The following is a 328,468-nucleotide window of genomic DNA, read 5'->3' as shown; positions in this document are numbered from 1 at the left end:
GTGGTGGCGGCTTGCGCCGATCCGATGGCCGTGAAAAGAAGCAGGCCGGAAAGCGCCGCGACCAGAGCGCGTATGGGGGGTGCGATCGGCATGGGCTTGGCGATATCTGGCGAACCCTTCCGGGCTCAGCGTGTCGATTCCGATGTGGCTTCCAATGCCTTGTCGGAACCGGCTGTTGCTGATTCTGCCCGGCCAACGGGTGTGGGCGTCAGCAAGGGAGACATCCGGACAGCTGCGCCGACCACGCGCATGTGGGGCGGAACATCCCGGGTCACCACCGTGTTCGCGCCGATCACCACGCCGTCTCCTATGCGGATATTGCCGATGACCTTGGCGCCAGCGCCGATATAGATGTCATTGCCCAATTGCGGCCAATGGTCCGACTTGCCTGCGCCCTTGTAACCGATGGTCACCCCCTGGGTGACGCTCAGGTTCCGCCCGGCATCGCAGTGCAGGAAAATGCCGCTGAAATGGCCGATATAGAGGCCGGGGCCGATATCGGCATTGAGTGAAATGTCGATGCCCAGGATCAGTTCCAGCGGCATCTTCAGCACCACGTAGAGAGCCTTGAACGGCAGCGCCAGCCATCCTGGCTTCAGCGATCGGGCCCAGCGACCGTAGCGGTACAGGCATACCGCGATGAAGCCGTAGGTGAAGCAGGCTCTGACCCACGCTCCGCGCGCGCCGCCGGGCAACTCGGCGCGGTGATAGCGGCGCAGGTCCTGGCGCAGGGTCTCGAACAATGCAGGCTCCTGAAAACCGTGGGGTCGGAGGCAGAGAAGGATCATCCTCCGGTACTGTGTAACACGGACTGCAGCCACCGCAGCGGCCACCCCAAGCCAGGCGATTCCCGGTGATCCGATGTCCTATCTGCTCTATTCGCCGCTGACCTGGGTGTTGTTGCTGGGGGCGGTGCTGCCGTTGCAGTGGTCCCGGTTGGGGACCGGGGCACGCGTAATGGCAGTCATCGCGCTGGTGTCGGCCCTGGCACTGCTGACCCCGTTCGGGGGCAATGCGCTGGTGCGTCAGGTCGAGTCCGGGATTCCTGCCGGCATGCGCTGTGCCGATGTTGCTGGGGACTGGTCGGGAGCCACGCCGATCGTGCTGCTGTCGGCCGGGTTCGAGACCGATCCGGCGACCGACGACCCCTACGTGGCCCTTGCGCCGGACAGCTGGCGACGCCTGCGCGCGGCGGTACTGCTGTGGCAGAAGAGCCCAGACAGCGAATTCTTCATTTCCGGTGGCGGTCCGTTCGCGATGAAGGAAAGCACGGTCCTGGTGGCGCTGGCCCGCGACTGGGGCGTTCCAGCAAAGGTGCTGCATGCCGAGCGGCATTCCACTACGACCTGGGAAAGCGCGTTCGCGCTTCGTGACCTTGTCGGTTCCCATCGCATCCGTGTGGTGAGTTCGGCACTGCATCTGCCGCGGGCGCTGATCGCGTTTCGCGCCGCGGATTTCCAGCCTTGCGCGCAACCGAGCGACAGCGACTACCAGCCGCCCGGAAGCCTTGGCTACTACCTGCCGCAACGCTCCGGGTTGAGGAAGTCCGAAATGGCGATCTACGAGATCCTGGGTACCGGGATGTACCGTTACCGCGCGTACCGCCTGAAGCGCACCGGGGGACAGGAATCCGGGCCAGCGATCCAGGGAATTCGCCATTGATCGTCACTCCCGCCTTCGCGGGGATGACGTGACGGCAATGGCTCAGGCCTTCCCCGGCGTCATGCACCGACGATATGCCGCCAGGTGGGGCGCTTGCCATCGATGACCTCGATGTCGCCCAGGCGTGAGTAGGTATGGCAGCCGGTCAATCCCGGCGCCCAGTCGGGCATCAGTCGCCTGAGCGGGCGCTCGTGGTAGCGCGTGGGGGACAGTTTCAGCACTTCATTGAAGACCAGTGCCTGGCCGTAGCCGCGGGCGCAGTCCTGGGAAGGGCGTATGAGCCTGCCGCCATGCCGGAACAGGCGTCCGGCCGGTCGTGCGCGGCGTACGTCGGAGACGATCGGGTTGCAGGGATGCGGCTGGAATGGCCCCAGCGGGGTGGCGGCATGGAACAGGAACAGCTCGTCGTGGGTGCCCCCGCCGGCTTCGCAGACGTTGGCGAACAGGTACCAGCGCCCCGCGTGCTCGTGCAGGGTGGCATCGACGGCGCGGTGACCCTGCAGCAGGTCGCCGACGTGCTCCCAGTGGTCGGGGAACGAGCGTGCGCGAAACAGGCTGACCCGCCGGGCCGCACCGGATTCGGGAACCATGTAGGTCTCGTTGTTCCAGCGGAACACGAACGGATAGGACAGGTGCACGGGCAGATCCAGCATGGTGTGCGCCGGCCCGGCCGGACCATCGCTGCCCCACGGAATCGCGGCCAGATGCCCTTTGCCACGGGCGTAGTCGAAGTCCTCCACCAGCAGCCAGGGCTGGCCGTCGTGCTCATGCAGCATCGGGTCGGCGTAAAAGTGGCCGCGCGGGCAGGCCAGCTCGCGCAGCCCGGTCATGCGCGGCGCGGTCGGATCGAGCCGATCGCCGCCTTGTCGCCAGGCGACAAACCAGTGAGGGGTGCGCAGGCGATCCTCCAGCCGTATCCGCGTCTTGCGCAGCGCGGTCCGGCCCAGGAACCGGGCCATCTGCAGGTTGCCCGGAGCGCGGTACAGCGGCTTGCCGCAGGGTTCCGCCGCGGTGACCTGGACCGTACCGTGCTCGGCCAGACGTCGCAGGCAACGCAATACGAACGAGGAGGCTTTCCAGTACGCGGGGTTGCGGTTCTGCGCCAGCGAGTGCGAGTGGGTCGCGGCGTGTGAGCGGTACAGGATTTCGCCGGCATCCAGTTCCTCGCCCAGTTTCTGCAACACGGTTCCGGTGACCGGATTGTTCTCGTGGATCTCCCAGAACATGGCCGGGCCGCCGCGGTATTCGGCGCTGTCATCGTGGTGGTAGGACCAGATGCCGTAGCGCGCGAGGGTGAGGATCTCGCCGCGCAGGATGTTGAATCCGAAGCGCAGCAGCAGGTCGGGCTTGCTGGCGCTTACGCGTTTCAGGTCAGCGGACCGGAAGCGGTGGACGTGGCCACGCCGCTTGGGAACGACGTCCAGCCACTGCGCGCGATCCAGCAGGGGGCGCAGGTCGCGTGGCGCGAATGCCGATTCCGCATCGTCCACCCGGGCGCTGTCGCGGCGGGTATAGCGGTCGTAAAGCAGGTGGCGGAGCCGGGTGCGGATCCGGGTCGACAATAGCGGGCGTGGTGGCGAAGGCTCGGCGTTCAGGATCACCACGGTGACCGTGGCGAAGCGGCTGGCCTGGATCTGGGTCACGATCCGCGCGACCCAGGCGGGTACGGTCGCCGAGTCGAGCAACAGGCCGATGCGCAAGGGGGCGGTGGCGAGCTGGACCGGTGGATACAGCTCGACCTGGCCGGGACGCGGTGCGGCACTGGTGCGTGCGATGGGTGCCGAGACGGCCTGCAGGTTCATGCCAGGGCTCCCACGCGTGCCAGCATGCCGGCTCGGAGCAGGTCATCGTAGAGCTCGAGCAGGTCTTTGCCGATGGCGTCCCAACCGTAACGGTCTTCGGCGCACGCGCGCGCGGCCGTGCCGAGCCGGGCAGCACGCAAGGGCGCATCGAACAGGGACAGGACGGCGTCGGCGAATGCCTGCGGGTCGTCCGCAAACAGCACTTCGTCGCCATGCTGCAAGGCGATGCCTTCGCTGCCGATCGTGGTCGTGACGATGGCCTTTCCCAGTGCCATCGCCTCCAGCACCTTGAGCCGGGTGCCGCTCCCTGCGCGCAGCGGCACGACGTATACCGCCGCATCCTGCACAACGGGACGCAGGTCGGGAACGAAGCCGGCGAGGCGGACACTGGCTGCCACGCGCTCGGGAACATGGAGGCCGTCGGACTTGCCGACCAGCACGAACTCGGTCGCCGGACGCACGGCGAGGATGCGCGGGAATATCTCGTCGAGGAACCACTCCACCCCGTCCCGGTTGGGAAACCACCCCATCTGGCCGACGAATACAAGCCGGTTGCGGTCACCGGCCTGCGTCGATGGCCGGTTCGCCGCCAGGTCCACGCCGTTGGGCACCACATGAAACGGGACGCCCGGTGCCAGTGCGCGCAGTGACACCGCGTCGGCTTCCGAGCACGCCAGCACCGCATCGGCGCGTTGGCAGGCGGCCTGTTCAAAGCGGCGCAACCGCGGCTGTTGCCGGGTCAGGAAGGCCCGCGCCAAGGCGCCCGGTTCGATCAGTGCGCGCTTGGCCAGCAACTGGTGCTCGACGTTGTGCGCGTTCATCACCAGGGGGATGCTGGCCGGGACGCAATCGGCATGGGCCATCAGCGGCAGCATGTCGAAATGGACCAGGTCGGCATGGCGCGACAGCTGTCGCAACGCTCGGCGAAACGCTGTCGAGTCGTACTTCGCGGCCAGGAACGGTGCACGGGTCAGGGTTCCGCGGGCCAGGGCGTGCCCCAGCGCCACGCTGGAGCGCTCGCTGGGGATGGGGAAGGTCTCCAGGCGATGAAGAATCTCGCGCAGCGGACCGGCCTCGGTGATCGCGTCGTCGTTGCGCTGGAAGCTCATCAGCGTGACGTCGTGGCGCGATGCCAGCGCCTTGAGCAGGTGCCAGGAGCGCAGTTGATGGCCCTCCCTGGGCGGGTAGGGCAACCGGCTGGTGAGGGCGAGCACGCGGGACATCAGTGTTTTTTCCACAGTTGCGACGGCTGCCACGCCAGCGATACCGGCAGGGCGAGCAGGGCGGCGAGGTTCAGCATGAGGAAGGTGCCGGCGGTGGGCAGCAGCGGGATGCGCGCGGCCAACCGCGGCAATCGCAGGCCGGCGATGGCCCACGCGTAGGCAAGCAGTTGGGCGAGAAACAATCCCCGATACAGCGGCCCCGGTGCCAGTGCGCTGGCCACCAACGCCATCAGCAGGGCCCAGGGCACGAGCAGGCGCAGGAACTTGTGCGAGAACCACGCGAAAAACACCGGATTACGCGATGGGTGGATCAGCACCGGCAGGCGGGCGAGCAACTGCCAGTTGCCGGCGAGGGTGCGCAGCTTGCGCTGGAACTCCTCCCGCGGCTGCCCGCTGGGGCTGTCCCAGGCGATGGCGTCGCGTTCCATCCAGATCCGGTGGCCACCCAGCAGCACCTGCAACGGCAACCACATGTCATCCAGCACCGTGCCCGCCGGCAATGGCCGGAACAACTCGCGCCGCAGGGCATGGATCGAGCCGCTCACTCCGTGCAACCAGCCCAGCCGGGCTTCGTTGGCACGCAGGGATTTTTCCATGCGCCAGTAGAGGCCGACGCTCTCCAGCCGGGGGTCGTGGGCATGCGGCGCGATCATCAGCTCGCCGCTGATGCCACCCACGGCGGGATCGGCAAAAGCGGCCACGAGGTGGCGCAGGGCACCGGGCGCAAAACGCTGGCGGGCGTCGGTGAAGGCGACCAGTCCGGTGTCGACCCCAGTCAGTGCCGCGTTCAGTGCCGCCGCCTTGCCGACGTTGCCTGGCAGGGATCGCACCGTCACGCGCGGATCGCCGATATCGGCGGCCTGCGCAGTGCGGTCGGTGCTGCCGTCGCTGACCACATGGACCCACAGGCGGTCGGCGGGATAGTCCTGGGCCAGGACGTCGCGCACGCGTCCGGCGATGCGGGCTTCCTCGTTGCAGGCGGCGACCACGACGGTGAGGGGCGGTGGCCAATGCGTGTCGTTCCCGGCGTTGCTGTCCGCCGCGATGCATTCCAGGGGCGTGATCTTCGACGGTGCGCTCTCCAGCGTCAGGCCCTGGCGCAGGGGCGTGCTTCCGCGATACCGCGCCAGCAACGCGACCAGCAACGGGTAGCCCGCGTAGGCGTAGGCGACCATGGCGATGCACAGCCAGAAGATCAGCGCGGCGTTCACAGCAGCCTCGCGCGCAGGCGCTGGTAACTGTCGTTTCCCAGCACGCGCTTGGGCACGGCCAGGGCAAGGAAGCGGGCGCGCGCAATGCGCGGCGACAGCCCTTGCCAACCGACCAGCGCGCCGAATTCCGGCAGTGACAGGGATCGGGTCACGGCGAGCCGTTCCCACCAGTTTCCGTTGGCAGCGCGCCGGTTCGGACCCGGCGTCGAACCGAGCAGGTGCCGGTAACCCAGCGCGAGCGCCAGCCACCGTTCGCGCGCACCGCCGCGTCCGCCCGGAAGCGCCAGTGCAACCACGCCCTGCCTGCTGAGCACCTGCAAGCGCCGGCGACTTTCCAGCAGCTCCGCGATGAGGTCGGCCTCGTCCAGGTCCGCCAGGAACGCATGGCTGCGTCCGTGCGAGCCCACGCCCATGCCGGCCGCGGACAACGTGCCGACATCCGCCGGTGCCAGCATCCCCGGTTGGCCGAGGAAGTCCGAGGAGATGAAAAACTCCGCTGTCAGACCGCGCTCGCGCAGCAGCGGCAGGGCGACTGTCAGGTTGGAGATGTCGCCATCGTCGAAGGTGATGACGACCTGGCGGGTGGCATCCCCGGCGTGCTCGCCCAGCCGCACGCTTTGGTAGCCGTGAGCCAGCAGCCAGTCGAGCTGGCGGGCGAAATCGTCCGGTCGCACGCTGTACACCGGGTCGTACCGGCCGGGCGCGTGCGGATCGGCATGAAGGCCGTGGTACATCAGGATCGGGAGCATGGATCAGGCCCTCGCCCGCGTCTTGAGCCAACTCAGCAGTCCGCTGGTATCGCTGAAGAACAGGGCCTTGGAGAGGTGCCCGGACGGCGCGCGATAGCGTGCCTCGTGCACGTTGTAGCGACGCAGCCAGAACGGATCGACGCCGAAGCGGTTGACCCCTTCAAGCGTGGTGACCGCACTGTGGAAGCCGGCGTCGCGCACCAGCCGCGCATCGCGCTCGCCGAAGTCGTCCAGCGTGCCATTGGGGTACGCGAAGTGGCGTGGCGCGACCTTCAGCTCGCGGCTGATGTGGGCGTGGGATGCCTTGATCTCGTCGCGGGCGGTGGCTTCGTCGACACCGCTCAGCAGGACATGGCTGCGGGTGTGTCCGCCGATGGCGACGCCGCGGGCGTCCAGTCGGCGGACGTCGTCCCAGTCGAGCATCTCGCGTTGTTCCGACGGGGTGGGTTGCGGTTGCAACTGTTCGAAAATCAGCGCGATGCGGGCCTCCAGCTGCTCCTGCGAAAGCTGTTTCAGACGCGGCGGCAGCCAGGCGTAGGCGCGCTCCTGGTCGACCGGATCGGCGAGGTCGAAATGGCCCAGGCCCAGGTCCGCCATGTCGAGATGGTCGCGGGTGCGGGCATCGATCGCGTGGGTCAGTTGATAGGCCCAGATGGGCTCCCCGCCGACATGTCCGGTGGCCAGGTAGACCACGGCGGGTACCGATGCCAGATCGCCTTCGGTGAGGCGCAGGTTGTCGCGATAGCCGTCGTCGAAGGTGATGGCGTAGCCGGTCCGGGCGTGTCGCGGATCGGACAGCGCGCGCAGGCCGTCATCCAGGCTGACCAGGGCGTTGCGTTGCCGCAGCCAGTGGATCAGTTGGCGCAGGGTCGGCCGGGTCGTGCTGAGCGGGTAGGGGTCGTGCTCCTCGCGCAGGCGATGCAGCATCAGCACTACCAGTCCGCCGCCCGCGAACTTCCGGTACAGCCGGTCCATGCCGCTGTAATGCGTGCCCACGGCAAAGGCATACGACAGCCAGCGGGTCAGCGATTGCATCGTCATGCGTGGTCCTCGGCAGGCAAATGGCGGGCCTTCACCACCAAGGCAACGTAGGCCCAGAAATAGGCGGCCATCGGGTAGTAGGTGAAGCGGTCGCCAAACAGGTTGCTGCAGACCAGCGCCGTCCACGCGCCGACCAGCCCCAGCGCGAGCGCATAGCGCAGGGTGCCGCTGTGCGAATGGTTCAACTCGCGCAGCGCGGTCCGCAGCACCGCAAGCAACAGGCCCAGCAGCACGGCGCCGCCGATGAGTCCGCCCTCGGTGAGCGTGCGCAGATAGAGGTTGTGGGTGTCCTTGCCGTAGGGATTGATTTCCCGGTGGTGGAAGCTGTGGAAGCCGGTGCCGACGATCGGGTGCTTGATGAAGTTGTCCCAGGCCACCTGCCAGTAGACGAAGCGCAGCTCGGTGCTCTCGTCGCGGTGGTCGGCTTCCACGTCGGTGCTGTCGAAGCGTTCGACCACCGAATACGGCAGGACGCCCGGCAATATCGCCGCGGCCAGAACAAGCGGCAGCAGCAGTTTCCAGCGCCCGCGCCAGACCAGGATCACGGTCACCAGCCCGAGGATCAGGCTGATGTAGGCGGTCCGGGAATAGGCGTAGAGCACGCCCATCACCATGCAGGCCAGGCCGATGCACAGGCCGATCTTCCAGCGCCTGGACAGGCGGGCAGCGATCAGCAGGGCGAACAGCACGACGGCGACGGTGACGCAGAAGGCGGCGAACTCGTTCGCGCCGAGCATCGAGAACGTGCCGCTGATGCGCAGGTCGTCGGAGTAATGCCAGCTGGCGACACTGATGTGCTGGGCCCAGGTGACCCTGGCGATATACGGCAGCGGGAGGATCGTGGCGATCAGCACCCGCCGCACGCCGGTCCAGTCATTGACGCTCATCTGCACCAGGTAGACCACCATCAGCCCGAACAGGTGGTCTTTCAGCACGGCCAGGTGGGCGCTCCCATCGTCGACGAACTGGTAGCCGACAAGCAGTGAAATCACCGCATACGCCGCGTAGGCAAGCACCCAGCGGTTGACGGGCTCGTTGACCGCCAGACGCCCGTGGATCGCCATGGCACCGACCAGCGACAGCGCCGTCATGATGTTGAGGAAATTCAGGCCGCCGCCGAAGTTGGGGATGTAGCCGGTCTGCACGTTCTGCAGCGGCAACAGGAACACGAACAGGTACAGCGGCCAGTTGTTGCGCGTACGTGTCTGCTGGCCGGTGGCGAGCCGGGAAGGAGGGCCGGTGTGGGATGCCGTCTTCGCCGGGTTGGTGGTGGTACGCAACGCGCGGGCCGCGAGCGGGAACCGCTCGTGGGAAGGCGGGTGCGGTGAATCAGGCGCTCTGGCGGACATCGTGGTGTGCCAGCAGTGACTGGTAGACATCCAGGTAGCGTGCGGCCATCGCCTCCGGCGAGTGACTGGCAAACACGTAATCACTGGCGCGCCGGTCGCGCAGACGGGGGGCTTCGGAAACCGTACGCAGAGCATCGCGAAGCGCTGCGGCATCGCCGGCCGGCAACAGATGACCGTGATCGGCATGCGACAGCAGTCGCGGCACATCGCCCACGCGGCTGGCAATCACCGGCAGCCCGTGCGCCATCGCCTCCAGCACCACCAGGGGCATGCCTTCGCTCAGAGAAGGCAGGACCAGGCAGTCGAATGCCGGGTACACGCGCTGCATGTCGCGGCGCTCACCCAGCAGGCGGACGTGCGTGCCGATGCCCAGCTGCTCGATGCGTGCTTCCAGCATCCCGCGCTCCGGGCCGTCGCCGGCGATGAGCAGCTTCGTCCGCCCGTTGTCGGCAATGGATGCGAATCCGTCCAGCAGCATGGACAGGTTTTTTTCCGGTGACATGCGCGCGACCGCACCAAAAACGAAGTCGGTGTCGGTCAGGCCCAGCTCCCGGCGTACAGCCGGGGAGGCGGCGGGGATTCCCGTTGGCAGCGGGATTGCGTTGTCGATCTGGCGGATGCGCTCGACGGCGATGCCGGCGTGGCGCAAGGACTCGGCCTGCCGGTCGGCCACGACCACCAGGGCATCGAAACGGCGCAGCAAGGCGAGTTCCAGCCGGTGATAGAAACGCAGCGACCGCGAAGTCTCCACCTGGCCATGCAAGGTGGCGACCAGTGCCACCGGCCGCGTCCGACTGGCAAGCCAGGCATAGAACGCGCTCTTGTAGTCGTGGGCGTGCAGCACCTGGGCCTGGCTGACAGTGATGGCGGTCGCGAGCGCGCCGAGCGTGCGGTGGTCGAGTCGTCCGCGGCAGGGCAGCAACATCGCGGGCTGGCCCTGCCGGGTGGCGGCATCGTGCAGCGATTGCCGGGTCATGCGGTAGTTGTTGATGCTCAACAGGCGGCTGTGGATACCGTCGTTGGCGAACGTCGGCTGGTTCAGCGCCTGGTTCAATGTCAGAGCCATGCGGTCCGCGCCATACAGGCCGGCGCTGGAGCGGAGCTGCAGGATGCCCAGCCGGCCGGCGTTCACGGCCGTCCCGTCAGGTTCGCGTACAGCCGGTCGTAGGAACGCACCATGGCATCGAGCGAAAATTCGCGCTCGATCCGTTTGCGCGCGTTGGCACCCATCTGCGCGCGGGTGGCAGGTGACTTCGCCAGGACCTGCATGGCATTTGCCAGTGATGGCGGGTCGTAGGGAGGAACCAGCAGCCCACTGACCTGGTCCCTCACCATCTGCAGGTTGCCGCCAACGGCGGTGGCGACCATCGGCAAGCCGCAAGCCATCGATTCCAGGATGGCGTTGGACATGCCCTCCGTGGAGGAGGCCAATACCGAGACGTCGATCGCCGACAGCAGGCGCTCCACATCGGGCCGGTCGCCCAACCGGGTGACCGACCCGGCCAGATCAAGCGCCTGGATCTGGGCACTGATCGCATTGAACAGTGGGCCGTCGCCCAGCAGCAGCAAATGAACCTGCGGAACGCGCTGGCGAAGCATGAAGAACGCCTGGAGCAGGTCCGCGTGGCGTTTCACCTCGGTCAGCCGGGCGACGCAGCCAAACGTAACGGTGTCGGGGGCGAGGCCCAGTGCTTGCCGGCTGGCAAGACGGATGTCGGGTGAGGCGGGCTGGAAACGCTGCGTATCCACGCCATTGGGAATCCACACCATCCGCCGCGGCGCGATGCCTTCGCTGCGCTTGAGGTTGGACAGGATCGGTTGCGAGGGCGCGACCACGCAGTCGAAGCGGTGGTTCAGGAAGCGCGATGCCCAGCGCAGGCGAGCGGTCTTGTTGAAACCCATGTCGCGCCGGTTGGAGATGTGCATCGCGCCCTTGCGACGGGGCAGCAGGGCGTTGAACAGGTCCGACTTCTCGTGCTGGGACTGGATGATGTCGAACTGTTCGCAACGCAGCAGTCGGCGCAGCCGGTGCAATGCACGCAGGCCACGAAAGCTGTAGGCGGCGGCAATCGGCAGGGAGCGCATCTGCACGTGCTGGATTGCACCGGGCAGGCCGACATCCGACCAGGCGCGGGTGGTCTGGGTCAACTGGACGACGGTGATCCGGTAACGCTCAGGCGGCAGGCGCGCGGCCAGGTTGCGCAGGAAGCGCTCGCTGCCGCCGGGCGCCAGGATCGATGTGTCGGTCAGCAGCAGCAGGCGCAATGGATCGCGCCGCGCCTCCGCCGAATCCTTCGGGTCAGCGGAGGTAGGCAATGCTGAGTACGAAGGCATTTTCGTCATAGCTGGCATCCGCGGTGGAGCTGTTGCGTTGGCGGTGTTGCAGGTCGGCGCGCCAACTCCAGTGCCGGGTCAGGCGATTGGCAAAGGAGAGTGCTGCGAAGTAGTTGCGGTCCTTGCGGTCGATCGCGTCGAATCGCCCCACGTCATAGGCCAGCACGAGCGAGAGGGTGCTTTGGGGGCGCAGTTTGTAATCCATCGAAAACAACGTGCCGTAGTTGTGCTGACGCTGCAGGTCGGCCAGTTCCACGCCGGGATCGGGAGCGGGGGCGGCGGGATCTTGTCCCGGGTCGACAGGGGGATTGCCGATGTAGCGCGCGCGTGTGTAATAGGGTTGGACATGCAGTCCCAGGCGCTCGCTGGTGAAGTAGTAGCCCAGGTAGAACTCCTGCCGCCGGAACGAGCTGGCCCCCACCAGCACATCGTTGCTGTTCAGTTCGTTCATGATCGATCCGTCCAGATCGCGTGCCCGGGCGATCATGTCCTGGGCGGCATTGGAGAACTGGTGGCGGGCGACGGCGGTGAACGTGCTGCTTGGTGTCGGCGTCCAGGTCGCCGATGCGCGCGCCATGGGTTGGCTCCGATCGCTGCTGCCGTCGTTCAGTTGCAGATGCGAGTAACCGACGTCGGCGGTGAGCTCCAGCGCCGCCAGCGCCAGTGAATAGCCGATATAGGCATCGTTGCGGGTGTAGTCGAATACCGGGTTGCGGTACTCGGACCGGGTGGATTCCAGGTTCAGCGAAATGGTCTGGTTGGCGCTGGTGTCGCGCAACACGCGGGCGGCGGCATTGTAGTGGTCGCCGTTGAAGTCCTTGCTCGTTTCGGCATGGCTGTTGGCGTAGCGCAGGTCGAGCTGACCGCGGAAGGTGCTGCCCAATCGGGCGTAGAAGCTGGGTCCAGCAATGAAGACATTGACCTGCTGCTGGTTGCCGGGGTTGAAGCTGGTCAGCACGCTGACGGGTTGCCGGTTGAGGTAGTCGCTGACGACAAAGTCCATGCGCTGCGGCACTACGGTCCAGTTGAGTTCCCCGGCCAGTTCGCCGCGCACGTCGCTGTCGAAGGTGTTTGACAGGTAGTCCACGTAGGCGACGCTTCCACGTGCCTTCGCCTGGACCGACGAGCCGCGCTGCTCCAGATCGAAGCGCACGCTTGGCGACAGGACGGTCTCGCTGGTCTCGTCGAACGAGGCCAGGGCGACGTTGTCGGTCTGCAGCACCGAAACGCCCAGCTCGTAGTTGAGGTCCACCGCCGCGGCCATGCCCGGGAGCAGGCCAAGTACGGCGCTGCCAAGCAGGGACCGGCGGATGGCCGATGGCCTGGGGGATGGGTGTCCCGGATGGGGGGCGGCAGCGGAAAGGGTGCGCATGACCGGTTTCATACGCCCTGGTTGAACACGACGCCGGCGAACTTGTCCGGGTCGAAGCTGGCCGCCGCCTGGCTGATCGCGGCGGGTGTGTCGTGACCGTAGCCGGTGACCAGCACGACCACGTCGGCGAGGTCCGCCAGGATGCGGGCATCCGGGCCCCCGCGTACCGGGGGGCTGTCCAGGAAGATGTAGCGGTCCGGGTAGCGTGCACGCAACGAGTCGATCAGCAGCCGCATCCGGAACGACGAGAAATACTCGACCCCGTTCTCGCGGGAACGTCCGATGGGTAGCAACCGCAGACGGGGAACTCCGGTGTCGTAGAGCATCCCGCCGATATCGCCGTTGACGTCCTCGAGGTAGTCGATCAGCCCTCCCTTGGAGGCTTCCACGCGCATCGTGGTGTCCTGGGAGGGGTGGCGCAGGTCGCAGTCGATCAACAGCGCGCTCTTGCTGTCGTCGAAAGCGAAGGCGGCGGCGAGGTTGCGGGCCACGAAACTGCCACCACTGCCGCGACTCACAGGGGCGACCAGGGTCACGAAGTTGGTGTCGGAGGTTGCCAGCAGCCGGGTGCGCAGTTCGCGGAACGCATCGACTTCCGGACGCGCGGTGTCGGAGCGGTGGATGATTGGCCGTTCCGATGCCTGCGCGGGAGTCAGCTCCTGCGAGCTGCCCATACGCGCGATGGAGCGGCTGGCCGCGCGGCGTTCGGCGATCTCGTCGATAACGGGGAGGGGCACTTCGTTCATAGCGCGTGCACCAGCTTCATGGCCAGAACCAGGCCATAGATGACAGGAACCACCAGGAACAGCAGCGAAGCCAGGGCGAACTGCCGGCGGGATTGTGCGCGGCGCCGGTTGCTCACGAAGGCCGGTACCGTTCCCAGCACGGGCAGGTTGGCCTGGTGTTCGATCTGCAGCGGCGTTCGTACGCGCGGATCGAGCTTGATCATCCCCAGCAGCAAGACCAGCGGAATGAAGATCGCCGCCATCAGGCCGGCCCCGGCAACATGCATCAGGCGCAATCCGCTGGGGCGCAACGGCAGTGTTGCCGGTTCCTGGATGCGGAAGCTGAGGCCCCGCCTTTCATCGTCCAGGTTCATCGATAGGCGGGCGTTCTCGCGGCGCTTGAGCAGGTCCTGGTAGAGATCGCGATTGACTTCATAGTCGCGGGTCAGCTCGGACAGGTTGCTTTCGGAGGCGGCGATCCGGCGGCTGCGTTGCAACTCCTGTTCGAGCAGTGATTCGCCCGTGCTGATGCGGCTGGCGGTGGCGGCGCTGCGGCGACGTGCCTCGGCCAGTTTGCTGCGCAACTCGGTGTACAGCGGGTTGAAGGTCGCCGCGCCGTCCAGGGCGCCCGGTTCGTTGGCGCTACGCGTGTCCTGGCGTTGGCTTTCGCGCCGCAGCTCCGCCTCCAGGTCGTTGATCTGGTGCTGGGTGCGGATCACGTCCGGATGCTGCTCGGTGTAGTTCAGCAGCAGGCCGCTGCGCTGGGTCTGCAACTCGGCCAGCCGTGCCTGGATCTGGCCGACCCGCGTCTGCACCATGGTGATTTCGTTCTCGCCGGAGAGTTGCGTCTGCAACGCGCTTTCCTGCGAGCGCAGATCAAGCAGGTCCATGCGCGCGCTTTCCACCTGCCGGCGCAGTTCGCCAATGCGTGCGTTGACGTCCACATCGGTGCCCGGACGCGCGTCGGGATTCTCGGTGCGGTAGCGCTCCAGGTTCGCCTCGGCGCCGGTCAGCTTGGCGTGGTACTGGCTGACCTGCGACTGGATGAACTCGAACGCCTGCCGGCTCTCGCGGCTCTTGGCGGCGAGGCTCTCGTTGATGATGAGATCGCCGAAGCGCTTGGTGACCTGGTAGGCGCGCTCCGGGTCCGAGTCGGTGTAGGAAATCTGGATCAGGTTGTCGCTCGGGTTGATGATTTGCGTGCGGTTGGCGATCTGCTCGATCAGCCGCTCCTGGGTCAGCGGACTGGGCTTTGCGGCGAGCCAACCGCCGGCTTCCAGGATCTCGTTCATCACCCGGCGGCTGAACGCCACCTCCTTGGCGATGCTCGCGCGGTTGGCGACACCAGTAGGTACAGCGCGGCCCTCCATCAGCGGCGCGATGATGTTGCCCTGCTCGACCAGGATGGTGGTGCTGGCCACGTATTTTTTGGGCAACACCATGCCCACCGTCAATGCGAGCAGGGCGATGCCGGCGAACAGGCCGAACAACCTCACCGGATGGCGTTTGAGCTCTTCGAAGGCGATGGGGACGAAGGTCAGCGGCGAGGACCGGTCATCGCCTGACCACTCCATCGGCAGGGTGTTCACAGGGCGCGCTCCGGCACGGTGATCACGTCACCTGGCGCGACGTTGAAGTTGGTCGACAGGTCGCCGCGGTTGAGGATGCGGTCCAGCCGCACGCTGTAACTCCTGGTATTTTCGCCATCCTTGCGGTACAGGTCCGAACGGTCGGCGGCGGCGAACTCGGTGACCCCGCCGGCGGCCAGCACCGCATCCAGCACGGTCATGCCCGGGCGGTAGGGGATCGATACCGGCTGGCGCACCGCGCCGGTCACGCGGACCCGCGACAGGTATTCGTGGCTGCGCAACTCGGTCAGGATCACCGCCACCTGCGGGTCGCGCACGAAGGCGGCCAGCTTCTCCTGCACATCCTTGGCAACTTCGTCCGGTGTACGTCCGGCGGCCAGAACGTCCCCGACCAGCGGCACCGAGATCCTGCCGTCGGGTCGTACGGGCACCGTGACTTCCAGCTCCGGGTTGCGCCAGACCGATACCCGGACGAGGTCGTCGACCCCGATGTGGTACGCATCGACGCTGGTTTGCGCCATTGCCGCCGGCGGCGGGCCGGAGGTCGAGCCGCCGGTGGTGGAGCAGGCGATCAGAGTCAGGCAGAGGAGGAACGCGAAAAAACCGAGACGGTGCCGAATCATGGGAATCCCCTGTGGTACAGCCGGGTCAACGCAGAACCGGGGGGGCAGCGGCCATCGAAGCGGCGACCGGGCCGGACTGTTGGCGCGCCCGGCGCCGATGGCCTCATGAGCGGGCAAGGGCGGTCGCCGATTACGGGAAAAGTCATCGGGATCACGGACTGGCGGGGTCCGGTCGGTGCAGGGGGGCGTGACGGTCATTGGATGGCTCACTCCAGACGGGGTGGTGGCACACATGCAACGGATGCGGAGTCGATGGGTCTCAACGATGACCACCCCTCCGATCCCTTACCCCCATACCAACGCGGAACTGTCCGGTTACCGGCAATGGCCGCATTCCGCGTTTGTCGTAGGTAACTGCAGTGGCAAGGGGAAGGCGAGTGCGTATCCTGGTTTCCGGCGGAGCCGGCTATATCGGTGCCCATACCTGCGTCGTGCTGGCCGAACGCGGCCACGACGTGGTCATCGTCGACAGCTTCATCAACAGCGAGCCGCGCGTGCTGCAACGACTGCAGCGTCTGCTCGGCGCTCCTGTCCCGTGCGTGCGTCTGGACCTGCGCGACCGGGTCGGGCTGTTGAAGGTGCTGGCGAGCCGGCGGTTCGATGCGGTCGTGCATTTCGCTGCGCTCAAGGCGGTCGGTGAGTCCTGCGAGCGTCCGCTGGACTATTTCGACAACAACCTCTGCGGGACCATCTCCCTGTTGCAGGCGATGCAGGCCGCCGGGGTGGACACGCTGGTGTTCAGCTCATCGGCTACGGTCTACGGCGCGCCGCGGAAGGTTCCGGTGCGCGAGGATGCGCCGCTGCAGGTCACCAATCCGTATGGGCGCACCAAGCTGGTCGCCGAGCAGTTGATCGAAGACCTCTGCCAGTCCGACCCGACCTTCCGCGCCGCGAACCTGCGCTATTTCAATCCGGTCGGCGCCCACGGTTCGGGGTTGATCGGGGAGGATCCGGCGGGTATTCCGAACAACCTGATGCCGTACATCTGCCAGGTGGCTGCGGGCCGGCGCGAACGCCTGAGCGTGTTCGGCAACGACTACCCCACCGTCGACGGCACCGGCGTGCGCGACTACATCCACGTGGTCGATCTGGCACGCGCGCATGCCGACGCGCTGGAGTACCTGGTGCGGGCCGACCGCAGCGTCACCCTCAACCTCGGCACCGGACGTGGCGTGAGCGTGCTGGAGTTGCTGCATGCGTTCGAGCGCGCATCCGGCCGCGAAGTTCCCTACCGGGTCGTTTCCCGCCGCCCCGGCGACGTCGCCGAGGTCTACGCCGATCCGACCCTGGCCTGGCAGTTGCTTGGCTGGCGCGCGCAACTCGATCTGGACGCGATGTGCCGCGATGCCTGGTTGTGGCAGTCGATGAATCCCGACGGCTATCGTGCGGCGGCGAGGAAGCCGGTGGAAGCGGTTTCCCGTCCTGCCGCGGCCGTATTGAATGCCGCGATGACCGTCACCCAGCCGCAGGCGTGGCGCTGACTTTGCCCGGCGGACGCAGCAGCGCGTCGACCACCGCACCGGGCTGCTTCATCCACTCGAAATGGTCGGCGCGGCTGCCCAGCATGGTGTCGTCCAGCGTGCTCACCGATGCGGCGGCGCAGGGCATCTTCGCCAGCAGGAAGCGCAACGACGATTCGGGCGCGAGCCAGTCGTGCGCAAACAGCACGGCCTGGATTCGCGGTGCCGACGCCGCCAGCGCGGCTTCCAGATCGGTATCGATGCCTTTGGCCGCGTAACGGCCGCTGATGGCCGTGCGTGACCAGTCGTCGATCACGCCGCGTGCCTCGCGACCGCCGAAGCCGAGGCGACGACCGGGCAGGGCGCCGTTGAGGTTGGCCAGCCACGGCAGGAAGCGGTAGGCCAGCGGCAGGTACCAGCGCGAGGGTGTCGGGAACGCCCGCCAATACGGCGCCCCGCTGCCGACCAGCCACAGCCGGCGGTCGTGTTGTGCGGGTGTCATCGCGATGCGGCAACTGGCGAGCTGGCCGCCGAGGCTGTGCCCGCCGATGATCGTCGGCAGCCCGTCCGGCAGTGCGGCGGCCAGGGCGGCTTCGCTGGCGGGCAGGTCTGCTTCCAGCAGTTCGGCGTAACCCCAATTGCACTTCCGCGACGCGCGCAGGTTGCTGCTGCCGTGCCCGCGCCATTCGTGCAGGAACACCGCGATGCCACGCGCGGCCAGTGATTCCGCCAGCGGCAGGTAATGGCGCGCCGCCACGCCGAGCGCCGGCAGCCACAGCACACTGGCGACGGGTTGTTCGGGAATGCGGGCCAGCAGCTGCCAGCTATGGCCGTCGCTGGCGTCGACCGGCAGCTCCCGCGCCTGCATCAGCCAGCCTCGCCGGGCCGGCCGGTTGGCATTGTCGGCGCCGCACCGAAGTGATCGAGCACGACGACATCGCCGCGTCCCGGCCGGTAGCCGCCGCGCAACGCGCGGTGCACGTAATCGGATGCGTCGATGCAGGCCTGCGACAACGGCCTGCCCAGTGCGAGGCCGGCGGCCACCGCCGAGGCGAGCGTGCAGCCGGTGCCGTGCGCATCGATCGCCAGACGCGGATGACGGATCGACTCGATGCTCCCGTGGTCGTCACCATCGGCGAGCAGGTCGACCACGTCGCCACCGTCTTCCAGGTGTCCGCCCTTGAGCAGTACCGCGCGCGCACCGGCCCCCAGCAATTCCGCGGAGGCGGATTGCATTGCCGCGCCATCGGCGACGCGATGGCCCAGCAGCAGCTCCGCTTCGGGCAGGTTCGGGGTGATCAGGCTGGCCAGCGGCATCAGGCGGTTGCGCAATGCATCCAGTGCCTCCGGTTCCAGCAGCCGCGCGCCGGAGGTGGCCACCATCACCGGATCCAGCACGATGTGTGCGGGACGGTAGTGCTCCAGCGCGTCGGCAACGGCGTGGATGACCTCGGCGTTGGCGAGCATCCCCAGCTTGACGGCGCCGATCCGGAAATCATCGAAGCAGGCGTCGATCTGGGCGCGCAGGAAGCCGGTGTCGGGTACGTGTACCGCGGTTACCCCGCGAGTGTGCTGGGCAGTCAGCGCGGCAATCGCGCTCAGGCCGTGGACACGGTGCGCGGCGAAGGTCTTCAGGTCGGCCTGGATGCCCGCTCCGCCACCGGAATCGGAGCCGGCAATGGTGAGCGCGCAGAAAGGACGGAAGTCTTGGTCGATGGTCATGGCGCCATTGTCGCGGAATCGGTTGCGGATGGCTGCGCGCGGGTCACGAAGGCTACGGCGCCGCCGGCGGATGCAGATGCCGATAGACGCCATACCCCAGCCCGGTGAGGCCGGTCAGGATGGCCGGCAGGTACAGCGCCCCGTAGTCGAACCGCGCGAACAACCACGCCCCCAGCAGGCCGCCGATGAAAAAGAAGCTGATGATCACCACGCACAGGGCCAACCGTCGCCGGTGCAGCGGCATTCCGCGGACGGCGTGGCCGAACATGATCCCCAGGTCGGTGAACATGCCGCTCAGGTGCGAGGTGCGGATCAGCGCGCCACTGTAGGTCGTCGTCATCGCGTTCTGCAGTCCGCAGGCCATCGCCGCCAGCAACGGGCCGGCGAGGTGCTGCTGGCGGAACAGCGGGATCGCCGCGAACAGCATCACTGCCTCGATCGTCAGCACGACGCCATAACGACGCCCCAGTTGCAGCGTGCTGTCCTGGACGATGAGTCCGCTCAGCGCCGAGCCCACCACGTAGGCGGCGATCATGCCGGCCAGGTGGACGGTCGCCAGGCGGTCACCGGCGACCAGCGCCGCTCCCAGCAGGGACGTGTTGCCGGTGAGGTGGGTAATGGCCTGCTGCTGGTAACCCAGAAAGCCGACCACATTGATGATGCCGGCCACGCAGGCCAGCGCCGCCGCACCCACCCAGACCCAGCTGGCGAACCGTTCCGCCACCGGCTTACAGCACCTCGGAGGCGTAATCGGCCAGCCGCGAGCGCTCGCCACGGCGCAGGGTCACGTGCGCGCTGTGCGGCCAGTCCTTGAAGCGGTCGACCGCGTAGGTCAGGCCGGAGGTGGTTTCGGTGAGGTAAGGCGTGTCGATCTGCTCGACGTTGCCCAGGCAGATGATCTTGGTGCCGGGGCCGGCGCGGGTGATCAGCGTCTTCATCTGCTTCGGGGTCAGGTTCTGCGCCTCGTCGAGGATCAGCCAGCGGCTCAGGAAGGTGCGCCCGCGCATGAAGTTCAGCGAGCGGATCTTGATCCGGCTGGCGAGCAGGTCATTGGTCGCCGCGCGTCCCCAGCTGCCGCCTTCCTGGTTGTGGGTCAGCACTTCCAGGTTGTCGGTCAGCGCGCCCATCCACGGCGTCATCTTTTCTTCTTCGGTGCCGGGCAGGAAGCCGATGTCCTCGCCGACGCTGACCGTCGCGCGGGTCATGATGATTTCCCGGTAACGCTGCTGGTCCATCGTCTGCGCGAGGCCGGCGGCGAGCGCCAGCAGGGTCTTGCCGGTGCCGGCGGTGCCCAGCAGGGTGACGAAGTCGATGTCCGGATCCATCAGCGCGTTGAGGGCGAAGTTCTGCTCGCGGTTGCGCGCCGTGATGCCCCACACCGAATGCTGGTTGTGGCGGAAATCATCGACGATCTGCAGCACCACCTTGTCAGCGCCGACGCTGGCGACCTTGAGCTCGGTCTCGTCGCTGCCGGGCAGGTGCAGGAACTGGTTCGGGTACCAGCTGTCGCCATCGACGCGGGCGATCTCGTAATACGTGCGGCCCTTGTCGGTCCACGACCGCAGCTCCTTGCCGTGCCGCCTCCAGAAATCCTCCGGCAGCTCGGTCGCGCCGGTGTAGAGCAGGCTGAAGTCGTCCAGCGCGCGGTCGTTCTCGTAATCCTCCGACACGATGCCGGCGATCGCCGACTTGATCCGCAGGTTGATGTCCTTGGACACGAACACCACGTCGGCGTCCGGCTCGGCCTCCTTCAGCGCCAGGATCGCGCCGAGGATCGCGTTGTCCGGCACCACCGCGCCGAAGCGCTTGCCGGCATCGAAGTGGTCGGTCTGGAAGCGCAGGCAACCCGCGCTCGCAACGCCGCGCAGCTGCAGCCCGCCCGGCGGCGACAGCGGAATGCCGGTGGCGATCCTGCCGGTGCCGGCGGCCTCGACCAGCTCGTTGAGGAAGCGGCTGACCTGGCGCGCGTTGCGGCTGGCGTCGGTGGTGCCCTTCTTGCCGTTGTCCAGTTCCTCGATCACCTGCATCGGCAGGTAGATGTCGTGCTCCTGGAACTTGAACAGCGCGGTCGGATCGTGCATCAGCACGTTGGTGTCGAGCACGTAGATCCGCTTGCTTCTCGTCATCACGAACTCCACTGGGGATGGAACAACAGGAGGTTGCCTGCCGGGTGGCTCACAAGGGTATTGCCGGGGCAGGGCACCGGACACGGCCAAGCCACCACGTGCCCGCGGATGCGGGGTGGCGAGGGTGGCCTGGTCGAGGCGGTCACCGGGTTTCGGCGGGCGCTGGGGCGCCGGCAGCGCCGATGTGCCCGGCGAGCGCTTCGTACACGGCCTGCGCGTGGCCGGGGACTTTCACCGGCTGCCACGACCGGGCGATGACACCGTCGGGGTCGATCAGGTAGGTACTGCGCACGATGCCCATGAACTTGCGGCCGTACAGGGTCTTTTCCCGGATCACCCCGAACGCGTTGCACAGCGCTTCGTCCGCGTCGCTGACCAGATCAAACCCCAGGCCCTGCTTGGCGATGAAGTTCTGGTGGGACTTCACCGAGTCGCGCGACACGCCCAGGATCTGCGCGCCGGCGGCCTGGAACTGCGGCAGCAGGGCGGTGAAATCCCTGCCTTCGGTGGTGCAGCCCGGCGTGCTGTCCTTCGGGTAGAAGTACAGCACCAGCCACTGGCCGCGGTAGTCGGCGAGCGTGGCGGTGGCACCGCTGGACAGGTCGAGCGGCAGGTCGGCGGGAACGTGGTCGCCGGTATCGAGCATCGATATGACTCCTCAGAACTTCATCGGGTCCAGGATGGCGTCCAGGTTGAGGTGGTCGCAGAACTCCAGGAAGTCGTCGCGCAATACGGCGATGTGCATGCTGGCCGGCACGCCGATGGTGATCTGTGCCGAGAACATGTCCGCGCCGGTCTGCATCGCCCGGTAGCGGGTGCAATGCAGGCTCTCGATGGTGATGCCCTGGCGGTCGAAGAAATCGGCCAGCTGGAACGTGATGCCGGGCTTGTCGGCCGCCACCACCTCGACGATGTAGGGCAGCAGGTCGGACTGGATCTGCTTCTCGCCGGTGCGGTACCAGATCAGCTTGATGTGGTCCTCGCGCTCCAGCCGGGTCAGCATGGCCTCCAGCTTGGCGATCGCATCCCACGAGCCCATCGCCAGTGCGGTCACCGAGACGTCGCGGCCTACCGTCGACAGACGTGCATCGACCAGGTTGCAGCCGCTTTCGGTGATCCGGCGCGAGACGGGCAACAACGGAGAGTCCGGATGCGTCGAGTAGGCATTGATCAGGAGGTGGTTTTCATTCGGCGACGGCCGGGGATTGGGGTCGGTCAAGGCGGCGCCTGCAAGAGTGGGGACTGGCTTCGGCGCGATACGCAAACTGCATGTCGCCCGGGAGCTGAACGACGATCCGCAAGCGGAGCGTGGCTGCAGGCAGCATACTTGCCCGTGCTTTCGCGCCGCAAGTAACATCGGCCGCCTGCAGCCCGCCCGTGGAGTCTTGCGTGCGGCACCTTCCGCCACTCATGCAAAGGTTTCCGACTTGCGACTTTCCGGCAGCATCACCGCACTGGCGACGCCGTTCGACCCTGACGGCGAGCTCGACCTCGACGCATGGCGTCGCCTCATCGACGCGCAACTGGCCGGTGGTACGCAGGCGCTGGTGGTGGCCGGTTCGACCGGCGAGGCCGCGGCCCTGTATGGCGTTGAATTCGACGTGTTGCTGCGCACGGCGGTGGAGCAGGTGGGCGGTCGCGTACCGGTGATCGCCGGCACCGGCGACGCCAACACGGCCAAGTCGATCGAGCAGACCCGGCGTGCCGGCGCGCTGGGCGCGGATGCCGCGCTGGTGGTGACCCCGCCGTACGTGCGGCCCACCCAGGACGGGCTGGTTGCCCATTACCGCGCGATCGCCGACGACGGCGCGTTGCCGGTGGTGCTGTACAACGTACCCGGGCGCACCGGCGGAGACCTGCTGCCGGAAACGGTCGCGCAGCTGGCCGGTCATCCGCGCATCATCGGCATCAAGGAGGCGCGCAACGAGCCCGAGCGCATGCTGGCGCTGCTGGCTTTGCAGTCCAGTGATTTCGTCGTCCTCAGCGGCGATGATCCGACCGCATGCCGGGCCATGCTGGCCGGTGCGGACGGCGTGGTTTCGGTGGCTTCCAATGTGTTGCCACGTGCGTTCCGCCGCTTGTGCGAGCTGGCTCGCAATCACAAGCAGCAGGCCGCGGAAGGCTGGAACGAGCGCATGGAGGCGACGTATGCCTTCCTGGGCATCGAGTCGAATCCGATCCCGCTCAAGGCGCTGCTGGCCGCCCAGGGCATCGGCTACGGTCTGCGCTTGCCCCTGTTGCCACTGTCCCCGCGCCACCACGACACCGCAGCGACGATTGCTGCGACCATCCGCGAACTTGAACTGGCCTGCGACGCTGTCGCCGGTTGACCTGGAGATTCCCCCTATGCGTTCCACTGTCCCGTTATCCCGTGCCGCAATTGCCGGCGCCCTCGTGGTCGGCCTGGTCGCCGTTTCCGGTTGCAGCTGGCTACGCAAGGACGACGCGCTGTACACCGCCCAGACCCGGCCGCTGGAAGTGCCGCCGGATCTGGACCTGCCGCGCACCACCTCGGCGATGGCGAGTCCGGCCGGCACTCCGGCGGGCACGGTAACCGCTTCGGGAACCGTAGCCGCGGCGCAGGCGGCACCCGTTGCGGGCACCTCGACCGGCTTCGTGGTTGCCGGCAGCCGTGACGAGGTGTTCGAGAAGGTCGATGCTGCCCTGACGGCGGTCGACGGACTCACGATCGCCAGCCGCGCCAAGTTGCTGGGTGCGTTCGACGTGAACTACCTGGACAGCAACTTCCTGGTCCGGGTCAGCGAGACCGAAGCCGGCGCCTACGTCTCCGCGGTCGACCCGCGCGGCATGCCGGCCACCGGTGAAGCGCCGGTGCAGCTGGTGGCCGCCCTGAAGACGGCGTTGGGCGGCCACTGACTTCCCGCCGCATCCTTGATGACGCGACGACGGATCTGTCGTCGCCATGCAGAACGGGCACGGAAGTGCCCGTTTTTGTTTGCCTCATCCTTCGCCGCGCACGTCGGCTGGCAAGCGTCGCCGGCCGTATGCAGCCGGCCGTGCCTCAGCGCTCGAGCAGCGGCAGCTTGCCGGTCTTGTCGTCCCATTCCTGCGCGTCCGCCGGCGGATCCTTGCGCTGGCTGATGACCGGCCACTCCTTCGACAGTTCGGCATTGAGCTGGACGAAGATTTCCTGGCCACCGGGAACGTCGTCCTCCGGATAGATCGCATTGACCGGGCACTCGGGTTCGCACAGCGTGCAATCGATGCATTCGTCCGGGTCGATCACCAGGAAATTCGGGCCTTCGTGGAAACAGTCGACCGGGCACACCTCGACGCAGTCGGTGTACTTGCACTTGATGCAGCTATCGGTGACGACGAAGGGCATGGACTGGATTTCCGGTGACGTGACAACGGTGGAAGTGTAGCGATTTGCGCCGGTCCGCCCCAAGCCGTGGCGATGGGGCGGTGTCGCGCGGCGTACAAAAAGAAAGCCCGCACATCGCTGTGCGGGCTTCCGGGTATGTGGCGCTCCCTAGGGGATTCGAACCCCTGTTTTAGCCGTGAGAGGGCCACGTCCTAGGCCTCTAGACGAAGGGAGCAAACCCGCACCGGACTCTCACCGTGATGCGGCCTGCTAGTATATGGCGCGCTGTTGCAGTCGGCAACGGTTTATCATCAAAAAATTCCCAACCGCGGCGATGCCCGCTCGATGCCAGACCAAAATCCACTTTCCCATCCCGTACTGCGGGTCATCCCTCGCGATCAACACAACGTGTCTCGCAAGGACATCAGTCCCAGTGCGCTGCGGGTGCTGTATCGCCTGCGCGACGGAGGCTTCGCCGCTTATCTGGTAGGCGGCGCGGTGCGCGACCTGCTGGCGGGGCGGCAGCCGAAGGACTTCGACATCGCCACCGACGCGACGCCCGAGGAGGTCAAGCAGTTGTTCCGCAACTGCCGCCTGATCGGTCGCAGGTTCCGTCTGGCGCATGTCGTGTTCGGCCGCGAGATCATCGAGGTCGCGACCTTTCGCGCCAATACCGACGATGGCAGTGGCGACCGCGAGCAGCATGAAGGCGGCCGGCTGGTGCGCGACAACGTCTACGGCACGATCGAGGACGACGCGGTGCGCCGCGACTTCACCGCCAATGCGCTGTATTACGCGATCGAGGATTTCTCGGTGCGCGATTACGTCGGCGGTTTCGAGGATGTGCAGAACCGCCTGATGCGCCTGATCGGCGATCCGGAAACCCGCTACCGCGAGGACCCGGTGCGCATGCTGCGTGCGGTGCGTCTGGCCGCCAAGCTGGGGTTCCAGATCGAGACGGCGACCGCCGCGCCGATCCCGCAACTGGCGTCGCTGCTGTCGGAGTCGGCACCGGCGCGCCTGTTCGAGGAGTGCCTGAAGCTGTTCCTGTCCGGGCATGCGGTCGAGAGTTTCCTCGGGCTGGAGCGCTACGGCCTGTTGCCCGCGTTGCTGCCCGCCAGCGCGGCCGCGCTGAAGGCGAACCGCAGCGGGGCGTTGCGCAAGGTGGTGCTCGACGGATTGCGCGGCACCGACCAGCGCGTGGCCAATGGCGATCCGGTGTCGCCCGCGTTCCTGTTTGCACTGCTGCTGTGGCCGGCCTACTGCCGTTCGCTGATGGCCTTGCAGGCGCAGGGCGTGCAGACGGTGGATGCCCAGCGTCGCGCGGCCGACCGGGTCACGGTGCAACAGCTGTCCACCATTGCACTGCCGCGACGGTTCTCGATCCCGATGCAGGAAATCTGGCTGCTGCAATCGCGGTTCTCGTTGCGCCAGGGCAAGCGGGTGTCGCGGATGCTGTCCCATCCGCGGTTCCGTGCTGCATTCGACTTCCTCAGCCTGCGTCTGGCCGCGTCGGACGAGCATGCCGCCGATGTCGAGTTCTGGCTCGATCAGCAGCGGCAGCTGGGCGACGCCCACCGTGCGTCATACGACGCGGATGCCGACGCGGTGCCGCCTGGTCCGGGCGACGTGGACGCACAGCGCCGCCCGCGTCGCCGAAGCCGCCGGGTATCGTCAGCCACCGACGAATGAGCTCCGCCATGGTCTTTGTCGGCCTCGGCAGCAACCTGGGTGACAGCGCGGCGATCCTGCAGGCGGCATTCGTGTCGCTGGATGAGTTGCCGGATACCCGCTTGCTGAAGGCCTCGCGGCTGTACCGGACGCCGGCCTGGGGATTGACCTCGCAGCCGGACTTTCTCAACGCGGTGGCGATGCTGGACACCACGCTCACCCCGCAGGCGCTGCTGGCGGCGCTGCTGCGGATCGAGCGTGATGCGGGCCGGCTGCGGCGGGACGATGGCAGCGACCGCTGGGGGCCACGCACGCTGGATCTCGACCTGCTGCTGTATGCCGACCAGGTGATCGAGGAGCCGGGCCTGCGGGTGCCGCATCCGCACCTGCATGACCGTGCGTTCGCGCTGCTGCCACTGGTCGAAATCGCGCCGCAGGTGCGGATTCCCGGCATCGGCGCGGCTTGCGATTCGTTGGCCAGGATGGCCACCGACGACATCCAGGCGCTACCGTATACGCCCCCGCCGCCGACCCACGCGGCACGTTAGCGAGCAACTCCCATGTATACCTCCCCCGCGACCCCGTCCGAGCGCAAGCCCTGGACCGTGCCGATGTTGCGCATCGCCAAGAAGGACGGCCGCAAGCTGGTGATGCTGACCTGCTACGACGCCGGTTTTGCACGCGCGGTCGACACCGCCGGCATCGACATGGTGCTGATCGGCGACTCGCTGGGAATGGTCGTGCAGGGGCACGACAGCACCTTGCCGGTGACGGTGGACGACATCGCCTATCACACCGCCTGCGTCGCGCGCGGACTGGCCACGACCCTGCTGGTCGCCGACATGCCGTTCCAGTCCGATGCGTCGGCTTCGCGTGCACTGGATGCGGCGACGCGCTTCCTGCAGGCCGGCGCGGCGATGGTCAAGATCGAAGGTGCCGGACACAAGCTCGAGGTGATCCGCCATCTGGTCGAGCGCGAAATTCCGGTGTGCGCGCACCTCGGCCTGACCCCGCAATCGGTGCTTCGCCTGGGCGGGTATCGCGTGCAGGGGCGTGATGAGGCGGCGGCAGCGAAACTGCTCGAAGACGCGCATGCGGTGGCCGATGCCGGCGCGGAACTGCTGGTGCTGGAATGCGTGCCGACCGCGGTGGCAGCGAGAATCAGCGCCGAGCTGGCCATCCCCACCATCGGCATCGGCGCCGGCCCGCAGTGCGACGGGCAGGTGCTGGTGCTGCACGACATGCTCGGTCTGGCCGGTGGCCAGCGCCGGCCGAAGTTCGTCAAGGACTTCCTCGCTGAAGGCGGCTCGGTGGTCGGCGCGATGCAGGCCTATGCCACGGCCGTGCGCGAGGGGCAGTTCCCGGGCGCGGAACACTCCTACGCCTGATTCGGGGCCCCGGGGCTGATGGCTCCGGTACCGTCCCGTTTCCACCCATCCATCCAGACCATCTGCTGATCCATGATCGAAACCGTCACGGAACTCTCCGCCTTGCGCGCCCGCATCCGCGAATGGAAGCGCGCCGGCTTGCGTGTCGGCCTCGTGCCCACGATGGGCAACCTGCACGCCGGCCACCATTCGCTGGTCCAGCTGGCGCGGGAAAACGCGGACCGCGTAGTCGTCAGCGTGTTCGTCAACCCGACCCAGTTCGGCCCCAGCGAGGACTACGACCGGTATCCACGCACCGTCGATGCCGACCGTGCCGGTCTGGATGCCGCCGGCGCCGACGTGATGTGGCTGCCCAGCGTGCCGGCGATGTATCCGCACGGTGTGGATGCCGCGGTGAAGGTCTGCGTGCCGGGCGTGACCGGAGTGCTGGAAGGCGCCCACCGCCCCGGCCATTTCGATGGCGTGTCCACGGTGGTGTCGCGATTGTTCAACCAGGTGCAGCCGGATGTGGCCGTGTTCGGACTCAAGGACTACCAGCAACTGGCGGTGATCCGCTACCTGGTCGACGACCTCGCGTTCCCGGTCGAGCTGGTCGCCGCGCCGATCCTGCGCGAGGCCGACGGCTTGGCGATGAGTTCGCGCAACCAGTACCTGTCGGCGCAGGAGCGTCCGGTGGCGGCCACGATATGGCGCTGCCTGCAGGCGATGCGCGCGGCCAGCCAGTCCGGACAGGCGCGTCAGGCCGTGGAGGCGGGTGGCGTCGAGCAGCTGGCCAGCGCAGGATTCGACGTCGACTACGTGGCCATCCGGCGCCCCGATCTGGGCGAACCGGCACCGGGCGAGCGTGGCCCGCGTGTCGCCCTGGTCGCCGCGCGGCTGGGCACGACCCGGTTGATCGACAACCTGGCATTCGACCTGTGAATGCGAAACAACGTTGTGCCGGGGTCATGTTGCAGCGCGCCATGCGCTGATAAACTGGCGCCTCTTGAACGCCCGCATGCCGTGGTCGGAGTCATCGAAATGCAACTGAACCTGCTCAAGGCCAAGATCCACCGGGCCACCGTCACCCACGCCGAACTGCATTACGAGGGTTCGTGCGCGATCGACGGGCGGCTGCTGGATATCTCCGGCATCCGCGAGTACGAACAGATCCATATCTACAACGTCAACAGCGGGCATCGCTTCGTCACCTACGCGATCCGGGGCGAGGAAGGCAGCGGCGTGATCTCGGTCAATGGCGCGGCCGCGCACTGCGCGCAACCGGGCGACCTGGTGATCATCTGCGCCTATGTCGGGCTCGACGAGGCTGAAGCGGCGGCCTACAAGCCGACCCTGGTGTACGTCGACCAGGCCAACCAGCTGACCCACACCAACCGCTCGATCCCCGCGCAGGCGGCCTGATTTTTGTCCGACCGGACTTCCTTCGGGTGTCCGAAGGCGCAGGAGCGGCGTGAGCCGCGAACGCGCAGGGAATGACGCGATAACGACGTACCGATTCCGGTGGTCGATCCGGCGGGGTGGCGATCTCTCTCACCGTGGTCGTGATGTACAGGTCGCGGCTGAAGCCGCTCCTACAGGAGCTTGGGCCGCGGCGATCGGATTGTTGTAGGAGCGGCTTCAGCCGCGACCGCGGGGCTTCGATCCCGGCGATCGCGACATGATCGCCTCAACTTCGCCTCAACCTCGCGCTGCCGGCCCATTCGGTACGCCGTGGCGCTCCAGCGCCCATTCGACATGCTCGCGCACCAGCGGGTCGTCGCTGTCACGGCGTGATTCCAGTGCGGCGACCACCTCGGGCGTGGTCGGTGCGTTGCCCAGTGCCACGGCGATGTTGCGCAACCAGCGCTGGTGCCCGCTGCGGCGGATCGCCGAGCCTTCGCTGCGCTGCAGGAATTCGGCCTCCGTCCAGGCAAACAGCTCCGCCAGGCTGGCCTCGTCGAGGTTGTTGCGGGCGCGGAAATCCGGCTCGTCGGTGCGCTTGGCGAACTTGTTCCACGGGCACACCAGCTGGCAGTCGTCGCAGCCGAAGATGCGGTTGCCGATCGGCTCGCGCAGTTCCAGCGGGATCGGCCCGTCGTGCTCGATGGTCAGGTAGGAAATGCAGCGCCGCGCATCCAGCCGGTACGGCGCGGTGATCGCCTGTGTCGGGCAGACGTCGATGCAGCGCGTGCAGGTGCCGCAGTGGGTGCTCGCGGGCGCGTCGACCGGCAAAGGCAGGTCGAGGTAGATCTCGCCGAGGAAGAACCACGAGCCGCCGTCCTTGTCGATCAGGCAGGTGTGCTTGCCGATCCAGCCCAGCCCGGCGTTGCGGGCCAGCGCACGTTCCAGCACCGGCGCCGAATCGACGAACACGCGATGCCCGAACGGGCCGACCACTTCGGCGATCCGCGTGGCCAGCCGCTGCAGGCGCTGGCGCATGAGCTTGTGGTAATCCCGGCCCAGCGCGTAGCGGGCGACGTAGGCGCGCTCGCCGTCGGCCAGGGTCTGCCAGGCTTCCTGGTCGTCGCGCCGGCCGTAATCCAGGCCGACGGAGATGACCCGCAGGGTGCCGGGGATCAGCTCGGCCGGCCGCGAGCGGGCGTCGCCATGGCGCGCCATCCATTCCATCGATCCGTACAGGCCCTGCGCCAGCCAGTCGCGCAGGTGCGCCTCGTCCTCGCCCAGGTCGATGCCGCTGATGCCGCAGCGCTGGAAGCCGAACTCCCGCGCAAGCTCGCGGATGCGCCGGGCGAGCGCGGCAGGGTCGGCGGGCTCGCAGCCCGCGTCGGTCGGCGTCGCCGGCAGCGGGTCTTGATGGGGAAGGGAGGAGTGGGTCACGGCCCGCCAAGTATAGAATCGCCGGATGCTCCCTGCCGCCGCCCTCCATTCCGTCAGCACCGTGCGCGAGATCGAAAACCGCGCCACGGCACGGCTGGGCGACGGGTTCGAATTGATGCGGCGCGCCGGCCGCGATGGGTGGCAGACCGTTTTGCAGCACTGGCCCGCAGCCCAGTCGGTACTGGTGGTGTGTGGCCCCGGCAACAACGGGGGCGACGGCTACGTGCTGGCGAAGCTTGCGCACGGGTCCGGTCGCCGCGTCCGGGTTGTCAGGCTGCCCGACCATGCGCCACGGACGGAACAGGCCCGCCGCGCTTGCGCGGATTACCTCGCCAGTGGCGGGGAGGTGGTCGATTTCATCTCCGGGCTGCCGCATGCGGACGTGCTGGTGGACGCGCTGTTCGGGATCGGCCTGACGCGGGCCCCGGATGCGGCGGCCGCAGTGCTGGTCGAGGCCATCAATGGCCACCCGGCGCCGGTTCTAGCCCTCGACGTGCCCAGCGGGATCGACGCGGTGACCGGCGGCGTTCCCGGTGCTGCGGTCTTGGCCGATGCCACGCTGGAGTTCATCGCTGCCAAGGCCGGTTTGCGAACGGGTCCCGCGCGCGACTGCACCGGCGAGCTGCAGGTCTCCGATCTGGAGCTCGGCATCGACCAGCCTGGCCAGGACGGCGATGACGTGCTGTGGACCGGCATCATGCCCAGTGCCGAGTGGCTGCGGGCGGCGGACCTGACGCGCTGGCTGCAACCGCGACTGCGCGACAGCCACAAGGGCCGCAATGGCCGCGTGCTGTGCGTCGGCGGCGAGCACGGCCACGGCGGCGCGATCATGCTCGCGGCCGAGGCGGCGTTGCGTACCGGCGCGGGTCTGGTCGATGTCGTCACCCGCACAGACCACGTCGGCGCGCTGCTGGCCCGGCTGCCGGAAGCCATGGCGCACGGACATGCCGACGATGCCGATGCGCTGGAGGCTGAGCTGGTGTCGATGGCCGATGTGATCGCGATCGGGCCCGGCCTGGGGCAGTCGGCCTGGGCGCTCGCCCTGCTGGAGCAGGCAATGGGGTCCGGCAAGCCAGCGGTGCTGGATGCGGACGCCCTGAATCTGATGGCGAAGCACGCGTTGGCGCCACCGCCCGGCAGCGTCCTGACCCCGCACCCCGGCGAGGCCGCGCGCCTGCTGGAAGTGGAGAGCGCCGACATCCAGCGCGACCGGTTTGCGGCCGCGCAGGTACTGGCCGTGCGCCATGACGCCGTGGTGGTGCTGAAGGGTGCCGGGACGGTCATCGCCGCACCGGGGCGCACGCCACGGTTGGTCGATGCCGGCAATCCCGGCATGGCGGTAGGCGGCATGGGCGACGTGTTGACCGGCGTCATCGCGGCGCTGCGGGGGCAGGGGCTGGACGCGTTCGATGCCGCCAGCTGTGGCGCCTTGCTGCATGCGGTGGCCGGCGATGCCGCTGCAAGTGACGGCGGCGAGCGCGGTCTGTTGCCCAGCGACCTGATGCCCCGGCTGCGTCGTCACGCCAACCCGGCTGCCGTGCGATGACGACGTCGTACTGGCTGGCGGACAGCGACAGCACCGACCGCTTGGGGCGCTCGCTCGCCCAGACCCGTCCGCCCCGCGCGGTGGTGCATCTACAGGGCGACCTGGGCGCCGGCAAGTCCACCCTGGCGCGCGCCCTGCTGCGCGAGCTGGGCGTGCAGGGCGCGATCCGCAGCCCGACCTACACGCTGGTCGAGCGTTATCCGCTGGCGACCGGCGGCGAAGCCTGGCATCTCGACCTGTACCGGATCGGCGACCCCGGCGAGCTGGAATACCTCGGCCTGGACACCGACGACGTGACGCTGTGGCTGGTGGAATGGCCCGAGCGTGGCCTCGGCAGCCTGCCTGCGCCGGACCTGTGCATCGAGATGGCGCTGGAAGGAGACGGTCGTATTGCCGCATTGAAACCACAAACCGGGACCGGCCAGCGCTGGCTTGAGCATCTGGCCGAGGCCGCTCCGCTTGCGCACGACTCCTGAACCTTTCGGCAAGAAGATGCGCCAGGTGTCGGATTCTTAAGGGAAAAAGTGCTTGCAATCTGTCGGGAGCGATGCTTGACTACGCGCCATGCGAGTCCAAAGCGCCACCTTCCGGAATTTCCTGCTTGGCCTGGCGCTACCGATGGCGCTGGTCTGGAATGGCGCACACGCCAGTGAAATCAAGGCGTTGCAACTCACCAGCGGGGCCACCGGGACGCGAGCCGAGATCGCCCTGGACAAGGCCGGCGAGTTCACCGTCATCAGTCTGGCCGGGCCGGACCGGCTGGTGATCGACCTGCCGGCGTCCTCGCTGGCGGCGGGGGTGCAGACTCCGGCCGGTGTCGGCGTGGTCCGGTCCGTACGTACCGGCAAGCCGGTTCCCGGCACCGCGCGCATCGTATTCGACCTCGCCCAATCCGTCACGGCACTCAAGCCGCGTATCGAACAGGGGGCTTCAGGCCCGACCCTGGTCGTCGAATGGCCGGGCGATGGCGTTGCTGCGACCGCGCCGGTCCGCACGTCGCCCGTCACGACGGATGGTCCTCCTTCATCTTCATCGGCTGGTTCAACCGCCGCCGCGGCCGCGATGATGGCGTCGGTGAGTGCGCCCGCGCCCGCGACGATTGATTCCGCGGCCGCATCGGCGGAAGCGACCAGCCGGCTGATCTCGCAGATCGCCGCGCAGACGATGGCTGGCAATGCTTCATCAGGTACGACGCCGGCAGCTGCGCAGGCCTCGCCACAACAAGCCGCGCCGCCGAATGCCGTACCCACCACCATCGCGACGGGAATCCCGACCCGCGTCGCCACCGGCGTTCCTGCGACGGTTGCGGCCGGTCAATCAACCGCTCCCGCGCGCCCGCAGCCTTCGGCGACCGAGCCGGTCAAGACCTTGCAGCAGGTGATGCAGGGTCGGGGAATGCGGCCGCTGGTGATCGCGATCGATCCCGGCCACGGCGGCCAGGACCCGGGTGCGGTCGGCCAGAACGGCACCCGCGAGAAGGACGTCGTGCTGGCGATCGGCAAGGAGCTGGCGCGCCAGATCAACGCCACGCCGGGCCTGAAGGCCTACATGACGCGCGACACCGATGTCTTCATCCCGTTGAACCGGCGTGCGGCGCTGGCGCGGGCGGCGAAGGCGGACATGTTCATTTCGCTGCATGCCGATGCCGCTGAAAACCGCGGAGCGACCGGGTCTTCGGTGTATGTGCTGTCGTTGCGCGGCGCGTCCTCGCAACGCGCGCGCTGGCTGGCGGACAAGGAAAACTCCTCTGATCTGGTCGGCGGGGTGCGGCTGGCGCAGACCAACAACACGCTGGCGTCGGTCCTGCTGGACCTGACCCAGAGCGGTCACATGAAGGCCTCCGAAGACGCGGCCGGGCAGATCCTCGGCGGACTCAAGCGGGTGGGCAACGTCCACAAGCCGCAGATCGAGCGCGCCAACTTCGCGGTGCTGCGGACTTCCGACATGCCGGCGATGCTGGTGGAGACAGCCTTCATCTCCAATCCGGCCGAAGAGGCGCGGCTGAAGGACCCGGCGTTCCAGCGCAAGCTGGCCGACGCGGTGCTGGATGGCGTCAATACCTTCTTCACCCGCCAGCCACCGCCGGGCACGATGTACGCCGCCCGTGCCGCGGCGGCAACCGGCCCTTCCGGCGCCGCGGGCGGCAGCCCCTGACATCCCGACTGGCGTGACCGGCAAGCTCGCGCAGTTCGTTATGATGGCCGGTCACTACGCCAGCCCGGGTTCCGCCTCTTCGTGTCAATCAGACCGCTTCCCGACACCCTGATCAACCAGATCGCCGCCGGCGAGGTCGTCGAGCGACCCGCATCGGTGGTCAAGGAACTGGTCGAAAATGCATTGGATTCCGGTGCGCGCCGGGTCGATATCGACCTGGAGGAAGGCGGTGCGCGGTTGATCCGCATCCGGGACGATGGCTCGGGCATTGCCGCCGCGGAATTGCCGTTGGCGGTGTCGCGCCATGCGACCAGCAAGATCGCGTCGCTGGACGATCTGGAAGGGGTGCTCACGCTCGGGTTCCGCGGCGAGGCGCTGCCGTCCATTGCCTCGGTCAGTCGCTTTTCACTGACTTCCAGGCACGCCGATGCTGCTCACGGCGCCGTGCTGGAAGTCGAGGGCGGCCGGGTCGGCGAGGTCACGCCGAAGGCTCACCCGACGGGCACTACCGTCGAGGTCCGCGACCTGTTCTTCAACGTGCCGGCGCGCCGCAAATTCATGCGCGCCGAGCGCACCGAGCTGTCCCACATCGAGGAGTGGCTGCGCCAGCTCGCGCTCGCCCGCCCGGATGTCGAGCTGCGGGTATCGCACAACGGCAAACCGTCACGGCGCTGGAAGGGCGATGCCGACATGCTGGACAAGGCCGGCCTGTCGGATTCGCGCCTGCACGAGACGCTGGGCGAGGAATTCGCCAACAACGTCCTGCAACTCGACCATGAAGGCGCAGGTCTGCGCCTGCACGGCTGGATCGCACAGCCCTCCTACAACCGGGCCAGCACCGATCAGCAATACCTGTACTGCAACGGCCGCGCGATCCGTGACCGCAGCGTCGCCCACGCCGTCAAGCAGGCGTATGCGGACGTGCTCTTCCATGGCCGCCAGCCGGCCTACGTGCTGTTTCTGGAGCTGGACCCGCGCCGGGTCGACGTCAACGTGCATCCGGCCAAGCACGAGGTGCGCTTCCGCGATTCGCGGCTGATCCACGATTTCGTCTACCGCACTCTGCAATCGGTACTGGCGCAGACGCGTGCCGGCCAGGTCCCGGTGGCACCCACTGACACTGCCGAGACGATGGGGCAGGGTGCGGCAACCGGAGCGCACTACCGCTGGAACCCGCCGCAGACGCCGCTGGGCCTGCAGGTGGCTGAAACCCGGGCGGGGTTCGCTGCGCTCTATGGCGAGCGCGAACCTGCCGGCCTGCCGAGCCGCGAGGCCGGCACCGGGATTGAGCATCCGCCCATGCCCGCCAGCAACGAAGCCACGCTGCCGCCGCTGGGCTATGCGGTCGCCCAGCTGCACGGCATCTACATCCTGGCCGAGAGCAGCGAGGGGCTGATCGTGGTCGACATGCACGCCGCCCACGAGCGCATCGGCTACGAGAAGCTCAAGCGCGCCCATGACGGCGAAGGCCTGCGCAGCCAGCCGTTGCTGGTACCGGCGATGCTCGCGGTGTCGGAGCGCGAGGCGGAAGTGGCCGAGCGCGAGGCGGAAACGCTGGCGACGCTCGGCTTCGAGGTCACCCGTTCCGGCCCGCAGTCGCTGACCCTGCGCTCGGTTCCCGCGCTGCTCGCCCACGGCGATGTCGAGGCGCTGTTGCGCGATGTGCTGGCCGACCTGCGCGAGCACGGCGGCGCATCGCCGCTGGGAGGGATCCGGGTCGCGGCAGCCCGCGACGAGTTGCTGTCGACCATGGCCTGCCACGGTGCCGTACGCGCGAACCGCCGCCTGAGCCTGCCGGAAATGAACGCCCTGCTGCGTGAGATGGAAGTCACCGAGCGCTCCGGCCAATGCAACCACGGACGGCCTACGTGGGCGCACTTCAGCCTGCCTGAAATCGACCGCTGGTTCCTGCGAGGACGCTGACATGACCGCGTTATCCCGACCGCTCTTGTCCCGACCGCTCTTGTCCCGACCATTCCCCTATACGCATGCCGCCGCCGTCGCGATCATCGGCGGCGCTATCGTGCTGGGCGGCTGCAACCGCCAGCAACCCACCCATACCGACCAGGAGCCCGCCGTGTCCGCCGAACAACTCGCCTTCGATGCCGAGCAACAGCGCTGGCGGGAACAGCGTCTCACCGGCCTGCTGGCGCCTGACGGCTGGGCCAGCCTGACCGGCCTGCACTGGATCGAACCCGGCCCGCATTACGTCGGCAGCAATGCCGGCAACGGGATCAAGCTGACGATGGGGCCGCAGCACCTGGGCATGATCGATCTTCGCGACGGCCGGATCCGCTTCGTGCCCGAGTCCGGCGTGGCGCTGACGGTCGACGGCGAAGCCCTGGCGGGACCCACCTCGCTGCGCGTCGACGACGATCCGGCCGGACCGAGCCTGCTGGGTTTCGATGACGGCAAGGGGCAGGCCACCGTGATCAAGCGCAACGGCCGCTACGCGCTGCGTGTCCGCCACGCCGAGGCGCCCAGCCGTACCCGTTTTTCGGGGCTGGATTACTGGCCCGCGGACCGCTCCTGGGTGGTGGATGCGAAGTTCGTCGCGCACCCGGTCGGGCAGACGATGGAGATCGCCAACATCGTCGGTGCGTTCGACGAGGTGGCCAATCCGGGCGTGGTCGAATTCGAGCGCGATGGTGCGACGTACCGATTGGAAGCGATCGACGAGGGCGGGGACGAGCTGTTCCTGGTGTTCGCCGACCGCACCAATGGACACGGCAGCTATGGCGCCGGGCGCTTCCTGTACGCGCCCAGGCCGGATGCGACCGGCAGGCTCGTGCTCGATTTCAACCGCGCCTACAGCCCGCCCTGCGCCTTCACCGCCTTCGCCACCTGTCCGTTGCCGCCGCCGGAAAACCGGCTGGATCTGGCCGTGACCGCGGGCGAGAAAGCCTACGCCCATGCCGATTGAACGCTTGCTTGGCTCGCTGCGCGGATTGCCCGGAACTCCCGTGCCCGCATTGAAAATACTGTTGGCCTGCCTGCTGGCGGTGTCCAGCGTGGCGTCCGCTGCGCTCATCCGCGACCGCGCGGTGCCGGACGTGGTGCCGCTGCACGACGCGGCCAGCGACGTTCCCGCCCATGAGCCTCCGTTGCCGTTGTTGTGGAAAGTCTCCGATGCCGACAACGCGGTCTACCTGCTCGGGTCGTTCCACTTGCTCAAGGACGACGACTACCCGCTGTCGCCCGATATCGATGCGGCGTTCGCGGACGCCGGGCGGATCGTGTTCGAGGTGGCACCGGAGGACCTCGCCGATCCGGACACCGGCCGCAAGTTCCTCGAGGCCGCCCGGTTCGAGGACGGCCGGACGCTGTCGGACGTGCTGGACCCGCGCCTGCGCGAAAAGCTGCATCGACTGCTCGCCAGGCAAGGCAGTTCGATCGGCCAGATCGACCACTACAGCCCGTGGTACGTGAACCTGTCGCTGATGCTGGGCCTGTCGCAGTCGCTGGGTTTCCGCGCCGAGCAGGGACTGGACCGCTACCTCATGCAGCAGGCGCTGGACGCCGGCAAGCCGACGTCCGGGCTGGAATCCATCGATGACCAGTTGCACGCACTGGTCGCCTCGCCGATGGCGGAGCAGGTCACGGGACTGGAGGATTTCATCGACCGCCCGCAGGAAATCCCCGCCGAATTGTCCAGCCTGCATCAGGCCTGGCGCGATGGCGACGTGGCGAAGCTCGATGCGTTGACCCGGCTGGAGATGCTCGACAGGACGCCGCAGACCTACCAGATCATCAATGTGGATCGCAACGAGGCCTGGTTGCCGCAGCTGCAGCAGATGCTCGACGACCATCGGCACCTCGATTTCCTTGTGGTGGTCGGCGCCCTGCATCTGCTCGGGGAGGATGGTCTCGTCGAGAAATTGCGCATGCATGGCTACCGGATCGAGCGAATCTGCTCCGCCTGCGAGCCGGCGGCTGACAGCGGGATCGAGCCGGACGCCGCGGCATCGCCTGCGCCGGAATCCCCGTAAAGCCAGGTTTTGCCGGGCCGTCCGACTGGACTACTTCTTCGGGCGTCCGACTGGACTTCCTTCGGTCGTAGGGGCGGTGTACCGCGAACGCGCGGAGCTCCACGTCGCGGCTTTCTTTCCGCTTGCCGCCTGCGTCTGGCGGCCGCGCGGGAAGGCATCGATTGCGCACCCTGCGGAACCGCCCGCCAGGCAACTACATCCGGAACACGCCGAACTTCGTGCCTGCCTCGATCGGCGCATTGAGCGAGGCCGACAGGCCCAGCCCCAGCACGCGGCGGGTGTCGGCCGGATCGATGATCCCGTCGTCCCACAACCGCGCGGTGGCGTAGTACGGGTTGCCCTGGCTCTCGTACTGGTCGCGGATCGGCGCCTTGAAAGCCTCTTCCTCGTCCGCGGTCCATACGCCGCCCCGTGCCTCGATGCCGTCGCGCCGCACGGTGGCCAATACGCTGGCCGCCTGCTCGCCGCCCATCACCGAGATGCGCGCGTTCGGCCACATCCACAGGAAGCGCGCGCCGTAGGACCGGCCGCACATCGCGTAGTTGCCGGCGCCGAAGCTGCCGCCGATCACCACGGTGAACTTGGGTACGTGCGAACAGGCCACCGCGGTGACCATCTTGGCCCCGTCCTTGGCAATGCCGGCCTGTTCGTATTTCTTGCCGACCATGAAGCCGGTGATGTTCTGCAGGAACACCAGCGGGATGCCGCGCTGGTTGCACAGCTCGATGAAATGCGCGCCCTTGAGCGCACTCTCGGCAAACAGGATGCCGTTGTTGGCGACGATGCCGACCGGATAGCCGTGGATATGCGCGAAGCCGGTGACCAGGGTCTTGCCGTAGCGCGCCTTGAACTCCTGGAAGCGGCTGCCGTCGACGATGCGGGCGATCACCTCGCGGATGTCGAACGGACGGCGGGTGTCCTTCGGCACGATGCCGTACAGCTCTTCGGCGGCGAACAACGGCTCGCTCGCGGGCTGCACGGCGACCGGCAGGGCCTTCTTGCGGTTGAGCGTGCCGACGATGTCGCGTGCGATCTGCAACGCGTGCCGGTCGTCTTCGGCGAAATGGTCGGCGACCCCGGAGATCGAGGTATGCACGTCCGCGCCGCCGAGCGTTTCAGCGTCGACGATCTCGCCGGTGGCGGCCTTCACCAGCGGTGGCCCGCCGAGGAAGATCGTGCCCTGTTCCTTGACGATGATGCTCTCGTCGCTCATCGCCGGGACATAGGCCCCGCCCGCCGTGCAACTGCCCATCACCACGGCGATCTGCGGGATGTTTTCCGCGCTCATCCGGGCCTGGTTGTAGAAGATCCGGCCGAAGTGTTCCTTGTCGGGAAACACCTCGTCCTGCAACGGCAGGAACGCGCCGCCGGAGTCGACCAGGTAGATGCAGGGCAGGTGGTTCTCGCGCGCGATCTCCTGCGCCCGCAGGTGCTTTTTGACCGTCATCGGGAAGTAGGTGCCGCCCTTGACGGTGGCGTCATTGGCGACCACCACCACTTCCTGGCCCTGCACACGCCCGATGCCGCAGACCATGCCGGCGGCGGGTGCATCGTCGCCGTACATGCCTTCGGCGGCCAGCGGCGCGATTTCCAGGAACGGCGAGCCGGCGTCGAGCAGGGCGGTGATGCGGTCGCGCACCAGCAGCTTGCCGCGCGCGGTGTGACGGTCGCGCGCCTTGTCGCCGCCTCCCTGCGCCACGCGGACCAGCCGCGCATCCAGTTCATCCACCAGCGCGCGGTGATAGGCGACGTTGTCCCTGAAATCCTGTGAGCGGGGGTCGAGGGCTGAACTCAATGCGGGCATGCGGCAATCGGGAGGTGACGGGAGGTTGCACAGGATAACCGTACGCGCCGATTCCGTTCCGAGGATGCCGATTCGACCGGTACCTGAGGGTTCGTGGTGCACCGGAAACAGAAAAGACGAAGCCCGCATTGCGCGGGCCTCGTCGGACATCACTTGTCACTTGTGGCGGGGAAGATCAATTACCCTCTTCCGCCCGTTTTGCCGCCGCCGCCGCTTCAGCTTCGGCCTTTTCCTGCTTCATCTTCTCGGCGAGCTTGTCGGCTGTGTTGCCGATCTTGTCGGCCGCGCTGGCTTTGCCTTCCTCGTACGCCTGCCTCACCGAATCGGTGGATTCGTCGACGGCAGCGGCCGTGGAAGAGGCGGCATCCCGGGTTGCATCCGCCGCGTTCTGGCTGGCCTCGGTCGCCGCGTTGGCAGCTTCGTTCGCAGCATCGGCAACGTCCTGGGCTGCGGAGTCGACGCTCGCGGCAGCGGCATCGGCGGCCGAGCTCGCGGCGGCGGCTGCTTCGTCACCGGCCGCGCGGGCCTGCTCGGCAGCTTGCTCGGCCTTCTGGTCCGCCGTAGGCGAGTTGCAGGCGGCGAGGGCGAAAACGCTGGCAGCAAGCACAAGGGTGATTTTGTGGTTCATGGTTGAGGCTCCTGGAAGTCGGCAGTGGAACTGCGTTGAGGCGCCGGTTCTGCCGGCGGCCGAACTATCGACGCCGCCCCCGTAAAGCAATGTGAAGAAAGCACGTGAACCGCATGAAAGATGCGCATGAAAAAAGCCGCCGGGGAAACCCCGGCGGCCTTCATGAAGCGTGTAGCTGAAAAGCCGTATTACTGGCCGTCGACCACGTCTTCTGCAGCGTCCTTCGCCTCGGTTGCGGCGTCGGCTGCATTCTCGGCAGCGTCAGCAGCGGCATCGGCGCTGGAGGTGTCGGTGGCGGCAGCAGCGGCGTCGGCCGAAGTGGCGGCAGCGTCGGCAGCCGCAGCAGCGGTGTCGGCAGCAGCCTGGGCGGCGTCAGCAGCCATCTCGTCGCCAGTGGCGGCGGCGGTGGCAGCAGCGTCGGACGCTTCGGTAGCAGCGGTCGAGGCGGCGGCAGCAGCGTCGTCAGCCTGCTGGGTGTTGGAGCAGGCAGCCAGGGCAAAGCCCATAGCCAGGGCAAGCAGCGCCTTGTTGAAAGTCATGGTGTATCCCTCGTCGTTTGAAATATCGGCAACGCGCAATTGCGCGCCGGTAACATGATGACAAGCCGTTTGCGCGTGTCAAGCGGCTGGCCTTCCTTTTTTTATCGATATGGCGTTAGCTGTTTGGCTGCCGTTGGGAATTGATGTGGCAAGCGTTCATTCCAGTGGCCGGTGTCAGGGCAGTTCGATGGCAATGGCCGTCGCCTCGCCACCGCCGATGCACAGCGAAGCGACACCGCGCTTGCCGCCCCGCGCACGCAGCGCGTTGATCAATGTCACCACCAGACGCGCGCCGCTGGCACCGATCGGATGGCCCAGGGCGACAGCGCCGCCGTGCACGTTGACCTTGTCATGCGCAATGCCGAGATCCTTCATCGGCGCCATCGCCACGCAGGAAAACGCTTCGTTGATCTCGAACAGGTCGACATCCGCGACTTTCCAGCCGGCCTTGGCCAGCACGTTGGAAATCGCGGTGACCGGCGCGGTGGTGAACCATTCCGGTGCCTGCGAATGGGTGGCGTGGGCAACGATACGCGCCAGCGGCGTGAGACCGCGTACGGCGGCGTCCTCGGCGGACATCAGCACGGTCGCGGCGGCACCGTCGGAGATCTTCGACGACGACGCAGCAGTCAGTACGCCTTCCTTGCCGAACGCAGCGCGCAGGCCCGGGATCTTCGCGGTGTCGATCTTGCCGGGCTCCTCGTCGCTGTCGACGACGACCTCGCCCTTGCGGGTCTTGACGGTGACCGGGACGATCTCGTCCTTGAAGCTGCCGTCGGCCTGGGCGGCCTTCGCGCGGTTGACGCTTTCGGTGGAGAACGCATCCAGCGCGGCGCGATCGAAGCCGTACTCGTTGCAGGCCATGTCGCCGAACACGCCCATCGCCTTGCCGTCGTACGGGTTGGTCAGGCCGTCGTAGGCCATGTGGTCGATGAGCTCGGCGCTGCCGTAGCGTATGCCGGTGCGCGAACCGTTGAGCAGATGCGGGGCGTTGGTCATCGACTCCATGCCGCCGGCGACGACGACCTTCGCCGAGCCGGCCTTGATCAGGTCGTGGCCGAACATGATCGCCTTCATGCCCGAGCCGCAGACCTTGTTGATGGTGGTGCAGCCGGCCGAGGCGGGCAGTCCCGCGCCCAGCGCGGCCTGGCGGGCCGGAGCCTGGCCGAGACCGGCCGGGAGCACGCAGCCCATGATGACTTCGTCGACCTGGTCGACAGGCAGGCCGGCATGCTCCAGCGCACCGCTGATCACGGCCGAGCCGAGGGTCGGCGTCGGCACGCCGGTGAACTGGCCGAGGAAGGAACCGATGGCGGTGCGCTTGGCACCGACGATGACGACGTCGCTCATGGCGGACTCCAGTGACGGGCCGGGACAGGGGGACCCGAATGGGTCGATTATGCGGCCGGATGTTGCGTTGCGACAAACCGAAGCTGGTGGGAGAGTTGCTCCCGTTGCACGACAGCGATCTTGGCTGGCTGATTTTCACTGTCGGCGCCGCTGGCGATTGTGGCGGGCCCGAGGATCGACTAAAACGGTTGCGGGAATGCACTGGCGTGAAGTGCCGGTGCGAGCGCCACTCAGGAATTGCCAAGGGGAACTCGATGAAGTTGCAGGAAAGGATGCAGGCCCGCGCATGGCGGACAGGTCTGGCAGGGGCGGGATTGCTGGCGTTGTCGGCATGCGGGGGCGGTGGGTCGTCGAATGTCCGGGTTGATCCGCCCCCGTCTCCGCCACCGGCGGAAGTTCCCGATCCCGGTCCGCAGCCGGACTTCGATGCCCATCTGGTGCTGACCAACACCAAGGTCGCGCACGCTGCCGGCTTCACCGGCAAGGGCGTCACCATCGGCCTGCTCGACAGCGGTATCCGTCGTGACCATCCGACCTTGGCCGGGCGGGTCAAGCAGAGCTTCATCTATCTGGACCCGAAGAAGAACAACGTGAATGTCGACGACGTGGTCGGTCACGGCACCACGGTCGCGCAGCTGGCGGGCGGTACCGCATTCGGCCAATGGCCCGGTGGCATTGCGCCCGGCGCCAATTTTGTTTCGGCACGCATCATCGGCGACACGCCGCCGAAGGACGACGGTTCGGGCAAGGGCAACGAGGTCACCGACGGCTCGTGGCTGGGCACGATCCACGCCGACCTGATCAGTGCCGGCGCGAGGATCTCCAACAACTCCTGGGGCGGCCTGTACTGGAATGGCGACAACGTCACCAGGACCTTCATCAATGCGATGAAGCCGTTCGTGGTGGATTGGGGCGGGCTGGTGGTGTTCGCGACCGGCAACGAGTCGTTTGATGATCCGAGCGATACCGCATCGCTGCCCAGCCAGGGTGCCGGCGCGGACATCCTCGAGCGCGGCTGGCTCGCCGTCGCGGCACTGGACACGTTGCAGCCGACCAAGCTGGCCGACTATTCGAACGCCTGCGGCCTGGCGATGAACTACTGCCTGGTGGCACCGGGCTACGTGGTGTTCACCGACGTCAACGACCCGCCGGACAAGCCCAGCTACTGGGTGGGCAAGGGCACCTCGTTCGCGGCCCCGCAGGTCGCCGGCGCGGCGGCGCTGGTGTGGGAGGCGTTTCCATATTTCAACAACGACCTGGTCCGGCAGACCCTGCTGGGCACGGCGGTGGATCTCGGCGCGCCCGGCGTGGATGCGGTCTTCGGCCACGGCCTGCTGGACGTGGGCAAGGCCGTGCAGGGGCCGGGGCGGCTCGACTGGGGCCAGGTCACCGCGGCCTTCAACGGCGGACTGTCGACCTGGTCCAACCCGATCAGCGGAGCGGGCGGCATCACCAAGGCCGGCGATGGCCATCTCGACCTGACCGGCGACAACACCTACCGGGGCAAGACCGTGGTCCAGGCAGGCACCTTGTCATCGCTGCACGACTTGCCGGGTGCGGTGGAGGTGAGGGCGAGCGGGCTGCTGTTGCTGGACGACATTTCGGTGCGTGGCTCGCTGCGCAACGAAGGCATCAGCATGTTCTATGGCGGCGGCTCGGACGGTGCCGTGCATGCCATCGACGGCGCTTTCAGCCAGACCGCGACCGGCGTGCTGGCGTTCGACATCGGTTCGCGGCTGCAGGTGGCAGGGCGCGCCGATATCGCGGGCACAGTGAAGGTGACCGGTATCACCGACGGCTACATCCGCTCGGCCCGTGAAACGTTCCTGACCGCGGACGCTGGCGTGTTCGGCACGTTTTCCGGGTGGTCGACGGCCAGTGGCGTGTTTCTCGATGCCAACCTCGGTTACGACGCCAACAACGTCTGGTTCGACATCGCCCGGCTGGACGTCAGCGCCACGGCGCAGTCGCTCGGTCTGACCGCTGCGGCGGTGGGCAGTGCGGTGCGGGTCGAGAACGCATTCCAGATCATCGATGGCGGCCAGACCGGAACGATCGGTTCGGCCGGTCCCGGCGGTCTGGGGGGCTTCATCGGCGGTGCTGCGGCGATCCAGTCCACCTCGACAGCGGCCGCGGCCGAGCGTTCGCTGGCCAGCCTGTCCGGCGAGTCGCACGCTGCCGATACCTCGTTCGCGATGATGGCGATGGAGGACAGCCGCCATGCGCTGGAGTCACGACTGGACGCGCTGGGCTCGTCCGGCAACGGCATCCGCGCGGGCGCGTGGGCCAACCGCCTGGGTGGCGAACGCTCGATGTGGTCACACACCCGGCTGGATGCCAATGGATGGATGCTCGGCCACGACCGGAAGCTGGGTGAGCACCTGATGGTGGGCGGCGCGTTCGGCCAGACCGATGGCTACGCCCACAGCGATCTGCGTCGTGACCGGGAGCACAACCGCCAGTACGAAGGCCAGCTCTACGCGGCCTGGAATGCGGACGGCAACTACCTGCTCGGCCGCCTCGCGGCCGGCCGGATGGACCGCCAGATGCAGCGCGAGATCCTGCTTGGCGCGGACCGTTACGGCGTCGGGGCGGATTACGCCAACCGCTACACCAGCCTCGGCGTGCAGGCCGGCCATCGTTTCGCCGTTGCCGGCGGCACGCTGACACCGTATCTCGGCACGGAAACGCTGCAATTGGATCGCGGTGCTTTTGCCGAACAGGGTGCAGTCGGCTTCGGCCTCCGCACCGACGGCTCCCGCCTGCAGGCCACCCGTGCCCTGGTGGGAACCCGGATCGAGCAGCAGTGGCGCTTCGGCAAGTCGCTGGTGAGCGTGCAGGGACGGCTGGAGTGGCAGCGTCTGTTGTCGCAGTCCGGCAGCGCGATCGACGCCCGCTTCACCGGCGTGGAAGCGTGGTCGCCGATCAGCGGCGCGGGCCTGGGCGAGGAAGCGACCGTGTTCGGCGTCGGCCTGCGTACCCGCTTGCCGGTCGGACAGCTCGGCTTCGACCTCGACGCCCGCCGTGAGCTTGGCCAGACCTGGACCGGCGCGTCCGCGAACTGGTCGGTCGGGTTCTGAGTGGCATTCCGCGTCGCGCAGGGGCGGGGTGCCTCTGCGCGACGCGGAGAGGTGGCCGGAAAAGTGGACGGCCCGATGTCTCCGCGTTCGCGACTTACGTCGCTCCTACAAAAAGCGCACGCCATTCACGCACCGGGATGAAACCGGTCGCGGCTGAAGTGGCCCCTGCGGCCAGCCGCTCACAGCGACCAGGTTCTGTAGGAGCGACGTGAATCGCGAACGCACTGACACCCGGTGTCGCATGCTGTCGCGACTCACCGACGGAGCATTCGCGACTTACGTCGCTCCTACAAAAAGCGCACGCCATTCACGCACGGGGATGAAACCGGTCGCGGCTGAAGTTGCCCCTGCGGCCAGCCGGTCACAGCGTCCGGGTTCTGTAGGAGCGACGTAAGTCGCGAACGCACTGACACCCGGTTTCGCCGTGCTGTCGCGACTCACCGACGGAGCATTCGCGACTCACGTCGCTCCTACAAAAAGCGCATGCCATTCACGCACGGGGATGAAACCGGTCGCGGCTGAAGTGGCCCCTGCGGCCAGCCGGTCACAGCGACCAGGTTCTGTAGGAGCGACGTAAGTCGCGAACGCACTGACACCCGGTGTCGCCGTGCCATAGCAATTTACCGACGCAGGCATGCCTCCGTCACTCCTGCAAAACGAAGGTCAGTTGGTCGCGATCAGCAATGCGCGGGTGGCGTTGCACTCTGCCGACGTGGTTGAAGCCGCCATCCGTGGCCGTGGGAGGTCGCAGAAGACAAGAAACTTCCGCAGCGACTTTGCTCAGCTGCGCCCGTCGAACAGCTCCCGCCCGATCAGCATCCTTCTGATCTCGTTGGTGCCGGCGCCGATCGCGTACAACTTCGCGTCGCGCAGGATGCGGCCGGCCGGGTATTCGTTGATGTAGCCGTTGCCGCCGAGGGTCTGGATGACTTCCAGTCCGACCTGCACCGCCGCCTCGCTGGCGTGCAGCAGGCAGGAGGCGGCGTCGACGCGGCTGCGGTGGCCGGCGTCGTAGTCGCGTGCGACCTGGTAGGCGAACGCGCGGCTGGACTGCAGCGCGGTGTACATGTCGGCGATCTTCGCCTGCATGATCCCGAACGTGCCGATCGCGACGTCGAACTGCCTGCGCTCGCGCACGTAGGGCAGGGCGATGTCGAGTGCGCATTGCATCAGGCCCAGCGGGCCGCCGGTAAGCACCAGACGTTCGGTGTTGAGCCCGCTCATCAGTACCTTGACGCCCTGGTTGACCTCGCCCAGCACGTTTTCGGCCGGGATCTCGCAGTCGCGGAACACCAGCTCGCAGGTGTTGGAGCCGCGCATGCCGAGCTTGTCGAGCTTCTGCGCGGTGCTGAAACCCGGCATGCCCTTCTCCACGATGAAGGCGGTCATGGACTTGCTGCCGGCCTCCTTGCCCGCGGTGCGCATGTAGACCACCAGCACGTCGGCCTCGGGGCCGTTGGTGATCCACATCTTGTTGCCGTTGGCGACCCAGACGTCGCCCTTCAACTCCGCACGGCAGCTCATCGAGCCGACCACGTCCGAGCCCGCGCCGGGCTCGCTCATCGCCAGCGCACCCTTCCACTCGCCGCTGCACAGCTTCGGCAGGTACTTCGTGCGCTGGGCTTCGTTGCCGTTGGCGTAGAGGTTGTTGACGCACAGGTTGGAGTGCGCGCCGTAGCTCAGTCCGACCGAGCCGGACGCGCGCGAGATCTCCTCCATCGCGACCAGGTGGGCGAGGTAGCCCATCCCGCTGCCGCCGTATTCGGGGTCGACCGTCAGTCCTAACAGCCCCATTTCGCCGAGTTTCGGCCACAGGTCCTGTGGAAAGACGTTGTCCTCGTCGATCTTCGCCGCACGCGGCGCGATCTCGGCGTCGGCAAAACGGCGCACGGCGTCGCGCAGCGCATCGATCTCGTCACCCAGCGGAAAAGGTCGCATTGGAGCTCCATGTGTTGTCTTGCATGGTGTTGTCTTGAAAGCACAACGGGGCACTCGGCCCCGTCGTGTGTTGCAGCTACATCAACGCTCAGTTGCCGCGGATGCGGCCCTTGAAGCGCGGGGTGCCCCGGCCCAGTGGCAGCTTCAGCTTGCCGATCGCCGCGATGCGCTCCTCGCCCAGACGGTCGGCCGCCTTGTAGGTCGGGATGCCGTCGCGCTCGGAGATCTCGAAGATCCGCGCGAGGTTGTGGTAGATGGTCCGCATCATGCGCATCGCGCGCTCGCGGTTGTAGCCGTCGATTTCCAGCGACACGTTCATCACGCCGCCGGCATTCACCGCGTAATCCGGCGCATACAGGATGCCGCGCTTCTGGACTTCGTCGCCGATGGCGTCGTTGGCCAGCTGGTTGTTGGCCGAACCACAGATGATCTTGGCCTTGAGCCGCGGCAGGGTTTCCTCGTTCAACGTGCCGCCCAGTGCGCACGGCGCGTACACGTCGGCCGCGACGTCGTAGATCTCGTCCAGGCCCACGGCTTCGGCGCCGTACTCGGACACGGCCTTGTCAACCAGACCCTGGTTGATGTCGGTCACGAAGATCTTCGCGCCACGCTCCTTGAGCAGCTTCACGTATTCCATGCCGACGTGGCCCAGGCCCTGTACGGCGTAGCTGTATTTGCCGACTTCCTCGTCGCCGAAGCGCTTGTTCAGCGACGCCAGCAGGCCCTGCAGGGTGCCGTAGGCGGTGAACGGCGACGGATCGCCCGAGCCGCCGTGGACCTGGTGCACGCCGGTGACGTACTCGGTCTCGCGGAACACGAACTCCATGTCGTTGACGTCGATGCCGACATCCTCGGCGGTGATGTAGCGGCCGCCCAGCGACTCGACGAACTGGCCGAACGCGCGGAACAGCACTTCCGACTTGTCGGTGGCCGGGTTGCCGATGATCACGGCCTTGCCGCCGCCCAGGTTGAGGCCGGCGACTGCGTTTTTGTACGTCATGCCGCGCGACAGGCGCAGCACGTCGTTGAGCGCTTCCTGCTCGGACTTGTACGGCCACATCCGGGTACCGCCCAGCGCGGGGCCGAGGGTGGTGTTGTGGATCGCGATGATGGCCTTCAGGCCCGCGTCCTTGTTGTGGCAGTACACGATCTGCTCGTGGCCGAAGGTGTCGAGTGTTTCAAAAATCATCGGGGGCTCCGCGTCGGCATCGAATGCGCGTATGCGCAAGCGCCGACATTCTGGTAAGTCGTTGAATCCGTTTGGATTCGCCGTTGCAGGCAAGGCATGCCAGGCCGCAGGGGCGCTAGTCTAATCCAATAGCGCGACCCCCGTCCCACAACGCGGCGGCACTGGCCGGGAGGCTCGGCGGTAGGGTAAACGCGGCTGCGCAAGGTGACCGAAGGCCCGCGCAGGGCGTCCGGACCCCCGCGGTACAATCGGCGTATCCCCGAATCGTCATTGGATCGAGCGCGTCATGAGCACCCCCGCCAGCCAGCTTCCCCAGACCGAAACCGCCAACCGCACGCCGTTGCGTTTCGTCACCGCCGCCAGCCTGTTCGACGGCCACGATGCGGCGATCAACATCATGCGGCGGCTGATCCAGGCGCAGGGCGCGGAGGTCATCCACCTGGGCCACAACCGTTCGGTGGAGGACGTGGTCCGCGCCGCGCTGCAGGAAGACGCTGACGCCATCGCGCTGTCGTCCTACCAGGGCGGCCACGTGGAATACCTCAAATACATGGTCGACATGCTCAAGGAGCGTGGCGCCGCGCACATCAAGATCTTCGCCGGCGGCGGCGGCACCATCACGCCCGAGGAGATCCGCGAGCTGCAGGCCTACGGCGTGGAGCGCATCTACCACCCCAACGACGGCATGAAGATGGGGCTGGTGGAGATGATCGAGGACGTGGTCAAGCGTGCCGAGGACGGCCGCGTCGGCCCCGAGGCACCGCAAGCGGCGCCCGCGATCACCGACGAGATCGCGATCGGCAAGATGCTCACTGCAATCGAGGAAGACCAGTTCGACGACCACGCGCTCGCCTCGCTGCGCAAGCAGTGGCAGCTGGCCGGCAGCAAGACCCCGGTCATCGGCATCACCGGCACCGGTGGCGCGGGCAAGTCCTCGGTCACCGACGAACTGCTGAACCGCTTCCTCGCCCACTTCCCGGACATGCGCCTGGCGGTGATCTCGGTCGACCCGACCCGCCGCCGTACCGGTGGCGCGCTGCTCGGCGACCGCATCCGCATGAACTCGCTGCGCTCCAAGCGCGTGTACATGCGCTCGATGGCGACCCGCCGCCAGCACGCGGCGACCAACATCGTGCTCAAGGACAGCATCGGCTTCCTGAAAGGCCTGGGTTACGACCTGGTGATCGTGGAGACCGCCGGCATCGGCCAGAGCGACTCGGAGATCGTCGACCTGGTCGACTTCCCGATGTACGTGATGACCAGCGACTTCGGCGCGCCCAGCCAGCTGGAGAAGATCGACATGATCGACTTCGCCGAGCTCATCGTGCTCAACAAGTACGACAAGCGCGGCGCGGAAGATGCGTTGCGCGACATCCGCAAGCAGTGGAAGCGCAACCGCGTCGCCTTCCAGACCAGGGACGAGGACGTCCCCGTCTACCCGACCATCGCCAGCCAGTTCAACGACCCCGGTATCAGCTGGATGTTCGCCAACCTGTGCCGCCTGATGCGCGAGAAGCTGGGCATGGATCGCGGCGATGATGCCGGTGCCGCGGGCGGCTCTGGCGCCGCCGGTTCGGGCTCCGATGTAGGAGCGACGTCGGTCGCGAACGCGCAGAACCCGGGGAGCGATGCACAGGTCGCGACTCACGTCGCTCCTACGACCGACGGAAGTCCCCGTGGGACGACGACGGGGAAGTCCGCGTCGAAGGGGAATGCCCCGCACGCCGCGCCCGCCCATTGCGACTTCCGCCCCGAGCTCGACACCACCGTCAAGGAACCGCGCGCCACCGTGCTGATCCCCGGCGCCCGGGTGCGCTACCTGGCCGAGATCGCCGAACAGGGCAGGGCGATCAACGCACAGATCGACACCCAGTCCGAGATCGCCGACCGCGCGCAGAGCTATTGGCAGTCGCTGCATGATCTGGGCGACACGAAGCTGCCGAAGCAGCTGGATCTTTACCAGGCCGAAGACCTCGTAGGGCGGGTTTCAACCCGCCACGACGAACCCTCCCACCCGTCCACCGTCGATCACGCCTCCACCGTCGTTCCCGCGAAGGCGGGAACCCATGGACGTTCGGCCGATGAGGATCCAACGTCCATGGATCCCCGCCTTCGCGGGGATGACGAGATGGGCGCACGTGACGAGATGGGCGCACGTGACGAGATGGGCGCGCGCGACGAGGTGGGCGCGCGTGACGAGTCGGGCGCGCGTGACGGATCGGGCGCACGTGACGCAACGGTCGACCGCACCCTGCTCACCCTGCGCCAGCGCTACAACGACGCGATCCATTCGCTGTCGGCCGACTCGCGCAAGCTGCTGCGCCACTGGCCCGAGCGGCTGAAGTCGATCACCGACGAGATCACCGAGTACGAAGTCCGCGGCAAGAAGATCCGGGTCGAGAACTACCGCGAGTCGCTCAGCCACCAGCTGGTGCCCAAGATCGCGGCGCCGACCTACAGGTCCTGGGGCGAGCTGCTGACCTTCCTGCAGAAGGAAAACCTGCCCGGCCATTACCCCTACACCGGTGGCGTCTACCCGTACCGCCGCACCGGCGAGGACCCGATCCGCATGTTCGCCGGCGAGGGTACGCCGGAGCGCACCAACCGCCGCTTCCATTACCTGTCGGTCGGCCAGCCCGCCGCGCGCCTGTCGACCGCGTTCGACTCGGTCACCCTGTACGGCGAGGATCCCGCGCCGCGCCCGGACATCTTCGGCAAGATCGGCAACTCCGGTGTCAACATCGCCTCGCTGGACGACATGAAGAAGCTGTACTCCGGCTTCGACCTGTGCGCGCCGACCACCAGCGTGTCGATGACCATCAACGGCCCCGCGCCGATGATCCTGGCGATGTTCATGAACTGCGCCATCGACCAGCAGATCGAGAAATACCTGCGCGAGGACGACGCGCGCTGGAACGCGGCGAAGGCGAAGATCGACGCCCTGTTCGACGGCAAGCAGCGCCCCGCGTACAGCGGCGAACTGCCGGAAACCAATGACGGCCTCGGCCTCGGCCTGCTCGGCGTCACCGGCGACCAGGTGGTCGATGCGGAGACCTACGCGCGTATCAAGGCCTACACCCTCAAGACCGTGCGCGGCACCGTGCAGGCCGACATCCTCAAGGAGGACCAGGCCCAGAACACCTGCATCTTCAGCACCGAGTTCGCGCTGCGGATGATGGGCGACATCCAGCAGTACTTCGTCGACCACGGCGTGCGCAACTTCTACTCGGTGTCGATCTCCGGCTACCACATCGCCGAGGCCGGGGCGAACCCGATCAGCCAGCTCGCCTTCACCCTGAGCAACGGTTTCACCATCGTCGAGTACTACCTCGCGCGCGGCATGGACATCGACGACTTCGCGCCCAACCTGTCGTTCTTCTTCAGCAACGGCATGGACCCGGAATACACCGTCATCGGCCGCGTCGCCCGCCGCATCTGGGCCCGCGCCATGCGTGAGCGCTACGGCGCGTCCAGCCGCAGCCAGATGATGAAGTACCACATCCAGACCAGCGGCCGCTCCCTGCACGCGCAGGAGATCCAGTTCAACGACATCCGCACCACCCTGCAGGCGGTGTATGCGCTGTTCGACAACTGCAACTCCCTGCACACCAACGCCTACGACGAGGCCATCACCACCCCGACCGAAGAGTCCGTGCGCCGCGCCGTCGCGATCCAGATGATCATCAACAAGGAGCTGGGGCTGAACTTCAACGAGAACCCCTGGCAGGGCAGCTTCATCGTCGACAAGCTCACCGACATCGTCGAGGAAGCCGTCTACAAGGAGTTCGAAGCCATCAGCGAGCGCGGCGGCGTGCTCGGTGCCATGGACACCATGTACCAGCGCGGCAAGATCCAGGAAGAAAGCCTGTACTACGAGCACAAGAAGCACGACGGCAGCCTGCCGCTGGTCGGCGTCAACACCTTCCTGCCAAAGGAACACGCCGGCGAAGTGACCACCGAGATCGAACTGATCCGCTCGACCCCGGAAGAAAAGGGGCAGCAGATCGAGAACGTCCGCAACTGGCAGGAAAACCGCAACCGGCTGGCGCCGCGCGGCGAAACCTCGCACAGTCACGAAGTGGGGAGCGATGGCTCAGCCGAAGATGCGCATGACGGACACGGACTGGCCTACCTGCAGAAGACCGCGCGGGATCGCCGCAATGTGTTCGAGGCGCTGATTGAGGCGGTGAAGACGCATAGCCTGGGGCAGATCAGTCACGCCCTCTACGACGTCGGCGGTGAGTACCGCCGGAACATGTAAGTCGATGGCGCGGCTGGTCGACCAGATCGAGAAGCAGGGCTCATCACAGAAAACGGCTTCCCGACCAACTGGGCGCAAGCCGGATGCATTGCTCGTGCGCGATGGTGGCCTGCCGTATACGCCGTCCGGTGACGGTGATCCGTTCGAAGCGTGGGCTGAACTGATGGAAGTGGTGGAAGCGCTGAGCCCTCGCTGGCCGGCGCGGCCGCGGTCATCGAATGAAGCCTCGTTCCGGCTGTGATTGGCATGGGCCGGCCGCGTGATCTGGAAGACATTGATAAGCTCCAGCAGATCCGCGATGCCGAGCAGGGTGATAGCAATGACCGCAAATCTTGAGCGAGTACCGAGCTTCTCCTTCGAGGATGCCGAGCGCGCCCAGTTGCTGGCATGGATTAGTTTGAGCGCTGGCGCGAAGATCGACTTCTTCGAGGAGATGGTTGAGCTGGCCTACCAAAGCGGTGCCTTGTCGCCCGAGCGTTTGGCGCTGCGCGATGGCGCGCCCAATACCCCGCCAACGTCCCGATTCAGATGATCATCAACAAGGAGCTGGGGCTGAAATTCAACGAGAACCCCTGGCAGGAGAATGGCTTCGGCGGGGGCGTAGTTATTTTCGAAGAGGAATGTGATTGGGGTGTTGAATTATGAAAGCTAGGAAAATTCACGCGATCGATTTATTTTGTGGCGTTGGAGGGCTTTCCTTCGGGTTGAAGGGCTCAGGCATAGATATTGTCGCCGGCTACGATATTGACAATTCCTGTCGCTCGACCTTTGAGGTAAACATTGGCGCTCCATTTGTCACAGGTGATATTCGAGAGGTCACCGGGGCTGAGCTCTTAAAGCGCTACCCAAAAACCGGGCTGCGCCTTTTAGCTGGGTGCGCTCCCTGCCAGCCGTTTTCACGCCACATGCGTGGTGCTGATACCTCCGCCGATGCTAAGTGGAGCCTTCTTGACGAGTTCTCTCGCTTGGTTACTGAGGTGCGTCCGCACCTCGTGACGATGGAAAACGTTCCGGGATTGAGCCGTACCGGCGTGTTTCGTCGATTTACAAGCACACTTGCAATTCTGGGCTATAGCGTGCGATATAGATCCTGTTACGGCCCGCACTTCGGCCTAGCTCAGCATCGCCGACGCTTAGTGCTAGTCGCCTCTGCGTTGGGTGAATTGGAGCCACTACAAAATCAACAATGGGATCGCTTCCCAACGGTTCGCGACGTCATTGGCAATTTGCCGCCAATCGGTGCGGGACAGCAGTCCCCGACAGATCCGTTGCATAAGGCCAGGATGCTCACCGATATCAACGTTCGACGAATACAGGCGTCAAAACCAGGTGGCACGTGGCACGACTGGCCGGAGGAGCTGCTGGCGGAATGCCACAAACGAGAAACTGGGTCTACGTTTCAGAGCGTTTACGGTCGTATGACATGGGATGAGCCAGCGCCGACTATAACAACACAAGCTTATAACTTTGGGACGGGGCGATTTGGTCATCCGGAACAGGATCGGGCTCTCACGCTCAGGGAGGCTGCATTATTACAGGGTTTCCCGTTAACTTATAAATTTGGCGAGAGCGCCAAGCGGGTCGAGTTTCTTTCCATTGGCAAACACATCGGGAATGCAGTACCGCCACCGCTCGGTTGGGCGGTCGGCGACCACTTCATTAAGCACATATCACAGTAGATCCGGAGAGGTGGCATGGAGGCAGTCAGTGACGAAAATGTTGTCAAGCCAGTAGAGAGTTTTGATGAGCCGTTACGGTTCAAGCTCCATCTCAACGTGCTCCACCATTTGGGAATGAAACTCTATGCATCCGCTCCCTCTGTGCTTACGGAGTTGGTCGCAAATAGCTGGGATGCTGAGTCATCATTGGTTGAGGTCGATATTGATGCGGCAGCGTCAAAACTAACCGTAACCGATGATGGTCACGGAATGGACCGCAACGCTCTTCAAAATAGATTCCTAAGCGTAGGTTACAGTCGACGCGAGTTTACGGGGTCGGCGATGTCCGACAATAATCAACGCCGCGTGATGGGTCGGAAAGGCATCGGCAAGCTGGCGATGTTCTCCATTGCCCAGAAAGTACAAGTGGTCACTCAAGTTGACGGGAAGCCGCCAATCGGGTTTTCGATTGACGTAGCAGAGCTTGAGGAAAAGGCGAGGAATGACGAAGAGTATCTTCCAGCAGTCCTAGCTAGCCCCGTTCCGTTCAAGAATGGTCACGGAACTCGGATCATACTTGAGGAGCTTAATCGCTCTATTGATAAGAGTGGAGCTTACTTGGTTCCAAGATTGGCCCGTCGCTTCGGTATTATTGGTCCCGATCACGGCTTTCAGGTCGTTGTGGATGGCGTCTCGATAACGCGCGCGCACGCCGGTATACATAAAAACCTTCAATTCCTCTGGTATTTTGACGACAAGTCCTTCGAAGATGCTATCAGTTTCAAGAGTCCGCTTGCGATGCCTGAGTCTCTGAACGGGAAGCCTGCGGCAAAAAAAATCAACTCGCTCCTCGAAGTGGATAATGTTGCGCTAAGAGTTCGCGGCTTTATTGGGACTGTTGATGTTCCAAGTAAGCTCGGTGCCGATGGTGAAAGCATCAATCAAATATCTCTTTTTGCCAATGGAAGACTTTGGCAAGAGGATCTTCTTTCAGACATTGGAGATACCCGCTATTTCAATAGCTATATTGTCGGTGAAGTTCACGCTGATTTTTTGGATTCCGACGACGTTGATCGGGCGACTTCCGCCCGGGAGTCTGTAATTCAACATGATCCGTATTACCTTGCAATCCGGGCACATCTCATTACCGTGATGGCGGAAATTCGCGATCAGTGGGATCGTTGGCGATCTGAAGTAGGCGGTGCGCCTGATGGAGCCGGTAGCGATATCATCAACGAATGGATTGAAAGCCTCGAGCGTGAGGCTGACCGAAAGCTTGCTCGCAAACTGATTCGCTCAATCGAGAAGGTTCAATTTTACAACGACGATAGCAGAAACCGACGTGCGCGAGCTATGCTTTACCGAAGCACTATGGTGGCATTCGAAAAATTGCGAGTTAAAAAAGCGCTGGAGTTGCTGGAAGGTGTTGAGGACGTTCTTTCACCGGAATTTCAAGCGATATTCGCCACTTTGGACGCTGTTGAGGAAAGTTATTTTCACGAGATCAGTCACCAGCGGTTGGAAGTAATTCAAGCCTTTGAGTCAAAGATAAATTCCCAGGATCTTGAAAGTGTTGTTCAGAACTATCTTCTTGATCATCTGTGGCTGCTCGATCCCACGTGGGACCGCATTCAAGGGACTCAGCAGAAAGAGGTTCGTCTATCGGAGTACCTGAAGGCATCGTGTCCAGACTCGGAAGACGGGGCAAGGCTCGACATTGCGTATCGCATGCAGTCAGGGCGCCACGTAGTGGTTGAGCTTAAACGGCCAGGGGTTCGCGTTCCATACGCAAAAATTGCCGATCAATGCAATCGCTATCGACGCGCCGTAGCTGAGTATGTAAAGCAGCATGCGGAATGGATGGATGGGGGAGGTGCGCCAGGCGCTATTGCTATCTACTTTGTATGCTCGGACCGGACTCATCTTGACGAGGCTGAGCTCCGGGCACTTGCCTCGCTCGGCGCTAAGATTTTGACGTACGAAACACTGATCCTTAGTGCTCGCGCAGCCTATGAGAGTTATTACCATTCTCGCGATAGTGCAAAGGGTCGGCTGGAAAACTTCCTCCAAAGGATGGAAGAGGAAGAAAAGAAACCAGCTAAGGCACCAGCCTAATAAATGAACTGTCGATAAAAATGGGTCCAGATAATAACGTCAGTCAAGCGTCAGTGCACATCCCCTTGGTTATGTTTCGAGAAGTCAAGCGACGATCTTCACCCGGTGGATTGCGCCGCTAGCGTGCTATGACGAGGAACGGACGAGATTTCCGGATCTCACCGTCAAAGAATTCGCGGAATGAGAGCACGTTCGGCTGGCCTTTGTAGTGCGCTTCATCACTAGACTTGAGCGCCTCTGGAACCACGAGCCTTATGTCGGCGTTCGCCATTTCACGGATCGACGATGCGGCAACGCGATCGTCCACAGTGGCAAGAAAAACGTCGCAGTTGAGCCTTTCGCTGGATACCTGCTTCCAGCGCTCTCGCAACGTGGTTTTTGCTGCCAGTACCAGCGCTTCCGCATAGGTCCGCTTCTTGCTGCGTAATGCGGACAGATCCGGCATGACGAAGTCCGGCCGCCGTCCGCCGGTAACAGCCTGCTCTGTAAAGCGGATATGGCCGGCTTTCAGGCTGGCTGCAATGTGATGCTCAAAAGACCGGCCCGCACGGTTCTTGCGTTGCTGGCTGGCGCTGAGGAAAACCCGATCGATTTCCGGGAAGCGCCTGACAACCGCTGTTGTCAGATCGGACGAATCCGCCAGCAGCGAGACAAGCTCGACAGCGCGCCGACGCAACTCGTACCGCCGGTAGTGCCGGAACTCGATATCCCGGCTGATCTCCATGATGGCGTCGCCCGGATTGGGGATCGCCCACGGATCAAGCCCGGTAAAGCCGTTTGTCTGGAGCCATTCTTTCCGTGCGCCGGCAGCAATCGTGGCTGGGTTCGGAATATCCGCGTACTCGGCCAAGAGTTCGGGCAACGTCCCGTTTCTGATCGCGCTCTGCAGTCGCTCAATCAGTTCCTGCGTCTCGTCCCGCGCGAGCCTGGACGCGTCCTCGAAGCGTGAGGGCTCAAAGCGTCCGTAATGGAACCCTGCTTCAAGGTCGAGAGCCGTCTCAAGCAGTTCGGCTTCCTCGGTAGCTGAGTCCAGAACAATGATCCAGTAGCTGCAGTCGGAAATGGGCTGCGCGAGCCGACCGGAGAGAATGAGCGATGCCGGCGTCAGGTCTCGGAAGAGCGGCTTTGGAAGCCCCGTGAAGTGCGTTTCCGGACCCTTGTTGCTGTAGTGCCGCATGTTGGAGAGTGTGATTTCGCCCGTCTGCGGCCACAGAACCGTACATTCCGCATGGAATATGTGCAGCTTCGCCGGATTGTTGGCCTGGAGTTCGGGAAAAAATCCTGCCTCCCGGATCGGGCGCGGAATATAGAACCCGGCCTGGTGCTTTCCCGAGTCGTCAGCCCACGAGGTATCGTTGCGCGAAAGCTTCTTGACGAACAGCTCTGTGCTCTGGCTTGCGAGGCTCTGGATTTTCCACCACAGAGGCGATCCATCAGCGGCGACTTCTGCGACGTTGGATTCAGAAAAATACAGCTCGGACTGTTCGGTCACTCGTTCCCCCGGGTTCGAATACGATCGGCCAACGCCATGATGGCCTCCAGTTTCTTTGTAGTCGAGCGGCCCCTGAGCTCACATTCCCAGAGCGTCTCGACCTTCCATCCTTGGGATATCAGGTCATGGCCGACTTTCTTGTCACGCGCACGATTGGTTTCAATCTTTTGTCGCCAGAACTCGGGGCGTGTTTTGGGAAGCCGGAATAACTCACAGCTGTGCCCATGCCAGAAGCAGCCGTGTACGAAAACTGCCGTGCGGTACTTCGGCAGCACGATGTCGGGCCGGCCGGGAAGACCGGCACCCCCCAGTCGATAGCGGAAGCCCAGCGCGTGCAGTCCGCGCCGGACTTCCAGTTCGATCTTCGTGTCTTTCCCTTTGATCCGCGACATCAGCGCGGAGCGCTGCTCCGGGCTGATGATGTCCATGGTCACGCGGCCTTGCGCTCGGCTTCAACGTCCAGCAGGGGCGCCATGAGTTCGGCCACGCTGCTGATCACCGGCACCACCACGGAGTTACCGAACTGCTTGTACGCCCGGGTATCCGAAACCGGGATGCGGAAGCTGTCCTCGAAACCCATCAGGCGGGCGCACTCGCGCGGGGTCAGGCGGCGCGGATTTTTGCGGCGTCCCTGGTCGATCAGGATTTCCGATCCGTCCTTGTAGTAGCGGGCCGACAGAGTGCGGGCGGTGTCCTTGCCCGAGACCAATCCGAAGCCGAAGCCGTTGCCTTTCCGGCGATGCTCGGCCGCGTAGTTCTGCAGGTACACCCAGAGCTTTTCGGAGAGGGTGTATTTCGGGGTCACCTTGCCACGCGCGCCTTCGATGCAATGCCACTCCGCGGGGTCGGTTCCGTCCTCGCGGTGCAGGATGGAGTCGAGCTTTGGTCCCGATTCGATGGGCGGAAGCTCCAGGTTTTCCCAGCTGAAGTCCACGGGGTCCCGGAAGCCGACGATGATGATGCGCTCCCGATTCTGGGGCACGAAGTGCTTGCCATTTATGACCTTGTGCCAGACGTGGTAGCCCAGCTCGTTCCGGAGTACGTCGATGATCGTGGAGAAGGTCCGTCCCTTGTCGTGGCTGATCAGATTCTTCACGTTCTCCAGCAGGAACGCCTTTGGCTGCTTGGCTGCGATGATCCGAGCCACATCGAAAAACAGGGTGCCCTGGGTCTTGTCGGCAAAGCCGTGGGGCCGGCCCAATGCATTCTTCTTTGAGACGCCGGCGATCGAGAACGGCTGGCAAGGAAATCCCGCCAGCAAAACGTCATGGTCGGGTACGTTGTCTTCATGCACTTGGGTGATGTCGCCGGCGAAGGTGTGTTCGGCACCGTCATGGAAGTTGGCTGCGTAGGTCTTGCGGGCGTAATCGTCCCATTCGCTGGTGAACACGCAGCGACCCCCTTGCTTCTCGAAAGCGATCCGCATGCCACCGATGCCGGCGAAGAGGTCGATGAAGCGGAAGGCGGCCGGGCCGCTCGGCGGCTCGCCGAATGGCAGCAGGCGCTGGCGGATGGCGTCGGCGACATAAGGTTTGGGCTCACTCTCGCGCGCATGCCAGCGGCGGACGGTCTTGGGATCCACCCCGAGGGCCGTGGCCACTTCTTTGGGGCTGAACCGCTGCAAGGCGATGTCGATGAGCTCGTAAGTATCCATCTGGTGCTCCGGGAAGAATGCGGACATTGTGTCCAAGGGTGTCCCAGTTGGGAAGCGGGCGAACCCCGGCAACGCACCGTTGACCCAGGTCTTCGGTTTGTTGAGGCGGGTAAGAGTCCACGTCTTCCAGGAAAACGGGGGGGCGCGGGGGAGATGGTCGGTTACCCGCTTCTCACAGACTGAGATGGATCCCAACTCGTCCGGGCTTCGAACACGCTTCACTACCCACGCGCCCTTTGGCACACTCGACCCCGCTCCGATCGCCCGTATGCGATCACGCCCACGGACCGCGGCGGAGCACGACGCGCCGGCATCCGCCGGCGCACTACACATGGATAGGCAAAGGAGAGTGCTGTGGCGCAGAACATTGTTTCCCTTGATTTCACGGACGAGCAGATTGCCGGTGCGGTCGCCGGCGTGCAGCAGGCGTCGTCGTCGTTGCCCGGATTGATCGGCATGGAGTCCGGCGACCGTCGCGGTTTGACCCTGCTGGGGCCGAGGTCGCAGGCCTTCGCGCGGCAGGCGTTGCGGGTGCTGGAGCAGAACCCGCACATCGTTCCGGCCAGCCTCAACCTGGCGGAGGCGCAGGCCGACCTGACCGCGTTGGACAAGCTGGCGCCGGTGCTGGAGCAGCTGCAGCGGCTGACGACCCAGGTGGAGGACACCGTCGCCGCGCTCGGCAGCGACGTGATGAGCGTGGCGCTGGAGGGCTACGCCCACATCAAGCTGTCCGGCGCCGCCCACGGCCTGGACGACCTGCGCAAGGAGTTGGGCACCCGCTTCGCCAAGACCCGCCGCAAGGTGGCCGAACCGGCCTGAGTCGCAGCACGTCGCATCACCGGACAGGCCGCCTTCGGGCGGCCTGTCTGTTTGGGCGTCGGGTGGCATCGGGGATACCGCTGTAGGCGTGGTGGACGCCTGCGTTCCGGTCGCGGACGTCTCACATGAGGTCGGCGACGCTTCCGATGACGCAGCGACGTCTTCGACGAGGTCTGAAACGTCTCTGATGACGTCAACGACGTTTCCGAAGAGCTCTGCGACGCCTTCGATAACGTCAGCGACGCCTCCGGACAGGCGCCACGGCCCGCAACCGGCGTGGACTATTCATCGAATCGCACCCAGCGCTGGAGTGCGGTGTCGTAGACAAATCGTCCGGAGGCGTTTTCCGGGACGAGCATCACGTCCAGCAGGTCGTTCCAATTGACGCCGCCGCCGTCGTTCGCCTGCATTTCCAGAGCGGCCTCGATCAGATACTCGCAGTAGTAGCCATCCGCGCCCTCGGCGGGCACACAGCCGTGCTTCTGGAACTGCTTGATGGAAAGCACCCCGCTGGCCACGCCGTTGTCGATTTCGGTTTCTCCGTTGCTGGCGTACATGGCGTACTCCAGTGCGGCGCGCATGTCCGCCTCCGAGGGCTCTGGCCCCCGGGCCTGCACGGCGGCAGCGTTGTTGGCGCGCTCGGCTGCGTCCAGCTGCCGCAGCCGCTCATCGATCTCGGCCATTCGTTGCTCGCCCGCCGCGATCGCGGCCTCGTTGCGCGCACGCACGTCGGCGATCACGTCCCACTTTTCGAGCTCGTCATTCCAGTACGCGGCTTCGACGGGGTCGCGGAACTGGCTGTCGTTGGCATACACCAAAGTCAGTGCGGCCATGGCGTTGCGGTCGTTGCGCGCGGCAGCACGGCGGATCGCGGCCAGTCCCAACGACCGCTCTTCCGCAGTGGCGGGCGGCTCACGCCAGAGCACCATCGCACCCCAGAGGTAGTCCGCGTTCTCGTGGCCCTGGTCGGCCGCCTTGCGCAGCCACGCCACGGCATCCGCTTCGGATTTGGGGCCGCCCCGACCGTCCGCCAGCATCTGGCCCAACTGGTACCGTGCCTCCGCATCCCCTTGCTGCGCCAAGGCCTGGAAACCCGTCCGGGCGGCAACGTCGTCGCCGCGTTCAAGTGCCGCCAGACTGGCTTCCAGCGACAGCGGGACGGGCCCAACGTCGCCCATATGGGTTACGTCGGTCATGTCGGTAACCGGTTCGGGTGTCGGTGCCGGTGCCGATGCCTTCGGCTGCGCCACGGTTTGTTGCTGCGGTACCGGGTCGCCCGTTCGTCCGCAAGCGGCCAGCAGGGCGCCGCTGAGCAGCAGCGCGAACGTCGCTATCGCACGGGACTGCATGGTGCCTCCACGCCCACACGGACGAATGGTCGCATTGGGTTACCGGGACGAACGCGGTCGGTTACGGCGGTCGGCCAGGCCAGGAACATGGGAGGTACCGGCGCCACACCAAACGCGGCGAGCGAATACACAACGGCCAACGCAACGCATCATGGCGCCGAGCATTGCATTCCACAGATATATGGCTCGGGCTAATCTGACTTCGGGGTGGATGCCGGGAGGGGCGAAATGTCTGGATTGAAGAATGTGCGGCAGCGTCACGACGACGCACTTTCCCGCGTGGGTTGGGACCACTTCGAAAGTCTGCTGGCGGTCTACTACCGCGGTCAGGGCTATGAGGTCGAGCACTGCGGCACGGGTGGCGCAGGCGGCCGTTTCGATGGTGGCATTGACCTCAAGCTGCGGCGGCCCGGCGAATATGTGCTGGTCCAGTGCAAGCACTGGAACGCCAAGCAGGTGCCGCATAACGACGTCCACCAGCTGTTGGGTCTGATGCTCAACGAGAATGCGACGGGCGGCATTCTCGTCACCAGTGGGGAGTTCACCACCGCAGCCACGCAGGCCGCCGCCAGGCTAGGGCGCGTGCACCTGGTGGAAGGCCGCGAGTTGCGCTCGATGTTGGGTCCACTACCGGAGCGCCCGGCCGATCGCATGGGAGTCCTGCAGAGCGTGTCTGGCGCGCTGGGCACGGTCGTCACCGGTGAGCTGCGCAATCAGGTGATGTCTGCCGCCGGTGACGGCTTGCGACACCATGCCCGCCGTATGGCGGGTCGGGCGGCGCAGGGCGCCTTGGTCACGCTCGGGATGAAGCTTCTCGTCGCGGGACTGTTTCTCGCGATCGCGGTGTACCTGCTGAACTCGATCGGTGCGGTGTTGCAGTCGCAATTCGCCCAGCCTGTCAATCGGTCTCCGACGACGCCGATGCCGACACCAAGCTCTGCCTCCTTCCAGACATCGCCGGCGCGAGTTCAGGCATCCGCAGCAGAGCGGTGCCGCGAACTGATTGACGCGACCTCGGGCACCTACATCGACCATTGCATGGGATCGACCCCGCCGCCGGCTCTTACGGAAGAAGAGCGCCGCGCACTCACACGCAAAGCAGACGAGGCGATGAAGGTGATCGAAGCTTCGACACCGGAGATGTAGCAGCCACGGGCCACCTCACCGCCCACGTCGGCGACCTCGCCCGCGAGGTTGCGGACCACATCCCCGAGCCGCCTGACCTCAAGCATCAACCCGCGGACCCTGCGTAGCCGTACGCAGCGGTACCCGCCGGGTTAGTCTTCCGTCCTTCCGAAAGCAGGATTGAAGGGATGAGAGCCACCGTCGTCGGTCTGGTGACGCCGCATCTGCTGCGCGTCGTCGACCTCGCCAATGAAGCCCAGAACGGCGTCAACGTGGATTGGCATCTGCGCGATACCGTGGCCAAGACGATGGGCGAGCTGGGCGACCAGTACAACGCGCCGGCGTTGATGGAGGCGTTTGTCGATGGGCTGGAGAGCGCTGCAGGCAACGCCCCGAAAGCCCGTGTGGAGTACGTGCGCGTCCTGCAGGCCGCGGCTGACGCAGCGCGCCGTGTCAGGCGTGATTGAACGGTAGAGCAGGGGTCAGAGTCGGATCAAAAACGGGGTCAAAAACGGAGTCAGGTTAACTTCGCGGTTCAACTTGGCGATTTGACCGCGTTCAGGCGCCGCCGCTTACGGTCGGGTTTCCGTTCCCTGGGAACACACCAATGAAGAAGCTGTTGATTGCGAGTGCACTGGCGGCCGTCGGTGTCGCCTTCTCCGGCAACGCTTTTGCCGACGATGACCGTGGCCGGGAGGCGCGTAAGGAGTACCAGGAGGCGCAGCGCGAGCACTTGAAGGACCGCCGCGAGGCCATCCGCGAGTATGAGAAGGATCGCCGGGAGTACGAGAAAGACCGCCGCGAGGACATGCGGGAGGCCGCGAAGGATCGCCGCGAGGCCGAGCGTGAGTACTGGAAGGACCGCCAGGAGGCCGAGCGCGAGTGGCGCAAGGATGTCCGCGAGCACCGCCGCTGGGCGCGTGGCGAATACATCCCGCGCGACTACCTGGACGATCGCTACTACATGCGGGACTACTACGATTACGACCTGGCCGTGCCGCCGGACGGGTACCGGTGGGTGCGTCCCTATCAGGGCGATGACACCTACTACCTCGTGCAGATGGCCACGGGCCTGATTTCGAGCATCCTGGGCGACTGATTGGAGTACGCCATGAACCATATGATCCGCGGCATCGTCATCGTGCTGTCCATCAGCGTCCTGCTCCTCGCCGGTTGCGTGAGCCCCGGCGGTTACGGCAGCTACCCCGGGGGATACGGACAACCCGACCGGGGCTATCCCGGGCAGTACGGCAGCCAGTTGCAGGGCACCGTGGAGAGCGTCGACACCCGCTACGGCCGCATCCGGCTGGTCGTCGACGACCAGCGCACCCGGCGCTCAGAGCGCACAGAGGTCCGCTACGACCAGCGCACCCGCCTGTTCTACCAAGGGCGTGAGCACCCGGTGGAAGGCCTGGAGCGGGGCGACGTCATCCGGGTCGAGGTCGCCTCGTCGGGGCGCGAACTCTGGGCGCGCTCGATCGAGGTCGTGCGCAATGTCCGCGATGGCGGGTACGGCGGGTACGACGGCGGCTACGGCCAGGACCTGCGCGGTGCGGTCGCCTTTGTCGACCCGCGGGCGCGATGGATCAGCCTGGACGGCGGCGGCTATGGCAACGCGACGCGAGTGCGCTACGACAGCCGCACCACGGTCGAGTACCGGGGCCGCCGCTACCGCCCGGAGGACCTTGAGCGCGGGGATCTGGTGCGGATCGAGGCGCGGCGGATCGGCAACAACGAATGGCTGGCTGAGCGCATCGTCGTGGAGCGCTCGGCCCGGTAAAAACGGCACAAAAACGGGGTCAGGTTCACTTACTCCGATATGGGCTGTTTGCGCGGCCTGTGAGCAGGTCTGACCCCGGCGAAGCGCCGGGTCCTGGCTTCCACCATGGTGCGGAAGTCGTCGCGGCTTCAGGCGCGTCATGTGCTGCGGTAGGCCGGGCAGGTCGAGTCGCGGTAAGGGGCCGTGGCGCGAGTCTGTCGTGGCCCGGGTGTCCGTCTGGATCGGGTACCTTTCTGGGTTGTTGTCGGATTCAGTCACGCCGGGTCATCGGAAAGTGAACCTGACCCCGTTAGTTGCCACCCCGTTAGTTCCCACCCTCACCAAGGTCATCGACCCCATGCCCAACCCACGACGCCTGGCCATCGGCCTGATGGCATTGCTGCTGTCCGTTCCGACCCTGTTTGCCCATGCCGCTGACATGCAGGCCGCTGACACGCATGCCGCCGATGCGCAGGACGGCGAGCGCGTACGTGCCCGCGACCTGGGTGTGGCGCCGGGCATCTTCGCGCCGGGGCGTTTGAATGCGATCACCGATGTCGAGGGTGTCCGCGTGGGGCAGGTGACGGTTTCGCGGGGCGATGGCGTGCGCACCGGCGTCACCGCGGTTTTTCCGCATGGCGACAACGCGTATCTGTCGCGGGTGCCGGCGGCGGTGTATGTGGGCAACGGCTTCGGCAAGTTCGTGGGCAGCACCCAGGTGAAGGAGTTGGGTGAGCTGGAAACCCCGGTGCTGCTGACCTGCACGCTGTGCGTCTGGAAAGCCGCCGACGCGATGGCGGACTGGATGCTGCGGCAGCCCGGCATGGAGTCGGTGCGCTCGATCAATCCGGTGGTGGGCGAGACCAACGACGGCGGCCTCAACGACATCCGCCAGCGACCGCTCGCCAACGAAGATGTGTGGCGGGCGCTCGAGGGTGCCCGCAGTGGACCGGTGCAGGAGGGCAGTGTGGGTGCCGGCACCGGCACGGTGGCGTTCGGGTGGAAGGGCGGCATCGGCACCTCGTCGCGGGTGTTGCCGGCGGCGCTGGGTGGCTGGACGGTCGGCGTGCTGGTGCAGACCAACTACGGGGGCGTGCTGCAGGTGCTGGGCGCGCCGGTGGGGCGCGAGCTGGGGCGGTATGCGTTTCAGGATGTGCTCGAGGCCGGGCCTGCGGATGATCGCGGCGACGGTTCGGTGATCGTCATCGTCGCCACCGACGCTCCGGTCGGCGACCGCAACCTCGGCCGCATCGCAGCGCGCACCATGATGGGCCTGGGGCGTACCGGCAGTTCCGCCTCCAACGGCAGCGGCGACTACGCGCTGGCGTTTTCCACCTCACCGCAGTTGCGGCGCAGTTTTGCGGCTGATCGGCAGCCCGCGTCCGAGCTGGCCAACGACGCGACCACCGCGCTGTTCCAGGCCACCGTGGAAGCGGTGGAGGAGGCGGTCTACAACTCGCTGTTCATGGCCACCACGGTGACCGGCAACGGCCAGACCGTCCCCGCGATCCCGCTGGACCGCGTGCGCGACATCCTTGGGCGTCATGGGATTTCGGCAGAGAAGTAGGCTTGACGTCCATGGATCTTGCGATCCCCGGCCCGCGCGCATAGCGCTTGGGCGTTCGATCGGACGCGAGCCAGTGGCTCGCAAACGCCCGACCTCACCCCCCGCCTTCGCGGGGATGACGGCAGTTGTTCAGATGATCCCCAAACCCCTGAGGCGCGTGAGCCGCTTCGATCAACTCAATCGGCATCGCCCTGGATGCGCTGCACGCGGTTGCGGTACTGGCGCACGTTGTCGCCAGTGATGCGCGTTCGCTGCGTGCCCTTCACTTCATTGATCTTTGTGTCGGTGCCGGTCACCGGTTTGGCCTCGACGGCCGTTTCGTGTTCGAAGGCGTGCGATTTGTCGGTATTGCGGTAATACCGGTACAGGGCCCAATACAGGCCGACGGCGCCGGCCGGACCGAGGGTGAGCAGCCAGAGTCCGCTGTCGTCGCTCATGAGGAGGCCACCAGGAATGTGAGGACAGCGCCTTCGATGAAGGTGCCGACGGTGAGTGCGGCCAGCAGGAGCTTCCACTGCTGCACGGGCACGCTGCCCATGGTCTCGCCGGTGCGGCCGTTGACCGCGATGTAGTGCAGCAGGCCGCCGTTGGGGCCCGGCTGGTGGTACGAGTAGAGCCATACCGGCAGGTACATCGATACCCAGCGTGTGCCGTGCACGTCGAGGCGTTCCTGCTCCCAGCGCACGCCGCGACCGTAGCGGTTCACCGAGGCCACGATCTGGGCGCGGGCGATCGACAGCAATTGATCTTCCAGTTGCGGATGCAGTTGCTCCACGTTCCGGTCGCGCTTTTCCGAGGTGAAACCCGACAGGTAGGACGCGTTCCACTTCACCGCGTTCTTGGTGTCGAACGGCAGGATCGTGTTGATGATGTTGTTGGTGTTGGCGCGGGTGTCCAGGTTGCCGCGTTCGACAGAGGATTCCAGCGGCAGGTCGTCGACGGTGAAATCCACGTGCCGCTCCACCTGGTACACGTCGGCGTCGTAGTAGGTCTCTTTCTTGTCGCCGCTGCCCTTGGTGTAGCTGCGCGTCTGGATTTCGCCCTTGCCGGCAACGCCAACGCTCGCGTTGCCATCGACGATCATGTACGGCAGGTAGACGCCGACGACGTTGTCGGGCGTGAACTGCTCCTTGAATTCCTTCAGCGCGAACATGCGCCGCTTGTCGACGAACTGGCGGATGCGCGCGACCGCATCGTCCTTCCTGATGTGGAAGGGCAGCACCGCGTCGGGCACCGCGCCGTTGGCGACCTGCTCGTTGACGCCGAAGACATGGCGGCACCAGTGGCAGCGCGCCGTCATCGCGTTTTCGGTGTTGATCGTCACCTCGGCGCCGCAACCGGTGCACTTGAAGGTCATCAGGCTGGCGGCGTCGGCCTCGATGTCCTGCGCGCCGGACGCCATGACCGTGCCCTTGAGCTGGTCGATGCCCGTGCCGAGGCCGAACTCTTCCTCGACCCGTTGACCCTGCCACTCATGGCGGCAGTACTGGCAGACCAGCAGGTCGCTGCCGGGCTTGTGGCGGATGTCGGTCGCGCCGCATTTCGGACAGCGGTTGAGGCCGTCCTTGAGCTCGGCGGCGGACGTGTCGATGGCGACCGGGTCGGGCGCCAGCAACTCGTCGCGGATCGGTTCGGGCAGCGTGTCCGGATCGATCGGGAAGCTGCCCGGTGCGGGCGGCACGTCCTGCGGCGATCCGGGGCCGGTGGGGGGCACCGGCGGCGGATTGGTGGTGTTCGGCATGGGCGTCAGGCGGGGCGTCAGGCTGGTTGTCAGGCTTCCAGTGGCTTACAGGCCCAGCGCCTTGGCCTTGAGCGCGTCGTAATCGTCCTGGGTGATCAGGCCGAGATCGAGCATTTCCTTGGCCTTCTTCAACTTGGCGACCGGGTCGTCGGCGGCCGGCGCGGCGGGTGCCACCGGCTGCTGCAGGCTGCCGAGGCCGCCCATCATTCCCGATGCCATGCCGATGCCCATCATGCCGGCCGCACCGGTGTTTTCGCCGGCGGACTGCATGCCCTGCGCGACGCTGGCCTGCAGGTTGGAATTGCCGCGTGCACCGGCCAGCGCATCGGCGCGCTGCACGGTCTTGAGCAGCTCGCGCGTGTTGGCGTCGTACTCGATCGAGACGATGGCGGTCTTGAAGATCACCAGGCCGCGGTCGGATTCCCACTGATAGGCATTCTCCACGGCCTCGGACAGGCTCCTGGCGAAGCCGACCGAATCCTGCTGCAGCCTGGTGATGCGGTTGCCCTTGGCCGGATCGTTCGTGTACAGGCTGAAGGCCGGTGCGAGTGAACCCACCACCTCGTTGAAGAGCTGGCCGGCGGCGGCGTTGTCCATGTCGGTGAAATCGAACACCTTGCCGGGCTGGAGATAGAGGGCCGGCACGAAGTTCTTCACGAACAGGATCGGGTCGACGATCTTCAGCGTGTAGGAGCCGCGTGTCACCGCGCCGACCTGGGTGCCGAGGAAGCCGTCGTCCCAGTAGATTTCCGACTGCGTACCGAAGCGGTTCTCCGGCAGCTCCTTCAGCGAGACGAAGAAGGCCGCCTGCTGCGAACCCGGCTGGCCACCGAACTTGAAGCGCTCCCAGCTCTGCTTGATCAGCGAGGAGACGAGGCCGTCGCCGGCGAAGATCGATTTGGAGTTGAGGTCGTCCGAGCGCCACTCGTAACCGCCCGGCTCGGCCGCGAAGCCGGTGATCGCGCCGTCCTGGAACAGCAGCAGTCCGTAGCCTTCGGGCACGATGATCTTCGAGCCGTTGGTGATGATGTTCGAGGAGGCGCCGGTATTCGAACCGCGCCCGGCATTGGTGCCGCGCGGTACCGCCGCGAACAGCGCCGCCGTCGCCGGCAAGCCGTCCGGAACCGTGTAGAAGTCCTTCCACTGGTCGGCCAGCGCACCGCCAACCGCACCCACCACTGCCTGAACAAGACCCATGACATCTCTCCGCGATTCGTGGCCGGGCACCGCACCCGACATGCCGGGCGACTATACATTCCCGACAAGACGCCAGTGGTAGGTTTCCGCCATGACTCCGTCCACAACCCCCATCCGTTTCAAGGCGAAGCTGCTGCGGCCCGAGAGCCCGAAGGGCGCTGCGTGGACCTTCCTCGTGCTGCCGGCCGGCGCCAGCGCGAAGCTGCCGACGCGGAGCATGACGACGGTGGACGGCACGCTCGATGGCGCGTCGTTCCAGGCCACGCTGGAACCCGATGGCCAGGGCAGTCATTGGTTGAAGGTGGGCAAGGCGCTGCGGGAAGCTGCCGGCGCCGCGGTGGGTGACACGGTCGCGCTCGAGATCATGCCGGTAGCGGTGGAGCTGGAACCCCGTGTTCCCGCCGACCTGCGCAAGGCGCTCGCGGATGCGCCCGCGGCCAAGGCGCAGTGGTCGACCCTCACCCCGGTCGCGCGACGGGACTGGATCCACTGGATCACCTCCGGCAAGAAGGCCGAGACCCGCGGGCGGCGCATTGCCACCGCCTGCGACATGCTCGCGTCCGGCAAGCGCCGCGCGTGCTGCTTCGACCGGTCCGGGATGTACAGCAAGTCGCTGGGTGCTCCCACACCGGCGCAGTAGGCGGTCGGCTTCGTGCGCTGCTTTGCGTGCGCTGCTTTCACGGATCCGCCATTTTCGCGCCATCGACTGTCGTTGGATCGCATCCACCGGCGAGCCGGACCGGCGTTCACTTGTACCGGGCGGATTGCAGTTCGAGAATCCAACGGGACTTCACGGAGACTCCCCATGGCCATTCCCTTCCACTGTCGTTGCGGCACGGTCCGGGGCGAGATCGAGCCGGGCGCTGTCTACACCCGCGCGGTCTGCTATTGCCGCGATTGCCAGGCCTTTGCCCGCGCGCTCGGCCGCGGGCCGGAGGTGCTGGATCCGAACGGCGGCACCGACATCATCGCGATGCTGCCCGCGGGTCTGCGCTTCACCGCGGGCAGCGGGCAGGTGGCCTGCCTGTCGTTGAGTCCCAAGGGCCTGCTGCGCTGGCATTCGGCCTGCTGCAACACGCCCATCGGCAACACCTCGCGGGATCCGAAGCTGCCGTATGTCGGGGTGCTGGCCCGCTGCACGGACGTGGCGCCCGACGTGCTGGACGCCGCGATCGGGCCGCCGCGCATCGCCTTGAATACCGCCTCCGCGCGTGGCGAGGTGGCATCCACGCCGGTGCGCGCCGCCTTCGGCATCCTGCGGATCGTGTGGGGCGTGCTGCGGGCGAAGTTGAGCGGTCGCCATCGCGACAACCCGTTCTTCGATGCGGCGACCTCCCGGCCCCTGGCCGAGCCGCGGGTGCTGACACGGCAGGAGCGCGCCGAAGCCGAGCGTGGCTAGGTCCGGCGGCAAGTCCGCCTACCCAAGTCCGCCTACCCCTGCAGGTCACCCTGGTCGCGCAGCGCCTGATACGCATGCCAGCTGGCGTGGCCCAGGATCGGGTAGATCACGATCAGGCCCAGCAACGCGGTGGCGATGCCGACAGCCGTGAGCAGCACGATCAGCAACGCCCACTCGGCGCTCGCCACGGGATGCCGGGCCACGGCGCGCAGGCTGCCGCGCATCGCGTCAGCGGCGCTGGCGTGCTTGTCGAGCATCAGCGGCACGGCGATGACCGAGATCGAGAAGCTCACCACCGCCAGCACGCCGCCGATGGCGGCCCACGCGAGCCACTGGCTGGAGGACATCATTGGCAGCGCGTTGTCCCACAGTGTGCGTTCGACGTCCGGGGCGATGGGGCCGAGCGTGGCATTCAGTACCAGGGTCGAGACCACCAGCCACACGGCGGCGAGCGCCAGCAGGGTCAGGGCGAAGCGCTCCAGCGCGGGCCGGTTGCGGTTGAGTCCGCGCAGCGAGGTGTCGAAAGTCGGGGTGTCGCCGGCCTCCATGGCGCGCGAGGCCTCGATCAGTCCGGCGCCCAGGATCGGCCCGAGCAGCAGGAAGCCGGAGACCGCCGCGGCGAGGAAGTAGGGGTGGTTGCCCAGGGTGAAGATCAGCCAACCCAGCACCGTGACCATCAGCCCGTAGGCGATGCCCACCGGACGTGCCCGACGTAAATCCCGGAGCCCGAGCGACACCCAATGCAACGGTTCGCGCAGGGAAATGTGATTGGCCCCGTGGCCCGGATGCGAGGGCAGGGTGCCCGAATGCATGGTCGTCATGGCGTACTCCTCCAGGGAAGGCACCGGGGAGGAAAGTTTCCGCCGGTCGGGCGTATCGCCGCGTGAGTGCACCTCCATTTCTTGACACCCGTTCACGCCGACTTCACGCTGTGGGCCGCTGGTGGGGATCGAGGTGGCGGGCGGGCGGCTGGATGACACCGAATATCGCGGTGTGCCTGTCAGCAAGGTCGACTTCGCCAGCATCGGCGTGAATGCGCGTTTCAACTTCGGTCGCGACAACCCGGTCTACGGCCTGGTCCGCGCCGGCTACTGGTCGGCCGAGGCCGACTACGGCATGGATGTGGATGGTGGCTACGTCGGCGTCGGTCTCGGCGTCGACTTCAGCCGTCACTTCAACATGAGCCTGATCTACACCAACCACGTGTATTTCAATGACTACTACTGGGAAGGCAACGATTTCTACTACGACGCCAACCGTGCCGACACGCTGATGCTCGGCGCCGAAGTCCGGTTCTGACGGGAGGCGATCAACAGGCGCGTCCGCGTGGCGCGCTTCCGGCGGTTGGAGGGGTCATCGGCCCCGGCGTGCCGATCCGGGAGGATGTCAGGGCGCGTGCTGTGTGCTGCCGGCGGGCAATCCCGCCGGCGTGAGGCCGGCGCGCGTGGCCCGCAGGCGCTTGTCGGCGTACATTGCCCGGTCCGCGTGGGCCAGCAGGGATTCCAGGTCGTTTCCGTCTGCCGGAAAACAGGCGACTCCAATGCTCGCGTCGAGCTGGAGTGGGCCATCTGGCAGCGAGTGGGGAGAATGCAACCGGGCTCGCAGCATGTTCGCGATATCGCGCGCGGCTGCGGCATCGTGGCAGCCGGACAGCAGGACGACAAACTCGTCGCCGCCGATACGGGCAATCAGATCGCCGTGCCGTATGCCCTGTTGCAAGCGGTCCGCGACTTCGCGCAGAACCCGGTCACCCGCGCTATGGCCGCCACGATCGTTGGCCGCCTTGAACCCGTCGAGATCCAGGTACAGCAACGCCAGGCTGCCGTCGCCGCGTGCCGCGTTGTCCAGCGCGTGTTGCAGTTCACGCTGCAGGTGGTGGCGGTTCGGCAGCCCCGTCAACGGGTCGTGGCTGGCGAGATGCTCGAGCTCGCGTTCTGCGCGGCGCAGGTCGGTCACCTCGCGACCCACCGCAATGCGCACACCGTGCTCGGCGTGCCAGCGGGCCGACCACTGGATGTCCACGCTGTGCCCTTCCTTGTGGATGTAGCGATTGCGGAAATGGCGCTGCAGCGTGCCGCCCATGACCATCTCGGCCTGTTGACGGGTCGCCGCACGGTCGTCCGGATGCACCAGGTCGAACACGTGCCGGCCCAGCACGTCGTCGCGGCCATAGCCCAGGATGCGTTCGAAGCTGGCGCTGACGAACAGGAGCCGGCCCTCGGCATCGACCACGCATACCGCATCGGGCAGCAGGTCGAGGATCTCGGAGGGCGCAGGCAGCGTCGGGTTCATGCGGTTTCCGGTGAGGGGGCGTCCATGCCTTGTGTCTTCAGGGGTTCGGCACGAAGCATGGGCATGTTGCCGGTACTGCCTGCAGAGGGTCGGGAAAATGTACCTGACCCGGGGAGTCGCGTCTGTTTGACCGATGTCAGGGCAGGCCGGGGGCGCGGCGGGGGAGGATGGCCGCAGCAGACTTGGAGGCCGCAATGGAATTCCACATACCACTGACCGGCGACGCCCCGGATCTGGCCGTGATCGAAGATGCGATCGGTGAGGTGGATCCTTCCGTGCTGGTCGATATCGATGCGGCCAGCGGCAAGCTGCGGGTGGCCGCGGCGGTCGATGCGGCGCAGCTGGTGCAACTGCTCGGGCAGGCGGGCTGGGTCGTGCCGTTGGCTCAGGTGTACCAGGTGCCGTCGATCTGCTGCGGCGGCTGCAGCGGGTAGGGGTTGCCGCGGCGCGGGCGCGCGTGGCACTGCGACGAGCCGGTTTTCGCAAGCCTGATTGCGGTGTGGCTGCGGATGTCAGGCATCGACGGTCGGTGCCGTCGGCTCCCCGCTCGTCGCTGCTGGCGGCGTGACTTGGTGTGGCGCTCAGGACCTGTCGGGTGCGCGGATATCGACCGATACCGGCGCACCGCTGCTGTCCAGCACCAGCCGCACGCGCCGTCCCTCGTGGTAGAAGCTCGCGCGGAAGAGCCCCTCGTCCTCATCGGTGCCGCGCTCACACAGGACGGTGATCTGACGGCGCTCCATGAGTGTCTGGAACTCGCTCACCGCCAGCGCCAGCCCGCGCGCCACCAGCGCGCCGTCCACCTCCAGCGTGTGCGTGGGATTGACCTCGATGGGAATGATGCGTGCCATGAAGGGCGGGTTCAGCCGGTCGGGTTCAGCGCGTGGGCGGGCGCGCTGCCGGTGGCGAAGACCGGTTCGCTGGCCCGCGCCTCCATCGATGCCAGGAAGCGCCACACGAACAGCAGCGTCACCAGCAGCAGCCCCGGATAGCCGGTCGATGCCAGCAGGTAGGGCAGGGTCGGGTCACCGGCCTGCACGCTGGCCAGGTTGAAGCTGAGCAACCCGAAGGTGATCAGCGCGCCGAAGAACCACATGCTCAGCAGCCACAGCCCGCTTTCGTAGCCGCTCAGGTAGCGTGCCCAGCCGGTTGCGGCGCGTGCGGCGATGGGGACGGGAACGCTGTCCGTCACCGGGGCGCGATGGCCGATGGTGAGCAGGTCGTAGACGATCAGCAGGCTGCCGATCGTGAACACCGCGCCGAATACCGGCACCAGGATCTTGAAGAAACTCATCGCCGGGGAGACGTCGCCGCCGAACCAGTCCAGTCCCAGCGTGCGGTAGGCGAAGACCTGTACGGTGCCGCCCAGCGCGAACGCGAACGCGATGCCGAGCATGCCGATGAAGACCAGCCAGAACGCGAGTTTCCCCAGTCGCTCGTCGTAGCTTTTCACCCCGCGCATCAGTGGCACGGCGTAGTACGCGGCGGCGATGCCGAGCATGCCGAAGGTGCCGAACAGCGCCAGGTGCGCGTGGCTCGGCGTGACCCAGGTGCCGTGCGACCAGACGTTGGTCAGGGCGAAGGTCATGGTGAACCCCAGGATGCCCGCGCCGACCTGTTCCAGCACCACCGAGCCGAGGATGAAGTAGAACGCGGGGGCGTTCTTCAGCGGTTTGCGCTCCTGGTGCGCGTCCAGGTAGATGTGCCAGAAGCAGAAGATCAGCGGCAGCGGCTCCAGCGCGCTGAACAGCGAGCCCCAGAACTGCCAGAACTCCGGCGTGCCGATCCAGAAGTAGTGGTGCGCGTTGCCGATCAGGCCCGACAGCCAGACCAGCGCCACGCCCCAGAACACCGCGTAGCCCACGCTTTTGACGTTGGCGTCGAACAGCAGTACCAGCAGGAAGCCGACCAGACTGATGTGGATCACCTCCCACACGCCTTCCACCCAGTAGTGCACGACGTACCAGCGGAAGTACTCGCTGACATCCTGCCGCTCGATGAAGAACAGCCCGAAGATCCACACCAGGGTGAGCGCGACCACGCCCAGCGCCAGGCCCCAGTGGATCTCGTTCCACTCCCTGCGCGGCGGGAAGGTGCGCAGCACCACGTAGGTCAGGATCGAGAACCCGATCAGGATGATGATATCGGCGGCGCGCCCGGCTTCGAGGTATTCCAGCCCTTCCTGCAGCCACGGCTGGCCCAGCCACCAGCCGGCCGTCCCGCTGCGCGCGAACCCCTGTGCGATGACGTTCCAGATGGTCACCGCCACCAGCGCGTAGAACAGGAACTTGATCAGCCACGGCGAGGCCAACTCGCGATTGGACAGCAGCGGCCCGATGAACAGGATCGTCCCGATGAATCCCGACAGGATCCAGATGATCCCCAGGTTGAGATGCTCGGCGCGGGCGATGTTGAAGTTGAGCGTGCCGACCAGCAGGGTCGGGTCGATGTGTTGCAGCGCAATAAGAAGGCCGAAGGCGACCTGCACGATGAACAGGACCAGCATCAGCATGAAGAAACGCATGCTCAACCGCTGGGTGTCGTACTGGATCTGGATCATTGTCCTTCTCCCGACAGGGTGCGGAGGTAGGCCACGATGGTTTCGATCTGTCCATCGTCAAGCAGGCTGGCGTAGCTGGGCATGGTGCCGGGCGCGTAGCCCGACGCGACCTGGGCATCGGGGGTGCGGATGGACGCGGCCAGGTAGGCGTCGTCGGCCTGCACGCTGGTGCCGTCGGCCAGCGTGACCTGCGAGCCATACAGGCCGCCCCAGCCGGGCCCGACCAGCTTCGTCGTGTCGGACGCATGGCAGGCGGTGCAACCGGACGCCTTCACCAGTTGCTCGCCTTGCGCGGCCGGGGCGGTTGTGGCGCTGGCGCTGCTGCCGGCGGCAACCGGCGTCGCCGCGGCATCGGCGATGCCGGGCATCGGTGTGGCCAGTGAGAATGTGAGCCCGTCGACCCTGGGCCTGGGCGGCCAGCCTTCGGTGTTCATTTCCGAGGTGTACTTGAGGAAGGCGATCAGCTGGCCGACCTCGTTCGGCCGGAACTGCAGGTTCGGCATGTGGCTGATGGTGCCGCCACGGCGGTGCACGCGCTCGGCCGCGCCCGGATAGCGCTTGAGGTAATCGTCCAGCGAACTCGCCCCGATGGCCTCCGCGAGCTCGGGCCGCTGCAGGTGGACCTGCACGGCCGGGCCGGTCGGCCAGCCACCCGCCGAGGGCAGGAACGCCTCCAGCCAGGCCGGCCCCGCCGTCTGGTAGATGTTGGTCAGGTCCGGCCCGAGGTAGGCGCCGTTGCCCAGAATGGTGTGGCAGCCCATGCAGTTGTAGGCCTGGAACACGCGCTTGCCATCCACCGCCCCGTGCGGGCCGTAACTCACCGCACCGGGTATGGCCTGGTTGCGCGATTTGAGGAAGGACGCCACCGACAGCAGGATGAAGATGATGGCCATCAGGGCCAGGATCGCGAAGGCATTGCGGCGCTTGCGGCCTTCTTCGCAGGGTTTGCCGGGGGCGCAGGTCATGGCGTTTCCTCCCCCTTGGCGGCCTGGGCGGCGCGGGCCTCGGCGGCCTGGGCGAGCTCGATCGCGTCGTGCTCGAACAAGGTGCGCAGGGCGCCGATGAACACGTAGAACACGTACACCGCTAGCACGAAGCCGAGCACGAAGTAGATCAGCCAGGCGGTTCGTGACTCCGGCCAGTATTCAAAGTCGCGCGCGTAGGGCCATGACAGCAGCAGGGCCGCCACGCTGGCAAGAATGGAAAGGCCCAGATCGATGATGCGGGTGCACATGATCATTCCCCCACGGCTTGTCGGCCCGTGATATCGACAGCCGACATGGTTTCCGGAAATCCGTTCAAACCCTGAACCGACGCTGACACCCCGGGCAGGGGAAGTCCTTGACTTGAGTCAAGTGGTGTGGGTCGAGATCAGTGTCGACGGTCGTGGCGGTGGGGAGCTTTGTCACCCACCATCCCGCGGCGGACCCGGCGGCGAGGCACACGCGTGTCCAGCGCGCCTGCTGCGGCGTTTCGGGCCTGGTTTCAGCGGTGCAGCCGTGCCCGCTGGATCGATGGCCGCAACTGCTCCGGCCAGTCGCGGTCGTTGGCGACCTGGGCCTGCGTGCGGGTGGCTTCCAGTGACGCGATGGCGAGCTCCGCGATGGCCCAGGTCTCGCCGCCCTGCGTGCGCGCCACGATGCCGTCGGCCGGCAGACCGTGGTCCATCGGCGCATAGAGGGTCGCCTCACCGGTGTTGACGCCCAGCACCGGACTCCACGGCGCCAGGCCGGCGGTGACCGACTTGGCGACGAACATCCGGTTCTCCAGCGCCCGCGCGAGGCAACCGACCCGCACGCGCGTGGCGCCGGCCTCGGTGTTGGTGGAGCTGGGCACGATCAGCAGGCGCGCGCCGGCCTCGTACTGGGCCCGCACGGGCAGCGGGAATTCGCTGTCGTAGCAGATCGCGATGCCGGCCCGCAGACCGGGCGCGATTTCGAATACGTTGAGCGCGTCGCCACCGTCGATCACACCCAGTTGTTTCTCGTAGCCGGTGAGTTGCAGCTTGTCCTGGTACAGCCGCGTGCCGTCCGGCGCGTACCACCATGCGCGGTTGCGGTAGCGGCCATTGCCCACGCCGGTCAGAAAGGTGCCGGCCTGGATCGACAGCCCCAGCTCGCGCGCCAGACCCGCAAACAGCGCGTGCCAGTTGGCTTGCAATGGTTGCAGCTCGGCCAGCGAGGCGGGCAGGTCGGCGCGAACGGCCGATGGCTGGGCGGCGGCGAGTTCCAGCGACAGGTATTCGGGCAGCACGGCAATCCGCGCGCCGGCCCGTGCGGCTTCGCCCAGCAGCCGCCGCTGCTTGCCGGCGAACGCTTCGAAATCCCGTGGCGATTCAATCGGATACCTGGCGACGGCCACCTTCACGGTAGGCTCTCCTGACTTGCGGTGATGTGGGCTGCCGTGGCGCGGCCTGAAGGCCCGCGGCAGTGTAGCGTTGGCGGGCAGTCGATGATGAGGCCGCGTCGCCTGCGTGCCTGAAATCGGCGTCGTGGGTGGCCGGGCCTGCCATCCTTGTTGACCCGTGACTCCGGAGTCCCTCATGTCCCAGACGCGTTGTGCCACCACCTTCCGCCACCTGCACGATGACGGCCTGCTGTTGCTCGCCAATGCCTGGGATGCGGGCAGCGCGCGCCTGATCGAAAGCCTCGGTGCCGCGGCCATCGCCACCACCAGCGCCGGCCTGGCCTGGGCCAACGGCTACCGCGATGGCAGCCATCTGCCGATACAGCATCATCTGGACACGGTTGCCCGCATCGCGCGCGTGATCCGGGTGCCGCTCAGCGTCGACTTCGAGGACGGTTATGCCAGCGATCCCGCGGTCGTCGCCGGGCATGTCGGCCGGGTGATCGATGCCGGTGCGGTCGGCATCAACATCGAGGACGGCGCCGACGATCCCGACCTGCTGGTGGCCAAGATTGAACAGATCAAGCGTATGGCCGCCGGGCGTGGTGTCGATCTGTTCGTCAACGCGCGCACCGATGTCTATCTGCGCGGTCTGGTCGGTGAGGAACGGCGCGTCGAGGAAACGCTGGCGCGCGCGAAGCGCTACCGGGACGCGGGTGCCGACGGGCTGTTCGTGCCGGGCCTGGCCGATGTGGAGCAGATTGGCGAGGTGGTGGCCCGCGCAGGCCTGCCGCTCAATCTGATGGCGTCGCCAGGGCTGCCGGCGGCCGGGGAGCTCGAAGCGCTCGGGGTGCGGCGGTTGAGCGCCGGGGCGTCCATTTCAATCTCGGCGTTGAGCCATACGGCGCGCCTGGCCAGCGATTTTCTGCATCGCACGTCTGATGCTGATGGCGCGAAGAAGCTGGATTACGGCGCGATCAATGCGCTGTTTGATGACGGTGATCGCTAGCGGTGGATATGGAGCCTGACGCAAGGCAGTCGCGTATTCCCTCACCCATCCCCGCTCCGGGCCCTGGCCCGCGCCAGCGGCGCGGGCGTTCGTCGTCTACCTGTTCTCCAGCACCGGCTTGCGCGGCAGTTTCTCCTCGCGCGTCGCAGCGTGGTAGACAAAGGACGCGACGATGGCCGCGGCCTGCTTCAGGTCTTCCGGTTCGACGTGGTCCCAGGTGTCCAGGTGGCTGTGGTGGACATTGCTGAAGTAGTCCAGACGGTCCTGGATGAACTGGAAGCCGGGCAGACCCACACGGTCGAACGAGATGTGGTCGGTGCTGCCGGTGTTGCGCGTCGCCACCGTGGTCGCGCCGACATCGTGGAACGGCGCCAGCCAGGCCTGGAAGATCGGCGTCACGGCGAGGTTTTCCTGCGCGTAGATGCCGCGGAAGCGGCCCGAACCGTTGTCCATGTTGAAGTAGGCCGAGAAGCGGTCGTAGTCGCGGTGCTTCTGCAACGGACCGGTGGGATCACGCAGCGAGCCCGGCAGGGCCTTCTGCGCCGGATCGGTGGGCTCGGGATAGGCGGCGAAATGCTTGGCCACATAGGCCTGTGAACCCACCAGTCCCTGTTCCTCGCCGCTCCACAGCGCGACGCGGATGGTGCGGTCGGGTTTGGCGCCGACCGCCTTGAGGATGCGCATGGCTTCCATCATCACCGCCACGCCGGCCGCGTTGTCGGCCGCGCCGGTGCCGGTGTGCCAGGAGTCCATGTGCGCACCGAGCATGACGATCTCGTTGGCCTTGCGGCCGCGGCCGGGGATCTCGGCGACGGTGTTGTAGCCCGGCTGGTCGGTCTCGTCGGTGAAGCGCGCGGCCACGTTGACCCGCAGCTTCACCGTCTGCTTGTTTTCAAGCGCCCGCGCCAGCGGATTGAAGTGCTCGGCGATCATCGCCAGCTCGGGGATGCCGACCGGTTCGCCGGCCTTGCGCGAGCCGCCACCGGCGACCCGGATGATGCCGTTGTCCCAACCGCTGATGCTGAGCGCCGCCAGCGCGCCTTCTTCGGCGAAGAAGGTGTTCACCGCCTTGGCCAGTTCCAGGCGCTCCTTGTATTCCTTGACCCGCTTGTCGCGCTCCTTCGCGGTGCCCTTGGGAATGGTGAATTCCTGCAGGCCTTCCAGCGAGGTGGCGTCGTGGCGGTGAGAGTCGGGCTCGGTGGGGCGCTTGTACTCGCGCGCCTCGCCCAGCAACAGGATTTTGCCGCCGAGCTTGCCGCGGTACTGGTCGATATCCGCCAGCTTCTTGATGGTCACCTGCACCAGCTCGCCTTCCACCGCGCCGTCGGTGCCGGGTGTCCAGGCCTTGGGCAGCGCATGCAGCGGCTGAACGCGATCGCCCAGCATCTCGACGCTGGCCGAGCTGAACTCCCAGCCCCGACCGAAGTCGTCGAAGGCCTCGTCGTGGACGTTGGCCAGGCCCCAGTCGGTGAACTGGCCGCGGGTCCAGGCGTTGGCCTGCGCCATCTGCGGGGAGTTGCTCAGCCGCGGACCGATGGTCTCGGTGAGGTGGCTGAAATGGTCCATCACCTGCGAACGGTGGAACGCCTCCTGGCGGATGCGGCTGACCATGTCCAGGTCCACCGGCTCCTGCGCCGCGGCGATGCCGCTGACTCCCAGGCTCAACAGCAACGCACTCATCGACAACAGGCAACGCTTGATCACTTTCATCCCCTATGGGCTGTGGGCCGGTATCAGGGGATCGAGTCTAGGTGCGCGTACGGTCGCGCTCGCCGGCCTTTAGTCATGCCGGGAGAAGTGGCCCGTTGCGGCACAGGCCGTCCGGGGTCACTCGGGGACGAGGCGCACCACCAGCTTGCCGAAGTTGTGGCCTTCCAGCAGGCCGATGAACGCCTGCGGCGCGTTTTCCAGCCCGTCGACGATGTCCTCGCGGAATTTGATTTTTCCCTGCGTGACCCAGTCGCTCATCTGCGTGAGGAATTCCCCGAAGCGGTCGCCGTAGTCGTCGAAGATGATGAAGCCCTGCATCTTGATGCGCCTGGTCAGCAGCGTGCGGGTCAGCAGGCCCAGGCGGTCCGGGCCGGGTGGCAGCCGGGTGTCGTTGTAATGCGCGATCAATCCGCACACCGGGATGCGGGCCTTGGCATTCAACAGCGGCAGCACCGCATCGAACACCGCGCCGCCGACATTCTCGTAATAGACATCGATGCCATCGGCGCAGGCGGCTTCCAGCTGCTGCGCGAAGTCCGGCGCGCGATGGTCGATGCAGGCGTCGAAGCCGAGTTCGTCGACCACGTAGCGGCACTTTTCCGGGCCACCGGCGATGCCCACCACGCGACATCCCTTGAGCTTGCCGATCTGGCCGACCACCGAGCCGACCGCGCCGCTGGCAGCGGCCACCACCACCGTCTCGCCGGCCTTGGGCTGGCCGATGTCGAGCAGGCCCATGTAGGCGGTGAAGCCGGGCATGCCGAGCACGCCGAGGGCAAGCGAGGGCTGTGCCATGTCCGCATCCAGCCGCTGCAGGCCGCTGCCGTCGGACAGCGCATAGTCCTGCCAACCGCCATGAGCCAGCACCAGGTCGCCGACGCGGAAATCAGGACGGCGCGAGACTTCCACCCGCGCCACGGTGCCGGCGCCCATCACCTCGCCGATACCGACCGGCGCGGTGTACGACGGGGCGTCGCTCATGCGGCCGCGCATGTAGGGATCCAGCGACAGGTACACGTTGCGCAGCAGCAGTTGGCCGTCGGCCGGCGTCGGTACCGGGGTTTCCAGCGTCCTGAAGTTGTCGGCCGTCGGGGCGCCGACCGGACGCGAGGCCAGGGTGATCTGGCGGTTGACGGTTCTGGACTGGGACATCGTGGATACCTCGGCGGGTCGGGATTCGGGTTGAAAGGGGAGCTGGAGTAGATTCTCCCGCATCGGTGCCCGGGCGCGGTTCCTTCCCCGACGACCCCAGATGCACACATCCAATGGGAGCAAGGCATGAAGAAACGATGGGTGATCGTCGGGCTGTCGGCGGCACTGGGGTGGCTCGGTGTGGCCCAGGCGCAGGTCGACCTGTCCGTGCTGGACAAGGACATGGCCGGCCCGCGGGCGCAGGTGCTGGTACTGGGCAGCGTGCACCTGGCCGAGCTGGCTGACGGCTTCCAGCCCGGATCGCTGGAACCGGTGCTGGAGCGGTTGGCGGCCTTCAAGCCGGAGGTCATCACCATCGAGGCGATCTCCGGCGAAAGCTGCGACCTGATGGCGCGCCATCCGACCGTCTACGACCCGGAAAGCATCTCGCCGTACTGCAGCGGCACTGATGCCGCCAAGGCTGCGACCGGCCTGGATGTTCCGGCGGCGATCGCCGAGGTGAACAAGACCTTGGCGGATTGGCCGACGCAATCGAGCCCGGCCGCGCGCCGGCATCTGGCGGCGCTGTTTCTGGCAGCGAACGACCCGGCCTCGGCATTGACCCAGTGGCTGCAACTGGCGGAATTCGAGCGTCGCGTCGGCGACGGTCTGGACGATGCGCTGGTGGCGCGGTTGGACAAGCTCGCAACCACCAACAGCGAGGACTCCCAGATTGCGGCACGGCTGGCCGCCCGGCTGGGATTGCAGTGGGTGTTCCCGGTCGACGACCACACCGGCGACAACGTGGCGATACCGGATGCGGAGGTGGGTGATTACGCCAATGCGATCCGGCAGGCATGGAAGTCCGCCGAGACGCAGACGCAGCCCCTGCGCAAGCACGAGGACGAACTCACCAGGCGCGGTGACCTGCTGGCGTTGTACCGCTACATCAACCGTCCCGATGTCCGCCGCGTGCAGGCCGACAGCGACTTCGGCGCCGCGATGCGCGAGGCGTCGCCGGGGCAGTACGCGCAGATCTATGTTGCCGGCTGGGAGACCCGCAACCTGCGCATGGTGGCTAACATCCGCGCGGCGTTCCGCGAGCAGCCCGGTGCGCGTGTGCTGTCGATCGTCGGCGCATCCCACAAGCCATGGTTCGACAGCCTGCTGGGGCAGATGCAGGGCGTGGACGTGGTCGATGCGGAAACGATGCTGCAGGCGCCCTGATCATCATTCCGTGAGTCATTCCCGGGTGAGTCATTCCCGGGTGAGTCATTCCCGGGCGAGGTCGAGGCTCAGCCCTTCCACGGTGTTTTCCACCAGTCCCACGCTGAACTTCTTCTCGCCATCGCGGCGTTTGACCAGCACGTCCTCGCCGTCGTCGCGCTCCACCTGGTAAGTGTCGCCGAGCTGCAGCCGCAACTGGTTGGCGACCGCGCTGGCGATGTCGTTCTCGCGCGTGTCCTCGGCGACCGGCACGGTCACGACGACTGCGGCGTCCCCTTCGGGCGCCAATGCCAGCACCACCTGTCCGGCGGACTCGGCATTGCCGCTGAATTCCAGCCGCCATTTGTTCTCGGTCTGCTGGGCGCTGACGCTTGCGCTCGCAAGGAACAGTGCGAAAGCCATCAGTGCCGAGGCCATCAGTGCGTTGCGCATGGTGGGTCTCCTTCGCCGAGGTTGGCTTGGCATCGTCCGCGCCGGGCGGTTAATCCCGAATGAAACCGGTACTCCGGGACGCCATCGGCCGACCGGCCGGATCTCAATCCTCGCCCGGGCCGCGCGCCATCGCCGCGAACACGCCATCCCGCCTCACCCACGCGTGGTACAGGGCGGCGGCGACATGCAGCAGGATGGTCGCGAACAGCAGCCGTGACAGCCAGGAGTGGGCGCTGCGCAACGGGGCGTAAAACGTGGCGTCATGCGGGACGATCGACGGCAACTGCGCGCCGGGCCACAGCTCCACCGGGTAGCCGCCGGCCGAGAGCATGGCCCAGCCGACCAGCGGCATCGCCACCAGCAGGCCATACAGCAGCCAGTGCGAGGCGAGCGCAGCCGCCGCCTGCGCGCGGGGCAGGTCGGCGGGCAGGGGCGGCGGCGGGTTCCGCCAGCGGTAGCCGAGGCGGATCAACGCCAGCAGCAGGATTGCCACGCCCAGCGGGCGGTGAAAGGCGATCAGCATGGGCCGCCATTCCAGCGAGGCGACCATGCCGACGCCGACGAACAGCATCGCCAGCACCAGCGGGGCCATGGCCCAGTGCAGGATGCGCGCGGGGAGCTTGAAGCCGGGGCGGCTCATGGCGCGTCCTCCTTCGGGGCCGGGGCGGCGGGTGCGGCTAGCGCACCGTGTGCAACTTCGCTCAGGCGACGGTTGAACGACACCGAATACACCGCCGAGCGCGCGGCGAGGATCGGATCGGACGAGCCCTCCACGCCGACGGGCAGGATCAGCGGGTCGAAGTTGACGTCGCGGCAGGCACCGTCGGCCTGCGGCACAGCGTGTTCGATCACCACCGTGCCGACGCTTACCTGCTGGCGCGCATCGGGCCAGGGCTGCGACGGGTCGTCGATGGGGTCGCCAGCCTCCGCGACGGTCACCACCATGTCCCAGCGCAGCGGGCCCGCGGCGAGGCGTCGGTCGAGGTCGGCCGCGAGGAAGCCGGCGTCGGCACCTTCGCGCTCGGCGGGCGTCAGTGCCGCGAATTCGGCGCGCGGCACCATCGACCAGCGCACGTGCCGCATTTGCCCCGACTCGTTCACGAAGCGGAAGGCGTTGACGCCGTTGTAGCGGGTGTTGGCGAAGCTGGTCGGCCACGGCGCGCTGCCGGCCCATTCGGCGAAACGCTGCGCCGCCGGGTGGGCGGCACGGAACGCGGCCACTCGTGCGGGGTCCGGCTTGCCGGTGGCCGGGTCGGGCGTGCCGGCGCGGGTCTGCTCGTCGAACTCGGCTACGGTGGCGGCGCCGAAGAACGGGAAGCTGTTCATCGCCATGCGCCACTCCTGGCCGTCGTCGGCGATCAGTTGCAGCGCCATGCTGCGCACCCGCGCCTGCGGATCCAGCCCGTAGGGCGAACCACCGCCGATCGACATCCGGCCCAGCAGCGGCGTGCGCTCCTGCGCGAACACGCGCGCCATCGACAGTGCCTCGCCCTCGGCGCTGCCCTCGAACCAGCCCGACACGCAGATGCCCTTGGCGTGTGCGCGGCGGAAGCCCGGATACACCTGGCCGTTGGCGGCCTGGATGTCATCGGTGAAGCGCTGTGCGGTGAGCCGGTCGGTCGGCCACCAGCCGGCGGCCCAGACAAACGCCGCTGCCAGTGCGGCAACTAAGGCGGCGATGGCGAGCAGGGACAGCCAGCGTCGCGCGGGGGAGGGAGGGCTCGGGGAATGGGGCATGGGGTAGGCCTGCGCGGTCGGGGAGCGGTACCGGGGCAATCCTATCGGGGAAGGGGTGATCGGCGCGGTGAATTTGCAGGAGGAAGGTATCCCGATGTCGACGCCATCCAATGACGATTCCGGTCGCGACCCCGGATAATGCGTAACCCACGAACGGCGCGCCCTCATGTCTGACCGCTCCACCCCCGCCGCAACGGCGTCGCCGGCCTCGTCGGACCTCGATCCGCGCGTGCTGATCCCGCTCGCGCTGTTCACGCTCTACGTGGTCTGGGGTTCCACCTACCTCGGCATCCGTTTCGCGCTGGAAAGCTATCCGCCGTTCCTGCTGGCGGGCTTGCGGTTCCTGGGTGCCGGCGTCGCGTTCTACGCATACCTGCGCTGGCGCGGGCACGCCACGCCGACCCGGTTGCAGTGGCGCAATGCGGCGATCACCGGCTTGCTGCTGCTCGGGTTCGGCAATGGACTGGTGTGCTTCGCGCAGGAGCGGGTGAGCTCGGGCATCGCGGCGGTCGCGGTCTCCAGCATGCCGCTGTTCGCGGCGGCGTTCTCCGGCATGTACGGGCAGTGGCCGACGCGCCGGGAAACCATCGGCCTGCTGGTCGGCTTTGCCGGCGTGATCGTGCTCAACATGGGCAGCGGCCTGTCCGGCGAGCGTCTTGGAGCGATCGCCCTGCTGACCGCGGCGATGTGCTGGGCGCTCGGTTCGGTCTGGAGCCGCCGCCAGGACATGCCGGTCGGCCCGATGAACACCGCCGCGCAGATGCTATGTGCCAGCGTTGCTTTGCTCGGCGTGGGCTTTGCCAGTGGCGAGAGCCTGCCGGCCGCACCGACCGTGCGCGCGACACTGGCGCTGGTCTACCTGGCAGTGTTCGGATCGATCATCGCCTTCAGCGCGTATCTGTACGTGCTCAAGCACGCCCGGCCGGCGGTGGCGACCAGCTACGCCTACGTCAACCCGCCGGTGGCGGTGATGTTCGGCGTGCTGCTGGCCGGCGAACATGTCGGTCCCTATGACCTCGCGGGCATGGCCATCATCCTTGTCGGCGTCGGCGTGATCACGCTGGCGCGGCTGCGCAGGTAGGAGACCCCGCCACCACGCGGAGCCTCCGTCGGTTGGACCACCTCACTTCCTGGTGTAGGTGATCTCCATCATCTTCATTTCCTTGCCGTCCGGTCCGGGCGCATACATTTCGAACACCTCGACCGTCGGCGAGGTCCAGCGGGTGGTCATGCGTGAGGCGACCTCCTGTTTGCTCACCGGATCGTGCCAGCTGCCGGTGAAGGTGCAGGCGCCGTCCTTGTCGCACTCGCCCTGGCTGACCATCAACCCGGTCGACATGCTGTCGTTCCAGGTCGACCAGTACTTGCCGGTGACGTTGTCGTAGCCTTGCATGCCGTGGCCGGTGAACGGTTGGCCGTGCATCTGCGACTTGACCTGTTCGGCCATGACGCGACCGTCGAGGATCATCGTACGGGTGGCGGTGCCGGACTCGACCGTGGGTGGCGCGTCGGGCGCGTTCCAGCTGCGAATTGACAGGTCGTAATCACCGGCGGTCTTCGCGAGGGCCTGGTGCGGAGCACCCGGGGTCCCGGCCTCCATGTAGGCCTGCATCATGGCGGCCTCCTCCGGCGACATCTCCGGTGGCGGGTCTTGCGCCAAGGCAGGCAAGGCGAGGGCCAGAGACAGCGGAAGCATTGCGTTTGCGAGCGTGCGAAGCATGGGAACCTCCAGTGGGACGGTGACGTCGCGAACTGCGGCGAGCCGAGTATATGGCGGCCCGTGACTGCCCCGCGTCACGCTCACGCCGGGCGCTGGGGACTTGAGCGGCCGGTGGGTGGGACGGGAGAAAGTTGCCGGGCGACCGACGGTCACCTGCGTGTCGGACCCTGCCTGCTGCGGCGCCCGGAGGGCCTGTGTCAGACGGAACTCAGCCCGGAGGTTGGCGTGGCTACCCATCGGCGGCATCATCGAGCGCCGATGTCCCTGATGAGAAAGCATGATGACGACCCATTCCCCCTATCCGGTCGGCACGCCCGGAACCCCGTGGGGTGACACGGAGCGGAGCGAATGGCGGTCGCGGCAGACCCGCCAGCGCAGCTACGAGGCGGATGTCCTGAGCGCGATCGAGCGCCTGCGCGAGCGCTTCGACGTGGTGCAGTACGGGCAGCTGGACTACGCTCCCGACAGCTATCCGCTGTTCGCGATCAAGAGCCGCGGCTGGCGCGACGACTTGCCGGTCGCGCTGGTGACGGGCGGCGTGCATGGCTACGAAACCAGCGGTGTGCACGGGGCCCTGCAATTCGTCGACCAACATGCGGCGGACTACGACGGCCGGGTCAACCTGCTGGTCGCGCCCTGCGTCAGTCCCTGGGCCTATGAGCGGATCCATCGCTGGAATCCGCAGGCCATCGATCCCAACCGCTCATTCCGCGAGCCCAGCCCGGCGGAAGAGTCGGCTGCACTCATGCGCCTGGTCGTGCCGTTCAATGATCGCGTGCTGGTGCACATCGACCTGCACGAAACCACCGACACCGACGAGTCCGAGTTCCGCCCCGCACTGGCGGCGCGCGACGGCAAACCGGACGTGCCGGGCGAGATCCCCGATGGTTTCTATCTGGTCGACGACAGCGAAAATCCGCAGCCAGCGTTCCAGCAGGCCATCATCGCGGCGGTGGAGAAGGTCACCCACATCGCTCCGGCGGATGCCAATGCTGAAATCATCGGTTCGCCGGTGGTGGCGCCTGGCGTGATCGAGTACGCGCTCAAGCCACTGGGTCTGTGCGCCGGCATGACCAACGCGCGTTACAGGACCACCACCGAGGTCTATCCCGACAGTCCCCGCGCCACTGCCGAGCAGTGCAACGCCGCGCAAGTCGCCGCGGTTTGCGCGGCGATTGATTTCGCGTTGGCGCATGGTGGCTGAACGCAGGGCCGCTTCGGCCCGGATCCGCCGACGCGGCCACGAAAGGCTGCGCGGCGACGCGCCAATCACGTCCACCGACGCAGTGTAGGGTCCCCACCCGGAGGAACCCGCCATGGCACGCGGCACCTCACACGTCAGGACTACGCCATGAGCATGATGAAAGCCGCGACCTTCGTTGGCCCCGGTCGCATCGAGCTGGCCGACAAGCCCATTCCCGACGTCGGTCCGAACGACGCGCTGATCCGCATCACCACCACCACAATCTGCGGCACCGACATCCACATCCTCAAGGGCGAGTATCCGGTCGCCAAGGGCCTGACCATCGGCCACGAGCCGGTGGGGGTGATCGAGAAGCTGGGCAGCGCCGTGACCGGTTACACCGAAGGCCAGCGCGTCATCGCCGGGGCGATCTGCCCCAACTTCAACTCCTATGCCGCGCAGGACGGCGTCGCCTCGCAGGACGGCAGCTACCTGATCCAGAGGGGGCGCTGCGGCCACCACGGCTACAAGGCCACCGCCGGCTGGCGCTTCGGCAACATGATCGACGGCGCCCAGGCCGAGTACGTGCTGGTGCCCGACGCGCAGGGCAACCTGGCGCCGATTCCGGACGGCCTGACCGACGAGCAGGTGCTGATGTGTCCGGACATCATGTCCACCGGGTTCAAGGGTGCGGAGAACGCCAACATCCGCATCGGTGACGTGGTGGCGGTGTTCGCGCAGGGGCCGATCGGCCTGTGCGTGACCGCCGGCGCGCGCCTGCTGGGTGCCTCGACCATCATCACCGTGGACGGCAATGACCACCGCCTCGACGTCTCCCGGGCGATGGGCGCGGACGTGGCGCTGAACTTCCGCAACTGCGATGTCGTCGACGAGATCATGAAGCTCACCGGCGGCCGCGGCGTGGATTCGGCGATCGAGGCGCTGGGCACGCAGGCCACCTTCGAGCAGGCGCTGCGTGTACTCAAGCCCGGCGGCACGCTGTCGAGCCTGGGGGTGTATTCGGAAGACCTGAAGATTCCGCTGGCGGCGTTCGCAGCCGGGCTGGGCGACCACCGAATCAACACCGCGCTGTGCCCCGGCGGCAAGGAGCGCATGCGCCGGCTGATGAACGTGGTGGCGTCAGGCCGCGCTGATTTCGGCGCGTTGGTGACGCACCACTACAAGCTCGACGACATCGTCGAGGCTTATGACCTGTTCGCCAACCAGCGCGACGGCGTGTTGAAGGTCGCGATCGTCCCTGGCGGGTGAGACGGGCAGGAGCGCGGTTGCAAGAAAACGGTGGCCTCCGGATGGGATGGCTGCTCGCACAGGCATCTTCATCCGAAGCCACCGGTTGTCAGTTGGGGCATCAAGCCACAAGTCGGGACGCGCGCAGAGCGTACGCAAAGCGGTCCGGGAAAGATGGAGCCGCAGCGGGCTGGTCAATAGGCCGGATGGCCTTCAGGCCTTTTCCTGGTCACCGGCCGCTTGGCGGTGGTGAGCCGGGAGAATGGCGTGGCATCGGATCAGGCGCTATCCGACTCTGCGCCGGCTTGGGCGGTTGCGCCCGGAGTGCGCGGCGACGGTGTCAGCCGGTGGCCTTTTTGGCAGCCGTCTTGGCCGCGGCCGGACGCTTGCGCTGGGTATTGCCGCGGGAGCGGAACGCCGTGAGGTTGGCGCGGATCGGGGTGGTGCCGAGAACCTCGATACGGCCCCCGTTTTTCTTGAAGGCCGCGATGTCGTCGGCGATGGTATCGCTGGTCATGCTGACGTTCTGGTTCCTGCCGCGGTTGGATGCGAAAAGGTGTGACGGATTGTTGCGCTGGGTGGTGGTCCGGGCGGGTTTGCTGGACATGGTTCTCCTTGAGGTGGCTGGATCGCCGTGGCCGGCAACGGGCGGTTGCGGGCGGATGGACAGGGCGGCGAAGCACGCCTGGTGTCCGTCGTGGCGATCAGTGGGTTCCTTCCGTTGGCGCGATGGCGGCATGCCCCGGCGAGCGCGCCTGGAGCCGGACGCAAGGGCGGAAGGAATGCGCATAATACGTTAAGTGTCGTGAATGGGTTGTTAAGTTCTCGCAAAATCGGCGAAACGTCATGCGCAGACCAACTCTTGGCGGGTCTGAGTGTCGCCGACAAAGGCGCACAAAGAAACCCACGGCCACCCCGTCTCCGGTGGCCGTGGGCCGGTTTGCCTCGTGGCTACGGCTTACCAGCTGAAGCCGGCACCCGCGGACACACTGCTCTCGCCGCCGGCGATCGCACCGCCGAACGACACACTGGCGCGGTTGCCGATGGCGCGGCGGTAGCCGATCGCCAAGGCCTGCTCGCCGCCCTGCGAACCGATACCTATACCGATGTTGTTGACGCCGCCCAGACCGGCCGTGTTGGCCGCCAGCCCGGCGTAGGCCGCGCTGGTCGCGCCGAGCCGGTCGATCCGGCGATCGACCTTGTAGAAGCGGTCGTCCATCTCGACCCGGAACTGATCAAGGCCCTGGTTGTACGACGCGATCTGCTGGTCGGTGTAGGTGTTGGCCGATTTCAGCGTGGCGATGTCGCCGCTGTCGGCGTAGGCGTTGGCATCGCTCAGCGTCTGCGCATCGCCGGCATCGGCAATCGCCTGGACCTGGGTTTCAGTGATGCTGCCGGCGGAGATCACCTGCGCGTCGATGTAGGACTTGGCATCGGTCAGCGTTCGCGAAGTGCTGGCATCGGTGTAGGCATTGGCATCGGCCAGGGTCTGCGCGTTGCCGGTATCCGCATAGGTCTCGGCATGGACCTTGGCGTCGGCCAGAGTCTGCGCATCCCCGGCATCGGCATAGGCGTTGGCGTCGGCCAACGTCTGCGCGTCGCCCGCATCGGCGATGGCCTGCACCTGGGTTTCGGTGATGCTGCCGGCAGCGATCACTTGTGCATCGACGTAGGCCTTGGCATCGGTGAGGGTCTGCATGTCACCCGCATCGGCAATGGTCTGCACCTGTGCCGCCGTCATGCCACCGGCGCCGGCAACGGCTGCCTGCATCTGCCGCAGGTTGACGGCGTCGGTCGCTGCGGTGGCGTCGGCCACGTTGACGATCTGCCGCTCGCTGCCGACGCTGCCCACCGATACCGTGTTGACGCGGTCGGCGACCGAGCTGGAGCCCAACGCCACGCTGCGCTCAGCGATTGCGCTGGCGCCGGATCCGAATGCCGCGCTCTGCAGCGCGCTGGCAGCGGACGCCGGGCCGATAGCGGCGCTGAGGCCACCACTTGCGATCGCTTTCGGGCCGAACGCTGCACTGGCATTGCCGCTGGCCACGGTTCCCGTGCCAATCGCGCTGCTGTGGTCGCCCGTGGCCTGCGCTCCGCTGCCGAACGCATTGGCGTTGTCGCCGCTTGCAACGGTGACTTCGTTGACATCGGGAATGCCATCACCGTTGACGTCAAGCCACGTGCCGACTGCGATGCTGTCCGGGCCATTTGAAAGACTCAGCACGCCGACGGCGACAGATCTATCGCCTGCGGCACGATTCAGAGCGCCGATCGCGGTGCTGTATTCGCCAGCGGCTTCGTTCGCAATGCCGATCGCGGTGCCGCGGTCGCCAAGGGCCGCATTCCGGGAGCCTATCGCTGTACCGTACTCGCCGCTCGCGTCGTTGGAGTCCCCCACCGCAGTGCTCGCGAGACCACCTGCGTCGTTGGTGTAGCCCACTGCGAGGCTGACGTTGCCACTTGCGGTGTTATTAGCGCCCAGTGCACTGCTGGCTGTGCCGTGAGCTTCGTTACGAATGCCAAACACGCTGCTTCGGTCCCCACGTGAGCTGTTCCGATTGCCAACAGCACTGCTGTCCTCGCCCGATGCAGTGTTTCTGTGCCCCAGCGCACTGCTGCCATAGCCGGAGGCTTCGTTGAGGTAGCCAACCGCGCTGCTGAAAGCTCCAGAAGCCACGTTGCTATTGCCGATGGCACTGGTCGAGCGGCCCGTAGCTTGCGAAGCAACGCCGAACGCGCTTGCGTAGTTGTCATTGGCAAGAGTGTGAGTGGTGTCGATAGAGCCGCCGACGGCGATGCTGCCCGCTCCGCGAGCGAGACTGCCATGGCCCACTGCGGTGGACCGCAGTCCAGAGGCCTCGTTGAGAAGGCCAAACGCGGCGCTCTCCCTGCCGGAGGCTTGATTTTGGTATCCGAATGCGTTGCTGTTCCACCCGGAGGCGTCGTTGGCATGACCAAATGCGCTGCTGAAACCGCCAGAGGCGAAGTTCTCCGATCCAAATGCGTTGCTGCTCCACTCAATGGCTCGGTTTTGTTGACCAAACGCGCTGCTGTATATGTCAGAAGCTACGTTTTTTTGGCCAAACGCACTGGCCCAGGCCGTGCAAGTCGAGTTGTATTGACCTCCATTTTCCGCCCCTTGGTCCGTGTTGGCGCCCGGGTTGGGCGTGCCGTCCGGATTGAAGCAGACCGGATCGGCCGCCAAGGCGGCCAGTGGTGCGCCCAGCAACAGCAGCAGCGCCAATGCCACCGGAGTGCGGCGGAGCTGGCGAGCGGCGGTGGATGGATGAGCGTTGTTATCGTGGCGGGTAAGGATGTGGCGCATGCAGGTTTTCTCCGTGGGTGAATCAGTAAGCGATCCCAGACGATTAGCCGGGTATTGCCGTGGTCATTCGAGACTTCGCCGCCGAGACCGTCCTTGATGCTCCGGATCCAGGATCGGCGTGAGGCAGAGTGCTGCGACCTCCAATACACGCCGCAGGGGAAGCGAAGCGGACATTCCGTGCGGGACGCGATGGGAAAGCGGGTGTCATGGGAGTTGCTGTCTCGTAGGCCCTCATCCGCCCTGCGGGCACCTTCACCCGCCGGCGGGAGAAGGGAAGCGGTTTGCTCCCTCTCCCGCGGGCGGGAGAGGGTTGGGGTGAGGGCACGCGAAACGTCGGGCGATGCGAGCTGCTGTCTCGCGTGCCTCACACTCCAAGGATGCTTCCTTCGCGTGTCCGCCATACGGGCACCTCGCTCCGCGCCCCAGCGTTCATCGCCACGCGAGCCATGGCTCGCGAGCGTTGCTCTTCACCCCGCAAGCGGGATAGGGGAGGCGGGTGCAGCTGCCTGTTCCGCTGGCGGGAGAAGGGAAGACGGAGGTTCGATGTTTTGACGGTTAAGATGCGGATCGCCCCGAATGTCATCCCTGATGCCGATGCCTTTACTTCTGCTTGCGGGTCTCGCCGTGCTGCTGGTCGCAGGTTTGTCCTGGTGGGCGATCCGTCGTCGGCCCGTGCCGGCATCCGCCGCAGGGCCGGGCGGGGTGCTCGCGGGACATGCGGGCACGACGAAATCGCACGACGGTCATGGCGTCAGCGTCGATGCAGACGGGACGGGCGAGCTGCCTGGGCCAGGCAACCAGCAGGATCGCGAGGTATTCCACCGTCTCTATGCGATTGCCTTCGATGCCGCGTCCTTCAGCCGGGGCGCGGTGGTGGCCGGCTCGGCACATGCGGACGTGGTGGCGCGGTCGGTGTCGCTGCTGCGCAGGATCGAGGCGCATCCGCGCTACACGCCGCGCCGGCCGCAAGTGTTGCCGCAGTTGATGCGCACCGTCAACGATCCCAATGCGTCCGGCCGGATGATGGCGGACATCATCGGCAAGGATCCGGTGCTGGCCGGCAACCTGCTGCGCATCGCCAGCAGTCCGTTGTATTGCGTGCAATCCCGGCCGGTGGAGGACTTCACCCACGCGGTGGCGATGGTGGGCACCGACGGGATCCGTCACCTGATCGCGGCCGCACTGATGCAGCCGGTGATGGGGACGAGCGATGTGGGCGCGTTCGCTCCGTTCGCGGACCTGATGTGGGAGTACACCCTGGTGTCGGCGGCAGCGGCGACCGATCACGCCAAGCTGGTCGAGCATGACGATGCGTTTGCCGCGCAGTTGATGGGCCTGCTGCAGGGGTTGGGCGCGATCATCGTGGGGCGCGTGGTGCGCGACCAGTACGCCCGGCAGCCGAGGTGGGTGGCCGATGCGGAGGTCGTCACCGCGCTGCTGGATGCCTGGGCGGTGCCGGCGGCGTTGCGGGTTGCCGGAAAGTGGCAGTTGCCCGAGCACATCCACACCGCGGTGGCGCGCTCGCAGGCGGGCAAAGCGCCCGACTCGCTGGGCCGCTCGCTACGTTACGGACAACTGGTTGGCGCGCTCGCGCTGTTGTGCAAGCACGGCCGGATGGAAGAGCCGGAAGCCCTGGCGATGCTGGCCCGGGTGGAGCCCCGGCAGCATGCGACGGCGGATATCTGGAAGCGGGTACGGCGGAGCGTTGATTCCGCGGGGTGATGAGGCGCGGCTCCCCGGTTTGCCTATCCACGGTTGCCAGGCTGGCAAAGGCACCGACGGCGTTGTGACAGTACTGTCGCGCGTCGCGCATCGCGGTTACGGTTGCGGTCAGCGACGCTGACTCGTGGCCGAGATCGCAAGCGGGGCAAGGCGTCCCATAAGGCGTCCCGTACCGGCCTTCGTGTGTGGACTGCCCGGCTACCGGGGCGATGGCCACTACAATGGCGGGCCCGATCGTGCGCCTCGTGCCGCCGCCTTCACCCGTTGCCGCCTGCCAAGGAGTCCTCACTTGCCCGCCATGAACACCGCCCACCGCAAGCCCCTGCCGGGCACGTCCCTGGATTACTTCGACACCCGCGTCGCCGTGGATGCCATCCGGCCAGGCGCATACGACACGCTGCCGTACACCTCGCGCGTGTTTGCCGAGAACCTGGTGCGACGCTGCGACCCGGCCACGCTGGAGGCCTCGCTGTTGCAGCTCATCGACCGCAGGCGCGATCTGGACTTCCCGTGGTTTCCGTCGCGCGTGGTCTGCCACGACATCCTCGGTCAGACCGCACTGGTGGACCTGGCCGGCCTGCGTGACGCGATCGCGAAGCAGGGCGGTGATCCGGCGCTGGTCAATCCGGTGGTGCCGACGCAGTTGATCGTCGATCACTCATTGGCGGTGGAACACGCCGGGTTCGACCGGCAGGCGTTCGCGAAAAACCGCGCCATCGAGGACCGGCGCAACGAGGACCGTTTCCACTTCATCAACTGGACCAAGAAGGCGTTCAAGAACATCGACGTGATCCCGCCGGGCAACGGGATCATGCATCAGATCAATCTGGAGCGGATGTCGCCGGTGATCCAGGCCGTCGATGGCGTGGCCTCGCCGGACACGCTGGTCGGCACCGACAGCCACACCCCGCACGTGAACGCGTTGGGCGTGATCGCGATCGGCGTCGGCGGGCTGGAAGCCGAGAGCGTGATGCTCGGCCGCGCGTCGTGGATGCGGCTGCCGGACATCGTCGGCGTCGAGCTCACCGGCAAGCCGCAGCCGGGCATCACCGCGACCGATATCGTGCTGGCGCTGACCGAATTCCTGCGCAGGGAGCGTGTGGTCGGCGCGTACCTGGAGTTCTACGGCGAAGGCGCATCGGCGCTGACGCTGGGCGACCGCGCGACCATCTCCAACATGACGCCGGAGTTCGGCGCCACCGCGGCGATGTTCCATATCGACCGGCAGACCATCGATTACCTGAAGCTGACGGGCCGCGAAGACGCGCAGGTCAAGCTGGTCGAGACCTACGCGAAGCACACCGGTCTGTGGGCCGACGCGCTGACCACCGCCGAATACGAGCGCGTGCTCACGTTCGACCTGTCCGCCGTGGTGCGCACCATGGCCGGGCCGTCCAACCCGCACGCCCGCCTGCCGACGTCCGATCTCGCCGCGCGCGGCATCGCCGGCAACCTGGACAGCGCCCGCGCGCAGGAAGCCGAGGGCCTGCTGCCCGACGGTGCGGTGATCATCGCCGCCATCACCAGCTGCACCAACACCAGCAACCCGCGCAACGTGGTCGCCGCCGGCCTGCTGGCGCGCAACGCCAACGCGCGCGGACTGACCCGCAAACCGTGGGTCAAGACTTCGCTGGCGCCGGGTTCCAAGGCGGTGCAGATGTATCTGGAAGATTCCAGGCTGCTGCCGGAGCTGGAGCAACTGGGCTTCGGCATCGTCGGCTTCGCCTGCACCACCTGCAACGGCATGAGCGGCGCGCTGGATCCGGCGATCCAGAAGGAAGTGGTCGAGCGCGACCTGTACGCCACCGCCGTGCTGTCGGGCAACCGCAACTTCGATGGCCGCATCCATCCGTACGCCAAGCAGGCCTTCCTTGCCTCGCCGCCGCTGGTTGTCGCCTATGCCATTGCCGGCACCATCCGTTTCGACATCGAGAAGGACGTGCTGGGCATCGACAAGGACGGCCACGCGGTCACGCTGAAAGACCTGTGGCCGGACGACGCGGAGATCGACGCCATTGTCGCCGCCAGCGTCAAGCCCGAGCAGTTCCGCCAGGTCTACGACCCGATGTTCGCCCGCAGCGGACTGGGCGGACCGAAGGTGGAACCGCTGTACGACTGGCGCCCGATGAGCACCTACATCCGCCGTCCGCCGTACTGGGAAGGCGCGCTGGCCGGCGCTCGCACGATGACCGGCATGCGCGCACTGGCCGTGCTCGGCGACAACATCACCACCGACCACCTGTCGCCGTCCAACGCCATCCTTGCCACCAGCGCAGCCGGCGAGTACCTGACCAAAATGGGCGTGCCGGAAGAGGACTACAACTCCTACGCCACCCACCGCGGCGACCACCTGACCGCCCAGCGCGCGACGTTCGCGAACCCGAAACTGTTCAACGAGATGGTGCGCAACGAGGACGGCTCGGTGCGGCAGGGCTCGCTGGCGCGGATCGAGCCGGAAGGCACGGTCACCCGCATGTGGGAAGCGATCGAAACCTACATGGAGCGCAAGCAGCCGCTGATCATCATCGCCGGCGCGGACTACGGCCAGGGCAGCTCGCGCGACTGGGCCGCCAAGGGCGTGCGCCTGGCCGGCGTGGAAGCGATCGCCGCCGAAGGCTTCGAGCGCATCCACCGCACCAACCTGGTCGGCATGGGCGTGCTGCCGCTGCAGTTCAAGCCCGGCACCGACCGCAACACACTGGGCATCGACGGCAGCGAGACGTTTGACGTGACAGGCGAGTGCCAGCCGGGCGCGGACATGACCCTCGTCATCCATCGCAGGAATGGCGAGCGCGTGGACGTGCCGGTCATCTGCCGTCTGGACAGCGACGAGGAACTGCTGATCTACGAAGCCGGCGGCGTGCTGCAGCGGTTTGCGCAGGATTTTCTGGCGTCGTCGAAAGTCGCCTGATCCGGAACGCCCCTCTTCCAGATGGGAGAGGGGATCGCGGGGTGATGTTTCCCCGCGGGAAATGACACGAACTTTGACACTGGATTCCCCGATGAGCCACGCACCCCAAATCAAAATTCCCGCCACCTACATGCGTGGCGGTACCAGCAAGGGCGTGTTCTTCCGCCTTGAGGATTTGCCTGCCGCCGCGCAGGTGCCCGGCGCGGCGCGGGATGCGCTGCTGTTGCGGGTGATCGGTTCGCCCGACCCGTACGGCAAGCAGACCGACGGCATGGGCGGCGCGACGTCCAGCACCAGCAAGACGGTGATCCTGTCGCGCAGCGGCAAGCCGGACCATGACGTCGATTACCTGTTTGGCCAGGTGTCCATCGACAAGCCCTTTGTCGACTGGAGCGGCAACTGCGGCAACCTGTCGGCGGCGGTGGGTTCGTTCGCCATCGCCAGCGGTCTGGTGGCCGCGGACCGGGTGCCGCGCGACGGCATCTGCACGGTGCGCATCTGGCAGGCGAACATCGGCAAGACCATCGTCGCGCACGTCCCGATGACGGACGGCGAAGTGCAGGAGACCGGCGACTTCGAGCTGGACGGGGTGACCTTCCCGGCGGCGGAAGTGCAGGTGGAGTTCATGGACCCGGCCGACGGTGAGGGCGCCATGTTTCCGACCGGCAACGTGGTCGACGAGCTGGACGTGCCCGGCGTCGGCACGCTGACGGTGACGATGATCAACGCCGGCATCCCGACCATCTTCGTCAACGCGGACGCCATCGGCTACACCGGCACCGAGTTGCAGGAGGCGATCAACGGCGACGAAAAGGCACTGGCTATGTTCGAGACCATCCGTGCCCACGGCGCGTTGCGGATGGGCCTGATCTCACACATCGAGGAAGCAGCGCAGCGCCAGCACACGCCGAAAGTGGCCATCGTTGCGCCGCCCGCGGACTACGCCGCGTCCAGCGGCAAGGCGATCGCGGCGGGCGACATCGACCTCAACGTGCGCGCGCTGTCGATGGGCAAGCTGCACCACGCGATGATGGGCACCGCGGCGGTGGCCATCGGTACCGCCGCCGCGATTCCCGGCACGCTGGTGAATCTGGCAGCGGGCGGCGGCGAACGCACGGCCGTGCGCTTCGGTCATCCCTCCGGCACCCTGCGGGTCGGCGCGGAAGCCGTCCAGACCGATGACGGCCACTGGAGCGTGACCAAGGCGGTCATGAGCCGCAGCGCGCGTGTGCTGATGGAAGGCCGGGTGCGCGTTCCGGGTGATTTCGACGCTGCCTGAAAAGAGGAGTAGGGCCGGCGCATGTCCGGCCTGACGTCATCGTCCCGGCCGGGCGCCACCTGTTCTGACCTCGATCCGGAAGGCTTCATCCCCTCCGCCGGGAAACAACTGGAAGACGTGCAGCTCATAGCGGTCCTGCTTGGCCACGAACTCGAACTCGTCGCGCGCGTCGCCGACATCGGGAATCGTGATGGCGACGTTCTCCCCGCCCATCAGCCGGACATGCACCGGCTGCCCGCGGCTCACGGCAAGCGAATAGCACTGGATCCCGGGGTCGTCCTCGCGGCCGTGCCCGGGCGCAGTGCCGGACACTTCGGCGGCGTTCTGGCCCGACGGCATCGGGATCGACGTGCACGGGTCCTGCGCGATCGCGCTGAACGACCACAGGCTCGCCGTGCACAGCATGACCAAGGTCCAGTGGCAGCGGGCTTTGCCGGATGAGTCCAGTGACGAGGTTCTCTTCATGCGCACTCCCGGATCCGCTGCGGCCACAGGTTCTCCTGACAACGTTTCCCGCGCCCGTGTGCGGCCATTCGCCGCGACTGCGACCACCCCCCCCCAGCCTTCGGCACTGCGACAGGCGCGGCCAATAGGCTAGAAAGAGGGGTTCGTTATTGCATTGCCCGACCCCCAATTACGGAGATCCGCCTTGAAGAAGACCCTGCTCTTTGCCGCGACCACGATCGCATTGACCCTGGGCGCGCCGTTGGCGGCCAATGCCGGGGACCGTTGCCTGGATGACGCCTGCGACCTGCGCGCGCTGTACGAAGCGCCGGCCACGTCGGGTGGCGCGACCGGGACCGCGACCGGCACCGCCGCCGTCAGCGCCAAGCGTTTCGGCACCTGGGGCATCGACACCGACGGCATGAACCGCGACGTCCGCCCGGGTGCGGATTTCTTCGACTACGTCAGCGGCACCTGGGCGGCGAATACCGAAATCCCGGCAGACAAGTCGATGTACGGCTCGTTCCTGGGCCTGCGCGACCTGTCCGAGCAGCGCGTGCACCAGCTGCTGGAAAGCTATCCGAAGGCCGATCCCGCCACCGGCGGCGACGCCGCCAAGCTGGCCGCGCTCTACCAGGGCTACCTCGACGAGAAGACGGTCGAAGCACTGGATGCCAAGCCGCTGCAGCCCTACCTCGACGCCATCCGCAACGCCAAAGACAAGGACGCGATCGCACGTCTGATGGGTGAAAGCAGTGCCAGCCTGGGCCGCAGCTTCTTCGGCAGCTACGTCTCCGACGACCAGCGCAATCCCGATGTCTACACCCTGTACTTCAGCCAGTCGGGCCTCGGCCTGGGTGATCGGGAGATGTACCTGGGCGAGAAGTTCGCCCCGCAGCGCGAGCGCTACGTCGCCTACATCGCGCAACTGCTGGAGCTGGGCGGCTGGGCCGATCCCAAGGGCCATGCCGACGCGATCATGAAGCTGGAAACGGCCATCGCCCAGGCGCACTGGACGCGCGCGGAAAGCCGTGACCGCGACAAGACCTACAACCCGGTCGTGCTGGCGGAGCTGGACACCGTCGCTCCCGGTTTCCCATGGCAGACCTACCTGGCCGCGGCCGGCCTGGACTACGCGACCGACGGAGTGATCCGCCAGGACACCGCGCTGCCGAAGATCGCCAGCATCTTTGCCGACGCCGACCTGGATACCCTGCAAGCCTGGCAGGCCTTCCACACCATCGACAACGCCGCGCCGATGCTGTCGCGCCGTTTTGCCGACGCCGAGTTCGAGTTCCGCAGCAAGTTCCTGTCCGGCCAGCCCGAGCAGGCGGCGCGCTGGAAGCGGGCGGTCAGCTACACGTCCTCGGCGATGGGCGAGGCGATCGGTCGCGACTACGTCGAGCTGTATTTCCCGGCCGACGCCAAGGCCAAGATGGACGCACTGGTCAGCAACGTGAAGGCCGCAATGGGCGCACGTCTGGACCAGCTGGAGTGGATGAGCCCGGCGACCAAGGCCGAGGCACACGCCAAGCTCAAGGGCTTCGGGCTGAAGATCGGCCACCCGGACACCTGGCGCGATTACAGCGGCCTGCAGGTCGCCAACGGCGACGTGCTCGGAAACGCCGTGCGCGCCGCGCAGTTCGAGTGGGACTACCGCCGCGTGCGCATCGGCAAGCCGGTCGACAAGGGCGAGTGGGGCATGACCCCGCAGACCGTCAATGCGTACTACAACTCGGTCAAGAACGAGATCGTGTTCCCGGCCGCGATCCTGCAGCCGCCGTTCTTCGACCCGGCTGCCGATCCGGCGGTGAACTACGGCGGCATCGGCGGTGTGATCGGTCACGAGATCATCCATGGCTTCGACGACCAGGGCCGCAAGTCCGACGGCAACGGCCTGCTGCGGGACTGGTGGACGGCCGAGGATGCGGCCAAGTTCGAGGTCCAGGCGGCGAAGCTGGGCGCGCAGTACGAGGCCTATGAGTTCCCGCAGCTGCCCGGCATGCACATCAACAGCAAGGTCGCGATGGGCGAAAACATCGGCGACCTGGGTGGCCTGACCATCGCGCTGGAAGCCTACCGGCGTTCGCTGGATGGCAAGGATGCGCCCGTCATCGACGGTTTCACCGGCGAGCAGCGCTTCTTCATGGGCTGGGCGCAGGTCTGGCGCACCCTGTGGCGCGACGATGCACTGCGGCAGCAGCTGGTCAACGGCACCCACTCGCCGGGCCACATCCGCGCCTTCGCCCCGCTGCGCAACATCGATGCGTGGTACGACGCGTTCGGTGTGACCGAGGCCGACGCGTTGTGGGTCGCGCCCGAGGATCGCGTGCGGATCTGGTAACGCGCCAGAAAGAAACGAGGCCGCTTCGGCGGCCTCGTCGCACGACTCCGGAACCGGGCGGAATCGATCCGATCCGCCCGGGTCCCGTCAGTTCAGCAGTTGGAACCCGACCACGGCGGCCAGCACTGCGGCCAGGATGGCGTAGTTGCCGTCATCGTTGCGGCGGCCATAGCGGTAGTGGTCGGAATAGCCGTCCTCGTAGCCGCGCTGGAATCCCTGGCGGAAGTAGTAGTTGTATTCGCCCTGGCTGATGTAATAGCCGTTGTAACCGTAGTTCGCGTCCTGGTAGGCGTAGGCGTTGCGGTAATCGTTGCGCCAGCGGTCCTCCCGGTCGGCGCGGCCGGCGTACAGGCCTTCCTGGTAGCCACGATTTACCGCCTGGCGGATCAGGTCGGCGCCGTAGCGGTTGGTTTCATGCCAGCGACCGGCGTAGCGATAGCGATAGCTCGCCGGCGTGTAGTAGTACGGGTCGTTGTAGTAGTCGTAGTTGCGGACGTTCCAGCTGGCCTGCTGGCGACGCAGACGGTCGTAGTACTCCTGCTGGTAGCGGTACTGATGGATCCGGCGCTGTTGCTGCAGGATGCGGGCGCGCTGGTCGGCCGCATGGCGCTGCTGCACCAGGCGCTCGCTCCGGAACTGGTCGGCGCGGTGGCGTTCGGCGCGGATGCGCTGCTCCTGCTGGTCGCGACTCAGGCGTTGCTGTGATTGGCGACGGTTGTCCTGCCGGTTCCAGTTGCCTTGCTCATCCTGATTGCCCCGGTTGCTCCAGTTGTTGCCGCGCCGGTCATCGGAGCGGTGTTGCGGCTGGGACGCGATCGAGCGGACCGGTCGTTGCGTGGGCTGACGTCGTTGCTGCCCGCGGTGGTCCTGTTCGAAGCGATTCTGTTCGAAGCGATCCTGTTCGACCCGAGGCGCTGGTTGGCTTGTGGCCCAGCGGTCGTGCTGGTTGCGTGGCGATCGAGTCTGCGGTTGCAGCCCGCGCGCGTCATCCGGTCGTCGTGCGGGGCGCTGCTCGTTGGCACGCCGGTGCATTTCGGACCGTGGCTGCGGCCGGGCATCCTGTCGGGCGCGGGATTGGCGCTGCGAATCCCGGTGTCTCGAATCCTGGTGCTGCCTTGCGGGTGGTGCCTCGCGTTGGTGCCTCCTGTCCTGCACTTTCTCGCGCGCTTCGGTGACTCGTTTCTCCCGGTCACTCCTGCGGTCGGACTTCGACTTGGACTGGCTTTGCTCCTGCTGCGCGGGGTCCCGGTTACGGTGTTGACCTTGCGCGCCGGCAGGCAGCGCCAGCCCCAGCAAGAAGACAGCAAGCGCGAGCGGCCACAGGATTTTATGGTGGCAAGAGAGCGTCATGTCGGTTCCTCAGCGATGGGTGCCGACACCTCGGTCGGCCTGCTGCCTACCATTTGGCCGAGGGCATGAATGGCCGCTGAGGGTTTCGGGTCTTGTTCATATGCATGAACAACTGGTCCGGCCAACGACGCCGGAAGCACATGTCCGCTATTCATCCCATGCAGCGTGCATTGGTTGTCACGGGGTTGCAGAAGATCCCGGCTCGCACGGCACAAAAGGAGTGGTTCATGCGCGTGATTGGCGTGGTCGTTGTTTTTCTTCTTGCGGTACTGCAATCGGGTTGCGCCACGATGACCCAGAGCGAGTGCCTGAGCGGCAACTGGGCGCGCGTGGGTTACGACGACGGGGTGGCCGGCTATCCGCCGTCACGGCTCGCAAATCACGAGCGGGCGTGCGCCGCGCACGGTGTCGGCGTGGATGCGCGGACTTACCTGGATGCGCGCGAGCGTGGGCTGGATGTGTATTGCACGCCGTACCGGGGCTTCAGTGTCGGCAGCAATGGCCAGAACTACGCCGGCGTCTGTCCCGTGGGTTTGGAGCGTGATTTTCTGGCCGGCTACGAGGACGGACGTTACGTATACGACGCCCGCCAACTGGCGGATCAGGCCCGGTCGGACGTCAGCTCCGTCGAGTACAGGATCCGCACGCTCCGCAAGGACATCGACAGGACCCGCGACCGCATCGGCAAACCGGATGTCGCGGAGAAGGATCGCGAAACCCTGCGCAACGAGCTTCGCCGACTGCGCGATGACTTGAGACGTGCCGAAGACGACCTGTCGCACGCCGAGCGTCGCCAGCACATGGCGGAGCGGGACCTGGACCACGTGATGCGCCGGTTCGCGCCTGCCTATGGGGGAAGCTGGTGAGTACAGGGCGCTCCCGGGCGGGGCAGGAAACCCGGCGCGACAAGCCTTGTTTCAGTTGTCGACCACGATCGACACAAATCAAGAACGGTAGGGGAAACGTCATGCTTCGATATCTGGCGCGGGTGCGTGATTCCCGCAGCGTTGATTGCGATCCGGTTCGGTCGCGGGCCCGCTCGGACCGGCCGGGGAGCCCGCGCATGCAACGAGCCTTGGCAGGATGGCTCCTGGTGGGGCTGGTCGCGCTCGGTGGCTGCGACTCGCAAAACGCAGGAACGCCCGAGGCGCAGCCGTCCGCTGCGACGGTACCTGCCGCACCGGACGCGTCCAGCCGTTGGACCCAGGACCTGTGGCTGTATGAGCGGGTGTCGACCTTCGACGCGGCCGGTGTGCGGGTCGAGCTGATTGACGAGATTCTGGCCAATCTGCCCGGCGAGCCCGATCCGGCCGTCCCGCTGCCCCACGGCGGCGAATTCCATGCCTACCCGGAACTGCGTCCGTGGCTGTCCGGCCACGACGGTGTCCGGCGCCAGGATGTCGATGTCGTTGCCGGGATCCTTCGCACCCCGGAGGGCGATGGGTTCGCCGTCCTGGCGACCCCGCACGCCAATGTCCAGACACCGATCGGGCTGGATGACAGTGTCGAGATCGACCTGACGTTCCTAGACAAACTGTTGACGCCCGGCGACCCGTTGAGCGTTGACTTCGCGTTCCTGCAGACGTTGCCCGGATCCACGCCGGCAGGCGCGACCAGCCTGGAGGTGCTCGGGCACCGGATGGCCGAAGACCGCGTCCAGTACTACGGTGAAGTCATTGACGGTCAGCCCGTGGCGCTGGTCTACGAGGGGACGCCGGGCACCGCAGTACGCGGCTCTACCCGGATGCGCACGCCTGCCAAGGCCGACCCGATGATGGATGGCTTCCGCAAGGGTGTGCAGGGTTGCCGGGGCGGTCTGCGGTGTGTCCGCAAGTTTTTCCAGAAATTCGGTGGCGGCGCAGCCAGCAGCAACAACTTGATCAACTGCAACCTGGGTGGCTGCACGGATCCCACTCCCTGGCCGCAACCCACCCGCTGTAAAGGTTCCCGATGCGGCAAGGTTCGTGGCGACCCGCATGTCACCACGTTCGACGGCGCGAGGCTGTCGATGCAGGCCGTCGGGGAGTTCGTCGGTGTGCGCACGCCCAAGCTGGAAGTCCAGTTCCGCACTGCGCCGTTGGGAACGTCCCGCACCGTGTCGATCGTGACCGCCGTTGCCATGGACGTTGACGGTGTCCGGGTTGTCCTCGATGCAAGCGATCGCCGTCTGCGCGCCTGGGTGGATGGGGAGCCGGTGGCGCTCAAGCAACGCGGTGAAGAGATGGACCTAGGTACCGGGACGCTCGCGCAGTTCCATCGCGCCGTGCAAGTCGTGACGGCCGACGGCCATCGGATCACCGCAAGCAATCCGGCCCGGGAATCCATCGATCTCACGCTGGAGCTGGCGGATGGTGTCGAAGCAGTCGGCATGTTCGGCAACCACAATGGCGATGCCGATGACGACATGCAGACCCGGGACGGCCACTTGCTGGCGCAGCCGGTCGGCGACATCGATGTCTATCAGCGGTTCGTGCCGTCATGGCGCGTCAGCGATGAGGAGTCGCTGTTTCCCTACGGCGCCGGGGAGTCCACCGCAACGTTCAGCGATTTGACGTTTCCGGATGAATACGTCAGTCGTTCGAGCTTGTCGGCCGCGGCGTTGGCTCGCGCCGAAGCAGTGTGCCGGGAGGCCGGGATCACCGAACAGGCGCTTCTCGACGAGTGCATCTTCGACTATGCCGTTTCCGGGGATATGTCCTTCGTGTGGTCCGCGCGTCGCAGCGCCATGCTGGCGGACGCGACGGCCGGGTTGAGCAACGCGGGTACCGACACCGTGACCGACGCGATGGCGGGCGCCGGCGCAGAGACGACCCTCGGCGCGACCGATCAGGCCAATGGACCGGTCATCAGGCAGGGCCTGACGTGGACCATCCGTCATGGTGCGACCGGCGAGGTTCTCCACGAAGCCGCCGATGCCGGCTCCATCAAGGTGAAGTTGCCGGGTGGCGTGCATGACGTGAGCGTGCAGCGGGTCTCCGACGGGGCGAGGGCTGAGGGACAGGTCAACGTCGCCGGCAATACCACGCTGATGCTGCCGATCGTCGTCGAGCTGGACGCGAGCGTGAAAGCGCCGGAAACCGCCGCGGCCGGCTCCACGGTGTGGGTGGCCTGGACCGGTCCGGACGAGCCGTACGACCACATCTCGGTGGCCAGGCCTGGTGCGGCCGACGACAAGTACGAGAACTACACCCGCACGGAGAAGGGCAATCCGTTGCAGCTGCTGCTGCCCGCGCAGGCGGGCGAGTACGAGGTGCGTTACGTCAGCAACAAGACACACAAGGTACTCGCGCGTCAGCCCATCACCGTCACGGCCATCGAGGCGAGCCTGGACATCCCGGCGACGGCGGTGGCCGGCTCCACGCTCAGGCTGGCCTGGACCGGTCCGGATTACCCCTACGACTACATCTCGGTGGCCACGCCCGGTACGGGGGATGGCAAGTACGTGAACTACACCCGCACCGAAAAAGGCAATCCGTTGCAGCTGCTGTTGCCCGCGGAAGCGGGAACGTATGAAGTGCGTTATGTCCAGAACCAGGGTGACACGGTGCTCGCGCGCGCAACGATCACCACCACGGCCGTCACGGCGAGCCTGGACATTCCCGCGACGGCAGCGGCCGGTTCCACGCTCAGGCTGGCCTGGACCGGTCCGGACTATCCCTACGACTACATCTCGGTGGCCACGCCCGGTACGGGCGATGGCAAGTACGTGAACTACACCCGCACGGAGAAGGGCAATCCGTTGCAGCTGCTGCTGCCGGCGGAGGCGGGAACGTATGAAGTGCGTTATGTGCAGAACCAGGGGGACACGGTGCTCGCGCGCGCGATGATCACCACCACGGCCGTCACGGCGAGCCTGGACATTCCCGCGACGGCAGCGGCCGGTTCCACGATCAGGCTGGCCTGGAGCGGCCCGGATTACCCCTACGACTACATCTCGGTGGCCAGGCCCGGTACGGCCGGCGGCAAGTACGAGAACTACACCCGCACCGGGAAAGGCAACCCGTTGCAACTGCTGCTGCCAGCGGAAGCGGGAACGTATGAAGTGCGTTATGTCCAGAACCAGGGTGACACGGTGCTGGCCCGCGAGACGATCAGCGTGATGCCCGCCAGCAGCCCCTGAGGCTGGCCCGCCGGACAACGACCCCGCGCATTTCACGCGGGGTCGTTGTGAAGGAGCGTAAACCGGCTGGAAACGTACGAAGCGCTATGCTCGCAGGTGTTTCAGACAGGCAATGCGGAGGCTCCCATGGCAACCGGCTGGGCCGGCGATGGCGCCGTACAGGACCAGATCGACGCGACCGTCGAGGATGCAATCAAACGCGCGCGCAGCAAGCTGCCGAAAGGCCCCGGCCTGACGCACTGCGAGGAATGCGATGACGTTATTCCCGAAGCACGTCGTGCCGCGATGCCGGGCGTGCGTCTGTGCGTGCCCTGCCAGGAGGCGCAGGACCGCGAGCAGGCCAGCAGCGGTTACAACCGGCGTGGCAGCAAGGACAGCCAGTTGCGTTGAGTGCCGGCGCAAGCTGCGCGACCGATCCACGGGAGGTCAATCGCGGTCGGTCAGCACATCAAGGGACGGCGGCGCCGGCGTGATGATGGCCGTCGGGTTCTCGCTCCCGTAAGGCCGCAGGTGGCGGCGGACAGTGCGCTGGAAAAACTGGTTGTTGGGAATCTGCAGCACCGAGGCCGCGGCGCCATCGATGGTTTCCTGCAAGGTGGTGTAGACAAGGTTGATGTCGACCACGCGACCCTTCAGCCCGGGCTTGTCACCGCTTTCCAGCACTTCGATGTGGTCGTTCAGGCGGAACGGCCGGGTGGTGAGGATCAGTGCGGTGCAGAAGATGTTGGACAGCACGCTCCAGGCAGCGAAGAACGCCACCGCGCCCACCGCCGCGAATCCGGTGAACGCCGTCCACAGCACCGTTCCGGACACGCCCAGGCGCTCCAGTATCAGCAGCAGCGCCGAGAAATAGATCAGGAAACCCAGCACCCGTCGGCTGCCGACCGTCATTTGCGGCAGCAGGTTGTAGCGCAGGCTCACCCGCTTGATCAGGCGCCGTCCCAGGGCCCGCAGCAGCCATGCCGCGAGCACGATCAACGCAATCTGGCCCAGCGGCAGGATCACATCCAGCCATTGCTGTACCCATTGCGGCAGTTGGTCTTTCATCTGGTCGAGCGATCCGTTGAAGTGGAGATGACAGCGCATCGGAACTGCGAAGGATAGCCGGTCGCCCGGCTTATCCGCCCCGCGTGCGGGTGCATCCGCCGGACAAGCTCAATCGAATCGATACGCCGACACGGTGGTTTCCAGCACGCGGTCGGAGAACACGCGTCGGCCGGCACCGTTGCTCGCGGCCCCGGCGGCGACCATCAGCGGAATCAGGTGTTCTTCGGCCCGTGGCGGATGCGACAGGCGGGCGGCGGGGGTTGCCTGTGCCCACTGCTGCAGGGCGGCGTGGCGTTGAGCGGGTGGAGCCTCGACCGCCCCGGTCAGCCAGCGGTCGAACTCGTCGGATACCGGGCCGAAGCGCGGATCGCCGAAACCGCGCATGTTGTGGAAGCTCATGCCGCTGCCGATGATCAGCACGCCTTCGTCGCGCAACGGCTCCAACGCCTGGCCCGCGTCCAGGTGGGCCGTGGGGTCCAGATCGGCACGCAGTGACAGCTGCACCACCGGGATGTCGGCGTCGGGAAACATCAACTTCAGCGGAATGAACATGCCGTGGTCGAAGCCGCGCCCCGTATCCTGCCCTGCGGCGATCCGCGCCTGGCCGAGCAGGTCGGTGATGCGCGTCGCCAGCATCGGGCTGCCGGAGGCGTCGTAGCGCAACTCGTAGGTATGCGGCGGAAAGCCGTAATAGTCGTAGATCAATTCCGGTTGCGGCGAGCTGGTGACAGTGAACTCCGGCTCGAGCCAATGCGCCGAGACCACGACGATGGCGCGCGGCCGCTGCGGCAGGGTGGCGGCAACGCCCTTGAGGAAGTCCGCCATCCGGTCCCAGGCATCGGCCGGGTTCCAGTTCATGAAAAAACACGGGCCGGCGCCGTGCGGGATGTACAGCGTCGGCATGGCAGTGGCGGATGACGGCATGATCGGTGACGGCATAGTGGGTGACGGCATGGAGGCTTCCCGGATATCGAGTGCGGCTTTGTCGAAGATCGGTCGCGTAGACGATGGCGTAAGCGCTGATGATCGACCCGTTCCGCAAGGTCGTGGCGGTGGGGCAGGTCGACGCCATTTTGCAGCATGACCAGTTTCGACCGATCCTGTCGGGAACGGGTTATTTTGACGTGATCCATCCTGGAAGGCCGGGGATTCAACCACGGCGCGACAGCCATTGGGGGAAGGTTCGTGAAGGAAGAAAAGGTTTACCGGACGTTCCGCGAGTTCTACCCGTTCTATCTGGGCGAGCATGCCAACCGCACCTCGCGCAGGCTGCATTTCGTCGGTACGAGCATGGTGGTGGTGCTGCTGATTGCGGCCTTCATCACCCAGTGGTGGTGGCTGATCGCGGTGGCGCTGGTGCAGGCCTACGCCTTCGCCTGGGTGGGTCATTTCTTTTTCGAGCGCAACCGCCCGGCCACTTTCCAATATCCGTTGCTGAGTCTGCGTGGCGATTGGCGCATGTGGTGGGAGATGCTGACCGGGAAAATCCGGTTCTAGCCAAGGTCCAGCCAACTTTTTTTCCCGCACGCCAAGCGGTTTTCATTGCCGGAACACTCCCTCACGCGCATGGTTCGGAACCTGCGGACGAATGGAGAGCGTGATGCGTTACGAACTCTATTACTGGCCCGGCATTCCGGGGCGTGGCGAGTTTGTCCGCCTCGCGCTGGAGCAGGCCGGCGCGGACTATGTGGACGTCGGCAACGACGAGGCCGCCGGTGGCGTGGAAGCGGTGGAGCGCTTCCTCGACGATGAGCGTGCCGAGCGCCCGCCGTTCGCTCCGCCGTTTCTCCGGGCGGGCCGGGTGGTGGTGGCGCAGGTCGCCAACATCCTGCAGTTTCTCGGCCCGCGTCTGAAACTGGTGGCGGCGAACGAGGCGGACGCGCTCTGGACGCATCAGCTGCAGCTCACCATCACCGACGTGGTGGCCGAAGCGCATGACTCGCACCACCCGCTGGGGCCGGGGGAATATTACGAACAGCAGAAGCCCGAGGCGCGTCGGCGCGCGAAGGCGTTCCGCGAGGAGCGCATCCCAAGGTACCTGGGCTATTTCGAGCGTGTGCTGGCGGGCAATCCCAAAGGCCCCCGGCATCTGGTGGGCGCGCGCCTGTCCTACGTCGACCTGTCGGTGTTCCAGCTGGTGACGGGGTTGCGCTACGCGTTTCCGAAGGCCATGAGGCGGATCGAGAAAGAAGTGCCGAACGTCGTCGAATTGTCCGCGGCGGTGGCGAGGCTCCCGAACATCGCCGCCTATCTGGATTCCGCGCGGCGGTTGCCATTCAACGAAAGCGGGATCTTCCGCCATTACCCGGAACTGGACGGCTGACTCCGCCGTCCGGCCAAGTCAATCGCGGTCGGGCGCAGGCGCTGACATCCGCGCGCAATCCAGGTGCGTCAGGTACAGGCGCAGGTCGAATTCCAGCTGGTGGTAGTCGGGCACCATGTGGGTGCACAGCTGGTAGAAGGGCTTGTTGTGGTCGTGCTCTTTCAGGTGCGCCAGTTCGTGCGCCACGATCATCCTGAGAAACTCCGCGGGCGCGTCGCGGAACACCGTGGCTATGCGGATTTCGCGGCTCGCCTTCAGCCTGCTGCCTTGCACGCGCGACACCGTAGTGTGCGTGCCCAGCGCATGGCGCACCACCTGCAGCCTGTTGTCGAACACCACCTTGTTGAGCGGTCCGGTCTTGCGCAGGTAGCGGTCCTTCATGGCGACGGTGTATTCGTACAGCGCATTGTCGTTGCGCACGCTGTGCGGCTGGTCGTACCGGGTGCGCAGCCAGTCGCCGAGGCGGTCGCGGGCGATCAGTTCGCGGACCTGTGCGAGAACGTTTTCGTTGTAGCCGGCCAGATATTTCAACGTGGTCATGGCGGGCACGATACGGCAGTCTTTGCGCTAGAGTCTGCGCACCGATGGCACCCGTGCGGATCCCGATGTCGAACAAGAAAACCACCCCTTCCAGCGAGGTGCTCGACCGCATCGTCGCGCAGGCCCGGCGCGATGCCGCGCAGCGTGAAAAGGGATATCGCGAGCGGGCGCTGAAGATGTACCCGTGGATCTGCGGGCGGTGTGCGCGGGAGTTCACCCGCGCCAACCTGTCGGAACTGACGGTGCACCACCGCAACCACGACCACGACTACAACCCGCCGGATGGCAGCAACTGGGAGTTGCTGTGCCTGTATTGCCACGACAACGAGCATTCGCGTTACGTGGATTACACCGGTGGCAGTGCCCTGGATGCCGAGGACAAGCCAGCCGCCGCCACCGGCAATCCGTTTGCGAACCTCAAGTCGTTGCTGAAGCGCGAATAGATGCGGGCCGCTGGGCGGCCAGCATCGATCAGCCGCCGCGCTCAGGAAGCCTTGTCCGGGAACTGCTTGGCGATTGCCGCTGCGAGCGCATCGGAAATCACGTCCATGTGCGCCTGCATTGCGGCCCAGGTATCGGCTTCGGCGGCCGTGTCGCCAGCCATGATCTGGGTGATCTGCGCATGGTGATGTTCGACGTGGGCGACCATCAGGCCGTTGACGGTGTCCTCGGGCAGGTTCGGGTTCGCGCTGGCGAGGAACTTGGCGATCTCACCGGCATTGGCAATCGCATCGTCCATGCCCTTCTGCACGCCGGCGGCGTCGCCCTTGCTGGCGGCATCGGTCATCTCTTTCACGCCCGTCCAGTGGCCGCTCAGCAGGCGCAACATCTCGGCGCCACCGGCATCGCCGTAAAAGCTCGCCACCGCGGCCGATATCGCCTTGGCATTGGTCACGACATCGTTGGCGGCCGCATCGGCCTCGCTCTGGTTGCCGTCCTTGACCGCCATTGCATAGGCGCGGGTCTTGTCGATATGGCCGCGCCACAAGGCACGCATGTCGGCCTGCAGTTTGGGGGCGGCCGGGGTTGCGGTGGGCTCGGCTGGGGCGGCCTGCTCACTGGGTTGGGTAGCCGGTGCAACCGGAGCCTGCGCCGTGGGTTCGGTGGGGGTTTGGGCGGTGCACGCGCCAGCCAGCAGTGCGAGTGACGCCGCCAGTGCGGTGAATATGGGCTTCATGACGATCTCCAGGGACGGCCGCGCACGCAACCATTGCGTCTGCGGTATGTCCCACTCAGCGCCGACCGCCGTCAAATTTGTGTGACCTCGCCGAGGGGCCGGTGGCGTTGACTGACTCGCAAGACCGCAATGGATGCCCCGGCGCGATTGCCTGCAGGGCTCGAAACTTCCTTCACCCCGTCTACCGTACAATCATCTTCTACTTGTTTTTCAATAGGTTGGACCCATCTTCTCCACTGACTCCGGACGTCCTGCGTCCGGATTTCCTTGATCAAAACGAGGTGCCTGATGCATTCGCTTATCGACGACTTTGCCGATCATGTCTTCCATAATCCGGTCGGTCCTTGCCTGTCGCTGTACCAGCCGACCCACCGCAGCCACCCGGACAAGGGCCAGGACGGGATCCGTTTCGGCAATCTGGTGAAGGCCGCCGAAGCGTTGTGGCGGGAGCGCTATCCCGGCCAAGACCCCGAGCCGGTGATGGCGAATCTGCGCAAGCTCGGCGAGGAGCGCAATTTCTGGAACCACACGCTGGATGGCCTGGCCGTGCTGGCATCGCCGACGCTGTTCCGGGTGTACCGCCTGCAGCGGCCGGTAACCGAGTTGGCCATCGTCGCCGACAGTTTCCACATCAAGCCATTGCTGCGGATCGTGCAGTCGGCCGACCGCTACCAGGTGCTGGCGATCAACCGGCACACGGCCAAGCTGTTCGTGGGCAACCGCGACGCGCTGGATCCTTTCGAGGCCGGCGATGATTTTCCCGCCACCTTGCAGGCTGTGCTGGGTGAAGACCCCTTGCGCGGGCGTCCGGCGGTGTGGTCGCGCGGAGCGTCAGCGTCGGCGGCCGGCGTGCGCGATGGCCAGGTCGAGAAGGGCAGCCTGGTCGATGCCGATACCGAGCAGTTTTTCCGCGCGGTGGACCGTGCGGTGGCCGAACAGTTCTCCCGCCCGTCGCGCCTGCCGCTGATGCTGGCCGCGTTGCCGGAGCACCAGAGCATGTTCCGCAAGCTCAGCCACAATGCCTTCCTTCTGCCGCAGGGGATCGACACCCATGCCGATGCGATGAGCCTGGAGACGCTCCGCGAGCGTGCCTGGCAGGTCATGGAACCCCGATACCTGGAGCGCCTGGCAGGCCTGGTCGACATGTTCCACGCCGCCCGGGCGCGCTGGTTGGCCAACGACGATATCGCCCAGGTGGCGCGCAGCGCGGTGTCCGGCCGGGTGTCCACCTTGCTGGTGGAGGCCGACCGGCAGGTGTTCGGCCGGATGGACACCAGCGACGGCGCGGTGGAGTTTGCCGGTGCCGGTGAGCGCGATGCCGACCTGCTTGACGACATCGCCGAGGTCGTGCTGTCGAACGGCGGCCAGGTCGTGGTGGTCCCCGGCCCGCGCATGCCGACGACGACGGGGCTGGCGGCGATCTACCGGTTCTGAGGCAGCGCGTTCCGGGGTCAGGTGCAGTGCCGGGGCAACTCGGCATTGCGCTGGAATTCGAAGATCAGCCGGGTCTCGATACGGGATACCTCGGGTCGCTCGGTGAATGCCGCCAGGGCGAAATCGCGCAGATGGGCGCTGTCGCCCACGCCGACGTGGACGAGGAAATCGTCCGCGCCGGCGACGTGGTAGAACGCCAGCACTTCCGGCAACCCGCGCAGGTGGGCGTGGAAACTGTCGAGCAGGGCGCGCGAGTGCTGCGCCAACCGCACCGATATCAAAGCCTGCAAACCGATACCGATCGCCTCCGGTGCGATCTCGGCATGGAAGCCCTGCAGCACGCCCGCTTCGCGCAGCCGGCGGATCCGTTCCAGTGCGGTCGACGGCGCAATGCCGGCCCGTTCGGCCAGATCCTTGTTCGGCAGCCGGGCATTCTTCCGCAACAGGCGCAGAAGGTCGAAGTCGATTCGATCAAGGGTCATGGATATGGCCTTTCAGGAAATATCATTCGGTGGTGAGTTTAGCGGCCGCATGAGCTTCTAGGATGGTGGCTGATTCCGAATGGAGTGCGGCATGTCCCATCTCGATACCCTGACCGTCCACGCCGGCCGCGAGGATTTCGGCAAGCTCGGCGTGCACGCCCCGCCGATCGACCTGTCCACGACGTATCCGGTCGCCGATCTGGCGGTGGGGACCGCCAGCTTCGATGCGCTGGTCGGTGGCGATGCCAGTGCCCCGAACCCGATCTATGCGCGGTTGCACAACCCGACGGTGGCGCGGGTCGAGCAGGCGTTGGCGCAACTGGAAGGCAGCGAAGCCTGCGTGGCGTACGGGTCGGGGATGGCGGCGCTGACGGCGTTGCTGATGAGTGCGCGCATGCGGGGCGGGCATGTGCTGGTGGTGCGGCCGCTGTATGGCACGTCCGACCACCTGCTGGTCAGCGGCATGACCGGGCTGGAGGCCGAGTTCGTCGAGGCCGGCGAGATCGCCACCCGCAAGCGTGCCGACACCGTGCTGGTGGTGATCGAGACGCCCGCCAATCCGACTCTGGGGCTGGTGGATATCCGCGCGGTCGTTGCGGCTGCCGGCGATGTACCCGTGGTGGTGGATTCGACCTTCGCCACCCCGGTGCTGCAACGGCCGATGGAGCTGGGTGCGACCTACGTGTTGCACAGTGCGACCAAGTTCCTCGGCGGCCACGGCGACGTGATCGCCGGCGTGGTGTGTTGCAGCGAGGAGAACGCGAAGGTGTTGCGCCAGGTGCGCGCAGTCACCGGCGCGCTGTTGCATCCGCTGGCCGCCTACCTGCTGCACCGTGGCCTGCCGACGCTGACCCTGCGGGTGGAGCGCGCCCAGCACAACGCCGGCATCCTGGCGCAGCGGCTGGCGGCGCATCCGAAGGTCGCGCGGGTGTTCTATCCGGGCATGGGCACGGTGGCCGGCGATGGCCTGCTCGCCAGCCAGATGCGTGGCCCCGGTGCGTTGCTGGCTTTCGAACTGCACGGCGGGCACGCCGCCGCTGCCGCAGTGATGAGCCGTGTGCGCCTGATCACGCCCGCCGTCAGCCTGGGATCGGTGGACAGCCTGATCCAGCACCCGGCAGGTCTGACCCACCGCGTGCTGGACGAAGCCACGCGGCAAGCCTGTGGCATCACCGCCGGCCTGTTGCGCCTGTCGGCCGGCATCGAGCATGTCGATGACCTGTGGGCGGACCTGGAGCAGGCGCTGGACCTGGAGCAGGCGCTGGATCTGGAGAAGGCCTGAACAATCGCCGTCGTCCCGCGAAGGCCTTCGATCTGGTTCCGCCTTCGCGGGAATGACGGGTCGCGGCACGCCGGGCCTCAGCACGTCCGTGCCGGGTAGGGGATCATGACGGTTCGCTGCCGGCTGGTCGGTGGCGACGCCATCATGGAGTCGTGAACTTGAAGCTTTCCGAACAGATCGTCCTGGTAACCGGCGCCGGCCGCGGGCTTGGCAATGCGATTGCGTGCGCCTTCGCCGCTGAAGGCGCCAGGGTGGTGGTCAATTACCGCGCCAGCCGCGAGGCGGCCGAGACGCTGTGCCGCCAGATCGGCACCGATCGCGCGCTGGCGCTGCAGGCCGATGTCACCGATGCCGCGCAAGTGGCGGCGATGGTCGCCGCGGCACACGCGCATTTCGGCGCGCCGGTCACCACCGTGGTCAACAACGCGCTGGCGGATTTTTCGTTCGATGGCGATGCCCGCGCGAAGGCGGAGCAGATCGGCTGGCAGCAGTTCTCGGCGCAGTTCGAGGGCAGCGTGCGCGGCGCGCTCAACATCATCCAGTCCGCCATCCCCGGCATGCGCGAGCGCGGCTTCGGGCGGGTGATCAATATCGGCACCAACCTGTTCCAGAACCCGGTGGTGCCGTACCACGACTACACCGCCGCCAAGGCCGCGCTGCTGTCGCTGACCCGCACGATGGCGGCCGATCTCGGCCCGCTCGGCATCACCGTCAACATGCTGTCGGGCGGCCTGCTGCGTACCACCGATGCCAGCGCTGCGACGCCGGAGGCGGTATTCGACCTGATCGCGGCCAGCACACCGCTGCAGAGCGTGACGACGCCGGCCGAGTTCGCCGATGCGGTGCTGTTCTTCGCATCCCCGTGGTCGCGCGCGGTGACCGGCCAGAACCTCGTGGTCGATGGCGGGCTGGTCAAGGATTGAGTGCCGCCGGCGAACCGGCCGGCCACTCGCAACAGGAGACGGAAATGGAACGGCATCTCGATTATCAGAAAGTGGCACCCGGCGCGTTCAAGGCGATGCTCGGGGTGGAGGGTTACGTGCGCGGTTCGGGACTGGATCCGATGTTGCTGGAACTGGTCAAGATCCGCGTGTCGCAGATCAATGGCTGCGCATTCTGCCTGGACATGCATGCCCGCGAGGCGCGCGCCGCCGGCGAGACCGAGCAGCGTCTGCATGTGCTGGCCGGGTGGCGCGAGGCGGATCTCTATACCGATGCCGAGCGCGCCGGCCTGGCCCTCGCCGAGGCGGTGACGCTGCTGGCAACGCGGGAGATCGGCGACGAGGTCTACCGGCAGGCCCGCGAGCACTTCGGCGACAAGGGCTGTGTCGACCTGGTCATGGCGATCATCGCGATCAACAGCTGGAACCGGCTGGCGGTGACTTTCCACGTGCCGATTGCCGCTGCAGCGGATTAGGCGTCGCGACGTGCGATATTGAGCCAGGTGCCGAGACTTGCGCCAGCACCTCACAACCTTCGTCAGGCGGCGTCGATGACGGTCAGCGGGATCTCGCGGTCGTAGCGGTGGGCGTAGGCCTCCCGCTCGCTGCGGCAGTAGCCGCTGCCCATGGTGAATTTGCGGCAGATCGCGGGCCGCTGCTCGTAGATGCTGCAATGCATGTGCTTCTGGTCGATCGCCACGCACCAGCCGTCCTCGTCGCGCGCCATCACTTCCAGCCCACGCTCGGTGCGCTCCACCAGATGGCGCGGGACGGGGTCGTCGGGCATCACCACCACCGTCAGCCGGCAGCAGACCGCGTCGCACTGACTGCAGGACACGTCGGGGTCGACCACCTGGTCGCTGTCGTCGTACCGGTACGTCGCGGCGCTCATTGCCGCGATACGCCAGCAGAGGGCATGGCGATGGCGCTGCGGCGGTAATGCAGCAGGCGGCCGCGGAACGGCGGGATGTCGTCGTCGTCCATCGGGCCGCGTTCCTCGCTGGCCTCGAACCCCTGCAGCGCCAGGGCGCGGCTGAAGGGCGCGCTGTTGCCGCGGCCGGGGTCGGTGATCAGCACCTCGGCGGCGGCGTGGGTATGCCGGCCGATGAGGCTCGCGAGCATCTCCGCGTGGTCGCGCTCATACAGCACGTCGCTGCCGATCACCAGGTCGAACAGGCCCAGGGTCGGCAACGGCACGCCCCAGCGCAGCTTGCGGTAGGCCACCGACGGCAGCGCATTCAGTGCCGAGTTGTACGCCAGGAAGGGTTCTGCCAGCGGGTGCATGTCGCTGGCGATGACGTCCGCGCCACGGCGTTGCAGCACCAGGCTGGCCAGCCCCAGTCCGCAGCCGATTTCCAGGATGCGCTTGCCGACGATGTCGAAACTGCCCATTGCATTGGCCAGCAACCGCCCGGCCGGCCAGACCTGGCCGAACAGGCACCATTGCGCCGATGAGATGCCGAGCCGTTCGGCACGGCCGTCGGGATCGGAAAACTGCTGGTGATCGCTCAGCGAGCGGATGCGGTAGTCGTGTCCGCCAAGGCGGAGGCGCTGTTGGCGCGTGGTGTAACCAGGCATGGGGACTCCCGGGGTATGGCGCCACCCGTGAAGCAGGGTGATGACGCATGAAGGGAGCGGACTTGGTGCCAGTAAGTTGGCCGCGAGGGTGGCATGTGGACGAACCCTGCCGCGCACCATTCTACGCGCTACCGGCAGCCGGCATCGGGCCCAGCCGGTGGGAAATGCACGAAGTCCTATACTCCCGGTCCCGTTCACTGACCTGTTGGAGGGGCCCGATGCCCGATATTCCCGCCTGCACCCAATGCGGCCTGGAAAATACCTACCCCGATGGCGACCACTACGTCTGCGCCGATTGCGGCCACGAATGGCCGATCACCCCGGATGCCAATACGGCCGACACGATGGTGGTCAAGGACGCCAACGGCAACACCCTCAACGAAGGCGACACGGTGACCGTGATCAAGGACCTGAAGGTGAAGGGTTCGTCGATCCCGCTGAAGCAGGGCACCGTGATCCGCAACATCCGCCTGGTCGAGGGCGACCCCGAGAACATCGAAGGCAGCTCGGACAAGATCAAGGGGCTGGTGCTGAAGACCTGCTTCCTGAAGAAAGCCTGATTCGAGAGGGGCGAATCGGCACTGGAAAAGCCGGTACCGCCCGGTGCATCGCGCGTTGTGCTTCCACAGACAACGCGCGTGCCATGACAGCAGGCGGGCGATGCGCAAACAGCGCGCATCCGCACAACCGCTCTGCGGAAAGCGCGTTAGCATTGCGACCATGCGCAACCGTACCGATTCCGAGCCTGCCGACCCCGCCGATCAAGCGGCCGGCAGCGCATCCGAAGAACTGGCCAATGCGTTGACCCACGGCCTCGGCGCGACGGCCGCACTGGCCGGCGGAGCGGTCCTGATCACCCTGGCCGCGCTGCACGGTGACCCCTGGCAACTGGCTGGCGCGATCGTGTTCGGCGTGTGCCTGCTGCTGCTGTATGTCGCCTCGACGCTGTACCACGCGGTGCGCCACCCGGTGGCCAAATCGCGCTTGAAGGTGTTCGACCATTGCGCGATCTACCTGCTGATCGCCGGTACCTATACGCCGTTCACCCTGATCGGCCTGCGTGGGCCATGGGGCTGGTGGATGTTCGCCACCATCTGGACGCTGGCGCTGGCGGGGGTGGTGTTCAAGCTGTTCTTCACCGGCCGCTTCAAGCGTTTGTCGACGATGATCTACATCGCCATGGGCTGGCTGGTGGTGGTCGCCATCAAGCCGATGTGGGGTGCGCTGGATGGCTGGACGCTGGGCTGGCTGTTCGCCGGCGGCGTCTTCTACACCGCAGGGACGTTTTTCTACCACCGGCCGTCATTGCGCTACTCGCACGCGATCTGGCACATGTTCGTGCTCGGTGGCAGCCTGTGCCACTACGTCGCGGTGATGATGCACGTGATCTGAGGACGGCAGCCGCGTCGACCTTGCAACCGGAGACGCACGATGTTGTGGGAAGGCCTGACTGCCACGCGTGACCTGGGGCGGGTGTACGACATCGCCTCGATCCTGATCCGTTACGGATTCGGCGACATGGTCGGCCGGCTGGGTCTCGCACGCCTGCTGTCCGGGGCGGGCAGGGTGTTGCCGCTGGGCCATATCGAGGAGCTGGTGGCGCTGCCGACGCCGGTCCGGGTACGCCGGGCGCTGGAGGAAATGGGCCCCAGTTTCGTCAAGCTGGGTCAGGTGCTGGCGACCCGTGTCGATCTGTTTTCACCGGAGTGGATCGCCGAGTTCGGCAAGTTGCAGAACCAGGCGCCGGAAGTGCCGTTCGCGGCGATCAGGGAGCAACTGGTCGATGATCTGGGTGCGCCGCCGGAAGAGGTGTTCGCCTGGCTGGACCCCCGGCCGCTGGCCGCCGCGTCGATCGCCCAGGTGCACCGCGCGCGGCTGCACGACGGCAGCGAAGTGGTCATCAAGGTGCGGCGGCCGGGCATCCGGCGCGTCGTGGAAGCCGACCTGCGGCTGCTGCAACGGGCCGCGCAGGCGATCGAGGCGCGGTTTCCGGAGTTGCGCCAGTTCCAGCCCACCGGCGTGGTGCGGCAGTTCCGGATATCGCTGACGCGGGAGCTGGATCTGGCGGCCGAGTGCCGTCACGCCGAGCGCATCGCCGCCAGCTTTTCCGGCCATGACGAGATCGTGGTGCCGGGGGTGCACTGGGACTACACCGGCGCGCGGATGAACGTGCAGGACTTTGTCGATGGGATTGCGGTGTCGGATGTCGCGGCACTGGAGGCGGCCGGGCTGGACCGCCGGTTGATCGCCCGGCGCGGTGCCCAGGCGGTGCTCAAGATGATGTTCGAGGACGGCTTTTTCCACGCCGATCCCCACCCGGGCAACGTGTTCGTGCTGCCGGAAAACCGCATCGCATTGATCGATTACGGCATGGTCGGTCGCCTGTCCGATGCCCGCCGCGCGCAGGTGGTCGGGCTGCTGGACGCGATGGTGTTGCGCGATGCGGAGCGGGTGACGGACGTGTTGCTGGATTGGACCAACCAGCCACGGGTCGACGAGGCGCAACTGGCGCAGGACGTGGATGCGCTGGTCGACCAGTACCACGGTGTTCCGCTGGGGCAGCTCAATCTGGCGGCGATGCTGATCGACGTCACCGCGCTGCTGCGTGCGAACCGGCTGGTGCTGCCGGCCGACCTCGCGCTGCTGATCAAGGTGTTCGTGACCCTGGAAGGCCTCGGGCGCAACCTGGACCCGGATTTCGACATGGCCGGGGAGGCCGCGCCGTTCCTGCGCCGGGCCATGCTGGCGCGCTATTCGCCCGGCACGCTGGCGAAGGACGGGTTGCGTGCCCTGGCCGATACGGCCGGCATCCTGTCGGTGCTGCCGCGCGACATCCGGCGGCTGCTGCGCTCCGCGCGCGGCGGCAACCTGAAGCTGCGGGTCGATGTCGAACGGCTGGAGCAGTTCGGCGTCCAGGTGAACCATTCGGCGAACCGGCTGACGGTCGGCGTGGTGCTGGCGGCCCTGATCGTCGGCTCGTCGATTGCGCTCACCGTATCCGGCGGCCCGACCTTGCTTGGCCTGCCGGCATTCGGCCTGCTCGGGTTCGTGGGCGCTGCGATCGCCGGCGCATGGCTGGTGATCTCGATCTGGCGCAGCGGCGGCGGGAAGTAGCGTTGCCTATCTGTGCGTGGCGGGCATCGATGGGGCGCCGCTGCCGGCGCGATACGGGTATTTCGCGAAGATCGCGCTGATTGCCTGGTCGGCAGCGACGGCGCGTTGCTGGGCGGTTTTCTGGGTCACCCGGCCGATCGCATCGCCAGTCCAGACCAGCCGGTTTTTCGCCGCATCCACCAGATCCACGGTGAGCGTGCCCTCGGTGTACTGGCTGATCCGGGTCTCGTCGTACCAGACCGGGAAGCCGACATAGCTGCGCGCCCGGTAGCTGTAGAAAAACCGCACGTCCGAGCGGGGCACCTGGTAGACATCGGTGCGCTCGCGGATCACGCCCTGGAAGTTGACCTTCAGGTCCGGACTGGCGGCGTCGAAACGGTACCCGCGGGCGTCCATCTCGCGACGGATGCTGGTCTTGAGCTGATCCGACAGATACGAGCTGTAGCCGGACTGCTCCATCGCCAAGGGCTGGTAGAAACCGTAGGTGCGGTAGTGCGAGAAGTCGGCCTGCGGATCGGTGTCGGTATGAACCCGCGGGCCGGTGGCGCAGGCGGTCAGCAGCACCAATGTGACCACGGCCAGCAGGGCATGCCAGCCGTGGGAAATACGCCGGGACGCTTTCATGGCACCTCTCCGCGATGGGGGATTCGTGGCGAAGCTAGCAGCGCCCACCGATGGGTAGCGTGAAAAATCCGGGTGGCGCAAGAGCCGGGATTTCACGCGGATCGGAAACATGGCCACCCTTCCGGGTAGGAGCGACGTCAGTCGCGAACGCACGAATGCTGGAGGTCGCGACTCACGTCGCGCCTACCGCCAAAGAGAGTCCAGTCGGACAGAAAAGCCACTGCTTTCCTCGCATGCACCGTCTCTTGTAGGAGCGACGTAAGTCGCGATCGCACAAATGCTGGAGGTCGCGACTCACGTCGCTCCTACAACTCGCAACCCGGCGGAACCGCCTACGGCACGTCCGCCGTCCACGCCCCGGTGCTGAATTTATCCTTCGCCAACCCCTGTGCCCGATCCAGCTCATCGGTGGTCAGCGCGTCGTCACGCAGGCCGTGGCTGCGGCGGAAGGTGTCGATCATGCGCGCGATCACCGCCTCGCGGCTGAGGCCGGTCTGGCTGCGCAGCGGGTCGACCCGTTTGGCGGCGCTGGCGGTGCCCTTGTCGGACAGTTTCTCGCGGCCGATGCGCAGCACCTCCAGCATCTTCGCCGTGTCGATGTCGTAGGCCATGGTGACGTGATGCAGGACGGCGTTGCCGCGTCGGGCCTGCGCCGCGCCGGCGATCTTGCCTGCCGGTGAGGTGATGTCGTTGAGCGGCTGGTAGCTGGCCTGCACGCCCAGTTCCGCCAGCGCCTCGATCACCCAGGCATCCATCAGCTGGTAGGCCTCCTGGAAAGACAGGTCCTTCACCAGCGACAGCGGGGCGCAGATCGAATAGGTGATGGTGTTGCCCGGCTCGATGAACATCGCGCCGCCGCCGCTGATCCGGCGTACCACCTCGATGCCGTGACGGTTGGCGCCATCCGCATCGACCTCGTTGCGCAGCGACTGGAACCGGCCGATCACCACGGCCGGGCTGGCCCATTCCCAGACCCGCAGGGTCGGGGGACGACGGCCGGCGGACACTTCCGCGGTCAGCACCTCGTCCAGCGCCATGTGCATGGACGGGGATTGCGCGTGGGTGTGGACGAGTTGCCAGTCGTGCTCGTGCCAGAACGTGCGGCTCATGCGTTGGCTCCTGTATCCAGCGCCCGGCGCACCGCGATCGCCACGCCTTCGGGGGTGATGCCGTACAGGCTGACATGCTCGCCCAGTGCAGCTTCCACGGCTTCAGTGAGGGCCGCCTGGGAGGTGTCGACGGGCAGGCCACACAGCGCCTCGTTGATCGCATCGAGTGCGGAATCGGGCTCGAGGAAAAAGTCGCCGCTGACGCGGACCTCGGCCAGGTGGCCGCCGTTGTCCGCCAGATCCACGACGACCAGTTTGCCGCCGGGAACCTTGTACTCGCCGTGCATGCCGTTCGCTCCTGGGCCGGCCTGCTGCGGCCTGCCCGGCTGGGTGTGCCCGTTGCCGATGCGGCCGGGCGGACTGCCATGGTCGGGTTCATCCCGATGCTTGGCAATGATGTGGGTCAGGGCGGCATCGAATGCGTGAGCCCGGCGGTCCCGTCAAGCGGGGGCGCGCATCCGGGGCCGCGCTCGGCGACAATTGGCAGCGTTATTCTCCATCACCGGTTCGAGGGAGCCGCTCCGGCCAGCGCCAATTGGCTTCTGGGCGTTCCTTTTTCGTTATTTCCTTTTCAGACGAAGTGCCCATGCCCAGCCCCAACGCCCAGCCTTTTTCCCTACTCGACAGGCTGCTTTCCACCAGCCTGGTCGTTCGCATCGTGATCGGCCTGGTGGCCGGCACCTTGCTGGCGCTGGTGTTCCCGGACGCGGCGGCATCGGCAGGCCTGCTGGGCACGGTATTCGTGTTCGCGCTGAAGGCTGTCGCGCCGGTGCTGGTACTGGTGCTGGTCATGGCCTCGATCGCCAACCATCGGCACGGCCAGCGCACCCACATCCGGCCGATCCTGGCGCTGTACCTGATCGGCACCCTCACCGCCGCGCTGGTCGCGGTCAGTGCCAGCTTCATGTTCCCGACCACCCTGCGGTTGGCGGTGGCCAGCGGCATCGAGCTCACGCCGCCCAACGGCATCCTCGAGGTGCTGCGGACGCTGCTGATGCAAATCGTCGACAACCCGGTGAATGCGCTGGCGACCGGCAACTTCATCGGCATCCTGGCGTGGGCGGTGGGGTTGGGCATCGCCTTGCGCCACGCGTCCGACACCACCCGGCAGGTGGTCGGCGACCTGTCCGACGCGGTGACCAGGCTGGTTCGCGCAGTGATCCAGCTGGCACCGCTGGGCATCTTCGGACTGGTTGCCGCGACCCTGGCGGAGACCGGACTGTCGGCGCTGCTCGACTACCTGCACCTGCTGCTGGTCCTGCTGGGATGCATGGCGTTCGTCGCGCTGGTCGCCAATCCGCTGATCGTGTTCGCCACCACCCGGCGCAACCCGTATCCGCTGGTGTTCACCTGCCTGCGCGAGAGCGGGATCACCGCGTTCTTCACCCGCAGTTCGGCGGCGAACATCCCGATCAATCTGGAGCTGTGCCGCAAGCTGGGGCTGCACCGGGAGACCTATTCGGTGTCCATCCCGATCGGCGCGACCATCAACATGGCCGGTGCGGCGATCACCATCACCGTGCTGACGATGGCCGCGGTGCACACGCTGGGTATCGCCATCGACCTGCCGACGGCGCTGCTGCTGAGCGTGGTGGCGTCGGTCGCCGCCTGCGGCGCATCCGGCGTGCCGGGCGGCTCGCTGCTGCTGATCCCGCTGGCCTGCGGCCTGTTCGGCATCTCCACCGACATCGCGATGCAGGTGGTCGCCATCGGATTCATTGTCGGGGTGGTGCAGGATTCGGCGGAAACCGCGCTGAACTCCTCGACCGACGTGCTGTTTACCGCCGCGGCGTGTCCAGCCACCTCGGCGTCCGCCTCGGAAGCCGTGCAGACCGTGCCCTCCGAGGGAGCTGTGCCGCTTTCGGAGTGACGGGCGCATTCGGGAATAGCGGACGCAAGCGTTGCATGAATGACAGGCGCAAGTACCCGTCACAGACGCTGCTTGTCCGGCCTCAGCGCATGCTGCCGGTGTCGATGAAACGCTGGTGCCAGGACAGGGCTTCGCCGAGCAGGTGCGGGGTGTGCTTGCCGTAACTGGCATGGCAGGCGCGGTCGAAATAGTCCTGCAGCATCGGCCGGTAATCCGGATGGACGCAGTTGGCGATGACGAGCCTGGCGCGCTGCTTCGGTGCCAGCCCGCGCAGGTCGGCCAGGCCCTGTTCGGTCACCAGCACCATGGCGTCGTGCTCGGTGTGGTCGACATGGCTGACCATCGGCACGATGCCGGAAATGCTGCCGTTCTTGGCAGTGCTGCCGGCCATGAAGATCGACAGATAGCCGTTGCGGGCGAAATCGCCGGAGCCGCCGATGCCGTTCATGATCCGGCTGCCGGCGATATGGGTGGAATTGACGTTGCCGTAGATGTCGGCCTCGATCATGCCGTTCATTGCGATGCAGCCCAGCCGCCGGATCAGCTCGGGGTGGTTGGAGATCTCCTGCGGCCGCAGCACGATGCGCTCGCGATAGAACTCGACGTCGCGGTTGAAGGCCTCGATACCGGCCGGGCTGAGCGAGAACGAGGTCGCCGAGGCCATCCGCAGCGTGCCGTCCTTGAGCAGCTGCAACATGCCGTCCTGGATCACCTCGGTGTAGGCGGTCAGGCCCTGGTAACCCCCCTTGCCGAGGCCGGCGAAGACCGCGTTGGAGATGTTGCCGACGCCCGACTGCAGCGGCAGCAAGTTGTCCGTGAGCCGGCCGCGCTTGATCTCGTGGGCGAGGAACTCCAGCACGTGCCCGGCGATCCGCTCGGACGTCGCGTCGGGGGCGCTGAACGGCGAGTTGCGGTCGGGCGCGTCGGTCTCCACCACTGCGATGACCTTGGCAGGATCGACCCGCAGCCAGGGCTCGCCGATGCGGTCGTCGGGCCTGACCAGCGGGATGGGCTTGCGGTCCGGGGGCAGGGCAGTGCCGTAGTAGATGTCGTGCATGCCCTCCAGCGCGGCGGGCTGCCAGCGGTTCACCTCCAGGATCACCTTGTCGGCCCGCTCCAGCCAGGTCTTGTTGTTGCCGACCGACGAAGAGGGGATCAGCCGGCCGTCCTCGAGGATGCCGGCGACTTCGATCACCGCGACATCGATGTTTCCGAAGAAGCCGAACCAGGTGTGCTGGGCGACGTGGCTGAGGTGGATGTCGATGTAGTCCAGGGTGCCGGCGTTGATCCGCTCGCGCACTGCGGGGTCGGACTGGTAGGGCAGCCGCAGTTCCATGCCTTCGACCCTGGCCAGCGCGCCGTCCAGCTCGGGCGCGGTAGAGGCGCCGGTCAGCACGCGGATGCGGAAGCCGCCGCCTGCCGCGTTCACCTGTTCCATGTGCGCCGCCAGCGCCTGCGGCACCGCCTTGGGATAGCCCGCGCCGGTGAACCCGCTCATGGCCACGGTCATGCCGGGCTGGATCAGCGCGGCGGCCTCGGTGGCAGTCCGGCGCAGGTTGCGCAGACCGGGATGGCGGATGCGTTCGTTCACGTAGACCTCGGTGCGGGGTGTTGAAAAATCCCGGTCATTTTACCGGCAGAGGGGTGACCGGGCGGGACCTGCCGACAGAGCGTTCCATCGCGGACGTCTGAGGCGCGGCGTATTGATGCCGCGTATTGACAAGGATCAAGGACGGTGGCCGGGCGGGTCACTATGGTGTGGCATCACTTCAAGGAGGTGTTCCCCATGAAACTCCGCACTCTATCCGCCGCTGTTGCCTCGTTTGTCTTTGCGCTCGCCATGGCGGGTTGCGCCGGAAACGATACGGCCGCGCCGTCGGCGCAATCATCCGCGCCGCAGGCCACCGAGCTACCGGCGACGACGGAAGCCGGCAGCCCTGCCGATGCGCACGCCCATGGCGACGACCACGGCGCCCTGCCGGTGTTGGCCGACGGCCAGCGCTGGGAGACCGATGAGCCGCTGCGCACGGCGATGAGCGGCATCCGCGAGGACGTGGCGAAAAACCTGCCTGCCTATCACGAGTCGCGCCTGCAGCCGGCCGATGCCGAGGCGCTGGCGGCTGCGGTCGAAGGCAACGTCAATTACATGATTGCCAACTGCCAGCTGGAGCCGGAACCGGATGCCGTGCTGCACGTGATGATCGGCCGGATGATGGGCGCGATCGCGGCCATGCGCGCAGACCCCGCGTCCGCCGAGGGCATGCCGCAGCTGGTTTCGGTGGTGAATGACTACCAGGCGACATTCGATCACGCCGGGCTGCAGCCCCTGACGCACGATTGAATGTCGGGTTGATAATGTTTGAATGTCCTGCATCGGCGGGGCTGGTGATTTGGCCCTGCGGTGCGCAGACTTGAAATATGGATGCGCATACTCCACATATGACGCATGAGCCGTCCCGGCATCCGTCAAGATAATGTATGCCGACGCTGGACATGAAGCCGCGTGTGTAATCGTCCGGCGACACGGGACATCCAATTCAATCTCGTTGCCGCCCCCGTCCGGGGCGGCGTCATGTTGCCCGCAACCCTTGCAGATACACCGCTTCACATGAACATACGGATGCGTTTGGTTCGGCTTGACCCAGGTCATGGAGCAAATGGCTCCCGACCCCCAGCATGGCATCCAACGAACGATTTTTTGTAACCAAGAAAGGAAACCCCTGATGAAAAACCTTGTGTTGTTGTTTGCTTTGGCGGGAGCCGTGGGTTTTGTGCCCCAGGCCATCGCCGCCAACCCAGCCAGCGTTACTCCGGTGGCCGATGTCACTTTCACCCTGCGTACCGAGATTTCCAACGGCCAGCTGGTATTCGTCGGCAACGGCGGCGCGATCAAGGGCCAGATCAATCCCGACCTGAAGGTGCCTGAGAACTCGGTGGTGGCCATCACCGTGGTCAACGGCGACGGCGCCATGCACGATATCGCGGTGCCGGAGTTCAACGCCCAGTCCGACCAGCTGGTCGGCACCGGCTCGGCCACGACCATCGTGTTCCGCACCGGCAAGGCAGGCACGTTCGAATACCTGTGCACGATCCCCGGCCACAAGGCTGCCGGCATGTTCGGCAAGCTGATCGTCGGTGACGTGAAAGACGTGGTCAGCACCGCGGTCGATGTCGCCAAAGACCCCTACCAGGTCGGCAAGCCGGTCGGTGACCGCGCGCCGCAGCACGTCACCTACGACCTGCTCACCACCGAGGTCGAAGGCCAGCTGTCCGATGGCAGCACCTACCGCTACTGGACGTTCGACAACACGGTGCCGGGCCCGATGCTGCGCATCCGTCAGAACGACACCGTCACCATCAACCTGAAGAACGCCGAGGACAGCATCAACATCCACTCGGTCGACTTCCACGCGGTGACCGGTCCGGGCGGTGGTGCGGCGGTGACCCAGGTCGCGCCGGGCCAGACCAAGAGCTTCACCTTCAAGGCGCTGCACCCGGGCCTGTTCGTCTACCACTGCGCGACCCCGATGATCGCCCAGCACATCTCCAACGGCATGTACGGGATGATCCTGGTCGAGCCCGAGGGCGGTCTGCCGAAGGTCGACAAGGAGTTCTATGTCATGCAGGGCGAGCTGTACACCGCGCAGAAGCACGGTTCCAGCGGTCTGCAGGAGTTCTCGCTGGACAAGCTGCTGGACGAGCGTCCGGAGCACCTGATGTTCAACGGCAGCATGAACGCGCTGACCAAGACCTTCGACATGCAGGCCAACGTCGGTGAAACGGTGCGCATGTTCTTCGGCGTCGGTGGCCCGAACCTGATCTCCAGCTTCCACGTGATCGGTGAAGTGTTCGACCGGGTCTACGACATGGCCTCGTTCACCAGCCCGCCGCTGACCGACGTGCAGACCACGATCGTGCCGCCGGGTGGGGCGACGATGGTCGAGTTCAAGGTCGACTACCCGGGCCGCTACCTGCTCGTCGACCACGCCCTGTCGCGGGCGGAGAAGGGCTTGATCGGTTTCCTCAACGTCAAGGGCAAGGCCGACCCGACGATCTTCAACACCAACGAGAAGGTCGATCCGGCTTCGGGTCACTAAGCTCAACGCCCTTGCCTGACCGCAAGGACGCCAGGCAACACCAACCGGAAGGGCCGCGTAAGCGGCCCTTCTTGTATCTGTGGAATTGCAACACGCTGACCATCGGCACGTGCCCACTTTGCCGGGGCGGCTACCATCGACGGTTCTGTTGCGACCGCTCCGGTCGCGCGTCCTCGTTGTGGAGTTTCCCGATGCGCAAGACCCGTCTGTCCCTGATGCTCGCCGCCGGGCTCGGCACCCTTGTTGTCTGCCAGACGCCGCTGGTCCTGGCGCAGGCGCCGGATGCGACGACGGCGCAGGCCGGGCAGGACGCGCGCTTCGCGCAGGTGGCCGAGTCGCTGCTGATGCGTGCGCTGGAGCGCAGTCCGGAGTGGTCGGTCCGCGCCGGCCGCTACGACAATGCGTCATTGCTGACGATTCCCGATGCCGCCAGCCGTGCTTCCGACCTCGCCTTCGCCGAGGCCGGTCTGGCCGAGCTGGCTGCGTTCGATCCGGCGCAGCTGTCGGCCAGCCAGCGCATCGACCACACGCTGCTGAAGAACCGCTTCGAATCCACGCGCTGGTACCTGCAGACCTTCCGTGACTGGGCCTGGAACCCGTCGCGCTACAACGTTGCCGGCACGATCGCGTTGCTGCTCAACACCCCGTATGCGGCCGAGGACGAGCGTCTGCGCACGGTGATGGCACGCCTGGAACACGTGCCGCAGTACTACGCCGCCGCGCAGGCCAATATCGCCGACCCAACGGTCGAGCATGTGGAGCTGGCGATCGTGCAGAGCCGTGGCTCGCTGAGCGTGTTCGGCGAGGAGCTGCGCCAGCGCATCGCCGCGTCCGGGCTGAGCGCCGACGAGCAGGCGCTGTTCATCGCGCGCATCGATGCCGCACGCGGTGCGATCAACGGCTGGACGGGCTGGCTGGAAGGCGAGCAGAAGCGGCTGGCTGCGGCGGGCGAGACGCGTTCGTTCCGCATCGGCGAGGCGCTGTACGAGCCCAAGTTCCGCTACGACGTGCAGTCGCACTACACCGCCGCCGAGCTGTACCAGCGCGCGGTCGACGAGAAGAACCGCCTGCACGCGCAGATGGATGCGACCACGGTCGAGCTGTGGCCGGCGTATTTTCCGGACAGCCCGATGCCGGACGACCGCCTGGAGCGCATCGGTCGGATGATCGACAAGTTGTCCGCGCGCCATGTCACCCGCGACGAGTTCTTCCCCGAGATCAAGCGCCAGATCCCGCTGCTGACCGACTTCGTGCGCGAGCACGACCTGCTCGACCAGGACGCGACCCGGCCGCTGGTGGTGCGCGAGACGCCCGAGTACATGCGCGGCGGCGGCGCGGGCGCGTCGATCAGCGCGCCGGGCCCGTTCAACCCGACCGCCGACACCTACTACAACGTCAGCCCGCTGGACGCCTACAGCGACGCCGAGGCCGAGAGCTTCCTGCGCGAGTACAACCACTGGGTGCTGCAGATCCTCAACATCCACGAGGCGGTGCCCGGCCACTACACCCAGCTGCTGCACGCCAACAAGAGTCCCAGCCTGGTCAAGAGCCTGCTTGGCAACGGCGCGATGATCGAGGGCTGGGCGGTGTACTCGGAGCGGATGATGCTCGAGGCCGGCTGGGGCGGGCAGGCGCCGGAGATGTGGCTGATGTACGGCAAGTGGAACCTGCGCGTGGTGACCAACGCGATCCTCGACTACGCCGTGCACGTACTTGGCATGAGGCAGGAGCAGGCGATGGACCTGCTCAGGCGCGAGGCGTTCCAGGAGGAGACCGAGGCGGTCAACAAGTGGCGCCGGGTACGGCTGTCGCAGGTGCAGCTGACCAGCTACTTCACCGGCTACGCCGAGATCCTCGACCTGCGCGAGCAGCGCAAGGCCGAGCTGGGCGATGCGTTCGACCTGAAGGCGTTCCACAACGGGTTCCTGAGCTATGGCAATGCGCCGGTGCCGGCGATCGCCGAACTGATGGCGGAGTAAACCAGCCCGGCTGCGCATGCGGCGGCGGGGCGTGGCGCCACTGCCGCCGCGCGCCCCGCCGCCGCCACCGTCGGGATTCTCATACACTCACTGGCCATGAGAATCGCCCGACACGCCTACCTGTGGCCCGCCGTCCTGATGGCGTTTGTTGTCTCGGGCATTTTGCTGGCGGTGGGGTCGACGCTGCCGTCGCTGGACGGGCGCGTGCAGACCAGCATGTGGGCCGATACCGCCGACACCAGCCTGGGACGCGCGATCCAGCCGCTGGTCCGGGAGCATCCGGGACGTTCGGGCATCGTTGCGCTGCGGGACGGGCGCGACGCGTTCGCCACCCGCTCGTCGATGGCCGATGCCGCCGAGCGCACGCTGGATGTGCAGTACTACATCTGGCGCAACGACATGTCCGGAACGCTGCTGTTCGAGGCCCTGCACCGCGCCGCCGACCGCGGCGTGCGGGTGCGCCTGCTGCTCGACGACAACAACACCGCCGGCCTGGACACGGTGCTGGCCACGCTGGACTCCCATCCGCTGATCCAGGTGCGGCTGTTCAACCCGTTCAAGCAGCGCCGCTGGCGCGTGCTGGGCTACCTGACCGACTTTGCGCGCCTCAACCGGCGCATGCACAACAAGTCGTTCACGGTCGACAACCAGGTCACCATCGTCGGCGGGCGCAACGTGGGCGACGAGTACTTCGATGCCGGCGACGGCGTGCTGTTCGTCGACCTGGACGTGGTGGCGATCGGGCCGGTGGTGGACGATGTCTCGCGCGACTTCGACCGCTACTGGGCCAGCGGATCGTCGTACCCGGTCGACCGGCTGCTGCCCGCCGCGGCCGCCGGCGCCATTTCGGATCTGGCCGCGGCCGCCTCGCTGGTCGAGCGCGATCCGGCCGCGAGCGCCTATGTGGAGGCGCTGCAGGCGTCGCTCCATGTGCAGGCGTTGAAGATGGGGCAATTGCCGTTCGAGTGGGCGCCCACCCGCATGCTCAGCGACGATCCGGCCAAGGGTCTGGGGCAGGCGGCACCGGAAAGCCTGCTGGCGCAACGCCTCCTGCAGGCCATCGGCGCGCCGCAGCGGGAGCTGCAGGTGGTCTCGCCGTATTTCGTTCCCACCCAGGCGGGGGTGGACTACCTGGTCGGACTGGCGCGACAGGGCGTGGCGGTATCGGTGCTGACCAATTCGCTGGAGGCGACCGACGTCGCCGCCGTGCATGCCGGTTACGCCAAGCGCCGCAAGCCGCTGCTGGAAGCGGGCATCTCGTTGTTCGAGATGAAGCGTGAAGCCACCGGCATCGCCATGCGGCACCGCAAGCTTACCGGCAGCTCGGCGTCCAGCCTGCATGCAAAGACGTTCGCCGCGGACGGCTCACGGGCCTTTGTCGGCTCGTTCAATTTCGATCCGCGCTCGGCGCACCTGAATACCGAAATGGGGTTCGTGATCGACAGCCCGTTGATGGCGCAGGGCATTGCGGGGGCGTTTGTCGACGAGGTGCCGGCCAACGCCTACCGGGTGCGTCTGGGGCACGACGGAAAACTGCAATGGGTCGAGCAGGTGGATGGCAGGCAGGTCGTGCATGACGAGGAACCCGGCACGGGCTTCTGGCTGCGCGCGATGGTGGCGGTGATGGCGGTCCTGCCGATCGAATGGTTGCTCTGACCCCGGCCGGCAATCGGCATGTCGCGGCGATCCTGGCCCGTGCCCGGACGATCTGCGACACTTGCATGCGTTTGTTGAACCGCCTTTCGTGCCCAGTCCCGTGCCTGCCAGTTCCCCCCTGATCCCGATTCCATCGGTCGCGACCGAAGACCCGCCCCCGTTGCGGCCCGAGCGGCCGTTGCCGATGGATTGCTGCGACAGCGGTTGCGACCCCTGCGTGCACGACCTCTATGCCGAGGAAATGGAACATTACGAGGCATTGCTGGCCGCATGGCGTGCGCGCAATCCCGGTCGCGAACCGGGCTGAGCCGCACCTGGCTTACGGCTTACGGGGTGCGTGCCTATGACGCGCTGGTGGGCTGGTCGCTCACGTCACCGCGTTCGATTTCCTCGGCTGTCGCCTCGCGCACGTCGACGACTTCCAGGTCGAAATGCAGGTTCTTTCCGGCCAGCGCGTGATTGCCGTCAACGGTGATGCGGTCTCCATTGACCTTCAGCACCGTGGCCAGCACCGGCCCTTCCGCGATCTCGGTCAGGAACTGCATGCCCGGCTGCAATGAATCCACGCCCTCGAATGCCGAACGCGGCACCACCTGCACCAGCCGTTCGTGGCGCGGGCCGTAGGCGTCCTCGGGGGCGACATCGGTGAGGAACCGGGCGCCGGTTTTTTTCCCGGCGAGGGCCTTTTCCAATCCCGGCATGAGCTTTCCGCCGCCGTGCAGATAGATCAGCGGCGCGTCGGCGGGCGACTTGTAGATGACCTGGCCGGCGTCGTCAGTGAGGGTGTAATGCACCGTGGCAACACGGCGGTCGGTGATTTCCATCGGAAACCTCGTGGAAGTGAAACAGGGGAGGGACGACGGGAGCGCAAGGACGACCGCCGGGCAAAGCAACAAGGCGTGGGCAGGCTAGGGAAAGCGTTGGCCGGCCGCAACCTCGGCATGCGGCAAGCGCGCTGTGCTGCGGGCCCGGCAGCTGACGTGGCATGCTGTCCGGCCTTTTCCGCAGGGTGTTTCGTCCTTGGGCCTGAATACCGTCATTACCGTCGTCGACCTTGTCGGTACGTTTGCGTTCGCGATCAGCGGCGCGACCGTTGGGGTCCGCAATCGGCTGGATCTGTTTGGCGTGCTGGTGCTGTCGTTCGCGGCGGCGGCCGCGGGCGGCATCACCCGCGATGTGCTGATCGGCGCGACGCCGCCGGTCGCACTGGCGAACTGGCATTACCTGGCGGTGAGCTGCGTGGCGGGTGTCGTTACCTTCTATCGCTACGCCGACATCAAGCGCCTGCGCAACCCGGTACGGGTGTTCGATGCCGTGGGACTGGCGCTGTTCGCGGTCATCGGCACGCTCAAGGCGCTGGAGCACGGCTTGGGGCCGGTGGCTGCGATCCTGCTGGGGATGCTCAGCGGCATCGGCGGCGGCATCGTCCGCGACGTACTGGTGGCACGCACGCCGGTGGTGTTCCAGTCGGACCTGTATGCGATCGCGGCGATGCTCGGTGCGATCGTGGTGGTGGTCGGCAAAGCGCTCGACCTGCCACCGGTGCCGGTGATGCTCGCCTCCGCGACGCTGTGCTTCGGGTTGCGCTACATGGCGATCCGCTACGACTGGCATCTGCCGGTGGCGCCACACCGGGATGGCTGATCCGGCGCCCGGTGCGCGGCGGAACTGCTATGTTGCGCACGGGGAAAGCCGGAGGCCGGGAACATGGGAATGATGAGGTCCTGCAATCTGCGTGACCGTCTGTGGGGCGTGCTTTCCTGCCTGGTGCTGACCGCCGCGCTGGGCGGCTGCGCGACGTTGGCGTCGTCCGTGCCGGATTACGAGAAAAGCCTCGCGATCGCCGAGGCGGCCAGTCAGGCGGGCGAGACGGAATCGGCATTGGCCGCTTATCGCCAGGCCGGCGCCGAGGAGCCCACGCGCACGCAGCCATGGCGCCAGATCGCCCGGTTGCAGGCCGAGCATGGCCAGTGGGCGCAGGCGTTTGCCGCCGCGCAGCGGGTTCTGCAGCTTGAGCCCGGCGATGCCGAGGCCGGCGAGTTGCTCGTCCACAGCGGCCTGCAGGTCGCCGGGCAGTCGCTGCAACACTTGCAGGAAGGCGATGCCGGGCAGGTGGAGATGAACCGCGAGCAGGCCGAGGTTTTGCTGGCGCGGATGGTCGCGGTTTTCGGCGTGGAGGCGATTCCGGAGGAAGTGCTGGAGGATTTTGGCAAGACCGTGATCGAAAAATGCCGCTCGCGTCCTTTCCGGGCGCCGCACAACCGGCAAACGCCGAAGACCCCTGAGAAAACAACGGCCGACCCGTTCGATGTGCTGGGCGACGGCCGCCCCGGCTGATCCCGTAGCGGCATCGCGGTCATCGACTCCGCCGCCGCCAACTTCACCGCCACCAACATCCGGCTGCCGGCGCCGGTCACCGGTCACCGGTATGATCGGCGGATGTCAAAACTGCTGCTCAACCTGCGCATGGTGCTCGACGACGAGATCGAGGACGTGCGCGCGATGCTTGACGAGAACCGGATCGAGTTCTACGAGACCAAGCCCAGCCGCTGGGGTATTTCCTACGGCGGCATCTGGCTGACCCACGACCGCGACCTGCCGGAGGCGAAGCGGCTGATGGCGGTCTACCAGGCCAGGCGTCAGGCGAATGCGCGGGCCGAATACGAGGCGGGCCAGCGCGACGGCACCGGCCGGACGTTCAAGGACGTGCTGCGCGAGGAGCCGGCCCGGGTGCTGCTGGCGGTCGCCGCCATCATCGTGCTGCTGGGCCTGGTCGCATTGCCGGCGATCCTGCTGCGCGGGTAGCTCGCGGGCGCAGAGCGCGGCTGGCAGGCTGGATCAGGGCCTTGCACAGGCAGGGCTTGATCAGCGCCCGGTCAAAGGCCGTTCAGGAGCAGGATTCTTCCGGTTCGGGCTGCAGGGCTTTCTGCCTTGCAGGGGCGCCGGATCGACTGTCGAACCACGGCAACATGACCTGGATCAGCGGACCGATCAGCAGCATGTAGCCCACCGTGCCGACCCCCAGCGTGCCGCCCAGCAGGAACCCGGACACCAGCACGCCGCCTTCGATCAGGGTTCGTACCAGCCGCACCGATCGCCCGGTACGGCGCACCAAGCCGGTCATCAGGCCGTCGCGCGGTCCCGGCCCGAAGTGGGCGCCCAGGTAGGCGGCCGTCGCGGCGCCGTTGAGCGCGATCCCGCCGATCAGCAACGCGGTGCGTGAGACCAGTGACAGGTCGGCCAGCCGGTCGCCGATCAGACCGTTGACGGCGTCGAACACCAGTCCGATCACGATCGCATTGCAGACGGTGCCGAACCCCGGCTTCTGCCGGATGGGCAGCCACGCCAGCAGGACGACGAAACTCACCGCCACCGTGACCCGGCCCATCGGCCAGCCGCCTTGCAGGGCGATGCCCTGGTGCAGCACGTCCCACGGCATCAGGCCCAGGTCCGACTGCAGCATCATCACCATCGACACGCCGTAGGCGATCAGTCCGAGAAACAGCTTGAGCAGGCGGGAAGGCATGGAGGGCCGGATCGCGAAGGAGTGACGTGGGGCTGGCAATTCTAAGGGCTTGTCCAGGGAAGGTCTGAACAATCGCCGTGATCCCTGCGGGGGCGGGGAAGACGTGGCCGGAGGCGGAAGGCAGGCAGGGCCGCGCCGCGGCGAACCGGCTAACATCAGGCGCTTCCCCTCACGAGGTTTCCCCATGACCATTTCCATGCATGCCGCGTCCGTTCCCGTGTTCAAGCAGATGCTCGGCAGCCTTGTCTCGATCCTGGAGAAGGCCGAGACCTATGCGGAAGAACGCAAGATCGACCCGGCGGTGCTGCTGCAGTTGCGCCTGTTTCCCGACATGTTCCCGCTGGTGCGGCAGGTGCAGATCGCCTGCGACTTCGCCAAGGGCGTGACCGCGCGCCTGGCCGATGCCGAGGTGCCCGCCTACGACGACACCGAGCAGACCATCGAGCAGCTGAAGGTGCGCGTCGAGCGCACGATCGCCTTTGTCGACAGCTTCGATGCCTCGCGTTTTGAAGGCGCCGAGGAGCGCGAGATCGTGACCCGTCCGGGCACGCCGAAGGAGCGCCGCTTCAGCGGCCAGGACTACCTGCTGACCTACGGTCTGCCGCAGTTCTTCTTCCACGTCACCACGGCCTACGCGCTGCTGCGCCACAGCGGGCTGGGGATCGGCAAGCGCGACTACATGGGCGCGTACTGAAGGATTCACTCCGGGCGCGGACTGGCGCCGCGCCCGGGCATTACTCATCGCACGTCACTCATCGCACGTCGCGCATGTCGCGCACGGACAAGGCAGCTGGCCCCGTCCGTCTGCCGCTCAGAAGCGTTCGCTGACCGGCATGTAGCGCCACTGTCCCACCGGCATCTTGTTCAGGCCGATCCGGCCGATCCGCAAGCGCCGGATCGTCACGACTTCCAGTCCGACCTGCGCGCACATGTCGCGCAACTGGCCCGCGCGGACGTCCTTGATCGCGAAACGCAGGCGGACTTCGTTCTGCCAGCTGACCTTGCAGGCATCCAGCACGCGGCCCTGGTAGCTCAGGCCGCGGGTCAGCCGGCTCAGGGTGTAGGGGCCGGTCTGGCCGCTGATTTCGACCAGGAACTCCTGCTCGATCTTCGGCCCGTCCTCTTTCAGCCGGCGGATGACGCGCGGGTCCTGGCTGAACACCACCAGCCCGCTGGCCTGCGCATCCAGCGGCATCAGGGGCGTCAGGCGGGTGAAGTGACGTTGCAACACGCGGATGCCGCGGCGGTGATCGCCTTCGGCGCGGTTGTCTTCGGTGACCAGCGACCCGCTGGCATCCCAGACCATGCCCGCGGGTTTGTGCAGCAGCATCGTCGCCGGTTCGGCGGCTTCCAGTTGCGCATCGGGGTCCAGTTCCACGCACTGATTGGTCACCATGAATTGCGGCGACTCGACCACCTCGCCATCCACCCGGACCCAGCCGCCTTCGATGTACTGCTCGGCCTGCGCCCGCGAGCAGGCGGCCAGTTCGGATACGCGGCGCGACAGGCGCTCGGTCTGGGACGGCAACGCGGACGGGTCCGGCTCGGACATCGATGGCACCTGGATCGGGCGGGCCAGTGTAAGGCGGTGTTGGAGAAATGGGCCGTCAGGACAGATCGGCGGCCTCGTCGGGCGAAGTTTCCACCTTGGCGGGTGCGGCGGGTGTGCCGGTCCTGCCCTGGCGGGTCGGTGCGGCCAGCCGGCCGAGCGTGCTGTCCAGCAGGCGTTGCAGTTTCTGCGCCGCGCCGTTGACCGCCTCGCGCACCTTGTCGGCGTCGTGGCTGACCACTACCGGCTGGCGACCTTCCAGACGGGCCTCCATCACGCAATGCTTGTCGCCGAGGCCCGCCTTGCCCGCATTGAGATCGCGAAGATGCACCTCGACGCGTGACACCTGCGCGCCAAAGCGTTCCAGCGCCTTGCTGACGACGCTGTCCACATGTTCGGTGAGCGACTCGTCGTGCTGGATGTTCCTGTCGGTATGGAGCTGGATCTTCATTCGGCGTCTCCTTTCATCGGTCACCGGTCTGGTGCCGCCTGATTGACAGGCTAGCGCGGGCGTCCTTTGCAGGGTGAGAAGACCGTTAAAATCGCGGGATGATCCTCAATGTCGCTGCCTACCATTTCACCGTCGTTGCCGATCCCCAGGCCCTGGCCGATGCGCTGCGCAGCCGCGCCGAGGCGAACGGATTGCGCGGCACCGTGCTGGTCGCGGGGGAGGGCATCAACCTGTTTCTCGCCGGTGACGGGGACGCCGTGCACGATGTTCTCGGCCTGCTGCGCGCCGACGCGCGTTTCGCCGACATCACGCTCAAGTTCAGCCGCAGCCGGGCCCAGCCGTTCGCGCGGCTGAAGGTCAAGGTCAAGCCCGAGATCATCAGTTTCCGCCGCGACCAGGCATCGCCACTGGTCGCCGGCCGTGCGCCGGTAGTGAGTCCTGAAGACCTCGCCCGCTGGATCGCGCAGGGCAGCGACGATGCCGGCAAACGGCTGGTGCTGCTGGACACCCGCAACCGGGAGGAAGTGGGCTACGGCACGTTTGCCGGCGCGCTGACACTGCCGATCGACAATTTCACCGAGTTGCCCGAAGCCCTTGAACCGCACCGTGACGCGTTGAGCGATGCGACCGTGGTCAGCTTCTGCACCGGCGGCATCCGCTGCGAGAAGGCCGCGCTGTGGCTGCGCGCCGACGGCATGGACAACCTGCTGCAGCTTGATGGCGGCATTCTGGGTTACTTCGAGCGGGTGGGTGGCGCGGGCTATGACGGCCACTGCTTCGTGTTCGACGAGCGGGTTGCGCTGGATCCGGCGTTGCAGCCGCTGGTCGAAACGGAACCGGCTGGGCTGTCGCCGCCCCGATGACGGGGAACCGGTCCGGCCGGCGAAACAATGCCGTCATCCCCGCGAACGCGGGGGTGAGGTCGGGCGCTTGCGAGCCATTGGCTCGCGCCTGATCGAACGCCCAAGCGCTATGCGCGCGGGCCGGGGATCGTAAGATCCATGGACTTCAAGCCGTTGACCGACCATGTCGCTGGACTCCCGCCTCCGCGGGAGTGCCGGCCACAAGCGAATTGATCGGGACTTTTCCAATAGAACTGCGACGAGGTTGACCTTCCCATCATGGGAAGCTGGAGAATGACCCGCAAGCCAAGCTCCGGAGTCCGCCATGTCTGCACCTGCCATCCCCGCAAATGACCCAAGCGCCAACCCGCGCACCGTGCGCTTCGACGTCCTCGGGATGTCGTGTGCGTCCTGCGTGGGCCGGGTCGAGAAGGCGCTGGCCAAGGTGCCGGGCGTGGAGGCGGCCAGCGTCAACCTGGCCACCGAAAGCGTGGAAATCCGGGCCGGGGACGAGGTGGCCGCAACCGCGCTGATCGACGCGGTGCGCGCCGCCGGTTATCGGGTCGCGGAAGACTCGGTCGATCTGGCGATCGAAGGCATGACCTGTGCGTCGTGTGCGGGCCGGGTCGAGAAGGCGCTCGCGGCGGTGCCCGGCGTGCTGGAGGTCACCGTCAACCTGGCGACCGAGCGCGCCACCGTGCGTACGGCGGGCGGCACCGATCCGGCCGCGTTGGTCGCCGCGGTCACCCAGGCCGGCTACGCCGCGACCTTGCCGCAGGGCGAGTCGACAGGCGATGCCGCCACTTCCGAATCGGGCGGGACGGCCGCGAACCCGCGGCGCTCGCGCGAGCTGCGACACCTCGTCATCGCGATCGTGCTGTCGGCGCCATTGATGTTGCCGATGCTGGCGATGCCGTTCGGCCGCGACTGGATGCTGCCGGGATGGTGGCAGTTCGCCCTGGCGACGCCGGTGCAGTTCTGGCTGGGTGCGCGCTTCTACCGCGCCAGTTGGGGCGCGCTGAAGGCACGCACCGGCAACATGGACCTGCTGGTCGCGCTCGGTACCAGCGCGGGTTACGGCCTCAGTGTGTTCCATTTGATCGCGCCTCATCTGCTGGCCGATGCCGGGCACGGCGACGGCCATCTGTATTTCGAGGCCTCGGCGGTGGTCATCACCCTGGTCCTGCTGGGCAAGTGGCTGGAAGCGCGGGCCAAGCGCCAGACCACCGAGGCGATCCGCGCGTTGCAGGCCTTGCGCCCGGCGACCGCGCGCGTGCTGCGCGACGGCGTCGAGCGACAACTGCCATTGGCCGAAGTCGTTGTCGGCGACGAGGTCAGAGTGCTGCCGGGCGAGCGCATCCCGGTCGATGCCGAGGTCATCGAAGGCCGCAGCCACGCCGACGAGTCGCTGATCACCGGCGAGTCATTGCCGGTCGCCAAGCAGCCCGGTGACCGGGTGACCGGTGGTGCGGTGAACGGCGAGGGCCGCCTACGGCTGCGCACGCTCGCGGTCGGCGCGGAGACCGCGTTGGCCCGGATCATCCGGCTGGTCGAGGACGCGCAGGCGAAGAAGGCGCCGATCCAGCGCATGGTCGACAAGGTCAGCGCGGTGTTCGTGCCGGTGGTGGTCGGCGTTGCCGTACTGACGCTGCTGGGCTGGGGCCTGCTGGGCGGCGACTGGAACGTCGCGATCCTCAACGCGGTCGCGGTGCTGGTGATCGCCTGTCCGTGCGCGCTGGGCCTGGCCACGCCGACCGCGATCATGGCCGGTACCGGCGTCGCCGCCCGCGCCGGCATCCTGATCAAGGACGCCGAAGTGCTGGAAACCGCGCGCTCGTTGCAGGTGATCGCCTTCGACAAGACCGGCACCCTGACCGAAGGCCGGCCGACCCTCGCCGAGCACGTGGCGGTCGACGGCGACCACGCCGCATTGCTGCGACTGGCCGGCGCGCTGCAGTCGGGCAGCGAGCATCCGCTGGCGAACGCGGTGGTGGAGGCCGCGCGACCGGCCGGCTTTCCGCAGGCGACCAGGGTAAGGGCGCTGGCCGGGCGCGGGCTGGAAGGCGACGTCGAGGGCCGCGACCTGCTGCTGGGCAGTTCCCGTCTGATGCAAGAGTCCGGCGTGGACGTCGGTGCCCTGCAGGCGCGCGGCGACGAGCTGGCGGCACAAGGCCACAGTGTGTCGTGGCTTGCCGAGCGGACTGCGGATGCGGTCCGCCTGCTTGGCCTGCTCGCGTTCCGCGATGAGCCGCGACCGCAGGCGCGCGCCGCGATCGATACCCTGCACCGGCTCGGTCTGCGCACGGCGATGATCTCCGGCGACAACCGCGGCGCGGCCCAGGCCGTCGCCGACGCGCTCGGCATCGACGACGTGCGCGCCAATGTACTGCCCGGCGACAAGGCGGAGGCGGTGCTGGAATTGCGCTCGCACGGCCCGGTGGCGATGGTCGGCGACGGCATCAACGACGCCCCGGCGCTGTCGGCGGCCGATGTCGGCATCGCGATGGGCGGCGGCAGCGATGTCGCCATGCACGCCGCCGGGATCACCCTGATGCGCTCCGATCCGCGCCTGGTCGCCGACGCGATCGCGGTCTCGCGCCGTACCAGCGCCAAGATCCGGCAGAACCTGTTCTGGGCCTTCATCTACAACGTGGTCGGGATTCCGCTGGCGGCGGCAGGCCTGCTCGATCCGGTGGTGGCCGGCGCGGCGATGGCGTTCTCCAGTGTCAGCGTCGTAGGCAATACCCTGCTGCTGAGGCGCTGGAAGCCGCGCTCGGCGGTTGCGCTGCCGGAGCAGGATTGATGGCCAGCGCTGATCGCGAAATCCATTCCAAAGCCGGGCCGGCACCTGGTGTCGCCCCAGGGAGCTGCCAGTGAGCAACACCGCACGCTCAGCCTCGTCACGCGCGCCGAAGCCGGAGCTGGCGGAAGCCCTCGCCGACGGCCTGCACAACATCGGCGAGGCCGCCGCGCTCACCGGCGTGTCGGCGAAGATGATCCGCCACTACGAAGCGATTGGCCTGCTGCCGGCCATGGCCCGTACCCAGGCCGGCTACCGGATCTACGACGAAACCGCGCTGCACCGCCTGCGCTTCATCCATCGCGCCCGCTCGCTGGGATTTCCGATCAGGCAGATCGACAGCCTGCTCGCGCTGTGGGACGACCGTTCGCGGGCCAGTGGCGAGGTGAAACAACTGGCGCTGGCGCACGCCGCCGAACTGGCGAAGAAGGTCGAGGAGATGCAGGCCATGCAGCGCACGCTGGAGCAGCTCGCCCACCGCTGCCAGGGCGGTGACCGGCCGGACTGCCCGATCCTGGATGACCTGGCGGGCGATCCGGGCAGGTGACGTCTGAATCAAACGGTGCCGGTGCTCGTATCTCTGCGCGTTCGCGACTCACGTCGCTCCTACATACACTTGCCGCCGTGTCACTCGCCTGCTTGCTGCGACCGTAGGAGCGATGTGAGTCGTACATCTGCATAGTCCGGCGCAACGCATGGCACGTCGATGCGGAACTCCCCAGCCAAGTTTGTCCGACTGGACTCCCTTCGATCGTAGGAGCGACGTAAGTCGCGAACGCGGAGAGCCCCGAGTGCCCGGTTTCTGCCTCGCTCCCGACGTGCAGGTGGCATCTGAATCAAGCTGTGCAGGCGCTCATATCTCTGCATGTTCGCGGCTGAAGCCGCTCCTACATGGGAGCCGCCTGCATTGAATGGGATTGCATGTGGCGCAGCCACTCGACGGCACCCAAACCTGCGCGTCGGCCGCTGGCGAAGCATGCGGTCAGCAGGTAGCCGCCGGTGGGGGCTTCCCAGTCCAGCATCTCGCCGGCGCAGAAAACGCCGGGCAGTCGGGCGAGCATCAGGGCGTCGTCCATCGCTTCCAGCCGCACGCCGCCGGCGCTGCTGATGACTTCGGCGATGGGTCGCGCGCGGCGCAGGGTCAGGGGCAGCCGCTTGATCGTCCGCGCGAGCAGGGCGTCGTCGCCGATCCGGTCCTTTCCCAGTACTTCGTACAGGAGGGCGACCTTGACGCCGCCGAGCCCGGTCTGGCGGCGCAGGTGGTCGCTGACGCTGCGGCTGTTGCGTGGTTTACCCAAGTCATGCTGCAGCCGTTCCAGCGTGCGGCCGGGGGCCAGGTCGAGTGTCAGCGTGGCCTCACCGTCGCGCGCAATCGTTTCGCGCAATTGTGCGGACAGCGCATAGATCAGGCTGCCCTCGATACCTGTTTCAGTGACCACACACTCGCCCTGCAGCGTGTGCTCGCCATCGGCCTCGCGCCAGTGGGCGACGACCGGCTTCAACGGCGCGCCCGCATGGCGGCTGGAAAAGTGGTCGCTCCAGGCGATGTCGAATCCGCAGTTGGCCGGTACCAGCGGTGCGACATCGACGCCTCGCTCCAGCAGCCAGGGCTGCCATGCGCCATCGGATCCCAGTTGCGGCCAGCTGCCGCCACCCAGTGCCAGCACCGTCGCGGCCGCATGCACGCGGCGCTCGCCATCGGGTGTCGCGAACCGCAGTGCGTTGTCGTCCGTCCAGCCCAGCCAGCGGTGGTGCACATGGAAGCGCACCCCGTCCTCGCGCAGCCGCCGCACCCAGCCACGCAGCAGCGGCGCCGCCTTGCGGTCGAGCGGAAACACCCGCCCCGAGCTGCCGACGTAGGTCTCCACACCCAGTCCGCGCGCCCAGTCGCGCAGGGCATCGGGGCCGAAGTCGTCGAGCCAGCCGGCAGCCGCCTCCTGCCGTTCGCGGTAGCGGTGGTCGAACCCGGGGCGCGGCTCGCCGTGGGTGAGGTTCAGCCCGCCCTTGCCGGCGATCAGGAACTTGCGCCCGACCGATCCCTTGGCCTCGAACAGGTCGACCTCGATGCCCGCCGCACGCGCGACCTCGGCCGCCATGAGGCCGGCAGGGCCGCCGCCGATGATGGCGAGGCCGGGAAGGGGAGCGGGTTCGACAGGCATGGGCACGGGCGTTGCGGACCGGGACTGAAAAGCGGGGCGACATTATGGAAGGTCTGAACAATTGTCGTCGTCCCCGCGAAAGCGGGGAGCCAGTGACTTCAACTCATTGAAAGCAATGACTCAGGGGAACTCGCTTTGTTCGCCCTTCGGGTCGTCTCTGCGAGACGATCTGCGCGCTTCGCGCTTTTCCCCGCCTTCGCGGGAACGACGGGCAAAAGCCGCGTTGTTAAAACCTTCCTCATGGCGTTGTGTCGATCCAGGTATGGCCGAGCACCGTTGCAGCGACATCCGATGCTCGTTCGGGCATCCGCTGCGGTAAGGTCAGCGGCTGTCTCCCGGGGGAAATCGTTCCATGCGAAACCAAGGTTTTTACGCGCGCGGCCTGGTCCTCGCGCTCGGGCTTGCTGTATCCGGCGTCACCGTTGCGCAGGAAGCCGTCATCACCAGTGCAGTGCCCGATGCGACGCGCTCCGGCAGCATGTTCTCCGATGCCGGCGTCGTCCCGGCCCGGCTGCGAGACTTCGACGCCTATGTCGACAACGTGCGCGCGAAGTTCGACGTGCCCGCGATCGCGGTGGCGATCATCAAGGACGGCCAGGTCGTGCTGGAGCGCGGCTACGGCCCGCGCGATCTGCAGAACCGGCAGCCGGTGGACGAGCACACGATGTTCGCCATCGCCTCCAACACCAAGGCGTTCACCGCCGCGTCGCTGTCGATCCTGGCGGACGACGGCAAGCTCGACATGAGCGACCGGGTGATCGACCACCTGCCGTGGTTCCGAATGTCCGACGCCTACGTGACCCGCGAAATGCGCATCCGCGACCTGCTCGCGCACCGCAGCGGACTGGGTCTGGGAGCCGGCGACCTGCTGTACTGGCCGGGCACCGATTACAGCACCGAAGAGGTCGCGCGCCGGCTCAGGGACGTGCCGCTGGACGGCAGCTTCCGCGGCCAGTACGCCTACGACAACATCCTGTACGGCGTCGCCCAGCTGGTGATCGAGGCGGCCAGCGGGCAGTCGTACAAGGACTTCCTGCAGGCGCGTATCTTCGCGCCGCTGGGCATGCACGAGACCCGCTTCAACAGCGATGACCTGCGGCCCGGCGACAACGTGGCCACCGGTTATTCCAAGGAGGACTTCACCCGGCTGGTGGCCGCGCCGCGGATGTCGTGGGGCAACGTGTCGGGTGCGGGCGGGCTGTATTCCAGCGTGCATGACCTGGGCAAGTGGGTGCGCATGCAGCTCGACCGCGGTGTGATCGCGCCTGCCGAGGGCGCAACGACCGACGCGGAGCCAGCACGCCTGTTCAGCGAGAAGCGCCAGCGCGAGATGTGGACGATGATCACCCCGATCCCGGTCGGCAAGCCGGCGGTGCCGGCGCTGGCGGCGGCGACACCGAACTTCCTCGGCTACGGCGAAGGCTGGAGCCTGTCCGACTACCGCGGCAACAAGCTGGTCTGGCACACCGGCGGCTGGCCCGGCTACGTGTCGCGCGTGACGATGGTGCCCGAGCAGAACCTGGGCATCATCGTGCTGACCAGCGCCGAGGCCGGCGGCGCGTTCCAGTCGATCACGATGCAGGCGCTGGATGCGTTCCTGGATGCCCCGCCGACCGACTGGACCAGCGCCTATCTGGCGGCGCGTGGCAACCAGGAGCAGAAGGCCGAGGCATCCTGGCAGAAGCACATCGCCGCGCGCGACCTCCGCTCGCGGCCGTCATTGCCCTTGAGCGGTTACGCCAACACCTACCGTGACCCTTGGTACGGCGACATCGTGGTGAGCGAGCAGGACGGCAAATTGCGTATCCAGTTCAGCAAAACCCCGGATCTGGTCGGCAGCCTGAGCCACTGGCAGCACGATACCTTCGTGGTGCGCTGGGACCAGCGCTGGTTGAACGCCGATGCGTTCCTGAGCTTTTCGCTCAACCCGGACGGGAAAATCCGCGAAGCACGGATCGAGTCGATCTCCCCGCTGACCGATTTCAGTTTCGACTTCCAGCACCTTCGGCTGGTGCCGGTGAAGAAGGACGGCAAGTAGTCGGGTGGCAATGGACGTTTCCCTGCGACCGGCAACACAAGAGGAGTTCGCATTCTGCGAGTCGCTCAGCCGTCGCAACATGGGCGATTACCTGGCGGCGAGAAAGGTCCTTTGGGATCCGGACCGCTTTCTCGCCAGCTGGGCGACGTTCGAGAATCTGGTGATCGCCGTGGACTCCCGGGTGGTTGGCCTCCTGAGGCTGGCCCCGGAGGAGGGTGCACTGGGGCTCCGGGATCTCCAGATCGTTCCGGAATATCAGGGGAGAGGCATAGGCGCCTGGGCCGTGCGGCAGGCTCAGTCCATCGCAGCCAGTCGTGGCTTTCGACGCCTGCAGCTCCGCGTCTACGAGGACAATCCGGCCAAGGCGCTTTATGCCCGCTCGGGTTTCAGGGTGGAGTCGGTTGTGGACGGCGCGATCCACATGGCGTGCGATTTGCCGCCGCACCCTTCGTCCAGTCCGGATCCGCTTCGAGGCCTGGACTGATCCATCGGCTGGGAACAGTCGATTCGCAGCGGCGCTGGAGTTTGCCCGGAAGCCGCCCGACACAAGGCAGGGCTCACGCCGACTGCAGCAGCCCGTTGCCCAAGCCGTTTTCCGGCTGTTCGAACACCACGACATGCTCCAGATCCAGCCGGATGCCGATGCTCTGGCCGATGGCGTGGTCGTGGTGCGAGGGCACCAGCGCCTGCACCAGGCCGCCGCCGTCGAGTTGCAGGGTGTAGAGGAAGTCCGCGCCGCGGAAGTGGCGACGCACGATGCGTGCCTGCAGTGGTGCGTCGTCGTCATGGATGACGTCGTCGGGGCGCAGCAGCATCTCCACTGCACTGCCGGGCGGATCTAGCAGTTGGTGGTCGGCGGCGAGCACGCCGAATTCCGTGCCGACGTGCCAGTCGTCGACCACCCGGGCCGGCATCAGCACGCCTTCGCCGACGAAGCCGGCGACGAAGCGGTTGGCGGGCTGGTGGTACAGGTCGTAGGCGCTGGCCCACTGCTGCAGCCGGCCGTGGCCGATGACGCCGACCCGGTCGGCCATCGCGAACGCTTCGGCCTGCGAGTGGGTGACCATCAGGGCGCCGACACCGGTCGCCTTCAGGGCCGCGCGCACCTGCACGGCCAACCGCTCGCGCAGGTCGGGATCAAGGCTGGAGAACGGCTCGTCCAGCAACACCAGCCGGGGTTGTGGCGCCAGCGCGCGGGCGACGGCGATGCGTTGCTGTTGACCGCCCGACAGCTGGTGCGGCTGGCGCTTGGCGGTGTCGGCCAGGCCGACCAGATCCAGCATTTCGCGGGCGCGGGCGATCGCCTTGGCGCGAGGCCAGCGGAACAGGCCGAAGCGCACGTTGTCGAGCACGCTCAGGTGCGGCAGCAGGGCGTGGTCCTGGAACACCATGCCGATCTGGCGCTGCTCCGGCGGCAGGTGCACGCCGTCGCCGACCAGCAACTGGTCGTCGGCGCGGATGCGGCCGCGAAGCAGCGGCTCGAAGCCGGCCACGGCGCGCAGCAGGGTTGTCTTGCCAGAACCGGACGGGCCAAGCAGGCAGCCGATCTCGCCATCGGCCAGGGTCAGGCTTGCGCCTTCCAGCACGATCCGGCCGTCGTAGCCGACTGCCGCGTCGTCGATATCAAGTTGCATTGCGTCCCCGTCGGGTCAGTGCGATCACCGGGATCAGGCCGGCCAGCGCGATCGCCAGCGAGGGCAGGGCGGCGCGGGCGTATTCGCCTTCGTTGGTCAGCTCGAACACGCGCGTGGCCAGGGTGTCCCAGCCGAACGGTCGCATCATCAGGGTGATCGGCATTTCCTTCATCGTGTCCACGAATACCAGCAGGGCGGCGGTGGCGAAGCTGCCACGCAGCAACGGCCAATGCACCTGCCGCAGCTGGCGCGCGCCGGTCACACCGAGGCTGCGGCTGGCTTCCAGCAGTTGCGGGCGGATCCGCAGCAGGCCGCCGGCTACGGGCGTGTGGGCGACGGCCAGGAAGCGGATGCCGTAGGCGACCAGCAACAGCAGCAGGCCGCCTTCCAGCGGCACATCCCAGCCGCGGGTGTCCATCAGCCAGGTCGAGAATGTCGCCACCGGCACGTACAGGCCGATCGCCAGCAGCGCGCCCGGCAGGCCGTAGCCGAGGGTGGTGACGCGGGTGATGGCGGTGGTCAGCAGGCCGGGTTGCTCGCGCGCTGCCAGCGCGATGACGAACGCGGCGATGGTGGTCAGTACCGCCGCCATCGCCGACAGCGACAGCGCGTTGCGCAGGCTGGCGAAGTAGCGCAGGTCGAGGTCGGCCAGATGGGCCATGCCGTCCCAGACCAGTTGCGACAATGGCAATGCCAGCGCTGCGAACAGCACCAGTGAGCAACCGCCCGTGGCCCACCAGCCGCGGCGTCCCAGTGGCATCCGGGCTGCCTCGGCCAGACCCACGCGGGCGAAGGATTGACGCTTGCGCGACGCGGCTTCCAGACCGACCAGCACCAGCACGCCAAGCAGCAGCACGGCGGCGATCTGCAACGCGGTGTCGGTGGAGAACAGCGCGAACCACGCCTTGTAGATCGCGGTGGTGAAGGTCTCGTAATTGAAGGCGGAGACAGCGCCGAAATCGGCCAGCGTCTCCATCAGCACCAGTAGGGTGCCGCCGGCGATCCACGGCCGTGCCATCGGCAGGCTGGCACGCCAGAATGCGCGCCATGGTCCCATGCCCAAGGCGCGGGCTGCTTCCATCGCGCGTGCGCCCTGGCTGGCGAAGGCCTCGCGCGCGACCAGGTAGACGTAGGGGTACAGCGCCAGCGTCATCACCGCGATCAGGCCTGTGCGTGAGCGGATGTCCGGCAACTGCGTCCCGACGCTGTCGCGCAGGAAGGACGTCAGCGGCGCGGCGTAGTCGAACAGGCCGATGAAGGCGACCGCGAGCACGTAGCCCGGCATCGCCAGCGGCAGCACCAGCAGCCAGGAAAACCAGCGGCGGCCGGGGAACTCGCACAAGGCGACCAGCGCTGCCAGCGCTGTACCCAGCACCGCCGTGCCCGCGCCGACGCCGAGCAACAGCCACGCGGTATTGCCGGCCACCTGCGGCAGCACGTACTGCCACAGGTGGTGCAGGGTGTCGCTGTCGGGCCGCGCCAGTGCCGCCAGGGTCGCGGTCAGCGGGATCAGGCTCGGCAGGCTCAGCGCGACTGCCAGCCAGGTCCATCCCCGCGGACCAATGCCCGGACGGACGGACGCGTACCGACGCTGGAACGGATCAGCGATAGCCGGCACGGTCCATCAGTTTGACCGCCTCGGCCTGCATCGCGCCGGCTTCGGACACGTTGATCAGGTCCTGGCGGTAATCGCCCCACGCCGCGATCAGCGGATCAGTGGCGACCGCAGGATTGGCCGGGTACTCCAGGTTCTCGCCCGCGAACAGTTCCTGCGCCGGGCCATCCGACAGCCACTCGATGAAGGCGATGGCGGCTTCCGGATGCGGGGCATGTTTGGTAACGCCCGCACCGGACACGTTGACGTGCGTGCCGCGCTCGCCTTCGGCCTGGTTTGGCCAGAACACGGTGACCGGCAGCTCGGCGTTCTTGCGCAGCGCGCGGCCGAGGTAATAGGTGTTGCTGATGCCCACGTCGCAGCGGCCGGCGGCGATCGCGTCGATCACCTCGTTGTCGCTTGCCATCGGCGGTGCGGCGAGGTTCGCGACCCAGCCCTTCACGACCTGTTCGGTTTTTTCCGCGCCCAGGCTGGCCATCATCGTGGCGACCAGGCTCTGGTTGTAGACCGAGTTGCTGGTGCGCAGGCACAGCTTGCCCTTCCACTTCGGGTCGGCCAGGTCTTCGTAGGTCGAAAGCGTGTCGGCCGGCGCGGCGGCCGGGTTGTGGATGATCGTGCGCGCGCGCACCGACAGGCCGAACCAGCGGTTGTCCGGGTCGCGCAGGTTCGCCGGGATGTTCTTCTCCAGCCGCTCCGAGGCGATCGGCTGCAGCAGGCCCAGATTGGTCGCCTGCCACAGGTTGCCGGCATCGACGGTGATGAACACGTCCGCCGGGCTGCGGCTGCCCTCGGCTTTCAGACGCTCCATCAGCGGCGGCGCCTTGTCGGTCAGGTAGGTGATCTTGACTCCGGTCTGTTCGGTGTACTGGTCGAACAACGGCTTGAGCAGCTGCTCGTTGCGCGAGGTGTAGACCACCAGTTCGCCGGCTGCGGTCTTGTCCGTCGTATCGGGGGAGGCGACAGAAGTGGGCGACTTGTCGGCCGAACAGGCGGCCAGGGAAACCAGGATCGCAAGGGACATCGGGACTACGGGGGACGGCAAGCGCACGGACGCACCTCGAAGGGCGGCAAATGAGAATGGCTATTATCTACGAACGATCGCTTCAGTGCATGGAAAAGTGCATGGAAAAATCCTGCGCGGGGCCCCATATGGTGAGTTCCTTCACGCTCGGGCCCGCCAATGATTCCCTACTCGCTGCTCGACCTTGCGCCGGTGACCGAAGGCAGCGACATCCGCCAGGCCTACGCCAACACGCTGGATCTGGCGCGTCATGCGGAGCGCTTCGGCTACACGCGTTACTGGCTGGCCGAGCACCACAACATGCCGGGCATCGCCAGTGCCGCCACCGCGGTGCTGATCGGCCACGTCGCCGGCGGCACGAGCACGATCCGGGTCGGCGCCGGCGGCATCATGCTGCCCAACCACTCGCCGCTGCAGGTCGCCGAGCAGTTCGGCACGCTGGCGTCGCTGTATCCGGACCGCATCGATCTGGGATTGGGGCGCGCGCCGGGCACCGACCAGGCGACCGTGCGCGCCCTGCGCCGCTACCACGAGGGCGCGGATGCCTTCCCGCACGATGTCGCCGAGTTGTTGGGGTACTTCCGCCCGGCGCGACCCGGCCAGCCGGTGCGTGCGGTGCCGGGTGCGGGGATCGAGGTGCCGGTGTGGCTGCTGGGATCGAGCCTGTTCAGTGCCCGGCTGTCGGCTGCGATGGGCCTGCCGTTCGCGTTCGCCTCGCACTTCGCGCCGGACGCGATGGAGGATGCGATGGCGCTGTACCACCGGGATTTCACCCCGTCGGCGCGCCTGCAGAAGCCTCACGCGATGCTGGCCCTGAACGTCGTGGCGGCGGAAACCGACGACGAGGCGAGGCGTCTGTTCACCACCCAGCAACAGGCATTCACCAGGCTGCGCCGCGGCGATATCGGCCTGGTGCCGCCGCCGATCGACGACATCGACGCCTGGTGGACGCCGCAGGAGAAGCAGGGCGTCGAGCATGCGCTGTCATGTGCGGTGATCGGCAGCCCGCAGACGGTGAAGCAGGGCATTGCGGCGTTCATCGACCGCCACCGGCCCGATGAGTTGATGTTGACGGCCAACATCTTCGACCACGCCGCCCGCGTGCGTTCGTTCGAGATCGCCGCGCAGGCGATGCGGCCGGCCTGACGGCCCGGTCGCCTACGGCTGTTTGCGCACGTCCATCAGTTCGACCTCGAACACCAGCGACGCGCCCGGCGGGATCACGCCGCCGGCGCCCTTGCGGCCGTAACCGTAGGCGGCGGGAATCAGCAGCACGCGTTGGCCGCCGACCCGCATGCCGGCCACGCCCTCATCCCAGCCACGGATGACGCGGCCGGCACCGAGCAGGAAGACGATCGGTTCGCCGCGCTCGCGCGAGCTGTCGAACTGCTTGCCGCGTTGCTGCGGCGCGCCTTCGTCATACAGCCAGCCGGTGTAGTGGACGCTGACCTCATCGCCCGGTGCCGCCACCGGGCCGGTGCCGTCCTTCAGGTCGATGCGCTGCAACTCGGCCACGCTGCCGCCTGCAGGTGGCCCGGGTGGCGTGCAGGCGACGGCCAGCAGCGTGGCCAGGACAACGACGAGCGCGAAAGCCTGCGAGGGGCGCAGTGGAAGAAATCGCATGGCAGGGCCTCGGAAGCGGGTCCGCGAGATTAGCTGATCATCCGGGGGGAGGTCTGGACAACTGTCGTCATCCCGGCCTGTGACCACCGGAGGTCCAGTCGGACGCGGGTGACGATCAGGAGCGGATTGGTCAGGGCTTCCCTGGACGTATCGGCTTTACACCGCCAGTCAGCCTGGAGATCGATATACGGCGTGCTTCGGCTGCAGCGACCATGGCGGTCGGCAATCGACCATACTGGCCGGCCCTTTCAGGCCGAACGTCAATAATGAAGACCCCCGCCGGCTTGCAGCCGTTGATCGACGAAGGTGTGATCGACGAAGTACTGCGCCCGCTGAAGAGTGGCAAGGAAGCATCGGTGTACGTGGTGCGCTCGGGCAACGACATCCTGTGCGCCAAGGTCTACAAGGACATGGCGCAGCGCAGTTTCCAGCAGCGCGTGCAATACCAGGAAGGCCGCACGGTGCGCGGCAGCCGGCAGGCGCGCGCGATCGGCAAGGCGACCAAGTTCGGCCGCAAGGAGCAGGAGGCCGCCTGGAAGAACACCGAGGTCGACGCGCTGTATCGGCTGGTGGATGCCGGGGTGCGGGTGCCGCGCCCGCGCGGGTATTTCAACGGCGTGCTGGTGATGGAGCTGGTGACCGACGCCGACGGGCATTCCGCGGCGCGGCTGGGTGAGGTCGAGCTGGCGCCGGACCAGGCACGCGGTTTCCACCGCTACCTCATCCGCCAGGTGGTCAAGATGCTGTGCATCGACCTGATCCACGGCGACCTGTCCGAATACAACGTGCTGGTCGGCCCGGAAGGCCCGGTGATCATCGACTTCCCGCAGGTGGTCAGCGCGTCGGGCAACAACGCCGCGCGCAGGATGCTGCAGCGCGACGTCAACAACCTGACCCTGAGCCTGGGCCGGGTCGCGCCGGAACTGCTGTCCACCCACTACGCCGAGGAGATGTGGGCGCTGTACGAAAAGGGCGAGCTGCATCCCGACAGCGAGCTCACCGGCGAGTTCGAGTTCGACGAGTCCACCGCCGATCTGGACAGCGTGCAGCTGGCGATCCGCGACGCCCGCGAAGAGGCACTGATCCGCCAGCAGGGACGCGAAGCGGCGGCCGAGGAAGACTGAGCGACACGGCTTCGCTGCCGGCGGATGGCCGCGGCATCGGGGCTTGCGCTCCGTGCTTTCACCTGGTCTTGCTGACGCCTGCGGTTGGATGAGCTTGTTGCCGCGCGGTTCGCGGCCCTGCCGCCCCGGGAGTCCGCCATGAGCGACCGCGCCGCCAACATCGCGCACCTTGCCGGATTGATCCGCGACATCCGTGTCGCGATGCTCACCACCATCGCGCCCGATGGCCGGCTGGTGAGCCGGCCGCTGGCCACGCAGGAGGTCGAGTTCGACGGCGAGCTGTGGTTCGCCACCGAGCACGACAGCGGCAAGGTGGCCGAGATCGTGGCCAATCCGCACGTCAACATCGCCTACGCATCGCCCGGCCGGAACATCTACGTATCGGTTGCCGGCCGTGCCTCGGTGGTGCATGACCGGGACAGGATCGAGGCGCTGTGGTCACCGGCGATGGAGATGTTTTTCCACAAGGGCGAGGACGACCGGAACCTGTGCATGATCCGGGTGGAGGCCGACAGTGCCGAGTACTGGGAAGGCCCGGGCACGATCTTCGGCAAGGCCCTGTATCTGGCGTTGAGCGCGGTCACCGACGACCCGGCGAGGCTGTCGGAAAACGCGTTGCTCAACCTGCAGGGCAGTTAGGGAAGCCCCGCAAAACCCGGTTTTTGCTTGCCATTCCGGCGAAAGCGGGAGCCCGGGACGTTGCCTTCAATGACTTGAAGTCACTGGACGCTTGAGGAGCTATCCATGGACACGTCGATGTATCCGCACGCCACTGCAGAGCTCGCGCGCAAGCGCCGCGAGCTGGCACCCGAGCCATTGAAGGCGTTCAAGGCGTTCAGCGCTGCCGTGTTTGCCGAGGGCGCAGTGCCAGCCGTCACCAAGCAGTTGATCGCGGTGGCGGTGGCGCACGTCACCCAGTGCCCCTACTGCATCAGGGGTCATACCGCCGAGGCGCTCAAGCAGGGTGCGAGCGAGCAGCAGATCATGGAGGCGATCTGGGTCGCTGCCGAGATGCGCGCTGGCGGCTCCTATGCCCACTCCGCGCTGGCACTGGACACGATGGCGCACTTCCACGACACCGCGGCCGGCTGACCGTCAGCGCATCGACTTGCGGGAGAAGCAGCTCACGCGACGCTCCCCGCCGCGTGCCCCGATGCCCAGGCCCACTGGAAGTTGTAGCCGCCGAGCCAGCCGGTGACGTCGAGCACCTCGCCGATGAAGTACAGGCCCGGCACATGGCGCGATTGCATCGTGGTCGATGACACGCCGTCGGTGTCCACCCCGCCCAGAGTCACTTCGGCGGTGCGGTAGCCCTCGGTACCGCTGGCGACCAGCGGCCAGTGCTCCAGCGTCGCCGCGACTTCGCGCAGTTGCGGCAGGTTGAACTGGCGCATCGGCCGGCTGGGCTGCAGGTGCGGCAGCCACACCTCGCACAACCGCTGCGCAAGGCGTTTGGGCAGCAGTTCGCCCAGCACGGTCTTGAGTTCGGCGGCGGGGCGTTCGAGTTGCAGCTGTTGCAGGCTCTGCAGGGCATCGCGGCCCGGCAGCAGGTCCAGTTGCAGGTTGTCGCCGGGTTGCCAGTACGAGGAGATCTGCAGGATCGACGGCCCGCTGAGGCCGCGATGGGTGATCAGCAGTGAATTGGTGAAGTCCTGCCCGGCGCAACTGGCGGTGACGGGGAGGGCGACGCCGCTCAGGTCGGCCAGTCGTTCCTGATGCTTGCCGCTCAGCGTCAGCGGCACCAGCCCGGCGCGGGTCGGCAGTACCGCATGGCCGAACTGGCGGGCGAGTTCATAACCGAAACCGCTCGCGCCCATGCTCGGGATCGACAGCCCGCCGCTGGCGATCACCAGTGCCGGCGCATGGAACATGCCATGCGTGGTGTGCAGCCGGTATTCGCCGCTGTCATCGTGCTGCACCTGTTCGATGCTGCAACCGGTTTCCACCTGCACGCCCGCGGCGGCGCACTCGTCGAGCAGCATCTTCACGATCAGCTTCGACGACACATCGCAGAACAGCTGGCCCAGCTCCTTCTCGTGCCAGGCAATGCCGTGGCGGTCCACCATCTCGATGAAGTGCCACGGCGTGTAGCGCGCCAGTGCCGACTTGCAGAAATGCGGGTTCGCCGACAGGTAGTTCTGCGGGGTGGTGCCGGTGTTGGTGAAATTGCAGCGTCCGCCGCCGGACATCAGGATCTTCTTGCCGACCTTGTTGGCATGCTCGATCACCACCACCCGCTGGCCGCGCTGGCCGGCGGTGATCGCGCACATCAAGCCGGCTGCGCCGCCACCGACCACCAGGACGTCGGCCTGCCTGGCAGCGACCTGCCGCACGCGCGCCTGCCGGGCAGGCGGCGGGGTTGTCTTCGCCGCTGTCATGCAATCAGCTGGCGGCGGCCATGCGCACGGTCGGCCGGAAGGCGGTGCTGCCGCGGTCGCCCATCAGCTGCAGTTCGCCGTCCTGGATCAGCACGTTCAACCGCATGCCGCGCTCGCCGATTGCCGGCAGCGCATCGACCACGTCGGCGGGAATGTCGATCACGGTGAGGTTCTTCAACCGGGTCAGCGAGCTGGAGATCTTGTCCCACCAGATATCCGACGCACGGCCGCCGTAATTGACCACGACCACCTGCTGCGCGCGTCCACAGGCCTTCTTGATGCGCGATTCGTCCGGATGGCCGAGGTCGATCCACAACTCGATTTCGCCGGTGTAGTCGCGCTTCCACAGGTCTGCTTCGTCCTCGTTGCTCAACCCGCGGCCGAATTCGAGCCGCTCGTCGGCGTACAGCGCGAACGCCAGCAAGCGCACCATCAGCCGCGCGTCGGTCTCGGAAGGGTGCTGGGCGAGCGTCAGCGCATGGGTGGCGTAGTAATGCCGGTCCATGTCGCTGATCTGCAGCTCGGCTTTGACGACGGTGGCCTTGATTGCCATGGGGTACTCGGGAAAGGACAACCCGACATTCTAGGCGCTGTCGCTGTCCCCTGTGGACGCGCGGGCGGCCTGGCCCGACCTACAGCTGCCCCGTGAGGTATTGCACCGCCAGGCTGGAGACGGCGACCGCGAACCACACGCCCAGGCCCAGCGCGATCGGTCGCAGGCCGGTCGCGGCCATGCGGCGCAGGTCGGCCGACAGGCCGATCGCGGTCAGCGCGAGGATGATCAGGAACTGCGCGCCGGCATGGATGAGCGGCTGCCAGGCCTCGGGAATCAGCCCGACGGTGCGTACAGCCGATGCCACCACGAACCACAGGATGAACCACGGCATCACCTTGCGCAGGTCGAAGTGGCCGCCGCCGCTTTTCTTGTGCCGCCACGCTTCGATCGCCGCGAGCACCAGGCACATCGGGATGATCAGGGTGGCGCGGGTCAGCTTGACGATGGTGGCCTGGTCGCCGGCGAGCTGGCCGTAGCTGTAACCGGCGGCGACCACTGAGGACGTGTCGTTGATTGCGGTGCCGGTCCACAGGCCGAAGCCTTCCTGGCTCATGCCCATCAGGTGCCCCAATGCCGGGAACACCAGCACCGCAACCAGGTTGAACAGGAAGATGGTGGAGATCGCGAACGCGGTGTCGTGCTCGTCGGCCTTGATGATCGGCGTCACCGCGGCGATGGCCGAACCGCCGCAGATCGCGGTGCCTGCACCGATCAGCAGTTTCAGTTTCGAGGGAATCCCGAGCAGGCGCCCGAGCAGCAGCGCCGAGGTGAACGCCGCGGCTACCGTGACCAGCGTGACCGCCAGCGAATCCAGTCCGGTCTGCGCCACCTGGCCCAGGCTCAGGCCCAATCCCAGCGCGACGATCGACCATTGCAGAACCTGCTTGCCGGCGAACCTGATGCCCGGCTGGCAAGCCAATGGCGGAGCGACGATGTTGCGGATCGCCACCCCCAGCACGATGCCGAATACCGGGCCGCCGACCAGCGGCAGCCAACGGCCAAGCAGCAACGCCACGACGGCCAGGACAGCCGCCAGCAGCAGGCCGGGCCATAGCTGGGAGGGGGAGGAATACGGCGGTGAAACAGCAGTCGAAGGCGTGGGCGTGGCCGACATCGGTGGCAGTGATCCGGTTGCGAGGCGACAGGGTAGCTGCTGCCGCTCGCTGCGTCAGTCATGAACCGGCTGCCGGGACATGCCTGCCCGGAAGTGGGGCCTGCGGTCAGCCGTCCAGCAAGGCGCGCGCCGCTTCGAGGTGCTCGGCGAAATTGCCGCGCGTCCGCTCCAGGTGGGAGCGGATCGCCTCATCGTCGGTGGACTGCAGGTAGGTGTCGACCAGCGCCAGCGCTTCCTCGTGTGTCTCCACCACGGCGGCGAGGTAGGCCTGCGAATACGATTCGCCGTCGTGCGCGGCCAGATCCTCGAGTTTGCGCGCGTTTTCGGCGCGACGGGTCCTCATCGCCGGTGTCTCGGCGACATGCACCCCGGCGGAGTCGGCCACCGCGCGGGTCTGGGTGAGATTGCGGCGGTGGTGCATCTGCATGTTCTCGGCCAGCGTGCGCAATGGCTCATCGATGTTTTTCGACTGCGCCTGCTCGGCCCTGGCGATCGCGTGCTGGTCCAGGTCGATGAGCTGGGCGAAAACCTCTACCGGCGAGGGAGTGGATCGGGCGGCGTTCTGCACGGTCGCCTGGCTGGCCGGGCGAAGATCCGATTGCGTGCAAGCGGCGCTCACGGCGATCAGTACGAAGGCGGCAATGACAAGGGAGCATTTCCTGGACATTTCATTCCTCCTGGGTGGCGTGCCGGGGCAGTTGCAGGTCCGTGGCCTGTCAAAAGATGAATGAACCTGCAACGGATAATCTAGGCGAGGCGTTGCCTCCGGATGTGAAGGGGACGTGATTTACGGCGCCAGCGGATTTCCCAAACACGGTGGGCGGCCGGACCCGTACGCTATGCGGGTGAATTCGCACCCGTTGTTCATTGATGGTGTCGCTGCGAGCCGCCTGCAGTTGCCTGCGGGACCATGGGCGACCGTGCTGCAGGCCCTGTGCGCGCATTTTCCGGCGGTCGACGCGGCGACCTGGTCAGCCCGGTTTGCGCGTGGTCGCGTCCTGGATGCCGCCGGCCGCCCCATTGCTGCGGATGCGGCCTACCGGGTCGGGATGGCCGTGCACTATTTCCGGGAGGTCGTGCAGGAGGCCGCCATTCCGTTCGCCGAACGCGTGCTGCACATCGACGCCGATCTGCTGGTGGCCGACAAGCCGCATTTCCTGCCGGTGATGCCGGCCGGTGCCTTCGTTCGCGAGACCTTGCTGGCGCGCCTGCAGCAATCGCTGGGCCTTCCCGACCTGGTGCCGCTGCATCGCATCGACCGCGGTACGGCCGGGCTGGTGATGTTCTCGGTCAACCCTGCGACCCGGAACCATTACCAGGCCCTGTTTCGCGAGCAGCGGATCCTCAAGCGCTACGAAGCGCTGGCGGCCGCGCTGCCGGATCGAGAATTTCCCTGCGTCCGTCGCAGCCGATTGCAGGCGGGCGAGCCATTTTTCCGGATGCAGGAGATTGCCGGTCCTCCCAACAGCGAGAGCCGGATCGACGTGCTGGAACGGGCCGGCGATGTCTGGCGCTATGCGCTGGAACCCGTCACCGGCAAGAAGCATCAATTGCGCGTGCACATGGCCGCCCTGGGCGCGGCGATCCTCAACGACCGGTTCTACCCGGCGCTGCATGAGGAGGTCGCGGACGACTATGGGCGGCCGTTGAAACTGCTGGCCCGGTCCCTACGGTTCGTCGACCCGTTGACCGGGGAGATGCGGCAGTTCGAGAGCGGGCGGCGGTTGGCGCTGGTGCCCCATAGGAACTCCCTTTGATCGTAGGAGCGCCTTTAGCCGCGATCGGGGAGCTGGTCGCCCGTGCCGGTTCTGGCTCGCGGCCGAAGCCGCTCCTGCAAAAAGCTGACGGGCGAGGGGCGAGGGGCGACGGGCGACGGCTGGGCGCGGGAATCGCTCAGCGCGGCTTGAACGGCTTGCGCGGCGCAAAACCGGCGGGCTTGCCACCGGAAGGCTTGCCCGAGTGCGGGCCACGCGGGCCGGACGGGCGGGCAGACATCGGACGTGGCGAGTTGGGTCGCGCGGCGCGGCCGCCGGTGGCGTCGCCATCCTCCGCATGGCGGATGCGCAGCGGCTGACCGGCAACGTAGACCCGTTTCAGGTGCTCCATCAGTTCACGCGGCATCCCTTCGGGCAAGTCCACCAGACTGTAGTCGTCGCGGATGTCGATGCGGCCGATGTAGCGACTTTCCAGGTCGGCCTCGTTGGCGATCGCGCCGACGATGTTGCCCGGCTGCACGCCGTGGCTGTGGCCGACCTCGATCCGGAAAGTCTCCATGCCGATGTCCTCGGTACGCGCGGCGTTGCGTTCCGGCGGACGGCGTTCGGTGCCGTGCGGCTCCGGCCGGCGCGCATGGGCGTGATGGGACGCGGCGGAGTCTTCGGAGAACAGGGCGTCGGCGGCGTTGGCCGATGGATTGTGACTTTGATGCGGGGCGACGGGGCGCTCGCCGTGGCTGGCCGATGACGGCTGGCTGTCGAAGCGGCGCGGCTCGCGCACGGGCGGTGCGGCGTGGCGCTCGTCGAAACTGCGCGGCGCCGCCGTCGGGTGATCGGAACGCTGCTGGCGCGGCGGGCGCGGCGCCTGGCCACGGTGGCCGAATTCACGCGGGCCGGCATCGTGCGACTGGCTGCGGGGCTCGTATTTCGGGCGCGGCGGCGGTGGAGTCAGCAGCAGCGGGTTGTCGCCCTGCAGCAGCTTGGCCAGGGCGGCGGCGATCTCGACCGCGGGCACATTCTGCTCGCGCTCGTAGCGTTCGATCAGTTCGCGGAACACGCCCAGATCGTTGTCAGCCATGGTGTCGGTGATGCGGTCGAGGAACTTCGAGACGCGCTGCTCGTTGACCGTCTCGATGGACGGCAGCTCCATCTGCTCGATCGGCTGGCGGGTGGCGCGCTCGATGGCGCGCAGCATGCCGCGCTCGCGCGGTGCCACGAACAGGATCGCCTCGCCCTTGCGCCCGGCGCGACCGGTGCGGCCGATGCGGTGGACGTAGCTTTCGGTGTCGTAGGGGATGTCGTAGTTCAGCACGTGGCTGATGCGGTCCACGTCCAGCCCGCGCGCGGCGACGTCGGTCGCCACCAGCACGTCGATCTTGCCGTCCTTGAGGTTCTGGATGGTCTTCTCGCGCTGGGCCTGCTGCACGTCGCCGTTGATCGCGGCAGCCGAGATGCCGCGCGCCGCCAGCTTGGACGCCAGCTCGTCGGTGCCCAGCTTGGTGCGGGCGAACACGATCATCGCGTCGAACGGCTCGGCCTCCAGAATCCGGGTCAGCGCGTCGAGCTTCTGCACGCCGCTGACCGCCCAGTAGCGCTGGCGGATGTTGGCCGCGGTGCTGGTCTTGTTCTTGATCGCGATCTCGACCGGTTCCTTCAGATAGGTCTGGGCGATGCGGCGGATCTGCACCGGCATCGTGGCCGAGAACAGCGCGACCTGGCGGGTTTCCGGGGTCTTCTTGAGGACTTTCTCGACATCGTCGATGAAGCCCATGCGCAGCATTTCATCGGCTTCGTCCAGCACCAGATAACGCAGTGCGGAGATGTCCAGCGAGCCGCGGTCGAGGTGGTCGATGACGCGGCCGGGCGTGCCGACGATGACCTGCACGCCGCGCTTGAGCGCCTGCAGCTGCGGGTAGTAGCTCTGGCCGCCGTAGATCGGCAATACCTGGAAGCCGCGCAGGTGGGCGGCATAGCTCTGGAACGCCTCGGCGACCTGGATCGCCAGCTCGCGGGTCGGTGCCAGCACCAGCGCCTGCGGGGTTTTCTGGTTCGGATCGATGCGCGCCAGGATCGGCAGCGCGAACGCGGCGGTCTTGCCGGTGCCGGTCTGGGCCTGGCCGATCACGTCGCGACCCTGCATCAGCGGCGGTATCGTCGCGGCCTGGATCGGCGAGGGGGACTCGTAGCCCAGGCCGGTGATGGCCTGCAGCAGCGGCTCGGGCAGGGCCAGGTCGGTGAATGTCAGGGACTGGGTATCGGGGGCAGCGGGCGTTTCGGCGCTCATCGCAATTCTCGGCAGCGCCGGCATGGCCGGTCGGGTAGACCGCGTAGTTTAACGACAGCCGGTGCCCGACGCATGATTTTTATTGCTTTGGCGCTGGCGGCCCGGTTACCTGCGAGTCATCGCAATGGCGTGTTCGATGCCGGGTTGGCGGGCATCGGCCGCCGATCTGGTCATGCAATCGACCCGGCCGTTGTCTGGCAGGGGCGCGAAACCGGGGATTCCGGTTCGGGCTTCTTACAAAACTCTCCGCCTGCGCGCTGTCGCCACGGACGTGCGGGATGGAGCGTGTGCGGAACCGCGGCGGAAGGGGGCCGTCCGCCATCGGTGCCGGGCAGGGGTCAGCCCTGGCTGGTATCGCCGCCAGTTTCCCCGGGTGCGTTGGTGGGCTCGCCGGCGTCGTTGGAGAAGGGCTTTGCAGGCTGCTTCCTGGCCAGCTTCTCTTCCTTTTTCTTCTTTTTGGCGATCTCGCGCTGGCGCTTTTCAAACGAATAATTCGGCTTTGCCATAGGGCAGCTCCTTTCAGGTAAACCGGGTCAGTCTAGGCCATGCCGCAACGCAGCACCGGCGGAGCCTGCCGGAATCGAACCCGAATCCATACCGGGCAGGCATACGATGGGGATCATTCGCGCCCTGGTTGTGGGTACTCGCAGGTCGTCACGCCATGGCCACCACAGGAAGCTGACAGATGCTGGGTTTCGATTTCGACAATGCCTTCGTGCGTGAAATGCCGGGCGATCCGGAGACGGGTCCGCGGGTGCGCCAGGTCGAAGGGGCGCTGTGGTCGGCGGTCGATCCCACGCCGGTCGCCGCTCCGCGGCTGCTGGCGCATTCGGCGGAAATGGCGTCACGGCTGGGCATCAGCGAGGAGCACATCGCATCGCCCGGCTTTGCGCGCGTGTTCGCCGGCAACGAGCTGTTGCCCGGCATGCAGCCGTTCGCATCCAACTACGGCGGTCACCAGTTCGGTCACTGGGCCGGACAACTGGGCGACGGTCGCGCGATCAGCTTGGGCGAGGTGGTCAATGCGGCCGGCGAGCGCTGGGAGCTGCAACTCAAGGGCGCCGGGCCGACACCCTACTCACGCACTGCCGACGGTCGCGCGGTGCTGCGCTCGTCGATCCGCGAGTTCCTGTGCAGCGAGGCGATGCACCATCTGGGCGTGCCGACCACGCGCGCGCTCAGCCTGGTCGGTACCGGCGAGATGGTCGTGCGCGACATGTTCTACGACGGCCATCCCGCGCCCGAGCCGGGGGCGATCGTCTGCCGCGTGGCCCCTTCGTTCCTGCGTTTCGGCAACTTCGAGTTGCCGGCGTCGCGCGGCAACACCGCGCTGCTGCGCCAGCTTGCGGACTTCTGCATCCGCCGCGATTTCCCGCACCTGGGTGGCGCGGGCGAGGCGTTGTATGGCCAGTGGTTCCGGGAAATCTGCGAGCACACGGCGGTGATGGTGGCCCACTGGATGCGCGTGGGTTTCGTTCATGGAGTCATGAACACCGACAACATGTCGGTCCTCGGGCTGACCATCGATTACGGCCCTTACGGCTGGATCGACAACTTCGATCCGGACTGGACTCCCAACACCACCGATGCGCAGCGCAAGCGCTATCGCTTCGGCCAGCAGGCATCGGTCGCGTACTGGAACCTGGGCCGGCTGGCGGGCGCGTTGTCGCCGTTGTTCGATGGGGTGGAGGCATTGCAGGCGGGTCTGCAGGCGTATGTCGATACCTTCAACGCCGCCGATCGCGACAACATCGCCCGCAAGCTGGGCCTGGCCGAGTGCCGCGATGACGACGTCGGCCTGATGCAGGCGTTGCAGACGCTGTTGCGCGATGGCGAGGTCGACATGACGTTGTTCTTCCGCGCGTTGGCTGACTTCAAGCCCATTGGGTTCGAGCCCGCCTCGTTCGAGTCCGGGACATCAGCGCACGGACTGTTTGCCGACGCGTTCTACGACGACGCCAAGCGGATCGCCACGGCACCTGCGTTCGACGACTGGTTCGCCATCTACGCCCGGCGCCTGCGGGAGGATGGTTCCGACGAAAACGGGCCGGCTGCCACCCACCGGCGAAACCGCATGCGTGCCGCCAACCCGCGCTACGTGTTGCGCAACTACCTCGCCCAGCAGGCGATCGACCGTGCGAGCCAGGGCGACCCGGAAGGCGTGAAAGAGCTGCTCGATGTCATGCGCCGGCCGTATGACGACCAGCCTGGCCGCGAGGCGTTCGCGGCCAAACGTCCCGATTGGGCGCGCAGTCGGGCCGGGTGTTCGATGTTGTCCTGCAGCTCCTGACGGTTGCCCGCCCAACGCAGTGCTGCGGACGGGCGGGGCATGGGATCAATGCCGCGGATCCATGCAGCCACCCCGGCGGCGCTGCAGATCAGGTGGGGGCGAAGGCCTTGTTCGCTTTCTTGTCGCGCTTCTCGGCTTTCTTTTCCTTCATGGTCTTGGCCGGTTTCTTTTTCTCGGCCTTCTTCTGGTCCATGCCCTTTGCCATGTCGATCTCCTCGGTGATCCGTTGATGGGGCGGTCGGACGAACGTGCGCCGCGCCCGACAGTATGCGCTGCGGTGGGTCGGCACGAACTACCCGGCGCGTCGGCCACGTAGAATGGGCGGATGTCATTGATCACCCTGAACAGCGTCGACTACAGCGTCGGCGGCCCGCTCCTGCTCGAGAACGTCGAGCTGTCCATTGAACCCGGCGAACGCATCGCCCTGATCGGCCGCAACGGCGCCGGCAAGTCCACCTTGCTGCGGCTGCTGTCGGGCACGATCCACCCCGACGACGGCGAGATCCGCCTTGAAGGCGGGCGCCGCATCGCCCGGCTTGAACAGGAAGTCCCCAGGGACGCGACCGGCACCGTGTTCGACGTGGTCGCCGCCGGCATGGGCGAACTGGGCGCGTGGCTGGCCGAATACCATCGCCTCAGCCACGCCGAAGTGTTCGACGGCGATGCGCTGGCCGAGGTGCAGGCCAAGATCGAAGCCGCCAACGGCTGGGGCGCGGACCAGCGCGTGGTGGAGACGCTCGACCGCCTCGCCCTGGATGGCGATGCCGCCTTCGCCGGGCTGTCGGGCGGCATGAAGCGGCGGGTGCTGCTGGCGCGTGCGCTGGTATCGGCACCGGACCTGCTGCTGCTGGACGAGCCGACCAACCATCTGGACATCGAGGCGATCGACTGGCTGGAGGATTTCCTCAAGAATTCCTGGAAGGGCGCACTGGTGTTCGTGACCCACGACCGGCGCTTCCTGCGTGCGCTGGCGACGCGGATCGTCGAGATCGACCGCGGCCAGGTCACCAGCTGGCCGGGCGACTGGGCCAACTACGAGCGCCGTCGCGAAGAGCGCCTGAACGCCGAGGCGCAGGAAAACGCGCGTTTCGACAAGATGCTGGCGCAGGAAGAAATCTGGATCCGCCAGGGCATCAAGGCCCGGCGTACCCGCGACGAGGGCCGCGTGCGCCGGTTGGAGGCGATGCGCGTTGACCGTGCCAAGCGCCGCGACCGCACCGGCAACGTGCGCATGGATCTCGCCCAGGCGGAGTCGTCCGGCAAGAAGGTGATCGAGGCCAAGCACGTCTCGTTCGACTTCGGCGGCAAACCGCTGATGCGCGACGTGTCCACGACCATCTTCCGCGGCGACCGCATCGGCCTGATCGGCCCCAACGGCAGCGGCAAGACCACGTTGCTGAAGGTATTGCTGGGCGAGCTGCAGCCGCGCGAAGGCGAGGTGCGCACCGGCAGCAACCTGCAGATCGCGTATTTCGACCAGTACCGCGCGACCCTGCGCGAGGACTGGAACGCGCTGGAGAACGTGTCCGAAGGCCGCGAGTTCGTCGAAGTCGGCGGCAAGCAGAAGCACGTCATCGGCTACCTGCAGGACTTCCTGTTCACTCCCGAGCGCGCCCGCGCGCCGATCACCCGGCTGTCGGGCGGCGAGCGCAACCGACTGTTGCTGGCAAAGCTGTTCGCCCAGCCGTCCAACCTGCTGGTGATGGACGAACCCACCAACGACCTGGACGTGGAGACGCTGGAACTGCTGGAGGAGCTGCTGGGCGAGTACCCCGGCACGCTGCTGCTGGTCAGCCATGACCGCGACTTCCTCGACAACGTGGTGACTTCCACGCTGGTGATGGAAGGCGATGGCCGCGTCGGCGAATACGTCGGCGGTTACACCGACTGGCTGCGGCAGCGCCGGCTGCCCGATGCCGAGGCAACGGGCGGCAAGTCCAGTTCGATGCCGGTGTCGCCGATCGCCGCGGCTGCCACCACGCCGACCAGGCCCAGGCGCAAGCTCGGCTACAAGGAGGCGCGCGAGCTGGAAAAGCTGCCGGCGCAGATCGAAGCCCTGGAAGCCCGGCTCACCGGCATGACCGCGGAAATGAACGAGCCGGCCTTCTACCAGCGCGACAGCGCGGCGATCACCGCCCACACCGCCGCATTGGCCGATGTCCAGGCCGAACTGGACGCCGCCTATGCGCGCTGGGCGGAGCTGGACAGCGAGGCCGACTGAGCAGGGCGCGAGGCTGACATGCAGCAACTCGACCTGGCTGGTTTCGCCGCTCCCGGAAACCCGATCCACCGGCTGTTTTTCGCCCTGTGGCCCGGCGACGAACTGCGCCAGCGCATCGCCGACGCTACCGCACAGCTGCAGCACGAGCACGGGTCAGGCGGGCGCAGGATCGGGGCGCATCGCTACCACCTGACCCTGCAGTACCTGGGCGATTTCGATGCGCTGCCACCGTCGCTGGTTGATCAGGCGCAAGCCGCCGCAGCGACGGTCGATGTGCGCCCGTTTGAACTGCTGCTGGATCGCGCCGGCAGCTTCCGCAACGCCTCGATTCCGTGGTGGCTGGGCACCGACGCCATGCCCGATGGCCTGCGCGCCTTGTGGGACGAGCTTGGCGTGGCACTTGCCAAGGCCGGCGTGCAGGTCCGCTCCGGCAGGGAACTGGTGCCGCACGTGACCGTCCTGCGCGATGCGCGTGGACCGCTGCCATCGACCGCGATCACGCCGCTGCCGTGGCGGGTGGACTCGTTCGTGCTGATCCACAGCGAACTGGGCGCACGCAATGCCTACACGCTGCTGGGGCAGTGGCCGCTGCGGCAGGGCTGAGCGCGATCTTCGCCGCGCGGGTATTCCCACCGCCGCCGCCCGCATGCAGCATGGCTTGCATCCGTCACCTGATCTTCCGGAGCCTGCGCATGGCCCAGTCCGACCCGCGTATCGATGCCTACATCGCCAACGCCGCCGAATTCGCCCGGCCGATCCTGAGCCGCCTGCGGGAGTTCGTGCATGCCGCTTGCCCCGAAGCCGAGGAAACCCTGAAGTGGGGCGCGCCGAGCTTCACCTACAAGGGCAAGATCCTCTGCGGCATGGCGGCGTTCAAGCAGCACGCCGCGTTCAATCTCTGGCACGGCGCGCTGGTGGTCGGCGACCACCGGAGCCGTCAGGGAATGGGCCAGTTCGGCCGTCTGACCGGCTTGGCCGATCTGCCGGGCAAGCGCGAGATGACCGGCTACCTCCGACAGGCGATGCAGCTCATCGACGACGGTGTGAAGGCAGCGCCACGCACGGCGGCCGCGTCCAGGCCGGCGTTGGAAGTGCCGGGCGATCTGACGGCAGCGCTGGCCGGGAATCCTGCGGCGAAGGCGGCCTTCGATGGCTTTCCGCCGGGCCAGAAACGCGAGTACGTGGAATGGCTGATCGCGGCCAAGCGGCCGGAGACGCGCCAGCGCCGGTTGCTGCAGGCGATCGAGTGGATTGGCCAAGGGCCGCATGCCATTGCCGGCAAGGCCGCCCTGGTCGATCCGGGCGGGGCTACGGTTTGAGGAGCAGCGGCACGAACTCCTGCAAGGCTTTCGCCAGCAGTGCACGATCCAGTTCAGGCTCGCGGGTCTCGCGCACTTTCAAGCCTTCAAACAGCAGTTGCAGCATCAGCGCGCGCGACGGGGCCAGGTCGGCGGACAGTCCGAGTCCGCCGTGTTCGGGGTTGTCGCTCAACCAGTCGGACAGCGCCTTGCGCAGGACGGTATCGAAACTGTCCAGCGCGGCGGCGATGGTCGGGTCGCGGGTGGCCTCGGCCGACATCTCCAGCAGCAGTGCCGGATTCATGCCGCGCCGGTCGGAAGCGCAGGCCCGGGTGCCCCCGAAGCTGCCGATCATCTCGGCCACCATGTCGACCTTGCGGTTGAGCTGGACGTCGTGCAGCAGCAGTTCGAGCTGGTGCTGCACGATCGCCAGGATGATCTCGCTCTTGCCTGCGAAATAGCGGTAGATCAGTCCGGCGCTCATGCCGGCGGTCTCGGCGATGTTGGCCATGCTGGCGCCGTGGAAGCCGCGCTCGACGAAGCACTTCTGCGCGGCAACCAGGATCCGCTCGCGCTGTGCTTCCACGCGGGCTTCCGCCCTGGTCACATTCGTCGGTTCGCTCATGAGCTTTCTACCCAGCCTCCGCCCAGGACCTTGTACAGGGTGACCCGGTTCGCCTGTTCGGCCAGCAGGGTGGCCACCAGCGACTGTTGGGCGGCATACAGGGTGCGCTGGGCATCGAGCAGGACGAGGTAGCTGTCGCGGCCGGCGTCGAAACGCGCCTGGGAAAGCTCGTGGGAGCGGGTGGCCGCTTCCAGCAGGGCTTCCTGCGCGAGGCGCTGGTCGGCCAGGGTCCTGCTCAGGGCGAGTGCATCGGCGACCTCGCGGAAGCCGGCCTGGATCGACTTCTCATACTGGGCCAGCGCGATGTCCCGCTCGGCCGTGGCCATGCCCAGGTTGGCGCGCAGGCGGCCGCCCTGGAAGATCGGCAGGGTGATCTGCGGCATGAACGTCCACACGCTGTTGCCCGACTCGAACAGGCCCGACAGCTCGTTGCTGGCCGAGCCGACCGAGCCGGTCAGGCTGATCGACGGGAAGAACGCTGCGCGCGCCGCGCCGATGTTGGCGTTGGCCGCCAGCAGTTGATGCTCGGCCGCCATCACATCGGGACGGCGCAACAGCACCTCCGACGGCAGGCTGGTCGGCAGGGCGGCCAGACCGCTGGATTGCGGTGCGAAGGCCTCCGGCAGCAACGCCGGGTCGATCGTGGCACCCACCAGCAGGGTCAGCGCGTTGGTGTCCTGGGCGACCTGGCCGGCGAAACGCGCCACGTCCGAGCGGGCGGTTTCCACCACCGTGCGCGACTGGTTGAGTTCCAGCGCCGACAGCGCACCCAGCTCGTGGCGCTTGCGGGTCAGCTCGTACGAGGTTTCCTGGGTTGCCAGGGTGGCCTCGGAAATGCGCAGCAGTTCGCGGTCGGCAGACAGCGTCAGGTAGGTGTTGGCGACTTCGGCGATCAACGCCAGCTGCGCGCTGCGCCGCGATTCCTCGGTGGCGAAGAAGCGTTGCAGTGCGGCGTGGCTGAGGTTGCGGACGCGACCGAACAGGTCCAGCTCGAACTGGGCCAGGCCCAGGCTGGCGCTGTAGGTCTCAGTGACCGGTGCATCGCCGCCGGTGCGCACCAGGTCGGCGCCAACGGCCAGCGACGGCATCCGGTCGGCGCGCTGGATCCGGTACTGCGAACGGGCGCGCTCGACATTGAGCATGGCCACCCGCAGGTCGCGGTTGTTCTGCAGCGACAGTCCGATCAACTGCTCCAGCCTGGGATCGACAAAGAAGTCGCGCCAGCCGATATCGGCGACCGGCCCGGCCGTCGCCGGCACGCCGGCTGCCGTGTCGGACGGCAAGGCAGTGTCCGCCGAGGTGGTCGGCGGCAACGGCCATTGGGCGGCAATCGCCGGCGCGGCTTCGGGCACGCGGGGTTCGAGCATGGCGCAGCCGGACACGAACAGGCCCGTCGCCATTGCCAGCGCGGTGATCAAAGGTTTATGCATCAGTCGCTTATGCATGGGAGTTGTCTCCGGCGGCGAGGGCGTCAGCGGCAGGCTGGCGCAAGTCGCGGTTGAACAACAGTTCGACCACCAGGAAGAACAGGGGCACGAAGATCAGCCCCAGCACCACGCCGACGATCATGCCGCCGAGCACGCCGGTACCGATCGCGCGCTGCGCGCCGGAGCCGGCTCCGCTGGCGATGGCCAGGGGCAGCACGCCCATGCCGAATGCCAGCGAGGTCATCAGGATCGGCCGCAGGCGTTCACGTACCGCGCGCATGGTGGCCTTGGTCAGCTCCATGCCCTCGGCCATGTAGTCCTTGGCGAAGGTGATGATCATGATCGCGTTCTTGCTGGTCAGTCCCACCGTGGTCAGCATCGCCACCTGGAAGTAGACGTCGCGCTCCATGCCGCGCATCGACGCGGCCAGCACGGTGCCCAGGATGCCCAACGGCGCCACCAGCAGCACGGCGGTCGGAATCGTCCAGCTCTCGTACAGCGCGGCCAGGCACAGGAACACGATCAGCAGCGACAGCGTGTAGAGCAGCGGCGTCTGCGCACCGGCTTCGCGCTCCTGGTAGGACAGCCCGGTCCACTCGATGCCGAAGCCTTCCGGCAACTGCGCGGCGAGCTGCTCGATGGTGTCCATGGCCGCGCCCGAGCTTTCCCCCGGCGCCGCCTCACCCTGGATCTCGACCGCCGACACGCCGTTGTAGCGCTCCAGACGCGGCGAACCATACGCCCACCGCGAGGTGCCGAACGCGGAGAACGGCACCATCTCGCCGGCGTCGTTGCGCACCGACCAGCGGTTGAAGTCCTCCGGCACCATCCGGAATGGCGCATCGGCCTGCAGCATCACGCGCTTGACCCGGCCACGGTCGATGAAGTCATCGATGTACCGGCCGCCCCAGGCCGCCGACAAGGTGGCGTTGATGGTGGCGGTCGACAGGCCCAGTGCACTGGCTTTTTCCTGGTCGATATCCAGCCGCAGCTGCGGGGAGTCTTCCTGGCCGTTGGGACGCATGTTGGCCAGCGTCGGATTCTGCGCGGCCGCACCCAGCAACTGGTTGCGTGCCGCGATCAGTGCCTCGTGACCGAGGCCGGCGTTGTCCTTGAGGTAGAAGGCGAAACCGGCCGCCGTGCCCAGCTCCGGAATGGCCGGCGGGGCGAAGGCGAAGGCGAAGGCGTCCTGGATGCTGGAAAGCCCGGCCATCGCGCGACCGGCAATCGCGGTGGCGCCGGCGTCGGCGCTGGTCCGCTCGCTCCAGTCCTTCAGCTTGACGAAGGCCATGCCGTTGTTCTGGCCGGTGCCGCCGAAGCTGAAGCCCTGCACGCTGAACACGGACTCGACGTTGTCCTTCTCGTTCTCCAGGAAGTAGTTCTCCAGCTTCACCATGGATTCCATGGTGCGCTCCTGGGTCGCTCCCACCGGAGCCAGGATCTGGGCGAACAGGATGCCCTGGTCCTCCTGCGGCAGGAACGAGCTGGGCAGGCGGATGAACAGCAGGACCATCACCACGCTCAAGGCCACGAAGATCGCCATGAAACGCTTGGAGCGGCTCATGATGCCGCGCACGCCGCGACGGTATTTCGCGCTGCCGTTGTCGAAGTGGCGGTTGAACCAGCCGAAGAAACCGCTGGTCTTGCCGTGCTCGCCCTTCTTGATCGGCTTGAGCATGGTCGCGCACAGCGCCGGCGTCAGCACGATGGCGACCAGCACCGACAGGCCGATGGCGGAAACGATCGTCGCGGAGAATTGGCGGTAGATGATGCCGGTCGAGCCGGACATGAAAGCCATCGGCACGAACACCGCCGACAGCACCAGCCCGATGCCGACCAGCGCGCCGGTGATCTGGGTCATCGACTTGCGCGCCGCCTCCAGCGGCGACAGGCCTTCCTCGGACATCAGCCGCTCGACGTTCTCGACCACCACGATGGCGTCATCGACCAGCAGGCCGATCGCCAGCACCATCGCGAACATCGTCAGCATGTTCACCGAGAACCCCAGCGCGGCCAGGATGCCGAAGGTGCCCAGCAGGACCACCGGCACGGCGATGGTCGGGATCAGCGTCGCGCGGAAGTTCTGCAGGAACAGGTACATCACCAGGAACACCAGCACGATCGCTTCCAGCAACGTCATGATGACGCCCTTGATCGCGACCCTGACGAACGGCGTGCTGTCGAACGGCACCACCGCCGTCAGGCCAGGCGGGAAGAATGGAGTCAACTGGTCCAGCGTGGCCTTCACGCCGGCCGAGGTCTCCAGCGCGTTGGCACCGGTGGCGAGCGAAATGGCGACACCGGTCGCGGTCTGGCCGTTGTAGCGGGAGATGAACTCGTAGTTTTCCGCGCCCATCTCCACCCGGGCGACATCGCCCAGCTTGAGTACCGAGCCGTCAGCGTTGCTGCGCACCACGATGTCGCGGAACTGCTCCGGCGTCTGCAGCCGGTCCTGCGCGGTGATGGTCGCGTTGATCTGCTGGCCTTCAATGGCCGGCGCGCCGCCCAGCGAGCCGACCGCGACCTGCGCGTTCTGCGCCTGGATCGCCGCCGTGAGGTCGCCTGGGGAGAGGCCGTAGGTATCGAGTTTGTTCGGGTCGAGCCAGATCCGCATCGCGTACTTGGAGCCGAACACCTGGATGGTGCCCACGCCGGGAACGCGGCTGAGCGGATCGACCAGGTTCGCGCCCACGTAGTCGGCGATATCGTCCTTGGTCATGCTGCCGTCTTCGGACACGAAGCCGATGACCTGCAGGAAGCCGCTGGCCGACTTGCTTACGTTGACGCCCTGGCGCTGCACTTCCTGCGGCAGCAGCGGCATGGCCGCCTGCAGCTTGTTCTGCACCTGCACCTGCGCGGTGTCGGGATCGGTGCCGTTCTGGAACGTCAGGGTGATGGAGGCGCTGCCGCTGGCCTCACTGGTGGATGAGAAGTACAGCAGGCCGTCGAGACCCTTCATGTTCTGCTCGATGATCTGCACCACCGAGTCCTCGACCACTTTTGCCGAAGCGCCGGGGTAGTTGGCGTTGATGGACACCGTCGGTGGCGCGATGGTCGGGTACTGGGAGATCGGCAGGGTGAAGATCGCCAGCCCGCCGGCCAGCATGATGATGATCGCGATGACCCACGCAAAGATGGGGCGATCGATGAAGAAATGTGCCATGAAGTTCTCCGCTTACTGCTGCGAGGCCGGTGCATCGGCAGCCGGCGTGGCCGCATCAGCGGGGGTGGCGGCGTCGGGGCCGGTGGCCTCCGGCGTGCCGGACTCCGGGCCGGCCGAAGCAGGCTTGGCGGAGCCGGGCTTGGCACCTTCGCCAGCCGCCTGTCCGGCCTGTGCGCCGGCTTCGGTGGCGTTCACCGGCGCGCCGGGCTGCACCTTCTGCAGGCCGGCGATGATCACCCTGTCCCCGGCGGCCAGGCCGCTTTCGACCAGCCATTTGTCGCCGACGGTCTGGCTGACCTTGACCGGACGTGCTTCGACCTTGTTCTCGGCATTGACCACCATCGCGGTGGCGTGGCCCTTGGGGTCGCGGGTGATGCCCTGCTGCGGCACCAGGATCGCGTCCTGGCGGACACCGCCGCCGATCACGGCGCGCACGTACATGCCCGGCATCAGCAGGTGCTCCGGGTTGTCGACCGCAACGCGCAGGGCGTAGCTGCCGGTGCCCGGGTCCACGCTGACTTCGGAGAACTCCAGCGTGCCCTGGTGATCGAACGGCGTGCCGTCCTCCAGCAGGATGGTGACCGGCAGGCTGCGGCCGTCTTCCAGCGTGCCCGCCGCCAGGCCCTTGCGCAGTTGCAGCAGTTCGCTGGCCGACTGGGTGAGGTCGACATAGATCGGATCGAGCTGCTGGACCGTGGCCAGCGCGTCCGGCTGGTTGGCGGTGACCAGTGCGCCCTGGGTGACCGAGGACTTGCCGATGCGGCCGCTGATGGGCGAGGTGATGCGGGCGTAACCCAGCGTCACGTTCGCGCTGGCGACCGCCGCGCGCGCTGCGGCCGTGTCGGCCTCGGCCTGGCGCAGGCTGGCGATGGCGTTCTCGTTGTCCTGTTTGCTGACCGCATCGATCCTGGCCAATTCCGCTGAACGCTCCGCCGTCAATCTGGCCGAAACCAGGGTCGCCTCGGCGCGGGCGAGCTGGGCCTGCGCACTGCTTGCGTTGGCGCGATAGAACGCGTTGTCGAGTTGATACAGCGGCTGCCCCGCCTTGACCAGAGCGCCTTCGGTGAACAGGCGCTTCTCCACGATGCCCGAGACCTGCGGACGGACTTCAGCCACCCGGAAGGCGCTGGTGCGGCCGGGCAGTTCACGGGTCAGGGTGGTGGTTTCCGGCTTCATGGTGACCACCGTGACGGCAGCGGCAGGCATCTGCGGCGGTGCCTGGTCGCCGCCGCAGGCGACAAGGGCGACGGCGAGCGCCAACGGCAGGAGAACCAAGTGACGGGGAGGCCTGGGCATGGGTAATAAGCTCGATGGGATGGAATGAAGAAGGGCGGTCAGGCCGCCCGAGCCGCAGAAGAATGAACGGTCATTCTTTTTTTGTCAATGTCGCTCTGGCTGGAGTTGACCGCCGCAGCCGAAGCGGGGACCCCACAGTTGGCCAGGTACCACCGGCCGCTGCCGGTATGCGGAGCGTACGAGACAGACGCGGCGCGCGAGCATCGCAGCTGGAGGTTCAAGCAAGCGTGATTTTTTACTGTGCGATCACGTGGCGATGCATGTTCGCGTTGATGGGTGCGCGATGAGGTGCGCGATGAAAAACGGGGCGGGCGCTGCACACGCCGGTCGCGCCCCGAGGCATGGAGCACGCGGCCGGATCGGGCGGGAAGGACGTGGCACCATCGGCGTTCGTTGCGCTATTCCGGAAACCGGCCCATGTCATCCATCCACCCGATTCGCCGATCCATGCCGCGCTTCCAGCACTGCACGCCGATTTCGCGGCGTGGGGTGGGCGCGGGCGCAGATCTTGCTGATGGCGTGATCCCCGGGCCGACGACGGGTTCCCAGGTCGGCGGACCCGGCCGCTGCCGCGCAGGTTTCCGGACATCGCACCGGCTCGCGCTGCTGTTGCTGCCGGGCTTGCTGCACGCCCAGACGCCATTGCCGGTGCCCGGGGGTGAGGCCACTTCGTTGACGCCGGTGGTCGTCACCGCCACCCGCGCGCCGGCCGATGCACTGGTGGTCCCGGCGGCAATCGACGTCATCGGCGCCGATGACATCCAGCGTGCGCAGGCGAAAATCGACCTGTCGGAAACCCTGCAGCGGGTGCCTGGCGTGGTCGCCCGCGACCGCCAGAACTACGCCCAGGACCTGCAGATATCGATCCGCGGTTTCGGCGCGCGTGCCACCTTCGGCGTGCGCGGCGTGCGCCTGTACACCGATGGCATCCCGGCGACGATGCCGGACGGGCAGGGCCAGGTGTCGCATTTCCCGCTGGAATCCGCCGGGCGTATCGAAGTATTGCGGGGGCCGTTTTCGGCGTTGTACGGCAACGCGTCCGGCGGCGTGATCTCGCTGTTCACCGCCGACGCGCCGGCCGAGCCGCGACTCGGCGCCGGCATGGTGTTTGGCGCCTACGGCCTGCAGCGCTCCTCGCTGTCCTTTCATGCGCCGTGGGGCCTGCAGCAGGACGGCAGCGTCCTGGCCGACATCGTCAATGTCGATACCGACGGCTACCGCGACCACAGCGCGGCCCGCCGCAGCAGCGCGCAGGTGCTCATGAAGGGCGCTTATGGCGATGGCGGCCGCTACACCGTGCTGTTCAACGGCCTGGACCTGAAAGCCGACGATCCGCAGGGGCTGACCGCGCAGCAACTGCGCAGCAACCGCCGCGCAGCCAGTTCGGGCGCTCTGGCTTTCGATACCCGCAAGACCGTCCGCCAGGGCCAGTTTGGCGCCCGCATCGAGCAGGCGCTGTCCGCGCAGCACGAGGTAGCGGTGACTGCGTACACCGGCAACCGGGCCACCACCCAGATGCTGTCGGTGCCGGTGGCGGTGCAACGCAATACGCCGTTGCACGGCGGCGGCGCGATCGACCTGGACCGCGACTACCGCGGCGTGGACGCGCGCTGGCGCTGGTCGACCGATTTGTGGCAGCGGCCGTTCTCGCTGACCTCGGGAGTCGAGTACGAGGTGTCCGACGAGCACCGCCGCGGCTTCAACAATTTCGTCGATGACCGGGTCGGTATCGTCGGTGCCTTGCGCCGCGATGAGCTCAACCGGGTGACCGGGCGCGATGCCTACCTGCAGGCGGACTGGGAGCTGGCCGAGCGCTGGCGGATCAATGTCGGCGCTCGACGCAGCGAGGTGTGGTTCCGCTCGCGCGACCGTTTCATCACCGACATCAATCCCGACGACAGCGGTGCGCTGACGTACGCCCGCACCTCGCCGGTGGCCGGCGTGCTGTTCCGCGCCACCCCGGGGTTGAGCGTGTACGCCAACGCCGGCGGCGGCTTCGAGACGCCGACGTTCTCCGAACTGGCCTATCGCAGCGACGGACTGAGCGGCTTGAACAGCGCCCTGTCGCCGGCACGCAGCCGGAACTACGAGCTCGGCCTGCGCGCGCGCCAGCAGCGGATGCAGTATTCGGCCGCCGTGTTCCAGAGCCGCACCGAGGACGAGCTGGTGGTGGTGGCGAACCTCGGCGGTCGCAGCGTGTACGGCAATGCCGGTGTGTCCCGGCGTCGCGGCGTGGAACTGGCCTGGTCGGGCGAGATCGCGCCGCGCTGGCAACTGGCATCGACGTATACCTTTCTGGACGCGCGTTACCTGCGTGATTTCTCGGTCTGCAGTACGCCGCCGTGCGCGGCCGATGATCTGCTGATCCAGGCCGGTCGCCATATTCCGGGACTGTCGCGCCATTCCGCCTGGGCCGAACTGCGCTGGAGTCCGCAGCCAACGACGGACGTGATGCTGGAAGGACAGTTCGTGGATCGCATCCAGGTCGACGATGCCAACAGCCAGTCGGCCCCGGCCTACGCCAGTCTCGACCTTGCCGCCGAGCACCGCTTCAATGCCGCCGGGCTGGAATGGCGCGGCTTTGCCCGCGTCAACAACCTGCTGGATCGCGACATCGTCGGCTCGGTGATCGTCAACGAAGGCAATGGTCGTTACTACGAGCCGGCACCCGGACGGCACTGGCTGATCGGGCTGTCGGTGGGGTATGCGTTTGATTGATGCGGTGGTTGGACGGCGTCCGGCGCAATACGGCATCCGGCGCAATAGGCGGAACGCCGTATTGCACCGTAGAACGCCAACTCGCCGGCGCCGTGCATGCCCCCGATCACTGCGGTGCGCGATCGATCCGCAGCACCGGATACAGGTTGTAGCGCTCGTCCCAGGACGCGTGCCGGCGGAAAAAGAAGTCCAGCCGCGCCCGCGGATCGGCGGCAAACGCGGGGTCGTCACGCAGGCGCTGCTCGAACCCGGCCCTGAGCTTGCGATCCTTGCCCAGCATGTCCCGGGCGACTTCCTCGGCGACGTAGTCCTCCATGTACTCCTTGCGCTCGAAGACGTTGTTGAATTCGCCCCAACTCGCCAGCGAATCGGGCGCCCGCGGTTCCAGCATCGCCATCACCAGCCGCGCCTTGGGCTGGGCGATCGGCACGAACAGGGCGCCGGCACCGATGTCATGCGTCTCGCGCTGCCAGTCACCGTCGATCGTCGCCATCTGGTGGCCTTCGACCGAGCGCGGAGCCAGCGTCACCTGGTTCGCACGGAACGCAGCCACGCCGGTTTTTGGCAAGACCGAGTCGAGGCGGCGATAGGTCACCGCATGCTGATCAAGTTTTGCGCCGACCCAGCCCGCGTGGGCCGCCGGCACCAGGTAGCCGGCCTTGGGTGCGTCCACCACCAGGTCGGGATGGATGTCGTCGCACAGCGGCACGCTCCACACTTCCGGCCGGGTCTCGTCATAGCGGGTCATGGTGCCGCCCGATACTTCCGACGGCGTGCGGGTATAGGCGTAGCCCTTGAACTCGATGGTCCGGCACTGGTCGCTGGCGGCATGGCTTAGTGCCACCGGCTTGCCGCCGAGTTTCAGTGCACGCTGATCGGCCGCGGCCGTGAGTGCCTGCCAGGCTCGGCCGTGTGCGGCGACCTGGCCGAGGATGCCCAGCATCGCCTGCCGGGTCGATTCCACCCGGTACGGGTACTCGCGCCAGGAATGGGTTTCCACCAGCATCCCGAACCGGTTGCGCAGTTGCATGTAGCCGTGCGAAAAGCGCGGTGGCGAGACGCCATCCCTGAACCCCGACGCCGGGTTGTCGTCCTGCACGAAGGAGGGATAGAACGGCAACGGCAGTCCCCCATGGGCGGCCAGGTGCTCGATGGTGCCGTCGCGCAACGCCACCCCGGCGGCGCGCAAGGCCGGGTCGCCGCTGTTCACCGGCTCGACCTGGATCGAGATGTCGTGCTCGAACTTCGCGCCATTGGTGACATGCAGGTCGACGTAGACCAGCGGATCCCACGCGTTGATGAGGGCCAGCATCGCCTGCATTTCGGGCGCGTCGGCCTTCACGTAGTCGCGGTTGAGGTTGTAGTTCTGCGCGGTGGTGCGCCAGCCCATTTCCTTCGGCCCGCGCTGGTTGGGGCGGTTCCAGGCGCGGAAGCGCTCGTGGCCGTCGACGTTGAACACCGGCACGAACACGAATACCTGCGACTCCAGCACGCCCGGCGCGACCTCGCCGTCGAGCATCTGCCGGATCGCCAGGAACCCCGCGTCCTTGCCGTCGATTTCGCCCGCATGGATACCGCCCTGCATCAGGGTCACCGGCACGCCGTTGTCGCGCGCGGCCGCGGGGGTGAGCGCGCCGCTCTGCGACACCACCAGCACCTTCATCGGACGACCTTCCGGCGTCGTGCCGAACTCGCCACAGCGCACCGCATCCGGGTAGCGCGCGGCAAACGCGTCGCACAGCGCGATCACTTCGTCATAGCGGCCCGTCTCGACGAAGCCGCTGCGCTCGGACACCGTCGTCAGCGGTGCCTGCTGGATCGAGCCAGCCTGGGCGAAGGCGGGCAGGGTGACGGCGAGCAGGCTGGCGAACAGGGCGCAAGTGAGGACGCGAGGAAGGGTGCGGGCAACGGGGCGTGAAAGCGTGCGGGGCATCTGCGGACTCCTGGAAAGTGCCGCCGATGGTAACCCCCGTTCAGCGCGCGGCCGCATGCGACCAGTCGAGCGGGTGTCGGCCAAGACATCCAAAGGCAGGGGCGCGGCGGACGTGCTTCCGGTAGGCTTTGCCGTTTCGAGTTTTCCGGGACAGTAGATGACAAGCAGCACCGCAGAAGCCACCGGCAAGGCCCGGTTCCCGCGCCAGATCCCTTTCATCATCGGCAACGAGGGTTGCGAGCGCTTCAGCTTCTACGGCATGCGCAACATCCTGGTGCAGTTCCTGATCACCTCGACGTTGCTGCAGCACATCCTGGAAGGCACCGAGCGCGAGCTGGCCGCCAAGGACCTGATGCACACCTTCATGATCGGGGTGTACTTCTTCCCACTGCTGGGCGGCTACCTGTCCGACCGGTTCTTCGGCAAATACAACACGGTGCTGTGGTTCAGCCTGATCTACTGCGCGGGCCACGCCTGCCTGGCGCTGTTCGAGGACAGCCGCACCGGCTTCTTCACCGGTCTGGGCCTGATCGCGCTGGGCGCGGGCGGCATCAAGCCGCTGGTGGCCTCGTTCGTCGGCGACCAGTTCGACCAGACCAACAAACACCTGGCCAAGGTGGTGTTCGACGGCTTCTACTGGATCATCAACTTCGGCTCGCTGTTCGCGTCGCTGTTGATGCCGTTGTTCCTGAAGCATTTCGGGCCGAGCGTCGCGTTCGGCATTCCGGGCGTGCTGATGTTCATCGCCACCTTCGTGTTCTGGCTGGGGCGCAAGCACTACGTGATGGTGCCGCCGGCCACGGTGGCCGATCCGGACTCGTTCTCGCGGGTGATCCGCACCGCCTTGCTGGCGCAGAAACCGGGGCAGGGACGGATGGGCCTGTGGATGGCGATGGCCGGCGCGGTGGTGGCTGCGGCTTCGTTCGCGCTGATCCCGACCCTGGGTTTCGTGATCGCGTTCTGCATCGCACTGGTGGTGCTGCTGGTCGGCGTCGGTGGCGGCGCCTATATCCAGCTGGATCGTGCGCGCGGCACCCATCCCGACATGGCGGTGGACGGCGTGCGCAGCGTGCTGCGGGTGCTGGTGATCTTCGCCCTCACCACGCCGTTCTTCTCGCTGTTCGACCAGAAGGCGTCGACCTGGGTGATCCAGGGCAACGCGATGACCAAGCCGGAGTGGTTCGTGTCCTCGCAGATGCAGGCGCTGAATCCGGCGCTGGTGATGATCCTGATTCCATTCAACAACCTGGTGCTGTATCCGGCGCTGCGCCGTTTCGGCTGGGAACCGACCGCATTGCGCCGGATGACCGCCGGCATCGCGTTCAGCGGCCTGGCCTGGATCGTGATCGGCGGCATCCAGGTGGCGATGGACGGCGGCGACCCGATGTCGATCGTCTGGCAGGTGCTGCCGTACGCGCTGCTGACCTTCGGCGAGGTGCTGGTGTCGGCCACCGGGCTGGAGTTCGCCTACAGCCAGGCGCCGCAGGCGATGAAGGGGGTGGTGATGAGCTTCTGGAACCTCACCACCACCATCGGCAACCTGTGGGTGCTGCTGGCCAACGCGGCGGTACGCAACGACGCGATCACCAGCAACATCGCGACCACCGGGCTGAGTACGGCGGCGTTCCAGATGTTCTTCTTCGCCGCCTTCGCGCTGGTGGCGGCCCTGATCTTCGGCCTGTACGCGCGGCGTTATCGCGTGGTCGACCACTACCGGGCGGTCTGACCGATGATCACCCTGGTCCTGATCGCGGTCACGGTGCTGGTGTCATGGCAGGCGTTCGACAAGCCGCGCCTGATCGACCGGCTGATCCTGTGGCCGCCGGCGATCGAGAAGAACCGCCAGTACGACCGCCTGCTGACCCACGGCTTCATCCACGCGGACTGGCAGCACCTGCTGTTCAACATGATCACGCTGTTCTTCTTCGGCCGGTATGCCGAGCAGCAAGTGATCAGTCCAATGATCGGTTCCGTCGGCTTCGTGCTGTTCTACCTGTCGGCGATCGTGATCGCGATCCTGCCGACGTACCTGCGTCATCGCGGGGATCGGAACTACCGCAGCCTGGGCGCCTCCGGCGCGGTGTCGGCGGTGCTGTTCGCCTTCATCCTGGTGAAGCCGTGGTCGCTGATCTTCGTGTTCTTCCTGCCGGTGCCGGCGATCGTCTACGGCGTGTTCTTCGTCGGCTACTCGTACTGGATGGACCGCAACGGCCGCGACAACACCAACCACAGCGCGCACCTGTCGGGCGCGATCTACGGCGTGCTGTTCATCCTGCTGATGGAGCCGCAGATCGCCGGCCATTTCCTGCAGCAGTTGCTGAATCCTTCATTCGGTTGATGAACCAGGCGCGCGGTCTGGTCGCGCCCGCATCGGGCGGTGCTCATCCGGTTTGAATGGCGCAAGTGCTATCTGGTGGTTGTCGTGCCGTATCGGCGCGATCCGGGGCAGCGGATTTCCGGCTGCACCTGTCGACCATACGAAGGAGCATTCCATGGCCAAGCATGAGGATCGCAAGAACAAGCCTGTCGAAAACGAGCCTGTCGAAAACCAGACCGGCGAAAACCAGGCCGATCAGAATCCGAGCACAGGATCATCCAGCGGCGAAAAAGCGAGCCGGGCCGGCCCGGTGCAGGACGTGTCGAGCAAGGCTCCCAGGAGCGACAGGGCCAACCAGGCCGGCCAGCCTTCAAGCGGCGGTTACCAATCCCCCGCCGCGGCCGATCAGGCCCAGGCATTGCACGAGGGAGAGACGCGGCAGGCGGCCATCCAGGGCAGTGTCAGCACCCAGGATCGCCACAACCAGGGCAAGCGCGACAATCGCTGAGCCGTCGCGTCTTCATTGCGCGCCTTTGCGCCGCACGGCGCTTTCATCCCGACCGAGGAACCGACATGACCGCAGCGAACTCCGCACCGCCGACCATCGATATCCAGCACCAGGCCGAGCGGCAGCGCTTCGTCGCCGCCGTGGACGGCGCCGAGGGGGTGCTCGGCTATCACAACGAGGGCAGGCTGATGGTGATCAGCCACACCGACGTGCCCGCGGCGATCGGAGGGCGCGGCATCGCCGGTCAACTGGTACAGGCGGCGCTCGAACACGCCCGCAGCGAGGGCTGGACCGTGCGTCCGGACTGTTCCTACGCGGCCGCCTGGGTCAAGCGGCACCCGGAATACGCCTCGTTGCTGGGCTGATCGCCGCCGCCGGCTGACCGCCGGACTCGCCATTGGCGGGGGCTTGTGCCAGCCTACGTGCCCCCAAACCGCTCCGAACCCCATGCGCCTCAACAAATACATCAGCGAGAGCGGCTTCTGCTCGCGCCGCGAAGCCGATCGCCTGATCTCCGAAGGACGGGTGACCGTCAACGGCGTGCGCGGCCGGGTCGGCTCGGAGGTGGGCGAGGACGACGAGGTCAAGGTCGACGGTCAGGGCCTGCGCGTGCGCGCGACCCCGAAAGGCCAGCGCAAGCACGTCTACATCCTGCTGAACAAACCGGTGGGCATCACCTGCACCACCGAGTCGGCGGTGGACGGCAACATCGTCGACTTCATCGGCCACGAGCGGCGGATCTTCCCGATCGGCCGGCTCGACAAGGACTCCGAGGGGCTGATCCTGCTGACCAGCAACGGCGACATCGTCAACGAGATCCTGCGCGCCGAGAACAAGCTGGAGAAGGAATACCTGGTCGCGGTCAACCACGAGGTCACGCCGGAGTTCCTTCGCGCGATGGCCAAGGGCGTGCCGATCCACGGCCAGACCACGCTGCCGTGCAAGACCAGCAAGCTGGGGCGGTTCGGTTTCCGCATCGTGCTGGTGCAGGGGCTCAACCGGCAGATCCGGTTGATGGCGGCCTACTTCAAGTTCCGCGTCAAGCATCTGGTGCGCGTCCGCATCGGCAACGTGAAGCTGGGGCGCATGAAAATCGGTCAGTGGCGCAACCTGACCGACGCGGAACTGCACGGCCTGCTGCCGCAGCGCACCGACTGGTAACCACCGGACAAAAGCACGCTGTAGCTCGATCCCCGCGGCGCCGGGCCTGCATCCCGGCGTCACATCGCGGCGGTTATCGTCTGGCCAAACAGGAGGGGAAATCCATGCGGAACTCGCGGCTGGCGTGTGCGGTTGCCATTGTGTTGCTGGCGACGGTTGCAGGTTGCAACCGGGACTCGTCGTCCACCATGAGCGGGACGGAACCCGCTGTCGCGACGGACGCGCAGACGGAGGTGGAGCCGGACGCATCCGTGCCGGATGTCGACTTGACGGATGTGGTCGAGACCAACGCGCAGTACGTCATCGGCATCAGCTACCCGCCATCGGCCAGCAAGTACCCGGAGCTCGCCGCCCAGTTGAAGGGCTACGCCGATGCCGCGCGTGACGAGTTGATGCAGGCGGTCGCGGCGCAGCCCCAGGGCGAGGCCGCCAGCGCGGCGCTGTACGACCTGTCGCTGAGCTTCACCGAGGTGCTGGAGACGCCCGAGGTGGTGGCCTATGCCGCCGATGGCAGCAGCTATACCGGTGGTGCGCATGGCATGCCGCTGCTGGCCCGTTTCGTGTGGTTGCCGAAGCAGCGGCAGATGCTCACCGCCGACCGCCTGGTGCCGGATGCGGCAGGCTGGCAGGCGGTTTCCGCTTATGCACGCGAACAACTCCACACGGCGCTGTCGCAGCGGATCGATGCCGAAGACCTGTCACCGGCCGAGCGTGCCGAGCTGGTCAGGAATGCCGGCAGGATGATCGATGACGGCACGACCGCCGATGCGGAGAACTTTTCCCAGTTCGAGCCGTTGGCGGGTCCGGACGGAAAATTGCGCGGGTTGCGGTTCGTGTTCCCGCCTTACCAGGTCGGGCCGTACTCCGATGGCATGCAGAGCGTCGAGGTGCCCGCGTCGGTGTTGTTTCCGCATGTCGCGCCGGCGTATCGCGGCCTGTTCGAGGGCGGCAGCCCGTCGCACTGACAGCCGGATGTTCGTTTGATGCCGGGGGCGGGCAGCGCTTCGCTTCGACGACCGGCAACAGGCAAAACGAAAAAGGCCGCCCGGATTGCTCCGGGCGGCCTTTTCGTTACGCGTGTGGATATTTACTGCGGATCGGCGTCGTCGGTCGCCGGCGCATCCAGGCCGCGGCGGACGAGCAGCGGCTGGATCTGCGGCTCGTGGCCTGCGAAATCGCGGAACAGCTGCAGCGCGTCCTTGCTGCCGCCCTGCGAGAGCAGGGTGGCGCGGAACTTGTCGCCGTTCTCGCGGGTCAGGCCGCCGTTGGCCTTGATGTACTCGACGGTGTTGGCGTCCAGCACCTCGGACCAGATGTAGGCGTAATAACCGGCTGCGTAGCCGCCCATGATGTGGCTGAAGTACGGGGTGCGGTAACGCGGCGGGACCGGCGCGTAGTCCGTGCCGTTGGCCTTCAACGCGGCGGCTTCGAACGCCATCACGCCGTCCGCGCCCGGGATCTTGTCCGCGGCGGCCTGGTGCCAGCTCTGGTCGAGCATCGCCGAACCCAGGTACTCGGTGGTGGCGAAGCCCTGGTTGAACTTCGAGGTGGCCAGCACCTTGTCCAGCAGGGTCTGCGGCATCGCCTCGCCGGTCTGGTAGTGCTTGGCGTAGTTGGCCAGCACGCTCGGCCAGTCGGCCCACATCTCGTTGACCTGCGACGGGAACTCGACGAAGTCGCGCGGCACGCTGGTGCCACTGAAGTACGGGTACTTCACGTTCGAGAACATGCCGTGCAGCGCATGGCCGAACTCGTGGAACATCGTGGTGACCTCGTCCCAGGTCAGCAGGGTCGGCTGGCCCGCGGACGGCTTGGTGATGTTCTGGTGGTTGGCCACCACCGGCAGGTTGCCGGTCAGCGTGGACTGGCGGACATAGGAGTTCATCCACGCGCCACCGCGCTTGGAGTCACGCGCATACGGGTCCATCAGAAAGATCGCCAGCTGCTTGCCATCCGCGTCGAACACGTCATAGACAGTGACGTCGGGGTGGTAGACCGGCAGGTCGGTGCGCTGCTTGAAGCTCAGGCCGTAGAGCTGGCCGGCGGCGTAGAACACGCCGTTCTCGAGCACGTTCTTCATTTCCAGGTAGGGCTTGAGCTGCGACTCGTCGAAGTCGTACTTGTCCTGGCGGACCTTCTCGGTGTAGTAAGCCCAGTCCCACGGCTGCAGCTGGAAGCTCGGCTCGCCCTTGGCGGCCTGCTCCTTGTCGATCATTGCCTGCAGTGCGGCGCCTTCGCGCCTGGCGTTGGCGACGGCCGGGGGCGCGAGCTTACCGAGCATTTCATTGACAGCCTCGGGGGTCTTGGCGGTCTCGTCGGCCAGCACGTAGGCGGCGTAGGTGGGGTAGCCCAGCATCTTCGCCTTCTCGGCGCGCAGCTTCAGGATGGTGGACACCAGTGCGGTGTTGTCGAACTCGTTGCCGCGGCTGCCACGGTTGACCGAGGCCTTGTGCAGGCGCTCGCGCACGCTGCGATCCTGCAACTGGGCCTGCAGCGGCTGGCCGGTGGTGTTGAGCAGCGCGATGACGTACTTGCCTTCCAGCTTGCGGCTCTTGGCGGCTTCGGCGGCAGCGGCGATCTGCTCGTCGGTCAGGCCGGCGAGTTCTTCCCGGGTGTCGACGGTGATCGCCGAGTCGTTCACTTCGGCCAGCACGTTCTGGTTGAATTTGGTGCCCAGGTTGGCCAGCTCGCCGTTGATTTCCTTCAGGCGAGCCTTGTCGGCTTCGGGCAGCTGCGCGCCGGAGCGCACCAGGTCGGTGTGGTAACGCTCGATCAGGCGCACGTCCTGGGCGTCCAGACCGAGGGTGTCGCGGGCGTCGTACAGCGTCTGGATACGCTCGAACAGTTTCGGGTTCAGCGACACGGCATCGCGGTGGGCGGCCAGCTTGGGCGCGTACTCCGCCTGGATCGCCTTGCGCGTGTCGTTGGTGTCCGCGCCGACCAGGCTGAAGAACACCGTGGAGGTGCGGCTCAGGATGTCGCCGGACTTCTCCAGCGCAATGATGGTGTTGTCGAAAGTAGGCGCTTCGGCGTTGTCGGCGATCGCCTCGACTTCCTTCAGATGCTCGGCCATGCCGCGATCGAAGCCGGGACCGAAGTCGCTGTCCTTGATCTTGTCGAACGGCGGGTAGTGCAGCGGCAGGGTGCTTTCGGCAAAGAACGGGTTGCCCGCGGCGGCGTCCTGGGAGGCGGACTGGGTGGAGTCGGTCTTGCCGGCGTCGGACTGGGCGCAAGCGCCGAGGGTGGTGGTCAGCGCTACGGCAAGTGCCAGCGCGAGAGGGTGCTTCATCGGACAGGAACCTCGTCTAAGGGATCCCGAAGCGTAACCCATGCACCGAAAGCCGACCCATGACAAAAGCCACGAGTCTGGTGTCTGGGCTGGCCATGCAAGGGTGGACGGGTGCGTTCGCATTTCCCGGGGTCGGATGGCAACGGCGCGAGCGGTCTCTGCGGCAACGGAATCATCGATGAACCGTGCCGGATGTGGGAGAACGGCCTCGCGGCTATGCTGGATCGCTGATTTACCCCGCGGTGATTGCACCGCCATGCACCAAGACCGCTTTGACTCAAGGAGGAACCCATGCCGCCCCCCACCGATCCCGCCATCTACGACTTCACCGCGACCGATATCGATGGCCAGCCCCGCAGCCTCGGGGAGTTCCGCGGCAAGCTGCTGTTGATCGTCAACGTGGCATCGCAATGCGGCTTCACGCCCCAGTACGAGGGGCTGGAAACGCTGTGGCGCGATTACGGTCCGCGCGGACTGGTGGTGCTGGGCTTCCCCTGCGACCAGTTCGGCCACCAGGAGCCGGGCGACGAGGCGCAGATCCGGCAGTTCTGCTCATTGAACTACGACGTGACCTTCCCGATGTTCGCCAAGGTCGAGGTCAATGGCGACAACGCGCATCCATTGTGGCAATGGCTGAAGGCGGAGAAGGGCGGCTTCCTGGGTATCGGCGCGATCAAGTGGAACTTCAGCAAGTTCCTGGTCGGCCGCGATGGTCGCGTGCTCAGGCGTTTCGCGCCCAACGACAAGCCCGGATCGTTGGTGGCCGATATCGAGGCCGCACTGTGAGCGCATCAGTGGACGGTGGCGGCAGGTGGCCGTTCCAGATCGATTTCCGCCATGACAAGAGCCGGCTGCGCGCGGAGGTGACCGGGCGTATGGGCAGCCTGGAAAACATCCTGGCGTTCTGGCGGATCCTCGCCGCGGAAGCGTTGCGGCTTGACGTCACCACGCTGTTGATCGTGGACGTGGCGGAGGGCGATCCGCTGGAGCCCGCGCAGCTGCAGGAATTCATCCGGTCGGTGAACCAGCTGGGTCTGAAGGGCATCCGGATCGCGTATGTCGAAACCGATGACGCGCGCTTGCCGAACGACGAGACGGCCGAGATCCTCGCCCGCGAACTGGGTTATGTGGCGCGCATCTTCGGCCACGAGACCGAAGCGGCCTTGTGGCTGCGTTACGGGGAAAGCTAGCCGTCCGTGCTGTTCCCTTGCCTGTTTGACAGGCAGGGGAACGCGTACACATCCATATCAGGTGTTGTTTTTTGCCCGCGCGAACGCCGCCGCCAGCGCGTTGTTGACCGGAGGTGCGGACGATGCCCGGGCCGGTGCAGCTGGTGCCACGCGGCGCGGCTCGCTGCGTGCTCCGCGCGACGGCTCACGGCGCCCACTGTCGCCGCGCTTGTTGCCTCGCTCGTCACCGCGATCGGCCTGCGGCGCCGGCGCGCTGTCCTCCAGCCGGCAGGTCAGGGCGATGCGCTTGCGCGGGATGTCCACCTCCAGCACCTTCACCCTGATCACGTCGCCGGCCTTGACCACCTCGCGCGGGTCCTTGACGTAGCGGTCGGCCAGCATCGAGATGTGCACCAGGCCGTCCTGGTGGACGCCGATGTCCACGAACGCGCCGAACGCGGCGACGTTGCTGACCACGCCTTCCAGCACCATGCCGACCTTCAGGTCCTTCAGCTCTTCCACCCCGTCGGCGAAGCGCGCGGCCTTGAACTCCGGGCGCGGGTCGCGACCGGGCTTTTCCAGCTCCTTGAGGATGTCGCGCACGGTCGGCACGCCGAACTTCTCGTCGGTGTACTGCTCGGCCTGCAGGCTGCGCAGGAACGGGGCATCGCCGATCAGCTGCTTCACCTCTCGCCCGCACTGCTGGACGATCCGCTGCACCACCGGGTACGCCTCCGGGTGCACCGAGGAGCCGTCCAGCGGCTGGTCGCCGTTGGCCACGCGCAGGAAGCCGGCGCACTGCTCGAAGGTCTTGTCGCCCAGACGCGGCACCTTCTTCAGCTCCTTGCGGTTGCGGAAGGCGCCGTTCTGGTCGCGGTACACGACGATGTTCTCCGCCACCGTCGAGCTCAGCCCGGACACCCGCGCCAACAGCGCGGCCGAGGCGGTGTTGACGTCCACGCCGACCGCATTCACGCAGTCCTCGACCCGCGCATCCAGCGCGCGGGCGAGCCGGTAGCCGTCCACGTCGTGCTGGTACTGGCCGACGCCGATCGCTTTGGGTTCGATCTTGACCAACTCGGCCAGCGGGTCCTGCAGGCGGCGGGCGATCGACACCGCACCGCGCAGGGAGACGTCGAGGTCGGGGAATTCCTTCGCGGCGAATTCCGACGCCGAGTACACCGACGCGCCGGCCTCGCTGACCACGAGCTTCTGCATCTTCAATTCGGGCGCCAGCTTGATCAGCTCGCCGGCGAGCTTGTCGGTCTCGCGCGAGGCGGTGCCGTTGCCGATCGCGATCAGCTGCACGCCGTGGCGGAGGCACAGCGCGCGCAACACGTGCAGCGAGCCGTCCCACTGGTTGCGTGGCTGGTGCGGGAAGATCGTGTCGGTCTCGACCAGCTTTCCGGTCGCGTCCACCACCGCGACCTTGACCCCGGTGCGCAGGCCCGGGTCCAGCCCGAGCACGGCCTTCGGTCCGGCGGGCGCAGCCAGCAGCAGGTCCTTGAGGTTGTCGCCGAACACCGCGATCGCCTCGGCCTCGGCCTTCTCGCGCGCCTGGCCGAACAGATCCAGCAGCAGGTGCAGGTGCAGCTTGGCCTTCCAGGTCAGGCGGCAGGCGTTGAGCAGCCAGGCATCGGCCGGCCGGTTCCGGTTGGCGACGCCGGCATGGTGGGCGACGCGGGCCTCGGCCTGGGCATGGCCGGACTCGGCATCGGTGCCCGGGTCCAGGTCGAGCTGGATGAACTCCTCGCGGCGGGCGCGGAACAGCGCCAGCAGGCGGTGCGAGGGGATCTTCGTCAACGATTCGGCGTGGTCGAAGTAGTCGCGGTACTTGGCCGCCTCGTTCTCCTTGCCTTCGATCACGCGGGCACGGATCACCCCGGTGTCGGACAGCCAGTCGCGCAGCTCGCCGACCAGCGCGGCGTCCTCGCCCCAGCGCTCCATCAGGATGGCGCGCGCGCCTTCCAGCGCGGCCTTGACGTCGGCCACGCCCTTGTCGGCATCGACGAAACCGGCGGCGAAGGCCTCCGGCAGCAGCATCGGGTCGGCCAACAGGCCATCGGCCAGCGGCTCCAGGCCGGCCTCGCGGGCGATCTGGGCGCGGGTGCGGCGCTTGGGCTTGTAGGGCAGATAGAGGTCTTCCAGCCGCGACTTGCTGTCGGCGGCCTCGATGTCGGCGCGCAGCTCGTCGGTTAGCTTGCCTTGCTCCTCGATGCTGGCCAGCACGGTCGCGCGGCGGTCTTCCAGCTCGCGCAGGTAGATCAGCCGGGTCTCCAGGTTGCGCAACTGGGTGTCGTCCAGCCCCTCGGTGACTTCCTTGCGGTAGCGGGCGATGAACGGCACCGTTGCGCCCTCGTCCAGCAGGCCGATCGCGGCGATGACCTGGCTCGGCCGGGCGTCGATCTCGCTGGCGATGACGTGGGCGATCTGGGTGGCGATCCGGCGGGCAGACGCGGCGGGTGTGGCGGCGGTTTCTGGCATTGCGATACGACCTGACATGAAGACGGAACCCTGCGGGCAGGGGAGGCCGATTGTGGCCGCGCCCGGGCGAGGGGGGAACCCGTTGACAGTTCGTCTCGCGGCCCCGTAAGGCCGGAGGATCGTCTATTTCTCGACGAACGCCCGTTCGAACACGTACTGGCCCGGTACGCCGATGCGCGGAGCGGCGACGAAGCCTCGGCCGTCGAGCAGGGCGCGGAAGTCCGCCAGCATCTGCGGGCTGCCGCAGACCATCGCGCGGTCCAGTTCGGGATCCAGCGGCGGCAGGCCGAGGTGTTCCATCATCTGTCCGCTCGCCATCAGGTCGGTCATCCGGCCGCGGTGGTCGTGGCCGTCGAACACGAAGTTCTCGCGGGTCACGGCAGGGTAGTAGCGCAGTTTTTCGGCGATGGTCTCACCGAGGAACTCGTGCCGCGGCAGCTCGTTGACCACGTAGTCGCGGTAGGCGAGGTCGTCGGCACGGCGCACGCCGTGGGTCAGGATCACCCGCTCGAAACGTTCGTATGTTTCCGGGTCCTTGATGATCGACAGCCACGGCGCGAACCCGGTGCCGGTACCCAGCAGGTACAGGTTGCGGCCCGGGTGGAGGTCGTGGATCAGCAATGTCCCGGTCGGCTTGCGGCCGATCCGGATCGTGTCGCCGGGCTGCAGGTGCTGCAGGCGCGAGGTCAATGGACCATCGGGCACCTTGATGGAGAAGAACTCCAGCTGCTCCTCCCAGTTCGCGCTGGCGATGGAATACGCGCGCATCAACGGCTTGTTCGAGCCGTCGGGCTGCGGGGTATCCAGGCCGATCATGACGAACTGGCCGTTGTCGAAACGGAAGCCGTCGTCGCGGGTGGTGGTGAAGCTGAAGTAGTCGTCCGTCCAGTGACGGACGTCCAGCACGGTTTCGGTGCCGAAAGCAGAGGACATGTCGGGGGTGATTGCGTGGGGACCGGCTATTTTAGCCGAACCGGACGTGCCGGCCGGCAGGGTCTGCCGGGATGCTGTGTCTTCAGCGGACCACGGTCACCGGAACTTCGGACAGCGCGACGACCTTGGTCGTCACCGAACCCATGAACAAGCCCGACAGCGCGTTGAGGCCGCGGGAACCCATCACGATCATGTCCGCACGTTGTTTGACCGCCGTCTCCACGATCACCTTGTGCGCGTCGCCGATCAGCGGCATCGGTTCGTACGCCTGCCGCGCCCGGACCAATACGGTACGTGCACCCTTGAATGCATAACGGGCGTTGTCGGCGTGGTAGTCGGCGGTGCCCTGTTCGCCCAGATGCCTTTTGACACCCTCCAGCAGCGGGGCATCCACGTGGACGAGGAGGATCCGCGGCGGTTTGGCCAGACTCTTGGCCAGCTTGATGACGAACCGCGCGGCGCGGGTGCTGTTTTCGCTGCCGTCGACGGCAAGAAGGATCTTCATCGGCGTACTCCCGGGGATCTGGACATGAGGCACTTTGACGCAGGTTTGTCGATCGTGGCTTGATCGAAATCAACTTCCGTGGTGGGCGGTATCGTCAAGCCGGTTTCACAACCGCGCGTGCACCATCGCAGCATGCATCAGGCAGGCCGCACCTTGTGGACGATCGGGCACTCCACCCGCGGGTGGGAGGTGTTCGCGGGCATGTTGCAGGAAGCGCACATCACCGCGCTGGTGGACGTGCGGCGGTTTCCAGGATCCCGCCGCAACCCGCAGTTTTCCGCCGAGACGATGGCGCGGGAAATGCCGCATACCGGCATCGCCTATATCCCGATGCCGGAGCTGGGCGGTCGTCGCAAGGTCGATCCGCACACCCGCAACACGGCGTGGCGCAACGACAGCTTCCGCGGCTATGCGGACTACATGGCAACCGACGACTACCGGCAGGCACGGGATCGCCTGGCGGTGCTGGCGACGGCCCAGAGCACCGCGATCATGTGCGCCGAGGCGGTCTGGTGGCAGTGCCATCGTGGGCTGATCGCCGACGATTTCAAGGCGGACGGCTGGGACGTGATCCACCTGATGGCGCCGGGACGAAGCGAGCCGCATCCCTACACGTCGGCGGCGCGGATCGTCGATGGCAGGCTGGACTACTCCGCGCCGGAACCACCGCAGGCGTCACTGTTCTGAGTCGCGTCAGCGGTAGCCGGCAGCCTGCAGCTCGAACAGCTCCGCGTAGCGGCCACCCTGCGCCAGCAGTTCGTCGTGGGTGCCGCTGGCTTCCAGCTTTCCATGCTCCAGCACCAGGATGCGGTCGGCCATGCGCACGCTGGAGAACCGGTGCGAGATCAGCACCGCGGTCTTGCCGGACGACAGCTCCTTGAAGCGCTGGAACACCTCGAACTCCGAACGCGCGTCCAGCGCGGCCGTCGGCTCGTCCAGGATCATCACCTGCGCGTCGCGCATATAGGCACGCGCAATCGCGATTTTCTGCCACTGGCCGCCGGACAGGTCGACACCGGTCTTGAAGCGGCGGCCGATCAACTGCTCGTAGCCATGGGGCAGCCCGGCGATCAACGGTTCGGCCATCGCCCGGCGCGCGGCCTCCTGGATGCGCGCCTCGTCGTCCATCGCATCGATCTGGCCGACGCCGATGTTCTCGCCCACGGTGAGGTGGTAGCGCACGAAGTCCTGGAAGATCACGCCGATGTTGGCGCGCAACTGGTCCAGGTCGTACTCGCGCAGGTCGCGGCCATCGAGCAGGACGCGGCCCTCGTCGGGGTCGTACAGCCGTGCCAGCAGTTTGACCAGGGTGGTCTTGCCCGCGCCGTTCTCGCCGACCAGCGCCAGCACCTCGCCCGCATGAAGCTCGAAATTCAGGCCGCGCAATGCCCACTTTGTCGCATCGGGATAGCGGAAACCGACGTTTTCGAACACGAAACCACGTTGGATCGGGCTGGGCACCGGAAGCGGATCGGCTGGAGAGACGATTTCCGGTTCGATGGCGAAGAACGAGAACAGGTCGTCCAGATACAACGCCTGGCCCGCCACCTGGGAAAACCCCACCAGCAGGCCTTCCAGCAACTGCCGCAGGCGGCGGAAACTGCCGGCGAGGAAGGTCAGGTCGCCGATGGTGAAGTCGCCGCGGACCGTGCGCCAGGCGATGTAGGCATAGGCGATGTAGTACCCCAGCGTGCCCAGCGCGGACAGCGCCGAACCCCACAGCGCACGGCGTCGGGCGAGGGCGCGGTTGGCCCGGTAGAACCCGTCGGCCAGCGTGCGGTAACGCGCGATCAGGTACCTGTGGAGGTTGAAGATCTTCACCTCCTTCGCCGTTTCCACGCTCGCGCCCATCTGTCGGACGTATTCGAGCTGGCGGCGCTCCGGCGTCCAGGCGAAGTTGAGCGAATAGCCCAGCGCGTTGAAGTGCGCCTCGCCGACGAAGGCGGGAATCAGCGCGACCGCCAGCAGGACCATCAGCCACGGTGCGTACACCAGCAGGCCGATGGCGAAACTGATCACGGTGATGGTGTCCTGGACCTGGCCGAACAACTGGCTCATCAGGTTCATCCGCCCCATCGTCTGGCGGCGGGCGCGGTCGAGCTTGTCCTGCAGGTCGGGATCCTCGAAATCCTCCAGGTCGAGGGTGGCCGCGTGCTCCATCAGCCGGACGCTGATCGCGTTGGTGAACAGCTCCGACAGCAGCGAGTCGCCGTAACTGGTCAGCCGGCCGAGCAGGTCCGAGCCGATCGCCAGGCCGAGTTCGATCAGCAGCAGCCACATCAGCGTGTCCAGCTGGCCGCTGTGCCAGGCATCGCCGAGCGCCTCGAACGCCATGCCCGCAGCGACCAGCCGCACGGCCTCGTCGATGATCAGCTTGCCGATGTACAACGTCGCGATCGGTACCAGCGCGCGTACCAGCCGCAGGCCGAGCGTGGAGAGCGTCAGCGCCGGGCTGGTCGCCCAGATCAGTCGCAGGAACGGCGGCAGGTTGTGCAGGGCATCGAAGCGCTCGCGAAGGCTGGGTTTCGCACCCGGCCCGGCCTTACGACCGGGTGCATTCGCGGGCGTGTCAGGCGATGCGGGCATGCAGAGGTTCCTGGTTGGCGTGTTGGCGGATTTGGCACCGGCGTAGCGGCATCATTCGCGCCGCGCCTGACCCGGGTCAAGGCAAGGCGGGATGATCCTTGCGACCCTGCCGTCCCCCGCCTTGATCCTTCGGGGTCAAGCCATCACCCAACAAGAGTGCCCAGCCATGTTGCTAGACGTCGAAAAAATCACCTGTGACAACTGCAGCGATGCCATCCAGAAGGCCATCGTCGCCCAGGACCCGACCGCGCAGGTCACCGTCAATGTGGCGGAACAGCAGGTGCGCGTGGAAGGCCTGTTGACCCAGCAGCAGGCGATCGATGCACTGGCGGCGGCGGGTTATCCGGCCACCAATGCCGCGCCCCACAGCGGCGAGGGCAGCGACTGCTGCGGCGGCTGCTCCTGATCGAATGCCTGATCGAATGCCGTGACCCGGTCTCCATCGAGACCGCCGGATTCGACGCCGCCCGACTTGACACAGTGTTCCGGCCGCAGCCCGGCCGGAATGGCGGCGGGCCGGTAGAATAAGCGCCCCGCCGCCAGCCTAATGCCCGCCGTGAGCCAGTCCGCCAGTCCGTTCGCCGCCCGCCAGCCTGTATCGATCCGCCAGGAGGATTTCATCGCCTCCGTTGCCGACGCGCTGCAGTACATCTCGTACTACCACCCGGTCGACTACATCAAGAGCCTCGCGGCCGCCTATGAGCGCGAGGAAAGTGTCGCCGCCAAGGATGCGATCGCGCAGATCCTGATCAACTCGCGCATGTGTGCCGAGGGCCACCGTCCGATCTGCCAGGACACCGGCATCGTCACCGTGTTCCTTGAGATCGGCATGGACGTGCGCTGGGACGACGCCACGATGGGCGTGGAGGACATGGTCCACGAGGGCGTGCGCCGCGCCTACGCGCATCCGGACAACAAGCTGCGCGCCTCGGTGCTGGCCGACCCGGCCGGCAAGCGCATCAACACCAAGGACAACACGCCCGGCGTGGTCAACGTCAAGGTCGTGCCCGGCAACACCGTCGACGTGATCGTCGCAGCCAAGGGCGGCGGCTCGGAGGCGAAGGCCAAGTTCGCGATGCTCAACCCGTCCGACTCGGTCGCCGAGTGGGTGCTCAAGACCGTGCCGACAATGGGCGCCGGCTGGTGCCCGCCGGGCATGCTCGGCATCGGCATCGGCGGCACCGCCGAGAAGGCGATGCTGCTGGCGAAGGAATCGCTGATGGAGCCGATCGACATCACCGAGCTGAAGGCGCGCGGCGCGTCGAACCGTGCCGAGGAACTGCGCATCGAACTGTTCGACGCGGTCAACGCGCTCGGCATCGGCGCGCAGGGCCTGGGCGGGCTGACCACGGTACTGGACGTCAAGGTCAAGGACTTCCCGACCCACGCCGCCAACCTGCCGGTGGCGATGATCCCGAACTGCGCGGCCACGCGGCATGCGCACTTCACCCTGGACGGCAGCGGGCCGGTGATGCTCGATCCGCCGTCGCTGGAGGACTGGCCCGAGCTGACCTTCGATGCATCCAAGGGCCGTCGCGTTGATCTGGACACGCTCACCCCGGAAGAAGTGGCCAGCTGGCAGCCCGGCGAGACGATCCTGCTCAACGGAAAACTGCTGACCGGCCGCGATGCCGCGCACAAGCGCATCGTCGGGATGCTGGATGCGGGCGAGCCGCTGCCGGTCGACTTCAAGGGCCGGTTCATCTATTACGTCGGCCCGGTCGATCCGGTGCGCGACGAGGTCGTCGGCCCCGCCGGCCCGACCACGGCCACCCGCATGGACAAGTTCACCGAGCAGGTGCTGGGCCAGACCGGACTGCTGGGCATGGTCGGCAAGGCCGAGCGCGGCCCGGTCGCGATCGAGGCGATCCGCAAGCACAGGTCGGTCTACCTGATGGCGGTCGGCGGCGCGGCGTACCTGGTATCGAAGGCGATCAAGGCCGCCCGCGTGGTCGCGTTCGAGGACCTGGGCATGGAGGCGATCTACGAGTTCACCGTGCAGGACATGCCGGTGACGGTGGCGGTCGACAGCAACGGCGAGTCCGTGCACGAGACCGGCCCGCGCGAATGGCAGGCCCGCATCGGCCGGATCCCGCTGGCGATCGAGCAGATCTGAGGGCGAGCTTCCTGTCCCATGGGGGCTTCCTTCGGTTGTAGGAGCGACGTAAGTCGCGACAGCACGGCGAAACCGGACGTCGGCGCATTCGCGACTTACGTCGCTCCTACAATCGCCTTACAGGCGTTTTGCAAGTTCCTTGAGCGTCGCGCGGGTCGCGGCGCTCTGCAGGTAATCCGTCGCCATGGTTTCCAGCGCGGCGATGTTGACCGAGCTGACATCGTCCAGGTCGTCCAGTTGCGCCAGCAGGTCGGCCTGCAGCCGGAAGTAGCCCGGCCCGACCAGTTGCCGGGTGATGTAATCGACGGAATCCGTGTTGCCGTCGAACAGCACGTCGATGATCGGCACCGCCCATTCCAGCGCGCCCCATTCCTGCGCCTGCCTGAGCGGGATCGGCCGGTTGCGCCGGCCACTGCCGACCGACAACACCACCAGGTCGCTGCACTGGTCGACCTGCTTGTCGTGACGTAACGCCTCGGCGACCGCGCAGGCGGTGGGGTTGTTGGCCACGACGCCGCCGTCGATCAAGGCGCAGGCATGGCCCTCGACCATCATCGGGTACGCGGGGAAGTAGGTCGGCGCGGCGGTGGATGCGCGGCAGACTTCCCACACCGGCAGGTCGCGGTGCTCGGGCTTGAAGCTCTTGAAGATCACCGCCTCGCGGGACACGGTGTCGTAACTGGTCACCATCACCGGCAACTTGAGCTGGCCCAGCGTGGTCTGCCCGAACACTTCCCGCAGCACGTTTTCCAGTCCCTTGCCGTCGTACCTGGGCGCGGAAAGGCCTTCGCGGAACACCCGGCCCGCGCGCGACCACAGGCGCTCGACCATGCCGGGAAAGATGTCGTGGCGGTGGCGGTGGAACAGCCCGGCGATGGTGGCAGGGCTCAACCCCATGCCGAGGCCGCAGGCGATCAATGCGCCGCTGGAAGTGCCGGCGAGCAGGTCGAAATGCCCCAGCAATCCCGGTTTGCCGGACTGGGCCAGGACGTCTTCCGCGCCTCCCAGCCACAGGCAACTGACCAGGCCGCGGATGCCGCCGCCATCGATGGAAAGGATTCGCTTCGCCTGCATACCGCGTCTCCGTTGATGTCGACCGGGCCTGTGCGGCGCCGCCGCGGTGGCAGGCCGTCCCGCGTCATTGTCCGCGGATCAGAACCACTCCAGCAGCGAGATGCCCAGTCCGATCTGGGTGGAGCGGTGGTTGTAGTCGATCAGGCTCTCGCCGTATCCGTCAAACACCTGCACGTGGCCGCGCAGAGTGCGGGTCAGCGGAAAGCCCCAGTCGAACTGCACCGCGCCGTGCGAGGCGTCGCCACCGCGCAGGGAGTGACGCGCCATCAACGCGAATTCGTGCCCGTTGCGGACGTGCACGAGCGTCGCATCGCCGCGACCGACATAGTCCTCGATGCCCGGGTTCTCGTCCTCGCTGCCGTCCGACAGCCGCCACCACGGGCGCAGGGTCAGGGCCCAGTTTTCGCGATCCAGGCCGATGTTCATCACGATCCGGTTCCAACTGCGCGAGAGCGGATCGGCGCGGCCGTTGGACTGGTGGTTGATGCCCAGCCCCAGCATCCGCCCGCGCCACCCGCCGAGGCTGTAGTTGTTGCGGAACACCAGCATCACTTCCGGCTCGTAGTTCGACTCGCGGAACGGGCGCGACTCCTCGCTGTTGTAGACCTGCCAGTGCGAGGTCTGGGTGTAGCCCATCCAGATGTCGCCGTTGTCGCCGAACAGGTTCTCGACCGCCTTGGTCTTGAAGCTGATCTGGAACTTCGTCTCGACGCTGTCCAGCGGCAACGGCTGTGCCGGCACGGCCGGATTGGACGAGCTGGGGAGTTCGTTCGGCCGGCTGCTCCATACCGCCGGCAACAGGTACACCGGCTTGTAGGCGCGCAGGTTGAAGATGCCGAGCTTGGAGTCCCTGGCGAGCTCCCAGCGGCTGTCGAGCAGCGCGCCCTTGCCGGCGTTGGCGATGCTGGTCTCCAACGACGTGCGGCCGTCATCGGACTTGAACAGGTCATTTGCCGCCAGGCGCGCACGCTCCCGGCGTGACAGGTTGGCGCGCTCACGCTCGGCGGCCTGGTCCATGGCTTGCCTGGCCTGCAGGGCTTCGGCGTCCGCGCGCAGCGGATCGTCGGGTCGGCGCTGGAAGGCGCGGTCGTAGCAGGCGAGCCGGTCCACATCGACATTGAGTGCGGCGCAGGCTTCGGGCGGTGTCACCAGGCTCGACGGATCCCGGGAAAACGCGGGGCCGGCGAGGGAGGTGATCGCCAGCGTCGCGACCGTCATGGCGGCGATGCGGGGCCATCGGCGTGCAGGGGCGGTGGGGATCGGCATGGCGTGACTCATGGAGACGGCGGCAGCAGGTCGTCGGTGGAGTGGGCACGTTGCGCGTCGGCCAGTTGCTGGTCGATGTCGCGATTGATCGAAATGTCCTGGGATGCGATGTCGACGGCGGCATCCGTCGTTGTGGTACCGGCGGTGGCGGCTTCGGCTGCCGGCACCGAGACCAGGTAGCGCACCGAACGCGGGCTTTCGATGCCGGCATCGAAAAATGCCTTCTTCACCGCCCGGATCGCGGCGCTGCGCACCTTGCCCAGATCGTTCTGGCGCTGGTCGATCCAGCCGAAGAACTGCAACTTGAGCCCATCGCCCTCATAACCGCTGATGATCCACGACGGCCCCGGATCCGGCAGCACCCCGTCGGTGGCGGCGATCCGGTTCATGGCGACTTCCTGCGCGCGGCCGATCGAGGTCGCCGGATCGACCGGGATCGCAAAATCAAAGCGCCGCTTCGGGTTGCGGCTGAAATTGAGCACGACCGACTTGAACACCAGCGCGTTGGGAAGGCTGAGCCGGTTGCCGTCGAAGGTCATCAGGATCGTCGCGCGCGAGGTCAGGGCGACGACCTTGCCATCGTAGCTGTCGATCCGCAGCGAGTCGCCGGGCTCGAACGGCCGCCGCAGGCTCAACAGGATGCCGGCGACGTAGTTCTCGGCGATGTCCTTGAACGCGAAACCCATCGCCAACCCGATGACGCCCGCCGAGCCGAGTACCGCGCCGACCAGGGCGGTGGCGCCGAGCAGGTCGAGGGCGACCAGCACTCCCACCAGCAAAACCAGCCATTGCACCAGGTTCTGCACCAGTCCGTCGAGGTAGGGGTTCTTGCTGCGCCACTTGCGCCGTGCGATCCGTCGCCCGATCCCGCGCCCCAACCACCACGACAGCATCACCAACGCGATCGCGACTGCCAGCAGCGGAATCGCCGCCACCAGGTGCAGCAGTTTTTCGATGACCAGGGTGACCGCGGCGTCCAGACGATCGGAAAGCCGGGTGCTGACCTGCACATGGTTCTCGACCGTGTCGACGCCCGGTTGCTGGCTGGCGATCTGGGCGGCCTGCACGCGGTCTTCGACCTCGATCACCGTGCCATCCAGACGCGCCACGCCGGCCTGTACGGTGACCACCACATCCTCCAGCCCTGCCACGCCATGCAGCCGGCGAGCCAGATCCCGACTCATCGCGTGGTCCGCCGTTTCTGTCGCCGGTGAGGCTGGCGCCTCAATCCCCGCCGCAGGCGGTGCTCCCAGCGCAACAGCACCAGACAGCAGTCCCAGCACCATGACGATGGAGGAAACCAGCCATCGGTATGTCCCCGATCTGCGCAGGCTCATAGTTGCGACTTGATCGGCAACAGCACGCGCTCGGCAAGCTTGTCCTGCCAGGGGCGGTTCTGCCAAAGGTCGTAGGTATAGCGTTTGGTGGGCTTCAAGTCCTTCTCGAACACGGCGGTCATCTGCATGGCGAACTCATGGTCATAGATATTCAGGCTTGCCTCGTCGTTGAGCTGGAACGAGCGGATATCGAAATTGGTTGAACCGACCGACACCAGCTCCTGGTCAATGATCAACAACTTGGTATGCATCATCGTCGGTTGGTATTCGTGGATCTCGACGCCATCGCGCAACAGCGGCCCCCAGGTGGCCTTGGACGACAACCGTACTGTTTCCGAATCGATATGCGGGCCGGGTAGCAGCACGCGGATGCGTACGCCGCGTTTTCGCGCCGCCATCAGGGAGTGGATGATCAACGGATCGGGGACGAAATACGACGCGGCCAGGTCGATGGATTGCTCGGCCGCCGCGATCGCCATCAGATACATCAGGTGCATGCTCTCGCTGCCGCCGGCGGGGGAGGCGATGAACATGTGCGCGGCCATGTCACCGGCGGGTTGCAGCGGCGGGAAATAGTCGGGACCGTTGAGGACCTCGCCGGTGGTCTTGATCCAGTTGTCGTTGAACGCCGCCTGGATCTGCGCCACTGCCGGTCCCTCGATCCGGAAATGCATGTCACGCCAGTGCTGGGGATCCTGTGCGTCGCCTTCCCACAGGTCGGCGATACCGACCCCGCCGGTGAAGCCGATCCTGCCGTCCACGACGAGCAGCTTGCGGTGGGTGCGGTTGTTCATCCGGTTCAGGTTGTACCAGTGCAAGGGGCGATAGCGCTCCACCTGCACACCGGCGTCCTGCATGTTGTCCAGCAGCTCCTGATCCATCTTGAGACTGCCGACCCAGTCGATGGTGACATGCACGGGTATGCCTGCCTGGGCTCGCTCCGACAGCGCCTCGCTGAATTTCCTGCCGATTTCGCCAGACCAGTAGATGTAGGTCTCGAAGGTGATCGACACCCGGGCGCCATGGATGGCCTCCAGCATCGAGGGGAAAATCTCCACGCCGTTGTTGAGCGCAGTGACCTTGTTTCCGGGCAGGACGGTCGGCCCCATCAATACCGACATTTCGCGGCGGAACTGGGGGTCCGAAATCGTGTAGTGATGCTCGATCCTGCGTTCCAGTTCCTTTTTCGGGGTCGCGAAGTTCATGGCGATCACGACCACAAGCGCAGTGATCAGTACGGTGGAAACGATGATCCAAATCATGCGTGGGTGGCTCCAGCATCGCATCCGAATTTCCCCTGGATCAGGGTCGCCACTGTGCCAAGTTTCAATCAATTGTAACGTGAAGGTGGCAACCGGTGGCCGCAGCGATCACAGCAGCCAGGCCATCGCGAACACACCCAGCATGGCGAACACCAGGCCGATCTTGAGCGCGGTGCCGAGCAGGATTCCGACCCAGGTGCCGACGCCGACCCGGGTTGCGTGGCGGACTTCGCGGCTGTGCAGGAGTTCGCCCGCCAACGCGCCGATGAAGGGTCCGGCCAGCAGGCCGATGATGCCGAAGAACAGCCCCGCAAAGGTGCCGACGATCGCACCTGCCACCGCCAGGCGGCTCGCACCCACCCGTCTGGCCCCCACCGCGGTGGCAAACAGGTCGATCGCAATCGACATCAGGGTCAGCAATCCCAGTATCCCGATCACCCATGCCCCGACCTGCGCGAACCCATCGGCCCAGGCAGCCAGCAGCATGCCGGCAAACACCAGCGGTACGCCGGGAATGGCCGGCAATATCGTCCCGGCCAGTCCAAGCAGGACCAGGATTACCGCGATCACGTAGTAAAGCGTTTGCAGGTCCATGGCACGTCCTTGGCAGTTCGTGATTGCATTTTCACGGAGCGCGGGGTAGTTTCGGGCCGCTGTTTGTCAGGGTCACCGTGAATCTTGGCCCGATGTGGTTGATCAAAGATCGCTTCATCGTTGCACCTTGCTTCTTCCTTGCAACCAGCTCGGCGCGACCGCGCTGTTTTCAACGCGCCGCTATCAATCCATGTTCCAAGGAGCAAGTAAATGTCCAACCGTGAAACCGGAACCGTCAAGTGGTTCAACGATGCCAAGGGTTTTGGCTTTATCAGCCGCGAGAATGGCGAAGACGTCTTCGTGCATTTCCGTGCGATCCAGTCCGAGGGCTTCAAGAGCCTGCAGGAAGGCCAGCAGGTGTCCTTCGTGGTCACCCAGGGTCAGAAGGGTCTGCAGGCTGACGAGGTCCAGGCGGTATAACGTCTGAGCCGTCTCGAAAAACCCCGACTCAAGTCGGGGTTTTTTGTGCGTGGACTATTGGTGTAAAGAATGGCCCGCATCGCTGCGGGCCATCGATGTTGCGGGCTGGTGCGACATGGGCCGGGGCCAGTCGGTCGATGCCCGGGCCGATCGATGCCGATGGGCCAGCCGTATTGATCACCGGGTCAGCGTGCCCAGGCGCGACCGTCGTATACCCGGACATAGGAACCCTCGCGGATGCCGTCCAGGTCGCGCTGGCTGACGACGACGGTGCGGCCATTGTCCATGCGTACTTGCACGTTGTAAGTCGCGCCGCTGATGTTTTTCTGGATGGCGTTGCCTGCAAGCGCTCCGGCCACGGCACCGGCCACGGTCGCGGTGTTGCGGCGTCCCGAGCTCTTGTCGTCGCCCAGTTCACGTCCTGCTGCCGCACCCACAATCCCGCCCAGCACCGCGCCAGTGGCGTCGGGGACATTGCTGTTGCCGGCCACCTGCTCGATCCGCACGACGGTGCCGCAATCGTAGCAATTGGCCGGAGTGCCGTATCCCGGGGATGTTACGTAGCCGCTGTTGGAACCGTAGCCCGGGCCTGTCGCGCAGCCGGCAAGGGCGAGTGCGGCCGCCGCGGCGATGACGATCAGGCGAGGGTTCTTGTTGTTTGTGGACGGGGTGTTCATGAGCATCTCCGGCGTGGCGGGAAGAATCGGTGGCGAGATCGCCACGAGTTCCCAAACTAGGCGCGGATGCGTGAACAGGCGATCAACCGGGCACTCGCCCCCATGCGGCCAGTGACCGGCGACGCCGGCGTGACGGGCCGATGCGGCCGATCACAACCGGTGGGCACTCAACGGAAGTCCTGATGGCAGGCCTTGCAGTCCTCGCCGATCTTCCTGGTGGTTTCCGCCAGGCCTTCGCAATTGAGCGGCGGGCTGGCCAGCGCGGCATCCAGGGTGGCGCGGAACCGGCTGGCGTGCTCGGCGAAGCGCTTGTCGTCACTCAGGCCGGGGAGCGCAGGTTCAAGGTCGTTGGCGATCGTGCGCAGTGCCTGCAGATGGGGCAGGGTGTCGGTCGCGCTGCAGCGGTTGGCCTTCATGCTGATCTGCAACTGCGCGGAGTGCGCTGCCATGACGCGCATCGCCGCTTCCGGGAAATGGTCCTGCCAGTCCTTCCTGCCCTCCACCGCACGCAGCACCATGACCGTGGCGATCACGCCGATGACCAGTCCCACCAGCAGCAGGATGAGGTATTTCGCGCCGTTGGCCGGACGCTTGCCGTCGTGACTGGTATCGGGCTGGGGGTTGCTCATGGCCGGGCTCCTGTGAATTGCGCGGAACGATAACACGCGCCATGCAGCAGGCCGGACGAGCGGGATTTACACTGTGCGCATGACAACTTCCTCCCTGGACCCAAGCCTGCTGGAGCGTTTCGGCGGGATCGACCGTTTGTATGGCCACGGCGCACTGGCACGTTTCGCGGACTCCAGAGTGGCCGTGGTCGGCATGGGGGGCGTCGGCTCCTGGGTGGTGGAGGCGCTCGTTCGCAGCGGGGTCGGCCACCTCAGCCTGATCGATGCCGATGACATCTGTGTGTCCAACAGCAACCGCCAGCTGCCCGCGCACGAAGGCCAGTTCGGCCGCGCGAAGGTGGTGGCGATGGCCGAGCGCTGTCGCGCGATCAATCCGCTGGTCGAGGTGGAGGCGGTGGAACAATTCCTGACCGCCTCGACGCTGGCGGCAATGCTGGATCGCGACTTCGATCTCGTGCTGGATGCCTGCGACAGTTTCCGCAGCAAGGTCGAACTGATCGCCTGGTGCCGTCGACGCAAATTGCCGCTGGTGGTGTGCGGCTCGGCCGGTGGCCGGACCGATCCGACCCAGGTGCGGGTGCGCGACCTGTCGCGGACCGAGCACGACGCGATGCTGGCGTTGATCCGCAAGAAACTGCGCGCCGAGTTCAACTTCCCCAGGAGCCCGCAGCGGTACTTCAGCGTGCCGGCGGTGTATTCGCTGGAAAACGTGAAATACCCGCAAGCCGATGGCAGCGTCTGCGGTGTACGCCCGCAGGTGGCGGGCGATGCCGCGCTCAAGCTCGATTGCGGCGCGGGGCTGGGCGCGGCGACCCATGTGACGGGCGCGTTCGCGTTCGCGATGGTGGGCAAGGCGCTGGAGTTGCTGTTGAAGCCGAAGCGGGGCTCGTCGGACGATTCCGCGGCTGTCGCGTCGGAAGAAGCTGTCGCGGCGTCACCCGCCGGCTGACAATCCGTGGATGTGTGCGAGCGGCGGGGCGTCGCCCTTGTCGGCGGCGGTTGGAGGTTGAACCGCGGACTTATCAGAACGCCCATCCAGTTCAGATCGCCTCGAACGGCTCTCCGAACAGGTCCGACTGGGCGCGGTTGTCGTCCTGCTCGATGAAACCCGACAGGCCGACGCCGACCAGGCGATACCGCGTGTCCACGGGCAGGTCGACGCGTGCGCGCAGGTCGCAGGCAATGCCGGCCAGCGCTTCCAGCGACGCCGGCCGCGTCGGTGGTGTCAGGCTGCGGGTGAGCAGGCGGAAGTCGCCGGTCTTGAGCTTCAGCACCACGGTGCGGGCGACGCGGTCCGGATGCCGCTGCCGTTCGCGCTGGTAACCGGCCCAGGTGTTTTCGGCGAGCCGGCGGATGTGCGGCTCCAGATCGGCCAGCAGCAGGTCGTGCGCGAAGGTGTCTTCGGAGGAGATCTGCATGCTCGGACGCTCCGGCCGTACCGGGTTGTTGTCGATGCCCTGCGACAGCTCGTGCAGGCGCCGGCCCCAACGACCGAAGCGCAGCTCCAGTTCGGTCGCCGGCAACTGGCGCAACTGGCCGACGGTGGCGATGCCCAGTTCGGCCAACCGACCCTGCATCACCTTGCCGACACCCGGCAGGCGACCGACCGGCAAGGGCGTCAGGAACGCCTCGACCTGGCGCGGGCGGATCACGCAGATACCGTCGGGCTTGTTCCAGTCCGAGGCGATCTTGGCGAGAAATTTGTTGGAGGCCACGCCGGCGGAGGCCGTCAATCCGGTTTCCCCGCGGATCGCGGCGCGGATCGCTTCCGCCGTCGCGGTGGCCGAAGGCAGGGCGGTCCTGGTGCGGGTGACATCCAGGTAGGCCTCGTCGAGCGACAGCGGCTCGATGAGGTCGGTGTGGCGGGCGAAGATTTCGCGGACCTGCTGCGACACCGCCTTGTAGCGGACGAAATCCGGCGGTACGAAGATCGCCTGCGGGCACAGCCGTTCCGCGCGACCGGCCGGCATCGCCGAGCGCACGCCGAACACCCGCGCCTCGTAGCTGGCCGCGCACACCACCGAGCGCGCACCGCGCCAGGCGACCACCACCGGCTTGCCGCGCAGGTCGGGGTCGTCGCGCTGCTCGACCGACGCGTAGAACGCATCCATGTCGACATGCAAGATCTTTCGGGGTGGGGTGGGCATGACGTTCTGGAGAATTTCGTGCTGGCGGTGGCGTGGACAGCCATTGTGGTCGCGGCAGGCCGCCGCCTGTAGCCTCGCGTCCTTTCCGGATCGCCCGCGGGACGTACCGCTAGACACCTGCCGGCATCGCACTTGGCGCTGCCGCCCGGTTTTTGGCAGGCTGGGCAGCAGTTTGCGCGATGATGGCAAACCTTACCGGAGCAATCGCATGCAGCAGCCTCGCCACTTCACGATGCTTCGTGAATTCCAACTTGCGGACTGGTTCACCCTCGGCAATGCCTTTTGCGGCACCGGCGCGATCTTCGCTGCGATGCGCTTCCTGCAGGACGGCATCGTGCGCGACCTGATGATCGGCATGGCCTTGATCCCGCTGGCCTTCATCTTCGATGCGCTCGATGGCCGGATTGCGCGCTGGCGCAAGTCAGCCTCGACCCTGGGCCGTGAGCTGGATTCGCTGGCCGACGTGATTTCCTTCGGCGTCGCTCCGGCCGCGCTGGCCTACGCCTGCGGCCTGCAAGGCGGCTGGGACTGGGTGGTATTGAGCTTCTTCGTCGGCTGCGGGGTCAGCCGCCTGGCGCGCTACAACGTCACCGCCGAGCAGTTGTCGGGCGCGGAGGGCAAGGTCAAATATTTCGAGGGCACGCCTATTCCGACCAGTCTGGTGCTGGTGGTGGTGCTGTGGATCGCGGCCTGGCAGGGCGCGATCGGCAGCCAGTTGTGGTTCGGCATGGTCAAGCTGGGTCCGTGGCAATTCCATCCGCTGGTGCTGATGTTCGCGTTGTCGGGCACCTTGATGATCAGCAAGACGGTGCGCATCCCCAAACCCTGAGTCCGGCCTCCGGTAACGCCGGAGCATGCGGCGCGGGCGTTGCTATGATCGACGTCACGCTTGGGAGAGTGGAATGGCCAATCACGGTTTCGGCATGGGCGGCTTTCCGCCCGAAGGTTTCGGTAGCGGTAGCGACGACTTCGCCTCGCTGGCGCGGCAGTACTGGAGTCGCTGGGGCGAGATGATGCGCGGCGAAACGGCGCCCGCATCCGCGCCGGGATTTTCGACAGCGGGCTTTCCGGGCAGCGGATTCCCCGGATTTTCCGATGCCGGCCATGCAGGTGCCGGCCCGTCGGCCGGAACCGCCGGCGCGATGCCCGGTTGGAACGAGGCGCTGGCGTGGTGGTCGCAACTCGCCCGCGGAGGCAGCCAACCTGCCGATACCGCGGTTGAGCGCTTCAACGCGCAGGCGCGGGGCTGGTACGCACAGATGCAGCAACTGGCGGCGCAGTTCGCCGGTCAGAACGCCAGCGCAGCCGATGTCGCCAAGGCCTGGAAGCAGGCCTTTGGTAGCACTGGCGGCAACCCGTTCGCCGAGGCCTTGCGTGGGATGCAGGGGCCGGGCCAGCACGGTTTCGAGCAGTGGTTCGCGCAGGCTGCGCCGTGGCTGGAGCAGATGCAGCGTGAGGGCCGGTCTTGGCTGGACACGCCGGCACTGGGCTTCACCCGCGAGCATCAGCAGCGCTGGCAGCAGCTGGCAGCAGCCATGCAGGATTACCAGCAGCAGGACAAGAGCTACCAGGCGTTGCTGGCCGAGGCGATGCAGGACGCGTTCAAGCGTTTCGAGGAGAAGCTCGCGGCTTGCAGCGAGCCGGGCCGGCAACTGGAATCGACCCGCGCGCTGTTCGACCTGTGGATCGATGCAGCCGAGGAGGCATATGCCGAGATCGCGCTGTCGCCGCGGTTCCGCGACGCCTATGGCGCGCTGGTGAATGCGCAGATGCGTCTGCGCGCGGCGGTGCAGCGTGAGGTCGAGCAGGCCGGCGAGGCGATGGGCGTGCCGACACGCACCGAGGTCGATGCCGCGCATCGCAAGATCGCGCAACTGGAACGCGATCTGCGGCGCTTGCGCGATCGACTGGACGGTGCGGCGCCGAAGCCGCCACCGGCTTCCGGCCCTGGTGACGGTGGGCGAGCGCGCGCGCCGCGGACGAAGGCTGCCACCGGCAAGCCTGCGGCGAAAGCCGCGACGAAAGTTTCGTCAAAAACGGCTGCAAAAGCGGTCTCCCGACCGGCATCGAAGCAGCCCGCACCCGCCGCCAAGGCCACGAAAAACACGTCAAAGCGCGGAGCCGCAAAACCGGTCCTGAAGAAAGCGTCCCCGACGAACAAGCCGGGCGCTTCGGCGGCAATGAAAAAATCCGCATCCGCAACACGTTCCGCGGTAGCCAATCCCACCGCGAAGGCACGCTGACATGGACAAGCCCCCGATGTTCGCCACCGGTCCCCTGAATTTCACCGCCGATGCGCTGGCACAGGAGGCCATGCAGGCGCAGGCCAAGCTGCGCGCCGGTCTCGATACCCTGCGCGAGGTCGACAACATCGACTACGGCGCGACGGCCAAGGAGGAAGTCTGGCGCGACGGCAAGGTCGTGCTGTACCGCTACCGCGGGACCACGCTGGAAGGCGGCCGCGCGCCGACGGCCAAGGTGCCGCTGCTGATCGCCTACGCGCTGGTCAACCGGCCCTACATGGTCGACCTGCAGCCGGACAAATCCATCGTGCGCGGGCTGCTGGCGCGCGGCGAGGACGTGTACATCCTCGACTGGGGCTACCCGGACCGTTCCGACCGCTACCTGGAGCTGGAGGACTACATCCAGCGCTACCTCGGTGGCGCGGTCGACCACATCCGCAGGGCCCATCATCTGGACGCGATCAACCTGCTCGGCATCTGCCAGGGCGGCGCGTTTTCGCTGTGCTACGCCGCGCTCAATCCCGGCAAGGTGCGCAACCTGGTGACCATGGTCACGCCGGTCGACTTCCATACCGACGACAACATGCTGGCCAACTGGGTGCGCGGGATCGATGTGGATGCGATGGTCGATGCGCTCGGCAACATCCCGGCCGACATGATGAATTTCACCTACCTCACGCTGAAGCCGTGGCGGCTGTTCGTGCAGAAGTACGTGGGCCTGGTCGACATCCTCGATGACCGGCAGGCGCTGGAGGATTTCCTGCGCATGGAGAACTGGATCTTCGACTCGCCCGACCAGGCCGGCGAAGCGTTCCGGCAGTTCGCCAAGCAGTTCTATCAGGCCAACGGATTCCTCAACGGCAGCATCCGCATCGGCGACCGCAACGTCGATCTGGCCCAGGTCGACATGCCGGTATTGAACGTGTTCGCCGAGCATGACCATCTGGTGCCGCCGGCCTCGTCCAAAGCGCTGGGTGGGCTGGTCGGCAGCGACGACTACAGCGAGCTGTCGTTCCGTGGCGGCCACATCGGCATCTACGTCTCCAGCCGTGCCCAGCGCGAGGTGCCGCAGGCGATCCACGACTGGCTGGCGCAGCGTTCCCGCTAGGCCGGCCATCACGCGTCGCTATCACGGCCGCGCGCTAGACTCGCGGGCGTTGCCCTCCGTTCACGCATACATCGATACCAACCGCATGGACCCTGCACCGCGCCCGTTCACCCGATCACGCAGTGACCGCATCATTGCCGGCGTCCTGGGCGGCATCGCGCAACGGTTCGGCTGGAGTTCGACCCTGCTGCGGGTGCTGTTTGTCCTCGTCTCCATCGCTTCCGCGGCCTTTCCCGGCATCGTGGTCTACCTGATCCTGTGGCTCCTGATGCCGGAAGAAAGCACCTGAGCGGCGTGTCCCGGCGTTCTCTCGCGGGATTGCTCGTCGGCGCGGCATGGACGTTGCCCAACACGCTCCTCGGCTTGCTGGCCGGCATGGCCGGCCTGCCGTTCGGCGCGCACGTGCATTGGCGGCGTGAGTATCCGGCACTGGTCTTTCATGGCTGGCCCTGGGGCCCGGGCGGCGCGCTGACTCTGGGCAACGTGATCATCCACACCGGCGACGATCTGGATGTTCCTTGCCTGACCTACGCGCACCGCGCTGGCCGGTGCGTCGATCCGCCGGTGCGCCTGGGCGATCACGAACGCGCCCATGTTTACCAATACATGGCGCTCGGTCCGCTGTTCCTGCCGTTGTATCTGCTATGCGGCGGGGTGAGCGTGCGCAACCGTTTCGAGCGCGCGGCGGACCGCTACGCGATGAGTGGCGAAGGGTAGTGGCCCTGGAGTGCGATGCACTGAAGCGGGTCGCTTATGGACCGCCACGGAAGGTCAGGCGTCGATGTCAGGTCGTCATGCGTTGCAACCAGGCGTCGGTGTCGCCGGTCGCGGTTCCGCTGGCGTCGAAGCGCCGTTCGACAAACCGGATCCCGTCATCGTCGACCAGCACCACGGTGCTGCAGCGCGTTCCGTAGAGTGCGTCGCGCACGAAGGGCGGTGACAGCCGACGTTCCAACTCAAGGCCGATGCCGGTATCGGGCAGCGATGCGTCCGGTGCCGGGGTGTCGTCGGCGAGCGCGCTGAGCAGTGCCGACACATCCGCCATCCCGGCATCACCCGCGGCTTCGGAGTGCAGCCAGTGCGCGAGGGCCTGGGTCGCCTGCGTGCTTTTCGGCCACGGCGCATCGAAGGCGCCGTTGGACATGGCATGCAGGCCGGGACTGATGGCGTGGGCGGAAAAGCGGGGGTGGTTGCTCGCAAACCAGCCAGACGACCCGTCCCACAGCACCAGGTTGAAGGGTGCGTACTCGGCGGCGCGCGGTTCCAGTGCCTGCCGCCAGTCGGCCGCCGTGGATTCTTTGCGGCTGAAATCCCTGACCAGCTCACCGCGCGAGCGGGGCATCGGCTGGCTGCCCAGTCCAACCCGCACGTTGGTCACCGCAGCCAGTCGGCCACGTCGCGAAACCATCAGCCAGCCGCCGCCGAGCTGCAGGTCGCGGCCGCCATACAGGTCGGGAAAGTCGGGATCCACCCCGGCCGGCGCGGCCGGCCGTGCATGAAGCTCGTCGCGATTGGCGATCAACGCCAGTCGGTAGCGCGGGTGGCAGTCCAGGGCGAAGGCGATCAGGCACATGGGCCAATGCTAGCCCTGCCGGAAGCGAACTGCCCGGCCAGATCCCGCGACGCCGGAAATGAGGTTGCCGGAAAATGAAGCCGCCAGAAATGAGGTGGTCAGAAACAACAAACCCGGCCGGAGCCGGGCAAGTCGTTGCTGATGGTGCCGAAGGTGGGACTCGAACCCACACGCTTTTAAGGGCGGCGGATTTTGAATCCGCTGCGTCTACCGATTCCGCCACTTCGGCCAGCGCGGAAGTATAGCCGAGCCGGGGCGCTGCGCTCCAGTGTTTTCCTGGATCGACTCGACAGGTCAGGACGTGATTTTCCCGACCTGCAACGGCAACGATGAAAAGCCGCTGGCCGGATAGACCGCCCTGCGCGGTTGCGTGCCGGGCACCAGCGCAATCCGGCGCTGTCGAAGCAGTTCTTCCATCAGGACCCGCAGCTCCAGGCGTGCCAGTGCGGCGCCCGGGCAGACGTGGATGCCGGCACCGTAGAGCAGGTTCAAGGAGGGATCGCGATCAAGGCGGAACTCGTCGGGGTCGCCAAAAACGGCCTCGTCGCGGTTGGCCGACGCCCACATCAGGGTGATGCGTGCGCCGGCGTCGAGCTGGCGCCCGCCGATCTCCACCGGCCGGGTGGTGATGCGGCGGGCGGAAATCAGCGGTGCGTGGATCCGCAGTATCTCGTCGATCGCAGCGGGCAGCTGTGCCGGTTGTTCGCGCAACTGCTGCTGGAGCTCCGGCCGGTCGGCCAGGTAATGGGCCAGGATTCCCACGCTCGCGGCGATCGTGCCCAGTTCGCCCACGGTCCAGTTGCGCAGGATGCTGACGATGACCTCGTCGCTCAATGCGCGGCCGTCGATCTGCTCGTGCAGCAGGCGGGTGGTGAGATCGTCGGGCGCGCGATCGCCGGCGTCGCGGCGGACGGCCAGCAACCGGCGGATGACGTGGTCGAACTCCAGCGCGATGAGTGCCATCGCAGGCCGGTCGCCGGCCAGCGTCGCCGCATGATTCCTGCGGATCCAGGCACGCAGGGGATCGTGCGTCGTGGCAGGCCAGCCGAGGAAGGCGCACTGGATCTGCAGGGCGTAATCCTGGGCGAACCTTTCGGCCAGATCGACATCCCCGTCGACCGGCAATCCGGCAACCAGGTGGGTGGCGATGGAGCGGCAGGCCGGTTCGAACGCGGCAATCCGCTGCCAATCGAAACAGGGTTCGATCAGTTTCCGGTAACCGGTGTGCTGCGGCGGATCCATGCCGTTGGGGACGGAGAGGTGGCTGGACACCGCATTGCTGAACGTCGCGTGGTCGTGCAGTGCCCGCGACACGTCCGCGTGGCGGAACAACGACCAGTGCAGGTATTCGCTGCGGGCCACCGGGCAGCGCCGGCGCATGCCGTCGTAGGCGGCGATCTGGTCGTCGAGCACGGTTGTGGAGCGGGGATCCCAGTCGTGCTTGTGGTCGTGCTCCTGCCCGGCACCGGGTTCAGGCCCAGGGCCCGGATGACGCACTTCATTCATGGCGATTCAACGGCCCGGAGTTTTCGGGCGGATGACGAGATGGGCGTATTAGCCCATGGATCGCCGGCGGGGCCGTTGATCCAGGTCACGCGAACGACCGGCGACTTGCGGTGCAGCGCATGGCGGCGAAGCTGGAAATGCAGGTGGGAAATCAGCTCGCCTGGTCGATCTTCAGCGCCTTGTCCGCACGCAGGAACCATTCGCCGTGGTCGGGCAGGAACATCGAGCACGCTTCCATCGCCGCCTTGTAGATGTGCACCGAGACGGCGATCTCGTCGCGGCTGCTGTTGCGGATGGCGTGGTACTCGTGCGGCGGGATCAGGCTGCCGGCGCTGCCGGGGCCGGCGATCATGCCGCCGGTGCCGCGGAACCGGAAGCGCTCACCATCCTGCTCCAGCAGCTCGTACTGGGTGATTTCCAGTCCGCCGTCCCAGACGCCCTCCACGCACCACAGGCCGCAGTGGTCGTGGATCGGGGTGCCTTGGCCGGGGCCCCACGTCATGGCGACGACGCTGTAGCCGTGCTCGGGGCTGCGGTAGATTTCACGACGGGCGTAATGGTCCTCGAGCGGTTCGAACACGCAGTCGGGCAGCTGGATGTCGCGGTCGCGGATCATCTGGCAGAGGCTGTTGCGCAGTGCGGCGGTGATTTCGTGCTCGTCGCCGAGGGCCACCGCCATGTCGAGGGCGCCGACGAGCTTGTCGCGGCCGGGGAAAACCATATCGGGCAAGGCTTGGATAGTCATCGCACAAGTCTAGCGCTTTGGCGTGTGGCAGGCCGGGCACCACGGTTGCGGTGCGTGCGGCTACAGGGTGTCGAGGAAACCCCTTACGGCGGGGCCGTAGCGGTCGAAGTCGACCAGGAAGGCATCGTGGCCCTGCGGCGATGGCATCGGCAGGCATTGTGCGTCGGCACCGCCTTCGCGCAGGCCGTCGGCGATTTCCTGTTGCTGCTGCAACGGGAACAGGATGTCGGTCTCGGCGCCGATCGCCAGTGCGCGTTCGATGTGGATCGCGGCCAGGCCGGCGCGGGTGTGCGCGCGGCTGTCGGTGCCGCGCTGTGCGCAGTGGTCGCCCAGGTCGAACCAGTCCATCGAGCGGCTGAGGTAGAGGTAGCAGTTGGGGTCGTACTGGCGGACGAAGCGGCGGGCATGCGCTTCCAGATAGCTTTCGACCTGGAACTCGAGCCCGAACGGTTCGTCGTCGCTGCGGTCGGAATCCAGCCGGACGCGGCCGAAGCGGCCGTCCCATTCCAGCGCGGAACGGTAGGTGATCACGCCGAGCTTGCGCGCCATCCGCATGCCCGATTCGGGGTAGTGCTCATCGTTGTAATCGCCGCCATTGAAGTTCGGGTCGAGCCGGATCGCCTCGCGCTGCAGCGAGCGGATCGCTATCGACCACGGCAAGGCGCGCGCCGCACCGGAGATGTTGATGTGGGTGCGCGCGATGCCAGGATGGCGGATCAGCATCGCCAGCGCGACCATGCCGCCCATCGAGTTGCCGACCAGGCAGGCGAGTTGCCCGATGCCCAGTTCCCGCACGACGTGGGCGATGGCGTCGGCACCGTCCTCGATCGACAGCTCGGGAAAGCTGAAACGGTACGGCGTGCCGGTGGCCGGGTCGATCGAGGCTGGGCCGGTGGAGCCCTTGCAACTGCCCAGCGGATTGGTGCAGACCACGTACCAGCGGTCGGTGTCGATCGGTTTGCCCGGCCCGACCATCGGCTCCCACCAGCCGGCGTCCGGATTGGCGGAGTTGGCGGCCATGTGCGCGTTCGGCGACAGCCCGGGCGCCACGAGCACCGCATTGTCGCGTGCGGCGTTGAGGGTGCCCCAGGTCTCGTAGGCAATGCGTGCGCCCTGCAACTCGCCGCCGCGTTTCATCGGGAACGGCGAGGGCAGGTCGATCCAGCGCGTGCCGGGAGGGATGAATTCGGTCATGGCGGCGCTCCGGCTGGCGTCCTGCGACTACTTGACGATGCGGTCGATCAGCAGCGCGGCAGCGACCTCGGGTGCGGCATCGACGAGCACCGGTGCGGATTCGAAATCACCGGGCTGTGCGCTGGCATCGCCACTGGCGGACACCCGCGCGCTGAGCTGGATCTTGTCGAGCTGCGACAACTTCATGGTCGGCATCAGGCTGTCACTGTCGTCCAGGGTGACAGTGAGCGGGAACCGCGCCGCCTGCAGTTTTTCGACCGCGACCGGCATCGGCGCGCCATCGGCCTGGCGGGCGATCACGAACACGCTGGCGCCATCGGGGTACTGCATCGCCAGCGCCGGGTCGAGCGACACGCTGACGGTGATCGTGACCGGGGATACGGCCGCGATCTCTTCCGGCAACGGTTCCAGTCCGGCGTCGGCGCGGGCGGCGTTGATCTGTGAGCGCAGGCTGGCGACGGTGGCCGGGTCGACCTGGCCCAGCAGCGGCTCCCAGGTCTTGACGGCCTCCGCCGGTTGCCCGGCCTGGCGCTGGGCGATGCCGAGGAACCAGCGGGCGCGCTGATGGTCGGGCTGCTGGTCCAGCGCATGACGCAGCATCGATACGGCTTCCTCGTCGAAGCGGCGGCCTTCGGCGGCCAGCGCGCGGGCCTCGGCGGCTTCGGTCAGGATGTCGGCGTCGTCGGGCGCGAGCTTCAGTGCGCGATCAAAAGCGTTGCCGGCGTCGGTCAGCTTGTTCTGCGCGACGTAGGCGCGGGCCAGCAAACGCCAGCCTTCGACCTGGTTGGGGTCGCGCTCCAGCTCGGCCTTCAGCTGGGTGATCGCATCGGCGAGGGTTTCCGGCACGGCGCGCTGGGCCGGGTCGAGTGCACGCGGCGTGCCGACCACGGTATAGAGCAGGCCGGAAGTGACACCGAGCAGGACGATCAGGCTTGCGCCCAGCACGGGCCTGGTGCGCCAGATCGGCTGCAGCACGTAGCCCAGTGCCAGCAGGGCCAGCACCACGCCGGCAATCACGAACGCGGACATCACCACTCCTGGTCTTCGTCTGGGGTGTTTTCGTCTGGGGTGTTTTTCTGGTGGCTGATGGATGATTGGCCGGCGCTGCGTTTGCGCACGATGTTGACCACCACCAGCCCACCGACCAGCAGCACCAGCCCGGGGCCGAACCACAGCAACCAGGTCTTGGGGTCGACCTGTGGGCGGTACAGCACGAACTCGCCGTAACGCGCGACCAGGTAATGCTTGACCTCCGCGTCGGTCTTGTCCTGCCGCATCAGCGTCAGCACTTCGTGCCGCAGGTCCTGCGCGATGGCGGCGTTGGAATCGGCCAGCGACTGGTTCTGGCATTTCACGCAGCGCAGTTCCGCGGTGAGCGCGTGGAAGCGGTCGGCCTCGGCCTGGTCGGTGAACTGCAACGGCGCCGGGTCCCTGGTCGCCTGCGCGAACGCGATACCCGGCAGCAGCAATGCGGCCAGCACGAGCAGCCAGAGAGTGCGCTTGATCCGTCCCGTGTTCGTCCGCTCGGCGTTCATTGGCCTGCCTCGATCCGGCTCAGCATCGGCAGCACTTCGTCGTCGATGATCTGCTGGCTGAGCGCGCCCACATGCTTCCAGCGCACGATGCCCTTGCCATCGACCAGGAAGGTTTCCGGCGCGCCGTAGATACCCCAGTCCAGCGCCTTGTCGCCGCTGTAGTCGGTCAGCACCAGCCAGTAGGAATTGCCGAACTGCTCCAGCCATCGCAATGCGTCGGCATGCTCGTCCTTGAGGTTGTAGCCGATCACGCGCACGCGCTTGGTCTCGGCGAACCGGGTCAGGACGGGATGCTCGATGCGGCATTCCGGGCACCAGCTGCCCCAGACGTTCATCAGGTAGGGCTGGCCAAGCAGTTCCTGCGAAGAGACCAGCCGGCCCGGCTCGTGCAGTACCGGCAGCTCGAAAGCCGGTGCCGGTTTGCCGATCAGCGGCGAGGGGAGGGCTTCGCGATCCTGGTTGCGGCTCAGCATCACGCCGGCCAGCAGCAGAGCGGCGAGCAGGCCGAAGCCCACCAGCGGCAGCCAGCGTGCGAGCGTGCTTCGCGAGTTTTTGGCAGCGGGACTCATCGGGCGGTCTCCGGCCCGGCAGGCGATGCGGGCGTGCGACGGAAACGCTTGTCGGTCGCGGTCACCAGCCCCCCGAGCATCATCAGGATCGCGCCGGCCCAGACCCAGCGCACGAACGGCTTGATCTGCACCCGCAACGCCCAGGCATCGCCGCCGAGCGACTCGCCGACGGCGACGTACAGGTCACGGGTGACACCGCTGATGATGGCGGCCTCGGTCATGACCTGGCCTCCGCTGGCATACGCGCGCTTCTCGGGATGCAGCACGGTCAGCGGCTTGCCGTCGGCGAACACCTGCACGGTGCCGTAGCTGGCCTGGTAGTTCGGGCCCTGGCGCATCGCCACGCCGTCGAAACGGAACGAGTAGTCGCCCAGCTCGATCGTCTGCCCGGGCTTCACCGCGACTTCGTGCTGCTGCTGCAGGCCTTCCACCAGCAGGGCGCCGACCAGAAAGACCGCCACCCCCAGGTGGGCGAGGGTCATGCCCAACATCTCGGCGGTGAGGCGGGTGCCGGTGCCCTTGAACCGCGTCCACACAAAACGCAGGGTGCCCAGGCCGACCCAGACCGCGCCGAACACGCCGGCGGCCACCTTCCAGGCGCCTTGCGGGGCGAGGAAGAACGCGATGACCGCGGCGACCAGCGCCACGCCGGCCCACGGCAGCAGCATCGCCAGCGGCCGCGAAGCCTGGTCGCGCTGCCAGCGGGTCAGCGGGCCGAGTGGCAGCAGCAACACCAGCGGCGCCATCAGCAGGGTGAACAGCAACGCGAAATAGGGCGGCCCGACCGAGATCTTGCCCAGCTCCAGCGCATCGGCCAGCAGCGGGTACAAGGTGCCCAGCAGGACCATCGCGCAGGCGGTCGACAGCAGCAGGTTGTTGGCCAGCAGCAGGGTCTCGCGCGAGTACGCGGCGAATGGCTTGCCATCGGCCTCGCCCGGCGACCGCAGCGCGTACAGCACCAGCGAGCCGCCGATCACGATGCCCAGGAAGATCAGGATGAACAGGCCGCGCGCCGGATCGGCGGCGAACGCGTGCACGCTGGTCAGCACGCCCGAGCGCACCAGGAAGGTGCCCAGCAGCGACAACGAGAAGGTCGCGATGGCCAGCAGCAGGGTCCAGCCACGGAAACTGCCGCGTTTCTCGGTGACCGCCTGCGAGTGCAGCAGCGCTGCACCTGCCAGCCACGGCATGAAGCTCGCGTTTTCGACCGGATCCCAGAACCACCAGCCGCCCCAGCCCAGCTCGTAATACGCCCACCAGCTGCCCAGCGCGATGCCGAGGGTGAGGAACGCCCAGGCGATGTTGGTCCACGGCCGCGTCCAGCGCAGCCAGCGCGTATCGACCTTGCCGTCCAGCAACGCGGCGATGGCGAAGGCGAACGGCACCGAGAAGCCCACGTAGCCGATGTACAGCATCGGCGGGTGGATGATCATCCCCGGGTCCTGCAGCAGCGGGTTGAGGTCGCGGCCTTCGATGGCCGCCGGCAACAGGCGCTCGAACGGATTGCTGGTGAAGATCAGGAACGCCAGGAAGCCGATGCTGACGATGCCCATGACCCCCAGCACGCGCGCGATCACCGGCATCGGCAGGCGCTGCGAGAAGTGCGCGACGGCGCCCGTCCACAGCGCCAGCACCGCCGCCCATAGCAGCAGCGAGCCTTCGTGCGCGCCCCAGACGGCGGTATAGCGGTAGCCGACCGGCAGCAGCGAGTTGGAGTTCTCGGCGACGTAGCGCAACGAGAAGTCCTGGCTGACGAAGCCCAGGGTGAGCACCACGAAGGCGAACCCGACCAGCGCCAGTTGGGCGTAGGCGGCCGGCCGGGCGACCGCCATCCAGGCGCCGATGTTGCGGTGCGCGCCCGCCATCGGCAGGACCGCCTGCAGCATGGCGACCAGCAGGGCGAGGATCAGGGCGATCTGGCCGAGTTCGGGCAGCATCGTTATCGGCCCGCCGCCGGCGCGTCCGTGGACGCTGCATCGGTGGCGCGCTCATCCACGTCGTGCTTCTGGTGCGCGGCGCCCATCTTGTCGGCGACTTCCTTGGGCATGTAGGTCTCGTCGTGCTTGGCCAGCACTTCCTCGGCGACGAAGCGGCTGCCGTCCATGCGACCGGTCGCGATGACCGCCTGGTTCTCGCGGAACAGGTCCGGAAGGATGCCGGTGTAGACCACGGGCATCACGGCGTCGCCGTCGGTGACGGTGAAGCGGGACTCCAGCGACCCTTCCGTACGCTGCAGCGAGTCGGCCGCGACCATCCCGCCCAGCCGGAAGCGGGCCTGTCCGGAGGCGACGTCGGGCCCGGCCTCGCCACTGAGGACTTCGTTGGGGGTGTACAGATAGGCCACGTTGCGCTGCAGGGCCATGGCTACCAGAGTGGCGGCGATGGCAGCGGCGACCACCAGGGCCAGGACCCAGATCAGGCGGCGGCGTCGAATCGGATTCATCGGGTCAACTCGTTGGAATGGGGTGGCTGGGTTTCCGACGTGGTCCCAGTCGTGCCCTCGGGCGTATTGGCGGCCGGGCTGCCGGGAGTCCCGGTTCCAGGCCGTGAGGATTGGCGGGCGGCACGACGGCGGGCGTTGCGCAGTTCACGACCGATCTGCAGGCGGCTGGCGAAGAACTCCCACCCCAGCACCAGCACGAAGATGGCGTAGCCGGCGATCACGTAGTTGAGGTAGCTCACGACGCGTCACTCCGTGCGCCGGCCTTGCCCGTCGCCAGCGCCGTGACCCAGACCTTGCCCGATTCGCGCCGCAGGTTGTCGGCGCGGGCGCGCACGAGCAGCGCGCCGATGAACCACAGCTTGGTCCCCACCAGCATCCAGATCAGTGGCTGGACCATGCTCGGGTCCATCGTCGACTCGCCCAGCAGGCGGATCGTCTGGCCCTGGTGCAGCGAGTTCCACCACACCACCGAGTACCGGATGATCGGCAGCAGCACCACGCCGACGATGGCCAGCAGGCCGGCCGCGCGGGCGGCGGCGCGGCGGTCGTCGATCGCGTTGTACAGGCCGATCACGCCCAGGTAGAGGAACAGCAGGATCAGCTCGGTGGTCAGGCGCGGGTCCCAGTCCCACCAGGTGCCCCACATCGGCTTGCCCCAGATTGCACCGGTCAGCAGGGTGATCAGGGTGAAGCCGGCGCCGATCGGCGCGCAGGCCATCGCGAGGATCTCGCACAGCTTGATCCGCCAGATCAACGCGATCGCCGCGTAGAACGCCATCAGCCCGAATACCGCCAGGCTCATCCAGGCGCTGGGCACGTGGATGTACAGGATGCGGAAGCTGTCGCCTTGCTGGTAGTCGGCCGGCACCACGAACAGGGCGCCGTACATGCCCCAGGCCATGACGGCCAGGCCCAGGGCGTAAGCCCAGGGAGCCCAGCGGGCGGCGAAACGATCGAAATGGGGTGGGGAGCCCAGTTTGTGGAACCACAGGACGATGGGATTCATACGCCTCAATTCAGAGCAATCCGGATCGCCGCCGCTGCCGCCAAGGGCGCCAATACCAGCGCAACGACCAGCCCGGCACCCAGCAGCAGCAGCGCGCCGATCGGATCCAGTCCCTGGGCCGATGCGGCCACGCTGCCGGCACCGAACACCAGTACGGGCACATACAGGGGCAGCGCGAGCAGCGCGACAAGTATACCGGAGCGACGCATCCCCACGGTCAGCGCGGCGACCACCGCACCGAGCAGGCTGAGCAGCGGTGTGCCCAGTGCCAGCGAGGCCATCAGCACCGGAAACTGCCCGCGCGGCAGGTGCATCAACTCGGCCAGGAACGGCGTCGCGATCAGCAGGGGCAGGGCGGTGGTTGCCCAGTGCATGAACGTGCGGACCCCGACCAGCCAGCCCAGCGGCACCGGCGCCAGCATCCACTGCTCCAGCGAGCCGTCCTCGGCATCGCCACGGAACAGGGTGTCCAGCGAGAGCAGGCCGGCCAGCAGCACGGCGACCCACAGCACGGCGGCGGCGACCTTTGCCAGGGTGTCGGCCTCGCCGCCCAGCGCCAATGCGAACAGCACCACGACCAGCAGCGCGAACAGAGCCGGCTGCAACGCATCGCCGCGGCGGCGCCACAGCAATCGCAGGTCGCGCAACAGCAGGGCCTTGGCCGAACCGATCAGGCCGGGCAGGGCGGCGCTCATGCCGATGCCTCCACACCCGCTCCATCCGTACTGGTCATGCCCGCAGCCGCCAGAGCCAGCATCCGGGTCCGCACCGGCGGTGCGGCGTAAGCACCGTGGGTCGTCACCAGCGCGGCACCGCCGCTGCGCAGGTGGGCCTGGATCATCCGGTTGACCAGTTCGATGCCTTCCAGATCGAGGTTCGCGTACGGCTCGTCGAGCAGCCACAGCGGCGCCGGCGACAGCCACAGCCGCGCCAGCGAAAGGCGTTTCTTCTGCCCGGCGGAAAGCTGCCGCGCCAGGGCGTCCTCGTAACCGGCCAGGCCGACGATGGCCAGCGCATTGACCGGGATCTGATTGCGTCGCCGGCCCTGCAGGCCGCACAGGAAATCCAGGTTTTCCAGCGCCCCCAGATCGGCCTTGAAGCCGGGCAGGTGGCCCATGTAGGCGATGGCGCGTGCGCGTCGTGCGGCATGCGCGCGCTGGCCGTCGATATCGACCTCGCCGCCATCGGCCCGCAACAGGCCCGCCAGCACCCTCAACAAGGTGGTCTTGCCCGCGCCATTGCCGCCTTGCACCAGCAGGGCCTCGCCGGCATCAACGGAAAAATCGAGCGGGCCGAACACGGGCTCGTCATTGCGCGCAAAGCTCAGTCCGCGGGCGGCCAGCAGGGGCGGGGTGGATCGGTCGTCAGGAGTCATCGGCAGGCGCGTGGGCCAACAGGACACGAAACGCCCATGTTACGCGTCGGCGCGCCTCTTCATCAGCCTGGATGTCATCGACTCCCCATCCAGTCGATGCAGGCAGCGTTGGAGTCGTCGTCTGCGTCGGAGGAAGGCTCCATCAGCATCCGCAGCCGGACCGGCTCGCCCCGTCGCCAGGCCAGTATCGCGGCCTGGCCGAATTCGATCGCCAGCCGATCGCTGGTGTCGCCATCGAGGTCGGCCAGCAGCCAGCCGGGCTCACGCCACTGTCCGTCCGGACTTTCCGCCCAGGCCGGCAGGCGCGCGGCACGGTAGCGGTCGATCTGCGCCAGCAGCAGGGCATCGGCGGCCGCATTGGCGGTGTCCGAACGCGGTTCCGAGGCGGGGTTCCAGGCGGTGATGAACACGTAGCGCTCGGCCGGCCAGTACGCCTCCAGATCGGTCGCGGGCTGGCCGACCTGCAGCAGCAGGGTGTCGCCATCCAGCACCGCGGCATAGCGGGCGGCGGCGTAGGCGGCGGCCAGTTCGACGGCGTTGACGACGGTGAGCTCGCGCATGCGTTGAAGTGTCTGGCGGACGGGGGCGGCGTGCAAGTCCGCCGGTCGGGTTTTGCGTTTCTTTTCAAACACCTGCAGGGCAGCTTCACGAGGATGGCTTCGCCGGGGGCGCTCGCGGGTGAGCGGTATTTCGTAGACTCACGGACTCCCCAGCTTCCGGCCGACTCCCGATGACATCCGCCCGCACCGCGCAATCGCCCATCCCCCTGCAGACCAAGTTGCCCAAGGTCGGCACCACGATCTTCACCGTGATGTCGCAGCTGGCCGCCGAGCACGGCGCGGTCAACCTGGGCCAGGGCTTTCCCGATTTCGACGCGCCGGCTCGACTGGTGGATGCGCTGGCGAAGGCGATGCGCGACGGTCATAACCAGTACGCGCCGATGAGCGGCATTCCGGCATTGCGCGAGGCGATCGCGGCGAAAACCGAGCGCTGCTACGGCTACCGCCCCGACGTCGATGCGGAGATCACCGTCACCTCCGGTGGCAGCGAGGCGATTTTCGATGCCGTGCATGCGGTGGTGCGACCGGGTGAGGAAGTGATCGTGCTCGACCCGTGCTACGACTGTTACGAGCCGGCGATCGAGCTGGCGGGCGGTGTCGCCGTGCACGTGCCGCTGGACCCGCAGACCTTCGCGCCGGACTGGGATCTGATCCGCCGGGCGATCACGCCGAAGACGCGGATGCTGATGATCAACAGCCCGCACAACCCGTCCGGCGCGACGCTCGGTGCCGACGACATCGCACAGCTGACCGCCCTGCTGCGCGGTACCGACATCCTGCTGCTGTCGGACGAGGTGTACGAGCACATCGTGTTCGATGGGGCGCGTCACGAGTCGGTGTTGCGTTACCCGGAGCTGCGCGAACGCGCCTTCGTGATTTCCAGTTTCGGCAAGACCTACCACTGCACCGGCTGGAAGGTCGGCTACTGCGTCGCGCCGCCGGCGCTGAGCGCCGAGTTCCGCAAGGTGCACCAGTACAACACCTTCTGCACCTTCGCCCCCGCGCAGTACGCCTTCGCCGAGATGATCCGCGACGAGCCGGAGCACTACCTGGAGCTGGGTGCGTTCTACCAGCCCATGCGCGACCGCTTCCAGGAGCAGTTGCTGACCACCCGCTTCAAGCCGCTGCCGGTGCCGGGCGGGTACTTCCAGCTGGTCGACTACTCCGCCGTCAGCGATCTGGACGACGCCGAATTCTGCCGCTGGCTGGCGGTGGAACACGGCGTGGCCGCGATCCCGCTGTCGCCGTTCTACGGCACGCCGCCGAAGGGCCAGCGCCTCGTCCGGCTGTGTTTCGCCAAGAGCGAGGCGACCCGCGACGCCGCCATCGAGCGCCTGCGGAAGTTGTAACCCCTCGCCGGTTTTGTTGCGATACGCCCGGCCTCCCGCCGGGGTATTCCGAGGCACCGGTTCTGCAAAGAGATTCCTCCCAACCTGTTGGTGAACCATGAGCAACCTTCGTATTTCCCTGATCCAGGGCGCGACCCTCTGGCACGATCCGGCCGGCAACCGTGACTATTACGGCGGGTTGATGTCCTCGCTGCGCGGCCTGACCGATCTGGTGGTGCTGCCGGAAACCTTCACCAGCGGCTTCTCCAACGAGGCCATCACCGATGCCGAGACGATGGACGGCGAGACGGTGGCCTGGCTCCGCGAGCAGGCCGCCCGCCTGGACGCTGCGGTGACCGGCAGCGTGCAGATCCGCGACGGCGACCGGGTGGTCAACCGGATGCTGTTCGCCAAGCCCGACGGCGAGCTGCACCACTACGACAAGCGCCACCTGTTCCGCTATGCCGACGAGCACAAGCGCTACGCCGCCGGCCGCGACCGGATCACGGTGGAGTGGAAGGGTTGGCGGATCTGCCCGCTGGTCTGCTACGACCTGCGTTTCCCGGTGTTCTCGCGCAACCGGTTCGATGTCGAGCGCGCCGGCCAGCCGGATTACGACCTCGCGCTGTACGTCGCCAACTGGCCGGCCGCCCGTGCCCACGCGTGGAAAACCCTGTTGCGCGCCCGCGCGATCGAGAACCTGTGCTATGTCGCCGGCGTCAACCGCGTGGGCATCGACGGCAACAACCTGTCGTATGCGGGTGACAGCTCGGTGATCGACTACTTAGGCGATGCGCTGAGCGAATGCACCGACTCGGAAATGGTCACCACCACGACTTTGTTGTCGGCCGGACTGAGGGCGCATCGCGAGCATTTCCCGGCGATGCTGGACGGAGATACGTTCGAGATTACGTGAGCCATCCGGCGCAATGCGCTTTGCTTATTGCGCCCTTCCGGCCTCCTGCGCGGCTGGGTCACGGCGGTGTCGTCCCGTTTTCTTAACGGGCGGGCGTATTAACTGGCGGGTATCGGCGGCCGGTTCACATTCCGGCCGCGTCGCCAATGAACATGAACGTCCCCGCCTGGTTGCTCGCGGCAATGCTGGCGTTTTCGCCCGCGCTTCCGGCCGCGCCCACGCCAACACTCCCGTCATCGGGCAGCGTGGTGCTGCTCGACATCCAGGGCGGTATCGGCCCGGCCACGCGGGACTATCTGGCGCGCGGGCTTGAGCAGGCCGCCGACCGCCAGGCCGCGGCGGTGGTGCTGCGCATCGACACGCCCGGCGGGCTGGATGCGGCGACCCGCGACATCAACCAGGCGATCCTGGCGTCGAAAGTGCCGGTGATCGGCTGGGTCGCGCCACAGGGTGCACGCGCCGCCAGTGCCGGCACCTACATCCTGTATGCCTGCCATCTCGCGGCAATGGCGCCGGCGACGTCGATGGGGGCGGCGACACCGGTGCAGATGGGGGGCATCGGGCCGGGAGCGACCCCGCCGACGGTGGCTCCGGGGGGTGAAGGCGACAAGCCGGCGGCCGGGCGCGAGCCGTCCAACAAGCCTTCAACGGATGACACCCCCTCGCCACCCGTCGACGATGCCATGACCCACAAGGTCGTCAACGACTCGGTCGCCTACCTGCGAAGCCTCGCCGAGCTGCGCGGTCGCAATGTCGAGTTCGCCGAGCAGGCGGTCCGCAATGCCGCCACGCTGACCGCCGAGCAGGCGCTGCAGCAGAACGTGGTGGAGATCGTCGCCGACGATATCGACAGCCTGCTGGCGCAGGCCGATGGCCGCACCGTCCGGCTGCGCGACGGCGACGTGACGCTGGCGACCCGGGGCCGGCCGGTGACCAGCGTGGAGCCCGACTGGCGGTTCAAGCTGCTGGCCGTGCTGACCAACCCGTCGGTCGCCTACATGCTGCTGCTGGCGGGCATGTACGGCTTGCTGCTGGAAGGCTACAACCCCGGCGCGGTCCTGCCCGGCGTGTTCGGCGCGATCTGCCTGCTGCTGGCGCTGTATGCCCTGCAGGTGTTGCCGGTGAACTACGCCGGCGTGGCCCTGATCGTGCTCGGCGTGGTGCTGATGGCGATGGAATTCACCATGCCCAGTTTCGGCGTGCTCGGCATCGGCGGGCTGGTCGCGCTGATCGTCGGCTCGCTGATCCTGTTCGATACCGATGTGCCCGGCTTCGGTGTCCCCGGCCAGCTGATCCTGGGCATCGGCGTCACCAGCGCGCTGGGCTTCATGGGCGTCATCTGGCTCGCCGCGCGGGCACGCAACCGGCCGGTCACCACCGGCGCCGACGAGATGGTCGGCCACCGCGCTGTCGCACTGGAGGATTTCAGCGGCCACGGCCATGTGCGCATCCGCGGCGAGGTCTGGCAGGCGCAGTCGAGCGTGCCGGTGCTGAGTGGACAACCCGTGCAGGTGCTCGCCCTGGTCGGGCTGGTCCTGCATGTCACCCCCGTGGAGGCGCCGCCTGATATGCGGTCTGGCGGGCGCCTGCGCGATACCGGAGCACGGCCATGAACCTGCTGTTTCTTTCCCCGGCGCTGATCATCGTGGCGCTGCTGTTCTTCAGCGCGATCAAGATCCTGCGCGAGTACGAGCGCGGCGTGGTGTTCCAGCTCGGCCGGTTCTGGAAGGTCAAGGGCCCCGGCCTGATCCTGCTGATCCCGGTCATCCAGCAGATGGTCCGCGTCGACCTGCGCACCATCGTCATGGACGTGCCGTCGCAGGACCTGATCACCCGCGACAACGTCTCCGTGCAGGTCAACGCGGTGGTGTACTTCCGCGTGGTCGATCCGGAAAAGGCGATCATCGCCGTCGAGCATTTCTACGAGGCCACCAGCCAGCTCGCCCAGACCACGCTGCGTTCCGTGCTCGGCCAGCACGAGCTGGACGAGCTGCTGGCCGAGCGCGACAAGCTCAACCACGACGTGCGCACGATCCTCGACAGCCAGACCGACGCCTGGGGCATCAAGGTCGCCAACGTCGAGATCAAGCACGTGGACATCAACGAGACCATGGTCCGCGCGATCGCCCGCCAGGCCGAGGCCGAGCGCGTGCGCCGGGCCAAGGTCATCCACGCCGAAGGCGAGCAGCAGGCCGCCGAAAAACTGGTCGAGGCTGCCAAGTTGCTGAGTGCCGACCCGCGCGCGATCCAGCTGCGCTACCTGCAGACCCTGACCGAGATCGCCGGCGACAAGAGCTCGACGATCGTCTTTCCGCTGCCGATGGACCTGGTGGAACCGATGCTGGCCCGCATGAAGGAGCCACCGCGCCAGTAGCGATCCGCCCCGGCCCGACGCGAGCCGCGCTGGACGCGCCGCGCGGCATCCACGCGACTTTCCGGACTCCGTCGAACGCGGGTCCACCACCACCGAACGGAGCTGGACATGAACTCGACCCTCTTCACCGCGCTTTCCCTCACCGTCGCCGCCTGCCTGTTGCCCGCATGCATGCATGACCGGATGCACGCCGATGCCTCCGGTGCCGCGCGGGACACCCTGGCCGCCAACCCGCACTACATGGCAACCCTGCACCCCATGAATCGCAACGTGACCGGCCGGGACGCGACGGCGACGGCCGCGTTCGTCGTCGATGGCGATGACCTGCTGGTCCGCATCGACGCCAAGGGCCTGCCGCCGGGCATCGAGCATTGGCAGCATTTCCACGGGTTCGCCGACGACCGGGCGGCCGCCTGTCCCACCGCCAGGGCCGATGTGAACAGCGACGGCATCATCGACCTGATCGAAACCGAAGCGGCCGCCGGCACCACGATGGTGCCGTTCGACACCGACCCGGCCGCAATGGACATCGCCCACGGGCAATATCCGCATGCCCGTCCCGATGGCACCTTCAGCTATGAGCAGACCGTGTCGATGCCCGCCCTCAACGCGGCCTTCGCCAAGGCGTTCGCCGGACAGACACCCGACCTCGACCGCCGTGTGGTCTTCATCCACGGCGTGGTCACCGACGCGAAGCTGCCGACGACGGTCGCCTCGCTCGGGCCGATCCCGGCCCACGTCACGTTGCCGATTGCCTGCGGCGTGATCGAGCGCGTGCGGGAATAGCCGTCCGCCGATGCCACCTGCAAGGCTCCGTTGCGGGTCGCGCAGCTGGCAACTGGCGGGACGGTCCGCCCGCCGTCACCCCACACGGAGCCACCCCACACCGGAGCCGCCCATATCGGAGCCCCCCATGGCCATGCAACACGATTACACCGCCACCGCGCCCGCCCGCGCCGAGATCGACGCCATGCCCGGTGCCAGCGTCATCGAGTTCGGCACCTCCTGGTGCAGCCATTGCACCAATGCCCAACCGCTGATCTCCGCCGCGTTCGCCGACCATCCCGGCGTGCGCCACCTCAAGATCGAGGACGGCCCCGGCCGCCGCCTGGGGCGCTCCTTCCACATCAAACTCTGGCCGACGCTGGTGTTCCTGCGCGACGGCGTGGAAGTCGCGCGGGTGGTGCGGCCGGTCCGCGCCGCCACGGTTGCCCAGGCGCTGGAAGCGATTGATCCGCAGTGATGCCAAGCGCGGAAAATTGTCCCGCCGAATTTCCCGAGGTCGTGCTTTGCAAGGTCGCCGGTCACGGTTTGCCGCAGCAAAACGGGTGACGGAATTTGACTTCGCCCGCGCGATCAGCAGCAGCCACAGCGACGCGCTGATCACCGTGGAAGGTTTCGCCGACCCGTCCGGCTCGACCGCACTCAACAAGCGCCTGGGCCAGCGCCGCGCCGATGCCGTGCGCGACTACCTGGTCACTGCCGGCCTGCCCACCGGGCAGGTTCGCGCGGTCAGCTACGGCGAGGACAAGAATCGCCAGGTACGCCCCGGCGCGACCGGCGATGCCGGACAGGACAACCGCCGCGTGGCGCTGGTGGTTGATTACGCCGGACCGAAGACCACCGCGTCCACGGCTTCGACGATGTAATCGATCCGGCTTCAGGAGTATCCGAAAGGGCGCCATCAGGCGTCCTTTCTTTTTCCCGGTCAACGGCGAGGTTCGACCGGATTTTCCTTCTCCCGCCGGCGGGAGAAGGTGCCCGAAGGGCGGATGAGGGTTCGGCACGGGGTGGGAGAGCGCGCCGCAGCAGAGCATCGCCGGGGGCCGGGTTCTTCTTTGTCGTCTTGTCCCGGACGCCGTCTCGGCGGCAACGTATCCTCTGGCTCATCAAGGGGGAGCCGCAATGCCGCTGAGCTGGAACGAGATCAAGACCCGTGCCATCGCCTTTTCCAAGGAGTGGGAAGGGGAGGCGTCCGAGGATGCCGAGGCCAAGTCCTTCTGGGATGCATTCTTCGAGGTGTTCGGTGTGCACCGCCGCCGCATCGCCAGCTTCGAGGTGCCGATCAAGCGCGAGGACGGCTCCGGCGGCTTCATCGACCTGCTGTGGAAGGGCATCCTGCTGGTCGAGCACAAATCGCGCGGCAAGGATCTCGATCGCGCCTACGGCCAGGCCCGCGACTACTTTCCCGGCCTCAAGGACCGCGACCTGCCGCGCTACGTGCTGGTCTCGGACTTCGCGCGTTTCCGACTGCATGACCTGGAAACCGGTGAAGAGCACGCCTTCGCGCTGAAGGAACTGCACCGCCACATCCGCCTGTTCGGCTTCGTCGCCGGTTACCAGAGCCGCGCCTTCAAGGACCAGGACCCGGTCAACATCAAGGCCGCCGAGCGCATGGGCCGGCTGCACGACGCGCTCGCCGAGGACGGCTACACCGGCCACAAGCTGGAGGTCCTGCTGGTGCGACTGCTGTTCTGCCTGTTCGCCGAGGACACCGGCATCTTCGAGCCGCGCCGGCGCTTCCAGGACTACATCGAGCAGCGCACGTCCGAGGACGGCAGCGACCTGGGCGGCGCGCTGGCGACCTTGTTCGACGTGCTCAACACCGCCCCGGAGCACCGCCAGAAGGGCCTGGACGCGCAGCTGTCCGGCTTCCCCTACGTCAACGGCAAGCTGTTCGAGGAGCGCCTGTCGCCGGCCGCGTTCAACACGCGCATGCGCGAGCGGCTGCTCGACGCCGCCGGCCTGTACTGGGGCGAGATCAGCCCGGCGATCTTCGGCGCGCTGTTCCAGTCGATCATGGACGCCAAGGCGCGGCGCAACCTCGGCGCGCACTACACCAGCGAGAAGAACATCCTCAAGCTGATCGGGCCGCTGTTCCTCGACGGCCTGCGCGCGGAGTTCGACAAGCTCAAGGCCAGCCGGCCGAAGCTGCACGAGTTCCACGAGAAGATCGCCGCCCTCAAGTTCCTCGACCCGGCCTGCGGCTGCGGCAACTTCCTCGTCATCGCCTACCGCGAGCTGCGGCTGCTGGAGCTGGACGTCATCGAGGCGCTGTACCAGAAGGACCAGGAGGCCGGCCAGGTCACCGACCCGCGCCTGCTGATCAAGTGCAACGTCGACCAGTTCTACGGCATCGAGATCGAGGAGTTCCCGGCCCAGATCGCGCAACTGGCGCTGTGGCTGGTCGATCACCAGGTCAACCTGCGCGTGAGCGAGATGTTCGGCAACCCGTTCGAGCGGCTGCCTTTGAAGAAGTCGGCGACGATCGTGCACGGCAATGCGCTGCGGATCGACTGGAACGACGTGGTGCCGGCGGCGGAGCTGGATTACATCCTGGGGAATCCGCCGTTTATCGGGAAGCAGAATCAGAGTGCTGACCAGAAAGATGAAATGGGCCGGCTGTTCTCAGGGGTGAAAGGTGCAGGAGTCTTGGACTTTGTAGCCGCTTGGTACCTCAAGGCTGCTGACTTCATTTCGCCTCAAGGGCCAGACGGCGATGGCGAGCGCGACGATGCTCCATCGAACATCCGATGTGCATTCGTCTCCACGAGTTCGATTGCACAAGGCGAGCAAGTCGGCATCCTTTGGAGTGAGCTGTATCGCCGCGGGATGCATATCCAATTCGCCCATCGCTCATTCAAATGGAGTAACGAGGCAAAGGGAAAGGCCGCAGTGCATTGCGTGATTATCGGATTCTCTGCCCAAGCGAATGCCGGACCCAAGCTGTTGTTTGACTATGCCAAGCCTGATGGCGAGCCATCCGTGACTGAGGCGAGCCGCATCAACGCCTATCTCGCCGATGCTGTTGAAGTCCTTTTGAAGAAGCGTTCGAAGCCATTGCAGGCAACCACACCCGCCATCTCTTTCGGGAGTATGGCCAACGATGACGGCAACTTGCTGTTGTCCGATGAGCAGATGCGTGACCTGGTCATGGAAGAGCCGGGCGCACAAGTATTGATTCGTCCGTTCATGCAAGTCGATGAGCTGCTCTACGACACCAAGCGCTGGTGTCTTTGGCTGCCCGATATTTCTCCAGCCGAACTGTCTCGGCTGCCAAAGGTCGCTGCGCGGATCGAGCGCGTGCGGGAGTACCGCGCTGCCAGCAAGCGCAAGACGACCCGAGACTTGGCCGCCTTTCCTTCTCTGTTTGGCGAGATTCGCCAGCCCACCAGTACCTATTTGATCGTGCCCCGGCACACGGGTGAGGATCGCAAGGTTATTCCTATCGCTCAGGTGGAGCCGAACGTGATCTGTGGCGACGCGAATCTGCTGATCGCCGATCCATCTCTCTACGCTTTTGGCGTTTTCGAGTCCGCCATGCATATGGCGTGGGTGCGGTACACCTGCGGTCGTCTCGAAAGCCGCTACCGCTACTCCGCCGGCATCGTCTACAACAACTTCCCCTGGCCCGAATCCCCGAGCGACAAGCAGCGTGAAGCCATCGAAGCCGCCGCCCAGGCCGTGCTCGACGCCCGCGCCGCGTTTCCCGACAGCACGCTGGCCGACCTCTACGACCCGACCACGATGCCGCCCGCGCTGGTCAAGGCGCACCAGGCGCTCGACCGCGCGGTGGACGCGGCCTACGGCAAGCGCCGGTTCGACAGCGACGCCGAGCGCGTGGCGTTCCTGTTCGAGCGCTACCAGCAGCTGACCTCGCTGCTGCCCGTCGCCAAACCGGCCAAGCCGCGTCGGCGCAAAACCCCGGCCACCGCAACCGAATAACCGTCTTTCCTTTTCGAGAAATCACCCGATGCCGCTCCTGCAAGCCCTCGGCCTGTTTGTCCTGACCGCGATCGCCGAGATCGTCGGTTGCTGGCTGATGCTGATGTGGCGCAAGCCGGACGGCGCGGCGTGGCTGCTGGTACCGGCGGCGCTGGCGCTGGCGGCGTTCGCGTGGCTGCTGACCTTGCATCCCGCGGCCTCGGGCCGGGTGTATGCGGCGTATGGCGGGGTGTATGTCGCCACCGCGCTGGCGTGGCTGTGGGCGGTGGACGGCGTGCGGCCCGGAATGCTGGACCTGCTTGGCGGCGGGCTGATCCTGGCCGGGGCGCTGGTGATCATCGGCGGTCACTGGGTGTCGACCGCGTCTTAACGCCGGCCCGCCTATCAATCAACGCAACGACCGCAGTGTGCCGGTTGCAGGGCGGGCAAGGTCCGCACAAGGAGACACGATGACGACTCCATGCAGGACGGATTCGGCCCGCGCCGGTTCGGGCGCGATGGCCGCCTTGTTGGGCGTGGTGCTGGCAGCCGGTCTGGCCGGTTGCGACAAGCCCGGCGAAGGCAACTCGCTGGGCGACTCACCGCCCGCGGCCGCAACCGGCGAAACGCCGTCGGTCGTGGGCGAGGGCGGCACCCTGGTGACCGATGCGGCGGATGCCGCCGGCAGCCTGACGGTGATGTCGGTCGGCGGGCCTGCCGACTATGTCGCCGACGATCGCCGTCGCGCGGTCTATCTGCTGGAAGGCGATACCGATGGCAGCAAGTGCATCGACGCCTGCCTGCGCCAGTGGGCGCCGCTGTTCCCGCCGACCGGCGGGCCGACCGTCAGCGGCAACCTCGCGCCGGTTCTGCTTGGCACCATCGAGCGCGCCGACGGCTCCCAGCAGGTCACCTACAACGGCCACCCGCTGTATCACTACGTCGGCGACACACAGCCCGGCACCACGCTGGGGCATGAGCGCGACGACGAGTGGGGCGAGTGGTACCTGGTCACCCCGCAAGGCAACGCGCTGGGCGAGGAGGTCGGCAAGCTGGATTGACGGCTGTTGCGCCCGGTGGGGTTGCATCCGCAATCGTGTGCCGCGCCCGTTCCACAAGGTTTGTCTGCCGCAATCTGGCTTGAATCCCGCCCGGTTCCGGCAGCGCATGCCAGCCATGCGCCGGGTTTATCGACGGCCTCGTGCTCCTGGTTAACCGCGACTCAATCGTCATCCGATACCGTAGCCGGATGCTGAGTCTTGGACCTTTTCCGTTGCCTGCCGTGTTGCTGGCCTTCGCCGTCGTGGTCGCGCTGCTGGTGGCAAGGCAGTTCCGGCCGCGTCCCGGCGCCATCGCCACGACGACCTCACCATCGTCTGCTCCCGCGCCGGAAGTGACAGCGGGGGCGGTGCTCGTCGACATGCTGTTCATTGGCGTGGTGGTCGCACGCGTGGCCTTTGTCGTGCAGTGGCTGCCCGAGTACCTCGCCGATCCGTGGTCGATCGTGCGGATCGGCGATGGCGGCTTCACGGTCTGGGCCGGTCTGCTGGCCGGACTGGGTTGGGGCGCGTGGAAAGTCCGCAGGATTCCCGCGCTGCGGATGCCCGTATCGGTCGGCGCGATGGCGGGCCTGGCGGTGTGGGGCGGGCTGGCGGGGGCGCTGTGGCTGATGCAGCAGTCCCGCGTGTCGCTGCCGGCGATGGACCTCACCACCCTCGATGGCGAAACGGTCCAGTTGTCGGCGATGTCCGACCGTCCGATGGTGCTCAACCTGTGGGCGACCTGGTGCCCGCCGTGCCGGCGCGAGATGCCGGTGCTCTCCGCCGCCCAGCAGCGCCACGAAGGAGTCAATTTCGTGTTCGTCAACCAGGGCGAAGGGCCGGATCTGATCCGCGACTATCTGGGTGGCGAAGGCCTGGCGTTGGCCAATGTCCTGCTGGACCCGTTCTCTTCGGTGATGCATGGCGTGGGCTCGCGCGGGTTGCCGACCACCTTGTTTTTTGATGGCAGCGGCAAACTGGTGGACACCCACATGGGCGAGTTGTCCGAAGCGAGCCTGACCCGGAAGCTGCAGGCCCTGGGTTCGTCGCCCGCATCCACTCCCACACTTTCACCGGAGGTGCCGTGATGGCACGCAAGATCAAGCCCTGGCTGCTGCTCGCCCCGATACTGCTGTTGTCGGCGGCGTGCACGGGCGCGAAGGAACCGGTCGCCACGCCCGCGACCCAGGCGACGGGCAATGCCAAGCCGGTCGCGACGACCACCAACCATCCCGCACCGATCGAAGCGCTTGAGGCGCGGGGGCTCGAAGTGCTCGGCACGTTCGACGCGCCGTCGGGCCTGACCGGCTACGCGGGACTGGCCGGCACCGACCCGGTATCGGTCTATCTCACCAGCGACGGTCAACATGCGTTGGTGGGCAGTCTGCTCGACGCCCAAGGCAACGATGTCGGTGCGGACGCCATCCGCAAACTGGTGATCAAGCCGGTGTCGGAGCGCACCTGGAGCAAATTGCAGGATGCCGCCTGGGTGCAGGACGGCAAGACCACCGCGCCGCGTACGGTCTACGCCTTCAGCGATCCCAACTGCCCGTATTGCAACCTTTTCTGGGAGGCGGCGCGGCCCTGGGTAGACGCCGGCAAGGTGCAGCTGCGGCATGTGATGGTCGGCGTGATCCGGGCCGACAGCGCGAACAAGGCGGCCGCGATCCTCACCGCCAGCTCGCCCGAGCAGGCCCTGACAAGCAATGAGCGCAACTTCGCCAATGGCGGCATCAAGCCGGTGGCCACCGTGTCGGCCAAGGTGCGCGCCGATCTCAACGCCAACGAGTTGTTGATGCTGGAACTGGGTTTCCAGGGCACGCCCGGCATCCTGTTTCTGGATGAGGACGGCAACGTGCAGCGCCGCTCCGGCATGCCGCAGCCGGCCGACCTGACGACCGTGCTCGGCCCGCGCTGATCGCATGCGGGCTATCGCGCCGGCGGTGTGGGGATCGATCCCGACAGGTCAGACAATCCCGGTCGCGTAGAACACGCCGATGATCACCATCACTGCCAGTGTCTTGATGATCGTGATCGCGAAGATGTCCTTGTAGGCCTGGCGATGGGTCAGGCCGGTCACCGCCAGCAGGGTGATGACCGCGCCGTTGTGGGGCAGGGTGTCCATGCCGCCGGAGGCCATCGCGGCGACCCGGTGCAGCACTTCCATCGGGATGCCGGCGGCGTTGGCGTTGGCGATGAAGGTCTCGGACATCGCGGCCAACGCGATGCTCATGCCGCCCGAGGCGGAGCCGGTGATGCCGGCCAGCGCGGTGACGGTGATCGCTTCGTTGACCAGCGGATTGGGGATCGCGCCCAGCGCGTTGGCGACGACCAGGAAACCGGGCAGGGCGGCGATCACGGCGCCGAAACCGTACTCGGACGCGGTGTTCATGGCGGCCAGCAGCGAGCCGCCGATCGCATCCTTGGTACCTGCGGCGAAGCTGGTCATCACCGGCTTCCAGGCAAAGGCGATCACCGTCAGGATGCCGACCAGCAACGCGCCTTCTACGGCCCAGATCGCGGTGACCGACGAGATCTTCTGCACCACCGGCGCGGCGTTGCCGATGACCGCGGGAACGAACGAATGGCTCTCGCCATAGATCTGCGGGATCCAGCCGGTGAACAGTTTGTTGGCCACGCCGACCAGCACCAGCGGCAGGATCGCGATGAGCGGATTGGCCAGCCGACCGCCGGTGAACTCCGCCGGCTCGTTGACCAGCTTGGCCGGGTCGCCGTAGCCCTCGCCGGCCTTGAGTGCGACGCGACGACGCCAGTCCAGATAGGCCACGCCGACGACAAGGATGAAGATGCCGCCGATCGTGCCGAGCCACGGCGCGGCCCAGGTGTTGGTGCCGAAAAAGGTGGTCGGAATGATGTTCTGGATCTGCGGCGTGCCGGGCAGGGCGTCCATGGTGAAGGTGAACGCGCCCAGCGCGATGGTGCCGGGGATCAGGCGCTTGGGGATGTCGCTCTGGCGGAACAGTTCGGCTGCGAACGGGTACACCGCGAACACCACCACGAACAGCGACACCCCGCCGTAGGTCAGCAGTCCGCACACCACCACGATCGACAGCATCGCCCGGCCGGCGCCGAACAGGCGGATGGTCGCAGCGACGATCGATTTGGAAAAGCCTGACAGCTCGATCACCTTGCCGAAGATCGCCCCGAGCAAAAACACCGGGAAGTACAGCTTCAGGAAGCCGACCATCTTGTCCATGAACAGCCCGGTGAACATCGGCGCGACCAGGCTCGGATCGCTCAGCAGCACCGCGCCCAAGGCCGCGACCGGGGCGAACAGGATCACGCTGTAGCCGCGGTAGGCGACGAACATCAGGAACGCCAGCGCGCCCAGGACGATCAGGAAATCCATGCAAACCCCTGCGCATTCGATGACCGTGGAGTCTCGGTGCACGGGGACGCCGGCGGCATTGTCCGAAGGTACAGCTGTCGCCGGTGGCGGGGCCTTCTAGTCTTGCCGGCATGGTGGGATGGGTCCGGGTTGCCGAGGACTCGCGCCCCACGGGAAAAATTCCGGCAAGCCAATCGAATCAAGGGGAGAGGTCGCATGTACCGCAAGCAGTTGAGTGTCGCCATCGTCTGCGCATTGCTCGCGCCGGGTGTCTGGGCGCAGGAGTCCGCCGCGAGCACGGCACGGGACAACGCCGCGCAGGACACCACCGCGCCGGGCAGCGCCGCGCAGGACAGCCGTGCCAAGACCCTCGACGCCGTCACGGTGACCGCGCGTCGCCGCACCGAGTCGATCCAGGACGTGCCGGTCGCGGTCAGCGCGTTTGGCGAGGAGGAACTCGCCGACCTCCAGGCCAGCGATGTCAGCGGCCTGCAGGGCGCGGTGCCGAACATGAACATCGTCCAGGGCCGTGGCTCGGCCAACAGCGTCAACGTGTTCATCCGCGGCATCGGCCAGCCCGACGCGCTGCAGACCTTCGACCCCGGCGTTGGCATGTACGTCGATGACGTCTACTACTCGCGCATCAACGGCGCGCTGTTCTCGCTGTTCGACATCCAGCAGGTGGAAGTGCTGCGCGGGCCGCAGGGCACCCTGTACGGCAAGAACTCCACCGGCGGCGCGGTCAAGCTGACCACCAAGAATCCGTTCGACAACGAGGGCGGTTCGTTCGAAGCCACCTTCGGTGACTACGGCCGCAACGAGCAGCGCGTCTACTACAGCGGCAAGATCAGCGACACGCTCGCCGGCAGCATCGCCGCCGCCTCGATCCGCAACGACGGCTACGTGCGCGATGCCGTGACCGGCCGGCACTTCAACAACGACGACACCCAGGCGGTGCGCGCCAAACTCGCGTTCGCACCGGTCGACAATTTCCGCGCCACCTTGAGCCTGGACCACACCGAGCAGGACGTCGCCCCGACCCTTGGCCGCCCGATGGCGCCGCTGCGCCAGACCGACCTGGGTTACCCGCTCATTGGTCTCCCCGGGACCGTGGTGCTGCAGCCGGGCGAGACCGGCGACTGGAACCATCGCTCCCGGACCTCGTTCCTGCCGCCGGGCCATGGCCAGCAGCTGGAGCATTCCGGTGCGTCGCTGTCGATGGAGTGGGACATCAACAGCCAGTGGCTGTTCAAGAGCATCAGCTCGCATCGCAAGCTCAAGACCCATTCGTTCATCGATATCGACGCCTCCCAGTACGAGCTGGGCGACGTGCTGGTGGCGCTGGACCAGAAGCAGAGCAGCCAGGAGTTCCAGCTCCAGTTCGACAACGGCAGCAACCTCCACGCCACCTTCGGCGCGTACTACATGAAGGAAAAGGTGCCGTCCTACCAGGAGGCGTATGCGGGTGACCTGTTCGCCAACTTCGGCGTCCCGGTGGATTTTCTGCGCACGATCGAAGACGACCTGACCACCACCAGCACCGCCGCGTTCGCCCACGTCAACTGGGAGTTCGTGCCGACCTGGACCCTCGCCGCCGGCGTGCGCCATACCCGCGACAAGAAGGACTACGAGCGCAGCACGAGCACCTTCTGGGATTCCACCTCGTTGTATGGCGGCTTCCTGCCGTTCCCGGCACTGAATGAAACCGTCGCGTTCACCGGCAGCAAGACCTGGTCGGCGACGACGCCGTCGGTGAGCCTGCAGAAGGCCTTCAGCGACAACCTGATGGGCTACGTCTCGGCCAACCGCGGCTTCAAGTCCGGCGGCTTCAACGGCCGCGCCAACAGCGTCTACGACACCCAGCACGCCGTGTTCGATCCCGAGTACGTGTGGACCTACGAGGTCGGACTGAAGGGCAGCTCCGCCGACCGCCGTTTGCGTGGCAGCATGGCGGCGTTCAAGAGCGACTACAGCGACTTCCAGGCCCGCGTGTCGCAGGACGTCGGCACCTTCCCGGTGCTCAACGCCGCCGAACTGGACATCAAGGGCATCGAGCTGGAAGGCAGCGCGCTGCTGGGCGAGGCCACCGTGCTGAGCGCGCAGGTCGGCTGGCTGGATGCCAAGTACAAGCGGTTCGACGACTTCCGTCTCGACCCGGGCTACCCGGGCTTCGACCTGAACGTGAGCCACGACCACGTGCCGTTCTCGCCGGAGACGACCGCCCGGATCGCGTTGCAGCACAACTTCAGCCTGGGCGACAGCGGCAGCCTGGGCGTGGGCGGCGATGTGTCCCACCGCAGCAAGACCTGGCTGTCGGTCGACAACCGCGAGGTGCTGAGCCAGGGCGCGTACACCCTGCTGGGCGTGTTCGGCGTGTGGGATTCCCCGCAGTACAGCTGGCAGGTGCGGGCCGGCGTGCGCAACCTGACCGACGAGAGCTACAAGACCGAGGGCCAGGAGTTCGCCAGCGTCGGCAACATCCAGACCGCATACTACGGCCTGCCGCGCAACTACTACGTGTCACTGCGCTACAACTTCTGAGTTGCAACCTTTGACCTGACTCCATCAGGTCCGGCTGACCCCCGGTCAGGTGGCGGCGGCGGGCTTCGGCCCGTCGTCGCCACGCTTGTTTCGGGCATCGGCCCGTCATTCCCGCGAAAGCGGGAACCCAGTGCCGTCACCCAGGCCCTGTCTAACGCTGCGGCGTGAACTCGATCGGCACGTTCACCGTGCCGACGGTCGGGCGGCCGTCCTGCAAGGCCGGCTGGAACCGCCAGCGGCGCACCGCGTCCACGGCGGCGCGGTCCAGCAGGCGCGAGCCGCTGCCCTTGGCCACCGTGACCGAGGTCGGCACGCCGTCGGGGCCGATGTGGGCCTGGACCAGCACGGTGCCGCTTTCGCCGCGTCGCAATGCGCGCGCCGGATAGCTCGGGGCCGGCGTCCTGCCGGCCAACGGCACCGGCTGGGTGGTCGCGACCATCGGGGCAGGCGCGGCGGGCGCGGCAACCGGCACGGGCGGCGGCGCCGTTTCAATCACGCGCGGTGGCTCGACTTCGACCCGTCCACTTTCGTTCCCGGGCGTCGATGGCGAATCCAGCCCCGGGGTCCCGCCGCTGCGGTCACCCGAGGGAACCGGCAAAGGGGTGTACTCGGCTGCCGCGGAGGTGGGCGGTGCTTCGCCGACGCGATAGAAGTCGTGCTGCTGGCGGCTGCGGGACCAGACCAGTACAAACAGCGCCACGCCGATGGCGAACGCCAGCAGCATCCAGAGCCACGCGCGCGAAGGCAGCCAGTCGGACATGGCGGACCGGCGCGGAGGGGGAGCAGGCGAGGGTGCGGGCATGTCATATCCGGCTGCGGAGAAGTCCGCATTGTGCATGGACGTGGTTAACACTTCGCCAATTGCGCGCCCATCGTGAGTCGATCCACGCGATAATCGCGACTTCGATCACCCTCCGGTCCCGCCATGCTTGATCCCAACCTGCTGCGTCAGCAGCCCGCCGAACTGGCCGCCCGCCTGCGTGAAACCCGCGGCCATGATCTTGATGCCCACGTGCTGCAGACGCTGGAGAGCGAGCGCAAGCAGATCCAGGTCCGTACCCAGGAACTGCAGAACCTGCGCAACACGCGCTCCAAGGCGATCGGCCAGGCGAAGGCGAAAGGCGAGGATGCGACATCGCTGCTGGCGGAGGTCGCCAGCTTCGGCGATGAGCTCAAGGCCAGCGAAGCGCGGCTGGAGGCAATCAAGGCCGAGCTGGACGCGATCGCGCTGGGCCTGCCGAACCTGCCGCAGGCCTCGGTGCCCGCCGGCGCGGACGAGAACGACAACGTCGAGCAGCACCGCTGGGGCACGCCGCGCACGTTCGATTTCAAGGTCAAGGACCACGTCGAACTGGGCGCTCCCCATGGCGGACTCGATGGCGACACCGCCGCCAAGCTCAGTGGCGCGCGTTTCACCGTGCTGCGTGGCCCGGTCGCGCGCCTGCACCGCGCGCTGGCGCAGTTCATGCTCGACCTGCACACCAGCGAGCACGGCTACCAGGAAACCAGCGTGCCGTTGCTGGTCAACGCCGAAAGCCTGCTGGGCACCGGCCAGCTGCCGAAATTCGAGGACGACCTGTTCGCCACCGCCGTGGGCGAGAGCAAGCGTTACCTGATCCCGACCTCCGAGGTGCCGCTGACCAACATCGTCCGCGACGAGATCCTCGACGATGCCGCGCTCCCGATGCGCATGACCGCGCACTCGATGTGTTTCCGTGCCGAAGCCGGTGCCTACGGGCGCGATACCCGCGGCATGATCCGCCAGCACCAGTTCGAGAAAGTGGAGTTGGTCAGCATCGCCCGTCCGGAGGAATCCGACGCCGAGCACGAGCGCATGACCCGCTGCGCCGAAGTGGTGCTGGAGAAGCTCGGCCTGCCATACCGCCGCATGCTGCTGTGCTCGGGCGACATGGGGTTTGCCGCTTCCAAGACCTTCGACCTTGAAGTCTGGCTGCCGTCGCAGGACACCTATCGCGAGATCTCCTCGGTCTCCAATTGCGAAAGCTTCCAGGCGCGCCGCATGCAGGCGCGCTGGCGCAATCCGGCGACCGGCAAGCCGGAGCTGGTGCACACGCTCAACGGCTCCGGCGTCGCGGTCGGTCGCGCCCTGGTCGCGGTGATGGAGAACTACCAGCAGGCCGACGGCTCGATCACGGTGCCCGACGTCCTGCGGCCGTACATGGGCGGCGTGGAAAGCATCGCCTGACGGCATTGCAGAGTGGATATGAAACAGGCCCGCGATTGCGGGCCTGCTTCATTGCCGGCCTGTTTCATTGCTGCCGGGCGAGCAGGCGGTTAATGGCCGGCGTTGCTCAGGCTGCCGCTTTTTCCCGCGCCCCGGCGATGCGTTCGTGTGCGGCCTGCATCGAGCGGGCGCGCTGCTGAGGCGATACGGCCAAGCCTTCGGCCGTGATGAACTCGACGTCCTGGATGCCCCAGAAGCCGAACACGAAGCGCAGGTAGGGCTCGATGAAGTTGGTCGGAACATCGCCCGAGTGGAAGCCGCCGTACGCCCCCGCGACGATCACCTGCTTGCCGCCTGCCAGGCCTTCGGGGCCGTTCTCGGTGTAGCGGAAGGTCTTGCCGGCGACGGAAATGCGGTCGATCCAGCCCTTGAGCTGGGTGGGGATGTTGAAGTTGTACATCGGCACCCCGATCACCACCACGTCGGCGGCCAGGAATTCCTCCATCAAGGCATCGGCTTCGGCCACTTCACGCGCATCGCTTCCCGCCAGCGACGCCCCGCTCAGGTGCGGCAGGAATGCACCGGCGAGATCGCGGTAGGTGACCTGCAGCCCCGGCACTTCGGCCTGTCGACGCGCGACGATGGCGGCACTGAGTTCGCGGCTGGCCGAATTCTGGCCAAGGATGCTGGAGTCGATGTGGAGCAGTTTCATGGGCTTCTCATGTGGGTGGGCGGCAATAGCGCCGATGGCCGAAATAATGAGGTGTTGTCTCGATGGGATAAAGATGATCAAATATCACTCAACGTTCTGTTGCTGGAATTGTCTCGCATGCATGATCTGAACGATCTCCACTATTTCGCCCTGGTGGTCGAGCACTCCGGGTTCGCGGCCGCCGAACGGGCGGTCGGGATCCCGAAATCCCGCCTGAGTCGCCGTATCAGCCAGCTGGAAAGCGATCTGGGTGTCCGCCTGCTGCAACGCTCGACCCGCCGTTTCGCTGTCACCGACGTGGGCAATGCCGTGTATCGCCACGCCCAGTCGATGCTGGCCGAGGCCCAGGCGGCGCGTGAGGTGGTCGATCGTCTCAGCGCCGAACCTCGCGGCGTGGTGCGCGTCAGCGTGCCGGTGGGAACCGCCCAGCAACAGATGCCGGTACTGCTGCCCGAGTTCCTCGCGCGCTACCCGCAGGTGCGCGTGCAACTGCATGTCAGCAACCGTCGCGTCGATGTCATCAACGAAGGTATCGACGTCGCCCTGCGCGTGCGCACCAAGCTCGATGACGACGGCAGCCTGGTGATGCGCAGCTTCGGCCAGATCCAGGAGTTGCTGGTCGCCAGCCCCGGCTACCTGCGCAAGATGGGTAGGCCGCAGACGCCGGAGCAGTTGTCCGAACACGTCACCATGAGCATGAGCGAGGACGACTCCCGCCAGCGCTGGGAGTTGCACGGCCCCAAGGGCGATGTGCAGCGCATCGACATCAAGCCGCGGGTGATGGGGTTCGACCTGCCGATGCTGCTGTCGCTGGCGACCCAGGGCGTCGGCATCACCCTGCTGCCCGAGACCGTCTGCGCCGACGCCGTGCGTCGAGGCGAACTGCAGGTCGTGCTGCCTCAATGGCGTCTGCCGCAAGGCATATTCCACGCCGTGTTCGCTTCCCGCCGGGGCATGCTGCCGGCCGTGCGGGTGTTCATCGACTTCCTCGCGGAAAAGGTGCCTGCGCTGGTCGAGAGTGCCCGCCTGGGCTGTGGCGACATCAACGGCAAGCCCTGCAGCGAAGCCGAACTGAAAGCCTTCAAGCGCTGACGAACCAGCGTCCGCTCGTGCGAGAATGGCGACCCCGCGCGGGTTGCCAGTCGCGCGGCAGGTTCACGCAGCGCTCTCGTGCTGCAGGTTCACGGAGAGATGGCCGAGCGGTTTAAGGCACCGGTCTTGAAAACCGGCGAAGGGTCAAACCTTCCGTGGGTTCGAATCCCACTCTCTCCGCCAATTGTCCTTATGGATCAATGGCTTGCCTGAGTTTCCTGGGCAAGCCCATCAACGATCCCACCCATTCACCGAGACATCCCATGCACGGGTGTCCGGCGTTTTTGGTTCTTCTCCCATCCAAGGGGAAAGCGCGACATCTGCGGGGTGCCCGGGGTGCCCGGGGTGCCGGGAGCGAATGCCCTTGTGTGCGAATGTCCCCCGGCACCGATGAAGCCGGTGCCTCCTCCTTTATTTCACACCCAAGGGCATTCGCACCCGTCGTTCCAGCGTGGCGGGGGTTCCAGAAGCGCAGGCCCGGTTGTCGGGCTGTCCGCGTACCTCTGTGATCCGACAGCACCGGCGTGACCTGCAGGCCTTCGGGGCGAAGTAAAGGAGGAGGCACCCACCGCAGGCGGGGACCGGGGGACATTCGCCGCGAAGGCCTGCAGGTCGCGCCCCGGCCCGTCTTCCCGACTTGCCCGGGAGATGAACCGTTTTTTTGTGGTTCGGCCGGACCACAATGCGCGTGGATGCGCCAGACGTTGCCGGCAGTCGCCACCGGACGCCATATCGCAAGCCGGGACTCCGCTTGCGGTTGCGGCGCCGGAACCCGCCCGGTAGCCTCGTCGCCGGGGGGATTTTCCATAGGGAGGGGAAAGGATGACCATCCGTGTATTTATCGTGGACGACCATGCGCTGGTACGCGCCGGCATGCGCATGATCCTGTCGGCGGAGACCGATATCGATGTGGTCGGTGAGGTGGAAAGCGGCGAATTGGCGTTGCCGTTGATCCGCCAGTTGAAGCCCGATGTGGTGTTGTGCGACCTGCACCTGCCGGGCCTCAGCGGCCTGGAGGTGACCGAACGCGTGGTCAGGGGTGGCTACCGGTGCCGGGTCATCATCGTCTCGGTGCTCGAGGACGGGCCGATGCCGAGGCGGTTGCTCGAGGCAGGCGCGTTCGGTTATGTCGGCAAGGGCGGTGATGCCACCGAGTTGGTGCGCGCGGTACGCGCTGTGGCGCGTGGCCGGCGTTATCTGGCCAGCAACATCGCCCAGCATTTGGCGTTGTCGGCGGTGGACGGAAACCATTCGCCGTTCGACGAGTTGTCTCCGCGCGAACTGGAGGTCGCGTTGTTGCTGGTGCAGGGGCTGCGACAGGAAGAAATCGCGCGCCGTCTCAGCCTGAGCGCGAAGACGATCAACACGCACAAGACCCGGATGTTCGAAAAACTGGCGATCAACGACAACATCGCGCTGGCGCGGTTGTTGGGCCAGTACGGGCTGCTGGAGCCGGCGCGGGTGCTGTAACGCCACTTGCCGGGCGGTGCAACAAAAAAAACGGGCCGCGAATTGCGGCCCGTTTTCATTGCGGCTGGTGATGGCCGCGTGTCGCGACGCACGTGTCAGACGTTGTGTTTGTCGTCCGAAGTCTGGTTCTCGTCGGTGTCCTCTTCCGCCACCTTTCCGGGCTCGGCCTTGTCCGCCGCGTCGACGGCGGTGTCTGCCGGCTTGGCGAACGGGGTGGGCGAGGGGACGCTGTCGAACAGGCTGGCGGTGCGCGGCTCGTGCGAAGAGGCATTGGCCGTGGCGACGTCGACTGTCGGTGCCGGTTCGCCTTGAGCGACGTCATCCGACGGGCCCGATTCGAGGGCGGGCCTGCTCTCGCCGGTGGCCACCGGCGGGGTCGATGCGGCTGGCGCCTCCATCGTTTCCACCGACACGACCTCCACCGACACAACCTCCACGACCGCGGCAGGCTCGACGACGACAGCCTCGACAACGACAGCCTCGACAGCAGTCGTCGGGATGACCTCTGGTTCGATGACAGTGGATTCCGTCGAGGCAATCACGGCTTCTTCGATCACGGCCGGGGCCGGTACCGGGGTCGGTTCCACCACGACAGCGTCGACGGCCGTGCGCTCGGCCGGCGTATCGGCCACAGCAACAGGGCGACCTTCGGCCGGCGTGCCGGTGGCAACATCCGTCGCCGCAGTTTCGGCTGTCGCAGCTTCCGCTGCCGGAGTTTCCATCAGTGGCGCTTGCGCTACCGGCCCCTGCTCAGCCCCTGACCCGGAGGGAGCATCGATCGGGCCGGACGCGTTGTCCGACTCACCGGCGGCTACCGCGCTCCGTTTGGCTCGCGGCGTACGCGGCTGGCGCGGCGCGCGGGGTTCGCGCGGTGCCCGGGCGGCAGCCTTCGGCGCCTCGGCGTCGGCCCCATCGGTGGTCGCGTCGGCCTCGGTCGACTCGACTGTTTCGCCGGTTGGAGCCGAAACACCGGTCCCTGGCGTCGGATCGACCCTGGCCGGGGACTCCGTGTTTTGCGGCTTGGCGACCTGGCTGCTGGACCCGCTGTCGATCTCGTCATCGAAGTCGAATTCGGGCTGCGAGCGATTGGCGGCCACTGCGGATTCGGCGTCTCCGGTGTGCTCATCGTCGAGCAGCGCGTTGTCCAGCGTCTGTTCCTCGTTGGCCACACCTTCGGCACCGCCACGGCGGCGACGACGGCCGCCGCGACGACCACGACGGCGACGGCCGGTGGCTTCGCCTGCAGCTTCCTCGTCAGCCGCGCCGCGTTCGTGCTCGGTTCCCGCAATGTAGCCACCGGGATGGACAACCGGTGCCGCGGCGGCGGGGATTGCCGTCACGGTGGCCTTGTCGGTCGAGTCCGCGTTGTCGCGATCAGGGGCCGCAACCGCGGCCGCTGCTACAGCGGCGATTGGCAGGTTGTTGCTGGTCTCGGTGGCCGGAGCGGCGGCTTCCTTCGCGACAGGCCGCTCGCTGCGAGGTGGCCTTGGCTGCCTCTGTTGCGATGACGTATCGGTGGCCTGATCCGCGGACGCGATGCGCTCCTCGCGCTGCGGCCGGGGCTGCTTCTGCCGGGGCGGCTTGGGGCCACGGCCGTTGGACGCCTGCGTACTCGGCGCGCGCTCGTCCTGGGCCTGGCCGTTGCCACGGCGCGCCTCGTCGCGGCGGTTGCCGTCACGGCCCTGCTTGCCGCCACGACGCTGGCCGTTGCGGTCGTTACGCTCACCGCCCCGGTCGCTGCGTTCGCCACGGTTGCGGTTCTCGTTCTGGCGTGCGGTCGCGGCCGATTCCGTTGTACCGGCCTCGCTGCCGCGGAAGAAACGCATGATCCGCTCGACCATGCCGATCGAGTGGGTGGGGGCGACCACAGCGGCCGCTGCAACCGGTGCGGGTGCTGCCTCGATGGGGCGCGGCTCACGCAGCGGGGCAGGCTGGGTGGGCTTGACGTTGGTCACGGCCGGTGCGACTGGAATATTCAGGTTGGCCTTGGTCAACGCGTGCGTCGGCAGCTTGCGCGGAGTGCCGCGGTGGTAACTCGGCCGGCTGCTTTCCTCACCCAACTCGTTGTCGCGCAGGCGGGTGACTTCGTAGTGCGGGGTCAGCAACTGCTCGTCGGCGACGATCACGATCGGCGCGCCGTGGCGGGTCTCGATCTCATTGATGGCGCGACGCTTTTCATTGAGCAGGTAGTTGGCGATCTCCGTCGGCGCCTGTACCAGCACCTGTCCGGTGTTCTCCTTCATGGCGTGCTCTTCGCTGACACGCAGGATCGACAGCGACAGCGACTCCACGCTGCGCATCCGGCCATGGCCTTCGCAACGCGGGCAGATCAGCTGGCTGGATTCGCCGAGGCTGGGACGCAGGCGCTGGCGGCTCATTTCGAGCAGGCCGAAACGCGAGATGCGACCAACCTGGACGCGGGCGCGGTCCTGCTTGAGCGAATTCTGCAGCCGGTTTTCGACCTCGCGCTGATGCCGGTTGGAGGACATGTCGATGAAGTCGATCACCACCAGGCCGGCCAGGTCGCGCAGGCGCATCTGGCGGGCAACCTCTTCGGCCGCCTCCAGATTGGTGTTGAACGCGGTTTCCTCGATGTCGCCGCCCTTGGTCGCCCGCGCGGAGTTGACGTCGACCGCGGTCAGGGCTTCGGTCTGGTCGATCACCAGCGCGCCGCCCGACGGCAGGCGCACTTCACGCTCGTAGGCGTTCTCGATCTGCGACTCGATCTGGAAGCGGTTGAACAGCGGCACATCGTCGGTGTAATGCTTGAGCTTGCGCAGGTTGTGCGGCATCACCTGCTCGACGAACTCGCGCGCCTCGGCGTACATCTCCTCGGTGTCGACCAGCACCTCGCCGATGTCCGGGCGCATGTAGTCGCGCAGGGCGCGGATGATCAGCCGCGACTCCTGGTAGATCAGGAACGGCGCAGGCTTGGTCAACGCGGCTTCCGCGACCGACTTCCAGACCTGCAGCAGGTAGTCCAGGTCCCACTGCAGTTCCTCGGCATCACGGCCGACGCCCGCGGTGCGGATGATAACGCCCATGTCGTCGGGAATGTTCAGCGCATCCATGGCGCGCTTCAGCTCGGCGCGGTCTTCGCCCTCGATCCGGCGCGACACGCCACCGGCGGTCGGCGAGTTCGGCATCAGCACCATGTAGCGGCCGGCCAGCGAGATGAACGTGGTCAGGGCCGCGCCCTTGTTGCCGCGCTCCTCCTTGTCCACCTGCACGACCACTTCCTGGCCTTCGCGCAGCAGCTCCTTCAGGCCGGCCTTGTTGTGGTCGACGCCGGCGGCAAAGTAGTCGCGGGAGATTTCCTTCAGTGGCAGGAAGCCGTGGCGCTCACCGCCGTACTCGACGAAAGCCGCTTCCAGCGAGGGCTCCAGACGGGTGATCTTGCCCTTGTAGATGTTGGACTTTTTCTGCTCTTTCGACGGTTGCTCGATGTCGATGTCGTACAGGGTCTGGCCATCGACAATCGCGACGCGCAGCTCCTCGGCCTGCGTTGCGTTGATCAGCATGCGTTTCATTGTTGCATTCCTCGCGCGCTCTACCGCGCGGAACGCCTTGGCGTTTCGCCTCTGGATACTGCGTCCCGTCGCCGCGATTGTGGAACCTGCAAAACGGCAAGCCGGTTTGCGCGCGCTGACGTGACCTGACAATTTCCAGCGCTTCTACACCACGGCAAACCGCGGGAGCGCTTGTTTTTGTTGCTATCCAAATTTTTCTGGGCCGGCGGCGCGTCCGGCAGATGCCCTGGCGCCGCGCGGGTCGTGTTCATCGACCGGTCGTTGTGACGATTGCTGATATGACAAAACCGGACGAGCCGAGGTTCCACCGAGCTGTCGCTGCTAACATGGCTGCCCCGAGGGCAGGGGTTAGACGCAGACCGGAAACGCAGGTCGGGCTTTTGGCCCGGATCCCGCGCCGCCATGTTCATCTCGGCGGCGGGGCAACTCCCTGCGAAATCAAAACCTTATCTCGCGTCGCGAGTGTATCAGACAAACCCCTGCGGATGACCCATTCAGAAACCCCGGAAACCCGTGCTGCGGCACGTACTGTCGTCGTGTCCGACGATCGCGACGGCCAGCGGCTGGACAACTTTCTGCTCGGCCAGCTGAAGGGTGCGCCCCGGTCGCTGGTCTACAAACTGGTGCGCTCCGGCCAGGTGCGGGTCAATGGCGGGCGGGCGAAGGCGGATCGGAAGCTGGAGGGTGGCGACAAGGTGCGCATCCCGCCGGTCCGTCTCGAAGAAGAGGGAGACAAGCCGACGCCGCCAAGGGGCTTCATGGACGCGCTGGATGCGGCGATCGTCTATGAGGATGCCCGGCTGCTGGCACTCAACAAGCCGTCCGGGGTCGCCAGCCACGGCGGCAGCGGGATCAGTTTTGGTGCGATCGAGACCCTGCGTGCCCTGCGCCCGGGGCAGTCGCTGGAACTGGTGCACCGCCTCGACCGGGACACCTCGGGCGTGCTGGTGATCGCCAAGAAGCGCTCGGCGCTGACGGAAATGCAGGCGCTGATGCGCGAAGGCAGCAGCGGCGGCGACGGCTTCCGCAAGCGTTATCTGGCCTTGCTGACCGGCCGCATGCCCGATGGCGTGATGACTGTGGATGCGCCGCTGCATGTCGGCCTGCGCCAGGGCGGGGAACGGCACGTGCAGGTCAATCCGTCGGGCAAGCCGTCACTGAGCCATTTCCGGGCGCTGGAACGCCTGGGCGGACACTCTTACTGCGAGGTGCGCATCGAGACGGGGCGCACCCACCAGATCCGTGCGCATGCCCAGCACATCGGGCATGCGGTCGCCGGTGACGACAAGTACGGCGACCCGGTCATCAACAAGCGTCTACGCGACCAGGTCGGGCTGAAGCGGTTGTTCCTGCATGCCTCGACGCTGGAATTCTCGCTCGATGACGGCAAGACGCCGTATCTGCTGACCGCGCCGCTGGCCCCCGAGTTGCTCGATGTGCTCGACCGGCTGAGGTAAGCGGCTGCACCGGAACGACGGCCGCGATCACCAGCGGGGTCGTCGCCGGCGATCGTTACCGGGCCGGCGACATCCCCGCGTCCGTTACTCCTGCAACGGAGCCTGGTCTTGGACGCACTCATCGGAATCCATGTCCTGCGGGGTAAAGGTGACCGGCACCCGCAAGTCGGTTTCCACCGGTTGGCCGCGGCTGGTACCGGGCTGGAAGACCCAGGTCTTGACCGCCTCGACCGCCGCCTGGTCCAGCTGCGGATGCCCGCTGCCGTCCTCGACCCGGACGTTTTTGGGCAGACCGTCGGCACCGATTTTCAGGATCAGGCCGACCTGGCCGCCGATGTTGTTGCAGGCCAGTTCGATCGGGTAAGGCGGTGGTGGGGTTTTCACGGCCAACGGCTGGGTGGGCGCGATCTGCGGCGTCTGGTTGTCCTGTCCCTGGGTGCAGCCCGCCAGGAACAACAGCGATGCCATGCCCGCGATGGCGATGCGGGCGAGTCCGGCAGCGGATGGCCTGGCGGTGGGTGTCCGGGTGTTGGCAGTGCTGGTCTTGGCAGTGCTTGTCATGGAAATCACTCCTGGAGTGCCTGGGTTTTTGCCGCGCAGATGAAATCGTTCTCGCTCAGTCCGCCGACGTCGTGGGTGGAAAAACGCACCACGCAGCGGTTGTAATGCACGCTCAGGTCGGGGTGGTGATCCTCGCGGTGGGCGATGAAAGCCAATGCGTTCACGAACGCCATCGTCCGGTAGTAGTCGTCGAACTTGAAGCTCCGGCTCAGGGCATGGCCGTCTTCGACCAGTTCCCAGCCGCTGACCTGGGGCAGCAATTCGCGCACGCGTGCTTCGGTGAGCTTGTGTTCGATGCCGCGGCGGGGGATGCAATGGGCCTGGGCGAGCGGGATCATGTCGTTCATGGAAAACTCCTTGCAGCAGGCACCGGCTGAACGGGATTTGTTCGGCGTTGCCAGGGGCGTTTGGTGTAAACGGTTGTATAGCGCGCAGGTCGTTAGAATAGCGGCATGATCCAGATATCCGAATCCGCCCAGACCCATTTCCGCACATTGATCGAACGCGAGGCGCTGCCCGGCCTCGGCGTCCGCTTGTCCGCCGTCCACGCCGGGACCCCTCGCGCGGACGTGCGCCTGGAGTTCAGTGAACCCGGCGACCTGCAGGGCGACGAGTGGGCAATCGATTGCAACGGCTTCACGTTGTGGCTGGAAGCGGCCAGCGTCAGCGTGCTCGACGGTGCCGAGATCGACTACGAAACCAAGGCCACCGGTGGCCAGTTGCAGATCCGGGCGCCGAAGATCAAGGGTGTCGTGCCCGGCGAGTCGGCTTCGCTGGTCGAGCGGGTGCTCTACCTGATCGAGAACGAGATCAACCCGCAGCTGGCCCAGCACCGCGGCAACGTGGCGTTGCAGGAAGTCACGGCCGATGGCGTGGTGGTGCTCCGCTTCGGTGGCGGTTGCCACGGGTGCGGCATGGCCGATGTGACCTTGAAGCAGGGCATCGAGAAAACCCTGAAGGAAAAGGTGCCCGGCGTGACCGGCGTACGCGACGCGACCGACCACGACACCGGCGCGGCACCGTACATCGCCCGCGATCACGGCGGCTGACCCCGGCGGCGCGTTGACGATCCCGGTCGAGGCATGGATTCGCGCGCTCCAGCTTCGGATGAAGCTGGTTGCACCGCATCGACGCACGCCGCCGGGTGAATTCCCGCCGGGCTGGCAGCAGTGGTTCGCCGCAATGCCGGAACGCACGGACGCCATCACCGGTGCGGATGTGGATGCGCTCGTTGAGGTGTTCGCGCAGCGGGAACCGGCGCGCCCGCCCGCCAGTGCGCCGGAGCTGAGCCGATGGCAGGCATTCAACACCTTGTGGCGGCAGGAGTGGGATCCACCGGCTCCGGACGATCGCCCGGTGCGCTGGATCGCCTGGACCATTTCAGTGAGCTGGCACCTGCTGCTGGCCGGGTTGCTGGTGTGGTTGATGTACCTCCAGTTCACCTCGCCGTCCCATCCGCCGCGCAAGGGCGAGGAAGAGGTGGTGCAGATCGAGTTCGTGGGCGAAGGCACGTCGCCGCAAGTCGGTGGCGGGCCGGCGGCCGAACCGGCACGAGAGACTGAAACCAGAACGCTGCCGGGGTCCGGGCAAGCCAGCGCGGCTCCCGCGCCGAGCCAGCCCGCTCCCAGCGAAACTGCGCAGATGCCGGATGAAAGGGTCGCCGAGGTGACGCCGGTTGAGACGCCTCCGCCTGCTCCCATGGAGACAGCGCCATCGGAAGTTGCCGAGCCGGCGTCGCCGGCGGTGCAGCAGGCGGTGCAGGTCAGCGAGCCCGTGCCGGAGGTCAGTCAGGAGTTCGTGTTGCCGCCCCCTACGCCGGTCATGCAACGGGATGTGGTGCCATTGGCAATGCCCGAGTTGACGATGCCGGTGCCGCAGGTCGAGGTGGCCGAGGTGCCGAACCTGCAACGCCCCAGCGTCGCGGTCATCCCGTCGCAGTCGATCAGGCCGCCGGTGCTGGAGCAGGCAGTGCCGAAGCTTGTCGAACGCGAGATCGCCGCCCCCTTGCCGCACCTGCCGACCCCCTCCATTGCGCAACCGGTCATCGCCACCGTGGAACGGCAGCCGACGGCTCCCGCGCTGCGTTCGCGCGATATTCCTTCACCGCCATCGGATTCGTCGCCCTCGGAACAGGCGAAGTCATCACCGGCGACGGCGTCCGCGAGCGACGTGTCGACGCCGGCACCTGCCGCCGCAGGGACGGAGGCAAAGCCGGGCCCGACCGCCGACACCGCCGGTCCGAAACCCGTGCCGGCACCGGGAGGTTGGGCAACGCCGGCGCGCGGCGAAGACTGGGGCGACTCGACCCGCGAGCGGCCCGGCGCGCAACGCGGGCAACCGCCGGGACTGTACGACAGCGATGGCAGCGTTCGCCTTGCCGAACCTCCCGGCTCGGCCTCGCCGGGCCGGCCGCCGGGCACTCCGACGGACGAGATCGTGAACCTGGATCGCGCCGGTACCTGGCTCAAGCGTCCGCCGACGGATTACGAGCCGACCGCGTTCGATCGTTACTGGCGTCCCAACGAGAGCCTGCTGGAGGAATGGGTGCGCAAGAGCGTCACCACCATCCGCGTTCCGATTCCGGGCACCAACAAATACGTTGTCTGTACAACCGTGATGCTGGTACTGGGCGGAGCCTGCGACATCACCGACTCCAACCTCAACAACCAGCCGGCGACGGCGCGACCGTCGCCGGACGTGCCGTTCAAACCGGAGTTGCAGGAAGACAACGGCAGCGCACCGGCTTCGGGCGGTTAGGGGAGCTCTGATCAATTCGCTTTGATCGTCACTCCCGCGTCCGACGGGGCTTCCTGTGGTGGGACGATAAACGCGAAAGCCCGCTGCGATGCGGGCTTTCGTGCCGGACTTTCAGTCGCCGGAGAGGCTGCGGGCTGCGGTGACGCCCTTACTTCTTGTGCGAGCCGCTGAGGTTGACCAGCTGGCTGTTGCGCGAGCCGAAGTAGGCGGCGAGGTCGGCGATCTGCTGGTCGGTCAGGTCCTTGGCCTGCATCGACATCATCACGTGGTCGCGGCTGCCGTTGCGGTAGCTCTCCAGCGCGTAGGCGAGATAGTCGACGTACTGGCCGGCCAGGATCGGGTAGCTCGGATCGATCGGTGCATTGCCCTCGGCGCCGTGGCAATCGATGCACGACTGGCCGGTGGCGACACCCTTGGCATTGGCCTGCTTCTCGCCGGCAGCGACGAACCCGGGCGGCAGGCCGGCGGAGGACGATTTCGCGGCGGCGGCCCCTTCCGGGGCCTGCGAAGGGGAACACGCCGATAGTGCAAGTCCCAGGACGGCGACAAGGAGGGCAGGAGCGATGGCGAAGTTGGTGCGGATCGGCATGGGCGTCTGCTCTCTCACTTGAGGGTCGAAAGGAATGCGGCGATGTCGGCGATGTCCTGCTCGGAGAAGCTCTGCGCCTGGGCCCGCATCGTCGGGTGCTTGCGGCTGCCATCCTGGTAGGCGGTCAGCGCATTGACCAGGTAATCCACCGACTGGCCACCCAGCTTGGGTACGTGGTAGTTCGGGTAGGCGTTCTTGTAACCGTCGATGCCGTGACAGCCCTGGCAGGTGTAGGTCAACTGGTAGCCGTGCTCCACACTCGCGGCGGAACCGGTAGGGGCGGCGGTTGCCGCATCCTGGGCCGCCACCGGGGCGGCGGCGAGGGTAAGTGCCAAGCAGGCGGCAATGGTCAGCGGTCGCATCATGTCGTAATCCGCAATCTCTGGTGGCTGGTGAAGTGTGGAAGCGGACTGGTGGGGTACGCGTCACCGCGTCTGCCGCGCATAATTCGCGAAGTATAGCTCGCGTTCATCGATCAACGAAGCGACCTCCATTCCACCAACTGATTGGGCAACCGCGACGTGTCCGATAGGCCATCACCATGACCTTCGGCGGATATGTCATTTCCGGTGTTGGTGATATACCTATCTACAACACCGGCATGCAGCCGGAAAAATGCGCATTCACACTTAATTTTCCGGGGTTTTCCTGATGCGTCACACCACTTGCTTGCGTGCCCGCGGCTGCTTTCGTGCAACCACCCTGATCCTGCCGTGCCTGCTGCTTCTGGCGGCCTGCAAAGGAGGGCCGTCGGAGGCGACGGCCAAGGGTGACGGTGAAAAGGGGCCGGAAGCGGTGCCGGTGGAGGTGGCCGCGGCGCAGCAGCGTCCAATGGCGGCCAGCTACACGGGCACCGCGCCGCTGGAGGCGCCGGTCGAGGCGCAGGTGGTGGCCAAGACCTCCGGTGTCGCACTGGAGGTGATGGTGGCCGAAGGCGATGTGGTGCGCGCCGGCCAGACGCTGGTGCGGCTGGATTCGGATCGCGCACGCCTGCAGGCCGCGCAGACCTCCGCACAGTTGAGCAAATTGCAGAACCAGTTCGCACGGGCGCAGAAGATGGCCAGCGAGCAGTTGATCGCCGCGTCCGACTACGACCAGATCCGTTTCGACCTCGCCAATGCACAGGCCGCCAACCGTCTGGCCAACCTCGAGTTGTCCTACGCGGACGTCAAGGCACCGATTGGCGGCGTGATTGCGTCGGTACCCCCCAAGCCGGGCAACTTCGTCCAGATCAACACGCCGATCGTGCGCATTGTCGACACGTCGGTGCTTGAGGCGACCCTCAACGTACCCGAGCGCGAGCTGGCGACGCTCACCGACGGGTTGCCGGTGGCGCTGGTGGTGGATGCCCTGCCGGGCAAGCGCTTCGAGGGCGCGGTGGAGCGCATCTCGCCGGTGGTCGATGCGGGCAGCGGCACGTTCCGCGTCATCGCGCGGTTCGCCAGCGCCGGTGTGTTGCAGCCGGGCATGTTCGGCCGGATCAGCATCGATTACGACCAACGCGCCAATGCGCTCGTGGTGCCGCGCTCCGCGTTGCTGGAAGGCGAAGGGGAAGCGGCGGTATTCCTGGTCGACGACGGCAAGGTCAAACGCGCCCCGGTGCAACTGGGCTATCTGGACGGGAGCTGGGCGGAAGTCCGCACCGGCCTGGCGCTGGGCGACCAGGTGGTCGTTGCCGGCAAGAGCGCCTTGCGCGACGGCAGCGTGGTGACGGTGATCGGCGACGAGGCTGCGGCATCGAAGGCGCCGGCCGCCACGTCCCCTGCCGCGAACAGTCCGTAAGGCGGGGTCGACAGTGAGCGACATCAAGGAGCGGTCTTCGTCCCACCACGTGCCCGGCCCGCACGCATCGCGCAGCTTCAACCTGGTGGAGTTCGCCACCCGCCGCCGCGTGACGGTCGCGATGGTGACCATCACTTTCCTGCTGTTCGGTCTGATCGCGCTGGGCAACCTCAAGGTCAACCTGCTGCCGGACCTGAGTTATCCGACCCTGACCGTGCGGACCGAATACACCGGCGCGGCCCCCACCGAAATCGAGACCCTGATCACCGAGCCCGTCGAGGAAGCGGTCGGCGTGGTCAAGGGCCTGCGCAAGCTCAAGTCAGTCTCCCGCACCGGCCAGAGCGACGTCGTGCTGGAGTTCGCCTGGGGTACCGACATGGACCAGGCGGGGCTGGAGGTGCGCGACAAGATGGAGTCCCTGCAACTGCCGCTGGAAGCCAAGCCACCGGTGCTGTTGCGGTTCAATCCTTCCACCGAACCGATCATCCGCCTGGCCCTGTCGTCCAACGCGGACGGCGATGAGCTGCGCCAGCTGTCGCTGCTGCGCCGCTATGCCGAGGAGGACCTGAAGAAGAAGATCGAGCCGGTGACGGGCGTGGCCGCGGTCAAGGTCGGGGGCGGGCTGGAGGACGAGATCCAGGTGCTGATCGACCAGCAGAAGCTGGCCCAGCTCAACCTGCCCATCGCGACCGTGATCCAGCGCTTGGCGCAGGAGAACATCAACATCTCCGGTGGCCGCCTGGAAGAGGGCTCGCAGCGGTACCTGGTGCGCACGGTCAACCAGTTCGCCACCATCGACGAGATCCGCAACATGCTGGTCACCACCAGCAGCGGCGGCAGCAACGCGGCGCAGGATGCCGCGATGCAGATGGCACGGGTTGCCGCGGCTTCCGGTTCGGCCGATGCCATGGCCGCGGCCGCCTCGGTGCAGAGCGCATCGGCGGGCAGTTCGACCACCGTCGCCGGCGGCAAGGCGGTGCGGCTCAAGGACATCGCCGAGGTGATCCAGGGCCACAAGGAGCGCGAAGCGATCATCCGACTGGATGGCAAGGAAGCCGTCGAGCTGGCGGTCTACAAGGAAGGCGACGCGAACACCGTGGCCACCGCCGACGCGGTGCACGAGCGGCTGGCGAAAATCCAGGCGCAGGTTCCGCCCGACATCAAGTTGACGGTGATCGACGACCAGTCGACCTTCATCCGCAACGCGATCAGCGACGTCAAGAAGGATGCGGTGATCGGCGGCCTGCTGGCGATCCTGATCATCTTCCTGTTCCTGCGCGATGGCTGGAGCACGTTCGTGATCGGTCTGTCGCTGCCGGTATCGATCATCACCACGTTCTTCTTCATGGGCCAGCTCGACCTGAGCCTCAACGTGATGTCGCTGGGCGGCCTGGCGCTGGCGACCGGTCTGGTGGTGGATGACTCGATCGTGGTGCTGGAGTCGATCGCGAAGGCGCGCGAACGCGGGCTGGGGATACTCAAGGCGGCGATCGTCGGCACCCGCGAGGTCAGCATGGCGGTGGTCGCCTCGACCCTGACCACGATCGCGGTGTTCCTGCCGCTGGTGTTCGTGGAAGGCATCGCCGGCCAGCTGTTCCGTGACCAGGCGTTGACGGTGGCGATCGCGATTGCCATTTCGCTGGCGGTGTCAATGACGCTGATCCCGATGCTCAGCGCGCTCAAGGGTCGGCCGGCGGAGTCGTTCCCGGAAGAGGCGCCGCAACCGCAGTGGCAGCCGACCTCGCGGTTGCAGAAGCCGCTGGCGCTCACCGAACGGGGTATCACCGCCGGTGTACGTGGCAGCTTCTTCGGCGTGGCGTGGCTGGTGGTGCGTCTGTGGCGCGTGGTGGCGGGAACGATCGGGCCGGTGATGCGCAAGGCCAGCGATCTGGCGATGGCGCCTTACGGCCGTGCCGAACGCGGCTATCTGAAGCTGTTGCCGGCGGCGCTGGCGCGACCGGCATGGGTGTTGGGCACGGCGACAGCGGCGTTCGTGCTGGCATTGCTGCTGGTGCCGCTGCTTGGGGCCGACCTCATTCCGCAGTTGGCGCAGGACCGCTTTGACATGACGGTCAAGCTGCCTCCGGGCACGCCTCTGCGCGAGACCGATGCGCTGGTGCGCGAACTGCAGAAAAAGCATGCCGATGCGCCCGGCATCCATGCGCTGTATGGCGTGACCGGCAGCGGCACGCGACTGGATGCGAGCCCGACCGAGAGCGGCGACAACATCGGCAAGCTCAACGTGGTGATGAGCAACGGCGGCAGCGAGCGGCTGGAGGCCTCGATGACCGAGGAACTGCGCGAGACGATGCAGGCGCATCCGGGCGTGCAGGTCGACTTCAGCCGCCCGGAGCTGTTCAGTTTCTCGATGCCGCTGGAAATCGAGCTGGCCGGCCCGGACCTGGAAACCATCCGCCGTGCAGGACAGAAGATGGCGGCCCTGCTGCGCGCCAACCCGCATTACACCGACGTCAGCTCGACGGTGGAGCAGGGGTTCCCGGAGATCCAGATCCACTTCGACCAGCAGCGCGCGGCGGCGTTCGGCCTGACCACGCGCCAGATCGCCGACTCGGTGGTGTCCAAGGTGCGCGGTGAAGTCGCCACGCGTTACAGCTTCCGGGACCGCAAGATCGACATCCTGGTGCGTGCGCAGGAGAGCGACCGCGGTTCGGTCGAGGACATCCGCAACTTGATCGTCAATCCGGGCAGTTCCGCGCCGGTGCGGCTGGGCTCGGTCGCCGACGTGGTCTCCACCACCGGTCCCAGCGAGATCCACCGCGCCGACCAGGTCCGGGTGGCGATCGTGTCGTCCAACCTGCGCGACATCGATCTGGGCAGCGCGGTGCTGGAAGTGCAGAAGATGGTCGACCAGAACCCGTTGGGCGCCGACGTGCAGATGCATATCGGCGGTCAGGGCGAGGAGCTCTCCAGCTCGATCCGCTCGCTGCTGTTCGCCTTTGCGCTGGCGATCTTCCTGGTCTATCTGGTGATGGCGTCGCAGTTCGAATCGCTGCTGCACCCGTTCGTGATCCTGTTCACCATCCCGCTGGCGATGGTCGGCGCGGTGCTGGCGCTGCTGCTGACCCGCTCGCCGGTGTCGATCGTGGTGTTCATCGGGCTGATCCTGCTGGTCGGGCTGGTGACCAAGAACGCGATCATCCTGATCGACAAGGTCAACCAGTTGCGCGAGGCCGGCGTGGCCAAGCACGAGGCGCTGGTGGAAGGAGCGCGCTCGCGCCTGAGGCCGATCGTGATGACGACGTTGTGCACGCTGTTCGGCTTCCTGCCGTTGGCGCTGGCGTTCGGTGAGGGCGCGGAGGTGCGCTCGCCGATGGCGATCACGGTGATCGGCGGCCTGCTGGTATCGACGCTGCTGACGCTGGTGGTGATCCCGGTGGTGTACGACCTGCTGGACCGGCGTCCCGACGAGTACTACCGCATCCGCGCGCAGCGCATCGACGAGGCTTCGCAGCTCGCCCGCGATCGCACGGACCAGGACGGCGCGGAGCAGCCTGCATGAGCATTGCCGAGATCAGTCTGCGACGACCGGTCACCACCATCATGCTGTTCGTGTCGATGGTGGTGATCGGGCTGATCGCGGCGGTGCGCCTGCCGCTGGAGGCATTGCCGGACGTGTCCGCGCCGTTCCTGTTCGTCCAGCTGCCATATACAGGCTCCACGCCGGAGGAAGTGGAGCGCAACATCCTGCGGCCGGTCGAGGAAGCGCTGGCGACGATGAGCGACATCAAGGGCATCCAGGGACGTGCATCGGCCGACAACGCCAGTGCGTTCCTGATGTTCTCGGACTGGGACCGCGACATCCAGATCGCCGCCTCGGAAGCGCGCGAGCGCATCGATGCGATCCGCGACGAGCTGCCCGACGACCTGCGCCGCTACTTCGTGTTCAAGTGGTCCACCAGCGACCAGGCGATCCTGCGCCTGCGGCTGGCCGGCGACCTCGACATGAGCCACGAGTACGACCTCATCGAGCGCGAGCTGAAGGCGCCGCTGGAGCGGATTCCGGGAGTCGCCAAGGTCGACATCGGTGGCGCGGCGGCCAACGAAGTGGAGGTGGCGATCGATCCGGACCGGCTGGTCGCGCACGGCCTCAACCTCAATGAACTGACCGCCCGCCTGCAGGCGGCGAACTTCTCGGTGTCTGCCGGCAAGATCGAGGAGGCGGGCCGCCAGCTGCGGGTGCAGCCGATCGGCGAGTTGAACGATCTGCAGCAATTGCGCGATCTGGTGCTCAACAACAGCGGTCTGCGCCTGGGCGATGTGGCCGAGGTGCACCTGAAGCCGGCGCGACTGGATGTCGGCCGGCGTCTGAACGGCCGTCCGGCGGTGGCGCTGGAGGTCTTCAAGGAACGCAACGCCAATCTGGTGGAGGTGTCCCGTCTGGTGATGGCCGAGCTGGACCGCATCCGGGAGAACCCCAGTCTGCGTGGGGTCGATGTCAAGGTCATCGAGAACCAGGGCAAGGACGTGACCAGCTCGCTGCTGGAACTCGCCGAGGCCGGCGGGATCGGCCTGCTGCTGTCGATCGCGGTGCTGTTCTTCTTCCTGCGCCACTGGCCGTCGACGCTGATGGTCACCCTGGCGATCCCGATCTGCTTCGTGATGACGCTGGGCTTCATGTATTTCGTCGGCGTCACCCTCAACGTGTTGAGCCTGATGGGCCTGCTGCTGGCGGTCGGCATGCTGGTCGACAACGCGGTGGTGGTGGTGGAGAGCATCTACCAGGAGCGTGAGCGGATGCCCGACCAGCCGTTGCGGGCCTCGATCGTGGGCACCCGCAATGTCGCCATCGCGCTGTCGGCGGGCACCTTGTGCCACTGCATCGTGTTCGTGCCGAACCTGCTGGGCGAGACCAACAACATCAGCATCTTCATGTCGCAGATCGCGATCACCATCTCGGTGTCGCTGTTGGCGTCCTGGCTGGTCGCGGTGAGCCTGATTCCGATGCTGTCCGCGCGCATGAAGACCCCGGCGGCGGTGCAGAGCGACCGCGGGCTGATCCGCAAACTGCAGAAGCGCTACGCCCGGTTCCTGCGCTGGACGCTGGAGCATCGTGGCTGGAGCGTCACCGGCATCGTGCTGATCGTCGCCATCAGCGTGGTGCCGATGACCCAGACCAAGTTCGACATGTTCGGCGGCGGCAACCAGTCCGGCGAGGTCAACATCTATTACCGCTGGAGCGGCAGCTACACCAAGGAGCAGGTGTCGGACGAGGTGGCCCGGGTGGAGCATTACCTGGACAGCAACCGCGACCGGTTCCAGATCGCCCAGATCTATTCGTGGTTCGGCGCCGGCGGCGATTCCGGCACCGTGGTGACCTTCAATGACGGCGTGCCCGATGTCGGCGCGCTGGTGGAGGAGGTCCGCAAGGGCCTGCCGAAATCGGCCCGGGCGGACATCGGCATCGGCAACCAGGGCAATCAGGGCGGCGGCGGTACCGGCCAGAACGTGCAGGTCCAGCTGGTGGGCGATTCATCGCAGACGCTCACCGAGCTGGGGCAGGACATCGTGCCGATGCTCGAGCGGCAGGCGGTCCTGCGCGATGTACGGATCGACGCGGGCGACAGCAACAACGAGCTGAACGTGCGGGTCGATCGCGAGCGCGCTGCGGCCTTCGGCTTCAGCGCCGAGCAGGTGTCGCGCTTCGTCGGCCTGGCGTTGCGCGGTGCGCAGTTGCGTGACTTCAGCCGGGGCCAGACCGAAGTGCCGGTCTGGGTCCGCTTCGCCGGCGCCGAGCAGTTCGACGCCGCCGACATCGCCGCCTTCACCGTGCGTTCGCCCGACGGCCGCAATGTGCCGCTGCTCAGCATGGTCGATATCAACACCAGCCCGGCGGCGACCGAGATCCGGCGCACCAACCGGCAGACCTCGCTGGTCATCCAGGCCAATCTGGCCGACAAGGCGACCATGCCCGAGGCACGCAAGGCGATGGAGGAGACGCTGGACGGTGTCGCCTTCCCGGCCGGCTACGGCTACACCTTCGAGGGCAGCGCATTCCAGAACGATGCCGACGCCGCGAAACAGATGATGTTCAACCTCGTGATCGCGCTGGTGATGATCTATGTCGTGATGGCCGCCGTGTTCGAGTCGCTGCTGTTTCCCTCGGCGATCATGAGTTGCGTGCTGTTCTCGGTGTTCGGCGTGTTCTGGCTGTTCTGGATCACCGGCACGTCGTTCTCGGTGATGGCCTTCATCGGCATCCTGGTGCTGATGGGGGTGGTGGTGAACAACGGCATCGTGATGGTCGAGCACATCAACAACCTGCGCCGGCGGGGACTGTCGCGCACCGATGCGCTGGTGGAAGGCAGCCGCGAACGCCTGCGTCCGATCCTGATGACGATGGGCACGGCGATCCTGGCGATGGTGCCGATCTCGCTCAGCAACACCGTCGTGCTGGGCGGGCTGACCTACTCGCCGATGGCGCGTGCCGTCGCCGGTGGCCTGGCGTTCTCCACCGTGGTCAGCCTGCTGTTCCTGCCGACGATCTACGCGATGCTCGACGACCTGCGCAACAGCACCGCGCGGGTTGTGCGCAAGGCGCGTGGCGTGGAGCGGGACGTGGGCGAACCGGACACGGCCGTCGCACTGCAGGAGGCCTGAAACCACGACGCCCGCGAATCGGTTCGCGGGCGTCGTGGGATGTATCGCTGATCGGCATTGCGCCGGTTGCGGCACTCAGCCGAACAGCGTCCCCAGCATTTTCAGGCCGCCGGTCCATACACCGATCGCGGTGCCCAGGCTGGTCAGGAAGAAGTTGAGCAGCACGCGCGAGACGCGGTTGCGCCACCAGCCACGCATGGTCTGGACGTCGGCGCGCAGTGCCATGAAATCGGCATAGGTCGGTTTGCGCAGCCACGCTTCGGTCAGCGCACTGAGCGTGCCCGACGCCAGCGCCGGATGCAGCGGGGTGATCGGGGACACGACGAAGGCGACCAGGATGCTCAGCGGATGGCCGCCGGCCAGCGCACAACCGAACGCACCCAGCAAGCCGGTGGCCAGGATCCACTGCAACAACAGGTCGGAGCCGACATCGATGCCGCCCTGCCAGAAACCCCAGGCAAAGCCACCGACCACAACCGTCGCCAGCAGGATGGTGAACCAAGGAATGCTGCTTTTTTCCGGCAGCGATTCCAGCTCCGCGCGGACCGCGCCCGCGGGAGCGGTCTCCTCGCGCAGGTGTGCGGCCAGACCTTGCAGATGCCCGGCGCCGACCACCGCGAGCACTTCGCGCTCGCCATCGTGGTTGGTGTCCTCGCGGATTTCGCGCAGGCGTGCGGCCATGTAGCGGTCGCGCTCGGCGATCACCGTCTCGTACACCGCCGGGCTTTCGCTGGCGAACTCATTGAAGCTCGCCTCCAGCATGTCGCCCTGCTTGAGCTTCTCGATCTCCTCCGGGCCCACTTCGTCGTCCGCGAGCAGGCCGGCCAGCAGTCCGCCGCCCAGCTTGGCGCGGCCCCAGAATCCGAGGCGGGCCGAAGCGCGCTTGAAGGTCAGGCCGACTTCGCGATCGATCAGGTGGACCGGCAGCTCGCGGGCGCGGGCTTCCAGTACCGCGCGCTTGAGCTCCGCGCCGGGCTCCACGCCCAGCTGTTCGGCGAGTCGACGTTGATAGGCGGCCAGGGCCAGGTTGGCGGCGAACATCGCCGTCCTGCCGGTGCGCAGGACCTGCACCAGATCCAGCTGGGCCATCGAATCGGTATCGGTCAGGGCCAGCAGGCGGGGCGCGTCCAGCTCGACGGCGACCGCGTCGTAGAGTCCGCTGCCGATCGCATCGCGCACGGCCTCCACGCTGGCCTGCGACACGTGGGCGGTGCCGAGCAGGGTGTAGCGCACACCATCGCGCTCGACGATCTGGTGCGGTTGGCCCAGGAGGTAATCGGGAATTGCATCCACGGTGGTATCGGTCATCAAAACGGCAGCCGGTTGGTGGAAAGAGGGCGCCGCGAAACGCAGTGCCGGAGCGCGCTCAGTCGCGATAGCGCTTCAGCAGGTCGTCGTAGGCATCGATGCGGCGGTCGCGCAGGAACGGCCAGATACGGCGCACGTCCTCGCTGCGTTGCATGTCGACCTCGGCCATCAGGATTTCCGGCTCGCTGCCGGCTTCGGCAAGGAATTCGCCCTGCGGCCCCAGCACGTGGCTGTTGCCCCAGAAGTCCACTCCGGAGGCGCCGAGCGGTGACGGCTCGTGGCCCACCCGGTTGCAACTGAGGACCGGCAGGCCGTTGGCGACCGCATGACCGCGATGAGTGATGACCCAGGCATCGCGCTGGCGGTTCTTTTCGGCCTGGTCGTCATCGGGATCGAAGCCGATCGCGGTCGGATACAGCAGCACTTCCGCGCCGGCCAGCGCCATCAGCCGCGCCGCTTCCGGGTACCATTGGTCCCAACACACCAGCACGCCGAGCCGGCCGACCGAAGTGTCGATCGGCTCGAAGCCCAGATCGCCGGGCGTGAAGTAGAACTTCTCGTAAAACCCCGGATCGTCCGGGATATGCATCTTCCGGTACTTGCCGGCCATGCTGCCATCGGCCTCATGGACCACCGCGGTGTTGTGGTAAAGCCCCGCCGCGCGGCGCTCGAACAGCGAGCTGACCAGCACCACGCCGTGCTGTTGCGCCAGCTTGCCCAGGCGATCGGTGCTGGGGCCGGGGATCGGCTCGGCCAGATCGAACTCGTCCACCGATTCGTGCTGGCAGAAGTACGGGCCGTTGTGGATTTCCTGCAGCAACACCAGCTTCGCGCCCTGCCGGGCGGCTTCGGCCACGCGCTGCTCGATGAGTGTCAGGTTGGCGTCGGCATTGCCGGCGCCCTGGTCGATGATGGCGCGCTCCTGGATCAGCGCGACGGGGAGGGTCTTGTACTTCATGAGGACTCCTGATGGATGCATCGCTGTCACGTGGAGCAGCGATGCCATGGTCATGCTCGTATTGACAGCGGCCGGTGATCAGTCGCCGCATTCACGAGTCCGACCGGATTGGACCGGGCCAAGGTCCGGGGTGTCGGCCGGACTATTTCAGACCAGCCCGGCCGGCAATTGCATGGTGATGCAGTGCAGGCTGCCGTTCTGCCAGATCAGCGGACGGCACGGCACCTGGACGATTTCGCGTCCGGGAAACGCCTCGGCCAGCACTGCTGCGGCCTGTTGGTCGATGTGGCGTTCGGCGGGCGTGTCGCCGTAGGCCGGCATCAGCACCGCACCGTTGACGATCAGAAAATTCGCGTAGCTGGCGGCAAGGCGGCGTCCGCCATCGGTGACAGGCTGCGGCCACGGCAGCGGAAACAGCCGGTAAGGCCGGCCGTCACGGGTGCGCAATGCCGACAGCTCGGCCGCCATGGCCTGCAGTTCGGTGAAATGCGAATCGCCAGGGTCATCACAGGCCTGGTAGACGATGGCGTCGACCGCCGCGAAACGGGCGAGGGTGTCGATATGGGCATCGGTGTCGTCGCCCTCCAGATACCCGCGCTCCAGCCAGAGCACGCGATCCTGCTGCAACCAACGCTTCAAACCAGCCTCGATCTCAGCGCGGCCCAGGTCGGGATGACGCTCGTGCAGGCAGGTCCAGGTGGTCAGCAACGTGCCGGCACCATCGGTTTCAATAGCACCACCTTCCAGCGCAAAATCAATGTCTTGGCGATCACTGTTAAAGAAGATTCGCTGCGTGAAAAGACCTTCCACCAGCCGGTCATCGCGGCTGGCTTCGAACTTGCCGCCCCAGCCCGTAAACCGGAAGTCGAGCAGGCGGAAGCCGTCGGCGCCTTGCAGGCTGATCGGCCCGGAATCCCGCAACCAGGTGTCGTCATAGGCGATCTCGATGAAGCGCACCCGGTCCATGTCCACGCGCGCGGAGGCAAGCCGCGCGCGCGCATAGGCCTGCACGTCATCATCGGCCACGCACACAAGTACCGGCTGGAAGCGGGTGATGGCGGCGACCAGGGCAATGTAGGTCTCCTCCACCTCGCCCAGGCGATCGGCCCAGTCGGTGTCGGTATGCGGCCAGGCAATCAGGATCGCGGATTGGGGTTCCCACTCCGCGGGGAAACGCAGGGATTCGGTCATCGGTCAGGCTGGAATTGGGGAGGAGGGCTGAGCCGGTCTGAAAAGCGTCAGCGAACCGGCGGCTTCGGGCCGATCTCGTCGGCGCTGGCGTGATTGACCACCACGTCGATCACGCGGTTGTTCTCGAAGTACACCGTGAACGCCGGATACGCCCAGCGGTTGATCGTCGGCCACTGCTGCTTCTGGCCGCCGCGAGGATCCAGTCGCTGGGCCGGCGCGCCATGGCGGGCTTCGACCTGGGCCATGCTCTGACCGCGTGCGGGCAGGGCGGACGTATCGTGCTGCTGCACACGCTCGATCAACAGCGTGTCAGCCGATGCCGCGCCGGCGAGGAGCGGCAGGGCGAGCAATGAAAGTGCGGCGATACCCGTCTTGATGGTCAGGCTCTTGATCATGTCCGTTTTCCCGTTGGGCGAGATGAAGGCTGGGATTGTAAGCGCAAGGCCCTGACCGCTGCGTTTGAAGCCCGGCGGCCTTTGGCTGGGGGGCGCCGGGCATGATCCGGCCGCATCGCCGACGCCATAAGCAAGAAAGCCGCCCGGGGGCGGCTTTCGTACGAAGCGCAAGCAGCGCCGGGCAACTCAGCGCTGGCGCGCCTTGAAACGCGGGTTCGACTTGCAGATCACGAAGACCTTGCCACGACGGCGAACGACTTTGCAGTCGCGGTGACGGGTCTTCGCCGACTTCAGGGAGGACAGGACCTTCATGACAGACCTCGGCAACGGAAAAGAATGAGCAAGCCGGCAATTCTAGCGGCTCTTTGCAAGGCAGATCAAGTGTTTGCGCGAAATCTATTGAAAGTCGAAGGGTGCTGCATGAAAAGCACCGGGACCGGTGCGGCCGCCGACCATCGCTGACACCGCATAATACGCCGATGAACAGCCCCCTCCCGCTTTCCAATCCATCCAGTGCCGTGCCGGTACTGACCATCGATGGGCCTTCCGGCTCCGGCAAGGGAACCATCAGTCGCCTGGTGGCCCGCCGCCTGGAGTGGCATTACCTCGACTCGGGCGCGCTGTATCGCGCCATCGGCGTGGCCGCCGGCTGGGGGGACATCGATCTGGGCGACCCCGCCGCGCTGGTGCGCTGCACCTTCGACACCCGGATCGACTTCCGTGAGCACGATGGCGATTTGCGCGTGCTGGTGAACGGCACCGATGCCACCGATGAGCTCCGGACGGAAACCGCCGGGGCGGCGGCGTCCGCCATTGCCGCGATCCCCGAGGTCCGGGCAGCGCTGAAAGACAGGCAGCGCGCGTTCCGGCGGCTGCCGGGACTGGTCGCCGACGGCCGGGACATGGGCACCGTGATCTTCCCGGATGCCGCACACAAGGTGTTCCTGACCGCCAGCGCGGAGGAGAGGGCCGAGAGGCGCTATAAGCAGTTGAATGACAAGGGGGTTTCCGTTACATTTGCCGGTCTGCTACGGGAGATTCTGGCCCGTGATGCCCGCGACGCCAGTCGTGCGGTGGCGCCCTTGCGACCGGCCGAAGACGCCGTGACCATTGATACCACTGGAGTTGCCATCGACGAGGTGGTGACGCGTGTCCTGGGCCTGATGGCCCCGTAACAGGTGTTTCGCCGTGGTATTTCGCTGTAATACGCCCGTCGCAATCCCGCGGCGGATCAACCAACCGACACATGGTGCGGCTCCATCGCACCACATCAACGGGTGGGTCGACCACGCGCTGCTTGCGTTTGCCCCTGCGGGAAACGATGCCAGCCGGTGCGGCCCGTGTGTTCAATCGGATATTTTCCAATGACCGAATCATTTGCAGAACTGTTCGAACAGAGCGAGCAATTCCTCGCGAAGCTGAAGCCTGGCTCCATCGTTGTTGGCACCGTCGTCGAGGTCCGTGGCGACGTGGTGGTGATCAACGCCGGCCTGAAGTCCGAAGGCATCGTGCCGATCGAACAGTTCCGTAACGACGACGGCGAGATCGACGTCGGTGTGGGCGACCAGGTCAAGGTTGCCCTGGACGCCATCGAAAATGGCTTTGGCGAGACCGTGCTGTCGCGCGAGAAGGCCAAGCGCGCGATGGTGTGGGACGAGCTTGAGGAAGCGCTCGAGAAGAATGAGACCATCACCGGCCGCATCAGTGGCAAGGTCAAGGGTGGTTTCACCGTCGACATCAAGGATGTCCGCGGCTTCCTGCCGGGTTCGCTGGTCGACGTGCGCCCGGTGCGCGACTCGACCTACCTGGAAGGCAAGGAACTCGAGTTCAAGCTGATCAAGCTGGACCGCAAGCGCAACAACATCGTCGTCTCCCGCCGTGCGGTGGTCGAGAGCGAGCACTCGGAAGAGCGCGAGCAGCTGATGGAGAAGCTGGTCGAGGGCGCGATCCTGAAGGGTGTGGTCAAGAACCTCACCGACTACGGCGCGTTCGTGGACCTGGGCGGCATCGACGGCCTGCTGCACATCACCGACATGGCCTGGAAGCGCGTGCGCCATCCGTCCGAAGTCGTGGAAGTGGGCGCCGAGCTGGACGTCCGCGTGCTCAAGTACGACCGCGAGCGCAACCGCGTCAGCCTTGGCCTGAAGCAGCTGGGCGAGGATCCGTGGGACAACATCGCGCGCCGCTACCCGGCCGACACCCGCGTGTTCGGCAAGGTCTCCAACGTCACCGATTACGGCGCGTTCGTCGAGATCGAGCCGGGCGTGGAAGGTCTGGTGCACGTGTCCGAGATGGACTGGACCAACAAGAACGTCAACCCGTCCAAGATCGTGCAGGTCGGTGACGAGGTCCAGGTCATGGTGCTGGATGTCGACGAGGAGCGTCGCCGCATCTCGCTGGGCATGAAGCAGGTCTCGTCCAACCCGTGGGAGACCTTCGCGGTCCTGCACAAGAAGGGCGACAAGGTCGAAGGCCAGATCAAGTCGATCACCGACTTCGGCATCTTCATCGGCCTGGACGGCGGCATCGACGGCCTGGTCCACCTGTCCGACATCAGCTGGAACACCACCGGCGAAGACGTCGTGCGCAACTACAAGAAGGGCGACACGCTGGAAGCCGTTGTGCTGGCCGTCGACCCGGAGCGTGAGCGCATCAGCCTGGGCGTGAAGCAGATGGAGCAGGACCCGTTCGGCCAGTACATGGCGACGAACACCAAGGGTTCGATCGTTACCGGCACGGTCAAGGAAGTCGACGCCAAGGGTGCGACGATCGAACTGGCCGACGGCATCGAAGGCTACGTGGCCGCGCGCGACATCTCCAAGGATCGCGTCGAGGATGCCAGCAAGGTGCTCAAGGTCGGCGACGAGATCGAGGCGCGCTTCATCGGTATGGACCGCAAGGGCCGCACCATGCAGCTGTCGATCAAGGCGAAGGACGAGGCGGAGATGCAGGAGGCGGTGTCCGACTACAACCGCGCCAGTGCCGATGCCGCCAGCGGCACCACGAAGCTGGGCGCGCTGCTGCGCGAGCAGCTCAACAGCAACAAGTCCGAGTAATTTCCTTCACTGCGTCGTCTGATCCGGGCGACGCAGTGGCTGCGGTTGCTGTTGTCAGCGTCATGTATCACGAGTACGGCCCGGCTTCGGCCGGGCCGTACTTCGTTTGCGCCGCAGATATCTTGCGTCCGAATCCGTCCTACGAGTGCCCGTATCGCCCATGACCAAGTCCGAGCTGATCGAGATCCTGTCCCGGCGCCAGCCCCATCTGAAGGGCGAGGACGTGGATCTGGCAGTGAAGGCACTGCTGGAGATGATGGGCGGCTCGCTGGCCGACGGCGAGCGCATCGAAATCCGCGGTTTCGGCAGTTTCTCCCTGCATTACCGTCCCCCCCGCATGGGACGCAATCCCAAGACGGGTGAGCCCGTCGCGTTGTCGGGCAAGCACGTGCCCCATTTCAAACCGGGCAAGGAACTTCGTGAACGCGTCAGTGATGTCATGCCGGTGGAAGAGGCGGACTGACCTGATCCCGGATCCGTGACGGCGGTATGCCTCACGAGCCCGTTCAGATAAGCTGTCCGCCGAGCAGGGAGCAGCCCGGAGACTGTCATGCGCCTCATCCGAATCCTCATTGCATTAGCCTGTCTCGCCCTGGGCGCCGTTGTCGGTGCGCTCAATCGCCAACCCGTTTCCATCGATGTGGGATTTGTCTACCTGCCATCGAATCTGGGAATCGCCTTGATCATCAGTCTGCTGGTGGGTGTCCTGGTAGGCGGTCTGGCCATCAGCGCCAGTCTGGTACTGCCGTTGCGCCGTCGTCTGGCGCGCGTTGAGCGGGTGCAGAGTGCAGTGCCGGCCGTGCCGACCGGGAACTGACCGATGGCCTTCATCAGCGAGTGGCTCTTGTTTTTCCTGCTGTTGCCGATTGCCGCGGTCAGTGGCTGGGTGATCGGTCGTCGTGGCGGCGAGCGGCACAGCACCAGCCAGGTCAGTCGACTGTCGACGACGTATTTCCGGGGCCTCAACTATCTGCTCAACGAACAGCCGGACAAGGCGATCGAACTGTTCCTGCATATCGCGGAACTGGACAAGGACACCTTCGAGACCCAGGTCGCGCTCGGCCACCTGTTCCGTCGACGCGGCGAGGTTGATCGCGCCATACGCCTGCATCAGGCGCTCGTGCAACGCCCTGGCCTGAGCGACCAGCAGAAGGTCCAGGCCCTGCTCGCGCTGGGCGAGGACTACATGAAATCCGGTCTGCTGGACCGGGCCGAAACGGTCTTCAGCGACCTGGTCGACCTGGACATGCGCGCACCGCTGGCGCTACGCCACCTGATCAACATCTACCAGGCCGAGCGCGACTGGGACAAGGCGATCGAGAACGCCCAGCGTTACGAGGCGGCGACCGGCGAATCCATGGGCAAGTTGATCGGTCAGTTCGAGTGCGAACTGGCCGATCGTCATCGCGCCGCCGGGGATACGGATGCTGCCCGGGCTGCCGTTGCACGGGCCTACCAGGCCGATGCCAATTCGGTCCGCGCCGGCATGCTGGAGGGACGGCTGGAGGTCGAGGCGGGCAACGATGCCGGGGCAATCCGCGCCTTCGAGCGCGTCGCCCGTACCGATCCGGATTACCTGCCCGAAGTGATGCCAGCGCTGTTGTCGTGTTACGAACGGGCAGGCGATGGTTCGGGCGCGCGCGCATTCCTGGCCGAGATGTGCGAGCACTATCGCGGCATCGCACCGGTGTTGGCGTTGACCAGGATGGTCGAGACCCAGGATGGAGTGGCCGCTGCGCGTGCCTACCTTGCCAAGGAACTCAAGGATCGCCCGTCGGTGCGCGGCGAGGCGGCACTGATGGAGCTCAGCATTGCCGAAGGCGCCGATCCGCTGGCGACCCTGCACGATTTGAAGCACATCACGGACCAGTTGCTGGTGCGCAATCCCAGCTATCGTTGCAACCGGTGTGGTTTTGGCGCCCGCAGCCACCACTGGCAATGCCCCAGTTGCAAGGAATGGGGCACCATCAAGCCGCTGCTGAACTACGCGGTGGTCTGACGGCGTGCTGCTCTGGTTGATCCTGTATGCCGCCATCGGCGCGTTAGGCACCGTGCTGGCACGTCGTTATGCGCTGCAGCGCAATCTGCTGGATCATCCCGGTGACCGACGCAGCCATCGCGTGTCGACTCCTCGCGGCGGTGGCGTGGCGATCGTCTCGGCACTGTTGATCGCAGTGATCGCACTGGTTGCGAGGGATCCTGCCCAGCGGGTGCTGCTGGCAGGGTTCGGCATCGGCCTGGCATTGGTCGCCGGGGTCGGCATGGTCGACGACCACCGGCCGTTGTCGCCCTGGTTGCGTCTGGCGGTCCACGCATTGGCCGGTCTGGTCTTCGCGGGGGCGATCCAGCTCGCATTCGGCGATTTGTGGCTGACCCTGCTGGCCGTTGTGCTGGTGCTGGTATTGACCAATGTCTGGAACTTCATGGACGGGATCAACGGCCTCGCGGCCAGCCAGGCGCTGCTGCTCGGCCTGGCGTTGGCGCTGCTGCTGGGCGGTTCGTGGAGATTGCTTGCTGCCGCCCTGGCGGCCGCTTGTGCCGGCTTTCTGCCGTTCAATTTTCCGGTGGCGCGCATATTCCTTGGCGATGTCGGCAGTGGGGCGATCGGTTTTTCCATTGCCGCCATGATTGTCGTTTGTGCAGCGGAGGATGCGGTGGCTTTGATGTGGTTGCTGTTACCGTTGTCGGTATTCCTGCTCGATGCCGGGATCACGCTGTCACGACGATTCGTGAATGGCGAGCGCTGGTGGACTCCTCATACCCGGCATGCCTATCAGGTGTGGGCACGCCGGGCTGGACACACGAAAGTCACGCTGGCCTATGCAGGATGTACCGCGGTCGGCGTCATGGTGACGGCGCTTTTCGGCACTGTGTCGATGCCGCTGGTTTTGTGGGTTTGCGTTGGGTGGTATATCGCCGGGGCTCTGGCATGGAGAGGGCTCCAGCGCATGGAGCCGCGGATCGAACCGGAAAGAAAGGACATCGGATGAGTGCTTGGCGAGATCGTTGGTCCGGGGCACTGCCTCGCGTGGCAGTGGTACTGCATGACCTGGCGATGGTCTGGATCGTATGGGAGGTGCTGCACCGCCTGCGGTATGGCGTGATGCTCAATCCCCCCGACATGCCATTCTGGTCGGCCGAAATCGCGCTGGTGCTGGCCGCGCAGGGACTGGTGTTCTGGCAGGTCGGCCTGTATCGCGGCTTGTGGCGGTTCGCCAGCGTTCCCGACCTGTGGAATATCTTCAAGGCCTGCGCGCTGGGTTTGTTCGCGATCGTGCTCGGGTTGTTCCTGTACAACCGGCTGAACCTGGTTTCGCGGACCGTGCTGGTGATGTACCCGTTCGTGCTGATGGGCATGCTGGGCGCACCGCGGCTGCTGTATCGCGCCTGGAAGGACAGCCATGCCGACCGGGGCGAGGAAGCGTCGGTACGGATCCTGATCCTCGGCGCGGGTCATGCCGGCGATGCGCTGGTGCGCGATCTGCGTCGTCTGGGCACGTATCAGCCGGTGGGATTCCTGGATGACGCACCGAGCCTGCGGGGCAGCAAGGTGCAGGGGATACCGGTGCTCGGGCACGTGGACGATGTCGCGGAGATCGCGCGTGAGACTGCGGCCCGCCTGCTGGTCATCGCAATGCCGTCGGCGGATGCCACCGAGATGCAGCGGGTGGTGGCCTCCTGCGAGCGCTCCGGCCTGCCGTTCCGGATGGTGCCGCGACTGCGCGACACGCTGGAAGGCCGATCGCTGCCGGGCCAGCTCAAGGAAGTCGCGATCGAGGATCTGCTGGGCCGGCAACAGGTCTTGCCGGACTGGAAAGCGATTCGCGACTGGTTGGGCGCGCGATCGGTATTGGTCACGGGCGCCGGTGGCTCGGTGGGCTCGGAGCTGTGCCGGCAATGCGCGCGTCACGGGGCGCGACGCATCGCGCTGGTCGAGCAGGACGAGTTCGCGCTGATCACGATCCTGGCCAGCCTGCGCCGTGATTTTCCCGACCTCGAATACATTCCGGTGCTCGGCGACTGCGGCGACACGGCCGTGATCGATTACGCCCTGAAGGCCGCCGAGCCCGAAGCGGTATTCCACGCGGCGGCCTACAAGCACGTCCCGTTGCTGGAAACCCAGTTGCGCGAAGCGGTACGCAACAACGTGCTCGCTACAGAGACGGTTGCTCGCGCCTGCCGCGCCGCACAGGTCGGGACTTTCGTGCTGATTTCCACCGACAAGGCGGTCGATCCCGGCAATGTGCTGGGGGCGACCAAGCGTCTGGGCGAAATGGTCTGCCAGTCGCTGGTCGATCACCGCAGCACCCGTTTCGTGACCGTGCGGTTCGGCAATGTGCTCGACTCGGCGGGCAGCGTGGTGCCGCTGTTCCGTGAACAGATCCGCCGGGGCGGCCCGGTGACCGTTACCGATCCCGAGGTCACGCGTTACTTCATGACCATTCCGGAGGCCTGCCAGCTGATCCTGCAGGCATCCGCGATCGGTACGCATGAGGCGATCTACACCCTGGACATGGGCGAGCCGGTGCCGATCCGCCTGTTGGCCGAGCAGATGATCCGGCTGGCCGGAAAGCAGCCCGGACGCGACGTGTCGATCGTCTACACCGGCCTGCGCGCCGGCGAGAAGCTGCACGAGACCCTGTTCCACGCGGATGAGCGTTATCGCTCCACCGCACATCCCAAGATCCTGCAGGCCGAACCCCGACCGGTGGTTTCCCGTGAAGTGCACCTTGCCCTGGGCAAGTTGAGGGACGCCTGCAAGCGTTATGACCTCCCTGCGCTGGACGAGCTGCTGCGCCAGACGGTGCCTGAATTCCAGCCGATTGGACTGCATCCCCGCCCGAACCCGCCGGCGACCACGGTCGTGGCGTTCCCCACTGTTGCAACAAGGAAGAACTGATGTCGAAACGTATCCGCAAGGCGGTCTTCCCGGTCGCCGGACTCGGCACGCGCTTCCTGCCTGCGACCAAGACCGTTCCCAAGGAGATGCTGCCGATCATCGACCGGCCATTGATCCAGTACGCCGTGGACGAGGCGATCGAGGCAGGTTGCGACACGCTGGTGTTTGTCACCAACCGCTACAAGCACGCGGTCGCCGACTACTTCGACAAGGCCTACGAGCTTGAGGACAAGCTTGAGCGCGCCGGCAAGTTCGAGCAGCTGGAAATGGTCCGGAACCCCTTGCCGAAAGGCGTGCGCGCGGTGTTTGTGACCCAGACCGAGGCGCTCGGGCTCGGTCACGCGGTGTTGTGCGCCAAACCCGTGATCGGTGACGAGCCGTTCGCGGTGATCCTGCCCGACGACCTGATCTGGAATCGTGGAGCCGGCGCGCTAACGCAGATGGCGGATGCGGCGGAAACCAGTGGGGCCAGTGTGATCGCAGTCCAGGATGTGGCGCGGGAGCACACCGGCAGCTATGGCATCGTGGCAACCGAAGATTTTGCCGAGCGCCAGGGCCGCATCCGCGCGATCGTCGAGAAGCCCAAGCCGGCCGATGCACCCAGCACGCTCGCCGTGGTCGGACGCTACGTACTCAGCCCGCGCATCTTCGCCTTGCTGGAAACCACCACGCCCGGCTCCGGTGGCGAAATCCAGCTGACCGACGCGATCGCGAGATTGCTCGCCGAAGAGGCGGTCAACGCGTATCGCTTCCAGGGCACGCGTTTCGATTGCGGCACCCACATCGGCTTGATCGGCGCGACGATCCGTTATGCGCTCGACCACGAAAAGCTCAGTGCTGCCGCGCAGGGATTGATGAGTGAAGCGCTGCGGGAAATGGGTGTCACCGAGCTGGAGTAGTCGACGGCATTGACTTGCTGCAGGACCGGGTGCTGACTGGGGCGATGACGCTTTCCTACTATCAGGCCACGCGTCCGGAACCGCCTGTCCGTCATGCCCCGTTGCAAGGGCCGCACGACATCCGTGTGTGCGTGATCGGGGGCGGCTTCGCCGGCCTCAACACCGCGCTGGGTCTGGTCGAGCGCGGCATGCGCGATGTCATGTTGCTGGAAGGGCAGCAGATCGGCTTCGGGGCTTCCGGTCGCAACGGCGGTTTTGTGTTCGGCGGATTCTCCCTGGGGGAGGCGTCACTGCTCGCCCGGCTCGGTGCACCGCGGGCGAAGGCCCTGTATGGCGGCACGATGCAGGCGATGGAGTTGATCCGCCAGCGCATCCACCGCCACGAAATCGATTGCGATGCCGTCGAAGCCGGCGTGATCTGGGCCAACTGGTTCCGTGACCCCTCGATCCTGCGGCAGCGACAACGCTTGCTGGCGGAATCCTTCGGCGTCGACTGGCAATGGTTGCCGCAGTCCGAGCTGCGCAACCTGGTCCATAGCCAGCGCTATGGCGATGGCCTGTTCGAGGCCGGTGCTTTTCACTTCCATCCGCTCAAATACGCGCTCGGACTGGCCCGTGCCGCGACCGAAGCCGGACTGGCCGTGCATGAGTGCAGTCCGGTCGTGTCGCTGCAGCGCAACGGGTCAGGGTGGCGGATAACCACGCCGGAAGGGCAGGTCGACGCCGAGCAGGTCGTGCTTGCCTGCGGCGGCTACCTGGCCGGCCTGGATCACAGGGTCGACGCGTCGGTCATGCCCATAGCCACCTATGTGATGACCACCGAGCCACTGGGGTCTCGTATGGACGACATCCTGCACACCCGCGCGGCGGTTTACGACAGCCGGTTCGCGTTTGATTACTACCGGCCGCTGCCCGATACGCGACTGTTGTGGGGTGGGCGGATATCGATACGGGACCGTTCGCCCGAGGCCGTGAAGCGGTTGCTGTATCGCGACGTGTTGAAGGTCTTTCCGCAACTGGACGGCGTGGCGGTCGATCACGCCTGGTCCGGCCTGATGAGTTACGCGCGCCATCAGATGCCGCAGATCGGGCTGGTCGGTGACGGACTGTGGCTGGCCCAGGCTTTCGGCGGCCATGGCGTGGCTCCGACCACGTTTGCGGGCGAACTGGTGGCGTCGGCGATTGCGCAGGGAGACGTGCGCTGGCGTGAGTTCAACGGGTTCGGCCTGGTATCGGCATGGAAACCGGCCGGCCAGGTGGCGGCGCAACTCAGTTACTGGTGGGCCGGACTGAAGGATGGATGGAAGGCGGCAATGGAGGGCAGCCGATGAGTGACGTTGAACCCATCAGCTGGGGCGACTTCCAGAAGGTACTGCTGTGTGCCGGTACGGTGACGCGTGTCGAGGCATTTCCCGAGGCGCGCCGGCCGGCCTGGAAACTCTGGGTCGACTTCGGCGTCCACGGCATCCGCAAGACCAGCGCACAGATACGTGAACTCTATGAGCCGGAAACGCTGCTCGGGAAACAGATCGTCGGCGTGCTCAATTTCCCGCCCAGACAGATCGGCCCCTTCATGTCGGAGTTCCTGCTGACGGGATTTCCCACGGAGGCCGGCGTGGTGATCACCACGGTCGACAGCCCGGTCCCGGACGGCACCCGGATGGCCTGAGCAACGCGATAAAAAACCAGGGCCGCGCTTGGCGACCCTGGTTTCTGTGTTGATGCCGGTTTGACCGATACCGATCAGAGCGCTTCGAAAATACCCGCAGCGCCCATGCCGGTACCGATGCACATCGTCACCATGCCGTATTTCTGCTGGCGACGGCGCATGCCGTGCATGATCGTCGCCGCGCGGACCGCACCGGTGGCGCCAAGCGGATGGCCCAGCGCGATCGCACCGCCCAGCGGATTGACCTTGGACGGATCGAGTTCGCTGTCGCGGATCACCGCCAGCGCCTGTGCGGCGAAGGCTTCGTTGAGCTCGATCCAGTCCAGCTGATCCTTGGTCAGACCGGCCTGCCGCAGCGCCTTTGGAATCGCGGCGATCGGGCCGATCCCCATCACTTCAGGGCGCACACCGGCGACCGAGAAGCTGACAAAACGCGCCAGCGGGGTCAGGCCGTAATCCTTGATCGCCTGCGCCGACGCCAGCAGTACCGCACCGGCGCCATCGGACATCTGCGAGCTGTTGCCGGCGGTCACGCTGCCGCCGAACTGGCCGTTGCGGAACACCGGGCGCAATCGAGCCAGCCCCTCGATGGTGGAGCCGACCCGCGGGCCTTCATCGGTGTCGACCAGCACCTTCTTCTCGCGGATGGTATAGCGCTCCAGATCGGGCAGGTGCGAGACGACTTCCAGCGGGCTGATCTCGGCCTTGAACTCACCGGCCTCGATCGCGGCCAGAGCCTTCAGATGGGACTGGAGCGCGAACGCATCCTGGTCCTCGCGGCTGACCTTCCACTCCTCGGCAACCTTCTCGGCGGTGATGCCCATGCCATAGGCGATGTTGACGTGGTCGTCCTTGAAGACCTTCGGCGACAGCGCGACCTTGTTGCCCATCATCGGCACCATCGTCATCGACTCGGTACCGCCGGCCAGCATCAGGTCGGCCTGGCCGAGGCGGATCTGGTCGGCAGCCAGCGCGATCGCCTGCAGGCCCGACGAGCAGAACCGGTTGATGGTCTGCGCGGCGATGGTGTCCGGCAGCCCGGCCAGCAGCACGCCGATGCGCGCCACGTTCATGCCTTGCTCGCCTTCGGGCATGGCGCAGCCGATGATCGCGTCATCGATGCGGTTCACGTCGATGCCCGGTGCCTGGGCGATCACGGCCTTGAGCACGTGGGCGAGCATGTCGTCGGGGCGGGTGTTGCGGAATGCGCCACGCGCCTTGGCCACCGGGGTGCGGGTGGCGGCGACGATGTAGGCGTCTTGAACTTGTCTGGTCATGGAATTACTCCGAATGCGATGGGGTTTTTCGGCACACGGATGTGCCGGCGCGGCGTCGCGAAGCGGCCGCGGCCATTGGTGAAAACCACGCTTTTCGCCGAGGGCAAAGAAGTCGCGGCAGGAGGCCCGATCTTCTTCACCATCAATTCCGCAGCGGCTTGCCGGTCTGCAGCATGTGCGCCACGCGGGCCTGGGTCTTGGGCATCTGGGCCAGGGCGACGAAGTGTTCGCGCTCCAGCTTCAGCAGCCAGTCCTCGTCGACCAGCGAGCCGCGATCGACCTCGCCGCCGCACAGCACGGTGGCGATGCGGGTGGCGATCTCGTAGTCGTGCTCGGAGATGAAGCGGCCCTCCAGCATATTGACCAGCAGCATCTTGAAGGTTGCGATGCCGACGTCGCCGGCGACCTGGATCCTGCGCGCCGGCAGCGGCGGGCGGTAGCCGGACTCGGCCAGTGCCCGCGCCTGCGCCTTGGCGACATGCAGCAGCTCGAAGGCGTTGAACACGACCACATCGTCCTTGCGCGCCAGCTGCAGCGACTTGGCTTCCAGCGCCGAGCCGGCCACCTTGGCCATCGCGATGGTCTCGAACACGGTCTTCAGCTCGGCGAACACGTCGCCGTTCGGACCAGCCGCATCGGAGGCGCGAACCGCCAGCTCCTTCAGCCCGCCGCCGGCAGGCAGCAATCCGACGCCGGCTTCCACCAGTCCGACGTAGCTTTCCAGTCCGAACACCGTGCGCGCCGCGTGCATCTGGAACTCGCAACCGCCGCCCAGCGCGAGGCCACGGACGGCCGCGACCACCGGTACCTGCGAGTACTTGATCCGCTGGCTGGTGCGCTGGAAGTTCGCGACCATCGCATCGAAACCCTTGATGTCGTTGGCCTGCAGCAAGCCCAGCGCGCCGGAGAGATCCGCGCCGGCGGAGAAGGGCTCCTTCGCCTGCCAGATCACCAGCCCGGCGAACTCCTTTTCCGCGCGGGTGATCGCTTCCTGCAGCCCATCCAGCACCTGGTCGGACACGGTGTTCATCTTGGTCTTGAAGCTGACCACGGCGAGGTCGTCACCTTCGTCGGCCCACATCCGCACGCCGTCGTTCTCGAACACCGTGCGGCCCTGCGAGAACTTCTCGCCCAGCAGCGCATCCGGGAAGCGCTGTCGCGCGTACACCGGGTTGGAGGAGCGCGGCACCATCGTGTCGCGTCCCGGGCTGTAGCTGCCGTCGGTCGAATGCACGCCGTCGCGGCCGTCGAACACCCAGTCGGGCAGGGTGGCATTGCTCATCGCCTCGCCGGCGACGATGTCCTCGGCGATCCATTCGGCGACCTGCTTCCAGCCGGCAGCCTGCCAGCTCTCGAACGGACCGACCGACCAGCCGTAGCCCCAGCGCATGGCGAAATCGACGTCACGCGCGGTTTCAGCGATGTCCTTCAGATGGAAGGCGCTGTAGTGGAAGGTGTCGCGGAAGCAGGCCCACAGGAATTTCGCCTGCGGATGCGCGCTGGCGCGCAGGGCGGCGAACTTCTTCGCCGGGTCGCGTTCCTTCAGCAGTGCGGCGACGTCCGCATCCAGCTCACCTGCAGAAGCGCGGTAATCCTGCGCCTTCAGGTCCAATACCAGGATGTCCTTGCCACGCTTGGTGTAGAAGCCCGCGCCGGTCTTGGCTCCCAGCGCGCCTTTTTCGACCAGCCCGGCCAGCCACTTGGGCGCCTTGAAGTACTGGTGCCACGGGTCGTCGGGCAGGGTGTCGGCCATGGTCTTGATGACGTGGGCCATGGTGTCCAGCCCGACCACGTCGGCCGTGCGGTAGGTCGCCGACTTCGGCCGGCCGATCGCCGGGCCGGTCAGCGCATCGACCGTATCGAAGCCGAGCTTGAACTGCCCGGTGTGGTGCATCGCCGCCAGCATCGAGAACACGCCGATGCGGTTGCCGATGAAGTTCGGGGTGTCCTTGGCGATCACCACGCCCTTGCCCAGGGTGGTGGTCAGGAACGTCTCAAGCCCTTCCAGCACCGCGGCATCAGTGCTGCGGGCCGGGATCAGCTCGGCCAGGTGCATGTAGCGCGGCGGATTGAAGAAGTGCACGCCGCAGAAGCGGTGGCGAAGTTCCTCGGGCAGCACCTCTGCCAGCTTGTTGATGCCCAGCCCGGAGGTGTTGCTGGCAAGCACGGCATGCGAGGCCACATGCGGCGCGATCTTCCTGTAGAGGTCCTGCTTCCAGTCCATCCGCTCGGCGATCGCCTCGACGATGAGGTCGCAGCCGGCCAGTTGCTCCAGCCCGGTTTCGTAATTGGCGGCGGTGAGCCGGCCGGCCAGTGCCTTGTCGGCCAATGGTGCGGGACTGAGCTTCGCCAGGCCGGCGATCGCCTTGTCGACGATCCCGTTGGGATTGCCGTCCTTGGCCGGCAGGTCGAACAGCACCGTGTCCACACCGGCGTTGGTCAGGTGGGCGGCGATCTGGGCGCCCATGACGCCAGCGCCGAGAACGGCTGCGCGGCGGACAAGTATTTTATTAGACATTACTTGCAACTCCTTGAATAAAATGGCGTTTTCGGATGTCAGCTTTGAAAGCCGGCGGCGGAAAACCGGATCAACTCGCGAGCCGCGCGTTCACGGTGGGCTTTTTCAAGGGTGCCGTTCGGACGCTTGATCAGACCGAAGTCCGCCATTGCATACGTCAGTGCCCCGGCAAGGAAATCCAGCCGCCAATACAACTCCTCCTTGCTCAGTTCGGGCAGGCATACCGCGATGGCCTTGGCAAAGTCGCGCAGGACGTGGCCGTATCGCTCGGACAGGAACTTGCGCAGGCTGTCGTTCTTCTCCGCGTAGGCGCGCGCGACCACCCGCACGAATGCGGCGCCGCCCTGGCGATCCTGGGCGACGGCCAATGCCGGCTCTATGAATGCAGCCAGGATGGGCTCCAGCTCGGCCGGGTGTGTTTGCGTGGCCAGTTTCAGTGCGGCCAGGCGCTGCGCGCTCATGTCGTCCATCCGGCGACGGAACACCTCGTTGACGAGGTTCTCCTTGCTGCCGAAGTGGTAGTTGACAGCGGCGATGTTGACGTCGGCTCGACCGGTGACCTGCCGCAACGAAGTGCCCGAAAAACCGTGTTGGGCGAACAGCTCTTCCGCAGCGCTGAGGATGCGGTCCTTGGTGGAAAAGTGTGTGCTCAGGGCCATGGGTATCCGTGGGGTTGCCGCGACAGGGCTGAATCAAACGTTTGTTTGATGCTAGGCTGAGCGTTCATTTTCGTCAAACGAAATGTTGCGCGGACCCAGCATGTCGGCGTGCGGTTCCGGTAGAATCGCTGGCGCCATATCGGCCAAACCCGCGTCCCGGCGCGGGTTTTTCTGTTACCCTCGGGCGTGGACCTTATAGACAAGGTTGCCGCCCGCCCAATCGGAGATATCCCCATGGCGCTGGAGCGCACCCTTTCGATCATCAAGCCCGACGCGGTTGCCAAGAACGTGATCGGCGAGATCTACACCCGTTTCGAGAAAGCCGGCCTGAAGGTCGTCGCCTCGAAGATGAAGCAGCTGTCCAAAGCCGAGGCCGAGGGCTTCTACGCCGTCCATCGCGAGCGTCCGTTCTTCAACGCCCTGGTGGAGTTCATGATCTCCGGCCCGGTGATGATCCAGGTACTGGAGGGCGAGGGCGCGGTGCTCAAGAACCGTGACCTGATGGGCGCAACCAACCCCAAGGAAGCCGCGGCGGGCACCATCCGCGCCGACTTCGCCGACAGCATCGACGCCAATGCGGTGCACGGCTCGGACAGCCTGGAAAATGCCGCGGTCGAGATCGCCTATTTCTTCCCGGCGACCGACGTCTACGCCCGCTGATCCGCATCCCACGCGATACCGATACAAACACCCATGACCCAGATCCGCGGAAACACCATTGACATCACCTTGGCCGGCGCTTCGTCCGAAGCGCTGTCCCCTGTGGAGTCGGTGTCGCCCGTGGCCCGCGGTCTGGTGGGCGACATCGCGGCGGGCCCGGGGACAACGGCTCTGGAGGCGGCTCCGGTCGCCCCCAGGAAGAACATCTTCGATCTCGACCGCGTTTCGCTTGAGGATTTTTTTGAAGGCGTGCTTGGTGAGAAGCGCTATCGCGCGCACCAGGTGATGAAGTGGATCCACCATCGCTACGTCACCGATTTCGACGAGATGACCGACCTCGGCAAGGTGTTGCGCGCCAAGTTGCAGCAACACGCCGAAGTGCGGGCGCCGATGGTCATCCACGAGAAGCCTTCCGCCGACGGCACCATCAAGTGGCTGATCGGCATGGACCCGAAGAACGCGATCGAGGCGGTCTACATCCCCGACAAGGGCCGCGGCACGCTGTGCGTGTCCAGCCAGGTCGGTTGCGCGCTCAATTGCAGCTTCTGCTCCACCGCCACCCAGGGCTTCAACCGCAACCTGACCACCGCCGAGGTGATCGGCCAGGTCTGGATCGCCGCCCGCCAGCTCGGCAACCTGCCGCACCAGCGCCGCCGTCTCACCAACGTGGTGATGATGGGCATGGGCGAGCCGTTGATGAACTTCGACAACGTGGTGCGCGCCATGAGCATCATGCGCGACGACCTGGGCTACGGTCTGGCGAACAAGCGCGTGACCCTGTCGACCGCCGGCATGGTGCCGATGATCGACAAGCTGGGTGAGGTCAGCGACGTCTCGCTGGCGGTTTCGCTGCATGCCGCCAATGACGAGTTGCGGACCGAGCTGGTGCCGCTCAACAAGAAATACCCGATCGAGCAATTGATGGCCGCCTGCCAGCGTTACGTGAAGCGCAAGCCGAAATCCTCGATCACGTTTGAATACACCCTGATGAAGGGCGTCAACGACCAGCCCGAGCATGCGCGTCAACTGGCGCGGCTGATGCGTCAGTTCGACAATGCCACCCAGATGAAGGACGCCGGGAAGGTCAACCTGATTCCCTTCAACCCCTTCCCGGGCACGCGTTTCGAGCGCTCCTCCGAGGTCGACATCCGCGCGTTCCAGAAGCTGCTGCAGGAAGCCAGGGTGCTGACGACGGTACGCCGCACCCGTGGTGACGATATCGATGCGGCCTGCGGCCAGTTGAAAGGACAGGTGATGGACCGGACCCGTCGCCAGGCGGATTTCCGCAAGACGCTGGCCGCGCAGGGAGTGAACGATGCGAGCGCCTGAGCGCCGTATCCACAGCTTGCGTGGCGGAATGTTGATGGCGGTGGTCGTTGCGGCCGTCGCGGTGTCGGCGTGCAGCCGGCTCACCTTCATCAAGCCGGATCTGGGGCGTCGTGGCTACGAGCAGGTCGCCCCCGGGGTCCAGATGACTCCCGACAGCTACGATTCCGCTACGTCGCGGGCGCGCATGCTGGTCCAGCAGGGACAGACCGCACTGGCCCAGGGTGATGTCGTTGCAGCGGGCAAGGCGGCCGACCAGGCAGTCAAGGCGGCGCCGGATCTGGCGATTACGCAGACACTCGCCGCACTGGTGGCCGAGCGGCGCGGAGACAGTGCGAAGGCGGGCGCGCATTACCGCCGCGCGGTCGAGTTGTCGCCGCAGCAAGGTGGCATGCAGAACAATTACGGCACCTGGTTGTGCAGCAATGGCCGCGCGCGGGAATCCCTGGAGTGGTTTGACCGGGCATTGGCGGACCCCGGCTATCGAACCCCGGCCGTGGCATTGGCCAATGCGGGTGCCTGCGCCGACGAGGCAGGACTGGGCGAGTTGGCGGGACTCTACCTGGAGCGGGCCATCGAGTTGGAGCCCGCCAATCCGGTTGCGCTGGGTGTGATGGCGCAGCGGGAATTCCGGGCGGGGGATGCGTTTCGTGCGCGGGCATTTTCGCAACGCCGGCTGGCGGCAGCACCGGCTGACAGGCATGCGCTGGTGCTTGCATCACAAATCGAGGAAAAACTTGGCGACAAGGAGGCCGCCGCAGGATACGTTCAACGGCTGCGGACGGAGTTCCCGACGTCGGGATCCGGGACAGGGGACAACGGGAAGCGATGACACAGTTGAACAAGACCGCGTCGGGCGCCAACAGCTGTGGCGCGCGCCTCAAGGATGCGCGGGAAAAGGCCAGGCTGACGCAGGAAGAAGTCTCCACCCGGTTGAAGATGCCCGTTCGGGTGATCCGGTCACTCGAAAGCGATGACTGGCAGGAAGGCTCCCCGGTCTTCGTACGCGGCCAGCTGCGCAGTTACGCCCGATTGCTCGGCATCGATATCGAACCGGAACTTGTCCGGGCCGGTGTCAGCGAGGTCGCGCCGTCCACCCTGGTAAGCCACACCCATACCCCGCGTTATCAACGGCTGTTCGAGCAGGCGACCCGTCGCGCGGTATACATCGCGATAACCGCGGTCATTGCCGTCCCGGTATGGCTGGCGACCCGGCCCCACCTGTCCAATGTCCCCGACATCCAGTCATTGGAAGTTCCTGCCATTGTCACCGCTCCGACGGGCCCGGCTGAGCCCGCGGCGACGGTTGCCGCCCCGCAGCGCACTCCTGTGATTGCCTCGATGGGCAGCCTCCGTTCCCCTGCCACGGTGGAAACGACGGGCTTGTCGTTGAGCTTTACCGGCGACAGCTGGATGCAGGTGTTCGCTCCGGATGGCCGGATGATCGAGCAAGGGCTGCTGGGCAATGGCGAGCAGCGCGATTTCGGCCAGCAGGAAATCGGTCGCGTCGTACTCGGCAACGTCTCCGCCGTCGATGTGCGCCGGAACGGCAGATCGGTTGACCTGGCGCCGTTCAGCCGCGCGAACGTGGCCCGCTTTACGCTATCCTCTGACGGTTCCCTCGCGCCGGTCGTCGACTGACCCGCGCCGCGCGCGGGTACGACATCTCCTCACCGGCCCGTCCTGCGGGCTCGTTCGTAATCCAACGGACCGCCCGACCGGGCGGGCCCGGCAAAGCATGGCGGCCCCAGCATGGCAATTGACGATCCACTCGACGAACACGAACAAAGCGAACGCGTCCTGGCCTGGTTGCGCGAGAACGGCGTAGGCCTGGTCGGCGGCATTGTTCTTGGCCTGGCGGCCATCGGCGGCTGGAAGTGGTGGCAGCAGCACGACTACCAGCAGTCGCTGGCCCATGCCGATCAGTACCAGTCCGTCCTCACCGCGATAGAAGCCGACGATCCGCAGGCGGCCGTCAAGCTCGGCCAGTTGGGGGAAGACATCTACGCCGATCTGGCCGCATTGGAACTGGCGGCGAAGCAGGTAAACGCCGGCAAGAACGACGACGCCATCAAGACGTTGCGCGCCATCCAGGCAAGCGATCCGGCGCTGGCGGACATCGTCAACCAGCGTCTGGCCCGTTTGCTGGTCGGCGCGGGGCAGGCGGATGACGCCATCAAGCTGCTCGACGGTTCCGATACGCCCTCGGCGCTGGAAGTACGCGGCGACGCCCAGTACACGCTGGGCCAGGCCGACAAGGCCCGCGAAGCCTACAGCCAGGCCTTGACCAACCTTGACGTGGCCTCTCCGCGCCGGCGGATCCTGGAACTCAAACTCATCGAAGTCGGCGGCATGCCGGCCACTACCGAGGCGCAGTCCTGATGAAGGCCGTACCGACCGCGCGCCGCGCAGCAATTTGTTCCGTACTCGCCCGTGTGTCCATCGTCCTGTTGTGCGCGACCGCACTGGTCGGTTGCAGCACGATGAAGGGCTGGTTTTCCAGCGACAAGAAAAAGGAAAGCGCCCCGGCGGCACTGGTGGACATCTCGCCAAAGGTTCAGGTGAGCAAACTGTGGTCCGCCAGCGCGGGCAAGGGCGAAGGCGCGATCGGCGCACGCCAGGGGCCGGCGATTGCCGATGGCCGCGTGTATGCGGCCGCGCTCAAGGGCGGCGTCCATGCATTCGACCTGCACAGCGGCGCCAGGCTCTGGAGCCATCCCAGCAAACTGGAGCTCAGTGGCGGACCCGGCGTGGGCGAAGGCGTCGTCGCCGTGGGCGGCCTGAATGGCGACGTGATTGCGCTGGATGCGGAAACCGGCACGGAGAAGTGGACTGCAAAGGTCGGCAACGAAGTCATCGCCGCGCCGGCCATCGGCATGGGCATGGTGTTCGTGCGCTCCAATGACGGCCGGGTGACGGCCTTCGACATCAACAGCGGCGAGCGTCGCTGGTTCTGGAACCACGAGGTTCCGATGCTGTCGGTCCGCGGCAACGACGCGCCGGTGCTTGGCCCCGGTTATCTGTTTGTCGGCAACGACGATGGCACGGTCGTCGCACTGGCTGCCAACGACGGCCGGCCGCTGTGGGAGCAGGTCGTCGCGCCCCAGGAGGGTCGTACCGAGCTGAACCGCATGGCCGACATCGACGGCACCCCCGTGCTTGACGATGCCACGTTGTACGCGACCAGTTACAAGCGCAAGACGATGGCCATCGACGCGCCCTCCGGCCAGCCGCTCTGGGTCAGCGATTACGGCAGTTCCGGCAAGATCGCGGTTGCCCCGAACGTGCTGGCCGTTTCCGATACCGACGGCAATGTGTTTGGCCTCTACAAGGCCGGTGGCAGCGCGCTGTGGACGCAGCCCGCACTGGCCCGGCGCAAACTGACCGCTCCGGCGATCCAGGGCGACTATGCGGTGGTGGGCGACTACGACGGCTACCTTCACTGGATGTCGCTGGACAACGGCGAATTCGCCGCGCGTGTCCGCGCCGGCCGCAACCGCCTGCTTTCGGCACCCCGCGTGGCCGATGGCATCCTGGTGGTGCAGGACGTCGACGGCAAGCTGAGCGCGTTCCGGCTGGGGCAGTGATTTTTACCTCCCCTTTTTTTGATCGGACAACATCATGCTTCCGCTAGTCGCCCTCGTGGGTCGCCCCAATGTCGGGAAATCCACACTGTTCAATGCGCTGACGCGCACCCGCGACGCACTGGTCCATGATCAGCCGGGAGTGACCCGCGACCGTCATTACGGCGTATGCCGGCCGGAAGACCAGCGCCATTTCGCGGTGGTCGATACGGGCGGTATCGCCGGTGAAGACGAGGGCCTGGCAGGCGCCACCACCCGTCAGGCCCGCGCCGCAGCGGAAGAGGCGGATCTGGTGCTGTTCATCGTCGATGGCCGCGAGGGAGCCTCACGGCTCGACGACGACATCCTGGCGTGGCTGCGGAAGACGGCGCGGCCGACCTTCCTGGTGGTCAACAAGACCGATGGGCTGGACAGCCATGCCGCCCTCAACGAGTTCGCCCGCTACGGTTTCAGCGATGTCATCGCGGTGTCCTCGGCCCATCGCCAGGGCATCGACGAGCTGATCGAGCAGGTGCTGGCGAAGCTGCCCGAGGACGGCGACGCGGCCCAGCTCGACAACGATCCCTCGCGTATCCGCGTCGCCTTCATCGGTCGTCCCAATGTCGGCAAGTCCACCCTGGTGAACCGCCTGCTGGGCGAGGAGCGGATGATCGCCTCCGACATCCCCGGCACCACCCGCGACTCGGTGGCGATCGACATGGAGCGCGACGGCCGGCTTTACCGGCTGATCGATACCGCCGGCCTGCGCCGCAAGTCGCGGGTCGACGAGGCGGTGGAGAAGTTCTCGATCATCAAGACCCTGCATGCGATCGAGCAGTGCCAGGTGGCGGTGGTGATGCTGGACGCCACCGAAGGGGTGACCGACCAGGACGCCAGCGTGCTGGGCTACGCGCTCGATGCCGGCCGTGCGCTGGTGATCGCGATCAACAAGTGGGACGGACTGAGCGACTACCAGCGCCAGCAGACCGAGTCGCTGCTGTCGCGCAAGCTGGCGTTCGTGAGCTGGGCGGAAGCCGTGCGGATCAGCGCCACCCACGGTTCGGGCCTGCGCGAGCTGTTTGCCGCAGTCCACCGCGCGCATGCGTCGGCGACCCACGAGTTCAGCACCAGCGAAGTCACCCAGGCGATGGAAGTGGCCTACGAGGCCAACCCGCCGCCGGTCGTTCGCGGGCACGTCGCCAAGCTTCGTTATGCGCATCCGGCCGCGAGCAATCCGCCGACGTTCGTCATCCACGGCACCCGCCTGCGCACCTTGACCGACAGCTACAAGCGCTATCTGGAGAACTTCTTCCGCAAGCGTTTCAAGCTGGTCGGCACGCCGGTACGTTTCATCTTCAAGGAGGGAAGCAACCCTTATGAAGGCAAGAAGAACGTGCTGAACGAGAAGCAGATCGCCAAGCGCCGCCGCCTGATCCGGCACGTCAAGCGCGGCTAGGCCGTGGCAGGTTTTTCGCGCGAGCCGGTGCTCGACCAGGCGCAGGCGATCATTCGCGAGGTCGCCACGAGCCATCGTCTCGAACCAGAGACCCTGTCGCTGTCGCGTTGCCACGGCCGCGTTCTGGCGCGGGACGTGGAAGCCGGCGAAGGCGGGGTTCCCGTCTTGCAGCGCGGCGAGTTGCTGACGCCGCTTCGGATCGCCCTGGCTGCCTCTTTCGGCATTCCGGCCCTGCTGGTCAGCCGCAGGCCGACGGTCGCGGTATACACCTGCGGCGAAGACCTGATGGAGCCTGGCATGCCTCTGGCAGCCGGCCAAACCTACGACAGCCATCGCGAGTTGTTGATGGGCCTGTTGCGCGTCGAGGGTCTGGAGCCGACCGCCTGGCCACGCCTGCCGGACGACCCGAAGCGCATCGAGATCGCATTGCGCGACGCGGCCTGTGCGTTCGACCTGATCGTCATCTGTGGTGCCGGCCCGGTGGCTGGCATGGACCATGTTGCCGACGTGCTGGGGCAGTTCGGGCAGATCCATTTCCGGCAGCCGCAGGTGATGCCGGATGCGAAGGCGGTGTTCGGCAGCCTGGATCAGGCGCGGCTGCTTGGCCTGTCGGGTGACCCGGCATCGGTGCTGGCGAACTGGCTGGTGCTCGGGCGGCCGCTGATCGACGGCCTGCAAGGCAGGGCGACGCATCGGCCGGTGTTGCAGGCGCAACTGGTCGTACCCATCGACAGGCAGCATCCCCGGCACGAATTGCTGGGCGCTGCGATGTCGAGTGCCGATGACGGCTCGCTGCGCGCCTGCCCGCAATCGCTGGCCGGAGGGGATTCCCTGCGCGCCGTCATTGCCTGCAATGCCCTGATCGTCTTGCCGGAAGGGCCGCAGCATTTCGCGGCGGGAAGCATCGTCGACGTAGTGCCGTTCCAGTAGGCGGTATCTGCAGGAGGCCCCCGCATCGCCCGGCAGCCATCCTTGTCTTGGCGGGAAGGCGGATAATCGCACCCATGGATATCGAAACCATTACTCCGGCCGAAGCCCGGCGTCGGCAGCAATGCGGCGCCGTGTTGATCGATGTGCGAGAGATTCACGAACGCGCACTCGGCATGGCCGAAGGCGCGCTGGGTATTGCCCGCGGCGAGCTTGAATCGGCACCGGCCGGCAGCATCCCGGATCGGAACACCGCAGTGATGCTGATCTGCGAAGTCGGTGGACGTTCATTGCAGGCGGCAAAAGCGCTGCTGGATGCGGGCTATGCCCGGGTCGCCTCGGTGGAAGGCGGTACGCGGTGCTGGCAAGCCGATGGCCTGCCGTTGGTGCGACCCACGGGCGATCACGACTTTTACGATCGTTACTCGCGCCACCTGCTGTTGCCCGAAGTCGGGGAGGCGGGCCAGCGCAAGCTGCAGGCCGCACGGGTGGCCATCGTCGGCGCGGGCGGACTCGGGTCTCCGTCCGCGTATTACCTGGCGGCGGCGGGCGTCGGATCTCTGGTATTGGCCGATGACGATGTGGTCGACCGCAGCAACCTGCAGCGGCAGATCCTGCACACCGATGCCCGGATCGGCATGGCCAAGGTGGAATCGGCGCGGATCGCGCTGTCGGCGCTGAACCCGAATATCGCCATCGACACGCTCGCCGAGCGCATCACCAGCGCGAATGTCGAGCGCTTGATCGGCGACGCCGACGTGGTGCTCGACGGCGGCGACAATTTCGCCGTGCGCTACCTGCTCAACGATGCCTGCGTGAAGCTGGGCAAGCCGATGGTGTACGGCGCGGTGCACCGCTTCCACGGCCAGGTCAGCGTGTTCGATGCCGGCAGGCACCGCGGCGAGGCACCGTGCTATCGCTGCCTGTTTCCGCAGCCGCCATCGCCCGAGTCGGCACCCAATTGCAGCGAGGCCGGCGTGCTGGGCGTGCTGCCGGGCGTGATCGGCATGCTGCAGGCCACCGAGGTGATCAAGCTGTTGCTGGGAATCGGCGAGCCGCTGTCCGGCCGACTGCTGCATTTCGATGCGCTGGGCATGCAGTTCCGCCAGACCCGGCTGTCGGCCGACCCGGCCTGCGTCGTCTGTGCGCCGGGGCAGGCGTTCCCGGGCTACATCGACTACGAGGCGTTCTGCTCCGCCCGATAGGAGTCGGTCGGGCCATACCTTTCGACGGCGCGGAGTGGCAGCGGTATGCGGGCGGCACGACCTGCAAGAGCCGGGCGCAAGAGCGGGGCGCAAGATCGGCGATAATACCGGCCTTCGCTGCACCCAGGCCGAACCATTTGAAGACTGCCGCAACACCCCAGACCGCCCGGATCCTCGATGGCAAACGCATTGCCGAGGATCTGCTCGACAACCTCAAGGCGCGGGTCGATGCCCGCATCGCCAGCGGCAAGGCCGCGCCCGGCCTGGCGGTGGTGCTGGTGGGCGCCGATCCGGCGTCGGCGGTGTACGTGCGCAACAAGCGCCGCGCGGCCAGCAAGGTCGGGATACGCGCGATCGATTTCGACCTGCCGGCAGGAACAGGCGATGACGAACTGCTCGCACTGATCGACAAGCTCAATGCCGACCCCGACGTGCACGGCATCCTGGTGCAGTTGCCGCTGCCGGACCGCCGTGACGCCACAGCCCTGATCCATCGGATATCGCCGAAGAAGGACGTCGATGGTTTCCATCCGGAAAACGTCGGCCATCTCGCGTTGCGGCAGTTCGGCCTGCGGCCCTGCACCCCGCGCGGCATCACCACCCTGCTGGCCTATACCGACCGACCGGTCCGCGGCGCGAGTGCGACCATCGTCGGGGTTTCCAACCATGTCGGCCGGCCGATGGCATTGGAGCTGCTGATTGCCGGCTGCACCACCACCTGCTGCCACAAGTTCACCCCGCCGGCGGTGCTGGAGGCTGCCGTGCGCGGCGCGGACATCCTGGTCGTGGCGGTCGGTCGGCCGCAGTTGATCCCGGGCGAGTGGGTCAAGCCGGGTGCGGTGGTGATCGACGTGGGTATCAACCGGCTGGATGACGGCCGCCTGGTGGGCGATGTCGGCTTCGAGGCGGCGGCGCAGCGGGCCAGCTGGATCACCCCGGTGCCGGGCGGAGTGGGACCGATGACGGTCGCGACCCTGATGCAGAACACCCTGGAAGCGGCCGAGGCGGCGGAAACCGCATCCGGTTGCGCGACCCGGAACGCGGTACAATGACGCGCTTCACTCCCCCCGGTCCCGCCCATGTTGCGCATCCAGGCTGAAGCACTCACCTACGACGACGTATCGCTCGTTCCAGCACATTCGGTCGTCCTGCCCAAGGACGTCAAGCTGGATACCCGATTGACCCGAAACCTGAGCCTGCGGTTGCCGATCCTGTCGGCCGCGATGGATACCGTCAGCGAGGCCCGTCTGGCCATCGCGATGGCACAGCTCGGCGGCATCAGCATCATCCACAAGAGCATGACGGTGGCCCAGCAGGCGGCGCACGTCGCCCAGGTCAAGACCTTCGAGGCCGGCGTGATCAAGTCGCCGTTCACGGTCGGTCCGGAAACCACGATCGCCGATGTGCTCAAGCTCACCCGCGAGCGCAACATCTCCGGCGTGCCGGTGGTGGATGAGGGCCAGCTGGTCGGCATCGTCACCAGCCGCGACATGCGCTTCGAGACCAAGCACGACGACCCGGTCCGCCACATCATGACCCGCAAGGACCGGCTGATCACGGTCAAGGAAGGCGCCAGCGACGAGGAGGTCATGGGCCTGCTGCACAAGCACCGGATCGAGAAGGTGCTGGTGGTCAACGACGCTTTCCAGCTCAAGGGCCTGATCACCGTCAAGGACATCCAGAAGAAGTCCGACAACCCCAACGCCGCCTACGACAGCATCGAGCGCCTGATGGTGGGCGCCGCGGTCGGCGTGGGTGGCGATACCGAGGCGCGCATCGAGGCCTTGGTCGCTGCCGGCGTGGACGTGGTGGTGGTCGATACCGCGCACGGGCATTCGCAGGGCGTGCTGGACCGGGTCAAGTGGGTCAAGAAGCACTTCCCGCAGTTGCAGGTCATCGGCGGCAATATCGTCACCGGCGATGCCGCGCTGGCACTGATGGACCACGGCGCGGACGCGGTCAAGGTCGGCGTCGGCCCCGGTTCGATCTGCACCACCCGCATCGTCGCCGGCGTCGGAGTGCCGCAGATCAGCGCGATCGACATGGTTGCCGAGGCACTGCAGGACCGCATCCCGCTGATTGCCGACGGCGGCATCCGCTACTCGGGCGATATCGGCAAGGCGCTGGCCGCCGGTGCGTCAACGGTGATGATCGGCAGCCTGTTTGCCGGTACCGAAGAGTCTCCCGGCGACAGCGAGTTGTTCCAGGGCCGCCACTACAAGAGCTACCGCGGCATGGGCAGTCTGGCGGCGATGGAGAAGGGCTCCAAGGACCGCTATTTCCAGGACGCCTCCGACGCGGACAAGCTGGTGCCGGAAGGGATCGAAGGGCGGGTCCCGTATCGCGGACCGCTGCGCAACATCGTCCACCAGCTGGTGGGTGGTCTGCGCGCCACGATGGGATATGTGGGCTGCGCGACGATCGAGGACATGCGCAAGAAGCCGCAGTTCGTGCGCGTCACTTCCGCCGGCTCCCGCGAGAGCCACGTCCACGATGTGCAGATCACCAAAGAGCCGCCGAACTACCGTTTGGGGTGATGGACAATATTTGCGGCCCGCACTTCGCGGGCCGGGTGCTACCGCCTCCGCATTGTTCGCGGAGCGCGGGATGTGGCGTGCCTGACAAGTACATGGCGATCCGAGTAGACGATGACCGACATCCGCAGCGACGACATTCATTCCGACCGCATCCTGATCCTCGACTTCGGCGCGCAGTACACGCAGCTGATCGCCCGTCGCATCCGCGAACTGGGCGTCTATTGCGAGATCTGGGCCTGGGACCATGACCCGGCCGAGATCGCCGGCTTCGGCGCGAAGGGCATCATCCTGTCGGGCGGGCCGGAATCGACCGTTGCAGAGGACTCCCCGCGTGCGCCGCAGGCCGTGTTCGACGCCGGCCTGCCGATCCTGGGCATCTGCTACGGCATGCAGACCATGGCCAAGCAGCTCGGGGGCGAGACCGAAGCGGCCGACCAGCGCGAATTCGGCCACGCGGAAGTCGCCCTGGTCGCGCATGACCGCCTGTTCGAAGGACTGAAGGATCATCCCGGCTCGCCGCCGCGGCTGGACGTGTGGATGAGCCACGGCGACCACGTGTCGAAGGCGCCGGAAGGCTTTATCGTCACCGCCCGCACCGACCGTATTCCGGTCGCGGCGATGGCGGACGATGCCAGGCGCTGGTATGGGGTGCAGTTCCACCCCGAAGTCACCCACACCAAGCAGGGCGGGGCGCTGCTGAAGCGTTTCGTCACCGACATCTGCGGCTGCCAGACCCTGTGGACGCCGGCGCACATCATCGAGGACCAGATCGCCCGCGTGCGCGCGACCGTCGGCAGCGACGAGGTGATCCTCGGCCTGTCCGGAGGCGTGGACTCCTCGGTCGTCGCCGCGCTGCTGCACAAGGCGATCGGCGACCAGCTGACCTGCGTGTTCGTCGATACCGGCCTGCTGCGCTGGCAGGAGGGCGACCAGGTGATGGCGACCTTCGCCGAGCATCTGGGCGTGAAGGTCATCCGCGTCGATGCGGCCGATCGCTATTTCACTGCACTGGAAGGCATCACCGACCCCGAAGCCAAGCGCAAGATCATCGGCAACCTGTTCGTAGACATCTTCGAAGAGGAGTCCGCCAAGCTCGCCAACGCCAAGTGGCTCGCCCAGGGCACGATCTATCCCGACGTGATCGAGTCGGCCGGCAGCAAGACCGGCAAGGCCCACATGATCAAGAGCCACCACAACGTCGGCGGCCTGCCGGAGCACATGAAGCTCGGCCTGGTCGAGCCGTTGCGCGAGTTGTTCAAGGACGAGGTGCGGCGGATGGGCGTAGAGCTCGGCCTGCCGGCCTCGATGGTCTACCGCCACCCGTTCCCCGGCCCGGGCCTGGGCGTGCGCATCCTGGGCGAGGTCAAGCGCGAGTTCGCCGAGTTGCTGGCCCGCGCCGACCACATCTTCATCGAGGAGCTGCGCAAGGCCGACCTGTACGACAGGACCAGCCAGGCATTTGCGGTGTTTCTGCCGGTCAAGTCGGTCGGCGTGGTCGGCGATGCACGTGCCTACGAATGGGTGATCGCGCTGCGTGCGGTGGAGACCATCGACTTCATGACCGCCCACTGGGCGCACCTGCCGTATGACTTCCTCGGCAAAGTTTCCAACAGGATTATCAATGAGTTGCGCGGCATTTCTCGCGTTGTTTATGACATAAGCGGGAAGCCGCCCGCAACGATCGAGTGGGAGTGATCGGGGAGCCGAAAGTACCTCGCAGGAATGCGCTTGAACCCGGAAATTCACAACGCCCCTTCAGGGGCGTTGCTTTTTGAGGCAGGTATGCGCTCGGTGGATGTGAGCGGGACAATAGTGTCGACTACCGGTCGGCATCCACCACAGTCAGTGCTCGTTGGCGTCCGGCCGTCGGTCGGGCTTTGTTATCGTTTCAGATTCTCATGGCTGAACAGGTGAAACCCGATGCCGCATGACGCCACTGCTTCGTGCAACCGGCTCGATCAGGGCGGCAAGGCGTATACGGGTTTTCGCTCGGGATATCTGCCTGGGCAGGCGCGGCTTTCCGCATGCTGGCAGCGAGTGCGCGGTGCATTGCTGCTGGGCATGCTGTGCATGTGCGCGTGGCCGGCGCTGGGCTTGCCGTCCAAGCCGCTTGACGGCTATTTCAAGGAAATCTGGACCACCCGCGAAGGGCTCCCGCACAACCTGATCCACGGCATCGCGCAGACGCAGGACGGCTATCTGTGGTTCGCCACCTGGGAGGGGGTGGTGCGCTACAACGGGATCGATTTCCGCCTCTTCGACCAGCATGCCGTACCGGAACTGCGCGACAGCGGCGTGCTGGTCCTGCGTCTGGCGCGCGACGGCGGCTTGCTGCTGGGAACGGCGAGCGGCGGCGTGGTGCGCTATCACGCAGAACGCTGGAGCGTCTGGCCGGGGGCTGAGGCCATGCCGCAGGATCAGGTCATCGATCTTGTGGAAGGCCGCGATGGCGAACTGTGGGTAGGCACGCACAGCCGCGGCGTGTTGCGCATCGACAGCAGCGGCGTGATCACACCTTTCGGTGTTGACGCCGGCCTGCCCAGCCACTCCGTGCTGAAGATGCTGCAAGCAGAAGACGGCACGATCTGGATCGCTACGATGGGCGGACTGGCGCGCTATTCGGGCGGCCGTTTCGTGGCACAGGGTGCGGCGCAGGGATTGCCTCCCGGCCAGGCGTTCAGCGTGGTCTCCGCGCCGGATGGACGCATCCATGTCGGCATGGAGCAGGGCGTGTGGCGGCAGGACGGCGAGCGCTTTGCACCGCTGGCGTTGGACATGCCGCCCAGCAACGTGACCCGCATGAGGGTGGAAGCCGATGGGACGCTCTGGCTGGGTACGGTCACCGGTCTGTATCGCCACAGCCCGAGGTATGGGCTGGAGCGGATCGGCACTGCCAACGGCCTGCCCAACGAACAGATTTCCGCACTCTGGCTGGACCGCGAAAACAGCCTGTGGGTTGGCACCAATGGCGGCCTGCTGCGTCTGCGCGATGCGCCTTTCACCACGTTCGGCGTGCAGGATGGGCTGCCCAATGCCTATGTGCGCAGTGTGCTGGCCGATACGTCGGGCATGCTCTGGATCGCCACCAGTGACGGCCTGGGCTGGCTGCACGATGGCCGTTTCGGTGCCGCCGGCAGCCGCGATGGCCTGCCCGGCGATTCACTGCTCAGTCTCGCCAGGGCGCGTGCAGGCGGTGTCTGGATCGGCAGCTACAGTCACGGCGCGGTGCGGTGGGATGGCCGCGTGCGCCGCCACCTCGACAGCCGCGGCGGCCTGACCGGCAATCAGGTGCGCGCCCTGCTGGAAACCGGTGACGGCACGCTGTGGGTGGGTACCTCACGTGGACTGAACCGGGTCGATGCGCAGGGCGTGAGGCACTACACCGTGGCCCAGGGCATGCCCAACGACTTCATCATCGCGCTGCACGAGGATCGACACGGCGCGTTGTGGGTCGGCACTTCCAACGGGTTGGCGCGGATCGAAGGCGAGGATGTCCGCGCTTATTCGCTGCACGATTTCGGTGCCAATAACGTATTCGGTCTGCACGAAACCGATGACGGCACGCTCTGGCTGGCGACCAACCAGGGATTGATCCGCCGCCGCGACGGAGACATGCGCCTGATCGGCATAAAGCAGGGATTGCCCGTGGCGAAGATCTTCCAGGTGCTGGAAGACAGCGAAGGCGGTTTCTGGCTCACGTCCAACCGCGGCATGTTGCGGGTGACGCGGCACGACCTGGATGCTGTGGCCGATGGCCGGCAATCGGACATGGAAGTGGAATGGTTCGACGAGGGTGATGGGCTGGCGAGCGCGCAGAACAACGGCAATTCCGGGCCGGCGGCGTGGCGTGCCGCGGATGGAAAGCTCTGGTTCGCCACCGCCGGGGGACTGGCGATGACCGAGTCGGGGCGCATCCACGAACTTACCCGCACGCCGCCACCCGTGATGATCGAGGAAGTGCGCGTGGATGATCGTCCCACGCCGCTGCAAGCAGAACTTCGCCTGCCGCCGGGCACGCGCAAGCTGGAGCTGCACTTCGCCGGCCTGAGCTATCTGATTCCCAGGAAGATCCGCTATCGCTACCGGCTCGATGGCTTCGATCCGGATTGGGTCGAGCGCGGCTCACTGCGTTTTGCGCAGTACACCAACCTGGAGCCCGGTGATTACGTATTCCGTGTTTCCGCTGCACATCCGAACGGCGGCTGGAGCACGGAGGAAGCGCGCATAGCGTTGCAGGTCCAGCCCCGGTTGATGCAGCGCAGCGATTTCCGACTAGGGCTGGCGGCGCTGGCCCTGCTGGCGCTGTATGGGTTCTATCGCTGGCGCGTGCATGCGTTACAGGCGGTCAAGCGCCAGCTCAGTATGCAGGTAGAAGAGCGCACCCACGATCTTCGCGTCCAGGCCGAGGCGTTCGGGCGGCAGGCGCGCGAGGACGCACTCACCGGGCTGATGAACCGGCGCGCCTTCGACGAAGCGCTTGCACGGGAATTTGACAGCGCCGTACGCGAAGGCGCACCGCTTACGCTGGTCATTGCCGATCTTGACCATTTCAAGCGCATCAACGATGAGTATTCGCACATCGTCGGCGATGCCGCGCTGCGTGTCGTCGCCGATACGATCCGCGCACATGCCGGCAAGCGCGTGCCCGCTGCGCGCTGGGGCGGCGAGGAATTTGCCTTGCTGTTTCCCGGCCTTGCACACGAGGACGTGTTGGCGCATTGCGAACGGCTGCGTCAAGCGGTGGCTGCCATCGACACCTCCGGCTTTGCACCGGGATTCTCGATGAGCATCAGCATGGGCGTAGCCGAGCGTGTGGGACTGACCCATCACGAAAAACTGATCAACCGCGCCGACGCGCTGCTCTACGAAGCCAAGCGCAGCGGGCGCAACCGGGTATGCGGGTGATGCAGGAGGTTTGCCTGCTGCCAGAAGGTGCACATGGCGACGCAGCTTCGGCCATAGCTGTCCGGTGGTGTTGCCGCACCGCTGGACGCTGTCGCCGGCCATATGGGATCTGCTGGTTGAATTGATCAATGGAACTGCGTGTCTCTGTCCGATGAAAAGATGAATTAGAGTGGCCGCCAAGCCGCGCGGATTTCCTGCGGATTCTGTAACAGAAGCCAGATAAACAAGTGTGTCGACTCCCAACCCGATAACCACGAACGACGAAGCCTGGATGCGCCACGCGCTGGCGCTGGCCGATCGTGCCGAACGCGAGGATGACGAAATCCCGGTCGGAGCGGTGCTGGTCTCCGCCGACGGTACGGTGCTCGGCGGAGGCTGGAACCGCAACATCACCGAGCACGATCCGACCGCCCATGCCGAGATCGTCGCGATGCGTCAGGCCGGCCTGCGCCTGGCCAACCATCGGCTGCTGGGCTGCACCCTGTATGTGACCCTCGAGCCGTGCGCGATGTGCGCCATGGCGATGGTGCATGCGCGGGTCGCGCGGGTGGTCTACGGCGCGACCGACCCCAAGACGGGCGCGGCGGGCAGCGTTTTCAACCTGCTCGCCGACCCGCGCCACAACCACCGGGTGGAAGTGCTGGGCGGGGTGCTGGGTGAAGAAGCGGGCAGGCGGCTGACGAGTTACTTCCGGCGCAAGCGCAGCAAGCCTGTCTGAGCGCGTCGCAAGGCCGGCTCAACTCCCCAGGGCCGGGATGTCCTTGTCCAGTTCGGCCTTGAGCTCGCGGTCCAGCATGCGCAGGCTGATCCTGGCCTCCTGCCCCAGGCACAGTGAGGCCGCAAGCATCAGCAGGACGCCCAGCACCGCCAGCAGGGTCGGCAGGAACCCCAACTGGTAGCCGAAAAAGGCATCCGCGGCGATGCCGATGCTGGTACCGACGAACGCGCTCAACGCGCCGTACAGCATCCGCAGCGCGCCCAGTACCAGGTAGGAACGCTTTCGATGGAAACCGATCCGGGTCTCCAGCTCGATACGTGCCGGCCCGGGCACGGTTTCCCGCAGGTTGGCAATTTCCGTGCGCATCCGGTCCACCACCCGTGCCAGCCGGTTGTTGGAGGAGATCAGCAGGGAACCCGTCGCGGTAAGAAAGAACGCGGGGGTGATCATCGCCGAGATGACGGCGTAGTGATGCGGATCGGCGATGAGGGTGGAGCTCATGGAGGTGTCCGTGACAGGCTGACGGTATGATGCCCGCCACTTCATGATGACGCGAGCACATGACCTCGAACGGCTCCCCGACAACTGACAACCTGATCTGGATCGACCTGGAAATGACCGGCCTGGATACCGGCAACGACTCCATCCTGGAGATCGCGACGGTGGTGACGGACAGGCAACTCAACGTGTTGGCCGAAGGCCCGGAACTGGCGATCACGCACCCGCTGTCGCGGTTGGAGGCGATGGACGACTGGAACCGCAACCAGCATGGCAAGTCCGGCCTGTGGGACCGGGTGCTGGAGCAGGGCGTGTCGATGGTGCAGGCCGAGGATCAGACCCTGGCGTTCCTGGCCCAGTGGGTGACGGCCGGCGCTTCGCCGATGTGCGGCAATTCGATCTGCCAGGACCGCCGCTTCCTGCATCGCCTGATGCCGCGACTGGAAACCCATTTCCATTACCGCAACCTCGACGTCAGCACACTGAAGGAGCTGGCGCATCGCTGGGCGCCCGAGGTGTCCGCCGGCCTGCGCAAGCAATCCAGCCACACGGCGCTGAGCGACGTCCACGATTCGATCAACGAGTTGCGGTACTACCGCGGCTTCATGGGCCGGCTGGGCGGATTGAACGAGCCCGTATCCGACTGAGTTGCCGCCGGGCGGAGTGGGTTGGGTCTATCGCCTGAAGAATGCTTTCCAGTAGCGATGCATGTCGCACCATTGAAAACGCCCCGCAACAAGCGGGGCGTCTGGCTCTGCCACTGGCTGCCGGCCGATGCATCCGACCAGCACGAACCGGAACCTAGCCAGCCTTGGCCTTGGCAAGGCGCAGCCAGGTGTCCACCACGGTATCGGGGTTCAGCGATACCGAATCGATACCCTGTTCCATCAGCCACTGCGCCAGGTCGGGATGATCGCTCGGCCCCTGACCACAGATGCCGACGTACTTGCCCTTCGCACGGGCGGTCTGGATCGCCATCGACAGCAGCTTCTTCACCGCCGGGTCGCGCTCGTCGAACAGGTGCGCAACGATGCCCGAATCCCGGTCCAGGCCCAGGGTCAACTGGGTCAGGTCGTTGGAGCCGATCGAGAAGCCGTCGAAGATCTCGAGGAACTCCTCGGCCAGCAGCGCATTCGATGGCAGCTCGCACATCATGATGATCTTGAGCCCGTCCCTGCCTTGCTCCAGGCCATTGGCGCGCAGCACTTCGACCACCTTGCGGCCTTCCTCCAGCGTGCGCACAAACGGGATCATGACCCACAGATTGGTCAGGCCCATCTGCTCGCGCACCTTCAGCACGGCGCGGCATTCCAGCGCGAACGCGTCGCTGAAGCTGGGATCCACGTAACGCGCCGCACCGCGGAAACCGATCATCGGGTTTTCCTCGTGCGGCTCGTAACGCGAGCCACCGATCAGGTTCGCGTACTCGTTGGACTTGAAGTCCGACAGGCGCACGATCACCGGCTTCGGCGCGACCGATGCGGTGATCGTCGCGATGCCTTCCGCCAGCCGGTCGACGTAGAAATCGACGGGGTTGCCGTAGCCGGCGATCTTGTCGTCGATCTTCTGCTTGGTTTCCGCATCCTGCTGGTCGTATTCGAGCAGCGCCTTGGGATGGATGCCAATGTGGCTGGCGATGATCATTTCCAGCCGCGCCAGACCGACGCCGGCGTTGGGCAGCATCGCGAAGTCGAACGCGCGGTCGGGGTTGCCGACGTTCATCATCACCTTGAGCGGTGCCGGCGGCATCTTGTCCAGGTCAGCGACGTGGCGCTCGAAGGGCAGGGCGCCGTCGTAGATGAAGCCGGTGTCGCCTTCCGCGCAGCTCACGGTGACGGTCTGGCCATCCTTGATCGCATCCAGCGCATTGCCGGTGCCGACGACGGCAGGCACGCCCAGCTCGCGGGCGATGATGGCCGCGTGGCAGGTGCGGCCGCCGCGGTTGGTCACGATCGCCGAAGCGCGCTTCATCACCGGCTCCCAATCGGGATCGGTCATGTCGGCGACCAGCACGTCACCGGGCTGCACACGCGCCATGTCCGTCAGCGAACGCACCACGCGGGCCACGCCGCTGCCGATCTTGTGGCCGATCGAGCGGCCTTCACAGATCACCGGGCCACGCTCGCCGAGCTGGTAACGCTCGATCTGGGTCGCCCTCACGCGCGACTTCACGGTCTCCGGACGCGCCTGGACAATGAACAGCTTGCCGCTGACGCCGTCCTTCGCCCACTCGATGTCCATCGGCCGGCCGTAGTGTTTTTCGATCACCAGCGCCTGCCGGGCCAACTCGTGCACGTCTTCATCGCTGATCGAGAACGTGCGGCACATCGCAGCCGGCGTGTCCTCGGTGCGCACGCGCTCTCCGGGCTGGTCGGAATACACCATGCGCAGCTGCTTGGCGCCGATGGAGCGGCGCAGGATCGCCTGCTTGCCGTCCGCCAGGGTGGGTTTGTAGACGTAGAACTCGTCGGGATTGACCGCACCCTGCACGACCATCTCGCCCAGGCCGAAGCTGGACGTGATGAACACCACGTCGCGGAAGCCCGACTCGGTGTCCAGGGTGAACAGCACGCCCGAAGCGCCGACGTCGGAGCGCACCATCAGCTGCACGCCGGCCGACAGGAACACGTCCTCGTGCTTGAAGCCGTGGTGGACGCGGTAGGCGATCGCGCGGTCGTTGTAGAGGCTGGCGAAGACTTCCTTCACCTTGACTACCACATCGTCCTCGCCGGTGACATTCAGGAAGGTCTCCTGCTGGCCGGCGAAGCTCGCATCGGGCAGGTCTTCGGCCGTGGCCGAGGAACGGACCGCGACGGCAACCTCGCTACCGCCGTTGTCGGCACACAGCTGGCGGTACGCCGTGCGGATGTCCGTGTCGAGCGCCGGCTGCAAGGGTGCGCCGATCACCCAGTCGCGGATCTCCTTGCCTGCCTCGGTCAACGCGCCGACATCCTCGACATCCAGCGGGGCCAGGCGGTCGAAAATGCGCTGCTCGAGATCGTTGTGGGCGATGAAATCCTTGAACGCCTCCGAGGTCGTCGCATAACCACCGGGCACCGACACCCCCAGGCTGGACAGGTTGCCGATCATCTCGCCCAGCGACGAATTCTTGCCGCCCACGCGGGCGAGGTCGTCCAGGCGCAGGGCGTGCAACCAGAGGATGTTGTCGTTCAAAACGGGGTGTCTCCATGGATTTTGGCGCGCCGGGCAGCGCGGCGAAGCCGTTATGATCGCCTCTGCGCCGGGTGCTTACAAGGTTGATCCGACGGGCTTTTTCCTATGGCAAACAACAGGGCAGGGTGCGTGATGGCGGAACTACGGCCGGTTTTCTATATCTCCGATGGCACCGGCATCACCGCCGAGACGATCGGCCACAGCCTGCTGACCCAGTTCACCGACACCGAATTCATCGCCGAGCGGATCTCGTTCGTCGACAGCGTCGAACGCGCGAAAGAAGCCGTATGCCGCATCCGCGCCGCTGCCCAGACCCACGGCGTGCGCCCGGTGGTGATCAACTCCTGCATGGACCCGGCGGTCAGCGAGACCCTGGCGGAAAGCGACGCGCTGATGCTGGACGTGTTCGCCCCGTTCATCGAGCCGCTGGAGCGCGAACTCGGCCAGTCCCGCATGCGCGAAGTCGGCCGCGCCCACGCGATCGTCGATTTCGATACCTACCATCGCCGCATCAACGCGATGAACTACGCGCTTACCCACGACGACGGCATCAGCGTGGATTACGACGATGCCGAAGTAATCCTGGTGGCGGTGTCGCGCGCCGGCAAGACACCCAGTTGCGTGTACCTCGCCCTGCAATACGGCATCCGCGCCGCCAACTACCCGCTGACCGAGGAAGACCTGGAGCACGATCGCCTGCCGGCGAGGCTGCGGGCCAGCCGGGAAAAACTGTTCGGCCTGACCATCGACCCACAGCGGCTGCACCAGATCCGCCAGGAGCGCCGGCCGAATTCCCACTACGCCAAGCTGGAGACCTGCAAGCGGGAAGTCGCTGCTGCCGAGGCCCTGTTCCGGGCCGAGCGCATCCCGACCCTGAGCACCACCAACACCTCGATCGAGGAGATCGCCAGCAAGGTCATGTCGACGCTGCGGATCCGCCGAGAAATGTTCTGATCCTGCCGATGCGGGCGTGTAGGATCGAGCCATGAATTCGCTCGTCACCACCGCTGCGCGCATCCCCTCGCTGAGCCGTTTCGGCTGGTTGATGGCGCTGTACACCGAGAACCACATCCGCCTGGGTCGCCTGTTCGCTCCGGCAAGCCTGGCCCCGGGATCGCACGTGTCCAGCGTCGGTGATGGCCTGGACCTGCAGGTGGACGTGCTGCTGCAGCACCGTTACACCACCGAGCTGCGCCTGACCTACGGCATGCCCGATCCCATCACCGGCGAGCCCGATCCGTCGGCCTACCTGCGGCATTACCACGACGCCTGCCAGTTGGAGGCGACGCATTGCTATATCGGTCGCCGGTGGCAGGATGTGCTGGGCATGTATCCTCCACCCGCCGAGTTGATCGGGCACCGCCTGCGCATAAACACCTTCCTCGGAAAGTGGCTGCAGTACCTGTCCGAACGTGGCCACGGCACGGCCACGTTGAGGGCAAAAGAACGAAATCACGGAGAAGTTCAAAACAGGGCTTGACGGCCTGTGAAGTCCACTCTAAGCTTGTCGACTTTCCAGCCCTGTGGGGCCATAGCTCAGCTGGGAGAGCGCCTGCATGGCATGCAGGAGGTCGGCGGTTCGATCCCGCCTGGCTCCACCATTTTTAAATGTTCTTTGTTACTCGGCTGTGTGAAAGACAGCCGGCAAAAGTACGAAGTTCACTGCGTCCCCATCGTCTAGTGGCCTAGGACACTGCCCTTTCACGGCGGCGACAGGGGTTCGAATCCCCTTGGGGACGCCACTTTTTCACCCATTGAAACCCTCGCGGTTTCAAGCAATCAAGGCTCCGGTGACGGGGCCTTTTTTGCGTCTGCGACAATCATCCGGCGACTCTTCACCCGATCGCATTCCGGCCGGGCGTATGTTCGCTTCCATCGGTCATCGCGTTGCCGGGCCCCCTGCGACACCGGCCGATGGATGCGGAGCTGCGGCATCGGGCTCACCCGCGAACGGGCTGGCGAAAGTCGAGGGTCGGATCATGCAAGAGCAGATCAGGGAAGGCTTCATGGTGTTCGTGTCCGACGGCGAGGAGGGCGTCGGCGCGGTACGCGAAATCCGCAACTCCCCTCCGGGACTGGTGGTGTATATCGAGAACACCGGAGACTTCCTGGTGCCGCTCGGCGCGGTCGCGGCGGTGCACTCCGACAAGGTCATCCTCAATTGCGATCGGCTGGATCCGGCGTTGCGCAGCGCGATCAACCACGCACGCGATGCGGAAGATCCGTTTTACGTCGCCCCGCCCGAACCTCCCGAGGAAGACGGGTAGGCCGCCAAGCTGTCGACCAGACATCTTCGACGCGTTTTGACCCGTGATTGGCAGTGCGCTTGCCCGGTGTCGATTGGTGGCCGGTCGCGATAGCTGGATCTGGGCGATACGGTTGTTGGTGCTCGCAGTGATCAGTGCATGCGGTCATTGCCGCGTTTGGAAGCAGACTTCTGGCCTGCCGCGGTTTTTTCCACGGCTTCCGCACGCATCGTGGCTTCCAGTTGCGCTTCGAACTCCTCAAGGCTCATGCCCTGCAGGCCGGCCTCTTCGGTCGCTGCGTCACGCAGGGCATTGGAGAACTTGAGCGTGACATGGGTGCCGCTGCGTTCGAGCATCGCGGCAGCGCGCTTGATCATCGTCAGGATGGTGGCCGCGCTTTCCGAGCCACCGACCATCTTGCCGTCCAGGCCGAGCACCCACTCGCCGTCGCGTCGGGCGATGCCGCCCAGCAGCGTGCCGTGCGCATCGCGCAGGTCGGCATGGGCCTCGACGGCCGGCCGCAGTGTGGCGGTCACCACCCGCTCGCGGGCTTTCTTTTTCTTGTTGGCGTCGCGTTTGGCTTTGGACTGGATCGACATGGGGGCCTCAGTGGCCGTGCCGGGCGTAGGCCGACGTGCTGCCGTCGCGGCCGATCAATTCCACCACATAGGGATCGACGTGGCCGCCGGGAACCTCCATGCCGGGGGAGCCTGCCGGCATTCCGGGCACGGCCAGCCCCCGGGCATCCGGTGCTTCCGCCAGCAGACGCTTCACGTCATCGGCCGGGACATGGCCCTCGATGAAGTAGCCGGCGACCTCGGCGGTATGGCAGGACTCCTTGCCCGCCGGCAGTCCCACGCGCTGCTTGATGGGCATGACATCGGCGACGTCGCGCACCTCTACCGGGAAGCCCGCGGCGCGCATGTGCTCGATCCACGAGCCGCAGCAGCCGCAGTAGGGGTCCTTGTGGACGACGACCAGCGGCGATGCCGAAGACGCGTCGGCAGGGGCGCTGGCATCCGTGCCGGAAGACGTGGCGGCGGTGGTCGCTGCGACGGCGTCGGGGCTACGGGCACAGGCCGGAAGGGCAACAAGCGCGGCAAGGGCAAGCAGGGCAGCGAGATGACGGATCGGCATGGGAAGGCTCCTCGTGAGAGCGGGAGGATACGACAGGAGTGCACGCCCGGTATCGGCGCCGGCGAGGCGATTGCGTCGCATCGCCGCTTGATCGAGGCATCGGAGCATTGATGCCGGGTCATGCCGCGTGGCATGCGGCCATGACGGGCAGGCCCGCCGGGATTCAAGCCAGTGCCGGACCGCTTGCACCCGATTCCCGCACCGGCTCACCGTGCGGGAGCTGGATCACGACCCGCCCGGATTCAGCCTGCGTGTCATCGATCCGCCACCCCAGTTGCTCGGCCAGGCGTCCGACCAGGGTCAGCCCGAGGCGACGGTCGCTGGGACGTGGCTGGATCTTGGCGGCGCTGGTTTGCAGCGTGTCCGGTGAAGTGAAGTGCAGCTCGACGGTGTGGCACGAGCCAGGTTGGCGCGCGCCGGTGACCCGCAATTGGCCGGGCACGCCAGGCGGAAGCATCCGACGGACGATGCCGCGCAGGACCAGTTCCGCCTCGGCGACCGGCAGCAGGCAATCCCCATCGGGGCCGGGATCGTCGTCGCGCCCTGCTTCAGCAGGCTGGAATTCATTGCGGTCATCGCGTTCACCACCATCCACCACCAGGCGCACCTGTCCATTCCTGACCGGGACCGCGTTGGCGAGACAGGCCGTCAGCCATCCATGCAGCGCTACCCGCTCGGGCGCGCTGGTGCGTCGACGCGCAAGGCGGAGCAGGGCGTCGATCAGTTCCGACAGTTCGCGGATGCCCCGGTCCAGGCGTTGCAGGCGGGAGCGCAGGGCGGGAAATTCGTCGCTGTCTTCCAGCAGCAGTTCCGTCGCGCCGCGTACCACCGAAATGGGTGTGCGCAGTTCATGGCTGGCATCGGCGAAGAACGCACGCTCGGTTTCCTCGGCCGATACCAGTCGCGCCTGGTACTCGTCGATGGCGGTGCCGAGGCGGCCAAGCTCGTCATCGGGCAGGCCACGCCCCAGATGGGTGGCGACCGGTTGCGTCGGCAGGCTGGCCACGGCATTGGCCAGGCGGCGCACCGGGCGGATGACACCACCCGACATCAGCCAGCCCAGCCAGGCGCTCACCAGCGTGCCCAGCACGACTACGGCCAGCAGGATGAAGGAGAGATAGCGTTCCAGCTCTTCGACATCGTGCAGGTCGATGGTGAAGAACAGCCGGCCTGCGGCGGTATCGGCAACCGCCAGGTGGACGCCGTCCTGATCCTCAGGCAGCTCGCGGATTCCCGGCGGTTGCGAGGCCAGCTCCGCCGGTACTTCGCCACTGCCGTCGGGGCGGCGCAGGTAGGCGCTGAGCCGGCTGGTCTGCGGCAGGTCGAGGTCGGGCTGGCGCGTCAGCCGAGTCGCGTAGTCTTCCACCTGGCTGCTGAGAATGGCCTCCACCAGCACCCGTTCGTACTCCTCGGAAATGAACACCGTCGCGCTGGCGAACAGCACGCTCAGTACCAGTCCCATCAGGGTGTACAGCAGCGTCACCCGGGCCCTTAGCGGGAGCGGCTTTCCGAACCGGGACTTCCTCATTCCGGGGCCACCAGGCGGTAGCCGATGCCGTGGACGGTCTGCAGCATGGTGGTGCCGAACGGCTTGTCGATGAGGTGGCGCAGGTCGTAGACGAGGGTGTGCAGCGAGGCTGCGTCACCCGCCTCGTCGCCCCAGACGCAGTCCAGCAAGGCGCGCTGGTTGACCACGGCCGGCGAGCGCTGCATCAGCAATCCAAGAATCTTGCCTTGGGCGCGGGTGAGGGAAATCCGTTTGCCATTCCGGCTGGCCATCATCGCCTGCGCGTCGAACGTGAGCGGGCCGGTGGCGAGAGTGGCATTGACCAGGGGTTGGCCTCGTCGATGGAGCGCGCGTATGCGGACCTCCAGTTCCTTCAGCTCGAACGGCTTGACCATGTAATCGTCGGCGCCTTCGGCAAATCCCTTGAGCTTGTCTTCCAGGGTGTCGCGCGCGGTCAGCATCAACACCGGCGTCCCGTGCCCGACGTCGCGCAGGCGTCGGCACAGGTCCAGACCGTCAAGCCGCGGCAGCCCCAAGTCCAGCACGATCACGTCGAACGGAGAGCGCATGGCGTGCATCAGGCCGGTCTCGCCGTCGGCTGCGTGGTCGACCACATGCCCGCGCCGTTCCAGGAAGTCCCAGATATTCGCGGCGATGTCGTGCTGGTCTTCGACGATGAGGACTTTCAAGGCGTTTTTCATCGGCTTCATCTGGCGGATGCAGCAAGTCTAGTGGGGGAAGATGCAGCCGAATTAACGCCGGCCTGAGAAATGACTGAGAGCCGCTTACGGCATGGCTCACAAGCTGCACGCATCTGTCATCGACATCGTTGAGTTGCCGTGCCGCCCATTCCGATCCTGCTGCCCGTCAATGCCGACACCGGTGCGATGTCCAAGGCGTTGACGACGGTGGCAACGCCGCACTTCTATCGAAATCACCTGCTCCTCCCGGTGATGGCTGCGATCTGCCTGAGCACGATCCTGATGGGGTTGCAGGGTGACTTCATGCTGGCCGACCGCCTGTATGCCCTGCAAGGTCATGCGTGGACGCTGAAATCCCACTGGATCACCGAAATGGTGATCCACCAGCAGGGGAAATCCGTCAGCGCGGCGGCGTGGCTGGCGGTGCTCGCGGCCTGGATATGGAGTGCCGGGGATGCGCGCCTGGCGCGCTGGCGACGACCGCTGGCCTATCTCGCGATCACGACCCTGCTGGCCTGCCTGGCGGTATCGGTCCTGAAGGCGGTCACCGGGATGGATTGCCCGTGGGATCTGCAACGGTACGGCGGCAGCCAGGCGTTCGTGGGCCTGTTCCAGCTCCGTCCTAAGACCATGCCGTCGGCCGCCTGTTTTCCTGCGGGGCATGCCAGTGCGGGCTACGGCTGGGTGACCTGGTATTTCTTCCTGTTGGCGGTGCGGCCACGTTGGCGATGGGCGGGGCTGGCTCTGGCCCTGATGGCGGGCGGAGTGTTCGGATTTTCCCAGCAACTGCGCGGCGCGCATTTCCTGTCGCACGACCTGTGGTCATTGATGACCTGCTGGCTGGTGGCGTTGGCCGGGTATGCGCTGATGTTGAGGGGGGTGCGATGAGCGCGGTCAGCCTGCCGCTGACGCGGGTGCGTGCCTGGCCCGCGTCGCGGCCACAGATCAGCGTGGAGATGCTTGCCCTGTTGGTCAGCGTGTTCTTTTCCATGGCCTGCAACGGGGCGTTCTGGCACGCCTACGCCGAGACCGGCGGATTGCAGGCGGCAGCGGGATGGAGGACGGCGATTTCGCTGTTCGTCGCCATGACCGGCTTGAACCTGCTGCTGTTGTGCACGGTGCTCAATCGCTGGACGGCCAAGCCGTTGTTGACCGTGCTGCTGCTGGTCACCGCATTCGCGGTGTACTACATGAACCAGTACACGGTGTATCTGGATCCGGACATGATCCGCAATGTGCTGCACACCGATGCCCGGGAATCGGCGGAGCTGCTCACGCGCGGCCTGGTGCTTCCGGTGGTGCTGTATGCGGCCATTCCGATCGCGCTGGTGTGGCGGGTACGCTTGCAGTGCTTGACGCCGGGGCGGGCGTTGCTGCGCAGATTGGCGACGATGCTGGTGGCGGCCGTGGTGACGGTCGGCGCGTTGCTGGTCTCGTTCCAGGACATCTCGTCGCTGATGCGCAACCACACCGAGATCCGGCATCTGATCACGCCGGGCAATTACCTGGCCTCGCTGGCCCGTGTGGCGGGCGCCGACGGCAAGGGTGCGAGTCAGGCACGGTTACCGGTAGGCGCCGATGCGCAGGTGGTGGGCCGCAATGCAGGCAAACCGCGACTGCTGGTCATCGTCGTGGGCGAGACCGTGCGGGCGCAGAACTGGGGGCTCAACGGGTATTCGCGCCAGACCACGCCGGAGCTGGCCCGACGGGACGTGCTGAACTTCCCCGATGTGACCGCCTGCGGTTCCAGTACCGAGGTGTCGCTGCCGTGCATGTTCTCCGCGCAAGGCCGGCACAGTTACGACAAGCAGGCGATCAAGCACTCCCAGTCGCTGCTCAACGTCCTCGACCACGCCGGCATCGCGACGTTCTGGCGCGACAACCAGGGTGGATGCAAGGGGGTCTGCGAGGGCTTGTCGTTCGAGTCGGTGGCCGACGCCCGCGTGCCGGAACTCTGCGATGGCGAGGGTTGCCTGGATAATGTGCTGCTGCACGGACTGCAGCAGAAAATCGATCTGAACGACCGCGATCAGGTCGTGGTGCTGCACCAGCTCGGCAATCACGGCCCCAGCTATTACCGCCGCTATCCGGCGCAGTTCCGACAATTCACTCCGACCTGCGAAACGCCGCAACTGGGCAAGTGCAGCCAGGACGAGATCGTCAATGCCTACGACAACGCGATCACATACACGGATCACTTTCTCGCCGGGGTCATCGACCAGTTGGCCAGCGATACCGGGCGCGATACCGCGATGATCTACCTGTCCGACCACGGCGAGTCGCTGGGCGAGCACAACCTCTACCTGCATGGTGTGCCGTATCAGATTGCCCCGGCGACCCAGCTCAAGGTGCCGATGGTGATGTGGCTGTCACCCGGGCTGGTGGCCGACCGCGGCATCGATCTTCGCTGCATGCGGCAGCAAAGTGCCAGGCCGGCCAGCCACGACAATCTGTTCAGTTCGGTACTGGGATTGATGCAGGTCCGGACGGATGTCTACGACCCGCGGCAGGATCTGTTCGCCGACTGCACCGGACCGGCGGGAGCCTGATGGTCACCGCGCAGCCCCTTCGTCGGTTTCATCACGCGTCCGCCGGCACACTGTCGGGCACCCTGATGGCCGGAGATGAGCCGAGATGGCGATACCGAGTTCAGACGCTTTCGTGTTCTTCGGTGCGACCGGAGACCTGGCCTACAAGAAGATCTTTCCGGCGCTGCAGGGGATGATCAAACGCGGTGAGCTCGACATGCCGTTGATCGGGATGTCGCGCGGCGGCTGGTCGCTGGACCGGTTGCGCGAGCGCGCCCACGACAGCCTGCGCGACAACGGCGGCGTGGATGCGGACGCATTCGCCCGCTTGTCGGCGCAACTGCAGTACATCGACGGCGACTACAACGACCCTGCCACCTACGAGCGCTTGAAACAGGGCCTGGACGGCGCATCGCGGCCGATCCATTACCTGGCGATTCCGCCCAGCATGTTCGGCACGGTGGTGCAGGGGCTGGCGGCCGCGGGCTGCAACGACGGCGCGAGGGTGATCGTCGAAAAGCCGTTCGGTCGCGACCTGGCTTCCGCGCAGGCACTGAACCGCGAACTGCACCAGGTGTTTCCCGAATCCGCGGTGTTCCGCATCGACCACTACCTGGGCAAGGAAGCGGTACGCAACCTGCTGTATTTCCGCTTCGCCAACACCTTCCTGGAGCCGGTCTGGAACCGCACCTACGTCGCCAGCGTGCAGATCACCATGGCCGAGAGCTTCGGCGTGCAGGGCCGTGGCAGCTTCTACGAGGAAGTCGGCGCGATCCGCGACGTGGTGCAGAACCACCTGCTGCAGGTCATCGCCTTGCTGGCGATGGATGCACCGGCCGGCAGTGATCCTGACTCCCTGCGCGCCGAGAAGCTGCGCCTGTTCCGCGCCATCCGGCCGCTCGACGTGAAGCACGTCGTGCGCGGGCAGTTCCGCGGATACCGCGATGAGCCGGGCGTCGCCGCCGACTCGCAGGTCGAGACTTTCGCCGCCCTGCGCCTGCATATCGACACCTGGCGCTGGGCCGGCGTGCCGTTCTACATCCGCGCCGGGAAGCGCCTGCCGATCACCAGCACCCAGGTCGTGGTCGATCTCAAGCGCCCGGCGCTGTCGATCTTCGACGATATTTCGGCGGCGAAGTCGAACTATTTCCGCTTCCGCCTCAGCCCCGAGGTGGTGATCTCCGCCGGCGCGCGGGTCAAGAAGGTCGGCGAGAAGATGCAGGGCGAGCGGGTCGAGCTGATCGCACGCAGCAGCCCGGACGGCGGCAAGTCGCCGTATGAGCAGCTGCTTGGCGATGCGATCCGCGGTGACACTTCACTGTTCACCCGCGACGATTCCGTGGAGGAAGCCTGGCGCGTGGTCGAGCCGGCGCTGGCAGGTTCGCATGCCGGTCACGTAGCACCCATCACGATCTATGAGCCCGGCAGCTGGGGTCCTCCGGCCGCGGCAAACCTCGTGAGCGGCAGCGAGGGATGGCACGACCCCGTGCCCGAAACCAGTCATCCATGCTGACGCGCGGACCCGTCGAACCTGTTCAGCCGGCACCTCAATCCGCACCCGCCGCCACGGCGAGCCTCTACCATTGGTCCTGACGGAGCACCCCGGAGGACACATGAGCACGACAAAGCAGCTTCACGACCTCGGCCAGAGCCTCTGGCTGGACAACATCTCCCGCGCGATGCTCGACGACGGCACGCTGGCCGGGTACATCCGGGATTTTTCGATCACCGGTCTGACTTCCAACCCGAGCATCTTCAACGAGGCCATCGGCCACGGCGATACCTACGACGACGGCATCCGCGCCAAGACGCGGGCCGGGCAGTCGGGCGAAAGCTTGTTCATGGAGCTCGCGCTGGAAGACCTGCGCCGCGCCGCCGACCTGTTCCATCCCGTGTTCGTCGCCACCGATGGCGTGGATGGCTGGGTGTCGATGGAAGTCTCGCCGCTGCTGGCCGCCGACACCGCCGGCAGCATTGCCGCGGCGCGGCAGATCTTTGACCAGGCAGACCGGCCCAACCTGTACGTCAAGATTCCCGGTACGCCCGAAGGCGTTCCGGCCATCGAGGAGTCGATCTTCGACGGGGTGCCGATCAACGTGACCCTGCTGTTCTCGACCGAGCAGTACCGCGCGGTCGCCGACGCCTACATGCGCGGCATCGAGCGCCGCATCGCCGCCGGGCTGTCGCCGCAGGTGGCATCGGTCGCATCGCTGTTCGTCAGTCGCTGGGACCGGGCCGTGGCGGACAAGGTGCCGGCCGACCTGCACAACACGCTCGGCATCGCCGTGGCCCGGCGCACCTATCGCGCGTACCGCGAAATGCTGGCTTCCGAACGCTGGCGCGGACTCGCCGCGCAGGGCGCATTGCCGCAGCGCCTGCTGTGGGCGAGCACCGGCACCAAGGACCCGGACGCCTCCGACACGCTGTATGTCGAAGCGCTGGCGGCGCCGGACACGATCGACACCATCCCCGTGAAAACCCTGTACGCGTTTGTCGACCACGGCGTCCTGCGCGGGCCGATGGCCGAGGACGGTGGCGACGCCGAGGCGGTGCTGGCGAAGTTCGTGCAGGCCGGCATCGACCTCGCAGCCTTGGCGACGCAGTTGCAGGTCGATGGCGCGAAGGCCTTCGTCACTTCGTGGCAGGAACTGCTGCACACCATCGCCTCCCGCGGCGAGGCACTGGCCGGAGCGGGCGAAGCGTGATGGCGGATCAACTCGCTCCGGATCAATCGGCTCCGACCGCCAGGCTCACCACGCGCCCGCAATGGCTGGCGCTGCAACAACATCTGGTCGCGATGAAACCCCGCCACCTGCGCGAGCTGTTTGCCGAAGATGCGCGGCGTGGCGAGCGTATGACAGCCGAGGCCGCCGGCCTGTATCTGGATTTCTCCAAGAACCGGATCGACGACGAAACCCTGCGGCTGTTGTTCGACCTGGCGAAGGCCTGCGGCCTGCGCGAGCGCCGCGATGCGATGTTCAACGGCGAGAAAGTCAACGCCACCGAGCAGCGCGCCGCATTGCACGTCGCCTTGCGCGCACCCGCTGGAAGCAGGATGAACGTCGATGGCCATAACGTTGTCCCCGACGTGCATGCGGTGCTGGACCGCATGGCCGCCTTTACCGACCAGGTCCGCAGCGGCGAGTGGAAAGGACACAGCGGCAAGGCGATCCGGCACGTCGTCAACATCGGTATCGGCGGTTCGGACCTCGGCCCCGTGATGGCCTACGAGGCGCTGCGTGATTACAGCCAGCGCGACATTGATGTCCGGTTCGTTTCCAACATCGATGGCACCGACTTTATCGAGACCACGCGGAGACTGGACCCTGCCGAGACCCTGTTCGTGGTCTGCTCCAAGACCTTCACCACGCTGGAGACCCTGACCAACGCCCATGCCGCGCGGGCGTGGTGTCTGCAGTCGCTGGGCGATGAGGCCGCCATTGCCCGGCACTTTGTCGCGGTGTCCACCAACGCTGAAGGCGTGGCGAAGTTCGGCATCGACACCGCGAACATGTTCGGGTTCTGGGACTGGGTCGGTGGGCGCTACTCGATGGATTCGGCGATCGGCCTGTCAACGATGCTGGCGATCGGCGCGGAACATTTCCACGCGATGCTGGCCGGCTTCCATGCCATGGACGAGCACTTCCGCAGTGCGCCGCTGGAACGCAACCTGCCGGTACTGATGGGCCTGCTGGCGATCTGGAACAACAACTTCCTCGGCGCGGACACGGTCGCGGTGCTGCCGTACGCGCAATACCTCACGCGCTTTCCCGCCTACCTGCAGCAGCTGACGATGGAGAGCAATGGCAAACACGTCACCGGCGACGGCAAACCGGTGGATTACCAGACCGGCCCGATCTACTGGGGCGAGCCGGGCACCAACGGCCAACACTCGTTCTACCAGCTGATCCACCAGGGCACGCGGCTGGTGCCCTGCGATTTCATCGGCTTCTGCCAGCCGCTCAATCCGTTGCCGGTGCGTGGCGACGGCGCGGATGAAGCCGCCGACCAGCACGACCTGCTGATGGCCAACCTGTTCGCCCAAAGCGAGGCGCTGGCATTCGGCAAGACCGTCGCCCAGGTCGAGGCGGAAGGAACGCCGGCGCGTCTGGTGCCGCACCGTCTGTTCGAAGGCAACCGGCCCAGCAACACGATCCTTGCCGAGCGCCTCACGCCGCACGCATTGGGAGCGCTGGTCGCGCTGTACGAGCACAGCGTGTTCGTGCAGGGAACGGTCTGGAACATCGATTCCTTCGACCAGTGGGGTGTCGAACTGGGCAAGCAGCTGGCGATCAGGACCGCGAACGAACTGACCGGCGCGAACGAGCCGGACCTCGCCCACGACAGTTCCACCAATACCCTGATCCGCCGCTACCGCAAGACCAGGACGCCGCGCCGATGAGCACACGGATCGATCCGCGCGCGGGGATGCCGGCACAAGCCGGCGACCTGGTGGACATCGGCAGGCTGCTGGATGCCTACTCGCAGACGAAGCCCGACCCGCAGGATCCCGCGCAGCGGGTCTCGTTCGGCACGTCCGGGCACCGCGGCTCCTCGCTCGACGGCAGTTTCAACGAGGACCACATCCTCGCCATCACCCAGGCGATCTGCACCTACCGCAGCGGGCAGGGCATCGATGGTCCCCTGTTCATCGGCATCGATACGCATGCGTTGTCGGCACCGGCACAGGAGACCGCATTTGAGGTGCTGGCCGCCAACGGCGTGGATGTCCGGCGCTCGCAGGGCGGTGAATACACACCGACACCGGCCATCTCGCACGCGATCCTGTGCCACAACCGCGGACGCACAAGCGGGCTGGCCGACGGCATCGTGATCACGCCGTCCCACAACCCGCCGGCCGATGGCGGGTTCAAATACAACCCGCCCAACGGCGGCCCGGCCGATACCGGCGTCACGGGCTGGGTGCAGGACCGCGCCAACCGGTTGCTGGCCAGCGGCCTGAAGGACGTACGTCGGGTCGCAACAGATGGCGGGGCAAAATCCGCCCGCGACCACGACTACCTCACTGCCTACGTCGCCGACCTCGGCAACGTGATCGACTTCGACCTGATCCGCAGCGCCGGCCTGCGCCTGGGGGTCGATCCGCTGGGCGGGGCCGGTGTGCATTACTGGGCGCGTATCGCCGAGCACTACAGAATCGATCTGGATGTCGTCAGCGAACAGGTCGATCCGCAGTTCGGTTTCATGACCCTGGACTGGGACGGCCGGATCCGCATGGATCCCTCGTCGAGCTACGCGATGCGGCGCCTGATCGGCATGAAGGACCGCTACGACATCGCGTTTGCCTGCGACACCGACCACGACCGCCACGGCATCGTCACCCCCAGCGCCGGCCTGCTGCCAACCAACCACTACCTCAGTGTCGCGATCGACTACCTGTTCCGGCATCGCCCGCAATGGAGCGCGCAGGCCGCGATCGGCAAGACCGTGGTCAGCAGCGCGATGATCGACCGCGTCGCTGCCGGCCTCGGGCGGCCGTTGTGCGAGGTGCCGGTCGGGTTCAAGTGGTTCGTCGATGGCCTGTTCGACGGCTCGCTGGGGTTTGGCGGCGAGGAAAGCGCCGGCGCGGCGTTCCTGCGCCGTGATGGCGGGGTCTGGACGACCGACAAGGACGGCATCGCGCCGTCGCTGCTGGCGGCCGAGATCACCGCCCGCAGCGGTCACGACCCCGGCGTCGCGTACCAGCAGTTGTGCGAACGCTACGGCGAGGCGTGGTCTGATCGCGTCGAAGCGCCGGCCAGCAAGCCGCAGAAGCAGGCGTTGGCGCGACTGTCACCGGCCCAGATCACGCAGACGCAACTGGCGGGGGAGTCTATGGAGAGCGTGCTCGACAAGGCGCCCGGCAATGACGCGCCGATCGGCGGCATCAAGGTCACCGCGAAAAGCGGCTGGTTTGCCGCAAGGCCATCGGGCACCGAGGACATCTACAAGATCTACGCGGAGAGCTTCCGCGACGAGGCCCACCTGCACCGCCTCCTCCAGGAAGCCCAGTCCATCGTGGATGTCGCGCTGGCAGGTGCGGGGTCCGTTCCTGTGGGGGCCGTCCCGTGAGGAGTCGTCATGTCCGCCCAACTCGATCAGCTGTGCATCAACACCCTGCGCTTCCTGTCCGTGGACATGGTGCAGCAGGCCGACAGCGGGCACCCCGGTTTGCCGTTGGGTGCCGCGCCGATGGCCTACGTGTTGTGGAACCGCTGGCTGAAGGCCAACCCGCGCAATCCCGAGTGGGTTGATCGCGACCGCTTCGTGCTGTCGGCCGGGCATGGCTCGGCGTTGCTGTACAGCCTGCTGCACCTGAGCGGTTACGAGCTGTCGCTGGATGACATCCGGCACTTCCGCCAGTGGGGCAGCAAGGCGCCCGGGCATCCCGAGCGCGGACACACGCCGGGCGTGGAGGTCACCACCGGGCCGCTGGGGCAGGGCTTCGGCAACGCGGTCGGCATGGCGATCGCCGAGGCGCAACTGGCGGCACGCTACAACCGGCCCGGCCACGCGATCATCGACCACCACACCTGGGCCATCGTCAGCGACGGCGATCTGATGGAGGGCGTCGCCTCCGAGGCAGCGTCGCTGGCCGGGCACCTGCAACTGGGCAAGCTGATCTGCCTGTACGACGACAACCGGGTGACCCTGTCCGCCGGTACCGACATCGCGTTCACCGAAGACCGCGCCGCGCGCTTCGACGCTTATGGCTGGCACACGCTGTCCGTCGCCGACGGCAATGACGTCGAGGCGATCGACACCGCCCTCAAAGCCGCGCGTGCCGAGACCCGCCGGCCATCGCTGGTCCTCATCCGCACGCATATCGGGTTCGGCTCGCCGAACAAGCAAGACACTTTCGAGGCGCACGGCTCACCGCTGGGCGTGGACGAGGTGCGCCTGACCAAGCAGCGCCTGGGTTGGCCGACCGAGCCGGCCTTCCTGATCCCCGAGGACGCATCGGCGCACATGCGCCAGGCGATTGAACGCGGCGCGCGCGACGAGGCCGCATGGCATCGCCGCATGGATGCCTACGCGCTGGCCTTCCCCGATCTGGCCGCCGAACTGCAGGGCCGCCTGCGCGCCGAACTGCCGGCAGGTTGGGATGCGGATATCCCGTCGTTCCCGGCCGATGCCAAGGGGATGGCGACCCGCGCGGCCGGCGGCAAGGTCATGAACGCGATCGCGCCGAAATTGCCCGCACTGACGGGCGGCTCGGCCGATCTGGACCCCTCGACCAAGACCGCACTCAAGGGCATGGGCGACTTCAACCCGCCCGTGGTTCCCGGCGAGGACGTGCAGGGCTCCGATGGCGGCGGCTGGAGCCACGCCGGACGCAACCTGCATTTCGGCGTGCGCGAACACGCGATGGGCGCGATCGCCAACGGCATGGCCGCACACGGCGGTGTCATTCCGTATGGCGCGACCTTCCTGATTTTCTCCGACTACATGCGCCCACCGATCCGGCTGGCGGCGCTGATGGGGCTGCACGTCATCCACGTATTCACCCACGACAGCATCCTGCTGGGCGAGGACGGCCCGACCCACCAGCCGGTCGAGCAGCTGGCCGGCCTGCGGGCGATTCCCGGGCTCAGCGTGATCCGTCCGGCCGATGCCAACGAGACCGCCGTGGCATGGCAGGTCGCACTGGAAACCCGTGCGCGTCCGGTGTTGCTGGTGCTGAGCCGGCAGGACGTGCCGACGCTGGATCGCCGCCGCTTCGCCCCGGCCGACGGACTGCGTCGAGGTGCCTATGTCCTGAGCGATGCAGCCGACGGCAAGCCGGCGTTGATCCTCATCGCCAGCGGTTCGGAAGTGGCGTTGATTGTCGAGGCGGCCGACCGCTTGCGCGGGCAGGGCATTGCCGTGCGCTGCGTGTCGATGCCGAGCTGGGATCTGTTCGAGGCGCAACCACGCGTGTACCGCGAGTCGGTGTTGCCGCCGGACGTACACGCGCGGCTGGCGGTGGAGGCGGGCAGCCCGCAAGGCTGGTGCCGCTACGTCGGCGATGGCGGCGACGTGCTGGGCGTGGAGCGCTTTGGTGCTTCCGCGCCGGCGAAGGTCATCGCCGAACACTACGGCTTCACGGTGGACAACGTCTGCCAGCGCGCTCTGGCCCTGCAACGCTGATTGGGGTTACCAGATCAGGTCGTCGGGCACCTGGAATTGCCGGTAGTACTCGTCGTCCTCGGCGTTGCCGCTGGAGGCTTCCGGGCCGCCGTGGTCGAGCACGATGGCCGTCGCATCGCGGCTGCGGATCTTTTCCGCTGCGGCACGCGGTACCAGTTCGTAGCCATCGCCGTGGCGCGCTATCACCAGCACGCCCTTGGCCAGCTGGGCCCGCAGCAGTTCATTGACCAGCACGTTGCGGATCTTGCCGCCGTCGTCGAACCCGTAGGCAATCTCGCCCTCGCGCTTGACCTTGTGCGCCTCGACGATCTGGCGAACCTGCGCACGCTCCTCGTTGATGCGTGCCTGCGCGTTGCGCTCCGCAGCCAGCGCGCGATCGCGTTCCGCCCGTTCGGCCAGCAGCCGCTGTGCATCCAGCTGCTCGTCCGTCGGTGCCTTAGGGGTCTTGGCGTGGCGCTGCCGCGTCTGCTCACGCACCACTTGGGCGACCTTGCTCTTCTTGACCAGACCGGCCTTGAGCAACTGATCTTGCAGGGGATTTCGCATGCGGACGTGGGCCGTGGCCAGGCAGGATTGCGGCCCGTCAGTGTACCCACGCAGGTCGCGGCGGGCATTCATGCGATGAGGATGAAGTTCCACATGCCGCGGCCCTTTCCATCGGACACCTCCCCGTAACGGAGACCGGAAAACGGAACCCCATCACAGTTATGACTACACTCGCCAGATGGCCCCGGTTCCCGACAATCCCGAGATCACCCAACGGACCCGGCCCAGTCCCGGACCGAGCCAGCCGGTTGACGGGTCGGCTTGCGTGGTGGTGATCCATGGCGAAGGTGTCGGCCAACGCGCGGACGTCGACACCACGCCGATCCTGGTCGGGCGCTCGCCGGAAGCCGATCTTTTCCTTGCGCACCGGAGCGTGTCCCGCACCCAATGCAAGGTGTGGCGGGAGGGCAATACCTATCGGGTGCGCGATCTGGATGCGACCAACACCACGCGGGTCAACAACCGGCCCATCGGCGAGGTGGAACTGGCCGATGGCGACCACATCGCCGTCGGCGAAAACATTCTCAAGTTCATCAGCCACAGCAGCGTGGAGGCGCAGTACCACGAGGAGCTTTACCAGCTCGCCACCCACGATGCGCTGACCGATCTGTACAACCGCCGTCACTTCAGTGAAGTGCTGGACAAGGAGATCGCGCGCGCCACGCGCCACGGTCGCCCGCTGACGCTGTGCATCGTCGATGTGGACCTGTTCAAGCCCGTCAACGACCGCTACGGGCACATCGCCGGGGACACCGTGTTGCGACGCATCGCCACCCTGATACGCGCAGACGTGCGCCACGAAGATCTCGCCGCGCGTATCGGCGGCGAGGAATTCGCAATCCTGTTGCCGGAGTGCGATGTCAGCACCGCCTATGGGTTTGCCGACCGCCTGCGCATGGCGGTGGCCGACACCGTATTCATGCTCGGCGATGAGCCGCGACAGGTCACCATCAGCATCGGCATCGGCGCGCTGTCGCCGGAATGCGCCACCCGCGGTGGCCTGATGGCCGCTGCCGACGCCGCCCTGTACAGCGCCAAGCGGGGGGGCCGCAACCGCGTCTGCCCGCAGTCCTGAAGGGGACATTTTCGCTTGCCGGCAATACCGCAATGGCAGCCGCGGCGGTCGCAGCGCGGCCCGACGGCGCGCGTCATGGAAGTGGACACCGAGGTCTACGAGGACGAGTTTCCCTACTGGTCCCGGCTCGACCGCAGGCGCCGGGGGAAGTGAGCTGGGCACCTGGGTTTCTGTTATCGGACGCGGTGCCCGCTCTCGTCGATGACCAGCTCGCCGTCCTCCTTGGCGAATGGACGGGTGATCGTCGGCAGAATGTCGAGCACCACCTCCGACGGCCGGCACAGGCGCGTACCCGACGAGGTGACCACAAACGGCCGGTTGATCAGGACCGGCTCCGCCAGCATCGCATCGAGCAACTGGTCGTCCGACAGGGTCGGATCGTCCAGTCCGAGGGCTTCGTAGGGCGTACCTTTCTTCCGCATGGCATCACGCACGCCCAGGCCTGCGGCTGCGATCAACTCGACCAGGCGATCGCGCGAAGGCGGCTCACGCAGGTACTCGATGACGGTGGGCTCGATCCCGGCGTGACGGATCAGCGCCAGCGTGTTGCGCGAGGTGCCGCAGGCGGGGTTGTGATAGATCGTGGCGTCCATGGCAATCGTCATGGTGGTTGTCTCGTTCGAGTTGATTCCAGTATTCTAAAAACATGGAATTGAATGACGCAACCATCGCGCTTGCCGCCCTCGGGCAGGCGACCCGGCTCTCGGTCTTTCGCCTGCTGGTCGAAGCCGGTCCGGAGGGACGCATGCCCGGGGAGATCGCCGAGGCGCTGTCGCTGCCCGGCGCAACCTTGTCGTTTCACCTCAAGGAACTCGCCGCGGCGGGGCTGATCCAGGGTGAGCCCCGTGGCCGCTACATCTGCTACCGGGCCGACTTCGATGCCATGAACGGCCTGATCGGGTTCCTTACCGACAACTGCTGCGACGGCGATCGGAGTCAATGCCTTCCTGCGTCCGACACGTCCGGCAAGGGTGCGCAGAAAGTGGGCAAGGACTGACCCGTGCTGGTTGCACTGCTGATCTTCATCGCCACCATCGTCCTGGTCATCTGGCAGCCGAAAGGCCTCGGGGTCGGCTGGAGCGCCATGCTCGGCGCCGCATTGGCATTGCTGACCGGCGTGGTGGATATCGGGGACATCCCGACGGTCTGGGGCTTTGTCTGGAACGCCACCTTCACCTTCATCGCGGTGATCATCATCAGCCTGTTGCTGGATGAGGCCGGATTCTTCGAGTGGGCGGCGCTGCACGTGGCGCGCTGGGGCAACGGCGGCGGGCGCCGGCTGTTCACCTTTCTCGTGTTGCTCGGTGCGGCCGTGGCGGCGTTGTTTGCCAACGACGGCGCGGCGCTGATCCTGACGCCGATCGTCATCGCCATGCTGCTGGCGCTCAGGTTCAGTCAGGCCGCCACGCTGGCCTTCGTGATGGCGGCCGGATTTGTGGCCGACACCGCCAGTCTGCCGCTGGTCGTTTCCAACCTGGTCAACATCGTCTCGGTGGATTACTTCGGCATCGGCTTTGCCGAATATGCCTCGGTCATGATGCCGGTCAACCTGGTCTCGGTCGCAGCGACGCTGGGCATGCTGCTGTGGTTTTTCCGTCGCGACATCCCGGGCAGCTATGACGTTGCGCAGTTGCAGGATCCGCGTTCGGCCATCGTCGACCGCACCACCTTCAATGCGGGCTGGGCGGTGCTGGCGTTGTTGCTGGTCGGGTTTTTCGGTCTGGACCGGATCGGCGTGCCGATCAGCGTGGTGGCAGGGGCCGGGGCGCTGGTCCTGCTGGGTGTGGCGGCACGCGGACACACGATATCGACCCGCAAGGTCGTACGGGAAGCGCCGTGGCAGATCGTGGTGTTCTCGCTCGGCATGTACCTGGTGGTCTACGGCCTGCGCAACCAGGGACTGACGGACCATCTGGCCAGGCTGCTGGATGTTTTCGCCGGTTACGGCTTGTGGGGAGCGACGATCGGGACCGGCCTGCTGACGGCGTTCCTGTCGTCGATCATGAACAACATGCCGACGGTGCTGGTCGGCGCGCTTTCCATCGACGCCAGCCAGGCCGAGGGAACCGTGCGCGAGGCGATGATCTACGCCAACGTCATCGGCAGCGACCTGGGTCCGAAATTCACCCCGATCGGCAGCCTGGCCACGCTGCTCTGGCTGCACGTGCTGGCCCGCAAGAACATCCGGATCGGCTGGGGCTATTACTTCAGGGTCGGCATCGTCCTGACGCTTCCGGTGCTGCTCGTGACCTTGCTGGCTTTGGCAGTGCGGCTGAGCCTCGCGTGATGGATGCGCGACTGGTCCGTGATTGCCCTGCGGAGAGTCGAAGCCGGAGAACCACCCGCCTCATGTGGAGTCCTTCAACAGCGACGCCTCCACCAGCACATCGACGCCGGCGGGAGGGCGTATCGCGCGTGCGGGGATATTGTCGCCGGCCCGCCACTGGCTCACGGCGTCGCGCTTGCTTTCGCCATCGACCAGGAACAGCGCCTCGCGCGTGCGGCCCAGTCGCGCGGCGCTGAGCGAGACACGTTCCGGCGGCGGCTTTGGGGCATCGTGCACGCCCAGTGCGTCGGGCGAATGCGCTTCGACGCCCCAATCCTGACCGGGAAAAAGGCTGGCGGTATGCCCGTCCTCCCCCAGGCCGAGCAGCACCAGGTCGAATTGGCCGAAGTCGCCTGCGGGCAGGGCAGCCAGCATCCGCGCATAGCCGGCTGCCCCGGCATCGGCACCTTGCTCGGCCGGGATGACATGGATCTGCTGCGCCGGAATCGGCACGTGCGCCAGCCAGGCGTCATGCGCCATGACGCTGTTGCGATCGGGATGGTCCGCAGGCAGGCAGCGCTCATCGCCGAACCAGAGGTGCCAGCGCGGCCAGTCGGCGCCCGCGTCGCGCAGCCGCGCATACACACCCCGCGGCGTATTGCCGCCGGCCAGCACCAGGTTGAAACGGCCCCGAGCGGCGATCGCCCGCGTGGCGGCGGCCAGAATCCAGCGGGCCGCTTCGGCCTGGAGCGCCGCGCTGCCATCGACGCGATGCCAGCGGACGCGGCCGGCTTCTGTCACGGCCTCCGCCTCTACGGGCGGTAGAGACGAGCTGCTCATTCCTTCTTCATCGCGTGGCCGCCGAACTGGTTGCGCATCGCCGCCAGCAGCTTGTCCGAATACGAATCCGCGTCGCGCGAACGCAGGCGTTCCAGCAGCGCCAGGGTGATGACCGGCGCGGACACATCCAGGTCGATGGCTTCGGCCACAGTCCAGCGGCCTTCGCCGGAGTCCTCCACGTAGGGCGCGATGCCGTCCATCGACGGGTTCTTTTCCAGCGCCAGCGCGGTCAGGTCCAGCAGCCACGAACGCACGACGCTGCCGCTGCGCCAGATGTCGGCGACCTGGTGCAGGTCCAGCGCGAACGCCTGCTTGTGCTGCAGGATGGAAAACCCTTCCGCGTAGGCCTGCATCATTCCGTACTCGATGCCGTTGTGGACCATCTTGGTGAAGTGGCCGGCGCCGGCCGGGCCGACGCGGCCCCAGCCCCGGTCCTTCGCCGGGGCGAGCGTTTCGAATACCGGTCTCAACCGCTCCACCGCCGCCTCATCGCCGCCGATCATCAGGCTGAAGCCCTCCGCCAGCCCCCACACGCCGCCGCTGGTGCCGCAGTCGATGTAGTGCACCTGCTGTGATGCCAGCTTTTCGGCACGACGCAACGTGTCCTTGTAATTGGCATTGCCGCCATCGACGAGCGTGTCGCCGGCCTGCAGCAGTGGTGACAGGGCGGTGACGGTGTCTTCGGTGATCGCGCCGGCCGGCACCATCATCCACACGGTGCGCGGCGCCGGCAGGCTGGCGACCAGTGCGGCCAGCGAGTCCACCGTCTGCGCACCGTCCTCGGCCAGCGCCTGGCGGGCCTCCGCCTGCGGATCGAAGCCGACAATCGCGTGGCCACCACGCATCAGCCGCCGGGCCATGTTGGCTCCCATGCGGCCCAGACCGATCATGCCGAGTTTCATCTCACTCTCCTTTGGTTTGTAGTGCGACGACACGTCATGACAACCATCGTCGCAGGCGGGACGGCGCAGTGGGCGAGGGCAGGCTGCGGATGTAGGCATCGGCCGCTTTGCGGATGGCCTCGGCCTGCGTGGGGTAGGCATGGATGACGCGCGACAGCGTGCCCAGGCCGATGCCGGCGACGATCGCCAGGGTGATCTCGCTGATCATCTCGCCAGCGTGGCGGGCAACGATGGTCGCGCCGAGGATCTCGTCGCTGCCGTCGCGGACGTGGATCTTCACGAAGCCCACTTCCTCGTCGTCGGCAATCGCCCGGTCGACATCGTGCATCGGCACGGTGAAGGTGTGCACCGGAATACCGCGCTCGCGCGCCTGGCGCACGTACAGCCCGACGTGGGCGATCTCGGGGTCGGTGTAGGTGCACCAGGGAATCGTCAATCCGCTCAGCCGCTCGCTGCCGTCCAGCAGGGCGTTGTTGACCACGATGCGGGCCGACGCGTCGGCGGTATCGCTGAACTTGTGCTCCAGGCAGACATCGCCGGCGGCGTAGATGCGCGGATTGCTGGTCTGCAGGAAGTCATCGACATGGACGCCGCGTTGGGAGTCGTACTCGATCCCGGCGGTTTCCAGATCCAATCCTTCGACATTGGGAACCCGGCCCGCGCCGGTCAGGATGGCATCGACCTCCACCGTGCTTTCGTAATCGTCGCTGATCAGTTCGGCGATCTTGTTGCCGCCTTCCACCCGGATATTGACCACACGGGTATTGAGCCGCACTTCCAGCCCGTCCCGCGCCAGCGCGTTGGCCAGGAGCTGCGCGGCGTCGCGCTCTTCCTTGGGCAGGAACAACGGCCAGTGCTGCACGATGGTCGTCTGTGCGCCGAAGCGGCAGAACGCCTGCGCCATCTCGCAACCCAGCGGGCCACCGCCGACCACCAGCAGCCGGCGTGGCAGTTCGGTCACGTCGAAGGCGGATTCGTTGGTCAGGTAGCCGGCTTCGGCCAGGCCGGGAATCTGCGGTATGCGCGGTCGGGCGCCGGTGGCGACCAGCGCCTTCCTGAAACGCAGGTTCGCACCGGCCACCGTCAACGCATCCGCCGCGCTGAAACGCCCCTGTCCGAAGAACACGCTCACGCCCTGTGCGGAGAGCCGCCGTGCCGAATCGCCGCGACTGATGCGGGCGCGGATGTCGCGCATGCGCCGCATCACCGCGGCAAAGTCGACCACGACATCGGTGGGTGCCTGCGCGCCGTACTTCGCCGCGTTGCGCATCTCCGCGACCAGGCGCGATGTGCGGATGACCGCCTTGGACGGCACGCAACCGGTGTTCAGGCAATTGCCACCCAGCAGGCCGGATTCCACCAGGGCCACTTTTGCCCCCAGTCCGGCGGCCATGCTCGCCGCCGTCAGTCCGGCAGTACCGGCGCCGATGACCACCAGGTCGTAAAGCGGGGCAGGGGTCGGATTGATCCATTGCGGCGGCCGCAGGTTGGCCAGGCGTTCGCGCTCGTAGACATCGGCCGGAGCCGTGGACGGTGGTGGCGGGTTGGGGGTTGTCGGACTCATGGCGGCATTCTCATGACAACCACCCGCCGCCATAACCGGCACGATGCAGGCCGGCGCGGACGTACTCACAGCCGCGCATGAGCCGCCAGGGCAATCCGGAGCGGTGGTTTTCGATCATCATCACGACCAGCCCCTGATCCAGTCCGAAGTGGCCGCTCGATACCCACGGGGCGCCGTCCGCATCGCCACAGCGCGGGTTGAAGCCGCTGGCGAACTGCCGCTCCGTCAACATCGTCGGGTATCGCGCCAGCATATTGTGCACCGCGGCCATGGCGATCTCCGGCTCGAAAGGCAACGAGCCCAGTGCCGCCCAGCCGCTGAGCGTGCCGTCGTCGGGGCCGTATGGCACGCCGCGCGCGGCGTAGCCGTACAGACGGCCGAGGTTCTGGGCGCGGCCAGGAAGCTCCTCGCCGGGGCCGTCGCAGGCGGTCAGACCCCAGCAGTTTTCGTCGTAGCCGCTGAATTCGTGCGGGTTGCGCCATGCGTACTCGCGCTGGACGGCGATGGCGCGTCGGCTGTTCTCGAAATAATCACAATCCTTCTCGCGCATGAAGCGGTCCTGGATGCCGCGGAAATCGATCCACGCATGCGAGAACTGATGCACGAACAACGGACCCGCATAGAGGAAGTCGTGCCCGTACAGGTTCTCCCACTGGTAGGTCGCCGTCCACGCCTCGTAATGCGAGTTGTCGATCGGGTGGGTCGGCGAGCCGGATGCCAGCACATAGAGAATGATGCCCTCGTCGTAGCCATCCCAGCCGTAATGCAGAAACCCGCATTCGGGCTTCCAGCCCTGACGGATGGTGGGCTTGCCATCACTGGCCCAATGCCAGTCCACACGTCGATACAGCACGTCGGCGAGTTTCCGCAATTCGGCCTCCTCGGCGATGTCGGCATCGAAATAGCACCGCGCCGTCAGCGCGCCGGCGATCAGCAGCGCCGAGTCGATCGTCGACAACTCCGAGCGCCACACGCGCGCGCCGGTGTGCATGTCGAGGAAGTGGTAATACAGCCCCTTGTAGCCGGTCGCCGTCGCACTGCCGCTCTGGTCGCTGTCGTGGAAGAACCGCAGCGATGCCAACACGCGACGGACGGCTTCGTCGCGTTCGATCCAGCCGCGTTCCACCGCGATTGGATAGGCCGACAGGGCGAACCCGACCACGGCGATGCTGCAGGGCGAGTTCGCCCGGCTGGTGTCGGCGACCAACCCGTTGGCCGGGTTGAAGGCCTGCAGAAAGTACCCGAATGCCGCCCGCTGCAATTGATCCAGCAGCACCTCGTCGGTGGCGGCGCTATCCATGCCTACACCGCGCCGCCGGCGATGTCGGCCGCGGCCTTGAACCACATAACCATCACTTGCGTCATGCTTTTTTTTCCTTGGCCGGGGTTCCAGGGTTTCCTGCGGGAGTCCCTGCAGGAACAGGTAGGGTAGCCAGATGTTGTTAAAGGCCGCGTCACGGCCGCGGCGTAGGATCGGACCGGCAACGCGGGTGCTGTCAGTCGTCTACACCGTTGCTTTCCAGACCCCGCATGGACGCCAGGCCACTCCCACCCGCCGTGCAGCCACCTGCCCACTGGAGGCCGGCATGCCCATGCCATCACCACCGCCGCAGCCACGCGCCGTATCGCGCGCACACCTGCTGTCCAACGGCCGCTACACCGCCATGCTGACCGATGCCGGATCAGGCCAGAGCCAGTGGCTGGGACTGGCAATCACCCGCTGGCGCGAAGACCCGACCTGCGATGCCTGGGGCAGCCACATCCTGCTGCGCGATGCCGACAGCGGTGCGGTCTGGTCGGCGGGCAGACAGCCCCATGGCGGTGAGCCCGACAGCTATCTGGCAACGGCCACGGACGGACTTTTTTCCAGTGCCCGCCACGACGGCACATTGGAAACCCGCCTGACCGTGGCGATCGCAGCGGATTGCGATGCCGAGTTGCGTCATCTCACGATCAGCAACCACGGCCACCTCCAACACGTCATCGAACTGACGTCCTATGCCGAGCTGGTCCTGGCTTCGGCGGCAAGCGACGCGGCGCATCCGGCGTTTTCCAAGATGTTCGTGAAGACCGAATGGGTGGAGCAGGGCGGCGTACTGCTGGCCACGCGACGCCGGCGTGCGCCGGAGGAGCCGCAAATCTGGGCCGCCCATGTCGCGCTGGTGGAAGGGCAGGAGGATCACACGGCGGAATACGAGACCGACCGCGCGCGATTCCTCGGTCGGGGACGGACACTGCGCAACGCCGTGGCGATGGAAAACGGCGACCTGTTGTCCGGCGCCATCGGTGACGTGCTGGATCCCATCTTCAGTCTGCGTCGACGCGTTCGCATTGCGCCGGGCGCCAGTGTGCGAATCGCTTTCTGGACCTGCGTTGCCACGACGCGCGAGCAGGTCCTGGCGCTCGCCCACGGCGTCGATGGAGCGGAAGCCTGCGAGGACGTCTTCGCCAGGTCCGCGGATTGCTCCCTGGCACGACGGGCACAGTTCGAGCTGGGCGATGCCGCGGCCGAGCGGTGCAACCGGCTGCTGGCCCCGTTGTTTTATGCCGATGCCGCGTGGCGCGCGCCGGCCGAACAGTTGCAACGTGGCAGCGGGGGTGCGCCGGTGCTGTGGGGCTGCGGCATTTCCGGTGACCGGCCGATCGTGCTGCTGCACATCGCCAGCCTCGACGGGCTGGAACACGTCCATGAATTGCTGCGCGCACAACGCTACTGGCAATCGCTGCGACTGGGCATCGACACGGTGCTGCTGAACGATGCCGCGGGCACCGATGCCGAAGCGCTGCACGCGCAACTGACCGCTCTGGCATCCGCCCAGACCGACGCGCTTCATGGCGCGGAGATCGCCGACCAGACCGGCATCAGCGCAACAGATGCAGGCGTATTCGTCCTGCGCAGCGACAGCATGGACGACGCGTTGCGCGATGGCCTGGCGATGGCCGCCCGCATCGTGCTGGATGAGGCGACCGGCGGCCTGGCGATGCGCGTTGCCCATGCCGACCGGTTCGGGATATCGGGGCAGACGCGGGAGCCTGGGGCCGTACCAGGCCCGGATGCGAAGGAAGCCGCGGCAGCCACGACCCACGCCCTGCACGAAGCCCTCGAGTTCGACAACGGCATCGGCGGATTTTCGGCGGCTGACGATACCTACGTCATCCGCCTGGATGGCTCGCGCTGCACGCCGATGCCATGGAGTAACGTGGTCGCCAATCCCGGGTTCGGCTTCATTGCGACGGCCGAGGGCGGCGGGCATACGTTTTCGCTCAACAGCCAGCAGAACCCGCTGACACCGTGGCCCAACGACCCGGTCAGCGACGCGCCGTGCGAAGTGCTCTACCTGCGCGACAACGACAGCGGCGAGTTGTGGAGCGCGACCGCGTTGCCGATCCGTGTGCCCACCGCGCGTTACACCACGCGCCATGGGCGGGGATGGACGCGGTATTCGCACGAGGCGCACGGCGTCGGTGTCGAACTGCTGCAATGCGTGCCGATGACCGACTCGATCAAGCTGTCGCGACTTCGGCTGCACAACCGGTCCGCGCGTCCACGACGCCTGTCAGTCACCGCGTATGTTCAATGGGCGCTGGGTGCCAATGGCACGGTGCCCGGGCCGTACGTCGTCACCCGCCAGGATCCATCGACCGGCGCCGTGTTCGCACAGAACCGCTGGCGGCCGGAGTTCGGCGACCGTGTCGCCTTCGCTGGTCTGGGAGGCGCAGCGATGTCGGTCACCGCCGACCGCACCGAGTTCCTCGGCGTCCTCGGCGCCGTCGAACGCCCGGCAGCGCTGCTGGACGCCGCCCCGCTCTCGGGTTGGACGGGCGCCGGTCGCGACCCCTGCGCCGCGTTGCAGACGCAGATCGACCTCGCCCCGGATGCCTCGGCGGACGTGCTGTTCCTGCTGGGCGACGCCGCGTCCGACGCGGAGGCACAGACATTGCTCGACACCTACCGCCACATCGATATCGACGAGGTGTTGCGCGACGTCCACGCACTCTGGAACGGCGTTCTGGACGTGCTGCAGGTGCACACGCCCAACCCGGCGATGGACGTGCTGCTCAACGGCTGGCTGCTGTATCAGACCCTGTCGTGTCGCATGTGGGCGCGCGCCGCCTACTACCAGTCCAGCGGCGCCTATGGCTTCCGCGACCAGTTGCAGGACGTGATGGCGCTGTGCGTGGCGCGACCGGATATCGCCCGCGAGCACCTGCTGCGCGCGGCGGGACGGCAGTTCGTCGAAGGCGATGTGCAGCACTGGTGGCTGCCGCCGTCGGGGCAGGGCATCCGTACCCGCATGAGCGACGACCGGGTCTGGCTGCCGTATGTCGCGCTGCACTACCTCGCCGTCAGCGGCGATGCCGGTGTGCTGGATGCGGTAGTGCCGTTCCTCGATGGTCCGTTGTTGAAGGATGGCGAGCACGACGCGTTCTTCACCCCGTCGGATGCCGACCAGCACGGCAGCCTGTACGAACATTGCGCGCGGGCGATCGATTGCAGCCTTTCGCTCGGACCGCACGGTCTTCCGTTGATGGGCACAGGCGACTGGAACGACGGCATGAACCGGGTGGGCGAGCAGGGCAAGGGCGAAAGCGTGTGGCTCGCCTGGCTGCTGCTGGACACCATTGCCCGCTTCTCGCCCATCGCCGAAGCCCGCGCCGACCATGCGCGCGTGGCGCGCTGGCAAACCTTCGCCGGCACCGTCGGATCGGCGGTGGAAGATGCCGGCTGGGACGGGGCATGGTACCGGCGCGCCTACTACGACGACGGCACGCCGCTGGGTTCCGCGCTCAACGCCGAATGCCGGATCGACGCGATCGCGCAGTCGTGGAGCCTGATGTCGGGCGCCGCCGATCCGGCCCGCGCGGCCAACGCCATGGCGGCGGTGGACACCCAGCTGGTGGATCGCAGACACAGGGTCGCGATGCTGTTCACGCCACCGTTCGAGCACACCGCGCACGACCCGGGCTACATCAGGAGCTATCCGCCCGGCGTCCGCGAGAACGGCGGCCAGTACACCCACGGCTCGCTCTGGTCGATCTTCGCCTGGGCGCGGCTGGGCAACGGCGACAAGGCCGCGGAGCTGTTCGACATCTTCAATCCGGTCCTGCATACCAGCACGGGGTCCGGGGCCGATCACTTCAAGGTCGAGCCCTATGTGTCGTGCGCCGATGTCTATTCGGTAGACAAACTGGCGGGGCGCGGTGGCTGGACCTGGTACACCGGGTCGGCCGGCTGGCTGTATCGCGCCGGGATCGAGGCATTGCTGGGTTTCCACCTGCGCGGCGACCGGTTGCGGATCGATCCCTGCATTCCAACCACATGGCCCGGTTTCAGCCTCGTCTATCGCCACCACACTTCGCGCTATCTGGTTCAAATCATTAGCGGGCAAATCGGTAGCGGGCCGATCGATAACGGGCAAGTCGACAACGGGCAAGTCGGCAAACCGGATGGCGCAGGCCGTGGCGTGATCCGGGCCGAACTCGATGGCGCAAGCCTTGCCGTTCCGGCGGACGATGCCGCGGCGCTGATTCCCCTGGTCGATGATGGCGTCGAGCATCACGTCCGTGTCTGGCTGGGTTGAAGGCCGGCCATCCGTTCTTTCACCTGTACGTCATAGCCCCGGCGCGATGGTGGATGGCGATGAGCGATCCCGACCGTGTGAACCTCCGGCGGTACCGCCCAGCTCCTGAAAGCAGGCTCCTGCAAAATTTTTTGCCGCAACGAGGGTAGGGACATGGGTGGGGAAGCAGACAAGCTCGAGGGGCCGGACTTCGGTCACGGCATCGAGTCGTCGGCCGTCGTCGACGGCAGCCTGCTGCTCGGTCATGCCCAGGGCGAGGCGGTGGTCCTGGCCCGCAGCGGCGGCGAGCTGTTTGCCATCGGCGCGCATTGCACCCACCAGGGCGCGCCGCTGTCGGACGGGCTGCTGGTCGATGGAACGGTGCGGTGTCCCTGGCACCACGCCTGTTTCAGCCTGCACAACGGCATCCCGGTGCGGCCGCCGGCCTTGAAGCCGATCGACTGTTTCCGGGTCGAGGAGCGCGATGGCGTCATCCACGTCCGCGGCAAGCTCGAACCCGCCGGTCCGGAACCCCTTCCTCCTTCGCATCCCGCGCCCGAAAGCATCGTCATCGTCGGGGGCGGCGCTGCCGGCAATTCCGCCGCGCAAACGCTGCGCCGGGAAGGCTACCAGGGCAGCATCACGATGCTGAGCGCGGATGCATCGCCACCCTACGACCGCACCGACCTGTCCAAAGGCATCCTGGCCGGCAGCATCGACGAGGCGTCCAACCGGCTGCAGGACGCCGATTTCTACCGGCGGCAGGACATCGACCTGCAGACCAACACCCAGGTAAGCCGCATCGACACCGCCCAGCGGCTGGTCGAGACCACGGACGGTCGTCGTTATCCGTACGGCGCTCTGCTGCTGGCAACCGGCGCCGCGCCTGTCCATCTGGACATCCCCGGTGCCACGTTGCCGCATGTGCATTACCTGCGTACCGCCGCCGACTGCCATGCCCTGTTGGAACATGTCCTCTCGGAGCCGGCCTCGTCGGCGAAACGCGCGGTCATCATCGGCGCAAGCTTCATCGGCCTTGAAGTCG

Annotated in this window: 296 protein-coding genes and 5 tRNA genes (1 of these 301 running past the window's edge); 162 read left to right on the top strand and 139 right to left on the bottom strand. The window is 66.5% G+C overall.

All coding sequences use genetic code 11. The features are described from left to right. Positions 1-125: 125 nt before the first annotated feature. Positions 126-743 carry a serine O-acetyltransferase gene (locus N792_RS14265; protein WP_052103757.1) on the bottom strand — a complete coding sequence of 206 codons (618 nt, stop codon included), beginning with the start codon at positions 741-743 and terminating at the stop codon, positions 126-128. A 118-nt stretch (positions 744-861) separates the two neighbouring features. Here N792_RS14265 and N792_RS08210 point away from each other — a divergent pair, with 118 nt between their 5' ends. Continuing rightward, positions 862-1,662 carry a YdcF family protein gene (locus tag N792_RS08210; protein ID WP_036193940.1) on the top strand — a complete coding sequence of 267 codons (801 nt, stop codon included), beginning with the start codon at positions 862-864 and terminating at the stop codon, positions 1,660-1,662. 59 nt (positions 1,663-1,721) lie between these two features. On the opposite strand, the gene N792_RS13465 is transcribed toward N792_RS08210, so the two are convergent. Genes N792_RS13465 through N792_RS08150 form a run of 12 tightly spaced genes read right to left on the bottom strand, consistent with a single transcriptional unit; the run spans position 1,722 to position 15,680 of the window. Continuing rightward, positions 1,722-3,464: a glucosamine inositolphosphorylceramide transferase family protein gene (locus tag N792_RS13465; protein ID WP_052103754.1), complete on the bottom strand. Its 1,743-nt coding sequence runs from the start codon at positions 3,462-3,464 to the stop codon at positions 1,722-1,724. Further along, a complete protein-coding gene (locus N792_RS08200; protein WP_036193939.1) occupies positions 3,461-4,687 on the bottom strand; it encodes a glycosyltransferase family 4 protein in 1,227 nt (408 codons plus the stop codon). The genes N792_RS13465 and N792_RS08200 overlap by 4 nt, the downstream gene beginning before the upstream one ends. Further along, a complete protein-coding gene (locus N792_RS08195; RefSeq protein ID WP_052103753.1) occupies positions 4,687-5,898 on the bottom strand; it encodes a glycosyltransferase family 2 protein in 1,212 nt (403 codons plus the stop codon). Before N792_RS08195 ends, N792_RS08200 begins: the two co-directional genes overlap by 1 nt. Next, positions 5,895-6,647 carry a polysaccharide deacetylase family protein gene (locus N792_RS08190; RefSeq protein ID WP_052103750.1) on the bottom strand — a complete coding sequence of 251 codons (753 nt, stop codon included), beginning with the start codon at positions 6,645-6,647 and terminating at the stop codon, positions 5,895-5,897. The genes N792_RS08195 and N792_RS08190 overlap by 4 nt, the downstream gene beginning before the upstream one ends. A 3-nt stretch (positions 6,648-6,650) precedes the next feature. Next, positions 6,651-7,688, bottom strand: a complete 1,038-nt coding sequence (locus tag N792_RS08185) for a polysaccharide deacetylase family protein (RefSeq protein WP_036193938.1) — start codon at positions 7,686-7,688, stop codon at positions 6,651-6,653. Continuing rightward, a complete protein-coding gene (locus N792_RS08180; RefSeq protein ID WP_036193937.1) occupies positions 7,685-8,968 on the bottom strand; it encodes an O-antigen ligase family protein in 1,284 nt (427 codons plus the stop codon). The genes N792_RS08185 and N792_RS08180 overlap by 4 nt, the downstream gene beginning before the upstream one ends. Positions 8,969-9,017: 49 nt before the next feature. Next, positions 9,018-10,169, bottom strand: coding sequence for a glycosyltransferase family 4 protein (locus tag N792_RS08175; RefSeq protein ID WP_036193936.1), 1,152 nt, complete (start codon positions 10,167-10,169; stop codon positions 9,018-9,020). Beyond that, positions 10,166-11,353, bottom strand: a complete 1,188-nt coding sequence (locus tag N792_RS13460) for a glycosyltransferase (RefSeq protein ID WP_191150515.1) — start codon at positions 11,351-11,353, stop codon at positions 10,166-10,168. The genes N792_RS08175 and N792_RS13460 overlap by 4 nt, the downstream gene beginning before the upstream one ends. After that, a complete protein-coding gene (locus N792_RS08165; protein ID WP_191150516.1) occupies positions 11,337-12,743 on the bottom strand; it encodes an outer membrane beta-barrel protein in 1,407 nt (468 codons plus the stop codon). Before N792_RS08165 ends, N792_RS13460 begins: the two co-directional genes overlap by 17 nt. Before the next feature lie 8 nt (positions 12,744-12,751). Beyond that, a complete protein-coding gene (locus N792_RS08160; protein WP_052103744.1) occupies positions 12,752-13,489 on the bottom strand; it encodes a P-loop NTPase family protein in 738 nt (245 codons plus the stop codon). Then, a complete protein-coding gene (locus N792_RS08155; RefSeq protein WP_156969346.1) occupies positions 13,486-15,057 on the bottom strand; it encodes an XrtA system polysaccharide chain length determinant in 1,572 nt (523 codons plus the stop codon). The genes N792_RS08160 and N792_RS08155 overlap by 4 nt, the downstream gene beginning before the upstream one ends. Further along, entirely contained in the window at positions 15,054-15,680 is a 627-nt protein-coding gene (locus N792_RS08150) for an XrtA/PEP-CTERM system exopolysaccharide export protein (protein WP_036193934.1), read from the bottom strand. The genes N792_RS08155 and N792_RS08150 overlap by 4 nt, the downstream gene beginning before the upstream one ends. A 377-nt stretch (positions 15,681-16,057) precedes the next feature. Between N792_RS08150 and galE the strand changes: the two genes are divergently transcribed. Beyond that, positions 16,058-17,161: a UDP-glucose 4-epimerase GalE gene (gene galE, locus N792_RS08145; RefSeq protein ID WP_052103741.1), complete on the top strand. Its 1,104-nt coding sequence runs from the start codon at positions 16,058-16,060 to the stop codon at positions 17,159-17,161. Here galE and N792_RS08140 read toward each other — a convergent pair. The 6 genes from N792_RS08140 to N792_RS08115 all read right to left on the bottom strand — a co-directional run bounded on the left by N792_RS08140 (position 17,136) and on the right by N792_RS08115 (position 22,207). Next, positions 17,136-18,008, bottom strand: a complete 873-nt coding sequence (locus tag N792_RS08140) for an alpha/beta hydrolase family protein (RefSeq protein WP_052103739.1) — start codon at positions 18,006-18,008, stop codon at positions 17,136-17,138. The two genes, galE and N792_RS08140, sit on opposite strands and share 26 nt — an antisense overlap. Further along, a complete protein-coding gene (thiD, locus tag N792_RS08135) occupies positions 18,008-18,862 on the bottom strand; it encodes a bifunctional hydroxymethylpyrimidine kinase/phosphomethylpyrimidine kinase (RefSeq protein ID WP_036193933.1) in 855 nt (284 codons plus the stop codon). The genes N792_RS08140 and thiD overlap by 1 nt, the downstream gene beginning before the upstream one ends. A 52-nt stretch (positions 18,863-18,914) precedes the next feature. Beyond that, a complete protein-coding gene (locus N792_RS08130; RefSeq protein ID WP_036193932.1) occupies positions 18,915-19,586 on the bottom strand; it encodes a YoaK family protein in 672 nt (223 codons plus the stop codon). A gap of 4 nt (positions 19,587-19,590) precedes the next feature. Beyond that, entirely contained in the window at positions 19,591-20,988 is a 1,398-nt protein-coding gene (locus N792_RS08125) for a PhoH family protein (protein ID WP_036194051.1), read from the bottom strand. A gap of 142 nt (positions 20,989-21,130) precedes the next feature. Further along, positions 21,131-21,634 carry a peroxiredoxin gene (locus N792_RS08120; RefSeq protein WP_052103737.1) on the bottom strand — a complete coding sequence of 168 codons (504 nt, stop codon included), beginning with the start codon at positions 21,632-21,634 and terminating at the stop codon, positions 21,131-21,133. Positions 21,635-21,646: 12 nt separating this feature from the next. Beyond that, positions 21,647-22,207: a glycine cleavage system transcriptional repressor gene (locus N792_RS08115; RefSeq protein ID WP_036193931.1), complete on the bottom strand. Its 561-nt coding sequence runs from the start codon at positions 22,205-22,207 to the stop codon at positions 21,647-21,649. Positions 22,208-22,415: 208 nt separating this feature from the next. Here N792_RS08115 and dapA point away from each other — a divergent pair, with 208 nt between their 5' ends. Beyond that, the gene (gene dapA / locus N792_RS08110) at positions 22,416-23,318 is read left to right on the top strand and encodes a 4-hydroxy-tetrahydrodipicolinate synthase (RefSeq protein ID WP_036193930.1); all 903 of its coding nucleotides are present in this window, start codon (positions 22,416-22,418) and stop codon (positions 23,316-23,318) included. Positions 23,319-23,334: 16 nt separating this feature from the next. Next, positions 23,335-23,865 (top strand): hypothetical protein, encoded by a 531-nt coding sequence (locus N792_RS08105; protein WP_036193929.1) that lies wholly within the window; start codon positions 23,335-23,337, stop codon positions 23,863-23,865. A gap of 145 nt (positions 23,866-24,010) precedes the next feature. On the opposite strand, the gene fdxA is transcribed toward N792_RS08105, so the two are convergent. Both fdxA and N792_RS08095 read right to left on the bottom strand, forming a co-directional pair. Continuing rightward, a complete protein-coding gene (gene fdxA / locus N792_RS08100; protein ID WP_036193928.1) occupies positions 24,011-24,334 on the bottom strand; it encodes a ferredoxin FdxA in 324 nt (107 codons plus the stop codon). A 138-nt stretch (positions 24,335-24,472) separates the two neighbouring features. After that, positions 24,473-24,548, bottom strand: a tRNA-Glu gene (locus N792_RS08095). A gap of 110 nt (positions 24,549-24,658) precedes the next feature. Here N792_RS08095 and pcnB point away from each other — a divergent pair. From pcnB to panD, 5 genes are all read left to right on the top strand, one after another. Continuing rightward, positions 24,659-26,005 (top strand): polynucleotide adenylyltransferase PcnB, encoded by a 1,347-nt coding sequence (gene pcnB / locus N792_RS08090; protein WP_036193927.1) that lies wholly within the window; start codon positions 24,659-24,661, stop codon positions 26,003-26,005. Positions 26,006-26,013: 8 nt separating this feature from the next. Then, positions 26,014-26,532, top strand: a complete 519-nt coding sequence (gene folK, locus N792_RS08085) for a 2-amino-4-hydroxy-6-hydroxymethyldihydropteridine diphosphokinase (protein ID WP_425478860.1) — start codon at positions 26,014-26,016, stop codon at positions 26,530-26,532. A 12-nt stretch (positions 26,533-26,544) separates the two neighbouring features. Next, the gene (gene panB, locus N792_RS08080; protein ID WP_036193926.1) at positions 26,545-27,372 is read left to right on the top strand and encodes a 3-methyl-2-oxobutanoate hydroxymethyltransferase; all 828 of its coding nucleotides are present in this window, start codon (positions 26,545-26,547) and stop codon (positions 27,370-27,372) included. Positions 27,373-27,444: 72 nt separating this feature from the next. Beyond that, complete coding sequence (panC, locus tag N792_RS08075) at positions 27,445-28,293, top strand: pantoate--beta-alanine ligase (protein ID WP_036193925.1); 849 nt, start codon at positions 27,445-27,447, stop codon at positions 28,291-28,293. Between the two features lie 99 nt (positions 28,294-28,392). Continuing rightward, on the top strand, positions 28,393-28,773 hold the full coding sequence (gene panD / locus N792_RS08070) for an aspartate 1-decarboxylase (protein WP_036193924.1): 381 nt from the start codon (positions 28,393-28,395) through the stop codon (positions 28,771-28,773). 276 nt (positions 28,774-29,049) lie between these two features. Here panD and queG read toward each other — a convergent pair whose 3' ends face one another. Continuing rightward, on the bottom strand, positions 29,050-30,156 hold the full coding sequence (queG, locus tag N792_RS08065) for a tRNA epoxyqueuosine(34) reductase QueG (protein ID WP_036194048.1): 1,107 nt from the start codon (positions 30,154-30,156) through the stop codon (positions 29,050-29,052). 58 nt (positions 30,157-30,214) lie between these two features. On the opposite strand from queG, the gene N792_RS08060 reads away from it, so the two are divergent. The 6 genes from N792_RS08060 to N792_RS08035 all read left to right on the top strand — a co-directional run bounded on the left by N792_RS08060 (position 30,215) and on the right by N792_RS08035 (position 37,878). Beyond that, positions 30,215-31,735: a bifunctional ADP-dependent NAD(P)H-hydrate dehydratase/NAD(P)H-hydrate epimerase gene (locus N792_RS08060; RefSeq protein ID WP_036193923.1), complete on the top strand. Its 1,521-nt coding sequence runs from the start codon at positions 30,215-30,217 to the stop codon at positions 31,733-31,735. Then, entirely contained in the window at positions 31,732-32,211 is a 480-nt protein-coding gene (tsaE, locus tag N792_RS08055; protein WP_036193922.1) for a tRNA (adenosine(37)-N6)-threonylcarbamoyltransferase complex ATPase subunit type 1 TsaE, read from the top strand. The genes N792_RS08060 and tsaE overlap by 4 nt, the downstream gene beginning before the upstream one ends. A gap of 88 nt (positions 32,212-32,299) precedes the next feature. Next, positions 32,300-33,889, top strand: coding sequence for an N-acetylmuramoyl-L-alanine amidase (locus N792_RS08050; RefSeq protein WP_036193921.1), 1,590 nt, complete (start codon positions 32,300-32,302; stop codon positions 33,887-33,889). Positions 33,890-33,970: 81 nt separating this feature from the next. After that, positions 33,971-35,812, top strand: a complete 1,842-nt coding sequence (gene mutL, locus N792_RS08045) for a DNA mismatch repair endonuclease MutL (protein WP_036193920.1) — start codon at positions 33,971-33,973, stop codon at positions 35,810-35,812. Positions 35,813-35,852: 40 nt separating this feature from the next. Further along, positions 35,853-36,812, top strand: coding sequence for a DUF1684 domain-containing protein (locus N792_RS08040; RefSeq protein WP_224743924.1), 960 nt, complete (start codon positions 35,853-35,855; stop codon positions 36,810-36,812). Next, positions 36,802-37,878: a TraB/GumN family protein gene (locus tag N792_RS08035; protein WP_084105558.1), complete on the top strand. Its 1,077-nt coding sequence runs from the start codon at positions 36,802-36,804 to the stop codon at positions 37,876-37,878. Before N792_RS08040 ends, N792_RS08035 begins: the two co-directional genes overlap by 11 nt. A 193-nt stretch (positions 37,879-38,071) precedes the next feature. On the opposite strand, the gene N792_RS08030 is transcribed toward N792_RS08035, so the two are convergent. From N792_RS08030 to N792_RS08015, 4 genes are all read right to left on the bottom strand, one after another. After that, positions 38,072-39,682, bottom strand: a complete 1,611-nt coding sequence (locus tag N792_RS08030) for a carboxyl transferase domain-containing protein (RefSeq protein WP_036193919.1) — start codon at positions 39,680-39,682, stop codon at positions 38,072-38,074. Between the two features lie 175 nt (positions 39,683-39,857). After that, complete coding sequence (locus tag N792_RS08025; RefSeq protein WP_052103730.1) at positions 39,858-40,310, bottom strand: hypothetical protein; 453 nt, start codon at positions 40,308-40,310, stop codon at positions 39,858-39,860. 188 nt (positions 40,311-40,498) lie between these two features. Continuing rightward, positions 40,499-40,849: a hypothetical protein gene (locus tag N792_RS08020; protein WP_036193918.1), complete on the bottom strand. Its 351-nt coding sequence runs from the start codon at positions 40,847-40,849 to the stop codon at positions 40,499-40,501. Positions 40,850-41,023: 174 nt separating this feature from the next. Then, positions 41,024-42,199 (bottom strand): thiolase family protein, encoded by a 1,176-nt coding sequence (locus N792_RS08015; protein WP_036193917.1) that lies wholly within the window; start codon positions 42,197-42,199, stop codon positions 41,024-41,026. Positions 42,200-42,471: 272 nt separating this feature from the next. Here N792_RS08015 and N792_RS08010 point away from each other — a divergent pair, with 272 nt between their 5' ends. Further along, a complete protein-coding gene (locus N792_RS08010) occupies positions 42,472-45,279 on the top strand; it encodes a S8 family serine peptidase (protein ID WP_425478862.1) in 2,808 nt (935 codons plus the stop codon). A gap of 780 nt (positions 45,280-46,059) precedes the next feature. Here the strand turns inward: N792_RS08010 and N792_RS08005 are convergent. After that, positions 46,060-47,217 carry an isovaleryl-CoA dehydrogenase gene (locus N792_RS08005; RefSeq protein WP_036193916.1) on the bottom strand — a complete coding sequence of 386 codons (1,158 nt, stop codon included), beginning with the start codon at positions 47,215-47,217 and terminating at the stop codon, positions 46,060-46,062. 88 nt (positions 47,218-47,305) lie between these two features. Beyond that, positions 47,306-48,406 (bottom strand): Glu/Leu/Phe/Val dehydrogenase dimerization domain-containing protein, encoded by a 1,101-nt coding sequence (locus N792_RS08000; protein WP_036194043.1) that lies wholly within the window; start codon positions 48,404-48,406, stop codon positions 47,306-47,308. A gap of 286 nt (positions 48,407-48,692) precedes the next feature. Between N792_RS08000 and N792_RS07995 the strand changes: the two genes are divergently transcribed. From N792_RS07995 to N792_RS13800, 5 genes are all read left to right on the top strand, one after another. Next, the gene (locus N792_RS07995) at positions 48,693-52,667 is read left to right on the top strand and encodes a methylmalonyl-CoA mutase family protein (RefSeq protein ID WP_036193915.1); all 3,975 of its coding nucleotides are present in this window, start codon (positions 48,693-48,695) and stop codon (positions 52,665-52,667) included. A gap of 4 nt (positions 52,668-52,671) precedes the next feature. After that, positions 52,672-52,908, top strand: coding sequence for a hypothetical protein (locus tag N792_RS07990; protein WP_036193914.1), 237 nt, complete (start codon positions 52,672-52,674; stop codon positions 52,906-52,908). 78 nt (positions 52,909-52,986) lie between these two features. Next, positions 52,987-53,199: a hypothetical protein gene (locus N792_RS07985; protein ID WP_156969344.1), complete on the top strand. Its 213-nt coding sequence runs from the start codon at positions 52,987-52,989 to the stop codon at positions 53,197-53,199. A gap of 109 nt (positions 53,200-53,308) precedes the next feature. After that, the gene (locus N792_RS13805; protein WP_036193912.1) at positions 53,309-54,346 is read left to right on the top strand and encodes a DNA cytosine methyltransferase; all 1,038 of its coding nucleotides are present in this window, start codon (positions 53,309-53,311) and stop codon (positions 54,344-54,346) included. Between the two features lie 15 nt (positions 54,347-54,361). Continuing rightward, positions 54,362-56,440, top strand: a complete 2,079-nt coding sequence (locus tag N792_RS13800) for a BbrUII/HgiDII family restriction enzyme (RefSeq protein WP_084105554.1) — start codon at positions 54,362-54,364, stop codon at positions 56,438-56,440. A 118-nt stretch (positions 56,441-56,558) separates the two neighbouring features. Here N792_RS13800 and N792_RS07970 read toward each other — a convergent pair whose 3' ends face one another. The 3 genes from N792_RS07970 to dcm are packed head-to-tail and all read right to left on the bottom strand — an operon-like array spanning position 56,559 to position 59,808. Continuing rightward, positions 56,559-57,932, bottom strand: a complete 1,374-nt coding sequence (locus N792_RS07970) for a type II restriction endonuclease (protein ID WP_052103727.1) — start codon at positions 57,930-57,932, stop codon at positions 56,559-56,561. Beyond that, a complete protein-coding gene (locus tag N792_RS07965; RefSeq protein WP_036193909.1) occupies positions 57,929-58,360 on the bottom strand; it encodes a very short patch repair endonuclease in 432 nt (143 codons plus the stop codon). The genes N792_RS07970 and N792_RS07965 overlap by 4 nt, the downstream gene beginning before the upstream one ends. Before the next feature lie 2 nt (positions 58,361-58,362). Continuing rightward, complete coding sequence (dcm, locus tag N792_RS07960) at positions 58,363-59,808, bottom strand: DNA (cytosine-5-)-methyltransferase (protein ID WP_269572103.1); 1,446 nt, start codon at positions 59,806-59,808, stop codon at positions 58,363-58,365. Between the two features lie 132 nt (positions 59,809-59,940). Between dcm and N792_RS07955 the strand changes: the two genes are divergently transcribed. Beyond that, a complete protein-coding gene (locus N792_RS07955; RefSeq protein WP_036193908.1) occupies positions 59,941-60,405 on the top strand; it encodes a hypothetical protein in 465 nt (154 codons plus the stop codon). Between the two features lie 281 nt (positions 60,406-60,686). Here N792_RS07955 and N792_RS07950 read toward each other — a convergent pair whose 3' ends face one another. Beyond that, positions 60,687-61,754 (bottom strand): tetratricopeptide repeat protein, encoded by a 1,068-nt coding sequence (locus N792_RS07950; RefSeq protein ID WP_036193907.1) that lies wholly within the window; start codon positions 61,752-61,754, stop codon positions 60,687-60,689. Positions 61,755-61,982: 228 nt separating this feature from the next. On the opposite strand from N792_RS07950, the gene N792_RS13455 reads away from it, so the two are divergent. The 5 genes from N792_RS13455 (at position 61,983) to N792_RS07920 (ending at position 66,205) form a co-directional block, all read left to right on the top strand. Further along, on the top strand, positions 61,983-62,900 hold the full coding sequence (locus tag N792_RS13455; protein ID WP_052103726.1) for a restriction endonuclease: 918 nt from the start codon (positions 61,983-61,985) through the stop codon (positions 62,898-62,900). 167 nt (positions 62,901-63,067) lie between these two features. After that, the gene (locus N792_RS07940; RefSeq protein WP_036193906.1) at positions 63,068-63,346 is read left to right on the top strand and encodes a hypothetical protein; all 279 of its coding nucleotides are present in this window, start codon (positions 63,068-63,070) and stop codon (positions 63,344-63,346) included. A 140-nt stretch (positions 63,347-63,486) separates the two neighbouring features. Beyond that, positions 63,487-63,978 carry an RcnB family protein gene (locus tag N792_RS07935; protein WP_052103724.1) on the top strand — a complete coding sequence of 164 codons (492 nt, stop codon included), beginning with the start codon at positions 63,487-63,489 and terminating at the stop codon, positions 63,976-63,978. A gap of 12 nt (positions 63,979-63,990) precedes the next feature. Then, positions 63,991-64,659: a DUF5666 domain-containing protein gene (locus N792_RS13450; RefSeq protein WP_156969343.1), complete on the top strand. Its 669-nt coding sequence runs from the start codon at positions 63,991-63,993 to the stop codon at positions 64,657-64,659. A gap of 274 nt (positions 64,660-64,933) precedes the next feature. Next, a complete protein-coding gene (locus N792_RS07920; protein ID WP_198025579.1) occupies positions 64,934-66,205 on the top strand; it encodes a DmpA family aminopeptidase in 1,272 nt (423 codons plus the stop codon). A 176-nt stretch (positions 66,206-66,381) separates the two neighbouring features. Here N792_RS07920 and N792_RS07915 read toward each other — a convergent pair whose 3' ends face one another. The 3 genes from N792_RS07915 to N792_RS07905 are packed head-to-tail and all read right to left on the bottom strand — an operon-like array spanning position 66,382 to position 69,143. After that, the gene (locus N792_RS07915; RefSeq protein ID WP_036193903.1) at positions 66,382-66,642 is read right to left on the bottom strand and encodes a hypothetical protein; all 261 of its coding nucleotides are present in this window, start codon (positions 66,640-66,642) and stop codon (positions 66,382-66,384) included. Beyond that, the gene (locus tag N792_RS07910; protein ID WP_052103719.1) at positions 66,639-67,946 is read right to left on the bottom strand and encodes a TFIIB-type zinc ribbon-containing protein; all 1,308 of its coding nucleotides are present in this window, start codon (positions 67,944-67,946) and stop codon (positions 66,639-66,641) included. The genes N792_RS07915 and N792_RS07910 overlap by 4 nt, the downstream gene beginning before the upstream one ends. Positions 67,947-67,991: 45 nt before the next feature. After that, entirely contained in the window at positions 67,992-69,143 is a 1,152-nt protein-coding gene (locus N792_RS07905; RefSeq protein WP_036193900.1) for an SPFH domain-containing protein, read from the bottom strand. Between the two features lie 91 nt (positions 69,144-69,234). Between N792_RS07905 and N792_RS07900 the strand changes: the two genes are divergently transcribed. Further along, positions 69,235-69,783, top strand: a complete 549-nt coding sequence (locus N792_RS07900; RefSeq protein WP_036193899.1) for a YdeI/OmpD-associated family protein — start codon at positions 69,235-69,237, stop codon at positions 69,781-69,783. Between the two features lie 165 nt (positions 69,784-69,948). Continuing rightward, positions 69,949-70,542, top strand: a complete 594-nt coding sequence (locus tag N792_RS07895) for a DUF6151 family protein (protein WP_036193898.1) — start codon at positions 69,949-69,951, stop codon at positions 70,540-70,542. Positions 70,543-70,574: 32 nt separating this feature from the next. Here the strand turns inward: N792_RS07895 and N792_RS07890 are convergent, their stop codons facing one another. Beyond that, a complete protein-coding gene (locus N792_RS07890) occupies positions 70,575-71,363 on the bottom strand; it encodes a DUF2189 domain-containing protein (protein WP_052103714.1) in 789 nt (262 codons plus the stop codon). Positions 71,364-71,484: 121 nt separating this feature from the next. On the opposite strand from N792_RS07890, the gene N792_RS07885 reads away from it, so the two are divergent. After that, positions 71,485-71,841 carry a hypothetical protein gene (locus N792_RS07885; protein WP_052103712.1) on the top strand — a complete coding sequence of 119 codons (357 nt, stop codon included), beginning with the start codon at positions 71,485-71,487 and terminating at the stop codon, positions 71,839-71,841. Positions 71,842-71,928: 87 nt separating this feature from the next. Here N792_RS07885 and N792_RS07880 read toward each other — a convergent pair whose 3' ends face one another. Continuing rightward, positions 71,929-72,834 carry a diguanylate cyclase domain-containing protein gene (locus tag N792_RS07880; protein WP_052103710.1) on the bottom strand — a complete coding sequence of 302 codons (906 nt, stop codon included), beginning with the start codon at positions 72,832-72,834 and terminating at the stop codon, positions 71,929-71,931. A 194-nt stretch (positions 72,835-73,028) separates the two neighbouring features. Here N792_RS07880 and N792_RS07875 point away from each other — a divergent pair, with 194 nt between their 5' ends. Continuing rightward, positions 73,029-73,268, top strand: coding sequence for a hypothetical protein (locus N792_RS07875; protein WP_036193897.1), 240 nt, complete (start codon positions 73,029-73,031; stop codon positions 73,266-73,268). Between the two features lie 147 nt (positions 73,269-73,415). Here the strand turns inward: N792_RS07875 and N792_RS07870 are convergent, their stop codons facing one another. The 5 genes from N792_RS07870 to N792_RS07850 all read right to left on the bottom strand — a co-directional run bounded on the left by N792_RS07870 (position 73,416) and on the right by N792_RS07850 (position 77,761). Beyond that, positions 73,416-73,685 (bottom strand): DUF6522 family protein, encoded by a 270-nt coding sequence (locus N792_RS07870; protein ID WP_052103708.1) that lies wholly within the window; start codon positions 73,683-73,685, stop codon positions 73,416-73,418. A gap of 11 nt (positions 73,686-73,696) precedes the next feature. Beyond that, a complete protein-coding gene (locus N792_RS07865) occupies positions 73,697-75,394 on the bottom strand; it encodes a cbb3-type cytochrome c oxidase subunit I (RefSeq protein ID WP_224743926.1) in 1,698 nt (565 codons plus the stop codon). Beyond that, a complete protein-coding gene (locus tag N792_RS07860; RefSeq protein WP_036193896.1) occupies positions 75,391-76,359 on the bottom strand; it encodes a c-type cytochrome in 969 nt (322 codons plus the stop codon). The genes N792_RS07865 and N792_RS07860 overlap by 4 nt, the downstream gene beginning before the upstream one ends. Then, positions 76,356-76,628, bottom strand: coding sequence for a hypothetical protein (locus N792_RS07855; protein ID WP_052103779.1), 273 nt, complete (start codon positions 76,626-76,628; stop codon positions 76,356-76,358). The genes N792_RS07860 and N792_RS07855 overlap by 4 nt, the downstream gene beginning before the upstream one ends. A 251-nt stretch (positions 76,629-76,879) precedes the next feature. Next, complete coding sequence (locus N792_RS07850) at positions 76,880-77,761, bottom strand: carbon-nitrogen hydrolase family protein (RefSeq protein WP_036193895.1); 882 nt, start codon at positions 77,759-77,761, stop codon at positions 76,880-76,882. Positions 77,762-77,936: 175 nt separating this feature from the next. Between N792_RS07850 and N792_RS07845 the strand changes: the two genes are divergently transcribed. Next, complete coding sequence (locus N792_RS07845) at positions 77,937-78,749, top strand: isocitrate lyase/PEP mutase family protein (protein ID WP_036193894.1); 813 nt, start codon at positions 77,937-77,939, stop codon at positions 78,747-78,749. A 96-nt stretch (positions 78,750-78,845) separates the two neighbouring features. Here N792_RS07845 and N792_RS07840 read toward each other — a convergent pair whose 3' ends face one another. Both N792_RS07840 and N792_RS07835 read right to left on the bottom strand, forming a co-directional pair. After that, complete coding sequence (locus N792_RS07840; RefSeq protein ID WP_036194031.1) at positions 78,846-80,429, bottom strand: M20/M25/M40 family metallo-hydrolase; 1,584 nt, start codon at positions 80,427-80,429, stop codon at positions 78,846-78,848. 147 nt (positions 80,430-80,576) lie between these two features. Next, complete coding sequence (locus N792_RS07835) at positions 80,577-81,611, bottom strand: NADP-dependent oxidoreductase (RefSeq protein WP_036193893.1); 1,035 nt, start codon at positions 81,609-81,611, stop codon at positions 80,577-80,579. 126 nt (positions 81,612-81,737) lie between these two features. Here N792_RS07835 and N792_RS07830 point away from each other — a divergent pair, with 126 nt between their 5' ends. Continuing rightward, positions 81,738-82,817 (top strand): DUF5694 domain-containing protein, encoded by a 1,080-nt coding sequence (locus N792_RS07830; RefSeq protein ID WP_036193892.1) that lies wholly within the window; start codon positions 81,738-81,740, stop codon positions 82,815-82,817. A gap of 45 nt (positions 82,818-82,862) precedes the next feature. Here the strand turns inward: N792_RS07830 and N792_RS07825 are convergent, their stop codons facing one another. The 3 genes from N792_RS07825 to N792_RS07815 all read right to left on the bottom strand — a co-directional run bounded on the left by N792_RS07825 (position 82,863) and on the right by N792_RS07815 (position 84,986). Further along, positions 82,863-83,249 carry a hypothetical protein gene (locus N792_RS07825; RefSeq protein ID WP_036193891.1) on the bottom strand — a complete coding sequence of 129 codons (387 nt, stop codon included), beginning with the start codon at positions 83,247-83,249 and terminating at the stop codon, positions 82,863-82,865. 103 nt (positions 83,250-83,352) lie between these two features. Then, positions 83,353-83,889 carry a cytochrome b gene (locus N792_RS07820; RefSeq protein WP_036193890.1) on the bottom strand — a complete coding sequence of 179 codons (537 nt, stop codon included), beginning with the start codon at positions 83,887-83,889 and terminating at the stop codon, positions 83,353-83,355. Continuing rightward, the gene (locus N792_RS07815; RefSeq protein WP_036194030.1) at positions 83,886-84,986 is read right to left on the bottom strand and encodes a catalase family peroxidase; all 1,101 of its coding nucleotides are present in this window, start codon (positions 84,984-84,986) and stop codon (positions 83,886-83,888) included. The genes N792_RS07820 and N792_RS07815 overlap by 4 nt, the downstream gene beginning before the upstream one ends. Before the next feature lie 166 nt (positions 84,987-85,152). Here N792_RS07815 and yedA point away from each other — a divergent pair, with 166 nt between their 5' ends. Beyond that, complete coding sequence (gene yedA, locus N792_RS07810) at positions 85,153-86,067, top strand: drug/metabolite exporter YedA (RefSeq protein ID WP_036193889.1); 915 nt, start codon at positions 85,153-85,155, stop codon at positions 86,065-86,067. A gap of 42 nt (positions 86,068-86,109) precedes the next feature. On the opposite strand, the gene N792_RS13795 is transcribed toward yedA, so the two are convergent. Further along, the gene (locus N792_RS13795) at positions 86,110-86,682 is read right to left on the bottom strand and encodes a DUF1579 domain-containing protein (RefSeq protein ID WP_191150517.1); all 573 of its coding nucleotides are present in this window, start codon (positions 86,680-86,682) and stop codon (positions 86,110-86,112) included. A gap of 304 nt (positions 86,683-86,986) precedes the next feature. Here N792_RS13795 and N792_RS07800 point away from each other — a divergent pair, with 304 nt between their 5' ends. Beyond that, a complete protein-coding gene (locus N792_RS07800) occupies positions 86,987-87,910 on the top strand; it encodes a M14 family metallopeptidase (RefSeq protein ID WP_198025578.1) in 924 nt (307 codons plus the stop codon). Positions 87,911-88,057: 147 nt separating this feature from the next. Then, positions 88,058-89,158 carry an NAD(P)-dependent alcohol dehydrogenase gene (locus N792_RS07795; protein WP_036193884.1) on the top strand — a complete coding sequence of 367 codons (1,101 nt, stop codon included), beginning with the start codon at positions 88,058-88,060 and terminating at the stop codon, positions 89,156-89,158. 319 nt (positions 89,159-89,477) lie between these two features. Here N792_RS07795 and N792_RS07790 read toward each other — a convergent pair whose 3' ends face one another. Together N792_RS07790 and N792_RS13790 are read right to left on the bottom strand one after the other, a co-directional pair. Further along, positions 89,478-89,744, bottom strand: coding sequence for a hypothetical protein (locus tag N792_RS07790; protein ID WP_036193883.1), 267 nt, complete (start codon positions 89,742-89,744; stop codon positions 89,478-89,480). A gap of 351 nt (positions 89,745-90,095) precedes the next feature. Further along, positions 90,096-92,462, bottom strand: a complete 2,367-nt coding sequence (locus tag N792_RS13790) for a YadA-like family protein (RefSeq protein ID WP_084105546.1) — start codon at positions 92,460-92,462, stop codon at positions 90,096-90,098. 594 nt (positions 92,463-93,056) lie between these two features. Here N792_RS13790 and N792_RS07780 point away from each other — a divergent pair. The 3 genes from N792_RS07780 to prpF all read left to right on the top strand — a co-directional run bounded on the left by N792_RS07780 (position 93,057) and on the right by prpF (position 98,374). Next, positions 93,057-94,184 (top strand): HDOD domain-containing protein, encoded by a 1,128-nt coding sequence (locus N792_RS07780; protein ID WP_191150518.1) that lies wholly within the window; start codon positions 93,057-93,059, stop codon positions 94,182-94,184. Between the two features lie 298 nt (positions 94,185-94,482). Next, entirely contained in the window at positions 94,483-97,095 is a 2,613-nt protein-coding gene (gene acnD / locus N792_RS07775) for a Fe/S-dependent 2-methylisocitrate dehydratase AcnD (protein ID WP_036193878.1), read from the top strand. A gap of 91 nt (positions 97,096-97,186) precedes the next feature. Next, a complete protein-coding gene (gene prpF, locus N792_RS07770) occupies positions 97,187-98,374 on the top strand; it encodes a 2-methylaconitate cis-trans isomerase PrpF (protein WP_036193877.1) in 1,188 nt (395 codons plus the stop codon). A gap of 36 nt (positions 98,375-98,410) precedes the next feature. Here the strand turns inward: prpF and N792_RS07765 are convergent, their stop codons facing one another. Beyond that, positions 98,411-98,839 carry a hypothetical protein gene (locus tag N792_RS07765; protein WP_156969341.1) on the bottom strand — a complete coding sequence of 143 codons (429 nt, stop codon included), beginning with the start codon at positions 98,837-98,839 and terminating at the stop codon, positions 98,411-98,413. Positions 98,840-99,023: 184 nt separating this feature from the next. Here N792_RS07765 and N792_RS07760 point away from each other — a divergent pair, with 184 nt between their 5' ends. Then, a complete protein-coding gene (locus N792_RS07760; RefSeq protein WP_036193875.1) occupies positions 99,024-101,162 on the top strand; it encodes a M13 family metallopeptidase in 2,139 nt (712 codons plus the stop codon). A gap of 87 nt (positions 101,163-101,249) precedes the next feature. Here N792_RS07760 and N792_RS13445 read toward each other — a convergent pair whose 3' ends face one another. Further along, positions 101,250-101,780 carry a hypothetical protein gene (locus N792_RS13445; RefSeq protein WP_052103706.1) on the bottom strand — a complete coding sequence of 177 codons (531 nt, stop codon included), beginning with the start codon at positions 101,778-101,780 and terminating at the stop codon, positions 101,250-101,252. A 120-nt stretch (positions 101,781-101,900) separates the two neighbouring features. On the opposite strand from N792_RS13445, the gene N792_RS07750 reads away from it, so the two are divergent. From N792_RS07750 to N792_RS07735, 4 genes are all read left to right on the top strand, one after another. Next, positions 101,901-102,581, top strand: coding sequence for a hypothetical protein (locus N792_RS07750; RefSeq protein ID WP_036193874.1), 681 nt, complete (start codon positions 101,901-101,903; stop codon positions 102,579-102,581). Positions 102,582-102,616: 35 nt separating this feature from the next. Further along, a complete protein-coding gene (locus N792_RS07745; protein ID WP_084105542.1) occupies positions 102,617-103,378 on the top strand; it encodes a DUF2799 domain-containing protein in 762 nt (253 codons plus the stop codon). Further along, positions 103,375-106,632, top strand: a complete 3,258-nt coding sequence (locus N792_RS07740; RefSeq protein WP_156969339.1) for a VWD domain-containing protein — start codon at positions 103,375-103,377, stop codon at positions 106,630-106,632. The genes N792_RS07745 and N792_RS07740 overlap by 4 nt, the downstream gene beginning before the upstream one ends. Positions 106,633-106,758: 126 nt before the next feature. Continuing rightward, positions 106,759-107,022, top strand: a complete 264-nt coding sequence (locus tag N792_RS07735) for a DksA/TraR family C4-type zinc finger protein (RefSeq protein ID WP_036193871.1) — start codon at positions 106,759-106,761, stop codon at positions 107,020-107,022. 36 nt (positions 107,023-107,058) lie between these two features. On the opposite strand, the gene N792_RS07730 is transcribed toward N792_RS07735, so the two are convergent. Further along, on the bottom strand, positions 107,059-107,679 hold the full coding sequence (locus N792_RS07730; protein ID WP_036194026.1) for a mechanosensitive ion channel family protein: 621 nt from the start codon (positions 107,677-107,679) through the stop codon (positions 107,059-107,061). A 108-nt stretch (positions 107,680-107,787) separates the two neighbouring features. Next, positions 107,788-108,633, bottom strand: coding sequence for a DODA-type extradiol aromatic ring-opening family dioxygenase (locus tag N792_RS07725; RefSeq protein WP_224743927.1), 846 nt, complete (start codon positions 108,631-108,633; stop codon positions 107,788-107,790). Positions 108,634-108,864: 231 nt separating this feature from the next. Between N792_RS07725 and N792_RS07720 the strand changes: the two genes are divergently transcribed. Next, complete coding sequence (locus N792_RS07720) at positions 108,865-109,176, top strand: Mpo1-like protein (protein WP_052103699.1); 312 nt, start codon at positions 108,865-108,867, stop codon at positions 109,174-109,176. Between the two features lie 103 nt (positions 109,177-109,279). Continuing rightward, positions 109,280-110,002: a glutathione S-transferase gene (locus N792_RS07715; protein WP_036194024.1), complete on the top strand. Its 723-nt coding sequence runs from the start codon at positions 109,280-109,282 to the stop codon at positions 110,000-110,002. A gap of 18 nt (positions 110,003-110,020) precedes the next feature. Here N792_RS07715 and N792_RS07710 read toward each other — a convergent pair whose 3' ends face one another. After that, positions 110,021-110,542, bottom strand: a complete 522-nt coding sequence (locus N792_RS07710; RefSeq protein WP_036193869.1) for a M48 family metallopeptidase — start codon at positions 110,540-110,542, stop codon at positions 110,021-110,023. 65 nt (positions 110,543-110,607) lie between these two features. Here N792_RS07710 and N792_RS07705 point away from each other — a divergent pair, with 65 nt between their 5' ends. Next, the gene (locus tag N792_RS07705; protein WP_036194023.1) at positions 110,608-110,985 is read left to right on the top strand and encodes a YajD family HNH nuclease; all 378 of its coding nucleotides are present in this window, start codon (positions 110,608-110,610) and stop codon (positions 110,983-110,985) included. 41 nt (positions 110,986-111,026) lie between these two features. Here the strand turns inward: N792_RS07705 and N792_RS07700 are convergent, their stop codons facing one another. Continuing rightward, complete coding sequence (locus N792_RS07700) at positions 111,027-111,719, bottom strand: hypothetical protein (RefSeq protein ID WP_052103697.1); 693 nt, start codon at positions 111,717-111,719, stop codon at positions 111,027-111,029. Between the two features lie 288 nt (positions 111,720-112,007). On the opposite strand from N792_RS07700, the gene N792_RS07695 reads away from it, so the two are divergent. Further along, entirely contained in the window at positions 112,008-113,153 is a 1,146-nt protein-coding gene (locus N792_RS07695) for a baeRF3 domain-containing protein (RefSeq protein WP_036193868.1), read from the top strand. 17 nt (positions 113,154-113,170) lie between these two features. Here the strand turns inward: N792_RS07695 and N792_RS07690 are convergent, their stop codons facing one another. Continuing rightward, entirely contained in the window at positions 113,171-113,635 is a 465-nt protein-coding gene (locus N792_RS07690) for an Lrp/AsnC family transcriptional regulator (protein WP_036193867.1), read from the bottom strand. 91 nt (positions 113,636-113,726) lie between these two features. Here N792_RS07690 and N792_RS07685 point away from each other — a divergent pair, with 91 nt between their 5' ends. The 3 genes from N792_RS07685 (at position 113,727) to N792_RS07675 (ending at position 116,334) form a co-directional block, all read left to right on the top strand. Then, a complete protein-coding gene (locus N792_RS07685) occupies positions 113,727-114,917 on the top strand; it encodes a trans-sulfuration enzyme family protein (protein WP_036194021.1) in 1,191 nt (396 codons plus the stop codon). A 158-nt stretch (positions 114,918-115,075) separates the two neighbouring features. After that, positions 115,076-115,840: a 3-oxoacyl-ACP reductase gene (locus N792_RS07680; RefSeq protein WP_036193866.1), complete on the top strand. Its 765-nt coding sequence runs from the start codon at positions 115,076-115,078 to the stop codon at positions 115,838-115,840. Between the two features lie 44 nt (positions 115,841-115,884). Then, positions 115,885-116,334 carry a carboxymuconolactone decarboxylase family protein gene (locus N792_RS07675; RefSeq protein ID WP_036194020.1) on the top strand — a complete coding sequence of 150 codons (450 nt, stop codon included), beginning with the start codon at positions 115,885-115,887 and terminating at the stop codon, positions 116,332-116,334. Positions 116,335-116,396: 62 nt separating this feature from the next. On the opposite strand, the gene N792_RS07670 is transcribed toward N792_RS07675, so the two are convergent. Together N792_RS07670 and N792_RS07665 are read right to left on the bottom strand one after the other, a co-directional pair. Beyond that, on the bottom strand, positions 116,397-116,750 hold the full coding sequence (locus N792_RS07670; RefSeq protein WP_052103695.1) for a YkgJ family cysteine cluster protein: 354 nt from the start codon (positions 116,748-116,750) through the stop codon (positions 116,397-116,399). Further along, positions 116,747-117,436, bottom strand: a complete 690-nt coding sequence (locus tag N792_RS07665; protein WP_036193864.1) for a class I SAM-dependent methyltransferase — start codon at positions 117,434-117,436, stop codon at positions 116,747-116,749. The genes N792_RS07670 and N792_RS07665 overlap by 4 nt, the downstream gene beginning before the upstream one ends. A gap of 218 nt (positions 117,437-117,654) precedes the next feature. Between N792_RS07665 and N792_RS07660 the strand changes: the two genes are divergently transcribed. From N792_RS07660 to N792_RS07650, 3 genes are all read left to right on the top strand, one after another. Then, positions 117,655-117,996 (top strand): zinc ribbon domain-containing protein YjdM, encoded by a 342-nt coding sequence (locus N792_RS07660; protein WP_036193863.1) that lies wholly within the window; start codon positions 117,655-117,657, stop codon positions 117,994-117,996. Positions 117,997-118,156: 160 nt separating this feature from the next. After that, entirely contained in the window at positions 118,157-118,828 is a 672-nt protein-coding gene (gene trhA / locus N792_RS07655; RefSeq protein WP_036193862.1) for a PAQR family membrane homeostasis protein TrhA, read from the top strand. A 42-nt stretch (positions 118,829-118,870) separates the two neighbouring features. Further along, on the top strand, positions 118,871-120,550 hold the full coding sequence (locus tag N792_RS07650; protein WP_036194018.1) for an ABC1 kinase family protein: 1,680 nt from the start codon (positions 118,871-118,873) through the stop codon (positions 120,548-120,550). Positions 120,551-120,556: 6 nt separating this feature from the next. Here the strand turns inward: N792_RS07650 and N792_RS07645 are convergent, their stop codons facing one another. The 3 genes from N792_RS07645 to lplB all read right to left on the bottom strand — a co-directional run bounded on the left by N792_RS07645 (position 120,557) and on the right by lplB (position 122,570). Next, on the bottom strand, positions 120,557-121,174 hold the full coding sequence (locus tag N792_RS07645; RefSeq protein ID WP_052103694.1) for a DUF4136 domain-containing protein: 618 nt from the start codon (positions 121,172-121,174) through the stop codon (positions 120,557-120,559). 332 nt (positions 121,175-121,506) lie between these two features. Beyond that, on the bottom strand, positions 121,507-122,283 hold the full coding sequence (locus N792_RS07640) for a lipoate--protein ligase family protein (protein WP_036193861.1): 777 nt from the start codon (positions 122,281-122,283) through the stop codon (positions 121,507-121,509). Continuing rightward, positions 122,280-122,570: a lipoate-protein ligase small subunit gene (lplB, locus tag N792_RS07635; RefSeq protein WP_036193860.1), complete on the bottom strand. Its 291-nt coding sequence runs from the start codon at positions 122,568-122,570 to the stop codon at positions 122,280-122,282. The genes N792_RS07640 and lplB overlap by 4 nt, the downstream gene beginning before the upstream one ends. Positions 122,571-122,869: 299 nt before the next feature. Between lplB and sstT the strand changes: the two genes are divergently transcribed. Next, complete coding sequence (gene sstT, locus N792_RS07630; protein WP_084105534.1) at positions 122,870-124,153, top strand: serine/threonine transporter SstT; 1,284 nt, start codon at positions 122,870-122,872, stop codon at positions 124,151-124,153. Positions 124,154-124,235: 82 nt separating this feature from the next. On the opposite strand, the gene scpC is transcribed toward sstT, so the two are convergent. Next, positions 124,236-125,744, bottom strand: a complete 1,509-nt coding sequence (gene scpC, locus N792_RS07625) for a succinyl-CoA:acetate CoA-transferase ScpC (RefSeq protein ID WP_036193859.1) — start codon at positions 125,742-125,744, stop codon at positions 124,236-124,238. Between the two features lie 144 nt (positions 125,745-125,888). Here scpC and N792_RS07620 point away from each other — a divergent pair, with 144 nt between their 5' ends. The 5 genes from N792_RS07620 to N792_RS07600 all read left to right on the top strand — a co-directional run bounded on the left by N792_RS07620 (position 125,889) and on the right by N792_RS07600 (position 132,192). Then, positions 125,889-126,494, top strand: coding sequence for a hypothetical protein (locus N792_RS07620; protein ID WP_156969338.1), 606 nt, complete (start codon positions 125,889-125,891; stop codon positions 126,492-126,494). A gap of 382 nt (positions 126,495-126,876) precedes the next feature. Then, complete coding sequence (nirK, locus tag N792_RS07615; protein WP_191150520.1) at positions 126,877-128,250, top strand: copper-containing nitrite reductase; 1,374 nt, start codon at positions 126,877-126,879, stop codon at positions 128,248-128,250. Between the two features lie 191 nt (positions 128,251-128,441). Next, a complete protein-coding gene (locus N792_RS07610) occupies positions 128,442-130,229 on the top strand; it encodes a DUF885 domain-containing protein (protein WP_036193858.1) in 1,788 nt (595 codons plus the stop codon). 96 nt (positions 130,230-130,325) lie between these two features. Further along, complete coding sequence (locus tag N792_RS07605) at positions 130,326-131,885, top strand: phospholipase D family protein (RefSeq protein WP_036193857.1); 1,560 nt, start codon at positions 130,326-130,328, stop codon at positions 131,883-131,885. 100 nt (positions 131,886-131,985) lie between these two features. Next, on the top strand, positions 131,986-132,192 hold the full coding sequence (locus N792_RS07600) for an oxidoreductase-like domain-containing protein (protein ID WP_425478857.1): 207 nt from the start codon (positions 131,986-131,988) through the stop codon (positions 132,190-132,192). 34 nt (positions 132,193-132,226) lie between these two features. On the opposite strand, the gene N792_RS07595 is transcribed toward N792_RS07600, so the two are convergent. After that, positions 132,227-132,709: an FKBP-type peptidyl-prolyl cis-trans isomerase gene (locus tag N792_RS07595; protein WP_036193856.1), complete on the bottom strand. Its 483-nt coding sequence runs from the start codon at positions 132,707-132,709 to the stop codon at positions 132,227-132,229. Positions 132,710-132,911: 202 nt separating this feature from the next. On the opposite strand from N792_RS07595, the gene N792_RS07590 reads away from it, so the two are divergent. The 3 genes from N792_RS07590 (at position 132,912) to N792_RS07580 (ending at position 134,690) form a co-directional block, all read left to right on the top strand. Beyond that, positions 132,912-133,529, top strand: a complete 618-nt coding sequence (locus N792_RS07590; protein ID WP_036194012.1) for a trimeric intracellular cation channel family protein — start codon at positions 132,912-132,914, stop codon at positions 133,527-133,529. Between the two features lie 123 nt (positions 133,530-133,652). Further along, positions 133,653-134,222, top strand: a complete 570-nt coding sequence (locus N792_RS07585) for a tetratricopeptide repeat protein (RefSeq protein WP_156969337.1) — start codon at positions 133,653-133,655, stop codon at positions 134,220-134,222. A 102-nt stretch (positions 134,223-134,324) separates the two neighbouring features. Further along, entirely contained in the window at positions 134,325-134,690 is a 366-nt protein-coding gene (locus N792_RS07580) for a DUF6164 family protein (RefSeq protein ID WP_036193854.1), read from the top strand. A gap of 82 nt (positions 134,691-134,772) precedes the next feature. Here the strand turns inward: N792_RS07580 and yczE are convergent, their stop codons facing one another. Next, positions 134,773-135,411, bottom strand: a complete 639-nt coding sequence (gene yczE / locus N792_RS13990; RefSeq protein ID WP_156969336.1) for a membrane protein YczE — start codon at positions 135,409-135,411, stop codon at positions 134,773-134,775. Positions 135,412-135,595: 184 nt separating this feature from the next. Here yczE and N792_RS07570 point away from each other — a divergent pair, with 184 nt between their 5' ends. Further along, positions 135,596-136,105, top strand: a complete 510-nt coding sequence (locus N792_RS07570) for a DUF1993 domain-containing protein (RefSeq protein WP_036193852.1) — start codon at positions 135,596-135,598, stop codon at positions 136,103-136,105. Between the two features lie 117 nt (positions 136,106-136,222). Here N792_RS07570 and N792_RS07565 read toward each other — a convergent pair whose 3' ends face one another. Beyond that, the gene (locus N792_RS07565; RefSeq protein ID WP_052103688.1) at positions 136,223-136,963 is read right to left on the bottom strand and encodes an rRNA pseudouridine synthase; all 741 of its coding nucleotides are present in this window, start codon (positions 136,961-136,963) and stop codon (positions 136,223-136,225) included. A 55-nt stretch (positions 136,964-137,018) separates the two neighbouring features. After that, entirely contained in the window at positions 137,019-137,411 is a 393-nt protein-coding gene (locus N792_RS07560; protein WP_036193851.1) for an HPF/RaiA family ribosome-associated protein, read from the bottom strand. A 98-nt stretch (positions 137,412-137,509) separates the two neighbouring features. Between N792_RS07560 and N792_RS07555 the strand changes: the two genes are divergently transcribed. The 3 genes from N792_RS07555 to cueR all read left to right on the top strand — a co-directional run bounded on the left by N792_RS07555 (position 137,510) and on the right by cueR (position 141,600). Then, the gene (locus N792_RS07555) at positions 137,510-138,274 is read left to right on the top strand and encodes a sulfurtransferase (RefSeq protein ID WP_036193850.1); all 765 of its coding nucleotides are present in this window, start codon (positions 137,510-137,512) and stop codon (positions 138,272-138,274) included. A 304-nt stretch (positions 138,275-138,578) separates the two neighbouring features. After that, positions 138,579-141,056, top strand: a complete 2,478-nt coding sequence (locus tag N792_RS07550; RefSeq protein WP_036193849.1) for a heavy metal translocating P-type ATPase — start codon at positions 138,579-138,581, stop codon at positions 141,054-141,056. A 70-nt stretch (positions 141,057-141,126) separates the two neighbouring features. Continuing rightward, complete coding sequence (cueR, locus tag N792_RS07545) at positions 141,127-141,600, top strand: Cu(I)-responsive transcriptional regulator (RefSeq protein ID WP_156969335.1); 474 nt, start codon at positions 141,127-141,129, stop codon at positions 141,598-141,600. 340 nt (positions 141,601-141,940) lie between these two features. Here cueR and N792_RS07540 read toward each other — a convergent pair whose 3' ends face one another. Then, complete coding sequence (locus tag N792_RS07540; protein WP_052103686.1) at positions 141,941-143,212, bottom strand: TIGR03862 family flavoprotein; 1,272 nt, start codon at positions 143,210-143,212, stop codon at positions 141,941-141,943. A 478-nt stretch (positions 143,213-143,690) separates the two neighbouring features. Between N792_RS07540 and N792_RS07535 the strand changes: the two genes are divergently transcribed. Together N792_RS07535 and N792_RS07530 are read left to right on the top strand one after the other, a co-directional pair. After that, a complete protein-coding gene (locus N792_RS07535; protein WP_036194007.1) occupies positions 143,691-145,250 on the top strand; it encodes a serine hydrolase in 1,560 nt (519 codons plus the stop codon). 10 nt (positions 145,251-145,260) lie between these two features. Continuing rightward, on the top strand, positions 145,261-145,734 hold the full coding sequence (locus N792_RS07530; RefSeq protein WP_084105530.1) for a GNAT family N-acetyltransferase: 474 nt from the start codon (positions 145,261-145,263) through the stop codon (positions 145,732-145,734). 73 nt (positions 145,735-145,807) lie between these two features. Here N792_RS07530 and N792_RS07525 read toward each other — a convergent pair whose 3' ends face one another. The 3 genes from N792_RS07525 to N792_RS07515 are packed head-to-tail and all read right to left on the bottom strand — an operon-like array spanning position 145,808 to position 149,520. Then, the gene (locus tag N792_RS07525; protein WP_052103681.1) at positions 145,808-146,884 is read right to left on the bottom strand and encodes an ABC transporter ATP-binding protein; all 1,077 of its coding nucleotides are present in this window, start codon (positions 146,882-146,884) and stop codon (positions 145,808-145,810) included. Then, on the bottom strand, positions 146,874-148,502 hold the full coding sequence (locus N792_RS07520) for an ABC transporter permease (protein ID WP_198025576.1): 1,629 nt from the start codon (positions 148,500-148,502) through the stop codon (positions 146,874-146,876). The genes N792_RS07525 and N792_RS07520 overlap by 11 nt, the downstream gene beginning before the upstream one ends. Next, the gene (locus N792_RS07515) at positions 148,486-149,520 is read right to left on the bottom strand and encodes a Fe(3+) ABC transporter substrate-binding protein (protein ID WP_052103679.1); all 1,035 of its coding nucleotides are present in this window, start codon (positions 149,518-149,520) and stop codon (positions 148,486-148,488) included. The genes N792_RS07520 and N792_RS07515 overlap by 17 nt, the downstream gene beginning before the upstream one ends. A 159-nt stretch (positions 149,521-149,679) precedes the next feature. Between N792_RS07515 and N792_RS07510 the strand changes: the two genes are divergently transcribed. Beyond that, complete coding sequence (locus N792_RS07510) at positions 149,680-150,666, top strand: LLM class flavin-dependent oxidoreductase (protein WP_036193848.1); 987 nt, start codon at positions 149,680-149,682, stop codon at positions 150,664-150,666. A gap of 12 nt (positions 150,667-150,678) precedes the next feature. On the opposite strand, the gene N792_RS07505 is transcribed toward N792_RS07510, so the two are convergent. Continuing rightward, positions 150,679-151,143: an FKBP-type peptidyl-prolyl cis-trans isomerase gene (locus N792_RS07505; RefSeq protein ID WP_052103677.1), complete on the bottom strand. Its 465-nt coding sequence runs from the start codon at positions 151,141-151,143 to the stop codon at positions 150,679-150,681. 266 nt (positions 151,144-151,409) lie between these two features. Here N792_RS07505 and N792_RS07500 point away from each other — a divergent pair, with 266 nt between their 5' ends. The 3 genes from N792_RS07500 (at position 151,410) to N792_RS07490 (ending at position 153,359) form a co-directional block, all read left to right on the top strand. Further along, complete coding sequence (locus N792_RS07500; protein WP_036193847.1) at positions 151,410-152,267, top strand: PA4780 family RIO1-like protein kinase; 858 nt, start codon at positions 151,410-151,412, stop codon at positions 152,265-152,267. A gap of 138 nt (positions 152,268-152,405) precedes the next feature. Next, positions 152,406-152,906: a pyridoxamine 5'-phosphate oxidase family protein gene (locus N792_RS07495; protein WP_036194001.1), complete on the top strand. Its 501-nt coding sequence runs from the start codon at positions 152,406-152,408 to the stop codon at positions 152,904-152,906. A 105-nt stretch (positions 152,907-153,011) separates the two neighbouring features. Beyond that, complete coding sequence (locus N792_RS07490) at positions 153,012-153,359, top strand: carboxymuconolactone decarboxylase family protein (protein ID WP_036193846.1); 348 nt, start codon at positions 153,012-153,014, stop codon at positions 153,357-153,359. 32 nt (positions 153,360-153,391) lie between these two features. Here the strand turns inward: N792_RS07490 and N792_RS07485 are convergent, their stop codons facing one another. From N792_RS07485 to N792_RS13440, 4 genes are all read right to left on the bottom strand, one after another. Further along, the gene (locus N792_RS07485) at positions 153,392-154,537 is read right to left on the bottom strand and encodes a BaiN/RdsA family NAD(P)/FAD-dependent oxidoreductase (protein ID WP_232220000.1); all 1,146 of its coding nucleotides are present in this window, start codon (positions 154,535-154,537) and stop codon (positions 153,392-153,394) included. Between the two features lie 112 nt (positions 154,538-154,649). Next, positions 154,650-155,198, bottom strand: a complete 549-nt coding sequence (locus N792_RS07480; RefSeq protein ID WP_036193845.1) for a YaeQ family protein — start codon at positions 155,196-155,198, stop codon at positions 154,650-154,652. 79 nt (positions 155,199-155,277) lie between these two features. Beyond that, positions 155,278-156,315 carry a YeiH family protein gene (locus N792_RS07475; protein WP_036193843.1) on the bottom strand — a complete coding sequence of 346 codons (1,038 nt, stop codon included), beginning with the start codon at positions 156,313-156,315 and terminating at the stop codon, positions 155,278-155,280. Between the two features lie 106 nt (positions 156,316-156,421). Further along, positions 156,422-156,982 carry a DUF4142 domain-containing protein gene (locus tag N792_RS13440; RefSeq protein WP_052103674.1) on the bottom strand — a complete coding sequence of 187 codons (561 nt, stop codon included), beginning with the start codon at positions 156,980-156,982 and terminating at the stop codon, positions 156,422-156,424. A 178-nt stretch (positions 156,983-157,160) separates the two neighbouring features. Between N792_RS13440 and N792_RS07465 the strand changes: the two genes are divergently transcribed. Continuing rightward, positions 157,161-158,072, top strand: coding sequence for a pseudouridine synthase (locus N792_RS07465; protein WP_232219997.1), 912 nt, complete (start codon positions 157,161-157,163; stop codon positions 158,070-158,072). 136 nt (positions 158,073-158,208) lie between these two features. On the opposite strand, the gene N792_RS07460 is transcribed toward N792_RS07465, so the two are convergent. Together N792_RS07460 and N792_RS13985 are read right to left on the bottom strand one after the other, a co-directional pair. After that, positions 158,209-160,314 (bottom strand): DEAD/DEAH box helicase, encoded by a 2,106-nt coding sequence (locus N792_RS07460; protein WP_036193842.1) that lies wholly within the window; start codon positions 160,312-160,314, stop codon positions 158,209-158,211. 338 nt (positions 160,315-160,652) lie between these two features. Beyond that, positions 160,653-160,820 (bottom strand): hypothetical protein, encoded by a 168-nt coding sequence (locus N792_RS13985; protein WP_156969334.1) that lies wholly within the window; start codon positions 160,818-160,820, stop codon positions 160,653-160,655. A 179-nt stretch (positions 160,821-160,999) separates the two neighbouring features. Here N792_RS13985 and N792_RS07455 point away from each other — a divergent pair, with 179 nt between their 5' ends. The 4 genes from N792_RS07455 to N792_RS07435 all read left to right on the top strand — a co-directional run bounded on the left by N792_RS07455 (position 161,000) and on the right by N792_RS07435 (position 166,144). Further along, positions 161,000-162,604 carry a protein adenylyltransferase SelO gene (locus N792_RS07455; protein ID WP_036193841.1) on the top strand — a complete coding sequence of 535 codons (1,605 nt, stop codon included), beginning with the start codon at positions 161,000-161,002 and terminating at the stop codon, positions 162,602-162,604. A 325-nt stretch (positions 162,605-162,929) separates the two neighbouring features. Continuing rightward, entirely contained in the window at positions 162,930-164,825 is a 1,896-nt protein-coding gene (locus N792_RS07445) for an ATP-binding cassette domain-containing protein (RefSeq protein ID WP_036193838.1), read from the top strand. An 18-nt stretch (positions 164,826-164,843) separates the two neighbouring features. Further along, positions 164,844-165,428, top strand: coding sequence for an RNA 2',3'-cyclic phosphodiesterase (gene thpR, locus N792_RS07440; RefSeq protein WP_036193836.1), 585 nt, complete (start codon positions 164,844-164,846; stop codon positions 165,426-165,428). An 89-nt stretch (positions 165,429-165,517) separates the two neighbouring features. Beyond that, positions 165,518-166,144 carry a YdeI/OmpD-associated family protein gene (locus tag N792_RS07435; protein WP_052103771.1) on the top strand — a complete coding sequence of 209 codons (627 nt, stop codon included), beginning with the start codon at positions 165,518-165,520 and terminating at the stop codon, positions 166,142-166,144. Here N792_RS07435 and N792_RS07430 read toward each other — a convergent pair. The 4 genes from N792_RS07430 to N792_RS07415 are packed head-to-tail and all read right to left on the bottom strand — an operon-like array spanning position 166,134 to position 172,634. Further along, positions 166,134-166,748, bottom strand: coding sequence for a TetR/AcrR family transcriptional regulator (locus tag N792_RS07430; protein WP_052103669.1), 615 nt, complete (start codon positions 166,746-166,748; stop codon positions 166,134-166,136). The genes N792_RS07435 and N792_RS07430 overlap by 11 nt on opposite strands. Next, on the bottom strand, positions 166,745-168,193 hold the full coding sequence (locus tag N792_RS07425) for an efflux transporter outer membrane subunit (RefSeq protein ID WP_269572102.1): 1,449 nt from the start codon (positions 168,191-168,193) through the stop codon (positions 166,745-166,747). Before N792_RS07425 ends, N792_RS07430 begins: the two co-directional genes overlap by 4 nt. Continuing rightward, a complete protein-coding gene (locus N792_RS07420; RefSeq protein WP_036193834.1) occupies positions 168,186-171,338 on the bottom strand; it encodes an efflux RND transporter permease subunit in 3,153 nt (1,050 codons plus the stop codon). The genes N792_RS07425 and N792_RS07420 overlap by 8 nt, the downstream gene beginning before the upstream one ends. Positions 171,339-171,350: 12 nt before the next feature. Further along, entirely contained in the window at positions 171,351-172,634 is a 1,284-nt protein-coding gene (locus tag N792_RS07415; RefSeq protein ID WP_084105526.1) for an efflux RND transporter periplasmic adaptor subunit, read from the bottom strand. Positions 172,635-173,051: 417 nt separating this feature from the next. Between N792_RS07415 and N792_RS07410 the strand changes: the two genes are divergently transcribed. Next, positions 173,052-175,352 carry a TonB-dependent receptor family protein gene (locus tag N792_RS07410; RefSeq protein WP_084105524.1) on the top strand — a complete coding sequence of 767 codons (2,301 nt, stop codon included), beginning with the start codon at positions 173,052-173,054 and terminating at the stop codon, positions 175,350-175,352. Between the two features lie 106 nt (positions 175,353-175,458). Here the strand turns inward: N792_RS07410 and N792_RS07405 are convergent, their stop codons facing one another. Beyond that, a complete protein-coding gene (locus tag N792_RS07405) occupies positions 175,459-177,285 on the bottom strand; it encodes a M14 family zinc carboxypeptidase (protein ID WP_052103663.1) in 1,827 nt (608 codons plus the stop codon). Positions 177,286-177,442: 157 nt separating this feature from the next. Between N792_RS07405 and N792_RS07400 the strand changes: the two genes are divergently transcribed. The 6 genes from N792_RS07400 (at position 177,443) to N792_RS07375 (ending at position 182,236) form a co-directional block, all read left to right on the top strand. Continuing rightward, on the top strand, positions 177,443-179,011 hold the full coding sequence (locus N792_RS07400; protein ID WP_036193833.1) for a POT-type proton-dependent oligopeptide transporter: 1,569 nt from the start codon (positions 177,443-177,445) through the stop codon (positions 179,009-179,011). A 3-nt stretch (positions 179,012-179,014) separates the two neighbouring features. After that, positions 179,015-179,623 carry a rhomboid family intramembrane serine protease gene (locus N792_RS07395; RefSeq protein ID WP_036193832.1) on the top strand — a complete coding sequence of 203 codons (609 nt, stop codon included), beginning with the start codon at positions 179,015-179,017 and terminating at the stop codon, positions 179,621-179,623. Positions 179,624-179,777: 154 nt separating this feature from the next. Beyond that, positions 179,778-180,110, top strand: a complete 333-nt coding sequence (locus N792_RS07390; protein WP_036193831.1) for a hypothetical protein — start codon at positions 179,778-179,780, stop codon at positions 180,108-180,110. 65 nt (positions 180,111-180,175) lie between these two features. Beyond that, a complete protein-coding gene (locus tag N792_RS07385) occupies positions 180,176-180,475 on the top strand; it encodes a GNAT family N-acetyltransferase (protein ID WP_036193830.1) in 300 nt (99 codons plus the stop codon). A gap of 82 nt (positions 180,476-180,557) precedes the next feature. After that, positions 180,558-181,271, top strand: a complete 714-nt coding sequence (locus N792_RS07380) for a pseudouridine synthase (RefSeq protein WP_036193828.1) — start codon at positions 180,558-180,560, stop codon at positions 181,269-181,271. Between the two features lie 104 nt (positions 181,272-181,375). After that, entirely contained in the window at positions 181,376-182,236 is an 861-nt protein-coding gene (locus tag N792_RS07375; RefSeq protein ID WP_052103660.1) for a DUF3298 and DUF4163 domain-containing protein, read from the top strand. Positions 182,237-182,358: 122 nt separating this feature from the next. On the opposite strand, the gene N792_RS07370 is transcribed toward N792_RS07375, so the two are convergent. Next, positions 182,359-184,560, bottom strand: coding sequence for a M3 family metallopeptidase (locus N792_RS07370; protein WP_036193827.1), 2,202 nt, complete (start codon positions 184,558-184,560; stop codon positions 182,359-182,361). Between the two features lie 291 nt (positions 184,561-184,851). Here N792_RS07370 and N792_RS07365 point away from each other — a divergent pair, with 291 nt between their 5' ends. Both N792_RS07365 and N792_RS07360 read left to right on the top strand, forming a co-directional pair. Further along, positions 184,852-185,346: a glutathione peroxidase gene (locus tag N792_RS07365; RefSeq protein ID WP_036193826.1), complete on the top strand. Its 495-nt coding sequence runs from the start codon at positions 184,852-184,854 to the stop codon at positions 185,344-185,346. Then, positions 185,343-185,750 (top strand): hypothetical protein, encoded by a 408-nt coding sequence (locus N792_RS07360; protein WP_156969333.1) that lies wholly within the window; start codon positions 185,343-185,345, stop codon positions 185,748-185,750. The genes N792_RS07365 and N792_RS07360 overlap by 4 nt, the downstream gene beginning before the upstream one ends. Before the next feature lie 57 nt (positions 185,751-185,807). Here N792_RS07360 and N792_RS07355 read toward each other — a convergent pair whose 3' ends face one another. The 3 genes from N792_RS07355 to N792_RS07345 all read right to left on the bottom strand — a co-directional run bounded on the left by N792_RS07355 (position 185,808) and on the right by N792_RS07345 (position 189,651). Next, the gene (locus N792_RS07355) at positions 185,808-188,213 is read right to left on the bottom strand and encodes a Tex family protein (protein ID WP_052103658.1); all 2,406 of its coding nucleotides are present in this window, start codon (positions 188,211-188,213) and stop codon (positions 185,808-185,810) included. A 123-nt stretch (positions 188,214-188,336) separates the two neighbouring features. Further along, positions 188,337-189,146 carry a ferredoxin--NADP reductase gene (locus N792_RS07350; protein WP_036193824.1) on the bottom strand — a complete coding sequence of 270 codons (810 nt, stop codon included), beginning with the start codon at positions 189,144-189,146 and terminating at the stop codon, positions 188,337-188,339. Between the two features lie 82 nt (positions 189,147-189,228). Beyond that, the gene (locus N792_RS07345) at positions 189,229-189,651 is read right to left on the bottom strand and encodes a universal stress protein (RefSeq protein WP_036193823.1); all 423 of its coding nucleotides are present in this window, start codon (positions 189,649-189,651) and stop codon (positions 189,229-189,231) included. A 132-nt stretch (positions 189,652-189,783) separates the two neighbouring features. On the opposite strand from N792_RS07345, the gene N792_RS07340 reads away from it, so the two are divergent. After that, positions 189,784-190,338, top strand: coding sequence for a DUF488 domain-containing protein (locus N792_RS07340; RefSeq protein WP_036193990.1), 555 nt, complete (start codon positions 189,784-189,786; stop codon positions 190,336-190,338). Positions 190,339-190,344: 6 nt separating this feature from the next. Here the strand turns inward: N792_RS07340 and N792_RS07335 are convergent, their stop codons facing one another. Further along, entirely contained in the window at positions 190,345-192,237 is a 1,893-nt protein-coding gene (locus tag N792_RS07335) for an ABC transporter ATP-binding protein (protein WP_036193822.1), read from the bottom strand. 166 nt (positions 192,238-192,403) lie between these two features. On the opposite strand from N792_RS07335, the gene N792_RS07330 reads away from it, so the two are divergent. Next, positions 192,404-192,643, top strand: a complete 240-nt coding sequence (locus N792_RS07330; protein ID WP_052103656.1) for a heavy-metal-associated domain-containing protein — start codon at positions 192,404-192,406, stop codon at positions 192,641-192,643. Positions 192,644-192,793: 150 nt separating this feature from the next. After that, the gene (locus N792_RS07325) at positions 192,794-194,353 is read left to right on the top strand and encodes a fumarate hydratase (RefSeq protein WP_224743928.1); all 1,560 of its coding nucleotides are present in this window, start codon (positions 192,794-192,796) and stop codon (positions 194,351-194,353) included. Positions 194,354-194,470: 117 nt separating this feature from the next. On the opposite strand, the gene N792_RS07320 is transcribed toward N792_RS07325, so the two are convergent. The 5 genes from N792_RS07320 to N792_RS07300 form a co-directional block, all read right to left on the bottom strand. Further along, a complete protein-coding gene (locus N792_RS07320) occupies positions 194,471-195,427 on the bottom strand; it encodes a patatin-like phospholipase family protein (protein ID WP_052103650.1) in 957 nt (318 codons plus the stop codon). Positions 195,428-195,505: 78 nt separating this feature from the next. Next, positions 195,506-196,645, bottom strand: a complete 1,140-nt coding sequence (locus N792_RS07315; RefSeq protein WP_156969354.1) for a phospholipase A — start codon at positions 196,643-196,645, stop codon at positions 195,506-195,508. A 56-nt stretch (positions 196,646-196,701) separates the two neighbouring features. Beyond that, positions 196,702-197,877 (bottom strand): mechanosensitive ion channel domain-containing protein, encoded by a 1,176-nt coding sequence (locus tag N792_RS07310; protein ID WP_052103647.1) that lies wholly within the window; start codon positions 197,875-197,877, stop codon positions 196,702-196,704. Between the two features lie 149 nt (positions 197,878-198,026). After that, complete coding sequence (locus tag N792_RS07305; protein WP_036193819.1) at positions 198,027-199,292, bottom strand: phospholipase D-like domain-containing protein; 1,266 nt, start codon at positions 199,290-199,292, stop codon at positions 198,027-198,029. Between the two features lie 108 nt (positions 199,293-199,400). Further along, a complete protein-coding gene (locus tag N792_RS07300; protein ID WP_036193817.1) occupies positions 199,401-199,886 on the bottom strand; it encodes a DUF456 domain-containing protein in 486 nt (161 codons plus the stop codon). Positions 199,887-200,096: 210 nt separating this feature from the next. On the opposite strand from N792_RS07300, the gene N792_RS07295 reads away from it, so the two are divergent. Further along, positions 200,097-200,306 carry a cold-shock protein gene (locus N792_RS07295; protein WP_036193815.1) on the top strand — a complete coding sequence of 70 codons (210 nt, stop codon included), beginning with the start codon at positions 200,097-200,099 and terminating at the stop codon, positions 200,304-200,306. A 185-nt stretch (positions 200,307-200,491) separates the two neighbouring features. Here N792_RS07295 and N792_RS07290 read toward each other — a convergent pair whose 3' ends face one another. Both N792_RS07290 and N792_RS07285 read right to left on the bottom strand, forming a co-directional pair. Further along, a complete protein-coding gene (locus tag N792_RS07290) occupies positions 200,492-200,983 on the bottom strand; it encodes a glycine zipper 2TM domain-containing protein (RefSeq protein WP_036193985.1) in 492 nt (163 codons plus the stop codon). Between the two features lie 167 nt (positions 200,984-201,150). Then, positions 201,151-201,612: a hypothetical protein gene (locus N792_RS07285; protein ID WP_036193813.1), complete on the bottom strand. Its 462-nt coding sequence runs from the start codon at positions 201,610-201,612 to the stop codon at positions 201,151-201,153. Positions 201,613-201,691: 79 nt separating this feature from the next. Here N792_RS07285 and N792_RS07280 point away from each other — a divergent pair, with 79 nt between their 5' ends. Next, positions 201,692-202,561 carry a tRNA threonylcarbamoyladenosine dehydratase gene (locus N792_RS07280; protein ID WP_156969332.1) on the top strand — a complete coding sequence of 290 codons (870 nt, stop codon included), beginning with the start codon at positions 201,692-201,694 and terminating at the stop codon, positions 202,559-202,561. 91 nt (positions 202,562-202,652) lie between these two features. Here N792_RS07280 and dinB read toward each other — a convergent pair whose 3' ends face one another. Then, complete coding sequence (gene dinB, locus N792_RS07275; protein ID WP_036193812.1) at positions 202,653-203,759, bottom strand: DNA polymerase IV; 1,107 nt, start codon at positions 203,757-203,759, stop codon at positions 202,653-202,655. 208 nt (positions 203,760-203,967) lie between these two features. Between dinB and pssA the strand changes: the two genes are divergently transcribed. From pssA to N792_RS07250, 5 genes are all read left to right on the top strand, one after another. After that, positions 203,968-204,588, top strand: coding sequence for a CDP-diacylglycerol--serine O-phosphatidyltransferase (pssA, locus tag N792_RS07270; RefSeq protein WP_036193809.1), 621 nt, complete (start codon positions 203,968-203,970; stop codon positions 204,586-204,588). 73 nt (positions 204,589-204,661) lie between these two features. Further along, a complete protein-coding gene (phaE, locus tag N792_RS07265; protein ID WP_052103645.1) occupies positions 204,662-206,002 on the top strand; it encodes a class III poly(R)-hydroxyalkanoic acid synthase subunit PhaE in 1,341 nt (446 codons plus the stop codon). A gap of 1 nt (position 206,003) precedes the next feature. Further along, positions 206,004-207,110, top strand: a complete 1,107-nt coding sequence (locus N792_RS07260; RefSeq protein ID WP_224743929.1) for a class III poly(R)-hydroxyalkanoic acid synthase subunit PhaC — start codon at positions 206,004-206,006, stop codon at positions 207,108-207,110. Between the two features lie 85 nt (positions 207,111-207,195). Next, positions 207,196-207,399 (top strand): PspC domain-containing protein, encoded by a 204-nt coding sequence (locus N792_RS07255; RefSeq protein WP_036193807.1) that lies wholly within the window; start codon positions 207,196-207,198, stop codon positions 207,397-207,399. A gap of 86 nt (positions 207,400-207,485) precedes the next feature. Further along, entirely contained in the window at positions 207,486-207,827 is a 342-nt protein-coding gene (locus tag N792_RS07250; protein ID WP_052103769.1) for a hypothetical protein, read from the top strand. A 67-nt stretch (positions 207,828-207,894) separates the two neighbouring features. Here N792_RS07250 and N792_RS07245 read toward each other — a convergent pair whose 3' ends face one another. From N792_RS07245 to N792_RS07175, 15 genes are all read right to left on the bottom strand, one after another. Then, positions 207,895-208,683, bottom strand: a complete 789-nt coding sequence (locus N792_RS07245; RefSeq protein WP_036193804.1) for an NRDE family protein — start codon at positions 208,681-208,683, stop codon at positions 207,895-207,897. A gap of 142 nt (positions 208,684-208,825) precedes the next feature. After that, a tRNA-Leu gene (locus N792_RS07240) sits at positions 208,826-208,912 on the bottom strand. 65 nt (positions 208,913-208,977) lie between these two features. Next, positions 208,978-210,189 (bottom strand): cytochrome P450, encoded by a 1,212-nt coding sequence (locus N792_RS07235; RefSeq protein WP_084105516.1) that lies wholly within the window; start codon positions 210,187-210,189, stop codon positions 208,978-208,980. A gap of 151 nt (positions 210,190-210,340) precedes the next feature. Next, complete coding sequence (locus tag N792_RS07230) at positions 210,341-210,934, bottom strand: cysteine dioxygenase family protein (RefSeq protein ID WP_036193802.1); 594 nt, start codon at positions 210,932-210,934, stop codon at positions 210,341-210,343. Positions 210,935-210,994: 60 nt separating this feature from the next. Then, a complete protein-coding gene (metX, locus tag N792_RS07225) occupies positions 210,995-212,128 on the bottom strand; it encodes a homoserine O-acetyltransferase MetX (RefSeq protein WP_036193801.1) in 1,134 nt (377 codons plus the stop codon). 27 nt (positions 212,129-212,155) lie between these two features. Beyond that, on the bottom strand, positions 212,156-213,157 hold the full coding sequence (locus N792_RS07220) for a tetratricopeptide repeat protein (protein ID WP_036193799.1): 1,002 nt from the start codon (positions 213,155-213,157) through the stop codon (positions 212,156-212,158). Further along, positions 213,157-213,663 carry a cytochrome c-type biogenesis protein gene (locus tag N792_RS07215; protein WP_052103643.1) on the bottom strand — a complete coding sequence of 169 codons (507 nt, stop codon included), beginning with the start codon at positions 213,661-213,663 and terminating at the stop codon, positions 213,157-213,159. Before N792_RS07215 ends, N792_RS07220 begins: the two co-directional genes overlap by 1 nt. Further along, positions 213,660-214,136, bottom strand: a complete 477-nt coding sequence (locus N792_RS07210) for a DsbE family thiol:disulfide interchange protein (RefSeq protein WP_232219999.1) — start codon at positions 214,134-214,136, stop codon at positions 213,660-213,662. The genes N792_RS07215 and N792_RS07210 overlap by 4 nt, the downstream gene beginning before the upstream one ends. A 92-nt stretch (positions 214,137-214,228) precedes the next feature. Continuing rightward, a complete protein-coding gene (locus N792_RS07205) occupies positions 214,229-216,169 on the bottom strand; it encodes a heme lyase CcmF/NrfE family subunit (RefSeq protein ID WP_036193797.1) in 1,941 nt (646 codons plus the stop codon). Between the two features lie 2 nt (positions 216,170-216,171). Then, complete coding sequence (gene ccmE, locus N792_RS07200) at positions 216,172-216,675, bottom strand: cytochrome c maturation protein CcmE (RefSeq protein ID WP_052103638.1); 504 nt, start codon at positions 216,673-216,675, stop codon at positions 216,172-216,174. Beyond that, positions 216,672-216,914, bottom strand: a complete 243-nt coding sequence (gene ccmD, locus N792_RS14355; RefSeq protein ID WP_036193796.1) for a heme exporter protein CcmD — start codon at positions 216,912-216,914, stop codon at positions 216,672-216,674. The genes ccmE and ccmD overlap by 4 nt, the downstream gene beginning before the upstream one ends. Beyond that, entirely contained in the window at positions 216,911-217,681 is a 771-nt protein-coding gene (ccmC, locus tag N792_RS07190) for a heme ABC transporter permease CcmC (RefSeq protein ID WP_036193795.1), read from the bottom strand. Before ccmC ends, ccmD begins: the two co-directional genes overlap by 4 nt. Positions 217,682-217,686: 5 nt before the next feature. Then, positions 217,687-218,376: a heme exporter protein CcmB gene (gene ccmB / locus N792_RS07185; protein WP_036193793.1), complete on the bottom strand. Its 690-nt coding sequence runs from the start codon at positions 218,374-218,376 to the stop codon at positions 217,687-217,689. After that, complete coding sequence (gene ccmA, locus N792_RS07180; RefSeq protein ID WP_052103636.1) at positions 218,373-219,056, bottom strand: heme ABC exporter ATP-binding protein CcmA; 684 nt, start codon at positions 219,054-219,056, stop codon at positions 218,373-218,375. Before ccmA ends, ccmB begins: the two co-directional genes overlap by 4 nt. Before the next feature lie 74 nt (positions 219,057-219,130). Then, on the bottom strand, positions 219,131-219,616 hold the full coding sequence (locus tag N792_RS07175; RefSeq protein ID WP_036193791.1) for a DUF3293 domain-containing protein: 486 nt from the start codon (positions 219,614-219,616) through the stop codon (positions 219,131-219,133). A 200-nt stretch (positions 219,617-219,816) separates the two neighbouring features. On the opposite strand from N792_RS07175, the gene N792_RS07170 reads away from it, so the two are divergent. From N792_RS07170 to dsbG, 12 genes are all read left to right on the top strand, one after another. Beyond that, positions 219,817-220,965 (top strand): pyridoxal phosphate-dependent aminotransferase, encoded by a 1,149-nt coding sequence (locus N792_RS07170; RefSeq protein WP_036193976.1) that lies wholly within the window; start codon positions 219,817-219,819, stop codon positions 220,963-220,965. Between the two features lie 97 nt (positions 220,966-221,062). Next, entirely contained in the window at positions 221,063-221,860 is a 798-nt protein-coding gene (locus tag N792_RS07165; RefSeq protein ID WP_036193789.1) for an amidohydrolase, read from the top strand. A 152-nt stretch (positions 221,861-222,012) separates the two neighbouring features. Then, positions 222,013-223,473: an NfeD family protein gene (locus N792_RS07160; RefSeq protein ID WP_084105582.1), complete on the top strand. Its 1,461-nt coding sequence runs from the start codon at positions 222,013-222,015 to the stop codon at positions 223,471-223,473. After that, entirely contained in the window at positions 223,470-224,234 is a 765-nt protein-coding gene (locus N792_RS07155; protein WP_036193788.1) for a slipin family protein, read from the top strand. The genes N792_RS07160 and N792_RS07155 overlap by 4 nt, the downstream gene beginning before the upstream one ends. Before the next feature lie 108 nt (positions 224,235-224,342). Beyond that, a complete protein-coding gene (locus N792_RS07150) occupies positions 224,343-225,020 on the top strand; it encodes a hypothetical protein (protein ID WP_156969331.1) in 678 nt (225 codons plus the stop codon). Positions 225,021-225,147: 127 nt separating this feature from the next. Further along, positions 225,148-225,477, top strand: coding sequence for a thioredoxin family protein (locus tag N792_RS07145; protein ID WP_036193784.1), 330 nt, complete (start codon positions 225,148-225,150; stop codon positions 225,475-225,477). Between the two features lie 85 nt (positions 225,478-225,562). Further along, positions 225,563-225,883 (top strand): OmpA family protein, encoded by a 321-nt coding sequence (locus N792_RS07140; protein WP_052103630.1) that lies wholly within the window; start codon positions 225,563-225,565, stop codon positions 225,881-225,883. Positions 225,884-226,139: 256 nt separating this feature from the next. Next, a complete protein-coding gene (locus tag N792_RS07135) occupies positions 226,140-228,959 on the top strand; it encodes a class I SAM-dependent DNA methyltransferase (protein WP_036193782.1) in 2,820 nt (939 codons plus the stop codon). Between the two features lie 37 nt (positions 228,960-228,996). After that, entirely contained in the window at positions 228,997-229,329 is a 333-nt protein-coding gene (locus tag N792_RS07130) for a YnfA family protein (protein ID WP_198025581.1), read from the top strand. Positions 229,330-229,408: 79 nt separating this feature from the next. Further along, complete coding sequence (locus N792_RS07125) at positions 229,409-229,999, top strand: COG4315 family predicted lipoprotein (protein ID WP_198025575.1); 591 nt, start codon at positions 229,409-229,411, stop codon at positions 229,997-229,999. Between the two features lie 221 nt (positions 230,000-230,220). Continuing rightward, complete coding sequence (locus tag N792_RS07120; protein WP_224743947.1) at positions 230,221-231,066, top strand: TlpA disulfide reductase family protein; 846 nt, start codon at positions 230,221-230,223, stop codon at positions 231,064-231,066. Continuing rightward, positions 231,066-231,896 carry a thiol:disulfide interchange protein DsbG gene (dsbG, locus tag N792_RS07115; RefSeq protein ID WP_425478855.1) on the top strand — a complete coding sequence of 277 codons (831 nt, stop codon included), beginning with the start codon at positions 231,066-231,068 and terminating at the stop codon, positions 231,894-231,896. The genes N792_RS07120 and dsbG overlap by 1 nt, the downstream gene beginning before the upstream one ends. A 48-nt stretch (positions 231,897-231,944) precedes the next feature. Here the strand turns inward: dsbG and N792_RS07110 are convergent, their stop codons facing one another. Further along, the gene (locus N792_RS07110; protein ID WP_036193774.1) at positions 231,945-233,348 is read right to left on the bottom strand and encodes a GntP family permease; all 1,404 of its coding nucleotides are present in this window, start codon (positions 233,346-233,348) and stop codon (positions 231,945-231,947) included. Between the two features lie 195 nt (positions 233,349-233,543). On the opposite strand from N792_RS07110, the gene N792_RS07105 reads away from it, so the two are divergent. Next, entirely contained in the window at positions 233,544-235,868 is a 2,325-nt protein-coding gene (locus tag N792_RS07105) for a TonB-dependent receptor (protein WP_052103625.1), read from the top strand. 151 nt (positions 235,869-236,019) lie between these two features. Here N792_RS07105 and N792_RS07100 read toward each other — a convergent pair whose 3' ends face one another. Beyond that, entirely contained in the window at positions 236,020-236,628 is a 609-nt protein-coding gene (locus N792_RS07100; protein ID WP_052103623.1) for an energy transducer TonB, read from the bottom strand. A 165-nt stretch (positions 236,629-236,793) separates the two neighbouring features. Between N792_RS07100 and serS the strand changes: the two genes are divergently transcribed. Then, positions 236,794-238,074, top strand: coding sequence for a serine--tRNA ligase (serS, locus tag N792_RS07095; protein WP_036193772.1), 1,281 nt, complete (start codon positions 236,794-236,796; stop codon positions 238,072-238,074). Positions 238,075-238,180: 106 nt separating this feature from the next. On the opposite strand, the gene N792_RS07090 is transcribed toward serS, so the two are convergent. Next, complete coding sequence (locus N792_RS07090) at positions 238,181-238,765, bottom strand: FMN-dependent NADH-azoreductase (protein ID WP_036193771.1); 585 nt, start codon at positions 238,763-238,765, stop codon at positions 238,181-238,183. 117 nt (positions 238,766-238,882) lie between these two features. On the opposite strand from N792_RS07090, the gene N792_RS07085 reads away from it, so the two are divergent. From N792_RS07085 to N792_RS07075, 3 genes are all read left to right on the top strand, one after another. Then, on the top strand, positions 238,883-239,857 hold the full coding sequence (locus N792_RS07085; RefSeq protein WP_036193770.1) for a LysR family transcriptional regulator: 975 nt from the start codon (positions 238,883-238,885) through the stop codon (positions 239,855-239,857). A gap of 93 nt (positions 239,858-239,950) precedes the next feature. Next, positions 239,951-240,040 (top strand) — tRNA-Ser (locus N792_RS07080). Between the two features lie 639 nt (positions 240,041-240,679). After that, a complete protein-coding gene (locus tag N792_RS07075; RefSeq protein WP_036193769.1) occupies positions 240,680-241,327 on the top strand; it encodes a response regulator in 648 nt (215 codons plus the stop codon). 95 nt (positions 241,328-241,422) lie between these two features. On the opposite strand, the gene N792_RS07070 is transcribed toward N792_RS07075, so the two are convergent. After that, entirely contained in the window at positions 241,423-244,857 is a 3,435-nt protein-coding gene (locus tag N792_RS07070; protein ID WP_052103619.1) for a ribonuclease E/G, read from the bottom strand. Between the two features lie 485 nt (positions 244,858-245,342). On the opposite strand from N792_RS07070, the gene N792_RS07065 reads away from it, so the two are divergent. After that, a complete protein-coding gene (locus N792_RS07065; protein WP_052103616.1) occupies positions 245,343-246,314 on the top strand; it encodes an RluA family pseudouridine synthase in 972 nt (323 codons plus the stop codon). 84 nt (positions 246,315-246,398) lie between these two features. Here the strand turns inward: N792_RS07065 and N792_RS07060 are convergent, their stop codons facing one another. Both N792_RS07060 and N792_RS07055 read right to left on the bottom strand, forming a co-directional pair. Next, positions 246,399-246,875 carry an energy transducer TonB gene (locus N792_RS07060; protein WP_084105512.1) on the bottom strand — a complete coding sequence of 159 codons (477 nt, stop codon included), beginning with the start codon at positions 246,873-246,875 and terminating at the stop codon, positions 246,399-246,401. 5 nt (positions 246,876-246,880) lie between these two features. Beyond that, positions 246,881-247,222, bottom strand: a complete 342-nt coding sequence (locus N792_RS07055; protein ID WP_036193766.1) for a 4a-hydroxytetrahydrobiopterin dehydratase — start codon at positions 247,220-247,222, stop codon at positions 246,881-246,883. A 105-nt stretch (positions 247,223-247,327) separates the two neighbouring features. On the opposite strand from N792_RS07055, the gene N792_RS07050 reads away from it, so the two are divergent. Beyond that, on the top strand, positions 247,328-247,924 hold the full coding sequence (locus N792_RS07050; protein ID WP_036193764.1) for an NfuA family Fe-S biogenesis protein: 597 nt from the start codon (positions 247,328-247,330) through the stop codon (positions 247,922-247,924). Positions 247,925-247,982: 58 nt separating this feature from the next. Beyond that, positions 247,983-249,632 carry a hypothetical protein gene (locus N792_RS07045; protein WP_036193763.1) on the top strand — a complete coding sequence of 550 codons (1,650 nt, stop codon included), beginning with the start codon at positions 247,983-247,985 and terminating at the stop codon, positions 249,630-249,632. 148 nt (positions 249,633-249,780) lie between these two features. Here N792_RS07045 and N792_RS07040 read toward each other — a convergent pair whose 3' ends face one another. Beyond that, positions 249,781-250,221, bottom strand: coding sequence for a c-type cytochrome (locus N792_RS07040; protein ID WP_036193762.1), 441 nt, complete (start codon positions 250,219-250,221; stop codon positions 249,781-249,783). A gap of 14 nt (positions 250,222-250,235) precedes the next feature. Further along, positions 250,236-250,583, bottom strand: a complete 348-nt coding sequence (locus N792_RS07035; RefSeq protein WP_036193968.1) for a c-type cytochrome — start codon at positions 250,581-250,583, stop codon at positions 250,236-250,238. Positions 250,584-250,872: 289 nt separating this feature from the next. On the opposite strand from N792_RS07035, the gene N792_RS07030 reads away from it, so the two are divergent. From N792_RS07030 to N792_RS07020, 3 genes are read left to right on the top strand one after another with little or no spacing between them, the layout of a single operon-like run. Continuing rightward, entirely contained in the window at positions 250,873-252,003 is a 1,131-nt protein-coding gene (locus tag N792_RS07030; RefSeq protein WP_036193761.1) for an efflux RND transporter periplasmic adaptor subunit, read from the top strand. A gap of 22 nt (positions 252,004-252,025) precedes the next feature. Further along, positions 252,026-255,523: an efflux RND transporter permease subunit gene (locus N792_RS07025; protein ID WP_052103763.1), complete on the top strand. Its 3,498-nt coding sequence runs from the start codon at positions 252,026-252,028 to the stop codon at positions 255,521-255,523. After that, positions 255,520-258,621: an efflux RND transporter permease subunit gene (locus N792_RS07020; RefSeq protein WP_036193757.1), complete on the top strand. Its 3,102-nt coding sequence runs from the start codon at positions 255,520-255,522 to the stop codon at positions 258,619-258,621. Before N792_RS07025 ends, N792_RS07020 begins: the two co-directional genes overlap by 4 nt. A gap of 75 nt (positions 258,622-258,696) precedes the next feature. Here the strand turns inward: N792_RS07020 and N792_RS07015 are convergent, their stop codons facing one another. The 5 genes from N792_RS07015 to ykgO all read right to left on the bottom strand — a co-directional run bounded on the left by N792_RS07015 (position 258,697) and on the right by ykgO (position 262,785). After that, entirely contained in the window at positions 258,697-259,929 is a 1,233-nt protein-coding gene (locus N792_RS07015) for a TraB/GumN family protein (RefSeq protein ID WP_036193755.1), read from the bottom strand. Positions 259,930-259,987: 58 nt separating this feature from the next. Next, complete coding sequence (locus N792_RS07010; RefSeq protein ID WP_036193754.1) at positions 259,988-260,887, bottom strand: carbon-nitrogen hydrolase; 900 nt, start codon at positions 260,885-260,887, stop codon at positions 259,988-259,990. Positions 260,888-261,034: 147 nt separating this feature from the next. Beyond that, on the bottom strand, positions 261,035-262,078 hold the full coding sequence (locus tag N792_RS07005; RefSeq protein ID WP_036193753.1) for an agmatine deiminase family protein: 1,044 nt from the start codon (positions 262,076-262,078) through the stop codon (positions 261,035-261,037). 47 nt (positions 262,079-262,125) lie between these two features. Further along, positions 262,126-262,455 (bottom strand): hypothetical protein, encoded by a 330-nt coding sequence (locus N792_RS07000; RefSeq protein ID WP_036193967.1) that lies wholly within the window; start codon positions 262,453-262,455, stop codon positions 262,126-262,128. 204 nt (positions 262,456-262,659) lie between these two features. Continuing rightward, positions 262,660-262,785 (bottom strand): type B 50S ribosomal protein L36, encoded by a 126-nt coding sequence (gene ykgO / locus N792_RS06995; protein WP_005913193.1) that lies wholly within the window; start codon positions 262,783-262,785, stop codon positions 262,660-262,662. Between the two features lie 167 nt (positions 262,786-262,952). Between ykgO and cmk the strand changes: the two genes are divergently transcribed. From cmk to N792_RS06945, 10 genes are all read left to right on the top strand, one after another. Then, the gene (gene cmk / locus N792_RS06990; protein ID WP_052103611.1) at positions 262,953-263,648 is read left to right on the top strand and encodes a (d)CMP kinase; all 696 of its coding nucleotides are present in this window, start codon (positions 262,953-262,955) and stop codon (positions 263,646-263,648) included. 189 nt (positions 263,649-263,837) lie between these two features. Next, positions 263,838-265,529, top strand: a complete 1,692-nt coding sequence (gene rpsA, locus N792_RS06985; protein ID WP_036193750.1) for a 30S ribosomal protein S1 — start codon at positions 263,838-263,840, stop codon at positions 265,527-265,529. A 160-nt stretch (positions 265,530-265,689) separates the two neighbouring features. Next, positions 265,690-265,992 (top strand): integration host factor subunit beta, encoded by a 303-nt coding sequence (locus tag N792_RS06980; protein ID WP_036193748.1) that lies wholly within the window; start codon positions 265,690-265,692, stop codon positions 265,990-265,992. Positions 265,993-266,079: 87 nt separating this feature from the next. After that, a complete protein-coding gene (locus tag N792_RS13780) occupies positions 266,080-266,346 on the top strand; it encodes a lipopolysaccharide assembly protein LapA domain-containing protein (RefSeq protein ID WP_036193747.1) in 267 nt (88 codons plus the stop codon). 3 nt (positions 266,347-266,349) lie between these two features. Continuing rightward, positions 266,350-267,528, top strand: a complete 1,179-nt coding sequence (gene lapB, locus N792_RS06970) for a lipopolysaccharide assembly protein LapB (protein WP_036193746.1) — start codon at positions 266,350-266,352, stop codon at positions 267,526-267,528. Positions 267,529-267,532: 4 nt separating this feature from the next. Further along, a complete protein-coding gene (locus N792_RS06965; RefSeq protein ID WP_084105510.1) occupies positions 267,533-268,519 on the top strand; it encodes an MraY family glycosyltransferase in 987 nt (328 codons plus the stop codon). Continuing rightward, complete coding sequence (locus N792_RS06960) at positions 268,516-270,429, top strand: polysaccharide biosynthesis protein (RefSeq protein ID WP_036193745.1); 1,914 nt, start codon at positions 268,516-268,518, stop codon at positions 270,427-270,429. Before N792_RS06965 ends, N792_RS06960 begins: the two co-directional genes overlap by 4 nt. Beyond that, positions 270,429-271,328, top strand: a complete 900-nt coding sequence (galU, locus tag N792_RS06955) for a UTP--glucose-1-phosphate uridylyltransferase GalU (RefSeq protein WP_036193744.1) — start codon at positions 270,429-270,431, stop codon at positions 271,326-271,328. Before N792_RS06960 ends, galU begins: the two co-directional genes overlap by 1 nt. A 44-nt stretch (positions 271,329-271,372) precedes the next feature. After that, complete coding sequence (locus N792_RS06950) at positions 271,373-272,659, top strand: NAD(P)/FAD-dependent oxidoreductase (RefSeq protein WP_036193965.1); 1,287 nt, start codon at positions 271,373-271,375, stop codon at positions 272,657-272,659. Next, positions 272,656-272,997: a tRNA-binding protein gene (locus N792_RS06945; protein ID WP_036193743.1), complete on the top strand. Its 342-nt coding sequence runs from the start codon at positions 272,656-272,658 to the stop codon at positions 272,995-272,997. The genes N792_RS06950 and N792_RS06945 overlap by 4 nt, the downstream gene beginning before the upstream one ends. A 74-nt stretch (positions 272,998-273,071) precedes the next feature. Here the strand turns inward: N792_RS06945 and N792_RS06940 are convergent, their stop codons facing one another. The 3 genes from N792_RS06940 to N792_RS06930 form a co-directional block, all read right to left on the bottom strand. Further along, complete coding sequence (locus N792_RS06940) at positions 273,072-274,274, bottom strand: acetyl-CoA C-acyltransferase (protein WP_036193742.1); 1,203 nt, start codon at positions 274,272-274,274, stop codon at positions 273,072-273,074. A 142-nt stretch (positions 274,275-274,416) separates the two neighbouring features. Further along, entirely contained in the window at positions 274,417-276,792 is a 2,376-nt protein-coding gene (locus N792_RS06935; protein WP_036193741.1) for a 3-hydroxyacyl-CoA dehydrogenase/enoyl-CoA hydratase family protein, read from the bottom strand. A gap of 38 nt (positions 276,793-276,830) precedes the next feature. Beyond that, a complete protein-coding gene (locus tag N792_RS06930; protein WP_036193740.1) occupies positions 276,831-277,451 on the bottom strand; it encodes a TetR/AcrR family transcriptional regulator in 621 nt (206 codons plus the stop codon). Positions 277,452-277,685: 234 nt separating this feature from the next. Here N792_RS06930 and ndk point away from each other — a divergent pair, with 234 nt between their 5' ends. From ndk to tadA, 14 genes are all read left to right on the top strand, one after another. Further along, the gene (ndk, locus tag N792_RS06925; RefSeq protein ID WP_036193738.1) at positions 277,686-278,111 is read left to right on the top strand and encodes a nucleoside-diphosphate kinase; all 426 of its coding nucleotides are present in this window, start codon (positions 277,686-277,688) and stop codon (positions 278,109-278,111) included. Between the two features lie 135 nt (positions 278,112-278,246). After that, entirely contained in the window at positions 278,247-279,440 is a 1,194-nt protein-coding gene (gene rlmN, locus N792_RS06920) for a dual-specificity RNA methyltransferase RlmN (protein ID WP_425478861.1), read from the top strand. 34 nt (positions 279,441-279,474) lie between these two features. Further along, positions 279,475-280,269 (top strand): type IV pilus biogenesis/stability protein PilW, encoded by a 795-nt coding sequence (pilW, locus tag N792_RS06915; RefSeq protein ID WP_224743931.1) that lies wholly within the window; start codon positions 279,475-279,477, stop codon positions 280,267-280,269. Between the two features lie 5 nt (positions 280,270-280,274). Beyond that, complete coding sequence (locus tag N792_RS06910; protein ID WP_036193963.1) at positions 280,275-281,078, top strand: RodZ domain-containing protein; 804 nt, start codon at positions 280,275-280,277, stop codon at positions 281,076-281,078. Between the two features lie 111 nt (positions 281,079-281,189). Beyond that, positions 281,190-281,819 (top strand): YfgM family protein, encoded by a 630-nt coding sequence (locus N792_RS06905; protein ID WP_036193734.1) that lies wholly within the window; start codon positions 281,190-281,192, stop codon positions 281,817-281,819. Beyond that, positions 281,819-283,024, top strand: coding sequence for an outer membrane protein assembly factor BamB (gene bamB, locus N792_RS06900; protein WP_052103603.1), 1,206 nt, complete (start codon positions 281,819-281,821; stop codon positions 283,022-283,024). The genes N792_RS06905 and bamB overlap by 1 nt, the downstream gene beginning before the upstream one ends. Positions 283,025-283,058: 34 nt before the next feature. After that, entirely contained in the window at positions 283,059-284,456 is a 1,398-nt protein-coding gene (gene der, locus N792_RS06895) for a ribosome biogenesis GTPase Der (RefSeq protein ID WP_036193732.1), read from the top strand. A 3-nt stretch (positions 284,457-284,459) separates the two neighbouring features. Next, positions 284,460-285,386, top strand: a complete 927-nt coding sequence (locus N792_RS06890) for a molybdopterin-binding protein (protein ID WP_052103602.1) — start codon at positions 284,460-284,462, stop codon at positions 285,384-285,386. A 74-nt stretch (positions 285,387-285,460) separates the two neighbouring features. Beyond that, positions 285,461-286,588 (top strand): molybdopterin-synthase adenylyltransferase MoeB, encoded by a 1,128-nt coding sequence (gene moeB / locus N792_RS06885; protein ID WP_036193730.1) that lies wholly within the window; start codon positions 285,461-285,463, stop codon positions 286,586-286,588. Positions 286,589-286,725: 137 nt separating this feature from the next. Then, on the top strand, positions 286,726-287,640 hold the full coding sequence (folD, locus tag N792_RS06880) for a bifunctional methylenetetrahydrofolate dehydrogenase/methenyltetrahydrofolate cyclohydrolase FolD (protein WP_036193729.1): 915 nt from the start codon (positions 286,726-286,728) through the stop codon (positions 287,638-287,640). Between the two features lie 27 nt (positions 287,641-287,667). Then, a complete protein-coding gene (gene guaB, locus N792_RS06875) occupies positions 287,668-289,125 on the top strand; it encodes an IMP dehydrogenase (protein WP_036193728.1) in 1,458 nt (485 codons plus the stop codon). Between the two features lie 111 nt (positions 289,126-289,236). Then, the gene (guaA, locus tag N792_RS06870) at positions 289,237-290,820 is read left to right on the top strand and encodes a glutamine-hydrolyzing GMP synthase (RefSeq protein WP_036193727.1); all 1,584 of its coding nucleotides are present in this window, start codon (positions 289,237-289,239) and stop codon (positions 290,818-290,820) included. A 342-nt stretch (positions 290,821-291,162) separates the two neighbouring features. Beyond that, a complete protein-coding gene (locus N792_RS06865) occupies positions 291,163-294,030 on the top strand; it encodes a ligand-binding sensor domain-containing diguanylate cyclase (protein WP_052103600.1) in 2,868 nt (955 codons plus the stop codon). A 229-nt stretch (positions 294,031-294,259) separates the two neighbouring features. After that, complete coding sequence (gene tadA / locus N792_RS06860) at positions 294,260-294,748, top strand: tRNA adenosine(34) deaminase TadA (RefSeq protein ID WP_036193726.1); 489 nt, start codon at positions 294,260-294,262, stop codon at positions 294,746-294,748. 18 nt (positions 294,749-294,766) lie between these two features. On the opposite strand, the gene N792_RS06855 is transcribed toward tadA, so the two are convergent. Beyond that, positions 294,767-295,249: a DUF2721 domain-containing protein gene (locus tag N792_RS06855; protein WP_052103597.1), complete on the bottom strand. Its 483-nt coding sequence runs from the start codon at positions 295,247-295,249 to the stop codon at positions 294,767-294,769. A 59-nt stretch (positions 295,250-295,308) separates the two neighbouring features. Between N792_RS06855 and orn the strand changes: the two genes are divergently transcribed. After that, positions 295,309-295,893: an oligoribonuclease gene (gene orn, locus N792_RS06850; RefSeq protein WP_036193725.1), complete on the top strand. Its 585-nt coding sequence runs from the start codon at positions 295,309-295,311 to the stop codon at positions 295,891-295,893. A gap of 154 nt (positions 295,894-296,047) precedes the next feature. Here orn and ppsA read toward each other — a convergent pair whose 3' ends face one another. After that, complete coding sequence (gene ppsA, locus N792_RS06845) at positions 296,048-298,420, bottom strand: phosphoenolpyruvate synthase (protein WP_036193724.1); 2,373 nt, start codon at positions 298,418-298,420, stop codon at positions 296,048-296,050. Positions 298,421-298,552: 132 nt separating this feature from the next. Between ppsA and ppsR the strand changes: the two genes are divergently transcribed. The 5 genes from ppsR to N792_RS06820 all read left to right on the top strand — a co-directional run bounded on the left by ppsR (position 298,553) and on the right by N792_RS06820 (position 300,687). Next, complete coding sequence (gene ppsR / locus N792_RS06840) at positions 298,553-299,374, top strand: posphoenolpyruvate synthetase regulatory kinase/phosphorylase PpsR (RefSeq protein ID WP_036193723.1); 822 nt, start codon at positions 298,553-298,555, stop codon at positions 299,372-299,374. 31 nt (positions 299,375-299,405) lie between these two features. Beyond that, positions 299,406-299,900: a DUF1249 domain-containing protein gene (locus N792_RS06835; protein WP_036193722.1), complete on the top strand. Its 495-nt coding sequence runs from the start codon at positions 299,406-299,408 to the stop codon at positions 299,898-299,900. A 45-nt stretch (positions 299,901-299,945) separates the two neighbouring features. After that, positions 299,946-300,021, top strand: a tRNA-Ala gene (locus N792_RS06830). Positions 300,022-300,086: 65 nt separating this feature from the next. Beyond that, a tRNA-Glu gene (locus tag N792_RS06825) sits at positions 300,087-300,162 on the top strand. 237 nt (positions 300,163-300,399) lie between these two features. Continuing rightward, complete coding sequence (locus N792_RS06820) at positions 300,400-300,687, top strand: hypothetical protein (RefSeq protein ID WP_036193721.1); 288 nt, start codon at positions 300,400-300,402, stop codon at positions 300,685-300,687. 131 nt (positions 300,688-300,818) lie between these two features. Here N792_RS06820 and N792_RS06815 read toward each other — a convergent pair whose 3' ends face one another. The 4 genes from N792_RS06815 to N792_RS06800 all read right to left on the bottom strand — a co-directional run bounded on the left by N792_RS06815 (position 300,819) and on the right by N792_RS06800 (position 303,999). After that, on the bottom strand, positions 300,819-301,265 hold the full coding sequence (locus tag N792_RS06815; RefSeq protein ID WP_084105502.1) for a hypothetical protein: 447 nt from the start codon (positions 301,263-301,265) through the stop codon (positions 300,819-300,821). 7 nt (positions 301,266-301,272) lie between these two features. After that, positions 301,273-301,803 (bottom strand): DUF411 domain-containing protein, encoded by a 531-nt coding sequence (locus N792_RS13775; protein ID WP_084105500.1) that lies wholly within the window; start codon positions 301,801-301,803, stop codon positions 301,273-301,275. A 163-nt stretch (positions 301,804-301,966) separates the two neighbouring features. Further along, a complete protein-coding gene (locus tag N792_RS06805) occupies positions 301,967-303,286 on the bottom strand; it encodes a sensor histidine kinase (RefSeq protein ID WP_036193720.1) in 1,320 nt (439 codons plus the stop codon). Between the two features lie 41 nt (positions 303,287-303,327). Next, positions 303,328-303,999: a response regulator transcription factor gene (locus N792_RS06800; RefSeq protein ID WP_036193956.1), complete on the bottom strand. Its 672-nt coding sequence runs from the start codon at positions 303,997-303,999 to the stop codon at positions 303,328-303,330. Positions 304,000-304,197: 198 nt separating this feature from the next. On the opposite strand from N792_RS06800, the gene N792_RS06795 reads away from it, so the two are divergent. The 7 genes from N792_RS06795 to tkt all read left to right on the top strand — a co-directional run bounded on the left by N792_RS06795 (position 304,198) and on the right by tkt (position 314,669). After that, complete coding sequence (locus tag N792_RS06795) at positions 304,198-304,899, top strand: phosphatase PAP2 family protein (protein ID WP_036193955.1); 702 nt, start codon at positions 304,198-304,200, stop codon at positions 304,897-304,899. Further along, on the top strand, positions 304,896-306,560 hold the full coding sequence (locus N792_RS06790) for a phosphoethanolamine transferase (RefSeq protein WP_036193718.1): 1,665 nt from the start codon (positions 304,896-304,898) through the stop codon (positions 306,558-306,560). Before N792_RS06795 ends, N792_RS06790 begins: the two co-directional genes overlap by 4 nt. Positions 306,561-306,645: 85 nt before the next feature. After that, entirely contained in the window at positions 306,646-308,052 is a 1,407-nt protein-coding gene (zwf, locus tag N792_RS06785) for a glucose-6-phosphate dehydrogenase (RefSeq protein WP_036193716.1), read from the top strand. Positions 308,053-308,152: 100 nt separating this feature from the next. Continuing rightward, positions 308,153-309,244, top strand: coding sequence for a transaldolase (gene tal / locus N792_RS06780; protein ID WP_036193715.1), 1,092 nt, complete (start codon positions 308,153-308,155; stop codon positions 309,242-309,244). Beyond that, positions 309,244-310,941 (top strand): glucose-6-phosphate isomerase, encoded by a 1,698-nt coding sequence (gene pgi / locus N792_RS06775; RefSeq protein WP_036193711.1) that lies wholly within the window; start codon positions 309,244-309,246, stop codon positions 310,939-310,941. Before tal ends, pgi begins: the two co-directional genes overlap by 1 nt. Further along, positions 310,938-312,611: a phosphoglucomutase (alpha-D-glucose-1,6-bisphosphate-dependent) gene (pgm, locus tag N792_RS06770; protein ID WP_036193709.1), complete on the top strand. Its 1,674-nt coding sequence runs from the start codon at positions 310,938-310,940 to the stop codon at positions 312,609-312,611. Before pgi ends, pgm begins: the two co-directional genes overlap by 4 nt. 9 nt (positions 312,612-312,620) lie before the next feature. Further along, complete coding sequence (tkt, locus tag N792_RS06765) at positions 312,621-314,669, top strand: transketolase (protein ID WP_036193706.1); 2,049 nt, start codon at positions 312,621-312,623, stop codon at positions 314,667-314,669. A gap of 6 nt (positions 314,670-314,675) precedes the next feature. Here tkt and N792_RS06760 read toward each other — a convergent pair whose 3' ends face one another. Further along, positions 314,676-315,215 carry a DUF2058 domain-containing protein gene (locus N792_RS06760; protein ID WP_036193954.1) on the bottom strand — a complete coding sequence of 180 codons (540 nt, stop codon included), beginning with the start codon at positions 315,213-315,215 and terminating at the stop codon, positions 314,676-314,678. Positions 315,216-315,393: 178 nt separating this feature from the next. Between N792_RS06760 and N792_RS06755 the strand changes: the two genes are divergently transcribed. After that, entirely contained in the window at positions 315,394-316,290 is an 897-nt protein-coding gene (locus N792_RS06755; RefSeq protein ID WP_084105496.1) for a GGDEF domain-containing protein, read from the top strand. A 173-nt stretch (positions 316,291-316,463) separates the two neighbouring features. Here the strand turns inward: N792_RS06755 and arsC are convergent, their stop codons facing one another. Next, a complete protein-coding gene (gene arsC / locus N792_RS06750; protein WP_036193704.1) occupies positions 316,464-316,883 on the bottom strand; it encodes an arsenate reductase (glutaredoxin) in 420 nt (139 codons plus the stop codon). 53 nt (positions 316,884-316,936) lie between these two features. On the opposite strand from arsC, the gene N792_RS06745 reads away from it, so the two are divergent. Together N792_RS06745 and N792_RS06740 are read left to right on the top strand one after the other, a co-directional pair. Further along, positions 316,937-317,287, top strand: a complete 351-nt coding sequence (locus tag N792_RS06745; protein WP_052103593.1) for an ArsR/SmtB family transcription factor — start codon at positions 316,937-316,939, stop codon at positions 317,285-317,287. A 3-nt stretch (positions 317,288-317,290) separates the two neighbouring features. Next, positions 317,291-318,577, top strand: coding sequence for an arsenic transporter (locus N792_RS06740; RefSeq protein WP_036193701.1), 1,287 nt, complete (start codon positions 317,291-317,293; stop codon positions 318,575-318,577). 60 nt (positions 318,578-318,637) lie between these two features. Here the strand turns inward: N792_RS06740 and pgl are convergent, their stop codons facing one another. Genes pgl through N792_RS06720 form a run of 4 tightly spaced genes read right to left on the bottom strand, consistent with a single transcriptional unit; the run spans position 318,638 to position 323,162 of the window. Further along, on the bottom strand, positions 318,638-319,396 hold the full coding sequence (gene pgl, locus N792_RS06735) for a 6-phosphogluconolactonase (RefSeq protein ID WP_052103591.1): 759 nt from the start codon (positions 319,394-319,396) through the stop codon (positions 318,638-318,640). Continuing rightward, positions 319,393-320,298: a phosphogluconate dehydrogenase (NAD(+)-dependent, decarboxylating) gene (gene gnd, locus N792_RS06730; protein WP_036193698.1), complete on the bottom strand. Its 906-nt coding sequence runs from the start codon at positions 320,296-320,298 to the stop codon at positions 319,393-319,395. The genes pgl and gnd overlap by 4 nt, the downstream gene beginning before the upstream one ends. A gap of 34 nt (positions 320,299-320,332) precedes the next feature. After that, positions 320,333-321,862, bottom strand: a complete 1,530-nt coding sequence (locus N792_RS06725; protein ID WP_036193697.1) for a mercuric reductase — start codon at positions 321,860-321,862, stop codon at positions 320,333-320,335. Positions 321,863-321,872: 10 nt separating this feature from the next. After that, on the bottom strand, positions 321,873-323,162 hold the full coding sequence (locus N792_RS06720) for a glucoamylase family protein (protein ID WP_036193696.1): 1,290 nt from the start codon (positions 323,160-323,162) through the stop codon (positions 321,873-321,875). Positions 323,163-323,448: 286 nt separating this feature from the next. On the opposite strand from N792_RS06720, the gene N792_RS06715 reads away from it, so the two are divergent. Both N792_RS06715 and N792_RS06710 read left to right on the top strand, forming a co-directional pair. Next, positions 323,449-327,444 (top strand): GH36-type glycosyl hydrolase domain-containing protein, encoded by a 3,996-nt coding sequence (locus tag N792_RS06715; RefSeq protein ID WP_224743935.1) that lies wholly within the window; start codon positions 323,449-323,451, stop codon positions 327,442-327,444. 153 nt (positions 327,445-327,597) lie between these two features. Further along, positions 327,598-328,468: the 5' portion of an FAD-dependent oxidoreductase gene (locus N792_RS06710; RefSeq protein WP_036193693.1), read on the top strand. Its footprint extends 707 nt past the window's final position; only the first 871 of its 1,578 coding nucleotides appear in the window; its start codon is at positions 327,598-327,600; its stop codon lies off the right edge, out of view.

Origin of the sequence: Lysobacter concretionis Ko07 = DSM 16239 (assembly GCF_000768345.1) — a bacterium.
In the GTDB taxonomy this organism is placed as follows: domain Bacteria; phylum Pseudomonadota; class Gammaproteobacteria; order Xanthomonadales; family Xanthomonadaceae; genus Novilysobacter; species Novilysobacter concretionis.
The sequence above is the reverse complement of the archived record's forward strand: the minus strand, read 5'-3'. Positions and strand labels throughout refer to the sequence as shown.

Excerpts from the sequence above, each read along its gene's own strand:
- N792_RS13455 (WP_052103726.1), top strand. The coding sequence starts at position 61,983 with ATGTCTGGATTGAAGAATGTGCGGCAGCGTCACGACGACGCACTTTCC.
- N792_RS08125 (WP_036194051.1), bottom strand. The coding sequence starts at position 20,988 with ATGACGAGAAGCAAGCGGATCTACGTGCTCGACACCAACGTGCTGATG.
- ccmC (WP_036193795.1), bottom strand. The coding sequence starts at position 217,681 with ATGAATCCCATCGTCCTGTGGTTCCACAAACTGGGCTCCCCACCCCAT.
- N792_RS07230 (WP_036193802.1), bottom strand. The coding sequence starts at position 210,934 with ATGACTATCCAAGCCTTGCCCGATATGGTTTTCCCCGGCCGCGACAAG.
- N792_RS07570 (WP_036193852.1), top strand. The coding sequence starts at position 135,596 with ATGACCATTTCCATGCATGCCGCGTCCGTTCCCGTGTTCAAGCAGATG.
- N792_RS07070 (WP_052103619.1), bottom strand. The coding sequence starts at position 244,857 with ATGAAACGCATGCTGATCAACGCAACGCAGGCCGAGGAGCTGCGCGTC.
- N792_RS07245 (WP_036193804.1), bottom strand. The coding sequence starts at position 208,683 with ATGTGCCTGATCGCCTTCGCCCTGGACTGCCACCCGCGCTACCGACTG.
- N792_RS07500 (WP_036193847.1), top strand. The coding sequence starts at position 151,410 with ATGAAGACCCCCGCCGGCTTGCAGCCGTTGATCGACGAAGGTGTGATC.
- N792_RS07425 (WP_269572102.1), bottom strand. The coding sequence starts at position 168,193 with ATGCATAAGCGACTGATGCATAAACCTTTGATCACCGCGCTGGCAATG.
- N792_RS07515 (WP_052103679.1), bottom strand. The coding sequence starts at position 149,520 with ATGTCCCTTGCGATCCTGGTTTCCCTGGCCGCCTGTTCGGCCGACAAG.
- gnd (WP_036193698.1), bottom strand. The coding sequence starts at position 320,298 with ATGAAACTCGGCATGATCGGTCTGGGCCGCATGGGAGCCAACATGGCC.
- N792_RS07100 (WP_052103623.1), bottom strand. The coding sequence starts at position 236,628 with ATGTCCGACTGGCTGCCTTCGCGCGCGTGGCTCTGGATGCTGCTGGCG.
- N792_RS13790 (WP_084105546.1), bottom strand. The coding sequence starts at position 92,462 with ATGCGCCACATCCTTACCCGCCACGATAACAACGCTCATCCATCCACC.
- N792_RS07085 (WP_036193770.1), top strand. The coding sequence starts at position 238,883 with ATGCATGATCTGAACGATCTCCACTATTTCGCCCTGGTGGTCGAGCAC.
- N792_RS08105 (WP_036193929.1), top strand. The coding sequence starts at position 23,335 with ATGCGTTCCACTGTCCCGTTATCCCGTGCCGCAATTGCCGGCGCCCTC.
- N792_RS07300 (WP_036193817.1), bottom strand. The coding sequence starts at position 199,886 with ATGGACCTGCAAACGCTTTACTACGTGATCGCGGTAATCCTGGTCCTG.
- thiD (WP_036193933.1), bottom strand. The coding sequence starts at position 18,862 with ATGACCATCGACCAAGACTTCCGTCCTTTCTGCGCGCTCACCATTGCC.
- N792_RS07405 (WP_052103663.1), bottom strand. The coding sequence starts at position 177,285 with ATGCCCCGCACGCTTTCACGCCCCGTTGCCCGCACCCTTCCTCGCGTC.
- N792_RS07005 (WP_036193753.1), bottom strand. The coding sequence starts at position 262,078 with ATGACCGAATCCCTGCGTTTCCCCGCGGAGTGGGAACCCCAATCCGCG.
- N792_RS06930 (WP_036193740.1), bottom strand. The coding sequence starts at position 277,451 with ATGGCCCTGAGCACACACTTTTCCACCAAGGACCGCATCCTCAGCGCT.
- N792_RS07380 (WP_036193828.1), top strand. The coding sequence starts at position 180,558 with ATGCGCCTCAACAAATACATCAGCGAGAGCGGCTTCTGCTCGCGCCGC.
- N792_RS07415 (WP_084105526.1), bottom strand. The coding sequence starts at position 172,634 with ATGCCCAGGCCTCCCCGTCACTTGGTTCTCCTGCCGTTGGCGCTCGCC.
- phaE (WP_052103645.1), top strand. The coding sequence starts at position 204,662 with ATGGCCAATCACGGTTTCGGCATGGGCGGCTTTCCGCCCGAAGGTTTC.
- N792_RS07830 (WP_036193892.1), top strand. The coding sequence starts at position 81,738 with ATGAAGAAACGATGGGTGATCGTCGGGCTGTCGGCGGCACTGGGGTGG.
- N792_RS07860 (WP_036193896.1), bottom strand. The coding sequence starts at position 76,359 with ATGACCTGCGCCCCCGGCAAACCCTGCGAAGAAGGCCGCAAGCGCCGC.
- ccmA (WP_052103636.1), bottom strand. The coding sequence starts at position 219,056 with ATGACTCCTGACGACCGATCCACCCCGCCCCTGCTGGCCGCCCGCGGA.
- N792_RS07310 (WP_052103647.1), bottom strand. The coding sequence starts at position 197,877 with ATGAGTCGGGATCTGGCTCGCCGGCTGCATGGCGTGGCAGGGCTGGAG.
- pilW (WP_224743931.1), top strand. The coding sequence starts at position 279,475 with ATGGCGGTGGTCGTTGCGGCCGTCGCGGTGTCGGCGTGCAGCCGGCTC.
- N792_RS07550 (WP_036193849.1), top strand. The coding sequence starts at position 138,579 with ATGTCTGCACCTGCCATCCCCGCAAATGACCCAAGCGCCAACCCGCGC.
- acnD (WP_036193878.1), top strand. The coding sequence starts at position 94,483 with ATGAACACCGCCCACCGCAAGCCCCTGCCGGGCACGTCCCTGGATTAC.
- N792_RS06940 (WP_036193742.1), bottom strand. The coding sequence starts at position 274,274 with ATGACCAGACAAGTTCAAGACGCCTACATCGTCGCCGCCACCCGCACC.
- N792_RS07075 (WP_036193769.1), top strand. The coding sequence starts at position 240,680 with ATGACCATCCGTGTATTTATCGTGGACGACCATGCGCTGGTACGCGCC.
- N792_RS08190 (WP_052103750.1), bottom strand. The coding sequence starts at position 6,647 with ATGCTCCCGATCCTGATGTACCACGGCCTTCATGCCGATCCGCACGCG.
- N792_RS07910 (WP_052103719.1), bottom strand. The coding sequence starts at position 67,946 with ATGCCGAACACCACCAATCCGCCGCCGGTGCCCCCCACCGGCCCCGGA.
- N792_RS07780 (WP_191150518.1), top strand. The coding sequence starts at position 93,057 with ATGCCTTTACTTCTGCTTGCGGGTCTCGCCGTGCTGCTGGTCGCAGGT.
- N792_RS07595 (WP_036193856.1), bottom strand. The coding sequence starts at position 132,709 with ATGGAAATCACCGACCGCCGTGTTGCCACGGTGCATTACACCCTCACT.
- orn (WP_036193725.1), top strand. The coding sequence starts at position 295,309 with ATGACCTCGAACGGCTCCCCGACAACTGACAACCTGATCTGGATCGAC.
- N792_RS07175 (WP_036193791.1), bottom strand. The coding sequence starts at position 219,616 with ATGCGCGAGCTCACCGTCGTCAACGCCGTCGAACTGGCCGCCGCCTAC.
- N792_RS07210 (WP_232219999.1), bottom strand. The coding sequence starts at position 214,136 with ATGCTGAGCCGCAACCAGGATCGCGAAGCCCTCCCCTCGCCGCTGATC.
- tkt (WP_036193706.1), top strand. The coding sequence starts at position 312,621 with ATGTCCGCCCAACTCGATCAGCTGTGCATCAACACCCTGCGCTTCCTG.
- serS (WP_036193772.1), top strand. The coding sequence starts at position 236,794 with ATGCTTGATCCCAACCTGCTGCGTCAGCAGCCCGCCGAACTGGCCGCC.
- N792_RS06715 (WP_224743935.1), top strand. The coding sequence starts at position 323,449 with ATGCCCATGCCATCACCACCGCCGCAGCCACGCGCCGTATCGCGCGCA.
- N792_RS07690 (WP_036193867.1), bottom strand. The coding sequence starts at position 113,635 with ATGACCCTTGATCGAATCGACTTCGACCTTCTGCGCCTGTTGCGGAAG.
- N792_RS07135 (WP_036193782.1), top strand. The coding sequence starts at position 226,140 with ATGCCGCTGAGCTGGAACGAGATCAAGACCCGTGCCATCGCCTTTTCC.
- N792_RS13450 (WP_156969343.1), top strand. The coding sequence starts at position 63,991 with ATGAACCATATGATCCGCGGCATCGTCATCGTGCTGTCCATCAGCGTC.
- N792_RS08160 (WP_052103744.1), bottom strand. The coding sequence starts at position 13,489 with ATGAACGAAGTGCCCCTCCCCGTTATCGACGAGATCGCCGAACGCCGC.
- N792_RS08020 (WP_036193918.1), bottom strand. The coding sequence starts at position 40,849 with ATGACTTTCAACAAGGCGCTGCTTGCCCTGGCTATGGGCTTTGCCCTG.
- N792_RS07905 (WP_036193900.1), bottom strand. The coding sequence starts at position 69,143 with ATGGGTCTTGTTCAGGCAGTGGTGGGTGCGGTTGGCGGTGCGCTGGCC.
- fdxA (WP_036193928.1), bottom strand. The coding sequence starts at position 24,334 with ATGCCCTTCGTCGTCACCGATAGCTGCATCAAGTGCAAGTACACCGAC.
- N792_RS07160 (WP_084105582.1), top strand. The coding sequence starts at position 222,013 with ATGAACGTCCCCGCCTGGTTGCTCGCGGCAATGCTGGCGTTTTCGCCC.
- N792_RS07060 (WP_084105512.1), bottom strand. The coding sequence starts at position 246,875 with ATGACAAGCACTGCCAAGACCAGCACTGCCAACACCCGGACACCCACC.
- N792_RS07020 (WP_036193757.1), top strand. The coding sequence starts at position 255,520 with ATGAGCATTGCCGAGATCAGTCTGCGACGACCGGTCACCACCATCATG.
- N792_RS07670 (WP_052103695.1), bottom strand. The coding sequence starts at position 116,750 with ATGAGCGCCGCGACGTACCGGTACGACGACAGCGACCAGGTGGTCGAC.
- N792_RS07665 (WP_036193864.1), bottom strand. The coding sequence starts at position 117,436 with ATGCCTGGTTACACCACGCGCCAACAGCGCCTCCGCCTTGGCGGACAC.
- dinB (WP_036193812.1), bottom strand. The coding sequence starts at position 203,759 with ATGCCCACCCCACCCCGAAAGATCTTGCATGTCGACATGGATGCGTTC.
- N792_RS07745 (WP_084105542.1), top strand. The coding sequence starts at position 102,617 with ATGAACAACTGGTCCGGCCAACGACGCCGGAAGCACATGTCCGCTATT.
- N792_RS07345 (WP_036193823.1), bottom strand. The coding sequence starts at position 189,651 with ATGAAGATCCTTCTTGCCGTCGACGGCAGCGAAAACAGCACCCGCGCC.
- N792_RS13465 (WP_052103754.1), bottom strand. The coding sequence starts at position 3,464 with ATGAACCTGCAGGCCGTCTCGGCACCCATCGCACGCACCAGTGCCGCA.
- panC (WP_036193925.1), top strand. The coding sequence starts at position 27,445 with ATGATCGAAACCGTCACGGAACTCTCCGCCTTGCGCGCCCGCATCCGC.
- N792_RS07645 (WP_052103694.1), bottom strand. The coding sequence starts at position 121,174 with ATGAAAGCGTCCCGGCGTATTTCCCACGGCTGGCATGCCCTGCTGGCC.
- N792_RS07455 (WP_036193841.1), top strand. The coding sequence starts at position 161,000 with ATGCTGGGTTTCGATTTCGACAATGCCTTCGTGCGTGAAATGCCGGGC.
- yczE (WP_156969336.1), bottom strand. The coding sequence starts at position 135,411 with ATGCCTTCCCGCCTGCTCAAGCTGTTTCTCGGACTGATCGCCTACGGC.
- dsbG (WP_425478855.1), top strand. The coding sequence starts at position 231,066 with ATGGCACGCAAGATCAAGCCCTGGCTGCTGCTCGCCCCGATACTGCTG.
- N792_RS07015 (WP_036193755.1), bottom strand. The coding sequence starts at position 259,929 with ATGACCGATACCACCGTGGATGCAATTCCCGATTACCTCCTGGGCCAA.
- panB (WP_036193926.1), top strand. The coding sequence starts at position 26,545 with ATGTATACCTCCCCCGCGACCCCGTCCGAGCGCAAGCCCTGGACCGTG.
- ndk (WP_036193738.1), top strand. The coding sequence starts at position 277,686 with ATGGCGCTGGAGCGCACCCTTTCGATCATCAAGCCCGACGCGGTTGCC.
- N792_RS08150 (WP_036193934.1), bottom strand. The coding sequence starts at position 15,680 with ATGATTCGGCACCGTCTCGGTTTTTTCGCGTTCCTCCTCTGCCTGACT.
- N792_RS07030 (WP_036193761.1), top strand. The coding sequence starts at position 250,873 with ATGCGTCACACCACTTGCTTGCGTGCCCGCGGCTGCTTTCGTGCAACC.
- pcnB (WP_036193927.1), top strand. The coding sequence starts at position 24,659 with ATGCCAGACCAAAATCCACTTTCCCATCCCGTACTGCGGGTCATCCCT.
- N792_RS07385 (WP_036193830.1), top strand. The coding sequence starts at position 180,176 with ATGACCGCAGCGAACTCCGCACCGCCGACCATCGATATCCAGCACCAG.
- N792_RS07435 (WP_052103771.1), top strand. The coding sequence starts at position 165,518 with ATGGCCCAGTCCGACCCGCGTATCGATGCCTACATCGCCAACGCCGCC.
- N792_RS07705 (WP_036194023.1), top strand. The coding sequence starts at position 110,608 with ATGTCGAACAAGAAAACCACCCCTTCCAGCGAGGTGCTCGACCGCATC.
- N792_RS07375 (WP_052103660.1), top strand. The coding sequence starts at position 181,376 with ATGCGGAACTCGCGGCTGGCGTGTGCGGTTGCCATTGTGTTGCTGGCG.
- N792_RS07445 (WP_036193838.1), top strand. The coding sequence starts at position 162,930 with ATGTCATTGATCACCCTGAACAGCGTCGACTACAGCGTCGGCGGCCCG.
- tsaE (WP_036193922.1), top strand. The coding sequence starts at position 31,732 with ATGACGACGTCGTACTGGCTGGCGGACAGCGACAGCACCGACCGCTTG.
- N792_RS07420 (WP_036193834.1), bottom strand. The coding sequence starts at position 171,338 with ATGGCACATTTCTTCATCGATCGCCCCATCTTTGCGTGGGTCATCGCG.
- N792_RS06835 (WP_036193722.1), top strand. The coding sequence starts at position 299,406 with ATGAATTCGCTCGTCACCACCGCTGCGCGCATCCCCTCGCTGAGCCGT.
- N792_RS08050 (WP_036193921.1), top strand. The coding sequence starts at position 32,300 with ATGCGAGTCCAAAGCGCCACCTTCCGGAATTTCCTGCTTGGCCTGGCG.
- N792_RS07950 (WP_036193907.1), bottom strand. The coding sequence starts at position 61,754 with ATGCAGTCCCGTGCGATAGCGACGTTCGCGCTGCTGCTCAGCGGCGCC.
- N792_RS07865 (WP_224743926.1), bottom strand. The coding sequence starts at position 75,394 with ATGATCCAGATCCAGTACGACACCCAGCGGTTGAGCATGCGTTTCTTC.
- N792_RS07340 (WP_036193990.1), top strand. The coding sequence starts at position 189,784 with ATGCATCAGGCAGGCCGCACCTTGTGGACGATCGGGCACTCCACCCGC.
- N792_RS07610 (WP_036193858.1), top strand. The coding sequence starts at position 128,442 with ATGCGCAAGACCCGTCTGTCCCTGATGCTCGCCGCCGGGCTCGGCACC.
- N792_RS07565 (WP_052103688.1), bottom strand. The coding sequence starts at position 136,963 with ATGTCCGAGCCGGACCCGTCCGCGTTGCCGTCCCAGACCGAGCGCCTG.
- N792_RS13775 (WP_084105500.1), bottom strand. The coding sequence starts at position 301,803 with ATGCCGATCCGTCATCTCGCTGCCCTGCTTGCCCTTGCCGCGCTTGTT.
- N792_RS07855 (WP_052103779.1), bottom strand. The coding sequence starts at position 76,628 with ATGTGCACCCGCATCATCGATCTGGGCCTTTCCATTCTTGCCAGCGTG.
- N792_RS07040 (WP_036193762.1), bottom strand. The coding sequence starts at position 250,221 with ATGCCGATCCGCACCAACTTCGCCATCGCTCCTGCCCTCCTTGTCGCC.
- rpsA (WP_036193750.1), top strand. The coding sequence starts at position 263,838 with ATGACCGAATCATTTGCAGAACTGTTCGAACAGAGCGAGCAATTCCTC.
- N792_RS07295 (WP_036193815.1), top strand. The coding sequence starts at position 200,097 with ATGTCCAACCGTGAAACCGGAACCGTCAAGTGGTTCAACGATGCCAAG.
- N792_RS06725 (WP_036193697.1), bottom strand. The coding sequence starts at position 321,862 with ATGAGTCCGACAACCCCCAACCCGCCACCACCGTCCACGGCTCCGGCC.
- N792_RS08060 (WP_036193923.1), top strand. The coding sequence starts at position 30,215 with ATGCTCCCTGCCGCCGCCCTCCATTCCGTCAGCACCGTGCGCGAGATC.
- N792_RS07900 (WP_036193899.1), top strand. The coding sequence starts at position 69,235 with ATGACTCCGTCCACAACCCCCATCCGTTTCAAGGCGAAGCTGCTGCGG.
- lplB (WP_036193860.1), bottom strand. The coding sequence starts at position 122,570 with ATGCACGGCGAGTACAAGGTTCCCGGCGGCAAACTGGTCGTCGTGGAT.
- N792_RS07735 (WP_036193871.1), top strand. The coding sequence starts at position 106,759 with ATGGCAACCGGCTGGGCCGGCGATGGCGCCGTACAGGACCAGATCGAC.
- pssA (WP_036193809.1), top strand. The coding sequence starts at position 203,968 with ATGCAGCAGCCTCGCCACTTCACGATGCTTCGTGAATTCCAACTTGCG.
- N792_RS07410 (WP_084105524.1), top strand. The coding sequence starts at position 173,052 with ATGTCATCCATCCACCCGATTCGCCGATCCATGCCGCGCTTCCAGCAC.
- N792_RS07525 (WP_052103681.1), bottom strand. The coding sequence starts at position 146,884 with ATGCAACTTGATATCGACGACGCGGCAGTCGGCTACGACGGCCGGATC.
- lapB (WP_036193746.1), top strand. The coding sequence starts at position 266,350 with ATGGCCTTCATCAGCGAGTGGCTCTTGTTTTTCCTGCTGTTGCCGATT.
- N792_RS07895 (WP_036193898.1), top strand. The coding sequence starts at position 69,949 with ATGGCCATTCCCTTCCACTGTCGTTGCGGCACGGTCCGGGGCGAGATC.
- N792_RS07050 (WP_036193764.1), top strand. The coding sequence starts at position 247,328 with ATGATCCAGATATCCGAATCCGCCCAGACCCATTTCCGCACATTGATC.
- N792_RS07995 (WP_036193915.1), top strand. The coding sequence starts at position 48,693 with ATGAGCACCCCCGCCAGCCAGCTTCCCCAGACCGAAACCGCCAACCGC.
- ccmB (WP_036193793.1), bottom strand. The coding sequence starts at position 218,376 with ATGAGCGCCGCCCTGCCCGGCCTGATCGGTTCGGCCAAGGCCCTGCTG.
- N792_RS07400 (WP_036193833.1), top strand. The coding sequence starts at position 177,443 with ATGACAAGCAGCACCGCAGAAGCCACCGGCAAGGCCCGGTTCCCGCGC.
- sstT (WP_084105534.1), top strand. The coding sequence starts at position 122,870 with ATGCCCAGCCCCAACGCCCAGCCTTTTTCCCTACTCGACAGGCTGCTT.
- N792_RS07535 (WP_036194007.1), top strand. The coding sequence starts at position 143,691 with ATGTTCTCCGATGCCGGCGTCGTCCCGGCCCGGCTGCGAGACTTCGAC.
- N792_RS07330 (WP_052103656.1), top strand. The coding sequence starts at position 192,404 with ATGTTGCTAGACGTCGAAAAAATCACCTGTGACAACTGCAGCGATGCC.
- N792_RS07510 (WP_036193848.1), top strand. The coding sequence starts at position 149,680 with ATGATTCCCTACTCGCTGCTCGACCTTGCGCCGGTGACCGAAGGCAGC.
- N792_RS08185 (WP_036193938.1), bottom strand. The coding sequence starts at position 7,688 with ATGACGATGCAATCGCTGACCCGCTGGCTGTCGTATGCCTTTGCCGTG.
- N792_RS07110 (WP_036193774.1), bottom strand. The coding sequence starts at position 233,348 with ATGGATTTCCTGATCGTCCTGGGCGCGCTGGCGTTCCTGATGTTCGTC.
- N792_RS07700 (WP_052103697.1), bottom strand. The coding sequence starts at position 111,719 with ATGAAGCCCATATTCACCGCACTGGCGGCGTCACTCGCACTGCTGGCT.
- N792_RS06720 (WP_036193696.1), bottom strand. The coding sequence starts at position 323,162 with ATGGATAGCGCCGCCACCGACGAGGTGCTGCTGGATCAATTGCAGCGG.
- bamB (WP_052103603.1), top strand. The coding sequence starts at position 281,819 with ATGAAGGCCGTACCGACCGCGCGCCGCGCAGCAATTTGTTCCGTACTC.
- N792_RS07365 (WP_036193826.1), top strand. The coding sequence starts at position 184,852 with ATGCCGCCCCCCACCGATCCCGCCATCTACGACTTCACCGCGACCGAT.
- N792_RS07820 (WP_036193890.1), bottom strand. The coding sequence starts at position 83,889 with ATGAGCCGCCCCGGCTTCAAGCTCCCCGCGCGCATCCTGCACTGGGCC.
- N792_RS06960 (WP_036193745.1), top strand. The coding sequence starts at position 268,516 with ATGAGTGCTTGGCGAGATCGTTGGTCCGGGGCACTGCCTCGCGTGGCA.
- N792_RS06950 (WP_036193965.1), top strand. The coding sequence starts at position 271,373 with ATGACGCTTTCCTACTATCAGGCCACGCGTCCGGAACCGCCTGTCCGT.
- N792_RS08200 (WP_036193939.1), bottom strand. The coding sequence starts at position 4,687 with ATGTCCCGCGTGCTCGCCCTCACCAGCCGGTTGCCCTACCCGCCCAGG.
- N792_RS07540 (WP_052103686.1), bottom strand. The coding sequence starts at position 143,212 with ATGCCTGTCGAACCCGCTCCCCTTCCCGGCCTCGCCATCATCGGCGGC.
- N792_RS07815 (WP_036194030.1), bottom strand. The coding sequence starts at position 84,986 with ATGCCCCATTCCCCGAGCCCTCCCTCCCCCGCGCGACGCTGGCTGTCC.
- N792_RS07835 (WP_036193893.1), bottom strand. The coding sequence starts at position 81,611 with ATGTCCCAGTCCAGAACCGTCAACCGCCAGATCACCCTGGCCTCGCGT.
- N792_RS07840 (WP_036194031.1), bottom strand. The coding sequence starts at position 80,429 with ATGAGTGCGTTGCTGTTGAGCCTGGGAGTCAGCGGCATCGCCGCGGCG.
- N792_RS07215 (WP_052103643.1), bottom strand. The coding sequence starts at position 213,663 with ATGAACGCCGAGCGGACGAACACGGGACGGATCAAGCGCACTCTCTGG.
- N792_RS07845 (WP_036193894.1), top strand. The coding sequence starts at position 77,937 with ATGTCCCAGACGCGTTGTGCCACCACCTTCCGCCACCTGCACGATGAC.
- metX (WP_036193801.1), bottom strand. The coding sequence starts at position 212,128 with ATGACCGAATTCATCCCTCCCGGCACGCGCTGGATCGACCTGCCCTCG.
- N792_RS07555 (WP_036193850.1), top strand. The coding sequence starts at position 137,510 with ATGATCCTCAATGTCGCTGCCTACCATTTCACCGTCGTTGCCGATCCC.
- N792_RS07710 (WP_036193869.1), bottom strand. The coding sequence starts at position 110,542 with ATGACCACGTTGAAATATCTGGCCGGCTACAACGAAAACGTTCTCGCA.
- N792_RS07800 (WP_198025578.1), top strand. The coding sequence starts at position 86,987 with ATGACGACCCATTCCCCCTATCCGGTCGGCACGCCCGGAACCCCGTGG.
- N792_RS08140 (WP_052103739.1), bottom strand. The coding sequence starts at position 18,008 with ATGCAGGCGCGGGAGCTGCCGGTCGACGCCAGCGACGGCCATAGCTGG.
- N792_RS07350 (WP_036193824.1), bottom strand. The coding sequence starts at position 189,146 with ATGTCCTCTGCTTTCGGCACCGAAACCGTGCTGGACGTCCGTCACTGG.
- moeB (WP_036193730.1), top strand. The coding sequence starts at position 285,461 with ATGGATATCGAAACCATTACTCCGGCCGAAGCCCGGCGTCGGCAGCAA.
- guaB (WP_036193728.1), top strand. The coding sequence starts at position 287,668 with ATGTTGCGCATCCAGGCTGAAGCACTCACCTACGACGACGTATCGCTC.
- N792_RS07530 (WP_084105530.1), top strand. The coding sequence starts at position 145,261 with ATGGACGTTTCCCTGCGACCGGCAACACAAGAGGAGTTCGCATTCTGC.
- N792_RS07875 (WP_036193897.1), top strand. The coding sequence starts at position 73,029 with ATGGAATTCCACATACCACTGACCGGCGACGCCCCGGATCTGGCCGTG.
- N792_RS07870 (WP_052103708.1), bottom strand. The coding sequence starts at position 73,685 with ATGGCACGCATCATTCCCATCGAGGTCAATCCCACGCACACGCTGGAG.
- N792_RS07280 (WP_156969332.1), top strand. The coding sequence starts at position 201,692 with ATGACAACTTCCTCCCTGGACCCAAGCCTGCTGGAGCGTTTCGGCGGG.
- N792_RS13800 (WP_084105554.1), top strand. The coding sequence starts at position 54,362 with ATGGAGGCAGTCAGTGACGAAAATGTTGTCAAGCCAGTAGAGAGTTTT.
- N792_RS07285 (WP_036193813.1), bottom strand. The coding sequence starts at position 201,612 with ATGAGCAACCCCCAGCCCGATACCAGTCACGACGGCAAGCGTCCGGCC.
- N792_RS07890 (WP_052103714.1), bottom strand. The coding sequence starts at position 71,363 with ATGACGACCATGCATTCGGGCACCCTGCCCTCGCATCCGGGCCACGGG.
- N792_RS07695 (WP_036193868.1), top strand. The coding sequence starts at position 112,008 with ATGCATTCGCTTATCGACGACTTTGCCGATCATGTCTTCCATAATCCG.
- N792_RS08030 (WP_036193919.1), bottom strand. The coding sequence starts at position 39,682 with ATGCCCGCATTGAGTTCAGCCCTCGACCCCCGCTCACAGGATTTCAGG.
- N792_RS13985 (WP_156969334.1), bottom strand. The coding sequence starts at position 160,820 with ATGGCAAAGCCGAATTATTCGTTTGAAAAGCGCCAGCGCGAGATCGCC.
- N792_RS07395 (WP_036193832.1), top strand. The coding sequence starts at position 179,015 with ATGATCACCCTGGTCCTGATCGCGGTCACGGTGCTGGTGTCATGGCAG.
- N792_RS08000 (WP_036194043.1), bottom strand. The coding sequence starts at position 48,406 with ATGATTTTTGAAACACTCGACACCTTCGGCCACGAGCAGATCGTGTAC.
- pgi (WP_036193711.1), top strand. The coding sequence starts at position 309,244 with ATGGCGGATCAACTCGCTCCGGATCAATCGGCTCCGACCGCCAGGCTC.
- N792_RS07795 (WP_036193884.1), top strand. The coding sequence starts at position 88,058 with ATGAGCATGATGAAAGCCGCGACCTTCGTTGGCCCCGGTCGCATCGAG.
- N792_RS07055 (WP_036193766.1), bottom strand. The coding sequence starts at position 247,222 with ATGAACGACATGATCCCGCTCGCCCAGGCCCATTGCATCCCCCGCCGC.
- N792_RS07035 (WP_036193968.1), bottom strand. The coding sequence starts at position 250,583 with ATGCGACCGCTGACCATTGCCGCCTGCTTGGCACTTACCCTCGCCGCC.
- N792_RS07480 (WP_036193845.1), bottom strand. The coding sequence starts at position 155,198 with ATGGCAATCAAGGCCACCGTCGTCAAAGCCGAGCTGCAGATCAGCGAC.
- N792_RS06745 (WP_052103593.1), top strand. The coding sequence starts at position 316,937 with ATGGAATTGAATGACGCAACCATCGCGCTTGCCGCCCTCGGGCAGGCG.
- N792_RS07675 (WP_036194020.1), top strand. The coding sequence starts at position 115,885 with ATGGAACGGCATCTCGATTATCAGAAAGTGGCACCCGGCGCGTTCAAG.
- N792_RS07235 (WP_084105516.1), bottom strand. The coding sequence starts at position 210,189 with ATGAATGAAGTGCGTCATCCGGGCCCTGGGCCTGAACCCGGTGCCGGG.
- N792_RS06935 (WP_036193741.1), bottom strand. The coding sequence starts at position 276,792 with ATGTCTAATAAAATACTTGTCCGCCGCGCAGCCGTTCTCGGCGCTGGC.
- N792_RS07355 (WP_052103658.1), bottom strand. The coding sequence starts at position 188,213 with ATGCCAGAAACCGCCGCCACACCCGCCGCGTCTGCCCGCCGGATCGCC.
- N792_RS08120 (WP_052103737.1), bottom strand. The coding sequence starts at position 21,634 with ATGCTCGATACCGGCGACCACGTTCCCGCCGACCTGCCGCTCGACCTG.
- N792_RS07430 (WP_052103669.1), bottom strand. The coding sequence starts at position 166,748 with ATGAGCGAACCGACGAATGTGACCAGGGCGGAAGCCCGCGTGGAAGCA.
- N792_RS07010 (WP_036193754.1), bottom strand. The coding sequence starts at position 260,887 with ATGAAGTACAAGACCCTCCCCGTCGCGCTGATCCAGGAGCGCGCCATC.
- N792_RS07730 (WP_036194026.1), bottom strand. The coding sequence starts at position 107,679 with ATGAAAGACCAACTGCCGCAATGGGTACAGCAATGGCTGGATGTGATC.
- cmk (WP_052103611.1), top strand. The coding sequence starts at position 262,953 with ATGAACAGCCCCCTCCCGCTTTCCAATCCATCCAGTGCCGTGCCGGTA.
- N792_RS13780 (WP_036193747.1), top strand. The coding sequence starts at position 266,080 with ATGCGCCTCATCCGAATCCTCATTGCATTAGCCTGTCTCGCCCTGGGC.
- galU (WP_036193744.1), top strand. The coding sequence starts at position 270,429 with ATGTCGAAACGTATCCGCAAGGCGGTCTTCCCGGTCGCCGGACTCGGC.
- N792_RS07320 (WP_052103650.1), bottom strand. The coding sequence starts at position 195,427 with ATGCAGGCGAAGCGAATCCTTTCCATCGATGGCGGCGGCATCCGCGGC.
- N792_RS07880 (WP_052103710.1), bottom strand. The coding sequence starts at position 72,834 with ATGAACCCGACGCTGCCTGCGCCCTCCGAGATCCTCGACCTGCTGCCC.
- N792_RS08210 (WP_036193940.1), top strand. The coding sequence starts at position 862 with ATGTCCTATCTGCTCTATTCGCCGCTGACCTGGGTGTTGTTGCTGGGG.
- N792_RS07045 (WP_036193763.1), top strand. The coding sequence starts at position 247,983 with ATGAAGCTGGTTGCACCGCATCGACGCACGCCGCCGGGTGAATTCCCG.
- yedA (WP_036193889.1), top strand. The coding sequence starts at position 85,153 with ATGTCTGACCGCTCCACCCCCGCCGCAACGGCGTCGCCGGCCTCGTCG.
- N792_RS07495 (WP_036194001.1), top strand. The coding sequence starts at position 152,406 with ATGAGCGACCGCGCCGCCAACATCGCGCACCTTGCCGGATTGATCCGC.
- N792_RS13795 (WP_191150517.1), bottom strand. The coding sequence starts at position 86,682 with ATGCTTCCGCTGTCTCTGGCCCTCGCCTTGCCTGCCTTGGCGCAAGAC.
- guaA (WP_036193727.1), top strand. The coding sequence starts at position 289,237 with ATGACCGACATCCGCAGCGACGACATTCATTCCGACCGCATCCTGATC.
- N792_RS13805 (WP_036193912.1), top strand. The coding sequence starts at position 53,309 with ATGAAAGCTAGGAAAATTCACGCGATCGATTTATTTTGTGGCGTTGGA.
- N792_RS07305 (WP_036193819.1), bottom strand. The coding sequence starts at position 199,292 with ATGATTTGGATCATCGTTTCCACCGTACTGATCACTGCGCTTGTGGTC.
- N792_RS07250 (WP_052103769.1), top strand. The coding sequence starts at position 207,486 with ATGGCCGGCCTGCCGTTCGGCGCGCACGTGCATTGGCGGCGTGAGTAT.
- N792_RS06855 (WP_052103597.1), bottom strand. The coding sequence starts at position 295,249 with ATGAGCTCCACCCTCATCGCCGATCCGCATCACTACGCCGTCATCTCG.
- N792_RS07260 (WP_224743929.1), top strand. The coding sequence starts at position 206,004 with ATGGACAAGCCCCCGATGTTCGCCACCGGTCCCCTGAATTTCACCGCC.
- ykgO (WP_005913193.1), bottom strand. The coding sequence starts at position 262,785 with ATGAAGGTCCTGTCCTCCCTGAAGTCGGCGAAGACCCGTCACCGCGAC.
- N792_RS07915 (WP_036193903.1), bottom strand. The coding sequence starts at position 66,642 with ATGAGCGACGACAGCGGACTCTGGCTGCTCACCCTCGGTCCGGCCGGC.
- ccmE (WP_052103638.1), bottom strand. The coding sequence starts at position 216,675 with ATGAATCCGATTCGACGCCGCCGCCTGATCTGGGTCCTGGCCCTGGTG.
- N792_RS07255 (WP_036193807.1), top strand. The coding sequence starts at position 207,196 with ATGGACCCTGCACCGCGCCCGTTCACCCGATCACGCAGTGACCGCATC.
- N792_RS07825 (WP_036193891.1), bottom strand. The coding sequence starts at position 83,249 with ATGCGCAACGCACTGATGGCCTCGGCACTGATGGCTTTCGCACTGTTC.
- panD (WP_036193924.1), top strand. The coding sequence starts at position 28,393 with ATGCAACTGAACCTGCTCAAGGCCAAGATCCACCGGGCCACCGTCACC.
- N792_RS07475 (WP_036193843.1), bottom strand. The coding sequence starts at position 156,315 with ATGTCGGCCACGCCCACGCCTTCGACTGCTGTTTCACCGCCGTATTCC.
- N792_RS07145 (WP_036193784.1), top strand. The coding sequence starts at position 225,148 with ATGGCCATGCAACACGATTACACCGCCACCGCGCCCGCCCGCGCCGAG.
- N792_RS08005 (WP_036193916.1), bottom strand. The coding sequence starts at position 47,217 with ATGCGACCTTTTCCGCTGGGTGACGAGATCGATGCGCTGCGCGACGCC.
- N792_RS08035 (WP_084105558.1), top strand. The coding sequence starts at position 36,802 with ATGCCGATTGAACGCTTGCTTGGCTCGCTGCGCGGATTGCCCGGAACT.
- thpR (WP_036193836.1), top strand. The coding sequence starts at position 164,844 with ATGCAGCAACTCGACCTGGCTGGTTTCGCCGCTCCCGGAAACCCGATC.
- N792_RS07580 (WP_036193854.1), top strand. The coding sequence starts at position 134,325 with ATGTCAAAACTGCTGCTCAACCTGCGCATGGTGCTCGACGACGAGATC.
- N792_RS07965 (WP_036193909.1), bottom strand. The coding sequence starts at position 58,360 with ATGGACATCATCAGCCCGGAGCAGCGCTCCGCGCTGATGTCGCGGATC.
- N792_RS07090 (WP_036193771.1), bottom strand. The coding sequence starts at position 238,765 with ATGAAACTGCTCCACATCGACTCCAGCATCCTTGGCCAGAATTCGGCC.
- N792_RS07165 (WP_036193789.1), top strand. The coding sequence starts at position 221,063 with ATGAGCAACCTTCGTATTTCCCTGATCCAGGGCGCGACCCTCTGGCAC.
- N792_RS07290 (WP_036193985.1), bottom strand. The coding sequence starts at position 200,983 with ATGAACACCCCGTCCACAAACAACAAGAACCCTCGCCTGATCGTCATC.
- arsC (WP_036193704.1), bottom strand. The coding sequence starts at position 316,883 with ATGGACGCCACGATCTATCACAACCCCGCCTGCGGCACCTCGCGCAAC.
- N792_RS07220 (WP_036193799.1), bottom strand. The coding sequence starts at position 213,157 with ATGTCCGCGTTCGTGATTGCCGGCGTGGTGCTGGCCCTGCTGGCACTG.
- N792_RS07490 (WP_036193846.1), top strand. The coding sequence starts at position 153,012 with ATGGACACGTCGATGTATCCGCACGCCACTGCAGAGCTCGCGCGCAAG.
- N792_RS07335 (WP_036193822.1), bottom strand. The coding sequence starts at position 192,237 with ATGCCCGCATCGCCTGACACGCCCGCGAATGCACCCGGTCGTAAGGCC.
- N792_RS06820 (WP_036193721.1), top strand. The coding sequence starts at position 300,400 with ATGCAAGAGCAGATCAGGGAAGGCTTCATGGTGTTCGTGTCCGACGGC.
- N792_RS06795 (WP_036193955.1), top strand. The coding sequence starts at position 304,198 with ATGTCCAAGGCGTTGACGACGGTGGCAACGCCGCACTTCTATCGAAAT.
- N792_RS06815 (WP_084105502.1), bottom strand. The coding sequence starts at position 301,265 with ATGTCGATCCAGTCCAAAGCCAAACGCGACGCCAACAAGAAAAAGAAA.
- N792_RS07150 (WP_156969331.1), top strand. The coding sequence starts at position 224,343 with ATGAACTCGACCCTCTTCACCGCGCTTTCCCTCACCGTCGCCGCCTGC.
- N792_RS06905 (WP_036193734.1), top strand. The coding sequence starts at position 281,190 with ATGGCAATTGACGATCCACTCGACGAACACGAACAAAGCGAACGCGTC.
- pgl (WP_052103591.1), bottom strand. The coding sequence starts at position 319,396 with ATGAGCAGCTCGTCTCTACCGCCCGTAGAGGCGGAGGCCGTGACAGAA.
- N792_RS07790 (WP_036193883.1), bottom strand. The coding sequence starts at position 89,744 with ATGTCCAGCAAACCCGCCCGGACCACCACCCAGCGCAACAATCCGTCA.
- N792_RS07985 (WP_156969344.1), top strand. The coding sequence starts at position 52,987 with ATGACCGCAAATCTTGAGCGAGTACCGAGCTTCTCCTTCGAGGATGCC.
- N792_RS07725 (WP_224743927.1), bottom strand. The coding sequence starts at position 108,633 with ATGCCGTCACCCACTATGCCGTCACCGATCATGCCGTCATCCGCCACT.
- N792_RS06980 (WP_036193748.1), top strand. The coding sequence starts at position 265,690 with ATGACCAAGTCCGAGCTGATCGAGATCCTGTCCCGGCGCCAGCCCCAT.
- N792_RS06760 (WP_036193954.1), bottom strand. The coding sequence starts at position 315,215 with ATGCGAAATCCCCTGCAAGATCAGTTGCTCAAGGCCGGTCTGGTCAAG.
- N792_RS06755 (WP_084105496.1), top strand. The coding sequence starts at position 315,394 with ATGGCCCCGGTTCCCGACAATCCCGAGATCACCCAACGGACCCGGCCC.
- N792_RS13440 (WP_052103674.1), bottom strand. The coding sequence starts at position 156,982 with ATGTCCAGGAAATGCTCCCTTGTCATTGCCGCCTTCGTACTGATCGCC.
- N792_RS07390 (WP_036193831.1), top strand. The coding sequence starts at position 179,778 with ATGGCCAAGCATGAGGATCGCAAGAACAAGCCTGTCGAAAACGAGCCT.
- N792_RS08025 (WP_052103730.1), bottom strand. The coding sequence starts at position 40,310 with ATGAACCACAAAATCACCCTTGTGCTTGCTGCCAGCGTTTTCGCCCTC.
- N792_RS07485 (WP_232220000.1), bottom strand. The coding sequence starts at position 154,537 with ATGTGCGCGATCACCGCCGGCCAGCGCGGCCAGCGGGTGGTGGTGATC.
- N792_RS06790 (WP_036193718.1), top strand. The coding sequence starts at position 304,896 with ATGAGCGCGGTCAGCCTGCCGCTGACGCGGGTGCGTGCCTGGCCCGCG.
- N792_RS07640 (WP_036193861.1), bottom strand. The coding sequence starts at position 122,283 with ATGAGCCGCACGTTCTGGCACGAGCACGACTGGCAACTCGTCCACACC.
- N792_RS07460 (WP_036193842.1), bottom strand. The coding sequence starts at position 160,314 with ATGAGCGCCGAAACGCCCGCTGCCCCCGATACCCAGTCCCTGACATTC.
- zwf (WP_036193716.1), top strand. The coding sequence starts at position 306,646 with ATGGCGATACCGAGTTCAGACGCTTTCGTGTTCTTCGGTGCGACCGGA.
- tal (WP_036193715.1), top strand. The coding sequence starts at position 308,153 with ATGAGCACGACAAAGCAGCTTCACGACCTCGGCCAGAGCCTCTGGCTG.
- N792_RS07065 (WP_052103616.1), top strand. The coding sequence starts at position 245,343 with ATGACCCATTCAGAAACCCCGGAAACCCGTGCTGCGGCACGTACTGTC.
- N792_RS07155 (WP_036193788.1), top strand. The coding sequence starts at position 223,470 with ATGAACCTGCTGTTTCTTTCCCCGGCGCTGATCATCGTGGCGCTGCTG.
- nirK (WP_191150520.1), top strand. The coding sequence starts at position 126,877 with ATGAAAAACCTTGTGTTGTTGTTTGCTTTGGCGGGAGCCGTGGGTTTT.
- N792_RS07990 (WP_036193914.1), top strand. The coding sequence starts at position 52,672 with ATGGCGCGGCTGGTCGACCAGATCGAGAAGCAGGGCTCATCACAGAAA.
- N792_RS07940 (WP_036193906.1), top strand. The coding sequence starts at position 63,068 with ATGAGAGCCACCGTCGTCGGTCTGGTGACGCCGCATCTGCTGCGCGTC.
- N792_RS07105 (WP_052103625.1), top strand. The coding sequence starts at position 233,544 with ATGTACCGCAAGCAGTTGAGTGTCGCCATCGTCTGCGCATTGCTCGCG.
- trhA (WP_036193862.1), top strand. The coding sequence starts at position 118,157 with ATGCGCAACCGTACCGATTCCGAGCCTGCCGACCCCGCCGATCAAGCG.
- N792_RS08015 (WP_036193917.1), bottom strand. The coding sequence starts at position 42,199 with ATGAGCGACGTCGTCATCGTCGGTGCCAAGCGCACCGCCATCGGTTCC.
- N792_RS07685 (WP_036194021.1), top strand. The coding sequence starts at position 113,727 with ATGTCCCATCTCGATACCCTGACCGTCCACGCCGGCCGCGAGGATTTC.
- N792_RS07370 (WP_036193827.1), bottom strand. The coding sequence starts at position 184,560 with ATGAAGCACCCTCTCGCGCTGGCACTTGCCGTAGCGCTGACCACCACC.
- der (WP_036193732.1), top strand. The coding sequence starts at position 283,059 with ATGCTTCCGCTAGTCGCCCTCGTGGGTCGCCCCAATGTCGGGAAATCC.
- N792_RS07605 (WP_036193857.1), top strand. The coding sequence starts at position 130,326 with ATGAGAATCGCCCGACACGCCTACCTGTGGCCCGCCGTCCTGATGGCG.
- N792_RS08165 (WP_191150516.1), bottom strand. The coding sequence starts at position 12,743 with ATGCGCACCCTTTCCGCTGCCGCCCCCCATCCGGGACACCCATCCCCC.
- N792_RS06945 (WP_036193743.1), top strand. The coding sequence starts at position 272,656 with ATGAGTGACGTTGAACCCATCAGCTGGGGCGACTTCCAGAAGGTACTG.
- N792_RS07765 (WP_156969341.1), bottom strand. The coding sequence starts at position 98,839 with ATGAAGAGAACCTCGTCACTGGACTCATCCGGCAAAGCCCGCTGCCAC.
- N792_RS07935 (WP_052103724.1), top strand. The coding sequence starts at position 63,487 with ATGAAGAAGCTGTTGATTGCGAGTGCACTGGCGGCCGTCGGTGTCGCC.
- N792_RS07205 (WP_036193797.1), bottom strand. The coding sequence starts at position 216,169 with ATGCTGCCCGAACTCGGCCAGATCGCCCTGATCCTCGCCCTGCTGGTC.
- pgm (WP_036193709.1), top strand. The coding sequence starts at position 310,938 with ATGAGCACACGGATCGATCCGCGCGCGGGGATGCCGGCACAAGCCGGC.
- N792_RS07715 (WP_036194024.1), top strand. The coding sequence starts at position 109,280 with ATGCGTTACGAACTCTATTACTGGCCCGGCATTCCGGGGCGTGGCGAG.
- N792_RS07505 (WP_052103677.1), bottom strand. The coding sequence starts at position 151,143 with ATGCGATTTCTTCCACTGCGCCCCTCGCAGGCTTTCGCGCTCGTCGTT.
- prpF (WP_036193877.1), top strand. The coding sequence starts at position 97,187 with ATGAGCCACGCACCCCAAATCAAAATTCCCGCCACCTACATGCGTGGC.
- N792_RS07660 (WP_036193863.1), top strand. The coding sequence starts at position 117,655 with ATGCCCGATATTCCCGCCTGCACCCAATGCGGCCTGGAAAATACCTAC.
- N792_RS07560 (WP_036193851.1), bottom strand. The coding sequence starts at position 137,411 with ATGAAGATCCAGCTCCATACCGACAGGAACATCCAGCACGACGAGTCG.
- ppsR (WP_036193723.1), top strand. The coding sequence starts at position 298,553 with ATGGCGGAACTACGGCCGGTTTTCTATATCTCCGATGGCACCGGCATC.
- N792_RS07315 (WP_156969354.1), bottom strand. The coding sequence starts at position 196,645 with ATGACGGTCGCGACGCTGGCGATCACCTCCCTCGCCGGCCCCGCGTTT.
- N792_RS07125 (WP_198025575.1), top strand. The coding sequence starts at position 229,409 with ATGACGACTCCATGCAGGACGGATTCGGCCCGCGCCGGTTCGGGCGCG.
- folK (WP_425478860.1), top strand. The coding sequence starts at position 26,014 with ATGGTCTTTGTCGGCCTCGGCAGCAACCTGGGTGACAGCGCGGCGATC.
- N792_RS08010 (WP_425478862.1), top strand. The coding sequence starts at position 42,472 with ATGCAGGCCCGCGCATGGCGGACAGGTCTGGCAGGGGCGGGATTGCTG.